379 protein-coding genes, 7 tRNA genes, 1 other RNA gene and 2 pseudogenes (1 of these 389 cut by a window edge) are annotated in these 461,373 nt (G+C 63.5%); 217 read left to right on the top strand and 172 right to left on the bottom strand.

From position 1 onward, the window contains the following. Window positions 1-361: 361 nt before the first annotated feature. The 4 genes from HRU71_12650 to HRU71_12665 all read right to left on the bottom strand — a co-directional run bounded on the left by HRU71_12650 (window position 362) and on the right by HRU71_12665 (window position 6,757). A complete protein-coding gene (locus tag HRU71_12650) occupies window positions 362-4,258 on the bottom strand; it encodes a hypothetical protein (GenBank protein ID QOJ04283.1) in 3,897 nt (1,298 codons plus the stop codon). Between the two features lie 163 nt (window positions 4,259-4,421). Next, window positions 4,422-4,781, bottom strand: a complete 360-nt coding sequence (locus tag HRU71_12655; GenBank protein QOJ04284.1) for a DUF1428 domain-containing protein — start codon at window positions 4,779-4,781, stop codon at window positions 4,422-4,424. A gap of 66 nt (window positions 4,782-4,847) precedes the next feature. Next, the gene (locus HRU71_12660; protein ID QOJ04285.1) at window positions 4,848-5,195 is read right to left on the bottom strand and encodes a nucleotide pyrophosphohydrolase; all 348 of its coding nucleotides are present in this window, start codon (window positions 5,193-5,195) and stop codon (window positions 4,848-4,850) included. Between the two features lie 212 nt (window positions 5,196-5,407). After that, window positions 5,408-6,757, bottom strand: a complete 1,350-nt coding sequence (locus tag HRU71_12665; protein ID QOJ04286.1) for a glycoside hydrolase family 1 protein — start codon at window positions 6,755-6,757, stop codon at window positions 5,408-5,410. Window positions 6,758-6,925: 168 nt separating this feature from the next. Here HRU71_12665 and HRU71_12670 point away from each other — a divergent pair, with 168 nt between their 5' ends. Then, the gene (locus HRU71_12670; GenBank protein QOJ04287.1) at window positions 6,926-7,987 is read left to right on the top strand and encodes a PD40 domain-containing protein; all 1,062 of its coding nucleotides are present in this window, start codon (window positions 6,926-6,928) and stop codon (window positions 7,985-7,987) included. A gap of 24 nt (window positions 7,988-8,011) precedes the next feature. Here HRU71_12670 and HRU71_12675 read toward each other — a convergent pair whose 3' ends face one another. From HRU71_12675 to HRU71_12690, 4 genes are all read right to left on the bottom strand, one after another. Beyond that, on the bottom strand, window positions 8,012-8,845 hold the full coding sequence (locus HRU71_12675; protein QOJ04288.1) for a BtpA/SgcQ family protein: 834 nt from the start codon (window positions 8,843-8,845) through the stop codon (window positions 8,012-8,014). Then, window positions 8,826-9,860 carry a thermonuclease family protein gene (locus tag HRU71_12680; protein QOJ04289.1) on the bottom strand — a complete coding sequence of 345 codons (1,035 nt, stop codon included), beginning with the start codon at window positions 9,858-9,860 and terminating at the stop codon, window positions 8,826-8,828. The genes HRU71_12675 and HRU71_12680 overlap by 20 nt, the downstream gene beginning before the upstream one ends. A 200-nt stretch (window positions 9,861-10,060) precedes the next feature. Next, window positions 10,061-10,387: a co-chaperone GroES gene (locus tag HRU71_12685; GenBank protein QOJ04290.1), complete on the bottom strand. Its 327-nt coding sequence runs from the start codon at window positions 10,385-10,387 to the stop codon at window positions 10,061-10,063. Between the two features lie 36 nt (window positions 10,388-10,423). Beyond that, on the bottom strand, window positions 10,424-10,873 hold the full coding sequence (locus tag HRU71_12690) for a rubrerythrin (GenBank protein ID QOJ04291.1): 450 nt from the start codon (window positions 10,871-10,873) through the stop codon (window positions 10,424-10,426). A 304-nt stretch (window positions 10,874-11,177) separates the two neighbouring features. Between HRU71_12690 and HRU71_12695 the strand changes: the two genes are divergently transcribed. From HRU71_12695 to HRU71_12720, 6 genes are all read left to right on the top strand, one after another. Further along, window positions 11,178-11,681: a PilZ domain-containing protein gene (locus HRU71_12695; GenBank protein QOJ04292.1), complete on the top strand. Its 504-nt coding sequence runs from the start codon at window positions 11,178-11,180 to the stop codon at window positions 11,679-11,681. 60 nt (window positions 11,682-11,741) lie between these two features. Continuing rightward, complete coding sequence (locus tag HRU71_12700; GenBank protein ID QOJ04293.1) at window positions 11,742-12,704, top strand: decaprenyl-phosphate phosphoribosyltransferase; 963 nt, start codon at window positions 11,742-11,744, stop codon at window positions 12,702-12,704. A gap of 127 nt (window positions 12,705-12,831) precedes the next feature. Further along, window positions 12,832-13,407 (top strand): RNA polymerase sigma factor, encoded by a 576-nt coding sequence (locus HRU71_12705; protein QOJ04294.1) that lies wholly within the window; start codon window positions 12,832-12,834, stop codon window positions 13,405-13,407. 51 nt (window positions 13,408-13,458) lie between these two features. Further along, window positions 13,459-14,061, top strand: coding sequence for a hypothetical protein (locus HRU71_12710; protein QOJ04295.1), 603 nt, complete (start codon window positions 13,459-13,461; stop codon window positions 14,059-14,061). Window positions 14,062-14,183: 122 nt separating this feature from the next. Beyond that, entirely contained in the window at window positions 14,184-15,608 is a 1,425-nt protein-coding gene (locus HRU71_12715) for a PDZ domain-containing protein (GenBank protein QOJ04296.1), read from the top strand. Between the two features lie 362 nt (window positions 15,609-15,970). Next, window positions 15,971-17,146, top strand: coding sequence for a methionine adenosyltransferase (locus tag HRU71_12720; protein ID QOJ05009.1), 1,176 nt, complete (start codon window positions 15,971-15,973; stop codon window positions 17,144-17,146). 108 nt (window positions 17,147-17,254) lie between these two features. Here the strand turns inward: HRU71_12720 and HRU71_12725 are convergent, their stop codons facing one another. Together HRU71_12725 and HRU71_12730 are read right to left on the bottom strand one after the other, a co-directional pair. Next, window positions 17,255-17,737, bottom strand: a complete 483-nt coding sequence (locus HRU71_12725) for a beta-hydroxyacyl-ACP dehydratase (protein QOJ04297.1) — start codon at window positions 17,735-17,737, stop codon at window positions 17,255-17,257. Window positions 17,738-17,877: 140 nt separating this feature from the next. Then, window positions 17,878-18,060: a histone H1 gene (locus HRU71_12730; GenBank protein QOJ04298.1), complete on the bottom strand. Its 183-nt coding sequence runs from the start codon at window positions 18,058-18,060 to the stop codon at window positions 17,878-17,880. Between the two features lie 572 nt (window positions 18,061-18,632). On the opposite strand from HRU71_12730, the gene rpmH reads away from it, so the two are divergent. After that, entirely contained in the window at window positions 18,633-18,776 is a 144-nt protein-coding gene (gene rpmH, locus HRU71_12735) for a 50S ribosomal protein L34 (protein QOJ04299.1), read from the top strand. Window positions 18,777-18,870: 94 nt separating this feature from the next. On the opposite strand, the gene HRU71_12740 is transcribed toward rpmH, so the two are convergent. Both HRU71_12740 and HRU71_12745 read right to left on the bottom strand, forming a co-directional pair. Then, window positions 18,871-19,629 (bottom strand): PIG-L family deacetylase, encoded by a 759-nt coding sequence (locus HRU71_12740; GenBank protein QOJ04300.1) that lies wholly within the window; start codon window positions 19,627-19,629, stop codon window positions 18,871-18,873. A 69-nt stretch (window positions 19,630-19,698) separates the two neighbouring features. Continuing rightward, entirely contained in the window at window positions 19,699-20,568 is an 870-nt protein-coding gene (locus HRU71_12745; protein ID QOJ04301.1) for a hypothetical protein, read from the bottom strand. Window positions 20,569-21,049: 481 nt separating this feature from the next. On the opposite strand from HRU71_12745, the gene HRU71_12750 reads away from it, so the two are divergent. Continuing rightward, window positions 21,050-22,159 (top strand): hypothetical protein, encoded by a 1,110-nt coding sequence (locus tag HRU71_12750; GenBank protein QOJ04302.1) that lies wholly within the window; start codon window positions 21,050-21,052, stop codon window positions 22,157-22,159. 42 nt (window positions 22,160-22,201) lie between these two features. Here the strand turns inward: HRU71_12750 and HRU71_12755 are convergent, their stop codons facing one another. After that, entirely contained in the window at window positions 22,202-22,648 is a 447-nt protein-coding gene (locus tag HRU71_12755; GenBank protein ID QOJ04303.1) for a PilZ domain-containing protein, read from the bottom strand. 236 nt (window positions 22,649-22,884) lie between these two features. On the opposite strand from HRU71_12755, the gene HRU71_12760 reads away from it, so the two are divergent. From HRU71_12760 to HRU71_12815, 12 genes are all read left to right on the top strand, one after another. Next, window positions 22,885-22,958: transfer RNA gene (locus HRU71_12760), tRNA-Arg, on the top strand. A 478-nt stretch (window positions 22,959-23,436) separates the two neighbouring features. Then, window positions 23,437-24,435, top strand: a complete 999-nt coding sequence (locus HRU71_12765) for a site-specific integrase (GenBank protein ID QOJ05010.1) — start codon at window positions 23,437-23,439, stop codon at window positions 24,433-24,435. Between the two features lie 34 nt (window positions 24,436-24,469). Then, window positions 24,470-25,045: a hypothetical protein gene (locus tag HRU71_12770; GenBank protein ID QOJ04304.1), complete on the top strand. Its 576-nt coding sequence runs from the start codon at window positions 24,470-24,472 to the stop codon at window positions 25,043-25,045. Between the two features lie 193 nt (window positions 25,046-25,238). Further along, entirely contained in the window at window positions 25,239-25,661 is a 423-nt protein-coding gene (locus HRU71_12775; GenBank protein ID QOJ04305.1) for a hypothetical protein, read from the top strand. Beyond that, a complete protein-coding gene (locus HRU71_12780) occupies window positions 25,661-25,948 on the top strand; it encodes a hypothetical protein (GenBank protein ID QOJ04306.1) in 288 nt (95 codons plus the stop codon). The genes HRU71_12775 and HRU71_12780 overlap by 1 nt, the downstream gene beginning before the upstream one ends. After that, window positions 25,945-26,760, top strand: coding sequence for a PD-(D/E)XK nuclease-like domain-containing protein (locus HRU71_12785; protein QOJ04307.1), 816 nt, complete (start codon window positions 25,945-25,947; stop codon window positions 26,758-26,760). The genes HRU71_12780 and HRU71_12785 overlap by 4 nt, the downstream gene beginning before the upstream one ends. 53 nt (window positions 26,761-26,813) lie before the next feature. Further along, entirely contained in the window at window positions 26,814-27,686 is an 873-nt protein-coding gene (locus tag HRU71_12790; protein QOJ04308.1) for an ATP-binding protein, read from the top strand. A gap of 53 nt (window positions 27,687-27,739) precedes the next feature. After that, window positions 27,740-28,210, top strand: a complete 471-nt coding sequence (locus HRU71_12795) for a DUF669 domain-containing protein (GenBank protein ID QOJ04309.1) — start codon at window positions 27,740-27,742, stop codon at window positions 28,208-28,210. Then, the gene (locus HRU71_12800) at window positions 28,198-28,581 is read left to right on the top strand and encodes a RusA family crossover junction endodeoxyribonuclease (GenBank protein ID QOJ04310.1); all 384 of its coding nucleotides are present in this window, start codon (window positions 28,198-28,200) and stop codon (window positions 28,579-28,581) included. Before HRU71_12795 ends, HRU71_12800 begins: the two co-directional genes overlap by 13 nt. Beyond that, window positions 28,582-30,258 carry a DEAD/DEAH box helicase gene (locus HRU71_12805; GenBank protein ID QOJ04311.1) on the top strand — a complete coding sequence of 559 codons (1,677 nt, stop codon included), beginning with the start codon at window positions 28,582-28,584 and terminating at the stop codon, window positions 30,256-30,258. A gap of 14 nt (window positions 30,259-30,272) precedes the next feature. Beyond that, window positions 30,273-32,120, top strand: coding sequence for a bifunctional DNA primase/polymerase (locus tag HRU71_12810; protein QOJ04312.1), 1,848 nt, complete (start codon window positions 30,273-30,275; stop codon window positions 32,118-32,120). 604 nt (window positions 32,121-32,724) lie between these two features. Further along, complete coding sequence (locus HRU71_12815; protein QOJ04313.1) at window positions 32,725-34,086, top strand: ParB N-terminal domain-containing protein; 1,362 nt, start codon at window positions 32,725-32,727, stop codon at window positions 34,084-34,086. On the opposite strand, the gene HRU71_12820 is transcribed toward HRU71_12815, so the two are convergent. The 5 genes from HRU71_12820 to HRU71_12840 form a co-directional block, all read right to left on the bottom strand. Further along, entirely contained in the window at window positions 34,087-35,244 is a 1,158-nt protein-coding gene (locus HRU71_12820; protein ID QOJ04314.1) for a Fic family protein, read from the bottom strand. A gap of 174 nt (window positions 35,245-35,418) precedes the next feature. Then, on the bottom strand, window positions 35,419-35,829 hold the full coding sequence (locus HRU71_12825; protein QOJ04315.1) for a hypothetical protein: 411 nt from the start codon (window positions 35,827-35,829) through the stop codon (window positions 35,419-35,421). 87 nt (window positions 35,830-35,916) lie between these two features. Next, window positions 35,917-36,267 (bottom strand): hypothetical protein, encoded by a 351-nt coding sequence (locus HRU71_12830; GenBank protein ID QOJ04316.1) that lies wholly within the window; start codon window positions 36,265-36,267, stop codon window positions 35,917-35,919. 69 nt (window positions 36,268-36,336) lie between these two features. After that, window positions 36,337-36,726, bottom strand: a complete 390-nt coding sequence (locus HRU71_12835) for a hypothetical protein (GenBank protein QOJ04317.1) — start codon at window positions 36,724-36,726, stop codon at window positions 36,337-36,339. 9 nt (window positions 36,727-36,735) lie between these two features. Continuing rightward, window positions 36,736-36,948: a hypothetical protein gene (locus HRU71_12840; protein ID QOJ04318.1), complete on the bottom strand. Its 213-nt coding sequence runs from the start codon at window positions 36,946-36,948 to the stop codon at window positions 36,736-36,738. A gap of 245 nt (window positions 36,949-37,193) precedes the next feature. On the opposite strand from HRU71_12840, the gene HRU71_12845 reads away from it, so the two are divergent. The 27 genes from HRU71_12845 (at window position 37,194) to HRU71_12975 (ending at window position 61,538) form a co-directional block, all read left to right on the top strand. After that, a complete protein-coding gene (locus tag HRU71_12845; protein ID QOJ04319.1) occupies window positions 37,194-37,418 on the top strand; it encodes a hypothetical protein in 225 nt (74 codons plus the stop codon). A 99-nt stretch (window positions 37,419-37,517) separates the two neighbouring features. Then, window positions 37,518-39,812 carry a phage terminase large subunit family protein gene (locus HRU71_12850; GenBank protein ID QOJ04320.1) on the top strand — a complete coding sequence of 765 codons (2,295 nt, stop codon included), beginning with the start codon at window positions 37,518-37,520 and terminating at the stop codon, window positions 39,810-39,812. Then, on the top strand, window positions 39,809-39,994 hold the full coding sequence (locus tag HRU71_12855) for a hypothetical protein (protein QOJ04321.1): 186 nt from the start codon (window positions 39,809-39,811) through the stop codon (window positions 39,992-39,994). The genes HRU71_12850 and HRU71_12855 overlap by 4 nt, the downstream gene beginning before the upstream one ends. 302 nt (window positions 39,995-40,296) lie before the next feature. Further along, entirely contained in the window at window positions 40,297-41,019 is a 723-nt protein-coding gene (locus HRU71_12860; protein QOJ04322.1) for a PEP-CTERM sorting domain-containing protein, read from the top strand. A 30-nt stretch (window positions 41,020-41,049) separates the two neighbouring features. Further along, window positions 41,050-43,722, top strand: a complete 2,673-nt coding sequence (locus HRU71_12865) for a hypothetical protein (GenBank protein QOJ04323.1) — start codon at window positions 41,050-41,052, stop codon at window positions 43,720-43,722. 457 nt (window positions 43,723-44,179) lie between these two features. Further along, a tRNA-Met gene (locus HRU71_12870) sits at window positions 44,180-44,252 on the top strand. Window positions 44,253-44,265: 13 nt separating this feature from the next. Next, window positions 44,266-44,466: a hypothetical protein gene (locus HRU71_12875; protein QOJ04324.1), complete on the top strand. Its 201-nt coding sequence runs from the start codon at window positions 44,266-44,268 to the stop codon at window positions 44,464-44,466. A 116-nt stretch (window positions 44,467-44,582) separates the two neighbouring features. Continuing rightward, a complete protein-coding gene (locus HRU71_12880; GenBank protein ID QOJ04325.1) occupies window positions 44,583-46,052 on the top strand; it encodes a phage portal protein in 1,470 nt (489 codons plus the stop codon). Further along, window positions 46,018-48,123, top strand: a complete 2,106-nt coding sequence (locus HRU71_12885) for a hypothetical protein (GenBank protein ID QOJ04326.1) — start codon at window positions 46,018-46,020, stop codon at window positions 48,121-48,123. The genes HRU71_12880 and HRU71_12885 overlap by 35 nt, the downstream gene beginning before the upstream one ends. 103 nt (window positions 48,124-48,226) lie before the next feature. After that, window positions 48,227-48,562, top strand: coding sequence for a DUF2190 family protein (locus HRU71_12890; protein QOJ04327.1), 336 nt, complete (start codon window positions 48,227-48,229; stop codon window positions 48,560-48,562). 13 nt (window positions 48,563-48,575) lie between these two features. Continuing rightward, the gene (locus HRU71_12895; GenBank protein ID QOJ04328.1) at window positions 48,576-48,950 is read left to right on the top strand and encodes a hypothetical protein; all 375 of its coding nucleotides are present in this window, start codon (window positions 48,576-48,578) and stop codon (window positions 48,948-48,950) included. A gap of 3 nt (window positions 48,951-48,953) precedes the next feature. Then, entirely contained in the window at window positions 48,954-49,178 is a 225-nt protein-coding gene (locus tag HRU71_12900) for a hypothetical protein (GenBank protein QOJ04329.1), read from the top strand. Further along, a complete protein-coding gene (locus HRU71_12905) occupies window positions 49,175-49,597 on the top strand; it encodes a hypothetical protein (GenBank protein QOJ04330.1) in 423 nt (140 codons plus the stop codon). Before HRU71_12900 ends, HRU71_12905 begins: the two co-directional genes overlap by 4 nt. A gap of 3 nt (window positions 49,598-49,600) precedes the next feature. Then, window positions 49,601-50,536 carry a hypothetical protein gene (locus HRU71_12910; GenBank protein QOJ04331.1) on the top strand — a complete coding sequence of 312 codons (936 nt, stop codon included), beginning with the start codon at window positions 49,601-49,603 and terminating at the stop codon, window positions 50,534-50,536. Window positions 50,537-50,542: 6 nt separating this feature from the next. Then, entirely contained in the window at window positions 50,543-50,806 is a 264-nt protein-coding gene (locus HRU71_12915) for a hypothetical protein (protein ID QOJ04332.1), read from the top strand. Between the two features lie 14 nt (window positions 50,807-50,820). Continuing rightward, the gene (locus tag HRU71_12920) at window positions 50,821-51,279 is read left to right on the top strand and encodes a hypothetical protein (protein QOJ04333.1); all 459 of its coding nucleotides are present in this window, start codon (window positions 50,821-50,823) and stop codon (window positions 51,277-51,279) included. A gap of 63 nt (window positions 51,280-51,342) precedes the next feature. After that, complete coding sequence (locus tag HRU71_12925) at window positions 51,343-51,843, top strand: hypothetical protein (GenBank protein QOJ04334.1); 501 nt, start codon at window positions 51,343-51,345, stop codon at window positions 51,841-51,843. Between the two features lie 53 nt (window positions 51,844-51,896). After that, entirely contained in the window at window positions 51,897-52,046 is a 150-nt protein-coding gene (locus HRU71_12930; protein ID QOJ04335.1) for a hypothetical protein, read from the top strand. Between the two features lie 137 nt (window positions 52,047-52,183). Beyond that, a complete protein-coding gene (locus HRU71_12935) occupies window positions 52,184-52,630 on the top strand; it encodes a hypothetical protein (protein QOJ04336.1) in 447 nt (148 codons plus the stop codon). Beyond that, window positions 52,627-53,124 carry a hypothetical protein gene (locus HRU71_12940; protein QOJ04337.1) on the top strand — a complete coding sequence of 166 codons (498 nt, stop codon included), beginning with the start codon at window positions 52,627-52,629 and terminating at the stop codon, window positions 53,122-53,124. The genes HRU71_12935 and HRU71_12940 overlap by 4 nt, the downstream gene beginning before the upstream one ends. A gap of 7 nt (window positions 53,125-53,131) precedes the next feature. Further along, window positions 53,132-53,521: a hypothetical protein gene (locus HRU71_12945; protein ID QOJ04338.1), complete on the top strand. Its 390-nt coding sequence runs from the start codon at window positions 53,132-53,134 to the stop codon at window positions 53,519-53,521. 609 nt (window positions 53,522-54,130) lie between these two features. Further along, on the top strand, window positions 54,131-56,077 hold the full coding sequence (locus HRU71_12950; protein ID QOJ04339.1) for a phage tail tape measure protein: 1,947 nt from the start codon (window positions 54,131-54,133) through the stop codon (window positions 56,075-56,077). Window positions 56,078-56,085: 8 nt separating this feature from the next. Next, window positions 56,086-56,913: a hypothetical protein gene (locus tag HRU71_12955; protein QOJ04340.1), complete on the top strand. Its 828-nt coding sequence runs from the start codon at window positions 56,086-56,088 to the stop codon at window positions 56,911-56,913. 16 nt (window positions 56,914-56,929) lie between these two features. Further along, window positions 56,930-57,823, top strand: coding sequence for a hypothetical protein (locus HRU71_12960; protein ID QOJ04341.1), 894 nt, complete (start codon window positions 56,930-56,932; stop codon window positions 57,821-57,823). Beyond that, complete coding sequence (locus HRU71_12965; protein ID QOJ04342.1) at window positions 57,808-58,197, top strand: hypothetical protein; 390 nt, start codon at window positions 57,808-57,810, stop codon at window positions 58,195-58,197. Before HRU71_12960 ends, HRU71_12965 begins: the two co-directional genes overlap by 16 nt. Continuing rightward, window positions 58,194-59,831 (top strand): hypothetical protein, encoded by a 1,638-nt coding sequence (locus HRU71_12970; protein ID QOJ04343.1) that lies wholly within the window; start codon window positions 58,194-58,196, stop codon window positions 59,829-59,831. The genes HRU71_12965 and HRU71_12970 overlap by 4 nt, the downstream gene beginning before the upstream one ends. 1,017 nt (window positions 59,832-60,848) lie before the next feature. Further along, window positions 60,849-61,538, top strand: coding sequence for a VWA domain-containing protein (locus HRU71_12975; protein QOJ04344.1), 690 nt, complete (start codon window positions 60,849-60,851; stop codon window positions 61,536-61,538). A gap of 3 nt (window positions 61,539-61,541) precedes the next feature. Here HRU71_12975 and HRU71_12980 read toward each other — a convergent pair whose 3' ends face one another. Continuing rightward, the gene (locus HRU71_12980; GenBank protein QOJ04345.1) at window positions 61,542-65,876 is read right to left on the bottom strand and encodes a protein kinase; all 4,335 of its coding nucleotides are present in this window, start codon (window positions 65,874-65,876) and stop codon (window positions 61,542-61,544) included. Further along, window positions 65,869-66,441 (bottom strand): hypothetical protein, encoded by a 573-nt coding sequence (locus HRU71_12985; protein QOJ04346.1) that lies wholly within the window; start codon window positions 66,439-66,441, stop codon window positions 65,869-65,871. Before HRU71_12985 ends, HRU71_12980 begins: the two co-directional genes overlap by 8 nt. Before the next feature lie 195 nt (window positions 66,442-66,636). Here HRU71_12985 and HRU71_12990 point away from each other — a divergent pair, with 195 nt between their 5' ends. Together HRU71_12990 and HRU71_12995 are read left to right on the top strand one after the other, a co-directional pair. After that, on the top strand, window positions 66,637-67,278 hold the full coding sequence (locus tag HRU71_12990) for a hypothetical protein (protein QOJ04347.1): 642 nt from the start codon (window positions 66,637-66,639) through the stop codon (window positions 67,276-67,278). A gap of 1 nt (window position 67,279) precedes the next feature. After that, complete coding sequence (locus HRU71_12995) at window positions 67,280-67,795, top strand: hypothetical protein (protein ID QOJ04348.1); 516 nt, start codon at window positions 67,280-67,282, stop codon at window positions 67,793-67,795. 190 nt (window positions 67,796-67,985) lie between these two features. Here the strand turns inward: HRU71_12995 and HRU71_13000 are convergent, their stop codons facing one another. Further along, a complete protein-coding gene (locus tag HRU71_13000; GenBank protein ID QOJ04349.1) occupies window positions 67,986-68,918 on the bottom strand; it encodes a GIY-YIG nuclease family protein in 933 nt (310 codons plus the stop codon). A 467-nt stretch (window positions 68,919-69,385) separates the two neighbouring features. Beyond that, entirely contained in the window at window positions 69,386-69,679 is a 294-nt protein-coding gene (locus HRU71_13005) for a hypothetical protein (GenBank protein ID QOJ04350.1), read from the bottom strand. Between the two features lie 145 nt (window positions 69,680-69,824). Here HRU71_13005 and HRU71_13010 point away from each other — a divergent pair, with 145 nt between their 5' ends. The 8 genes from HRU71_13010 to HRU71_13045 all read left to right on the top strand — a co-directional run bounded on the left by HRU71_13010 (window position 69,825) and on the right by HRU71_13045 (window position 80,969). Then, a complete protein-coding gene (locus tag HRU71_13010) occupies window positions 69,825-70,460 on the top strand; it encodes a hypothetical protein (GenBank protein QOJ04351.1) in 636 nt (211 codons plus the stop codon). Continuing rightward, window positions 70,450-71,943 carry a type I restriction-modification system subunit M gene (locus tag HRU71_13015; protein ID QOJ04352.1) on the top strand — a complete coding sequence of 498 codons (1,494 nt, stop codon included), beginning with the start codon at window positions 70,450-70,452 and terminating at the stop codon, window positions 71,941-71,943. Before HRU71_13010 ends, HRU71_13015 begins: the two co-directional genes overlap by 11 nt. Next, window positions 71,933-73,105, top strand: a complete 1,173-nt coding sequence (locus HRU71_13020; GenBank protein ID QOJ04353.1) for a restriction endonuclease subunit S — start codon at window positions 71,933-71,935, stop codon at window positions 73,103-73,105. The genes HRU71_13015 and HRU71_13020 overlap by 11 nt, the downstream gene beginning before the upstream one ends. Beyond that, window positions 73,102-74,451, top strand: a complete 1,350-nt coding sequence (locus tag HRU71_13025) for a serine/threonine protein kinase (GenBank protein ID QOJ04354.1) — start codon at window positions 73,102-73,104, stop codon at window positions 74,449-74,451. The genes HRU71_13020 and HRU71_13025 overlap by 4 nt, the downstream gene beginning before the upstream one ends. Before the next feature lie 94 nt (window positions 74,452-74,545). Beyond that, the gene (locus HRU71_13030) at window positions 74,546-76,249 is read left to right on the top strand and encodes a hypothetical protein (protein QOJ04355.1); all 1,704 of its coding nucleotides are present in this window, start codon (window positions 74,546-74,548) and stop codon (window positions 76,247-76,249) included. 14 nt (window positions 76,250-76,263) lie between these two features. Further along, the gene (locus HRU71_13035) at window positions 76,264-79,473 is read left to right on the top strand and encodes a type I restriction endonuclease subunit R (GenBank protein QOJ04356.1); all 3,210 of its coding nucleotides are present in this window, start codon (window positions 76,264-76,266) and stop codon (window positions 79,471-79,473) included. Next, complete coding sequence (locus tag HRU71_13040) at window positions 79,470-80,204, top strand: M48 family metallopeptidase (protein ID QOJ04357.1); 735 nt, start codon at window positions 79,470-79,472, stop codon at window positions 80,202-80,204. The genes HRU71_13035 and HRU71_13040 overlap by 4 nt, the downstream gene beginning before the upstream one ends. A 453-nt stretch (window positions 80,205-80,657) precedes the next feature. Next, the gene (locus HRU71_13045) at window positions 80,658-80,969 is read left to right on the top strand and encodes a hypothetical protein (protein ID QOJ04358.1); all 312 of its coding nucleotides are present in this window, start codon (window positions 80,658-80,660) and stop codon (window positions 80,967-80,969) included. 230 nt (window positions 80,970-81,199) lie between these two features. Here the strand turns inward: HRU71_13045 and HRU71_13050 are convergent, their stop codons facing one another. Next, window positions 81,200-84,283, bottom strand: coding sequence for a thrombospondin type 3 repeat-containing protein (locus HRU71_13050; GenBank protein QOJ04359.1), 3,084 nt, complete (start codon window positions 84,281-84,283; stop codon window positions 81,200-81,202). Between the two features lie 425 nt (window positions 84,284-84,708). Here HRU71_13050 and HRU71_13055 point away from each other — a divergent pair, with 425 nt between their 5' ends. The 4 genes from HRU71_13055 to HRU71_13070 all read left to right on the top strand — a co-directional run bounded on the left by HRU71_13055 (window position 84,709) and on the right by HRU71_13070 (window position 90,100). Then, entirely contained in the window at window positions 84,709-86,481 is a 1,773-nt protein-coding gene (locus tag HRU71_13055) for an O-antigen ligase family protein (protein QOJ04360.1), read from the top strand. A 428-nt stretch (window positions 86,482-86,909) separates the two neighbouring features. Then, on the top strand, window positions 86,910-88,079 hold the full coding sequence (locus HRU71_13060) for a hypothetical protein (GenBank protein QOJ04361.1): 1,170 nt from the start codon (window positions 86,910-86,912) through the stop codon (window positions 88,077-88,079). Next, window positions 88,066-89,016 carry a hypothetical protein gene (locus HRU71_13065; protein ID QOJ04362.1) on the top strand — a complete coding sequence of 317 codons (951 nt, stop codon included), beginning with the start codon at window positions 88,066-88,068 and terminating at the stop codon, window positions 89,014-89,016. The genes HRU71_13060 and HRU71_13065 overlap by 14 nt, the downstream gene beginning before the upstream one ends. 673 nt (window positions 89,017-89,689) lie before the next feature. Further along, window positions 89,690-90,100: a tetratricopeptide repeat protein gene (locus HRU71_13070; GenBank protein ID QOJ05011.1), complete on the top strand. Its 411-nt coding sequence runs from the start codon at window positions 89,690-89,692 to the stop codon at window positions 90,098-90,100. Between the two features lie 585 nt (window positions 90,101-90,685). On the opposite strand, the gene HRU71_13075 is transcribed toward HRU71_13070, so the two are convergent. The 4 genes from HRU71_13075 to HRU71_13090 form a co-directional block, all read right to left on the bottom strand. Continuing rightward, window positions 90,686-90,757: transfer RNA gene (locus HRU71_13075), tRNA-Gly, on the bottom strand. A gap of 439 nt (window positions 90,758-91,196) precedes the next feature. After that, window positions 91,197-91,679 (bottom strand): 2-amino-4-hydroxy-6-hydroxymethyldihydropteridine diphosphokinase, encoded by a 483-nt coding sequence (gene folK / locus HRU71_13080; GenBank protein QOJ05012.1) that lies wholly within the window; start codon window positions 91,677-91,679, stop codon window positions 91,197-91,199. 17 nt (window positions 91,680-91,696) lie between these two features. Continuing rightward, window positions 91,697-92,869: an LL-diaminopimelate aminotransferase gene (locus HRU71_13085; GenBank protein ID QOJ04363.1), complete on the bottom strand. Its 1,173-nt coding sequence runs from the start codon at window positions 92,867-92,869 to the stop codon at window positions 91,697-91,699. A gap of 122 nt (window positions 92,870-92,991) precedes the next feature. Further along, the gene (locus HRU71_13090) at window positions 92,992-94,812 is read right to left on the bottom strand and encodes a glycosyltransferase family 39 protein (protein ID QOJ04364.1); all 1,821 of its coding nucleotides are present in this window, start codon (window positions 94,810-94,812) and stop codon (window positions 92,992-92,994) included. Window positions 94,813-94,887: 75 nt separating this feature from the next. Here HRU71_13090 and HRU71_13095 point away from each other — a divergent pair, with 75 nt between their 5' ends. From HRU71_13095 to HRU71_13185, 19 genes are all read left to right on the top strand, one after another. Continuing rightward, window positions 94,888-95,250 carry a hypothetical protein gene (locus HRU71_13095; GenBank protein ID QOJ04365.1) on the top strand — a complete coding sequence of 121 codons (363 nt, stop codon included), beginning with the start codon at window positions 94,888-94,890 and terminating at the stop codon, window positions 95,248-95,250. Between the two features lie 164 nt (window positions 95,251-95,414). Beyond that, window positions 95,415-95,627 carry a sulfur carrier protein ThiS gene (gene thiS, locus HRU71_13100; protein ID QOJ04366.1) on the top strand — a complete coding sequence of 71 codons (213 nt, stop codon included), beginning with the start codon at window positions 95,415-95,417 and terminating at the stop codon, window positions 95,625-95,627. A gap of 29 nt (window positions 95,628-95,656) precedes the next feature. Then, window positions 95,657-96,469 (top strand): thiazole synthase, encoded by an 813-nt coding sequence (locus HRU71_13105; GenBank protein ID QOJ04367.1) that lies wholly within the window; start codon window positions 95,657-95,659, stop codon window positions 96,467-96,469. Between the two features lie 111 nt (window positions 96,470-96,580). Continuing rightward, a complete protein-coding gene (locus tag HRU71_13110; GenBank protein QOJ04368.1) occupies window positions 96,581-97,270 on the top strand; it encodes a hypothetical protein in 690 nt (229 codons plus the stop codon). A 175-nt stretch (window positions 97,271-97,445) separates the two neighbouring features. Next, entirely contained in the window at window positions 97,446-97,631 is a 186-nt protein-coding gene (rpmF, locus tag HRU71_13115; protein ID QOJ04369.1) for a 50S ribosomal protein L32, read from the top strand. Between the two features lie 9 nt (window positions 97,632-97,640). After that, on the top strand, window positions 97,641-98,642 hold the full coding sequence (gene plsX / locus HRU71_13120) for a phosphate acyltransferase PlsX (protein ID QOJ04370.1): 1,002 nt from the start codon (window positions 97,641-97,643) through the stop codon (window positions 98,640-98,642). Then, window positions 98,635-99,630: a ketoacyl-ACP synthase III gene (locus HRU71_13125; protein QOJ04371.1), complete on the top strand. Its 996-nt coding sequence runs from the start codon at window positions 98,635-98,637 to the stop codon at window positions 99,628-99,630. The genes plsX and HRU71_13125 overlap by 8 nt, the downstream gene beginning before the upstream one ends. Before the next feature lie 80 nt (window positions 99,631-99,710). Beyond that, the gene (gene fabD, locus HRU71_13130; protein QOJ04372.1) at window positions 99,711-100,649 is read left to right on the top strand and encodes an ACP S-malonyltransferase; all 939 of its coding nucleotides are present in this window, start codon (window positions 99,711-99,713) and stop codon (window positions 100,647-100,649) included. Between the two features lie 57 nt (window positions 100,650-100,706). After that, window positions 100,707-101,456, top strand: coding sequence for a 3-oxoacyl-[acyl-carrier-protein] reductase (gene fabG, locus HRU71_13135; protein ID QOJ04373.1), 750 nt, complete (start codon window positions 100,707-100,709; stop codon window positions 101,454-101,456). A 93-nt stretch (window positions 101,457-101,549) separates the two neighbouring features. Beyond that, window positions 101,550-101,801 carry an acyl carrier protein gene (gene acpP / locus HRU71_13140; GenBank protein ID QOJ05013.1) on the top strand — a complete coding sequence of 84 codons (252 nt, stop codon included), beginning with the start codon at window positions 101,550-101,552 and terminating at the stop codon, window positions 101,799-101,801. Between the two features lie 90 nt (window positions 101,802-101,891). Next, the gene (fabF, locus tag HRU71_13145; protein QOJ04374.1) at window positions 101,892-103,139 is read left to right on the top strand and encodes a beta-ketoacyl-ACP synthase II; all 1,248 of its coding nucleotides are present in this window, start codon (window positions 101,892-101,894) and stop codon (window positions 103,137-103,139) included. 274 nt (window positions 103,140-103,413) lie between these two features. Beyond that, on the top strand, window positions 103,414-104,319 hold the full coding sequence (locus HRU71_13150) for a hypothetical protein (GenBank protein QOJ01969.1): 906 nt from the start codon (window positions 103,414-103,416) through the stop codon (window positions 104,317-104,319). Window positions 104,320-104,340: 21 nt separating this feature from the next. Further along, window positions 104,341-105,183: a hypothetical protein gene (locus HRU71_13155; GenBank protein QOJ04375.1), complete on the top strand. Its 843-nt coding sequence runs from the start codon at window positions 104,341-104,343 to the stop codon at window positions 105,181-105,183. Then, window positions 105,180-106,808 (top strand): general secretion pathway protein GspK, encoded by a 1,629-nt coding sequence (locus tag HRU71_13160; GenBank protein QOJ04376.1) that lies wholly within the window; start codon window positions 105,180-105,182, stop codon window positions 106,806-106,808. Before HRU71_13155 ends, HRU71_13160 begins: the two co-directional genes overlap by 4 nt. Before the next feature lie 2 nt (window positions 106,809-106,810). Then, window positions 106,811-108,658, top strand: a complete 1,848-nt coding sequence (pilM, locus tag HRU71_13165) for a pilus assembly protein PilM (GenBank protein ID QOJ04377.1) — start codon at window positions 106,811-106,813, stop codon at window positions 108,656-108,658. Beyond that, complete coding sequence (locus HRU71_13170) at window positions 108,655-110,292, top strand: hypothetical protein (protein QOJ04378.1); 1,638 nt, start codon at window positions 108,655-108,657, stop codon at window positions 110,290-110,292. Before pilM ends, HRU71_13170 begins: the two co-directional genes overlap by 4 nt. After that, window positions 110,292-123,575: a hypothetical protein gene (locus HRU71_13175; protein ID QOJ04379.1), complete on the top strand. Its 13,284-nt coding sequence runs from the start codon at window positions 110,292-110,294 to the stop codon at window positions 123,573-123,575. Before HRU71_13170 ends, HRU71_13175 begins: the two co-directional genes overlap by 1 nt. Before the next feature lie 140 nt (window positions 123,576-123,715). Further along, the gene (locus HRU71_13180) at window positions 123,716-124,249 is read left to right on the top strand and encodes a hypothetical protein (GenBank protein ID QOJ04380.1); all 534 of its coding nucleotides are present in this window, start codon (window positions 123,716-123,718) and stop codon (window positions 124,247-124,249) included. A gap of 139 nt (window positions 124,250-124,388) precedes the next feature. Beyond that, window positions 124,389-125,708, top strand: coding sequence for a thioredoxin domain-containing protein (locus HRU71_13185; GenBank protein ID QOJ04381.1), 1,320 nt, complete (start codon window positions 124,389-124,391; stop codon window positions 125,706-125,708). A gap of 52 nt (window positions 125,709-125,760) precedes the next feature. On the opposite strand, the gene bamD is transcribed toward HRU71_13185, so the two are convergent. Then, window positions 125,761-126,897 (bottom strand): outer membrane protein assembly factor BamD, encoded by a 1,137-nt coding sequence (gene bamD / locus HRU71_13190; protein ID QOJ04382.1) that lies wholly within the window; start codon window positions 126,895-126,897, stop codon window positions 125,761-125,763. 430 nt (window positions 126,898-127,327) lie between these two features. Here bamD and HRU71_13195 point away from each other — a divergent pair, with 430 nt between their 5' ends. Beyond that, the gene (locus tag HRU71_13195) at window positions 127,328-127,954 is read left to right on the top strand and encodes a hypothetical protein (GenBank protein QOJ04383.1); all 627 of its coding nucleotides are present in this window, start codon (window positions 127,328-127,330) and stop codon (window positions 127,952-127,954) included. A 28-nt stretch (window positions 127,955-127,982) separates the two neighbouring features. Next, a complete protein-coding gene (gene lysA, locus HRU71_13200) occupies window positions 127,983-129,287 on the top strand; it encodes a diaminopimelate decarboxylase (GenBank protein ID QOJ04384.1) in 1,305 nt (434 codons plus the stop codon). On the opposite strand, the gene HRU71_13205 is transcribed toward lysA, so the two are convergent. The 3 genes from HRU71_13205 to HRU71_13215 form a co-directional block, all read right to left on the bottom strand. Beyond that, window positions 129,284-129,913 carry a hypothetical protein gene (locus HRU71_13205; protein QOJ04385.1) on the bottom strand — a complete coding sequence of 210 codons (630 nt, stop codon included), beginning with the start codon at window positions 129,911-129,913 and terminating at the stop codon, window positions 129,284-129,286. The two genes, lysA and HRU71_13205, sit on opposite strands and share 4 nt — an antisense overlap. Window positions 129,914-130,150: 237 nt before the next feature. Then, window positions 130,151-132,250, bottom strand: a complete 2,100-nt coding sequence (locus HRU71_13210; protein ID QOJ04386.1) for a hypothetical protein — start codon at window positions 132,248-132,250, stop codon at window positions 130,151-130,153. Continuing rightward, on the bottom strand, window positions 132,247-133,911 hold the full coding sequence (locus tag HRU71_13215; GenBank protein QOJ04387.1) for a hypothetical protein: 1,665 nt from the start codon (window positions 133,909-133,911) through the stop codon (window positions 132,247-132,249). The genes HRU71_13210 and HRU71_13215 overlap by 4 nt, the downstream gene beginning before the upstream one ends. A gap of 281 nt (window positions 133,912-134,192) precedes the next feature. On the opposite strand from HRU71_13215, the gene HRU71_13220 reads away from it, so the two are divergent. Continuing rightward, window positions 134,193-135,221, top strand: coding sequence for a hypothetical protein (locus HRU71_13220; protein QOJ04388.1), 1,029 nt, complete (start codon window positions 134,193-134,195; stop codon window positions 135,219-135,221). Between the two features lie 101 nt (window positions 135,222-135,322). Then, window positions 135,323-135,913 carry a hypothetical protein gene (locus HRU71_13225; protein QOJ04389.1) on the top strand — a complete coding sequence of 197 codons (591 nt, stop codon included), beginning with the start codon at window positions 135,323-135,325 and terminating at the stop codon, window positions 135,911-135,913. Between the two features lie 6 nt (window positions 135,914-135,919). On the opposite strand, the gene HRU71_13230 is transcribed toward HRU71_13225, so the two are convergent. Next, window positions 135,920-137,854: a DNA topoisomerase VI subunit B gene (locus tag HRU71_13230; protein ID QOJ04390.1), complete on the bottom strand. Its 1,935-nt coding sequence runs from the start codon at window positions 137,852-137,854 to the stop codon at window positions 135,920-135,922. Window positions 137,855-138,226: 372 nt separating this feature from the next. On the opposite strand from HRU71_13230, the gene HRU71_13235 reads away from it, so the two are divergent. Genes HRU71_13235 through HRU71_13245 form a run of 3 tightly spaced genes read left to right on the top strand, consistent with a single transcriptional unit; the run spans window position 138,227 to window position 142,077 of the window. Beyond that, window positions 138,227-139,486, top strand: coding sequence for a tetratricopeptide repeat protein (locus HRU71_13235; GenBank protein ID QOJ04391.1), 1,260 nt, complete (start codon window positions 138,227-138,229; stop codon window positions 139,484-139,486). A gap of 14 nt (window positions 139,487-139,500) precedes the next feature. Then, entirely contained in the window at window positions 139,501-141,198 is a 1,698-nt protein-coding gene (locus tag HRU71_13240) for a tetratricopeptide repeat protein (protein ID QOJ04392.1), read from the top strand. A 48-nt stretch (window positions 141,199-141,246) separates the two neighbouring features. Continuing rightward, window positions 141,247-142,077: a hypothetical protein gene (locus tag HRU71_13245; GenBank protein ID QOJ04393.1), complete on the top strand. Its 831-nt coding sequence runs from the start codon at window positions 141,247-141,249 to the stop codon at window positions 142,075-142,077. 93 nt (window positions 142,078-142,170) lie between these two features. On the opposite strand, the gene HRU71_13250 is transcribed toward HRU71_13245, so the two are convergent. The 4 genes from HRU71_13250 to HRU71_13265 form a co-directional block, all read right to left on the bottom strand. Then, on the bottom strand, window positions 142,171-142,836 hold the full coding sequence (locus HRU71_13250) for a DNA alkylation repair protein (GenBank protein ID QOJ04394.1): 666 nt from the start codon (window positions 142,834-142,836) through the stop codon (window positions 142,171-142,173). 125 nt (window positions 142,837-142,961) lie between these two features. Continuing rightward, on the bottom strand, window positions 142,962-143,900 hold the full coding sequence (locus HRU71_13255) for a type II secretion system protein (protein ID QOJ04395.1): 939 nt from the start codon (window positions 143,898-143,900) through the stop codon (window positions 142,962-142,964). A gap of 120 nt (window positions 143,901-144,020) precedes the next feature. Next, entirely contained in the window at window positions 144,021-144,455 is a 435-nt protein-coding gene (locus HRU71_13260; protein ID QOJ04396.1) for a hypothetical protein, read from the bottom strand. 129 nt (window positions 144,456-144,584) lie between these two features. After that, entirely contained in the window at window positions 144,585-145,490 is a 906-nt protein-coding gene (locus HRU71_13265; protein QOJ04397.1) for a prepilin-type N-terminal cleavage/methylation domain-containing protein, read from the bottom strand. Between the two features lie 114 nt (window positions 145,491-145,604). On the opposite strand from HRU71_13265, the gene HRU71_13270 reads away from it, so the two are divergent. The 3 genes from HRU71_13270 (at window position 145,605) to HRU71_13280 (ending at window position 149,199) form a co-directional block, all read left to right on the top strand. After that, complete coding sequence (locus HRU71_13270) at window positions 145,605-146,915, top strand: amidohydrolase family protein (GenBank protein ID QOJ04398.1); 1,311 nt, start codon at window positions 145,605-145,607, stop codon at window positions 146,913-146,915. Next, entirely contained in the window at window positions 146,915-148,171 is a 1,257-nt protein-coding gene (locus HRU71_13275; protein QOJ04399.1) for an amidohydrolase family protein, read from the top strand. The genes HRU71_13270 and HRU71_13275 overlap by 1 nt, the downstream gene beginning before the upstream one ends. Window positions 148,172-148,581: 410 nt before the next feature. Next, window positions 148,582-149,199: a PEP-CTERM sorting domain-containing protein gene (locus HRU71_13280; GenBank protein QOJ04400.1), complete on the top strand. Its 618-nt coding sequence runs from the start codon at window positions 148,582-148,584 to the stop codon at window positions 149,197-149,199. Between the two features lie 264 nt (window positions 149,200-149,463). Here the strand turns inward: HRU71_13280 and HRU71_13285 are convergent, their stop codons facing one another. The 3 genes from HRU71_13285 to HRU71_13295 form a co-directional block, all read right to left on the bottom strand. Next, window positions 149,464-150,234: a CAAX prenyl protease-related protein gene (locus HRU71_13285; GenBank protein QOJ04401.1), complete on the bottom strand. Its 771-nt coding sequence runs from the start codon at window positions 150,232-150,234 to the stop codon at window positions 149,464-149,466. 161 nt (window positions 150,235-150,395) lie between these two features. Further along, window positions 150,396-151,229, bottom strand: coding sequence for a sigma-70 family RNA polymerase sigma factor (locus tag HRU71_13290; GenBank protein ID QOJ04402.1), 834 nt, complete (start codon window positions 151,227-151,229; stop codon window positions 150,396-150,398). Window positions 151,230-151,528: 299 nt separating this feature from the next. Beyond that, entirely contained in the window at window positions 151,529-151,804 is a 276-nt protein-coding gene (locus tag HRU71_13295) for a hypothetical protein (protein QOJ04403.1), read from the bottom strand. Between the two features lie 217 nt (window positions 151,805-152,021). Between HRU71_13295 and HRU71_13300 the strand changes: the two genes are divergently transcribed. Next, window positions 152,022-154,889 (top strand): hypothetical protein, encoded by a 2,868-nt coding sequence (locus HRU71_13300; GenBank protein ID QOJ04404.1) that lies wholly within the window; start codon window positions 152,022-152,024, stop codon window positions 154,887-154,889. Here the strand turns inward: HRU71_13300 and HRU71_13305 are convergent. Next, window positions 154,817-156,109 (bottom strand): carbon-nitrogen hydrolase family protein, encoded by a 1,293-nt coding sequence (locus HRU71_13305; protein ID QOJ04405.1) that lies wholly within the window; start codon window positions 156,107-156,109, stop codon window positions 154,817-154,819. The two genes, HRU71_13300 and HRU71_13305, sit on opposite strands and share 73 nt — an antisense overlap. 207 nt (window positions 156,110-156,316) lie before the next feature. On the opposite strand from HRU71_13305, the gene HRU71_13310 reads away from it, so the two are divergent. Together HRU71_13310 and HRU71_13315 are read left to right on the top strand one after the other, a co-directional pair. Further along, entirely contained in the window at window positions 156,317-157,285 is a 969-nt protein-coding gene (locus tag HRU71_13310; GenBank protein QOJ04406.1) for a DnaJ domain-containing protein, read from the top strand. Then, a complete protein-coding gene (locus HRU71_13315) occupies window positions 157,285-157,734 on the top strand; it encodes a hypothetical protein (GenBank protein QOJ04407.1) in 450 nt (149 codons plus the stop codon). Before HRU71_13310 ends, HRU71_13315 begins: the two co-directional genes overlap by 1 nt. Here the strand turns inward: HRU71_13315 and xerD are convergent, their stop codons facing one another. From xerD to HRU71_13335, 4 genes are all read right to left on the bottom strand, one after another. Next, window positions 157,735-158,688: a site-specific tyrosine recombinase XerD gene (xerD, locus tag HRU71_13320; GenBank protein ID QOJ04408.1), complete on the bottom strand. Its 954-nt coding sequence runs from the start codon at window positions 158,686-158,688 to the stop codon at window positions 157,735-157,737. Window positions 158,689-158,843: 155 nt separating this feature from the next. Beyond that, window positions 158,844-160,721: a HAMP domain-containing histidine kinase gene (locus HRU71_13325; GenBank protein QOJ04409.1), complete on the bottom strand. Its 1,878-nt coding sequence runs from the start codon at window positions 160,719-160,721 to the stop codon at window positions 158,844-158,846. Continuing rightward, window positions 160,718-161,446, bottom strand: a complete 729-nt coding sequence (locus tag HRU71_13330) for a response regulator transcription factor (protein QOJ04410.1) — start codon at window positions 161,444-161,446, stop codon at window positions 160,718-160,720. The genes HRU71_13325 and HRU71_13330 overlap by 4 nt, the downstream gene beginning before the upstream one ends. Before the next feature lie 75 nt (window positions 161,447-161,521). Continuing rightward, the gene (locus HRU71_13335) at window positions 161,522-162,295 is read right to left on the bottom strand and encodes an isoprenylcysteine carboxylmethyltransferase family protein (GenBank protein ID QOJ04411.1); all 774 of its coding nucleotides are present in this window, start codon (window positions 162,293-162,295) and stop codon (window positions 161,522-161,524) included. 70 nt (window positions 162,296-162,365) lie between these two features. Between HRU71_13335 and lpxD (HRU71_13340) the strand changes: the two genes are divergently transcribed. Further along, window positions 162,366-163,502: a UDP-3-O-(3-hydroxymyristoyl)glucosamine N-acyltransferase gene (lpxD, locus tag HRU71_13340; protein QOJ04412.1), complete on the top strand. Its 1,137-nt coding sequence runs from the start codon at window positions 162,366-162,368 to the stop codon at window positions 163,500-163,502. Between the two features lie 30 nt (window positions 163,503-163,532). After that, window positions 163,533-165,758, top strand: coding sequence for a hypothetical protein (locus tag HRU71_13345; GenBank protein QOJ04413.1), 2,226 nt, complete (start codon window positions 163,533-163,535; stop codon window positions 165,756-165,758). On the opposite strand, the gene HRU71_13350 is transcribed toward HRU71_13345, so the two are convergent. Together HRU71_13350 and HRU71_13355 are read right to left on the bottom strand one after the other, a co-directional pair. Continuing rightward, complete coding sequence (locus HRU71_13350; GenBank protein QOJ04414.1) at window positions 165,755-167,830, bottom strand: S9 family peptidase; 2,076 nt, start codon at window positions 167,828-167,830, stop codon at window positions 165,755-165,757. The genes HRU71_13345 and HRU71_13350 overlap by 4 nt on opposite strands. Before the next feature lie 67 nt (window positions 167,831-167,897). After that, window positions 167,898-168,569 carry an endonuclease V gene (locus HRU71_13355; protein QOJ05014.1) on the bottom strand — a complete coding sequence of 224 codons (672 nt, stop codon included), beginning with the start codon at window positions 168,567-168,569 and terminating at the stop codon, window positions 167,898-167,900. A 58-nt stretch (window positions 168,570-168,627) separates the two neighbouring features. Here HRU71_13355 and HRU71_13360 point away from each other — a divergent pair, with 58 nt between their 5' ends. Beyond that, the gene (locus tag HRU71_13360; GenBank protein QOJ04415.1) at window positions 168,628-171,561 is read left to right on the top strand and encodes a hypothetical protein; all 2,934 of its coding nucleotides are present in this window, start codon (window positions 168,628-168,630) and stop codon (window positions 171,559-171,561) included. 141 nt (window positions 171,562-171,702) lie between these two features. On the opposite strand, the gene yidD is transcribed toward HRU71_13360, so the two are convergent. Genes yidD through fliM form a run of 3 tightly spaced genes read right to left on the bottom strand, consistent with a single transcriptional unit; the run spans window position 171,703 to window position 173,709 of the window. After that, a complete protein-coding gene (gene yidD, locus HRU71_13365) occupies window positions 171,703-172,029 on the bottom strand; it encodes a membrane protein insertion efficiency factor YidD (GenBank protein ID QOJ04416.1) in 327 nt (108 codons plus the stop codon). Next, window positions 172,026-172,634: a tRNA (guanosine(46)-N7)-methyltransferase TrmB gene (trmB, locus tag HRU71_13370; GenBank protein QOJ04417.1), complete on the bottom strand. Its 609-nt coding sequence runs from the start codon at window positions 172,632-172,634 to the stop codon at window positions 172,026-172,028. Before trmB ends, yidD begins: the two co-directional genes overlap by 4 nt. 7 nt (window positions 172,635-172,641) lie before the next feature. Then, window positions 172,642-173,709: a flagellar motor switch protein FliM gene (fliM, locus tag HRU71_13375; protein QOJ04418.1), complete on the bottom strand. Its 1,068-nt coding sequence runs from the start codon at window positions 173,707-173,709 to the stop codon at window positions 172,642-172,644. A 239-nt stretch (window positions 173,710-173,948) separates the two neighbouring features. Here fliM and HRU71_13380 point away from each other — a divergent pair, with 239 nt between their 5' ends. The 3 genes from HRU71_13380 (at window position 173,949) to HRU71_13390 (ending at window position 176,144) form a co-directional block, all read left to right on the top strand. Next, window positions 173,949-174,674 (top strand): hypothetical protein, encoded by a 726-nt coding sequence (locus HRU71_13380; GenBank protein ID QOJ04419.1) that lies wholly within the window; start codon window positions 173,949-173,951, stop codon window positions 174,672-174,674. Window positions 174,675-174,832: 158 nt separating this feature from the next. Further along, entirely contained in the window at window positions 174,833-175,432 is a 600-nt protein-coding gene (locus HRU71_13385) for a hypothetical protein (GenBank protein ID QOJ04420.1), read from the top strand. Window positions 175,433-175,493: 61 nt separating this feature from the next. After that, on the top strand, window positions 175,494-176,144 hold the full coding sequence (locus HRU71_13390) for a hypothetical protein (GenBank protein ID QOJ04421.1): 651 nt from the start codon (window positions 175,494-175,496) through the stop codon (window positions 176,142-176,144). 86 nt (window positions 176,145-176,230) lie between these two features. Here HRU71_13390 and HRU71_13395 read toward each other — a convergent pair whose 3' ends face one another. The 6 genes from HRU71_13395 to HRU71_13420 all read right to left on the bottom strand — a co-directional run bounded on the left by HRU71_13395 (window position 176,231) and on the right by HRU71_13420 (window position 182,951). Then, window positions 176,231-177,154, bottom strand: coding sequence for an alpha/beta fold hydrolase (locus HRU71_13395; protein QOJ04422.1), 924 nt, complete (start codon window positions 177,152-177,154; stop codon window positions 176,231-176,233). Window positions 177,155-177,212: 58 nt separating this feature from the next. Continuing rightward, entirely contained in the window at window positions 177,213-179,171 is a 1,959-nt protein-coding gene (locus tag HRU71_13400; protein QOJ04423.1) for a hypothetical protein, read from the bottom strand. Between the two features lie 128 nt (window positions 179,172-179,299). Continuing rightward, entirely contained in the window at window positions 179,300-180,544 is a 1,245-nt protein-coding gene (locus tag HRU71_13405) for an insulinase family protein (GenBank protein ID QOJ04424.1), read from the bottom strand. Continuing rightward, window positions 180,541-181,791 carry an insulinase family protein gene (locus tag HRU71_13410; GenBank protein QOJ04425.1) on the bottom strand — a complete coding sequence of 417 codons (1,251 nt, stop codon included), beginning with the start codon at window positions 181,789-181,791 and terminating at the stop codon, window positions 180,541-180,543. The genes HRU71_13405 and HRU71_13410 overlap by 4 nt, the downstream gene beginning before the upstream one ends. Before the next feature lie 8 nt (window positions 181,792-181,799). Beyond that, window positions 181,800-182,141, bottom strand: coding sequence for a YhbY family RNA-binding protein (locus HRU71_13415; protein ID QOJ04426.1), 342 nt, complete (start codon window positions 182,139-182,141; stop codon window positions 181,800-181,802). Window positions 182,142-182,213: 72 nt separating this feature from the next. Next, window positions 182,214-182,951, bottom strand: a complete 738-nt coding sequence (locus HRU71_13420) for a hypothetical protein (protein ID QOJ04427.1) — start codon at window positions 182,949-182,951, stop codon at window positions 182,214-182,216. A 280-nt stretch (window positions 182,952-183,231) separates the two neighbouring features. Here HRU71_13420 and HRU71_13425 point away from each other — a divergent pair, with 280 nt between their 5' ends. Continuing rightward, window positions 183,232-183,792 (top strand): hypothetical protein, encoded by a 561-nt coding sequence (locus HRU71_13425; protein ID QOJ04428.1) that lies wholly within the window; start codon window positions 183,232-183,234, stop codon window positions 183,790-183,792. Between the two features lie 20 nt (window positions 183,793-183,812). On the opposite strand, the gene HRU71_13430 is transcribed toward HRU71_13425, so the two are convergent. Both HRU71_13430 and HRU71_13435 read right to left on the bottom strand, forming a co-directional pair. Beyond that, window positions 183,813-184,067, bottom strand: coding sequence for a hypothetical protein (locus tag HRU71_13430; protein ID QOJ04429.1), 255 nt, complete (start codon window positions 184,065-184,067; stop codon window positions 183,813-183,815). A gap of 40 nt (window positions 184,068-184,107) precedes the next feature. Then, window positions 184,108-184,356: a hypothetical protein gene (locus tag HRU71_13435; protein QOJ04430.1), complete on the bottom strand. Its 249-nt coding sequence runs from the start codon at window positions 184,354-184,356 to the stop codon at window positions 184,108-184,110. Window positions 184,357-184,645: 289 nt separating this feature from the next. On the opposite strand from HRU71_13435, the gene mutY reads away from it, so the two are divergent. The 3 genes from mutY (at window position 184,646) to HRU71_13450 (ending at window position 188,688) form a co-directional block, all read left to right on the top strand. Further along, window positions 184,646-185,722, top strand: a complete 1,077-nt coding sequence (gene mutY, locus HRU71_13440; GenBank protein QOJ04431.1) for an A/G-specific adenine glycosylase — start codon at window positions 184,646-184,648, stop codon at window positions 185,720-185,722. Window positions 185,723-185,905: 183 nt separating this feature from the next. Further along, the gene (gene murJ, locus HRU71_13445; GenBank protein ID QOJ04432.1) at window positions 185,906-187,543 is read left to right on the top strand and encodes a murein biosynthesis integral membrane protein MurJ; all 1,638 of its coding nucleotides are present in this window, start codon (window positions 185,906-185,908) and stop codon (window positions 187,541-187,543) included. 41 nt (window positions 187,544-187,584) lie between these two features. Continuing rightward, a complete protein-coding gene (locus HRU71_13450) occupies window positions 187,585-188,688 on the top strand; it encodes a PilT/PilU family type 4a pilus ATPase (GenBank protein ID QOJ04433.1) in 1,104 nt (367 codons plus the stop codon). A 273-nt stretch (window positions 188,689-188,961) separates the two neighbouring features. On the opposite strand, the gene asnB is transcribed toward HRU71_13450, so the two are convergent. Both asnB and HRU71_13460 read right to left on the bottom strand, forming a co-directional pair. Then, entirely contained in the window at window positions 188,962-190,926 is a 1,965-nt protein-coding gene (gene asnB / locus HRU71_13455) for an asparagine synthase (glutamine-hydrolyzing) (protein QOJ04434.1), read from the bottom strand. Between the two features lie 23 nt (window positions 190,927-190,949). Then, window positions 190,950-192,158 carry a glycosyltransferase gene (locus HRU71_13460; protein QOJ04435.1) on the bottom strand — a complete coding sequence of 403 codons (1,209 nt, stop codon included), beginning with the start codon at window positions 192,156-192,158 and terminating at the stop codon, window positions 190,950-190,952. A 111-nt stretch (window positions 192,159-192,269) separates the two neighbouring features. Here HRU71_13460 and HRU71_13465 point away from each other — a divergent pair, with 111 nt between their 5' ends. The 4 genes from HRU71_13465 (at window position 192,270) to HRU71_13480 (ending at window position 197,197) form a co-directional block, all read left to right on the top strand. Beyond that, entirely contained in the window at window positions 192,270-193,565 is a 1,296-nt protein-coding gene (locus HRU71_13465; protein QOJ04436.1) for a glycosyltransferase, read from the top strand. A 257-nt stretch (window positions 193,566-193,822) separates the two neighbouring features. Beyond that, entirely contained in the window at window positions 193,823-195,271 is a 1,449-nt protein-coding gene (locus HRU71_13470; protein QOJ04437.1) for an alginate export family protein, read from the top strand. After that, window positions 195,259-195,954: a hypothetical protein gene (locus HRU71_13475; GenBank protein ID QOJ04438.1), complete on the top strand. Its 696-nt coding sequence runs from the start codon at window positions 195,259-195,261 to the stop codon at window positions 195,952-195,954. Before HRU71_13470 ends, HRU71_13475 begins: the two co-directional genes overlap by 13 nt. 193 nt (window positions 195,955-196,147) lie before the next feature. Then, window positions 196,148-197,197 carry a hypothetical protein gene (locus HRU71_13480; protein ID QOJ04439.1) on the top strand — a complete coding sequence of 350 codons (1,050 nt, stop codon included), beginning with the start codon at window positions 196,148-196,150 and terminating at the stop codon, window positions 197,195-197,197. A gap of 114 nt (window positions 197,198-197,311) precedes the next feature. On the opposite strand, the gene HRU71_13485 is transcribed toward HRU71_13480, so the two are convergent. Then, complete coding sequence (locus HRU71_13485) at window positions 197,312-198,067, bottom strand: glycosyltransferase family 2 protein (GenBank protein QOJ04440.1); 756 nt, start codon at window positions 198,065-198,067, stop codon at window positions 197,312-197,314. A gap of 6 nt (window positions 198,068-198,073) precedes the next feature. Then, window positions 198,074-199,633, bottom strand: coding sequence for a bifunctional heptose 7-phosphate kinase/heptose 1-phosphate adenyltransferase (locus HRU71_13490; GenBank protein QOJ04441.1), 1,560 nt, complete (start codon window positions 199,631-199,633; stop codon window positions 198,074-198,076). Between the two features lie 505 nt (window positions 199,634-200,138). Between HRU71_13490 and HRU71_13495 the strand changes: the two genes are divergently transcribed. Beyond that, on the top strand, window positions 200,139-201,512 hold the full coding sequence (locus tag HRU71_13495) for an AAA family ATPase (GenBank protein QOJ04442.1): 1,374 nt from the start codon (window positions 200,139-200,141) through the stop codon (window positions 201,510-201,512). A 149-nt stretch (window positions 201,513-201,661) separates the two neighbouring features. Here the strand turns inward: HRU71_13495 and HRU71_13500 are convergent, their stop codons facing one another. Next, on the bottom strand, window positions 201,662-202,477 hold the full coding sequence (locus tag HRU71_13500; protein QOJ04443.1) for a class I SAM-dependent methyltransferase: 816 nt from the start codon (window positions 202,475-202,477) through the stop codon (window positions 201,662-201,664). A 306-nt stretch (window positions 202,478-202,783) separates the two neighbouring features. Here HRU71_13500 and HRU71_13505 point away from each other — a divergent pair, with 306 nt between their 5' ends. The 15 genes and pseudogenes from HRU71_13505 to HRU71_13575 all read left to right on the top strand — a co-directional run bounded on the left by HRU71_13505 (window position 202,784) and on the right by HRU71_13575 (window position 218,654). Further along, entirely contained in the window at window positions 202,784-203,368 is a 585-nt protein-coding gene (locus tag HRU71_13505) for a TetR/AcrR family transcriptional regulator (protein ID QOJ04444.1), read from the top strand. A 46-nt stretch (window positions 203,369-203,414) separates the two neighbouring features. Beyond that, entirely contained in the window at window positions 203,415-204,425 is a 1,011-nt protein-coding gene (gene paaA / locus HRU71_13510; GenBank protein QOJ04445.1) for a 1,2-phenylacetyl-CoA epoxidase subunit A, read from the top strand. A gap of 10 nt (window positions 204,426-204,435) precedes the next feature. Continuing rightward, window positions 204,436-204,735, top strand: a complete 300-nt coding sequence (gene paaB, locus HRU71_13515) for a 1,2-phenylacetyl-CoA epoxidase subunit B (protein ID QOJ04446.1) — start codon at window positions 204,436-204,438, stop codon at window positions 204,733-204,735. 140 nt (window positions 204,736-204,875) lie between these two features. After that, a complete protein-coding gene (paaC, locus tag HRU71_13520) occupies window positions 204,876-205,691 on the top strand; it encodes a phenylacetate-CoA oxygenase subunit PaaC (GenBank protein ID QOJ05015.1) in 816 nt (271 codons plus the stop codon). Between the two features lie 12 nt (window positions 205,692-205,703). After that, complete coding sequence (gene paaJ / locus HRU71_13525; GenBank protein ID QOJ04447.1) at window positions 205,704-206,210, top strand: phenylacetate-CoA oxygenase subunit PaaJ; 507 nt, start codon at window positions 205,704-205,706, stop codon at window positions 206,208-206,210. 168 nt (window positions 206,211-206,378) lie between these two features. Next, on the top strand, window positions 206,379-207,527 hold the full coding sequence (hppD, locus tag HRU71_13530) for a 4-hydroxyphenylpyruvate dioxygenase (GenBank protein QOJ04448.1): 1,149 nt from the start codon (window positions 206,379-206,381) through the stop codon (window positions 207,525-207,527). A gap of 249 nt (window positions 207,528-207,776) precedes the next feature. Beyond that, window positions 207,777-210,392 carry a DNA gyrase subunit A gene (gyrA, locus tag HRU71_13535; protein ID QOJ04449.1) on the top strand — a complete coding sequence of 872 codons (2,616 nt, stop codon included), beginning with the start codon at window positions 207,777-207,779 and terminating at the stop codon, window positions 210,390-210,392. 28 nt (window positions 210,393-210,420) lie between these two features. Beyond that, the gene (locus tag HRU71_13540) at window positions 210,421-211,248 is read left to right on the top strand and encodes a ComF family protein (GenBank protein ID QOJ04450.1); all 828 of its coding nucleotides are present in this window, start codon (window positions 210,421-210,423) and stop codon (window positions 211,246-211,248) included. Between the two features lie 119 nt (window positions 211,249-211,367). After that, window positions 211,368-211,694, top strand: coding sequence for a ribosome-associated translation inhibitor RaiA (raiA, locus tag HRU71_13545; protein QOJ04451.1), 327 nt, complete (start codon window positions 211,368-211,370; stop codon window positions 211,692-211,694). Between the two features lie 50 nt (window positions 211,695-211,744). Next, the gene (locus tag HRU71_13550; GenBank protein ID QOJ04452.1) at window positions 211,745-212,215 is read left to right on the top strand and encodes a PTS sugar transporter subunit IIA; all 471 of its coding nucleotides are present in this window, start codon (window positions 211,745-211,747) and stop codon (window positions 212,213-212,215) included. Window positions 212,216-212,299: 84 nt separating this feature from the next. Then, the gene (locus tag HRU71_13555; protein ID QOJ04453.1) at window positions 212,300-212,584 is read left to right on the top strand and encodes an HPr family phosphocarrier protein; all 285 of its coding nucleotides are present in this window, start codon (window positions 212,300-212,302) and stop codon (window positions 212,582-212,584) included. A gap of 46 nt (window positions 212,585-212,630) precedes the next feature. Beyond that, complete coding sequence (gene ptsP, locus HRU71_13560; protein ID QOJ04454.1) at window positions 212,631-214,370, top strand: phosphoenolpyruvate--protein phosphotransferase; 1,740 nt, start codon at window positions 212,631-212,633, stop codon at window positions 214,368-214,370. 194 nt (window positions 214,371-214,564) lie between these two features. Then, complete coding sequence (locus HRU71_13565; protein QOJ04455.1) at window positions 214,565-215,209, top strand: DUF2344 domain-containing protein; 645 nt, start codon at window positions 214,565-214,567, stop codon at window positions 215,207-215,209. A 1,116-nt stretch (window positions 215,210-216,325) separates the two neighbouring features. Continuing rightward, window positions 216,326-217,840 (top strand): annotated as a pseudogene (locus HRU71_13570) (Rne/Rng family ribonuclease). A 313-nt stretch (window positions 217,841-218,153) separates the two neighbouring features. After that, window positions 218,154-218,654 carry a hypothetical protein gene (locus tag HRU71_13575; GenBank protein QOJ04456.1) on the top strand — a complete coding sequence of 167 codons (501 nt, stop codon included), beginning with the start codon at window positions 218,154-218,156 and terminating at the stop codon, window positions 218,652-218,654. Between the two features lie 10 nt (window positions 218,655-218,664). Here the strand turns inward: HRU71_13575 and HRU71_13580 are convergent, their stop codons facing one another. Both HRU71_13580 and HRU71_13585 read right to left on the bottom strand, forming a co-directional pair. Further along, window positions 218,665-220,119, bottom strand: coding sequence for a 3-deoxy-D-manno-octulosonic acid transferase (locus HRU71_13580; GenBank protein QOJ04457.1), 1,455 nt, complete (start codon window positions 220,117-220,119; stop codon window positions 218,665-218,667). Beyond that, window positions 220,098-220,196 (bottom strand): annotated as a pseudogene (locus HRU71_13585) (SEC-C domain-containing protein). The gene HRU71_13580 and the pseudogene HRU71_13585 overlap by 22 nt, the downstream one beginning before the upstream one ends. Before the next feature lie 315 nt (window positions 220,197-220,511). Between HRU71_13585 and HRU71_13590 the strand changes: the two are divergent. Continuing rightward, window positions 220,512-221,822, top strand: a complete 1,311-nt coding sequence (locus tag HRU71_13590; GenBank protein QOJ04458.1) for a SpoIIE family protein phosphatase — start codon at window positions 220,512-220,514, stop codon at window positions 221,820-221,822. Window positions 221,823-221,899: 77 nt separating this feature from the next. Here HRU71_13590 and HRU71_13595 read toward each other — a convergent pair whose 3' ends face one another. After that, window positions 221,900-222,685, bottom strand: a complete 786-nt coding sequence (locus HRU71_13595) for a hypothetical protein (GenBank protein QOJ04459.1) — start codon at window positions 222,683-222,685, stop codon at window positions 221,900-221,902. Window positions 222,686-223,093: 408 nt separating this feature from the next. On the opposite strand from HRU71_13595, the gene HRU71_13600 reads away from it, so the two are divergent. Beyond that, complete coding sequence (locus tag HRU71_13600) at window positions 223,094-224,284, top strand: glycosyltransferase (protein QOJ04460.1); 1,191 nt, start codon at window positions 223,094-223,096, stop codon at window positions 224,282-224,284. Window positions 224,285-224,296: 12 nt separating this feature from the next. Next, window positions 224,297-225,478, top strand: coding sequence for a glycosyltransferase (locus tag HRU71_13605; GenBank protein ID QOJ04461.1), 1,182 nt, complete (start codon window positions 224,297-224,299; stop codon window positions 225,476-225,478). Here HRU71_13605 and HRU71_13610 read toward each other — a convergent pair. Next, entirely contained in the window at window positions 225,444-225,773 is a 330-nt protein-coding gene (locus tag HRU71_13610; protein QOJ04462.1) for a YlbF family regulator, read from the bottom strand. The genes HRU71_13605 and HRU71_13610 overlap by 35 nt on opposite strands. An 80-nt stretch (window positions 225,774-225,853) precedes the next feature. Between HRU71_13610 and HRU71_13615 the strand changes: the two genes are divergently transcribed. The 6 genes from HRU71_13615 (at window position 225,854) to purN (ending at window position 238,890) form a co-directional block, all read left to right on the top strand. Beyond that, entirely contained in the window at window positions 225,854-228,271 is a 2,418-nt protein-coding gene (locus HRU71_13615; GenBank protein QOJ04463.1) for a VacB/RNase II family 3'-5' exoribonuclease, read from the top strand. 202 nt (window positions 228,272-228,473) lie between these two features. Next, window positions 228,474-229,532, top strand: coding sequence for a hypothetical protein (locus HRU71_13620; protein QOJ04464.1), 1,059 nt, complete (start codon window positions 228,474-228,476; stop codon window positions 229,530-229,532). Between the two features lie 205 nt (window positions 229,533-229,737). Beyond that, window positions 229,738-231,672 carry a tetratricopeptide repeat protein gene (locus HRU71_13625; protein ID QOJ04465.1) on the top strand — a complete coding sequence of 645 codons (1,935 nt, stop codon included), beginning with the start codon at window positions 229,738-229,740 and terminating at the stop codon, window positions 231,670-231,672. Window positions 231,673-231,840: 168 nt separating this feature from the next. Further along, window positions 231,841-237,174, top strand: a complete 5,334-nt coding sequence (locus HRU71_13630; protein QOJ04466.1) for a S8 family serine peptidase — start codon at window positions 231,841-231,843, stop codon at window positions 237,172-237,174. 178 nt (window positions 237,175-237,352) lie between these two features. After that, complete coding sequence (locus HRU71_13635; protein ID QOJ04467.1) at window positions 237,353-238,231, top strand: alpha/beta hydrolase; 879 nt, start codon at window positions 237,353-237,355, stop codon at window positions 238,229-238,231. After that, window positions 238,228-238,890, top strand: a complete 663-nt coding sequence (gene purN / locus HRU71_13640; protein ID QOJ04468.1) for a phosphoribosylglycinamide formyltransferase — start codon at window positions 238,228-238,230, stop codon at window positions 238,888-238,890. The genes HRU71_13635 and purN overlap by 4 nt, the downstream gene beginning before the upstream one ends. Before the next feature lie 105 nt (window positions 238,891-238,995). Here the strand turns inward: purN and rpsI are convergent, their stop codons facing one another. The 3 genes from rpsI to HRU71_13655 form a co-directional block, all read right to left on the bottom strand. Further along, on the bottom strand, window positions 238,996-239,427 hold the full coding sequence (gene rpsI, locus HRU71_13645; protein ID QOJ04469.1) for a 30S ribosomal protein S9: 432 nt from the start codon (window positions 239,425-239,427) through the stop codon (window positions 238,996-238,998). 50 nt (window positions 239,428-239,477) lie between these two features. Beyond that, complete coding sequence (rplM, locus tag HRU71_13650; protein QOJ05016.1) at window positions 239,478-239,921, bottom strand: 50S ribosomal protein L13; 444 nt, start codon at window positions 239,919-239,921, stop codon at window positions 239,478-239,480. A 194-nt stretch (window positions 239,922-240,115) separates the two neighbouring features. Next, complete coding sequence (locus HRU71_13655) at window positions 240,116-240,967, bottom strand: ABC transporter substrate-binding protein (protein QOJ04470.1); 852 nt, start codon at window positions 240,965-240,967, stop codon at window positions 240,116-240,118. A gap of 456 nt (window positions 240,968-241,423) precedes the next feature. Between HRU71_13655 and pdhA the strand changes: the two genes are divergently transcribed. Together pdhA and HRU71_13665 are read left to right on the top strand one after the other, a co-directional pair. Then, window positions 241,424-242,560, top strand: coding sequence for a pyruvate dehydrogenase (acetyl-transferring) E1 component subunit alpha (gene pdhA, locus HRU71_13660; protein ID QOJ04471.1), 1,137 nt, complete (start codon window positions 241,424-241,426; stop codon window positions 242,558-242,560). 65 nt (window positions 242,561-242,625) lie between these two features. Further along, the gene (locus HRU71_13665; GenBank protein ID QOJ04472.1) at window positions 242,626-243,606 is read left to right on the top strand and encodes an alpha-ketoacid dehydrogenase subunit beta; all 981 of its coding nucleotides are present in this window, start codon (window positions 242,626-242,628) and stop codon (window positions 243,604-243,606) included. Between the two features lie 7 nt (window positions 243,607-243,613). Here the strand turns inward: HRU71_13665 and HRU71_13670 are convergent, their stop codons facing one another. Next, window positions 243,614-244,645, bottom strand: coding sequence for a hypothetical protein (locus HRU71_13670; protein QOJ04473.1), 1,032 nt, complete (start codon window positions 244,643-244,645; stop codon window positions 243,614-243,616). Between the two features lie 281 nt (window positions 244,646-244,926). Here HRU71_13670 and HRU71_13675 point away from each other — a divergent pair, with 281 nt between their 5' ends. Beyond that, on the top strand, window positions 244,927-245,595 hold the full coding sequence (locus HRU71_13675; GenBank protein ID QOJ04474.1) for a redox-sensing transcriptional repressor Rex: 669 nt from the start codon (window positions 244,927-244,929) through the stop codon (window positions 245,593-245,595). Here the strand turns inward: HRU71_13675 and HRU71_13680 are convergent. After that, entirely contained in the window at window positions 245,498-246,475 is a 978-nt protein-coding gene (locus HRU71_13680) for a site-specific DNA-methyltransferase (GenBank protein QOJ04475.1), read from the bottom strand. The genes HRU71_13675 and HRU71_13680 overlap by 98 nt on opposite strands. After that, entirely contained in the window at window positions 246,475-247,236 is a 762-nt protein-coding gene (locus tag HRU71_13685; protein ID QOJ04476.1) for a PAS domain-containing protein, read from the bottom strand. The genes HRU71_13680 and HRU71_13685 overlap by 1 nt, the downstream gene beginning before the upstream one ends. A gap of 169 nt (window positions 247,237-247,405) precedes the next feature. On the opposite strand from HRU71_13685, the gene nadC reads away from it, so the two are divergent. After that, on the top strand, window positions 247,406-248,305 hold the full coding sequence (gene nadC / locus HRU71_13690; GenBank protein ID QOJ04477.1) for a carboxylating nicotinate-nucleotide diphosphorylase: 900 nt from the start codon (window positions 247,406-247,408) through the stop codon (window positions 248,303-248,305). A gap of 11 nt (window positions 248,306-248,316) precedes the next feature. Further along, the gene (locus tag HRU71_13695) at window positions 248,317-249,120 is read left to right on the top strand and encodes a biotin--[acetyl-CoA-carboxylase] ligase (GenBank protein QOJ04478.1); all 804 of its coding nucleotides are present in this window, start codon (window positions 248,317-248,319) and stop codon (window positions 249,118-249,120) included. Here the strand turns inward: HRU71_13695 and HRU71_13700 are convergent. After that, on the bottom strand, window positions 249,117-250,181 hold the full coding sequence (locus HRU71_13700; protein ID QOJ04479.1) for an aldo/keto reductase: 1,065 nt from the start codon (window positions 250,179-250,181) through the stop codon (window positions 249,117-249,119). The genes HRU71_13695 and HRU71_13700 overlap by 4 nt on opposite strands. Before the next feature lie 103 nt (window positions 250,182-250,284). On the opposite strand from HRU71_13700, the gene HRU71_13705 reads away from it, so the two are divergent. The 6 genes from HRU71_13705 to HRU71_13730 all read left to right on the top strand — a co-directional run bounded on the left by HRU71_13705 (window position 250,285) and on the right by HRU71_13730 (window position 256,070). Further along, window positions 250,285-251,058 (top strand): enoyl-CoA hydratase/isomerase family protein, encoded by a 774-nt coding sequence (locus HRU71_13705; protein QOJ04480.1) that lies wholly within the window; start codon window positions 250,285-250,287, stop codon window positions 251,056-251,058. Window positions 251,059-251,116: 58 nt separating this feature from the next. Next, window positions 251,117-251,638 carry a four helix bundle protein gene (locus HRU71_13710; protein ID QOJ04481.1) on the top strand — a complete coding sequence of 174 codons (522 nt, stop codon included), beginning with the start codon at window positions 251,117-251,119 and terminating at the stop codon, window positions 251,636-251,638. A 126-nt stretch (window positions 251,639-251,764) separates the two neighbouring features. Next, a complete protein-coding gene (locus HRU71_13715) occupies window positions 251,765-252,559 on the top strand; it encodes an enoyl-CoA hydratase/isomerase family protein (protein QOJ04482.1) in 795 nt (264 codons plus the stop codon). Beyond that, the gene (locus HRU71_13720) at window positions 252,552-253,817 is read left to right on the top strand and encodes a 3-hydroxybutyryl-CoA dehydrogenase (protein ID QOJ04483.1); all 1,266 of its coding nucleotides are present in this window, start codon (window positions 252,552-252,554) and stop codon (window positions 253,815-253,817) included. Before HRU71_13715 ends, HRU71_13720 begins: the two co-directional genes overlap by 8 nt. A 131-nt stretch (window positions 253,818-253,948) precedes the next feature. Beyond that, the gene (locus HRU71_13725) at window positions 253,949-255,151 is read left to right on the top strand and encodes an acetyl-CoA C-acyltransferase (GenBank protein ID QOJ04484.1); all 1,203 of its coding nucleotides are present in this window, start codon (window positions 253,949-253,951) and stop codon (window positions 255,149-255,151) included. Window positions 255,152-255,179: 28 nt separating this feature from the next. Continuing rightward, window positions 255,180-256,070 carry a DUF547 domain-containing protein gene (locus HRU71_13730; GenBank protein QOJ04485.1) on the top strand — a complete coding sequence of 297 codons (891 nt, stop codon included), beginning with the start codon at window positions 255,180-255,182 and terminating at the stop codon, window positions 256,068-256,070. Here HRU71_13730 and HRU71_13735 read toward each other — a convergent pair. The 5 genes from HRU71_13735 to HRU71_13755 form a co-directional block, all read right to left on the bottom strand. Further along, the gene (locus tag HRU71_13735) at window positions 256,067-256,522 is read right to left on the bottom strand and encodes an ACT domain-containing protein (protein QOJ04486.1); all 456 of its coding nucleotides are present in this window, start codon (window positions 256,520-256,522) and stop codon (window positions 256,067-256,069) included. The genes HRU71_13730 and HRU71_13735 overlap by 4 nt on opposite strands. 128 nt (window positions 256,523-256,650) lie before the next feature. Next, window positions 256,651-257,439 carry a tryptophan 2,3-dioxygenase gene (locus HRU71_13740; GenBank protein ID QOJ04487.1) on the bottom strand — a complete coding sequence of 263 codons (789 nt, stop codon included), beginning with the start codon at window positions 257,437-257,439 and terminating at the stop codon, window positions 256,651-256,653. A gap of 18 nt (window positions 257,440-257,457) precedes the next feature. After that, entirely contained in the window at window positions 257,458-258,798 is a 1,341-nt protein-coding gene (locus HRU71_13745; protein ID QOJ04488.1) for an FAD-dependent monooxygenase, read from the bottom strand. A gap of 41 nt (window positions 258,799-258,839) precedes the next feature. Continuing rightward, window positions 258,840-259,487: a nitroreductase family protein gene (locus HRU71_13750; protein QOJ05017.1), complete on the bottom strand. Its 648-nt coding sequence runs from the start codon at window positions 259,485-259,487 to the stop codon at window positions 258,840-258,842. A 369-nt stretch (window positions 259,488-259,856) separates the two neighbouring features. Continuing rightward, on the bottom strand, window positions 259,857-260,816 hold the full coding sequence (locus HRU71_13755; GenBank protein QOJ04489.1) for a hypothetical protein: 960 nt from the start codon (window positions 260,814-260,816) through the stop codon (window positions 259,857-259,859). A 421-nt stretch (window positions 260,817-261,237) separates the two neighbouring features. On the opposite strand from HRU71_13755, the gene HRU71_13760 reads away from it, so the two are divergent. The 5 genes from HRU71_13760 to HRU71_13780 all read left to right on the top strand — a co-directional run bounded on the left by HRU71_13760 (window position 261,238) and on the right by HRU71_13780 (window position 268,845). Beyond that, window positions 261,238-262,206, top strand: a complete 969-nt coding sequence (locus tag HRU71_13760) for an ATP-binding cassette domain-containing protein (protein QOJ04490.1) — start codon at window positions 261,238-261,240, stop codon at window positions 262,204-262,206. Beyond that, entirely contained in the window at window positions 262,206-262,922 is a 717-nt protein-coding gene (locus HRU71_13765) for an ABC transporter permease subunit (GenBank protein QOJ04491.1), read from the top strand. The genes HRU71_13760 and HRU71_13765 overlap by 1 nt, the downstream gene beginning before the upstream one ends. Then, window positions 262,913-265,600 (top strand): hypothetical protein, encoded by a 2,688-nt coding sequence (locus tag HRU71_13770; protein QOJ04492.1) that lies wholly within the window; start codon window positions 262,913-262,915, stop codon window positions 265,598-265,600. The genes HRU71_13765 and HRU71_13770 overlap by 10 nt, the downstream gene beginning before the upstream one ends. Window positions 265,601-265,685: 85 nt before the next feature. Continuing rightward, window positions 265,686-267,983, top strand: coding sequence for a DUF4340 domain-containing protein (locus HRU71_13775; GenBank protein ID QOJ04493.1), 2,298 nt, complete (start codon window positions 265,686-265,688; stop codon window positions 267,981-267,983). Window positions 267,984-268,056: 73 nt separating this feature from the next. Continuing rightward, entirely contained in the window at window positions 268,057-268,845 is a 789-nt protein-coding gene (locus HRU71_13780; protein ID QOJ04494.1) for a hypothetical protein, read from the top strand. A gap of 16 nt (window positions 268,846-268,861) precedes the next feature. On the opposite strand, the gene HRU71_13785 is transcribed toward HRU71_13780, so the two are convergent. Further along, window positions 268,862-269,413, bottom strand: coding sequence for a polymer-forming cytoskeletal protein (locus tag HRU71_13785; GenBank protein ID QOJ04495.1), 552 nt, complete (start codon window positions 269,411-269,413; stop codon window positions 268,862-268,864). A 344-nt stretch (window positions 269,414-269,757) separates the two neighbouring features. Here HRU71_13785 and HRU71_13790 point away from each other — a divergent pair, with 344 nt between their 5' ends. Then, window positions 269,758-271,287 carry a bifunctional folylpolyglutamate synthase/dihydrofolate synthase gene (locus tag HRU71_13790; GenBank protein ID QOJ04496.1) on the top strand — a complete coding sequence of 510 codons (1,530 nt, stop codon included), beginning with the start codon at window positions 269,758-269,760 and terminating at the stop codon, window positions 271,285-271,287. On the opposite strand, the gene HRU71_13795 is transcribed toward HRU71_13790, so the two are convergent. The 6 genes from HRU71_13795 to HRU71_13820 form a co-directional block, all read right to left on the bottom strand. Further along, window positions 271,199-271,816 (bottom strand): hypothetical protein, encoded by a 618-nt coding sequence (locus HRU71_13795; protein QOJ04497.1) that lies wholly within the window; start codon window positions 271,814-271,816, stop codon window positions 271,199-271,201. The two genes, HRU71_13790 and HRU71_13795, sit on opposite strands and share 89 nt — an antisense overlap. Window positions 271,817-271,864: 48 nt before the next feature. Next, a complete protein-coding gene (locus HRU71_13800) occupies window positions 271,865-274,039 on the bottom strand; it encodes a YidC/Oxa1 family insertase periplasmic-domain containing protein (GenBank protein ID QOJ04498.1) in 2,175 nt (724 codons plus the stop codon). Between the two features lie 47 nt (window positions 274,040-274,086). Further along, window positions 274,087-274,842 (bottom strand): metallophosphoesterase family protein, encoded by a 756-nt coding sequence (locus tag HRU71_13805; protein ID QOJ04499.1) that lies wholly within the window; start codon window positions 274,840-274,842, stop codon window positions 274,087-274,089. Window positions 274,843-274,890: 48 nt separating this feature from the next. Then, entirely contained in the window at window positions 274,891-275,097 is a 207-nt protein-coding gene (locus HRU71_13810; GenBank protein QOJ04500.1) for a Trm112 family protein, read from the bottom strand. Window positions 275,098-275,295: 198 nt separating this feature from the next. Beyond that, a complete protein-coding gene (gene kdsA / locus HRU71_13815; GenBank protein ID QOJ04501.1) occupies window positions 275,296-276,120 on the bottom strand; it encodes a 3-deoxy-8-phosphooctulonate synthase in 825 nt (274 codons plus the stop codon). A gap of 78 nt (window positions 276,121-276,198) precedes the next feature. Beyond that, window positions 276,199-276,945 (bottom strand): histidine phosphatase family protein, encoded by a 747-nt coding sequence (locus HRU71_13820; GenBank protein QOJ04502.1) that lies wholly within the window; start codon window positions 276,943-276,945, stop codon window positions 276,199-276,201. Between the two features lie 161 nt (window positions 276,946-277,106). On the opposite strand from HRU71_13820, the gene HRU71_13825 reads away from it, so the two are divergent. Next, the gene (locus HRU71_13825) at window positions 277,107-278,780 is read left to right on the top strand and encodes a hypothetical protein (protein ID QOJ04503.1); all 1,674 of its coding nucleotides are present in this window, start codon (window positions 277,107-277,109) and stop codon (window positions 278,778-278,780) included. A 275-nt stretch (window positions 278,781-279,055) separates the two neighbouring features. Then, window positions 279,056-279,457: a TM2 domain-containing protein gene (locus HRU71_13830; protein ID QOJ05018.1), complete on the top strand. Its 402-nt coding sequence runs from the start codon at window positions 279,056-279,058 to the stop codon at window positions 279,455-279,457. 6 nt (window positions 279,458-279,463) lie between these two features. On the opposite strand, the gene HRU71_13835 is transcribed toward HRU71_13830, so the two are convergent. After that, window positions 279,464-280,201 carry a hypothetical protein gene (locus HRU71_13835; GenBank protein ID QOJ04504.1) on the bottom strand — a complete coding sequence of 246 codons (738 nt, stop codon included), beginning with the start codon at window positions 280,199-280,201 and terminating at the stop codon, window positions 279,464-279,466. Window positions 280,202-280,303: 102 nt separating this feature from the next. Then, on the bottom strand, window positions 280,304-281,761 hold the full coding sequence (locus HRU71_13840; GenBank protein QOJ04505.1) for a proline dehydrogenase family protein: 1,458 nt from the start codon (window positions 281,759-281,761) through the stop codon (window positions 280,304-280,306). Between the two features lie 149 nt (window positions 281,762-281,910). On the opposite strand from HRU71_13840, the gene HRU71_13845 reads away from it, so the two are divergent. The 5 genes from HRU71_13845 (at window position 281,911) to HRU71_13865 (ending at window position 286,765) form a co-directional block, all read left to right on the top strand. Further along, window positions 281,911-282,627: a hypothetical protein gene (locus HRU71_13845; protein QOJ04506.1), complete on the top strand. Its 717-nt coding sequence runs from the start codon at window positions 281,911-281,913 to the stop codon at window positions 282,625-282,627. A gap of 195 nt (window positions 282,628-282,822) precedes the next feature. Next, on the top strand, window positions 282,823-283,728 hold the full coding sequence (locus HRU71_13850) for a B12-binding domain-containing protein (GenBank protein QOJ04507.1): 906 nt from the start codon (window positions 282,823-282,825) through the stop codon (window positions 283,726-283,728). A 335-nt stretch (window positions 283,729-284,063) separates the two neighbouring features. Next, window positions 284,064-285,023 carry an alcohol dehydrogenase catalytic domain-containing protein gene (locus tag HRU71_13855; GenBank protein ID QOJ04508.1) on the top strand — a complete coding sequence of 320 codons (960 nt, stop codon included), beginning with the start codon at window positions 284,064-284,066 and terminating at the stop codon, window positions 285,021-285,023. Window positions 285,024-285,039: 16 nt separating this feature from the next. Beyond that, entirely contained in the window at window positions 285,040-285,840 is an 801-nt protein-coding gene (locus tag HRU71_13860; GenBank protein ID QOJ04509.1) for a laccase domain-containing protein, read from the top strand. A 193-nt stretch (window positions 285,841-286,033) separates the two neighbouring features. Beyond that, window positions 286,034-286,765, top strand: a complete 732-nt coding sequence (locus tag HRU71_13865; protein ID QOJ04510.1) for a 7-cyano-7-deazaguanine synthase — start codon at window positions 286,034-286,036, stop codon at window positions 286,763-286,765. A gap of 10 nt (window positions 286,766-286,775) precedes the next feature. Here HRU71_13865 and argS read toward each other — a convergent pair whose 3' ends face one another. The 3 genes from argS to HRU71_13880 all read right to left on the bottom strand — a co-directional run bounded on the left by argS (window position 286,776) and on the right by HRU71_13880 (window position 292,410). Continuing rightward, the gene (gene argS / locus HRU71_13870; GenBank protein ID QOJ04511.1) at window positions 286,776-288,914 is read right to left on the bottom strand and encodes an arginine--tRNA ligase; all 2,139 of its coding nucleotides are present in this window, start codon (window positions 288,912-288,914) and stop codon (window positions 286,776-286,778) included. A 74-nt stretch (window positions 288,915-288,988) separates the two neighbouring features. Beyond that, window positions 288,989-289,450 carry a ribosome silencing factor gene (gene rsfS / locus HRU71_13875; GenBank protein QOJ04512.1) on the bottom strand — a complete coding sequence of 154 codons (462 nt, stop codon included), beginning with the start codon at window positions 289,448-289,450 and terminating at the stop codon, window positions 288,989-288,991. A gap of 137 nt (window positions 289,451-289,587) precedes the next feature. Then, window positions 289,588-292,410: a sodium/proton-translocating pyrophosphatase gene (locus tag HRU71_13880; GenBank protein QOJ04513.1), complete on the bottom strand. Its 2,823-nt coding sequence runs from the start codon at window positions 292,408-292,410 to the stop codon at window positions 289,588-289,590. A 690-nt stretch (window positions 292,411-293,100) separates the two neighbouring features. On the opposite strand from HRU71_13880, the gene HRU71_13885 reads away from it, so the two are divergent. Both HRU71_13885 and HRU71_13890 read left to right on the top strand, forming a co-directional pair. Next, entirely contained in the window at window positions 293,101-294,252 is a 1,152-nt protein-coding gene (locus tag HRU71_13885; GenBank protein QOJ04514.1) for a hypothetical protein, read from the top strand. Beyond that, window positions 294,249-295,430 carry a GNAT family N-acetyltransferase gene (locus HRU71_13890; protein ID QOJ04515.1) on the top strand — a complete coding sequence of 394 codons (1,182 nt, stop codon included), beginning with the start codon at window positions 294,249-294,251 and terminating at the stop codon, window positions 295,428-295,430. The genes HRU71_13885 and HRU71_13890 overlap by 4 nt, the downstream gene beginning before the upstream one ends. Window positions 295,431-295,448: 18 nt before the next feature. Here HRU71_13890 and HRU71_13895 read toward each other — a convergent pair whose 3' ends face one another. From HRU71_13895 to HRU71_13925, 7 genes are all read right to left on the bottom strand, one after another. Continuing rightward, window positions 295,449-296,759, bottom strand: a complete 1,311-nt coding sequence (locus HRU71_13895) for an ABC transporter permease (GenBank protein QOJ04516.1) — start codon at window positions 296,757-296,759, stop codon at window positions 295,449-295,451. A 4-nt stretch (window positions 296,760-296,763) separates the two neighbouring features. Beyond that, complete coding sequence (locus HRU71_13900) at window positions 296,764-298,092, bottom strand: ABC transporter permease (GenBank protein ID QOJ04517.1); 1,329 nt, start codon at window positions 298,090-298,092, stop codon at window positions 296,764-296,766. Between the two features lie 2 nt (window positions 298,093-298,094). Continuing rightward, on the bottom strand, window positions 298,095-298,820 hold the full coding sequence (locus HRU71_13905) for an ABC transporter ATP-binding protein (GenBank protein ID QOJ05019.1): 726 nt from the start codon (window positions 298,818-298,820) through the stop codon (window positions 298,095-298,097). A gap of 73 nt (window positions 298,821-298,893) precedes the next feature. After that, window positions 298,894-300,276 (bottom strand): efflux RND transporter periplasmic adaptor subunit, encoded by a 1,383-nt coding sequence (locus HRU71_13910; GenBank protein ID QOJ04518.1) that lies wholly within the window; start codon window positions 300,274-300,276, stop codon window positions 298,894-298,896. A 19-nt stretch (window positions 300,277-300,295) separates the two neighbouring features. Further along, on the bottom strand, window positions 300,296-301,039 hold the full coding sequence (locus tag HRU71_13915; protein QOJ04519.1) for a YIP1 family protein: 744 nt from the start codon (window positions 301,037-301,039) through the stop codon (window positions 300,296-300,298). A gap of 147 nt (window positions 301,040-301,186) precedes the next feature. Then, entirely contained in the window at window positions 301,187-302,263 is a 1,077-nt protein-coding gene (locus HRU71_13920; protein QOJ04520.1) for an NAD-dependent epimerase/dehydratase family protein, read from the bottom strand. 87 nt (window positions 302,264-302,350) lie between these two features. Next, on the bottom strand, window positions 302,351-303,616 hold the full coding sequence (locus tag HRU71_13925) for a protein kinase (protein QOJ04521.1): 1,266 nt from the start codon (window positions 303,614-303,616) through the stop codon (window positions 302,351-302,353). Window positions 303,617-303,754: 138 nt separating this feature from the next. Between HRU71_13925 and HRU71_13930 the strand changes: the two genes are divergently transcribed. Continuing rightward, entirely contained in the window at window positions 303,755-304,387 is a 633-nt protein-coding gene (locus HRU71_13930; protein ID QOJ04522.1) for a hypothetical protein, read from the top strand. Here the strand turns inward: HRU71_13930 and HRU71_13935 are convergent. The 3 genes from HRU71_13935 to HRU71_13945 form a co-directional block, all read right to left on the bottom strand. Further along, window positions 304,371-305,480, bottom strand: a complete 1,110-nt coding sequence (locus tag HRU71_13935) for a PilT/PilU family type 4a pilus ATPase (protein ID QOJ04523.1) — start codon at window positions 305,478-305,480, stop codon at window positions 304,371-304,373. The two genes, HRU71_13930 and HRU71_13935, sit on opposite strands and share 17 nt — an antisense overlap. A 130-nt stretch (window positions 305,481-305,610) precedes the next feature. Further along, on the bottom strand, window positions 305,611-307,182 hold the full coding sequence (gene miaB / locus HRU71_13940; GenBank protein ID QOJ04524.1) for a tRNA (N6-isopentenyl adenosine(37)-C2)-methylthiotransferase MiaB: 1,572 nt from the start codon (window positions 307,180-307,182) through the stop codon (window positions 305,611-305,613). Further along, window positions 307,179-307,859, bottom strand: coding sequence for a hypothetical protein (locus HRU71_13945; protein QOJ04525.1), 681 nt, complete (start codon window positions 307,857-307,859; stop codon window positions 307,179-307,181). The genes miaB and HRU71_13945 overlap by 4 nt, the downstream gene beginning before the upstream one ends. Window positions 307,860-307,897: 38 nt before the next feature. On the opposite strand from HRU71_13945, the gene HRU71_13950 reads away from it, so the two are divergent. Then, window positions 307,898-308,368 (top strand): protease complex subunit PrcB family protein, encoded by a 471-nt coding sequence (locus tag HRU71_13950; GenBank protein ID QOJ04526.1) that lies wholly within the window; start codon window positions 307,898-307,900, stop codon window positions 308,366-308,368. Here the strand turns inward: HRU71_13950 and HRU71_13955 are convergent. Beyond that, window positions 308,365-308,613 carry a hypothetical protein gene (locus HRU71_13955; GenBank protein ID QOJ04527.1) on the bottom strand — a complete coding sequence of 83 codons (249 nt, stop codon included), beginning with the start codon at window positions 308,611-308,613 and terminating at the stop codon, window positions 308,365-308,367. The two genes, HRU71_13950 and HRU71_13955, sit on opposite strands and share 4 nt — an antisense overlap. Before the next feature lie 219 nt (window positions 308,614-308,832). Here HRU71_13955 and HRU71_13960 point away from each other — a divergent pair, with 219 nt between their 5' ends. Further along, the gene (locus HRU71_13960; protein QOJ04528.1) at window positions 308,833-309,813 is read left to right on the top strand and encodes a glycosyltransferase; all 981 of its coding nucleotides are present in this window, start codon (window positions 308,833-308,835) and stop codon (window positions 309,811-309,813) included. 27 nt (window positions 309,814-309,840) lie between these two features. On the opposite strand, the gene HRU71_13965 is transcribed toward HRU71_13960, so the two are convergent. Further along, a complete protein-coding gene (locus tag HRU71_13965) occupies window positions 309,841-310,449 on the bottom strand; it encodes a Fe(2+)-trafficking protein (protein QOJ04529.1) in 609 nt (202 codons plus the stop codon). A 453-nt stretch (window positions 310,450-310,902) separates the two neighbouring features. On the opposite strand from HRU71_13965, the gene HRU71_13970 reads away from it, so the two are divergent. After that, window positions 310,903-312,393: an aldehyde dehydrogenase family protein gene (locus HRU71_13970; GenBank protein QOJ04530.1), complete on the top strand. Its 1,491-nt coding sequence runs from the start codon at window positions 310,903-310,905 to the stop codon at window positions 312,391-312,393. Between the two features lie 29 nt (window positions 312,394-312,422). Here the strand turns inward: HRU71_13970 and HRU71_13975 are convergent, their stop codons facing one another. The 5 genes from HRU71_13975 to HRU71_13995 form a co-directional block, all read right to left on the bottom strand. Then, complete coding sequence (locus tag HRU71_13975; GenBank protein ID QOJ05020.1) at window positions 312,423-312,767, bottom strand: hypothetical protein; 345 nt, start codon at window positions 312,765-312,767, stop codon at window positions 312,423-312,425. 317 nt (window positions 312,768-313,084) lie between these two features. Continuing rightward, window positions 313,085-313,439, bottom strand: a transfer-messenger RNA (tmRNA) gene (ssrA, locus tag HRU71_13980). A gap of 80 nt (window positions 313,440-313,519) precedes the next feature. Further along, a complete protein-coding gene (locus tag HRU71_13985; GenBank protein QOJ04531.1) occupies window positions 313,520-315,145 on the bottom strand; it encodes a hypothetical protein in 1,626 nt (541 codons plus the stop codon). A 12-nt stretch (window positions 315,146-315,157) separates the two neighbouring features. Next, window positions 315,158-315,736, bottom strand: coding sequence for a protein tyrosine phosphatase family protein (locus tag HRU71_13990; protein ID QOJ04532.1), 579 nt, complete (start codon window positions 315,734-315,736; stop codon window positions 315,158-315,160). Window positions 315,737-315,890: 154 nt separating this feature from the next. Continuing rightward, window positions 315,891-317,546 (bottom strand): NAD+ synthase, encoded by a 1,656-nt coding sequence (locus HRU71_13995; protein QOJ04533.1) that lies wholly within the window; start codon window positions 317,544-317,546, stop codon window positions 315,891-315,893. Between the two features lie 254 nt (window positions 317,547-317,800). Between HRU71_13995 and HRU71_14000 the strand changes: the two genes are divergently transcribed. The 5 genes from HRU71_14000 to HRU71_14020 all read left to right on the top strand — a co-directional run bounded on the left by HRU71_14000 (window position 317,801) and on the right by HRU71_14020 (window position 322,973). Continuing rightward, the gene (locus tag HRU71_14000) at window positions 317,801-318,937 is read left to right on the top strand and encodes a hypothetical protein (protein QOJ04534.1); all 1,137 of its coding nucleotides are present in this window, start codon (window positions 317,801-317,803) and stop codon (window positions 318,935-318,937) included. Between the two features lie 79 nt (window positions 318,938-319,016). Continuing rightward, window positions 319,017-321,422 carry a hypothetical protein gene (locus tag HRU71_14005; protein ID QOJ04535.1) on the top strand — a complete coding sequence of 802 codons (2,406 nt, stop codon included), beginning with the start codon at window positions 319,017-319,019 and terminating at the stop codon, window positions 321,420-321,422. 67 nt (window positions 321,423-321,489) lie between these two features. After that, a complete protein-coding gene (locus HRU71_14010) occupies window positions 321,490-321,879 on the top strand; it encodes a thioesterase (GenBank protein ID QOJ04536.1) in 390 nt (129 codons plus the stop codon). A gap of 75 nt (window positions 321,880-321,954) precedes the next feature. Continuing rightward, window positions 321,955-322,263 carry an EthD family reductase gene (locus HRU71_14015; GenBank protein QOJ04537.1) on the top strand — a complete coding sequence of 103 codons (309 nt, stop codon included), beginning with the start codon at window positions 321,955-321,957 and terminating at the stop codon, window positions 322,261-322,263. Window positions 322,264-322,313: 50 nt separating this feature from the next. Beyond that, window positions 322,314-322,973 (top strand): L,D-transpeptidase, encoded by a 660-nt coding sequence (locus tag HRU71_14020; protein QOJ04538.1) that lies wholly within the window; start codon window positions 322,314-322,316, stop codon window positions 322,971-322,973. A gap of 33 nt (window positions 322,974-323,006) precedes the next feature. On the opposite strand, the gene HRU71_14025 is transcribed toward HRU71_14020, so the two are convergent. Further along, window positions 323,007-324,209 (bottom strand): citrate/2-methylcitrate synthase, encoded by a 1,203-nt coding sequence (locus HRU71_14025; protein ID QOJ04539.1) that lies wholly within the window; start codon window positions 324,207-324,209, stop codon window positions 323,007-323,009. Window positions 324,210-324,465: 256 nt separating this feature from the next. Between HRU71_14025 and sucC the strand changes: the two genes are divergently transcribed. Next, window positions 324,466-325,641: an ADP-forming succinate--CoA ligase subunit beta gene (sucC, locus tag HRU71_14030; protein QOJ04540.1), complete on the top strand. Its 1,176-nt coding sequence runs from the start codon at window positions 324,466-324,468 to the stop codon at window positions 325,639-325,641. A gap of 36 nt (window positions 325,642-325,677) precedes the next feature. After that, window positions 325,678-325,890 carry a TOBE domain-containing protein gene (locus HRU71_14035; GenBank protein ID QOJ04541.1) on the top strand — a complete coding sequence of 71 codons (213 nt, stop codon included), beginning with the start codon at window positions 325,678-325,680 and terminating at the stop codon, window positions 325,888-325,890. A 75-nt stretch (window positions 325,891-325,965) separates the two neighbouring features. Here HRU71_14035 and HRU71_14040 read toward each other — a convergent pair whose 3' ends face one another. The 6 genes from HRU71_14040 to HRU71_14065 all read right to left on the bottom strand — a co-directional run bounded on the left by HRU71_14040 (window position 325,966) and on the right by HRU71_14065 (window position 334,615). Next, window positions 325,966-328,680 (bottom strand): M1 family metallopeptidase, encoded by a 2,715-nt coding sequence (locus HRU71_14040; GenBank protein QOJ04542.1) that lies wholly within the window; start codon window positions 328,678-328,680, stop codon window positions 325,966-325,968. Between the two features lie 80 nt (window positions 328,681-328,760). Then, a complete protein-coding gene (locus tag HRU71_14045) occupies window positions 328,761-329,324 on the bottom strand; it encodes an HDIG domain-containing protein (GenBank protein ID QOJ04543.1) in 564 nt (187 codons plus the stop codon). Between the two features lie 8 nt (window positions 329,325-329,332). Beyond that, window positions 329,333-330,352 carry an aspartate-semialdehyde dehydrogenase gene (locus HRU71_14050; protein QOJ04544.1) on the bottom strand — a complete coding sequence of 340 codons (1,020 nt, stop codon included), beginning with the start codon at window positions 330,350-330,352 and terminating at the stop codon, window positions 329,333-329,335. Then, on the bottom strand, window positions 330,349-331,362 hold the full coding sequence (locus HRU71_14055) for a HEAT repeat domain-containing protein (GenBank protein QOJ04545.1): 1,014 nt from the start codon (window positions 331,360-331,362) through the stop codon (window positions 330,349-330,351). Before HRU71_14055 ends, HRU71_14050 begins: the two co-directional genes overlap by 4 nt. 10 nt (window positions 331,363-331,372) lie before the next feature. After that, entirely contained in the window at window positions 331,373-333,190 is a 1,818-nt protein-coding gene (locus HRU71_14060) for a hypothetical protein (GenBank protein QOJ04546.1), read from the bottom strand. 287 nt (window positions 333,191-333,477) lie between these two features. Beyond that, window positions 333,478-334,615 (bottom strand): peptide chain release factor 2 gene (locus HRU71_14065; GenBank protein ID QOJ05021.1). Its coding sequence is split into 2 segments (ribosomal slippage): window positions 333,478-334,548 and window positions 334,550-334,615, totalling 1,137 coding nucleotides; the frame shifts between segments, so codons are not numbered across the junction. A gap of 152 nt (window positions 334,616-334,767) precedes the next feature. On the opposite strand from HRU71_14065, the gene HRU71_14070 reads away from it, so the two are divergent. Next, on the top strand, window positions 334,768-336,060 hold the full coding sequence (locus HRU71_14070; GenBank protein ID QOJ04547.1) for a metallophosphoesterase: 1,293 nt from the start codon (window positions 334,768-334,770) through the stop codon (window positions 336,058-336,060). Between the two features lie 170 nt (window positions 336,061-336,230). Here HRU71_14070 and HRU71_14075 read toward each other — a convergent pair whose 3' ends face one another. Both HRU71_14075 and HRU71_14080 read right to left on the bottom strand, forming a co-directional pair. Further along, on the bottom strand, window positions 336,231-337,523 hold the full coding sequence (locus HRU71_14075) for a hypothetical protein (GenBank protein QOJ04548.1): 1,293 nt from the start codon (window positions 337,521-337,523) through the stop codon (window positions 336,231-336,233). Continuing rightward, window positions 337,520-338,719: a terpene cyclase/mutase family protein gene (locus HRU71_14080; GenBank protein ID QOJ04549.1), complete on the bottom strand. Its 1,200-nt coding sequence runs from the start codon at window positions 338,717-338,719 to the stop codon at window positions 337,520-337,522. The genes HRU71_14075 and HRU71_14080 overlap by 4 nt, the downstream gene beginning before the upstream one ends. A gap of 156 nt (window positions 338,720-338,875) precedes the next feature. On the opposite strand from HRU71_14080, the gene HRU71_14085 reads away from it, so the two are divergent. After that, complete coding sequence (locus tag HRU71_14085) at window positions 338,876-340,108, top strand: hypothetical protein (GenBank protein QOJ04550.1); 1,233 nt, start codon at window positions 338,876-338,878, stop codon at window positions 340,106-340,108. Here HRU71_14085 and HRU71_14090 read toward each other — a convergent pair. Next, window positions 340,105-341,130: a N(4)-(beta-N-acetylglucosaminyl)-L-asparaginase gene (locus tag HRU71_14090; protein QOJ05022.1), complete on the bottom strand. Its 1,026-nt coding sequence runs from the start codon at window positions 341,128-341,130 to the stop codon at window positions 340,105-340,107. The genes HRU71_14085 and HRU71_14090 overlap by 4 nt on opposite strands. 311 nt (window positions 341,131-341,441) lie before the next feature. On the opposite strand from HRU71_14090, the gene HRU71_14095 reads away from it, so the two are divergent. From HRU71_14095 to HRU71_14110, 4 genes are all read left to right on the top strand, one after another. Further along, on the top strand, window positions 341,442-342,056 hold the full coding sequence (locus HRU71_14095; protein QOJ04551.1) for an RNA polymerase sigma factor: 615 nt from the start codon (window positions 341,442-341,444) through the stop codon (window positions 342,054-342,056). 55 nt (window positions 342,057-342,111) lie between these two features. Then, window positions 342,112-342,864, top strand: a complete 753-nt coding sequence (locus HRU71_14100) for a hypothetical protein (protein ID QOJ04552.1) — start codon at window positions 342,112-342,114, stop codon at window positions 342,862-342,864. Window positions 342,865-342,895: 31 nt separating this feature from the next. Then, window positions 342,896-344,038, top strand: coding sequence for a hypothetical protein (locus HRU71_14105; protein ID QOJ04553.1), 1,143 nt, complete (start codon window positions 342,896-342,898; stop codon window positions 344,036-344,038). A gap of 121 nt (window positions 344,039-344,159) precedes the next feature. Then, window positions 344,160-344,232: transfer RNA gene (locus HRU71_14110), tRNA-Met, on the top strand. Window positions 344,233-344,347: 115 nt separating this feature from the next. On the opposite strand, the gene HRU71_14115 is transcribed toward HRU71_14110, so the two are convergent. Then, entirely contained in the window at window positions 344,348-344,800 is a 453-nt protein-coding gene (locus tag HRU71_14115) for a YbaK/EbsC family protein (GenBank protein QOJ04554.1), read from the bottom strand. A gap of 738 nt (window positions 344,801-345,538) precedes the next feature. On the opposite strand from HRU71_14115, the gene HRU71_14120 reads away from it, so the two are divergent. From HRU71_14120 to HRU71_14130, 3 genes are read left to right on the top strand one after another with little or no spacing between them, the layout of a single operon-like run. Further along, a complete protein-coding gene (locus tag HRU71_14120) occupies window positions 345,539-346,003 on the top strand; it encodes an acyl-CoA thioesterase (protein QOJ04555.1) in 465 nt (154 codons plus the stop codon). Further along, window positions 346,000-347,382, top strand: a complete 1,383-nt coding sequence (locus tag HRU71_14125) for a tRNA modification GTPase (GenBank protein QOJ04556.1) — start codon at window positions 346,000-346,002, stop codon at window positions 347,380-347,382. The genes HRU71_14120 and HRU71_14125 overlap by 4 nt, the downstream gene beginning before the upstream one ends. A 14-nt stretch (window positions 347,383-347,396) precedes the next feature. Then, the gene (locus HRU71_14130; protein ID QOJ04557.1) at window positions 347,397-348,083 is read left to right on the top strand and encodes an HAD family hydrolase; all 687 of its coding nucleotides are present in this window, start codon (window positions 347,397-347,399) and stop codon (window positions 348,081-348,083) included. On the opposite strand, the gene HRU71_14135 is transcribed toward HRU71_14130, so the two are convergent. The 7 genes from HRU71_14135 to HRU71_14165 form a co-directional block, all read right to left on the bottom strand. Further along, window positions 348,071-350,173 carry a tetratricopeptide repeat protein gene (locus HRU71_14135; protein QOJ04558.1) on the bottom strand — a complete coding sequence of 701 codons (2,103 nt, stop codon included), beginning with the start codon at window positions 350,171-350,173 and terminating at the stop codon, window positions 348,071-348,073. The two genes, HRU71_14130 and HRU71_14135, sit on opposite strands and share 13 nt — an antisense overlap. Before the next feature lie 14 nt (window positions 350,174-350,187). Further along, window positions 350,188-351,198, bottom strand: a complete 1,011-nt coding sequence (locus HRU71_14140; protein QOJ04559.1) for a Gfo/Idh/MocA family oxidoreductase — start codon at window positions 351,196-351,198, stop codon at window positions 350,188-350,190. Then, entirely contained in the window at window positions 351,195-352,115 is a 921-nt protein-coding gene (lpxA, locus tag HRU71_14145) for an acyl-ACP--UDP-N-acetylglucosamine O-acyltransferase (GenBank protein QOJ04560.1), read from the bottom strand. The genes HRU71_14140 and lpxA overlap by 4 nt, the downstream gene beginning before the upstream one ends. Before the next feature lie 116 nt (window positions 352,116-352,231). Then, on the bottom strand, window positions 352,232-353,542 hold the full coding sequence (lpxC, locus tag HRU71_14150; protein ID QOJ04561.1) for a UDP-3-O-[3-hydroxymyristoyl] N-acetylglucosamine deacetylase: 1,311 nt from the start codon (window positions 353,540-353,542) through the stop codon (window positions 352,232-352,234). Further along, complete coding sequence (gene lpxD, locus HRU71_14155; GenBank protein ID QOJ04562.1) at window positions 353,508-354,575, bottom strand: UDP-3-O-(3-hydroxymyristoyl)glucosamine N-acyltransferase; 1,068 nt, start codon at window positions 354,573-354,575, stop codon at window positions 353,508-353,510. The genes lpxC and lpxD (HRU71_14155) overlap by 35 nt, the downstream gene beginning before the upstream one ends. Window positions 354,576-354,578: 3 nt before the next feature. Beyond that, window positions 354,579-355,295, bottom strand: a complete 717-nt coding sequence (locus tag HRU71_14160) for an OmpH family outer membrane protein (protein QOJ04563.1) — start codon at window positions 355,293-355,295, stop codon at window positions 354,579-354,581. 87 nt (window positions 355,296-355,382) lie between these two features. Then, entirely contained in the window at window positions 355,383-356,543 is a 1,161-nt protein-coding gene (locus HRU71_14165; GenBank protein QOJ04564.1) for a hypothetical protein, read from the bottom strand. A gap of 210 nt (window positions 356,544-356,753) precedes the next feature. Here HRU71_14165 and frr point away from each other — a divergent pair, with 210 nt between their 5' ends. The 4 genes from frr (at window position 356,754) to HRU71_14185 (ending at window position 360,109) form a co-directional block, all read left to right on the top strand. Next, entirely contained in the window at window positions 356,754-357,323 is a 570-nt protein-coding gene (gene frr, locus HRU71_14170; protein QOJ04565.1) for a ribosome recycling factor, read from the top strand. A gap of 73 nt (window positions 357,324-357,396) precedes the next feature. Next, window positions 357,397-358,047 carry a uracil phosphoribosyltransferase gene (upp, locus tag HRU71_14175; GenBank protein ID QOJ04566.1) on the top strand — a complete coding sequence of 217 codons (651 nt, stop codon included), beginning with the start codon at window positions 357,397-357,399 and terminating at the stop codon, window positions 358,045-358,047. A 65-nt stretch (window positions 358,048-358,112) separates the two neighbouring features. Next, complete coding sequence (locus HRU71_14180; GenBank protein ID QOJ04567.1) at window positions 358,113-359,588, top strand: AMP-binding protein; 1,476 nt, start codon at window positions 358,113-358,115, stop codon at window positions 359,586-359,588. A 173-nt stretch (window positions 359,589-359,761) separates the two neighbouring features. Next, window positions 359,762-360,109, top strand: coding sequence for a PilZ domain-containing protein (locus tag HRU71_14185; protein QOJ04568.1), 348 nt, complete (start codon window positions 359,762-359,764; stop codon window positions 360,107-360,109). Between the two features lie 94 nt (window positions 360,110-360,203). Here the strand turns inward: HRU71_14185 and HRU71_14190 are convergent, their stop codons facing one another. Then, window positions 360,204-361,130, bottom strand: coding sequence for a matrixin family metalloprotease (locus tag HRU71_14190; protein QOJ05023.1), 927 nt, complete (start codon window positions 361,128-361,130; stop codon window positions 360,204-360,206). A gap of 554 nt (window positions 361,131-361,684) precedes the next feature. Between HRU71_14190 and HRU71_14195 the strand changes: the two genes are divergently transcribed. The 3 genes from HRU71_14195 (at window position 361,685) to HRU71_14205 (ending at window position 366,922) form a co-directional block, all read left to right on the top strand. Then, window positions 361,685-362,596: a homocysteine S-methyltransferase family protein gene (locus HRU71_14195; GenBank protein QOJ04569.1), complete on the top strand. Its 912-nt coding sequence runs from the start codon at window positions 361,685-361,687 to the stop codon at window positions 362,594-362,596. Window positions 362,597-362,844: 248 nt separating this feature from the next. Continuing rightward, window positions 362,845-365,304, top strand: coding sequence for a HEAT repeat domain-containing protein (locus HRU71_14200; GenBank protein ID QOJ04570.1), 2,460 nt, complete (start codon window positions 362,845-362,847; stop codon window positions 365,302-365,304). A 121-nt stretch (window positions 365,305-365,425) separates the two neighbouring features. Further along, window positions 365,426-366,922, top strand: a complete 1,497-nt coding sequence (locus tag HRU71_14205) for an excinuclease ABC subunit UvrC (GenBank protein ID QOJ04571.1) — start codon at window positions 365,426-365,428, stop codon at window positions 366,920-366,922. A 114-nt stretch (window positions 366,923-367,036) separates the two neighbouring features. Here HRU71_14205 and HRU71_14210 read toward each other — a convergent pair whose 3' ends face one another. The 4 genes from HRU71_14210 to HRU71_14225 form a co-directional block, all read right to left on the bottom strand. Next, on the bottom strand, window positions 367,037-369,187 hold the full coding sequence (locus HRU71_14210) for a matrixin family metalloprotease (GenBank protein QOJ04572.1): 2,151 nt from the start codon (window positions 369,185-369,187) through the stop codon (window positions 367,037-367,039). Window positions 369,188-369,389: 202 nt separating this feature from the next. Continuing rightward, window positions 369,390-370,343 (bottom strand): ribose-phosphate diphosphokinase, encoded by a 954-nt coding sequence (locus HRU71_14215; protein ID QOJ04573.1) that lies wholly within the window; start codon window positions 370,341-370,343, stop codon window positions 369,390-369,392. A 72-nt stretch (window positions 370,344-370,415) separates the two neighbouring features. Beyond that, a complete protein-coding gene (locus tag HRU71_14220; GenBank protein ID QOJ04574.1) occupies window positions 370,416-371,462 on the bottom strand; it encodes a LacI family DNA-binding transcriptional regulator in 1,047 nt (348 codons plus the stop codon). 296 nt (window positions 371,463-371,758) lie between these two features. After that, window positions 371,759-371,842, bottom strand: a tRNA-Leu gene (locus HRU71_14225). Between the two features lie 460 nt (window positions 371,843-372,302). On the opposite strand from HRU71_14225, the gene HRU71_14230 reads away from it, so the two are divergent. From HRU71_14230 to HRU71_14260, 7 genes are all read left to right on the top strand, one after another. Then, on the top strand, window positions 372,303-374,189 hold the full coding sequence (locus tag HRU71_14230; GenBank protein QOJ04575.1) for a 2-oxoacid:acceptor oxidoreductase subunit alpha: 1,887 nt from the start codon (window positions 372,303-372,305) through the stop codon (window positions 374,187-374,189). A 150-nt stretch (window positions 374,190-374,339) separates the two neighbouring features. After that, entirely contained in the window at window positions 374,340-375,359 is a 1,020-nt protein-coding gene (locus tag HRU71_14235) for a 2-oxoacid:ferredoxin oxidoreductase subunit beta (protein ID QOJ04576.1), read from the top strand. Between the two features lie 351 nt (window positions 375,360-375,710). After that, window positions 375,711-376,856, top strand: a complete 1,146-nt coding sequence (locus HRU71_14240; GenBank protein ID QOJ04577.1) for a DegT/DnrJ/EryC1/StrS family aminotransferase — start codon at window positions 375,711-375,713, stop codon at window positions 376,854-376,856. A 57-nt stretch (window positions 376,857-376,913) separates the two neighbouring features. Continuing rightward, window positions 376,914-378,020, top strand: a complete 1,107-nt coding sequence (locus HRU71_14245; GenBank protein QOJ04578.1) for an undecaprenyl/decaprenyl-phosphate alpha-N-acetylglucosaminyl 1-phosphate transferase — start codon at window positions 376,914-376,916, stop codon at window positions 378,018-378,020. A 96-nt stretch (window positions 378,021-378,116) separates the two neighbouring features. Beyond that, window positions 378,117-378,914 carry a YggS family pyridoxal phosphate-dependent enzyme gene (locus HRU71_14250; protein ID QOJ04579.1) on the top strand — a complete coding sequence of 266 codons (798 nt, stop codon included), beginning with the start codon at window positions 378,117-378,119 and terminating at the stop codon, window positions 378,912-378,914. After that, window positions 378,911-379,177, top strand: a complete 267-nt coding sequence (locus HRU71_14255; GenBank protein ID QOJ04580.1) for a hypothetical protein — start codon at window positions 378,911-378,913, stop codon at window positions 379,175-379,177. The genes HRU71_14250 and HRU71_14255 overlap by 4 nt, the downstream gene beginning before the upstream one ends. A gap of 62 nt (window positions 379,178-379,239) precedes the next feature. Beyond that, complete coding sequence (locus HRU71_14260; protein QOJ04581.1) at window positions 379,240-380,508, top strand: glycosyltransferase; 1,269 nt, start codon at window positions 379,240-379,242, stop codon at window positions 380,506-380,508. A 4-nt stretch (window positions 380,509-380,512) separates the two neighbouring features. On the opposite strand, the gene HRU71_14265 is transcribed toward HRU71_14260, so the two are convergent. The 14 genes from HRU71_14265 to pheA all read right to left on the bottom strand — a co-directional run bounded on the left by HRU71_14265 (window position 380,513) and on the right by pheA (window position 393,962). Continuing rightward, window positions 380,513-381,211 carry a hypothetical protein gene (locus tag HRU71_14265; GenBank protein QOJ04582.1) on the bottom strand — a complete coding sequence of 233 codons (699 nt, stop codon included), beginning with the start codon at window positions 381,209-381,211 and terminating at the stop codon, window positions 380,513-380,515. Window positions 381,212-381,293: 82 nt separating this feature from the next. Next, entirely contained in the window at window positions 381,294-382,040 is a 747-nt protein-coding gene (locus HRU71_14270) for a hypothetical protein (protein ID QOJ04583.1), read from the bottom strand. Window positions 382,041-382,044: 4 nt separating this feature from the next. Then, window positions 382,045-382,503 (bottom strand): hypothetical protein, encoded by a 459-nt coding sequence (locus HRU71_14275; protein ID QOJ04584.1) that lies wholly within the window; start codon window positions 382,501-382,503, stop codon window positions 382,045-382,047. A gap of 156 nt (window positions 382,504-382,659) precedes the next feature. Then, window positions 382,660-384,771, bottom strand: coding sequence for a tetratricopeptide repeat protein (locus HRU71_14280; GenBank protein ID QOJ04585.1), 2,112 nt, complete (start codon window positions 384,769-384,771; stop codon window positions 382,660-382,662). 33 nt (window positions 384,772-384,804) lie between these two features. Beyond that, a complete protein-coding gene (locus tag HRU71_14285; protein ID QOJ04586.1) occupies window positions 384,805-387,003 on the bottom strand; it encodes a tetratricopeptide repeat protein in 2,199 nt (732 codons plus the stop codon). Window positions 387,004-387,192: 189 nt separating this feature from the next. Further along, on the bottom strand, window positions 387,193-387,891 hold the full coding sequence (locus HRU71_14290) for a PEP-CTERM sorting domain-containing protein (GenBank protein QOJ04587.1): 699 nt from the start codon (window positions 387,889-387,891) through the stop codon (window positions 387,193-387,195). A 315-nt stretch (window positions 387,892-388,206) separates the two neighbouring features. Then, window positions 388,207-388,983 carry a phosphopantothenoylcysteine decarboxylase gene (locus HRU71_14295; GenBank protein ID QOJ04588.1) on the bottom strand — a complete coding sequence of 259 codons (777 nt, stop codon included), beginning with the start codon at window positions 388,981-388,983 and terminating at the stop codon, window positions 388,207-388,209. An 8-nt stretch (window positions 388,984-388,991) separates the two neighbouring features. Then, window positions 388,992-389,555, bottom strand: coding sequence for a phosphopantothenoylcysteine decarboxylase (locus HRU71_14300; protein QOJ05024.1), 564 nt, complete (start codon window positions 389,553-389,555; stop codon window positions 388,992-388,994). A gap of 79 nt (window positions 389,556-389,634) precedes the next feature. Then, window positions 389,635-389,856 carry a DNA-directed RNA polymerase subunit omega gene (rpoZ, locus tag HRU71_14305; GenBank protein ID QOJ04589.1) on the bottom strand — a complete coding sequence of 74 codons (222 nt, stop codon included), beginning with the start codon at window positions 389,854-389,856 and terminating at the stop codon, window positions 389,635-389,637. Between the two features lie 13 nt (window positions 389,857-389,869). After that, on the bottom strand, window positions 389,870-390,475 hold the full coding sequence (gene gmk, locus HRU71_14310) for a guanylate kinase (protein QOJ04590.1): 606 nt from the start codon (window positions 390,473-390,475) through the stop codon (window positions 389,870-389,872). Window positions 390,476-390,498: 23 nt separating this feature from the next. Next, a complete protein-coding gene (locus HRU71_14315) occupies window positions 390,499-391,380 on the bottom strand; it encodes a YicC family protein (GenBank protein QOJ04591.1) in 882 nt (293 codons plus the stop codon). Between the two features lie 151 nt (window positions 391,381-391,531). Beyond that, complete coding sequence (secG, locus tag HRU71_14320) at window positions 391,532-392,068, bottom strand: preprotein translocase subunit SecG (GenBank protein QOJ04592.1); 537 nt, start codon at window positions 392,066-392,068, stop codon at window positions 391,532-391,534. 3 nt (window positions 392,069-392,071) lie between these two features. Further along, window positions 392,072-392,878 (bottom strand): triose-phosphate isomerase, encoded by an 807-nt coding sequence (locus tag HRU71_14325; protein ID QOJ04593.1) that lies wholly within the window; start codon window positions 392,876-392,878, stop codon window positions 392,072-392,074. 4 nt (window positions 392,879-392,882) lie between these two features. Further along, window positions 392,883-393,962 carry a prephenate dehydratase gene (gene pheA / locus HRU71_14330; GenBank protein ID QOJ04594.1) on the bottom strand — a complete coding sequence of 360 codons (1,080 nt, stop codon included), beginning with the start codon at window positions 393,960-393,962 and terminating at the stop codon, window positions 392,883-392,885. A gap of 249 nt (window positions 393,963-394,211) precedes the next feature. Here pheA and HRU71_14335 point away from each other — a divergent pair, with 249 nt between their 5' ends. The 3 genes from HRU71_14335 to HRU71_14345 all read left to right on the top strand — a co-directional run bounded on the left by HRU71_14335 (window position 394,212) and on the right by HRU71_14345 (window position 397,573). Next, window positions 394,212-395,564 carry a hypothetical protein gene (locus tag HRU71_14335; protein QOJ04595.1) on the top strand — a complete coding sequence of 451 codons (1,353 nt, stop codon included), beginning with the start codon at window positions 394,212-394,214 and terminating at the stop codon, window positions 395,562-395,564. Window positions 395,565-395,644: 80 nt separating this feature from the next. Further along, on the top strand, window positions 395,645-396,838 hold the full coding sequence (gene larC / locus HRU71_14340) for a nickel pincer cofactor biosynthesis protein LarC (GenBank protein ID QOJ04596.1): 1,194 nt from the start codon (window positions 395,645-395,647) through the stop codon (window positions 396,836-396,838). 27 nt (window positions 396,839-396,865) lie between these two features. Beyond that, window positions 396,866-397,573 (top strand): hypothetical protein, encoded by a 708-nt coding sequence (locus HRU71_14345; protein QOJ04597.1) that lies wholly within the window; start codon window positions 396,866-396,868, stop codon window positions 397,571-397,573. A gap of 4 nt (window positions 397,574-397,577) precedes the next feature. Here the strand turns inward: HRU71_14345 and HRU71_14350 are convergent, their stop codons facing one another. Together HRU71_14350 and HRU71_14355 are read right to left on the bottom strand one after the other, a co-directional pair. Then, a complete protein-coding gene (locus HRU71_14350; protein ID QOJ04598.1) occupies window positions 397,578-398,597 on the bottom strand; it encodes a hypothetical protein in 1,020 nt (339 codons plus the stop codon). A gap of 9 nt (window positions 398,598-398,606) precedes the next feature. Beyond that, window positions 398,607-400,409 carry a hypothetical protein gene (locus HRU71_14355; GenBank protein ID QOJ04599.1) on the bottom strand — a complete coding sequence of 601 codons (1,803 nt, stop codon included), beginning with the start codon at window positions 400,407-400,409 and terminating at the stop codon, window positions 398,607-398,609. Window positions 400,410-400,567: 158 nt separating this feature from the next. Between HRU71_14355 and HRU71_14360 the strand changes: the two genes are divergently transcribed. From HRU71_14360 to HRU71_14385, 6 genes are all read left to right on the top strand, one after another. Further along, the gene (locus HRU71_14360) at window positions 400,568-401,533 is read left to right on the top strand and encodes a 3-phosphoglycerate dehydrogenase (GenBank protein QOJ04600.1); all 966 of its coding nucleotides are present in this window, start codon (window positions 400,568-400,570) and stop codon (window positions 401,531-401,533) included. Between the two features lie 1,542 nt (window positions 401,534-403,075). Beyond that, window positions 403,076-403,981 (top strand): hypothetical protein, encoded by a 906-nt coding sequence (locus HRU71_14365; protein QOJ04601.1) that lies wholly within the window; start codon window positions 403,076-403,078, stop codon window positions 403,979-403,981. A 131-nt stretch (window positions 403,982-404,112) separates the two neighbouring features. After that, the gene (locus HRU71_14370; GenBank protein ID QOJ04602.1) at window positions 404,113-404,259 is read left to right on the top strand and encodes a hypothetical protein; all 147 of its coding nucleotides are present in this window, start codon (window positions 404,113-404,115) and stop codon (window positions 404,257-404,259) included. A 950-nt stretch (window positions 404,260-405,209) separates the two neighbouring features. Next, window positions 405,210-406,367: a hypothetical protein gene (locus HRU71_14375; GenBank protein ID QOJ04603.1), complete on the top strand. Its 1,158-nt coding sequence runs from the start codon at window positions 405,210-405,212 to the stop codon at window positions 406,365-406,367. 544 nt (window positions 406,368-406,911) lie between these two features. After that, window positions 406,912-407,970 carry a type I glyceraldehyde-3-phosphate dehydrogenase gene (gene gap / locus HRU71_14380; GenBank protein QOJ04604.1) on the top strand — a complete coding sequence of 353 codons (1,059 nt, stop codon included), beginning with the start codon at window positions 406,912-406,914 and terminating at the stop codon, window positions 407,968-407,970. Between the two features lie 176 nt (window positions 407,971-408,146). After that, on the top strand, window positions 408,147-409,001 hold the full coding sequence (locus tag HRU71_14385; protein QOJ04605.1) for a hypothetical protein: 855 nt from the start codon (window positions 408,147-408,149) through the stop codon (window positions 408,999-409,001). Window positions 409,002-409,188: 187 nt separating this feature from the next. On the opposite strand, the gene pruA is transcribed toward HRU71_14385, so the two are convergent. The 6 genes from pruA to HRU71_14415 form a co-directional block, all read right to left on the bottom strand. Beyond that, window positions 409,189-410,739 carry an L-glutamate gamma-semialdehyde dehydrogenase gene (gene pruA / locus HRU71_14390; protein QOJ04606.1) on the bottom strand — a complete coding sequence of 517 codons (1,551 nt, stop codon included), beginning with the start codon at window positions 410,737-410,739 and terminating at the stop codon, window positions 409,189-409,191. 200 nt (window positions 410,740-410,939) lie between these two features. Then, window positions 410,940-411,545: a response regulator gene (locus tag HRU71_14395; protein QOJ04607.1), complete on the bottom strand. Its 606-nt coding sequence runs from the start codon at window positions 411,543-411,545 to the stop codon at window positions 410,940-410,942. 339 nt (window positions 411,546-411,884) lie between these two features. Continuing rightward, window positions 411,885-412,583 (bottom strand): hypothetical protein, encoded by a 699-nt coding sequence (locus tag HRU71_14400; protein ID QOJ04608.1) that lies wholly within the window; start codon window positions 412,581-412,583, stop codon window positions 411,885-411,887. A 146-nt stretch (window positions 412,584-412,729) separates the two neighbouring features. Beyond that, on the bottom strand, window positions 412,730-413,167 hold the full coding sequence (locus tag HRU71_14405) for a PEGA domain-containing protein (GenBank protein ID QOJ04609.1): 438 nt from the start codon (window positions 413,165-413,167) through the stop codon (window positions 412,730-412,732). A gap of 97 nt (window positions 413,168-413,264) precedes the next feature. Next, complete coding sequence (locus HRU71_14410; protein QOJ04610.1) at window positions 413,265-413,471, bottom strand: hypothetical protein; 207 nt, start codon at window positions 413,469-413,471, stop codon at window positions 413,265-413,267. Between the two features lie 140 nt (window positions 413,472-413,611). Next, entirely contained in the window at window positions 413,612-415,975 is a 2,364-nt protein-coding gene (locus HRU71_14415) for a hypothetical protein (protein QOJ04611.1), read from the bottom strand. 226 nt (window positions 415,976-416,201) lie between these two features. On the opposite strand from HRU71_14415, the gene HRU71_14420 reads away from it, so the two are divergent. Next, window positions 416,202-416,993 (top strand): succinate dehydrogenase, encoded by a 792-nt coding sequence (locus HRU71_14420; GenBank protein QOJ04612.1) that lies wholly within the window; start codon window positions 416,202-416,204, stop codon window positions 416,991-416,993. On the opposite strand, the gene HRU71_14425 is transcribed toward HRU71_14420, so the two are convergent. Continuing rightward, complete coding sequence (locus HRU71_14425; protein ID QOJ04613.1) at window positions 416,981-419,122, bottom strand: hypothetical protein; 2,142 nt, start codon at window positions 419,120-419,122, stop codon at window positions 416,981-416,983. The two genes, HRU71_14420 and HRU71_14425, sit on opposite strands and share 13 nt — an antisense overlap. 386 nt (window positions 419,123-419,508) lie before the next feature. Between HRU71_14425 and HRU71_14430 the strand changes: the two genes are divergently transcribed. Beyond that, a complete protein-coding gene (locus HRU71_14430; GenBank protein ID QOJ04614.1) occupies window positions 419,509-420,081 on the top strand; it encodes a hypothetical protein in 573 nt (190 codons plus the stop codon). Here HRU71_14430 and HRU71_14435 read toward each other — a convergent pair. Beyond that, window positions 420,078-421,421 carry an SGNH/GDSL hydrolase family protein gene (locus HRU71_14435; GenBank protein QOJ04615.1) on the bottom strand — a complete coding sequence of 448 codons (1,344 nt, stop codon included), beginning with the start codon at window positions 421,419-421,421 and terminating at the stop codon, window positions 420,078-420,080. The genes HRU71_14430 and HRU71_14435 overlap by 4 nt on opposite strands. 188 nt (window positions 421,422-421,609) lie before the next feature. Between HRU71_14435 and HRU71_14440 the strand changes: the two genes are divergently transcribed. Next, window positions 421,610-422,677, top strand: a complete 1,068-nt coding sequence (locus tag HRU71_14440) for a complex I NDUFA9 subunit family protein (GenBank protein QOJ04616.1) — start codon at window positions 421,610-421,612, stop codon at window positions 422,675-422,677. A 7-nt stretch (window positions 422,678-422,684) separates the two neighbouring features. Beyond that, a complete protein-coding gene (locus HRU71_14445) occupies window positions 422,685-424,337 on the top strand; it encodes a 2,3-bisphosphoglycerate-independent phosphoglycerate mutase (protein QOJ04617.1) in 1,653 nt (550 codons plus the stop codon). Window positions 424,338-424,491: 154 nt separating this feature from the next. Here HRU71_14445 and HRU71_14450 read toward each other — a convergent pair. The 3 genes from HRU71_14450 to HRU71_14460 form a co-directional block, all read right to left on the bottom strand. Beyond that, a tRNA-Gln gene (locus tag HRU71_14450) sits at window positions 424,492-424,562 on the bottom strand. A 38-nt stretch (window positions 424,563-424,600) separates the two neighbouring features. Further along, window positions 424,601-425,179 (bottom strand): hypothetical protein, encoded by a 579-nt coding sequence (locus HRU71_14455; GenBank protein ID QOJ04618.1) that lies wholly within the window; start codon window positions 425,177-425,179, stop codon window positions 424,601-424,603. A gap of 91 nt (window positions 425,180-425,270) precedes the next feature. Further along, window positions 425,271-425,900, bottom strand: a complete 630-nt coding sequence (locus tag HRU71_14460) for an RDD family protein (protein QOJ04619.1) — start codon at window positions 425,898-425,900, stop codon at window positions 425,271-425,273. Between the two features lie 171 nt (window positions 425,901-426,071). Between HRU71_14460 and HRU71_14465 the strand changes: the two genes are divergently transcribed. Beyond that, a complete protein-coding gene (locus HRU71_14465) occupies window positions 426,072-427,001 on the top strand; it encodes a zinc dependent phospholipase C family protein (GenBank protein QOJ04620.1) in 930 nt (309 codons plus the stop codon). 159 nt (window positions 427,002-427,160) lie between these two features. On the opposite strand, the gene HRU71_14470 is transcribed toward HRU71_14465, so the two are convergent. From HRU71_14470 to HRU71_14490, 5 genes are all read right to left on the bottom strand, one after another. Continuing rightward, entirely contained in the window at window positions 427,161-430,658 is a 3,498-nt protein-coding gene (locus tag HRU71_14470) for a DUF5110 domain-containing protein (protein ID QOJ04621.1), read from the bottom strand. A 98-nt stretch (window positions 430,659-430,756) separates the two neighbouring features. Then, the gene (locus HRU71_14475; protein QOJ04622.1) at window positions 430,757-431,293 is read right to left on the bottom strand and encodes an NADH-quinone oxidoreductase subunit C; all 537 of its coding nucleotides are present in this window, start codon (window positions 431,291-431,293) and stop codon (window positions 430,757-430,759) included. Between the two features lie 6 nt (window positions 431,294-431,299). Next, the gene (locus tag HRU71_14480; GenBank protein QOJ05025.1) at window positions 431,300-431,860 is read right to left on the bottom strand and encodes an NADH-quinone oxidoreductase subunit B; all 561 of its coding nucleotides are present in this window, start codon (window positions 431,858-431,860) and stop codon (window positions 431,300-431,302) included. A 110-nt stretch (window positions 431,861-431,970) separates the two neighbouring features. Then, entirely contained in the window at window positions 431,971-432,306 is a 336-nt protein-coding gene (locus HRU71_14485; protein QOJ05026.1) for an NADH-quinone oxidoreductase subunit A, read from the bottom strand. 127 nt (window positions 432,307-432,433) lie between these two features. Beyond that, a complete protein-coding gene (locus HRU71_14490; GenBank protein ID QOJ05027.1) occupies window positions 432,434-432,766 on the bottom strand; it encodes a YbjQ family protein in 333 nt (110 codons plus the stop codon). Between the two features lie 162 nt (window positions 432,767-432,928). On the opposite strand from HRU71_14490, the gene HRU71_14495 reads away from it, so the two are divergent. The 3 genes from HRU71_14495 (at window position 432,929) to HRU71_14505 (ending at window position 436,722) form a co-directional block, all read left to right on the top strand. Continuing rightward, a complete protein-coding gene (locus tag HRU71_14495) occupies window positions 432,929-434,284 on the top strand; it encodes a serine hydroxymethyltransferase (protein ID QOJ04623.1) in 1,356 nt (451 codons plus the stop codon). 170 nt (window positions 434,285-434,454) lie between these two features. Beyond that, window positions 434,455-435,129 (top strand): hypothetical protein, encoded by a 675-nt coding sequence (locus HRU71_14500; protein QOJ04624.1) that lies wholly within the window; start codon window positions 434,455-434,457, stop codon window positions 435,127-435,129. 228 nt (window positions 435,130-435,357) lie between these two features. Then, window positions 435,358-436,722: a diguanylate cyclase gene (locus HRU71_14505; protein QOJ04625.1), complete on the top strand. Its 1,365-nt coding sequence runs from the start codon at window positions 435,358-435,360 to the stop codon at window positions 436,720-436,722. Between the two features lie 93 nt (window positions 436,723-436,815). On the opposite strand, the gene HRU71_14510 is transcribed toward HRU71_14505, so the two are convergent. The 3 genes from HRU71_14510 to HRU71_14520 form a co-directional block, all read right to left on the bottom strand. After that, on the bottom strand, window positions 436,816-439,599 hold the full coding sequence (locus HRU71_14510) for a pyruvate, phosphate dikinase (protein ID QOJ04626.1): 2,784 nt from the start codon (window positions 439,597-439,599) through the stop codon (window positions 436,816-436,818). A 247-nt stretch (window positions 439,600-439,846) separates the two neighbouring features. Further along, window positions 439,847-440,332, bottom strand: coding sequence for a peptide-methionine (S)-S-oxide reductase MsrA (msrA, locus tag HRU71_14515; GenBank protein ID QOJ04627.1), 486 nt, complete (start codon window positions 440,330-440,332; stop codon window positions 439,847-439,849). 550 nt (window positions 440,333-440,882) lie between these two features. Continuing rightward, window positions 440,883-441,884 (bottom strand): redoxin domain-containing protein, encoded by a 1,002-nt coding sequence (locus tag HRU71_14520; protein ID QOJ04628.1) that lies wholly within the window; start codon window positions 441,882-441,884, stop codon window positions 440,883-440,885. A gap of 221 nt (window positions 441,885-442,105) precedes the next feature. Here HRU71_14520 and kynU point away from each other — a divergent pair, with 221 nt between their 5' ends. Next, window positions 442,106-443,401: a kynureninase gene (kynU, locus tag HRU71_14525; GenBank protein ID QOJ04629.1), complete on the top strand. Its 1,296-nt coding sequence runs from the start codon at window positions 442,106-442,108 to the stop codon at window positions 443,399-443,401. Between the two features lie 229 nt (window positions 443,402-443,630). On the opposite strand, the gene rpsU is transcribed toward kynU, so the two are convergent. Then, entirely contained in the window at window positions 443,631-443,828 is a 198-nt protein-coding gene (gene rpsU / locus HRU71_14530; protein QOJ04630.1) for a 30S ribosomal protein S21, read from the bottom strand. A gap of 386 nt (window positions 443,829-444,214) precedes the next feature. Between rpsU and HRU71_14535 the strand changes: the two genes are divergently transcribed. The 4 genes from HRU71_14535 to HRU71_14550 all read left to right on the top strand — a co-directional run bounded on the left by HRU71_14535 (window position 444,215) and on the right by HRU71_14550 (window position 449,590). Continuing rightward, window positions 444,215-446,557, top strand: a complete 2,343-nt coding sequence (locus HRU71_14535) for a hypothetical protein (GenBank protein ID QOJ04631.1) — start codon at window positions 444,215-444,217, stop codon at window positions 446,555-446,557. A 326-nt stretch (window positions 446,558-446,883) separates the two neighbouring features. After that, window positions 446,884-447,570: a choice-of-anchor E domain-containing protein gene (locus HRU71_14540; GenBank protein QOJ04632.1), complete on the top strand. Its 687-nt coding sequence runs from the start codon at window positions 446,884-446,886 to the stop codon at window positions 447,568-447,570. 241 nt (window positions 447,571-447,811) lie between these two features. Further along, window positions 447,812-448,513 carry a choice-of-anchor E domain-containing protein gene (locus HRU71_14545; protein QOJ04633.1) on the top strand — a complete coding sequence of 234 codons (702 nt, stop codon included), beginning with the start codon at window positions 447,812-447,814 and terminating at the stop codon, window positions 448,511-448,513. 357 nt (window positions 448,514-448,870) lie between these two features. After that, window positions 448,871-449,590, top strand: a complete 720-nt coding sequence (locus HRU71_14550) for a choice-of-anchor E domain-containing protein (GenBank protein ID QOJ05028.1) — start codon at window positions 448,871-448,873, stop codon at window positions 449,588-449,590. 1,899 nt (window positions 449,591-451,489) lie between these two features. Here the strand turns inward: HRU71_14550 and HRU71_14555 are convergent. After that, window positions 451,490-453,199, bottom strand: coding sequence for a M48 family metalloprotease (locus tag HRU71_14555; protein ID QOJ04634.1), 1,710 nt, complete (start codon window positions 453,197-453,199; stop codon window positions 451,490-451,492). A gap of 218 nt (window positions 453,200-453,417) precedes the next feature. Between HRU71_14555 and HRU71_14560 the strand changes: the two genes are divergently transcribed. Next, window positions 453,418-454,347, top strand: a complete 930-nt coding sequence (locus HRU71_14560; protein QOJ04635.1) for a hypothetical protein — start codon at window positions 453,418-453,420, stop codon at window positions 454,345-454,347. Here the strand turns inward: HRU71_14560 and HRU71_14565 are convergent. Together HRU71_14565 and HRU71_14570 are read right to left on the bottom strand one after the other, a co-directional pair. After that, window positions 454,333-454,842: a hypothetical protein gene (locus HRU71_14565; GenBank protein QOJ04636.1), complete on the bottom strand. Its 510-nt coding sequence runs from the start codon at window positions 454,840-454,842 to the stop codon at window positions 454,333-454,335. The genes HRU71_14560 and HRU71_14565 overlap by 15 nt on opposite strands. Window positions 454,843-454,953: 111 nt before the next feature. Beyond that, window positions 454,954-455,238 (bottom strand): antibiotic biosynthesis monooxygenase, encoded by a 285-nt coding sequence (locus HRU71_14570; GenBank protein QOJ04637.1) that lies wholly within the window; start codon window positions 455,236-455,238, stop codon window positions 454,954-454,956. A gap of 201 nt (window positions 455,239-455,439) precedes the next feature. Here HRU71_14570 and HRU71_14575 point away from each other — a divergent pair. Further along, window positions 455,440-455,528: transfer RNA gene (locus HRU71_14575), tRNA-Ser, on the top strand. A gap of 257 nt (window positions 455,529-455,785) precedes the next feature. On the opposite strand, the gene HRU71_14580 is transcribed toward HRU71_14575, so the two are convergent. The 3 genes from HRU71_14580 to HRU71_14590 form a co-directional block, all read right to left on the bottom strand. After that, window positions 455,786-459,094, bottom strand: coding sequence for a glycosyl hydrolase (locus HRU71_14580; GenBank protein QOJ04638.1), 3,309 nt, complete (start codon window positions 459,092-459,094; stop codon window positions 455,786-455,788). 109 nt (window positions 459,095-459,203) lie between these two features. After that, window positions 459,204-460,556 carry a hypothetical protein gene (locus HRU71_14585; GenBank protein QOJ04639.1) on the bottom strand — a complete coding sequence of 451 codons (1,353 nt, stop codon included), beginning with the start codon at window positions 460,554-460,556 and terminating at the stop codon, window positions 459,204-459,206. A gap of 27 nt (window positions 460,557-460,583) precedes the next feature. Continuing rightward, window positions 460,584-461,373, bottom strand: the 3' portion of a protein-coding gene (locus HRU71_14590; protein ID QOJ04640.1) for an agmatine deiminase family protein. Its footprint extends 143 nt past the window's final position; the window shows 790 of its 933 coding nt (coding positions 144-933); its start codon lies beyond the right edge, outside the window — the gene reads right to left on this strand; the stop codon is at window positions 460,584-460,586.

Consider the following 461,373-nt stretch of genomic DNA (forward strand, 5'->3'; position numbering starts at 1 on the left):
CGAATTATCCTAATTCATTTCGGATACGGCTGTCAAGTCACACAAGGCAAGTTATCTGGGCCGTCCGGCCGGATTCGCGTCACTGCCGGAGGTGGCTGGGTGTTGACACACAGAAACCATGGTATGTCCCTGTATGTGTATAATGAACATTAGACTGATTTACTCGTCCTGTTCACATGATACGGCAGGATTTGAGCCGCGCAGTTTGTGCCGAATATCGGGCCTGGCGCGATCGATGCGACAGCCCATGGATCTGGCTAAGTGAAGCCGAGATGAGCATTTACCTGCGGAACAGGCGTCTCGCCTGTGATTCACCCGCCGCGGCGGGTGCCACACCCTGTGAATCATTCTGCGGCTCCACTTAGGGCAGCAGAAGGTCCACGAATGGCGGGATATCCGCTTCGGTGACCAGCCCGTCGCCCGTCAGATCGCCGGCGCAATAGGCCACTCCAGGTTGTCCGTCTCCCATGAGCAATTGCACGAACGCAGCGATGTCCAATCCGGTTACCGAATCATCGCCGTCAATATCACCGCTGCCGGTTGCGAAGACGGTGACTTGAACGACGGCGCTCATCTCGGCACCGCACGCGCCAGTGACAACGCATTCGTAGTCGGCGGCTGTATCACCGGCCGTGGCGGGATTGATGGTCAAGGTGTCGGTGTCGGCGCCGGCGATGTTTCCGCCGTTCTGAATCGGCTCGCCGTTGCGCATCCATTGGAACGTCAGCGGCCCATCGCCGGTCGTGCTGGCGACGAGTTGGACGCTTGCACCGGCGCATGCAAGCGACTGTTCTGGTGCAACATCGACGGTCACGGGCGTCAACAAGTCGAGGGTCGCGGACGCGCTGATGAGGCTTCCGCAGGGGTTTGTAATCTCCACGTCGTAGTCGCCGGCATCGGCGGCGGTCACGGGATTCAGGACGAGCGCCGGCCCATGTTCGCCGGGAATGTTGACGCCGCCCTTGCGCCATTTGTAGGACAACGGAGCCATGCCGATCGCCGTGACATTGAATTGCACGGAATCGCCCTCGCAGGCCGCGCTGCTCTGCGGCTGCTGCGTGATCGCGGGACCGGTTGAGGCCGGCTCGCAGGCGTCAAGAACACCGTTGGCGTTGCAATCGTGATCGCCGTAGGCAGTCGGACCGGTGATGCGAAGCTGGAACTCACCGGCGGACGTGCTCCATCCGGTGACGCGAATCCAATAGGCGGAGCCGGCCGTTACGTTGAGCGTGACTTGAGAACCGGAGCCGCCGCCGCAAAAGTCGTCGTCGCACACAAGTTCGTTCACCGTCGTTCCGGGGCAGCCGTCGTGAACGGACAGGATGCTGTCGTAGGTGCTGCCGCAAAGCGAGATCGTGGCCGCGCCATTGGATGCGGGGTCGTAGCGGAACCAGAGATCAGGCGGGGTCGCGCCGGTCTGATTGCAGGTGTCCTCGCCGTTGCTGGCAGCGCCGATGGTTGAGCCGGTGTAGGTCACACCGGGCAGGACGCGCATGGCTTGTGGGCAGTCGTCGGCGGCGATGACGCCGGCGGCCAGGTCGCACGAGTCGATGACGTTGTTGGCGTCGCAGTCCTGACCGGCGATTTCGCAGAGATCGACTACGCCGTTGACGTCGCAGTCGGTTCCGCCCGGTTCGCAGGTGTCCACGATGTTGTTGTTGTTGCAGTCTCGCTCGGGGTGGTCGATCAGCTCACACGCGTCGATTACGGTGTTATGGTTGCAGTCGTTGCCTTCCAGTTCGCAGGCGTCCAGCGTGTTGTTGCCGTTGCAGTCGAGCGCGGGGTTGGCGGCCAGTTCGCACACGTCGAGCAACTGATTGCCGTTGCAGTCGTTTCCTTCCAACTCCGTGATGTCCTCGACCATGTTGCCGTTGCAGTCGACGCCGGAGGGATCGATCGTGGCGGAAAACATGCCGCGGCCATGGGTGATGGCAATGAGCGTGTTGCTGCCCTTGAAGACCAGCTCGTCGACGGCGACGTTGGCCGGTCCGTCGTTGGAGCTGGACCACGTCTCGCCGTAATCGGTGGAAGCGAAGACGCCGATATCGGTGCCGACGTAGAGCCAGCCGAGCAGGGCGGGGTGTAATACAATTGTATCAACCGGCGCGCGCGGCAGCGTCTGCGGGTCGCCCGGCTGGCCGGGGCCGGTGATCTTCGTCCAATTCGTGCCGCCGTCGGTGGTCTTCCACAGGTTGTCGGCCTCGTAGCCGGAGAAGCCGACATAGACGCGGTCGTGATTCGACGGGTCGATGGCAATGCGCTTGCAGGTGCGGTTGGGGAGTTCGGGTGTGTTGGTATCGACGCGCGTCCAAGTGGGGCTGGCGTCGGTTCCGTTGGTGGTCTTGTACACGTTCCCGTTGTTGTGCCCGACCCAGATCAGGTCGGAGTTGCCCACGGCGACGGCAATGGCCGAGACGTTGCTGCCGATGGACGGCTTGATGATGAACCAATCCGGCGGGGAGTTCTTGACGTTGTTTGATCGCCAGAGATTGGCCGCGCCGCCCAGCAGCCGATCCGAGTTGTTCGGGTCGAGGATGAACGGCGCGATGAAGTTGGCCGCGCCGCTGCTGGCGTCGGTGAGCGGATTGGGTCCGCCGGCATAAATGGAACTGGACGAAAGACCGGCATTGGTGCTGCGGTGGATGCGTAGATACACGTACTCGCCGTAGAAGTAATTCGGGTCGTTCTGATCCGCCGCGCAAAACCCGCCGTCGCCGCCGAACATGGCGGTCCAATTGAAGGAACCTGCCGTGCGGAGCGTGCCGTTGTCCTGCGTGCCGCCGACCAGGACGCCGGTGCTGTTGTTGACCGCGCCGCCGTAGAACTGGGTGATGGCGAGATTGTTGTTGAGGGCGATCCAGCCGGTCGTGCCGGCGACGGTGTAGACGTTGTCGGTGCGATAGATGCCGCCGTCGTTTCCGAAATAGACGGTGCGATTGGACGTGCCGTTGAAGCCCGGATGCTCGACGATGACATGATGGTCGGCGTGCGCCGAGAGCGGCGCGCTGGCCCACTGGCTGATGCGCGTGAGGCTGCTGCCGCCGTTCGTGCTGCGCCAGGCATCGGGCCCGCCGCCGAGGACGATGGTGTTCGAATTGGTCGGATCGACCCAGATGGCGTTGTCGTACCAGCCCTGATTGCCGAGATAATTCGTCCCGGTGTTGCGCAGGGTGTAACTCTGTCCGCCGTTGGTGGATCGCCAGACTTCGCCGCCGTTGCGGTTGACGCTGGCGTAGACGGTGTTCGGCGAACCGCGCGCGTAGGCGACTTCGACGCGGCCGCCGCCGGACGTAATTCCCTGGGCTGTTTGCCAGGTCACGCCGCCGTCGGTGGAGTAGATCGCTGTTCCGGCGTTCGTGCCGGCGACGGCGCGGTTGCCGTCGGTCGGGTGAAAGCGCACGTCGTTGGTGCGATCGGGGAAGACCTCGGTCCAGCTTGTGCCGCCGTTGGTGGTGCGGAAGATTTTCTGTTTCGTGGCGACGAGCATGATCTGATTGCTCGCCGGGCTGATGGCGATGCGATTGACGTAGCCCCACGGGTCCTGCGTCGGGTCGGGGTTGGTGGGGATGGTGCTGGGAATCTGCGCCCACGTGACGCCGCCGTCGACGGATTTGAGAATGCCTGCACCGGGCAGCGAGTCGATGTTGCCGAAGCCCTCGCCCGTGCCGGCGTAGAGCACATCCGGGTCGGTCGGGTCCAGCGCCATGCAGCCGATCGGCAACGACGGGAGGAAGTCATCCATGAAATCCCAATGCGCGCCGGCATTGGTGGTCTTCCACACGCCGCCCGCCACGCCGCCGACCCACATGATCTCCGGCGTGGTCGGATGAATGAGTATGGAGCGGATGCGTCCGCCGATGTTGCCGGGGCCAAGTTCCGTCCAGCTCATGCTGTCGATGCCGGCGTTACGCGGCGCGCCGGCGAGTGAGCGACGTTTGTCTTCCACCGCACGGAGCAGGGCGTTGGGCGGAATCTTTCCGTTCTCGCTCAATCGCTCGCGATAGCGGAATTCCATCGCCTCGCCCGGGTGATCGGGCCGCTCGCCGACGACCTTCTTCACGCGCGGAATGCGCAGCGGCAATGCGTGCCCGGTTGGGTTCGCCGGGGCGACCGAATCAGCCGTGGCGAGTCGGGCGTCGACCGCCGCCGGTCCGCTTGGATCGGCCGAGGGCGCGCGCAGCGCGGCGCAGCCGGTGAGCACGGCCGGGATGAGGGCGAGAAGGACGGCAAGGCGCGAATCGGCCGGTCGATTCATCATCGGTGGGGTCCTGGGGGTCGTGCGATGGTCGCGGAAGGTCCACTCCACCCGCGAGGCGATCTGTCTGAATTGTACCACGAAAGGCGTGTCGAACGGACACCGCGGTCAACAAAAAAAGCCCCCGGCGGGCTACCGGGGGCTTTGGCGATTGCCGCGTCGCCTCTTACGCCTGGACCAGCACCTCGAATCCGCCGCAGGACATGCGCTTGCAGTCGAACGGCATCTTCTTCGGGTCCATCATCTTGGCCAGGCGCGGGTCTTTCATCACCTTCGCGTTGACCTGGTCGCGATGCTTGCGCGACTTGTAGACAATCCACGAAAAGAAGATCGTCTCGCCGGCCTTGGGCTTGATCACCTTCGGAAACGGAATGCCCCACTTCACGTTCAGGTCTTCGCCGACGCACTCGCAGTAATCCAGCGCGCCGTGATCCTTCCACACCTTGCAGGCCAGCTTGGCGATCTTCTCATACGCCTTCACGTTCTTCTTCGGCACCGGCAGGACAAATCCATCGACGTACGGCATGGCGGGTGGCTCCTTTTTTACGGGTTGGTTGGTGTTTCAGGGTGCGTCGAGGACGCACTCTACGATTCAGACTCCCAGCTTTCCGCGCACGCGGTCGGCGGGATACTTCACGGCGTTCTTGATCATCTTCTCGCGCACGGCGTCGGACACGTCGATGCCCATCGCGTTCGCGAACGAGAGGGCGTAACAGAATATATCCGCCAGTTCCTCGCGGACGTTCTGCAGGTCGGCCTCGGACAGGTCGCGCGCGGCGGCGGGCGAGAGCCACTGAAAATGCTCCATCAGCTCGGCCGTCTCGATGGCGATGGACATGGCGAGGTTCTTGGGCGTGTGAAACTGCTGCCAGTCGCGCTCGTCGACAAAGCGGCGAAGGGCGTCTCGCAGTTCAGCGACGGTTGTCGTTTTGTCGGGCATGGGCGGCTCCGGGCGGGTACGAGAGCAGTCTAACCCGTGGCCGCACCGGTTGGAAACCAGGTACTGGTAGCGAATGCGTTCCTATCCGAGCCGCAACCGTGAGGGAGCGGGTTTGGGACGGCCAAAAGTATGGAACCCGCTTGCTTACGCGCGCGACTCGGTTCAAACGCTACCAGCGGCGTAGGTCGGGTCAGCAGACCCGATTCCCAAACTCACGGCACAAAATCCTCGCCGCGGGCTTCGATCAGCCGGCGATACAAGTCGGCCGATGCCTTCGGCGTCAGACCGCGCGAGGCCGGCTCGAATCCGAACAGGCCGAACTTCGGCCGATAGCCGTCCATCCATTCATAGTTGTCGCACAGGCTCCAGAAGAAATAGCCGAACACGGGGTAGCCCCGGTCGATCGCCTCCTGCACGGCTGCGAGATGCGTCACGAGATAAACGGGCCGGCGGTCATCGCGGTCATCGGCGATGCCGTTCTCCATGATGGCCATTGGCTTGCCGTAGCGAGCGAACATCTCGGCGAGCGCCTCGGTGAGACCTTGCGGATAAATCTCGATGCCCAGGTCGCTGTAACCGGAGGACGCGCCCGGCTCGCGATTGGCCGCGCCTTCGACGGTGGCCTGCTGGCGGCCGTAGTAGGTGAAGCCGACGATATCGACTTCGTCCACGACGCCGTCGAGATGGGCGTAGCTTCCTTCGCGGAGGAAGTTCACGAACAGGCCCAGCGGGTCGAGCGGGCTTTGATGCCAGGCTGTGCGGATGTCGATGCTGATGATCCGTGCGGCCGGGGCGGCAGGGGCGGCGTGTGTCGCGTGAATGGCACGGATGATCCGCACGGCGACGAGAAAGGCGTCGATGGTGGCGGCGCGGTTGGCGTCGTTCAGATCAAACCGCCATTCGGCGAAGGGGGGGAAATCGCCCACGACGAACCCCGCGAGTGACTGAATATTCGGCTCGTTCATCGGCGCGAAGAGATTGCAGTGCGGCGCGAGCGCGGCGGCCAGACGCGAAACGTACTCCACCCAGTGCGTCGCGGCATCGGGGTGCAGCCAGCCGTGCCGCTCGGGACGGTCCAGGTCGGTGAGCCAGTCGGGGAACGTCCAGTGCCACAAGCAAGGCACCGGCTCGATGCCGGCCTCGCGCAGCCGGCGGGCGAAGTCGGCGTAGTGGTCGATGGCGGCCTGGTTGAACGCGCCGGGCCGCGGCTCGACGCGCGCCCACTCGATGCCGAAGCGGTAGTGCGTCGCGCCCAGCCAGGTCAACGCGTCGATGTCGCGCTGTGTCTCACTGAAAGCATAGGCCGCGTCGCCCTTGGCGTGCGGAATCCTGCCGGCCTCGAAGGCGAGATCCCAGTCGGTGCGAAAGCAGTCGGCGGCGAGCGGCTCGCAGGCGGGGTCTTCGTTCTGGTAGGCGGCCGTGGAGACGCCGTAGGCGATGTCGGGCACGCGCAGGCTGGCGGGCATCGGCGGCAGCACCGCCGGCGGCGCGGGGGCGCAGGCGGCCAGAGCAAGGCAGGACAGGAACGCCACGAATAGTTGAGGCAGGTTTCGCTTGATCATGAAGAATTGCGTCGTTATGCTACACATCGGGTCGTGGAATCTCGGGCGGAAGGTTGGTCGCGCGCCGTTTGTTCGGCACCGGGCCGGACATTGTATCAGCGAACATTGTATCAGCATTGAATCGGAGATTCAGTCGGGCCTTCTCAAACACTTTCAAAGGAGTTGCGCATGGCACGCGGTTTGGTTCAGTGGGCATCCTTGTTGACGCTGGGAATGCTGGTGGTTGGGTGCTCGGAATACCGAACGGTGGACATCCACGATGTCCAGATCGTCATGACAGAAGACGGCAGGGTCGTACGTGTCGTTGGTAAAGGTTTTACAGCCTATCAGGAAGTCATCGAACGATCACCCAACGTTAAGTCGGTTACGCGCATGACCGACTTAAAGGGTGACCGTGAGCCAAACGAGTTCTCGATCTCGCCCGACGGCCAATCGCTTGTGTACGCCGCTATGGAGTTGAAGTCTCGTCCGTACTATTGGAATCTGTATCGGATTTCAACAAGCGGTAGTGCTGGTGTCACCAACGTCACGAACGGGCGCTATTATGACCTCCAGCCAACATTTGATCCTACCGGACAATTCGTTTTCTTTGCCAGCAACCGCAGTTCGCCGCTCTTAAAAGTTTGCCGGGTCGCGTTGACGGGGGCGGGCGGAATTACACGAATCACGCAGTCGGATTCCGACGATCGCTGGCCAGACGTGACCCCTGACGGGAAGGAGATTTATTACAGCTCGCGCCCGATGAATGCAATGGATATGCAAATTTGGCGGGCAACCATCGTCGGAAACCTCCCGACGCAGCTTCGCGAAGGGTGGCGTCCACGTCTCTCGCCAGACGGCAGCAAAGTCCTTTATTGTGCAAAAGACCTAAAATCGGAATTGTCGAAGATATGGGTTATGGGTGTGGATGGTACGAATCAAACTGAATTCATCGCCGACCCCAAGGCAGACGAACGCGATCCTGCCTGGTCCCCGGACGGCTCGAAGATCGTCTTCGCCTCCAACGCCGGCAAAGACTCTAATGGCTGGAAGAATTACGACATCTGGATCATGAACGCGGACGGGTCGAGCATCACGCAATTGACCACGAACGGGTCGGCCGATCTCGCGCCGGAGTTCAGTCCTGATGGAAAGCACATCTACTTCCTTTCCAATCGCGGGTTCTTCTGGGATATCTGGCGAATGGAGATTGCAGAGGATCCTGCTTCAGCCGCATCCCCCCAGGCATGACGCCGCGTTCAATCTACGGGGCACTTACGTTCGCCCGGCGGCTTTGATGAACGCCGCGACGCGCGCCCGGTCCAGCGGCGCGGTTGTGCGACCGCCCTTTTTCAGCGCCGTGCCGACGATCACCGCGTCGGCGGCGCGGAGCGATTCGCGCACGGTGGCGGCCGTGACGCCGGAGCCGATCCAGATCGGCAGGCCGTGGGCGGCTTCGCGAACGCGACGAAGGGCGGCGAGGTCGGTCGGCTTGCCCGTGCCCGAGCCGCTCAAGATGATCGCATCGGCCCCGGCGCGGGTTGCGGTCTCCTCGACGGCCAGCGCGAGATCGGGCTGGCTGATCGGCGTCGCGTGCTTGACATGCACATCGGCGGCGATGGCGACATGCGGCGCGACGGCCGCGCGGCGCGCGAGCAATTCGTTCGCGTTGCCGGTGATGATGCCCTGATCGGTCGCGTAAGCCCCGCTCAACACATTGACGCGAATGAAAGCGGCGCCGGTGACGGCGGCGACGGCCAGCGCGCCCAGCCCGTCGTTTCGCAGGACGTTCACACCAACGGGGACCTTCACGGCGCGGACGACGTGATCGACCACGGCGGCCATCGCCGCGATCGTCTCGGGCGGAACCCGCGAGGCGGCGAAAGGCGCATCGCCGAAGTTCTCGACGATGAGGGCGTCAAACCCGGCGCGGGCCAGGCGCGTCGCCTCGGCGATGGCATGTCTGATCATCGCGTCGAGCGGTCGCGCCGCGCTGCGCGGCGTCACCCCGTAACCGGCCGATCCCGGCAGCGGGGGCAGGTGAACCATGCCGATCAATCGCAGCTTGCGCAGTGCGGCGGTGGGGGAGTCAGTCTTTTGATTTGGCATGTCGATTTGCGGGTTCGCGGGATTGGGTGCCTTTGGCGGCGGTCTCGGTTTTGCGTGCGGTGGCGGTGACGGGCGGGCCTGCGCGATAAAAGCAGCACGGGGCGAGTCGCCGGGCCTTGGCCTCGTTCACGGTGATTTCGCTCGGCTCGTTCAGATGCACTTCGTGCGGACAATCGGTCGGATGATAGTGCCGGGCGTATTGACCAGTCAGCACGCGCGCCTGCCCGGCCAGACCGTCCAGACGCCGCCAGATGCCGCGGCCTTCGCTCCAGGCGAGGTGCTCGCGCGCGAGATAGTCATCTGTCTTGGTGCAGGGTCGGTCCCGGTCGACCCACGCCAGCCCCTTTTCAATCAGCTCGCCTCCGAGGTCGATGCGATTCGGCCCGGCCGCGACGTAGAGCAGCAACTGTCCGTTCTCGTTGCGAAGCTCGGGCCGGCTGGCGGGGCCGTCCCACGATTGCTCGCACTTGCGGGATTTGACAAGTTTCTCAATATGCGCGACGGCTTCGGCCGCCAGCGGTTGCCGATCCTCCGGGCAGCAGACGCCCAGCAGGTGGACCTTCTCGCCGTCGTCCAGCACCATCGCTCCGCCGGGCAGAACCTGGCGCACCGTCATCTGCCGCACCGGGTCGATCAACGAGCGCGCCCCGTCGCTTGTTGATTTGCCATTCCGCGACCGGTCGGCCGGCTGACTGGCGGCGTTCTTCCCGCGGCCCGATTTCTTCTCGTGCGCAGGTTCGTCCTTCGGCGACGGCGGTAGGGGGGCCGTGGCATCCTTCTCCTCGCGCGCTTTGCCGGCGGCCATGCGTCGCTCGCACGTTCTGCACAGGCGGCGACCCTGCTCCTCGGCGTCGGCGGCGGACTTAAAGGGAATGCGGTTTTCGGCGATGATCTTTTTCCCGGAGGGGCAGGCCGCGTCGGTGTGGAAAACCTTGCTGTCTTTGGATCCGTAACACGTGCCCTCCTCGGCGTGCGCGACGAGCGGGAACAGGCCGAGCGATCCGAGCAGGATCACGAGTGCATTGCGCGTGATAACAGGGCTTCGACGTGGCACGCGCGGCAGTGTATCACGAGGATGCCGCAGGAATCAATCGGGTCAGCGACCGCGCCGACTAAGTGAAGCCGCCATGAGCATTCACCTGTGGCACCGGCGTCTCACCTGTGATTCGCCCGCCGCGGCGGGTGCCACACCGATGAATCATTCTGCGGCTCCACTTAGCTTCCCGCCTTGCGAAAAACGGCGACCACGTCCTCGACCGGCACGACGTAGAGCTGATTGTCCCCCTCGAAATCGACCGGAATCGCGTGTTTCGGGTTGAACAGCACCTTGTCGTATTGCTTGATGGGATAATCGTTGTCGGCGGCGACTTGTGCCGAGATCGCGACGATCCGCCCGGTGATCGTCGGTATCTCGATGTTGTCGGGCAACTGGATGCCGCCCTTGGTGGTCTTTTTGTCGGCGTCCTTGCGGATGAGCACCCGCTTGCCCATCGGCTCGACGGTTTCGAGTTTCACGCGCGAAGCGGCTTTGGCGTCACTCATGTTTTTCTCGCTGGCTCGGGACCGGAACCGCGCGGGTTATTTCGTGTACTCCCGCAGGAAGCCCTCAAACGCCCGGCGGTGTTCCTCTTCGTCTCCCATGATCGTGATCGCGAGGTCTTGCGTCACGTAGTCGCGCTCTTCGCAGAGCTTGATGATCTCCAGGTACAGATTGCAGGCGTCGTTCTCCGCCTGGATCACGCCCTTGATCACGCTGACGACGTCCGTCGTATCGGCCGGGGGCTGCATGTACGATTGCTTGAACTTCAACTCGAGCGAGCCGGGAACCTTGCCGCCGATCGTCTTGATCCGGTTGCCCAGCAGGGTGCCGTGGTTCAGCTCCTCGGTGATATCAGCCTTCAACGCCTCTTTGATCTTCTCGGCGCGGACGCCGTCAAGGTGGATGCTGTTGGCGACGTAGTTCAGAACGGTCTCCATCTCCTTGGTGTAGGCCAGTTGCAGCTTCTCGATGATGTCGTGGTTGGACATGGCGATGGCTCCCTTCTTGTTGTGCAACCCTTCCTGCGGCCGATTCGAATGGCGCTTCAGCGAGATTGTAAGTACGCCGGAAGGAGGTGGCAATAATGTCGCGCCGCGCGGGCGTCCGTGAATCAATTCGCTCCGACCCGTGCCGGCGGTGTTGGGCAAAAAGAAATAGCAACTGTGTGATTTCAATCCGATATTCGATTCGGCTGGAGCAGGTTCCGCGCGGACGTCTCGCGCGGATAAGGGGAGGCTCAACCGCTTCGCGCGGTGGGCGCGCGCCGCCGCGCGCAAGCAGGGGGGATGTGCCATGTTGTTTGACGAACCCATTCCGCTGGATGACTCGGACGATCCGAACGCACCCATCCCGCTCGAAGATGCGCCCGAGCATTCCGCGATCATCGTGCCCGAATCGAAGCGCGCCACATCGGTGCGCTGCCGTCGACGCGATGTACGACGCAGCCAGGGAAGCGCGATGCTTTGCTTCTCACATGAAACCGGCAGCGGCCGCGTCGATAACGCCGAGTGCCCCGTGCTGAACATCTCCAAGACCGGCGTCGCCATTGTCTTCGATCACGATGTCTGCGTGGGCACCTCGGCCTCGATCGCCTACCGCAGCATCAGCGGCCGACCGGTTCATCGCGGCGTGACGGTGCGACAGTGCCGGCCGCGCGACGACGGATATTTCGAGCTGGGGCTGCAATTCGACCGACCGCTGCAATTTGATGAAGCACGTCCCGCACGTCACGGACCGGGCCGTGAAGTCGCGCCGGGAATCCGGGCACGCAAGCTCAAACCATCGTCGGGCGATTGACGACCGCCCGGACCCTGCGTACCGTGTGGGCCGCGGTGTCTGGCGCGGGAGACCCAGGACTTGATTAGAAAGTTCAGTGCGGCCGTCCGGTTGATGCGGCCTGCGCAATGGATCAAGAACGTGTTCGTCTTCGGCGCGCTGGTGTTTGGTCCGCGCCGGAACGATCCGCAGGCGATTTTGCTGGCCTGCGCGGCCTTCGGCATTTTTTGTCTGCTTGCGGCATCCGTTTACGCCCTGAATGATCTTCTGGATCGGCGCGAGGATGCGGTGCACCCGACCAAACGCAATCGCCCGATTGCCAGCGGCGCGCTGTCACCGGTGGAAGGGGGCTTGTTTGCGATTCTGCTCGCGGCCGGGGGCGTCGCGGCGGCGCTGCAACTGCCGCGCGGCTTCGCGCTCACGGCCTGCCTCTACGTCGCGCTCAATCTGTTCTATTCCCTCTGGGCCAAGCACGTTGTGCTGATGGACGTGATCCTGATCGCCATCGGTTTCGTGCTGCGCGCGCTGGCCGGCGCGCAGGCCATCGATGTCGAAGTGTCGGCTTGGCTCGTCGTCTGCACGTTTACGCTTTGCCTGTTTCTCGGCTTCGGCAAGCGACGGTGTGAACTGGCCGTCATGAACACGGGCGATGCACACGCTCATCGCAAATCGCTGGTCGGTTACACACCCGAGCTGCTCGCGCACCTGTTGTCGGTCACGGGCGGCATCGCCGTCATCACGTTCCTCCTGTATACGCTCGATCCGAATACACCTTCCCCTAAATCGCTCGTCTTCACCACCCCGCTGGTCTTCTACGCCATCTTTCGCTACGCATCGGTCATCGAACAGGGCCAACGCACCGGGCCGACCGACGTGCTGATCAAGGACCGGCCCTTTCTCGTTACCGCCATCCTGTGGACGGTCATGACGCTGGGGTTGATCGTCTTAGGCCCGGCCGTCGAAAAACACCTTCCCCGCTTGCGCTATCCGGGAATGCCCCCGGCGACGCAACCCACGACCGGCGGCCAATCATCCGGCGGCTAAGTGCCTGTCATCGCCTCGGTTACAATCAATTGCCCCCGGCGCGAAGCGGTTGGAAAGAGAACCGGGCAGCGCTTCCGTTCATATTTATGACAGGAAGACCGTACGGTCTTCGTCTGAATCAGGTTGAGTGGACGCAATCATGACGGTGGGTATCAACGACGACGACCAGGCGTTGATCGTCGCGGCGCAGCAGGGTTCGCGCACGGCGCTGGACGCGCTGATTCGCCGTCATGATCGCTGGGTTCGCCACGTTGTGTACCGCGCGCTGGGCAACGCTTCGGCGGTCGAAGACGTCGCCCAGCAGGTCTGGACGACGGTCTGGCAGCAGATCGGGACGCTGGTTGATCCGTCGGCGTGGCGGGCGTGGTTGTATCGCACGGCGCGGAACGCCGCGATCGACGCGAGCCAGAAGTCGTCGCGCGAACGCCGGCGGCGTGCCCCGGTGGACGAGCAGACGCTGCCCGATCGCGACGGTTCGCCGGCGCTGCGGCTCGTCCGGGATGAAGAACACCGTCGAATGCTCGCGGCGATCAATGGGTTACCCGCGATTTATCGCGAGCCGTTTGTATTGAAGCATCTGGAAGATTGGTCGTACGCGCAGATCGGCGAGGCCCTGGGGCTGCCGGTTGATACGGTGGAGACGCGGCTCGTTCGGGCACGGCGGCTGTTGCGGTCGGCCCTGAATGGATCGGCGAATCCGTAGCCGCCGCAGCGGAAATGGACGCGGCGAGGTGGGTGTCGGATGGACAGGCAAATGACGGACAAGCGAGACTGGACAGACGAGTCGGAGGCGGACTCGCCGATCGGCCTGGCGGTCGATGCGCGCGTGGAGCGGCTGATCGTGCGCCATCTTGACGGGGAGATCAGCCCGGCGGAGCAGCGCGAACTGGACGCGGTCTTGCAGTCGGATGCCGCCGCCCGCGAATTGCTGAACGAGTATCGCAGGTTGGACGTTCTGGCGAAGCGCACGCTCCGTGCCGACTTTGCCGGTACGAGGACGGCGGCCGCGCCGCGGCATGTCAGCGGTTTTCGGCTCGCCACCGTCAGCATGTTGGCGACCGCGGCTGCCGTCGTCGTATTCTCGTTCCTGCCGGATTTGTGGCGCGGCGGTGAGCCGGATTCGCGCACAGCGGCGCGCCCGGCGCAGCCGCGCGCGGCCCGGTTGGCGCCTCCGCCGATGCAGGGTGCAGCGCCGGCGTACGTGGAATACCGCAATGATGATTTTCTGCCGAAGCGGCGCCAGCGCGACGTGATGCGCGACGTGATCGGCATTCGCGGCGACGACCCGAACGTGATCTACATTTTCGAGCGGAATACGCGCGCGACGCGGGTCGAGCCGATCGTGGCGGATTTTTGACAGGCAGCCGGGTGCGTCGCCCGTCTTGGGAATTGAGTACACGAAAGAGCGAGCCGAATACCCATCGCGCAGCGCAAGAGGCGCTCGCGAACGCTAAGAAGAAGGAAAAAGGAGTGATCCCTATGCGATCCATTCGTTGGTTGGCGGTGTTGTGTTGTGCGGCCATCGCGTCAAGCTCGGCGCTGGCCGCGATCGAAGAGCCGGCCGCACAGCCGGCGAAGGTCGAGTGCCAGGCGGTCGCCAGCGTGCGAATCGTGGCGGGGGACGAAAACTGCGATCCCGTCGTGCTCGAAGCCTTTGGTGACGGCGACGGCACCTGGGTGACCGAGGACGGCGACCATCTCACGCTGGCGTTTGTCGGGGCGGGCGACCCGACCGATGCCAACGGCGGTCAGAAGCTAGTGCAAAAGCTCCGCATCGCCGGCGATCCCGACGATCCCACCAGTCAGCCGAAGGTGCTGGCGTTTGTTGGGAACGATGATTCAGGTCTGAAGGCCGGTGGTCCGTGGCTGGGGGTGCAGTTTTCGCCGCTGCCCAAACCGCTGGCGGCGCAGTTGAAGATCGAGAGCGGCATCGGCCTGATGATCAGCAACGTGTATGAAGGTTCGCCCGCCGACGCGGCCGGTCTTCAGCAGTACGACGTGATTACCGCCGTGGACGGGCAGAAAGTGACGAACAACATTGGCGAGTTTCTTGAAAAGGTGAAGGTCTTCCAGCCCGGCGAGGCCCACGCGTTCTCGGTGGTGCGCGGCGGCCAGCCGATCACGGCGAACATCACGATCGGCACGCGCCCGGCGATGGACCAGATGCCCAAGGCCAAGTACGAGCCGGACGGAGAGGAAATGGTCGGCGGAAACGTGTTCGGCCGCGGCGGTATGTTGCAGAAGGATGCGACGGGCAACTGGACGTTCAAGGGGTTCAACCTTCCGGACGTGCCGGATGTGATGAAGATGATTCCCGACGTGTCCGACTTGGATTTCAAGTTTAACCTGGCCGTGCCCGGCCCCGGTTCGCATCAGGTCTACGTCGGCAAGAGCCAGGGCAAGTCGATTCGCGTCGAAAAGCAGAACGACGGCCCGTTCACCGTGACGACCACCGAAACCGTCAACGGTAACACGAACAGCACGACCAAGACGTACGCCACCGAGGAGGAGTTGAAGGCGGGCGATCCCGAGGCGCACAAGCTGCTTCAGAACGGTCCATCGGTGCATTTCTTCGGCAAGCCGCTGGACGGCAACAAGTTTGAATGGCGATTCGATGGCGACTTCATGAAGAATCACGAGGAAGCCATGAAGCGCGTCGAGGAGACCATGAAGAAGCTGCACGAGAACCAGGGCGGCGTTTTCGGATTCGCCCCGGGCGCGCACGCCGGCGTGATTCTCCAACGCGCCAAGACCAGCTTCGAGACCCTGCCCGACGGCAAGCTGCGCGTCACCCTGCGCTCCGGCGAGGATGAACTGGTCGACGTGTATGAAAACGCCGACGCGCTGAAGGCGGCGCGGCCGGAGTTGTACGAAAAATACCAGTCGCTTCAGTCGCAGAAGTAAGGCGACGGAGCGGCGGGGCTTAACCTGCTCCACTCCACCCTTCCCTGTCGCGGCGTCCTGCAAAGGGCGCTTCGACGGCGGAGCAAAACCGCGGTTCTGGCCGGCTCGGTTGCACGACCCCGAGCAGCCCGGGCCGCGGTTTTTCGCATTTCCCGGGTTACGATGCGCGCGGAACGACGCGTGCGATTGGCTTGCTCCGCTGCGCCCCCACGATTAGAATGCCCGGCTCGATTGACCGAACCGATCCTTCCCGTTTCACAATCGGCGGAGCGGCAACCCGTTAATACCAGAGGAGCGCGTACGTGGGCAAGAATGGAAAAGCGGCCAACGGCCAACATGTTTTCACCTCCGAATCCGTCAGCATGGGCCATCCCGACAAAGTGGCCGATCAGATCTCCGACACGGTGCTGGACGCCCTGCTCGCCAAAGACCCCGACGCGCGCGTGGCATGTGAAACGCTCGTGACCACCGGTCTCGTCGTCGTCGCCGGCGAGATCACCGTCCACAACAAGGCCGCCGAGCTGGCGCTCAACAACATTGAGAACGACATTCGTAACACGATCCGCGACATCGGCTACACCGATCCGGCTTGCCAGTTCGACCACAAGAGCTGCGCCGTCATTCGCACGATCCACAGCCAGTCCGCGGACATCAGCCAGGGCGTCACGGCGAGGAAGGGCAAGGCCCAGGGCGCCGGCGACCAGGGACTGATGTTCGGCTTCGCCTGCCGCGAGACCCGCGCGCTCATGCCGCTGCCGATTCACCTGTCGCATCGGCTGGTCGAACGGCTGGCGAACGTGCGCGAATCGGGCGAGATTCCGTGGCTGCGGCCCGACTCGAAAAGCCAGGTCACGATCGAGTATCAGGGCAACACCCCGGTCCGCCTGCGGACGATTGTCATCTCCACGCAGCATCAGGATCGGCCAGAGCTGCTCGACCGCAGCGGCAACGTGAACGACAAATTCAAAAAGACAATCATTGACAAAGTGGTCAAGCCGGTCTGCCTCGCCGAATGCCCGAAGCTCTGGAACAACCGGATCACGTTCCACGTCAACCCCACGGGGCGGTTCGTCATCGGCGGTCCGCACGGCGACACGGGCCTGACCGGTCGCAAGATCATCGTGGACAGCTATGGCGGACGCGGGGCGCACGGCGGCGGCGCCTTCAGCGGAAAGGACCCGTCGAAGGTCGACCGCTCGGCGACCTACATGGCACGCTACGTCGCGAAGAACATCGTCGCGGCCGGACTGGCCGACATCTGCGAGGTGCAGTTGGCGTACGCGATCGGCGTGGCCGATCCGGTCAGCGTGCTGGTCGACACCGAGGGCACGGCGCGCGTGCCGGAGCACATCATTGAGAAGCTGGTGCGCGATCACTTCCCGCTGACCCCGGGCGGAATCATCAGCCATCTGAAGCTGAAGCGCCCGATCTATCGCAAGACGGCGGCGCACGGCCATTTCGGCCGCGCGGGCTTCAGCTGGGAGAAGACGGACATCGCCCCGGCGCTGAAGAAAGCCGCGGCGAGGTGGATGAAGTAACCTCCCGGCGTCGGGCAGCACTGGGCATTGCATTGCTTCATAAAAAAGCCGGCGGTCTACGATCCGTCGGCTTCTTTTTTTCTGCGCTCCCGGATGCCTCGCGTGGCGCTATAACTTCAACTGAATTCCTGCAATGACTCCTTCGAACACCATCGCACCATCCACGTAGGCCTGGGTTGCGCAGATGAATTTGCGCGGACGAGGATCGACCGCCTTGTTGACCAGTATGATTCGTGCCGGGGGGATCACCGCGCCGCGAAACTTCGCGCCGTCGATGCCGCCGAAGCCCATGATTGCGCCGGGAAGGGGCACGAAAATGTGCTGGGCGAAGGCGGCCAATTGCGCCGCCGTCTCCATCATGAGCACACCGGGAAAAATCGGGCTGCCAGGCATGTGGCCGCGACACCACCATTCGTCGGGGCGAACGTCGCGATAGCCCGCCATGATCATGTTGGCGCGATCGACATGGATAATCCCGTCGAGTTGCGACATTTCGTGGCGTTGCGGGAGGAAGGAATAAATCTCCTCACGGCTGTGAAGAACACTGCCGCAATCCAGCGTGGCGAGATCAAGGATCGGTGGCGGAGGCATGAAGAGGGGCTTTCTGGTGCGGGCCATGCGACCGGCGGGGTGATTCATCCCCCAGCCTGCCGGGCGCGTAAAAATGAGCCGACCGCGCTACTCGGCCCGAGCGGGACCGAGCGCGCGGCTCAAAAACGTGCATCAGCCGGCTAGCTGGGCGTGTCGGATGAGCGGACTTCGAGAATCTTCTTCCGCACTGTCTGCGCGGCGTTCTTGATGTCCTGCATGGCCTTGCGGACGCGCGTGCCGGCCGCCTTGTTGCCGCCTTCGGCTTTGGCCACGTCGTCCGCGCACGATTCCACAAGCTGCTTCAATTGCTCGTACTCTTGCATGGTTCAAGTCTCCCAGTCGTTGCCCGGCCCCGCCGCGCGGGGGCCTTTGTGTGTTGTCACATCCGAGTCGCTTTGGCTCGGTGAGTCGTGTCCGCTCTTTTTGGCCTACTTGGAACGGGTCGCCGCAGTCTATCGCCCTCCAGAGCGGATTTCAAAGCGCCCATCGCGGTTTGCGACATAGTGTGTCATATTTGTCAGGCTCAACTGGTCGAACCCGCGAATCGTCGCTTAGGAAGGGTCCAAATAGCGTTTTACGTACCGTTCCAGCCGCGATTGTCTCGACCAAAGGATAGGCGGGTTATTTGCCGTCAGGGAATGTGAATCAGCCCGCCAAAAGGCCGATCTTTGACCTGCTGGACGTTCGCGGCGCTGTCCATACGCTATTGGCCCCATTAATGCCGCGCCCTTGCGACTAACCCGTGAGCCGGGTTACACTGCTTGGCTCGGCCCTGACTGACTTGAGGTTGTGGCTTGAGTCCTTTGACGCGATGCACTTCCTCGGCACAATGCGGGTTGGTGTGGTTCGCGAAGTATGATTGCTGAAGGCTGGAGACGGTTTTCGGAGGTTTGACATGCATTATCCCCATCGCAAGAGCTATCGGAAACGCGCCCGCAAGCACGGCTTCCGCGCCCGCATGCGCACCCCCGGCGGCCGCAAAGTCATCGCCCGCAAGCGAAGGATCGGGCGCAAGGTCAACATCCGCGCCAAGTATTGATTCGACCCGGCTTCGAAACTGAAGTTTGAAATCCAAGCTCTGAATCTCTGTTGATCCTGGCTTGAAATTTCAAACATGAACTGGCTTCGTCATCTCAAAATCGCGGCGTGTCGATAATCGACGGCACGGGCCATTTCCCGAATTGCGCCGCCAGGTCGCTCACGCCGATGGGGCGCGGGACGGCAAAGAGTTCCCCATACCGGTACCCGCAACCTCCGCCTTCGTAGCCGCCGACCGAGCGGATGTAGTGAATTAGATTCTCCAGCCGGCCGGGCGGGAACTGTGATGCGTAGCAAGACACGGACGCGATCTTCTGATCGATCGTGTCGGTGATGTCCACGACCAGTTGCGACGGATAGTGATGCCCCTCGGCCGAGCGCGGGATCGGTCGATAGAGCAGGTGATCGACCGCGTGCGGCGCCGTGCCGCCGAAGCGGTCGTCCCACTTGGTGAGCTGCGAATAAAACCGCGCGGCTTCGATGATGAGCTGCGATTGATAGTGATCGGGCGAGGCGGCGACGGTGCGGCCGGCGATTCCGACGACGATGCGCGGCTTGTATTTGCGAATGACGGTCGCCAGCGCGTAGCGCGGCTCCGGTCCGTCCATCAGCACGCGATTGGGCAGACCGAGCATTTCAAGCACCTGCACGCCGAGCGTATCGGCGGCGGCTTTCATCTCTTTCATGCGCGTTTCGGGTGAGCCGTGCGGCGTGGGTTCTCCGTTGGTGAGATGGACCATGCCAACGCGGTGGCCCTGTTTGACGAGCTTGGCGATGGTGCCGCCGCAGCCGATTTCGAGATCATCGGGATGGGGCGCGGTGAAAAGGACGTCGAGTGTGGCGGGTGCGGCCATTCAGCGGACCTTCGTATCAGGATGGCTGGCTTTCAAACGGACGAATTGTAGAGAGAAGACCGACGCAGGTCATCCGCCGGCTCGGGGCTTTCCACGGCCGCCCTGTTGAGTGGGCGGCGGGGCGGTCCGCGTCTGCGCGGCTTGCGGAGCCGTGCGCGGTCCGGGTCGGCGCAGGTTCACGATCATGCCCTCGGCGGAACGGTTGAAAATGATCGTGGCGTCGACGGACTGCTCGGGTTCGAAATCGGCGATATCCAATGCTTCGTCGTTCGGGTTGGTAAACGACGTGACCTCCGGGATGGTGCGCAACTTGAGCTTGCGCATCGCCGGGGGTTTGTCGTTTTGGGAGGCGGAGTTGTCCGTGCCGGGCCAGTCGCCGGATTTGGGTTTGGCCTTGAGGACGATGAGGTCATCGGCGATGGATTCAATGCTGCCCTCGACGTCGATGGCGTCGAACTTGAGCGTTCTCAATTCGCGTTTGGCTGATTTATCCTTGCCGTCGCGGTTGACGCCCCATTCGACGGAGCAGTACAACCCCTTGCGGAACAAATCCTGGGCCTCCTCGACGCTCAACTCGCGATTGGCCAGCGAGAGTTTCACATCCTCCACGCGGTGGACGGCGAGCTTCAGCGTGCGCCCATTTTTTTCGATCGGCTTGATTTTCAGGTAGCCCACCAGTTCCTCGTTGCCCGACTTGGCGGGTGTGAAACCAAGGATGAATCCGGGAAGCGAGCCTTCCAGCTCGGCACTGGCCGGCGGTGTGTTGGGCTGCGGCGCGCGCGGACCGGTCGGCCTGGCGCCTCGTGCACCGCCGCCCCCGCCACGACGACCGGCGCCGGGCTGCCCGAAGGCGTCAGCGCTGACCACAAGCGCGCAACCGAGGGCGACCAGCGCGGCGAAGCGGGAGAAACCGAACCATTTGTGTGCGAACGAAAGCATGCGATGCACTCCAGTTTCGCGGGCATGGGCGTGGGCCGGACCCGGAAGGGACCGACAACGGCGGCTTGCGCTGCGGAGCGAAGCTGGGTCGCTCCTGTACACTGGATTGTATATGGGGATGGTCGGATAGTTCAAATGCCCGGAAAAACGGTAACGGTCATGGCTTGGTGCGGCACGGGCTGAACGCCTGTGCCTGTCAAAGCGAAGCGCCGGTGAATGGAAATGGCAAACTTCGCCCGAATTCCCCATTGTGTTCGACTGGGTCGTACGGTGGTTTTCCGCTGTGGCGTGCGAACGGACCCACCCGGGAGTTGCCGGCGCGGAAATCCCGCGGAATTCCGGCTTCGGAGGGGTTGGGCTTCCGCGGGCGCCGCCGACCGGTGCGGCGTGACGATGCCTTCAAACGCCGATACACTCATTGATGCTGGTTATGCGAAATGCATCCAATGCGGCACGATACGCTTGGCAAGGATTGCCCTGAATGCGGACGGAACGACGGCTGACGGTTGCGCTGCTGGCCTGGATGTGTCTGGTGACGCTGGCGCCGCGCACCTGCGCGTGGCAATCGCTGGTCCAGGACGGTCGAAGCAGCCCGGCGGCGACCGTACCGACGGCACTGCCGCGAGGATTTTTCCAGCATACGCTCGAGCTTCCGGAAGACGGCTCGCGCAAATACGCCGTCTACGTTCCCCCGCAATACTTCACCGAAGCGGATCACAAATGGCCGCTGCTCGTCGTGCTGCACGGCAGCGGAGAGATCGGCACCGATGGCGTTGCGCCGACGCAGGTGGGGATGGGGCCGTACATCGCGGGCCGGCCCAAGCGGTTCCCGTTCATCGCGGTCTTTCCGCAGGCGCATGCGATGTGGTACCGGGGGGTGGAAGAAATCGCCGTTTATCAGATTATTGAAGACGTTTGTAAAGAATACCGCGTCGACCGTGACCGCATCTATCTGACGGGCTTCTCGATGGGCGGGTTCGGGACGTGGGAGCTGGGCATCCGCCGGCCGGACCTGTTCGCGGCGCTGGTGCCGATCTGCGGCGCGGCGCCGATGGACTACGTGGGCAATCTGGTGAACCTGCCGGTGTGGGTGTTTCACGGGGCGAAGGATGCCAATGTGAAGGTGGAAGGGTCCCGCGACGCGGTGGCGCGGCTCAAATCGCTGGGCGGATCGCCCCTTTACACCGAGTTCCCGCAGATCGGGCACAATTCGTGGGACACGGCCTATCACACGCCGGCGCTGTACAAATGGCTCCTCGCGCAGCGCCGCGTGGCGCATCCAAAGACAATTGACTACACTTTCCCGGGCGGCGCCATCCAGGTCTGGTGGCTGGCGATGGAGAGCGAACCGAATCGCAAGGCGCCGGCGCACATTCGAGCGACGATCAGCAACGACGGCGAGGTGATCGTCGAGAGCGAAGGCGTTGCCAGTTTCGCGATTCTGTCCAAATCCGAGCCGATCAGGGTCGGGCAGGACGTGCTGGTGAAATGGAACGGCGCAGTTGTTTACAAAGGTCGATATGAAGGGCCGGTGGTCGTGCGACCGAACCGCGACGCGGCCCCCGCCGGGCCAGCGACGTCCACCCCTTGACTGCGCCGGATTGCACGCTTGCCCGGCCGGCCCCCACGGGCGTTATCCATACCACGATTCGACGGCCGACGCGACGCGATCGCATAAACTGGGATCGTCCAGCAGGAATTCCGCGCCGACATAGAATCCCTGTGCCCGAATCTCGGTATGGCGGACGATCGCCGGCACGCGCGCCGCGTGCGGATCGGCCCAGAAGAGCTTGACCGCCAGCAGCGAGCCGACCGGAAAGGCCGTCTCGGCGAGGAAGCCGATGCCCGTTGCGGAAACGTTGTCGAGCGTGACGCGATGGTCGTCGACGCTTTGCGCGTCGAGGTTCGCGACAAAGATCGGCACCGAGCGGTGGAAACGCACGGCTTGGCGTCGCTCGCGGTAGAGCACCGGCTTGCCCGGCCGCGTGTTCTCCAGGAAGCGGCGAATCTCACGCTCAAAGACGTATGTCGTGTTGATCGGGTGGGCCGTGGACGAAGGCACGGCAACGGGTTGGTTCATCGGGATGGCTCCTGTCGTGGCATGGTTGCCTTGCGCGGGGCGTCGACCGCGCGGCAAAGTCCGTATTGGCTGGTTGATTTTGCGTTCGCGGACAAAGCGTACAATTCAGGAACGAATCAGGGCGTGTCTGAATTAACGCAGGGCCGTGGCGAAAACCGCATGGGACTGGGTTTCCGGACGGTCGCTGGCTGGAATCGACCTGCACCGGATAAAATGTGCGGCGGACAGACAATCGTGCGCCCGTAGCTCAGCAGGATAGAGCAGCGGTTTCCTAAACCGCAGGTCGGAGGTTCGAATCCTCTCGGGCGCGTTTAAACTAAACCTCGCCGACCCCAAGAGTTGTGGGGACCTGCCGACGGTCGGCAGCGCGGCTCAAGACGCAAATTCGCGCGGTGTTACACCGCGCAAGCGTTAAGGAGCCACGCATCATGCCGAAATCTCGCTTATCAACAGCTAAGACCCCCTCGTACCGTCACCGCCCCGGCTACGACCAAGCCCTTGTCACGTTGACGGATGCCGTGACGCGCCGGCGTCGTGATTACTGGCTCGGCGAGGCCGGCACGCGCGAAAGCCGCGAACTGTACCATCGCGTCATCGCGGCATGGGAGGCAAACGACCGCCGCCTGCCGCGGCACCCGCGCGATGAAGGCACCGAGCGCGCCCAGGATGGCCCCGTCATCATCGAGGTTATCCGCGACTTCCTGAAATGGGCCAGAGTATCGGTCGACACTGGCGAGCTGCGTTCCTATGTGATCGTGCTGGCCCTGCTTCGCCGATATGCAGGCCGCATGCCCGCCAGCCAATTCGGGCCAAAGATGATGCGGCTCATTCGAGATGAGATGATTCGCGGCGACGCGATCAGCGATCCGCCGCGACGTTCCTGGTCGCGCAAGTACATCAACGCCCAGGTCCAACGCCTCCGCCGCGTCTTCAAGTGGGCGGCCGCGCATGAGCTGGCACCCGTGACGGTCTATCAGTCATTGAGCACGCTCGAGCCCCTGCGGCGCGGGCGGTCCGCCGCGCGAGAGACCGACAAGGTCGGCCCTGTCTCGCAACAGTTGCTCGACGCCACGACGAAGTTTCTTAGCCCGACGCTACAAGTACTGGTCGAACTGCAATTGCGAACCGGCGCCCGAGCCGGCGAGTTGCTCATGCTCCGCCCGATGGACCTTGTTGAAGATGCCAAATTATGCATCTGGGTATTCCGTCCCTGCTCCCACAAGACTTCGTACCGGGGCATGAATCGCGCCATTTACATCGGACCAAAGGCGCAAGGCCTGCTCGCGCCGCTGCTTGAGAGTTGCGCCCAAGATGAGTACGTCTTTGATCCGCGCAAGTCCGAGGCGGCCAGACTCTACCAGCGGCACGCAGCGCGGAAGACGCCCTTGTCTTGTGGAAACCGCCCCGGTTCAAACCGCAAAGACGCTCCATCTCGAACACCGGGCGGCCGGTATTCGACGGCGGCATACTGCCGGGCGGTTCACCGTGCCTGCGAAGCTGCCTTCCCACCGCCTCCGCCGCTTGGTCAACAGCCGGGCGAAACACGGGCCGACTGGCGGCAACGAATCAAACGCGAGCAGATGCAAGACGAGCTGCGACAGTGGCGACGCGCGCACAGTTGGCACCCGCACCAGCTCCGCCACAACGCCGCCACGAACCTGCGCCGCGAGTTCGGCCTGGAGGCCGCCCAGCTCGCCCTGGGCCACGCCAGCGCCCAGATCACCGACGCGGTGTATGCGGAACGCGACCACGCCAAGGTCGTGGATATCATGCGGAAGATCGGATAGCCTTCCGAGCGTTTACGTGCTACGGAGTTGGCTCGTGGTGCTCAAGGAACTCGTCGACGCCTCGCTGGGGTGCTTTCACTTTGGAGCGTACCATGCATCATTCCTGCTTGCCCTTTGCGCGACCGACGCCACGGCTAAGAAGCGCTTCCCGAATGAGTGCTCGGTGGGTCGCCGATTTAAGGATTTCGTTCAAGCGCACATGCCGCAGCTCTTTGGAGCGCAGAACTTCTGGGTTGCCGTCGACATGCCGGAGGATCGATCCGCATTCCCACTCGACGCAAACGGAGTGCACAATCTTCCACAGGTTGGTGATGATTTCAACCGCGATAAAGGGAAGCCTCGTTTGGTGCTCATGCAAGGCGTGCTCTACCACGCATTTCGTTGCGCCCTTAGCCATGAAGCAGATCTGCCCGATGTCGAGCTGCTTCCACCAACGCCAAATGGGGCTGTGGCCGTGAAGGTAGACACCAAGGTTCGAATCTCTGCTGACATCATAGGTCGTCTCCTCTTCGCGGTGGTACATGCTCAGGAGAATCAGGGTCTCTTTGGGACGCAGGAAGGCGCAATTCAGGCAGCCGCTACTCCGAAAGGTGCCGCGAGTCTGCCATAGCTCACGCGGCTAGGGCGGCAGTGCAACTGGCATATCCGAGTTACCGAAGCCGGTAACTCGGTTTTTTCTTTGAATTTCTTTCGATGCAGCAACTTCCATCAAGCCCGGCGTTTGTGCGCTGTCGGCCCACGCCCGCCGCCTGGTAACTCGAGTTACCGAGTTACCGCCCGGATTCGTGTTGTAAATCACCTGCATGGAACGAAGCACCGGCAATGGCCGGGAGGTTCACATGCAGGAACACGCAGCCGCGACAAGTGAATACATCACGCTGACCGAGGCGGCCAAGATTGCTCCGGGGCGGCCGTCAACCAACTGCGTCTGGCGGTGGTGCCGGCGGGGTGTTCTCGCCCGCGGCGGCGAGCGCGTCCGACTCCAGCACGCCCGCGTCGGCGGCATGATCTACACGACGGCCGCCTGGCTGGGGGAGTTCGGCCGAAAGCTCGCCGAGGCCGACGAGAAGTATTTCGATCTTTGTGAAGCCGCCACACAGGCCGCGCGGGCTTCGGATGCCTCGGTCGCCCGTCGCCGGCGGCGCGCTGCCCTACCACATGCTCAGGATCAACGACGGCGCGACTTGGATGCGCTCGACCGCGAGCTGGCTGCGGAGGGGCTGTGATGCGCTACTCGGACGACACCGAACTACGAGACATCCGTCTGCAAATTATGCACACGGGCATCATGAGCGATTACCAGTTGCACGTCGGCGAATGGGACGAGCGATTTCGGATCGAGACGACGCGGGCGCTGACGGATGGCGTGGCCGTGCGGTCGAGGGGCGATCAGCAGGACTTGTTCAATAGGGGAACTCGCAGCCGCAACGGGCGCCACAGGTCCCGCGCGGCCGGCAAACGTGACGGCGGTCCCGTGAAGGCTCAACCCAGCGAGCGGAAGGTGCAACGATGAATGACCACGACTTCGACCTGCGATTCCTGATCCGCGAGCCGGCGGAGGTGTATCACGCCCGCAGCAAAGACCACGTGACGGCCCATGCGCTCAGCGACTTTCGGCGCTGCCCGGTGCTGTATCGCAGGAAGGAACTGGGCCTGGTGCCGCAGCGCGACAGCCAAGCGTTTCTCGTCGGCCGGGCGGCGCACACGCTCATTCTCGAAGGGCGGCAGCGTTACGAGCGCGAGTACGCGGTCGGCGGGCCGATCAACCCTCGCACCGGCCAGCCGTTCGGCCCGCAGACTAAGGCCTTCGCCGAGTGGGCCGAGCGGCAGAGCCGGCCGGTGCTTGGCGACGCGCAGGCGGCGATGGTCGAGCAGATGGCGTCGGTGGTGGGCGAGCACCTGTTCGCCCGCGAACTGTTCCGCTGCGGTGTGGCCGAGGGCGTGGTGCGCTGCGAGTACGCCGGACAACGCTGCCAGGCGCGAATCGACTGGATCAATCCCATCGAAGGCCGCGGCCTCGTCGATCTCAAGACCGCCGACGAACTGGACTCGTTCGAGCCGGCCATGCGGGCCTTCGGCTACCTGCACCAGGTCGCGTTCTATCGCGCGGTCGTCGCCATCGCCTCGGGCCGCGTCCTACCCGTCCACATTGTCGCCGTCGAGAAGCGCGAACCGTTTCGCTGCGGCGTGTGGCAGATCGCGCCGGCGGTGCTCGACCAGGCGCAGCGCGACAACGAGGAGGCGATGGCCGATCTGCGGCGCTGCCGCGAGACCGGCAACTGGTTCACGAGATTCGAATCGCTGCGGCTGGTCGATCGGCTGTGAGGGCCGGGTCTGCTGCAGGCACAGGACAACCCACGCATCGTCAGGAGGTCACCATGAAGTTGCTCGAACAGATTCAGCGCGGCGTGCAGCCGGCCCCGCGGCGGGTGCTGCTGTATGGAACTCACGGGGTTGGCAAATCGACATTCGGCTCAATGGCCGAGCGGCCGATCTTCATTCAGACCGAAGATGGCCTGGGGATGATCGACTGCGAGCGCTTCCCGCTGGCGACGCGCTACGGCGAGGTCATCGCCGCCCTGGCAGCCCTCTACACCGAGCCGCACGAGTACCGCAGCCTGGTGCTCGACAGCCTCGACTGGCTGGAGCGGCTGATCTGGCGGGAGGTCTGCGAGAAGCGCGGCGTCGAGAACATCGAAGACATCGGCTATGCCAAGGGCTACACCTTCGCCCTGACCCAGTGGCGCGAAGTGCTCGGCGGCCTCGATGCCCTGCGCAACGAGCGCGGCATGCAGATCATCCTGATCGCCCACGCCCAGATCGAGAAGTTCGCCAACCCCGAGACCGACACCTACGACCGTTACAGCCCGCGGCTTCAGAAGCAGGCCTCGGCCTTGATCCAGGAATGGTGCGACGAGATTCTCTTCGCCACCTACAAGGTTCACACCAAGACGATCAACGAGGGCTTCGACCGCAAGCGCGTCCAGGGCATCGGTACCGGCGAGCGGATTCTTCGCACCACCGAGCGGCCGGCCCACGTGGCCAAGAACCGGCTGAACCTGCCCGAGGAACTCCCGCTCGACTATCGCATCTATGCCGCGACCGTGCGCGGCGAGAACCCGATGGCGACCCAGCCGCCGGCCGATTCGCCGCCGCAGGATGAGGCACCTGAACACCAGGGCAGCGCACCGGGCGCCAAGCCGCGCCGCGGGCGCCGGCCTTCCGAGACTGCGGAGCCGGCCGCGGGTTGAACCGGGCCTCCGCTTGATGACTGACCCATTCACAATCAACAGGAGTAACGCACATGGCAAACCTTGGAAACTTCAACGCAACCGACGTGGACCCGAACTTCTCCTTCGAGCCGGTGCCGCAGGGCAAGTACCTGGCGGTCATTACCGACAGCGAGATGAAGGAGACCAAGAACCGCGATGGCCGCTACCTCGAGCTGACCTTTCAGATCATCGAGGGTGATCACCGCGAGCGGATGCTCTGGTCGCGGCTGAATCTGGAAAACGCCAACGCGACGGCGGTCAAGATCGCCCGGGCCGAGCTGTCGGCCATCTGCCGGTCCGTCGGCGTGCTGGCGCCCAAGGACTCGGTCGAGCTGCACAACGTCCCGCTGGTCATCACCGTCGGCCACAAGAAACGCGACGACAACGGCGAGCTGACCAACGTGATCAAGGGCTACGAGCGCAAGGGCGCGGCGAGCGCTGCCGCCCCGCGCCCGGCCGCTGCCGCCACCGCCGGCAACGGCAAGGCCCCGTGGCAGCGGTGAGGCCGATGGCTGCGACGCCGGACGTGAGGAGGGTCGAGCTGCCCTGGCCGCCATCGGTCAATCGCCTGTGGCGCAGCGTGGGTGGACGGACGCTGCTTAGCCGCGAGGGCCGGCGCTATCGCAGGGAGGTGATGGCCCGCCTCGCGGCGGCACGCGCGCGGCCGATGGTGGGCCGGTTGAGCGTGTCTCTTTGGCTGCATCCGCCCGACCGGCGCCGTCGCGATATCGACAATCCACAGAAAGCCCTCCTTGACGCGATGCAGGACGCGGGGCTGTTCGAGGATGACAGCCAGATCGACGAGCGGCACACCCGGCGGATGGCGGTCGTGCCTGGCGGCTGCGTCATCGTGGAGATCGCGGAGCAAGTGTAGATGGAGCTGCGACCCTACCAGCGCGAGGCCGTCGAGGCGGTGTACGAGCACCTGCGCACGCGGGATGACAACCCGTGCGTGGTGATCCCAACAGCCGGCGGAAAAACGCCCTGTCTTTCCACGATCTGCCGCGACGCGGTGCAGCGCTGGGCCGGCCGCGTGCTGATCCTCGCGCACGTCCGCGAACTGCTCGAGCAGGCGGCCGAGAAGCTGCATCTGGTCGCGCCGGACCTGCCGGTGGGCATCTACTCGGCGGGCTTGAAGCGCCGCGACCTGGGCTACGCCATCACCATCGCCGGCATCCAGTCCATCTATGAGAAGGCGTGCGACGTCGCGGCTGTGGACCTGGTGATCGTCGACGAATGTCATCTCATCCCCGAAGACGGCGAGGGCATGTACCGCACGTTCCTGGCGGACATGAAGAAGATCAACCCCGCAGTCCGCGTCATCGGCATGACGGCCACGCCGTTCCGCATGAAGTCGGGCACGATCTGCGCGCCGGACAACATCCTCAACGCGGTGTGCTTCGAGATCGGCGTCCGCGAGCTGATCGTGCAGGGCTACCTGTGCCCGCTGCGGACCAAGGCTGGCAGGCTCAAGCCCGACACCGGCAAGCTGCACGTCCGCGGCGGCGAATACATCGCCGGCGAGGTTGAGGACCTCATGGACGAGGACAACCTCGTCGCGTCCGCCTGCGCCGAGATCGTCGAGCACACCCAGGCCCGAAAGAGCGTGCTGATCTTCGCGTCGGGCGTCCGGCACGGCCAGCACGTCTGCCGCGTGATGGCCGAGCGGCACCAGGTCGAGTGCGGCTTCATCTGCGGTGAGACGCTGCCGTTCGAGCGCGACAGTCTGCTGAAGCGGTTCCGCGAGGGCGCGCTGAAATACCTCTGCAACGTCAACGTCCTGACCACGGGGTTCGATGCGCCGAACATCGACTGCGTGGCGATGGTGCGCCCGACGCTCTCGCCGGGCCTGTATTACCAGATGGTCGGACGCGGCTTCCGGCTGCATCCGGGCAAGACCGACTGCCTCGTGCTGGACTTCGGCGGCAACGTCCTGCGGCACGGGCCGGTCGACCAGCTCCGCGTCTGCGCTGCCGGCTCGAACGGCGATGGTGATCCGCCGGCCAAGGAGTGCCCGAAGTGCCACGCCGTCATCGCCACGGGCTACGCGACCTGTCCCGAGTGCGGCCACATCTTCCCACCGCCGGAGCGCCGCCACCACGAGCCGACGGCCAGCAGCGAAGGGATTCTGTCCGACCAGGTGATGCGCGCCGAGTACGACGTCACCGACGTGTATTACACCCTGCACGTTAAGCGCGATGCGCCGCCCGATGCGCCGCGCACGATGCGGGTCGACTACCGCGTCGGGTTCAACGAGTACGTCAGCGAGTGGGTCTGCTTCGAGCACTCCGGCTTCGCATTGGAAAAGGCTCGGCGCTGGTGGCGCGCCCGCTCCAGCGAGCCGGTGCCGCAATCGAGCGACGAAGCCGTCGATCTGGCCAACGCCGGTGCGCTGGCGCTGACGCGGTCGATCACCGTCGAGCGCAAGGCCGGCGAGCGGTTCGACCGTGTCGTCAAGTACCGTCTGGGCGACAAGCCCCCACGGCTGGATTCCGAGGAAGGTCTGCCGCAGTTCGCGCCGGCTATCGATGATGACTCGATTCCGTTTTGAGGAGCATGCAGGCCGTGGAATCCGACAACGCGATGCTCCAGGCTGCACGGTGGTACGCCGAACTCGGCTACGCGGTCTTTCCCTGCGCGCCCGGGCGCAAAACGCCGCTGACCGAACATGGCCTGCTCGATGCCACGACCGACGCCGAGCAGATCGCGGCCTGGTGGATGCAGCATCCCCGCTCGAACATCGCCATCCGAACCGACGGCCTGGTCATCATCGACGTTGACGGCGAGGGCAATACCTGGCTCACCGACGAGCCCGCGAAGCTTGCTGAACTCGACGTCGCGCCGCTGTCACTCACGCCGCGCGGCGGGCGGCACTACATCTTCCGTCAGCCCGAGGGACGTGCGTGGCGCAATTCGACCAGCCGGCTCGCACCGCGCGTCGACACGCGAGCCAACGGCGGCTACGTGCTGATAGCTCCATCGGTCGTCGAAGGCCGGGCCTACCGCTGGGCTAACGAGCGCGGGCTGGCCGTCGCGCCGCACCGCCTGCCGGAGCCGCCCGCGTGGTTGATCGACATGCTCGACGCGCTGGCGGGATCGAACAGCGCTGTCGCGCAGGCCACGCCGGGCAACGCGATTCCAAAGGGTCAGCGCAACGGCACGATGGCTCGGTTGGGCGGCGCCATGCGCCGCGTGGGCATGTCGCAGGCCGAGATACTCGCTGCGCTCCAGCAGGTCAACGCTGACCGCTGCGCGCCGCCGCTGGCCCTGCCCGAAGTCGAGCGCATCGCGTCGAGCATCGCCCGCTATGAACCCGACGCCGTCTCGGTGGCGCTGACCGAGGACCATTGGGCGCAGGATCACGGCCCACCGGCCCAACCCGCGCCGTTGAGCGTGCGCGAGTTGATGGCCACGCATCGAATGCTGCGGGCGCCGGTCATCCACGGCCTGCTGCGACGCGGCGAGACGATGAACGTGATCGCGTCGCCGAAGACCGGCAAATCATGGCTCGTGCTGGCCCTGGCGATGGCCGTTGCCACCGGCCGCCATTGGCTCGACGCGTTCGAGACCGTGCCCGGGCGCGTGCTGATCATCGACAACGAACTGCACCCCGAGACACTGGCCCACCGCATCCCGCAGGTCGCCGAGTGCCTCCATATCGGCATGAACGAGATCGCCGAGACGATCAGCGTGCAGAGCCTGCGCGGCCAGCTCCGCGACATCTTCTCGCTGGGGAAGTACTTCGAGTCCGTCGAGCCGGGCACCTACGCGCTCGTCGTGCTCGATGCCTTCTATCGCTTCATGCCGCGCGACATGGACGAGAACGACAACGGCACGATGGCCGGCATCTACAACCACGTCGATGCCCTGGCCGACCGGGTGGGCTGCTCGTTCGTGCTGATCCATCACGCGACCAAGGGCAATCAGTCGGCCAAGTCGGTCACCGACGTTGGCGCGGGCGCTGGCAGCCAGAGCCGCGCGACCGACACGCATCTGGTCCTTCGGCCGCACGAGCAGCCCGGCGCGGTGGTGCTCGAAGCGGCGGTTCGGTCGTGGCCGCCGGTCGAACCGATGGCCCTGCGCTGGTTGTTCCCGCTGTGGAAGTCAGCGCCGGACCTCGACCCGGCGATGCTGCGCAGCGAGAAGGCCAAGCGAGCCAAACCGGCCGAGGAAGTGATGCCCGAGCCGCCGGCATGGAGCGTCGAGCGATTCGTCGAGGAATTCCTGTCGGAGCAGCCTGCAACCAGGTCGGAGATTCGCGAGCGGGCGACCGGCAAGCCCGGGCTTTCCTGGCGGCGGGTCAGCGACTTCCTCGACATCGCCGAGCATCGCGGGCTGATCCAGCGCATCAAGCTCCCCGGCCAAGGCGGGCCAGTGGGGTTTGCGAAGCGTGACAAGGAGGTGTCGCTATGAGGCAGAACCCGAAGCGCGAGCGAAGTCGAAGCGCTCAAAGTTCGCGCGCGCTTCGAAAAATGTTAGCGGTAAACCCGAAGCGCGCGCACCCCCCCATACCCCCCCTGCGGGTGCGCCGCAACTTCGCGGCGACCCGCGAACCCGAAGCGCGCGCGCTTCAGGTTTGCGCACGAGGTTTGGGTCCTACCTGCCAGATTGGCAGTTCTTGGGCCGCGTGGTCAAGTCCGAACCAGGACACAGTTTGTTGCGCTTGTCCGACTCGGCGAAGCGGCCGGTCAGGCCGTTGGGCGACGTCGCGCCGCAACGCATGGGGCCGGTGGGCATCGGCGTCGGCCACGTCGCGCCGGGCGGCCACGGGGCGGCCCCCGTTGGCCCAGGGGCGACGCGGCGCCGGCGGTTGGACCGAGTGTCGGCAATCTGGCTCCATCGCGCCACAACGCGACGGGTCGCCTGGAACGGCCAATCGCAAGGCGGCAAACGCCATGCAACGAAAGCAACGCGGTGCACGACCTGCAAGGGCTGCAATGCGATCCAAGACATTCGACTAACACAACGCGGTGAATGACATGCGATGGATGCAACGACTCGACAGGGAGGTTCAGGCATGAAGATCGAACAGCGGCCGCTGGGCCGGATCAAACCGTATGAGAAGAATCCGCGGATCAACGATGCGGCGGTCGATGCTGTCGCCGAGTCGATTCAGCGGTTCGGGTTCCGCCAGCCGATCGTGGTGGACGGCGAGGGCGTCATTGTCTGCGGGCACACGCGGTGGCGCGCTGCGCAGAAGCTCGGCCTGGACAAGGTGCCGGTCCATGTCGCCCGCGACATGACGCCCGAGCAGATTCGGGCCTACCGCATCGCCGACAACAAGACCGCCGAACTGGCCGAGTGGAACCTCGAACTGCTGAACATCGAGCTGGGCGAACTCAAAGATGCCGGAATCGACTGGTCGCTGCTGGGCTTCGACGCCGACGAGCTGGCCAAGCTGCTGGGCAGCGAAATCAAGTCGGGCCTGACTGATCCCGACGACGTGCCCGAGCCGCCGGACAACGCCATCACCCAGCCCGGCGATCTGTGGGTGCTCGGCGAGCATCGCTTGCTCTGTGGCGACAGTGCGTCGACGGCCGACGTCGATCGGTTGCTCGACGGCGCGGCGATTCACTTGGTCAACACCGACCCGCCGTACAACGTGAAGGTCGAGCCGCGTTCGAACAACGCCATCGCCGCCGGCATGTCTTCGTTCCCTTCGACCGATGCTGCCCGACGCGACAAGAAGCTCACCCACCATCAAGGGTTCGATGTCGCCCGACAGGGGCCGAAGAAGGCGACGACGAAGAAGTTGCGGGCCAAGGACCGGCCGCTGGCCAATGACTTCGTCAGCGACGATGAGTTCGATAGATTGCTAAATGCGTGGTTCGGCAACATCACCCGCGTGCTCGCGCCCGGGCGGGGCTTCTACATCTGGGGCGGCTACGCGAACTGCGCCAACTACCCACCGGTGCTCAAGGCGTGCGAACTGTACTTCTCGCAGGCGATCATCTGGGTCAAGGAGCATCCGGTGCTCACGCGCAAGGACTTCATGGGGAACCACGAGTGGTGCTTTTACGGCTGGCGCGAGGGCGCTGCGCACGTGTACCTCGGCCCGAACAACGTGCCGGATGTCTGGAGCATCAAGAAGGTCAACCCGCAGTCGATGATCCACCTGACCGAGAAGCCGGTCGAGCTGGCCGTCCGGGCGAATCAGTATTCGTCGCGTCCCGGCGAGAACGTACTCGACCTGTTCGGCGGCAGTGGCTCGACTCTGATCGCCGCCGAGCAGACCGGGCGTCGGGCATTCCTGATGGAACTCGACCCGCTGTATTGCGATGTGATCGTGCAGCGGTGGGAGAAGTTCACGGGGCGCCATGCCAGCCGGCAGGCAGGGAAGGCAAAGCGGCGTTCACTGGACCCGGCGGCAACGGCCTGATCAGGCATCGTCGCCCGTCAGGATGCGGAGGTATTCATGGTACGCATACACCCGATCGCGTTGCTTGCCCGACGTCTCGCGCAGGATGCCGAGGCGCTGAAGCAGCTCCATCGCCTTGCGAACCGGCGGTGCCGTCAACCGCAGCACCTCGGCGGCGCGCGGCACAGTCAACAGCGGATGCGTCGGAAGTTGATCAAGCAACTGAACGGCCGCGACCGTCGCTCGTTTGTGACCGACAAGCCGTTCGCGGTCGCGCCCGAGCAACGCGTGCAGCGCCTGGGCAACGCGCACGCCGTCGTCGGCAGCCTCGCGCACACAGTCGAGGAAAAACGTCGTCCACCCTTCCCAGTCGCCCTCGGTCCGAACACTCGCGAGACGAGCGTAGTATTCGCGTTGTCGCCGGCGAAACGCCACACTGACATACAACAGTGGCTGGTCGAGCAGGCCCCAGTGCTCAAGCAGCAGCGCGATCAGCAGGCGGCCGATGCGCCCGTTGCCATCCAGGAACGGGTGGATCGTCTCGAACTGCACATGGGCCAGGCCGGCGCGCACCAGCGGCGGCAGACGATCCTTGCCGTGAAGCCATCGCTCCAGCGCCGCCAGCGTGCCGGGAACTGCCTCCGGTGGCGGCGGCACGAAGCGGGCGTTGCCCGGTCGCGATCCGCCGATCCAGTTCTGCGAGCGGCGGATTTCGCCTGGCTGCTTGGTCGCCCCGCGTGCGCCGCGCATGAGAATGCGATGAGCGCTGCACAACAGCCGCGTACTCAACGGCAGCCCCTTCGGGCTGGCCAGTTGCTTGCGAGCGTAGGTGAGCGCCTCGACGTAATTGCAGACCTCCTCGACATCGTCGGGCCGGCTGGCCTGCCGAGTCGCCTCGAAGGTCAACACATCGCGCAGCGTTGCCTGCGTGCCCTCGATCTGGGAGGTGAGCACAGCCTCCTTGCGGACGAAGCCGTAAAGGAACCAGTCCATGCTGGGAACCATCGCGGCGGCGACGCCCAGCCGGGCCAGTGCGGTCTGCGCTGTGGCGTGCGATTCGGCGATTTCGCCGTCGACCGTCATCGGAGGCCGAGCCGGCGGCAGTGGGCGCGGTATGAATGCGCGGACCTGCTCGTTGCGAAGGGTGGTGACTTGATATTGGCCGGTCTGGCGCGGCATGGCTGGGAAGCGGTCCTTTCCAAGGGCCGGTCGCTAGGAAGCGAGCGTTTCGCAGAGAGTCTGGCTAGGAAACAACCGTTTGTCAACGGCACGAGGGCCAGTTCGTCTTTCAGCCCGGAGCAACGCCTCGCGCGGCAGCGAGGCGTTGAGGGTGGGACAATGATGGGTGTCGCGTCAGCCGTTGAAGGCGAACTGGCCGCGATCAATCTTCTTGAAGCGCGATTCGGCCTTTTTGTCGCGGGCCTCGCGCATCATGGCGGCGTAGAGCGTGGCCTCGGGCGTCTTGCCGCCCGGCGACGTCCACAGGCCCTTGTCCGACATCATCTGGATCAACTCGCCCGACCGCATGGGTTTACCAGCCGCCTTCAACACCTGCGCGGCGGCATCCAACGCGCTGACGCGCTTCGGCTTGGCAGCGCTGCCGGCCTTCGCCGCCTTGGGCTTCGATGTGGTCGACTTCGACACGCCCGGCTTCGCCGAGCTGCTGGCCTTCGCTGGTCCCGCCTTGGCGCTGGCGACCTGCGCCTTGGACTTGGTGACACCCTTCTTCGTGGCCTCGCCGGCCTTCTTCGCTTTGCTGCTCATGTCGTTCTCCTGTTCAAGTCGCTCTTCGTTTGCCGACGCCAACGCGGCGTCAGTCTCGGTGTTCGTATTGGCCGCGTCGCGCGGCCCTCACGCCGTCCTCGCTGTGCGCGCCCGCTGAACCGCACTGCGCAGCGCATCCCACTCCACGCGCGTCACCATCTGGTGTTCGCGCGCCTCGAGCAGCGCCTCGGCGGCATCGAGCAACGTTGGAGCGGCCCCTTCGTCTTGTGCGACGGGCCCCTCGAACTCCTCCAGAAGCGTTCGGAACTGGGCCTCGGTCATGGGTTCCATGACGAGGACCCCGCCCGGCTCATCCGGCAGCCCGTCTGCCTCGATGCGCCACAGACGGGGCTCGACGTCGTCGGGCACCACGCGCACGCGCCCGGCACCGATCTCATTGGCGCGCTCCATCGAGATACGCTCATCATTCTGCTGCATGGCTGGAATCTCCTGTTTGCAAAGACTACATCCGGCCGCATCCACGCGACGCGGCGGTGTAGTCGTTGTTCACTTGCCAAAAATGGTCTCCGCCAGGCCCGCCGACAGCAGGTTGACCACCTGGCCGACGCGCGGGTGTGCCGGAAGCATGTCCCAGCCGCGGTCGAAGCAGGCGACCATCCGGCGGTCGCTGACCTGTTCGATCCACAGCTTCGAGATGCGGCTTTCGCCCAACTCGAAGCCGGCGCTCGTGGCGTGCTCCTCGAAGACCAGCGCCTCGAAGCGGTAGTCGGCGATGGTGCCGGTCACCCACGCGCCCCCGGTCGAGAGGCTGCGGCGTTCGATCTTGGTGAATTGGAGCGACTCGAGCATCTCGGCGGCGTCGCGGTAGATTCTGGTTCCTTTGAATTTGTGGGTCATCATGGTTCGCTGGTCCTTCCTGCCGCGCCGCGGCGGCATGCGGGTTTCCTAGTCGATGCACTCGACCTGGTTTGGCGTGACGAACAGGTAGCGCTGCCGTGCCCAGCGGCTGGTGCTTCGGATCGTCAGCGTCAGCCGCCCGCGGGCGGTGAAGGCCTGGCGCTTCAGGACGCGGCCCGCCTGGTAGCGATGGCGGCCTCGAATCAACAGTACCTTCTTGCCATCCAACTTCGTTTGTACGTTGTCGCGCTGGGTCTTCATCGTTCGTCCTCGCTGTGGTACGCCCCATGCGTACAACCACATGAGGGCAAAACGGCGCGCAGACATCAAGCCGGTGGGGCCACAATTCCGGCCGGAATGTGCAGAATCTTTCAACGGCCCGGGCGGCAAGATTGGCCCGGTCAGGCACACCCCTTGCCTGTAATGGCGGCCCAGGCGCGCCGGGGGCGGCATGTCATAGGTATGACACAGGCAACAGGCCTGCCTGCCCGGCGGAGGGCGGCGTGATGGCCACGGCCGACCTTGCCCAGCCTAACAGGCTCAACCCCTCGGCCCTGTCCATCGCCGACGCCGCTCGTTTGCTCACCGCCGCCGGAGGGCAGTTGGTGACCGCCGAGATGATCCAGTCAGACGTCGACGCCGGCGCGCCGGCCAACGCCGATGGCACGATCAATTTGATTCACTACGCCGCGTGGCTGGTGAAAGAGCAGGCGGTAGACCATAGGCCGTAGGCCGTAGGAGAAGCCGGGAATGAAACCGAGCGCAAGCAACACGCCGCATGGCCTACGGCCTATCGCCTATCGCCTAACGCCTTCGAGCCGGAGGCTCGCATGATTGACCCCCGCAAACTCCGACCGGGCGAGCTGTGCCGGCTGCTGAACAGCACGCCACTGGGCGAAGTCATCGCCGAGCGGCAGTTGCATCGGCATCGCACCCGCGCGGGTCTGCGGATCACGTCGGCCGGCGATGCCCGCTGCATCGACCTGCTGCGCTACGCAGCGTGGCTGGTCATCGAGCGGCACCGGCCCAAGCCCGAGCCGCAGGGCCTCGCTGGCTACGAGGCCCACCGCGATCGGGCCGCCCAGCGCAACCGCGAGATGGCCCTGCTCGGCCGGGACATCGGCGAGCTGCCGGCGGTGGTGAATGCCGAGCGAAAGGCCCGCGCGGCGCGCGACTTTCGATTCTTCTGCGAGCAGTACTTCCCGCAGACGTTCCACCTGTCCTGGTCGCCCGACCACCTGAAGGTCATCGCCAAGATCGAGCTGGCGGTGCTGGAGGGCGGGCTGTTCGCAATGGCCATGCCGCGCGGCAGCGGCAAGACGTCGCTCTGCGAGATGGCCTGCCTGTGGGCGCTGGTCTATGGCCACCGCGAATTCGTCGCCCTGATCGGCAGCGACGAGGAGCACGCCGCCAACATGCTCGAGTCGATCAAGGCCGAGCTGGAGAACAACGACCTGATGCTGGAGGATTTCCCGGAGGTGGTCTTCCCGATCCGGGCGCTGGAGGGCATTCACCAGCGCGCTGGCGGGCAGCTCTGCCTCGGCAAGCAGACGCACATCGGCTGGACAGCTCGCGAGATCGTACTGCCGACGATCCCCAGCTCGAAGGCCGCGGGCGGCATCATCCGCGTCGCCGGCATCACCGGCCGCATCCGCGGCATGAAGCACAAACGGGTCGACGGCAGCAGCATCCGGCCGTCGCTGGTCCTGATCGACGATCCGCAGACGGATGAGTCGGCGCGGTCGCCGAGTCAGTGCGCCACGCGCGAGCGCATCCTGGCCGGCGCGATCCTCGGCCTGGCCGGACCCGGACGCAAAATCGCCGGGTTGATGACGCTGACGGTCGTCCGCCCCGACGATCTCGCCGACCGCATCCTCGACCGCGACAAGCATCCGCAATGGCAGGGCGAGCGGACGAAAATGGTCTATTCGTTCCCGACGAACGAAGCGCTGTGGGCAAAGTACGCCGAGCTGTGGCGAGAGGGCATGCGCGCTGATCGCGGCATCGCCGATGCGACGGATTTCTATCACACCCATCGCGCGGCGATGGACGAGGGCGCGGATGTCGCCTGGCCGCAGCGGCACCATCCCGACGAGCTGTCGGCCATTCAGCACGCGATGAACCTGAAGCTCGATCGGGGCGAGGCGGCGTTCTGGGCCGAGTATCAGAACGAGCCGCTGCCGGAGGAGAAGGCTGACGACGACCTGCTGACCGCCGACCAGATCGCCGCGAAGGACAACGGCCTGCGCCGCGGCGAGGTGCCCATCGGGTGCAGCCACGTCACCATGTTCATCGACGTGCAGGGCAAGGCCCTGTTTTGGCTTGTGGCCGCATGGGAGGACGACTTCACCGGCTACGTCATCGACTACGGCACCGAGCCGCAGCAGCACGAGGCGTACTTTACGCTGCGCGACATCCGCCGCACGCTGACCAGCGCCTCGCCGCGCGGAGGCCTGGAGGGGGCGATCTACGCCGGGCTGGAGCGCGCCACCGATGCGCTGCTGGGCCGCGAGTGGCGGCGGGATGATGGCGCGATGGTGCGGATCGACCGCTGCCTGATCGACGCCAACTGGGGCAGCACGTCGGATGTGGTGTATCAATTCTGCCGGCAGTCGAAGTTCGCCAGCGTTGTCATGCCGTCGCATGGGCGTTACGTCGGGGCATCGTCGATTCCGTTCAGCGAGTACAAGCGCAAGCGCGGGGACCGCGTCGGGTTGAACTGGCGCATCCCAGTCATCACTGGCAAGCGGGCCACGCGGCATGTCGTGTTCGATACGAATTTCTGGAAAAGCTTCGTCCACGCCCGGCTCTCCGTGCCGATGGGCGACCCCGGCTGCCTGTCGCTGTTTGGGCGCGCGGGTAGTGCGGGCGTCTCGCCCGGCGATCAGCATCGCCTGCTCGCCGATCACCTGACCAGCGAGTATCGCGTGAAGACCCAGGGCCGCGGCCGCACGGTCGATGAATGGAAGCTCCGCATCGATGGCGCGGACAACCACTGGCTCGACTGCCTCGTCGGCTGCGCCGTCGCCGCGTCGATTCAGGGCGCAGTCCTCTTCGGCACCGACGCCCGGCCTGCGCCGCGCGCACGAATCAAGCTGTCTGAATTGCAAGGGGCTAGGCGATGAACGCGAACCCGCCCAAACCCAATGAGAAGCCCGAGGAGCAGCGCGGCCTCGTCTGCGCCAAGTGCGGCTGCGCCCATCTCCGCGTGATCTACACGCGCAAGACATGGGGTGGCGCCTTGCGCCGCCGTCGCGAGTGTCGAAATTGCGGGCATCGGATTACGACGACGGAGCGGGCGCATTAACATGCGCGTCTTGATAGCGGCGATTGAAGTTGCCCGAGCGCAATCGCAGGAGCAGCACGGCCCCGACCGATATGCCCCGTGGAACATGGACCCAGGCGGCGGTAATGGCGTCCAACGGCGATTGGAAGGGCGCAATAGCTCGGCCGGTGACAGCGACGGACACGAGGCAGAATGTGGTTGACTGGGGCTGGGGGGTTGAAGTAGGATGTATATCGGCGAGTCGGGCCAGGCGCGGGGGACAACATGCGAAGTTGGGGGCGCGAGGGCCGCGGGCCATGACGGGTTACCGGCGAATATCGAGCGTGGCGATCGGTGCGGCGGCGCTGTGCGCGCTGTTTGGCCCGGCGGCCGTGCCGGGGTCGTGGCAACAGCTACCAGGGCCGGCCGCGGCTATGGGGCAGGTGATGGTCTTTAACCAACCCAGACACCCGGTGGGCGGGCCAGGCGCAGATACGAGTTTCATCGACGACGGCGGAAACTCGATCTGGCAACAAGTTGCCGACGACATCATTCTTGGCCAGGACGCGACGATCGGTCGAATTAAGTGGTTTGGTTTTTATGGCGGTACCTTTACCGGATCAACACAGCCCCCGACGACGCAGACGATGCGGATTCGGTTTTACGATTCACGGCCGGGCGATGGGCTGCCCGGTGTAATCCTGTTTGAAGAGAGCATTGTCGATCCGCTTCGGATTCCGACAGGCGCCGTTATACCACTTCCGTTGGCCCCGATCGAACAGCGGTTTGAAGTTGATCTGATGACGCCGTTCGACATGTTGGCAGGCGTGCAATATTGGATGGAAATTGTACAGCTTGCAGATATTAACAGCCATTATCGTTGGGAATACTCGCTCGGCAACCAAACGCCATACGCCTTCTTGAACCCTAATGTGAATGACTGGAGACGAACTAGCACGGGTGCAAACGTAGCTTTTGAACTCTGGACGGTTCCCGAACCATCATCAGTCCTGTTGGTATTGGGCGCGTTGGCCTTGACGCTCACGAGGCTCAAGACGCGCCGTTGACGCGGTCGTGAGCAACCGGAGAGAAAAACCATGCAATCATCCACGGGGATCCTGCGCGAATTGATGATTTCGATATCGGTCTTTCTCGCGTGTGCAGCAGCGGCAAACGCGCAACCGACCTGCCCCGGCGCGCCGGATGAACATGTACACGGCGAGCTCACGGTGCTGGAAGGTCCGGCCTTCGGCGGCAGCGGCGGCTTGGCGACCGGCATGGACGCCACGGTGGCGGTCGATCAGCCCGAAGAAGGCCCGGCGAGATTCCTCGTCGGCTGGCGCAACAACATTACGACTCTCAGCGGAACCTATGCAGGCAATCGCATCTATCTGTCGCGGTTCCAGATCGACGGGACCTGCATCGAGGACGAGGAAGACTTCGGCCCGCAATATGTCTCCGAAATCTATACCGGGCCGACGGCACAATGCTCGACATGGCACTTCGCGCCTTCTCTCGCGATGTCCCGAGATGGTTTCGTCCTCGTGACATGGCTATCGCAGGTTGGCTGTTCAGCCTTTACTACAGCATTGAACGCGCCAGGCACGCTGCACGCCGCCGCGTTGCTGTTTGATGATTCGCCCTCGACGTGGCCGCGGATCACCGCGCCGAACGCCAATCAGAATCGCTACGGTCCCAGCGCGGGCGTCTCCGACGGTGTCACCGAAACCGCCGGCGTAAGCTGGTCTCAACAGAATCAAACCAGCTCCGCGAACAATGGATTGGTGTTTACGGTCGCGCCGATCAATGCGCTCAACCACGTTGAGGCGTGCAGCGATTTCTGCTGGGCGCGCGTCCTGCAATGGACGCCATGCATGGCCATGCGAGATGATGGGTATTTTGCGATATGCTGGTCGAAGGCGGAAGTCGAAGAAGAGGCGGACCCGCCGTTTAATATCGCTCTCCAGTTGTTCGATCCCACCGGTGATCTCGTTGGTGATGTCGTCATCGTGAATGATACAGATGCGGACCCAGAAAATACCTCCCAGACGACACCCGCCGTCTCGTTCGACTCCAGCGGCAACATCGTGGTCGTCTGGCTCGGCCCGACTTCAACCATTTGCGACGAGACGCCGCCGACGCGCATCTTTGCCCGGCGCCTGTTCTGGGACGGCGGTGCCTCGGAACCTGAAAAAGTCGGCGAACAAATCCTCGTCGACCACGACTACGATTTGCAGCCGAACTTCGGCATGGAGGCCAGTCCCACCGTCGCGCTAAGCCGCGCGGGCAACGGCCGATACATCGTAGCATGGAACGTCACCGGAAGCCTGACCGGCCTGCAAGACATTTACGCGCAATTCTTCGAACACGATCGGCCGCTCGGAAGGAAGTTCCGCTTCAATCAGCAGGCCTCGACATTCGATTCCGGCAACGGCATTCGCCGCCTCGCAGCCAGTCGTCAACACACGGTCGCCTACACGGCGGATGATGAAGTGGTCGGCGTCTGGTCCCGGATCGTGACGGATAACCCCGATCCGGAGAATGCCGGGGAGAAAGTTTATTTCACAATTCTCCCGCCCGGCTTCGGGGACTATCAAGTCGCGCTGGGCGACTGCTGCAAGGGCGACATGGACGGCAGCGAGACGGTGACGCTTGATGACGTGCCGCTGTTCGTCGATGCGCTGCTGGCGGGCGGCGTCAATCCAACCGCCTGCGTGGACCTGCCGACGTGGTTTTGCCGGGCCGACTGCAACTCCGACGGCTACGTCAACGGGCTCGATATCAAGGACTTCATGGCGCTGGTGTTTGGCAGCGCGGAGTGCGAACCTGCGCCGCGCGAACTGGCCGACTGCAATGCCAACGGCATTCCGGATTCGAATGACATCGCCTTTGGCCGCAGCCAGGATTGCAACCATAATCAGATGCCCGACGAGTGCGACATCGCGGCGGAAGCCAGCACGGATGTCAACAGCAACGACATTCCCGATGACTGCGAGCCGGATTGCAACCTGAACCAGATTCCCGATGCATGGGACATCTCGGAGGAAGAGAGCACCGACTGCAACGCGAACGGCATCCCCGACGAGTGCGAACGCGATTGCAACGCCAACGGCGTGCCCGATGATTGTGATGTCAACGCCGAAGACCCCGACGGCGATGAATGGGTCAGCCCCGATTGCAACGAAAACGGCATCCCCGATGAATGCGAAATCGACTGCAATGAAAACGGCGTGCCGGATGATTGCGATCTTGATCCGCTTGACCCGGACGGCGACGAGCACGTCAGCGCTGACTGCAACGCCAACGGCCTGCCCGATGAGTGCGACCTGGCCCTGCCGCCGCCGTTCGGCAGCTACGACTGTAACGACAATGACGTGCCAGACGAGTGCGACATCGCCGATGAGACGAGCTGCGACGCCAACGAGAACGGCGTGCCGGACGAATGCGAGATCGCGCTGGAGACCTGCGACGACCTCGACGAGGACGACTGCTGCGACGAGGGCGAGTCGCTGATGGGCGGCGGCGAGGGTGGCGGCGAGTCAATAATGGGCGGCGAGGGTGGTGGTGATTCGTCGGAGTCATCAAGCGAAAGCGAATCGTCCGACAGCCAGTCGCCCTGCGCGGAACTGACCGAGGCCGAGTGCTGGGACCTGTACTTCGAGTGGGCGATGGAGCAGTGCTGGGGGCCTAATTGCGAAGCGACCGGCCTCGAGCAATACCACGCCGCCCGGCAGAAGCTGGCAGAGTTGGGACTGACCTGGCCCATGTGAGGCCGGCCGATGTTTTGAGTATGCGGCTATAGAGTGCCCCGCGATGGTTGTGCGGACGGTAGCAGGTCTTCGCGCGGAGTCGCGGCTGGAAGCGCGTCGCCGCATCGCACGCCGCTGCTGCAATGGTTGCAGCCGGATGCAATCCGCCCCCATTCCTGCAATCGAAGGCGCCAGTATGTGGCGCCGCGCGGCGGCGGAGCGGTAGAAGTCTTATCACTGCAACCGAGCGAGTATGGTCTATATGTGTAATGAAGTAATGCCCATTCGATTTTCGTGTTGCACCTTGTCCGCCGGCGACGTAAGTATCTCATAGACAACCAGGCCGGGGCTTCCCGGAGGCGAGCGGTCGGCGGCTGATCCCCGCTGATTCGCGATTCAGACATTGCCACGCCATGCAGGGCTGCATCCCTGCGTGGCGTTTTTGTTTGGCCTCGCCTTGCGGAAGACCCGGCCGGTATGGCGGGATGGCGCAATGGCAGCGCGTCGGGTTCATAGCCCGGATGTTGCAGGTTCGAGTCCTGCTCCCGCAAGTGGAGATTTTCGATGCCGGACGATCCGACGATCACCGACGCCATCCGCGAGAACGCCGCGGGCCCCAAGCGCGCCCAAGGCGATGCGGGCAGCGTGGAGCAGCACGATCTGAAGGATCAGATCGAGGCGGATCGCTACTTGGCGTCGAACGAGGCGGCGAAGAAGGGGTTGGGCGTGCGGATGACGCGGGTCTCGCCGCCGGGAGCGGTGTAAAGGGAAGTGCGAATAGTGAATAGCGAATGAAGAACGAAGCTCACAACCTGGCTCGACGCGGCGGATGGAGACATTCGCTGCTTGCCGCTGTCAATTTGCTTCTTGGGCGCGCCTCCATGCCGCCCAGAGACGGCGGCGTTCGCTTCATCCGCGGCAAGTATGACGCCGCGCAGTCGACGCACGAGAACCGCCGGCACTGGGCCAACGCCGATCACCTTTCTGCCAACGCGGCGGCCAGCGCCGAGGTGCGCCGCACCTTGCGCTGCCGGGCGCGGTACGAAGTCGCCAACAACAGCTATGCCAAGGGCATTGTACTGACCCTTGCGAACTACGTCGTCGGCACCGGTCCTCGATTGCAGATGTTGACCGGTGACCCCGAGGCAAACCGCGTCATCGAGAAGGAGTTCGCCCGCTGGGCCAAGGCGATCGGCCTGGCCCACAAGCTGCGAACCATGCGAATCGCCCAATGCGAAAGCGGCGAGGTCTTCGCCCTGCTGGCGACGAATACACTTGTCGATGCGCCCGTGCAACTCGACGTGCGGCCGATCGAAGCCGATCAGGTCTGCGCGCCCTGGTCGGCGCCAACCGCCAGTCACCGGCGAGACGCCGGTACCACCCTCGACGGCATCACCTTCGACGAGTTCGGCAACGCCGTTGCCTACTGCATTCTGCGGCAGCACCCCGGCGACAACACGGCGTGGAAGGCCGCCGGCGTCGAGTTCGACATCCAGCCGGCCGAGTCGGTGATTCACCTGTTCCGCGCCGAGCGGCCTGGCCAATCGCGCGGCATCCCGGAGATCACTCCGGCCCTGCCGCTGTTCGCCACGCTTCGGCGCTACACGCTGGCGGTGCTCGGCGCCGCCGAGATGGCGGCGCTGCCTTCGGGCGTGATCTACACCGACGCGGCCGCTGACGCCGAGGCCTCGTCCGTAGAACCGATGGACGCCGTCGAGATGGACCGCGGCACGTGGATGACCATGCCCTTCGGCTGGAAGATCGGCCAGATCAAGGCCGAGCAGCCGACGACGGTCTACAGCGACTTCAAACACGAGGTGATCAATGAGATCGCCCGCTGCCTGAACATGCCGTTCAACATCGCGGCTGGCAATTCGTCGGGCTACAACTACGCCTCGGGCCGGCTGGATCACCAGGCGTTCTTCAAGTCCATTCGCATCGACCAGCGGCATCTCGCCGACATCGTGCTCGACCGCATTCTCAAGGCGTGGCTGAACGAGGCCGTGCTGATCGAGGGCTACCTGCCGCAATCGGTGCGCACGCTCGATGCCGAGTTCCCCCACCAGTGGTTCTGGGATGGATTCGAGCACGTCGATCCGGCCAAGGAGGCCAACGCCCAGGCGACGCGGCTGAACAGCAACACGACGACGCTGGCTGCCGAGTTCGCCCGGTCCGGACTGGATTGGGAGACCGAGCTGCGGCAGCGGGCGCGCGAGATTTCGCTGATGCGCGAATTGGGATTGACGCTGGACCAGTCTGTAGGCCGCAGTCCGCAGTCTGTAGCAGAAGACGAAGACGACACGGAGGAAACAAGCGATGTCACGGAAGACGCACTCGCTCCCGGCGAGTGAGGCGACCGAATCGTTTCCCGATCGGCTCGAGCTGCGCTGCACACCGGGCGACATCTCGCTGGTGGCGCTTGCGGCCGAGGGCGACAGCCAGGCGCCGCCGCATTTCACGATGATCGCCTACACCGGAGACGCCATGCGGATCGAGGGCTGGCGGTTCCCAGTGGTCGTGGACCTCGAAGGTCTTTCAATCCCGTCGCAGCGCCGCCCGGTGCGATTCGGACACAGCATGTACCAGGGCGTGGGGCACACCGAGCGGATCAGCGTCGAGGCCGGGCGACTGATCGCCGAAGGCATCGTCTCGCGCGACACGCCGGCAGCCCGCGAGGTCGTCGCCAGCGGCAAGCGCGGCTTTCCGTGGCAGGCGTCCATCGGCGCCCAGGTCGCCCGGGCCGAATTCGTGAGGGCCGGCAAGTCGGTGACGGTCAACGGCCACACCTTCGAAGGGCCGGTCTATGTCGCCCGGCGGACGGTGCTGGGCGAGATCAGCTTCGTCGACCTCGGCGCCGACACGAATACCGCCGCGACCATCGCGGCATCGCAGGCCAATCAACCGCAGGCCGCCGGCAACGGCACTGGCAAGGAGACAGATGTCATGGATGAACCGAACGATACCCCGGTCACACCGACCCAGGACGAGCCGACGGACGGGCCGTCGCGCGCGGCGCCGTCCGATGCACAGGAGACGGGTGCCAATTCGACTACGGCCCCGCTCAATGGCCAACATGCGCCCGTCGCCGAGCTGCGGGCTCAGGCCCTAGCCGAGACCAAGCGCCTCGCCGCCATTCGTCGCATCTGCGCCGGCCGCCATCCCGACCTTGAGGAGCGGGCTATCGCCGAAGGCTGGACGCAAGATCGCTGCGAGCTGGAGGTCCTGCGGGCCTCGCGCCCCCGGGCGCCGGCCGTCCACGCCGTCGACAACACCATGAACGGAAGCGTCCTCGAAGCCGCCTGCCTGTTGACCGCCAAGATTGAGCACATCGAGGAGCATGCCGACGAAAGGGCGCTCGATGCCGCGACCCGGCGATTCCGCGGCGGCATCGGTTTGCAGGAGCTTCTGCTCGAAGCCGCCTGGGCCAACGGCTACAGCGGCCGCAACTTCCGCGACAGCCAGGCCGTCCTGCGCCACGCCTTCGGCCACAGCCTCGACACGTTGCGCCATGGGCATGCCCTTCAGGCGGGCTTTTCGACCATCGACATCGGCGGCATTTTGTCGAATGTCACCAACAAGTTCCTGCTGGAGGGCTTCTTCTCCGTCGAGCGGACCTGGCGGAACATCTGCGCCATCCGCAATGTCAGCGACTTCAAGACCGTCACCAGCTATCGCCTCGTCGGCCGCGACCAGTACGAAAAAGTCGCACCCGGCGGCGAGCTGAAGCACGGCACCCTCGGCGAGGAGACCTACACCAACAAGGCCGACACCTACGGCCTGATCCTCACCATCGACCGGAGGGACATCATCAACGATGACCTCGGCGCCATTACCACCGTACCGCGCAAGCTGGGGCGTGGCAGCGGCCTGAAGATCAACGACGTCTTTTGGGCGATGTTCCTGAACAACGCTGCCTTCTTCACCGCCGGCCGCAACAACTATTTGACCGGCGCTGACACGGCTCTGGGCATCACCGGCCTGACCCTGGCCGAAGTGGCCTTCATGAATCAGGTCGATGCCGAGGGCAAGCCGGTGGGCATCATGCCGGCGATCCTGCTGGTGCCGCCGTCGCTGTCGGCGATGGGCACGATGCTCTTCAAGAGCCTGGAGATTCGGGACAACACCGCCAGCGTGAAGTACCCGGTGGCCAACCCGCACGCCGCGAAGTTCCGCGCCGAGGTCAGCCGGTACCTGTCCAACGCGCAGTACACCGGTTTCTCCGACAAAGCGTGGTATCTGCTGGCCGATCCGGGCGACCTTGCGGTGATCGAGGTCGCGTTCCTCAACGGCCAGGAGGCGCCGACCATCGAGTCGGCCGAGGCGGACTTCAACGTGCTGGGCATCCAGATGCGCGGCTATCACGACTTCGGCGTGGCGCTTCAGGAGCCGCGGGCGGGCGTGAAGGCCAAGGGAGAGGCGTAGGGAGAAGGACCCGTAGCGAAGTGCGAATAGCGAAAAACGTCGGACTGTTGCAGCCCATTCGCTATTTGCCATTCGACATTCGCAACTCGAACCGGAGGTTCACATGGCACAAGCTACGTTTGTCCACGACGGCGCGGCGATTGATTACACCCCGGGCGGCAACATCGCCGCCGGCGAGGTCGTCGTAATCGGCGAGCTGGTTGGCGTGGCCAAGACGCCGATCGCGGCCAACGCGCTGGGGGCCCTGGCGGTCGAAGGCATCTTCGATTTCGCCAAGGTCACTGGCGGCGGCACGGCGATCAGCGCTGGGGCCAATGTCTATTGGGATGACACCAACAACGTGGCCACCACCACCGCCTCGGGCAACAAGTTGATCGGCAAGTGCGTCAAGGCCGCGGCCGACGGCGATGCGACGGTTCGGGTTCGGATGAATCAGTGATCTGCGTGATGCCGTGGATCTCATCGAACGCGGGCTTGCCTGGCTGGATGCGCAACGACACCGACATCTGTCGCGCATGGTGACCTACCAGCGCGGCAATCAATCGGTCGAGCTGGCGGCGACGATCGGGCGGACCGAGTTCGAGCAGGCCGACCACTTCGGCGTGATCCACCGGACGCAGTCGCGGGATTTTCTGGTGCGGGCGGCCGACCTGGTCCTCGGCGGCGAGCCGGCGCTGCCCGTCGCCGGCGACCGCATCCGCGAGGGCGACGGTGAAAAGACCTTCGTCTACGAGGTCATGGCCCCGGGCGGTGAGCCGCCGTTTCGGTACAGCGACCCGTATCGACGGACGCTGCGGATTCACACGAAGCACGTGGCGACGGAGTGAACGATGCAAGTCGAAAAACCACCGGTCAACGGCAATGCCCGCCAGAAGCTGGCCTGGCTGCTGGGAGTCCTGTGCACCGTGCTCTTGATCCTGACGCTGGCGTCCGGGGGCATGCTCCTGCGCCACGAATCGCAGATCGCGGTGCACGAGACGCGGATCGGCGTCGTCGAACAGATGCTGGTGCGGATTGAGTCCAAGCTGGACCGCCTGTTGGAGCGAAAGCCGTGAGCACCATCCTCGCCATCGCCGACGCCGTCGTCGCCAGTCTGAACGCCGGGGCGTTCGACCCGCCGCTGGGCGCGGTTCGGCGCTACCAGCCGACCTTCGAGCTGGCCGACCTGGCAACGCTCCAGGTCAGCGTCGTGCCGCGGTCACTGGAGATGACCAACGCCACGCGAGCCACGGGTTACTTCGACTGCGCCATCGACATCGGCGTGCAGAAGAAGCTCGATGGCAACGCTGACATCGATGGGCTGGTGAGTCTTGTCGAGCGGATCGCCGACCACCTGCGGCAGAAGCGCCTGGTGACAGCGCCCGAAGCGGCGTTCGTCTCCATCGCCAACGAGCCAGTCGTCGCCCTGGAGCACCTCGACCAGCACCGGGCGTTCACCAGCATTTTGACGGTCACCTATCGGGTGCGGAGATAAACGATGCGGCCGATCCACATGCGCACCTGTGAGCTGACCGGCGATTGGCAGCGCTTGAGCGCCACGCGGCAGGTGATAACCGCGACGTTGGCGGCGCCGCGGGGCAACACCGCGCCAGCCGAGGTTCGCGTCGAGGGCGCGGCCGGTTCGCACCCCTGGGCGGCCGGCATCTCTGCGCCGCTTACGGATGTCGACCTGTCGCGGATCGAGGTGCGCGGCGCGACGGGCGACCGGCTGCTGGTCACCAGCGGCAATGCGTGCGCCGTGGTGGCGCCACATGAAGCAGCGCCGGCCGGGCCGACTCTGGTCAGCGCCTATTGGCAGCCGCACTCGCTCTGGCTTGTTCTGAACTTCAGCGAAGCGGTCGAGGCGGTCGGCGATGTAGACGTTCAGGTTTTCCACGATGGCCGGCTCTACGGCGTCGATTCGGTCTACTCGTCCCCACTGAGCACAATGTTCCTGGTGATGATGTACGACACTGCCGCAGCGCCGGGTGCGCCCGATGGCGTGATCTATACACCTGACGATATCAGTTATATTCGGTCCGGCGAGGGTGTATCGGTCGCGGCATTCAGTGCCGGCTTCTCGACGACCAACAAGCCGCAGCCGATCGCTGCCCACTATCGGCCCGGCGATGCCGAACTGGAGATTACCTTCGACCAGCCCCTGCGCGGCGTCCCTGGTGAGAACTTGCCGGGCCACGAGTTCGCCGTGTTCGCCTACAGTGGACCGACCTACCGGATCGGTTTTCACAGCGGCGCGATCACCAACGACATAGCCATCATTAGTAACCACGTCTCCAGCACGCCGACGACCGAGCAGCCTCCGTCGGTCACCTACTACTCCAGCGGGCCGGTGCTGTTCTCGCTGGACGGCGCGCCGGTCGATCCGTTCGCGGGATTTCCGCTGACCGTGCAGTACGAAGAGGGAGGTAAGTAACCGGCGATGCGCAACATCATCCTGATCAGTATAGAACTGGACGAGACATTCGCCGCCGCAGCGCCGAGCCGGTTGATCTCCGACTGCACCATCACCGCTTTCCCCGCCAACCAGCAGGACATGCAGGTCCGGGTCGGCGGCGATGACGAGCACGTGGCCGACTGGCCGGCGGGCGTCGGCGTGACGCTCGAAGAGATCGACCTGGCCCAGTTGGAGTTCAAGGGCGCCGGCGGCGACAAGGTTTTGATCGCGGGCACGAGTGCGCCATAGCAGCGAGGTGACACATGGGCGTGAAGCTGGGATTGGATGCGGTCATCAAGTTCAAGGCCGGCGGCCAGGCGGGCGGCGGCAGTTGGACCGAGATGCCCAACGTGCGGGACGTGACGCTGAATCTGGAAGGCAGCGAAGCCGACGCGACGCGACGCGGCAGCGGTGGTTGGCGGGCGGTGTTGCTCGCGATACAGGACGCCGCCGTCGAGTTCGAGATGGTGTGGGACACGGCCGACGCAGGCTTCGCCGCCATGCGCGACTCGTTCCTCAACCGTGAGATGGTCGGGCTTCAGGTCCTCGACGCCAACGACGGCGAGGGACTTCAGGCCGACTTCCAGGTGATGAGCTTCACGCGCAACGAGCCGCTGGAGGAAGTCATCACCGTCTCGGTGACGGCCAAGCCAACCTATTCGGCCACGCCGCCGAGCTGGATCGAGCCGGAAGGCGGCGGTGGTGGCGGCGGCGGGAGTTGATTCGCCTTCAAGTGACGGGCCGCAAGTAGGCGTGCGCATCGCAAGCAGGGAGGCCACATTCGAATGAAGACGTTTACTGACAATCAGAACCGCGTCTGGACCCTGGCGGTGACGGTCGACGCGATCAAGCGCGTGCGGGCGCTCTTGGGCATCGACCTGATGCAGGTCATCGAGGGCAAGCTGATCGAGCGCTTGAGCCTCGACCCGATCCTGCTGTGCGACGTGGTCTATGCCATCTGCAAACCGGAGGCCGATGGTCGCAGCGTCAACGACGAGGAGTTCGGCCGGGCGATGGCCGGCAACGCCATCGAGCAGGCATCGGCAGCGCTGTTGGAGGACCTGGTGGATTTTTTCCCCAGCCCGATCGATCGGGCGAACCTTCGGCAGGTGCTGACGGCGACGAACGAGGCCATGAACAAGGCGCGGGACGCGATTCATGCACGGCTCGAGAGCCTGGACGTGGATCAGGTGGTGGCCCAAGCGCTGGCCAGTGCTGGGAGCTTGTCTGGCAATGCGCGGGAATCGTCGGCGTCCAGCCCGGCGGCTTCACCCTCGCCGAGTTGAGCCGCATGGCCGAGGGCCGGGCGCGCGATGAGTGGGTCAGGATGTCATCGCTGATGGCCCTGATCGCCAACGCCCACCGCGACCCAAAGAAGCGATGCAGCTTCAAGCCGCGGGATTTTGACCCGTTCGCCCGGCGCAGCAGGCCGGTGAAGGTTGGCATCGGTGTATTGAAAGACGTCTTTTTGAAAGGCAATAGGCGATAGGAGAATAGGCGGTAGGCGATAGGCCGTAGGCGGTAGGAAAAGAGGCGACAGGCAGTAGGCGCGGCGCTGTGATGCGAATGTCTTTCCTACAGCCTACCGCCTACAGCCTACGGCCTTCCCCAAAGGAGGATACACACATGAAGTCACGGATGATGATGCTGGCGAGTCTGTTGTGCCTGGTGGTCAACTGCGTTGCCGGATGCGCAGCGCTCAACGCCAAGCCGCCGGTCGAGCAGTTCGCCGAGAAGCTGGCCGATCAAGCGATCATTCCGGCGGTCCGGCAGGGCCTGTCACAGGGGGTTGAGCAACTGACGGTGCAGGCCGGGGCCCAGGGGATCAACCCGCGATACGTGGTTGAGTTCGAGGGTATGTGGGTGACAGGCCTGAAGGGCCGGGCCAGCGTCGGCGTCGATGGCATCGCCGGCCAGTTGCAGGTGTCCAGCGCGGGCGGTGACCGGACGCAGGGCAGCCCTTCCGCGCAGAGCGCGACGCAGAGTGCCACGCCGGAAGCATCGCCGCAGCCGGCGGATGCAAACTACCGCGAGGAGCCGTTCGACGCCGACCACCGCCAGGAGTCGCCATGAACCGGTTCGGCACACTCATGGTGGCGTGCTGCCTTGCGCTCATCGCCGGCTGCCTCGGCTCGACCGCGCAGCAGTCGATGCAGCATTCGGCGCCGTCGTCGCCGACTACTTCAGCGCCGGCGGCAGATGAGTCGCACGCGACGGCGCAAGCCGCGCAGCAATCCGGCCAGGGCAACCTGACCAATCAGGTCGACGCACACGGCTGGACCGGCATCGAGTACTCGCGCACCGATGCCGTGCCGATCGGTCAGGTCGTGCTCATGGCCATGATGCTCGTGCTTAGCCATCGCCGCGAGATGGCGCGGATCAAGCAGAACGGCCACTGTCACATTTGCGGCACCGTGCGGGCCTCCCCTTACGACATGAAGCCGCCGCCGCGGACCCCCAAACCCGACGTGCCGCCGGTGGGGCAAGGTACAGACCATGTTCACCCTGCGTATCAAAGGACTGCGGCTCGAAGCGCAAAGGGTTCACCGCGCTGTCGATCGCGCTAAGCGGCAGGTGCTCGGTCGCTCGGCCGACCTGATCCGCGATTCAGCGCAGCAGAGCATGCCGGACCGCGAGGGCCTTGCCCCGCCGGGTCAGCCGCCGCGGATGGAGTCGGCCTGGCTGAAGCGCAGCGTGCGGTCCGCCTGGGACCGCTCGAGCCAGACATCGCTGGCCGGCCCGGTTCGCGCCGGCGGCGCCGGCGCTGGCGAAGAGCGGATGTTGATGCGCGTGCTGGAGTTCGGCGGGCAGTACGTGCTGGGCCGGCGCGCCCGTCGGCGACGGCGGATCAAGGGCAACCAGCGCGTGGTCGTGCAGGTGAAAGCCAAGCCGTACATGGCTCCGGCGCTGGACAAGGAAAATCACAAGCTGCCGGCCCTGTGGCGCGGCAGCGTGAAATCCTAAGAATCAGGAGATCTTTGCTTGATTTTCACGGGAATACTGCCAAAGCGCTCGGTCCAGTGTCCTCATGTCCACATTTGCAATGTGCGCGAGCGACCGGCACGTCTCGACATACTTCCACCAGAACTCGAACGTGTAGTTGGACGGCTTTTCAACTTCCAACAACCACAGCGCTCGCACGTCCAATTTGGGATACGGAGCCGAATGGGCGAAGTGAAGCAGTACGGATGCTGTCGGCCATGCGACCCCCACCAGGCACATCAACGCCCCTATGCGAAGCTTCTCATTCGGAGTCGTCAATGCGACATGCGTGATATCGGAAACGTCCTGCGAAGAATTGCGTTGGCACCGAGACTGGCTACGCGCCGATTTCCAATTGCATACGGCAAGAAAATCTTCGCGGCAATACCGGCGAGCCACTTTGGCGCGTCGCCCGATTTGCTCGACGGCATGATCGTCGTCAGCGTATCGCGACGCCAATTCGGGAATTTGGTCGAGCTTGAATCGGGGTGTGCACATACCTGTCCCTGCCTCGACGCGGGGACAAGATAGGGGATGGCAGTGTCAGCAGCAACAGGCATTCGAGCCGGGCGAGCGTTCATCGAACTGGGAATGCAGGACAAGTTCTCGGCCGGATTGAAGCGCGCCCAGCAGCAGTTGGCGGCCTTTGGGGCCGGGCTGCGAGCTATCGGCCTGCGCATGGTCGCCATCGGCGCGGCGGCCATCGCGCCGTTCGTAGCCAGCATCAAGACGTTTTCAGATTTTGGTGACCAACTCGACAAGATGTCGATCCGGACTGGTGTCAGCGTCGAGGCCCTCTCCGAACTGGGGTTCGCCGCCGACCTGTCGGGCGCGGACATCGAGACGCTGGAGAACGGCATTCGCAAGATGCAGAAGACGATCACCGAGGCCGCCGGCGGGTCGGCGGCCGCGGCCGATGCCCTGGCCGACCTCGGGCTTAGCGCCCACGCCGTCGCGGCGATGTCGCCCAAGGCGCAGTTCAAGCTGATCGCCGATCGATTGAGCGGCATCGCCGACCCGACGCGGCGGGCCGCCCTGGCGATGGAGATCTTCGGCCGCTCGGGCACGCGGCTGTTGCCGCTCTTGGAAGATGGCGCGGCGGGGATCAATCGCATGCAGCGCGAGGCCCGGGCGCTGGGCCTGACGATGTCGACGCAGACCGCCCGGCAGGCAGCCCTGCTCAACGACACGCTGCACACCACCTGGCGGGTGATCAAGCAGGTCTCGGTCGCGGTCGGCGCAGCCCTGGCGCCGGAAGTCATCGACCTGGCGAATGCCGTTACGCGCGTCGCAGTCAACATCGCCCGGTGGATCAAGCAGAACCGCGAGCTGGTGCTGCGCGCCGCGAAGATCGCTGCGGCCACCATCGCCGCCGGCGCTGCGCTGGTCGGCTTCGGTGCTGCGGCATCGCTCGCGGCGATTGCCATCGGCGGCATCGCCAAGGCGCTGGCCGTCGTCAAGGGCACCGCGGTGACGGTGACCGGGCTGCTCGGTGCCGTGTTGTCGCCGATCGGCCTGATCATCGCCGGCGTCACGACACTGGGCATCGTGCTGGCCAGGCGATCGGCCTTCATGGGACAGGTTCTCCAGTGGCTCGGCGATCAGTTCGGTTCGCTGCGCTGGCGATTCGCAGAAGTGCTCGACGGCCTGCGCGATGCACTGGTTGCCGGTGATCTGGCGCTGGCGGCCAAGGTGCTTTGGCTGGCCATCCAGGTGGAATGGCAAAAGGGTGTGGCTGCGGTGACGGCGATCTGGCACGTCGGCTGGGAGGGCCTGCTGGCCTCGATGCAGATCATCGGCGAACGAATTCGCAAAACGCTGGAAGATGCGCTGATCATCGGCAAGGCCGCCGCCCAGCAGGCCGGGACGCAGATGCAGTCCTGGGCGCAAGGCGTCTTCCACCGATTGATCGACTGGCTGGCGGGCGCGATGGTCGACAACTTCAAGGCTTCAGAGATCTTCGGCGTCCCCGATGACCAACTGACCGACGAGCAGAAGGCCGAGCTGCGACGGGCCACCAAGGAACTGATCAAGCAATCTGCCGAGCAGCGCGGCAAGGATGCCGGCGCGGGCCTCGAGGCCAAACGTCATCAGATCGAGCAGCAGCGCGCCAAAGACCAGGCCGAGGCCGACCAGCGCCATGCCGAGGCGATGGAGGAACTCGAGAGCAAGCTGGCCGACGCCATCACGAAGGCCACCAACAGCGACGAAGTGGCCAAGGCCGTCGCGGAGCTCGAATCGGCCCGCAAGGAACTCGAGGCCGCTCTGGCCAAGGCCAAGGCCGACCGTACAGCGGCGACACGATCAGGCGGTCCGCCTCGCAGTCGGCCGGGCTTCCCCGTCGACGAGCTTGAAGACCGCCTGTCGCGCATCGGCGAGGTCATCCAGGAGAAGCTCACCCTCGCCGGCACCTTCAGCGGCCACGCGGTCGGCGGCCTGGGAGTCGGCAACGCCACGATGCGGATCGTCGTGGCCACCGAGCAGACCGCCCGCAATACCCGGCGCATCGCCGATGCCGGCCGCGCCCAGTTCGCATAGAGGTCGCCATGCCGATCGACGTGATCGAGCACATATCAGGTCCTCGCGTCTTCACCGGCGATGGCGCTGGCGTCGAGCGGCGCTACATCGTCCGCGGCACGCCTAACGAGGCCGCGGTCCGCCAGGCGCTCAACGACGAGACCGCCGACCATTACAACATCGGGCTGGATGGCGAGTTCTGGATTCCGCGGGTTCACATCGACGTCGAGCCGATCGGCGAGGACACCTGGGATTGCAGCGTCCGCTATGCCACGCGGACCTTGACCCCGCTGATCGACGCCGAGTTTTCCTTCGAGACCTCCAGCGGCGGGACCGAGCACATCACCCAGAGCCTGGGCACGCGCCGCTACCCGCCGGACTCGATCCTCGCGCCCGACCTGGGCGGTGCCATCGGCGTCACCGACGACGGGGTCGAGGGCGTCGATATCATCGTGCCCAAGCCGATCTATACCGAAGTCTACCGCCGCCCCAGCAGCGACGTCACCAACAGCTACGTGATGACGCTCGAGGAACTCACCGGCACGGTCAACAACGCGACGTTCAAGGGCCGGGCCGCCGACGAAGTGCTGTTCCTCGGCGCAGCCGGTCGCAAGAGCGGGCGGTGGGGCCACTGGGAGATCGAGTATCGCTTCGCCACGTCGCGGAACCGAACGGGCCTGGTGGTCGGCGACATCACCGACATCGTGAAGAAAGGCTGGGAGTACCTGTGGGTGCGGTACAAGGACGTGGTCACGCCTGGCCCGCCGCCCAACGCCCTGGTGAAGCGCCCGGTCGGTGTCTATGTCGAGAAGGTCTATCCCACGACCAACTTCGCCTTGCTGGGCATCGGAACATAAGAGGGGAACGGGCGCGATGCGCAAAGTGCTGCCGGGTGATGAACTGGAGATCGCGGCGACGACGTTTAACACGTTCATCGACGCAGCGCGCGATTTCAAGGGCCGCCAACTCGCCGTGCTCCGCGAGACCCGGCGGGAGTTCCGCCAGAGCGGCATCGTGTTGGTGCAGAACACCAGCGGCGCGCCGGTCGGCCGCTTCGGAGTGCTCCAGGTCGACGGGCCGATCATCGGGCCGGACAACAACCCGATAGACTTCCAGTCGCGCGTGGCGGTCAAAGGCATCGCGCCGACGGTTACGCGCGGCGGGCGTTTCGCCATCCTGCTCGAACCGATCAACGAGAACGAGATCGGCCAGGCGGTCATCGCCGGCGCCTGCCTCGTCCGCGTCGAGATCACCGATGAAGTCCACGCCTACGCCGACGTGGACGCGGATCGCACCGACGCGCTGATCAGCGGCCACGCCGGCGAAGCGCAGTTGTTGTGGGTGCAACCTGCCGCCCAGCGCGACCCGCCAGAGATGGCCTGGGCCGTAGCTCGGATCGGCGCCCCGGCCCGCATCGCCTTGCTGGCCGTGGTGACTTATCGCCACAAGGACCCGACGACCGGGTGCACCTTCCTTATATGTAAGGAGTGCATCGGCCTGCCCAACCAGTTCGACCCCGACAGCCCCGACATCCGGGCGCTGGCCGGCCCGGGCGCTGCCCAGGTCGCCGGCGACCTGGTCGCCCTGGTCGAGTGCCGGGCCATCCCCGGCTTCATCGAGGGCAGCACCACGCCGGCCTACTTCGTGATCTGGAACTTCCCGGTCGACGAGATGACCCTCGACGAGCCGGTCCACACCAACACGGTGCACGCCAACGTGCCGCCGCCGCAGCCGACTCCGGACCCCGATCCATGCCTGATCGAATGATGCTCAACCTGGCAGACTGCGTCATCACGACCGGCGTGACCGACATCGGTCTGCGCTTCATCGCGCTCTGGTCAACGGCGCATCGAGCCGCGCTGGGCGTCGTCTATGGCGTCGAGGCGACTGATCGACGTAACCGGTGCCGGACGTTCATCGTGCACGGCTCGTTCGTGCATCCATCCTACCGGCGCTGCGGCATCCGCTCGATGATCAACGACGCAATCTTCGCCAACCTCGGCGTCGAACTGATTCGCAGCGATAGCGGCACCGCCGAGGGCGGCGCTGACTTCATGACCCGCACGGGTTACAAGCGCGATGCCCAAGGCGGCTGGTACATCACCCGCGAGGTCTGGCAGCAGCGGAGGGCCGGACGATGATCGTGTTGGTTGCGCTGCTACTACTCGCCGGCGCCGTGCTGGCCGGCATCATCGTTCCGCCGACCCCGGCCTGCGGGCGCGTGATTCAAGGCCGGCCGTTCCGCTCGCGCGCCTGGCCCTATCGCCTGCACTGGGCCACGGCCTGGTCGGGCGTTGCCCCGGTCGGTACGGTCGGCGACTGCAAGCCGATTCCCGGCGACCCTCTACCTCAAGTATACATGCGCCGACGGCTGCGCTGCGCCTACAGCGACTTCTGCGACCCGGAGGCTTGGGACTTGCCCGCCTCGCAGATCGGCTACTTCCAGCGCGGCAAACCCCCGAACCCGGACGAACCCGCCGCCGTGGTGCGGGCCTTCGCGCCGGCCGCACCGATGATCCTGGGCAACGCCTCGGGCGACGTCGACTGCTCGTACTACGACGGGCCGACGTCGTGCAGCGCCAAGCCGCACGACTACCTGCGCCACGTCTGGGCAGCCATCTGGCGAAGGCGATGCAGTGTTGACAGCGGCAGCGGCCTGTGGCGGCCCGACCCACTTCGGTTCGGCTTGGTCGGTGTCGATCCCGGCAGCGAGGTGACCGGCCTGCCACTCGAGTACTACGGCATTCGCCAAGCCAACCTGGTCATCGACAGCCCGTATGCGAACTCGTACCAGTGGATGGTACTGCTGCCGGTCGAGCCGATCGAGCTTCACCCGTGGTATGACCCCGAGCACCCGGAGAATGTGCCGTACCACGATGACCCCGATGCGCCGCTCAAGGGGCCGTCCAACGACACGTTCACCTATGAGATGCCATGCTACGCGCGGCAAGGCGACAATGTCGGGCTGAACAACCGCGGCTATGGCGATGGCGTGTTCCCGCCGGCGGTGCCGGCCGGCATCAAGGGCATCGTCGCCCATTCGCCGGGCGGAACACACCTGTCGATGCTGGAGAACTACCGCTGCGGCTGCCCGCTCCCGATCGAAGGATGCGATGACCCGTATGGCACCTGCTTCGACGTGGTCGAGAACCAGTGGCGATACTTTGAAGGCCGCTGCGCCGTGCGGCGAATCTACTGGACTGCCGATCCGCTCGGCCGCGGCTGGTGGGTGGACTATCTGCATCGGATCGTCGGCTGGTTCGTGCAGGATGCCTACTGGTGGCGCGTGACCGTGCCGCCGCGGCAACGCTGGAACGCCTGGTACAAGGGGCTGATCGACTTTCGCACCAACGGCGACGTGGGCGATGCCGCCTTCGCGGCATGGATCGCCGCGCAGGACAGCGGCTTTGGCGTCGAGTATCGGCCCCGGTACGCCGCCTGCAACGACGTGTTGATCAACTGCGCCGGCCAACCCAGCTCGATCGGCGGGGCCGAGGTCTATCCGCCGGCGGCGGTGCAGACTGCCTGCGACCACGCGTGGGATGACATCCCGCCGCCGTGCCTGCGCGAGGGGCTGGGCTATTCGCACTGGCGGTTCCCCAACCCGGCGGCGACGGACTGCGCCTTCCCGTGGAACAACTTCCCCGAGTGCGGCCTGTACCACGAGATCGAGCGCAAGAAATACATCAACGCAGCGCGAACGACGTCGATGATCCAGCACGGCTGGGCTAAGCTGATCTTTCAGACCAATCAACCGCGGATGGTGGTGGTGTGAGACATGGAGTCACTTGTCATCATTCAGGAGCGCGATCAGACCCGCCGGGAACTATGCGAGGACTGCGAGCACTCCCGCGACGAGGGCCTCTTGCTTCGCTGCACGCTGAAACGATACAGGCCGTGCGACCACGCCGCGGCCTTGCGCGACCGGAGCGCCCGCTGCCCGCGCAACGACGAATACGCCATCATCTGGCAAGTCGCCGCCCTCGATCCCTTAGGCCGATGCGCCGACGCGCCCTCGGCCGCGGCGACGACCGACGCAACGCGCGAACAAGCTGAACTGACCGCGCCCACGTCAAGCATCCCGCCTCGCGGCATAGAGGCCCCCATCCTGGTTAAGCATATCCCTGGCCAGCGACCGGAATCGGGCTCGACGGCCAAAGCGACAGGTTCATAGACCGAGGGGCACGCCAGCTTGGAGCCCACCATCGCGCGATCGCCAATTGAAGCCACTACCGCCGGTCTTTTCTCGCATGTCCGCCGCTATCTGTAGCAGCTCGGCCAGACATCCACTCTGAAAATAACAAAAATCATCTTACGGATCTCGCTCGCGCCATTCGCTCTTACCTCTGAAGCCCGCCGGTGGTCGGCGAGCGAAGCGATCCTGAGGGCCAAGAAAGGATGGTGTTTATGGCTCTTTTCCCAGTTCGGAACGGTCGGATGCATCGCCATTCGCCTGTTCGCCGGCGCGTGATCGTAATCGAGGAGCCGGCTCGTTTGGCACCGTTCCTCCGTGACTTGCGGCCCCGGCCGCTCTGTCACGACGCCTCGCATGTGCTGCCTATGGAGATGGTGTTCATCTCCGAGGCTCGCAGCGAAAACGGTGGTCCCCTCGCCATCTGGGCGTGCCCGGCGTGCAACCACCGCGAAGGGTGGTGCCGGGACTTTCACACCGGCAGGCCGCGGCGTCTGTTCGCCAAGTCGGGCAACGGTCGCTGACGGCCTCCAGCGGGGCGGAGGGCAAGGTGCTCTCCGCCCCATTTCTCATAGACCTCTACAAGAAAGGAATAAACCCATGTTCCAATTCCTGTTCAAGAATCGAATCTCTCCTACAGTGGCTATCCAGCCACGGCCAGCAGTACGGATCGTTCGCACGTCGTCAGTGCGGAAGATATTCGCTCCCGATCGCATCGGTCTCGTCGGTTTCCACGACCCGGCTTTTGTCATCGCCCGTCCGGCCGAACCTTTCAAGGGTTGGTTGCAGGAGCGGGCTCAGAAGCTGCACGACAAACTGGGCGGCGGTGGAACCAACATCGCGGCCGGTTTGCGGTTGTCCACCGAGTTGCTGGAGCAGACCCCGCCTGGCGTCTTGCGCCGGATTTGGCTGCTCAGCGACGGAGAGGCAAACCGCGAGGTCGAGGGCATCATGCCCGCCATCGAGCGTGCAAAGGCGGCCCGCGTGAACGTCAACTGCATCGGTATCGGCAACAAATTCGACGAAGCCCTGCTCCGTCGGATCGTTGATGCTTGTCACAATGGCAAGTTCGTGCCGATCACGACGCTCCGCGAGCTGACCGATGCGCTGCTTGCCCGGGGCACATCTGACGCCCCCCAGCGCCTCCGGCATCATCGATCGGAGACAACCGTCATCGCATGCGATTGCTCGCTCTCTATGAGTGAGCAGATGGATGGCAAGCCGAAGATCAAGGTGGTCGAGGAAGCCGTGATGCGGCTGCTGCTTCATAAGCATCGGAACTTTGCATGATGGTCAGCTCTGGCTGGCTCGGGACGGCCATCTCGAGCCAGTCATCTTCGCGATTGCCCAACCGGCATACTCACTGGCCCTTCCATCACTTCCGGCGGCTAGCCGCTCTAACGGCATACGAAACGATTGTATGACTTCTGTAGGAGGTTTTGGATCGCGTCCGTCGACGATGTGGGTGACTGCTTGCCAGATTCTGTATGCAGCGTGTTCTCGAACATCACTTGCAGGATCGGCTAGGCCGAATGACAGGAGTGGCGCTTTCTGATCCCAGTCTTCTATCGCACTACACACCCAACAGAGGGCCTCCGCCCTCACGGTTCCGACTTCACTCAGATCTTCGAAAACTCTTCGCAAAAAGCCTGTCATCTCCTGGAACTGAAACTGACCTAGCGCCCTGACACACCATTGCCGCAACAAATCTTGTACATCTGCCGTGTTGATCAAGCGATTTGTGAATTTGTAACCTGCAATTAGAACAGCAATGACTCTCACTTGTCCTACGAAATCGGACCCGTGCTCGCTAGCCAATGCGGCTGTTTGCCTTTCCACAAAGTCTTCAACTTCGGCACTCTGTAAAGTTGTTAAGAAGATCGCTAATGATCCTGCGAAACCAGGATGATAGTAAAGTACTTGTAGCGCTTTCAATCGGACATAAACCCCTTCCGTCTCCGTCAGCATACGTCTGAGCCGCGGCACGAGTTCTTCACAAGCTCCATCATTGTGCCATATGCCGCCATGCGCATAAGCTAACGGCCACAATGCGCGACACTGCACTTCTTCATCGCTATCATCTAATGCCAGCAAAAAATACTGTTCCGCAAATCTGGGGAGTACGTCAGCCCTCGACATTGCACGAAGTGTTGAAAGCGCGGCATCTCGTACTTGCTCATCGGGATGATTGATCCTGACTTCACAAAACAGCCGAAGCCATTCATCTCTATCGCCTGCCCGCTGATCGAATATGTCATCAGTAGATCTGACCCAACTACACCCCACTTCAACTGCCCTCAAGAATCGCAAAACCGCCGAGCGATCTGCTCGTCCCAGAAAGCTCCTGACCTTGGGCACCACGATAGATATTGGTGACTCGAAAAGCGCGTAAACTATATTTTCCTCGGCGCCAGCAGGAGAACCAGTTTTGAATACTCTTAGCGCTCGTTTCATCATCAGAGTCGGGGTTGCACGTTCCCGATCAACACGCTTCGTCTCTAGTGGGTGAGGTTCACCGTCGGCTCGATAGCCATCAAAATCGGCAAGCAATGCATCGATCATTTCGTCAGTCCGCTTTTGGCAATAAATGATAGTTCTATCCACCGACACATATCCTGCTCCGCCAAACAGCCGCGCGTCGATATATCTATCAGCGGCCGGCGTTTTGAAACGTGCGATAAGCGCAACAAAGACAGTATAGACCCGAGAATTCTCGCAGACGATTCGCGGATACTCCCAAAGTGAATCGGGCGTCAAACGTAGATGAAGCTCGCGCCCAGTACTCCGTCCAAACCAAAGGTTCAGAAGGAAGCCATAAACGCCACCACGAAGACACCTAACTAGCCGATCTTTGAGTTCGCAGTGCTGATGCACAGCATCCGAGAGGCACCACAGAAGTACGAACAGACGGCCGCTTACGGTTCTCGATGGACCTGTGCGGAGTATCCAAAGCCGCCGGCGCACCCATTTGAATAGGTAATTAAGGAACTCCGACGCCGCAGCCTCGTCAGTGATTCCAACGAAAAAACGCAGTACATCCTTCGACGAAGGGTCGCTTGAAAGCGAGAAGACTTCACGAGCACTACAGGATTTCCTAAGCTGCACAGCGCAGAAATATGACCTATACGTCGGGTGCCGAAATGACACACGCCCGGCAGAGTGTATCAAGACCCCCGTTGACGCTAGAGCTTTGATTAACGTGATTAGATGAGTACTCGTTAATGCCGCCTCAGGCGGGGAGATGGTTAAGCACTCTACGTCGGAGAGGTCCGCCTGACGCAGCGAATTCATGCGATGCGCAAGACGTGCCAAGAACGTGATCGCTGCTTCTGCCCCTAGAGCCATGCCATCTCGCTCTTCAAAGAACTGGCGAAGCCCATCTTCAAGTATGCGTTTGTAGATTATGCCAGGACAGAAGTGTGTCTCGCCAATAGGAATCGAATCATAAGCCATCGCGAGGAACCATGCATGGATAGGGAGCAGGAAGGGCTCAATTGCACCGGCTTCGCGCAAGCGCAAGAAGGCCTCCTGTCCCTTTACCTCACCGCAATGTGCAGTGAAGATCCTCAGCACCTGAGCACTTTTGAGAGGAGCCACATCGTATCGCGTGAATTCTCGTAATTCGGGAGGGAACGCTAGCTGACTTACGAGAATTATGCTAGTCCGTGGATATTGCTTCGCAATATCGGCGATTCGCGTCAAGACCTGTTTGCGCGACTCTTCGCCAATCTCGTCCAAGTAGTCGATGAGCAGTAGCAACTGACCTTCTTGCAACCAGCGATGAGTCGTCTTGGCATCAAGTTGCGAGTCGCCATTGTCGATGCGTGCACTCAAGAATGCATTGCAGTAAGCGATGAGCCCATCGCTGCATAACCTGGCGTCCACGCGGACTGGAATGCGGAGCGTTGCTGCATGAGGATTTGGCGACTCTAACCAATCAGAGCATAACGAGTGCGCGAGAGCATCGAGCTGGGCCGATTTTCCAGACCCACTCGGACCAACGATCCAAGATCTGATACTCTTGCTTACAACTTCATCAATACTAAATGAGGATATGGCCTTCTCGGGTTGCTGTTGATCCTCATCCTCAGCATCCCCGCCGTCCTCTTCGACATCAGATTTAACTCCCTTTGCCGGGCTCGCCCGCATGTACGAGTCTGGCGTTGCTCGCGGGAGAGTTTCTCGTTGGACGAATCGAAGGGGGAGCAGGTCGCCAATGGGGCGACTATCTTCAAAGGGCAACTGAAACGTAGCGACTTCTTTCTGAAATATCGCCGCGTAGTTGCGAAGCGAATTATCTTGTAGCCACTGTTCAAGTGCGACAGCAAGTTTCTCAGCAGTTCGAAAACGCTTGTCCTGCTCTTTCTCGAGGCAAACCAGAACGATCCGCTCGAGTTCGTGCGGCACTTTTCTGTTGAGATCTACCGGTGCTGTCGGCCGCTCCCTTTCTATCAGCTTCTCGACATAATCACAGGAGTACCCGAGGAATGGACGTTTTCCGGTAAGTAGCTCGTAAAGAGTGACACCGAGACTCCATACATCGGAACGCCGGTCAATATTTGCTGGCTCCCCCCGACGTCGGCGTAGCAACTCCGGCGAAGCGTAGGCGGGGGTGCCTCCAATCGACGCAGTTCCCTGATGAATCGCAGCGACCGTGGCAGCCACGCCAAAATCGGACACATGTGGTTCCCCTCCTTCATCAAGTAGAATGTTCGCTGGCTTGAGATCGCAATGTACCACCGTGCCACTGTCATCGCCGCTTTCATGCGCCGCATGTACAGCTCTGGCAATGGTGATCATCAACTTGGCAGCGCGGTCTGGTTCGAGGCCGCAAGGCGCATTCTTTAGCACTTCAGCCAGCGTGCCGCGGGAGAGGCAATCCATCACGAAAAACGGAACACCATTCGCGAAACAGTCATAGTCATGAACGGGAACAATGCCGGGGTGACGGATACTCGCGACGGTCCTAAACTCGTTCAGAAATTGCGCCGGCTCTATGCGGTTGTAGGACGCGCCCCCCAGAATCTTGACCGCGACATCGTGCCCGCGCGCTGTGCTTCTAGCCTTGTAGACCGTCCCGAACGAACCTTCACCAAGGGGTTTAGAGTCATAAAGTACGTATTTGGGACCGCCCGGCCTGCTAGTGAACAGTGCATCTCTTGTTCTGTGGCCCTCGTCAGGAAACCGTTGTACATACTCCGCGAGAGTCGGCAGCTCTCCCTTCTGCCATCGGTCAGCGTATTCGAGCCGAATGAGTTCTCCAAGCAGATCGCCCCGGTGCTCCTTCGGAACACGTTCGAGGAACTCCGTAATATCTGGCACCTTACTGTCTTCCAGTTGTTCCTTAAACTCGCGATAGAGACCCGCCGACTCGGCCGGTGGAGTATCCGGCCTGTTGGTAGCAGTTTCTCCGTCCTCAACCTCCGGCGATTTTCTTGCATCCCGCTTTCTGTAGTTGTCAAGCATCTGCAACGCAAAGGTGAGGGCAACTGCGTCGCCGCCACATGCTCGCTTGACGTGCTCTTCGTCATCCCCTATGGGCAGATCGACGGCAACTTGGAACGCTGCCAAAGCCAGTCGTTCCTGATCTGTATTGGGCTGGAGCTCCATAGTGCGCGCATCAAGCAAGTTTTGATCGGAGGTATGCGAGTAGTTTCCGCTTTTCCTTTTCCACAGTGCTTTTCGACACACGCAGTGCCGCCGCGACCTCGGCAATCGGCAATGCGGCCCACCAGTGAAGCCGTATAATCTCGGGCCATCGCGTGTACTCGCCTCCCATGCCCTTCATGCGATTCAGCAGATTATCCAGCAATTCGTAGTCGAATTCGCCGACCTCTTCACCTTCCATTTCGACATAAACAGGAAATGTTTGCCGCGCCGCCTCATCTCTCTCCGCTTGGCGGCGCATTCTGCGAGCACGGTCCCTTAGGATCCACTCGACGTGATCGGCGACCCCACTGAAGAAGGCATAGCGGTTCGGGCCGAGCTTGTTGCTTTTTTTGAGCCTGAAGAAGACCTCCTGCAAAACTGACGTGGTGTCCGATGTTCGTCGCAGCTTTCCTCCAAGCCGCTTACGAATGATGGCCTTGACCTGCAGTTCTACACGTGGCATCAGGCGCTTCAATAGCTCCGGTCGGTCCGCGGCAAATCCCTTGAAGAGATCCGTGAGCTCGTGATCGGTTGGTTCGTCCATGCACCGAGACCCTTGTTTCTCACGGCCTGCAATTATACTCGCGACCTGAATTCATACCCAGGCCATCCATTGCGCGTTACTTTTTGAAAATCAAATTACGGGTTGATCGAGGTCCATTCGCTCTTGAGTTAGGCAGAACGGGTTAGGCTGAGGCGTTCTCGGCCTACCGTTTGGCCTTTAACCGGAGGACTTCAGATGACTCAAACCATGACGTTATCAAGACGATTTGCAGGCCGGGAGGGCGGCTGGGCCCGCCCTCCCCGGCAGGTCCCAACACAGACCGGACCGCTGGAGCCGCTTGTCGGGCAGAGGATTTTGGCGATTCTCGATTGTGAGAATCTCAGCTACGGCTCTCGTGACCTGGGGTTTCACTTCGCGTATGACCGCCTGGCCGCGCTACTCCGAAATGTGGCCCGGACGTGCGCGTTGCACGCCTTCTTCTCCCGTGAGCCCGGGGACGCCGCCGCAACTCGATTCGTGGCACGATGCGGGTGGGTGGCCCACCCCTACGACATCCAGACGGTCCGGTCATATCGAGGTACAGAGCGCCTGGCCAACAGCGATGGCCTTATTCTGTTCACGTCCGGCCTGCTAGCGAGCCACAGCGATGCGGACGTTGTCGTTCTTGCCAGCGGCGACGGCGCTCTTGTCAGCGATCTTGCGAGATTCTTGAGGTCTCTGCCCAAGCCGAGGCGGATTGTGACGCTGAGTCTTGCAGGCTCGACATCGTGGCGGCTCGATGCCCGCCGGAACCCGGCGATCACAGCCAATATCGAGATCGGTCGTGACTGTCTTCGGCCGGTGGACCGCAGCTATCGTCTGAAAGGAGCTATGTGACATGATCAGTCTCTTCGTTGATCCACTCCAAAATCCTCTGTTGTATATTTTTCTCGTGGTCGCGGCCATTTACACGCGGATCACCTACAACGACTTGACGTGTCGCCGCGAGCGCCTCAAGGGCTTGCTCGCGACAATCAGAAGCATGCGCGCTCGCCGGCACGGCGTCGGCAGCGACGTGTCGCGTGGCGTCCGCTGGGCGACCGGGCACGAGCGGGCGGTTGCTCGACTTGGAACTCGACGTGGCGGGCGGGGCCGACGGCTAATCTCTGATGTCGCAAACGGCTGGGCACCAACCACAGCGGTTGCGTCCGCCAATCAGGGCATGACGCTCTCCGTGGATAGCCACAACAAGGAGAATCAGGCGTGGTTGGATCTCCAACGTGAAGCCGAAATCTACAACGCGCGTGTGCGTCAGTTCCCGAGTTGCCTCGTCGCCCAGGCCTTCGGCTTCCAAACGTGGCGATTCGCCCAGCCGAGCACGTCGGGCCGAAGGTTTCGAAGTTGGCGGCGCTAGGAGATTATACCAGTAGAACGTGGCGAGCCGCTATTGGCGCTACTCTCGCGCTTCGCCCGCACAACTGGGGCCGAACCGGTGCCTGCTTGAATAGACGGAGTGTTTCATCGGCCGACCGCTCTGCTTCTTCGGCCGATCGGATCGAGGGAACCTGGCACGTCCGGTTCCCCTCGACCCATCGCTGGCTCACTTATCGAACATTGTCCTCACCTGATTCGTCAGCCACAGCATCAACGCCCGCAAGTTCGAGTTGCAGCGCCTGCCAGTCGGCGTATGTCTTGCCGGTGTCGGCAACTTTCCATGCGAGGCGACCGTTGGAGTTGCGACCCAGCACCACGGCCGCCGCGGCGCTGGGGCTGTCGAACGACACGTTTTCCTCGAAGACGAGAATCTGGGGGTCGGTCCCTTCGACGATGCGCCCGCTCTCGATCAAGTCCGCCCGCAGGCCCTTGTAGCTCGTCCACGAATCGACGCCCTGCTTGCGCGCGGTGGAGCCTTTCAGCACGACGAATTGGCCGTCGACCACCCGCGCCTCCGCCTGCACGCCGGCGGCGGCCAACCGAAACAGCGGCGATTGCGGGGCTGTTCCTATCGCCAACTCGACGCGCGGGCTGGGCTGAAGGAACCCGAACCCGAGGACTGGCATCATCATCACGACCTGTTCGAGGAAGTACTCCATGTCGGCGACGTCGGCCTCTGGCAGGGCCGGCGTCGGCGGAGCGGTGTCATTCCTAACTTTCGCGCGGTGCGCCTCGTTCGCCATCTGAATGAGACGGCTTTCGAGATATCGCGCGTGGGCCTTAGTCAGGTTTTCATCCTTGCTAACGATGAAGACGGTACGTTGCCAGAAATCGCGTCGCTCATCGCGGTCGTGATAGGCGAGCCGTTTGAGCACGTCGTCGGCCTCGCCGATGTAGACCCACTCGCGGGCGGGGTTGTCCGGGTCGGAGCCGACGAGGAAGTAGATGCCGGTCCGATGGGCCTCGGCTCGCTTCGCCGCGTCCGCAAGCTGCGACCGCGAGAACACGACAACCTTGCCGGTCCAGTTCATGATCTCAGCCGTCAGGGTCCCGGTTGGTGCCCCTTCGACCAAGTGAATGCGGATTGTCCGTCCTCGGTTCATTGATCGTACAGCGTATCGGAGTCGCGCCGGGAGGGCTATTAAGTCATGAGATGCGGGGGCAGTCCAAGTTTTTTTCCCTTGGAGAAGCCTGCATAACCCATGGCTGGTTCATTGGTTATCGGATGGTCGTTAACGATTCTAAAGTCGAGTAGAGCTGATTCTTCAGAAAATACTTTGGCAGTACAGCGGATTTGATGTATATTATACAGTGAAGCAATCGACGTACTTCATCGTTTCTGACAGTCGATTGCGGGTGTCGGCACGTGGCCGGCATCAATACGGGGCGGCCCGCTGCTGAGACACCGGGCCACCCAAACGCTCGACATCGGCCAATGTAACGGCTTGTGCAGAACGTCTTGCTACCGCATTAGATGCGGCCCATCTGCATGAGTCAAGTCCCGTCGCCGCGAAAGGAGGTACCTCTAGCAAGTCGTAGGACGCCCCTTTGGCCCCGCGCGGGGTCGGCGTCAGTCGGTAAATCCTGTTCGTGCAATTTGGGTTTTCTCATGAATGAACTTGTCGGAAATCAGATCGCTACTGCGATCGATCTTCACATCCGGGCATTCGGCGGAGCGTATTCCGAATGGTACGTCGGCATCGCAGCCGACCCAAGCGATCGTTTGATCAATGGCCACAACGCCAACAGCGCTGCGAACGCCGCGCTTTACTGGGATGCCGGCAATGATGGCACCGCTCGCGCTGTCGAGCAGCACTTCGTCGACAAGGGCTGTCGCGGTGGTGGCGGTGGTGGCGATTGGCAAACGAAGTTCGTGTACGTGTACAAGATCTCGCAACTGACGCGAGAGTAATCAAGGATGTCGGGCGGCCGACAGGCGAACGCTGGTTCGCCTGTCGATCCAGCCCGCCAAGAAGGGAACCCCTGTGCGGCGAAGAATCGAAGAACTCGTGGATATCCAGCTCGGCTACCAGTTTCGCGAGCGCCTCACAATGGCTTCCGACGGAACGCATCAAGTGATCCAAGCAAAGGACATCGATCACCTCAACGACCATCGGCTTTTGCCATCGAGTCTCTATCGCGTGACGCCTAGGCGTGATGCGGAGAAGTACGAGGTCCGGAATGGCGACGTGCTGTTCCTGTCCAAGGGCCGGCGGAATTCAGCGACGCTTGTGGATGGGCTGCTTACCGAACTGCCGCGAATGCGGCCAGATGGTCGACGGGGGATGGACCGGGTAGCGACAATCCCGGCAGGGTACTTCTTCATTCTGCGCCGGCGCACTGATTGCATCCGGCACGACTATCTCGCCTGGTCGATCAACGCGCCGCCGGCACAGGCCTACCTGCAATCTGTCGCCAGTGGGTCAGCAATGCCCTTCGTCCCGAAACAGGCGTTCGTCGGCCTCGAGATCGTTGTCCCGTCACTGGACCGACAACAGATCATTGTGGAATTGCACCGGCTCGCACTGCGCGAGCAAAACCTGTATGGCCGACTGGCGGAATTGAAAGCCAGCCTGATTGCGGAGGTCTGCGTAACAGCGGCCCGCAACGAGGCCCGAACGACTGGGAGAACACATGTCGAATAAGCTGACCAAGAAGGATATCGAAAGCGTCGTCTGGCGAGCGTGCGACACGTTTCGCGGAGCGATCGACCCTTCCGAGTACAAAAACTACATCCTCACGATGCTGTTCGTGAAATACCTGAGCGACTTGGCCAAGGACAAGCGCGGCGAGTTTATGGATCGCTACAAGGGCGACAAGCAGCGCGTCGACCGGGCCATGAGCCGGGAGCGCTTCGTCATGCCGGCCGAGTGCGATTTTGATCACCTGTATGCTCGCCGCGACGACAACAACGTCGGTGAGCTCATTAACATCAGCTTGGAGAAGATCGAAGATGAGAATAAGACCAAGCTCGAGAATGTCTTTCGCAACATCGATTTCAACTCCGAGCCGGCACTCGGCCAGACGAAGGAACGCAACCGCCGGCTGAAGCTGCTGCTCGAAGACTTCGCACAGCTTGACCTCCGTCCGTCGCACCTGGAAGGACGCGACATCATTGGCGACGTGTACGAGTACCTCATTGGCAAGTTCGCCGCTGGCGCGGGCAAGAAGGCCGGCGAGTTCTACACGCCGCCCGAGGTTTCGACGTTGCTGGCCCGCCTCCTCAAGCCCAAGAAGGGCGACCGCATCTGCGACCCGGCCTGCGGGTCCGGATCGCTTTTGATCAAGGTCGGCCGGCAAGTCGGCTCCGACGATTTTCACCTTGCCGGCCAGGAGTCGAACGGCTCAACATGGGCGCTTTGCAAGATGAACATGTTTCTGCACGGCGTGGACAGCGCCCGAATCGAGTGGTGCGACACGATTACCAATCCGAAGTTGATCGAGGACGACAACCTCCAGCGTTTCAATATCGTGGTCGCCAATCCTCCGTTCAGCTTGGACAAGTGGGGCCAGGATTACGCCGCCCACGACCGCTTTCACCGTTTCAGTCGCGGACTGCCTCCCAAGAGCCGTGGCGATTACGGCTTCATCTCGCACATGGTTGAGATCGCCATTCACGGGGAGGGTCGCGTTGGAGTGGTCGTGCCGCATGGCGTGCTGTTCCGCGGTGGGCAGGAAGGCATCATCCGCCAGAAGCTGATCGACGAGAACCTGATCGAGGCGGTCATCGGCCTGCCGCCGAACCTGTTCTACGGCACGGGCATCCCGGCGGCGATCCTGCTACTGAACAAGGCCAAGCGCACGAAGGACATCCTGTTTATCGACGCCAGCCGCGAGTTCGAGGATGGCCCGAATCAGAACCACCTGCGCGACCAGGACATCGACAAGATCGTGAAGACCTACGAGGCGTTCAAGACGGTTAAGAAGTACGCCTACCGGGCGAAGGTCGAGGAGGTCCGCGAGAACGAATGCAACTTGAATATCCCGCGCTATGTGGACACGTTTGAGGAGGAAAGGGAGATCGACATCACTGCCGTGCAGCGTGAAATCGAGCAGATCGAGCTGGAATTGGCGCAAACACGGAAGCAAATGACCGGATACATGCGGGAGCTCGGTTATGGTCGTTGAAGGCCAACTACGGCTTGGACAACTCTTTGCGAATCGTCGTGAGCGAGGCCGTGCCGGCCTGCCGATCATGTCTGTGACGATGAACGACGGATTGGTCGAACGCAGCTCGCTTGATCGCAAGACGGACTCAGCGCTCCGCCCGGAGGATCATTTGCTGATTAAGGCTGGCGACATCGCCTACAACATGATGCGCATGTGGCAGGGCGCATCTGGGTTGGCTTCCCGCGATGGGCTCATCAGCCCGGCCTACGTAGTACTGAGACCATTGGATGCCATTGACCCACTGTTCGCCTCATACTGGTTCAAGTCTGCGAGGATGGTACATCTGTTCTGGGCCTACTCATACGGGCTGACTAGCGACAGGCTACGGTTGTATTTCAAAGATTTTGTGACTATTCCGGTTGTAGTCCCGCCGATATCGATGCAAAAACGGATTGCAGAAATGCTCCGCGTTTGGGATCAGGCCCAACGGTTGGTGAAGAAGCGACTCGACGGCTCCCTTGCGAGAAAACGCGCGCTCATGCAGCGGCTGATTGGGTCGCAACTCCACGAGGACTTCGCAAGAAGCCGAAATCGAGTGAAAGTAGTCGAGTTCGGTAGGATCGTTCAGTTGCGAAATGATCGATACGACCCTCACGACAATGGGGAATCATTGCCATGCGTTGAGCTTGAGCACATTGTGTCAGAGGAAGGGAGGCTTCTTGGAACGTGTCGCTCTGATCAACAGGACAGCCTGAAGAACCGCTTCAGTCCTGGCAATATTCTCTTTGGAAAACTCCGCCCATACCTCGCCAAGTACTTCTTTCCGACCTTCGCTGGTGTCTGCTCAACTGAGATCTGGGTGCTCGAGTGTGACGCACGCGTTTGTGAGCCAAAGTTCCTCTACTATTGTGTCCAAACACACTCCTTCATACAGCGAGCGAGCGTTGGAGCTGGCTCGAAGATGCCGAGGGCAGAATGGGATTGGGTATCAGAGATCCCAATCGTCTTGCCGGGAATCGTCGATCAACGACGCATCGTTGAGGTTCTCGAAACCTGCGATCGTGAAATCGCGGCACTTAACCGACACCTTGACCTCTTGAAGGAACAGAAAAGGGGTCTGATGCAGAAAATGCTGACCGGCCAAGATCAAGTGCCGACAGGGAAGGGAGGGCACCGATGACGCCGGGCACGATCATCAACAAGCGTTACGAGGTATTGCAGATAGTCGGCCGTGGCGGAATGGGGACCGTCGTGCGGGCGCGTCGTGTGTCGGATGGCGAGACGGTTGCGGTCAAGTATTGCCACCTCAAGGATGCGGCTTCGATCCGGCGCTTCAAGCGCGAGATTCGATTGATGCGTGAGCTCAAGCACGCGCATGTCGTACCAATTCTCAAGCTGTCAACGCAGCACGATCCGCCGTACTTTGTCATGCCGTTTGCCGAATTCAGTTGCGGCCGGAGATGCGAGGAATTCGCAGCAGACGAGAATTCTGCCATCGACGCCTTCCTTGAGCTCTGCGAAGGCGTGCAGGCGATTCATGCGGCTGGCATGGTGCATCGCGATATCAAGCCGGACAACGCGCTGATTGTCGACGGCCGCGTTGTGGTCGCCGACCTCGGATTGGCCAAGTTCGTTGACCGCGATACGACGATTCTGACGCAGACGCAGGCGGTCGTGGGTACGGAGTTGTACCTCGCACCCGAACAGCGATTCTCAGGCGGAAGCCGAGATGCGGACGGCCGCACGGACATCTATCAGCTGGGCAAGACGCTCTATCAGTTTCTGACCAACCTCGAACCAGCCATTATGGATATGAGCAAAGTGCCGCCTGGCCTGGCCTTTGCGATCCGAAAGGCGACGCGCGAAAACCCGAACGAGCGGTACCAGACTATCGGGCAGCTCATCGACGCGGTGAAGACCTACCAGAAAGCGCGTGATCCGAACGCGAATCCGGCAAACGCCTTCGAATCGCTTCTCAATCGGATCAAGGAGCGTTTGGAGCGAGGAGAGTATCGCGAAGACGATGTCGGTCAGATGCTGGCGACGCTCATGTTGCCTGTTGTACGCCAGACGACCACAGAGTTCTTGGACATGTTTGATCGCGTTCCGCACGAAGTGCTTGCAATCCTGCCCGAAACGCATCCGGAGCAACTGGACGAGCTGCTGCGCGTGTACGTTGGCGCGATCGAGGAACAGGTAACCAACCACAGCTTTTCATATGCCGAGATAGTCGCGAAGAAGATGCGGGTGCTCTTCGGTGCGGCAGGGACGACGCCAGAAGTCAAGGGACTGTGCATCGAGGCGACTCTTATCGCCGCAGTTCGACTGAACCGGTTCGCCGCAATGGACACGCTGAATTCGATGCTGACAGCGGTGGTGGACGAGGCAGACGCGATGGCCGTGCGCGAAGCGCTCGAACGGCAGCGGACCGAGTACCGCGGCGTGTGCGAACAGATTCCGGCGCTGAACCTACACGCTGCCATCCGCTCGCTCCGTGAAGAGCTGTTGAGCCAGGAATCGAGTTGAGGAGCATTGCCATGCATGAAGCACCTATGGACAGTCTGTTGTTTAAGCGCTCGACCGCTCCCTCTTGTGTGCCGGCGAAAACGGAGGCAGCAAAATGACGAGATTGCAGTCGTCCGCAGGTCCTGTCCTTTCACGCGGCATCATCATCCGACCGGGGCGGCCGGTCGTGCGCACAACATTTCAGTTTGTAGGAACGCTCGTGCCTAACGCGGCGCAGCCGATCGAAGTGCTTGAACGACAGGCACGATCACTGGTGTGCGATTGGCTCGAAGGCAAGTTTCCAGAACGGCTCTCGCCAAGCGCCCGTGAGGGGGAGTCCTTTGAAATCGACGTCCATGGACAGCGACTCGAATGTGTCGCCATCTCGGAGGATCGACTGTGGAGCATCCGCCTGATCCAACCGGACACCCCATTCAGAGATCGACCCGCTGTGCCGGGACGGACGTGGACCACTGAAATCGCGCTCGTTCGGGAGTCGGCGGGCGTGAGATTCGCTATTCGCGTGGTGTGCGCATCACTTCGCTTTGCTGGCGAGCCGGTTACGTTGACCCGACCTCGAATCGTGATCGACTTGGGAAGTCGCTTCACTCTACGTGAAGCCCGCCCGATTCGCGCGTATGCGTGGCGTCCGCAATCCGAGACGGAGCTGCTTGAATTACAGGAACTATTGACGTCGCCCGAACGCGGGCTGCCCGTCTATCTGCTTACGACGCCGGACGAACGGCAGTTGAACATGCACGTGGCTCCATTCATGCTCGACCATGAATCACTTGCACGTCGGGTGCAGGGCCTGGCCCATGTCGTCACAATGCCCTGGGAACTTGGCTACAAATGGACGGAATTGGTTGGCAAGCCGTGGTCCGCGTACTGGGGAGCCGTCCGGACGTACCGGCCGGGTCTCGACTTCGAGAGCGAGCTGCCCACTGACCACCCGCTGTCGCTTGCGGAGGGAATTCTCGCCTTTGAGTACAAGGGGCTGACAATGGAGCGCGCGTTCGAGGAGTTCCTTGTCGACCGCGCGTTTGAGCACTCTGCAGGAAGGCACGTCAATTGGGGGCCGTGTCTGTTTTATGTTGATGCACGTCGGCGTCGAGCGGAAATGGCGAGGTCATCCGCTACAGAGGACTCAGAATGGCGGACGCTGTATGAGGAAGAAATCGCATCGCTGGGGGCGAAGATCGAACAACTCGAGCACGAGCGCGATGACGCCTTGAGCATCGCGGACTCGGCGGACAAGGACCGCGAGTTCTACGTTGCGGAGAACCAGCGGCTGCGCGCGCGGATCGACGCTCTTGGATTCCAACTCACCCAGAAAACGGGACAGAGCGTCGATGCTACAGCTCCCTTGCCCAATTCTTACGATGACCTGCCTGACTGGGTTGATTCGCAGCTTGTCGGGCGCTTGATCTTGCACCCACGCGCGCTCAACGCTTTGAAGAAGGCAATGTATGAAAACGTCGGGCTTGTTGCTCAAGCGTTGCTTCTACTGGCGAACGAATATCGCAACATGCGGCTTGGCCACGAGGACGCCAAGGACTCCTACGACCGAAAGGTCAGGGAACTGGGGCTCCGCCACGATGGTTCGATTACCGAGGAGCGGGCTTCTGAGCAGGGCGACGAATACTTTGTGCTTTATCCAATTGGCTCCCAGAAGCGGCGTTTTCTTGAATTGCATCTTCGCAAGGGGACAAGCAAGGACAAGCGCATCTGCCTCGCAGTTTACTTCTTCTGGGACGATGAAACTCAGCAGGTGGTTGTCGGATGGCTCCCCAGCCATCTCGATAACCGACAAACGTGAAAGGCGGGAATGACATGCGAGAACCGCCACTGATGCTTGAAGATCACATCTCTCAGATTCCGGCGCTGCAATTGCTCCAGAACCTGGGATGGCAATACCTCACCCCGGCTGAGGCCCTGCGCCTGCGCGGCGGCCGAGTGGCCGGCGTGATTCTCGAGGGCATACTGGAAGGCCAGCTTCGGCGGATGAACCGAATCCGCTTCAAAGGCGAGGAGCATCCTTTTTCCGAAGGGAACATCCACTCTGCGGTGCAGGCGCTTAAAGATGTATTGTATGACGGGCTCGTTCGAACCAGTGAAAAGGTGTACGACCTATTGTGTCTGGGTAAGGCGCTGCAACAATCGATTGACGGCGACCTGAAGAGCTTCACGCTTCAGTACATCGACTGGGAACACCCCGAACGGAACGTTTTTCACGTCACGGAGGAATTCGCGGTCGAGCGCGCGGGGAGCCGGGAAACCTACCGGCCGGACATTGTCCTGTTCGTCAACGGAATCCCTATCTCGGTGATCGAGTGCAAAAAGGCAAACCTGGGGCCGGGCAAGGACCCCATCAAGGAGGCAATTAGCCAACATTTGCGCAATCAGAAGGACGACGGAATTCCTCGGCTCTTCACGTACTCTCAGCTTCTGTTGGCAGTATCGCACAATGACGCCAAGTACGGCACGATCGGAACACCAGCGAAGTTTTGGGCGTTCTGGAAGGAACGTGGAGACTACGAGGAAACGATCCGGGCCTTGATCAACCGGCCACTCTCCAGTGCGCAGAAGGAACAGCTATTTGGTGACCGGTTCGCATACGTGCGCCAGTACTTCGACGCGATGGAAGCCGATGGCGGACGCCAGGCAACCACGCAGGACCGAGCAATCTGGGCGCTGTGCCGGCCACAACGCCTGCTAGAGCTTGGCCATCGATTCATCTTGTACGACGCCGGCGAGAAGAAAATCGCCCGTTATCAACAGTACTTCTGCGTTCGAAAAATCATGGATCGCATCCGGAAGTTGGAAGATGGGAAACGGCCAGGGGGCGTGGTTTGGCACACCCAGGGCAGCGGCAAGAGCCTGACGATGGTAATGCTCGCAAAGGCAATCGCCTTCGAGTCGCAGGCTGAAGGCGCTCACCTCCACGATTACCGAATCGTCCTGGTTACGGACCGCGTTGATCTTGATGATCAGCTCTACAAGACGTTTCGACACTGCGGCGTTGAACTGGAACAGGCGAACACAGGTGCCCACCTGGTTGACATGCTTCGGGCCGGGAAGCACCGCGTCGTAGCAACGATTATCGACAAGTTTGAGGCGGCCGTTGGGAAGCAGAATTTGCGAATTGACGATGCGAGTATCTTTGTTTTGGTCGATGAAGGTCACCGAACGCAGTACGGCCCACGTCACGCCAAGATGCGTCGTGTGATGCCAAACGCCTGCTACATTGGCTTCACCGGCACACCGGTGATGAAGAGTGATCGTAATACCGTGACCAAATTCGGGGGACTGATCGATACCTACACAATCACCGACGCCGTCGAGGATCAGGCCGTCGTCCCGCTCAAATATGAAGGGCGGCACGTTTCGCAGACCGTCGACGAGGAGCAAATTGACCATTGGTTTGAGATCATTACCCGCAACCTAACCAAGGAACAGCGGACAGACCTGAAAAAGCGATTCACGACGACCGATCAGCTCAACAAGGCCGAGCAAAAGGTGAAGCGCATCGCATTCGACGTGAGCATGCACTTCCGAGATAACTTCCAGGGCCGGACGCCGTTCAAAGGACAGCTTGTCACTCAAGACAAGGCGACCGCCCTGCTTTACAAGAAGTACCTTAATGAATTCGGCATGGTCACGTCCGAAGTATTGATCTCCGGACCCGACGACCGGGAAGGAGAAACCGATGTCTACGAGGAGAATTCAGAGCCCGTGATTCGCTTTTGGAAAGCGATGATGGAAAAGTACGGCACAGAGAAGGAGTACAACCGCCAACTCATCGGCGCGTTCAAGCATGGCGACGCGCCCGAGATTATCATCGTTGTCGACAAGCTACTTACGGGATTCGACGCGCCACGCAATACTGTGCTCTACCTGACCAGAAACCTGAAGGACCACACACTCCTGCAGGCAATCGCTCGAGTCAATCGGCTGCACGACGGCAAAGACCTCGGTTACATCCTTGACTACCGTGGCGTGCTGGAGAATCTGGACAAGGCGCTGGACCTCTATGGTCATCTGCCCGACTTTGACAAGGATGATCTTGAGGGGATTCTGACCGATGTCCGGGAAATCATCGCCACGCTTCCGCAAACACATTCGGTTCTCTGGGACTGCTTCCGCGATGTTTGCAATTCGCGCGACGCGGAGGCATACGAACGTCTCCTGGCCGACGATGCGCTTCGTGTGCGTTTCTATGAGCGATTCACCGACTTTGCGCGGACTCTGGCTGTCGCTATGTCGACAGTGGCATTCATCGAAGAGACGCCGCAGTGGAAAATCGACGAGTACATTCGAGATCTCAAGTTTTTCAAGGATCTGCGTCAAGCCGTGAGGCGACGTTACGCGGAGACGGTTGATTTTTCTGAATACGAACCTCGAATCCAGAAACTGATCGACACGCACGTTGGCACGGGCGAAGTGGAGCAAGTTGTAGGGCCTATTGATCTCTTCGACAGAAAACAGCGGGATGAAGCGATCGAGCGTCCGCAAAGCGACGCCTCGAAGGCTGACATGATCGCTCATAACACGATGCGCGTCATCGAGCAGAAGTGGGAAGAGGATCCGGCGTTTTACAAGCGGTTTTCTGAAATGCTCCGCGATGCGATTGAGGCCTTTCGAGCCGAGCGGATTCGGGTAGCGGAATTCCTAAACCGCACACGGCACATCATGGACTGCGTGGTCACACATTCCGGAGATGAGGCACCCTCGGCGCTCTCCAATTCGAGCACGGCGAAGGCATACTACGGGTGCATTAAGGACGTATTCGATCGCATCGGGGGCGAATACAATCGCACCGTGGAATGCGCAGAGGCGGCAAATGAGATCGATCGCATTATCCTGAGTCGCCGAATCGTGAACTGGACAGCCAATCCCGATCAGCAGAATCGAATGCGGCAGGACGTTGAGGACTTTCTGTTTGAATTGAAAGAGAGATCTGGGATTCCGCTGACGTTCGATGACATTGACGGCATCATCGAGAACTGTCTCAGCATTGCACGGAGACAAAGTGCATCATGACTCAAAAAGCACAAACCGCGCCCGAGACACACGAAATCCGTTTCGGGAGTGAGCGGATTTTGTGCAGCCTCGTGCGGTCGTCTTTGTCCCGGCTCCGACTTGAGGTTGCGCCGACGCTTCTTGTGACAATCCGGGCACCGGCTCACTGCTCGACACCTCAAGCTCTCGCCTGGGCCAGGCGCCGCGCAAATTGGATACTTCAGCAGCAGGACTACTTTCGTGAGTTTCTCCCAAGACCAAGAGCCAAGCAATACGTCAACGGAGAGTCTTTCCGCTACCTCGGCAGGCAGTACCGACTAAAAATCGGTGAAGGCAAACCGCAACACGTTGCTATCAGGGATGGGTTCTTACGTGTGACGGCGTTGGACCGCCAGGATGCCCCTGGCGTGAAGCGACTTATCGAGGAATGGTATCGCCGGAGAAGTCTTGACGTGTTTGAAGGGCGACTCGATATGTGTTTTCGGACTGCCAAGTTACATGGCATACCGAGGCCAAATCTGAAGCGCCGGCGCATGCTTAGGCGGTGGGGAAGTTGCAGAGTCGGGAAGGCGATTCTCCTCAACACCTACCTTGTTATGGCTCCCGTTCACTGTATCGACTACGTGATCATGCATGAGCTTTGTCACCTGAAGGTGTCAAACCACGGCGCGTCGTTCTGCCGGTTGCTTGGCCAGCTCATGCCGGATTGGAAGATTCGGAAAACGCGACTTGAACGCATTGCGGTGTTGTGATCCGGGGTGGCTGATGGCTCCGATCATTCGAAGATCTCGCGGCGTGTACACGGTTGTCATGAGGCGCCCAAAACCAGAATGTCATCTATCAGTTGAAGGCCGGCCACGGGTTATCGAATCAAAACCGGCCAGTGGTTGATGATATACCTCATGTCATGGGTTTTGATCAAGTCGGCACAGACGCGCCCAAGCGATCCGCCGATACGACCAGCCCTGCTCGGCCAGCCTGGTAATTGCGTGCTGCTCGGCCATCTTGAGTTGATTCGCCATCGAAGATCTCCTCCAGCCAGACCCCGGCTGGGGAAACTTCATGACGAACCGTCAACTCCTCAAAGTGGCCGGTTTTCAAGTGATAATCGCTGGTCGGTTTTGACTGATGAATGACAGTGCCTTGAAACGCTTCTGCGCGGCAAGCACCCGGTGATCGTCTGCCCGGCCCGAGGAATCGTCGGAATGCGCCTGCCTGCGGTTTGGAAGGCGGCCATCGCCGAGAACAGAATGCTCGTAGCATCGAACATCGACGCGAAGCACCGTCGCCCGACCGCCAAACTCGCCGAAAAGCGAAACCGCCTCGTGGCGGACCTGTCCGACGAGGTCATCGTGGCCGACGCCTCGCCCGGCGGCCAACTCGAACGCCCTTGCCGCGACCTCGTCGCCACTGGCAAGCCACTCTGGACGCTCGACGACCCGTCGAACACGCAACTGCTGGCCCTTGGCATCCAACCGCTCCGCGCCGTTGACGCCAGACGGTCTGGAAGGAAATGACGAAAGGGTTCTCCTTGCGGCAGATCATCGCAACCGTCGTTCCGGACGATGGCCAGCGTTTCGTCCCGGCAACCGTCACCGCAGCCGAAATCCGCGAGGAGCAGCAGTACGGGAGTATCCGCGTGAAGTTGGTCGCCTTGTTGGGAATCGCGAGAATTGGAATGCAGGTCGACGTTGGATTCGGCGGCGCCATCACCCTTCGGCCGAGCCGTCTGGCGCTGCCGTGCAACTCACTTCATCAAAATGCAGTCGACAAAGAACTGTATATCGAGACCGTTGACGAGTTCGTCGTGATTCATATCGCCTGGCATACAATCCATCGCCGCTGGTGCGCAGAGTGCAGCGACCATGCCGGGCAAGTCATCCATCGTCACCAGCCCATCACCGTTGAAGTCGCCGGGCACACAGGGCACGCCGGTAAATTCGTCAACGCCGATGTCAACGCGATCGTTGAACACACGAGCATCGCCGTCGATGTCCAATTCGTCCTCCAAGGGGACGTAGGCCGGGTCGCCGGCGTCGATGCCAGGAGACTTGGAAGTCAGGCGGTAGTTTGCGTCCACCAACGGATTAAGCGCGAGGTTGCCAACGCCGCTGCCGTTGTGGTTCTGGATGATCGAATATGACGGCGTGCTGGAGAAGTAGAGTTGCGGGCCGAGCAACATCGAGACGTTGCCCCAGAGGATGTTGCCATTAAGCTGGGCGAAGCTGCCGGCGATGCCGCCGCCGGCGAAGCCTGCCCAGTTGTCCATAATGGTGTTCTGTCTGATGAAACCGGCACAGGCGCGGAAGCCGCCGCCAGCCAGCCCCGCGGCGTTGCCCACCACGAGATTGTTGCGGATGTCGCCGTCACAAGAGAACAGGCCGGCACCTTCCCATGCCTGGTTCTCGCGGATGTCATTGCGCAGGATAAGTCCGTTACAGTCGAAGAGGGCACCGCCAGCCTCCTGGGCGAGGTTGCCGTACAGGACGTTTCCAAGAATCAGCCCGTTTGACCTCGCGATGCCGCCGCCGTGTTGGTTGGCGACGTTGTTGGTGATCTCGCAGGTCTCGACGCGGTCAAATTGGCTGAGGCCGCCTCCTGTGTATATGGCGGTGTTTTCAGTGACCTGACTGTTGCGAATCGTGGAATTCGATGATCCGTCTGCGCCTCCACCCTCGTATGCACTGTTGCCGGAGATCACGCAGTTTTCAATCACCGTGTTACCTATGCGTGCACCACCGCCTGCACTTGCCGAGTTACTCCGAATCGTCGAATTGGTTATATAGCTTGTGTAGCTCGTGAACGCGATTAGCCCTCCTCCGTAAAACCCAGCCGTATTATTGTGAATATCGGAGTTGTTCACCTTAAGTACGGCATGGAGACTGCCGTATCCATAGGCCGCGAGGCCACCGCCACCTTCACCATTCGCGACATTCTCATAGATCTCGCAGGATTCCACATCAAGCTGGATCGTTGCTTCGGGAGTAATCTGAAATGCGTACGACGCCACAGCCGCGATACCACCACCCGCGTTTGCCGCTTCATTGCGTCGGATGATGCAATCGGCCACCAGGGGATTGAAGAACGTCGTGTATGCCGAGTAGGCCGTATATGCGGTGTAGCCGCCGAACAACATTCCACCACCGTCGCGGGCCGGCCAGGGACCCGCAGCCAGATTGTCCTCGACGACGCAGCGAGTAATGGTCGGCTGTGCGCTATATGCACAAAAAACTCCACCGCCTCCAGCAGATTGTCCATTGCGAATCGTCAACCCCGACAGCACAGCTTGGCGCTTCTCGCCGCGCTGGAAGGTCACGACCGAACCAGACTGGTTGCCATCGATCACCGTGGCGGCCACCACCAGCGGGTCCAGCGGGTCAGACGAACGCACGACAATGTTCTTCCCCAAAAAGTCGATATTCTCCACGTAAATACCGGGCATCACGATGATCTCGCATTGATTGACCGTTTGCACGTTGGCGATGGCTGCTTGAATGGTGGTGAAATCGCCGCCACCGCCGTGATCGACCACGATCCGGCAGTGGCACGTCGGATCATCGGGGCAGGCGTCGCACGCGTCGCCGAATCCGTCACCATCGGTGTCAGTCTGGTCGGGATTGCCAACGAAGATGCAGTTATCCACGCAGTCGGGCACGCCATCCCTGTCGGTGTCGGTCTCCGGGTTGCCGCAACCGCAGAAGAGTGGCTCGGTCTTGTTGGGGTCGAAGGGACAGCCGTCGCAGTCGTTACCAACGCCGTCGCCATCCGAGTCGATCTGGTCGGGGTTAAAGTCGAACGGGCAGTTATCGCAGTCGTCGATGATGCCGTCGGCGTCGGTGTCGCTCTCACAGTCGTCGGGGACGCCATTCCAGTTGCAGTCGTTTTCCGTTCTTATGGCCATGCTGTGCAGGCCGCCGGCCGCGATGGCTACGAAGCCGCTGTTGGGAGCAGGCACGTTGGTCTGACCGTCGCCGTTGTATCCCCACGCCGCGATCGAGCCGTCGGCCTTTAGACCCAGACTGTGGTAGATGCCACCCGCGATGGCTACGAAGCCACTGTTGGGCGCAGGCACGTTGGTCTGGCCGTCGCCGTTGTATCCCCACGCCACGATCGAGCCGTCGGCCTTCAGACCCATGCTGTGGAAGCCGCCGGCCGCAATGGCTACGAAGCCGCTGTTGGGCGCAGGCACGTTGGTCTGGTATCCCCACGCCGCGATCGAGCCGTCGGCCTTTAGACCCAGACTGTGGTAGATGCCAGCCGCGATGGCTTCGAAGCCACTGTTGGGCGCAGGCACGTTGGTCTGGCCGTCGCCGTTGTATCCCCACGCCACGATCGAGCCGTCGGCCTTCAGACCCAGACTGTGGCCCCCACCAGCTGCAATGGCTACGAAGCCGCTGTTGGGCGCAGGCACGTTGGTCTGGCCGTTGTCGTTGTTTCCCCACGCCACGATCGAGCCGTCGGCCTTCAGACCCAGACTGTGGCCCCCACCAGCTGCAATGGCTACGAAGCCGCTGTTGGGCGCAGGCACGTTGGTCTGGCCGCCGCCGTTGTATCCCCACGCCGCGATCGAGCCGTCGGCCTTCAGACCCATGCTGTGGTCGCCGAGGGCCGCGATGGCTACGAAGCCGCTGTTGGGCGCAGGCACGTTGGTCTGGCCGGCCCAGTTGCCTCCCCACGCCACGATCGAGCCGCGACGAATGTCCACGTCGTCGGGTATGCCGTTGTTGTTGCAATCCGCGCCCCTCGCATGAACGTTTGTGCAGAGCCACAGTGGAATCACAACTGCAACAAGACCGAAGGCCGATCCGAAGGAAAAGCGTGATCGCGTCACAGTTGTCGCCTCCTTCTCCAACCGTGTAGCAAGCCCTGTGAATATGAAGCGCACACAGAATAACTGAATTCCGGGTCAATATATCGCCGACACTGCCGTTGAATCAAGAGCGGTTGGAGAAATCTGTCGAACTACCGGGAAGTTGCAACCTTCCTAATCGCCATCGCAATCGCCAGGCAGTCGCGACTTATTTCACAACTCCATACACGGCGAGAACTTACGCAGTGGATTCCGTGCGAGTTGCTTCGTGACCGCTCAATGGTGGGCGGTTCCCGCCCAATATTACAAGCACCTCAATTTGACGGGCGAGAAATACCCATCGAGGGCCAAGCTGGCAAACTGGTCCACCAAGTTGGAAAGGCGGCAATCCCTCGCATTAAGTGTCTTTGAAACAAAGCGGCGTCGGGACATTACAATCGACGGGCGTGTTTCAACACCCACCCGAACCGGCGGAAGCGAACGCGGCGATCAGACAGACGCCTTTTGTAGATCATCTTCAAATTGGCATTCTGGCGGGTGCGGCGATTCTGGTGCCGTTGGCGTTTCACCCTCGCTCTACCGAACCGTTCTTGTTCTACAAGGCGTGGCTGCTGGGTGGGCTGGGCCTGGCCGCGGCTACGTTGGGACTGTCCACTCGCTGGCTCGACCGCGCAACGTGGAACGGCTGGCCCGAAGGCCGGCTGATCTTGCTGTTGCTCTTGTGGGCAGGGCTCTCGTCGCTTTGGGCGGGCAACACATACTTCACTTGGCTGGAACTGCCCTTGCTTGCCGCGCCGGCGTCGCTGTGCATCGCCGCCCGAACTGTTCTCACCACCCCGCGCCGGCGCCGCGCACTATTCACTTGCGCGGCGGTTGCCGGTGTGATCGTAGCCTGCGCGGCCGTTGTCGAGGTGCTGGGATATCCGATCATATTCCGCGAGCATGGAAAGATTCTGGCGCTCTTCGGCTATCAAAACCTTTTTGCCCAGCATCTCATGATCACGGTGGGCTTCACCATTGGGATCATGCTCTTGTCCGGCAGCCGATTCGTCAGGGGTCTGCTCACGCTGGCCGTCGCGGTCCAATTGGTCGCATTGGTAATGACCATGTGCCGCAGCGCCTGGCTGGGGCTGCTGATCGGCTGGCTGGTTGTGGTCATTTTGATCCTTCGCGCCGGCCTGCCAGGCCGGGCGTCCATCCGCCGGATGTGGCCGCTGGCTGTCACCGGGATGGCCGCCGTAGTTTTGACGTTTGTCGCGGTGGCGATTTGGGGGGCGTCCAGCACGAGCTACGGGCCGGAACTGCTTCAACTTCGGCTGTGGGGGTTGGTTTCGCGGGGCACATCGGGCCGGCTCCCGATCTGGTCGGCGACATGGGACATGATCAAAGAATCGCCAATACACGGAATGGGGTTCGGTAACTTTGCCCTGGAATACCCGCGCTTCGTCGCGGACAACATCGAATTCGTGCGCTATGCACACAATGACTACTTGCAGTGGACGGCAGAACTCGGCGTTGTCGGCCTGGTGCTCTTGTTGGCGCTCCTCGCGGCCGCCCTAAAGCGAAGCGGGCGCCTGATGGTGTCGCGCGATCACGCTACGCGAGTCGTCGAGATGGTCGCAATGGCCGTCCTCGTCGGCGTGGTCGTGGACGCGATCTTCAGCTACGGCTTCTATCAGCCCGTGCCGCTGATGTACCTGTTCATGACGATCGGCATGGTGCGGGCATTGGAGGACGAACCGGCGAGGCCCTCCTCCCGCGCAGCGTTGCACCCAGCGGGGTTGTTTTTCGCTGTGGCCCTTGCGGCACTCGGCGCGAAGTTCTTGTGCAAGAACTGGGCATCGAAAGATGCCCACGACACGGCGATCGTTGCCAGGGCGAAGGGTGACTTCGATGCTGCGCTGGACATGTTGGAGCGATGGCAGACCCTCGCGCTGGATGATCCCAGGCCCTTTTACTTCGACGGAGTACTATCCTACGAGGCGCGCCGATGGGACCGGTCAGAAAAAGCACTGACGAAGGCGGCCCACATGTCGCCGCACATCTGGCAAATCCATCATTACCTGGCGATGGTCCTTTATCGCAATGACGACCTAGACGCAGCCGAACGACACATTGAGAAGGCGATGGCCCTGTGCAAGAGCGTCCGCGAGGTCCATATCACCGCTGAACTCATCCGACAGCGGCGGGCAGAGCTTTTCCCTCAAAGAAAACACTGATTGACGCAACGAAGGCGAAGTTGCCAGGGGTTGTCGGCAGATCCGCCGGTGGTGAGCAAGCCGATGGCCTTGATGTAGCGTTCGCCAACGCAAGTAGTCTCCACATGTAGCGAGGACCGCAAGCGTTGGTCACCGATCCAACATTACGGCGACCAAACGCTCGCCACGATAACCGAGATACCTCGAAATAACCCCAGTTACGTCAATGACTTGAAACCGCCGCTCCCCGCGCCGACGCAACCCTCAAGATGCATAATTCACTGCCCGGCGAATTTTGTGCTTGACAGGACCCGAACGTTTCCCTAATCTGCTCCCCCGATCCGCCCGTCGGCGGATGCCAGCCCCAATGGTTGCCGGGCCTAGGCCACGGAATCGCGTGTCATCGGATGACGCGGCCCGGCGATTTGCTGTCTCGGAGGAGATGGACAATGGCTCGGCAATATTCCGCGAAGACCTTTCTCCGCAGTGTTCCAAACACGATGCTTGAGGAGTACTTCAAGCGCCGCGGCGTCGACTTGGGGTTCCGATGGGACATGCTGCGCGAGACCGAGGTCAACCCGATCTTCGAGGCGATGGAGCGGCTCGACGAACAGGTGCGCAGCCGAATCGACAGTGACTTCTCGATGATCAACGACCTAGCATGCGAGGGCGGCACGCAGGCGATTCTCGAGGACGCCGAGCTGTGGAACCACGACGACTGGCCGGAGCGATTCTCACGAATGAACAACGCCTACGAACGGGCGATGTGGACATTCCTGAATGATCCGAAGCGGTTTCAAGTGGCCGGCTGCTTCCACGAGATGGATCGGCTGGGTGGCTGGCGGCGCCGATTTGTCGGCAAGTTCCTTCAGGCACGGTGCGACGAACAATCGCTGGCCGCGTTTCAGAAGTCGCTGCGGATTTTCTACCGGCGGCAAGGTCGCGGCCGACACTGCCATGTCGATGTCTATGAGCGTCACGACCCCGAGCGGCAGTGTTATTTTGCATACCCGGAGGACTACGCCAGCACGGATATCGGCTACGACGAACGCGGCCGCTTTCAACACCGCGCGCGACGGTCCGCCTTCGAGATCATCTTCGTGTATCGGCCGGAGGACGGCCTGCTCGAACTGCGGGCCCGCGGCAACAAGCGGCAGATCACGCAGTTGGAGGAGATTTTCTGCAAGACAATCCTGGGCCTGGTTCAACTGCCAGAGGACGGCCGTGTGCCGTTCGACCTGGCGGTGTTGAAGGATTCGGCGTTCTCGTTTCGGACCGCGCCCAAGGATCGGGTTGCCGCGGTTCACGTGCGGGCGATGCGATTCGACGTGCCGGCGTCGCCTTCGTGGCGCATCGCCATCTCCGCCAATGCCAACGACCGGAGGCCGCGCGCGTTACACGAGCTTCTGGATCAAGCCATCGATCAATCCAAATTGCCAATCTCCGACCTGCACGTATCACAGGCGAAGCTCCGCTTCACTTTTGAGCCGCACAACGGCGAGCGGCCGAAGTCGCTCACGTTCGAGGTGACGTACCCAGATCGCTGCACGCTCCGCGACGACACGCACGACCAGATTGCCAAGAAGTACCTGAAGGAGTGGGGCATTGCGCGAGACTGACATCCTGCGAGGGCTACTGGCGCGACTCGATGGCGCAGATGAACCGGCACTGACTTTCGAAGAGGTCCGCCGATGGCCAACCGGCGTGCTCGAACGGTTCATCGCAGCGGGAATCGTTCGAAAGGGTCCGTTGGCCCGATCCACGATCTACTACGACTGTCCGAATCACTGCGACATCGCCTACGACCCGACACCGCATCCTCGGACTGGCCAGGCCGTGAGTCTCCATCTCTGCCAGCACGAGGAGTGCGGCGGACTGGTCGTCATCGATGCCGACTTCTTTCAACTGTGGGAAATTGTGTTCGATGTCATAGGGCAATCACTCGGGCGGCTGCTTCAGCTTGGCAGCCAATTCGAATTGCTTGTGCCGAATCGGGTGTGCCTGCTCGGCACCGTATTCACGGGCGGCGGACCGCTGGATGTGTTCTGGGCACGCGCCCTGGGGCGATCGGATGCAAGCACGATTATCAGCAACGCCCCACGTTTGGCGGCCGCCAACGCCCCTGTGATCATTGTGCCCAAGGCAATTCCGCCGCCGGGCCTGTGGCAGGACATGCGCCCAGCGTTTCTGCCGTTGGCGGAGCATGTTTCATGGCACACCGAAGCCGGCTGCATCGACGTCAGCCCGTTGCAATCGGCGATCGGCTCGCTCCGGCCGCCCGTGCCCCAGGAACAATGGCTGTCGGTATCGCAATGCGCCGCACTGCTGGCCAATGATCTCCCGTATCTGGACGAGAGGAAAACAGCCGCGCGCGTCTCGAAGGCTGCGAGTGCAGGCAAGTTCGTGACCAACGGGAAGAAGGCAACATCGCGGCGAATCGACCGCGTGAGCTTCGACGCGTGGCGCCTGCAACAGCGCGATCGTGATCTTGACGACGATGAAAAATCGCACTTCGGCGACGACGCATCGCGCGCGGACCGACATCGGCACGACTGACGCTGGTCAATCCGCGCGGTGCAGCGCGGTCTACACCGCGCTGGGGGCCACAAACAGCCGCAAATCACAACCAAATAGCCAAAACTTGCAATTCGCAAACCGCGTTGGTATCGTTGGTTGCGCGTTTGAGCCAAGGCGGGTTTAGATTCCTAAACCGCAGGTCGGAGGTTCGAATCCCCCCGGGCGCGTTTAGACTAAACCTCGCCGCCCCGCGAATCGTGGGGACCTGACGGCGTTCGGCAGCGCGGCTCTAGATGCAAATCCGCGCGGTGTTACACCGCGCTGGCGTCCAGGAGGCACGCGCCTGCCGTCCTTGCGAACATCCAAACCCCGAGTTCCTTCCTATCACCATCGCCCAGGTTACGATCAGGCCATCGTTACGCTCATGCCTTGGCTCACAGTTCAACTGGAATCTCGGGACGGTATTTTGTGAGAGACTTCGCGGCCGTTACGCTGACGGCGATTCCGAGTCCCGCTCGGCCGGCAGGGGGACAAACCACGGGAACAGGGTCGGCGCAGCCGCAGGCGGGCGCCGGTATAATGCCGGAACACAGGTCGCAGCGCAGCCGGGCAAGGTCAGAATCGGAAATACCGCTCCGGGGCTGCCGCCGGCCGAAGGAGGATGCAGATGTATGCCCCGAATCGGGGCCGGCGATGCCGGCGGGCGGCCGGCATGTCGGCGATTGTGTGGGCCCTTGCGACCGCCTCTCTCGCGCAGGACACGCTGTGGGAGACCTACATAAATGAGGCTGGCGCGGCGGAACAACATGCGCAGTACGACAAGGCGCTCCGACTCTATAAGCTCGCCCTTGAAGAAGCGGAGAAGTTCGGCCCCACCGATCAGCGGCTGGCGACCAGCCTGAACAACCTGGCGGAGCTGTACCGCACCCAGGGCGACTACGCCAGGGCCGAGCCGCTGCACAAGCGCTCGCTGGCGATCCTGGAGAAGGCCCTCGGCCCCGACCACCCCGACGTGGCGACCAGCCTGGAAAACTACGCCGCGCTGCTTCGAGCGACGAAGAGAGAGGCCGAAGCGAAGGAGTTCGAGAAACGCGCCGCGGCCATCCGCGCGAAAAGACGATAGCCGGCACGGCCGCATCCGCTCCTCGAGCATCGGCGCGTGCCAGGGCTGGTTCGGACCGCTGTGCGGTGAAGATCGTTCTGGGCCGAGGGGGAACCGGCCTGGGCGGATGATGGGTTCTGCGCCGCGGAGGATGGCCGAGCGGGGGTGGTTGGCCCTTTCCCGGCGGGCAGTCAGTACGCGGCGTTCGTGAGCGCTGCGGCCGCGACGGACACGTGCGGGGCGTACAACACGAGCGTCGTGTGAGCTTTTGCGGTCTTAGCGGGCGCTGCGGGGCATCCGGCGGGGCGGCGGTGAAAAGTTGGAGCTGAATCATCGCCCAGACCTGGCGGCTGACGAATGGGCGGACGGCATCCACGTGCTCCTGCGGGACCGGTCGAACCGGCGCGCTTTCACGGGCCTCGCTCCGGCCGCATCGCCGACCACGACGCCGCGGCTGCGGGCGAGCGGTCCGAGCTGGAAGCCGTCCAGCGCGAGCTTGAAGCCGTCGTGCGGAACCGCGAACCGGACGAAGACGAACGGGCAATCGCCGAAGCCGAACGCCGGGGGGCCTCACAACTATCGAGGGGCGGCGTGATTTACAACTATAGCGGGCGATGGGATTCGAACCCACGACGTCCAGCTTGGGAAGCTGGCATTCTGCCACTGAATTACGCCCGCATTTCTAAATCCAGCATCGATGGACACGTACGAGACCTGGGCCGATCCATGTCACCCCTTTGGTTTGCGTTTTTTGCCCGCTGCTGATAACAGTTCGAGCGCAGGATTAGCAACATGGCAATTTACCTGCCGGTTGCCAGGTTGGCAAGGGTGGAAGTAAGCCCCAAAATCCTGACGAGCAGCGCGTGCCCCGCTTCCGTCGCGAGCGCCACCCTGGTGGAAGTAAGCCCCAAAATCCTGACGAGCAGCGCCATGCCCTTGGATCCCAGCTTCCTGGCCACCGGCGTGGGCGGCTTGGAAACGCTACATATCCCGGGTGTACGGCGCCTTTTTTTACCCAGCAATCATCAAGGGAAATCGCATATAGCCCCCGAGATGAAGCGCACTTCTCACGCAAGAGGCGACGGGCCTTTCGCGGAATTCCCAGATGAACCTCAAATCAAATATCCGTGGCGGGAGATTCCCCGCTGCCGATCCGCGCCAACAGTTCGGTCGCGTTTTGGTCGAGAGCGGGGTGGACCCAGTCGGGCGCGATCTCGGCCAGCGGCTCCATGACAAACCGCCGCTCGTGCATCAGCGGATGGGGGATCATCAGCTCCGGCGTCGAATGAATCTCGTCGTCAAACGCGAGAATGTCCAGGTCGATCGTGCGCGGGCCGTGATGCACCTCGCGCTGGCGCTGGAGGGAGTCCTCGATCCGCCGGCAGACGTGAAGCAGCCGATGGGCCGTCAGCGTCGTGCGCACCTGTGCGACGGCGTTGAGGTACTTGCCCTGGCCCTCGGGGCCGCCGATCGGCTCCGTCTCGTAGAGGGCGGATGTTTTCACGACGTCTATTTCGCGCGTGGCCTCCAGCGCGTTCAGGGCCGCCGAGATGTTTTTCTCGCGATTGCCCAGGTTCGATCCCAGGCCGATGAAGGCGATGTGCCGCGCTGGTCCGCTCACCACGTCATCTCCGCCAGCCGCCGTCCCGCCGCCTGAATCCGATCCACTTCCACCGTGAGCGCGAACCGTACGAACCCCTCTCCGGCCGGGCCAAAGCCGACGCCAGGAATCGCGACGATCGCCGCCTCCTCCAGCAGCCGCGACGCGCAGCCCATCGAATCAAGGCCTGCCGGGCATTTCGCCCAGACGAAAAACGTCGCCCGCGGCAGGTCCACTTTGAACCCCGCGCGATTCAGCGCCGGCACCAGTGCATCGCGCCGCGCCTTGTACGTCTCGCGGATCGCGCTCACCTCCGGCCGGTCGATCTGCTCCAGCGCGGTCGCGCCGGCCTGTTGAATCGCGCCGAACGCGCCGCTGTCCATGTTGCCCTTGACCTTCGCCAGGGCCGCCAGCACGTCAGGATTGCCCGCGGCGAAGGCAATTCGCCAACCGGTCATGTTGAACGTTTTGCTCAACGAGTGCATCTCGATGCAGACATCTTTCGCGCCTGGCACTTGCAGGATCGACGGCGGACGATCCGCGGGGTCAAAAAACGTTTCGCTGTACGGCGCGTCGGAGCAGATGAGAAAGTCATGCTTGCGCGCCAGCGCGACGGCCCGTACATAGAACGAAAGCGGCGCGACGGCTCCGGTCGGGTTGTTTGGATAATTCACGAACATCAGTTTTGTCTTCGCGAATACGTCGGCGGGGATCGCGTCGAGATCGGGAAGGAACCCGCGCGATTCGGTCAGCGGCATCAGGTGCGGCACGCCGCCGGCGAAGATCGTCGCGGCGTGGTAGACGGGGTAGGCCGGCGTGGGCACGAGCGCGACATCGCCGGGGTTGAGCACGGCCAGCGGCAGATGGCCCAAGCCCTCCTTGCTGCCGATGAGCGCGAGGATATCGACAGCCGGGTCGAGGTTGACGCCGAATCGCGATTTGAACCAGGCGGCGGCCGCGTTCTTGAATTCAGGAAAACCCGCGTCGTAGGGGTATCGGTGGTTCTTCGGGTCGTAGATCGTCCTGGCCATGCGGTCGATGATGAACGTCGGCGTGGGGCGGTCGGGGTCGCCGACGCCGAAGTCGATCACGTCCTTGCCGGCGGCGATGGCGGCGCGTTTCTTGCGGTCGATCTCGATGAAGAGATAAGGGGGAAGCTGGTCGAGTCGGCTGGCGCGTTGAAAGGGCATGGTGGCGGCGATCTCCATCGTGGTTGAATCGTCGGTCGGATTTTCGCGCGGGCCGCGTTGGGAGTCAAAGGGAAAGGGAGGCGAATCGAGTCAGTGTATCCGCGTCGCGGCGAGGCTCCATTCTACAAATCGTTTTGCGCCGGCGTACGCGGCAGCATCAATTCCACATCGCGGTTCATTGCCGGGAACGAGAGCTTGATGGAGTCGGTGGCGCGCGGCGGGCATTCGGGATAGGCGTACACGCGCAGCTCGACATCGCGCCACGCCGGGTCGTTGCAGCGCAGCGGCTGTTTCGCGATGAGTTTGAAACGCGCGTCGGTCGCGAGCAGGTCGCGCAGCATCTGCCGCGGCGGCGGATCCGCGTCGCGATAGGGTGTGTCGGGCAGTTGCGACTCGATGACGAGGTAACGAATGCCGTAGCGGTTGAGCAGGTCGACGATCTCGCCGGGGGTGTTGACGAATTGCTGGTAATTGTATTTTTCCCGCGCCGCCCGGGCGTAGAGCACCTTGCTCGCGCGCAGCGGAATGATCCGCTCGCGCGTCGATGGGTTGCGATAGGCGTCGAGGATGAACTGCCCGTCGCGCACGGCATCGACCAGCACCACGTCGGCATCGGGCCGCTCGGCCAGCGCGGCGACGGCGCTGGTGTAATCCGGCAGGGGGCCGGTGTCCTTCTGGAGGCTCAACGCGGCTTGCGCGACAACCAGCAGCGTCAGGAGGACGAGGCGCGGGCCGTCGGTCCGCCACGCCAGCGGTCGATCGGTCGAATCGGCTTCATCCCTGCGGCCGGCGCGCATCAGGAATCGCGGCGCGGCGAGGCACAGTGGAGCGATGGAGAAGAAGAAGTACCGCGGCTCCTTCGCGGCGATGACGAGCGAGAAGCCGGTCCACGCGACGAACCAGAGCAGGATCAGGCCGCGCGGCCCGCGCCACGTGCCGATCAGCAGCGTGAGGAAGCCTAAAGCGGCGATGGGCAGCAGCGGCCAGCCGAGGATCTCCGCGGGCCAGTGCGCCATGCCGGAGAAGTCGAGATTGGGCTTCAAGAGCAGCACCGGCAGCGCGGCGTAGGGCCGCGCGAATGCGGAGTATGTCGCAATAACGGCACTTGAAATGCCCAGCGAAATCCACATCGTGGGACGGGCGAGATACGCCGGGTGTTGCGAAGTCGCCAACGAGGACGCCGGAAGCCCATCCATGGCGGACGGTCGCTTTTGGGATTTCGCTGATTCCGGTTCGCGCTTGCTGCGCCGCGCCTCCCGCCACGCACGAACGTCCTCGATCAGTGCGTGCAGCAGCATCACCGGCAGAATGAATCCGGCGGTCTGCTTCGTCAGGAACGCCATCACGACGGCCGCGCCCCATGCCAGCGTCCACCACGGCCGCCGCGTGTCGCGATCTTTCTGATAGGCATAAAGCGCCGCGAGAATCCAGAACGTCGCCGGCCATTCCAGCATGACATCGGCCAGCCACAAGCGACCGTGCGGACAGGTCACGAGAAGCAGCGCGGCGAACAGGCCGGTGGCGCGATCGAACCATCGCCGGCCAAGCGCATATGCCAATTGCGTCGCGCCGAGCGCGAACAGCAGTACCGTCAACCTTGCCGCGAAAACGCTTACGCCAAGGATCGAAAAGATGCCTGCCTCGACCATCGCGTAGCCCGGCGGATAGTAGACGATGATGCCGAGGATCGGATGGCGCAGGTAGAACTGCTCGGCCCATTGCCGCGCCGCCTCCAGGGGCTGCGCGCGAAGAAACTCCAGCAGGAACACGCCGTCGAAGAGGTGGTTCGGCGCGTCGGACCAGCCCAACCCGCCCTGCGCGATGCGCGGCAGGCCGATGGCGAGCGTCGCGAGGAATACGATCGCCTTGCAGGCGCGATCGATGCGCCGCGCGGCGCTCGTCACGCCGCCGGTCAGGTCTTCGATGGAATGTTCGTTCGCCAAACCAACCTCCGGCACGAGTCGTGCCTAATAGAGTATCGGCTCGACGATCCTCGCGATTCGTCCGACAATGGACGTGTGCTTGCTCTGCTTTCAGTCTGGATCGCGCTGGGTTGTTTGATCACGGCCGTCGTGTTGTGCTTCTGGCGCGGGCCTGATCTGGAAGCCGTGCTGACGATCATGCCGTACACGGTCGCCTTGAGCGTGACGCTGGCGTCGGCGGTGTTGTGGGGCCTGCGGAAGGATCGCAGCAATGACGCGGCCGTCGCGGGCCGGCGGCTTCAGGCGGTCGCCGCCATCCTGCTGAACAGCCTGACGTTCGCGATCCTGCTGGTGCTGCTTCACGGCGTGGTCGATGCGGCCATCGGGATCGTGGTGGAGTTCGCGTTTCTCGCGTTCGTATACTGGTTCTACACGCGCGTGCTGGTGCGGGAGACGTGAGCGGTCCAAGGAGCCGATGGCGCAAGCCATCGAACTCGGTTGTGCCTGGAGGGTCGGATCTGAACGTGTCCGGTGCACCGTCGGATCGAACGGGGTTCTCGGCTACAATCCCGCGTCGTACGACTTAGACGGCGAGCCTGCTCGCGGGCGATCGCGGCAACGATATGATCAAAACCACCATTCAAATCACCGTGAACGGCGAATCGGTCGCGCTCGACGCGCCGGCCACCGTGGCGACCTTGATCGCGAAGCGTCAGCCGCGCCCGCCGTTCGCCGTGGAGGTGAACAAGAAACTCGTCCGCCGCGCGTCGTATGAGGCGACCCCTCTCGCGAACGGCGACACGGTGGAAATCGTAACCCTGGTCGGCGGCGGGTAACCGCTCACTCGGGAAAGAGGCCTGACGCCATGGATCCGCAATCGTTGAAAATCGGCGACTTGTCTTTTCGCTCGCGCTTGTTCGTCGGCACGGGCAAGTACGCGACGTATGAGCTGATGCGCGAGTGCCTCGCCGCCAGCGGCTGCGAAGTCGTCACCGTCGCCGTGCGGCGCGAGCGCCTGTTCGACGCGCAGAACCGCAGCCTGCTTGATTTCATCGACACGAAGAGATACACGATCCTGCCGAACACGGCCGGTTGTTTCACCGCTGACGATGCCATACGTGTGGCACGACTGGGGCGCGAGCTGCTCGAACAGATCAACAACCCCGGCGCGAACTGGGTCAAAGTCGAGGTGCTGCACGACAAGAAGACGCTCCTCCCTGATCCGCTCGGCACGCTCGAGGCGACGCGCGAACTGCTCAAGGACGGCTTCAAGGTGATGGTCTACACCAGCGACGACGTCGCCGCTGCGTGTCGACTCAAGGAGGCCGGCGCGACCAGCGTCATGCCCGCCGGCAGCCCGATCGGCAGCGGCCAGGGCATTCTCAACCCCAACAACATCCGCATCATTCTGGAGATGCTCAAGGAGGGAGACCCGGATTACCCCGTCATCGTCGATGCCGGCGTCGGAACAGCCAGTGACGTGACCCGCGCCATGGAACTGGGCGCCGACGGCGTCCTGCTCAACACCGGTATCGCCTCGGCGAATGACCCGGTCGCCATGGCCGTCGCCATGAAACACGCACTGACCGCCGGCTACTTCGCCGCCCGCGCCGGCCGCATCCCGCGAAAGCTTTACGCCAGCGCGAGCTCGCCCGTCGAGGGGACGATTGTTTATTAGCAGTGGTCAGTGGATAGTAGCAGACGGTTGGCATGGCTCTGCGGCCATCAATGGGCACGCTTGTAGAAGAGCTCGGTCCGGCGTGGCACCGGCGGAAATGATTGGGGCACTATGCTCAAGTCCATTCGATGGTTCCGATATCTGCTGGGGATGGCGGTCCTCGGCGTTGGCATCGGCTACGGCGTGAATCAGTTCGGCGCGGCCGAGTTGAAGCGTCTGTCGGCGCAGGTCGAGCAGGAGCGGCGCGAGAAGGAGAAACTCGCCGCCTTCGCGCGGCGGCTTAGCGCGTCGCGTCGCGCCGCGCAGATCGACGTGATCGACCAGCGCAAGGACTCGACCGGCCGGATCGTTACGACGCTTCGCTGGCAGGAGATCGCGCCCGATGGGCGACTCGCTTCGCCACAGGTGGTCGAGGTCGTCGGCCAGCTTGTCTATTTCGAGGGGTTGGTCATCAAGTTCGAACCGGAGCTGGTCGGCGGCGACGACGCAGCCCGCGGCGAGAGCCTTGTGATGTTCCGCCGGGTCTTTGGCGAGGCGCAGCCGCCCGGAATGGGCTATGAACTCGGCGGCGGCCGAGCGCCCGAATCGATCGCCGGCGATTCCGAGGAAGCGAAGCTGTGGCGGCGTTTCTGGCAATTGGTCGATGACCCGCGCATGGCGGCGCAGCATGGCGTGCGCGTGGCGCAGGTCGAGGCGCCAGCCGTTCCGGTGAAAAAGGGCGAGACGTGGGAGGCACGAATCGACGCGGCGGGGGGTATCAACTTGCGAAAGCTTCATGCGGCGATTCGCGCTCCGGGTTGATTCAGAAGACGCGAGATCGTTGCAGCGTAAGGCGCGTTTCATGTTTGGCCGGGCAAAACGGGCCTAAGTTTCTGGCTGAAAACAGCTTGCGTGCGAAATCGGCGCTTGACAACGCTGCGATTCGGTCCTAAATTGCGAGATTCGACCAAGAGGCAAAAGACTCACAGGTGACAGAATGGTTCCAGCCAGACGTAGCTCCAAGTCCATGACCCGCAAGCGCCGAGCGCATCACGCGCTGAAGGCGGCGAATCTGCCGGCCTGCCCGAAATGCGGCGCGGCGAAGCGCCCCCACCGGGCCTGTTCGAACTGCGGATACGTGAACAACAAGATTGCGCTCAAGATCAAGACCGAAGAGGAGTAGCACCGGCCCATGCGGATCGCCATTGATGCGATGGGGGGCGACCATGCTCCGGCCGAGATTGTTCGCGGCGCGGTGGAGGGCCTTTCTTACTTAGGCCCTGGTGACGAGCTTATCCTGCTGGGCAAGGAAGACCTCGTCCGCGCTCACCTCGGCAACGACGCCTCCAACAAGCAAATCGCCATTCAACACTGCCCCGAAGTCATCGAGATGGACGACTCGCCGGTCGAGGCGCTTCGCCAGAAAAAGAACTCCTCGATCATGATCATGGCGAAGCTCGCCTCCGAGCGCGCGGTTGATGCCGTCATCAGCGCCGGCAACACCGGCGCTTGTGCTGCGGCCTGCCAGCTCAAGATGCGCACGCTCGCCGGCTTGCAGCGCCCGGGCATCGCCGTCGTGCTGCCCTCGTTTCACGGGCCGCTGACGGTGTGCGATGTCGGGGCCAACGTCGCGCCGAAGCCGCACCATTTGTTGCAATACGCCCAGATGGCGTCGGCCTACGCCGAGGCGGTGTTGAAGATCAAAGGCCCGCGCGTCGGCCTGCTCTCAATCGGCAGCGAGGAGGTCAAGGGCAGCCCCCTGGTGAAGCAGACGCACGAACTGCTCAAGCAGGATCCGTCGGTTAATTTCGTCGGCAACATCGAAGGGCGCGAGCTGTTCAACGGCGCGTGCGAAGTGGCCGTGTGCGACGGGTTCGTGGGCAACGTCGTGTTGAAGCTGGTGGAGGGGCTAAGCCACGGCATTTTTGAAACGATCAAGCATGAGATCGAGCAGGAAGACGCCGAATTGGCTCATCGTTTCGAGCCGGTCGTCAAGAAAATCTGGGCGCGCCACGACTACAGCGAATACGGCGGCGCGCCGCTGCTGGGGGTCGATGGCGTCTGCATCATCTGCCACGGCAGCAGCGATCGTCGCGCGATCAAGAACGCCGTCCGCGTCAGCGTGGATTACGTCAAATCCGGCGTCAACGAGATGATTCTAAGCCGGCTCACGGAGGAAGTGGCGAATGCCTAGACCGCTCGGCGTCAAGATCAGCGGATCGGGCTGCGCGGTTCCCGAGCGCGTCCTGCCGAATCAATACTTCGTCGAACGGCTCGATACGACCGACGAGTGGATTCGCGAACGGACCGGCATCCTCGAACGCCGCATCTGCTCCGAGAAGGAAAGCACCGCCACCTTGGCGACGGCCGCCGCGCGCGATGCCCTGGCCGACGCCGGGATGACGCCCGAGGACATCGACCTGATCATCGTCAGCACGATCACGCCGGAATGCCCGTTTCCGTCGACGGCCTGTTTTGTGCAGGAGGCGTTGACCAAGCGGACGATTCCCGCGTTTGATCTTGCTGCCGCGTGCAGCGGGTTCATTTACGGTTTCATCACCGCGACGAGCCTGCTTCAGACCGGCACGTTTCGGAACATCCTCGTGATCGGTGCCGAGACGATGTCACGCATCACCGACTACGAAGATCGTGCGACGTGCATCCTCTTCGGCGATGGCGCCGGCGCCGTGGTGCTGTCGGCCGTGCCCGATGCGTCCGGTCCGGCCCTGTTGCATCACAAGATGCACGCCGAGGGCAATGGTTTCTCCATGCTGTGCGTGCCGGGCGGCGGATCGCGAACCCCCGCCTCGCAAATGACGATCAATGAGCGGCTGCACTACATCAAGATGCAGGGCCGTGAAGTCTACAAACTGGCGGTTAAGCGAAACCTGGAACTGGTCGAGTCGACGCTCAAAGAAGTCGGCGTCAAGCCGGACGAGCTGGCCATTGTCATACCGCACCAGTCGAACCTTCGGATCATCGAAAGCGTCCGGGAGCGACTCGGCCTGCCGCCGGAGCGCATGTTTTGCAATATCCAGAAGTATGGAAACACGTCCGCCGCGTCGGTGCCGCTGGGGCTGAACGAGTGCCGCAAGACCGGCCGCGTCAAATCCGGCGATCTCGTGCTGATGGTCGCGTTCGGTGCCGGTTTGACCTGGGGGTCGGTGCTGATTCGCGTTTGAGTGTAACAACTTTCGGGTGGATGCGCCCGCCGGGCGCGAGCGATTCGCAACCCGCGACTCGGGCATGGTGAGGTTCAACCTTGAGTAAGACAGCGATCATTTTCCCCGGACAGGGCGCCCAGCAGGTGGGCATGGGCAAGGATATCGCCGAGGCCTCGAGCGAGGCCCGCGCGGTCTTCGAACAGGCCGACGACCTCCTGAAGCTCCCGCTGTCGCGCCTGTGCTTCGACGGTCCGGCCGACCGGCTGAATGCCACAGATATGTCACAGCCCGCGATCTTTGTCACCTCCGTCGCCATCTGGCGCGCGATGCTGGCCAACGGCCTGGCCGACGAATTCGCGCCGCAAGCCATGGCCGGCCTCTCCCTCGGTGAGTACACGGCCCTGCACCTGGCAGGCTGGATCGGCTTCGAAGAAGGCCTGAAACTGGTTGCCAGGCGTGGCCGGCTGATGCAGGATGCAGCCGAGGCGTCCCAGGGAGGCATGGTCTCGGTCCTGGGTCTTGACGAGGCGCGGACAGCCGAGCTTTGCAAAGAGGCTGCACAAGGGGAAGTCCTTGTGCCAGCGAACTTTAACTGCCCTGGTCAGATTGTGATTTCCGGTGCGGCGACGGCGTGTGCGCGTGCGGTTGCCTTGGCCGAGAAGTACGGCGCACGGATGGTTCCGCTGGCGGTGGCGGGGGCATTTCACTCGTCGCTGATGGAACCGGCCGCTGCGGGGCTGGAATCCGCCTTGCGGGCCGTCCCGATCGTGAAAGGGCCGCTGGGAGTGGTATCAAATGTCTCGGCGGACTATCATGCGACCCCTGATACGGTTCGGACCCTGCTGCGGGACCAGGTGGCGCAGCCGATTCGTTGGCAGGCCTCGATGGAGCGTCTGATCGCCGACGGGTTCGAGCGATTCGTGGAAGTCGGCCCCGGCCGAGTGCTGACGGGTCTGATGAAAAAGATCAACCGCAAGGTGACGGCGCTGAATTTTTCAACGGCGGCGTCGCTGGTGCGAGATTCGGCATCGGTGTGAGGCGAGTCGGCCTGACCCCCAACGAGCGGGCCAGGCCCGTAAGAAAGTGTGTTGTCCATGGCGGACTTGATCGACCGAGTGGCAATTGTGACGGGCGGATCGCGCGGCATCGGCCGTGCGACGAGCCTGGCGCTGGCGAAGGCGGGCGCGACGGTGGTGGCCTGTGCCCGCAACACGGAGCGGCTCGGTTCGCTCTCGGCGGAGGCGGCGGACGCGCGCTGCATCGGCAAGATCGTGTCCCGCGCCTTGGACGTGACCGACGCGGTCAAGGTTGAAAAGTGGATCGACGACGTCGCCACCGATCTGGGGCGCATCGACATCCTCGTCAACAACGCCGGCATCACGCGCGACGGGCTGCTCATGAACATGACCGACGAGCAGTTTGACGAAGTGCTGAACACCAATCTGCGCAGCGTGTTCCTCATGACCCGGGCGGCCAGCAAGTACATGGTCCGGGCGCGGTGGGGTCGCATCATCAACATTACGAGCATCAGCGGTGTGATGGGCAATGCCGGGCAGGCGAACTACGCGGCCAGCAAGGCTGGCGTGATCGGTCTGACCAAGAGCGTGGCCAAGGAACTGGCCCGCCGCGGCGTCACGTGCAACGCGATCGCACCGGGTTTCATCAACACCGACATGACGAGCGTCTTGTCTGAAAAGGTCAAGGAGCAGGTCCGCCCGCTGATTCCGCTCCAACGGTTCGGTGAGCCGGAGGAAGTGGCCGCCGCCGTGGCGTTTCTGGCGTCGCCAGCCGCGGGCTACATCAACGGGCAGATTCTGGCCGTTGACGGTGGATTACGGATGTAAGGGCGTGCGGTCGGGTCGGCGCGGGGTCGACCCCGCCGGGCGGATAGGCCGCTCGCCGGAATCAGTGGCCAAAGAAGGGAGATCACAGTGGCAGTGGCTACACAGGAAGAGATCAAGGAAAAGGTCGTCAAAATCGTCGCCGAGCAGATGGGCGTTAAGGAGAGCGAGATCAACATGGAGACCTCGTTCGTCAACGACTTGAACGCCGACTCGCTCGACACGGTGGAGTTGGTCATGGAGTTCGAGGACGAGTTCGAGATCAGCATTCCCGACGAGGAGGCCGAGAAGATCCAGACGGTCGGTCACGCGGTGGAGTACATCGCCAAGCACCAGAAGAAGGAATGACCCGCGTCGCCGATCGTTGCGGAAGGCGTGGTTTGGCGCTGCCGCGCCGGGGTGGCGGAGTGTACTTTCTGATAGAGGGATTGTTCGGGAATGGCTGAACGTCGTCGAGTTGTCATCACGGGAATGGGGCTGATCAGCCCGCTCGGGAACACGCCGGATGTGTTCTGGGAGCGGCTGCTGGCCGGCGAGAGCGGCATCGGTCCGGTCACGCGCATCGACGTCAGCAAGTTCGACGTGCGCTTCGGCGGCGAGTGCCGCGAGTTCAACCCCGAAAACTACCTCGAGAAGAAAGAGATCAAGCGACTGGACCGCTTCGCGCAGATGGCCATGGCTGCCGCGCGGAGCGCGTTCGATTCCAGCGGCCTGGATCGCAACAGGATCGACCCGACGCGTTTCGGCGTCATCATCGGTTCGGGCATCGGCGGCTTGCAGGAGCTGGAAGAGCAGAACCTCCGCTGCCATGAGAAAGGCCCCGACAAAGTCTCGGCCTTCACCATCCCCAAATTGATGGTCAATGCCGCCAGCGGCAACATCTCCATCATGCTCGGCGCCAAGGGGCCGAACACCGCGGTGGCGACGGCCTGTGCCTCGGCCACCAACGCCATGGGCGATGCGATTCACGCCATCCGCCGCAACGACGCCGACGTCATGATCACCGGCGGCTCCGAAGCGGCGCTCACGCGACTTGGCCTGGCCGGTTTCGCCGCGATGAAGGCGCTCTCTTCGCGAAACGACGATCCCAAGCGGGCCTCCCGCCCGTTCGATCGCGATCGCGACGGTTTTGTCATGGCCGAGGGCGCCGGCATTTTTGTGTTTGAAGAACTGGAGCACGCCAAGCGGCGCGGCGCCAGGATCTATTGCGAAGTGCTCGGCTACGGCATGAGCGGCGACGCCAACCACATCACCCAGCCCGATGAACAGGGCAGCGGCGGCGCGGCCGCCATGCGCTACGCCCTGAAAGACGCCGGTCTCAATCCAGACGCCGTCGATTACATCAACGCCCACGGAACGAGCACCCCGCTGGGCGACATTGCCGAGACCATCGCCATCAAGGGCGTGTTCGGCGCCCATGCCTACAAGCTCCGCGTCAGCAGCACCAAGAGCAGCATCGGCCACCTGCTCGGCGCCTCCGGCGGCGTCGAACTCGTCGCCACCGTGATGGCCATCGAGCACGGCGTCATTTCGCCGACCATCAACCTCGAAAACCCCGGCGAAGGCTGCGACCTGAACTACACCCCCCTCAAGCCGCAGGACGCACGCGTCAACGTCGCCATCAGCAACTCCTTCGGCTTCGGCGGCCACAACGCCTGCATCGCCGTCGGCCGGTTCAGCAAGTAAGCGATTCGTCGCACGCGATTTGTGGCAGTGCACCGATTGTCCAACTCGCCAGGCGGGCTGGGCTTACGTTGTCCTTGCACCGGTTCGTGACGAGACTGACCCACTACTACGATCAGTCGTAAGCTCCGCTCCGCGCTATCCTTAAGCAGGAATTCACAGGTCTGGGCGAGACGAGCCTGAATGGAACTTCGTGGCCGATCGGCTGCGACAAAACGGGCTGCTGCGCGTACAAGACGCAGGGGCCTTCGGTCGGCCTTTTACTCGATATACGAGCTTGGGTTACGCGATGGCGGAGCGATCGAAATCCATTGCGAGCGGGCGGGATGCATCGTGGGAGCTGTGCGCGCCGGTGGGTCGCGTACGCGCTCGGCGCGGAGCGGCGCTGCTGGAAGTCGTCCTGTCGGTGTCGATCCTGGTGATCGCGATGGGGATCATCGGATTCGCGTTTCGCAACGGGCAGCTCGACATCGACCGGGCCGAGCTGCGCACCCGTGCGATGATGGCGACCGAGCAGGTATTGACAAACATCGACTTGGCGACGCTGCCGATCATCCAGCAGGCCGAGACGTCGAGCGGCGGACAGTTAACCGATCTTAGTGGCGCGATGGACCTCGACGCGCCGCCGGGCATGAGCTATCGCGTGACGGCCGGCATGGATCCGATGATCCCCGGGGCCGCGCGGGTGCAGGTGGACATTTTCAACGGCGATCCGACTGACGAGAACAGCCCGCTGATACTATCGACGATGGTGCTTCGCGCGCCGCCGCGGCCGATCAACCTCGGTCGGGACTTCGGGCTGTCGGATGAGCAGTTGCAGCAGTTGACGGACGCGATCCCGGGCGGTGCGGCGGTGCTGGATCCGACGGCGGTCGATCCGAAGGAGCTGGCGTCGCTGGATTTAGACATGCTGGCGCAAATCCTCCCGATGCTGATGCAGGCCTTCGGCGGGCAGCTTGGCGAGGCCCAGATGCAGCAGATCATGGAGGCGATCCAGAGCGGCGATCAGAATCAGATCGAGCAGTTGCAGCAGCAGTTGGGCGGCGCCGGGGGGATTCCCGGCGGTCAAGGTGCACAGGGCGGCCAGGGGGGTCGAGGCGGTCAGGGTGGTGCAGGTCAGCCGGGCGGCGGAAATAACGGGATGATGCCGGGGACGCCGCGTCGCGGACAGCGCGGCGGTTGAGCGCAAGCGTGAGGTTGAGGGATGGCGGTGCGAACGCGACGGGCGATGACGGTGCTGGAGCTGCTGCTGGCGATCAGCCTGATTGCGCTCGTGATGATGGTCATGTTCGCGTTTTATGACATTACGTTGTCCGAGCGCGACCGCAGCACGCGGATGATCACGGAGGGGTCGCTGGCGCGAAGGACGGCGTTGAAGATCGCCGATGAGATTCGCTCGTCGAGCGGGTTCCTGGGAAACGGGGATCCCGGCGTGTGGGGGACGGAGCGGTTCCTTTCAATTCAGACGGTTGTATTGCCATCGAAGGAGCAGTTCATCCCGCGAGGGATCGGCGACAACCCGATCGCCGCTCGGTGCGACATCCGCCAGGTGCAGTATTACCTGGCGTACGACTACGACGCGTCGCACGACTACCCGGACGGCACGCAAGGCCCCAAGCCGTTGGGCCTGGCGCGGCGGGAGATCAAGACGCTGAACCAGACGGTGTTGAACGAGGCGCGGCCGGATTCGATCGAGCTGGACCTGCTCGCGCCGGAGCTGAAATACCTGCGGATTCGCTATTTCGACGGTATCGATTGGATCGACAAGTGGGATCTGCGCGGGGGGTTCGGCGGGATGGGCAACTCGTTGCCGCAGGCGGTCGAGGTGACGGTGGGCTACGACGAACTGCCGCCGCCGGATGATCAGGAAATGGATCTTCAGGATTCGGAATTGCAGCCGGCGTTGCCCGAGCCGTTCTCGCGGAAGACGTTCACGGTGCAGGTGAAGCTGCCGCAGGCGGATGTCTTTTTCGGGTCGCGCATGATGCGGGCGCAGCAGCGTGCGTCGCAACTGAACCAGTCTTCGGGCGGGGGGGCGACGCCATGAGACGCCGTCGCGGGCTGATTCTGGTCGTTGTGCTGGTGATGATCGCCCTGCTGTCGCTGCTGGCCGCGAGTTACTCCTTCATGGTGCGCTCGTACACCGACGAGGTGAACTCGCAGCAGGCATCGTTCTACGCGCGCATGGCGGCCGAGAGCGGCATTCAACACGCCATCGTCGTGTTGCGGGCCTACCGAAACGATCCGACGGTGTGGTACGACAATCCCGCGGTATTTCGTGCCGTTCCGGTGACACCGACGCCCCGGCAGGCCGTGCAGAGTAACGAAGCCGTGAACAACAGTTACGATCCGAACGCGCCGCCCGTCTGGCGATTCAACCTCGTCGCGCCGAATCCGTATGAGCCGGCGACGGTGCGGTACGGCGTGACGGATGAAACGTCTCGCCTGGACCTGAATCTCGCCAAGGAGGAACAGCTTCGTCGGCTGTTCGAGTACGCCATCCCGCAGGAGACGACGTCGCCGGTCGATGTGAACGTGCTGGTGGATTCGCTCCTGGACTGGCGGGAGAAGGGCGCCGTGCCGCGGCCCAACGGCGCGAAGGACGAATACTACGCCAAGCTGGAGCCGGGTTATCGCGTGAAGGGGGCGCGCTTCTCGACCATTGAGGAATTGCTGCTCGTCCGCGGGTTTAACGGCTGGGTTCTGTATGGCGAGGACTACAACCAGAACGGCCTGCTCGACCCCAACGAGGATGACGGAGCGAACTCGTTTCCGCCGGACAACGGCGACGGCGTCCTGTACCCCGGCGTGGCGCCTTATCTGACAATCTGGTCGTACGAAGCAAACCTCTCGCGCGACGGTCGGCCGCGCATCAACCTGAACATGAAGGACACGCAGAAATTGCAGGAAGCGCTGGAGGCGGAAATCCCGCCCCACCTTACCAGTTATATCATGGCGGTCCGCACCGGGGGGAAGGCCTTTAACAGTGTTATGAACCTGATCCCGGCACCCGAGCCGGACGAGCTTCCGGAAGAAGAGGCCGCACAACCTGAAGACCCCGCGACAACACAGCCACAGGGGGATCCCGCCTCCTCCCAGCCGGGCGAAGAAAACCCGGCGAGCCAACCGAGTGAAAGTACCGATCAGGGTAGGTCCGAAAAGCAGGCAGCCGGTGCGCCGCCGGTGTTCAAGGATCTGACGCCGGAGCCGCCTCCGGGGACGTATGAGGATCTCCCGTTGATCCTCGACCGGCTGACGACGGATGCGACGCCTGCGATGGCCGGGCGTATCAACGTGAGCACGGCGCCGTTGCCGGTGCTGGCTTCGATCGTGGAACTGACGGACGAGGAGGTTCAGGCGATTTTCGCGGCGCGGCAGCAACTGGATGCGGAGCAGTTGAGTACGCCGGCGTTTCTGGTGACGACGGGGTTGGTGAGTCCGTACAAGTTCCGGCGGATTCTCCCGAAGATCACCTCGTCCTCGGCGGTGTTCACGGTGGACGCGGTGGGTTATGGAGATCACACAGGCGTGACGCAGCGAATCAAAGCGGTGTTGGAGATGCGCGGGCCAGTGGCCCAGGTGCGTTATTACCGCAATTTGAGCAGCTTGGGGACGGCGTATCTGCCGCACGTGGTTGAGCAGCGCGCGCTGACCGGTCGAGGGGGGCGGTGAGGATGGCGATCGGGCTTTCGAGCAAGAAGATCCTGGCGGTGGAATGGGACCTGCGCAGCATTCGGATGGTGCTGGCGCGGCCGAAGGCCGACGGGGTGGAGCTGCTGAAGGCGGTGTCGGCGCCGATTCCGTCGACGGTTTCGGCGGAGGACGCGGCGAGTCTGGGAGCATTCATCAAGGAGTCTATATCCAGTGCGCGGATCGGTGTAACCCGGGCGATTCTTTGTATTCCGCGTGATCAGGTGGTGCTGAATACGATCAACCTTCCACCGACGCCTGGGGAGGAGATGGCGGCGCTGGTGCAGTTCCAGGTGTCGAAGGAGCTGCCGTTTGCGGCGGAGCAGGCGGTGCTGGATTTCGCGGTGGCCGGAACGCACGATCCGAAGGCGCCGTGCAGCGTGCTGGCGACGGCGATCCGCCGGGAGCTGCTGGAGTTTTATCAGAACGTGGCGTCGGCCGCGGGGCTGACGATCGAGCGCGTGGGCCTGCGGCCGCTGGCGAACCTGATCGCGTTGACGGCGTCGACCGGCGGAACGGGTCCGGAGTTGACGCTGCTGGTGGACGTGGGTCCTCATCGAACGGAGATCGATCTGATCCGGGGCGGGGTGCTGGTGTTCTCGCGCGCGGCGTCGATGAGCGTGGGGATGGAGCCTGCGACGGTCAACGAGAGCGGCGAGGCGGACGGTACGGGCTATCAAGACAGTCGCATAATTTCCGGCGGCGTCGATCGCGATCCGGTCGAGGCGAATCCGCAGGCGGTCAGCGCGCTGCTGGTGGAAGTGATTCGCTCGTTCGAAGCGTTTCGCGCGACGGAGCCGTCTGCGAGCCTGGATCGCATCGTCGTGGCGGGTTCGAGCGGCCTGGAGCCGCAACTGGCGCAGATGCTCGGAGCGCGGTTCGCGACGCGGGCGGAGCTGTTCAGCCCGGAGAAGGCGCTGGGTCTTTCGGCGGAGCGTGCGCGCGAGCTGCGGGGTTTCTGCGCGGCGTTGGGATTGGCGATCGGGCATTCGCACGATGAGCTGGCGTTGATTGACTTCCTCCACCCGAAGCGGCCCGTGACCAAGCGTGAGCTGCGACTGAAAAAAGTGCCGTCAGCCGTCATGGCGGCGATCCTGCTGATCGGATCGATCTATCTTTTTCAGACCAAGTACGTAGTGCCCCTGCGAGACGAGATTCGCGCGCTTGAAAAGGCCCAGTCGAAGTTGAAGGTCGAGGAGAAGCTGGTTCGGGAGTTCGCGGAGAAGGTGGACGCGTTGGAGGGCTGGATCGAGTCGGAGCAGCACTGGCCATCGGTGATCGCGGCATTGACGGCGGTGTTTCCTCCGGATCGGGAGGCTTACGCGACGCGGCTGGACCTGGAGTTGGTACCGGTTCGCAAGAGCGTGAAGCGCGAAGCGACGGCCAAGATCAAGTTTCGTACGGCGTCGCTGGGAACGGTGAACGAGCTGGCGGAGAAGCTTCGGGCGGCGGGGTTTGAGAACGTGGTTCCGGGCAAGGAGACGCCGACGGGCGGGCGCGACGTTTATCGGAACGACACGGGCATTGATGCGATCGTGCCGCAGAAGAAATGGTCGGTCGTGTCGGCGACGGACGCAACGGGTGCGGGCGCGACGCAAGAAGAGGTGGCGCCGCCGGAGGCGGCGAGCCAGACGCCCGGGGCTTCGAAGGGCGAGCCTGCACGTTCGGGGAGTGGCTCGGCGAAGGAAAGCGCTGGATCGGGGCTGGATTCGGGGGCGGACGCGGTCAAGGCGGGTGGCGCGGGGAAGGCGGACGAGGTGAGACCGGGGGCGGCGGGTCGTGCCAATCTACCGTCACCGACGCGACCGCCGTCGACGGGGGGGCGATCATGAACCAGCGTGAGCGGACGCTGTTGTTGGTGATCGGCGGGGCGGTGGGGCTGTACGTCCTTTACCAGTGCGTGAACTTTCTGTTCATTTCACCGGTCACGGATTCCCGGAAGCGCATCGCCGAGTTGCGTGAGGAGAACGACCGGCTGGAGAACGTCGTGCGGCAGCGGCGTCGGCTGGTGCGTACGTGGCTCGACGCCGCGTCGAAGACGTTTTCCTACGATCGGGCGATCACGTCGAACCAGTTCGGCAAGAGTCTCAAAGAGGTCGCGCAGCGGCACGGGTTCGAGGCGGCGTTTTTCACGCCGGCGAGCGGGACGAAGATCGGCAACAAGACGAGCATCACGACCGTGGCGTATCGGATCGTGGCGGAGGGCCCGTTTGATCAGGCGCGGGCGTTGGTCAACGAACTGTATCGCACGCCGTACCTGTCGCAGATCACGAAGTTGAGCATGTCGCCCATTCAGATGAAGGGCCGGATGCGGGATGAGGTGAAACTGGAGCTGACGATCGAGACCCCGGTGCTGCCGGAGATCGACAAAAAAAAGATGCCGGATGCGGCGTTGGCCGTCACGATGGCGGAGGCGCACAAACCGGGCGAAACGCCGCCACCCCCGGCGCGCGAGGCGCTGCCCGATGAGGCGATGCAGGCGATCCTCGCAAAGCGAAACATCTTCAAGACCTTTCTTCCGCCGCCGGAGAACGTGGTGCTGATCGACAATCAGGATCTGAAGATGGTGGCGCTGAAGGTGACGTTCTTCTGGGAGGGCCAGGCCGAGGAGCCGATCGTCGAGACCGTGGCCGGCATGAGTCAGAAGCCCGTCAAGGGGATGGGCGATTCGGTGGAAGTGATGGGGTCGTACGCCGACGGCAAGGCGTTCGGTCCGGAGCGGCTGGACTTCAACGTGAAGAAAGAGTGGACGTACGTGGTGAAGTCTCACACGCCGCCGCCTCCGCCGGTGTACGTCGATCTGGCGGTGGAGAATGCGACGAAGGATCCGGTGGAGGTCGAGGTGACGGTGACCGGCGAGGACGGCAAGACGAAGACGCTCCCGACGATGCGGATCAAGCCGGGGCGGACGGACATTGACGAGTTCAAGGCGCAGCGCGTGGCGGTGACGGCGACGTATCCCTCCGGGAAGAAGCTGCCGGCGCGGTCGTATGTGCCGGGGGCCGGTAAGCAGACGTATGTCGTTCCGGTGGAGTCCGCGGAAGTGCGTGTGGAAGCGCCGGTTGCCGTAAATGACCCGCCGCCGGACGCGACCATGAGTGTATCAGGACTGGTGACCTATCAGGGCACGCAGGAACTGATCGCGACGGGGGGTGCGACGCGAAAGATAATCCCGGCCGGGGCGCATGGCGCGGTGGACAGCGGCACGTTGCTGGCGGTGCATCCGCGCGGCGGCGTGGTGAAGATGCCGAGCGGGAATTACTACCTGTATCCGCTGGGCCGGAAGTTTTCGGAACGGGTGAAGCTGAATGCGCGCTCGGATGGGGATCTGGCGGCCGCGATCGACGCGTGGCTGGCGAGTCCGGAAGCGCAGTCGGATGGGGCAGAAGCTGTGCAATCGGCCAGTGCGGCGCCGCCGCCGACGCCGATGACGCCGGCGGGCAAGGGTCTCGGGAGGAAACCGTGATGAACTCGCACACGAGACAGATTATTCGGCGCAGGGGTCGAGCGTGGATCGGCTCGGTCACGGCGATGATGCTCTCTTCCGCGGTTGCGATGGGGCAGGCAACGACGCAGCCGTCGAACGACGACGCGCTGGAAGCCGCGCGCCGCGCGGCGTTGCAATCGATCAACCAGCCGGCTTCAACTCAACCGGCGACGACGCAGCCCGCGCCGTCGCAGCCGGCGATGCATCGCACGCCGCCGCCGGCCTCGACGGAGACGGCGAAACTCGCCCCGAAGCCCGGGCCGGCGCAGCCGATGAGCGCGCCGACACACGGGGTTCAACCTTCGACCTGGCCGGCGACAATGCCTTCGCCGCGCGGGGTGCCGCCGGAGAATTTCAACGGAATGAGCGAAGGGGGTCGCGGCGGCGCAGGTCGGTCGCGCGGACCGGCCGGTTCGGGTGCGGGGTCGCGCGCGGGCGCGTCGCATTCCGGCGCGCCGGCGGCGGACCTGCCGAGGCTGGCAACGGGCGGTGCGTCATCCGCGCCGTCGGAGGAGGATGACGGGAACGCTCCGAAGACGATGATGACGTTCACGGTGGCGCCGGTCGATCCGACGTCGCGATCGTACCGGTTTGATTACGTGAATACGCCGTGGAGCGACGTCCTGGGGGACTTCGCGCGAATGAGCGGGTTGTCGTTCCTGAACCAGCCCGACCCGCCGATCTCGGACAACCTGACGTTTCACAGTCCGAAGACGTTTACCTATTCCGAAGCGATGGATCAGTTGAACGAGCTGCTGCTGGCGCGGCCGTTGAACAAGTACCTGATTCAGCGTGAGGGGAATTTCCTGACGATCAAGCGGCTGCCGGACCTGATGCGCGAGATTCCGGCGGACAAGATGTTCGATTCGTTCGAGGCGATGGATCGCGCGAAGCCGGGCGAGTTCGAGATCGTGCTGGTGCAGTTCGACGTGCCGCAGGGTTGGAATCCGTACGAGATCATCGAGCGGTATCGGCCGTGGTTTTCGGATACGTACGGCACGCAGGTGAACGGCAACCGGATCGAGTTGACGGGTCTGGTGCGTGAGCATCGGCGGTTTCGGGATGTGGTGTCGACGATCACGACGATGCAGGAGCCGCCGCAGTTTGATCCGCGTCCGAGTCGGTTCATCAAGCTGGAACGGTCGAAGGCGTCGGACCTTCAGACGTTGTTGAGACAGGTGTATCCGGTGACCGCGCCGGCCATGCCTGGGCGGACGGGTCCGGGCGTGGACCAGACGGCCGAGACGGCGAAAAAGATCGACATCATCGCGGACCTTCGCAACAACGCGCTGCTGATCAAGGCGCCGCAGCGGATGCTGGACGAGATTGGTGAGTTGGTGGCGCGGCTGGACGCGGGCATTGGCCCGCAGACGCCCGAGATGAAGGTCATCAAGCTGCAATACGCGGACTCGAACGCGCTGACGACGAGCCTGAAGCAGATCTTCGCGAAGGAGCAGCAGGCGTTGTCGCGCGATCCGACGCTGTACGTCTCGCCGGAGCAACGCGCGGCGATGGATCGCGACATCTTCGCCGACCCAACCACGAATTCGGTGATTCTTGTCGGCGGGGCCGAGGGCATCGCCGCGGCCGAGCGGACGGTGAAAGAGTGGGATGTGCCGTCGGAGAACCAGGTCAGCGAGGTGATCGAGCTGGCGCACGCCGAGGCTGCCCCGATTGCGGCACAACTGATGCAGATGTTCCCGCCGGTGGTGAAGCCGGGTCAGCCGGCGGATCGCGTGGTGGTACGGACGGCGAACTCGCTGCTGGTGATGGCGAGCCGTCAGAATTTGGATCGGATGAAGGAAGCGATCGAGAAGCTGGACGTGGCGGGGGATGAAGTGCAGGAACACGTGGTGAAGCTCAAAGCCGCGACGCCGAGCGTGGTGGCGACGGTCGTGCAGCAATCGATGATCGCGGTGCAGCAGGCGCGGGTGATTCAGGGCGCGGGTCGCGCGCCGGGTCAGCCCGGCCAGCCGGGCCAGCCGCCGCCGCCGACAGCGGGCGGGAGCGGACCGCGAATCATTCCGGATGATACGACGGGCATGCTGGTGGTGTATTGCACGGAGAAGGAGTGGAAGCAGGTTGAGCCGCTGATTGATCGGCTGGATGAGCAGGCGGCGGCGGGGGAGGCCCGTCTGGAGCGGTTCGCGCTGGCGAAGGCGGACGCGGACGACGTGGCGGCGTTATTGAGACAAATGTATCCTTCTGCGCCGTCGCAGCCGGGTCGGGCGATGGGCGGTCCGTTCTTCTTTGCTGACGGGGTTCACAACACGGTGCAGGTGTATGGCGGCGCGGAACTGATCGAAAAAGTCAAACCGCTGATCGCGGCGCTGGATATCGAATCCGACGCCGAGTTGACGATCATCCGCTTGAGCCATGCGCGGGCCGAGTCGATCGCGCCGATCCTGTTGCAGGCCGTGGGCGCGAAGGCAGGACCGGCGATGGCGCCGGCGCAAGCGGGTCAGCCGCCGCGACCTGCCGGGGCCGCGCCGGGCGGGCAGGTACGGATTGTGGCGGAACCGATCACGAACGCGCTGCTGGTGCGCGCGCCGGTGAAGGAGCTGGAGCAGATCCGGAAGCTGGCGGCGGACATGGACTCCGAGGAGGAGGCGCGCACGGCGCGGGTCATCCTCGAAGCGAAGCATCGCGGCGCGGAGGAACTGGCGTCGGCGCTTCGCAACATGGTCGGCAGCGGGGCCGCGCGTCCGGCGGCGGCGCCGGGCCAGCCCGCGGCGCCGGCGGCTTCGAGCGGTCGCACGACGACGATTGTCACGTCCGGCCGGCAGATCGTGATCGACGGTCCGCGCGAGGAAGTGGCGAAGCTGATTCAGTTGCACGAACAGCTTGACGTGCCGTATGAGCAGCCGTTCTTCCGCAAGTACCTGGTCATGGATGCGGAGGAGGATGAGAAGAAGCTGCGCGCCATGCTGGCGATGACGCCGACCGCATCGGCGAAGACGACGCCGGCGGCGGGGGGCGGCGGTGCGCCGGCGAAGCCGGCCGCGGCCGTGAGCCTGGCGGCGCCGGACGCGGTGACGATCTATGCGGACACGTACGAGAATGCGTTGCTGATCGGCGTGAAGGTGGAGAGCGATTTCGACACGATCGAGCGGCTGCTGGGTCTGGTGTTCGCCGACGCGCGGAAGATCGAGGGCGGTCCGGAGGACAGCACCGGCGGCAAGTCGTATTTCACGATCGAATTGAAGCATCGCAAGGCGTTCGACATCGCGTTCGATATTGAAGATTTGCTGAATCCGGATCGCAAGAGCAGCGGGATCAGCCTGTCGGAAGGACCGAGCGAGCGGACGCTGCTGGTGCAGAACTGCAAGCCGGCGCAGCGCGAGCAGGTCGAAGAGATGGTGAAGATGTGGGATGTGCCCAAGCGTGGTCAGAGCGGGAAGATCCGCATCATCGACTCAAAGATTCCGCCGGCGGCGATGGCGAAGCTGCTGGAGCGGAACCGGCCCGAGGGCATGAAGCTGACGATTCAAGGCGCGCTGGACACGAGCGCGGTTCAGTTGATCGACATTCACGCGGACGAGCCGGAGGAGGAAGCCGCGCCGGCGCCGGCAGCGACCGAGCGGCGCAGCGAGGGCGGGGGGCTGTCGCCGTGTGTGCTGCCGGCGAGTTTGTTGAATGCGATCGGCGCGGCGGCGGCGGGGCAGGTCGTGGCGAACCGGCCGCTGTACATCTCGCATCCGAAGGATTGTTCGTTGTGCCGTCAACATGCGTGCGCGTTGCCGGGGGCGTTGGCGAATTCGCTGACGCAGGTGATTTATACATCGTTCGATGATCCACTCTACGACGACGTGGATGCGCAGCAGGATTCGTCCGCAATGCAGCCGGAGCAGGAGGCGCCGCAGCACAATCACGCGAAGCCGGCGGAGAAGCCCGCGGAACCGGTCGCCACGCCGCCGTCGCGCGCCGTCGGCCGCCGCGAGATTGCGCAACCGGCCGTGCAGACGCCGGAGCAGGTGATCGGCAAGGCGATGGAGGAGCAGGGCGTCACGATCACGGTCGATCCCGACACGAACAAGCTGATTCTCCAGGGGCCGGAGGAGATGTTGGACGAGCTGGAGGATTTAATCGAGGAACTGCTCGAAGGCGACACGACGCCGGTGATCCGAGTGTTCCCGCTGAAGTATGCGGATGTCACAACAGCGGCACAACTGCTGGAGCAGGTGTTCAACCAGGGCCAGGCGGCGCTGACGAAGGGCAAGGGCAAGGCGGCGCAGCCCCAAGCCGTGCCGATGCCGCAGCCGCAGCCCGGGCAGCCGGGTCAACCGGGTCAGCCTGGCCAGCCGGGTCAGGTCGGCAAACAGCCACCGCAGCAGATGATGGTGCAGCAGGCGCCGGCTCGGATCAAGGTGGTGCCGGATACGCGGACGCGAAGCCTGATGGTGATTTCGCCGCCGCAGGACGTACCGCTGATCGTGGACGTGTTGAAGAAGATCGACAAGCGTGTACCTCCGGCCGAGGGCACGCTTAAGATTTTTGCGCTGGTGAATCTCGACGCGACGCAGATGGCGGAGAACCTGCGAGAGATATTCAGCCTGCCGTCGGCGCGTGGCGGTCGGGGCGGCGGTCGCGGCGGTCAGCCGGGTCAGCCGCAGACGCCGGAGCAGGTGCAGCAACAGATCATTCAGATGCAGGGCGGTCAGCCGGGTCAACCGGGCCAGCCGGGTCAGGCCATGGGCGCGACGCTCTCCTCGACGGACAACCTGAAGATCAGTGCGGATGCGCAGACGAACAGCATCATTGCGCAAGGTCCGCCGGACGTTCTGGAGATGATGGAGGGGATCATCAAGGACCTGGAAGAGAAAACCAACACGACCAAGCCGGAGATGCGTCGCGTGGCGTTGAAGAATGCGCGGGCGACGGAGATCGCGACGATCGCGAAAGAAGTCTCCGCGGCAACGGCCAATCAAGGCGGCGGGCAGGGTGGCCGGGGCGGCGGACGCGGCGGCCAGGTATCGGTGACGGCCGATGCGCGGACGAACAGCGTGATCGTCGCGGGGCAGACGAAGGACGTAGACCGCGTCGAGAAGATCGTGATGGACCTGGATGTCACGTCGGCCGGCAGCGCGATCCGTCAGTTTTCGGTGAAAGGGGACGCGGCGGCGATCGCGAACCAACTCAAGGCGGTTTTCATCTCCAGCGGCGCGCAACAGGACATCGTGATCAACGGCGATCCTGGCAGCGGCATGGTGATCGTGAAGGCGGCCGAGCCGCAGATGAAGGAGATCGAGGAACAGATCAAACTGCTGGAAGAACGGATCGGCATCACGGCGGAGTTTCGCACGATCAAGGTGAACGTGGCCGACGCGGAGGCGATTGCCCCGAGGATTCAGGAGATTTTCCGGGAAGTTCGCACGACGCGCGGCGGCAAGGCGAATGTGAAGATCAACGGCAGCAAGAGCGCGGGGATGCTGTACGTGCTCGGCGCGGATCAGGATGTGTTCGATCAGATCAAGAAGGTGGCGGCCGACATGGACGTGGCGCCGACGGGGATGGAAGTCCGGCGGTTTGATTTGAAACACGCCAACGCCGTGGACATCAACAACAAGCTGACGGAGATGATGATGAAAGCGGCGGCGACGGGCGCGATGGGCAACGTGAAGCTCGATCTCGTCGGCGTCGTACCGGATGCGCGAACGAATTCGCTGATCGTAACGGGCGGACCGATCACGTTCGGCCTGATCGGCAAAGTGCTGGGCGAGATCGACGTGGCGAGTGACAGCGGGATGAAGAATCACTTGTACGCGGTGCAGCACGCGCGGGCGAGCGATCTGGCGAACGTGCTGAACAATCAGCTTCGCAATACGAAGGTACCCGTTCCTGGGCAACCGTTTCCGGTGATGATCTCGCCGGACGACGCGAGCAACACGCTGGTGGTGACGGCGTCGGATTCGGATTACACGGAAGTGGAAAGCCTGATCAAGTCGCTCGACGTGAAGGGGCTGTCGGAGGGGGCGCGTGAGCGCAAGACGTTCAAGCTAAATTACGCCGATCCGTGGAGCGTGGCCAACGCGGTGCGCGTGTCGTTTCAGACGGTCAATCGCAATCCGACGGTCCGCGAGCAGGTGTCGGTCGCGGAGGACGGCACGACGAACAGCGTGATCGTGACGGCGTCAAAGGAGAACATGGAACAGATAGCGACGCTGATCGCTGAACTGGATAAATCCAGCGACGCACGGGCGGAGTACGTGATCGACATCGCCAACACGAACCCACAGGACGTGGCGCAGACGCTGCAACAGATTTTTGACGCGCAGAACGCCGGGCGGCGACAGCGGTCCAGCGCGACGATCCGAGCGGTTGCGGGCAGCGCGAAGATCGTGTGCTTCGCCAATGAGACGGAGTACAAGCAGATTACCAACCTGGTGAAGATGATCGACAACGTGGAGGGCGGGCGAAGCGTTCACACGGTGACGATGCCGGAGCTGGTGCCGGCCAAGACGGTGGCGGAGAACATCAACAAACTGTTCGGCACGGCGGCGGGCGGCGGGCGCGACGGCGTGAAGGCCGAGTATCACGAGCCGACGAACACGCTGCTGGTGTTCGCATCGGACGCGGAGTTCGAGAAAGTCAACAAGCAGGTGATCGAGGTCGTATCGAAGACGCCGACGGTGGGAGCGCTGAAGTTCTTCAAGATACCGCTGAAGTTCGCCGTGGCCGACGAGGTGGCCAAGACGTTGCAGGAGTTCTTCGACAAGAAGAGCGGGATCAACCGGGGCCGTGCGAACCTGCCACCGTGGATGGGCGGAGGGTCAACGGCCCAGCAGATGGACAACCAGGTGACGATCACGGCGGAGACGACCGGCAACATGCTGTTGGTGTATTGCACCGAGACGACGAAGGAGTTGATCGACGGGATCATTGCGGACATCGACACCGACGCGCCACAGGGCGGGCGCACGATGGAGATGGTGGCCCTGAAGTACATGGATGCCGCCGAGATGATCGGGATTCTGACGGAGTATCTGAAGGTCTCGAAACGCTCGTCGCCCGACGAAGGCCAGCGGTTCATTCCGTGGTGGATGGACGGCCGCGAGGAGAAGAAGGACGACAAGGCGGTGCTGGCGGGCGACCTGCGGCTCAAGGCGGTGGAGAGCCTGAACGCGGTGATCGTGGCAGGCCGGCCCGAGGGGGTCGAGGACGCGGTGAAGAAGATCAGGGAACTGGACGTGGAGCGGCCGGACGATTCGAGCGCGCCGCAGACGATCAAGCTGGCGCACGGCAACGCGAGCGAAATCGCTAACACGCTGAACAACGTGTTCAACGATCCGAAGCGGCAGCAGGATAAGTCGCGCGGCGGGTCGTATTCCAAGCCGCCGACGATTGTCGCGGACAACGCGACGAATAGCGTGATCGTTTGGGCGAAGGCGAACGATCTGTCGCAGATTCGCAAGATGATCGACAACATCGACAGCCAGATGGAAGGCGCGACGGGTGAGGTGCGGATTCTCCAGGTGCCGGCGGGTCAGAACGTGGACAATCTGGCACGGCTGGTCGAGCGGCAGTTGAACGACGCCGAGCGCAATCGCCAGCAGGTGCAGAAGGATTACAAGCCGGACCTCGTGAGCATCGGGGCCGAGCCGTGGGCCAGCGCGCTGCTGATCTCCGGATCGAAGGGCAAGTACGAGGAAGCCGAGCGGATCGTGAAGACGCTCGTCGCGATGGGGCCTGCCGGCGGGACGTCGCGGAAGCTGATCAAATTGAGTGGTCAACTGACGCCGCAGCAGGCGAAGCAGATCATCGATAGCGTGCAGGGCGGCCAGTCGAATCAGGGCGGCCGGAGCATGGGCGGCAATCGCGGCGGGCGCGGCGATGGCGGCGGGCGTCGGCGAGATGGCGGGGGCGATCGCGGTCCGCGTGGCGATGCGACGTGGACGCAGCAACGGCGCTACGAGAAGAGCCTGGGCTTGCCCGCGCGGCGAAGTTCCATTGTCGCGGCGACGGTGCAGGGAATTCTGTTGAACCTGTCGGTGGCGGCGGCGATGGGACAGTTGCCGCCGGGCTACGAGTCGATGCCGACGGTGCGGCCTTCGGCGGATCTTCTGGCGCAGGCCGACTCCGAAGAGGACGGATCCGAACAGGCGTCGGCGGGTCGCAGTGGTTCAACCGGTGCAGCGAATCAATCAGCGACGACGCAGGCGACGCAGCCCGTGGTGGGTCGCGTTCGCCCGCGTGCTGCGGCGACGCAGCCCGCGGAGAAGAAACCGGCGACGGCGGTGCGACCCGTGGCCCGGCCCGTGCCGACGACGCAGCCTGCACAAGGCTTGACGGCCAAGCAGATGATCCAGTCCGCTGCGCAGCAAGGCGTCGATATGTCGCAGATGACCGAAGCGGCGCAGGAGGCATTCAGTCGCAAGTTGAGCGGCGCGCCGATCACGGCGGTGGAGGCGGGCGAGGAAGGCATCTTCATCGAGGGATCGGATGAAGACATCGAAGTGATCGAAGCGTTGTTGCAGATGCTGGATCGGTCGATCCCCGGCAAGGAGATCGAATACGTCCCGTTGAAGAACTCGCAGGCGAAGAGCCTCGCGGAGACGCTCAAGAAAGTATTTGAACCTTTGCAGCAACGAGGCACCCGGCCGGTGAAGCCGGAAGACAAGGTCGATGTCATCGCCGATCCGAACACGAACGGGCTGTATATCGCGGCGACGGCGGAGAAGATGGCGCAGGTGCTGCGGCTGATCGAGCAGAACGAAGAAGCCGCGAAGGTGACGGTGCGCAACGTCAAGACGTATCAATTCCGCAATCGCCGCGTGCTGGAAGTCGGCGAGGTGCTCGGGAAGATCATTGACAAGTATCTGTCCCAGCGCGGGCTGGACAAGAACGTGATTCAGATCGAGACCGATCCGCAGACGAACTCGATCAGCATCATCGCGGGTGAGACCGATCTGAAGTTCGTCGAGGGCATCATCAAGGGACTGGACGCCGAGCCGGAGCCGGTGGACAAGGACGGCCGCCTGTCGGTGGGCGAGGCCGACGTGATGATCATCCCGCTTCGCGTGGCGAAGGCGGATGCCCTGGGCACGCTGCTGAATGAGATTCTCAAGAAGGCGGCGACGGGCGACACGCCGATGAAGGATTTCATCCGGCGGTTCAACCTGCTGGACGAGAACGGGAATCGGCTGCAACAGGTGAATCTGGACCGCCCGGTGGTGATCTTCGGCGACAAGGACAGCAACTCGCTGGTCGTGGCCAGTACGAAAGAAAACTGTCTGATTATGAAGCAGGTGGCGGCGGCGTTCGACGTGGAGCCGGCGCGGGCCGAAGTCATCAGCCAGGTCGTGACGCTGAAGTTCGCCGATGCGTCGGAAGTGGCCGAGCAGGTCACGAAATTGCTGACGGACAGCCAGAACCTGACGGCGCGGCCGGGCCAAAGTGAAAAGAGCGGCGCACCGGACGGCGAGGCGGGCGCGTTGGTGTACAACGCGGTGGTCATGGCGGACATGCGGTCGAACCAGTTGGTGGTGGTGGGTCGACCGTCGTCGGTGAAGATTCTGACGGGGCTGGTGGAGCGTCTGGACGTGAAGGGGCTGGACGTGATGCCCTTTCAGATCGTGGCGCTGGAGTACGCGAACGCCGGGTCGCTGGAGACGGCGCTGACGGCGCTGATGAAGGAACGTGCCGAAGCGTTGCCGACGGGCAAGAGCGAGAACGCGAAAAAGGCGGAGACGGTGATCATCAAGGGCGATCCGCGGTCGCGGTCGCTGATCATCGCGGCGAAGGCGGCGCGGATGGAGGAGCTTCGCGCGTTGATTCGGCAGTTGGACAAGCCGGCGACGGCGCTGGTGGAGGACATCCGCACGATCACGCTGAAGCATGGCAGCGCGGGCGATTTGGCGACGAAGCTGACGGATTTGTGGAAGGAGCGCGCCGCGCAGCAGGAAGAGGGCGGGAAGGGACTGAAGCTGGAGACGCCGGCGATCGTGGCGGACGAGCGGAGCAATTCGCTGATCGTGGCGGCGAGCAAGGGCGATTTCGACGCGATCAAGGCGGTGGTGGACAAGATCGAAGCGCTCGAGCTGAACCCGATGGCGAAGATTCAGATCATCACGCTCAAGCACGCCTCGGCGACGACGCTGAAGACGGCGTTCACATCGCTGTTTGAAAAGCGCGCGGAGATGCGAACGGTGGACGGCAAGAGCCGGCCGGAGGACAAGGTCGCGATCGAAGTGGACGACGTGAGCAACTCGCTTCTGTTCGCGGGGTCGCAGGAGAATTTTGACCTGTTGAAGCAGAAGACGGCCGAGCTGGACGTGGAGATGGTCGCGCCGGGGGTGGTGGAGTATTTCGTTTGTGAGAACGTCGGCGCGCAGCGGGTGAAGGAGACGATCGACGAACTATTCAAAGAGGGGGTGTATCGGCCGGGGGGAGCGCGGGAGACCGAGGCGCTGAAGGCGCGCGAGAAGGTGGTGGTGACGATCGACACGCGGGCGAACATCCTGATCGTGTCGGCGGCGCCGGAGAACATGGAAGTCATTCGCGAGATTCACAAGCGGATGAACAGCGTGACGACGCCGTGGGACGTGGCGATCACGCGATTGATTGACATTCAGCACGGCGATTCGGTGAAGATCGCGGCGCAGGTGAATGATTATTTCGACAAATTGAAGGAAGTTCGCAGCGAGGGCGAAGGCGGCGACAAGAAAGCCGGTGGATTCGGCATCACGATCTTCGCCGACGAGCGCAGCAATCGCGTGGTGATCGGTGGGACGAAGGACGGCATCGACAGCGCCGTCGAGCTGGTGAAGAAGCTCGATGTCCCCCCGGGAACGCCGGGTCAGGTGATGGAGGTGTATCGCCTCACGGACGCCTCGGCGACGCGAATCGGTGAGATGATCAAGAATGTCTTCGAGCAGCGCAACAAGCCGCGCGAGGGGGATACGGGCACAAAGGTGGCGAGCGTGCCGGTGACGATTGAAGCGAACACGACGACAAACAGCCTGCTGGTGAACGCTTCGCGCGAGGATCACATCCTGATCAAGGATCTCGTGGAGCGGCTGGACCGGCCGTCGACGGTGGCGGAGATGACGCGGGTGGTTCCGCTGGAGAAGGCGCCGGCGGCGAGGGTGAAGGAGATTCTCGAGGAGTTGTACAAGGGCGGCACAGGCGGCGGCGAAGGCAGCAGCGGCGGCGGTGGGCAGTCGATTGCGGTTGTTGAAGACAAGCGTACGAATTCCGTCGTGGTGACGGCTCCGCCGGGAGAGCTGGACAACATCACGAAGCTGGTGCAGCGGCTGGACGAGACCGAGGTGAAGGGCCAGGTCGAGGTTGGGGTGATCGCGGTTGAGAACGAAGACGCCAAGAAGATGGCGGAGCTGCTGAATGCGGTCATCACGGGCAAGGGCGGGCCCGAAGGCAGCACCGAGGCGGCCGGCGGCGACGATGCGGCGACGCGGGATATTTCGTCCACGTTGATTACGTTTGGCGACAAGGACTTCCGCGGTCGGGAGATTCTGATCCGCACGATGCGCGAGAACGTGCAGATCACGTACAACGAGCGGACGAACAGCATCGTGGCGGTGGCGCCGCCGCAGGCGCTGCGACTGATTGAGTCCCTGGTTCGCAAACTGGATCGGATTCAAAAGCGAGCGGTGCTGGTGAAGGTCTTCCCGTTGAGCTATGCCGATGCGACGAAGATGGTGGACTTGTTGAATGACATGTTCGCCCAGGAAGAAGGCGCCGAGGATCAGCGTGCGTTTCAGGAAGGCCGATCCATCAGCGTCGAAGGAGGTTCGAGCAGCACGGCGGGCGTGCCGACGGCCGGTTCGCAGACGGGCGGCACGACGAAGGGCACGTTCGGCCGGCCGAAGACGACGTTCGTTCCGGATGAGCGGACGAACAGCGTGATCGTCGCAGGCTGGCCCGAGGACATCGACGTTGTGGCGGATGTGATCGACCAGCTCGACAGCCTGCCGATCAACGAGCGTGAGAATTTTGTCTATTCATTGAACAACGCGACGGCGGAGGACGTGCAGTCTGCGATGGAGGCGTTCTTCAGTGCGGAGAGCCAGCGGCTGGACACGCTGGGCGATTCGGTCTCGCCGCAGCGACGGATGGAGCAGGAAGTGTCGGTCGTGGCGCACCCGGAGTCGAATCAGCTCATCGTATCGGTCAGCCCGCGCTACAAGGACAAAGTCATGACGGTGATGGAGCAACTGGATCGGCCGCCGCCGCAGGTGATGATCCAGGTGATGATCGCCGAAGTGTCGCTGGATGATCGCTTTGAGATGGGACTGGAGTTCGCGCTGCAGGAATTGAAGTTCAGCGAGACGGCCGTTCCCGGCGGCAACGGCGTGCTGCAAAGCAGCCACTTCGACGTGGTCGGCGGCACGGACCTCGGCGCGGCCGGCAGCGGGCTGGGCGGGTTCTCGTTCACGATTACGGGTGAGGATTTCAATTTCCTCGTGCGCGCGCTTCAGGCCGACAGCCGGCTGGAAGTGATTCAGCGGCCGATGATCATGTGCCAGGACAATCAGCAGGCGCAGATTCTGATCGGCCAGCAGGTGCCGATCCCGCAGGGGACGTCGAGCTTCGCGGGTCAGGTGAACACGGCGGTGAGCTATCAGGAAGTCGGCGTGATTCTGCGGGTCGAACCGCACATCAACCCGGATGGATTTGTCTATATGCTCGTCGAGCCGGAGATCTCGTCGCTGACGGACTCGACGATTCAGATCGCTCCGGGTTCCTTCGCGCCGATCATCAACACGCGCAACGCATCGACGAGCGTGGCGGTGAAGGACGGTGAGACGGTCGTGATCGGCGGGTTGATCACCACGACGGAGAATCAGGCCGAGAGCAAGGTTCCGGTGCTGGGAGACATTCCCGGTTTGGGCATGCTGTTCCGCACGACGACGCGGCGAAAGAACAAGACGGAGTTGCTGATCGCGATGACGCCGCGCGTGGTGCGCACGGTGGAGGATGCGCGACGGATCAGCATCGAGGCGCGGGATATCTCCGGTTTGATCACGCCCGAGATGAAGCAAAGCCCGCTGATGGACAAGTTGCAGGTCAAGCCGGAGACGCCGTTCGAGGTGGAGGACATCGATCTCGCGCCGGATCTGGAGCCGGGCATCGAGCCGGTGCGTTTCGAGGGGCCGAGCGGCGAGCCGGAGGATCGGAAACCGTCGCAACCGAAGCCGCGCTACGGTCCGCAGGTGCCGCGGTACGGCCCGATGGTGCCCAGTGGCGAGGAGATTGTCGCGCGGCGAACGGCCGATCGCGCGGCAGCGGGGGTGAGCGAATGAAACGCCGAAACGTCGAACCGAAATCAAGCCGAAATGCCGGTTCTTCAGGAAGTCGAAACTGCGTATCGAAAGCTTTATTGATCCGCGGAACACCAATCGCCTGCGCGTTGGCGTGTCTGATTGGATCGCTGCCGGGGTGCATGCAACCGGTGGAGCCGGGGGTGACGACGTCGTTCAGCGCCGCGACGTCGAAAGGGGACGATCGCGAGCCACCGGTGGAGTCGAACATAGTCCGCGTGACGAAGTTTTTCAGCGCCGAGCCGTGGCTGTCGTTCTCGAATGATGGGACGAGCCGCGTGAACGGATTCAAGTGTTCGGTGTTTCTGGAAGGGCCTGGCAAGCCGCGCGGCGTGTTTGGTTCGGGAACGATCATCGTGTGCCTGTATCGCGTGGATCGCGATGGCGCCGGTCACGAGGTGGCGGTGCCGCTCCAGGAGTGGGAACTGCCGCCGGACCAGGCGTATCCGTGGCGCTGCAAGGAGCGCACGCTGCTGGGCTGGGGCTACGGTCTGCGACTGCAATGGCGCGATGATCTCGACTTGGAAGGCAAACAGATCGCGGTCGTGGTGAAGTACATCCGCGACGACGGCAAGACGCTTAGTTCGACGCGGCAGATGTTGAAAGTGCCGCGACGTGGCACGCAGATGCTGACGGTGCAACCGCAGAAGACGTAAGGCCCGGGGCTTGGAACCCGGGGTTGACGATTTGGCAGGGTGGGCATCGCCTGCCGGGCCTTTCGAGGCGATACCCGGTCTGCCCATTGCCCGGGTCGCGTGAGCGCTGCCCACGAATCTCCCATTTCATGGAGCCACGGTGTTGGATGAACAGCGGGCCGATGTAATCGACGGGCGGCCGCATGACGTGGTTCGGCGCGGTGCGGGCAGACGGGGTCTTCTTCATTTCCTTCTCATCTTTTGCGCGATCGGTGGGGCGGTGATCTGCGCCGTGCTGCTGGCGATGACGCTGCCGAGCGGGGGTGATTCGAATTCGGCCACGTTCGGTTCGCGGCTTTGCGCCCCCACGGCGCGGGTCAATTGCGATTATGTCCTCGCAAGCCGTTGGTCGAAGTTCCGCGGCATTTCCACGTCGCTGATCGGCTTTGCTTATTTCTGTGCCGCGGGTGTCTGGTTCGCTGCGATCGGTGTGCCGACGCATCGCGCGCGGCCGTGGCATCTTGTGCCCATGGCGCTGGTGCTGGTGGGTGCGGTGGTGTCGGCGTGGCTTGTGTACGTGATGGCGACGCGGCTGCCGGTGTGGTGCTCGTGGTGCCTGGCGGCGCACGGGGTGAACGGGCTGATGCTGGTGTTGACGGTGGTTGCGTGGCCGGGTCGTGCGGATGGCAAGCCGGCGCATCCGTTGACGGGGCGCGCGATCGGCGTGCTGGCGGGCTGCTTCGCGGCGGCGCTGGCGGCGGCGGTCGGGGCGTGGTCGGTGCAGTTGCAGGCGGCGGCGCGGCAGTATCAGCGGGAGTACCTGGCCGCGACGAACAACGCGGCGTACATCGCGTGGCGGTTGTCGCGCGAGCCGGTGCGGGAGATCGCCGTCGGGACGGATGCGCTCGCGCTCGGCGCGGCCGATGCGAAACATACGATTATCGTATTCAGTGATTTTGAGTGCGCGAAGTGCCGGCTGTTTGACCAGTATGCCCGGCGGCTGACGACGATTTATCCCGGTGCGGTTCGCATCGTGCTGAAGCATTATCCGATGTCGCCGCAGTGCAATGCGCAGGTGACGAGCGCGTTTCACTATTTCGCGTGCGACGCGGCGCGGGCGGCCGAGGCGGCGCGGCTGGCGGGCGACGCGGCCAAGGGGCTGGCGTATCACGACAAGCTGTACGACGTGGCCGGTTCGTTGGACGAAAAGCCGTACACGGCGCTCGCGAAGCATCTGGGAATCGACGCGGCAGCGTTTGAGCGGGCGATGGCATCGGACGACGTGATGCGCCGGATTGAGTCGGATGTCGCGCTGGCGGCCTCGCTGGGGGTCGAGGGCACGCCGGCGATTTTCCTCGACGGCCGACAACTGCGTACGAACTGGCACATCTTGACCGAGGGAGTGCAGCCGCAGGTGGATTTGAAGGCGACGGATGCGCTGTGGGCCGAATTGCTGGGCGTGTCCACGGCGGGCAGGTGAATGCTCCGCGGAGGCCGGCCCTCCGGCTAACAGTCAAATTGGGCAGCGCGCCCTATTGATTACCCGAGCTTGGTGAGGCGTTCGCAGAAGTTTCGGTCGGAGTCTCGCTCGCCGGTTCGGTCGCGGGTGCGGGCAATTCTTCATCGGGTTCGATAGCGCCGATGGCGATCAATCGCGCGTGGGCCTGGGCACCCCAGGTCGTGTCGGGATAGTTGCGATCGACGGTGCGGTAGTAATAGGCCGCGGCATTGATCTGGCGGATGCGTTCGTACCACTGGGCGACGCGGAAGTCCTTCTCGGCGCGGCTGTCACGGATGCGCGCCAGGGCCTGCGGCACGATGCTTTCCTCGGCGTCCTTTGGGTACTTGGCGCGGAAATCCTGCAAATAAACTTCCGCCTCCAGAAGATCGGCGTCGTCGAATTCCACGCCTGGGAAGCGCGCATAGGCAGATTCGCCGCATCGCAGCAGCGAAATCTTCGCGTAGCGCCCGCGGGCGAAATCGCGCAGCAGCCTGGCGTATGCCTCCTCGGCTTCTTCAAACTCGCCGGCCTGATAGTGATAGTCGGCCTTGAGCCGCAGGGCCTGCTCGGCGATCGGCGTTTCGCGGGCGTAGTCGTCGATGACGCGATCGAGCATTTGCAGCGCCTCTTCTCGGGCCGAGAGGTGCAGCGTGCCCTTCCAGATCTTCTGCTTGCGATCCTTGAAAAGCAGCATCTCGGCGATGATGAGGTGCTTGCGCAGCGCGCGGTCGGCTGATTCCGTGCCGGGCCAGCCTTCGACGATCTCCTTGAGCCATTCGTAGGCCCGGATGAGGTCGCCCGCCTTGGGCTTTTCATCTTCGGCGGAGATTTCGGTCTCGGCAGCGTAGAGCAGCGCCTCGGGCCATTTGGGCGATTCGGGATAGGCCTTCATCCATGCGGCGAAGGCTTTTCGCGCTTTCGCGTACTTGTTGCGCGCGAGCAGGAACCGGGCCAGCGCGAGATCGCCGTCCTCGGTACCGGGGATCGGCGGGGCGATGGCAATCCATTTGCCGGTGGCCGGGTCGTATTCGAGGCGGTCCTGGTAGAGGCCTTCGTCGTCGGGGTCGAGTGTCTGGGCGAAGGAGGGAGCATGCGTGGCGGCGACGACTGCGAACAAGGCGAGACAGGTTGCGGTGAGGGCTCTAGGCGACATCTGGCGGCTCCGCATTAACTTGCAATTCGGTTAACAGCAGGATTCTGCAAGAAGGGAATGGGAATGGCAAGTGTCAGCCGCCGGTGTACAAGCGCTCGCAGAATGTGTCTCGACAGGACGAGTAGGCGCGGCTCGAAAAAGGTCGAGCGTCGCGCGCGAGGGGCATGAGGCCTCGCAGATGACAGGGTGAGGGTCGCGACGCTCGTGATGAAGCCCACCCAAAGGTAAGTGTGCCACAGGCTCGCGGCGAGTCAATGGGATTGTGAATGAGAAAATCGGCGCAGGGGCGTGGCAAATGCACCGCGTTGAACGTGAGCGACGACTCGCGCGCTCGTTCGGCTGCGAAGGCGGTTCGCGTTGCAGGCTCGAGCGATCGATGCGACAATGGTATTGCGCGGGATCGCGCGAGTCATCGCCGAATCGCGCAGAGATTGAGGGCGTTCTCATGAGACGAATCCGTTACAAGCACCTGACGGTGTTGCTGGCGGCGTGCGTGGCCGCCGGCGGGATGTGGTTCCCCGGCGAGCCGCCGCCGAAAGGCGAATCCGCCTCGAAGCCCGCGGCGGCGCGGGGCAGTCGCGGTCGTACATCGCGTTTGACGCCGCGCGAGGAGGCGTTCAAGGCGGCGCTGGAGCACAGCGTGCTGGCGGGTTCGTGGCAGATGACGAAGCTGGGCGAGGCGGCAGTCGCGGGTGGGGCGGCGCGGCCGGCGGGATTGAGCGAGCCGCGCGAGGATAAATATACGATTGACGAAGTGAGCAAGTCGGTGGGGGACAACTGGGTGATTTCGGCGCGCGTGCAGTACGCCGACAAGGACGTGACCATTCCCGTTCCGGTGCAGGTGAAGTGGGCGGGCGATACGCCGGTCATCACGCTGGACAAGTCGCCGCTGCCGGGGCTGGGGACGTATTCGGCGCGCGTCGTGATCGACAACGGCTTTTACGCGGGGACGTGGTGCGGCGCGAACTACGGCGGCGTCATGAGCGGCCGCATCAACAAGCAGGACGCGGGCGAATCAGCCGGCGCGAAGCCAGCGACCTCCGCTCCGGTCTCCGGCAGCGCGCATCGCTGACCGAATCAAATCTTCTGCGGGATACTCTGTGGATCATTTTCAATATCGGGATGGGGCGTTGTGGTGCGAGCAGACGCCCGTGGTCCGGATCGCCGAGTCCATCGGCACGCCGGCGTTCATTTATTCGGCGGCCACGCTGCGTGACCACTATCGCCGGCTGGCAGAGGGCTTCGCGCCGCTGCGGCCGATCATCTGCTACTCGATCAAGAGCTGTGCGAACCTTCACGTGTGCCGATTGCTGCGCGAGCTGGGCGCGGGGTTCGATGTCGTCTCGGGCGGCGAGTTGGCGCGGGCGCTGGAGGCCGGCGGGGACCCGGCGAAGATCGTATTCGCCGGGGTCGGCAAGACGGATGACGAGATTCGCGCCGGGATCGAATCCGGCATCGGCTGGTTCAACATCGAGAGTGAGGCGGAGCTGGAGAACCTGTCGGCGATCAGCGCGAAGCTGGGCCGCCCGGTTCGCGCGGCGCTGCGTGTGAATCCCGATGTGGACCCGAAGACGCACCGCTACACCAGCACGGGCAAGAAGGAGACGAAGTTCGGCGTTGATCTGGAACGCGCCCGGCGGGTCTTCGAGACCTTCGGTCGCGGTGCACAGGTGCAACTGACCGGCATCCACCTGCATATCGGCTCGCCGGTGAATGATGTTTCGTCGTACGTCTCGGCCGTGACGAAGGCCACCCGGCTGATTGACGAGCTTCGCGCGGCGGGATTCGCGCTCGACATGCTGGACATCGGCGGCGGGTTCGGCGCGCACTACCGCGGAAGCGAAGCGCCCGATGCGCAGGCGTACGCAAAGGCCATCGTGCCGCTGGTCGAGCCGTACGTGGCGCAGGGCGGATTGCAGGTGGTGATCGAGCCGGGTCGATCGATCTCCGGCAACGCGGGGATCCTGCTTTCGCGCGTGCTGTATCGTAAACGGGGCGGCGAGCGGGAATTTCTCATCATCGACGCGGGCATGACGGAATTGATCCGCCCCGCGTTGTATGAGGCGTATCACTTCATGTGGCCGGTCGCGCCGGCGGCAGGCTTCGTGCCCGAACCGCGCGGCGAATCGGCGCGAGCCGATGGGATGGTGCTGTACGATGTCGTCGGGCCGATTTGCGAGAGCGGCGATTTTCTCGCGAAGGAGCGCCGCCTGCCGCCCATGGAACGCGGCGATCTGCTGGCCGTCTTCACGGCCGGCGCGTACGGCATGGTCATGGCAAGCAATTACAACTCGCGCGGGCGCCCGCCGGAGGTGCTGGTGGAAGGCGATTCGTGGCGGGTGATCCGCCGGCGCGAATCGTACGATGATCTGGTCGGGCTGGAGCGATCGACTCCGAACGGCTAATCGCCGTCATCATCGGACTTTTCTTCTTCCTCGGATTCGTCATTCGACGCTTCACCGTCATCTGAACCGTCCTCGGATTCATCCTCGTCCGATGATGCTTTGTCGTCGGAATCGTCGCTTTCCGAGTCGTCTTCGCCGGCGGCCTCCTCGGTGGCAGCCGGTGGCTGGGTCGCGCCGGCCGGCGGCGGGCCGCCCATCGCGCCGGCGAGTGTCTTCATTCCGACACGCTGCCAGAACCCGCCCCCCGCGCCCGGGGGCATTTGCCGCGGTGCGGCGGGGCGAGCGCCGGCCGAGGCGGGTCGTGCGGCGGCTGGCCTGGGCTTCGCCGGCGTTACGTCCGCGTCGGCACCGGATTCGTTCGCGGCTCCCTCGGGCCTGGCTGCGGTCGCGCCGGACTTCTTGCGGAAGGACTCGAACGGTTCGTAGGAGACTTTTCGCGCCGGCGCGGTTTTCACCTGTGCCTGATCGATGACATAGCCTTCGTCGTAGCCGGGTTGACCGGCGGGCATCAGTCCCGCGACGGCCGTCTGGGCCGTGCGCCGGGGTTCGGGTTTGTTCTCACAGCCGGCGAGCGCGACCGCGATCAGCGCGGCGGCGAGGGCGAATGGAGGGCGAGGCGGGCGCATGGCGGCAGTTCCTGTTCGCAACAAGTTCAATCGTATCCCCCGGCTTGCAGTCCTTTAGAGTCTAAGGCGGCAGCGGGCAGGTCGTCAATCATGGAGGGCGCTTATCGGGCGTGGGGAACCAAACGCCAAAACGCTGAATGTTAACAGGAGATTCAGGAGCCGATCGCGCGAGCGATCGAATGGCGGACCAGACAGGATGCCGGTTCGATTGTTCGCGCAATCGGCTCGTTGGTGCGGTTACGGGCGAATGCTTTCGGCACCCTGCAACAGGAGGCCGATCAGTTCTGACGCTCGCGGCTCGGCGATGAATTCGACGTGGCCGTCGATGAAGAGAAAACAGGCGCCGCCTTCTTGAGGTGTTCGCTCCGCGAGGATGATTTCGCGCGGGTCGCTCTTCGATGTCAGCCCCGGGCGATACACCACATAGGCCGAGCGATCGAGGTCGGATGGTTCCTGGGGTTTCTCGCCCGTGTAGGGGTTTTGGAATTGATCGAGTGAGATCACGCCTTCGCGCAACAGCGTACTCAAATCAGGCGGGAATGCGTCCTTGTGACGTTGCGCATACGAATGAATACCCATGCCGATGCCGCGCAGATTAGCCATACTCGCGGCCTTCTGGGCCTCGATTCGTGCTGCGCTGACGGATGACACGAGCGTGGAAATCAACATCGCCGCCGCTTCGCCGCCGTCCACGGGCGCCTCGCCGCCGTCGGCCAGCGTATTGGCGTTGGTATCCTCGGCGTCGCGGTCGCGTCCTGGTCGATCCGTGCCGCCGGGCAGGTCCCATCGGAAGTTAATCCGCGCCAAGTTGTCTTGATTCGTGAGGCTGACGCCGACCGCTCCCCCGGCGAGCAGGCGCGTCAAGGCGGGCGGCACGGCCATGAGCGCCATCGGGGCCTTCTGCCGAAGCACTCCAAGGTCCACCATGAACGCCATCTGGTTGGCCTCGCCGAGCGCCTGGTAGAGCCGCTGGAGGTTTTTTGACACGGGGCGTTCGCCGCCGCGGGCCGCGGCCAATTGCGCGACGGTGCGCGGGCTGTCGCCGATGATCCATCGGTTCGCGGCGGTAGTCATGACGAATGGGGGCGCGGTGCACTGACGCAAGTTGAAGTTGTCGCGCCGGATTGTTTTGAGAGGCAATTCGAAGTGCGCGGTGAGACGGTCGCACGCCGCGTTGAACGTCGCTTCGTCGGCGAGCGGGCAGACGACGGCCCAGCCGATGGGCGGCATCTGCGTGAAATCGACGCGGACGCCGAAAGTGATCTCACCAGCAATGTTCGCCGCGATGTCGTTCTTCCAATCAACTCCGGTCTCGGTCTGAAACGTCGCCAGGTCCTCGCGATATTCCTCGCCGATGGTCGGATCGAAGCGATCGGTGATCGCGTAGATGCCGTCGGCCAGCGCGGAGAAACTCGGAATCGCGATGCGCCCAACGGCGACGAAGTCATCGGGGAACGAGCCGATGGCCGCCGATGGCGTCGCCGGCTGCTGCAACACGCGGGCGATGCCTTCACACCGATCAACGAGTGCGAGCGTCACCTGCGCCGAGAGGGCGCTGCGCGTCCAGTGCAACTCCATCACCGCAGATAGCAGATCGTCGGGGTTGAGGATGGTGTGCAGCACGGCCTCGCCGGTGTTGGGCTTTGGCTTGTCGAATTGCTGCCGGAGCCAATTCGGGTTGAAGATGACCCGCGCGGTGAAATCCTTCTCCAGCCTGGCGATGGTGCGGCGCGAGCCGGGGAGCTGCACCCATTTCTTCGCCGGGAACTCGCCGCGCAGCCAATGCTGCACGCGTTGCGGTCGCGTGCTGCCGAAGGCGATGCGATCGCGCACGGAATACGCAAAGACGGTTTCGTCGCGCCGGGCGTCGGTGATGCGGCGAATCGTGGCCGACGCCTCCAGTTTGATGCGCCCCGGTTCGTTTCCGATGGCTTCGATCGCGGGGATCAGCGATTTCTCCACCCACTCATCGAACGCGCCGGCATCGCCGCCCAGTTCGAATGCGACATCCGTAATCATTTCCTTCTGCTTTTCCGTCTGCGGCGTCAGCGCGAGCGCGACGCGGCCGGGGAACTTGCGAATGGCGGCCTCGATTTTATTGGCCGCTGCGGGTATTTCCGTGATGCCCTTCAGAATGCCCTCGAGCTGCTTCGGCGGAAAGACGCGGTCCAGCCGCTCCAGTTGCACCGCGATGGCAACGTCATCGGCGATGGTTTCCAGCAGCGGGTCGGCCGCGCGGGCCGGCGCGACGGCGTAAAGCATGAGCAACGAGCCGAACGCGCAAGCGATCAAAAGCCCGCTGATACCGCTGCGAGTTTGAAGTCGTCGCGTCGTCATGGGCGTTGCTCCTTCGCGGCGGCTCGCTGTTTGGCCGTGGGGATGGCGTCGAGGCGCTTCTTGAGTTCGGCGAACAAGTCTTCGAGCGGTTTGAGTTCTTTCGCCAACGCGGCGTCGTTGCCCGCAGCGCGTAATCGCTGAATCGACTCGCCCCGCGCGGCTTCGAAGGACACGGCCTGCGATTCCAGCGAGCGAAGCACGCCCTCCGCGGCGTTGCGCTGGCCCTCGTCGAGCGCGTGCGCGGCGGCGAATGCATCGACGTATTTTCGCCAGTCGCTCGCGCGGCGGTTGACGATCACCGGCACCTTGCGCTTGGCACGGATCTGTTCGTCGTTCTTGCTGTTTACCGGCTCGAGACCGGTATAACCCGCGCCGCCTGGCCCGATGGAGTACTCCAGCTCCAGGCCGGTCATCGGGTCGATGGGAACGGCGGGCAGTTGGGCCGGCACGAGGGCCGAGAGCGTCGGCGGGAGCTGCCCATGTTCGAGCTTGTACGCCTGCGCTGCGAGGGCGACCCGGGTGCGCAGCGCATTGCTCTGGTGGCGCAGTGATATTTCATAGACGCGCGTCAGCGATGGCACCATCACCCGCGCGGGCACGCTCCACGGGGGAATCTGCGCGAGCGCCTGCTCTTCGTTGATTGTGGGAATTCCGCCGCCTGCGGTCGCGCGGCTCTGTTCGAGGATGTTGTCGTAGAACCCGCGGACGTGCCGACGGACGGCGCGATCCGGGAAATGGACCTTCTTGAGTGCGAGGGCAAGTCGACCAAATCCCGTCTCCTTGGAGGAATCGGATGTCGGGTCGAAGAGTGCGCCGTCGCTGAAGAGCGCCAGCGGGCCGGCTTGCCGCATCAGATCGTCTACCATTGACTCGCTCACGGCGCGCTCGCGGACCAGAAGGTCTTCCGACGTGGCGAAACGCTCGGCAACGGCCTGCATCTCGGCGTTGAGCCGCGCGAGTTGCTCCGGCGTGAACTTGCCCGTTTCGGCGGCCTTGCGAATGCGGTTGGTGGATAGTTCGCGCACGGCGATTCCGACCATTCCCTCGATCAGCGTAATGCCATCGGCGAACTGGGCGCTCATCCTTTGAACATTGGCGAAGTCATTCACCGCGCCGTCCCCGTCGCCGGTGTTCAGTTTCCGTTCTGCTTCGGCACAGAGCAACTTTGCGATCAGCCGATAGTCGGAGAGTTGGGGCAAAAGCGTTGCATAGAGTGATGCATTGGTTTCTCCAAAGAGCGGCATGGAATAAGCGGGCATCTGGGCGGCCGATCGCGCCAGGTCCAGGGCGGCCTTGTTCTGCTCGAACCACTGTGAAAGGCGATCACCGGTCGGGCCTTGAGGCCACTTGCCCATTTGAGCGTCGTTCCACGCCTTGCCGAACTCCTCGTCCTGCGGCATGGGGACCATCGCATTGATAGCGTCGATATAGACATACGCCGCGTTCTGGTCGCGTGGAACGTCCTTCACGGTGATCCCCCGCGCGCGAAGCTGCTCCGCCGGATACACTTTGTACGTCTGGCCCTTGATGACGATCGTTTCCTGCTCGGCGACCGCCGGCGGGGGCGCTTGTGCGGGCTGAATCGCCAGAGTGGTTCGAGGTCCAATGACACCGGCGAGGATCGCGCACACGCGAGCGCTGTACCACCGAGCAGGTCGCAAGCGGCTTCGGTGAACAAAAAGAATCGGCCCTTGGGGTCGTTTTACGGCACTTCGTTTCTGGGCGAACAAGCTCATGGCAGGAGATCTCCGCTGTGCGGCGACGCCGCCTCCTCCAGGCTATTCTCTCCCCCCCCAATCGGCCCCCCGGTTGGTTGTGAACGTCCAGATATGATGCAACATGTTGAGGACGATATCAATGGCAAGGGGCCTTTTGCGGGTCGGCGGGCCGAGCATTCGTTGACATGCTATACTTGCCGAAACGAGGAGCCGGCTGGGCGGCAATGTCTCAAAAAACCGCGCGGGACGTCGAGACAAAGGCTGACAATTTCATGCACGGGGTTCGATTTAATTGGCTGGGTCGCGCCGCACTGACCCTGTTCATCGCGACCTTGGTCGGTTGCGACACGATGAGCGGCAGTTTGCCCGGCGGGAACGACCCGGCGCAGAACGGCGGCCTCGTCAGCAGCGAAACGCCTCCGCCCGGCTCGACACCCTCCGTCGCGGCCTCGCTGCTTGAGCAGCTTACGCTGGAGCGGATCAATCGCGCGCGGCTCCGACCCGGCCCGGAGGCGGCGCGATACGGCATCGCCATCGACGAGGGAATTCCCGGTCAATTGAGTACGACCCCTAAGCCGGCCGTGGCGCTGAATGCCGCCTTGAGCACGGCCGCGCGTCTGCACGCGCAGGACATGCTGGCGAACGATTACTTCGGGCACAACAATTTGAGCGGAAAGACGCCGTTTGATCGGATCAATGCGGCGGGGTACGCGTTCACGACGGCCGGGGAGAATCTCGCGTGGCGGGGGACGACGGGCAATCTCGACCCGGTAGGCGGCACGGAGCAGCAGCATCAGGATTTGTTTGTTGATACGGGGATCGACGGGCGCGGGCACCGCGTGACGATGCTGAACCGCAATTTCCGCGAGATCGGGCTGGCGATTGTGCGTGGGAACTTCACGCGCGAGGGAATCACGTACGACTCGCTGATGCAGGCGCAGGAATACGCGACGTCGCTCGACGACGCGGTTTTCGTGCTGGGTGTGGTGTATAACGACGCGAATCAAAATGCACAGTACGACCACGGTGAGGGCATCGCCAATTCATCGGTTCGGCTCGGTGACGTGGTGAAGGCGACCAACATCGCGGGCGGCTATTCGTTCGCCGTGACCAGTCCGGGGACGTACACGCTGCGCTTTGCCAGCAATGCCAGCGTGACCGTGCGGATTGACTTCGGCGGCCACAACATCAAGGTCGATCACGTCGGCGCGAATACGATCATCGTGAATCACGGTCTCGGTCCGTTGAATTAGCCCGCTCGCATTCTTCACCTGAAATCCAGGGATCCGATCGCGCGAGCGATCGGGATTCCCGGGCTGCGACAGGCCGTCGCAGGCCGAATAGAATGCTTTGCATGGCCGGACACGGGTCAAGAACGGTACACGTTCACAGCGTCGCCGAGGCGTACTTGTACCTTCAGATCACCCCGTGCGGACGATGCGGGCGCGGGCCGGTTCGCACGCAGGGTGAGCTAACGCGTCGCGGCGAGCGAGCAGGAGCGTACGAGGTAATCGTCCGTTGCGAGGCCTGCCAGGCCTCCGATGTGAAGGCATTTGTAATTTCTCCGCCGCCGACGCGCGAGAGCGGCGAGCGCAACATCATCAACGACACGTCAGAGCGATCGTCGGCGGTTGATCTGCTCGGCTGGCTGACGTTGTTTCGGTCGATTCTTGAGGCGTCGGAGAAGGCGGCCGACAAGGCGACGGCGCGTGCGCTGGCGTGGGAGGCGGCCCAGTGCCTCGACGAGGCACTGAAGTTCTACGACGCGGACAACGAGATGCCGCCGGCGGATGCGTTCTTCAGCGAGGCATCACGGCAGCGGTTCCGCGAGCATCCGCAGCATTTCGCGCGAAGCAAGTGGATGGAGCGGCGGCTCAAGCTTCCCAACGCGACGGTGCGTACCACGAGCGCGCCGCGGCGCAAGTGGTGGCAGTTCTGGAAATGATTTGTTTTACTTGAACAACGGGCCGGGCGCCTGGGCCGCGCGATCCACGACAATCGTATTCTCGCCGTATTCCGACGAGACGGCATCGCTTTCAGTCGCCTTGCCGCCGCGGCCTGACTTCTTGCCGGCCTTTCCAGGGGTTTTCCCGCCGCGCGCGGGGTTCGTTCTTTCGCCGCCGATCAGCTCGACCTCTTCGTCCGCCCGCGCGGTGACTTTCTTCGCGATGGCGAGCAGTTGATCGGTCAGTTCCTGCTTGTTGATCCGCTTGATCGCGGCGACGGAGTTGACCAGTTCGCCGATGTAGCGCTGAAAGATGCTTCGCCGGTCCGACTCGTACTTCTGCTTCTTGCGGCGGTTGAGATAGGCCTGCAACTTTCGCCCGCAGTCCTGCACCGCCAGTTTGATCTCCTTGCGAATCTCGTCGTAATCCGCAACGGCTTCCTTGCCCTCGCTGGTGAACGGCACCCAGACCGACGCCATGTGCACGAAAATCGCCAGCGGCCCCTGCGGCAGCGCGCCCCCCGGTTGCGACAAGCCATAGCGACGCCAGTCTGTTTCCGTCACCGCCTTGGTGATGCAGCACCCGCCCGGCTGAAACAGAAGCGGCACACGGTTGGCGAAGCGCAGCAGTTTCGCCGTCGACGGGGCCTTCGACTCGGTGACGACCTTGCCGCGGCGCACGACGGCTTCGTTCGTCTGTTTCGCCTGCTCCTCTTCGGCCGACGGATCGGGGCCGAGTTCCCCGCCGTAGGCCAGCCCCACTTCGATCTGAAACGGATTGCCGCGATAGACGGCCGGGGGGCGTGTGGTCGCGGTGAAGAACTCGGCCCGGACGCCCTTGAGCAGCCCGGCCAACACCTGTTTCTCGCCGATCGGCGAGAGGCAGTTCGTCGCCGGGGCGCGGATCGGCGTCTCCTGCATGGCTTTGTAGAGGGTCTCCGCTTCGTGCGTGCCGATGCGGTGCGGGTTGGACCGGGCGCTGACGCCCGCCTTCTCACAAATGGTCGACGCCGTGCCGACGCTGACGCGCGAGAACTCGTGCGAAAGGAACTGCGACATCGTCTTGGCACGCGTGTCCTTGAGCATCTTGATCAGCACGCCCAGCTCGATGCCGTAGGGGTGCGGCTTGATCTCCACGGCCGGCGCGGGAGCGACGTCCGTCCCGCGCGGCAGCTCGATCACCGCGCCTTCGGGATCGACGAACTCGAACCGCGCGTGCGGATTGGCAATGGCCGTCAGCTCCAGGTACTCGTCGACCGACGCACGGCCCTTTTGATACGTCGCGACCAGCTCGATCGTCACTTCCGTTCCGTGGTCCCAATCCACGTTGATCGTCTTCTCCTTGACGATCTGCGGGTCGTTCGTCTTGGTGTTGATCTGAAGCTCGTAATAATGCGCGTCGGCCCGCTTGCCCGTGCGCGACGTGATCCGCACGCTCTTGCCGGTCGTCAGCAGGCCGTACATGCCCGCGGCCGAAATGCCGATGCCCTGCTGCCCACGCGACATTTTCAATCGGTGGAACTTCGAGCCGTACAGCAGCTTGCCGAACACGTTCGGGATTTGCTGCTTCACGATGCCGGGCCCGTTGTCGCGCACCGTCACGGCGTAACGCTCGGCGTCGGTCTGTGAAATGCGCACGTGGATGTCGGGAAGAATCCCCGCTTCTTCGCACGCGTCGAGACTGTTGTCCACCGCTTCCTTGACCGTTGTCAGCAGCGCCTTGCGCTTGTTGTCAAAGCCCAGCAGGTGGCGATTCTTCGCGAAGAACTCGGAAACGGAAATTTCCCGCTGCGATTTCGACATCGACTCGGCCGTGGCGAAGCCGGACTTCGCCCCGCGACGCTTGTCCGTGCCCGATTCCTCGCGTGCGCGAACGGCCTTCGACGGCTTGTCGGACTTGGCATGGTGATCTTTTGACTTGGTGCCGGACGTGGCGGGCATGGGGGACTCCGCAGGCGTTGCGGCTGATTCGTCCTGGCCGAACGGCAATTGCAGTTGGTCTTTGGCTTTGGGTCGGGGTCGGTTCAGGGTGGCGGAGCCGGCCATCCGTGGCCTCCGTGGTTACTGGATCAATCGTGTTCGTCAGCGGGCGGGATTGACCCGCAACGCGATCGATAGTGTATCGGCCGTCGTGTGTGGCGGGCAAGCGTGACGGGCGTTTGCAGGCTTGTTCGTGAAAGGAACTTAGGGCTGCTCGAGGGCGGATCGGGGGACCACGCGCCGAAGGTCATGCTGCGTCGGACAGCGGACGATAGGGAGATGATTGCCGGCATGGGCACGGAGGCCGGGTTTTCGGACGAAGGGAGTTCAGCAATGAATCGACGTCATGGCGATGCGAAGAATCGCACGGCGGCGGCGCGATACCAGGCGGGCCTCGCGGCTTACGAGCGCGCCGACTATGCCGCGGCGATTGAGCAATTGGCCCCGCTGGAGACCGAGCGCGGGCTGCCGGCAACGCTGGCGAAATTTTATCTTGCGCAATCGCACATTCACGTCGGCATCACGGCGTTGCGCGCGCAAGACCATACGACCGCCGCGCGTCATTTCCTTGCGGCGCGGCGAATCAACCCGGATGCGAAAGGTTTGCCGGAGTACCTCGCGGCCTGCCACGCGGTCGGCGGCCGGTTCGATCTGGCGGCGGCCGAGATGGAACGCGGCCTCGACGCCGGCTCACGCGAGCGGACGTTGCCGATCCGCCTGGCGCACGCGTTTGTGAAGGACGGGCAGGTGGATCGCGCGGTCGAGACGCTGACCGAGGCGATTCGCACGCAGCCGCATCGCGCGGACCTGCCGTACCAACTGGGTGTCATCCTTGCGGGATTCGATCGACACGCGGAGGCCGAGACGGCGTTGCGCGCGGCGGCGAGGCTCGCCCCGACCGACGCGGCCATTCGATTGCAATGGGGGCTTGTGCTGGCGAGCATCGGCGACGTGGTCGGAAGCCTGCGCGAGTTGTCCGCGGCGCAGAAGCTGCGACCGCGCGATGCCTACGCAGGCTGGCTGCTGACGCTGGCGTCGCAGGCGGCGCGGGTGGCGGTCGAGCCGGCGGCGTTGTCGCGCCAGGAACTGGACGACAACGGACTGGATGCGCTGGGCGAAGTCGCGGCGGCCGATCCGGAATTTGTGGAGGCGTTCCTTCTGCTGCCGGCGTCGGACGTGGATGGTTCGGTGTTCGGCATGCTGGCGGCAACGCTCGAGCGGGCGCTGGCGCGGCATCCGGAGTACGCCGATCTGCACTATCACTGCTCGCGCGTGTACGCGCGGCTGGGGCGCACCGACGATGCGATCACCTCGGCGCAGCGCGCGACGGCGATCAATCCGCGCTACGTTCAAGCGCTGATTCAGTTGGGCCGACTGTACGCGCAGACGCATCGCTCCGTGGCGGCGATCGAGCGGCTTCAGGCGGCCATAGCCAGCGGCGGCGACTACCCCGACGTGCATTACCTGATGGGCGAGTTGTATCGGCAGCGCGGGCAGCGCGTGGAAGCGCGCGAACGTTACGAACGTGCACTGGAATTGAATGCGAACTTCGGCGCAGCGCGCAAGGCGCTGGCGCTGGTGGGCATGGATTGACAGGGGGAAGACCGATGTCTCATATTCTCGAAGCGCTGGGAAGGGGCCTGATCGCTCATCTACACGGTGCGTTCGGTGCGATCCTCGGTGGCGATGAACCCGTGGACTCGATCGGCGCGCTGGAAGCGGCCTGGAGGGCCGATCCGGCCGATCCGCGACTGGGGATTCGCCTTGGCGGGCGATACCTTCGGCGGGACAATCCCACCGCGGCGCGAGCGGTGTTTGAGCAGATCCTCGCGCGCGATCCCGCACACCTCGCCGCGCGACTGGGACTGGCCTGTGCCTTGGACGAGTTGAACCAGATCGAGCAGGCCATGGAGCATCTGCGTGCCGCCCAGCGAACCGAGCCGGTCAACCCGGCCGTGTTGTTCTGCATGGGATACTGTTACGAGCGCTTGGGCAGCCGTGACGAAGCGGCGTCGTATTACCGTGATTCGATTTCGATCTGCCCGACGCTGCGCAATGCGTACGAGCGACTGGCGGCCATTGCGATTTCGCAGGGGCGGATCGGTGACGCGATCGAACAATATTCGAAACTGGCGGAGCTGGACCCCGAGCAGACCGACGTTCACCTGACGCTAGCGAACCTGTTGTTGAAGTCGGGCGACGCAAACGGCGCGATCGCGCGCTACGAGTACGCCTTGGCGCTCGCGCCCGAGAACTGGACCGCCTACAACGACGCGGCGAAGGCCTACGAGGAAGCCGGCCTGTTTCGTGAAGCCATCGAGCATCTGCACAAGACGCTGGAACTGGAACCGGAGCAGGCCGAGACGCGGCTGCGACTGGGTGATCTCTACGCGCGAATCGGAAATGACTCGGCGGCGACGGCGCAGTATGAACAGGCGGCCCAACTCTCGCCGGAGTGCCTGGAGGCCAACGTCAAGCTCGGGACGCAGCATCTCCGCGCCGGGCGTTTCGAGGAAGCGGCCAAGTGGTTCACGCAGGGCATCGAGATCAACGATCGCCTGCTGGGCGCGTACGTCGGAATCGGCATGGCGCAACACGCGCTCGGCCGCACGGAACAAGCCATGAGCTCGCTTGAGATGGCTCGAAACATCGAGCCGAACAGCACGCTGCTCTTTTCCGAAGTGGCGCGCATGCACCTGAAGGCGGCCGTGGGGCGGGAGGCCAATCGCTGCTTCGGCAGCGTCGATGCACGCACCGAGCCGGAGGCGTCCGCCGACGGGGCGAGCGATCTTGTCTCCGAACAGATCGAGCGGCTGCGCGAAGCGATCAAGATCAGCCCGAATCACGCGGACATGCACTATCGGCTGGGCCTGTTGTTCAAGAATCGCGGTCAGCTGGAGGACGCGGTCGAGCAGTTCCGCGAGGCGACGACGATCAACCCGACCTACATGAAGGCGCTGGTCAAACTCGGTCTGACGCTGGCGGACCTGGACCGCACCGACGAAGCGATCGACGTACTCCGCCGCGCGATGGATGTGCACCCCGACTACCTCGACCTGCACTATCAGCTCGGGCTGCTCTTTGCCCAGCGGCATCAGTTCGAAATCGCCGTCGAGCACTTCGAGAAGGCGGTGGCCGCGCGGCCGCAGAACGTGGATTTCCAGGCGAATCTCGCGCTGGCGCTTCAGAACATGGGGCTGATCGATCGTGCGACGGCGAGCTGGCAGATCGTCCACGATCTCGCGCCGGACTCGGAGTATGCGAGCAAGGCGCGCCTGGCGCTGGCCAAGGCCAAGCAGGTGTGAGGCGACACTCGAGATTCGCAGGCGACGTGGATCAACCGCTGGTCGCCGTTGCCCGATCCCGCTAAGCTGGCGGGCATGTTGCCGGCGTTTCTTGCACAATTCGCGGCGGGTTGTTTTCTCATCGTCTCCGTTTCCGCCCTGGGCTTGTCAGGCTGGAAGTATGTCCGACTGATGGCGGCTGTGTGTCTGGCAATGGTCTTTCTGGCCGGTGCGATGCTGCTGCGCGAGGCCGGCTGGCCGCGCGGTGACGCGATGCAAATGACGGCGGTGGGGGGATTGGCGGCCGCGGCCGTTGCCAGCGCTGTATGGCTGTTCCTGAATGCAGCGCAGACGGATCGCATCGGCGTGTCGCAGCGCTGGGCGGCGGCGCTGGGTGGGGCGGGAGCGATGAGCGCGGCCGTGGCGCTGGCGCTGCATCGAGACGTATTGCTTCTTTCGACGCGCGCCGCGCCGAGCTGGGCGCTGGTCGTGTCGACCGTGCTGGGCGCGATGCTGCTGGGCACCGTGACCAGCGCGATGCTGCTGGGCCATCGTTACCTGACGGATACGGACATGCCCATCGCGCCGCTTCGGCTGCTGGCGCGGCTGCACCTGGCGGCGGTGGGGGCGCGGTCGATCTGGGTCGTGGCGATGCTCGTGCCCGTGGTGGCCGGTTCGCAGCGCCCGGCGGGTGACGTGATCTGGTTCTGGCTGATGATCTGCGTGCGCGGCGGGCTGGGCGTCATCGGCGTGGCCGTGTTCGCGTGGATGGCGTGGGACTGCGTGAAGCATCGCGCAACGCAATCGGCGACGGCGCTCTTCTACCTCTCGATGGTGCTGGTCTTTCTCGGCGAGCTCGCGGGGCAATACCTCTCGCGCGTGGCGGCGCTGGCGGTGTAGATTCACCTCTGGCGTCTGCGTCAAACGGGGTAGGTCGAGCCTGACAAGCAGGCGGAAAGCGGGGGCAGGCTCCGTTGACTGAATCAAACCCGTTCATCCTCGCCGTTTCACCATTGCGTTGATCCAGATCGGCGCGTAGGGCGGCGTGCAGCCCTTCGAAACCGGCCAGTCTTTATACAGGCCGATCTTCTCGCCGATGGCGAGGGCGCGCTTGCGGTGTTTGGGATGGTGAATGCCGATCTCCGCCAGCGTGGTGTTCATCGTCCATTGCACCAGGGGGTCGGCCTTCGCCATTTCCGATTCGATGCGATCCAGCAGCGCCGGGAGGTCCAGACCGTCGGGATCCTTCACCACGCGCCCGGCGGTCAGTCCCCAGCCGAATCGCGCGGCCATGGGGTGGTTGGTCGTCATCCATTTCTGGCGGAGCGTCTCCTTTTCGGGGTGGACCTTCACGACGTAGGAGTGCAGCCAGTCCGCCACATGGGCGAAAGCGGCGGATTTCACCAGCTTCTCCAGATCCCGCGCCGAGAGGGATTTCGGTTGAAGAATCAGGACCGCCAGGAGCTGGGCGTCGACGTTGCCGGTCTTCCAAAGCTCCAGCCCCAGCTCGTGGTTGATCTTGATCTTCCTGGCGAGCTTTCGAATATCGCCGTGCAGGACGCCGAACTGATTCTTGCCGGCGCCGTACCTGGTGTTGTGCGCGCGCACTTTTTCATTGCCGAGCGCTTTGAGTTGCTTGATCACTTCCTGGGCAGTCATGCGGGGTTCCTTTCGCATCGGGACACGAGCCGGTTCGATGGACGACGCCCCCCACGGCGGAACGGCTTGGCGTCGTGATGGCGCGAGCCGGCCGGCCTGGGAAACGCTGGGATTCGACGGGGTGGTTACATGTCCGGCGGGCCGGCGAAATTGGGCTGCCAGATCGTGCCGTCCATGCCATAAATAATACGAGTGTCAAAATATCCGTGCTGGGCGTGGCCATCGGCGAAGCCGGCGCTCCAGGTGGAGAACTTGCGATGCCAGCCGAAGCGCGGCGTGCCGGCCTGGCTCTGGGCATGCGTGGGGGCCGCCGAGTGCAGCGAGGCGTACATGCCCTGTTCCATCCAGAAGATGAATCGCGCCGCGCCGCCTCCGACCATGTGCTTGGCGATGCGGGCATTGGCCGCGTCGCGACGATCGGCGTTGTTCAACGGGCCGTTGAAGTTGTTGCCGAAATAACCCTGATAGAAACGCGTATTCAGCGTAAAGCTGCTGCCGTTGGACTGCCACGAACTGACCGATTGCTCCGGGTCCAGATCGACCGGATCACCGGCAATCGAAACCGTCATCGCGGAACGATCCCCCGGGCAGATGAAAGACTTGATGAGATCTCGCCCGCGCACCGAGAGATTCAGCAGATCCGCAGTCGCCGTGCGATCGATGAATTTGTTCAATGGGCGAATCTGCGCCGGATAGGCATTGGAATCGCGATTCTGCCAGTTCCCGTCAGTGGTATCCGGCGCCGGCGCACGAAAGCCGCCAAAGACCCAGGGCGTGACAAAGTTGATGTTGTTGAACTGTTCGTGGACCGGCATCTGATACCACGGTACCAGGCCGTGATTGCCGCTGTCGTCAAAATACATCTGGCTGCCCTTGAGAATCTCACGCAGATTGTTGATGCAGGCAGCCTTGGTGCCCTCGTTTTTGGCCTTGTTCAGCGCGGGGATCAGGATCGAAATCATCAGGGCGATGATTGCGATGGCGACCAGCAATTCGATCAAAGTGAACGCACCTCGCGCGTCAACACCCTCCCGTTGGCGGCCAAGCCGTGTATGGAACTCCATCGTTTCACCCTCCAGGCTGTGTCAAGTATAACCCAGCGCGGGCCGAAACCTCCCGAATTCAGCGGTCTCCGGGATGATCGACCGCGCAGAGAATGAACGCGGCATGACCGGAATCGGTCGTCAGATCGCGCGGCGAACCCGCTGGGTGCCTTCTTCGCGGACGCCTTCTTCGACCCCTTGTTCCTCTTCCTGAACGTCTTCGGGGGCCTTGGGTTTGGCGTCCGGATGGCACTTCGGGCATACGCCGGTCGAATTGGGCACTTCGGCACCAAAGTAAGCCGTGCCGCACTCTTCGCAGATATTCGCACGCCAAGCTTCACGCGCTTTGCACTGTGGGCAGAGCAGCGGCGGCAGATTGTTCGGGACTTTCTGCGCGGCCTCGAACTCTTCCTTGCTGTTCAACTCGAACTGGTGGTTGCACGCGGCACACAGCCAGGGAGACTTGGGATCATCCGCCGCCACCTCGATCGGCTCCTGATCCTTGTTGCACATGAATGTAATAATGCCCGCCAGGGCGATCGCCCCGACAATGATTCCAATCTTGACCTTCTGCATCGCGGTTCACTCCCGGCAGTTGTTGTAAAACGATTGCCGCAAAGAGTATAAGGGCCGAACAAAAACCCTGTCCACACAGGTGCGCCGCCTTGTTGCGCTCCCGTGGCGACCGGCCTGTTCGGCGGGCGTTCAGGGCTGCCAAATGGTCCCGCCCAGCCCGAATACCAGCCGCGTATCGTAATAGCCGTAGTCCGCGCGACCATCGGCGAATCCCGCTGCCCAGGCCGAAAATCGACGGTGCCAGCCCTCGCGCTGGGGAGCCGCGCCGTTGGGAAGCGTCGGCTCGGCGCGATAGGCCGCGCTGTAAAACCCCTGCTCCATCCAGAGAATGAATCGCGACGCTTTGCCACCGACAAAGGCGCCCGATTCCGCGAGGCGAAGCGAATATGCCGGCGAATCCTCGATCAAAAAGGTCCCGTTCCCTCCGGCGTAGCCCTGCATGAAACGCGAATTGAGACAATAACTGCTTCCGTTGGCTTCGTGCGAGGCAAGCGGCTCATCGAGCACGTCCACCGGCTCCGCGCCGATGACGGACGTCGAATACGTTCGGTCTCCGGGGCATTGATAAAGCTTGATCACGTCACGGCCGCGGTCGGCCGGCGCGAGCGACGCCGAGGCCGTCGGATCGACGAAGGCGTTGAGGGGGCGAAGCTGGGCAGGATAAAGACTCGCGTCGATGACAAGCCCATCGGGCGAAGGTCGGGTCGAGCGATAGCCGCCAAACACGAGCGGGGTATAAAGCTCCACCTGGCCCGCGTATGCGGCGTGCGGTGGAATCTGGTAGAACGGCAGCACGGCGCGTTTCTCGCTCTCGATGTACATCAACGTGGCCTGTGCGATCCCGCGCAGGTTGGCGAGGCAGCGCACGACCTTGCCCTGCTCCCGCGCGCTGCGAAGCGCCGGCAGCAAGAGCGCCAGCAGCACGGCGATCAGCGAAATCACCACGAGCATTTCGATCAGGGTGAACGCCGACTGACGCGGTATCCAGGCCCGCGGCCCGAAACGTCGCACGGGATGACTCGGCGCGTGGATCATGATCCCGAAAGGCCCCGGCCTGATGGTCCCCCGTGACGATTATATGCTGCCGGGCTTGTGCTATGATTCGCCGCGTGGAGGAGCCGACGAGCGTTTCGGCCGGGAGGTGTTGGAATGAGATTCGTGTTCGTGGGGGTGTGGTGCGTGTTGGGATGGTGTGCGGCGGCGGGCGCGCAAGAAAAGCCGCTGGCGATCACCGGTGCAAGAATCATCCCGATCGATGGGCCGGCGATCCTTTCCGGCACCCTTCTCGTGCAAGGGGGGAAGATCACCGCGATCGGCCCGGCCAATTCGACCGTGATTCCGCCTGACGCCGAGCGAATCGACGCGACCGGCAGGTTCATCATGCCCGGGCTGGTTGACACGCATAGTCACATCGGCGGCGGCTGGGGCGGCGACGGCAGCGCGCCGATCCAGCCGAGCGTGCGCGTGCTGGACTCGGTCAACGTGCGCGACCCCGGTTTCATCCGCGCTCGCGCCGGCGGCATCACCACAATGAACGTGATGCCGGGTTCAGGACACCTGTTGAGCGGCCAGACGATTTACCTCAAGACACGCAAGTCCGGCACCATCGAAGAGATGGCCATTCACGACGAGTCGGGGGCGATTCTCGGCGGCATGAAGATGGCCAACGGGACCAACTCGCAGCGCGAGGCGCCCTTCCCCGGCACGCGTTCAAAATCGGCCGCGCTGGTGCGCGAGAAGTTCATCAAAGCGCAGGACTATCGCCGCAAGCTCGAACAGGGCAAGGACGATCCGGAGAAACGCCCGGATCGCGACCTGGAACTGGAAGGCTTGCTCGAGGTGCTCGACGGCAAGCGCATCGTCCATCACCACACCCATCGGGCCGACGACATCCTGACGGTGCTTCGACTCGCGGAAGAGTTCAAGTTCCGCGTCGTGCTGCACCACGTCAGCGAGGCGTGGAAGGTCCCGAACGAAATCGCGCGGGCGGGCGTGCCGTGCTCGATTATTCTGGTGGACAGCCCCGGCGGGAAAATCGAAGCGATGGACATGCGCATGGAGACCGGCGCCGTGCTGGAGCGAGCCGGCGTGCTGACGGCCTTTCACACCGACGACTGGATCAACGATTCCCGCCATTTTTTTCGTTCGGCGGCCCTGGGGGTCCGCGCCGGGATGTCGCGTGAGAAGGCTCTGTATGCCCTGACGATGGCGGGCGCGAAAATGCTGGACCTGGGCCATCGCGTCGGCTCGCTGACGATCGGCAAGGACGCCGATTTCATCGTGCTGTCGGGCGACCCCTTCAGCGTTTATACAAAAGTATTGGAAACGTACGTCGAGGGCGTGAAGGTGTTTGACCGAAGCGATCCGAAAGACCTGCTCTACGCCGTCGGCGGCTACGGCGCCGGCAAAGAGCAGGAAATGCACCTGTGCTGCTTTGAAGGCCGGGAGGAGCACCGCTGATGACGCGTCGACTGCACAAACCGTATGCGTGGCTTGTTCTCCTGGCCTCCTGGAGCGTTTCGAGCGTCACCCCGCTCCCCGCCGCCGCACAGCTCGCCATCCGGGGGGAGACCGTTTACACGATGGCCGGACCGCCCATCAAGGATGGCGTCGTGCTGACGGAAGGAAACCGCATCACGCGCGTCGGGCCGGCGTCGGCCGTTCAAATCCCGGCGGGGCTGCGCACGATCTCCGCCAAAGTCGTGACGCCCGGCCTGATCGACGCGCACAGCGTCGTCGGTCTGACCGGCTACCTGAACCAGGACCAGGATCAGGATCAGCTTGATGTGAGCGAACCGATTCAGCCCGAGCTGCGCGCCTTGGACTCCTACAACCCGCGCGAGCGGCTGATCGAATGGGTCCGCGGCTTCGGCATCACAACCCTTCACACCGGTCATGCACCCGGTGCGGTGATCTCCGGCCAGACGCTGATCGTCAAGACGGCCGGCAACACGGTGGAAGACGCACTCGTGCGGCCGACCGCGATGCTGGCCTGCACGCTCGGCGAGGACGCGCGCGCGAAGGGCCGCGATGCGGAGAAGAAGGTGCCGGGGACTCGCTCGAAAGCCGTGGCGATCCTGCGCGAGCAGCTTGTGCGCGCCGGTGATTATCGCCGCAAGCTGAAAGTGGAGGACGAGAAGAAGCGGCCCGACCGCGATCTGCGAATGGAGGCAATGGTCCGCGTGCTGGATGGCGAATGGCCGCTGCTGGTGACGGCGCACCGCGCGACGGATATCGTCTCGGCGCTGCGCGTCGCGAGCGAGTTCAAGATCAAAATTGTGCTGGACGGAGCCGCCGAATCCTATCTGGTCATGGATGAGATCAAGAAGGCCGGTGTGCCCGTGATTCTGCATCCGACCATGACGCGCAGCGGGCCGGGCGAGACGGAGAACTTGAGCATGGAGACCGCCGCAAGGTTGATCAAGGCCGGCATCCCCGTCGCGCTGCAAAGCGGATTTGAAAGCTACGTCCCCAAGACCCGTGTCGCGTTATTCGAGGCGGCCATCGCAGCGGCGAACGGCCTCACGTTTGAGCAAGCCCTCGGTACAGTGACCATCGAGGCGGCGAAGATTCTGGGGATCTCCGACCGGGTCGGTTCCCTGGAGTTGGGGAAGGAAGCCGACCTCGCCCTGTATGACGGGGATCCGTTTGAATACACGACTCATTGCATCGGCGTCATCGTGAATGGGGTCGAAGTAGCGATGGAGCCGCGGTAGCAGCTGGGATGGCAGGAGCAGGGAAATCTCGTCGATCCGGTCTTAACCCTATATTGTTCAGTGTTTTATGGTTGATTCGTGTTAGAATGCCGGACTGCTGGCCTGTGCGTGATTTTTCGCAACTTATTGAGGCATCATGGTTTATGGAGGTTAGGAATATCTCGAAAAAATCTTAACAACCCCCCAAAAAGCTTGAATTGTTTGTCCGGTTCTGATACCGTGTGTAATAGTACAGAAGATTCGGTCAGCGGACGACGTGTCTCTTGATAGACCAGTGTCTTGATGGCCGGTTGTCTGGCGAATTGTCGCGGCTATCCACGATGGAGTGGGTGCAGCGGAGGAATTGGGAAGTGGTTTTTTTAAGAAGGAGGAGAACAGTGAAACGAGTGCTAGTTGCTGCGTTGGCCATTATGGCCACGGCCAGCGTCGCCTCTGCTCAATTGCTGACGCAGATGGGACCGATGCAGGCGAACAAGGCTGATGCTCCTGCCGGCCAGGATTACAGCCAGTTGGACAACCCGGAGGCCGGCTTGATCTGCAACTTCAACGTCGCGGGCATCCAGAGCTGGGATGCCTATCAGGATCCGGACAACACGATCGTCATTCTGGACGTTGCCGCGTGCGTCGGTCTTGCGTCGGGTACCCCCATTGCCATGAACGGCATTGGCTGGGACGTCACGCTGACGGCTCTCGGCGGCAGCTGGCAGAGCGAACTGCGCGTCTATTTTGATGACAACATCAATCCGGACGGCTCGGGTCTCTTCCTGCGACCCGGTGCGGGCACAAACACGCCCGGCACCGGCACGTTCTCGAACCCGGTCATCAAGCTGCCGGACGTCCAGATTCCGATCATTCCGTTGCCCAACGGAATGCTCCGCCTGGACTTCCACGAGAGCTTCGACGACGTGAACAACCAGGTTGACGGCACGTGGGACAGCGGCTTCCTGCGGATCCAGGTCACGCCGGAACCCTCGACGCTCGCTCTGCTCGGTCTGGGCGCTCTCGGCCTCATTCGCCGCCGACGCTAAGACCTCTACCCGTCGTCGGCCGATCGTCGGCAGGCGACATCAAAGTGTAAACTAGGACCTCCAACAGCCGCCGGTCGCCCTTCGACCGGCGGCTGTCTTTTTACCTCTTCGATTCTGCCTGCTTGGGCAAGGTGTAGCGGCGGGCGTCCTTCGCCCAGCCGCTGCGCGCGAAGCGACGTATCAGATCGCTGTTACGACGAATGGAGTGTCCTCGAGAGTGCGTTCTTGATTTCGCCGAGCGTCGAAGTCCCGGACTCCACGAATTCACCAGAACCGCCAATCGCCCGACTGCACCACATAGACATACAACACAAGATTCGTGATCGCGTGCGTGAGAATCAGGCACATCAGGCTGCGCCGCCAGATGAACACGGCGTTGAAGAGCATCCAGCAGGCGACGCTCACGCCCCAGTTGTTCGGATGTTGCAGGATCGACAGCACCGAGCTGCCGAGGAACGAGAACCAGGTGAACGTCCCCAGCGGCACCTCGTCAAACCGCTCCCACTTCACGAACGCGCGCAGGATGAACCCGCGCCAGAATAGCTCCTCCACGATCGGCACCGCCGTGCAGGCGCGCGTGATCTTCAACACGACGTGCGCCCAGAACGCCGCCCCGTCGCCGTAATCGGCGTGCGGGTTGGCCGGCTCGCCGCCCGAGGGAAACAGAAAGGTCATCTTGTTGAACAGCGGGAACTGACCGCCGAGATTCATTCCCCCGACCGTGACGCCGTCGAGCCAGTGCTGCCCCGCCACCCAAAGCCACGCGGCGCCGACCCCCACGACCAGCGACGTCAGCATGTGCGGTCGCCCCAGCGACGGGAGATGCCGGCGAAACAACCACGCGACGTACAGGGCCGCGAGTGTGTGCAGAACGATGGCAACATGCCCGAGCTGTTTCGGGAACAGGTCGGTGAGCATGAAGAAGAACAGGTAGGCGAGGTACGGCACCATCCACGGAGCGCGCGGCTCGACGCGGACCAGGCGATCCACCCAGTGACGTTGCTCCGACCCGTTCGCGTTGGCGGTTGAACTCATGCAGGCGAATCAGTATCGGCCGGATTCGAGCATTGGGCAAATCGGGTGGCGGGGGTCAATCGTATCGGTGCTGTCGATCTGCGGGCGCAAGAAAAACGCCCGGCGGAAGATCATTCCGACGGGCGAGTCAGTGTGCAACAAGAGATTGTCGAAGCCCGGCCTTATTGCAGGACCATGTCTTCGGCGATGGCCTTGCGGAGCTTGGCGATGGCGCCGAGCTGAATCTGTCGGACGCGCTCCTTGCTGACGCGCATTTGCCGACCGATGTCTTCGAGCGTCTGGCGCTGCCGGCCCTGCTCCATGGGGAAGCGCCGTGCGAGCACGGTCTTCTCGATGTCGGTCAGCTCGGCGTTGTCCAGGCGCAGAATGCGTTGGAGCCGCTCGCTGAAGAGCGCACGCTGATCGGCCTTGCGGGCTTCGGGCAGATCACTCTCTTCAAAGTCGGGGTCCCACGGACCGGCGACCTTGCTGCGACGCTTGGTATCCTGCAGCGCGGCCCGCGAGAAAGCTCGCAGAATCGCGTTGCAGGCGTAGGTGCTGAAGCGGAAACCGCGCCACGGGTCGAACGTATCGACCGCGCGGAGCAATGCCATCATCCCTTCGCTGGTCAGTTCCTCGCGATCGAGATTTTCAAATCGCGTGCGACCGATCAAATCGTACACGAGGCCGAGGTTCCCCTCGGTCAGGCGCGATCGGATTTGATGGTAGCGATGCAGCCAGAGCGCGTAGCGCTTGCGCAGCGACGGCTTCGGATCTCGGTGTGCAGCGCGATAGATCTTGCTCAATGCGTAGCCGCAGTAGTGCAGCTGCTTAAAGAGCAGGGTCTCCTCCTCGGGCGTGACGCGACCGCTGCCCTCGGCCGGTCCAGGCCAGTTGGCGAAGAGCCGCTGCTCAACCTGTCGGCCGCGCAACTCCTCGTTGGCCACATAGGGCGGGGGAATCATCCAGCCTGCCAACGCTCGGCGATCCGAAGGCTTCGTTGTGACTCTCATCATGGCCATTTCGCTACCCAACTTTCAGCCGGATCCTTTAGTCCGGGCACGTCAATCCACAAAGGTGTATACCAACGAGAACGAAAAAATGTTCTCGGCTGTACGGGATTTCTGCCATGATTTTACCCTATTACCTGATAAAAATCAATCAAATCGTTCATGAAAATACAACCAAATTTCTACGACTCATGATTGTAATATAATATACTGCTAATAAACAGCTTACATATTAGAATTGAGCGGCTTTTTATTGGTCTAGTGAAATCGTTAAAAACATTCAGTTCAAATTTAGTGCTATTTTGTTACCCGCCGGACGAGGATGTTCGCGGTTGGATTATGCCGCCGATTCCCTCCCAGAACGCCGCCCATGCAACCCGGAGACCCTCGTCGGGGTTTTGTGGGTTGACCGCCGACTGCGTTGCGCCTTCGACAAAGCCCGGTCCGGCCCCCTCCCGAAACCGTTTGAACAGCTCGGAATCCCATTCGCAGCCGCCGAGCAGGGCCATGCTCATCGTGATTAACGCGACGTTCAGGGACCGGTTGCGCACTGAACCGAAGAAGCGAATCGGGCGGCTCATTTAGTCGGACTCCGTTGCGGTTTGCAGGACTGGCACCAGATTGTTTATCGGTGATAAACCCAGGCCGAGGCCAGCGCAACACGATGGGGGTTCGATAATTGCGCATTCTGGACCGGACGATCCCCTCTGGTTCGAGTCTGAAGGCTTGTGGAGCGCTCCCCGATATGAGATGCGGATCGGCGGGAAAGGATGAGTCGTTCGATCAACTGGGGGTCGCTTGCGCAGAGACAAGTTTCTCATTCTGGCGGGCTTGGTCGCGGCGTGGGCAGAGAGCGGCCCCGCGCGCGCATACGACGGGAGCGGACCGCATGAGCGAGTTCCGGATGCGACGGTCTCGCATCGTGCGTCCCAGCGGATTATAAAGACATTTGACTTTGATGAGGCGAAGCTTGGCAACTACGAGGCCATGCCCATCGGCTGGCGCCGCGTGGAAAGACCCGGCTATCCCCGGTTCGCGGCCATGCAGATTGATCCGAATGCGGGTCCGACGGGGCCGGCGTTTCGATTAAATCTGGCCGGCGGAGCGACCGCGGCGGAGTACCTCACGCGGGCCATCGACGTGCATCCGAGCTGCGACTACGAAATCAGCGCGTCGATTCGGACTGACCGGCTCTCATTTGCCGGTGCAACGCTCGAGGCCTTCTACCTTGATCACGCCCTGCGGGAGATTCCCGGGAGCCGGCGATCCGGTCGGGCGGTGCGTGGTTCCGAGGGGTCGGATTCGACGTGGTCGCGTGTGACGGTTCGGCTTTCCGGCGGGGTTGATGGAGCGCGGTGGATGGGGCTGGCGTGCGCCGTTCGTTCGGACGCGGCGCCGGCCGATGCGGACCAGCGGCTTTGTCCCGTGATTCGACAGGGGGTGCAGGGGGGCGCGTGGTTCGATGACATAATTGTGACACGCGTGCCACGGGTCACGCTCGAACCGGCGACCCCGTCGAGCGTGTTTGTCGGGCGTACGGCGCGCCTGCGCGTGGGCGTCGCCGAAATCGACGCGGCGGACCTCGCCGCGACGTTGACGATCACCGATGCGTTCGGTCGCGCGACCCTTGACCGGCGGATTCCCGTCGTCTCACCTGCCTCGCCCATCGAAGAAACGGAGCTGCCCGTGCCCTGCCCCGGGCGCTACACGGCGCGCGTGGAGGTGACGAGCGAGGGGAAGATGCTGGCTTCGAAGTCGTTGCCGTTCGTATGCGTCGGGGGCGACGCGTCTTGTGCGTCTTGTCAGACCGGGTTGAGCACGCCGAGTCCTGCGGCGAATGCAAAGGACGCGATCGTGCGTGAGAGCTCCGCGGACACCGCGCGGGGCATCGGCCTGATCCTGGAACCGCCGTCGCCGGAGCGCCTGGCGGAGGTTCTGTCGCTGATGGACGTGCTGAAACCGGCCGCCGTGAAATTGCCCCTGTGGCGAGCGGACCTTTCGGACGGCGCGGTGGTCACGGGCGATGCCGTAACAGCGGCACTCGTTGAGGGCCTGCATCGGCGCGGTATCCTTGTCATCGGTGTCCTTCGAGAGGTTCCTTCGGGCCTGGCTGCGCAATATGACTCGCCACGGGTGGGGCTGCTGGATGTGTTGCGCGGACCGGCGGCGATCTGGCGGCCCTACCTGGCGCTGACGGTGACGCGATTCGGATCGCACGTCGGGCTATGGCAAATCGGCGGTGACGAGGATGCGGCGACGCTTGAACCGGCCGCGATCGAATCGGCCGCAACGGCCGTTCAACATGAATTGGATTCTCTGATTGGCGCCGGGCGATTGGTCGCGCCGCGGATGCTGGGCGATGCGCGGGCGCCGGTTGGAATAAACAAGGTGCTTAGCAGTTATCAGGCTCGGCCGCTGGTGTCGGCTCGGAACCAGTTGGCGCTGAACGCGGCGAAGGCGGACTGGCTGACCGTCTGCCCGATGGAGCTTATTCCAGGCGGGGCCGAGGCCGGTCTGGCGGAGTTCGCCCAGCGCGTATTGCTCGGTCGCTGTCAGAGCGCGCGAATCGTATTTGTGAAACAACCGTGGCACTCACGCGATGCGGAAGAGGGAGGCCGACTGGAGCCGACGGAGGAGTTTCCCATCCTGGCGGCGCTGGGCGGCATCCTGCGCGGGCGCGATGCGGTGGAGCCGCTGTCCCCCGGCGAAGGCGTTCGCGGCTTTGTGTTGCGCGGAGCATCGGACGGATCGTGCAGCGTGGTGCTTTGGCGGGACGGGCCGAGCGGATCGGGCGAGGCGCTGACATGGGACATCGGCGATGAATGCCAATACTTCGATGTGACAGGAAGGCCGCTGCCGCTGGGCCGCGCGACGGGCGGGCGGACGCTGGCGGTCGGGTTGCTTCCCAGCATCTTGACAGGTGTATCAGAAAGCCGAATGCGTGCGCTGGCACGTTTCCAGGTGGAACCTGCGGTCATCAGTCCAGGTCCACATCCGCAATCGGTGCGGCTGAAGTTCATCAATCCGCACACGACGCCGCTATACGGTCTGATCCGCCTGACCGCGCCGGAAGGCTGGGGGGTCTCGCCGGCCGTTGTGCGTGTCAGTCTCGGCGCCGCCGGAGCGCAGGAGACGCCATTAACCGTTCGCGTGCCAAGCAATCAATCGTCGGGACGGGTGGAGGTACTCGGTCGATTGGAGGCGGCGGGCGACGAACTGGATGGGATGGTCTTGCGAGCCGCGGTGGACGTGGGGAGCGCGGCGCTGGATGTCAACGTGCTGACCCGTGCGGAGGGGACGGCGCTGCGCGTGTACCATCGCGTGACGAATCGATCCGAGTCGGTGCTGAATCTTCGCTGCGTGCTGCTCGCGCCGGGTCGCGCGGAGGAACAGCAGATGATCCGGGCGTTGGGACCGGGGCAGTCGGCGGTGCGCGCGTTCGTGCTGCCCGATGCTGCGGCCTTGCAGGATCGCGCGGCGCGCGTGACGGTGGAGCAGCTCGACGGGCCGATTCGAGACAATCGTCTTATCGTGGTGAACCCGTCCGGGGAGGGCATCGCGCCCAGGCCGCCCGCGCCGTCGCTGGTGCGATCTCACGCGGGGCGCGCCGGCGAACCGGATGTGCAAGCGATGGTTTCCGGCTCCGGCGGTCTGCCGAGCCGATAGCACGCCACGCGGCGCTGTATCCAGAGATTCGTTGACGGTGTGTAGAGCTTGACCTCGGCGTCGGCGAGATTGAGTTGCACCGGCGCGTCGGCAGTTTTCGAGTTCTCCGATGCCTCGCGCCAGGCAATGCCGCCGTCGGGCGAAACCATCAGTCGAATCCGCTCGTCGGCAGCGACGACGAAGACGCGGTTCTCCGCCGCGCGGGCACGAAGCAGCGCTTCATCAACCGGCGGACCGTCAAACCACAGAATCGACGCGCCCTGCATGGCCTCGCACCGAGCACGCACAAATGATTCGGCATCGGCGCTTTCCAGGATCGCCATGCGGCCGCCGGCGTTCACGAGTTTGGTCATCACGGCGTCGATCGCCCCGGCGGGGTTCACTTCTACCTGCGTTCCATGGCGATCGATCGGGACCGCCGCCGGTGGCGCGAATAATCGACTCATGTCGCTTTCCGACGGGTGCGGGGGGCGCGGTCGGCCTGGCGACACGTCGGCGACAATCAGTGGATCGCCTTCCGCCGGCGCGGTCGCGAGGGTCTCGCCCCTGGCATCCACGACGCGACTTTGCCCGACGTACTCCAGCTTGTCCGCCTCGGCGCCGCTCTTGCTGCAACAGACGATCGGCACGCCGAACTCCATCGCGCGGGCGCGGACAAGAAACTCGGGATGAACGTTGCGATAGATTCCGCGCGGGCCGGCGTTGACCCAGGCCGTCGGCAGCAGCAGGATGCGCGCGCCGTCGGACACGAGCGTGGCCGCCACTTCCGGCGCGCGGCAATCGGCGCAAATCAGCACGCCCATTCGACCGAACTCGGAGTCGAAGGCCGCGATCTGCCAGCCCGGCTCAAACCAGCGGTTGTCGCAATCCCAGAGAAAACTCTTGCGGGCGATGTGGATCAGCTCGCCGCGCCGATCGAACACGGCGGCACTGTTGTGCAGTTTGCCCTCGCGTTCTTCGACAAAGCCTGCGACCAGCCACATCGCGTGACGCCGGGCGATTTGCCCGAAGCGCGTCAGGACGGCGGCAGATCGTTCGATGTCCTCGCGCAGGTACCGCTCGACCGATTCAAGCCAATAGGCGGGGTACGTCGTCTCGGGCAACACGAGCAAGTCCGCGCCGGCCTGATGGGCCTGTTCGGCGTGGCGCTCGACGATCGGCCAGACCGACGCCGCATCATTGATCGTGACGGCGCGCATCTGCCCGCATGCGACTTTCATGGTGTGGTCCTTCACGTGGGTCGGGGCGATTCGGCGATCGCGCCGCGTCCCCGCCACAGGAGGAAATGGTAGTCGTGTCGGGCGATGGATGCACGCCGGCGGCGCGGCGAGAACGTGTGGTTTGCGAGTCCGGTCGCCCGGCATCTATAATCGCGGCGAAGGCGGACGGTTGATAGCCGGTCCGGACTTTCGAGCCTGCATCCATCCATGTCCAAACGAGATTACTACGAGGTCCTGGGCCTTTCGCGCGGGGCGAACGAGGCGGAGATCAAGCGGGCCTATCGCAGGCTGGCCAAGCAGTACCATCCTGATCAGAACAAGCAGAGCAAGGACGCCGAAGCGCGCTTCAAGGAGGTGCAGGAGGCGTACGACGTGCTGTCCGATGCGACCAAGCGCGCGCGGTACGACCAGTTCGGCCATGGTGGCGTTGATCCGCGTGCGGGAGGAGGGAGCGTGTGGAGTACGACGGATGGGGAGCCGGTGGATTTGTCGGATTTCGCGGACATTTTTAATTTCGCTGGCCGGTCGGTCGGTGGGCGCGGGAGCGGGATCGGTTCGATCTTCGAGCAGATGTTCAGCGGGCACGATGGCGGATCGCCTTTCGAAGAGGCGGGGCCCATGGGCGGTCGCGACATCGAGCACACGGTGACCTTGAGCTTTGACCAGGCGCTGCGTGGCACAACGTTGCAACTGGAGTTGAGCGGCGGTCGGCGAAGCGAGACGATTGAGGTACGGATCCCGGCGGGCGTTCGGTCAGGTCAGCGGATTCGGGTGCGCGGGAAGGGTCAGCCTGGCTTGGGCCGTCGCGCGGCGGGGGATTTGTTCGTGCGGTGCGAGGTGTCGCCGCACCCGTATTATCGTCGTGAGGGGGACGACGTCTATCTGGAAGTTCCGGTGTCCATCGTCGAGGCGGCGCTGGGGGCGAAGGTGGATCTGCCGACGCCCGATGGTCCGCGGACGGTGACGATTCCGCCTGGGACCAGCAGCGGGGCGAAGCTGCGGCTCGCGGGGCTGGGGATGCCGAATCCAAAGGGCGCGGGGCGGGGTGATTTTTATGCAGTTGTCAAGATTGTCGCGCCGGCGTCGCTGACGCCGCTTCAGCGTGAATCGTTGCAGGCGCTGGCGGAGAGCGGGCTGGGCAATCCGCGTTCGGGCCTGTGGGCGGGAATGCTTTGATGACCTCGACCACCGGGAGCCGGTCGATCAGGTGGGGGCGCGGCGCGCGGCACGCGGCGATCTGGATTGGCTGGCTGGCGATGGGGGCGGTCGCGTTCGCCGACCAGCCGGGTGCGGCGGATTCGACGCGATCGCCGGGTGGAGCCGGTGGGGCCACGACCGCGGCAGCGACCCGGAACGAGCCATCCGCGGCGACGCAAACGTCGGACGCGGAGGCGCTTCGGCGCGATCCGCGCGTTTGGCGGCTGAATCAGATCGTTCTCTGGAGCGTCGTGCTGCTGCTGGTTTTCTGCGTGGGGGCGGCGGCGGTGGTGCATTTCTCGCGACGGTATCGAACCTATCTGCTGCGCGAACGCTCCCAGCCGACGCCGGACGACGACGTATGGGCGATGCATCGGCTTCCGCCGGAGCGGCCGAGCGGCGAGGGCGAAGCGGGCGGCGGGGATTGATTACTGCCGCGGGTGAAACTTCTGGTGGATGGATTTCAGGCGGTTTTTATCGACGTGGGTATAGATTTGAGTCGTCGCCACGTCGGCATGGCCCAGCAGCTCCTGCACGACGCGCAGATCGGCGCCGCCCTCGAGCATGTGCGTGGCGAAGCAGTGTCGCAGGGTGTGCGGGCCGACCGGCGCGGGCAGGCCGGCCGCCAGCGAGCAGCGATTCACGAGCCGCCAGATGTTCGTGCGATCCATCGGTTTGCCGGTGCGCGTGACGAAGAGCGCGCCGTCGGCATCGGTGGATTCGGTGAGGACGCTCCGCAGACCGCGCAGGTATTGGCGGACCGATTCGATGGCGTGCCCGCCGAGCGGCACGATGCGCTCGCGCCCGCCCTTGCCGAAGACGCGGACGTACCCGACGCCAAGATTCAAGTCACGGATTTTCAGGCCGGCGAGTTCCGACACCCGCATGCCCGTGGCGTACAGCACTTCGAGGATGGCGCGATCGCGCGCGAAGAACGGCTCGCCCGGCTGCGGTGCGGCCAGCAGCGCCTCGACCTGCGATCGGTGCAGCGTGTCGGGCAGCGTCTGCCATTTGCGAGGCGTCTCCAGCAGCGCGCTGAGGTCTTCTCGCAGCGTCCCGGTCATGTGCAGGTAGCGGAGGAACATTTTGACCGAGACCAGGTGCCGCGCGATGCTGGAGAGCGCCAGTTTTCGCTCGCCAAGTCGCACGAGAAACGCGCGAACCGCTTGCAGGCGCAGGTCTTCGGGCCGCGCCACGCACTGCACGTCCAACTCGGCGATGAACGCGCGCAGATCGCGCTGGTACGCCTCGATCGTGTTGGCGGCGAGGCCGCACTCCGTGACGAGATAATTGATGAAACGGGTGAGATGGCCGGTCCAGGCGGATGGTGAGACGGGGGTCTTGGGAGCGATGGGATAACCGACGGCCAGGGCTTCGCTCACGGGCACTCCTTCGTGAATCGGCGCATTGTTTTTGGACCGAGTGTGTATCGGTCCGGGACGGGGGCGCAGTTGAACGGGCGAGTTCTGCGCGGGGCTCGGCAAAATGAGCCGATCGCGGGCGGATGGAATCGCGCGCCATGAATCGAAGCGCGGCTTCAGCGATGGATAGGAATTCGCAGCGCGAAACACGACAGCGCGGCGCCGTTTCGGCTGCTGCGTTGAAGCGTCAGGCTGCCGCCGAGCGTTTGGGCCCAGTGGCGCGAAAGGGCCAGCCCCAGACCGATGCCGCCCGTGGTGCCGGCGGCCGCGTCGCTGCGGCGAAACGGACGGAAGATCAGTTTTCGATCCCGTGGTCGCACGCCTTCGCCGGCGTCCTCGACCTCGAATCGCACGGTCCGATCGCTGTCGGCGGATGCGGTGATCCAGACGCGGCGGTCGGCGGCGCCGGCGCTGTACTTGCAGGCGTTCTCGATGAGATTGAGCAGGATTTGCAGGACGAATTCGGCGTCGGTCCGAAGCCGCACGTCCGGTGGGCAGCGGTTCTCCAGCACCAGCGACTTGTTGTGTTTCGCCGCGATGGGTTTCCCGCAGGTGGCGGCCAGCTCGAGCACCTGGGAAGGTGACATATCGCTGACATTCAGCGCGGCTTGGCGGTCCTGGACGCGGGCGTAGGCCAGCACGTTCTCCACCAGGCGCGCCAGCCGGCGGGACTCCTGCTGGAGCGCATCGGCGTATTGCCGGCGAAGATCGGCGTTCTCCTCGGGCATGTCGCGCAGCAGGTCGCTGTAAAGCTGGAAGGACGTGAGCGGCGTTCGCAGCTCGTGCGTGACGGCGGCGACAAACTGCATGCGCCGCTCGGTCAATGAGACGAACTTGAGCGTGCCGTAGGTGATGCCCACCAGTGCCGCGAACGTTGTCAGCCAGGCAATGGTCAGGCCGGTGCGCAAGCCGCTGGACAAGACAACAGGCGGCGCGGGGCGCGGCGGAATCTCCAGCCATGCGGGAATGTTCTGCATCATGGTGCCGAGGATGGCCGGCGTCAGCGTTGCGCCCGGGCGAAGCGGAACAAGCCGCGCGCCGGGCAGCCGTTCGGCGATCATGTTTTCCAGGTGCGTATGCATGCGCTCCCAGTCGAGCAACACGCCCTGAAGCGTGCAGAACTGACTGGTCTGCACGCTCATCGAGCGGACCAGGGCGAGTTGCAGTCTCCCGTCGCGCGTGATGTCCAGCCAGACGGGAATCATCGGGGTGCGCAGGAGCGGAACGCAATCATCGGCCGGGTCGACGCCGCGCAGGCTTTCACCGGCCTGGAGATTGTCCAGGGCGACGGTCTCCGGTTCGCAGGTTTCGCCCATCTGGCGGGTCATCTCGAGCAATCGCTCGCCGCGGCGGACAAATTGACTAGAATCGCGTTGCAGACCGCGCCCGTCGTCGGCGGGCGGTGCCTGCGTCATGTCGCCGTAGCGATTGATGGCGGCGTAGAACGACAGCGATTCTTCCAGCAGGTGTTGCAGCGCCGAGGGGGAGTAGTTCTCCTTGAGCGAGGCGAGCCAGTTTTCCGCGGTGGACAGGCGCTCGCGATCCGCGGCGGGAAAGACGCCGGCAGCGGGGGCGGCGGCGTCGCCGGCTTCGAGCTGGGGCGAGCTCCAGCCCTGCAACTCGGACGCCTGAAAGTGCAGCAGCAGCCAGCTTGGCGCTTCGGGCAGGGTGCGGAGCGGCGAGGCGAGCTTGACCGGCTGGCGCAGTTCGGTGAGATCGCCCGCGTGCAGGGGGTGCGCGAGGTTGTAATAGGGGCGAAAGTGCTCGTAGGGCCGGGAGTTCTCGCGCTCCAGCACGACGGCGACGCTGCGCTCGAGGCGGGCAAGTGCCAGTTTTATGGCAGCCTCGTCCTCGCGGGCCTGTTCGGCGCGGGCCTCGAAACGCTCCAGTTGAATCGCCGCGTCCGTCGCCCAGCCCAGTCCGCCGCAGACCAGCAGCCAGATCACGGCAATCGCCGTCCAGGCCTTTTTGCCGGTCGCGCGGGCCAGACTCACGATCGTCCCTCCGCCGCCACGGCGCGCACGCCGTCGCCCAGCATGTAGCCCTTGCCGCGCACCGTGACGATGTACTCGCGGCCCTGCGCGCCGCTGATCTCATCGAGCTTGGCGCGCAGGCGGGCGATGTGCATATCGATGGTGCGCGTCTCGACGCCGCCGCCCGGCAACCCCCAGACGCGCGTCAGCAGTTCCTCACGCGAGATCGCCCGCCCAGGATTGGCCGCCAAGTGCGACAGTATCGCGTTTTCCATTTCCGAGAGCGAGACACACGTCGAACCGTTCTTCAGCTCACGCCGCTCCAGGTCCGCCTCGCCTGCGCCGATCGCCAGGCGCGAAACAAGCTGCGGCCTCTCCGGGCTGCGGCGCAGCACCGCCTCCACCCGGGCCACCAGCTCCCGCGCCGAGAACGGTTTGACCACGTAGTCGTCCGCGCCAAGTTTCAACCCGTTTACGCGGTCGTTCTCGCCGCCGCGCGCCGTGAGGATAATCACCGGCAGCGTCGGGTGAGTCTTGCGAAGCTCCTTCAAGACGACCATGCCGTCCATCTTGGGAAGCATCAGGTCCAGCAGCACGAGGTCCACGCCGTCGCGCCGCGCCAGCATCAGGCCCGCTTCGCCGTCGGCGGCTTCGATCGGCTCATAGCCGCCGGCCCGCAGCGCCGCCACCACGCCCGCACGGATGGCGGGTTCATCTTCCACGACCACGATCGTTGCAAGGCTCATGCGAATCGTTCCTTCCGCGGCGACGCAGGGATTTTAACCGCGGTGACCCCGGCGGGCAGCCACGGGCGGCGCGCGCTACACAAACCAGAACGTCCGGGCTTTCCAGCGGGCGTAGCGCTCGCCGAAGTGTTGCTCCAGCACCGCGTCCTCGATGCGCGATCGCCAGAGCTGCATCGCGACAAAACAAAAGAAAAACGCCGCCCAAACCCAGTGCCGCTGCGCATAGAACAACCACACGCCCGATTGCGCGAGCATCTGACCCAGATAGATGGGGTGACGGACGATTCGATAAGGGCCGGTCACTTTCAGCTCGCGCGCCTCGGCCACGATGCTGCACGAGCGCAAAAGCGTGCCGTAGCCCCAGACGTCCAGCGCGTTGCCGAGGATGATCAGCCCCGAGCCGACCAGGAATCGAGTGGCCGACCACGTCGCCGGATCCATCATGAATTGCTTGTAGCTCGGCAGCCATGCTGCGCCGGTCCATTTGCCGGCGGCCTCCACCACGAATGGCAGGAATGGCCAGAACGCGGCGGCGAATGGGAGGATGATCTGAATCGGGCGGTCGGCGCGTTGCCGCGGCGGCACGCGCAGGCAGAACGCCAGCGCGATGAGCAGAAAGGTCATGTCGATCAGGATGCGGCCCCAGGGCAGATGCAAAGACCGGCCGCCGGCGAAATGGAAATAGGCGCCGACCCGCCAGAAGTCGCTGAAGTAGTCGGGAACCTGAAGGGTCAGATAGCCGAGAAAGGTCGCCGCGCCGATCGCGCGAAAGAGCCAATCCGGTGCGGCCAGCCACGCGCGGATCAGGAGGGGTGTATGCGGCGCGGCGTTTTCCATGTTCGTCGTCATCGCGCGGATTATACAAGTAGATGCCGCGTCGCGGCGTCGGTCGTGGTTGATCGGCTGAAACAAGCGGCTGATGTTTGACATTCCGCCGGATGCGTCGTTAGCATTCAACCCGCCGGACCACGGAGGGGACGACGCGCGCATGAGACAAACACTCCAGGCACTGGCTGACGCACTGACCAAGCTGAACATGCCGGCGACGGTCGAGGGCGACGCCGCGCGGATGGTGCGCGGGGTGGCGACGTTGGAAGAGGCCGGGCCGGACGAAATCAGCTTCCTGTCCAACGCCAAGTACGAAAAGATGCTCGGCACGACGAAGGCCGGTGCGGTGATCGTGTCGAACGACCAGGCTGCGCCGCCGGGGTTGGCGCTGCTGCGCACGAAGGATCCGTACGCGGCGATGTGTGCGGTCGTGGTTCACCTGCACGGCTATCGTCGGCATCCGTTTGCAATTGGCGAAAGCCGGGGGATCGACCCGCGGGCCGTCATTCATCCCAGCGCGAAGCTCGGCGAGAACGCCAACGTCTTTCACGGTGTGACGATCGGCGCAGACGTCACCATTGGCCGCAACGCGACGATTTACCCCGGCTGTTTCATCGGCCCCGGCTGCCGGATCGGCGACGACTGCACGTTGTATTCAAATGTCGTGATCTACGAGGGCTGCATCCTCGGCCATCGCGTGGCGATTCACGCCAATTCAACGATCGGCGAGGACGGCCTCGGATACGCACCGCACGGCGGCAAATGGATCAAGATTCCGCAGATCGGCGTCGTGGAGATCGGCGACGACGTGGAGATCGGCGCGAATTGCTCGATCGACCGCGCGACGCTGGGGCGGACTTTCATCGGCGCCGGCACGAAGTTCAGCAATCAGATCGCCATTGGCCACGGCACGAAGATCGGTCAGCACTGCATGTTCGTGGCGCAGGTGGGGCTGGCCGGCAGCGTGATCGTGGGCAACAACGTGACGATGGCGGGCAAGGCGGGCGTGGCGGGGCACTTGAGCATCGGCGACAACGTGCAGGTCGCGGCGATGGCGGGCGTGATGAACGACGTGCCGAGCGACACGTCCGTGGCCGGCGCGCCGGCGTTCAATCGCAAGGAAGTGTTGCGATCGTGGGCGGTCTTCGGCAAGCTGCCGGACCTGGTGAAGCAAGTCAAAGAATTGGAAGCGGAAGTCGAGCGGTTGCGCAAGCAGCTCCCAGGATAGTCGTTTGAATTCGTATGAGGAGGAAGGTCGATGCGCGCGATCGCGTTGGTTGTTGTCATTTGTCTGATAACTGCCCCGACGGTTCAAGGCGATGATCCGCGCCCGCTTCGCATCGTCGAATCCCCCGTTGCTGGTTCGCGCACCGCGGCAACCAACGCCGACGGCAGCATGACCTTCTGCAAGTATCCCGCCGGGCGGCCGGTCGTGCCCGATCCCGCGCCGCCGGCTGGCCCGCTGGCGCTGATCGGCTTTGCGGAGACCGAGCCGAACGGGTCAACGGGCACGGCCAACGTGCTGCCGCTGGGCACGGACATGGGCGAGGACGTTGACGTGGATGTGACCGGCATGATTGATCCGGTCAGCGACGTGGATGCGTTTCGCGTCACGCTCAAGAAGGGGGACATCATCGGCGCGGCGACGGTCACGTTGGCCGGTGGCCCGGATACGGTGCTGGCCGTGTTTGATGCGATGGGCAGCCAGATATTCTCCAACAACAATCACGGCGGGTTGAACGGCATTTATCCGCCCGGTTCGCCGTGGCCCGTTGCGGGGAGATCGACGGATTCCGCGATGACGTTCATCGCCCCGGCGGACGATGATTTTTTCTTCGCGGTCACTTCGTTGAGCGGCGCGACCAGCGGCAGCTACACGCTGCGGCTGCGGCTGCGCCGGGCGCAGATCGAGACGGTCTTTCCCACGCCGGTGCGGCAGATTTTGTTTATTGATTTCGACGGCGCGACGATCAACGCCAACGCGCTGTTCGGCGAGGGTCGAACGTCGGCGACCATGTCGCCCCTGTCGGCGTTTCTCTCCGGCTGGGGCCTGGCGCCCGGAGACGAAAACGCGGTGATCGACGCCATCCTCGCGAGGCTCGATCACGTGTTTGATGATCTGCGCGACGCGGCGCTGAATGGCGACTTCCCCGTTGACATGATGGTCGGCCACTACGACATCGAGATCCGCAACAGTCGGGATCATCCCGATCCGTTCGGTCAGGCAAACGTTTCGCGCGTGATTGTCGGCGGAACCATCGCCCAAACCGGCATCAGCACCATCGGCATCGCCGAGTTCGTCGATCCCGGCAACGTCAGCACCGACGATACGGCGATCGTGCTGCTCGATCTGCTTAGCGCGGGACCGGGGAATCTCAACTCCGTGCTAAGCCTGCCGCGCGATCCGGGCCTTTCGCTGATCGACGCCATCGGCAAAGTGGTGGGCAACGTCGTCGCGCACGAGGCCGGGCATTTTCTGGGCTGCTGGCACACGCGCAACGACAACGCGACGGCCTGCATCATGGATCGGGGCGGCGACCTGGAGAACCTCGCCGGCGTCGGCAACGACGGCATCCTCGGCACGATGGACGACCCGGACAACGCGTTCACGGTTGACGAGTTCGAATCCGGCGAAGGCGTCGGCTTCGGCGATGAATCGACAAATGTCGTTGTCTCTTTCGGATTGTCCACCGGCGGGCTGGCGGCCGACAACATGGAGCCGGGCATCGACAGCACCAGTCCTGCGATCGGCGCGAACGTCGGCACTTTCTCCTCGATCAGTGTGACGTTTGACGAGAACATCGCCGGATTGCAGGCGGCGCGGCTCACGGTGAACGGCTCACCGGCGGTGAATCTCTCCGGCAGCGGGGCGGGGCCGTTCACCTTCAGCGGTTTCGCACCGCCGGCCGACGGCCCGGTGACCGTCGTGCTGAACGACACCGGTGTGACCGACTTGAGCGGCAACACGTTCATCAGCGACATGTGGACCTACTCGAAGACCGACTGCAACAACAACGGGGTTTTCGATGCGGCGGATCTCGCCTCGAACACGTCAGACGATTGCAACGGCAACAACGTGCCGGATGAATGCGATCCTGATCCGGTGACGGCCGACGCCGGCGCAGCGCAGATCATCAACGCGGGCGAGTCGGTGGTGCTGGGGACGGATGATCCGGCGAGCGGCGGCGTTCCGCCGTACACGTTCGCGTGGACGCTGCTGGGCCCCGGTGTGAATGAGATCTTCACCGAGGCGAACCCGGCGTTTCAGTTTGATGCGCCGGGCGTGTTCAACGCGCAACTGACTGTAACCGACTCGCTCGGTTGCCAGGCGAAGGCCATGGCGACAATCACAGTAAACGCCTTGCCGGTCGACAACATGAACGCCGGCAGCCCCCCGTGCGGCGTTTCATGCGGTCCGGGCATGGGCATGATGGCGGCGGTGGTCGGCGCGTGGATCGTCCTCGTGCGGCGTCGTCGGCGTTAATCGTCTTTCTTCGGCAATTCGTAGTCGAGCTTCCTGTCCGGCGGAGCGCCGCCCGGGCCGGTGAGGTAGTGCTCGAACCATTGCAGCATGCGCAGATTGTAGTCGAGCCGCGCCGCGGCTTTGCGGTTGCCGTGCTGTTCGCCGGGGTAGAAGACGAGCCGCACGGGCGCTTGGTTGAGTGTTTTCAAATGTCGATATAACTCCATCGACTGACTGGGGTGCACGCGCGGATCGTTCTTGCCGGCGAGAATGAGAATCGGCGTGCGCGCCTTCTTGACGTGATAGATCGGGCTGCGCTCAAGGAAGAACTGCCACTTGCCCTCCTCCCACAGGTGCGATCGCGTGTGGACGAGATAGTCCTCGTTCGGGATATCCGTCGTGCCTTTCTTCGAGATCGTGTTGCTGATGCCGACGAACATGACGCTGGCGGCGAAGTGCTCGCTCTGGGCTGTCGCGCCCCAGGCCGCCGCGTAGCCGCCGTACGATCCGCCGGTGATGCCGACCTTCTTTTCGTCGGCGATGCCCGCGTCGACGAGATGCTTCACGGCGTCGACCAGATCATCAAATTCGCGGCCGGCCTCGTCGCCCTGGCCCATCTTGCTGAACACGACCCCGCGGCCGGTGCTGCCGCGATAGTTGGGATAGAAAACCGCGAAGCCCCGCGCGGCGGCGACCTGCCCCGGGCGGGAGTAGTTGGTCATCCATCCGTTTGCTTCATGGGCCTCGGGCCCGCCGTGGACGTAGAGAATCAGCGGGTGCTTGCCGTTCGCCGCGGCCTCCAGCGGTCGAACGAGCACGCCTTGCAGCTCCAGGCCGTCGCGCGCCTTGTAGGTCATCGCTTCCTGCGGAGCAAACTTCATATCAGCGATCCACGGATTGCTGTCGGTGAGCCGCTTCGGCCCGGCGTCGCCATGCTTCATGACGAAGACCTCGCCGGGGTGCGAGGCGTGATGGCCGATGAACGCGCCGATCTGGCCGTCCTTCGAGAGCGTGATGCTCGTCAGCACGGCCGCGGTGCCCGATGAGGCAATCGTTTTTTGTCCGCTGCCGTCCACCTTCACCTTGCCGAGCGTGGCGTCGAGTCCGACGTCGGCGACGTACATGATTGTGTCGGCGTCCTGCCACGCGATGCCGGAAACATGTCCTTCAAAGTTCGGCAATGCGTCCTTCAGCTTGCCCGTCTCCAGATCGCCGACCAGCAGCCGCCCCGGTGATGGATCGTTCACATCCTCGGCGGAGATCATCGCCAGCCGCCGGCCGTCCGGACTCCATCGCACGTCGCCGAGCTTGCCGGGGTTGTCGAACTTCATGACCACGTCGCCGCTCGAGGCATCGAGCACGTGGACGCGGCGCTTCATGTACTCATCGTCCACCAGCGGCGTCGGCGCGAGGGCGACGGCCAGACGATCCCCGACCGGGCTCCACGACAGCTCGGAGGCCGAGCCGTCGATCGCCAGCGCTTTGGGCTTCGCCGCGCCCGCGCGCAAGTCGGCCGTCCAGACGAGCGTCGGTGTGAGGTCTTCCTCGACGACTTCGGCCGTGAAGCCCTTTTCCTCGAGGTCTTTCTTTTCCTTGGGCGTTTTCGGTTCAGCAAGAAACGCGACGCGCGTCTCATCCGGCGACAGCGCATACGAGCCGATGGCGGTTTCATGCTTCAGCACGCGGACGGCCTCGCCGCCGCCAACGGGGATGCGATAGAGTGATTTCTCCTTGTCCTTGCCGCGCTTGGCGAGGAAGTACAGCGCGCGGCCGTCGTGTGACCATTGCACGCTGTCGATATTGACCTCGCCGACGATGTAGGGGCGCGGCGCGCTGCCGTCGACGGCAACCACGTGCAATTCCGACCAGGCGCCGCCGTCGTCGAAATCCTCGCCGTACGGATCGCGGGGCACGAGCAGCGTGTAGGCGATTTGGGTCCCGTCGGGCGACATGATCGCGCTGGTGACGGTTCGCAGCTTCGCCACGTGCTGCGGCGTCCATAGCTGATCGGCGGCGAATGCGGATCGCGCGGCGAGCAAACCAACCGCGACGCAAGCCAATGCAAATGGGCGACGAATGGATCGTGTCTTCATCGTTCCTCCAGCATGATTGGTTAACGGCGTTCCCGCTCCCGCGCGCCGACATGCCCCGCGGCGCACATCAGGCGGAGGCATCCCGGCGAAGTCGCGTGACGAGCTGATGCGCCAGGCGGGTCGGCTCCGGCAGACGATAGCCCGTGCAGCATCGTAACACGATTCGCTCCGCATCCGCCAGTCGCACGAGGTGGCCGACGCTGACATAGATCGGCTTCACCCCGGTGCGAGTTCGCAGCACGCGGCCGATTCGTTCGCCATCGAATCGCAGATCGACGGCATCGCCCCGTGTGTTGCCCGGTTCGACGTGCTCGCCGCACAGTCGACTTTTCGCGCAGCCGATGGTCGGCCGGTCGAGCAAGAGCCCCAAATGCGAAGCAATGCCGAGACGGCGGGGATGCGCTCGCCCGTGACCATCGAGGATGAACACATCGGGCACCGAACGGAGTTGGCGCGCGGCCGCAAGCAGGGCGGGCGCCTCGCGAAAGGAAAGCAATCCCGGCACATAGGGGAACGTCACCTTGCGATGAACGGATGCCGACTCGATCACCGCATGCTTGCGAACGTCCCAGACGATCCATCCGGCGATGATCTGCGGGGCGCCCGCGACAAACGCGGCATCGCCCCCGGCGACGAGCCGTACGGATCGCGCCGGCACAACGCGCTCGACAACGCGGTCAGCCAGCGCGCGCTGCAATCGGATGGCCGCGGTGGGTGAGGGATTCCAGCGATGGCGGATGGGTTGAAATGGGTCGCGCAAGGTCGATCCTCGGTGTCTCGTGCGATAGAATACACCGGTGGCGATCCACGTTCACTGGAAATGGGCCGTCGTTTGTTTGACGCTGGCGGCGTCGGACCGCGCCGCGCGCGCCGAGGAATCCGCTTGGCTGTACGTGGACCTCACGCCGGCCATGAACAACGATCTGATCACTCCGTCGATTCGGGACGAAGGCGCGACGGTTTCGGCCGAGGCGGATCGCGTTTTCCTGACGATTCCGTTTCGCTACGATCTCGGCGCGGCTCCTCGAACGCTCACACGCAGCGCGATGCGCGCGCGGGAGTTTCGCGGGGTCTGGGGGATTCGATTGCTGCCCGAACCGCTCGGCCCGATCGATCTTGCGCTGCTCGACGAAGACCCGCTTTACGAACGGTGGGAACTGAAGCCCGCCGCCGGTCGCCCAACAGTGACGGTGCGCAATCAAACCGGACCACGCGGCGCGGAGCCGGACTCGCGCGCAGCGGGCGGCCGGGGCGAGCGCCGGCCGCTGCGAAGCATGACGATCCCTGCGAGCGGGATGTCAGCGTTCGTTGTTGAGATAACCAACGAGTCGAATCGACTGACCTGGACGTGGGCGAATGGCGAGGAAGAGACGATCGACTTATCGGCGATTCGCAAGGCGCGAGAGCCGTTGCCGTTGCCGCCGATGACCGGTCCGGCCGGGGCGGAGGGCCCATCGAACGGTCCGCGCGGAGCCGTCGCGCCGATGTTGATGGATGTCATAAATACGGTAAAGAACGGATCGGCGGCGCACGCGGCGCTGGCGGTGCAGAGGTTGGCGCGGGCGCGACGAGAGTGGCCCGCACGGGTCGATCCGGCGTTTCTGGCGGACCTGGATGAGCGCATGCTTGAGGCCGGCGCGACGGATCGAGCCGCGGTCCGTGCGGCGGCGTGGTCGTACTTCGCCGAGCCGTTGGAGGGTTTCGCGCCGGCGGACTGGATCGCGCCGTCGGCGTTGCGGCGGCTGGCAAAAGATGCGGCGTTGCAGAAGTCCTGGTTGGAAAACGTCGAGCATGGTCTGGGCCGGCGCGAGGGCGGCGTCTTCTGGATGGGCCTGGTCGGTGACGAGCGGTCGCGCCGCGGCTTGGCGATGCTGATTGGTACGAACGTGTTAAGCGGGACGGACGCCGCGTTGATTGACGCGGCCGGTGACCTTTTGTTGTCACTTGGTCCGTGGCCGATCGCGCGCGGCGAGGCGTCGTCGGGCGCGGCGGTCGGCGGCGCGGGGTCGGAAGCGGTCGGCGTTGATCCGAACGATCCGCGCGCGGCGGACAAACCTGTGGAACTGTCGCGGTTTTCGCCGGCGGCGCTGGAAGCGCTGATGAAGCGTCTGCCCGCGATTCCCGACAGCCCGTGGGCGACGGATTTGATTCGGCGACTCGTTCCGCTCGCGCCGGCGAAACTGGCCGATGCGCTGGCGCAGGAACTGGAGCGTCGCAGGGTTGTGTTAAGCGGACCGGAGGATCCGTTGTTGACTGCCTGGGGGTCGCTTCGGACCGATGGCCAGCGTCTGGCGATGGTGACGGCGCTGAATCGACTTTACGTCGGCGAGTTGGTGTATTCGGAGTCCTTTGCGAGGATCTGGCGCGATGCGACCGGTCCTGCTGCGTCATCGAAGGTGCGCGAGGCGACGGTACGGCTTCTGCTGCGCATCGCGAGCGAAGACCTCGCGCCGCGCGAGCCGAACCCGTTTCCGGTCATCGTGTTGCTGACCTCGCACGACCCGCTGGTGGATGCGTTGAGCGAAATCGTCATCAGGATGAAGTCCGCGGATGGAGCATCGGGCGGTGAGCAAGGCCGGTCAGCGCGGACCCGGCCCGGCAGCCGTGAAACGGAGCTTTGCCACGCCGCCGCGGAGCAATTGCTGCGTCGCGGTCTGGCCGAGCACGCGGCCCGGCTTGTCGCGGGATGCCCGCCGGGGGCCTCGCGCGCGACGCACGTTGAAACGCTGCTGCGCATGAAGAATCCGCCCGCCGACCCGCTGGCAGCCTTTGCCGGGTTCCTCTTGCGACAGGAGACCATCGACTGCGTTAAGCCCGCGCTGGAGTATCTGTCGCGCCGGGCCGGGGCGGAGCCGTCGGACGAGCGCTGGCGTCTGCTGGCGGCGTTGCGCGCCGGGGTGCATCCCGGAGAACTTGATGCGCTCGGCCGCGCGCTCAAGGGGGCGCAGGCCGTGGCCGTGCGGCGCTGGCTGCACGAACTGGGACACATGACGCAGCAGGATCGGCAGCGACTGGCCGGAGCGACCGACCCGGAGCAGCGGCTCGAGCGCCTGAAGGAAATCGACTTTCGTCGAGGTACGGCGGTGGAAGGACGGTACGGCGCGCTGGCCGTGGTCGAGACGGTGACGGCCCGCGCAGGATCGGCCGATGCCGAATCCGGCAACCCATCGATCTCGTGGAGCCTTCCGACGCGCTGGACGATCGCGCTGCCGCCGATTGATCTGGAGTTGCCGGCCGATGTGCATGAAAAGCCCGACGCGCCGTACCGCGTGCTGCTGGGCAAGGCACCGTTGGGAGAGGGCCGCATCGCACAGAGGCCGGGCGTCCTCGGTTCACCCGCCACGTTCTCCATCGCGCTGACGTCCGCCCCGTGGGATGGCTGGGCGACGACAAACGGGCTGCTGCGCGGAACGACCGCCGCGCCGGAAAACGCCGCCGCGGAAGTGGGGCCTCTGTGGATGGTCGCGCGCCCGGTGCTGGAGAAGCCGCTGGCCGGCACGATGACGATTGACGCCGCCCCGCTGTTGAAGCGCGCGATCGCACAGGACCAGTCAATCGGTCGCCGGGTGCCGCCGGCGCGCGTGCCGGAAAAGTTGCCCATCACGCTGCGTCATGCATCGTTCGGAAGTTTCTACGGCGCGGCGGATTGGCCCGGCGAACTGCCGGAATCGATTCCGGATGGTTTCATCCGCCCGCGCGTCGTGATGATCGTGCTGGAGCGAATGGATTAAGGGGCAGTGGTCAGTGTCTCGTGGTCAGTGGGCAGTTGTCCGTGGCCAGTGCCTGGCAGAAACGCAGACAGGGTTCAACATCATTCAGCCCGGCCATCTCGATGGCCGCGAACCTGCCGGCAAGGCCGTACCGTGCCTTCGCTACGGCACCGGATCGTAGCCGAATCCGCCCCACGGGTGACAGCGCAGGATGCGCCGAACGGCCTGCACCGAACCTCGCCATGGACCGTTTCGCCGGATCGCGTCGAGCGCGTACTCACTGCACGACGGCTCAAATCGGCAATGCCCGGGCAGCAGGGGGCGCAGCGCGAATTGGTACGCCCGGATCGTCAGCGTCAGCGCTCGGATCGTCACCGTGTTAACCAGGAACACGATCCGCCCCAGCGGCCGAGCGATCCACCGCACACCGCGCGCCAACAGCGCGATCAGGCGATGCAGCGTCGGCGTTGTCCCCACAGTTGGTCTCATCGCTTCCTCACGGCCATGCGATAGATCGGCCGTCCCTCGCGCACGTACTTGATCTCGTAATTTGTCTCGGTCCGTGATCCGGCCGTGCCGAACGCCGGATCGTCGAAGTCGATCTCCGCGAAATCCGCCACGCCGCCCAGCACGGCGCGAATCTGCTCGTAATACTCGGCGTGATCGGTCTGCACGGCCAGACGACCGCCGGGGACCAGCGCCCGGGCCATCGCCGCGGCCGCGTCGGGCGTGAAGAGCCGCCGCTTGTGGTGGCGTTTTTTGGGCCAGGGGTCGGGGTGGTAGACGTGCAGCGCGGTCAGGCTCGCCGGCGGCAGGCGGTGCATCACGAGAATCTTCGCGTCGGTGCGGACCATGCGCGCGTTGGTGACGCCCCAGCGTGCCAGACGATCGGCACAATACTCGCAGAACGCTCTGGCCCATTCGATGCCGAAAAAGTTGCGGTCGGGATGCGCGCGGGCCATCCGCAGCAGAAACGCCCCCTTGCCGCAGCCGATCTCCATCTCGACGGGCCGGTCGTTCCCGAAGATCGCTCCGAAATCGACGCGCTCCGAGACGACCTCGGGCGAAAGCAGAATGTCCTCAAGCGTCGGCACGAGAACATTATATCACGCTGCGAGCGCGTGTTTCGGCCGGGGAATCACCCGATTGCCGATGGCAGCCGGCGTCGTCGCTTCGCCCGATCTCGTCGATTTTCTTCGTGACGCGGAAGGCCCGGTTGCCGCGGAGCTGACCCAGCCGTCCCAGGAACTTGTCCCGGCCTTCGACTTGCAGGCTCATTTCCTCGGTGACGAGCTTGTCGAGCCGGATCAGATCGCCCGGCGCGAGCGACATCAGGTCGGCCAGGGTGATGCGTGTTTGGCCGAGATACGCGCGCAGATTGATCTCCGCGTTGCGAAGCTTCTGCGTCAGCGCGCGGCGATGGGCCGTGTTGACCGTCCCGCGGCTGTAGGCCAGCCAGCTTTGCGTCGCGAGCTTGCCGATGACCGGCTCGATGACGTTGAACGGAATGCAGATGCTCATCGTGCCCGCGCGAGCGCCGACCTTCAATTCGAAACCCACCACGACGACCACTTCGTTCGGCGCGACAATCTGCACGAGGTGCGGATTGCTCTCGTGCCCGGCCAGGTCGAACTTCACCTCGATCAGCTCGCTCCATGCTTCGGACAGATTCTCCAGCGCGCGATCGAGGATGCGGTTCACCAGTCGCTGTTCGATGAGCGTCAGCGGCCGCTGGGGGATGAAAATGTCCGAGTTGGTGCCGCCCAGAAGGCGGTCGATGATCGGGAAGACGATGAGCGGGCTGATCTCAAGACACATCTTGCCGGTCAGCGTCTCGGCCGACAGTAGATTGAAACAGGTCGGGCTGGGCAGCGAATGGATGAACTCGCTGTAGGTGAGCTGCTCGGCCGTCGCGACGTGCGTTTCGACGATGGTGCGAAGGAATGCCGAGAGCGACGCCCCGAAGCTGCGAGCGAACGACTCGTGAATCGATTGCAGCGCCCGCATCTGCTCCTTGCTGACGCGTTCGGGACGTTTGAAGTCGTATTCGGTGACTTCGCGGCCTTGGCGGCGGCGGTCGCCGGCGAATTCGAAATCGTCGCCGTCGCTGTCGGTGGCGACCGCATCGAGCAGCGCGTTGACTTCGTTTGGATCGAGGACTTCGGTCATGTCCTGGCAGCCCCCCGGATGGGCGGCGCAATTCCTGCGCCTGCAACGGGTTAAGCCTGCTCTCTTATCGGATGTCTCGCGGAAGATTCTCAAGCGACATGGGGCCGTTTTGAATCGCTCCACTCGCACACGAAAAAGCGTCGTCGCGATGGGCAGGCCGGAAATAATCGGCCCGCGCGGGCACAATATCCGGCTGGATTCGCTTCGTCGTCGGAGCGGCGTACCCAAGGAGCCTTACCATGTTTCGGAACCACCCTCATGCGGAAGTCGGCCCGACCACGGTCGTGAATCGTCGAATGGGCCTGGGGGCCTCGATCGTCTGGGGCCTGACAGGAATCATCGTGACCGCCATCGTTGCGGGCAGCGGGCTGGCGGTTTATGCGCTGCGCGTTGTGGACCGCCGGGCCGATGGCGCGGTCGTTCTGGTTTCGCGGGTCCTGGGCGAGCTGCCGGAATATCGCGCGGCGCTGCCGCCGGCGCTGGCCGATGCGATAGATGACGTTCGCCGGCCGGATTATCGCAATCAACTGGCGGTGACGACGAAACTCCTTCCGCGCGATGGTCGAAACCACCAGTCGGCATCAGTCGAGGTGCGCAACGGCGGCGAAGAACTCGTCTCGCTGTTGAGCATGCGGATCGTCGGAATGGACAGCGAGGGTCAAGCCGTCGAGGAACGCATGACGTACGCGGCGACGCCGATTCAGATCGATGACGAATGGCGCGGTCCGCTGCTGCCGGGTGAGACACGGCGATTCGTGGTGCGCTGGCGGGCGCATGACAAGGTGTCGGACGTGACGCACGAGATCACCGATCTGCGTGTGTGGAAGGATCGGGCCGACGCGGGGGTCGCGCCGGAATCGGACGAGGCGGACGAAGGCACGACGGCATCCAAGTCCTATCGTTCGCAGATGCCGAAGAAGTCCCCGACGCGCGAGGTCGTAAGTGTGCGTGAGAGCGATGATTAGCCGCGTTGCTTGACCATCGGGAATTCGACGCTTAGGCTCCTGACGGGCTTTCGCCACCGTGAAAAGCGGGGCAAAAGCCCGTTTGGCTTTATCTCGGCGCGTCGGGTCGCGCGGCCTTGCCTTGCCCGGCCTTGTCGATGAAGGAATCGTTCACGTCGATGCAGCATCGCGGACTGGCCAAAATTGATGTCATGCTGATGGTGCTGGTGGCCTTGGCGGGGTTGATCTACCTGTCGCGTTGGCTTCCGCTGGGCGGCGGCGGAGGAGCGGCGCAGCGCGCGGCGTGCCTGGCGAATCTGGCGACGATCGGCAAGGGGTTGTCGGCCTACCTGGAAGCGAACGATCAGCGGTGGCCTTACGTGGAGAAGCTGCGGTCGCTGCCGATGCACAACCCGCCGTGGCTGATTTTGCCGGATGTCTTGAAACCGTACGTGAGCGCGGGAGCGGGCGAGCCGTTTCACTGCCCGGCCGATCGGCGGACGTTGGGGGAGGACAATCCGCTGGAGAAACAGTACGGCAGGCAAACGACGTGGTACGCAACGGAAGGCTCAAGCTACGAGTGGATCTGGGGGGAGGCCTACGGCGGCAAGCGCGTCGGCGAGGAGATGCTGGCGAAGGCGAAGGGGTTCGGCCTGGGCCGGGCCGATCAGCCGATGCTGGCGGATTTTGAGGCGTTTCACACGGGCGACGAGCAGGGGCCGTTCAACACGCTGAACGCGGACCTGAAGCCGCGAACAGCGCGGACGGCGAACCGATAACACCCTCCGGTTGCGTCCGGTGCGACGGGAGAAATGATACAAACGTATAGGAAATAGGCGTATGATGACGCAGTTGGAGAGTCACGCCGCGGGGCAGCCTGCGACGAACCTGGTGAAGCGGCACCGCACGTCGGCCGTCGTCGGGACGACGATCGGCGTGTTGCTGGTCGCGTCGATCGTGACGTACCTGTGGGCGGCGACGCCTGCGCGGCCGAACGTGCAGACGGCCAAGCCGGCCGAGATGGTGACATTCGTGAGTCACGAGCGCGGTTTGGCGGGGCTCCCGCAGATCGAGCAGGAACAGTTCATCAAGAGCTGGCAGGGTCGGCTGGCGTCGGACGCGGCCTATCGCGAAGCGATGCGCGAATCGCTGAAGGCATTGAGCGAGGAGGAGCGCAAGGCGTTCGTCACGGCGATGATCCGCGTGATGAAGCGGGCGTTCATCGACGACGCGAAGCGTTACGCGGGGCTGTCGCAGCAGGAGCGGTTCAAGTTTGTGCGAGAGCGGCTGACGGAGTACGCCAGCCAGGCGCCGCTGCTGAAGGATCTCACGCGTGACACGGGTTTCAAGCGCGATCTGCCCGGCGGCCAGGATGAAGTGCGCCAGTGGCTGATGGAAAATACGACGGCCGAAGAGCGCGCGATCGGCGAGCCGTACGTCGAGGCGCTGAAACACATCAGCGAGCAGGATCGCAGGCAGAAGAAGGATTAGATCCCGTTGAGCTGCGGGGGTATCGTTCATCGCGATTTTACGGCAACCAACCCGCCGCATGGGATTTGCAGGATGGGCAATGCCCACTACGGCGAGGGGTCGGTCGCGGCGACGCGGCCGAGGGAGCGCGGGAGTGCTGCGTTGCCGTCATCGGCAAGGATCGGCGGGCCGCTCAATTCCGTAATCAGCGGAGCGAGGTAGGCTTTCACGAAGGTCGGATGGGTCCAGTCGGTGTGACCGCCGAAATGGCCTGCCCATCGCATGTCGGCGCTGTAGGGCACCTGGTGCAGCTTGCGGTAGAGGGCGGCGGCTTCGCTGGAATCGTCGGCGGGCTTCTGAAAGCCGACCGCGCCGGCGGATTGGCCGTGCCGCCGGTCGATGGTGCCGGCGACGGTGGTGCCGGCGCGGAGAAAGACGGCGTCCAACTCGGAATAATAATTGAAGATGCCGAAGGTGGTGCGTCGCAAGGCGTTGCGCAGGTCATAATGCGGGCTGATGGCCGGCGCGAGTAAGACAACTGTAGAGACCTGTACGTTCTCCGGCAGCCGCTCGACCGCCATGATCGCCAGCCCGCCGCCGCCGGAATGGCCGACGATGTGCAGCGGGGCGTGCGGATGCTGCGCGCGATAGGAAATGATCCGGTTGTTCAGGCGCTGGGCCACGACCTTGTTGCGCTCGTAGTCGGCGAGGTTGATGAGCAGACCGCCGGGGATGGGCGTGCCCCAGTCGAAAATCTCGATGCCGCACTCGACGCCGCCGTCGGCCAATCCGCGGGCAAGCGATTCGTTGAGAATGCTGCGGCCCTCGATGCCAGGCAGAATGACGACGAGGCCTTTTTCCAGCCGCTCGGGCGTGCGCAGGTGATCGAGACTGCACCCGGTTGCGAGCATCAGAATGGCCAGCGCGGCGAGCCCCGCGACGGATTCCAGCGCGGCGCGGCGCGGGGCGATCGACGTCGCGGACGTGTAGCGGCGGCCGGGTATGTGCTGCGAAGCGGTCAGACCATCCATGGGGAGGCTCTCCAAAAAGGCCGAGCGGGCAAGCGTCGGCTGCATAATCATCGGCGAATCATCGAGCGAAAGCGATGCGATGCCGGGGCGATCGCGCCGAGAAGTTCAGGTGCATGAGCAGAACCCACGCGAGCGAAGACTGCGCTGCGGCGACAACAGCATAGACCCAGACCGGAAGCTGCGGGAAGTTGCCGAACTGAATCAGCATTGCCGCGGCGACCATGCTGGCCATCGTCCCGACGAGGACGAGGGCGATGCTGGCGTGGAGCCAGGTGACCAGCCTGCTGTTGGGGTGCAGGGCGAAGGCCCCGGCGACGGCGGCCGCGCCAAGGAAGACGATCCAGACCGTGTGTGCGTGATAGCGGGAGAGTTTGAACGCCGCAAGCCAGGCCGACCAGGACTGGTGGGGGTTTCGCGGCCAGACCGACCAGAGCAGGGCAACGGCGACGCCGAAGGCGAAGACGAGCAGCATGGCGACGGCGGAACGGTGGCGCGGATCGGCGATGAGCACGCGCAGGCCGGTGACGGCGACGACGCCGGCGATGACGGCGGTGAGCAGGATCCAGACAAAAGGCGCGATCTCGCGAACGGCGCCCTGCTGGGAGAGCCGCACCTGGAGCGCCTCCTGCGCGGCGCGTTGTTCGGTCGTGAGCGTCGATCGACCGCGGCCGGCGAGGGATTGAGTCGTCGGGCTGGAGTCGAGGCGGTGCGCGCCTTCGGAGGATACGTTGAGGTCGGGGAGTTCGGTCTGGGCCGAGGCGCGCGGATCGTTGACGGGCAGTCCCATGTTGAAGAGCGGGCTGGCTTCGGCGCTTCGGCCGAGGGCGTCGTTGCCGGCGCGGACGAGCGACATGGTGCCGACCGAGTTTGACAGGGCCAGCCCCGCGGTCATGAGGGTCAAGGCATAGGCAAGGTTGAGCACGCCAATGCCCAGGGCCATGTGCAGTAGAACGGCGGCGAGACACGACAGTTCCAGGGCGATCATCCATTGCCACGGTTCGACGTTGCGTATGCTGATTTCTTCAATGGCGATCGGCGTGGCGGCGTCGGCCGAGAGTTCGGGAAACGTGCGCCATTCGGCGTAGCCGGTTTTTACGCAGTGATAAGCGAGCGCGATCAGCACGAGGGCGTTAAGAAAATGCACCGTGCGGGTGCGATTCACAGCGATGCCGACGGCGGTCAGAATCAGCACGACGGCCCAGGTGCATTCCTCGCCCCAGCGCGTGAGAAATTCCAACGCGGAAGGGAGGAATCGCCCCGCGAGCGTGTCCCATTGATACCAGTTTTTGACCGTTCCCAGAGACGCGAGCGCGACGAGCGCGAAGCCCAGCAGGCTGCCCGCGTTCAGCGTTCGCCCGTGCCGACCGGATTGCGACAACGCCGCCAGCGCCAGGCACACGACGACGCCGAATCGCCACGCGAAACCCTCCGCGGCCGAGAGGCTCGATAGGATCGTCACGGCCTTGCCCTGCAAGAGCGCGTCAACGGTGTAAGCCGCGCCCGCGAAGAGGGCGGCCGTGACAAGCGAATAGACGAATCGCGCGCGCAGCAGCTTCGCGCCGGTCAGTGCGAACATCAGCGCGAGCGTCCATCGGCCGGCCTCGCTTGCGTAGGCGTGATTCAGAACCGCCGCGATGCTATCGCCACCGATCGGCACGGAGCGTTCGGCCGCAAGCATCGCCGTAAGCCGCGTCCACCATTCGGCGATGCGTGGCGCCGGGCAGACGGCCAACCAGCCGGCGGCGACGACGAGTGCCAGTCCGAACACCCCCGCACTCCATCCAGGCGGGGAGGCGGCGGATTCATAGACGACGGAGACGGCTGACTTGGACACGGCACCTGGAGCGGAGTACGAAGCGCCTTCCAGCGAGATGAGGGTCGGTCCGCGCTGGTCGGAGGAGTTGCCCGCGACGCCGTAGGTCGAGCGCGGCGGATTGGCTGGCGCACCGGCGGCGGATCCGTTGGTCGGCGCGCCGACGGATGCGTCGCCGTTCTTGCTGATTGAGAGGTCGGACATTCAAGACTCCGCGCGGACGGACTCCCCATGGTATACAGGGAACGTTCGAAATAATTTCGATATCGGCAGGGGCAAGCCGTCGGCGGCGCGGCAAAACCGGCCGAAGGACGCCACCGCAGGGGGCAAACCTAGTTTTCAGGCCAGTTACGCGGACCGAGGCTGGTGAGGAAGCCCGGCCCGTTGATCGGCCAGTCGGCGAGGTACTGCTTGATGCGCTGGGGAGTGACGGCGTCGATGGCGGCGAGGCGTTCGGCGACATCGCGCGGGCGGTCGAAGCTGTTCAGGTCGGAGGCAAGCTGCATGAGCCGGTAGTACGGGGCTTCGGCTTCGGTGGCGAGACTGGTGCGCGAACGGTTCTTGACGCGCTGAACTTCGTCTCCGCTGACGCCCAGGTCGGTCATGCGGGCGATTTCGCGGCGCATGGCGTCGACCATCTGTTCGGCCTTGGCGGGTTCACAAAACCCCCAGATCATCATGAGACCGTTGTCTCCATAGGCGAGCCGCCCGGCGGAGACGTGCGGCGCGATTCCGGCCTGAATGATGTTCCAGTAGAAGCGGGAGTTGTGCCCGCCGAGGATGCTGGCGGCGACGTCGGCGACTTCCTCATCGGGGTGATTGGCTGGCGGCGCCGGGTAACACAGCGCGATCGCCTGCTGCTGAAAGCGGTCGGTTTTTCGAACGACCACGCCCTCGGCCCATTTGGGCGGCGGCGTGCGTGGCGGGCGTTCCGGGCCGCGCTGCCAGTCGCCGCAGAGTCGTTGTGTCGTATTGATGACCTCGCGCGGCTCGATGGCGCCGGCGACGAGCAGGACCATGTTCGCCGGGTTGTAACGCGCCTGGAAATAGGCGTGCATGGCGTCACGGGTCAGCGCGGAGACCGTCTCGGCCGTTCCCAGCACGGGCCAGGCGAGCGGATGGCCTGCGTAGATGCGTTCGTGGAGCAGCTCGTACACCTGCCGGTCGATCTGGTCGTCCGACATGGCGATTTCTTCGAGGATGACCTGCTTCTCGGTTTCGAACTCGTCGGGCGGCAGGGCCGATTGCATCATGTCGGCGATCAGTTCGATCTGCTTTTCCAGGTCGGCGGTGCGCACCCATCCGAAGTAAAACGTCTTTTCCTTGCTCGTGTAGGCGTTGTAGGTGCTGCCGAGGTTGTCGAAGTCGATGGTGATCTGCTGCCAGGTGCGGCGGTGCGTACCCTTGAAGCACATGTGTTCGAGAAAATGCGATACGCCGGCTTGGTGCGGTGCCTCGTCGCGCGCGCCGGTGCGCACGAGAAAACCCGCCGCGGCGCTTTGCACGTGCGGCATCGGCTCCATGACGATGCGAAGCCCGTTGTCCAGAACGTGTTCAACGAATGACCCGCCCATCATGCGACGGCTCCTTCCAGCGGCCGCGTCCCCAGCGTGAGCACGCACAGCTTGTCGCGGCGGTTGTCGTTCAGATAGCGACGAACGTCATTGATCGTCACGGCCTCGATGCGGCGGTTCTTCTCCTCGACGGGCATCGGGCGGCCGTAGTGAAACAGATCGCCGCTCAACTCGCTGACGCGGGCGCGGGTGATGTCGCCGTGGGTCTGGGACTTGGCGATGATGCCGGTCTTGGCGCGGCGCAGCTCTTCCTCGGTGACGTCTTCGCCGAGGCGGTCCACTTCGCGCAACAACGTGCGAAACGTCTGTTCGCAGCGGGCGGGGGTTGTCGACGCACCCATGAAGAGCATTCCGGCCTGACGCGGGTGCTCGTCCCAGGCGCTGACCCAATAGACGAGGCCCTGCTTTTCGCGGACCTCGACAAACAGGCGGGAGCTCATGCCGTCGCTCAACATCGCCAGCACCAGTTGCTCGATCGGGGCGTCGGGGTGCGTCATGGACAGGCCCGGCCAGCAGATGAGGATGTGTTGCTGCTCAAGCTCCTTCATCTGGTGGCGCACGCCGGGAGAGAATTCCAATCGGTAATCGTTGTCGGGCGCCGTCGCGCCGTCGCCGAAGCCGCTGAACAACTCCTCGACCCGGTGTGCGAAACGGTCGACGTCCACTGCGCCGCCGACGGCGATCTGCATGCGCCGCGCCGAAAAAGTCCGCCGCCAGTACTCGATGAGATCGTCGCGCCGGATGGATTCGAGGGTCTCGACGGTGCCATGTTCGTGTCGTCCCAGGATGGGGCCGTAGGCGTGCGGCGCGATGAGCCGCCGCGACAGCTCGCCGGGGTCATCCTCCAGGGCGGTCAGTTCCTGTTTACCCAGATCGACCGCGACGCGGCAGAACTCCTCCGGGAACGTCGGCCGACGGAGCATCTCGGCGTGCAGCTCCAGCGCCTGCTCGACGTATTCCGGCAGGCAGGCGCAGCGAAAAACCATCGACTCGCGCCCGACGCGCGACGACGCCTGCGCGCCGATGGCGTCGAACGCGTCGGTCAGTTGCTGCGCCGTGAAGCGCTGCGTGCCCTTGTCGATCGTCTCTTCCAGCGTACCGGCCAGTCCGAGCCGTTCGGCAGGCTCGTGGACCAGGCCCGCAAGAACGCGAATCTCGTAGGCAGCCGTTCGCCGGCCGGGCAGCGGCAGGGCCGCGAGTTCGACGCCGCAGTCCAGCGTCCGGTGAACGTAAATCTCTGGCGTAGCCATCGCCCGGTTTATAGCGGGGAAACGGTCGACTCGCCAGACGCGGCATCCAACGAGGCATCCGATGCGCTGACTGGTGAAGCCGGCTGCTCCTGCTGCGAACGAAAGAAGATGCCGACGTGGCCGACGCGCGCGATGAATTCGCACGGCACGCGCGAGGCGATTTCCTCACCGGCGAGATCGACTTCCGCCGCGTCGTCCATTGTCATGCGAATCTTGAGAAGCTCGACGTGGTCGAAGTGCCTGCGGATCGTTTCAATCACCGCGTCATTGACGCCGGCCTTGCCGATCGTCATGCGGTGCTTGAGATGGTGGGCTTGTGTTTTCAGTGTTCGGCGTTGTGCCGGGTCCATGTCTGCTCCCCTGGTGCTGGTCGTACTCCAACGGACCGAGGGTGTCGTCCGTGGGTGCGAAGGGCGGTTTGTTTACGGGCGGTCCGGCTGCTGCGGCTCGGGCAGGGCGAGCGGCACCGGCGCTTCCAGCGAGAACGCCCCGGTCGGAAGCGATGCATCGGCCGTCAACTCATGATAATCGCAACCGGCGATGAGACGCTGCCCGCCGGCCGCGGTCAGTTTCCACGCCCGAAGCAGGAATGAGTCCTGATCAATCCAGAGCGATAGTTCGCGTTGTGATCCGCCGAAACCCTCGGGCCGCGTGACCACATAACAGGGTCGCCCGCCGGCCCACGCCGCGCCTTCGAGACGCCAACCGGGCCGGCCCAGGAGGCCCGTCGGTTTCAACGCGTTCTCGCCCTCGACGAACAACTCGTCCACCAGCATCGGCAGGCCGTCGGTCAACAATAGGACTGCTGTCTGAATAGGCGTTCGCGTGAACTGGCGGTGCCGCGTGAAGCGGCCCTCGCCGCCGCGATAGCTCCACCAGTCTCGCCCCAGCACGATGATCGCGTCCTCGCCGATCTGGAGCTTGCATCGTCCGGGCCGGTCCAGCGTCCACGACACTGGCACGACGCGCGGCGACGTCTTGTGATACGCGCTTAGCACGCCGGTGGCCGTGAGCGTTCGTGCGCGGCCGTACGCCGCAGCGCAGCGGCGCAGCACGTCATCGGCCGTGACGGAGTACGACACCAGCCCCTCGTCGGGATCGCGGCGATAGGGATCGGCCGGATCGTTGCAGGCCGCAGGCAGCGTCAGCGTCAGCGTCATGAGCGCGGTGACCCATGCGGCATGGCATGGTCGGTCTGGCCGGATGCAATGGGATGGCAAAGGCGGCCGATTCATGCAGGTACGATTCGCGTGCGTCCTGCACAAGCGTCCTAGGCCGTCCATGGTTTGTTGGTCATCGTGACGGAAGCCGTCGGCGAACGCGTTATGCTAACGCCAACCGCCCATCGGGACAAATCGCCGCAGTCGTGGAGCGCGGGCTGCGAACCGGCTACACTCGCGCGGGGGGGCGTCGGGATCGCGATTGACAGGCGAGGAAGCCATGGCCGGTTCCGTTGGATTATCGCGAGACAAGTACGAAGAGGTGGCGCGTCAGCTTCAGGAGTACGTGCGGGCGCGGTTTGAGGATGCGATCGTGCAGATCGGCGAGGGGCTGCATTATCGCGGTACGAATGTCGTAATCACGTCGAAGGCTTTCGCGGGCCAGTTGCCGGAGCAGCGATACGGTCTGGTGCTGCGCACGATCCCCGAAGCGTTCTTCAAGAAATACTTGCGCGGGGGTGTGGTCTGGTTTGAATTGGCGCCCGGTGAAAGCGGCAAGGACTACATGCGCATGCCGCGGTCGGAGGACGTGGCGGCGCGATCGGCCGACGTGCTGGCGCGGATGAAAAAGTCTGGCGTCTTGAAACAACTGGAGCAGGCCGTGGCGCAGGCCAAGGGAGCGCTTAGCGCCGTCCGGCTGGATTTGGCGCGGGAATGCATGGACGCGGCGGGGTGGAGCCCCGACGAGGTGCAGGAGGGTAGCCTCGTGCTGATCGGTCGTGGATCGCTCTGCGATGCGGATTTACCGCGGGTGTTGTGCGCGCTGGCGGACGATGAATAACCCGCGGGGCGGCCGGCAGGTCAGATTCCGCCGCCGCCGGTTCCGCCGGTTCCGCCGATTCCGTTCAGGTTCCCACCGGAGATGAGCAGGCGAATCGGCAGCAGGGCGATGCCTTCCAGCACGCTGTAATAGGTGGAAGGCAGCGCGTTGACCGTGTTGGCGGCCGTTCGGTTGATGGCGGTTTGGCACCAGCCGATGCTCTGAAAGAGCGGCGCGGCGGCGATCAGGACGGTAATACGCCGGACCAGTTTTGCGCGGCGGGGCGTCATCTTCATGGGGTGTTCACCTCATCGGGGCGATTGCGCCGGGCGCGAATCACCGTTGGAAGAATGGCTGGCGATTTCCACCCAGCAGAATTTGGATGACGTCCGACGACGGAAAGCTGGTCAGGAGCGTTTGCTGGATCGAACCGACGACGACGCTGAAGGTGGCGCTGGCGATCTGCTGGCCGATCAGGTTCGGAATCGTGCTCAAATCGCAGGTGCCGGTAGTCTGACACAGCGGCAGCATGGCCGCCGCGACGAGGATTTTCTTCCGCCAGCGATACAGTTTCATCTTCGTCATGCTTGTATTACCTCCCCGGGCTGCGGCAACCATACAAGAACGCCGCATCAGGTTGACGCGAGTGGTTCCTTGGGGGTCTTGCGGCTCGCATCGTGCGTTAGCATACCGACGCACGCCCGGTCCGGCAAATCGCGAGCCATGCAGGAGATTCATCGGTCGGTTGCCGCCTAAGGCCTTAATGAAGCGTAGGTTACGTGTTGATCGGCGGGTTGGGTCCGCCGTTGGGCATGAGTAGAATCACCCCATGACGCGTGCGGACCCCGGGAAACTTCCAACCATAGCCCGTCGGATGCTCGCTTGGTATGACCGGCACCGGCGGGACCTCCCCTGGCGGAGGACGCGCGATCCGTACGCCGTCTGGTTGAGCGAGATCATGCTCCAGCAGACGCAGGTCGCGACGGCGATTCCCTATTACGAGCGTTTCCTTCGGCGATTTCCGATCGTGCGTGCACTGGCGAAAGCGCCGATTGGGGAGGTGCTCAAGCTCTGGGCCGGTCTGGGTTATTACTCCCGGGCGCGGAACCTGCATCGGGCGGCGAAGATTGTGGCGAATGACTTGAACGGCGAGTTTCCCCGGACCGTGGACGGCCTCCGCGCGTTGCCGGGAATCGGTCGCTACACGGCCGGGGCGATCGCGTCGATTGCATTCGGCGCGCGGGCGGCGGTCGTGGATGGCAACGTGACGCGTGTGCTGGCGAGGCTGTTCGATCTCTCGTCGGATGTCAGGGAGCGACACACCCAGGATCGGATCTGGAATCTCGCGACGTCGTTGCTGCCGGCTCGGCGGTGCGGGGATTTCAACCAGGCGTTGATGGAACTGGGGGCGACGGTCTGCACGCCTGCGGCGACGGCGCAATGCGGCGAATGCCCGGTGGCGCGATGGTGCATGGCGCGGCGAGCGGGGACCGTCGCGGATCGGCCGGTCAAGGGCGGACGCGCGAAAGTGAAGCACGAGACGCATGTCGTCGCCGCGATTCGGCGGGGCGAGCGTTACCTGTTCGTGCGAAGGCCGCAGGAGGGACTTTGGGGCGGGCTTTGGGAGCTGCCCAGCGCCGTGGCGAGTGGGCGGTCCATCGAATCCGCGTTGCGGTCGCTGACCCGGGAAGCGATGGCGGCGCGGTCGCGCGCGCAGAGATTCTGCGATTTTGAACACGTGCTTTCACACCGGCGTATTCGGATGATCGGCTACGAATTCGCTGCGCCGGCGGGTGCGGGGCGTGAGCGAGGTGGCGCGTGCCGATGGGTGGCGCTGCGTGACGCACGGGCACTGGGATTGTCGCGTGCCATGCAACGAGTGGTCGAATCGCTCGAGGAACATGGCCGCCAAAGGCCGCGGCCATGCCGCCCAAAGTTGAAGCCGCCATGAACATTCACCCGTGGCACAGGCGTCTCGCCAGTGATGCACCCGCCGCGGCAGGTGCCACACCCTGTGGATCATTCTGCGGCTCTACTTGGCAGGTCACCCTGATTTCCTTGTGCGATCCACTCACTCGCCCGTCGCGCGGCGATAATTTGTGACGGTCCGGTCGCTTCGATATAGTGCGGCGGCATGTCGACGGAGAATCGATACCTCGGGTCGGCCAAGCTCATCGCCGCGTGCACGCTGCTCTCGCGTGTCACTGGTCTGGCACGCGATATCATCGTCAATCGCGCCTTCGGGCAGAGCTGGGTTCAGGATGCGTTCAACTACGGCTTTCTCGTGCCCAACTTGTTTCGCCGGCTCTTCGGCGAGGGCGCGCTCTCGGCCGTCTTCGTGCCGGTCTTTACCGAGACGCTGGACCAGCGCGGGCGCCCGGCGGCGTGGCTGCTGCTGGGGCGCGTCGCCGGGTTGATGACGCTCGCGCTCACCGTGTTGACCGTCTTGCTGGAGATCGTGGCGCTGGCGGTCTGGCAGTTCGCGCCTGGCGGGCCGATGCGCGCGCTGCAAGCCGGGCTGACGGCCGTCATGCTGCCGTTCATGATCAGCGTCTGCCTGCTGGCGCTCTTCGCGAGCATCCTGAACTGCATTCAGCATTTCACCGTCCCCGCGCTGCTGCCGATCGTGCTGAACCTTTTCATGATCGCCGGCGTGGAGGCGATCGGCCCGCTGATGGGCGAAGCGCCGGAGCAGCGCGTCTATGGCGTGGCCATCTCCGTGCTGCTGGCGGCTGTTGTGCAACTGGCGATCATTTTTCCCGTGCTGCGGCGGCTGGGCGTGACGTGGCGTTTCTCGCTGGATACGCACGATCCGGAACTGCGCCGCATCCTGCGCAGCTTCGTGCCGATTGTTCTGGGGCAGGGCGTCTTGCTGCTTAGCGTTTTCCTCGATGCGCAAATCTGTACGTTTCTGACGCGCGGGCCGGCCACGCCCGATTCGTTCTCCTTTCTCGGCCGCACGATTGCCTATCCGCTGACGGACGGCGCGCTGTCGGCCATCAACAATGCCCAGCGGTTGTATCAGTTCCCGCTCGGCGTGCTGGCGATCTCGCTGGCGACGGCCGCGTTTCCGATGTTCAGCCTGTACGCGAGCCGGCAGGACTATCCCGGTCTCCGCGCGACGCTCGGCCAGTCGATGCGCGTCGCCATCTTCGAGGGGCTGCCCTGCGGCGTGGCGCTGTTCATCCTCGCCGAGCCGATCATTCGATTGCTCTTTCAATATGGCCGCTACGACGCCGAGGCGACGGCCCGCGCGGCCTACGCGCTCAAGTGGTACGCCCTGGGCATGCCGGCGTATTGCTGCCAGCACATTGTCCTGCGCGGGTTTTACAGCCTGCGCGACACGCTGACGCCGATGTGGATCAGTTGTGCCCTGGTGACCGTCAACCTCGTGCTGGTGCTGTCACTTTTGTGGCATCCCGGCATTCGTGAGGCGGCGTTCGGCCTCGGCACGGCGGTCTCGGCCACGCTTCACGTCGCGGTGTCGGTCTGGCTGCTGCGGCGGAAGATGCAGGGCCGAATCGGCGCGCGAATTCTCATGGCATCGACCCTGCGGACGGCGCTGGCGGCGGGGCTGGCGGGAGTAGCCGCCTGGGCGGTCAATCGCTGGACGGGAAGCGTCGATCTGTCGGGCATGGGGCGATTGGTTTCGCGCGGGGTGCAGGTGTTCGTTCCGCTGGGTGCGGCGGTCGCCGCGTACCTGCTGGCGGCGGCGCTGCTTCGCATGGAAGAACTTCGTCTGCTCCTGCCACGCCGACGAAGCCCCGCATGAATCCGGTATAATTCCCAGACACCGCCATGGGGAGCCATCTTGTGGAACTTGCCCAGCTCTTGAAATTCGCGATCGACAACAAATCCTCGGACCTGCACCTTCAGGCCGGCTCGGCGCCGATGATGCGCATCAACGGCATCGCCCGCTTTGTGCAAGGCGCGACGTTGACCGACGCGCAGGTGCGCAACTTGTTGATGGAGATTTTGCCGCCCTCGCGGAAGGCCGATCTGGATCGTGACTTGATTCAGGGGATCGATTTCTCGTATTCACATGCCGATCTGGGCCGCTTCCGGTGCAGCGCCTTTCAGCATCTCAACGGCTGCGGCGTGGTCCTGCGCGTCATTCAGGGAAAGATTCCATCGTTCGAGGACTTGATGCTGCCGCCGGTCATTCACGACATCGCCCGTTCCCAGCGCGGACTCACGCTGCTCACCGGCACGACCGGCAGCGGCAAGAGCACCACGCTCGCCAGCATGATCGATCTGATCAACGAAACCTACCGCTGCAAAATCGTCACGATTGAAGATCCGATCGAATACGTGCACACCAACAAAAAGGCGATGGTCTCGCAGATCGAGCTGGGCACGGATACGCCGTCGTTCGACCAGGCGCTGCGTCAGGCCCTGCGGCAGGATCCGGACGTGATCCTCGTCGGCGAGTTGCGCGACGTGGAGACGCTGAAGATCGCGCTGCGCGCGGCCGACACGGGTCACCAGGTCTTCTCGACGCTGCACAGCTCCAATGCGGCGCAGACGATCGAGCGCATCATCGCCATGTTCCCCGCCGACGAGCATTCGATTCTGCTCTCGCAACTGGCGACGAACGTGGAGGCGATCATCTCGCAGCGGCTGGTGACGACGACGGCGGGCGGTCGGCGTCCGGCGGTGGAAGTGCTTCGCGGCAGCGCGGTGACGGAGAAGTTCATTTTCGAACGGCGGCTGGGGGAACTGCTGACGTACATCGAAACGGGCGAGTCGGGCATGCAGAGCTTCGACCAGCACCTGCTGAAGATGTACCAGGAGAAAGCCATCAGCGGCACCGAGGCGATGCGCTGGGCGACGAACCCCGAGATGATGGGCATGGCCCTGCGCGGCATCCGGCGCATCGGCAGCGGCGGTGAAGTGGTCATGCTCGAAAAAGCCTAGAACCGGTTTCAAAATTCCTCTCCCCCTTGGGGGAGAGGTCGGGTGAGGGGGAAAAGTGGTTCAAACGAATTGATTCACCCTCACCCCGACCCTCTCCCTGGAAGGGAGAGGGAGGTTTTGAGACAGCTTGTAGCGCAGCACGGTTGTTTCGTACCGCGAAATCTCTGGAAGGGAGAGGGAGTTTTGAAACCGCTTGTAGCCGCCGGGGTGCGTCCCAGGCTTCGGGTGCCATGGCTAGGGCCTCTGGCGGGCAGGATGCCGGGGTCCACTTGCTCAATCCAGATACATCCTCGCCCAGGTCTCAACCAGTGCCATGCGCCACAGCGGTGTCGCAGCGCTGTCATCGCCTCGCTCAAAGCGATCCATCAGCGCTTTCACCCCGTTGGGGCGGAAGCACCCGCGATGGACGAAGCTGCCCGACGTGATCGCCTCGACCCACCAGTCGCGCAGCGCCCCGCGCATCCACTGGGCCTGCGGCGCGCCGTAGCCGATCTTATCGCGGCGAGACAGCACTTCGTCGGGAACAAGGCCGCGCATCGCGTCGCGCAGCACGGCTTTGCTGACGCCGCCGCGGATCTTGAGCGTCGCCGGGAGGCGCATGGCGAGTTCCGTCACGCCGCGATCGAGAAAAGGCACGCGCGCCTCGATGGAGTGTGCCATCGAGCTGGCATCCTCGTAGCGCAGCAGGGCGGGCAGGCTCTCGCGCAGCAGGATGCGCGCCAGCTCCACCTCGAGCGCGCCCCCGCCGACCGTTGCCTCGCCGGACTCATCGCGCCATCCCAGGGCCGACGCAAGCGTCGGCGCATCGTCTACGGAGAACAGCTCGGGCGCGAGCCAGTTCATCGCCGCGCGATCGCGTCGCCGCCGCAGCGCGTCGCGCCAGCCGGGCGGCAGCAGGGCCGCCGCGACGTGCCCGCGCAGTTGGCCGCCGGAAAACAATCCGCGCCGCGCGGCGCGGTACTCGCGCAGGAACGCCCCGATCCGGCCGCGCCGAATCAGCGACGCAAGGAATGGCGGCACATGGCCGTGGTAGCCGCAGAACAGCTCGTCACCGCCCTGGCCGTCCAGCAGAACTTTGACGCCCGTCTGCTTGGCCAGCCCCATGACCTCCCATTGCAGGTACATCGACGCGGAACCGACGGGTTGCCCCTGGTGTCGGACGAACGGTTCCATCGCCGCCGCCAGGCGCTCCGCGCTCGGTTCGACGCGGTGCCAGTGCAGGGATCCGGCGGCCCGGCCGGCGATTTCCGCGAAGCGCGTCTCGTCCATCGCGTGGCCCGGCAGGCAGGCCGTGAAGGCGTGTTGCGACCAGGTTCCGGGCGATGCGCGGTCGCGGCGGCCCAGCAGCGCGACGATTGACGAGCTGTCGATGCCGCCCGAAAGGCACGTGCCGATCGGAACATCGCCGACAAGATGGGACTCGACGGCCGATGCCAGCGCATCGTGCACGCGCCTCGGAGCATCCGACGGGTCGCGCGTCGAAAGGTCCATCCGCCAGTAGCGGCGAATCACGCCTGATGCGCTCGTGCCCTCGCGTTGCTGGAGATTCAATTCCCCGTAACACCCGGGCGGGAAGGCATAGATGCCCGCGAACATCGTCTCCTGGACGTGATCGACCAGGCCGCGCACGAGAAAATCGCGTAGCCCCGGCTCGCCGGCTTCGCGTGGCGCGCCCGGCAGCGCGAGCAGCGCGGGGATTTCGGATGCAAAGGCCAGACCCTTTTCAAATCGCGTCACGAACAGCGGCTTGATGCCGAGGCGGTCGCGCGCGAGCACCGCGCGGCCTTCGCGCCAGTCGAAGATCGCCGCGGCCCACATGCCTTCGAGGCGCTGAAAGCAGGCGGTCCCCCAGGCGCGATACGCGGCAAGAAAGACTTCCGTATCACATCGCCCGCGAAACGCCATCCCGCGCGCCGACAATTCCTCCCGCAGCGCCACGTGGTTGTAAATCTCGCCGTTGAAGACCAGCCACACCGCGCCGTCCTCCGACGCCATCGGCTGATGACCGGCCGGCGACAAGTCGACAATCGCCAGCCGTCGCGCGCCCAGCGCCGCCTGCGCGACGAGGTACTCCCATTCGACGGTCTGCCCGGGCGACCCCAGCGCCCGCGTCACGACCGGTCGCCCGCCCAGTCCGAACGCCGCCGCGCCGCCGTCGTCCGGCCCGCGATGATGCAGCCGCTGCGTCATGGTCGCGGCCCAGTCCCCTGCGCGGGGGTCCAGCTCATTCAACATCACGCCGGCGATTCCGCACATAGGCCTTACCGCGATGCATCCCCCGGCGCCTGGCCGGCTCGGACGGCATTATAAATACTAATGTAATTTTTCGCCACCTTTGTTCGCGAGAAGCGCTCTCGCGCCCGCGCGCCGATCGCTCGCCAGTCCCATTGAGCGTAATCGGCGGCGCAGCGTTGCAGCGCATCGGCCAGCGCCGCCGCGTTGCGCACCGGAACGACCAACCCATCACCGGGGCCGACCAGCGCGGCGCAACCCGGCACGTCGGTTGTAACCACGGGCCGCCCGCTCGCCAACGCCTCACAAATCGCCATCGGATAATTCTCACCGTAACTTGGCAACACCAGCGCATGACAGGCTCGCAGGATCGACGCCACGCCCGCCGAATCCTGGTACCCGTGAAAGACGGTATCGACGCCGAGCTTTGCCATCGCCGCGCGAAGTTCGCCCTCCATCGGCCCGGTTCCGACGAAATGCCACGCGAAGCGCGGCTCGGGCTGCTTCGCGAGCCGGTGCGCCGCCGCGGCCAGTTCGCGCAGCCCTTTTTCAGCCGTTAATCGGCCCACGAAAACGACGCGGAAGCGAATTTGCGTTTCGTTCGCGCGAGGAGGCTTCGGCGGGGCCGAGGGTTGGAATACGTCCGCCACGAGATTGCCCACGATTTCAATGGGACGTGTTACGCCGGCAGCCTGCATCTCGGTTTTCAAATTCGCACTGACCGCTACGGCTGCCGCAGCGCGAGCCAGCGCGGATCGAGTCATGTTTGCGGCACCTGATGGTCGCAGGAGCAGCGCGAACGGACCGGTGTGTTCGGTGATCAGCACGCGCGCGGCGAGCGAGTGGTGAAGATGCGTGCAAGCCCAGCCGGCCGGCAGCGCCGCCATGGCGTGCAGGAGGTCGGGTGATCCGTTTCGCTCGGCGTACGCGGCCAGCCCCATCTCCAGGCGACGGCGATAGGCCCGCAGGTGAATGCCGGTTTGTCCGAGCGACGTATGCCGCCCCCGTACGCGGACCACGGGAACATTGCCCGCGTTTTCCCATTCGACGCGCGCTCGCCAGCGCGCGGAGGTCTCTCGCCAGAATCGCGCCCCGACCAGATCGGGCGTTACGACGCCGACCCGAACGCCGGCTTCGGCCATGGCCCGCGCAAAATCCGGGAAGAACACGCCGTGCAACGGACGCTCCGGCGACGGCCACCACGAGGGCACGATCACAACGTGAAGTCCGTCGGCCATATACTCCCATCACGCTCGCATTGCGGAATCCCACCGATCAGTCGGCGTTCATCGCGATGATTTCCAACATAACCATAGACGCACGGCGAAACAAAAGCTTCAATGTCGGCCATGACCGCAGCAACCTCCCAACCAGGAACATTTGCCGCGCCGACCCGCCGATTGCTGCTGGTCTCTTATTGGTATCCGCCGGCGATTGGCGCGGCGGCCGAGCGCATCGGCGCTTTCGCGCGTTTTCTGCCCTGCCACGGCTGGGCCGTCGATGTGCTGACGGCCCAGCGAACGACGGCGCCGCCGGACCTGCCGGCCGTGACGCTGCGATCGGTGCATGATCCGCAAGGCGGCGCCGTGGAGACGTTTCCTGATTTCGATCCGCGCCGCGTGAAGGCGCCGGACCTCAAACGATACCTCCGGGATTTCATTTTTCCGGATCGCTTCCGGCGCTGGATGCACGCGGCGGAGGAAGCGATCGAACAGAACCTGCGACAGAAGCGATATGACGCGATCCTCGCATCGTTTCCACCGGCCAGCGCCGCGTGGTTGGGGCTTCGGTTGCATCGCGCGTGCGGCGCGCCGTTCTTTCTCGATCTGCGCGACACCTGGTTCGGCCCCGGCGGCTACGAACCTCTGTATGCCTTTGCGAAGCGGCGCCATCGGGCGCTTTACACGGATTGCGTCCGCGCAGCAGATGGTGTCATTGCGGTGTCGCAGGCGATGGCCGACGACCTCCTCCGCGCGTTTGCCCTGCCGCCCGAGCGCGTCACAGTCATCCCGAACGGATTCGATCCGGCGCTGCCGCCGATGCCGCCGCCACCGGCGCCGCCGGCATTGAATGGGGAACTGATCTTCGCGCACGTCGGAACGGTCATCGCGCGCAATCGGCCGGAGTTGTTCCTCGATTCGCTTCTCAAGCTGCCGCCTGATGTGGCGCGCGGAATTCACGTGCGGTTTGTCGGCAATCTCTCGCGCGATTACCTCTGCGACATCGGGTTGAGCCAACGCGTCGAGGCCACCGGCCTGCTGCCGCGCGAACAAGCCTGGAAACAAATCGCCGACGTACACGCGCTGCTTCTGCTCACCGGGCGCGAAGCCGGCCATTGGACGCCGCGCGCCAAATTGTTCGAGTACCTCGCCGCCCGTCGGCCGATCCTCTGCCTCGAAGAAGCCCCCGGCAGTTGCGATTATCGCCTGCTGTCATCGATTGCGCCGGACCGCTCGTTCCGCGCGGCGCTAGGCGATCCTGCCGGTCTTGCCGACGCCGTGCGGCAGGTTCGCGCGTTCTGCAACACTCACGCTGGCGCCGACTTGGCTCCTCCGCTCGCATTGGGCGAACACAGTCGCGAGACGCATGCTGCGCGGCTGGCCGAGTACCTTCGAGCGCGGACCCACACCGGGGCGGCCATCTGAATACGAAAGCGACAACCCCGTTTCCAACGTTGAAAGCGCGGTCGAAAGGAAGAGCGGGGCGTACCGCCTCCTCCTCCAATCGGTTGGCCGGCCGGCGACCGTCGATACCAGATAGAGCGCATCGCGACCCCCGGCGCTTGAAATTCGACTCGGCCGGCCGCACTATTCCCCGGTGAGGCGCGGTCGAACGGGCGAATCGGGTTTCGCTCGAAATCTCTCGGACTGCCTGATGCCGATGACACGGAGGTAGACTCGGCTTGCCCCCCTCGCCCATTCGCATTTCGCGCTATTCGTTCCTCGCTATCGCGTTGCTGCTCGCGCTGCCGGCGGTTGCCAGCGCCCAACTGGGCTTGAATCAACCCGGCGGGACCAGTTCATCGTTCATTGAACGCCAGCGCTCCCTTGAACGCGAAAATCAGCGAAAGTATCAGGAAGCACTCCCGCTCTCGCAGAAGTTCCGGCTCGATTACGGCGGCTGGTTCAACTCGTACTTCTTCCTCTTTGACGACGGCTTCAATAGCAGCCGCACGCTTCGTCAGAACGAGTTGCGCGTCTGGACTTCCTTCACGGCCGACCGTGGCATTCACGAGGGCTACCTGCGCGTGCGCGCCACGTACTTCGACTGGAACCACGGCGACTCGTTCACGCCGAACGAGGACGATCTCGACGGACCCAATCTCGAGCGCGGCTGGTACCAGTTCGACATCGCCAAAGCGCTGCGTCTCAATACGGAATCCAAAGCGCCGTTTGAACTGAAGGTCAAGGTCGGCCGCGACCTCGTGTACATCGGCACGGGCTATGCGATTGACATTCCGCTGGATCACGTGCAGGTGCAGGGCGAGTGGCTTGATTTTGAAACCACGCTGCTTTACGGCCGCACGCCCGCCAGCACCGAGAACATCGACCGCAGCCGCCCGGTATCCGATCATTCCGACCGGCAGTTCTGGATGGTGCAGACCAAGTACAAGGGGTGGGACAAGCACGAGCCGTTTGCGTACGCGGCGTTTCAGGACGACGACACGCGCGAGGACCCGCCGAATTATCTCCAGAATTACCGGTACGATTCGCAATACTACGGCTTCGGCTCGACCGGGCAGATTATCGACAACTTAAGATATCTGTCCGAGTGGGTCATCGAGCGCGGCGAGAGCTACGGCAACCGCCGGTTCATGTTCACCGACGAAATCAAGGCCTGGGGCTTCGATCATCGGCTCGACTACTTCTTCCGCCACCGCACCAAGCCGGTCGTCTCGGCCGAATACATGTTCGCCAGCGGCGATGCCAACCGCCTGGGCAGCCCCACCAACGCCGTCGGCGGAAACCGAAACGACACCGTCGATCGCGGCTTTAACGGCTTCGGCTTCCGCGATACGGGAATCTCGTTTTCGCCGCGCAATTCCAATCTGCACGTCTGGCGGACGGGCGGCTCGTTTCGCCCATTGCCGACCATCGAGGCGACCCGCGAACTCGAACTGGGAACCGATTTCTATCTGTACTACAAGCACAAATCGGTTGCCGCCGTCAGCGACGTACTCGCCGACCAGCGCAGCGGCTACCTCGGCTGGGAAATGGATTACTACGCCAACTGGCGTATTTGGAGCGATCTGGCCTGGACCGTGCGATTCGGAACGTTCTTCCCGGGCGACGCATTTTCGGACCGCACCACTCGGACCTTTCTCCTGACGGGTATCACATGGTCCTTCTGACGAACATTTTGCTGCCGGACGCCCGATTGCGGTGTATAATTGGGTATCAACCGATCCGCCTGCTCATCCTCGCCGGTTTCCTCGCGTTCACTCTGGGTACTGGAATCCTCGGCTGCACCGGTCCGCGCACGTCCGCGCCGCCGGCGAACGCCGCCGAATTGAGCGACGAGGGTTTTCATGCCTACCTGACGGAGGTCGATGTCGTCACCGTCGACGAAGCCTACCGGGCCATGCTGATCCTCGCGGACGGCGAAGACACCAGCACGAACTTCGAGGAGCGGCGACAAAAACTGGAAGACCGGGGCATCACGCGGGCCGCATGGAAGCTCGAGCCGGAGAATGTGATAGACGTCGGTTCGGTGGCCTTCATGGTCTGCCGAATCTGTCAGATTCACGGCGGCATCAACATGCGGCTGTTCGGCAGTTGGGGCTTGAGCGACCGGCGCTACGCGATGCGCGAGTTGATCTACCGCGAGATGCTGACGGACACCGTGGACTACGATTACATGAGCGGTGCGGCCTTGGCCGCCCTGATGCGCAAGGCCGACGAGATCATGGAGAAGAAGGGGTTGTATGAATCGCCCGGCGTTGAATTGAGCGACGAGCGCGATCGCGACGAACAGGGCAACCTGATCGTTCCGCCGCCGGTAAAGCCGCCGAATCGGCCAAACCAGCCCCAATAGGTGATGAAACGTGCCGCCGAGGGCCGACGTGGGCCGGGGCGGATCGACCGTAACCAGTTAAAGAGCAAGAGGTAACACGATCGCCTCCGGACCGGAAAAAAAGGCGAAAAATCGCATTTGCCCGCCTGGGGTCTCGTAACGTATATGTTTATCTGGACTTCCTCGCGTCTCGTTAGGGGGAAAAGGTGTAGCCATGCGTACTCGACGAATGCTGACGACGGCAATGCTTGCGATAGCCTTTCTGCCCTCGCCGCAATCGACCTGGGCTGATACGCCCGCGTCCGGGCCGGCCGCGCCGGTCGTGAATCCGGACGACGGCTCGCTGGTGTACGAAGCGGTCGAGCTACAGGGCAACGTTCGCGTTGCCCCGACCGGGACCGATCCGAAGGTCAAGACCGGCTGGACGCAGTTGAAGATCGGCGACACCGTGAAGGCGGGCCAGCAGATTTCCGTTGGCATTCGCAGCAAGGTGAAACTCGTCGCGCGGCCGGCCGATCCTCCGACCGTGCTGCTGTTTGATCGCTTGTCGCTGGTGAACATCTCCGAATTGCAGATCAAGGACGGCGCTGCCCGCAGCCGCATCCAGTTGGCACACGGCGCGGTGCGCGCCGGCGTGGCCGAGGGCGCGACGCGCAGCGACATGGAGATCGAGTCGCCGGTGGCCGTGCTGTCGAAGAAGGGCACGGACATCTTCGGGTTTGAATACGACGGCAACGGCCAGTTCCGCATGTTCCTGACCGAGCAGGGTCGCGGCCTGATTCAGGCGATTCAGACGCAGTCCACTTCGTTCGGCGGTTTGCAGAATTTCCGCTCGCGGTTTGTCACGCCGGGGCAGTTCATCACGCATCAGATGGTTCGCGCGATTGACAACGTTCAGTTCGACCGCACGATCAACGTCAACGACGTGTTCGGTCTCGGCGGGGCCGATCAATTGTTCGCCCTGTTGAACGATCGCGGCCTGGGCATCCTGCTCAACCCCGGCGGCAACTGGACCAACCTGCTCGGCAACAACAATGCCGCGACCGGCACCGTCACGCCGACCGACCCCACCCAGCAGAACGACCAGTCGGTCCTTCAGCAGTTGAACAACACCTCCGGTCCGCGGCCGACGCCGGGCTTCATCGGCGGCGATTTCGGCATCGGCCAGGGCCGCCTGCCGGGCATCGGTCGAGCGCGGAACTCCTTCTTTCGCGCGGCCATGAACGGCTCGAAGGGCCTGGGCCGCACGAACTTCAAACGCTGACAAATTGCTTGATTCTGCCTCGCGCCGGTCCGAGCCGCCGCAGTCATGCGGCGGAATGCGCCGGGGTGGCCACCGAGTTTCGATTGGTGCGTCGAGGGCGGACCCTACATAGGCTCACGGCGTCCGGTTCTCCGGCGGGGGCAGACCTTCCCGACGGATGTCTTTCCGCAGCCTGAACAATTCCTTGAACGCCCGAAGGATCACCTTCCAATTCGCGCCGGTCTGCTGGCCGGCTGTGCGCGGGAAGTGATCGACCGGCGTCTCGGCGATGCGCAGGCCGCGGAACTTGGCCCGCGCCAGAAGCTCCGTGCTGATCAGCGCACCGCGGCTCTTCAGCTCGATCCGGTCGATCAGCGATTTGGGCAGCAGTTTGAACGCGCAGTCGATGTCCCGCACTTTCAACCCGAAGAGCGACCGCACGAGCACGCCCCACCAGAACGCATTGCTCTTGCGAATGATCGAATCGGCGCGCTTCGCCCGATAGCCCACCGCGAAATCGCAGCGATCCAGCAGGCCGATCAGCCGGTCCATCTGCATCATGTCGAACTGGCCGTCGCCGTCGGTGAAGAAGATCCACTCCTTCGTGGCCTCGCGCAAGCCGCGTGCGACGGCGCCGCCGTAGCCGAGATTGGGATTATTGTGAACGGCGCGGACGTGCGGGTTTTCCGCCGCGAGGCGGTCTGCGATTTCGCCGGTGCGGTCTCGGCTGCCGTCGTTGACGATGATGATTTCGTAGTCGTCGGCGTACGTCTGCGCGGCGGCGAGGGCGTTGGCCGTCGTCCGCGCGACGTTGGCTTCCTCGTTGTAGCACGGGAAGAAAATGGTAAGCGAGGGGAGCTTGGTCATTCCGTCGGTGGTTCCATTACGCATCGCGCGTCAGCGGCTTGGGCCGCTCCGCGCGCGGGCGATCAGATCGGTCGTGCTGCGGCCCTCCAGCAGCGGGACGAACACCACGCGGCCGCCGTGCCTCTCGACGACCTCCTGCCCGGCGACGGGTCTGCCCTGCCAGTCGGCGCCTTTGACCAGCACGTTGGGCACGATGGCTTCGATGAGTGCCTGCGGCGTCGGCTCGTCGAAGATCACGATGTAATCGACATCCGCCAGCGCCGCCAGCACCGTCGCGCGGTCGGCCTGATTCACGATCGGGCGATCCGGCGCTTTTTCCAGCGAGCGGACCGATGCGTCGGAGTTGAGTCCGACCACGAGCACGTCGGCATGTTGCTTGGCCGCGGCGAAGGTGGCGACGTGGCCGGGGTGCAGCAGATCAAAGCAGCCGTTGGTGAAGGCGATGGTCTCGCCGCGTGACCGGCGTCGCGCCAGCTCCGGCTTGAGCTGTTCGAGTGTGCGGACTTTGCCCAGTTGGCGATGGTGTTCGAGCAGAATCTCGCCGAGGATTTCGTCACGCGCGATCGGCACGCAGCCGAACTTCTCGACCTCCAGTCCGCCGGCGACGTTGGCGATGGCCACGGCTTCGAGTTGCGTCGCGCCGGCGGCCAGGGCGACGGCCAGCGCGGCCAGCACCTCATCGCCCGCGCCGGTCACGTCGTACACGTCGCGCGCTCGCGTGGGCACATGCTGGAAGGTTCCGTCGGGGCCGATGAGTGCCGCGCCTTCGGCATCGAGCGTGACGCAGACCGATTCGGTGCGGCAGGCCCTGCGGATCGCCGCGGCGTGTTCGCGGACGGCATCGATCGATCGCAGCCGAAGCCCGGAGGCCTTCTCGGTTTCGGTGCGATTGGGCGTTATGAGCGTCGCTCCGGCGTAACGCGAGTAGTCGGTGATGCTGGCCGGATCGATCAGCACAGGGATGCCGCGCTGCTTCGCCAGCGCGATGGCGCGCCGCGCGAGATCGGCCGTCACGACGCCCTTGTTGTAGTCCTCGATGCAAAGAACATGACACTCCGCGAGGTGGCGTTCGATGGCGGCGAAGAGTTCGGCCGCGACCGGCGTGCTCAACGGCGCCGAGGATTCGTCGTCGATTCGAATGAGCTGCTGGCGATGGCGGTGCTGCGCGAGGCCCACGAGGCGCGTCTTGCGCGTGGTCGGTCGCGATGCATCGGTGACCAGCCCGTCCACCGTCGCCCCGACGCCCGCGAGCAATTCGCGCAAACGCCGGCCGTCGGGATCGTTCCCGGTCACGCCGACGCAAGCCGCATGAGCGCCCAGCGCTCGAATGTCCGCGACGACCGACCCGGCCCCACCCAGCGCGTCTTCCTGGCGCACCACGCGAAGGACTGGAACGGGGGCCTCGGGGCTGATCCGCTCGGCATCGCCGTAGAGATAGCGGTCGATCATGTAATCGCCGAGGACCATCACCCGGGCGCCGGCTGATTTGCCAAGGATTTCACAGAGCCGATCCCATTGGATCGTGCCGGCCTGGCCTGCGGCCGGGTGGCGTTGAGACTCGGCGACATCACTTGTTGAGGTGCTCGGCATGGTGGAAGGACACCGTTGGGAATGGCAACAAGCTGTTTCAAAACTTCCTCTCCCTTTCAGGGAGAGGGTTGGAGTGAGGGTGAGTCATTTCGTTTGAACCACATTTCCCCCTCACCCCCGACCTCTCCCCCAAGGGGGAGAGGAGTTTTGAAAACGGTTCCAGGAGGAAAGATGGGCGAATTGCGGCAAATCGTATCGGCTCAAGCAGTTGTGTTCAAGACGGGTTTGAATCGCGCGACCGCGCTAGAACGGCAACGGAGTCTTGTAGTGTTAAGGTTATTTATGAGCATGGTTTACAGTCGCGACGTTGGATATGAAGGTACGCTGGAAGCGGTTCAAAATCGCGTTTACGATGCTGAAAAAGGGAATTCGTCCGATAAACGCTCAAGGGCTGTGAATCGTCCGGCCGAGAAGAGATTATTGGAAGCGCAGAAATCACCGGTTCCGGTGCGCAGGACGTGCACCTCGGGCCGATTTCGGGTTCTTCAGGTCCAAGGATGGATTTATGAGGATCATCGCCGTCGCCAACCAGAAGGGTGGCTGTGGAAAGACGACAATCATCATCAATCTCGGGGCGTGCCTGGCGCGCGAGGGGTATCGCACGCTGGCGGTGGACCTGGACCCGCAGGGTCATTGCGCGCTGGGGCTGGCGGTGCCCGAGGAACAGATTGAGACAAGTGTCGCAGACGCGCTGCTGATTGCGGACGATCAGCCGCCGATGGACTTGAGTCGCATCACGTGGCAGATCTCCAGCAATTTTGATCTTGTTCCGTCCAAGACGGACCTGTCGACGCTGGAGCAGCGGCTGGCGGGAGTGCCGAATCGCGAGCACCGGCTGCGGCGGCTGCTGGAGCCGGCGGCTGATAAATATGATTTTGTCTTGATCGACAGTCCGCCGACCGTCGGCTTCCTGACGCAGAGCGCCCTGCACGCCGCCGACGAGATCATCGTTCCCGTGGACACGGGCTATTTCTCCCTGCACGGTCTTTCCAAGCAGCTCGACACGATACGATCGATCCGCGCGGAGAGCGGTCGAAAGCTGACCGTTCGGATCCTGGCGAATCTGTACGACGTGCGCACGAAGCTCGGCCGGGAGATTCTCGCGGAGCTTCGCAAGCGGCATGGCGATGCAATGTATACGAGTTACATCAACTTCAACACGAAGCTGAAGGAGAGCACCAGCCTCGGTCAGCCGATCACGGAATACGATCCGACGAGCGCGGGGTGCAAGGACTTTCAGCGGCTGGCGAAGGAAGTCGGCTCGATGGGGGCGGGGCCGGCGTTTTCGCTCACGCAGCCGGGCATCGCGACCGCGGCGGTGGAGCGGATCGACGCGGCGCGCGTCGGATCATCGCAGGAGCGGGTTGCCGTCGGGGCGGGTAACGACGAGGCGGATCGCTCAAGGCTGGCGAAAAGCCCGGTGGCGGCAGCGGTTGTCAGCGGCAAACCCGATGATGCGCTGCTGAAGCGTGCCGAGGCGCTGGCAGCGGACGCGAATCGTCTGCTCGCTACCTCGCAGACGCTGCTGGGGCCTTCACGGTCGAATGGCGGCAGCCGCGCGGCCGCTCCGACGCCCGCGGAGACGCAGCGAAAGATTGAATTTATTTATGGACCGCACGCCGTGGAAGACGGGGTTGTGTTTACGATTCGAGCCGATCGGGCGCTATCGGTGCGGCTGGCAGGCGATTTCAACGATTGGAACCCGGGGCGGACACCGCTCGTGCCGATGGCCGACGGCACGTTTCAGGTGAAGCTCCCGCTCGCCCCGGGCCGTTACCGCTATCGCTACGTGATCGACGGCCGCTGGGTGAGCGACCCGGGCAATGCGCACATGGAGCGGAATCCGTACGGCGAGATGGACAGCGTGGTGATGGTGTAGGATGGGCCGCGCGACGGGCGCATCGCAGAATAACGTAGAATATCGATTTAAAAATCGAGAAAGGCTCGTTCCGTAGCCGGGGCCGATCGCATTGCGTTGAGCATAGTCCGCAGCCTCCCCGCCCCAAACCCCAGGATCCATCGCCCGCGTCACGCCGTAAGCGTTGCGAGCTTTCGCTTGATTTCATCCGTGACGCGCATCACGGCGTAGCGGCTGTCGCCCTGTTCGCGACCGAGACGGAAGACGGGCAGGCCGGCGCGGCGGCATTCATCGACAAATCGGCTGACGCCGTATTCGCTGCGCATGGATTCGAAGTCGTGCCAGAGGATGACCCCTCCGGGGCGGATCATGCGAAAGGCGTTGAGGCTGTCCTGCCGGACGAACTTGTAGGTGTGCGAACCGTCGACGGTAACGAGATCCATCGTGTCGTAGTAAGGGGTGAAATCGAACGAGCCGCTGTCGCCGAGCAGTTGGGTGATGCGCGATTCCCAGTTGGTCCCGCGAAATGCGATGCCCAGTTCCTTGCGTGCGAGTTCGATCAGGTGCAAATCGCTCACGCCGGCCGGGAGCGTGGCTTCGGGCGGCAGGTCGAGCGTGAAGATGTGGGTCTCGGGCGGGGTGTTCATGGCGAGCAGGGCGGTGGTGCGACCCTGGCTTGTGCCGATCTCAAAGATGCGTAGCGGTCGCAGCATCGCCGCGATCTGCATCATGAGAAAGTTGTTCTCCATGGCGGCGAAGAGACCGTTCTCGCCGAGTCGAAGCGTGACGGGCTGCGAATGATCGAGCAGTTCCCAGGGTGTAATGGAGGGGACACGCAGCTTGGCGTGGCTGCGATAGAGTCGAACGGTGTCGGCGATGAAGATGGGCAGCCGCCTGGGGTTTCGTAGCGCGAGCATGAAAGCCAGCGGCGACAGGGCGGGCAGTCCCTGGATGAAGTCGCGGATGAGAAAGCGAAGCGCGGGCACGGCAGGCAGATTACTCCCATGTGCAGAGGCGACCAACCCGTTGCCGGGTGTACCCGCTTCCGCGTTGTGCAACAGCGGGCTTCGCTCGAACGATCCAACGGACAGGAAGCATAAACGGAACGCCGGAGAGTTGGAATTGACAGGGGGTTCAATCGAACATTTCTGGAAGATGCCTTGACGGTACCTGTTGTAAGTCTTACACTTATGCATCAACAAGCGCTTGTTAGGCTTGATGTATGGCTGTGGCCATGCGCACGGATGTGAAGCGAGGCGTCGAGATGCGGCGCATGGAGTCAGGATCGCCCGATGTCGCTGGCAATGGATCGCAAGGCAGAGATTCATCGCGTGGCGTGCCGTCTGTTTCGCGAGAAGGGCTTCGCGGGGACGAGCGTGCGGGAGATCGCCGAGCAGGTCGGGATATTAGGCGGTAGTCTATATTCTCACATCGCCGGCAAGGATGATCTGCTCTGGGAGATTCTCGCGGCGTCGGCCGAGCGGTTCTTCGCGGCGATTCGACCGATCGTCGAGGCCGATTGGGGTGCAATGCAGAAGCTGCGGGCGGCGATCGTCGCGCACGTCGGCGTGATCACGTGCGATCTGGACGCGGCGGCGGTATATACGTTTGAGTGGCGGCACCTGCCGGAGGATCGGCGGGCGGCGTTCACGGCGCGGCGTGATGAGTACGAGCGTCTGTTTCGCGGTCTGGTTGAGCAGGCGATGCGTGAGCGGTTCATCGGCGCGAGCAGCGCCGCCAGCGCGACGCTGTTCATCCTGTCGGCGCTGAACTGGGTGTCGGTGTGGTACCGGCCGGACGGGCCGATGAGTGGTGAGGATGTCGGCGCGATGCTCGCGGATTACTTGTTTGAGGGGTTGAAACGCCGGACGGCGTGAAGCAAGCAGGATGGTCCGCACAGCGGGCCCTACGCAGGAGTGTGAGATGGTGAAACTGGCGGATCATGCGGCGGGCTGGGGCGACAAGCCGGGCGATCCGGGATACGAGGATCGTCTGGCGAAGTTTGAGGCCCGCGTCGCGCGCGGAGACAAGGTCGAACCGGGTGACTGGATGCCGAACGAATATCGCCAGCAGCTCATCCGGCTGATTCATGTGCACGCCAACAGCGAGATTTGCGGTGCGTTGCCCGAGGGCACGTGGATTCCGCACGCGCCAACGTTCAAGCGGAAGCTCGCCCTGTGCGCCAAGGTGCAGGATGAAGTCGGCCACGGGCAGTTGCTTTACCGTGCGGCCGAGACGCTGGGCAAGCCGCGAGAAGAGATGATCGACGAACTCATCAGCGGCAAGGCGAAGTATTCAAATGTTTTTCACTATCCCGCCGAGACCTGGGCCGACGTTTGCGTCATCGCCTGGCTGATCGACGCGGCGGCGATCGTGAATCAGAAGATGATGGCCGATGGGTCGTATGGCCCGTACGGGCGGGCGCTGCGTCGGATTTGTTACGAGGAGGCGTTTCACCTGACGCACGGGTATGACATGTGCATCTCGATGGCGACGGGGACGAAGCTCCAGCGTGAGATGCTCCAGGACGCGGTGAATCGCTGGTGGAAGCCGATCATGATGTTCCACGGGCCAAGCGACAAGGAGAGCACGCACACGGCGCTGCTCATGAAATGGAAGATCAAGCTCAAGACAAATGACGAGCAGCGGCAGGAGTTCCTGCGGAAGTACCTGCCGAAGATGTTTAATCTCGGGCTGACCGTGCCGGCGGAGTGGGAGTTGCGGTTTGACGAGAAGCGCCGCACGTGGTTGTACAACGAGCCGGACTGGGAAGAATTCAAGACCGTGGTGCGCGGCGGCGGACCGGTCAGCGCGCAGCGGCTGGAGACGCGGCGGCTGTCGCACGAGCATGGTCGCTGGGTGCGGGAGGCGCTGGCGGCGGCCGCGGCGGGAAAGCGCGCACCTCTGCCGCCGACGGCGGTTGGCACGGCCTAGAGGCAACGACATGGATACGCAATGGATGGTCTTTGAGGTGTTTCATCAATCCGCGCGAGGAGAGCCGCACGTGCACGTCGGCTCCGTGCATGCGCCCGATGGTGATGCGGCGCTGATGCTGGCGAAGGAGCAGTTCGGCCGGCGGCAGGCGTGCGTGAACATCTGGGTCGTGCCGGCCGAGGCGATCGTGGCGACGGCCTACGAAGACGCGGACATCTTCGAGCACGCGACGGACAAGAGCTATCGCGAGGCGTTTGGTTACGAGACGACGAAGCGCGCGAAGGCTGCGGGGGACGTGGAGGAGATTTGATTGTGCCAAGGCGCTGCCGGCCGGAGCCGTGGAGTCGTCGGATAGTCGAGGCATCCAATCCAGTTGGCCGGCGAGTTTGTTCGCCGTGAACGAGTGTAATGATGAATATTGCGACAAACGAACGTGAATTGACCGGCGTCATGAAATCGGCCGTGGCGGATCTGCTTTATCGGCTCGGCGATGATTGCCTGATCCTCGGCCATCGCAATTCGGAGTGGACGGGGCTGGGGCCGATTTTGGAGGAAGACATCGCGTTTTCGTCGATGGCGCAGGATCAGATGGGGCAGGCGCAGGCGTTGTACACGCTGCTGCATACGCTGGGCGAGCCGGAGCCGGATCACCTTGCGTTCTTGCGTGACGCGAAGGATTTTCGCTGCTGCCGGTTTGTGGCGCTGGAGCCGATTGGCGAGGCGGGCGGTTCGCCGGTGGATCTGCGCAACAACCCGGATCGTGACAAATTGCTGACGCAGGGCGACTGGGCGGTGTCGCTCGTGCGGCAATTCTTGTTCGCCGAGGCGTGGTCGATACGCCTGGGGGCGCTGTCGGAGGGTTCGTACGAGCCGCTGGCGGCCATGGCGCGGAAGTTCCGCGGTGAAGTGAAGTATCACACGATGCACGGGCGAATCTGGATCGAGCGATTGGGGCGGGCGGATGCCGAGTCGCGCCGGCGGGTGCAGTCGGCGATCGACCTGCTCTGGGCCGCGGCTCTGGGCATGTTCGAGCCGACGGAGCACGACGCGGTGCTGGCGAAGTCGGGCATCTGTCCGACGGAGGCCGATGCATGCAGCAAGTGGCAGGTAGATGTCACCGGACTGCTGGCGGATGCGGGCTTTACGTGGCCGCGCGCGGCCACGCCGATGGTGGGCGGTCGAGCGGGGCGGCACGGACCGGAGCTGCCGCGGCTGCTGGCGTCGATGCAGAAGGTGTACCGCCTCGCACCGGGGGCGACGTGGTAGGAAATGATGCCCATGCCTGACGCGCCCACAACCAACGAGCGGCTTGAAGCGGTGTGGAACGCCCTTGCGACCGTCAGCGATCCCGAGATTCCGCCGCTGTCGGTGGTCGATCTCGGCGTGATTCCCGACGTGTTCATGGAAGGCCGCACGGTGGTGGTGCAGATGTCGCCGACGTTCGCGGGCTGTCCGGCGCTGGACGTGATGCGGAAGAACATCGCCGAGGCGGTGGGGCTGGCGGGCTTTGACGACGTGCGCGTGGACGTGGTATACGACCCGCCGTGGACGAGCGACCGAATCAGCGAGGCGGGCCGGGCGAAGCTCAAGGCGTTCGGCCTGTCGCCGCCGGGGAAGAATTGCGGCGGCGGTCGCGTGACGATGGACTCGCTTTCCCAGGCGACGTGCCCGTTCTGCGATTCGCGCGACACGGCGATGGAGTCAATGTTCGGCCCGACGCTCTGCCGGGCGATTCACTACTGCAACGCATGCCGGCAGTCGTTCGAGCAGTTCAAGCCGGTGTAGGTGGCCGTTTGATCCGAGCGTTGATCGTTGGCGTCAGTCGTGCCAAGGGGGGTCGGCGAAGGAAGTTTGTTGAATCGGCCGGTGATTCGCCGGCGCCGGCCGGGGCAGTGTCGGCATGGCAATGTGTTTGAGTCCTATCGTTATACTGGAGGGATTGGAGATCGTACCATGACCCCGCCTACCACCGCCGCGAAATCGCAAAACACCACCGCAACCGCAGCCGCCAAGGCAGGCGACTTTCTGCCTTTGCTGGGCATAGACCATGTTGAATTGTACGTCGGCAACGCCTACCAGGCGGCGCATTTTTATCGCCTGATGTTCGGTTTCGACATTGTTGCCTATCGCGGGCTGGAGACGGGCGACAAGCAGTGCGCGAGTTATGTTCTCGAGCAGGGCAAGGTGCGGCTGGTGCTGACGACGGCGCTGGGTCCGGACCATGAGGTGGCGCGGCATTGCCAGTTGCACGGCGACGGCGTGAAATTGATCGCGCTGGCGGTGGACGATGTGGACTACTCCATCTCGGCGGTGAAGCAGCGCGGGGCGACGGTGGTGACGCCGCCGACGACGAAAGAAGACGCATATGGAAAATACGTCTTCGCGGCCATACGCACCTACGGGGAGACGTTGCACGGCTTTGTCGATCGCAAGGCGTACAAGGGCGCGTTTGCGCCAGGCTATGTGAAGTACGACGCGCCGAAGGCCGACGGCGTGGGCCTTGCGGCGATCGACCACATGGTGGGCAACGTCGAGCTGGGTGCGATGAACCACTGGGTGGATTTCTATGCGAACGTGATGGGCTTCGAGCAGCTTTGCCATTTCTCCGACGAAGACATCAGCACCGAGTACAGCGCGCTGATGAGCAAGGTGGTGCAGAACGGTTCGGGCAAGATCAAGTTCCCGATCAACGAGCCGGCCGAAGGCAAGAAGAAGAGCCAGATCGAGGAGTATCTGGATTTCTATCGCGGTCCCGGAGTTCAGCACATCGCGATGAACACGGGCGACATCGTGACGACGGTGCGCAAGCTGCGCGATCGCGGCGTGCAGTTTCTCCGCGTGCCGGATACCTATTACGAATCCCTGCCGCAGCGCGTTGGTAAGATTGACGAGGACTACAAGGTCTTGAAGGAACTGGGTATCCTTGTGGATCGCGACGAGGACGGCTATCTCCTGCAAATCTTCACGCGGCCGGTGGAAGATCGGCCGACGCTGTTCTTCGAGATCATCGAACGTCACGGCTCGCGCGGCTTCGGCGTGGGGAACTTCAAGGCGTTGTTCGTGAGCATCGAAGAAGAGCAGCGGCGGCGGGGGACGCTGTAAAGCCGCGAACGGACATTGCGTTCCCGTCGTTCCTGGTCGTGATGAGTGGGCTTTCGCCGGGGTCGGCGCGGGCCGCGCGGTGATTCAAACAGCAACGCCGGCGTGGCAAAGGCCTGGATTGCGTTGTGTGCTCCGCCACGCCCGGAGGCCGGATCAGACCCTGACGTGATGGCGTAATCGCTGGGCGACGGCTCGGCCCATATCCATTACAATCTGTGATTCCGGTAATTGAGGAGCACGCAAGTCCCCATGAGTGATACCCCATCGCAACCCGAAGTCATCAAGAACCTTCCAATTGTGGAGGAGATGCAGGATTCGTATCTTCGCTATGCGATGAGCGTCATCGTGTCGCGAGCGCTGCCCGATGTGCGCGACGGGCTGAAGCCTTCGCAGCGGCGCATCCTCGTGGCGATGAACGACCTCAAGCTGGGGCCGCGCTCGGCGCATCGAAAGTGCGCCAAGATCGCCGGCGACACATCGGGCAATTACCACCCGCACGGCGAGAGCGTGGTCTATCCGACGCTTGTTCGGCTCGCGCAGCCGTTCAACACGCGCTATCCGCTGATCGATGGTCAGGGCAACTTCGGCTCGATCGACGGCGACCCGCCTGCGGCCATGCGCTACACCGAAGCGCGCATGGCCTCGCCGACGATGGAGATGCTGGAGGACCTCGACAAGGAGACGGTCGATTTCATCCCGAACTACGACGAGACGACGCTGGAGCCGGTTGTGTTGCCGTCGAAGTTCCCGAATCTGCTGGTCAATGGGGCGACGGGGATCGCGGTGGGCATGGCGACGAACCTGCCGCCGCACAATTTGAGTGAGATCAGCGACGGGCTGCTCGCCCTGATTGAGAATCCCGACATTAGTCTGGATGAATTGATGCAGCACGTGCCCGGTCCGGACTTCCCGACCGGCGGCCTGATCTGTGGGCGTCAAGGGATTGTTAATGCCTACACGCGCGGGCGTGGCAGCCTGACGCTGCGCGGGCGGACGCATTTTGAGGAGATGAAAGGCGACCGCACGCGCATTGTCGTTGATGAGATTCCGTACGGCATCTTGAAGAATACCATCACCGAAAAAATCGCCGATTGCGTCAAGGAAGGACGCCTGCCCGAGGTGAGCGACGTGCGCGACGAGTCGGACCGCAAGCACGCGGTGCGGCTGGTCGTCGAGTGCAAGGCCGGCGCCAGCCCCGACGTGGTCCTGAACAAATTGTACGAGTACACGCCGCTTCAGACGACGTTTACGGTGATCAACATCGCGCTGGTCGGCAAGCAGCCGCAGACGATGTCGCTGAAGGCGCTGATGGGGCACTGGCTGGATCACCGGCGGACGATCATCACGCGGCGGACGCAATTCTTGTTGCGCAAGGCGCGGCAGCGTGCACATATTCTGGAAGGTTTGATCCTCGCGGTCGGCGATATCGACGCGATCATTGATTTGATTCGCAAGTCGGCCAGCCCGGACGAGGCGAAGACGAAGCTCATGGCGCGCGGGCTGAAGCTGAAGGAAGCCGCCGCCCTGGTCAAGCTGCTGCCCGAGCAGTTCACGCAGCGCGCGGCCGGCAGCGAGCAATTCCTGACCGGCGTGCAGGCCGGTGCGATTCTCTCGATGCAGTTGCAGCGCCTGACCGGGCTGGAGATCGAGAAGCTGGCGAAGGAATACGGCGGCCTGGTCGAGGAGATCGACGGGTATCAGGCCATTTTGCGCGATCCGGCGCGGGTGACGGACATCATCCGGGAAGACATCCACGAGATGAAGTCGAAATACGGCGACCAGCGCCGGACGGAGATCACCGGGGCGGTCGGCGAGTTCAGCATGGAGGAGCTGATCGAAGACCTGCCGATGATCGTGACGATCTCGCATCAGGGTTACATCAAGCGCGTGCCGACCGATACCTATCGCAGTCAGGGGCGCGGCGGGCGCGGCATCAAGGCGAGCGATACGAAGGAAGGCGACTTCATCGAGGACCTGTTTGTCGCCAGCACGCACAATTACCTGTTGTTTTTCACGAATCGCGGTCGCGTGTACTGGCTCAAGGTGTACGACATCCCCGAGATGTCGCGCACCAGCCGCGGTCGGTCGATTGCCAACCTGCTGCGGTTGCAGGACAACGAAAAGCCGATGGCCGTGCTGCCGGTCGCGTCGTTTGACGACCGGTGCGTGATGTTTGCGACGGCCAAGGGCACCGTGAAGAAGACGGCGCTGGAGCAGTTTTCGCGCCCGCGGCCCAGCGGGATTATCGCCATCAGTCTTGATCCGGACGATGCGCTGATCAACGTGAAGCTGGCGGCCGAGGGGGATGAGGTCGTGATTGGCACGCGCGGCGGCATGTCGATCCGCTTCAAGGAAAGCGACGTGCGGGCGATGGGTCGCGCGGCGGGGGGCGTGCGGGGCATTTCGCTGGATCGCGACGATGCCGTGGTGGACATGGCGGTCATTCGGCCGGGCATGAGCCTGCTGACGGTGTGCGAGAACGGCTACGGCAAGCGAACGGAGATCGAAGAATACCGGCTTCAGAAGCGGGGCGGCAGCGGCGTCATCAACATTCGCACGACCGAGCGCAACGGCAACGTCGTGGCGCTGCGCGCGGTGACCGATGCCGACGAACTGATGATGATTACCGCCAAGGGCATCATGCTGCGGACGGCGGTCTCGGAGACGCGCGAGATCGGTCGTGCGACGCAGGGCGTTCGATTGATCCGGCTCGATGAGGGCGACAAGGTCGTGTCGGTGGCCCGCGTGGCGAAGGACGAAGACGAGGACGGCGACGCGGCGGATACGCCCGGCGCACCGGAAGGATCAGCGCCACGAACCGACACGGCTCCGCCGGCAGGCGGCGCGGACGATGCCGCATCCTGATCGTCGCACGATCCGTGAGTGAGGAGCCATGAGCAGGGCGCTCACCGGTATCACGCGCCTGTTGCAGCCGTGGGGCCCACGGCTGCTTGATCTGGTCTTTCCCAGGACGTGCAGCGCATGCGGCATTCCGGTTGGGCACGCCGGGGCGGAATGGTGCGCGCGCTGCGCGGTGGAACTGTCGGCCCTGCTCGAACGCGATTACTGTCAACGATGCGGCGAGACGGCGGGTGCGTACTTGCTGACCGAAGGCGTCTGCACCGATTGCACGCAGCGGAGGTCCTCGTTGCGGTTCACGCGCTTCGCGCGGGTCGGGCGATATCGCGGCGCGCTGCGCGGGCTGGTGCTGCGGTTCAAGCGGCAGTTCGCGCTGGACCAGCTACTCGGCGGGCTGCTCGCGGACGCGGTGCGCGGCGTGATGGATCCGCAACAAATCGATGTCTGGGTGCCGGTGCCGTCGCACTGGCGCAGGCGGTTGGAGCTGGGCTGCTGGCCGACGCGGTTGCTGGCCGAGGCGATGGCCAGAAGGCTTGGCGGCGCGGTGTGGCCGGCGCTTCGCGCGACGCGCTACATCCGGCCGTTTCATGCGCGGCGGCTTTCATCGACGGAGCGGTTGAAGGAGATCCGTGGCGCGTTCGCGGTTCGGCGTGAGCTGGAGTTGTCCGGGTTGAACATCGGACTGGTAGACGACGTGATGACGACGGGCGCGACGCTGGGTGAGGCGCGGCGCACGCTGCGCGCCGCGGGCGTGAAGGACGTGTATGCGGCGGTGCTGGCTCGTGCCGGAGGGTTGCCGGACGGTTTTTCGAGCGTTGACGCGACGGTGCAAAGCCCCTACACTCCGGCGGCAGGTGCATGACCACCGTAAGTATTGATGCAATCGCGGGTTACCCATCGCGCCGGGCTGAAACAGGCGTATAGAATGGAGCGGCGGTTGATTGAGAAAGGCGTCTTCTGATTTTCGGGAGAGAGCGTTCCATGCAAGTGACGGTCACTGCGCGGCACATGGAAGTCAGCCAGAAACTTCGGGAATACGCCGAGGAGAAGGCGCAGAAATTCCCGCATTTTTATGATCGGGTTCTTAGCGCGGAAATCGTGTTCGACGTGGAAGGCATGAACCATCGCTGCGACATCATCGTGCGCGGCGACCACCACACGACATTTGTCGCGAAGGAAGAACACGAGAACCCCTACGCGGCGTTTGACGCGGCCGAGAAGGACCTCGAGCGCCAGTTGAATCGGCACAAGGAGCGCCATCGCAATCGAAAGCACCCGGGCATGGATGGTTCGCCGGGCGGCGCGTGACAGGTCTCGATTGCGCGTCGTTGCGGCGTGATCGACAGGGGCAAACTCGTATGAAGCTGCTGGATTTCGTGGTCAAGGGGGCGGTGACGGCCCATCTCGAATCGACCGATCGAAACGGGGTGATCCGGGAGCTGGTCGGCCTGCTGGTCAAGTCGGGTTCGATCGCGGAGGAACACGCGGAGACGCTCGTGCGATCGATCATCGCGCGGGAGAACCAGGGGAGCACGGGCTTCGGCAAGGGCGTGGCGGTTCCGCACGTGAAGCACGCCTCGATCCCGCGGATCATGGCGGCGGTGGGTCGGAGCGCGGCGGGGATTGATTTCGCCGCGCTGGACCGGGCGCCGGTATATACGGTTGTATTGTTGTGTTCGCCGGATACCAACCCGGAAGGACACTTGCAGGCGATGGAGAACATATTCAAGCACCTGACGCGGGACAATTTCCGCCGGTTCCTGCGGCAATCTGAAACGACCGAGGCGATTCTTGATTTGTTTGAAGAGGCGGATCAGTCGGCGGGCTAGGCCTCGGGCGGTCGAACGGCGGCGGCGCCAGAGGCGAGCGAGATTCGAAACGGCTCTTGATGTCGGCTCGATTGGGCAAAGGCGATGCCGGATGAACTGGAACAGGCGCAGCGGGAAGTCGTCATATCCAACCGGCAGGGACTTCATGCCCGCCCGGTGATGAAGTTCGTCGATCTGGCGATGCAATATCCATGCGAAGTAAGTGTGATCAATGGTCAGCAGCGGGCCGACGGCAAAAGCCCGATGGAAATGATGCTGCTGGTCGGCGTTCCCGGCACGCGGCTGATGCTGCACGCGCGCGGCCCGCAGGCGGGAGAAGCGCTCGAGGCGCTGGCTCAATTGATCGACTCGAAATTCGGCGAAGATTAACCCCGTTCTTTCAACGCGCACGGCGCAATGCGAACGGAGGCGTCTCATGCCTCTGAAGCGCGGCGTTGGCATTTCCAGCGGCGTGGTGATCGGCGAGGCGGTCGTCCTCGACACGAACGAAACGCGCATGCCCAAGCGCGTCATCACTCCCGAACAGGTGCCGGGGGAGCTTGCGCTTCTGGACCGCGTGTTTGAGGCGGCCCAATCCGAAGTTGCTTCGGAGCGGGTGCAATTCTCTGCGCGAGCCGGTGCCGAGCTGGCGGACATCTTCGGCTTTCATGAAGGCTGGCTTAGCGATCCCAAGCCGCGCAAAGAGATTGCCGCGCTGATCTCCGAGAAGCAGTACAGCGCCGCCTACGCCATCAGCCTTTTCATGCGACGCTATCGCCGGCGCTTTCAGGAAATGGCCAGTCCGTTCCTTCAGGAGCGCGCGCGCGACATCCTCGACATCGAACGCCGCCTGATTCGTCATGCGACCGGCGAAATGCACCAGGAGCTGTCCGCCGAGGGCGATCCAAAGATCGTCATCGCTCACGATCTGACGCCATCGCAGATCGTTCTGCTGGAAAAGTCCGGCCGGCTGCTGGGGTTGGCGACCGATGCCGGCGGCGCGACGTCGCACACGGCGATCATTGCGGCGGGCCTGGGGATTCCCGCCGTGGTCGGGCTGGAGGACATTACGGCCAACGTGTCCGGCGGCGACACCGTGGTGATCGACGGCCTGCACGGCGTGGTGATCATCAATCCCGACGAGGCGCAGCGCAAAGAGTACACCGCGACGGCGGCGCACCTGAACAAGGTGCGTGCGTCGCTGGATCAGCTTCGCGATCTGCCGGCGGAAACGAAAGACGGCGTGCGCGTCGAATTGCTGGGGAACATTGAGTTTCCATCGGAGGTCGCGGGCTGCATCGCCAAGGGGGCGAGCGGGATCGGTTTGTTTCGCACCGAGTTTTTGTTCCTGCAACAAGCCACGCCGCCTGACGAGGAGGAGCAGTATCAGGCGTATCGCGCGGCGCTCGAGGCCGTGGGCGATCGACCGCTGGTCATACGCACGCTGGACCTGGGCGGTGACAAGATTCATCCCGGCGGCGGATGGGAGGCGGAGCGCAACCCGTTTCTGGGTTTGCGTTCGATTCGATACAGCTTGCAGCATCTTTCGCTGTTTCGGCCGCAGCTTCGCGCGATCGTTCGCGCCAGCGCGTATGGGGATGTGCGGATCATGTTTCCGCTGATCTCGCGCATCATGGAGCTGCGCCAGGCCAAGTTCGTGCTGAACCTGGTGATGGAGGAACTCGAGGAAGAAGGATACGAGTTCAAGAGCAACCTTCCGATCGGGGTGATGGTGGAGACGCCGGCGGCGGCGATTTGTGCCAGAGAGCTGGCACGAGAAACGGATTTCATGAGCATCGGCACCAACGATCTGATCCAGTATACGTTGGCGGTCGATCGGACCAACGAACGGGTGTCGCAACTCTTCACGCCGGCGGATCCGTCCATTATTCGATTGATCCGAACGGTGATACGCCAAGGCCGCCGGGAGGGTTCTTCGGTGAGCATGTGCGGAGAGATGGCGGGTGATCCGATGTTCACTATCCTTCTGGTGGGACTTGGGTTGCGCTCGTTTTCGATGGCGGCGGGAAACATCCCGCGGGTGAAAAAGATCATTCGCAACATCACGCTGGCCGATGCGGAGAGGGTCCGTCGCCGGGTGCTGGGTTTCGAGACCGAGCGGGAAGTGCTAAACTACCTTCGTGACGAGACTCGCAAGGTGTGGGAAGAATTCTGACCGGCGGGTCTGACTGGGCGATTGCGGCCGCGGGGGCAGGTGGCGGAAAGGCATGTCGAGCGACGAATGTCGCGCGTGCCTTCCCGCGACTTGCCGAGAGTCGGCAAGCAAGGAAAACGAGTTCCCGGGCCGGCGCGGTGTACGCGTCGCAAGACCGGGAAAAGCTCAGGAGACACGAGGGATCGCAAGCGAACTTGCACAAGCGTCTGGCGATTCGGTACGCGGTAGAAGGTGATCTGCGGTTTATTTCCCACCACGATACGCTTCGGCTTTTTGAACGGGCGCTGGCCCGTGCGGACATACCGGTTCGATTCTCGGCCGGTTTCAATCCGCGCGCGAGGCTGTCCATTGTCTTGCCGAGGCCGGTGGGGGTCGCATCCACGGATGAGTTGCTGCTGATCGAGCTGGATCAGGATCTGGCGCCCGAAACGGCGCAGGCCCGGTTGTCGGCGCAGATGCCGGCAGGGCTGACGATCCGCAGGGTGCAGCCGCTGGACTGCGGCGAACGACCGCGACCGAGCGAGGCGACGTACGAGCTGACGCTGACCGCCGAGGGATCGGCCGACTTATCGACGTTAGTCGAAAAGTTTCTGGCGCAGCCGGGCGTTCTCGTTCAGCGCGTCAAGCCCGGCGACGCCCGCGGGAAATCCGTCGATGTTCGTGCCTACGTCGTTTCGATGCAGGCGCGACCCGGCACGCTGCGATGGTCGCAGGCCGTCGGGCAGGAAGGCAGCGTTCGCATCGGTGAACTGCTGGCCGCGCTCGGACTGGATCCGGCGCAGCACCTGCATCGCGTCCGGCGCGTCGCCGTTCGTTACGACGGCCTGCCGGCCGATTGACGCCGCATGCGTCGCATCCGCGCCATCGCGCCCCCGCTTGGCGATTCCCGTCTCCGGGAAAGGTTGATCGAAGTGACCCCATCAGGAAAGCGCGCCTCCGGCAAGTCCGGCAGCGCTCGCAAAGCAGGCCGCCCGCGCACGGGTGCGCCACGCCGTCGCAGCACAAAATCAGACACGTCCGTCGAAGCCCCGGAGGCGATCACGCCACCCGAGGTTGAAACGCCGCGCGCGATGGAATCGCCTCCGCCCGAAGCGCCGCGGCCGCTTCCGCCGCCCCCGGTTGCGGTTTCCGGTGTTGCCTCCGGTTTCGCCGACGGCATTTTTGATCCGGCCGAAGGCGTCGGCCCCGCCGTCAGTTTCGAAGACGCATCGGATGAGTTGATTGCCGTGGATGAGACGACGGTGAAGTTTGAGGCCACCGGTGAATCGCACGCGGCGCGCCCCGCCGAAAGTCATGTTCGCGGCACGGCATCGCATGCGTCATCCGACGGGTTGCCGGAAGCGCGCGCGGCAAGGCCCGCAGCCGGTCCCGGTTCGCGAGCGCCGACGCCGGGGTTTCGGACCGATCCGGGTTTTGCCATCGGATTTGACGACGAGCTGGTGTCCGAGGCGGTGGCGGAATCTGTTCCGGACGACCGGTGGGAAGCGGTCGGGACACCCGACGCCGTTGAGCCATTTGAAGCGCGTGATGCCGAGGGCGAAACGAGTGCGTTCACGGCGAGCCGTTCGCAGGATGAGGACGGCGAGGCGCGCCGGGGACGAAGACGGCGTGGCCGGCGTGGGGGGCGAGGTCGTCGCCGCGGGCGGGATCGCGAATCCGAGGATGCCGTTGGCGACGAGCCAAGTACGCGGGATGCAGAACGGGAGTCACCGACCGAGTCAGCGTCGCCGCGCGCGGAAGAGGACGCGGATCAGGAGGTCGTCACAGAAGAGGATGAGATCGCCGACGAAGACACGCTGCGCGCCATGGCGGGTCCGGTGGCGTTGCCGGGTGTGACGCGCGAAACGGATGTGGACGAGAAGGCGCCTCCCCGGCGTCGCGGACGCAGGCCGGTGTACGAAGACGAGGTGGAAGTTCCACCGGCGGAGACGGACGAACTGCCCGCCAATCGGGAGATGCTGATCAACGGCAGCGATCCTGACGAATGTCGCATCGCGATCCTGCGCGATGGCCGGCTCGACGAACTCTACATCGAGCGAGCCACGCAGGTCAGCAACGTGATGAACATCTACAAAGGCCGCGTCACCAACGTGGAGCCGTCGATCCAGGCGGCGTTCATCGATTTCGGCCTCCCGACGCACGGATTTCTGCATATCAGCGATCTGCACCCGCGGTATTTCCCGGAGAGCAAGGGCGAGCCGGAACTGGTCGGCCGCAAGACGCCGCGCCGCGCCCGCCCGCCGATTCAGAACTGTCTGCGTCGCGGCCAGGAAGTCATCGTGCAGGTCATCAAAGAAGGCATCGGGACGAAGGGGCCGACGCTCTCGACGTACATTTCGCTGCCCGGCCGCTTCCTTGTGATGATGCCGGGGATGGACCAGCACGGCGTTTCGCGCAAAGTGGAGGATCCTGAAGCCCGGCGCAAGACGCGCGAAGTGCTGAACCAACTGACGCTTCCGAAGGACATGGGGTTCATCGTTCGCACGGCAGGCGTCGGTCGGTCGCAGCGTGATTTGCAGCGTGATTTGAATTATCTGGTGCGTTTGTGGAATCAAGTGGCCCAGCGAACGCGCGACGAGCCGGCCCCGGCCGAGCTTTACAAAGAAAGCGACCTGGTGATCCGCACAATTCGCGACGTGTACGACTCGAGTTTGAAGCGGATCATCGTGGACAATCCGCACGTGGCCGAGCGCGTGCGCGAGTTTCTCGCAATCGCCAGTCCGCAGGCCGAGGACGCCGTGACGGTGTACGACGGCGCCGAGCCGGTGTTTCACCGTTTTGGCATCGAAGCGGAGATCGACAAGCTGCATTCGCGCGTGGTGCCGTTGCCTTGCGGCGGGTCGCTGGTCATCGAATCCACCGAAGCACTGGTCGCGATCGACGTGAACTCCGGGCGGTTCCGGGTTCACGAGAACGCCGAAGAGACCGCCTATCGCGTGAACCTGGAGGCGGCGGACGAGATCGCGCGGCAATTGCGATTGCGTGATCTGGGCGGCCTGATCATCTGCGATTTCATCGACATGATGCAGGACAAGCACCGCCGGGCGGTCGAGCGGCGTCTGGCGGAGGCGCTGCGCAGCCACAAGGAGCGCGCCAAGCTGCTTCGCATCTCGCGATTCGGAATTCTGGAGATGACACGCCAGCGGCAGCGGCCGTCCTTCGCGAAGAACACCTTCGCCGAATGCCCGCGATGCGGCGGGAGCGGTCGCGTGAAGACGACCGAATCGGTCTGCCTGGACGTGATGCGACAGATCCGCATGGCCAGTCAGCGCGAAGGCGTCGCCAGCATTGATGTGAGTGTGAGCCTGCCCGTGGCGACGGAGCTGCTGAACCGCAAACGGCACGCGCTGACGGATTTGGAGCGCGCCGGCGGCCTGGCGATTCGGATTCACGCCGAGACCGGATTCGCAGTGGATGAAGTGCGCCTCGCATGCGTCGATCGTCGTGGACGCGAGGTACCGACCGGTGCCGGCGCGGCGCCGGCGACCCTGCGCCCGGTGGCGCAGCCAACGCTTGCGTCACGGCCGGCGGTTCCGGCAGGACCGGGCGATCGTGCGGGCGGATCGCGCGGGCGGCGGGGCAGTCGCGGCGGGCGTGGTCGGCGCGGGCGCGGCGGGCAAAAACCCGCTAACGCGGACGCGGTTGGCGGGTCTTCTGATGCGAGTCATTCAGAAGGTGAAGGCGCCGCGCAGCCAGCCTCAACGAGTCGGGGAACGCGCGAGCGGTCGACGGGCCGAAAGAGCGGGCCGCCGCGTAGCCGATAAGAGAAGATACCCAGCTAGGATGATGATGAAGGATAATCGAAACACAGGTCACGGCGCGCGGCACGCGGGCCGTCAGGCGACTCATTTTGGTCGCGCTGCGCTGTTGTTGCTGCCTGCGGTTTATTGTCTGACCGGTTGCGGTCCGACGTGGCTGATCGAGCCGCGCGCGGCCGAGCGGATCGCGCAGGATGAGAACAAGCCGCTTCTGATCTATTTCAAGGCGTGGGATTCCTCGCAGCATCGCAACATGGTGCTCGAGGTCTTCAACAACCCGGCGGTCAAATCCGAGTTGCTCGACACGGTGAATCTCGAACTGGAGTTCGCGTTCTTCCCGGAATACTGCAAGCGATACAACGTACAGAGGCCGCAGGTGTGCGTCATGTGTACGCCGGATGGTCGCCGCGTGGATACGCCTTTTTACGTGAATCCTGTTCCCGCGCCGGAGCATTTCCTGACGTGGCTGAAACGCGTGAAGGAAGAGGCCAAGCCCTCGTCCGCCAGCAGCTCACCGGCGAAATGATGCAAGGGTCCTATTGGCGCGCGGGCGCCGATTGCGTTTCGTGGATTGACGACGGCAGGTTTGAGAGGGACTCGTCAAGCGTCCGAGCGAGGAGGTCCACGGTTCTCCGGGTTGCTCCGGTGTTTCGCCGCACGACCTCCTGCGCGCGGCGACCCATCGCGCGGGCCGTTTCCGGCGCGGCGAGGAGCTTCGTCAGCACTGCGGACAGGCTTGCTGCGGCGGCCGCATGATCGGCTGCCGGTGGCGTGATCTGCACGGCGGCTTCGTCGGCAAGCAATTGGCCCGCCGCGTCGGCGAAGTTGTCGACAAACGGGCCGAAACACATCGGCTTGCCCAGACCGGCCACTTCCATCAGATCCGACCCGCCCAGCGGCACGAGCGAACGCCCTACGAAGACAATTGTAGCTAATGCATAGAACTTGCGCAGCTCGCCCATGGTGTCGCCGAGGTAGACGCGCGGCGCGGTATCGGTGGCCGAGTGAGATTCGCCGTCGCGGCACTGGCTGCGGCGCACGCACGCGAAGCCGCGCGATGCGATCAACCGAGCGACTTCATCAAACCGTTCCGGTTTCCGCGGGATGATCGCCAGTTGCAGCGCGGGGCGCTGCGCGGCGAGCGATTCAAACGCATCGAGCACGATCGCCTCTTCATCCGGACCGGTCGAACCGGCGACGATGAATGGTACCGCCCGGTCGATTCCCATCGCGGCGGCCAGCTCTGCATCGCCCGCCACCGAATCACCGATCACGGCCGTGTCGTACTTCATGCTTCCGATGGTGTGAACGCGGTCGGCGGGCACGCCCAGCTCGCGGAAACGCGCCGCGTAGGTTTCATCCTGCGCGGCAACGAAAGCGATCTGTGAGAACATCCTCCGCGCCACGCGGCGTACGACGGGGATTCGAAAGCGCCGCATCGATTTCTCCGCCGTGATACGGCCGTTCGCCACGCAAACGGGGACTCCGATCGACGCCGCGAGGTCGATTAAGTTCGGCCAGACTTCCAGTTCCATCAACACGATTGCGGCAGGGCGAACGCGCGCCAGGGTGCGCCGCACCGCGAACGAGAAATCCAGCGGATAGCGAAAGACGAGTTTGTCGGGATAGAGACGCTGCGCGGCCGCGAAGCCGGTGTCGGTCGTGGCCGACATGGCGACGACGCAGGCGGGAAAGCGTGATTCGATCTCGGTGACGAGGGCGCGCGTCGCGTTGACTTCGCCGAGGGACACCGCGTGGACCCAGATGCAGCGCGATCGCCCGACGCGCCAGGGGACGCCGCCCAGGCGCTGTCCCCAGCCGCGACGATTTTTGCCGAGGGCGATCATCTGGTATAGCAGAAAGGGCAGGTAGAGCGCGGCGGCCAGTAAATAGACAAGATTAAGAATTGCCGCGCGCAGCGTCAGCGGCGGGCGCGCTGCTCGCTCGCCCCGCGCCAGCAGGCCCGCGGTCAGTCCTTCTTCAGGCAGCACTGCTTGTATTTCTTGCCGCTCCCGCAGGGGCAGGGGTCGTTGCGGCCCGGCTCGGCCTTCGAGTTCTTGATGGGTTCGACCGGCGGCGGCAGCGGCGGTTCGTCCTCGCCGGGCAGACCCTTGCGCGCCTGCTCCCTGGCCTCGCGCTGGCGCTCGTAGTGTCGACTGAAGCGATCGTCTTTGCTCACGGCGGACGCCCTTTCGTTGTGAAATTCCGCGTGTAGCTTAACGCCGAGCCGTTGGCCGACAAGCGCGAAGTCGATCGGCCTCCTTCACCCATTCGGAATCCGACCGAACGCCGCTACACTCTGGAGCCGCGCCCTTTTTCAACCGGGAGTCGGTCCAGATGGCGACTCGTTTATCAGCGGCGCAGGAAAGAGGCCTGTTTCCGGATGCAGCAAGTTGATCTGACCCGACGCAAGCGCGTACCGGTCCTGCTCGAGATGGTGCGCTCGATCAAAGACGCGCGCGATCCGCGCGCCGTCATGGAGTTGTTCATCCGCGTCGTGCAGCAGGCGTTTGAACCGGCCTGCTACCTCGCGCTGTCCACGACCGGGCTGGACACCGGCGCTTACCGCATCGCCCGGTGGCGCACGGCCGACGGCATCGAGCATGTTCCGCCGGCCGACCTCGGCCACGCGGCGCTCGCGCAACCGGTGCGTCGCGGCGGCCTGCTCGCTGGGTTGACGGCGAGCGATTCACCGACGCTGTTGCATGACCTTTCGGCGCCGAATGATCCTGTGTTCGGCGATCGGTTGGCGGGGTATCGGTGCGTGGCGGCCGTACCGGTTTTCGAGGCCGATGATTCGCTCGACTGGGTCGTGCTGTTTCACGCATCGCCGCGCGGATTCAACGAGGATGACGTCGAAGCGCTGATGGCGCTGGCAAATCTGACCAGCATGGCGGTGAACTTCGCGCACCTGCATCAGCGCGCCGAACAGGCGTCGCGGCGCGTTCACCGCGAGGTGGACATGATCGCCGAAATTCAGAAAGTGCTGCTGCCGGGGAAGCCGCCGACCGTGCCGGGATTGAAGCTGGCGACGAGCTACAAGTCGTTCGACCGGGCCGGCGGGGATTACTTCGACGTGTTTGAACTGCAGCGTCTGCCGGGAGCGAGCCGGGATGATCCGCGCTGGCTCATTCTCATTGCCGATTCGGCCGGACACGGACCGGCCGCGGCGGTGATGATGACCGTGATCAACGCGGTCCTGTTCACGTATCCGCATGCGCCGGCGTCGCCCGGCGCGCTGCTGTCCTATCAGAATCACCATCTTCACGAGCGGCATCAGGCGGCGTCGATGGTGACGGGGATCCTCGGATTCTACGAGCCGGCAACGGGGCGGCTGGTCTATGCCAACGCGGGGCACCATCCGCCGTTGATCCGCCGGCCGGGTCCGCCGGTGCGCGTGGAAGAAGTCCCGCTGGGGTCAGGCCTGCCGCTGGGCATTCTGCCGAGTCACGACGCGAAGGATGCCGCGTTGACGTTGCAAGCGGGCGAGACGCTGCTGCTTTACACCGACGGGGTGCCCGATGAGCGCGACGAAGCCGATGAGCCGTTCGGCCTGGAGCGGATGCGTGCGGTGCTGGCGTCGACGGGCGAGCCGCAGGAGGTGGTGGATCGGTTGAACGCCGAATTGGTTCGCCACCAGGGGACGACCATGCCGGAAGATGATCAAACCATGGTGGTGGTGAGGCGGGAATGAGGCGCGGGTGGCAGAGATCGCGGTCCGGGCATCGCGTCGGGTACGTAACATGATGCAGCGGCCAGCAAGTTCGCCGGCTACGTTTTTCGCTCGCGAAGCATCGTCCACGCATCGCCCGCGTACATGCGTTCGAAAGGGATTGCGGCACGCAGCTCTTCTTCGCGCCACGGATCGGGTGTCAGCGTCCAATTCAGTGCATTCGCGAATCGCGGGATCAACCGCTCGACTGCTTCGTCAAATGTCTGTATGCCGCCAATTGATTGCCACGTCGCGACCGGTTGCTCGGTGAATCGACTGGCCAGCATGATGGATCCGTGTTGCAGAATGGCCGTGCGCGTGCGGCGCTGCGCCGAGCCGGCGAGCTTGGCGAATCCGCCGTGAGCCGCGGCATCGGGTACGACCACGTCGAGTGCGTGCCGCCGCGCAAAGCAGAAAAAGGGCCCGCGCTGCGACGAGCGGTCGCACGAATCACCGCCTTCACTGCATCCGTAGCGTCGCGCCGTGGTCCCGACTGCGGCGATGATGGCCTGATGGGCCAGCTCGTAGAGTAGATTGGGGCGGCCGTCCACGAGCGGGTGGTCGATGGGCAGGACGATGGAGTAGGTGATTTCGAGGTCGTGAAGGATCGCGCCGCCGCCAGTGGTCCGCCGAACGACGGGCAATTCGCGGATCGCGGGCGGTTGCAAACGCAACTCGTCGATCGCCTGGAAGTAACCGAGCGAGATCGTCGCGGGCGACCAGGCATAAAAGCGCAGCGTGGGGCGGATGGTCGGCCCGGTGCAGGCGGCAAGCAACGCTTCGTCGCGCGCCATGTTGGCCGGGCCGGTCAGCGGCGGATCAATCAGAACTCGTGCAGCCGTCATGGATGGAATCGTAGATGACCTGCGCGGGATGGGCGAATACGCAAAGTGACCGGGCGGCATGGCTGCGGCTATTGGAGGCCGTGCTCGCGCCGGGCCATGCATCACGGTTGCCACGGTTCGCGCGGGCGCACGGCCAGCAGTGCGGCAACCAGCAGCATGGTGATCGTGACCGGCAATAGCAGAAACACCGCCAGGGCCGCCGAAAAGGCAGCGCCGCCCTTGGTCCACTCGGACATGTTCTCTCCTCCTGCGTGGAGGATGAGCAATTGCCATGCCGAGCCGCGACTTGGGTTCGCGTCCGGAAAGACCGATGATGGGAAAGGGCTTGGCGGCTTTGGCCTGATCCGAACTGGTTGTGAAGCAACATCGCGTTGCGAGAAAGCAACGCGGCCCGACCGGCATTATAAAATGACAATCGTCTCTACCACGCTGTGTTATCCGACGCCGACCTCGCCGACGCAGGGCGTGTTCGTCGCACAGCGACTGCGAGCTGTACACGCACAAATGCCGGTGAAGGTCGTCGCGCCGCAGCCGTACTTCGGAATCGGGCCGGTCGGCTGGCCGCCGGGGAGCCTCGCACCGGACATGGATCCCCTCGCGATTCCGCCGGTCTGGCGGCCGCGGATGTGGTATCTCCCGCGCGTGGCGAAGACGTTTGATGCCTGGTTCTATTGCCGCGCGTTGCTGTCGGGCATTCGTTCCGCGATGGGCAACGAGCGTCCGTCGCTGATCGACGCGCATTTTGAATGGCCCGACGGCGTGGGGGCGTACCTCGCGGCCAAGGCGCTGCGCGTGCCGTTCGTGCTGACGCTTCGCGGCAAACTGGTGAGTCGTTCCCAGGTTGCATCCATGCGTTGGCGCATGGCGGCGGCGATCGCGGGCGCCGATGCGGTCATCAGCGTGTCCCGCGCGTTGGCCGATCTGGCGTGCGAGCTGGTCGGTCGCCAGCTCGATATTCGTGTGATTCCCAACGGCGTGGATGGAAGCGTGTTCGCTCCGCGCGATCGCGTCGCAGCGCGGGCGGTGCTGGGGCTGGAGGCCGACGCGAAGTACGTCGTGAGCGTGGGGCACATGCAGGAGTTGAAGGGCTTCGCGCGGCTCGTGGAGATCTGGCCCGTCGTGCGGCAGCGCGGCGGCGACGTGCGGTTGATCTTGATCGGCGGCAGCGTGCAGGAGCCGGGCTATGAGCGTAGGTTGCGCCGGCGGATCGCGGAGATGAGATTGAGTGACGCCGTGTCCGTCGCCGGGCGACAGCCGCCGCAGCGCGTGGCGGAGTATCTGAACGCGGCGGACCTGTTCGCGCTCTGGACGCGGTCCGAGGGCTGGTGCAACGCACTCACCGAATCGCTGGCTTGCGGGTGCCCGGTCGTGGCGAGTGCGGTGGGGGGAAACGGCGAGATCGTCTCGCAGGATTCGCTCGGCCGGCTCGTACCGTTCGACGACCGCGGCGGCTGGGTGGAGGCGATCCTCGCGGCCCTGAAGCGGCCATGGGACCGCGATCAGATCGCCCGGCGTGGGTCGCTGCGAGCCTGGCAACAGGTCGGGGCCGAATGCGTCGATGTATTTCGAGAGGTTCTGAATCGACGCGGGGGAGCGTAGGCGGACGGCGGCTTGATCGAGCATCGCAACATCGTTTGCATCGCCAGCAACTGGTACTACGATCCGACCAGCAAGCATCACGTCATGCGCGAACTGTCGCGCCGCAATCACGTTGTGTGGGTGAACTATCACGGTTCGCGGCGGCCGAGCGCGACCGGCGCCGATCTGCGCGCAGCGGCGGGCAAGCTGCGGCAGTTCATCGAAGGCCCGCGGCGCGTGAGCGAGTCGATGACGGTGCTGACGCCGCTGGTGGCGCCGTGGCCGGGTCATCGCGCGGCGGCGGCGCTGAATCGGCGATTGGTCGTGCGGCAGATTCGCCGCGTTCTGGCAGGGTTGCCGCGGCGGCCGGTGCAGGTGTGGAGCTTCGCGCCGGACGTGGATTTCCTGTGCGGGCAATTTGAAGAAGAGTCTGTTGTCTATTATTGCGTCGATGCGTTCAACGAGTTCGCCGGGTACGATCGCCGGGCCATGCTGGAGGCCGAGGCGCGGCTGGCGGCGCGGGCCGACCTCGTCGTGACCTCCTCGCGGCGATTGTTCGAGGACAAGCAGGGATTGGCGGCGCGGACGATCTACGTGCCGCACGGCGTCGACGCGGCGCACTTCGCGCAGGCCGAGCACGCGACGCCGCCGGACGACGTGAGGCATCTGCCGCGGCCGATCCTGGGCTTCTGGGGGATGGTCGAAGACTGGATCGATGTCGGGCTGCTGGCGAAGGCGGCGCGGGCCTGGCCGCGGGCGTCGTTCGCATTGATCGGCGAAGTTAAGACGGATGTCGATAACCTGCGGGCCTGCCCCAATGTGCACCTGCTCGGTCGCCGGCCGTATTCGCAACTCCCCGGCTACGCAGCCGCGTTCGACGCCGCACTGCTGCCGTTCCGCATCAACGACCTGACGCGCGCAGTGAACCCGATCAAGTTGCGCGAGTACCTCGCCGCCGGGCTGCCGGTCGTGAGCACGGCGTTGCCGGAAGTGGAACCGTATCGACCGGACGTGTACATTGCGAGGTCATATGATACATTCGTAAATATGTGCGAGTCCGCGCTCGCGGCGGATTCACCTGCCGCCCGGGCCGCACGCCGCGCGGCGATGCAGCACGAGACCTGGCCCGCGAAAGTGAGGCAGATCGGCGACGCGCTGGCCGATATTGCACGCCCGCCGGTTACTGCTGGACCGCCTCGTCGATGGCTTGATTGATCCGATGCATCATCTCCAGGTAGTCGGCCTGGTGTTTCATCATCGCCTTGAGCTTTTCGTTGCCGGCCAGCGCCGCCTCGCGCTGCGCGAGGGCACGCTTGTCATCCACTTCAATCGGCTTGCCGGAGGCTTCCAGTTGCTGAACGCGATGAACGGCCTGCTGATACTCGGTCAGGATCGACTGTGCGTCTTTGTCTTCGGCGACGGCACGGGCAGCCGCGAGAAACGCGCGGGTGCGTTCGTGCGCGGCGATTTTCTTGCCTAATTCGCGGGCGTGGGTGATGATGTCGTCCATGGGGTCCTTTCCGGGCCGAGGTCGGTTTGTTCCGCCCGGTATCTCAAGCGCAAGTTCGCCAACCTGCAAGCGAGTTCCGAATGGGTAAGCGGTTTTCCGAACGAATCCTCGAATTCATCCGGCGGCCGGGCTATACACCGCTCAAGGCGCGCAAACTTGCCATCGAAATGGGAATCGCCGAGTCGGAATACGGCGACTTTCACGACGCCGTTGACTCGCTGCGCCGCGTCGGCCGCGTCGTCCTCGGGAGCGGCAACGCCGTCACGCTGCCGCACCCGCCCAGCACGATGATCGGCACGTTTCGCGGCAACCCGCGCGGCTTTGGTTTTGTCGTGCCCGAAAGCCCCGCCGAGCATGGCGATCTGTACATCGCGCCGGAAGACACGGCCGACGCCGTGACCGGTGACAAGGTCCGCTGTCAGGTCATGCGTCGCGGCCATCGTGACGGCAAGCAGATGCTCGCGGGCCGCATCGTGGAGATCGTCCAGCGCGGGGAGAGCAAGTACGTCGGTCAGTTGCGTCGCGATGGCGGCATCTGGTATGTCCGGCCCGACGGCAACACGCTGCATGTGCCGATCCTGGTGAGCGATGTCGGCGCGAAGGGCGCGAAGGAGGGCGATCAGGTCGTCGTCGAGATCGTGCGTTACCCCAGCGAGGGCAGACCAGCCAAAGGCGTCATCGTGGAGCGGATCGGGGCGCGCGGTCAGGCCGGCGTCGATCTGGCGAGCATCATTCGCCAACACAACCTGCCCGAGGAATTCAGCGCCGAGGTGATGGCCGAGGCGCGCGGCGTGGCGAAAGCGTTCGACGTGCAGGCGCTGGGCGGACCGCGCGAGGACCTGACCGGCCGAACAATTATCACGATCGACCCCGACGACGCGAAGGATTACGACGACGCGATCTCGCTGGAGCGGCTGGATGGTGGCGGCAACGCCAAGGGAGGCGGCCGGCGCACGGGTCAGGCGAGCGTGGAGCGATCCGGCGGATCACGAAAAAGCGGAACCAACCCCGAAGGCGCCGCGTGGGAGCTTGGCGTGCACATCGCCGACGTGAGCACGTTCGTGCGCGAGGGCGGCGCGATCGACACGGCGGCGCGGGAGCGTGGTACGAGCGTCTATTTTCCAGGTTACGTCATCCCGATGCTGCCGGAGCTGCTGTCCAACGGGTTGTGCAGCCTGCAAGAAGGCGAGGATCGCCTGTGCAAATCCGCGTTCATCCGCTACGACGCGGCCGGTCGCGTGGTGGGCACGCGCTTCGCCAACACCCTTATCCGCTCGACGAAGCGCCTGACCTACACGCAGGCGCAGGCGATCATCGACGGCGACGCGAGCGATTGTCCCGCTCCGGTCCTGCGATTGCTGAAAGACATGGACACGCTGGCGAAGGTCATCCGCCGGCGCCGCCTGAATGACGGTATGGTGACACTTGATTTGCCCGAAGTGCGCCTCGTGCTCGATGACGAGGGGCGCGTGATCGACGCGAAACCCGAGGACGACAGCTTCACGCACACGATCATCGAGATGTTCATGGTCGAGGCCAACGAGGCCGTGGCGCGGGTGCTGGAGCGGATCGGCGTGCCGTTCATTCGGCGGATTCACCCCGAGCCCAGCCCCGAGTCCCTGGAGGCGATGGGGCGGTTCATGCGCGCCGCGGGGTTTGCGGTGCCCAAGCGCATCACGCCCGGCGACTTGCAGGCGCTGCTCGCGCCGTTGAAGGGCAAGCCCGAGGCCTATGCGATCAATCTGATTGTGCTCAAGTCGATGCAGACGGCCGAATACTCGCCGAAGCAGGTCGGGCACTTCGCGCTGGCCAGCAAGGGCTACGCGCACTTCACCAGTCCGATTCGCCGTTACGCCGACCTGATGATTCATCGACTGGTGCAGCAGCACCTGGACGGCCGCTTGAAAAAATTCGTCGAAGGAATGGAAGGTGTGCCGTCCTACGAGGAACTGGTGGAAATCGGCAACCGGCTGTCGTATCTGTCGCGTCGGGCGGAGGACGCGGAAGAAGAACTGAAAACGGTCAAGGTGCTGGAGCTGTTGTCGGATCAGGTCGGCGAGGAGTTTGACGGCGTGATCAACGGCGTCACGAACTTCGGATTGTTTGTTCAGCACCCGACGTACTTAATAGACGGATTGCTAAGAATGGAAGACCTCGGCGACGACTGGTGGGAGGCCAACGTGGCGATGGGCACGGTCGTCGGCGAGCGCTCTCGCCGGCGGTTCACGCTCGGATCGCTCGTGCGCGTGGCGATTGCCGAGGTGGATGTCTCGGCGCGGCAGATGCGCCTGGTACTCCGATCCGGATCGGCGGCCCGCAGCGGGCGGACTTTGAAGGAAGTTCCTCATTCCGAACGCCGAGGCGGGAGCGGCGGCTTCGGGAAGCCCAAAGCGAACGCGACGAAGGGATTCGGAAAGAATCGCACGAGCCAGGGCCGTGGAAAATCCGCCCGGAGCAGCAACGGAAATCGCGGTAAGTCGCGTCGTCGCAAGAGGTAATGGCGGTTCGTGCGAGCACGAATCGGCTTTGGGCTTCACGTTGCGAAGGATTTCAAGACTCCCAGAGTCAATATCCATGCGGCTTGGCCGTTTGGCGAGTAGTTTCGCGTCGGTTGCATGGGCAAAGTGAAGCACCGGGCGGCGGGCGCGTAGAATCCTGTTGCGAGCAAATGGGGCGGTCTTCGCAGGAGTGCAGTTCAGCATGAAGAACATGATGAAGCAAGTGATGGTCATTCTGGCTTTTTGTGGGTCGCCGGTTTGGGGACAAAGCGAGCAACCGGACTCGGCGGGGAACGACGAATCGACGCGCCCGTCGCGAGATCGATTGCGCGAGAATCGGCGTGAGCGCGGACCACGCGAGGACCGCGCGAACCGGCCGCGTCGCGACGGCGAGCGGCGGGGCAACTGGGAACGGTTCCAGAACGCAACGCCGCAGGAGCGACAGCAGTTGCGGCTGGATCAGATGGTTCAGCAGGCGGCGCGCTTGTACGATCTCGACGACGCGCAGAAGGAAGTCGTTCGAAGCCAGATTGAGATGATGCAGGCGGAGCGTCGCGCGAAGATGGGCCCCGAGGCCGAGGAGTACGATCAGCTTCGCGCGAAGATGTTCGATCACTGGCGGCTGGCACGGGAGAACGCCGGCGACCGGGCGCGAGATCCGAAGTATTGGGAGGAAGTTCGCCTCGATCCAAAGATGCAGGAGATCCGAAAGCGCGTTCGCGAGTTGGAATCCAAATACCCGTTCAATTTTGACGAGCAGTTGAAGCGAATCGAGACCCTGCTGCCCGCCGATCAGGTCGCCAAGGGGCGCGAGCGGTGGGCCGCACGCGAGCGCCGGGGTGACGAAGGCGGGCGCGACCTGCGACGCCGAACCGAACGCGAGCGGCGATCGCGCGGCGATCAAGTTGCGCGAGGCGACAACGCACCGGCAACCGTCGCGCCGGGCAATCCGCTTCCGCCACCCAAGGTCGCCCCACCCCCTCATCCGTGGGAAGTCCACACGCGACGATTCATTGAGCAGCATCAATTGACCGAAGCGCAATCCGCGGCGGCGATGGGCGTCTTGAAGGACATGCGCCAGCGGGCCGAACAGATCGAGCAGCTTACGGCGTCTCGCGTGGCGGCCGTGGCCGATGCCGCCGGCAAGAAGAAGCTCGAAGAGGAGTCGAAGCAACAAGTCGAATCGCTGTACGGGGAATTGAAACAGCGGCTGGAATCGCTCCTGACGGCCGCCCAGCGCAGCGCCGGCGCGAAGCCGTAGAGCCGGCGGGGCGGATCGGCTAAAACGCTCCTCCATGTCGCGCAGACACGCAACAGGACGGGGCCGATCAGGCAAATCGGGCGCAGCGCCTCATGCCAGTCACGGTGATCGACGAACGCCGTCGCCGCGTGAAATCCTCCGGACCGGGCAGGCGGTTCCCCCGGGCACCTGGTCCTGCCTGGTGTTGATTGCTATTGCCACAATCGTGGCATACTCCAACAGTCTGTCCGGGCAATTCATCGTAGATGACGCGTTGAGCATTGTTCAGAATCGGGCGATTCGCGCGCTCTGGCCGCTGACCGATTACCTCGCCTCGTCGCGCCCGCTCGTGGATTATTCGCTGGGGATCAACTACGCGCTGCACGGGCTGGAGCGGGAAGGCTATCACGTCGTCAATCTGGCGATTCACCTCCTCGCGGCGTGGACCTTGTTTGCACTGGTGCGTTGCACGCAGGCGATTCACGCACGCCGGAAGATCGGCGCGGACGAACCGGCCGGTGAGGTGTCGGATGCCGTTTTGGCGCGCACGCCCGTCGCGCCGGCGCTGATCGTGGCGCTGCTCTGGGCCGTGCATCCGCTTCAGACGCAAGCCGTGACGTACATCATCCAGCGAAGTGAATCGCTGATGGGGCTGTGCTATCTGCTTGTGCTGTACTGCGTCGCGCGGAGTGCGTCGGCCCCCCGCGCGGGGTGGTGGATGGCCGGTGCGATCGCGGCCTGCGCGGCGGGCATGGCGAGCAAGGCCGTGATGGTGACCGCCCCGATCGTGGCGATGCTTTACGACCGCGTGTTCCTCGCGTCGAGCTTCCGCGATCTGTTGCGCCGCCGGTGGGCGTTGTACGTCGGTCTGGTGGCGACGTGGGGCGTGCTGGCCGGTTTTGGCGTGGTCGGCGGCATCTTCGCGCGCGAGCAGGAAGATCCGATCACGGTGGGGTTCGGCACGCCCGGGCTGACGGCGTGGGAATACCTGCGCACGCAACCCGAGATTCTGATTCATTACCTGCGGCTCGCCCTGGTCCCGGTGGGGCAATGCATCGACTACGGCTGGCCCGTGGCCGTGGTCGGCCCGCGCATGTTTCTTAGTGGTGCCGTGGTGACGGGGCTGCTGATAGCGAGCTTGTGGGCGATGAAGCATCGCCCGTGGGTGGGTTTCGTCGGCCTCGCATATTTTCTGATTCTCGCGCCGACGTCGAGCTTCGTTCCGATTCGCGATCTGGCGTTCGAACACCGCATGTACCTGCCGCTCGCCTGCGTGATCGTGCTGGTGGTATACGGCATCGAGGCGTTGCTTCGTCGCGCGATGGCGTCGGTCGTCCCGCGGCGAATACTGGGCGGAGCGGCGGTCGTGGGCGCGGTGTCGTTGCTGACCGTGCTCACCCTCCGTCGCAATGCGCTGTACAGCGACGTCATCGCGTTGTGGCGGGACAACATCGCGCGAACACCGCATCACCCGAGGCCGCACAATGCCTTGGGCTTCGCGCTGTTGCGGGCCGATCGACTGCCCGAGGCGATCGCGGAGCTGAACGAGGCGATCCGTCTGGATCCGTCGTATGCGGGTGCGTGGGCGAATCTGGGTGTGGCGACCTTGAAGCAGGGCGACGCGCGATCGGCGGCGGAGCAGATGGAGAAAGCGCTGGCGTTGAGTCCCTATGAGTTCGACGCGGAATTATACTATTATCTAGGTTCTGCCCGGTTTGAGCTGGGGCAGTACGAAGCGGCGCGGGAACGGTTTGGTCAGGCGTTGCAGATGCGGCCGGTCTACCCGGAGGCGATGTGCAGCCTGGGCAATTCACTTCGTTCCCTTGGGCGATTGTCCGAGGCGGAGGCAGCGCTGCGCGCCGCGCTTCGGGACGCTCCGAATTACGCGGTTGCCTGGGCGAATCTGGGAATCGTTTTGTCTGAAACCGGCCGATCCGATGAGGCGGTGGGTGCTTACGAACAGGCGCTGAAATGTCAGGCCGGCAGTGAGGCGGATTCAGGGTTTACCGCCGAGCTTTATGTTCGGCTGGGTCGGTTGCTTCAGCAAATGGGCCGGTTTGAGGCGGCGCGTGAGAGTTTCGCCGCGGCGTTAAGAATCGCGCCGGATCTTCCCGAGGCCCGAGAAGGACTGGGCCGTGAGGGGCCTGATCCCGCCCCCTAAAAAAAACATTCAGAGATGGTGGGAATTGCTTTTGTTTTGAAGCATAACCCTGTAAGATATCTTTAACGTTAACAGGACCATTCGCCACCGGATGGCCGGAGTGAGGGAAGGTTCTTGTTTCATTTTTCAGTCAATGGTGCCTTGCCGTCTGACCAGAGGATCACACGCATGTCATTTGCACGACGCTTTCTTTTTTCTGTTTGTCTAATTTCAATCGTCGGCTGGGGCCGGGTCCAGGCGGCGGAGCCGGTGATTCGCTGGCGGACGGGGACGCAGACGCTGCCGCGGCAGAGCGTCGAGCAGGTGAAGGCGAAGCTGCTGGAGCTGGCAGGCGTGTCGGCGACGGAAGGCATGCAGAGCGCCGGCGCGGTTAAGGCGGGCGAGGGGTCCGGTCAGGCGGGCGCGGGTTCATCGCAGGCGGGCGCGGCGGCGCAAGCGAACGCGGCGGGTTCGGCGCACGTGATCGTGCAGTTCGAGACCCCGGTGACGCGCGCGATGCGCGAGCAGTTGACGGCCGGGGGCCTGACGTTGCAGAGTTACCTCGGCGACAATGCGTACTTCGCGCACGTGGATGGCTCGAAGCTGAATGCCGAGTTGGCGGCACAGGTACCGGGTTTTTCGCGCGTTGCGCCGATCCATCTTGAAGCCAAGCTGCATCCCGATCTGGCGGCCGGGGAGATCGTGCCGTGGTCGGTCGTGCCGCGGGACGGCGTGGTGAAGCTGAAGGGCGAAGGGGACGAGTCCCCGGCCCTGGGCGATGCCGGCAAGCTGTGGGCGGCGACGGAAGACGACCTGAAGGATCCGTTCGTGGCGGCGTACGTGATCTTCCATCCCGACGTGTCGCTGGAAGACGGCGTGGCGAAGATCCACGAGCTGGATGGCCGCGTGATGTCGTACCTGTACACGATCAACGGCCTGGTGGTGGAGCTGCCGTACGCGAATCTGAAGGTTCTGGGTCTGGAGGATTCGGTGCAGTGGATCGAGCCGCCGCTTCCGCCGATGGGCGAGTTGAACGCGGAGAACCGCGTGCGGACGGGAGCGAACATCGTTCAGGCCGCGCCGTACAACCTGACCGGGGCGGGGGTGAAGGTGATGGTGTATGACGGGGGGAAGATTCGGACGACGCACCAGGACTTCCAGGGTCGGGGGGTGATCGGGGCGAGCGAGCCGGCTTGCAGCACGGTGAGCGACCACGCGACGCACGTGTCCGGGACGATCGGCGGGGCGGGGGTGGCGAACGCGAACAACAAGGGCATGGCACCGGGGGTGGACATCGTCAGCTACGGATTCCAGCAGAGCGCGACGGGCACGACCTGCCCGAGCTTGTCCGCGGGGTTCCTTTACACCGATCCGGGTGACGCGCTGGTGGACTACACCAACGCGTTCAACGTGGCCGGTGCGGTCATCTCGAACAATTCGATCGGCACGAACACCGCGCCCAACGGCTTCAACTGCGCCTGGGAAGGCGACTACGGCGCGATGGACATCCTGATCGACTCGATGGTCCGCGGCAGCCTGGGCCAGCCGATCCGCGTGGTCTGGGCCAACGGCAACGAGCGAAGCAGCGGGCGCTGCGGCACGACGTACCGCACGACGGCCCCGCCGGCCTGCGCCAAGAATCACATTACGGTCGGCGCGCTGAACTCGAACGATGACAGCGTGACGAGCTTCACAAGCTGGGGTCCGGCCGACGACGATCGGATGAAGCCGGACCTGTCGGCGCCGGGGTGCCAGGTCGGCGGGGATGCCGGGGTGACCTCGTGCGGCAGTGCCAGCGACACGGCCTACACGAGCAAGTGCGGCACGTCGATGGCCTCGCCGACGGTCTGCGGTCTGTCGGCCCTGCTGTTGCAGGACTACCGGGCACAGTTCCCGGGGAATCCCGATTTCCGCAACTCGACGCTGAAGATCCTGCTGGCTCATACGGCCGTGGATCTGTTCAATCCGGGTCCGGACTATCAGACGGGTTACGGATCGGTTCGGATTCAGCCGGCGGTGGACTTCATGCGGACGGGGAATTTTTTGGAGAACACGGTCAGCGGGACGGGCGAGACGTTCCAGGCGGTGGTGATCGTCAGTCCGCTGGACACGCAGTTGAAGGTGACGCTGGCGTGGGACGACGTTCCGGGCACGGCGAACACGATCCCCGAGCTGGTGAACGATCTGGACCTGCGGGTGTTCGATGCGAGCAACACGCAGTACTACCCGTGGACCCTGGGCGGCATCGCGAACCCTGCGGCGCCGGCGGTTCGGACGCAGCGCAACAGCGTGGACAATATTGAACAGGTGGTGATTGATGCTCCGGCGCCGGGGGCGTACCGGGTGGAGGTACACGGGTTCAATGTGCCGCAGGGTCCGCAGCCGTTTTCGCTGTGCGCCTCGCCGCTGCTGGTGAACTGCTCGAGCCAGGGGACGATGTCGCTGGATCGGACGAAGTACGCGTGTGCCAGCACGGCGACGCTGCGGGTGGTGGACTGCGATCTGAACACCGACGACGGTTCGGTGCAGACGGTGAATGTGAGCATCGCCTCGACGACCGAACCGGGCGGCGAGACGGTGACGCTGACCGAGACGGCCGCCGAATCGGCGACGTTCGTGGGCAGCATCAACCTCGCGACGAGCGACTCGGCCGGCGTGCTGCACATAGCGAACGGCGATACGGTGACGGCGACTTACGTCGACGCCGACGACGGCAACGGCGGTTTCAACGTCAACGTGACCGCCAACGCGACGGTGGACTGCGATAGCCCGATCATCTCCAACGTCGCGGTTTCCAACATCGAGCCGCGCAACGCGACGATCACGTTTACCACAAACGAGCCGTGCCGGGCGACGGTGAATTATGGCACGAGCTGCGGCAGCCTGACCGGATCGGCCAGCTCGCAGACCTACAACACGAGCCATACGTTTGACTTGTCGAATCTGACGATCGCGACGACGTACTTTTTCTCCGTCAGCGTTGAAGATCAGGCGGCCAACACCGCCACGGACGACAACGGCGGGTCGTGCCACACGTTCACGACTGAAGATCTGCCGGAGCTTTACACCGAACAGTTCACGGGCGGCGCCGATTCGTTTGATCTCGACAACAGCGCCTACCTGTTCCAGCCGGACGGTTCGATTGACTTCTACTCGGTCTGCCGGGCCTCTCCGGTGAACGCGCTGCCGACCGATCCGGCCGGCGGCACGGTCGTGACATTGGCCAACAATGCCTCGACGCCGATTGTCCTGGGGCCGGGTCACAACGTGCTGCTCTATGGTGTGTCGTACGGAACGGTGCATATCGGAAGCAACGGTTACCTCACTTTCACCGCGGGCGACACGGACAGCACCGAGACGCTTGCGGACCACTTCGACACGCCGCGCGTGTCGGGCCTCTTCGACGATCTGAACCCGGCTTTGGCCGGCGCGCAAATCAGCTACAAGGAACTGGCGGATCGGTTCGTCGTGACGTATCTGAACGTGCCGAAGGCCTCGACGACGAACACGAACACGTTCCAGATCGAGATGTACTACGACGGCCGGATTCAGATCGCGTACCTCGGCGTGGATGTTCTGGACGCCATCGTCGGTTTGTCGGGCGGCGGGAACCTCTCGCCGGACTTCTTCGAGAGCGATTTCTCGTCGTTTGGAAATTGCGGTCCGCGTCCGCCGTCGGCGGCCGGTTTGACCGTTGAAGTGCCGATGGACAGGCAGGTGCCGATCAACCTGATCGCCGGGGACGACGGCATTCCCAATCCGCAGCTGGAATACATCATCACGTCGCTCCCGACGTATGAGCTGCGCGACGCGGGGAACAACCAGGTCATTGCGTCGGTTCCGTATACACTGGTCGCCAACGGCAACCAGGTGCTGTACCAGCCAACGGGCGGCTACATAGGCTCGGATTCGTTCACCTTCAAGGCGAACGATGGTGGAACGGCTCCGGACGGCGGTGATTCGAACGTCGCCACGGTGACGCTCAACGTCCTGCCGGTGCTGACCATTCCGTTCAGCGACGAATTCCCGACGACGACGTTCGATTCGCAGAAATGGTACACCGTGTCGAACGCCACAATCGACAGCACGACGCCGATCAATCCGCCCAGCCCGCCGTACGCGGCGCGGTTCAACGGCGATCCGGCCGGGACGGACTCGATTGTCACTCACTTGTTCGACCTGTCGGGCGGCGACCCGGTCCGGCTGACTTACTCCTGGCAGGTACGCGGCAATGGTGAGACGCCGGACACCGGCGACGACCTGTTCATAGAGTACCGTGATTCGGGCGGCAACTGGCAGATCCTCCAGCAGCACCTTGGTTCGCTGCCGGATATGACGACGTTCAACACGACGACCATGCTGCTCCCGCCGGGCGCGCTGCACAGTTCGTTCCGGCTACGGATTCGCAACATCGGAACGGCCGGTAATTTCGACGATTGGCTTGTGGATGACGTGCGGCTTGTTCCGGAGAATGCACCGGTAGCGGTTAGTACGGTTCATACAACCGGTTCCAACACGCCGATTACGATTGGTCTCGTGGCCAGTGATCCGAACATGGACCCGCTGACGTACACGATTCAATCGCTGCCGAGCATTGGCACGCTGCGTGACCCGGTCACGGGCACCATTGCTTCGGCGCCGCATACGCTGTCCGGCAGCTCGGTCGAGTTCCTGCCTGGGCCGGGTGTCTTCTCGGGCAACACCAGTTTCACGTTCAACGTGACCGACGGGCAGCACACGTCGAACACCGCGACCGTGAGCATCACCATCGGCGGCCCGCAACCAGTGCATGTCTTCAATCTGGACACCGATCCGGGCTGGATCGGCGATGCCGGGCCGGGCGGCAGCGGGCCAAACGGCAATGGCTGGGCCTGGGGCGTGCCGAACAACAGCGGCGGAAGCTGTGGTACCGGTCGCGCGAATCCGACCAGCGGGTTCACCGGATCGAACGTGTACGGCTACAACCTGATCGGCTGCTACACGAACAACCTGACGCCGACGCGCTGGTTGACGACCACGGCGATTGATTGTTCCAACATCACTCAAGTGCAGCTGCGGTTCAAGCGATGGCTGGGCATCGAATCGGCGACGTTCGACAAGGCTTACATCGAGGTCTCGACGAACGGAACCACCTGGACGCCCGTCTGGACGCACTCGGGCGGGTCCTTCACCGAGCAGGCGTGGACGTCGCAGAGTTACGATGTGCCGGCGGCTGACAATCAGCCGACTGTATACATTCGATGGGGCATGGGCGTGACCGATTCGTCGGTCACGTACCAGGGCTGGAACATCGACGACGTCGAGATCTGGGGCGACGTTCCGTCCGCCTGCACCAACGTGCTGCGGGGCGACGTGAACAACGACGGCCAGATCAACGGCGGTGACGTGGCCCTGTTCACCCAGGCCTATCTCGACGAGAACTCGGTCACACCCGCGCAGAAGTGCGCGGCCGATACCGTTGTCAACGATGCAATCGATGACGCCGACGTGGCCAAGCTCGTCGAGTGGATGCTGGCTCCGTAAATCCGGCAGCGGCTGAAGTTCATTGCGACCGACCTCCGCCGTTTCAGATCGGGCCTTGCCCGGTTTGGATCGGCGGAGGTTTTTTTCTGCATCGTGCCATCCAGGACGCTGCGGCCGCTGAATTGGCTGCCTGCGGGAGCGCGCGTATCATCCTGTTGTGGTGACCTCGCTGCCAGACATGCCCCAGCCGGCTGCTTCGCAAGGCCGCCGGAAGCTCGCTCGCCGACCGGCTGCCGTCCTGCGCCGGCTGGTCATCATCCTGGTAACGGGTTACCTGTTCTGGTGCGTGGCGCTGTACTTGCTCCAGGACAGCTTGATTTTCCCGGCGGACATGGCACCGTCACCGCTGAAGGTGATCCCTTACGGGCAGTCAACGGTGGTCACGGAGTTTCCGCTCGATGACGGCGGCGCGGTCATGTCGTGGTATGTGCCCGCGCGCGTGGCGACCTCGCGGCCGGGCCCCGTGGCGATCTTCTTTCATGGCAACGCGGAGATCATCGACTTCGAGGACGAGATCGTTCAGCCTTACCTGGGCCTCGGCGTATCGGTGCTGCTGCCCGAATATCGCGGCTACGGTCGCGCGGGCGGGAAACCGAGCGAAGCGGCGATTGTCTCGGATTGCGTGCGGTTCTACGACGAGCTGCTGAAGCGGCCGGACGTGGACCCGTCGCGGATAGTCTTTCACGGGCGGTCGCTGGGTGGTGCGGTGGCGGTGCAAGTGGCATCGCAGCGCAAGCCTGCTGCGATGATACTGCAATCGACGTTCACGAGCATGACGCGGATGGCACGCGGCTACGGCGCGCCGTCGTTTCTTGTGCGACACGGCTTTCACACGGACGAGCGAATCGGGGGCCTGGGTGTGCCCGTTCTGCTGGCGCATGGCCGGCGTGATGACATCGTGCCGTTCAGCCACGCGGAGCAGTTGAAGGCGCTGATCCCCGGCGCGGAGCTGGTCGCGTTCGACTGCGATCACAACGGCTTCCCCGGCGACGGCAACGACGACGCCTACTGGGACGCCATCACGGCGTTTCTGCGGACCGCGAAGGTGCTGCCATGAGTCGCCGCGGGCGCGATCGGCGGCACGATGGGAGCGACGGGCGCGAGGGCGGGCGATCCGGCCCGTTTCGCATCGCCGTGCTGATCTCCGGCGGCGGATCGACGCTTCAGAATCTGATTGATCGAATTCGCGACGGCCGGCTGCCGGGCGTGGAGATCTGTGTCGTCATCTCGTCACGCAGCGACGTGGCCGGCGTTGCCCGGGCCGAGGCGGCCGGCCTGCCGGTGGATGTGATTCGGGTGAAGGACCATCCCGACGCGCAGCGGTTCAGCGACCACGTGACGCTGACGCTCGATGTGTACGCGCCCGACTTGGTCGTTCAGGCGGGTTGGTTGTGTTACTGGATCGTTCCACCGCGCTGGCTGGGCAAGGTGATCAACCTGCACCCGGCGCTGCTGCCGAAGTTCGGGGGCAAGGGCATGTACGGGCACTACGTGCACGAGGCCGTGCTGGCGGCGGGTGACCGCGAGACGGGCGCGACGGTTCACTGGGTGGACAACGAATACGACCACGGCGCGGTGATCGCGCAGGCGCGTTGCCCGGTGCAGGCGGGGGATACGCCGGACACGCTGGCGCAGCGGGTGCAAGCGCTGGAGCGCGAGCTGCTTCCGCGGACGATTCTTGCGATTCGTCGCGGCGAAGTGAAGCGCGCGAAGTGATAGCGGTGCGAATCGCGCTCTTGGGGGATACTGAAACGCGAAAAAAAAAGAAGCCGGCGGATCGCAATCCGTCGGCTCCTGGATAATCTGATTTCTCGCAGGCGTTTAGCGCTTGGAGAACTGGAATCGCTTGCGTGCGCCGGGCTGGCCGGGCTTCTTGCGCTCGACCTTTCGGCTGTCGCGGGTGAGGAACTTGCCGTCGCGAAGGACGGGTTCAAGGCTCGAGTCGGCCTTGATCAGGGCGCGGGCGACGCCCATGACGATGGCGCCGGTCTGGCCGGTCTGGCCGCCGCCGCGGACGTTCACGAAGATGTCGTACTTGCCGAGGGTGTTGGTGGCCTTGAGCGGTGCGAGGACATCGGTGCGATGCTGGACATCAAGCAGGTAGTCCTTGGCTTCGCGCTGGCCGATGAGGAACTTGCCGGAACCGGGCCGCAATCGGACGCGCGCGACGGCGGTCTTGCGTCGGCCGGTGCCCCAGTAAAAGGTGCCCCCGGCGGTTTTCTTTTGAGCGGTGTCAGCGGTCGTTTCAGCCACGATTCACTCCGACGGTCAGATTCAGGGCGGCCGGTTTCCGGCCGCCGGGTTTAGATTTTTGTCAGGTCCAGCGGTTGGAGGTTCTGCGCCTGATGCGGGTGATTGCCGCCGGCGTAGATTTTAAGCTTGAGCAACTGCCGCCGCGCGAGGGCGTTCTTCGGCATCATGCGGCGCACCGCTTCGCGCAGGACGCGATCGGGGTGACGGGCCATCATGTCGTTGAACGAGACGACCTTTTTGCCGCCCGGGTAGTAGGAGTAGGATTGGTACTCCATCTCCTGATCCTTCGTGCCGGTGGTCTTGATCTTCTCGACGTTGGTCACGACGACGAAATCGCCGGTGTCCACGTGCGGCGTGTAACTGGGCTTGTGCTTGCCGACCAGGACGGTCGCGAGTTTCGTCGCGAGGCGGCCGAGGATCTTGCCGTCGGCATCGACGGAGAACCACTTCCGCTCCACTTCGTGGGGCTTGGCCTGAAAGCACTTCTGGGTCATCACGGGCATGTCAGTTCTTCCTGCTGGTCGTTTCAACCGAGTTTTGTGAAGCCCCGCATTCTAAGCGATGGGCGGGGTTCGTCAAGGGCTTTGCAGCCCGGGATTTCGCGGCAGCGCTGTGCTAACTTCTTTATTTGCCCGCGCTTACGCCGGTTCGATCGGGTTCACCAATGCACCCGCCCAACGGGACGAAATCACGCCACGAACTCAATCTCGCCCGGGTTGGGAACCATGCCGGCGGCGGTCGCTTCGGACAGAAGCCGGCGGACGGCTTCTTCGCCGCGCGGGCCGTAGGCGAGTGTCCAGTTGTTGACATACATCCCGACAAACTTATCCGTGAGGGCGCGATCGAGGCCGCGGCCGAACTCGCGGGCGTACTCGACGGCTTCGTCGCGATGGTCGAGCGCGTATTGAATGGACTGGCGGATGAGGCCGGAAATTTGCTTCATGGCGGCTGCGCCGAGGTCGCGGCGGATGACATTCCCGCCGAGCGGCAGCGGCAGGCCGGTGCGCGCCTGCCACCACTCGGCGAGATCGACGACTTTGTGCAGGCCCATGGCGTGATAGGTGAGCTGGGCCTCGTGAATGATGAGGCCGGCATCGACCTCGCCGTCGGCGACGGCCTGCGGGATGCGGTCGAACTCCATGACGACAGGTGTATATTCCAAGTCGTTGAGGGCGAGACGCAGGACGAGGTTGGCGGTGGTGCGTTCGCCGGGGATGGCGATGGTGTCGCCGAGGAGGTTCTCGATGGGTCGGGGGCGCTTGGAGATGACCATCGGCCCGTAGCCGTCGCCCATGCTGCATCCGCAGCCGAGGAGCGCGTAGCGTGCCATGACGTAGGGATAGCTGTGGATGCTGATGGCGGAGACTTCCAGCTCGCCGCGTTCGGCCCGGCGGTTGAGGGACTCGATGTCGGCCATTTCGTGGGTGAAGCGGTAGGGGCCGGTGTCGATTTTTTCGCGTGCCAGGGCGTAAAACATGAAGGCATCGTCGGGGTCGGGCGAATGGCCGATGCGGATGAGCGTGGAGCCGGGTTTATCCATACAAGTGTCTCACAGTTGCCGGGCGCGGGGTCTGCCGAAGCACGGTTGCGGGGCGATTATACGGATTCGCAGGGGGAATTCGACGCGCCGCGGCTTGTAAGTACTGGCAACGTTTGGATCGAATCCGACGGCCGAGACGGCCATGCCACCCAAACTTTACCAGCGCCGCTTGTGAATCGTTTGGAGCCGGCGCGGACGCAATGCCGCGCGATCGCGCGGCGGCGCGGGCCACTGCCTGTGGCGGTTGACGTTGGCAGGGAGCGTGGGTCGGGTACAATGAGCGGGGTGATGGTGAGGATGCCGCCGGGCGCGATCCGCCCGGCCTCGGCCTGATCCGATCGCAGGAGCTTGGTAGGCCCGTCGCGCGAGCGGAGACGCTTTGCGGTCGCGTGCGGGTTGCATCGGCAGGTCGGACTATGCGGCTTCGTCAGGCAGCCGGAAAGCGAGGGACGTGGGGTGCCACGGAAACAGATCGAACTTTCAAATCGCGTCGAGTACCTGAACATTCTCGACCTGGAGGGCAACGCGGACGCCGCGCTGGACCCGAATCTCGATGCGAACGAGCTGCGAAAGTTGTTCCGCGCGATGCTCCTGGCGCGCCGTTATGACGAGCGGATGCTCAAGCTGCAACGGCAGGGGCGCATCGGAACGTACGGTCCGGCGCTGGGGCAGGAGGCGGCGTCGCTCGGCCCGGCGTATGTGCTGGACAAGGACGACTGGATGGCGCCGTCGTTCCGGGAGCCTGCGGGAATGTTGTATCGCGGCTGGCCGATGGAGAAGTTGATTTTGTGGTGGGGCGGCAACGAGACGGGATCCTCGACGCCGGCGGGGGTGAACGATACGCCGATCTGCGTTCCGGTGTCGTCGCAGTGTCTCTACGCAGCGGGGATCGCGTGGGGCTGCAAGCTCAAGGGCGGCAAGAACGTCGCGCTGGGATTCGTCGGCGACGGCGGCACGAGCGAAGGTGACTTTCACGAGGCACTGAATGTCGCCGGCGCGTTTCAGTTGCCGCTGGTGATCGTGATTCAGAATAACCATTGGGCCATTTCGCTCCCGCGGCAGAAGCAATCGGCGGCGCAGACGCTGGCGCAGAAGGCCATTGCGTACGGCATGGATGGTCTGCAAGTGGACGGCAACGACCTTCTTGCCATGGTTGTCGCGACGCGCGAGGCGGTGGAGCACGCGCGCAGCGGCAAGGGGCCGATGCTCATCGAGGCGGTGACCTATCGCATGGGCGTCCACACGACGGCCGACGACCCGAAGAAGTATCGCACCGAGGAAGAGGTCGCCTGCTGGCAGCCGAAGGATCCGCTGGAGCGATTCTGGAAGTACCTGGTGAAGAAGAAGGTGATGGACGAGAAGGCGCGCGAGGCGCTGGAGGCGGAGCTTTCCGAACGGATCACCGAGGCGGTGGCCAAGGCCGAGGCGTACGAGCCGGATCTCACCGAGCCGTTCCGGCACAGTTTCGCGGACATGCCGCCGTCGTTGAAAGAGCAGTTTGCCGAGTTCCAGGCGTATCTGGAGGCATCGAATCGACCGGACAACGGCAGCACGCCGTCGGCGCACGATCCGCTGATGTCGCGGTTGCATTGAACTTCTAAGGTGTGACTGACCACTGACCACTGGCAACTGGCCACTGATCACTTAAGGATTCTCGTATGGCAGAAATGACAATGGCGAAGGCGCTGAACCTGGCGCTGCACGAGGCGATGGCGGAAGATCCGACCGTGCTGCTGCTGGGTCAGGACGTCGGTCAGGACGAGGGCGTGTTTCGCATCTCCGAAGGCCTGCTGAAGAAATTCGGCGCCGATCGGGTGATCGACTTTCCCGTGGCGGAGTCGGCCATTGCCGGCGTGTCGGTCGGCCTGTGCCTGACGGGTTTCAAGCCCATCGCCGAGATGCAGTTCAGCGGCTTCGGCTATCACGCCTTTCACCAGGTGGAAAACCACATCAGCCGGTTCCGCAATCGCACGCGGGGCCGGTTCACCTGTCCGCTGGTCATTCGCATGCCGTACGGCGCGGGGATTCGCGCGATCGAGCATCACAGCGAAAGCCGCGAGGCGATCTGGGCGCACCTGCCGGGGTTGAAGGTGGTCGTGCCTTCGGGGCCGCGCAATGCGCGGGCACTTTTGCGTGCGTCGATTTTCGATCCCGATCCGGTGATGTTCTACGAACCGAAGGCCTGCTATCGCGCGTTCAAGGAAGAAGTGCCCGACGAGCCGGAGACGATGGAGATCGGCAAGGCGCAGGTCGTGCGCACCGGCGGCGACGTGACGATCATTTCCTACGGTGCGTCGATGCGGCCGGTGCTGGAGGCGGCGGACGATTTGTCGCTGGAACATCAGGTCGAGGCGGACGTGATTGATCTGCTGTCGCTCTCGCCGATGGACACGGAGACGATCATCGCGAGCGTGAAGAAGACCGGCCACGTGGTGGTGGTGCACGAGGCGCCGCGGACGTGCGGCCCTGCGGGCGAGATCATCGCGCGGATCGTGGAGAAGGCCCTGGAGTTTCTGGAGGCGCCGATCGCGCGCGTGACGGGCTATGACCTCGTGATGCCATTCTTCAACCTCGAACGGCATTACCTGCCCGATCCGCTGAAGGTTGTGACGGCGGTGCGGGACGTCATCAACTATTGATTGGCTGCTAAGGCAGTTTCCACGGATCGCCGCGGAGAATCCTGCGAATCTCCTCCAGCGCGGCGCGGGCGTCGGTTTCTTGCTTGGCAAGATCGGTGGATTGCGATTTGAGCACGGCGGCCACCGTCTTGCCCGGCTCTTTGACGCCGGATGTCTTCATGAATTGACGAAGCGCCTTTTCCTGTTCGGCCGCGACATCGGCCAGTCCGGGCCGCGCCTCGACCGACGTATCGGGATCGAAATAGCGATTGATGCAATGATCGAGCAGGCCGGCCATGGCGGCTGCGAGTTGAACGCGCCCGTCTTCGCCGGCCTTTTCGTAACAGGGGGTTGACGCGGCGATTCCGCGCAAATCTTTGGATTCATCGCGACTTCCGGAGGCCAGCGCATCCAGCCGGCCGCGAAAGACCGTTGCCAGGGCGGTGGCACAGGCGTCGCCGTTCTTGGCGTTGATGCCCGCGGCGTGGACGTCGATGGCGTCGTAGAGCGCTCGAAGGACGATCGGGTCTCGCTCCTTTGTGCCGCGCTGGGCCAGGCCTTCCAAGGCCGTGGTGAATTCGCCGGGGCTGGCCTGAAGCTGGGGCATCGTGCTCTTCAACCCGCGTGCAGCCATGTATCGCACGGCCGGAAACTCGCTGGCGAGAACGGCGACCATTGCTCCGACTGCACGGGGATGCTTCAGCTCGACCAGAACCACCGTCGCCGCGTAGGCGGCGTCAAACGCATCGCCGGCGGCGACGATCTGCAAAGGTTCGGCCGCCGCATCGGCCAGCGCCGCAAGTCCGGCCGGCGTCATGCCGGAAGTCCGGGTCAGCTTCAGGAGAAAATCGCGCCGGTCGGTGAGGGCCTGGGCGTTGGGGGCGTCGACCAGCTGCTTGACTTTGTTTTTGATTTCGGCCTCGAGCGTGGCTTTTTCTTCACGATTCAAAGAGGCCTTTTTGAGCAGGGTCTCAAGACTGGATTGCGCCTGCGCGAAAGGCGAGGCCAGGACAACGGCGCAGAGACTGACGATCCAGCTGATGGTTGAAAACCGCGTCATGAAAGTCCAGTGTGTTTCCGGTTAACCGGGTCCGGCAGGCTCATCTCGGGCTGCGCAATGATCAAGATTATCCAGGGGAGCGGATTACGTACCCGCCCCCGGGGTGCCGCATAATGCGATCCCCCCGGTGCGTTGAATAATGAACCGTAGCGTGTCGCCCGTCAGGCTGTCAAGTCATGAAAGCCGAAGCCGGAGAAGGAAGCCGGGTGTCAGCGGAATGATGGGAGGGCGACGGATTGAGAGGCCCCGGCCGTACAGATATTATCACCCGTCCCCGGACGATGAGTGTGTCGGCGGAAAGAACGAGCATGAAGGCCAACCATTTTCCAGCGCCCGCCGTGATGCGGCTAAGCCTATACCTGCGTGAGCTGGATAAGCTTTGGCACAACGATCGGCGGACGGTTTCGTCGCGCGAACTGGGCGATGCCCTGCGCATATCGGCGCCGCAAATACGAAAGGACCTGGCGTACTTCGGCACGTTTGGCCGGCCCGGCATCGGCTATGACATCGCCGAGTTGATGACCAAGCTGCGCAAGATTCTTGGCACCGATCGGACCTGGAACGTGTTGCTGGTCGGAGCGGGCAACCTCGGCATGGCGTTGTCGGCGTACCGGGGGTTCTCCCGCAAAGGGTTTCGATTGGTGGCGGTGTTCGATTCGGATGAACGGAAGGTGGGGCGCACGGTGGCCGGTCAGACGGAGCTGGTGATTCAGCCGTTGAGCGATCTGGCGGCGACGGTGCGAGATCGCGACATTCGTCTGGCGATTGTGGCGGTGCCGGCGGAATCGGCGCAGGGCGTTGCGGATCAGCTGGTGGCGGCGGGGGTCCGGGGGTTGCTGAATTTTGCGCCGATCAGCCTGAACGTGGACCCGAAAGTGGCGGTCGCCGCGGTCGATCTGGCCGTAGAGCTGGAGCAGCTATCGTTCCAGTTGGGAGCGGAAGAGGGGTAGCCATCTCGACCGCGCGGAGCCGTCGGCGGGCGATGGCGATGGCGCGGGCCTCCAGGTCGCACCCGATGAATCGCCGGCCCAGACGCCGGGCGGCGACGAGGGTCGTGCCGCTGCCGCAGAAGAAATCCGCCACGCAATCGCCGGGGTTGCTTGATGCACGAACGATGCGTTCGAGCAGGGCCAGGGGTTTCTGCGTCGGCCAGTTGACCCGCTCGCGTGACACGGTGGACAGAAACGGCATGTCCCATACATCTGTCAACATCGGTCCTTCGTGATGAAAATACAATCGCCCGCGGCGCGTGTTCTTGTACGGCCGGCCGGTCTCGTCGTGATTCAGCCCGTCAGTGCGATAGGCGCCGCCTCGAAGCGCGTGAAACCGGTGGCGGCCCCGGTGCTTGGCGTACACGAGAATCGTATCGTGCTTGCGGCCGAACCAGCGCGTGGCGACGCCGCCGGTGCGATAGTGCCAGATGATCTCGTTCAGGAAGTTCTTCGCTCCAAACAGGTCGTCCAGCATCAGTCGGAGATGATGCACGGTGCGCCAATCGGCATGCAGGTAAAGCGTGCCGTGTTCGGGGAGCAGTCGTCGGCATTGTTCAAGCCGCGGCTGCATGAAAGCGAGGTAGCCGCGCAGGCCGTCGGGCCAGCGGTCGTCGTAACCGGTCTCGCGCGCGTCCGATGCCGGCGGCTTGCGGTTTTGCTTTCGCGCGGCATGGCGACCGGCCGGCGCCCGGCGCGGTTGGTTCGTGAAGAAGGGCGGGTCAAGGTAAATGAGATCGCAGCAGCCATCGGGCAATCGCTGCATGATGGCGAGGTTCTCGCCGGTCTGAATCGTGTGTGGGGCGATGGCGTCGGCGCTGCGGCGGGATCGAGCAGGCATCAATCCAAGTGTGCCTGATCAAGGCCCAGCGCGTCAAGACGGCGATAGAGCCGGCTCCGCGAGATGCCCATGATCTGCGCAGCGAGGGTGCGCTGGCCGCCGGCGGCCTCCAGCGCGCGGAGGATCTCGCGCCGTTCAACGTCTTCCAGAATGCGATCCAGGGGAGTCCGCTCGGTCGAATTCGTGGAGCGCGGCAACGCGTCTCGCTCGCACGATGCCGACATGGAATCGCCGTCCGGCTTTTCAGAATCGGCAATCGGTCGAGAGGGTTCGTCAAGCCGGCGGCGCAGATCGGCCATGTGCGTCTTAAGTTCATCCATGTGCGCCTTGGATTCAGACACATCGCGCACCATGCCAAGGACAAACTCAATCCGGCCGACAGGATCACGAATGGGCGAATAATGCGTCTCGACCCACAAGATGCGACCGTCGCGGTGGCTGATTTGCATGCGCAGCAGCGCCTGGCTGGTGTCGCCGTCAAAGACGGATCGCGCCGGACAGAGAAACCCACCAAGAGGGCGGCCGTGTTCGTCCCGGCATTGGATGATCTCATTGCAAGCGCAGGTCCGGTCCATCAGCTCGCTTCGCGCGAAACCGGTAAGCCGCTCGAACGCATCGTTGACGAAGACGTAGCATTTCCGTCGATCAATGACGAACACGCCGTCGGCGGCGTTGGACAGGATACGGTCCAGCGAGACCGGATGGGTGAGCGGATGCCGATTCGTGTGCAGTTGGGTGGGCAAATTGGTTGGCAGCTTCATGGGCGACGCCCTCCTTCGGACATTGCGTTAGAATGAATGACCAGGAAGCAGTGCGGCCGATCGGTGACAACCGATGCCGACAAGCAAAGGTACCGCGCCGGGAAGTGTCAGGCCAACGAAAAAGTTCCCGAGGCGTGGTGCGGCGCCAGGCACGAGAGGTGCGGGATTCATGTCGGCCCATGTCGGAATTAATCGAGATAGATTAAAAAGGCTTCTGGAACTCGCGCGCGAGGAAGACCTCGGCGAGCATGGCGACATCACGACTTGCTTGCTGCCGGAGACAACGCTGCTCGCCGAGGGGCGCTGGGTGTTGCGCGCGCGGCAAGGGGGGCGTTTCTGCGGCGCGGCGTTGTTGCCGGAGATGCTGGAAGTTCTCGCGCCCGCGGTTCGGCTGGACTGGGTGACTTCCAAGCCTCCGACCCATGCGGTTGAAGCGGGAGAGGCGCTCGCGCGATTTCGCGGACGCGTGGGACAGATGCTGGCGGCGGAGCGCACGATGCTCAACCTGCTGCAACATTTGTCGGGCGTGTCGACGCTGACGGCGCGGTACGTGAGCGAAGTCGCAGGCACCGGCGCGAAGATTTACGACACCCGCAAGACGACGCCGGGCTTGCGCGACCTGGAGAAGTACGCGGTGCGTTGCGGCGGCGGTCACAACCATCGTATCGGGTTGTACGACGCCGTGTTGATTAAAGACAATCATCTCGCAGGCATCCCGACCGAGCGGCTGGCGCATTGCGTGTTTGACATGCTCAATCGCCTGCCGCTGCTGCCGTCGACGCCGGCGTTTGTGGAGGTGGAGTGCGATTCCCTTGAGCAGGCGGCGGAGTTGTTCAAGGTTGTGGGGATCGACGTGATCCTGCTGGACAATTTCGATCCGCCTCGCCTGCGTGAGGCCGTCGCGCTGCGCGATCGGGCCGGCCTGCGCGGCAAAGTGGAGTTGGAGGCCAGCGGTGGTGCGACGCTCCAGACGGTTCGGGCCATCGCCGAAGCCGGTGTGGAGCGAATCAGTGTCGGGGCCATTACGCATTCGGCGCCGATTCTCGATCTGGGGCTGGATGCCGAGTGATTCCTCATCGCATGGATGCCGATCGAATCGCCGCGGGGACGAAGCGCGTTCGCGTCGGTCGCCGCGTTCTCGTGTTTGACGAACTTGACAGCACGAATGAATACGCGCTCGCCGTGCTCGCGCCGCGCGATGGCGGCGCCGCCGATGGAACGGTCGTTTTCGCGGAGCATCAGACTGCCGGTCGCGGTCGGCTGGGGCGAACCTGGCATTCGCCGCGTGGCGCGAGCCTGGCGATGACGGTGCTGTTATGCGAATCGCGTCTACCACCGTCGCCGGTGCGGCTGGTGATGGCGGGCGGCGTGGCGGTGGCACGTGCGGTGGCATCGACGACGGATGTCGATTCGGTGATTCGTTGGCCGAACGACGTGTACGTTGGGCCGAAAAAACTGGCGGGTGTGCTGGTCGAAGCGCGGAGCGTGAAACCGGACTGCTGGGCCGTGGCCATTGGAATCGGAATCAACTGTCTCCAGCACGCCGGGCATTTTCCGCCGGAGCTGCGCGATCGAGCGACCTCGCTGGAACTGGAATCCAGGCATGCGATTGATCGCGAAGCCGTTGCGATCGCCGTGTTGAACGAGCTGGACGCGCTCGTGCGGCGCGATTCGACGATCAGCGATGGCGAACTTGCCGACCAGTGGCGGGCACGCAGCGCGGATCTCGGCGCACGCGTCACGCTGCGCGAGAACGGTCAATTGTTCACCGGCGTGATCCTCGACGTGCATCCGCAGAGCGGCCTGGTGCTGCAACTTGATACCGGCGCCCGCCGGCACTTCGACCCCGCGACGGCAAGCCGCGAACTTGGTTTCTCGAATTAGTGACCAGCCGAATTTCTCGCCGTTTTGGAAATGAATTGATGCGGATACGTCGGCGGCAAGGCGCTGGCGCGGTCCAGCGCGGTGAGGTCGTCCGGCGAGAGCGTCAGCTCGCACGCGGCGTGGTTGTCCTTCCATTGCGTCACGCTCTTCGGCCCGACGATGATGCTCGAGACCATCGGCCGCGTCAGCAGCCACGCCAGCGCGACGGCGGACAGATTCGGGCTGCCGGGGATCGCGGCCGAAACGATCTTGTGCTTCTGTGCGATTGCCCTCACCGCGTCGGCGATGTCCATGTTGCGCTGATTGACGAACTGCCGCCGCCAGCTGTTCGGCTCGTCGGGCATGGCGCCGAAGCGCGAGCCGCTCGGCCCGGTGCCGTCTCGCTGGTACTTTCCGCTCAAGACGCCGCCGCCGAGCGGGCTCCACGGGAGGATTCCGATTCCGTAACGCTGACACACAGGTACTACGGCTGTCTCAATGTCACGGCAGACGAGGCTGTACTGCATCTGCGCCGTGACGAACGGCTCCCAGTTGAATCGAATGCAAAGCTGCCGAGCCTCGGCGATGTGCCAGGCATCGAAATTCGACAGACCGACGTAGCGCACTTTGCCCTGCTTCACGAAGTTGTCCAGCGTGCTAAGCGTCTCGTGAATCGGCGTGTGGTCGTCCCAGCAATGGACCTGGTAAAGGTCGATGTAGTCGGTCTGCAACCGGCGCAGCGAGGCATCGAGCGCGGCCGTCAGGTGCCGGCGCGAGGAGCCGGTCGCGTTCACGTGTTCGGGCGGCTCGCCGAACTTCCTGACTACCGGGAAGTGCCCCTTGGTCGCGATGATGAGCCGATCACGCTGCCCCTGAATCGCTCGGGCACAGATTTCCTCGCTGACGCCCTTGGAATAGACGTCGGCGGTGTCGATGAAGTTGCCGCCGGCGTCGAGGTAGGCATGGATGATGGCGCGGCTGGCTGGCTCGTCGATTCCCCAGTCGGCCATGCCGAAGTTCATGGCGCCGAGGCACAGTTCGGAGACGTAGAGGCCGGTGTTGCCGAGTTTGCGAAGTTTCATTAGAAATGCTCCTTTCCGCGGCGGGGCGTAGCCTGATTTATCCGCCGTTATTCAACCTTTCGCAAGCGCCGCCTCCGCGGCGCTTTGCTATCCGGAGCGCATCATGTCGGACGATTTCGTATTACTCGAAAAAGAGGGTGCGGTGGCCGTCCTGCGGCTGAACCGGCCGGACGTGCTGAACGCCTTGAACATTCCAACGATGGATCGGTTGATCACGCTGATGGAATCGCTGGACGGCGATCGATCCGTGCATTGCATCGTGCTGACGGGCAGCGACAAGGCGTTCGCGGCCGGTGCGGACATCAAGGAGATGGCCGAGGCCAGCGTGATGGACATGTACGAGCGGAACAACCTCGCGCGGTGGGAGCGGATCAAGCGCGTGCGTACGCCGATCATCGCGGCGGTGAGCGGGTTCTGCCTGGGCGGAGGCTGTGAGCTGGCGATGCACTGCGACATCATCACGGCCAGCGAGACGGCGAAGTTCGGCCAGCCGGAGATCAATCTCGGCGTGATGCCGGGGGCGGGCGGCACGCAGCGATTGAGCAAAGTGGTGGGGAAATACCGGGCGATGGAGTTGATTCTGACGGGGCGGTTCTTCGACGCGAACGAGGCGCTGCGACTGGGGTTGGTGACGCATGTGTGGCCGGTAAAGTCGTACCTGAAGGAGACGCTGGCGTTGGCGCAGCAGATCGCGGAGAAATCGCCGGTGGCGACGCGCGTGGCGAAGGAAGCGGTGCTGCGGGCATTCGAGACGGGCCTGTCGGACGGGCTGGAATACGAGCGGAAATTGTTCTACATGCTGTTTGCGACGGAGGATCAGAAAGAGGGCATGAAGGCGTTTGTCGAGAAGAGAAAGCCGACGTACACGGGGCGGTAGGGCGAAAGTCAAGGGATCAAAGGTTCAAAGGTTCAAGGGTTTAAGGGTTCAAGGGTTTATGGGTGACAAGGTTCGAAACTTTGAAGACCTCGCCGTTTATCAAAATGCCCGAACACAGGCCAACGAAATATACCGACTGACGCGCGAGGGGACCTTCTCGCGTGATTTCGGTCTCGTGGATCAGATACGCCGAGCCGCTGTTTCGGTTATCTCAAACATCGCCGAAGGATACGAGCGAGGCAGCAACGCCGAGTTGGTGCAATACCTTTATATTGCCAAAGGTTCATGCGGTGAGGTCCGCGCTCAACTCATGATCGCGTGCGACCAGCACTACATTGATCAGGCAACGCATGATCGGCTGAAAGACAATTCGCGTCGCATCAGTGCCATGCTTGCGAATCTGATTACCTATGTGCGTACCTCCGGAATGCAAGGACCGAAACATCGCCCACGGGAAAGGCCGCTCTCCAAAGAATTGCAGGCACTGTTAGGCAAGTTCGCACCCAAGTCGCCATACACACGGAATTCAACGGAGGACGCCACATCCGAAGACCAGGCACCTGACCGACCAACCCCTTAACGAGTTACCGCTAGCCCGTGCACCTTTGAACCCTTGAACCTTTGAACTGTTCTGCATCTGCATCCGCAGCATCTGCATGACCGCTTTCATTTGCAAACAGCCTGGAATTCATCCACAATCCCCTCCATGTCTACGAAGTCCTACGAAACAATCCTGGTCGCCGACGCCGACGGCGTACGCACGATCACGCTCAACCGCCCCGACGATCTGAACGCCATCGATGACCGCGTCACGAGCGAGTTGCAGGCCGAACTGAAGGCCGTCGCAAAGGACCGCGCCGTGCGCTGCCTCGTGCTGACCGGCGCGGGCCGCGCGTTCTGCGCGGGGCAGGATCTCAAGAGCGTTCAGTCGCGCGAGGGGGCCTTTGACTTTACCGCGGCGCTGCGCCGCCGATACAACCCGATCGTCTCGGCCATGGCGAGTCTGGCCATCCCGACGATCGCCAGCGTGAACGGCGTGGCGGCCGGGGCGGGGTGGAGCTTGGCCCTGTCGTGCGATCTGCGGATCGCGTCGGCAAAGGCGAAATTTGTCAGCGCCTTTTCCAAAATCGGGCTGGTTCCGGATAGCGGAATGACGTGGATTTTGCCGCGTTTGGTAGGGTTGTCTCGTGCCCTGGAGATCGCCTGGATCGGTGATCCCATTCCGGCGGAAACGGCCTTACAATGGGGTTTGGTCAATCGGGTGGCCGCTCCGGAGGAATTGGAGAAGGCGACGCGCGAGCTGGCCACGGCGCTGGCGCGGTCGGCGACGAAGGGCCTGTCGCTGACCAAGCGGGCGATGCTGGCGGGGTTGTCGCGCGATCTGGACGGTCAGTTGGAATCCGAGGCGTTGTTGCAGGGCACGGCGGGTCAGACGCGGGATTACGCCGAGGGTGTGAAGGCATTTATTGAAAAGCGGGCTCCGGAGTTCACTGGTGAGTAACGAACGCGTGTTGGGTGTGATCGGTGCAGGGACGATGGGCGGTGGGATTGCGCACGCCGCCGCGGCGGGCGGTTTCAAGGTGATGTGCACCGATACCGATCCGAAGCTGGTGGAACAGGCGTTCGGGAAGATCCGCGAGCGGCTGGATTCGAGCGTGTCGAAGGGGCGGATTTCTTCGCGCGAGCGCGACGAGATCGCCGCGAGGCTGCACGTCTGCAAAGGGTACGATGCCTTCTCCGATGCCGAGTGCGTGATCGAGGCGGCGCCGGAAGACCTCGCGCTGAAAAAGAAGATCTTTGCCGAGTTGGACAAGTTGCCGGCGAAGGTGCTGCGCGCGTCGAACACGTCGAGCCTGTCGATCGCTAAAATCGCCGAAGGGTTGAAGCACGCCGATCGCGTGCTGGGGCTGCATTTTTTCAACCCGGCCCCGGTGATGCAACTGATCGAGCTGGTGCAGGCGCCGCAGACCAGCGCGCAATCGGTGGTCGATGCTCGCGCGGTCTGCGCCAAGCTGGACAAGACCGCGGTCAAGGTGAAGGATTCGCCCGGTTTCATCGGCAACCGCGTCAATCGCCCCTTTTATCTCGAAGCGCTGCGCCTGCTGGAGACGGGCGAGGGCGACATCCGCACGATCGATTCGGCGCTCAAGTCCGTTGGCGATTTCAAAATGGGCGCGTTTGAACTGCTCGATCTCATCGGGCTGGACATCAATCTCAAGGTGACCGAGTCGGTTTACAACGACTTCAACAGGCCCGCCCGGTTCGCGCCGAACGCCATTCAGCAAAAATTGGTGCAGTCCGGCAAGCTCGGCCGCAAGACCGGCTGCGGTTTTTACGATTACTCCAACGGCGATCCGGTCCCGGCGTATGAGAGCCGGCCGAAATCGACATCCGGCTGGAAGCCCAGCGCGGCCGTGTCGGAACTTGCCAAGGTGCTCGACAAGCCTGCCGACCGCGCCATGTGGCTCTTCGCCCGCGTGTGGACGGCCGTCGTCAATGAAGCGGCGCACGTGGCGAACACGATCGCCCTGGCGCGTGACGTGAACCTGACGATGGAACTTGGGTTTGCCTATCCGCAGGGGCCGCTGGCGCTGGCGGACTTCGTCGGGCTGGACGTGGTTCAGGCGTTGTTGTCGGAATTCTTCAAGGAGACCGGCGGCGATGAGCGCTACGCCCCGAATCCGCTGCTGGATGAACTGGTCCGCGCCGGCCACCTCGGCGAGAAGACGGCGCACGGGTTTCTGTATCATTCGCTGTGAGGGCTGCACGGTGATTGCGGCCCGGGCGACGCGCCTGGGTGCCGTGATTTGAAACGCGCTGGAACAAAACGTACCTCCCCGGCGAGACGCCGGTGCCACATAGTTGTCTTTTGTTGTCCTGAAGCGTCCCCATGCGATACGCCGTCGTTGTTGACACCATCCGCACGCCCATCGGTCGCCATCGCGGCGCGCTGGCGCCGGTGCGGCCCGATGATCTTGGCGCGATCGTCATCCGCGAACTGGTCGCGCGCACGAAACTGGATCCCGTCCTGATCGACGACGTCTACTGGGGCGCGGCCAACCAGGCCGGGGAGGACAATCGCAACGCGGCGCGAATGGCCGTGCTGCTGGCCGGTTTGCCCGACAGCGTGCCGGGCACGACGGTGAATCGGCTCTGCGCGAGCGGGTTGGAGGCAGTGGCGATCAGCGCGCGGATGATCGAGGCGGGTCACGGCGACGTGTTCATCGCCGGCGGCTGCGAGTCGATGAGCCGCGCGCCGCTGGTGCTGCCCAAGCCGGACGAGGCGTTCGTGCGCGGCAATCAGACGATGTACGATACGACGCTGGGCTGGCGGATGACCAATCCGAAACTGGCGGCGCGGTACCAGCCGTTCAGCATGGGTGAGACGGCCGAGAACGTGGCCGAGCGATATAGGATTTCGCGCGAGGATCAGGACGCCTTCGCGTTGCAGAGTCAGCAACGCGCGGCGGCGGCGATCAACGCCGGTCGGCTGGCCGAGGAAATCGTGCCGGTGGAGATCGACTTGGGCCGCGGTAAAAAGACGATCGTATCAGTGGACGAGCACCCGCGGCCCGAGACGACGCTGGCCGATCTGGCGAAGCTCAAGCCGGCCTTTCGCGAAGGCGGCACGGTGACGGCCGGGAACAGTTCGGGTTTGAATGACGGCGCGGCAGGGCTGCTGCTGATGGAAGCGGAGACGGCGAAACGACTCGGGCACAAGCCGCTGGTGGTGGTCCGTGCGTCGGCGTCGGCCGGGGTTGATCCGTCGTGCATGGGCCTCGGTCCGATCCCGGCGACAAAGAAAGCGCTGACCCGCGCGGGGTGGAGCGTCGGTGAACTTGATTTGATCGAACTGAACGAGGCATTCGCGGCGCAGGCGCTGGCGTGCGTGCGCGAGCTGGGGCTGGACGCGGCGAAGGTGAACGTGAATGGCGGCGCGATCGCGCTGGGTCACCCGTTGGGTTGCAGCGGGGCGCGTCTGGCCGGGACGCTGGCGCGCGAAATGGTCCGTCGCAAGGCGCGGCGCGGGCTGGCGACGCTGTGCGTCGGCGTAGGACAGGGGCTTAGCGTGCTGTTCGAACGACCGGAATGAGCTGCATTTCGAGGTTGGCGGTTCATCGATGGGAAAAACAGCGGTGCGGGTTTGCCGATTGGCGGTGTACCTGTTGCCGCTCTGCGCGGGCTGCGTGCCCGCGCGCGTTGAATTCAGCGGCGAATCGCTCGGCGTCGACACCACCCGGCGCGCCGCCTGGGCCGATCGCGTCGACTGGTCGGACTGGGGGGCGTTTCTCTCGTCGGCGGCGACGGATCAGGGCATTGACCGTGCCGGAGCTGCGGCACAACGCCGGCGGCTGCACCGCTTTCTGTCAATGCTCGCGGAAATCGGCCCGCAGCTCACGCCGCGCCTGTTCGCCGCGCGCGATCATCAACTTGCCTATTACATCAACGCCTACAACGCCGCGATTCAGTTTACGAACGACGCCCTGCTGGCCAACAATTACCTGCCGGCCTGGAAAGCGACGATGCGCGACACAGCGTATTCGTTCACCATCGACGGCCGCCGACGCACCCCGGCCGATCTGCGCCGCGAGGCGATAAAGCTGGCCGGCGATGATTGGCGCGTGATCTTTGCCCTGTCCGACGGCCGTGCATTCGGACCGCCGCTTTGGAAACGGCCGTACCTGGGGGACATGCTGGATGGCCAGTTGGACGACGCCGTGCGCCGTGCGATCGCGTCGCCGCGCGTCGTGGTCATGAGCCACACCGATATCAAGCAGCTGAAGCTTTGGTGGGGGTTGTACGAGATTCGCGATCGAATGGTGGCGGATTATGAAATGCGAACCGGGGCGAAGGGCGCGGTTGTGCTAAACGCGTTGTTGCATTGGGCTGATCCGCTGCGCCGATCAGAGTTGCAGGGGGCCGTGGGATATCCCATCGGGTCGATGCGCGACGACGCATCGTTTGACTCCGCGCAACAAACCCTTGCGGGGGCCGACGGGCCGGCGCGTTAGCGCCGACTGACCGATTTATTCCACCGGCCATCGGGCTTCTCGCGCAGGGCCGTCTTCTTCGGCGCGATGAGCTTCAGGGCTTTTTGCAGATTGTCCACTTTGAAGATGCCGATCGTCCGTCCGCCGCGTGCACCGCTCGTCACGTAGGCATATTTAATGCTGACATGGTTGGAATTGAGCCGGGCGCACAGATCGGCCAGCGCACCGGGCCGATTCGGCATCTCGGCCATCAGGACTTCGGTCTCGGTCGTGGGGATGTTCAGCCGCTTGAGCACCGCGCGCGATTTGACCACGTCTTCCGCGACGAACCGAAACACGCCGTGCTCGATGCTGTCCATCAACGTCAACGCGATGAGGTTGATCTTGCTGTGTGCCAACTCATCGCAGATCTGCGAGAGGATGCCGGGCTTGTTGACCAGAAACACCGAGAATTGCGTGCAGGCCTGGGTCATGGCAATTCCTTTTCGTAGGGCTTCTTCACGGCGGTGGCGCGGCGCGATCCACGACGCCGCAACGGGATTATACCGCGCGATTCGGCCCGCGCGCCGCGCGGCCGCTTCGACGAATCGGCGCAGGTCGTTCAAAGCTGATGCCGGATCGCCCACAGATCGTGAAACACCGGATGGAAGAGCGACCGCTTGAGAAACTCAACGCCGAGGCTGCCGCCGGTGCCTTTCTTGTTGCCGATCGTGCGCTCGACGAGTTTCACGTGGCGGTAGCGCCATTCCTGCAAGCCCTCATCGAAATCGGTCATCAGCTCGAACAGGATGGCGACGTCCTTCGCCCGGCGGTACAGGTCCAGCAGAGCGGCCTGCACGCGCTCGTCGGGCGCGTTGCTCTGCGTCACATCGCGACGTTTCAACTCGAGCGGGATGGTTGCTCCCCGCTGTTCCAGAAAATCATAGAAATGATCAATGACGCTCCGCTCGCCGAGGCGGCGAACGACGGCTGCGTAGCCGGCGGTGTCCTTGCCGTACAGCGCGGCGAAGTCCATGTCGCGGCGCTTGTAGCCGAGGGCGAACTCCAGCTCCCGGAATTGCGCCGACTGAAAGCCAGAGGCCGTCTCCAGCCGATCGCGAAAGCTGCTGAACGACATCGGCGTCATGGTTTCGAGGATGTCGAGCTGGCCGACGAGGGTTTTCATCACCGTGCGAGCGCGTTTGAAAGTGTGGATCGCGCCGTACAGATCGTTCGAGGAGAAGTCGCGCTTGATCTTGTCCAGTTCGTGCAGGAGTTGCTTGAACCAAAGCTCGTAGACTTGATGCACGACGATGAACAGCATCTCGTCATGCTCCGGCGGGCTGGACCGCGGCTGCTGAAGCGCGAGGAGCTTCTCCAGTTCCAGATAGCTCGTATAGGTAAGCGACATCGGGCGACCTCCAATTGGTCAGGTGGCCAGCACCAGGATGCAGGCAAGCAGGGCCAGCACGACGACCAGCCCGATCGCTGCGAGCACGATGGCCTGATCCTGCGCCCGCGCCTTGCGCCGCGCCTCGGCATACGGGATCCTCGTGAAGCTGACCATGGTGTAGAGCGGCGTGTACCAGCCCGGAAACAGCTTGTGCAGCGTCCGCTCCAGTTTTTTCCTGGCGTGAAAAGCGCGGGACGCGGTTTTGTCCCGCATCTCGATAAAATTCTCAATCGCCAGATCCGCCAGCGCGTCGGTGTTCGGCTTGCGAAGCGCTTCGTACTCGGCGAACGCGCGCCCGTAATCCGGCGCGAAACGCTCCATGCACTCGGTCAGGGCAACGCAGTCCTCGAAGGCCGCGTTCATCCCCTGCCCGTAGAACGGCACGACGGCGTGGCAGGCATCGCCGACCAGCGCGACCTTGTCGCGATGGTGCCACGGAGCGCAGCGCACCGTGACCATCGAGCCGATGGGATTGTCGCGAAAGTCCTTCAGCAGCGCCGGCATCAACGGCACGGCGTCGGGAAATTGCGCATCGAAGAACCGCCGCACGTCGTCGTCGGTGCGGACCGCCGCGAAACTCGACGGACCCTCAAACGGCCAGAAGAGCGTGCAGGTGAAGGATCCGTCCGGGTTCGGCAGGGCGATCATCATGAAGCTGTGCCGCGGCCAGATGTGCAAGGCGTGCTTTTCCATCGCGAAGCCGCCGCCGGCGGCGGGGGGAATGGTCAGTTCCTTGTAGCCGTGGTGGAGATAGCTTTGGGAGTAGTCAAAGCGATTCAATTTCTGCATCGATCCGCGCACGGCGGAATATGCTCCGTCGACGCCGATGACGATCCGCCCCGTTGACAGGATTACTTCATTTGTCTCGGTATTGACAAGGCGCGCCCGGGGGGCGTCGAGGTCCACGTCGATGCAGCGATGGTTGAAATGCACGCGCACGCCGGGATGCTTCCGTGCCGCGTCGAGGGCGATGGTGTTCAGCACGCCGCGACCAATGGAGTTGATGCAGCGCGACGGGTCCTTGTCGTAGGGCTGGAAGAGGGTCTGGCCGCCGAGCGTGTGAATCATGCGACCGCGCATCGGGATGGCGCTCCGGAGAACGTCATCGGCGATTCCGATGCGCGCGAGGGCGTCGATGCCGCGCGTGGACAGGGCGAGGTTGATCGACCGGCCGCCGACGAGATTCCCCGCGTGCGGATCGGGCCGCCGTTCGTAAAGATCGAGTTCGTATCCGGCCTGGCCGAGGTGCGCGGCGAGCAGCGCGCCGGCCAGCCCGCTGCCGATGAGCGTGAGAGGGGGTTTATCGCCTTCCGCCATGCGGAGGGATTGTAACGGGGCCAGCCGCTGCTGCGCAATGCTCAACGATTCCACTGCACGGCGTCCGTCAGCGGTTTCTTCACGAGGTCCGGCACATGGCAGTTCTCCGCCGGATAGCCCACGGGGATGAGCAGGTACGGCTTCTCGCTTTCCGGTCTGCGACAAATGTCGCGAAGAAACGTCATCGGGCTGGGCGTGTGCGTCAGCGTCGCCAGCCCCATCGCGTGACACGCCATCAGGAAAAACCCCGCCGCCAGGCCTGTGCTCTCAATCGGGTAATAGTTCTTCAGCCGCCGGCCGCCCGCCTCCTCCCAGTCCACACGAAACAGCACAACGAGCCACGGGGCGATCTCCAGAAACGGCTTCTCCCATGTGGTGCCGATCGGCTCCAGCGCGTCGAGCCATTCCTGCGGCATTCGATGGTCGTAACTCTCGCGTTCCTCGGCCTCCGCCGCGATGCGAATCTCGCGTTTGATGAACGGGTCATCGATGGCCACGAACCGCCACGGCTTGCGATTGGCCCCCGACGGCGCGCTGTGCCCGGCGGCCAGCGCCAGTTCCAGCACCTCGCGCGGCACGGGCTTCGGTGAAAAATCGCGGCAGCTTCGGCGCGCTTCCAATTCCGCTAGAAGTTCGCGACCGCGCTGCAATTGCCACGCCTCGTCGCGCGGCGGAAGGATATACGGAATGAGTTTCGGCGGCACTGGGCACCTCGTTTCGCAGGATCACGATCAGAACGCCATGCTAAGTCACGGCGCAGTGCAATCGCAATGCTGCGTTGCATACCCGCGGCGTAGTAGGTTGCCTGGAACCGGTTTCAAAACTCCTCCCCCCTTGGGGGAGAGGTCAGGTGAGGGGGAAAAGTGGTTCAAACGAAATGATTCACCCTCACCCCAACCCTCTCCCTGGAAGGGAGAGGGAGTTTTGAAACAGCTTGTGGTGTGCCACTGCTTCAAGCAGTGGCACGAGAGCGGAACCCGCTCCCTGGCGGTCGCGGCTCGGTTCGATTCCGCCGCATGACTGCGGCGGCCCGGATTCAGCGTTTCGACGTTTCGCCATTACAGGTCCGGCGCGGGCGGCACCCAGATGCCCCCGGCGTTCTGGCCGTGGATCAACGCCAGCACGATCAACGGCTGATTCACCGCCTGGCGGAGCAATTCGCCCATCAGCACGAACGGCGTGAACATGGCCGTGACGATCGCGCGGGTCAGGCCGATGACGACGTTCACAAGTGCTTCCACGACCACGCCGACGATCTTGCCCATGAGCTGCACCATGACGTAGCCGAGGCTGGCGAACGCGTAGATGTACGTCGGCCCCCAGAAGAGCGCGATGAGCTGCGCCGTGGCGGCGTCCTTGCCGGCGACGTTCCGCACGACCGTGGCGATGTCACGTCCGGCGACAAGCCGTGACACGTCCGAGGCAGTCGGTCCGCTGTCGGTGCGCTTGAACCGCCCGCCGGGGTCTTCGGGCGGCGCTTCGTCGGAGACCTCCAGCCCCAGCAGCGTCTTGATCTCCTGCGCGAGTTGCTCCGCCGCCCCCGCCAGGTCGGCGTCGAATGAAATCGTCTGAACCTTGTCCGCGTCGTCCAGCGCGGCGAACGTCAGCGTCGCCGTGCCCTTCAGCCGCGTGGCCGTTCGCTCGGTGTAAATCACCTCGATGCGGCTGCCGTCCGGTCCGAGGGCCTTGCTCGGCAGTCCGCCGTCAAGTTCAAGCTGGGTCACGTTTCCGTCGGGATCGGTGAAGACTGCACCGGTGATGTCGTCGATGCGACCGTCGGGTTGAAAGCTGCCGAAGGCGAACGCGCTGGAACCATCGGCGAGATTGATTCCGCCGAGGACATTGCTGGCAAAGTTCGAGTTGATGAGCAGGCCGAACGAACCGCCGCCACCACCCCCGCCAAGGAACTGCCCGAGATTCAGCGTGGAGCAACCCGGCGCGCCGGCGATCAACACGCCCAGAAGGATCGAAGTGACAAAATGGCCGCGAAACGTGGCGGGGAAATCAAACCATCGCATGGAAGTCGACTCCGTTCGATGGCGAGGCGGGGGGAAGTATCGCCCGGTTGGATCGGTTCGGCAAGCGAGCCGCGCGTGGCGTACTGGCTTCGCAGATTGGGTACGACGCTGTAACAAGATCGTAAACCTCGTGAATCGGCGGCTGTTTTGCGACCGAATTCCCCCGCTGAATCGGTCTTGCGTCGGTGAGTTAAATGTCGCATATTCCGCGAGTTGGAGGCGGCAGTCGCAGGGAGCAGACGGGCCAGAGAGAGCGATCAGGTGGACTTTGGAACCTGCCGTGAACGGCGTTGGTGCCCGCAGATGTAACACTTGGCGCGCGCCGCAAGGGATGACAAAACTATTGGCCGATTGACGAGCGATGCCCGCCGGGTTGTTTCTTCGCGCGGGCATCATCACCCAAACTGGTATTGGACGTGACATGATTCGCGTACAGAACCTCACCAAACAGTACGGGCAGCGCAAGGCCGTGAACGGCATCTCGTTCTCCATCGAGGAGGGCGAGATCGTCGGATTCCTCGGCCCCAACGGCGCGGGCAAGACGACGACGATGCGCATCCTGACGTGCTACATGCCGGCGACCAGCGGCAGCGCCTCGATCGGCGGGCACGATGTCTTCACCGAATCGCTCGCCGTCCGGCGCATCGTCGGCTACCTGCCCGAGAGCACGCCGCTGGACATGAACATGCGGGTGCGGGAGTACCTGACCTTCCGCGGGAAAATTCGCGGGCTGGATCGCGGCGCGCGGGCCAGCGCGATTCAGCGCGTCGCCGAGACCTGCTGGCTGGGCGATTTCATCGACCGACCGATTCACCAGTTGAGCAAGGGCATGAAGCAGCGTGTGGGGCTGGCCGATGCGCTGCTGCACGACCCCAAGGTGCTGATTCTCGACGAGCCGACGATCGGCCTGGACCCGACTCAGATCCGCGAAACGCGCAATCTGATTCAACATCTCGCCAAGCGGCACACCGTGCTGCTGTCCAGCCACATTCTTCCCGAAGTGGAGGCGACTTGTCAGCGGACGATCATCATTGCCGGCGGGCGGATCGTGGCGAGCGGCTCGCCGGCGGAGTTGAAAGAGCGCATCCGAGGCGGTTCGCGGCTGATTGCCGAAGTCTCCGGGCCGGAGAAGGAAATCGAATCAGCATTGAGTGCGGTCGACGGCGTGAGCCGGGTCTCGCGCGAGTCGGACAACGGCTGGCACCGGGTGACGATCGAGTCGCGCGGCAACAGCGACCCGCGCGAGGAGATTTTCAAAGTGGTGAAGCAAAAGGGCTGGAGCCTGCGCGAGCTGCGGCTTGAGGTAGGCAGCCTGGAAGAGTTCTTCGTGCAGATCGTCGCGCAGCAGGCGCAGGAGCAGAAGGCCGCGCGGCGGGAGGTGCAGGCGTAATGCGAAACGTGGTTCCCCTGGCCCAGCGCGAACTGGCGGCGAGCTTCTACTCGCCCGTGGCGTACATCGTCGCCGCGGTGTTTCTCTTTGCGACGGGCTACTTGTTCATGACGCGCACATTGGTCGAAGGCGGCGAGGCAACGATGCGCGTGCTCTTCGACGGCATCGCCATCCTGCTCATCTTTGCTGTGCCGATGCTGACCATGCGGCTGCTGGCGGACGAATTCGCTTCCGGCACGATCGAAGCGCTGATGACCGCCCCGGTCACCGATGTCGAAGTCGTCCTCGGCAAATTCCTCGGCATCATGGCCTTCTTTGCCGCGCTGATGGTGAGCACCGCCGTTTATGCGATCATCCTGATGATGCATGGCGGGCGCGATCTGGGCGCGATTTTGTACGGGTATCTCGGCATGTTCCTCCTGGGGTCGTTCTATGTGTCGGTCGGCCTGTTCGCCAGCGCCATCACGCGCTATCAACTGGTCGCGGCGCTGGTGGGCATCGCGTTGCTCGGCCTGCTGACGACGGCCGTCGATTACTTCGCGGGTTTGGCCGGCGGCGACTGGCGTACGACGTTGAGCTACGTCAACGTGCTGCATCATTTTGAGGATTTCAGCAAGGGCCTCTTCGACACGCAATCGATTGTTTTCTTCATCGCCGCCACGCTGTTTTTCCTGTTCCTGGCGGTCAAGGTTCTGGAGTCGCGCAGATGGCGGTAAGCAACACAGCATCGGACGCGCGCGAAGGCTCCTTCGCGCAGCGATTCTCCATCGGGGCCAACGTCGTCCTGGCCGTGATCGTCGCGGCGGCGATTCTCGTCGTGGTCAACATGATCGCGGCCAAAAAGAGCTATCGGCACGACATCACGTCGACCGGCAACTACGGCTTGAGCGATCGCACCCGGAGCATCCTCGACGGCCTCAAGGGCGACGTGACGTTTTCAATGCTCTATCGTTCCGGCGAGGACGACGAAGTCCAGCGCAACTACGTCTCGCGCACGCAGGAATACTTCGATGAGATGCAGCGGTACAGCCCGGCCGTCCGCGCGACGCTCGTGACCAGTCCGATGCAACGCGAAAAGCTCGTCGCGCATTTGAGCGAAAAATTTTCCGGCGAAGCCGATCAGCACAAGGCGGCGCTGGCGGAGTTTGAGAAACTGCGGGCGGAACTGCTCGCCGTCATCGAGCAGCGCGTCGCCGAGGCCGGGCAGCTCGTCAGCGGCCAAAGCTGGCTGTCGGACTTTCCGGTCTTCACGAGTGTCTTCACGACGCTCAAGGCCGACGCCGAGACGCTGAAAAAAGTGAAAGAGGAAGTCGCGGAGTTGACCCCCGCCGGCGGGATTCCCAAGTACAAGGATGCCGTCGACAAGGCCAAGACCGCGCTGGGCGAGGTGAAAGGCCATCTCGAGTTGATCACCAAGCGCATGCGAGACCTGTCGGATCTCGGCAAAGACGCTTCGCAGCCCGGCGCGCGGAACATCGCGACCCTTCGCAAAGTCGCGGAGGACCTCGTGGCCATGATCACGCCGCTGCGCGAGGCCGTCGGCGATGACGCGGCGCCGTTCCCGAAGGACATTCCCGCGGCCCTGAAATCGTTTGCCGATGCAGGCGTGAAGGTCGGCGCCGACCTCGAAGGCCTTGTGCGAAAGGTCGACGCCTTCGCCCGCATGTATCCCGCTGCGACGCAGCACTTGAGCTGGGCCGCTTCGGTCAAGATGGGGCCTCTGACGGCGCGGATGGACGTCGGCGATGTGTTGCAGCAAGCCAGCCAAACCTTGAGCAAGGCGCGGCTGGTCATTCTGGGCGTGATTGATTCCAACAAGCCCGATCAACTCAACGAGGCGCTTCGCGGTGCGCGGCAGAACGTTCAGATCATGGAGCAGAATGCCGAATCGTGTCGAAAGCTGCTGACCGATCTGTGCGACCGCCTGGCGACCGTCGATCCTGCGTCGAAGGCGTTTCTCGATGCCGCCGCGGGGGGAAGCCTGTTCGGCGACAAGCTGGAAGCGGTCACCGCGCTGGATGGCAAGTTCGCCGCGCTGCCGGAATTGAAGCTGGGCTCCATGGCCGACACGCTCAAGGAAGAAAACTCGATCATCGTCGAGTATCAGGGCCGCTTGCGGTTGGTCGGGTTCAACGAGGTCTGGCCGGTGCGGGAAAGCATCGCGGGGAAGGGAACCGCCGCCGAAACGGCGCGAAGCTTCAACGGTGACTCGGCATTGTCGTCGGCGTTGCTGGGGCTGATGCGCGAGAAGCCGTTCGCGACGGTGATCCTCACGTTTTTCGAACCGCCCCCGCCGCCCCAGCGCAACCAGTTCATGCCGCCCCCGCCGCAAAGCTGGGTGCCGTCCAATCGATTGTCGGAGCTGCGCAAGCGCCTGGAGTCCTCCAATTTCAAGGTGGTGGACTGGAACATGGCGACCACGCCGGAATCGCCCAAGGCCGAGGAAGGCACGCAACCTGTATACGTCTGTCTTCCTCCGCCTCCGCCGGCGCAGCAGTCGCCCTTCGGCCCGCAGCCCGGCGAGAAAAACTTCGGCGAGCCGGAGCGATTGCGCATCAAGCAACTGCTCGATGACAACGCCCGCGTCCTGTTCCTCGCGAGCTGGGAAATCACCTCTGGCGGCATGTTCGGCGGCCCGCCGATTTCGCCGCCCTATGGCTACGGTCCCATCCTCTCGAACGACTGGGGCATCGCGGTCGACAACTCGCAGCGCGTCGTCTGGATTCAGCCCGACGTGAAGGCCGCCAACAGCTTCCAGGTCGTGCCGCGCAAGTTCATCCACATGCCCGTCGGCGGCTTCACCGATCACCCCATCGGCAATCCGATGACCGGCACGCGCTTCCTGGTGCAGGATGCCTGCCTCGTCAACTTGAGTGACAAACTGCCTGCCGGGGTCACCGCATCCCGGATCGTCGGCGTCTCGGACAGCGAAAACTACATCGCCGCCAACATCGACATGCTCATGGAGATCATCGACAAGGTTCAGGATCCGACCGCCCAGGGGCGCGTCACCGTCAAGGCCATGCCGCCGCATGGTCCGTTCAACCTCATGGCTGCCGCCGAGCGAAAAGATGGCGACAAAGAGAAGGGCCGCATCGTCGTGTGCGGGTTCGGCGCGTCGTTGCGGGATGATTTTCTTTCGCAGCCTGTCTGGTCCGAGGGCGAAACCCTCAAGCTGGATCCGCCCCCTTCGGAGAACGTGGACCTCTTCGTGAACGCCTTGTACTGGTTGATCAACGAACCGCAATGGATCGCGCGCGGTCCGGTGCCGGTCCCCCGGGTCGAGCCGATCGAACCGGCCCGGCGCAAACTCATCCAGGCGTTTGTCTGGGGAATCTGGCCGGCGGCCGTCTTTCTTCCGGGTGTGATCCTCTGGTCGGTTCGTCGTCGCTGATCCGCGGCGCTCGCGGCGACTGGGGATTGGCGAGGCAATCGTCCTGAAAAGTTCCGAATCAAGAGAAGACACGCTTAAGGCAGCCATGAATCGCAATACGACAATCGGTTTGGTACTGGTATTGGGCTTGGCCGTCATCGGCCTGTGGTGGGCAACGTCGACGAGCAAACCGCCGACCGGTCTCGAGGAAGCGGCCGGTCCGAAGCGACTGATCGACCCGCCGCTGGGCGAGATTCGGGAGTTCGAGGTCGCATCGTCCGGATCGGCTGCGCCGCTCAAGTTCACCATTGAGACCGGCAAGGCGACCATGTCTTCTCCGGTTCCCGGCCCGGCCGACTACAACGCCGTGACGATGAGTACCACGATGTACAAGGAAATGCGCTACAGCCGCGCGTTTCCCGCGGGCGATGCCGAACGGCCGACCGAGCAGATGTCGGGCTTGGCCAGTCCGGTTCGCACCGTGACGCTGAAAGATGGGGAGGGGCGGACGGCGATCCTCAAGATCGGCGCGCGGCAGGCGCTGTCGGCCAAGACGTATGTCCAGAAGCAGGGCGACGACACGATCTATCTCGTTGATACGGATGTCTCCGCCGAATTGCGCAAGGGCCTCGCCGAGTATCGCGGCAAGCGCCTGACGGACTTCGCGCAATCCGACGCGGTGCGGATCGAGCTTCAGGGCGATCCGACGTACACGCTGGTTCGCGAGGGTGAGAACTGGAACATCGACGCGCCGTACAAGGCCCGCGCCGACCGGCTCGTTGTCAATCGAATTCTGGCGGCCGCGTCGAACCTCAACGTGAGCAAGTTCGTCGACGATGAAGCGAAAAACCTGCGGCCTTACGGGCTGGAGAACCCGCGAACCGTCGTGACGATCGTCACCGAGAAAAAGACGCCGCGCCCGCAGCCGACGACGGCGCCGGCTTCCGCGCCGTCCGAGCCGCAATTCGACGTGGAGACGCACACGTTCAAGCTGGCGCTGGGCGGCGTCGCCGATGAAATGGTCTTCGCGCGCCTGCTCGAGCCGGCTTTGCCCTCGGTCTTCAACGTGGCGCAAAGCAACGTGAAAGACCTGCAACGGCCTCTGGATGAACTGCGCGACAAGACGATCGTCTCGCTGGCCGGCCGCAATCCACAGAAAATAGTCTATACATCGGGTCAGACGTCCGTCACGCTCGTCAAAAATGCCGCCGCCCAGTGGGAACTGGAGCCGGCCACGCCCGTCGAGCCGGCACGCCCCGCCGAATACGCCGCGGTCGAGGAGCTGCTCAAGAACCTGCGCGAGCTGAAGGCCGTCGGCTTCGAGACGACGCCGACCCCGGTGATGGGTTTCGATGCGCCCCGCGCTCGAATCGTTCTGACGCTGGAAGGCCAGGTCGAGCCGGTTCGGCTGTCCATCGGACAATACACGCCGAGCAAGACCGGCGCCTACGCACGAAACGAGCAGGACATGGCGATCGCGGTCATCCCCGCGAAAGTGGCGGATGAGCTCGCCGCCGGACCCCTCTCCTTCTGGAGTCGCGATCTCGTCCGCTTCACGCGCGATCACGTTGTGGAGTTTGAGATTACCCGTGACGGCCGGACGCTCAAATTGGCGAAACAGGATGGCGCGTGGAAGTTCCTCTCGCCGATTCAGGGCGATTGCGAACAGGGCATCCTCAACGCGGCCCTGGCCGATCTGTCCAACCTCCGGGGCCGCCGCGTGATCGGGCTGGCGGCCGACGCCAAGAAACTGGGGCTGGACAAGCCCGCGGTTCGTGCCGTCGTATCGACACAAGCCCCCGCGCCGCCTCCGAGCACCCAGACCAGTCAGCCCGTCGAGCCGCCGGCGCAGCCGATCGAACGCCACGTGGTGCTTCTCGCGAGGGAAGCGGACGGGGAACGCGTCTTTGCCATGGCAGAAGGCGGCGACCGCATCTGCGAGATCGACGCGCGCGTCATTCAGAACCTGGAAGCCGAATTCTTCTCGACGCGGCTCGTTTCCTTCGAGCCGTCGGACGTCACCCGCCTCCGCAGCGACGGCAGCGCCAACTTCCTGTTTGAAAAAGTCGGCGAGAACTGGCGCCTCCGAGGTGAGGAAACGTTCGCCGTCGATGCCACGAAGATCGCCCAGTTTTGCGGCACGCTGCGCGATCTGCGCGCGGCGCGATTCGTCGCCTACGACGGCGCTCGACCGGCCGATTATGGCCTGGATGCTCCGCAGCAGTCCTTCACCATCCAAACGGCTGCCGGCGATGCGATGACGCTGAATGTGTCTGCGAAGGGACCGGACAGCCAGAGTCGTTATGCTTCGCTCGCTTCGGCGCCAGGACGTGTCTTTGTCATCAAGTCCGAGGATGTTTCCAAGCTCACCGTGGGTCTGCTACACTTCCAGCAAGCTGGCTGAAAAAGGGCCTCGCACCCGGACGTGTGACCCTTCGCTTGTTTGACGTTTGCGGCCCCCCGGGCAGAAGGCTTCCATGCACATCGAAAGCGGCCCCAATACCGAGCGATCCATTCGCAACCTGCTCATGCTGCTTATGGTGGCGTTCTTCGCCGCCTGGTTCGCTTATGACGGCTGGATCGGTTACCCCGCCAAGAACTTCGAAGACCTTCTCAAGCAGATGCCGCCGGATCTGCGGGAAAAGGCCGCAAAGGCCGCGGTTTATCCATCCGTTACCGAAGCCCTCTTGCCGCAAATCGAGGCAGCCACCAAGGCGATTTCCCCGGCCGCTGCGAAAGAGATGCTCGCGTCGGCCGTCGGCGGCCCGCCCTCACTGGAAACGCCCGATACGTGGTTTTATTTCGGACCGGCAATGGGCTACAAGCTGTCCATCGAGCGCGGTGCGCCGGTGCGTTTCGCGGCAATGCGAACGCCCAAGAGCGCCATGGACATCCGGCTGCAACGGTACCTTGCGATGGGACTGATGGCGCTGACAGCTTACCTGGTGGTGTTCAATCTCATGCTTCGGCGCACGCGCATGGTGCTGAACGACGCGGGGCTGACCGTTGCGGGCACCGGACCGATCCCGTGGAGCGCGATGAAGTCGCTGGACATCAGCCGTTTCGCGGACAAAGGCTGGGTGGACCTGATCTACGATGACCACGGCACGCAGCGCACCCTGCGCCTGAACGAATACCATCACAGCGCGTTTGACGACGTGATCGATGCCCTGTGCCGTCAGAAGGGCTTTGAGAACCCGCTTCCCCTGCCGGAGCCGTCACCTGCCGACGCCTCCCCACGGGCCGATTCCGAATCCCGTCAATAAAAGTCAAATGCATCGATCAAACCGCCGGATCCGTCGGCCGATGGAGCCGGCGCGGAGCCGGACCGCGCGCGACAGGCGGATCGGAAGTGCCCTGCCCAGCGGGGACGCTCGTCTTCTCGTCGGCGGATTCACTGCCTGAATGGTCAGAATGCGCCGACGACCCGGACTCACGCAACTCGCCAAAGAGCGGATCGACCCGCACCATTTCGCATCGACCGGAGATGACGGCGCCTTCCTGAACGATGATCTTCGGCGCGCGAATGTCGCCGTTCACGCGGCCGGTCGAGGCGATCTCGACCGATTCGTTCGCCTGCACCTGTCCCACGACGCGACCATGCACCACGACGCGCCGTCCGAACACATCGACGTTCAGCCGGGCCGTCGGCTCGATCAGAATGTCGCCGCAGGTCATCAGTACTTTGCCGGGGTGCGTCCCGGTGATCCGCAGGTCTTCAAGGTTCACGCGCTTCTGGCAGCTTGGGCAGAATACCGACAACGCCCGCGCAGAGACCTTCATCAGGCCCTTGCAGTGAAAGCAGCGAACAATCCTTGTGCCGATCGTTTCCATTGTGCCTATCGGTGCCGAGTCGTCCATTCTCTGGGCTGACTGGCGCAGCCGCCAGCGTGCAGAGAGAACGCCGAAATGCGTCACGTCCGATATTTCTTAAAATCTGCAAGGATTCCCGAACCTTTAACGGGCTGCGTCGTTATAAGAGATAGGCTGCAAACGTTGCAGATGGTCGTTATCGGACACAGCAATGTTAGGGTTATTTTCGGAGAATGATTATTGCGACTCAATCGCCGTAAGGCATTTTGTGTCCAATAGTTATGAGCGGGCGACACCAGGAATCCGCCCGCGAGAGCAGTCACGATTCTTGACCCTTGGCTTTATTTCACGTATCATCGCACCCTATGGGACGATCCCTTACTCCAGCGCGTAAAACCCGAAAAGCCACTCGAAAGCCCGCCAAGAGCGGTACTTCGTCCGGCAAGCGTGCCGTCGCGCACCGACATGCCGGGAAGCCCGACTTCGCGGTCAACCCGGCGTCAGCCGCCGTTTCGGCCGGGGCTTCCAAATCCATCCGCACCTATCGCCAGGCGATGGATTATCTCGCCGCGCAGGTGAACTACGAGCGCCGGCCGCCGACGGCCAAGCAGCGCGCCGCGTTCACGCTCGGTCGCATGAAGCGGCTGATGGCCGACTTGGGCAATCCGCATAAATCGTTTCGCAGCGTTCACATCACCGGCACCAAGGGCAAAGGCTCGACGGCCACGATGTTGTACCACATGCTGCGAAACAACGGCATGAACGTCGGCCTCTACACCTCGCCGCACATCATGGACGTGCGCGAGCGGATCGTCGTCAATGACGACAAGATTCCCGAGGCGGCGCTGACCCGTTACATCGCGCGGATCGCCGATCTTTCTCGCCACTACGGCGCCGACAAGCCGACGTATTTCGAGATTCTGACGGCCGCCGGGTTCCTGTATTTCCGCGACAAGAAGGTCGAAATCGCCGTGGTCGAGGTCGGCATGGGTGGCCGGCTCGACGCGACGAACGTTCTGCGCCCCGAAGTCTGCGGCATCACCAGCATCAGCTACGATCACATGGCCCAGTTGGGCAACACGCTCGAGGAGATCGCCGAGGAGAAGGCCGGCATCTTCAAGGAGAAGGTGCCGGTCATCAGCGCGCCGCAGCCCAAGAATGTCAAGGCCACCCTGCGCAAGGTCGCCGAGCGCGTCGGCTGCCCGCTTCTGTTCGAAGGCGACGAAATCGAGTTCAGCTATCGCTTCGAGTCGTCGCGCGTGGCCGGTCCGCAAGCGCGCATCTGCATCACGACGGCCACGAGCCATTTTGACCATCTCCCCGTTCCGCTCGTCGGCGAACACCAGGCGATCAACTGCGGGCTGGCGGTCGGGCTGCTCGATCAACTCAAAGCCAACGGCCTGAAGATCGACGAGGAGGCATCCATCGCCGGGCTGGCCAAGGTCAGCCTCGAAGGGCGCATGGAGATGCTCTGCGACGAGCCGCGCGTCCTGGCCGACGGCGCCCACAACGCCGCCAGCATCGACGCGCTGATGCGCGCCATCGGGCAGAACATCACCTGCGATTCCACCGTGGTCATCTTCGGTTGCTGCGCCGACAAGGACGTGACCGGAATGTTGCGCCTGATTCAGAACGGCGCTGACAAAGTTATTTTCACACGGATCAACTCGCCGCGCTCGGCGGACCCGGCCGAACTGGCCGCCGCCTTCGTGGAATTGAGCGGGCGCATGGCCCAGACCGCGCCGAACCTGGCGACCGCGCTCGAAATCGCCGAGAAGGCCGTCACGCGCGAAGACCTTATCTGCATCACGGGTTCGTTTTATCTCGTGAGCGAAGCGAAAGCTCATTTCGCAACGCATCCGCATCGCGCGAAGTCAGGAGCTCTGGCGTTCTAGCCGGCGGATGGCGCCGCAGCACGCCGTGGCTTACTCCCGCGAGCAGGAAGAACACCGTCCACGCCAGCGCCAGCACCGCACTCGTAATCAGTCTCCCCATTCCGCCAAACGTCCACGCCGCTGTGACGAAATAAGACCAGTGAAACAGCGCGGCGCTTGCCGTCAGCGTCATCACCCCGCGACCGCTGCGCAGCCGGTCACTTTGCAGGCCGATGCCGGCGGCCGTGAGCGCCAGCCCGCCGATGAAGTTCACGCAGACCGCGGCCAGCGACCATTTCTGTGCCGCGGTGGCGTCCTCGGTCAGGACCACGACTTGTCGATCCGGCTCGGCGGGGCGGGCCTCGGCTTGAAACCGTCCAGTGAAGGACCACCAGCAACAGGTGGACAGCGCGAGTAGAAAGCCGGCGCTTTGGTAGACGAATCCTGTTGCGTGACAGAAGGCGCGTGGCGACGGTTCCTCCGGCCCGGGCGGTGTGGCGCCGCCGGATGGCGAGGTGTTTGCTGCCGGCGTGGATGGAGCGTCGTTCATCGGGGGTTGGTTCGAAATCGGCGAACGCTCCGGTCGAAACCGGGGCATTCAGAACCGCGACTTTTTGCGTTTCTTCGGCTCCATCGACTGCGGCCGTTCCGCCTGGAGCTTGCGCATCTCCTCGGCGCGCTCCTGCATGCGCTGGAAGAACGACGGTTTCCTGGGTGTCTGCGGTCCCACAGGCTTCAGATCGAAGTCGCCGCGTTCGTCGCGCCGCTTCAGTTGCTTCTTGATGTAGATCTGCTCGGCCATGCCGAGAATGTTGCTCGTCAGGATGTACAGGTTCAGCCCGCTGGGGAAGTTATAAAAGATGAACCCGAAGAAGATCATCATGAAGTTCATGATCTTCTGCTGCTGCACCATCGGGTCGGGAATGACCCGGCCCTGTTCGTCGTACTTCGGCGCGGGCGGCACGGCCGGCTGGGTCATTTTCTGCATGATCTTCTGTTGCGCGTACATGGTGATGGTCATGATGATCGGCAACAGGTTGAAGGCGTGGATCGGGCCCATCATCGTGCCGAGCAGCGGGATGTGATAAGTGCCGGAAAACGGAATCAGTGCGTCGGGCGCCGACAGATCGCGAATCCATCCGAAAAACGGCTCGTGACGCATGTCGATATTGGTGTTCAGCGTCGTCCACAGGGCGACCCAGACCGGCATCTGGAGAAACATCGGCAGGCAGCCCAGCATCTGGCCGGCCGGGTTGATGCCCTCCTCGCGGTAGAGCTTCATCGTTTCTTCGTTGAGCTTCTGCTTGTCGTTCTTGAACTGCTGCTGGAGGGCTTCGAGCTTGGGCTTCAGCGCCGCCATGCCCTTTTGCATCTTCATCATGTTGATCTGCCCTCGCTTGGAGATCGGGTGCAGGATCGTGCGCACGATCAGCACGAGCACGATGATGGCGATGCCGTAGTTCCCCACGATGCGATAGGTGTGATTGAGCAGCCAGAGCATCGCCGCCCGCAGCACGGCGAACGTGCACATCGACGCGTCGGGCGCGTTGATCAGCTCAAACTTGCGCGGTTCGGCGCCGGGGACGGAATTGATCACCCGTGCGCTTTTGGGACCAATGTAGATATCCGTCTCAAACGTGTGCGTCGCGCCGGCCCGGATCGGCGAGGCCGGCGAATAGGTGACTTCAAACGTCAGATCGTCCAGCCCGTCGCCCTCGCCCATCGGCGACCGCGCGACGAGCTTGCTCAACGTGCCCGGCTTGTCGCGCGAGCCATCCGCCGACACCGGCGCAAGCAGGGCGGTGAAGTACTTGTTGCTCACCGCGGCCCAGATGAACTGCTTCTCGCCGGCAACCAGCTCTTTCTCATCGCCCTCTTTGTGAACCTCGGCCCGCATGACGACCGGCCCGGACGTGATCTGCCCGGAAGCGTCCTTCAGCGCCGTCACGACGCGCCGATCCTCGTGCTGCGAGTCGATCTGCTTCACGCCGATCGGGCCGTTCTCCACCCAGACGATTCGCCGATCACGCGAGGAGGCGTTTTCGATTTCGTACCGCACGCGCACCAGCAGCGAGTCGTGTTCGAGGCGATACATCTTGCGCAGTTTCAGCACGTCGGCGCCGGCCTGCCGGACCGTCGTCGAGAGGATGACCGACTCGCCGGTGTTGTCGGTGCGGCGTTCGGCGGCCCACTGGACGCGCTCCAGATCGATCGTGGCGTTGTCGTCCACGAGTTTCAACGTCCGCGCGGCGAACGACGTCAAGGTCTGCCCCGTTGTCGCGTTCTCGATCATCGTAAGAAGCCTGTAGGGATCGTGATCCGGCCGCTTGCGGTTCCGCGGCACGGTGTTGCGATAATCGGCGAGCCTGGCGAACGCCATCGCCGCGCCGCGCGCATCCACCGTGATCGAGCAGGCAAACGGATTGCGTGATTCGCTCTTCGCTACCCGACTGTGGTCATCGCCGATCGTGATGAGGCCGCCCTGCGGTGCTTCGACGACGATGTAACCGGCCTTGGCCGACTCCGCGGCCGGCGCGATCGTGGCGGATGGGGGCGCTCCCGTCGGCGCAGAGGCGGTCATTGACCGGGTGGGGTCGCCGTCTGCGGCCGCCGGGCCGTTCGTGGTGAGGGCGTCCTGCGAGGTCGCCGCCGACGTCGACGTGGTCGAGCGCGGAGGAAGGGGGTACCAGATTTCCATCAGCTTCGACCATCCCATGAGGATGGCGAGGCAGATGACCATCGCAAGGAGGGTCCGTTTGCCTTGAGCGTCCATCGGTTTCTTTCACTCGTTTCGCCGCCCGCGCCGGCGCCGATCGGCTGTTATTTTCCTTCGTACAGCCGCGCACCAAGAAAATCGTCGAGATGCGGGTTGTCGCGGATCTTCCGCGCCGTCACATCAATGTTGTATGCGATGCGCACAAACTCCACTTCGTCCTCGTTTACGATGACGTACGCCGCGCGCGGGTCGCGATCACGCGGTTGACCCACCGACCCCACGTTGATGATCACCTTCTCCTCGCCGATGGCGTACCGGGAATTCGCCAGCTCATCGGGCGGCTCGAAATAAGGATCATCCACGAAGACCCCCGGCACGTGCGTATGCCCGCAGAAACACGTCAACTGTTCCATGCGCTCGAAGCTCGCCATCAGCTTCTGCGGATTGGTGTACACGTCATCCGGAAACAGGTACTCGTTGATCGGCTTGCGCGGCGAACCGTGGACGAACAGGATGCCGTCCATCTCGAATCGCGGTGACAGCCCGCCGAGAAACCGCCAGCGCGCGTTGCGCTTCGCCGCGTCGGGTTCGTTCTCCAGCTCCTGCCGCGTCCAGTAGGCTGCCTTTTCCGCCGCGACGTTGAAGTTCGTCGGCTCGTAAAACACGGCATGGTCATGATTGCCGCACAGGCACTTCGTCGCTCGCTGGGAGACCAGATCGAGACAGCCGCCCGGCTCCGGACCATACCCCACGATGTCTCCGAGGCAGTAAATCGTCTTTATTCCACGCTGGTCGATGTCCGCCAGGACCGTCCGCAGGGCCTCGAGGTTTCCGTGAATATCTGAAATGATGGCAAACATGTATACGCACGAGCCACCGCGAGCGTCCTCACGGCCTTGATCCCGCTTTCAATCGTTCGACTGGACCCCCGAGGCGGCCGGTGCTGCCTCATCGACCAGCATGACGGGAATGCCTTCGCGAATCGGGTATCGCAGGCCGCAGCCGGTGCAGACCAGCCAACCTTGCACTTCCTCACCGGAGCGGGCTTCTGCCGGTTGAACGTGCTGTTTGCACGCAGGGCACGCCAGGATGTCCAACAACGGCTTGTCGATCATGCCCCAAAAATTCGCTGACGACCCGCTGGAAACCGGTCTTTGACACAAACATTCACCCAGCCGAACGCCGGCTGAACGCTGATGCTAGGGGGTTCACGGAGGATCGTCAAACCGCCGAACGGGTGGCAACTCTCTGATTGGCAATCTGTTACGAGACGATGCGATTCGATGGCGCAAATCCGTGCGGGCGATTGCCCCTTAGACCGGTTCCACTGCCGCTCGAATCTTTTGGCAGGTCTTGAGCAGCTCTTCGACCCGGTCCAGCGGAAAGACGGTGGCTGAATCCGACTTGGCCGCGTCGGGGTTATCATGAACCTCGATAAACAGCGCATCGCAACCCGCCGCCACCGCTGCCCGCGCCAGCAGCGGGACGTATTGCCGCAGACCGCCCGACTGCGTGCCTTGCCCGCCGGGAATCTGGCAACTGTGCGTCGCGTCGAACACCACCGGGGCGAACGCGCGCATCACCGGCAGCGACGTGAAGTCGTTCACCAATCGACCGTATCCGAAGAACGTTCCGCGATCGGTCAGAAGGACTTTCTTGTTTCCGACGGATGTGACTTTGCGTACGGCTTGCGCCATCTGTTCGGGCGCCATGAACTGACCCTTTTTGATGTTCACGGCTTTGCCCGTCCGCGCGGCGGCGACCAGCAGATCGGTCTGGCGACAGAGGAACGCGGGGATTTGCAAGATGTCGCAGACTTCAGCGGCGGGCGCGGCCTGTTGCTCGACGTGAATATCGGTCAGCACCGGCACGCCGATGCGTTGCTTCACTTCCGCCAGCGAGGCCAGCCCCGCTTCCAGACCCGGCCCGCGAAAACCATCGGCACTCGTGCGATTGGCTTTGTCGAAGCTGCACTTGAAGACGTACGGAAGGCCCAGATTCTTACAAATATCCGCCATCCGCCGCGCGACCATCAGGCAGTGCTCGGTGGACTCGATGATGCAAGGTCCAGCGATGACGGCGAGCGGCCGCCCCATGCCGATGGTAAACGGACCGATGTCGACGCTGTCGATTCCCATGCCCGCGCCTCGTAATGCGTCCGCCATTCTAGCCGTCGCGCGATGGCTCCGCAAAAAGCCGGTGGCGACCGCGATGCGCTACCAGTAGCTCGATGCGCGGCGGGGTTTCACCGTCCCGTCGGCGTTGAAGTTTGAGCTGGTTGGCGAGAGCAGGTCGTGCGAAACCGGCCTCGCTTCATTGTCTTGCAGGTGCGAGATTTCATTGAGGCAAATCAACGTGCGGGTGCCCGCAGAGCCGCCGTCGGGGGCCGGTTCGTGACGCAGCGCCGTCAGCGCCGCGTTTTCGATCACGAATCGAAACGACGGACCCGGCGTGTCGGTCAGCCAGGCCTCGATCAGCCGCGCGATCGGGCTGCCGTGACTGATGACGACGACGGTGTCATCCGGCCCGGTCCACCGCGCCTTCAGAAATTCCGCCATGGCGCGCGTTCGTGCCAGCATCGACTCGCGCGGTTCGTCGACAGCGGGCCAAGTCATCGTCGTTCGATAATCCGGGCAGGGCTTGGCGAAACCGAACCGCGCCGTGATCGTCTCAATCCCGCCCAGACCGGTCTCAACGTGCGACCCGGCGGGAACATGGTGATACTCCCAGAGTTCCGGGCGAATGAAGACCGGGATGTCCGGTCGTCCTTCCACCACGGCAGCCGCGGTTTGCAGGCAGCGGTCAAACGGACTGGTATAGACGGCGGAAATCGGGACGGATTTCAGTCGCCGCGCAACGGCGGCGGCCTGCCGAAATCCGCGCGGCGTCAAGGAGCTGTTCAATCCCGCGGCCGGGTCAACGTTGAACTGCGATTCGGCATGTCGGATCACGTAGGCAAGCACAACAGGCTCCGGTGAAACAAGTCACAGGCCGTCGCCCGATGACCGGGCCGGCTCGGTTGCGATTGACTTTTCCCGCATTTGGGCATATTTTTCAAGGCGTGCTAGTTCGACGGATCGCGCGCAGCACACTCGCCGCGCGGGGCTTGCAGGGAGGAATGGTCATGCGCAAAGCATTCATCGCCTTATCATTGCTTTTTGTCGCTGGAGGCACCGCCGCGGCCAAGGGGCAGCCCACGCCCGCAGGAAGTCCGCCGCCGTTTCCGTGGGAGGGCGAAGTCACCGCCGCCAACGTGTACGTGCGCAGCGGCGCCGGAAGCAACTGGTACCCGACGACCAAGCTCAACAACGGCGACCGCGTCGTCGTGCTGGGGGAGAAGTTCGGCTGGTACCAGATCGCGCCGGTCCCCGGCAGCTTCAGTTACGTCGACGCCGCGATGGTCGATCGCGCGGCCGGCGGGAAGAAAGGAACGATCAAACAGGACAAAGTCTATATTCGCGCGGGCAGCTCGCTCGAGTCGCGCAAAAATGCGACCCAGATCGTGCTGAACAAGGGCGACGCGGTCGAGATTCAGGGAGAGGCCGACGGGTTCCTCAAGATCGCCCCGCCGCCGGGCGCCACGCTGTTCATCTCCAAGCAATATGTCCGACCGGTCGATGCCAGACTCCGCAGCGGCATGGTGGAAAAGCACTTGAGCAATCAGCCGCGCAGCCTGCCGCCGGAGAACAAACCGGCCGAGATTCCGCCCAGTCCGATCCAGCCGGGCAACGCCGTTGCCGCCGCCGCCGACTCGAAGTCCGCGCCCCCCCAATCGAGTGGGAATCCGCCGACCGGTGATCCACCGATCAGGTCGGCCGATGCGACGACGTCGACCGGCACCGGCGCGACCGAGGGCATCAAGGTGCCGATGGTCGAAGGGGGCGACGCCGCCGCGACAAGCCAGCCGGGCGATGACGAAAGTGACACGAAATTGGCAGCAGGTCCAAATGCCGACGGAGCCGCGATGGCTCCCGATGCAGCCGGCAACAAGGCAACGTCAGACGCTCGGACGGATAAGAAGACCGCCTCCGCCGCGAAGACGCCGCCAAAGAAGACCGACGTTCCTGCCGGTCAGCCGCGCAAAACTCCCGATCGTTACAAGGCGATGCTGACGGTCCTGGAGAGCGAACTGGTCGCCATGCTGGCCAAGCCGCTGGAGCAGCAGGACTCCGAGGCATTGCGCAAGAAGTACGAGGAAATCGCCAATCAGACCGAAGAGTACGTCCCCGCTGAAGTGGCCAAGATTCGCGTTCGACAGCTGCGCGATCGCGCGACGCTGAAACTGGCACGCAAGGATTTGTACGCCGACGCGGAAGAAATCGCCGCTTACCGCGCCAACATGGATCAGGAGCGGATGAAAATTCTGCGACGCAAGGTTTCCAAGGCGATGGAGCGATTCGAGCTGGAGGGCGAACTGTGGCGGAGCCACGCCTTTTCGCCGGAAAGCCGTCGCTATCGACTCGTTGACCCGTCCAGCAAGTCGACCGTGGCGTATGTGGACATCCCCGTCGGCGTCGATCCGAACCCCGACCACCTGATCGGCCGGCTCGTCGGCATCAACACGCGAACGCAGAAATTCAGCCCGTCGGCCCGCGTCCCCATCGCCGAGGCGCGGGAGGTCATCGATCTCTCGATCCGCAAGATGCCGCCCACCGATGAGTTGGGCGAGCTTCCCCCGGCAGGCGCCAACTCGAATAATCCGGCTGGGCCGGGCAATCCCTTGTCGGGCAGAAGTCCGGCGAAGCCGGCGGGCGAGCCTTCCGCCTCGGCGGGCGAGGCGGACGATCGGCTGCCCTGATGCGCCGTCGCCGAAATGGGGGCGCCGCGGGGCCGTTGCCTCTTGTTGACCGGCGTATCCCGACCGGGCGGTGAATTTTCGTGGTCTATTATTACGTCATCGGCAACGACGGTCAGCGCTACGGCCCGGCCGACGTGGATTCGCTCGTCCAATGGGCACGCGAAGGCCGCCTGATCCCCGAGACGGTTCTCGTGGAGTCCGGCACCGAGACGCGGCGCCGCGCGGATACAATCGTCGCGCTGGCAGCCGTTTTCTCGGCGTTCGACGCGCAGCGCGTGGCGCTGGAACGCGGTGAAGCGCCGACCTTGCCCGCACGCGGCGCACGGCGCGAAGGAAGGCAGGATGCCGCGCAGGGCGGCGAACGCGGCGCGCCGCCGGTCTCACCGGGCTTCGGCTTGCTGCCGCTGGAGCGAGAGCTGCCGATCGTCGGGCCGAAGAGCCGCGTCGTGGCGGGGCTGCTGGGGATCTTTCTCGGCGCGCTGGGCATTCACCGCTTTTACCTCGGTTACACGGGGATCGGCCTGCTGATGCTGCTGATCACGGTGCTCGGCGGCGCGGCGACTTTTGTCTGTATGCCAGGCTCGGGCTGCGGATTCGTCGCCCTCTGGGGGTTCATCGAGGGCGTGCTTTGCCTGTGCGGCTCGATGCGCGACGCGCAAGGACGCGAACTGGCGTAGCCCGAATCAACCACCGATGTCCTTCGGCGCGCCGAATCCGCCCGATGCTTCCAGCGCGGCGATCTCCTCGGGCACCACGTCGATCCATTCTCCCGTGTAGTCCACGCTGATCTGCGCCGTGAACGCAAGGTTGTTCTGGTTCTGACCGCTCAACACGACAAAGAGCGTGCGCGCCACTTTGCCCTCGGTGGTCAACTCGTCGGGATCGAATGCCCCGGTGATCGTCGAGGCCGAGAGCACGGCCCCGGCGCCCTGGTTCTGATTGCCGTTGTTCGTCGCGCCGCCGGCCAGGTCGCCCAAGAAGAAATACTCGTAATCGCTGTTGATCGCCCCCAGGCCGGTCTTGCTCGTATCGGTCGGATTGGTCAATCGCATGCGCCCGAATTGCGGGAACGTGACGACGACCTCATCCGGAAACGCCTCGTCCAGCGAGGCGTTCAGGTCGGCAAGCCCCGCGTTCCACTGGTTGACCAAGGGCGCAAAGGCCGACGGAAAATCGTCCGGGTCCAGCGGCTCAAGTTGCCCCGTGGTCGAATCGGTCTGGGTCTCACCGCCGCCGTTGGCGCTCCAGGTGAACGTGATTCGGATGTCGCCGCGCTGAAGCGCCCAAAGCCCCTCGAGGTCGGACCCGGGCAGAGGACCGCTCGCGGGGAGCGACAGATTGCAGTTCTGGCCGGACATGCCCAAGCAGAACGCGGCACCGAGCACGAGACCGGAAGCAATTCGACCCGATCGGAATTTCATGGTAAACTAGCTCCGAAGCGAGAGTGGGTTGAGGTTTCGGCGAGGTTCGACACCGGATTATATCGGCGTTCAGAATGGCGGCAACGAATCCTCGCGGGACCCTTATCCCGACACGCCCGCTAACTCGGGGTGCTGCACGATCGTCTTGGACGGCCAAGGGGGAGCGTCCGGTTCGTCCAGTTCCTCGGCGCTGCCCGGCGACGCCAGCAGGGCGGCATGGTCTGCGTCCCGCTCGAAGCTTTGGCGCAGGAACGATTCGTTTGCCGTGTTTTCAATCAGCCGCCGAATCAGATAAGCCATGCCTGCTACAAAATCGCCGAAGGGCGCATACACGCGCAGCCGCTGGCCCATGTCCACCAGCGCACGCTTCAGCGGATTGCCCATTCCCGTCAGCATCTGAAACTCCACCGTTCGGGGCGGCAGATCCAGGGCGCGCTCCAGCGCCATCGCGTGTGCAATGGACCGCACGTTGTGACTGGCGAATGCCGGCCGAATCACATCGACATGCTCCAGCATCATGCGCGTGATCGTCTCGAAACTGGTATCCGAAAGCCGCTTCTGGGTGAAGACGGGCGGCCGCACGCCGAGACGGTGTGCCTCCGCGATCTCGGAATCCCAATACGCCCCCTTGACCAGCCGTACCCAGATTGGCGTGCCCCGATGGCGAGCGAAATCAACAAGCCCCATCAGATCGCGACGCGCGTCGCGCAGGTACGCCTGCACCACGATTCCGCAGTCCGGCCAGTCGCGGAACTCCGGCTCGGTCAGCACACGGCGGAAGACCTCAAAGGTCATGTTCTTGATGGCATGGTGCTCGGTGTCGATGTTGACGAAGGCCCCGCGTTCCTGCGCGCGGCGCAAGATCGGACGCAATCGGTTCAGCACGGCCTCGACCCCCCGCTCACCTTGCGACGGATCCATCGCGTTGACGATGGCCGTCAGCTTGATCGAGAGGTTGACGCGCGGCAGCGGTCCGAAGGGCGCCTCATCGAGATTCCGGTCGCGTTGCCACGTCGGCGCGACGGCACTTAGCCGATCAATCAGCTCGATGTAACGCTTCTGGAGTGTCAATGCAACGGCATCATCGTGCACGGCCTCGCCGAGCACGTCAAGCGTGAAGGCCATGCCCTGGCGCCGGAGCCTGCGAACGCCGTCGATTGCCTGCTCGACCGTCGCGCCGCAGATGAACTGCTGTGCCATCGTCAGGCTTGCCCGTCGCACGGTCGCCCCGACCAATCCGCGCAGCGGCGATCCCGGTCGACACATCATCGCGGCGAGCAGAACCGGCGGCGGCAACGAAGTCAGCGGCCGATGTCCCTCGGTCAGTTTGCGCTCCAGTTCCGCGGCCACGTGTCGCGCCCCATTCGCGGAGGGAAGGACGGCAATGAACTCGAAAAGCCGACGCTTGAGGTCTTCGTCACGCGTGAGCCAGTTCATGCCGAACTGCTGCCAATATTCGATCGAGGCGATGGATGGCGCGCAGGCGTGTGCCCGGTGAAAGATCTCCTCCCCGATGCGCCGGGTCGCGGCTTCGATGGACCTGTCTGAAGCAATGGCCATGCGGTTCCGCCCCTCCACCGGGGGAGGCACGACGGGAAAGTCTAGCTTGCGGATCAGATTCCGGCAATGTTTGCCCCGCGCCGGCCGGCGCCATTAGACTTAATTCCATGATGACGCCTCCCTCTCGTCTCGTGAACCGTGTTCTAGCAATGTCCGCCGGTTTGGGGATCCTGATCGTCGGCTGCGAAGACAAGCGACGGCATCAGCCGACCCAGCAAGTGAATTTCAGCGCGACGCAACCGGGGCTGCCGGCCGGCGCGGCTCCGCTTGACGTGGCGCGCGAAGCCTTGAAAGCGATGATTCAGATGCAGCAGGCCCGGCGCGACGGATTGGGAGCAGAGGATCGACTCCATGCGTACGAGCAGGCCGTCGGCCGGCTTCACGCATTGGTGGCGCGGGACCAGATTCACAAGGAGATCGTGGAGAGCAAGGCGTATCCGGCGGACATCGAGGAAACGACCGCCGTGACGCTCATGATCGAATCCTGGACATCGATGTTGGCGCACTACGTAGATGGGATCGATCCCAGCACCGCGCGAGTCAAATCAACGCCATCCGGGAACGTCGCAACGGTGTACGTGCAGGGCGTGAATCCGGGTGACGCGGAAAAACTGCGTGCGATTCGCGCGAGGCTGCCGTCCGAAACCGGAGTTGAAAGCGACAAACGGCTTCGAAGCGAAGCAGTCAAACAGGGGCTGAACCTGCCGATCGAGGCCGGCATCGAGCTTCGCCTGACGCGTGGAAAGGGCGATTGGCGCGTTTCGGATGTGAAGCTCATCTTGCCATTGCCACCCCCCACAGCGGCCGCGCCATCTACCGGGGTGGAAACTACTCTTTTGCCGACCAGCGCCGCTTCCGGCACATAAACTTATGACTGAAAGTGATTTAAGGATAATTCCGCGCCCCTGGGATGCGATATCTGCTTCTCGGAGGCAGAAATTGTTCTTTGGCTAAAGATTTTTTTGGCCCTACGCCGATTCTCTATATTGCCCAGATTGCCATATATCACCAAACTAACATCATGGGGTAATCAATCGGGCTTGCACGGGAGCGAGAACCACATGAGCGACACGTTTTCAGGATTCGGCGACAACCGGATAGCGAGTGAAGGGCGACGCGCGGAGGTCGGTGTCCTCCCGCAGTTGCCGAGAACGATGATGAACGCGCAAAGGCTGCGCCATCAACAGAGCGAAGCCGGTCATCGCGCTGAAGCAGCACCCGCGCGGCAGGCTCGTTCCGGCTCCAATCTGTCGCTGAACGATTACCTGAATCCATTGCTTCGCGGCCATCGCGCGGCCTGTCGGCAATTGATTACCAGTGCACTCGAAATGGGCGCCGAGCCGCGAGCGTTGTATCGCGAAATCATCTGGCCGGCCATGGAACACGTGGAACGGCTTTATCGTGATGATCGGATCAACCTCGCCGCCGAGCACATGGCGACGCGGATCAACCGCACCGTGGCCGATCATTTGCAAACGCGACTGGAACGGCGTCCCGCAAATAACAAGAAAGTGCTCGTGACCAGCGCGGTCGGGGAAGCCGAGGAGTTCAGTGCGCAGATGTGCGCGGACCTGTTCGAGGCGGACGGATGGGAAACCTATTTGGTTGGCGGTGGCGTGCCGCACGATGAGATTCTTGCGCTCGTCGGGCAGATTCGGCCGGACCTGCTGATTATCGTAGGCAGCAAGCCGAGCGATGCGCCGCTCGTTCGTCTGATGGTGGACGAGATTCGTCAGATTAACGCGTGTCCGCACATGAACATCATGGTTTCCGGCGGTGTTTTCAACCGAGCCGGCGGCCTCTGGAAGGAAGTCAAAGCGGACTACTTCGCCGAAACGGCAATCCAAGCGGTCGAATCGGCCAACCAGATGCCGCCGCGGGCGGCTGCGGCCCATTCGTCGATCGGACCGAAGAAGCGCCGCCGCCGCCGCAAGCCGCCGCTTCTCGAACAGGAACTGGTTCATTGAACCGGGCCAGTCATTCACGTCGGTGATAGACACCGGCCGATACAAAGGATGCAAGGCCGTCGAGGCAGAAGGATCTGCAAGCCGCGGCCGCTTGATGTTGAGCAGTCGCCGGGGCCACGGTCGGCCCTGGTCGGCTGGAAAGAGCCGTCCCGATCTCGGCTCTGCTGTCAAGCCGGCTAAGCGACTGGCGGCCGATCTTTATTCACCGGTGCGAGTTCCGGTGGAGTTCCCCGCAATTGCAATGGGTTCGAGAGGCTCGCGCGGTTGTGCGTCCTGCACGGCTGCTTGTAGCATGAAATGGTCATCAGCCGAGCCGGTCGATTGAGGAGCGCGTCGTGCGCTGCGTCACCGTTCATCAGGGGGCCGTGCAAGTCGGCGAACGCCCGGAACCGGTCGCACCGCCGGGTGAGGTGATCGTTCGCCCACGCGTTGCTGGAATCTGCGCGACCGATCTGGAGATCGTGAAGGGATACTCGCGATTCACCGGCGTGCTCGGTCATGAGTTCGTCGGCGTCGTGGCGTCGCGCGGCAGCCATCTGGACGGCCGCCGTGTGGTGGGTGACATCAACTGCGTCTGCGGCAAGTGCGATCTGTGCGGAAGCGGGTTGTCGAGTCATTGTCGTAAGCGGACGGTGCTGGGGATCGTCGGGCGCGACGGGGCGTTCTCGGAGGCGTTCGCGCTGCCGGAGCGCAATTGCCACGAAGTGCCCGAAGGGTTGCCGGATGAGGAAGCGGTCTTCGCGGAGCCGCTGGCAGCGGCGATGCAGGTGCTTCGGCAGGTGAAGATTGAATCAAAGACTAATGTCGTTATTTTGGGGACGGGTCGGCTGGGCATTCTGGTGTGCCAAGTGCTGGCGAAGACGGGTTGCAAGCTGGTGGGCGTGGGGCGCAATCGGCGCACGCTGGACCTGCTGGACCGCAAGCGGATTCGCGCCTTGCACGTAGACGAGTTCCATCCGCACGCCGAGACGGATGTCGTTGTCGAATGCACCGGCTCGCCCGAGGGGCTGGCCCTGGCACTGCGGGCCGTGCGACCGCGCGGAACGATCGTGCTCAAATCCACTTACCAGGAGCGACCCGGTGTGGACCTCTCGCCGATTGTCGTGAACGAAGTGACGGTGCTGGGCAGCCGATGCGGGTCGATTCCCGACGCGCTGCGGGCCTTGGCGCGGCGCGAGATCGATTTAGCCGGGATGGTAACGCGGACGTTTCGCCTGGAGGACGCGGCGGCGGCGTTCGCGGCGGCGGCCGGCCCGGACCATCTCAAGGTGCTGCTGAAAATCGGCGCGCCGTAGGTTGAGGGTCGCGCGAGTGAGTCACCCGTTTCAAACCGTGGAGTTGCTCGAGACGCCGCTGGACGACGGCCTCCTGCTGCAATTCGAAGCGCTCTGCAATATTGACGATTTTCGACATTCTATCACGACGCGCCCCTGGAACATGGCCCCGCATCGCGGACCGCAGGCGGATCTGGCCGTACCGCGCCGCCGGCGCGTGTGCGAGCATCTGGGATTCTCGTTCGATCGGCTTACCGCGCCGGATCAGATTCACAGTCCGCATGTGCTGCGCGTGCTGCCCGGTGACGTGGGGCGCGGTCGGACCGAGCGCGAGACGGCGATTCCGTTCACGGATGGATTGATCTGCGATCTGGCCGGGGTGCCGGTGATGCAATTCTCGGCGGATTGTCCGATCGTGGTGCTGGTGGATCCGGTGCGGCGCGCGTTCGGCACGGCCCATGCGAGCTGGCGCGGGACCGTCGCGGGAATCACGTCGGAGCTGGTGCGGCAGATGCAGCGTGAGTTCGGCGTCGAGCCGGCGAGGCTGATGGGGGCGATCTGCCCGTGCGCGGGGCCTGGGGAGTACGAAGTCGGTGAGGACGTTCGTCGCATTGCCAAGGCGCGGCTGGAGGCGGGCGAGACGTTTTTCTCGTCGCGCGGCGGGCGGCTGTATTTCGATTTGCGAGCGGCGAACGTGCATCAGCTTGTCCGCGCCGGCGTGCCGGTCGACCGAATCTGCGTGGCGTCGGCGTCGACCATGACGGATGGTCGATTTTACTCGCACCGCCGCGATGGGGCGGAGACGGGGCGGTTCGCTTTCATCGGCGGATTTGTTTGATCCGCAGTGTGGTGAGCCTTGGTGCGATCTGAATTGAATCGCCTCGCGGCGGCGGGGTGGGAGCGCACCGCGTGGCTTATCAGACTCGCGAAATAACGCAACTTGGCGAGACCGCCGACCGATAAACGCTGCGGCGTGCTGCCGGCGACGGCAAGACGAGTCAGACCAACGGCTGCTTGCGTGGAGAGAGATCATGGCGAGCGACAAAGCAGTGGTGCTTGTTTCGGGCGGGTTGAACAGTGCCGTGCTGGCGGCGATGGCGAAGCAGGAATACCCAGCCATGGCGATGCTGCATGTGCGCTACGGCCACCGGGCACAGGAGCGCGAGACGGAGTTGTTCGAGAAGCTGGCGGCGCACTTTGAAGTACGCGAGCAACTGACGGTGGACATGCCCCACCTCGCGGCGATCGGCGGCAACGCCCGCGTGTCGCGGAAAGTCCAGCTTCAGGACGCCTTGGCGCTTACCGGCGGCGAATCCAATTGCAACGTGCGCGGACTGGTCGGGTCGCTGCTTTCGGCCGCGTTTGCCTGGGCCGCGCGGATCGAGGCGAAACATGTCTACATCGGGGTGGCGGAGAATCTCGGACCGCCAGCGCCGCCGACCGCGTCGCTGTATCCCGAGTATTCCCACGAGTACCTGCACTTGTTCAATCACCTGTACACCATCGCTTCGCCCTCGCGAGACATCTCGCTGGCGGCGCCGCTGATGAATTTGTCACGTACCGACATCGTCAAGCTCGGTCATCGATTGAGCGTGCCCTTCGATCTGACGTGGTCGTGTCTCTCGTCGGGCACGCAGATGTGCGGCGCGTGCGTCGGCTGCGCCACGCGGAACCGCGGCTTCCTCGACGCTGCGGTGCCCGATCCGGTGATGCTGGCGGCGCAGCGCGCGGCGGCGGCCGCCGCCGCCGTCGGGGCGTACTGATCCGACGGGATCACATTCGTTCGAGCGTTCGGATGCCGAGCAGGCCCAGTCCGATGGTCAGCGCGCGATGCGTCAGTTCGCACAGGCGCAGGCGCGAGGCATAGGTCGCGTCATCCTCGGCCTGAAGGACCGGGCACGATTCATAGAACGACATGAACCGGCCCGCCAGATCAAACAGATAATCGCAGAGAATGTTCGGCAGCAGCGTCTCGCCGACGGCGTCGACGATTTCGGCGAGTTGCAGGATGCGCAGCGCCAAGGCGCGTTCGGCGGGATGGTCCAGCCGCATGGTCGCGGTCTCGGGCACGCCGGCGCGTGTTTCGACGGCCTTTCGATGGATAGACCGAATGCGGGCACAGGCGTAGAGCATGTACGGCGCGGTGTTGCCCTGAAGTGCCATCATCTTGTCCCAACTGAAGACGTAGTCCGTGTTGCGATTCTGGCACAGGTCGGCGTATTTCACCGAGGCGACGCCGATCGTTTCGGCGATGTCCTTGATTTCGGACTCGCCCAAGCCTCGTCGTCGGTCCGGGTCGGCTTCCGACTGGCGGACGAGCGCTTCGGCCCGCTGCACGGCTTCCTCCAGAAGATCCTTGAGTTTGACGGAATCGCCGCTGCGCGTTCGAAGCATTTTTTTGTCGGCGCCGAGGACCGAACCGAACGCGACATGTTCGAGTCGCACCTCGCCTTGCGGCCGATGCGTCCAGCCCATCGCGTGCGCCGTGGGGAAGAGCATCTCGAAATGCAGCTTCTGCGGCGCGCCGACGACGTAGATAACGCGGTCTGCCCCGAGTCCGCCGTGGAAAGGCGGGCGCGCGAGCGTGTCGACCAGCGCGGGCGAGCGCAGGCGAACCGGGTTTCGCTGCGGGTGCGCGACGCGATAAAGAATCGCGGCGAGATCGGTCGTGGCGTAAAGCGTCGCGCCGTCGGATTTCTGGATGATCATCGGCAGCGGGTCGCCCTGTGGCCCCTTGAACGCCGGTGAGCCGTCGGGCTTGGTAAGAAAAACACACAACGCGCCCTGGTCGCGGCGGCAGACGGCGCGGATCGGGCCAGTTTGAGTATCAGATGACTGGAGCGACGCGATGACTTCGTCCATCACGCCCTTGAGCAACGGTTCGTAAAAACTCTCGCCGCAGACATCGCCATCGGCGAGCAGCACCCCGAGTTTTTGGTACACCGCGTTGCAGTCGCGCAGGGTGATCTCGATGGCGATTTCGCGGGCAAGGCGCTCCTGGGCGTCCTGCTGCCCGCCGCGCTGCATCATCTGGGCCACGTCGCGCGGGTCTTTCAGCACAGCGGCATAGGGCGTCCCCGCGGCTTCCTTCGTGAGCGTGTTGATGTACAGATATCCCGCCTCGATATCGACGAGCGTGAGCAGCGCCTCGGCGCGGCAGGCATGAAGAAACGGCTCAAAGACGCGCTGGCCGTCCTGATCCGCTTCGTACTCGGACTTGGATCGCTCGGCGACTTTTTTCAGATAAGCGAGTTTCGCTTCGCTGCCGGCCTCGATGGCGGCGCGTAACTCCGCGACGGCGCGCGGCAGATAGCCCGGTGGTTCGCCGCGGTGCCGTGCCATGGCGGCGTGCCACATGCCGAGGATGACCATGCCGAACTGCGTGCCCCAGTCGCCGAGGTGATTCTGCCGGATGACGTCGTGACCCTGAAAGGCGAGCACGCGCGCGAAGACATCGCCGATGACGGTGGTGCGCAGGTGCCCGACGTGCATCTGCTTGGCGACGTTGGGCGAGGAGTAATCTAATACAACTGTCTGTTTATTCGAAGCGTCCACCGGGTCGATGCCGAGACGATCCTCCCCGCCGGCCGGCGCGGCCGGGATCGACCCCATCGCCGAGTTCAGGGCCGCGGTTTTCAAGCGGAAATTAATAAATCCCGGACCGGCGATCTCCGGTGCTTCGAGCAGGTCCGGCGCGGAGGGCGGCAGCGCAGCGACGATGGCTGCGGCCGCGTCGCGCGGCTTCATGCCGAGTTTTTTGGCGAGGCCCATCGCGACGTTGGATTGGTAGTCGCCGAGTTTCGCGTCCGTGGACGTGCGCACGAGCGGGTCGGCCCCCGCGGCCTGATCGCCGAAGGCGGCGGCCATGGCGGCGGAAACCATCGACTCAATCTGCCGGAGAAGCGATTGCATGAACGTTCGAAGGATAGCCCCGGATGGAGAAGCACTTGCTCAATGCTCACTGCCTGAAGCAGTGGCATACGCCGTCAGGCCCAATCCACTTTGGGCCGATCGCCCCAGAGCGAATCGAGATCGTAATAGGCCCGCTTGTCGGCGTCGAACAGGTGGATGACCACATCGACGTAGTCGACGATGATCCAGGCGCCTTCGTCGTAACCCGCAACGCCGAAGGGCTTCTCACCCGACGCTTTGCCCAGATCGGTCAGATGATCGGCTACGGCCCGGAGCTGGCGGTCGCTGGTGCCGGTGGCGATGACAAAATAATCGCAGATCGGGCTGACCCCGACGAGGTCCAGGGCGACGATGTCCTCGCAGTGATTTTCCGCGAGGAGCTTAGCACAAGCGATGGCAAACGCGCGGGCCTTGTCGGTCGGCCGGTTCGGCTTGGGACGCGGGCGCGTGGATTCGGGAATGATCTTCGTCACGCGCGGCGCGCGGGCGGGCTTGTTCGCACGGGACCGGGCGGAGCGTGGGACGCGTTTGGCCATGGTGATGAATTATCCCCGCGCCGCAGCGCAGCTTCCAGCATCCTCGTATCAGCAAGAAAGCCCCAGGCACGTGCCCGGGGCTTTCGGGTTTGCGAAACCTTCACCGACCACGTGAGCCGACGAAACCCTCGCGCTCGTTACTGCCCGAGTTTGAGCAACTCGCCGATGCGCGGGCCGTACGCCACGACGAGACCGGCGAACACGACGCTGACCATGCTCATCAGCTTGATGAGAATGTTGAGCGAGGGGCCGGAGGTATCCTTGAACGGGTCGCCGACCGTGTCGCCGACGACGCCGGCCTTGTGATCCGGCGAGCCTTTGCCATAGACGATCTCATCGTCGGACTCGGCATTCTCCGCACGGGCAGCGATGGCATCCCGGACGGCATCCGGCACGCTTTCGCGCACCTTCGAGTCCTTTTTGAAGGCCCCGGCCGAAATTTTGCCGAATGTCTCGATGTACTTCTTGGCGTTGTCCCACGCGCCGCCGGAGTTGGCCATGAACACCGCCACGGCGAATCCGCTGACCAGACCGCCCGCAAGCAGACCCATGACACCGGCGACGCCGAACACAAGACCGACCAGCACCGGCGCGATGATCGCCAGAAGCGAGGGGAAGACCATTTCCTTCTGCGCGCCGGCCGTGCTGATGGCCACGCAGCTTGCGTAGTCGGGGATCTGGCCGCCCTGGAAGTGGACCGGCGTCCGCGGCCAGTTGTCCGGATTGCGGATGTAGGCGTCGTCGTGCCCCTGACCCTTCAAGTATGCACGCATCAGGGCGAACTGGCGGCGGCACTCCAGCATCATGCGATTGGCGGCACGACCGACGGCTTTCATCGTGAGCGCACAGAACAGGAACGTGAGCAGCACGCCGGCGAAGAGGCCGCACAGGACGCGCGGGTTCATGAGCGTAATGTTGTAGAAACTCATGAACTGGTCCATCGTGGCGCGGCGCACGGGAACCACCTTGAGATGGTGTGCGCCGAGGTTCAACATGCCTTCGTAGCCGTCCTCCCGCTTACCGGGCACGTAATCCGTGGCCGTGAAACGCTGGCCTTTCTTGAGGAGGCCCTTGGACTCCATCTGCTTGATTTCCTTGTACTCGGGGCACATCAGCGCGCCGTAATTGGCGAGCTTCTTCGAGTCGCCTTCCCACTTGAGGGCAAACTTGCCGTAGCCGATGTACACCGGTGCGACGGCGGCATTCTTGTCGGCGGTACCGTCCAAAATCGAGCGCTGAACATACGTCTCGGCCTCGTGCAGCATGCCGATGCGCACTTCGTCGATGTAGGCCGCGAGCAGGGCCAGCGCGGTCAGTGCGGCCGATCCGATGGCGAAGCCCTTGCCCGTGGCGGCGGTGGTGTTGCCGAGCGAATCGAGGGCGTCGGTCCGCTGGCGAACTTCGGGCTTTTGGTGCGTCATTTCAGCGTTGCCGCCGGCGTTGTCGGCGATGGGACCGTAGGCATCGGTCGCCAGCGTGATGCCGAGGGTGGCGAGCATGCCGACCGCGGCGATGCCGACGCCGTAGAGACCGAGCATGTATTCCGTCGCGCCGCCGGCCGAGACGAAGGCCACGAGAATCGCCACGATGACGGTAAAGAGACTGGCCCAGGTGCTCTTCATGCCCTCCGCGATGCCGCCGATGATGATGGTCGCCGGACCGGTGACGGCCTGGGCGGCGAGTTCCTGGGTCGGTTTGAAATCGTAGCTTGTATAGATTTCCGTCGCTTTGCCGATGATGACGCCGGCGATCAGACCCGATGCGATGCTGCCCCAGATGCCGAGCCAGGAGGGTTGGGCGCCGCCATCGGGCACTTTCGGGAAGCTGGGACCGAGCAGATAGTAACAGACGCCCAGGGCGGCAATGAGAATGAACGCGCTGCTGCCCCAGATGCCGCGATTGAGCGCGGCCATGAGCTGGCCGAGGTTTGCATTTTCGTGCGTCTTCACCATGTAGATGCCAACGATCGACAGGAGAATGCCCACGCCCGCGAGCACCATTGGCGTGGCCAGCAGGCGCATGCCGGCGTCAAAGCCGACGGCGGACGTGTCGTCGCCGAACATGGAGACCGCCGCGGCCACGCCGAGGGCGGCCGTCGCAAGGATCGAACCCGCGTAGGATTCGTACAGATCGGCGCCCATGCCGGCCACGTCGCCGACGTTGTCGCCGACGTTGTCGGCGATGGTGGCGGGATTGCGCGAGTCATCTTCAGGGATGCCGGCTTCGACTTTGCCGACGAGGTCCGCACCGACGTCCGCCGCCTTGGTGTAGATGCCGCCGCCGACGCGTGCAAACAGGGCCTGCGTGGAGGCGCCCATGCCGAAGGTCAGCATGACAACGGTGATGGTGGTGAGGCTCATGTCGCCGCCCCAGAGTCGCAGGGCGATGAACCAGCCGGTGACGTCGAGCAGGGCAAAGCCGACAACGACGAGGCCCATGACCGATCCGGCGCGGAAGGCGACGACGAGGCCCTGATTGAGGCTCTCGCGGGCGCCGGCGGCGGTTCGGTGCGAGGCGTTGGTGGCGGTCTTCATGCCGAAGAAGCCGCACAGACCGGAGAAGAATCCGCCGGTGAGAAAGGCGAACGGCACGATCTTGTGCTGCACGCCGAGGCCGAAAGCAAGATACGAGAGCACGGCACAGAGACCGATGAACACGAAAAAGACGACTTTATATTGTCGCCGGAGGTAGGCGTAAGCGCCGTCGCGAACGAAGCCGGCGATGAGCTTCATGTTCTCGTCGCCTTCGCTCTTGCCCATGATCTCGTTGTAGAACTTGTAGGCAAAGATCAGGCCGACCAGCGAACCGGCCAAGGCAATCCACCAGATCGTCGGGATGCCGTTCAGGCCGGTGGGCGCGGCGGTTCCAGGGGCGTCCTGGCCCATCGCCGCGCCGGTGAAGGTCAGAAAGGCAACCGCGCAGGTCGCCAGCAGGGTGAACAATCGTCGTTGCGTACTCAAGGTCGGTGACTCCTAATCGGGGTTTCGTATTACTTCTTATGTCGAGATTCGAGCGAAGCTCGATTCCTGGCAGCGTGTGAAACCATCGCTCCGGGCCGATGGCGGGGGCCGCGCCACGCGCCGGTTTGTGATAACTTTCACAATCCTTCGAAGCGCGATGCCCGCCCGGTGTCGGCTTTAAGTCCTAGTGTCAAACGGAGTAACAACCCGGCAGCCGCTCGATTCAATGACCGCTCACCGGATTCTTTTGACCGCGCCGTTTCAACTCGCGAACCACTCGTCCTCTTCGACCGCTCGCGGCCAACTCCGCGCCGGTCGCTGAATGATTCAAGGGCTGGAATGATAAGGGTTTGTGTGTGAAACATTCAAGCCCTGACGCGTTGTGCGCGCCTCCCGGTTGCTAAAGTAACACTGCTCATCAGGGCCTTCAGGCTCACGAGCGGCGTAACAATAGACATGACAAGCAGTTAAGTCATATCGTATGCCGAGTTGGCGAGATGTGACACCCATTTCGGTAGGCTAGCTAGAAAGCCGGATGATTCACCCCAGGTATGGGTTTGCTGCGAGTGGTTCGGCGCGGGCGGGGAATCCGGTCACAATGCTCGAACGGCAGGAGCGGTAATGAACCGCCAAGGAATCATCGTCAAACTGGCGGGAAACGGCGAGAGAGATTGAACCATGAAACCGAGTATGCGAGCGGCGCGAGTCGTGATTCTTGCGGTGGCGGGATGGGCGTATGCGGCGTCGGGGGCGCTGGCGATTCCGCCGTCGACGAAGACCATCACAATCGAGGGGCGCGCAGCGGGCACAAGCGCCAGCGCGATGGAGCAGGCGAAGCAGGATGCGCTGCGCCGCGCGGTGGAGCAGGCCTGCGGGACGTTTATCAACTCGCAGAGCCGGGCGCAGAATTATACTTCTGTCTATGATAAGGTGATGGCCTCGGCCGCGGGCTACGTGACGGAGTTTGACGTGCTGTCGCGCCGGGTGGAGGCGGGAACGAGCATCTGTGAGGTGCGCGCGGTCGTCTCGACGGAGAGTTTCGAGAGCGAGTGGACGCGGCTGGCGCACACGATCGAGGCCGAGGGCAACCCGCGGTGCATCGTTGTGTTCATTGAAGACAACGACGTGGACGACGATCGTCCGGCGAAGGCCAACGGGGTGTCGCAATCGGTGATCGAGAGCTTTTTCCTGAACAAGGGCGTTCAGTTGATGGATCGCGGGGCTGGGGAAGAGGCGCGCGGGCGGGACCTTACGCTGGCGGCGATGAACGACGACGTGGGGAAACTGGCGGCGATGGCAGCGAGCTTCAAGGCGGATGTCGCCGTGCGGGGCAACGCGGAGGCGCGGCGTGCCGGCACGACGCAACTGGGGGGGCGCACGCTGTACAAATGGACGGCGACGATCAACGTGCGTGCGTACCACGCCGACTCGGCGCAAATGCTGATGGCAAACAGCTACACGGCGTCGCACAGCACGGTGAACTCGAACGCGGGCGGCGATGAGGCCCTGCGCAAGTGCGCCGAGGAGCAGGCGGGGGCGATCCTGCGGGACGTGGGCGAGTCGTGGCGCAAGCGGCAGCAGGTGCGGCGCATCTGTCAGATCACGCTGGAGAATTGTACGCGCAAGGAGTTCAAGCTGTTTGAAGCGGCGCTGCGCGAGGTGGACGGTGTGCAGGACGTGAAGCTGCGCGAGCTGGTGAACAACGTTTGCCAGGTCGAGGTGGATTGGTCGTACGACCTCGAGCGGCTGGTGACGCGCATCGAGGAGTTGAAAGCCGGGGGGCTTGCCTTCGAAGCATCGGAACAGACTCACGACCGGGCGACGTTCAAGATTCGCAAATGAACCGGCGGCGTATCTTCGCACTGGTCTTGGCGGCGGGGCCGAGCCGACGCATGGGTCGGCCGAAGCTGCTTCTGGAATACGGCGGAGGGACGATCCTGGAGGCCGTGCTGGACGCGGTGTTTGATTCGCCGCTGGACGGCGCGGTGATCGTGACGACGCCGGAGATCGAGGCACTGCTGCGGGATGCCGTTCCGCCGGACGTGGCTGTGGCGTTGAATCACGATGCGGACAGCAACGTGATCACATCCGTGAAGCTGGGCCTGTCCAAAGTCAAGACGCGTTATCACCTGCAAGACGACGACGGCATCGTCGTGATGCTCGGCGACATGCCGGAGATCACGTCCGTGACGGTGTCGATGTGCGCCGAGATGTATCGAATGGCCAAGCAGCCGAGGATGCTCGTGGCGACGTATCACGGCGTGCGGAGCTACCCGGTCATCGTGCCGTTTTCGCGCATGCTGGAAGTGTTCTGCTGGGATCGGCCCCGCGTGCTGGAGGAACTGTGGGAGAGGCCGGGGGCCGACGTCCGCGAGCTGCCGATCGGGTTGTGCCCGAAGCCGATCGACGTGGACACGCCGGAGGATTACGAGCGGCTGCTGGCGATTCATCGTGCCTCCGTACCGCGTGATGCCTCGCCCCCCCGGCTGCGTTTGATTCGTGACGACGAAGAGAAGGGACGCGGGACGGACCCCGCCCTGTCGAGCGGCGGCAGTCGGGCGGATGAGCGCGACGCCGCGGCAGGATTGCCGCTGGACTGGCACATCTCGGTCGCGAAGCATGATGACGAGATCGCTGCATGCTGGCCGGTGATGGCGGAGCTTCGGCCGCATGTGAACGAGACCGAGTTCGTCGCGCGGGTGCATCGTCAGGCGGCAAGCGGTTATCGGCTGGCGCGGCTGGAGGCGGCGGGCCGCGTGGTGAGTGTGGCGGGCTATCGAATCGGTGAAAATCTGTCGTGGGGTCGGCATCTGTATGTGGATGATCTCGTGACGGCGGCGGCGGCGCGGTCGAAGGGCTATGGGGAGGCGCTGTTCAACTGGCTGGTGGAGGAAGCCCGGCGAAACGAGTGCGACGCGTTGCATCTGGACAGCGGCGTGCAGCGGTTCGCGGCGCACCGGTTTTATCTCGCGATGCGGATGGATATCACGTCACACCATTTCGCGATCAAGCTCAAGTAGCTGGCGCGGCCGGTCGCGTTATTCATGCCGCAGGGCATCGATGGGGTGGAGGATTGCGGCCTTGAAGGCGGGGATGATTCCGAAGACGACGCCGACCAAGGCGGAAAAGCCCAGGGCGAGGGCGACGGCCCACCAGGGGACGACGACCTCGACCATCAGCGGGTGGCGCGTCGCAATTAGACAAATGGAGTAACCCAGGGCGACGCCGATCGCGCCGCCGACGGTGGCGAGGACGACGGCCTCGGTGAGGAATTGCGCGAGGATGTCGCGCCGCCGCGCGCCGACGCTCTTGCGCAGGCCGATCTCGCGCGTGCGTTCGGTGACCGAGACCAGCATGACGTTCATGACGCCGATGCCGCCCACGATGAGTGAGATACCGACGATGCCCGCAAGGACGCTGGTGGCGATGAGCCGAACGCGTTCAAAGTCTCGCAGAAACTCATCCTGCCGGAAGATGAGAAAGTCATTGGGTTCGCCGGGGCCAAGCCCGTGCCGTTCTCGCAGCACGCGTGTGACCTGCAACGAACATTCCTCGACGTCTTTCTCGTCGGTGCATTCGAGGGTGAACGGCATGAAATACTTGGAGAGCGGCGAGAGCTTCAGGGCCGTGGTGAACGGGATGAGAATGAGGTCGTCCTGCTTGTCGCCGAACATGGAGCCTTTGAGTTCGAGCAGGCCGACGACACGGAAGCGCATGCTGTTGAGGAAGATGTGATCGCCGACGATGCGTTCGTCGCACTCCAGCCGCTTGAGCACGTCGCGTCCGAGGACGCAGACGTATTGCCCGTGATCGACCTCGAGCGGGCTGAAGAACCGCCCGGCGTCGGTGTAGAAACGGCGGATCGACTGAAACTCCTCCGTCGCGCCGCGCATTTTGACATCGGTTAGACGGCGGCGGCCGTACTCGACGGTCGCGGCGGAGAAGACGAGCGGCGAGATGCGGCGAACCTTATCGCAGCGCATGGCGACTTCGCGCACGTCGCCGACATCGAGCAGAACCCGGCCCATAAACATGCCGCGTTCGGCGTGGGGGTCGTAGGGAAAGACAAACATCATGTTGGTGCCGAAGTTGCGGAGCGTACTGGTCATGTAGTCGCCGAAGCCCTGCACCATGGAGACGACGGTGATGGTGCTGGTGACGGCGATGATGATGCCGAGCGTGGTAAGAAAAGCGCGGGCCTTGTTGGCCCAGATCTGGGCGAGAGCGGTGAGGAGGTTCTGCCAATGGCGTTCACCGGAAGCGCCGAGGCGATCCAGCAGACCGGCCTGATCTGCGGCGGACCGGCGGGTCGGTGCGAGGGTCGAAGGCCGGGCGTGGAGGGTCGTCATGCGCTTACTCGTGCCTCAACGCATCAATGGGGTGAAGGATGGCGGCTTTGAACGCGGGGATGATGCCGAAAAGAATCCCCGCGCCGGCGGAGAAGACCAGGGCCAGCGCGACGGACCAGAGCGGCACGGATAGATCGACCATGCTTGGGTGCATGCCGGCGATGAACGCGATGCCGTAGCCGATGGCGATGCCGACCGCGCCGCCGATGGTGCTAAGCACGACGGCCTCGATGAGGAATTGCAGGAGGATGTCGCGGCGGCGGCCGCCGACGCTCTTGCGCAGGCCGATCTCGCGCGTGCGCTCGGTGACGGAGACGAGCATGACGTTCATGATGCCGATTCCGCCGACGAGGAGTGAAATGCTGACGATGCCTGCGAGGACGGCGGAGGTGATGTTGCGGATCTTGGTGAACTCGCGCAGGGCCTGATCCTGGCGCTCGATCTCGAAATCGTCTGGCTGGCCGGGTCGCAGGCGGTGGCGCTGACGGAGAATGCGCTTGATCTGTGCCTCGACGGCGTCGATTTTGTCTTCGCCGCTGGCCTCGGCGAGAAAGCGAATGAGATCGCGCTGTTCGGGAAACATGTCGAGCATGGTTGAGTACGGGATCATGACGGTGAGATCCTGATCGTCGCCCATGAAGCTGCCCTTGGCTTCGAGGATGCCGACGACGCGGAAGCGGCGATCGGCGATTTTGATGCTGCCGCCTTCGATGCTCTCATCGAGGTCGAGTCGCTTGAGGACGTTTCGCCCGACGACGCATACGTCACTGGCGCGGTCGACGTCGATCGGCCCGAAGAAACGGCCGCGATCGACGTAGTAGTTTCGAATGACCTGGTAATCCTGTGTGACCCCGCGCAGTGGGATGCCGGTGACTTCGGCCTTGCCGCAGGAGACGCCGACTTCGCCGTAGAGGAATGGTGTGAGGCGTTTCAGGTCTTCGCAATTGACGCGAACAGCGTTGACGTCATCGAGTGTGAGGCGGACCTGGTTGGTTCCGGTGATTCGCTGTTCCCAACGCACGTCGGGACTGACGATCATGTATTGGGTGCCGTAGCCGCGCAACATGCTGGTCATGTAATCGCCGAATCCCTGGACGAAGGTGACCACCACGATGATGGCGGTGACGGCGATGATGATGCCGAGCGTGGTCAGGAGGCTGCGGCCTTTGTTCGCCCAGATTTGTGTGAGCGCGGTGAGGACGCCCTGCAAGGAGCGGTTCACGAACGCTCCTGCCAGCAGCGTGGCCCGGACGAGGCGTGACCGGTGCGGCGCTTCTGACGCGTCGCGCACGTGCGGGCCGGATGGCGGCGCATGCGGTGGATGGTGCGACATGGTCATGCCCTCGCCGCGGCGCCGGAATGGAAATGCGCGGAGCATGAGTCGATAACGCGGCCGGTCTGTTGATCGGAAGCAATCAAGCCATCGCGGAGCGTGATGATGCGTTTGCATCGCGCGGCGATGTCGGCTTCGTGGGTGACGATGATGATGGTCTGCCCGGCCAGGTAGAGTCGGTCAAAGATGGCCATGATTTCGTCGCCGGTGACGGTGTCGAGGTTTCCGGTGGGTTCGTCTGCGAGAATGATGTCGGGCTGCTGGGCAAGGGCGCGAGCGATGGCGACGCGTTGCTTCTGGCCGCCGGAGAGCTGATTGGGCCGATGCTTGGCGCGGTCTTCGAGGCCGACGAGCCGCAGGGCGTCCATGGCGCGTTGCCGCCGCCGGGGGACCATGGCGTACATGAGCGGGAGCTGCACGTTCTTCAGGGCGGTGGTGCGCGGCAGCAGCTCGAAATTCTGGAAGACGAAGCCGATCTGTCGACCGCGGATGCGCGCGAGGCCGGACTGGGAGAGGCGCGAGACGTCGCGGCCGTTGAGGAAGTAATTGCCGCGCGTGGGGATGTCGAGGCAGCCGAGGATATTCATCAGGGTGCTTTTGCCCGAGCCGCTTGGCCCCATGATGGCGACGTACTCATTTTCGCCGATGGTGAGCGTGACGCCGCGCAGGGCGTGGACCAGCTCGGTGCCGACGCGGTAGACCTTTTCAAGGTCGCGCAGCTCGATCAAGGCGCTGGGGTCGTTCAGTTGAAGTGATTCCATTCGCTGGGATCCCGGATGCATGCGCCGCGCCGCAAGGGCATCAACCCTGCCGGGCGGCGGCGGCCGACGCGCTTTGTTCGGAAGAGGTCTTGTCGTCCTTGTCTGCTACGTGTGTCTTGGTTTCCGGCAACGGTTCCGATTCGGCGAGCTTCTTTTTCTCCTCCTCCGGAAGCGAGACCTTGCGGCCTTCCTTGAGTTGGTCGAGGCTGCGATAGGGCCCGGTGATCACCACGTCAGTCGGTTTGATGCCGGCGACCAGTTCGACGCGTCGCGTGTCGGCGATGCCCGGCTCGACGAAGCGGACGCGGGCCAGTTCGCCGTCGAGAACGTATACCACTTTCAAGTACTGGGCGGCCCGCGCGCGGTCGGAGAGATCCGTCTTGGCCTGCTTGGCGTCGTACTCCTTCACGAGTTCGGGCGGAAGTTCCTTCCGCATGCGGTGGACGATGGCCTCGACAGGAATCGTGATCGCGTCGGCTTTGTGGTCAACTTCGATCTCGACGTTGGCCGTCATGCCGGGGCGGATGCGCTGGTCGTTCGAGAGAATCTCGCAAATCGTCTCGAAGGTGACCACGTCCCGGCCTTGCTGCTTGGTGCTCTTCGCGGCGACGCGCAGGACTCTGGCCGGCACGGGGTTCTCCTGATCGGCCTGAAGATAGACGCGGGCCTTTTGCCCCTCCTTGACAAGCGGCACGTCCACTTCGTCGACGCGCGCTCGGACCTGCATGCGCGACAGATCGCTGATGGTCATGATGACCGTGCCCGGGTTGTTCATCGTGCCGGTGACGACGACTTCGCCGATCTTCGCGTCCAGCCGCGAGACGACGCCATCGATCGGCGAGCGGATCACGGTGCGATCCAGATCGTCTTTCACGCGCTTCAGGGCGGCCTGGGCTTCGAGCATTTCCTGTTTGCGCATTTCGCAGAGCGCACGGGTCTTTTTCAGGATCGTGCTGTAGTCATGCCGCTCCTTGTCGCTGGTGGCCTCGGCCTCGGCCAGCCGCAATTGCCAGCGGTAGTCGCGCTCGGCTTTCTCCAGTTCGGCTTCGGAGTCGATCATCGCCGCCTGGAGCCGGGCGATGCGCGCTTCGCACGATTGCACCTCGGCCCGGAGCAGGTCTTCCTTCAGCCGGCAGAGCAGGTCGCCCTTCTTGACGACCGTTCCTTCTTCCACGGGCATCTCTTCGATCTTCGCGACGATCTCGGAGCTGACTTCCACTTCCAGCGTCGCTTCCACGTCGCCCGGTGCCTGCACGAGGCGCGTGATGTCCTGCTTGACCGGCCGCGTCGCGAACACGGTCAACGGAATCTCCTCGGCGACGTTGATCAGCGGTTTGTCATCGGCGCCGCGGCGGAAGCTGCCCAGTGCGAAGACGCCGCCGACCACGCCGACGATGACCAGAAGCGTTGCGTATTTCCTCATGGAATAACCTTTCTTCCGATCAGGCCGTCATCATCGCGCCGGCCGTCCGCAAGGCCGCGCCCAGCACGAACAAGGTGATGCAGGCCGCAAGGGCCGCTCGGCGCGAAAGCTGTTGCGTTGCGGTAACACCAATATAGACAACAATCCAATACCAGATGACCATTGGATCGATCCCGGCCAGGTACGGCGCCTTGCCCGCCGGGAGCAGCATGTCCAGCGAGGTGCCCACCTGGGTCGTGCGATAGGCCAGCATCATCAGCAGTTGCAGCACTTCCCCCGCGAGATCGATGAACCCGGCGAAGACGCAGATGTTCATCAGCGTGTGATACTCCGGTTTGCGACCCGTCAGGGCGACGGTGGCGAAGAGCATCGACGAGACGAACAGGATCGAAACGAGCAGCGAGACCGGGGTCGCGACGATGGCTTTCAATCGACCGACGAGCTTCATGAACTCGCCATTCTTGCGGACGCTGTCCATCTCATCGCGCAGGGCGACGCGGTCCACCAGATCGCGCTGCGCCGATTCCAGGACGGCCAGCTCGCGCTCGGTCTGCTGATCCACGACGCGATCGACCAGCCCGGTCTGCACGCGCAGGTAGCCGACGAGGGTCACGAAGATAAGCAGGACGGCAAGCGTCCATGCGTACGTCGCGGTGTCCTCGACCCGGCGGAAGAGCGCCGCGGGCGCAGCAAAAACCAGCGGGGCGTCGGCCAGCCCGGGTCGGCGGGATTCCTCATGACCTGTAACTTCAGCTAGTTCCAAGTTTTAGCGATGCTCCACCGGTCGGCCGAACGGGGCCGCCACTCAACACAACGGAATCCGGACACTCTTACTTCGCGGTCAAGCGTCATTTATTTGAAGCCGTCCCCCCGAAAGTTACCCCATAAGCTGTGCAGGCGATGCGTGGAATCAAAAGAACGCCTTGGCGAGCTTGAGGATTCCCTGTTTCCACGGGACGCGATGGCTGACGCCGCTGGCGCCCTGGAACTTGTGAAGGTTGGCGAGGTACCAGCGGTAGTTTCTCACGAGGGCGTCCTTGTTGGAGTACCTGGGCTTGAACCCCAGGACACGCTCGGCTTTTTCGATTGAGACAAAAGAATCTTTAGAGGCCGTCTCGTACACCCATTTGTACAGGGGCGACAACCGGAGCAATTCGAGCACGCGCAGCGTCCAGATCATCGGCGCGGCTGGGAAACCGCGAATCTTCTTGCCGAATCCGGCGGCGTCCAGCACGGCCTGATAATCCTCACCCATGGTCGTGAACTCTTTCGCGCCGATGTTGAACACGTCGTTCACGCGTTGTTTGTCGAGCGTGAGGCACAGATGAATCGCGTCGCACAAGTCCTCCACGTCGAGCAACTGGTAGCGGTTCTTGCCGTTTCCGATCATCGGGAAGCCGCGGCCGTCCTTGGCCCAGTCATAAAACAGGGCGAAGACGCCGAGCCGCTCGGGACCGATGAAGGACTTGGGGCGGATGATGGGGATACAAAGCCCCTTTGCGCGGAATTCGAGGCAGACCTGTTCGGCTTTGACTTTCGCCTCGCCGTAGGGGCCGACGCCGTATTGACGGTCGTCTTCGCGCAGCGGGTGGTGATCCGGGATGCCGTATACAGCGGTGGAAGAGATGTGCACGGCGCGATCGACGCCGGCGTCCAACGCGGCCTGCATGACGTTGCGCGTGCCGTCGATGTCGGTCGTGAAAATGTCCTGCCTGGAGTAGAGCGGCAGGGCGGCGGCGCAGTGGACGACGAGCGTGCAGCCCGCGATGGCCTCGCGCACGTCCGAAAGATTGCGAATATCGCCGCGGACCTCGCGGATGCGCGGCAGGGCGTCGGGATAGTCAAACGGGGCGAAGTCAAGCGACGTGATTTCGTAGCCGCGTTCGAGCAGGTAGCGGATCAGATTGATGCCGAGGAATCCCGCGCCGCCCGTGACGAGAACGCGGGTTTTGGGAGACGACGAATTTGCGGTTGCCGGGTCGGTCATGGCGTGGATGAGTTGTGCAAGGCTTTGGCGATGTACAAGGCGCGCAATGGTATCGCGCGGTGGCGGAAAACGCCACGGTGACGCAGATCAGTAAAGCAGCCACCAGAGAAACGCGATGAAAAGCGCGGTGGCCGCAGCACCGGCGACGGCGAAGATCGCTTCGCGCGACAACCAGCGTCGTGAGTGCGTGGATTGGGCGGCGTCAAGCAGCAGGGTGATGTCCTGACCGCTAGGAGCCAGCGCGCGGAGCAAGTCCGCTGCGAGGGCGTCGGCGGACTGATAGCGATCGGCCGGATCGGCCTGAAGACACTGCACGATCGCATCGCGCAGGCGTGGCGGCCAACCGGGGGGCAGGTCGGCGGCGCGAATGCTCTTCGCCTTGGCCTGCATACGGACCATGGCGCTGCGCGTGGCAGCGCGAACGAGCCGTTGCTTGGTGAGCGCGTAATAGGCGACGAGCCCCAGACCGTAGATGTCGCTGGCGGGTGTCGCCTTTTCGCCGCGCGCGACTTCGGGGCTGATCCATCCCGGTGTCCCGAGGGCTTTCTCCGAAAGTTCGGCAACGCCTTCAACGGTGGAGAGATCGGCCAGTCCGAAGTCGGTGACTTTTACCTGGCCGCGCCGGTCGATCATGATGTTTCCGGGTTTCACGTCACGATGGACAACGCCGAGCGCGTGGCCGGCGGCGAGAGCGCGGGCGGCGTGCGCGATGATGTAGATCGCCTGATTGGCCGGCAACGGTCCGGCGGACTCGACCAGGTGGCCGAGCGTGACGCCCTGCACGTGTTCCATCACGAAGTAGTACAGTCCGTCCTGTTGATCGACTTCGTGAATGGTGACGATGTTGGGGTGTTGCAGCTTGGCGGCGATGCGCGCTTCCTGAAGGAACATTCGCAGGCCGATCGATTCGCGCGTGGTCTCCATGCGGCGTGGCAGCATCTTGATTGCCACGACGCGGTCGAGGGTCGGATCGACGGCTTCGTAGACATTGCCCATGGCTCCCTGGCCGAGTACGGATTTGATGCGGTATTTTCCGAGCGTGCGTCCGACCCACTCGCCAGGCGGCGCCTGGGGCGTCGGGAGGAGGTCCCTGACGAGTCCCGCGACGGTCGAGGCGTGATCCGCGGCGTTCAGGACGGTGGAGCCGATCTGCTGCCAGGGCGCGGCGGCCTGTTCGAGGGCACCGGTAATTTCCTGAATTGTCTTGGATGTATCACGCCAGACGTGCCCGCAGTGTCGGCACTTGATGCGCCGGCCGACGACGTTGCGTGTGGGGACGTAGCGAGCCTTGCATTGCGGACAGATCAGTCGGCGGGGTCCGGAGGATTGAGGTGATGACGACGCGTCGGTCATGTCGGTGCCAAGTCGATTGCTCCCTCCATCGGGTCGCGGTGGCCGGCGCGAGCATTCATGCTCGCGCCGCGGCACCGTGAAGTATATCGGGATCAGGAGAGATTGCTTCGTGGGGCGATTTGTTATGATGGGACGGCTATGAACCGACCGCAGCAACCGCCGGACGCAGGCAACCTCGATGCCTGGCGCGAGTTCGCGCTGGCGTACCTTCGCACGCAATGGCCGAACGACGCGCCCAGCACACTGGAATCGCCGACGGTATTCCCGCGATCACCGCTGGAGGGCGAGGGGGCCGTGGCGATTTTTCCGTTTGCGACGGCGCGCGCGGCGGCGGGGGGCGATCCGCGCATGTACGTGGTCGTCGGGGAGACGGAACCGAATTACTACCCGGCCTATGGCTTGCCCGTCGACGATGCGTTCAGCCTGCATCTTGGCACGCGGTTCATGCTGGTGATGGGCGTCGGGCAGCATGAATCGGGGACATCGGAGGAGTACGACGCCGTGGACGATGCGCGGCGGATCGTGTCGCGGGTGTCGAGCACCGCACCGGTGGAGGACGTTCGAATCGCGGCGCAGTTCAATGTGGAAGAACAGATTCACTCGGTGCTGAAGGCACGCGTCGCGGGGCGCGAGGTGTACATCCTGGGGCGCGATGCGCCGATGGGGTTCGTGGAGCGCGCCGATCTGCCGGCGCCGGTCGCCTATCGCCTGCACCTGGGTCGCGTGCTGCGGGCGGAACCGGATCCGGACGGCGTCATCGCGTCCGGCTGATCATGGTGGAGGCGGTTGTCTTGATACCGCGGAGCGTGCTGGCCAAAGCGTCGGGGTTCGGGGCGTACTGCATCGCCACGTCCATGTAAACCAGCTCGGACTGCACGAGCCGGGCGAGCGAACTGGTGAAGGAATGCATGCCTTCCTTCTCGCTGCCGGCGATGAGCGCGGGGATGTCCTGATCCTGCTCTTTGCGAATGATGTCCTTGCAGGTGGAGGTGTTGAGCAACACCTCGGTGGCGGGGACGAGCGCGCCTTCGGTGGTGCCGGGCAGCAGCCGCTGCACGCAGATGCCGCGCAGGGCGTTGGCCAGCGCGCCGCGGACGAATTCGTGCTCGGCGCGAGGGAAAAATTCGAGGATGCGCGAGAACGCCTGCATCGCATCGGCGCTGTGAAGGCTGCCGAAGACGAGGTGGCCGGTTTCGGCGGCCTGGAGGGCGGCGGTCATGGTGAATTTGTCGCGCATTTCACCGATGAAGATCGTGTCGGGGTCCTGTCGCACGATGTACTTCAATCCCTCGCCGTAGTTGGAGATGTCGATTCCGATTTCGCGCTGGGAGATGATCGACTTCTTGGGCTTGAAGACGAACTCGACCGGGTCTTCGATCGTGACAATGTTTTCGGATCGCGTGGAGTTGATGTGTTCGATCATGGCGGCGAGCGTCGTGCTCTTTCCCGAGCCGGTGACGCCCGCGACGATGATGATGCCGTCGTTGGAGCGGTCGATGAGCTGCCCGTAGATCGGCGGCAGGTGAAGCTGTTCGTAACTGGGAATGACGGAGTTCACGCGCCGAATGGCGGCGTTCATCTTCGTGCCTGCGCGAAAAATGTTGACGCGGAACCGGTCGCCATCGGGAAGATCGCAGGAAAAGTCCAGATCGCCATGTTCGTCGTAGTACGACCGGCGCGTGGGAGGGATGATCGGCGTCAAGCAGGCGTCGATCTCCTCGCCGGTCATGGGCGGCATCTTGACGGCGCGGAGATGCCCGCCGACGCGATAGGTTGGCGGCAGACCGGCCTTGAGGTGCAGGTCCGATGCACCGGTGGTCTTCATCGCGCCCAGCAACTGGTGAATGCTGACCGGTCCCGCCATGGGTTCAAACCTCCCTCCAGACAATTCTAAGTGAAGCCGCGATGAGCATCCATCTGTGGCACCGGCGTCTCGCCTGTGATTCACCCGCCGCGGCGGGTGCCACACCCGATGAATCATTCCGCGGCTCCACTTAGTTCGCGCAACTCGACGGCAGCACGTTGAGCGATCGACGCGAGGCCGGCGGGGTGCCGGCCGCACCGATGCGATCTGCGGTTTCCGCCGCTTCGGCGAGATCGCCGTGCATCGTGTGCGGGGTGACGGCCGTGACGCGCACCGGCACGATGCGACCGATCAGCTCGGCGCGGCCGCTGAAGACGACAATCTGATCGCCGGAAGTTCGCCCGACGAGCTGGCCAGCGAAAACGGCGCGGCGGTCATCGTGCGCGGCGATTTCGCGGCCTCGGTCCTGCTCGGATTCCTGCGCCTGAATGGCGCGTTTGCTGGGGCCTTCGACGAGTACGTCGACGACGCGGTCGATCATGGCGCGATGGTTGGCGAGGCTGATGTCGGCCTGTACGGCGAGCATGTCGTTATTTCGGCGGCGTTTGACGGCTTCGGGCACGTCGTCGGGCAGGCGGTCGTGGGCCGTCGTGCCCGGTCGCGTCGAGTACTTGAATATGTAGCAATTTTTATACTTGCAACGTCGAAGCAGATCGAGGCTGGCGGCGAAATCGGCCTCGGTCTCGCCGGAGAAGCCGACGATCATGTCGCCGGAGATGCAGACATCGGGCATGGCCGCCCGGGCGCGGTCGATGAAGGCGAGATACTGCTCAACGGTGTAGCCGCGGTTCATGCGCTTCAGCACGGGGTTGCTGCCGCTCTGCGCGGGGACGTGCAGGTAGCGGCAGATGCGTGGCGACTCGGCCATGACCTGGAGGGCTTCGTCGGTGAAATCGCGCGGGTAGCTGGTGACGAATCGCAGCCGCGGCAGTTCGGGCACCTCGTCGTGCACGCGCCGCAGCAGGGCCGCGAACGAGGTCTCGCGCCCGGCGTCGTCGATGTGGTGATAATGATTGACCGTCTGCCCCAGGAGCGTCACTTCCATGACACCTGCCGCGGCGAGGCGGCGCACCTCGTCCACGATCTGATCGGCCGGTCGATGGACCTCCGGCCCGCGCGTGTACGGAACGACGCAGAAGGTGCAGTACTTGTTGCACCCGCGCGTGATGCGCACATAGGCCTGGTGCCGGCCGACGACGCGCGGCATGGCGACGTGCGGCTCCAGACCCAGCGCACGGCCCGAATCCAGCGCTTCGAGATCGTCGTGCTGCGCCAGCGTATGGACCGGCGTCGAAAGATCACGCAATCGGCCCGAGAGCGCCACGGCGCGCTTGCGCCGCGTTTGCACGTCGGCTATCAAAGCCGGCAAACGGTGCAACTCCGATGGGCCGCAGAGGATGTCCACCATCGGCGCGCGCTCGAGCAGGCGCTCGCCGTCGCGCTCGGCCATGCAGCCGATGACGGCGACGATCTGATCGGGGTTTCGCCCGCGGCTGCGTTTGAGCTGACCCAGGCGCGACCAGACTTTGTCCTCCGCGTGTTGACGCACCGAGCAGGTGTTGATGATCACCACGTCGGCGCGGTGGAGATCGCCGGTCGGCTCGTAGCCGGTCGCGCGGAGCGAGCCGAAGACCAGCTCGCTGTCCAGCACGTTCATCTGGCAGCCCATCGTCTCGAGGTAAATGGTCGGGCGCGGGGTCATGGCTGGCTGGCCCCCGCGCGCGGCGATGAACTCGATGTCGTCGCTTGCGTCGTTGAAGAACGCGAGATGGCATCGAGGCGCTTCGTCGCGGCGTCGCGCAGGTTTTTCGGCGTGGACGGGTGCGCGACGCATTCGCGGTAAAGCTCCTCGGCCTTCGCCGGGCGCGTGAGCGCTTCATACGCCTTGGCCGCCCAATAGAGCGCCGCGCCCACATTCGCGCTGTCCGGCGTCAGGATCACTAACCGCATGGCCGTCAGACCTGCGCGGGCAGCCTGATCGCGCGCCAGCGCCAGTTCGCATTCAAAGAGCTGCCACGCTTCGCGCTCGGCTTGAAGGCGAATGCGCAGACCGGCCTTGAGCAGGGCCTCGGCACGATCGTAGCGTTTCTCGCGCAGGGCGGTGCGGGCCTGTTGCCGCAGGTTGGCCGATTCTTTCGCGGAAGCCGGCGTTTGTATGATCGGCGGCGCGGCGCGCGATCGCGGCGCGGTCGGCGCGCTCTGGAACGCGGTCGCGTGCGCGGCGAGCACCACGACGAACACGGCCATCGACCATGAGAAGGAGGTTCTCACCCGATTATGGTAACTTGCCACGGTGGAGCGGGTCAACGCGGGCGCGAGTTGAGGCGCGATAACCGGCCGCTTAGCATCCATACACCATGCGAATTCGACCGGCACCATTCCGGAAACGACGGGGCGCCTTATCGATCATCCTGGGTGTGGTCTGGCTGATCGCGGCGTCAGGCTGCCATGAGCCGCGCCATCAGTACGGCGTGATGCCGCGGGATGGCGAGGAGCTGCCGATTCTCGATCTCGTGACGGGCACCCATTCGCACGAGACGCAGGCGATGCAGGTCGTGATTCGTGATGCGCCGACGCTGGCCCAGATGCCGATCGTCGATGTGCCGGTGGACTTCGCGTCGCAGATGCTGCTCGTGGTGACGCTGGGGCGCGTCACGTCGGACCAGTATCTCGTGACGATTGATCGCGTCTGGCGCGAGGGGGGCAGGCTGCGCGTGAAGACGACTGTGCAGACGCCGCCGCCGGGCGCGCCAGTCGCGATGGCCAGCCCGTATTGCATCGCCGTGGTACCGCGTTGTGACTTGAATGTGGCAGGATTCTCGACGCGGCCGCCGACGCGAACGCGCTCGTGGGAGCAAAGCACGCCGCCGGAGAAACTGGGCGGTTAGAGTTTCGTCACCTGGGTGTCGTTGTCCACGACCAATTCGATCAGCTCGCCGTCGTCCCGCTTGAGACGGAGGCGATGAAGCCAGAGCTTGTCGTGCTTGCCGTGCGCGAACCACGAGCCGGTCGGCTTGTCGCGCACGGCCTGCACCGTGCCCTCGATCTGGGTCTGCCACGCGCCTTCGCGCGTGCGGATGGTCTGCGTGATGCGCACGCGATCGTTCGGCTTGATTTCATTCATCGTGACCATGGGAAACTCTCACATCGCCTTGATCGCTCCACCTGCGGCTTGCTGTTCCGCGGGAGGAAGGCGACCACGGCTCAAATGGTAACAGGCGGGCACGACCGCGGCCACGCATCGCGCTGGTCGAAGCCGCTTGCTTGACCTGCTTCACGCTTCGCGCAAGAATGCGGAGGTTCGGGGCCACGCCTCGCGGTCCTGCGAACCATTCGGAAACCCAGCGCCGCGATGTCCACGCCCGCCGTCAGCGTCATCATACCGACCTTTGAACGGGCGGACCTCCTCGTCGAGGCGCTGGACAGCGTCGCCGCACAAACTTTTACCAACTACGAAGTCATTGTCATCGACGACGGTTCCACGGAGGACATCGCCGGACGAGTCCGGGATCACTCCACGCGCCCGCGCGTGATTCGCCAGCCACACGCCGGACCGGGCACGGCGCGCAATCGCGGCATGGCCGAGGCACGCGCCCCGATGGTTGCCTTCCTCGATAGCGACGACCTGTGGCTGCCGACCAAGCTTGAGCGCTTCATGGCGGCGCTGGCGACGCCCGGCGTCCCGCGCATCTGGTACGGTCCGATGAGCCCGATCGACGCGCGGCGGCAGCCGGTTCGCGGCCGCACGAAGGATTGCTTCGAGGGCGACATCACCGAGCGGTTGTTCTGTAAGAGTTTCGTGCACGTGCCGACCGTCGTGTGCGACCGCGCGCTGCTCATCGACGCGGGCGGGTTTGAGGAATCGCTGCCGGTTTGCGAGGACTACGATCTGTGGCTGCGCGTGTCGGCGGCGCAGCGGTTCGGGCTGATCCCCGAGCCGCTGGCGCTGCGACGATTGCACGACGGGCGATTGAGCAAATCAGACATGAGTCGAAATGTCGCTGTGAAGGCACGGATGCTGGAGCGGTTTTATCGCTCGCCGTTGGGGGCGAAAAAGCTTAATCGCGGCATTGCCGAGGCGAGGCTGGCGCGGGTCTATCTGGCGGCGGGACGAGCGGCGTTCTTCACGGCGAACTATTTCGATGCGGCGGCGCTGTGCGCCAAGGCCCGCGAGTTCGGCGGTTCGCCGCTGCGCGCGGGGCCGATCCGTTTCCTGTCACGCGTGTTGGGAAGGGTCATCGGGAACTCCGCGATCACCGCGCGAACAACTCATGCCGATTCCATGTGTACGAAACCGGCGGATTGCAATCCCTCGTCCACCAGCGTCAGATGAATGCTGTACGATGATGTCCCGCACGCGTCACTCGATCATCAAGAACTCTTTCATGTGCTTGTCGTACATCTCCTGCGCCGCCGGGTCGAACATCGGCAGCCGCAGCTCATTAATCACCTTCGTCCCCATGCCGACCCATTCCTTCCAGCATTTCGCGCACACCGTCGCGTGAATCTGTTCGCCCAGCGGGCCTTTGAACGGCCGTCGTTCCATCTTCGGGCCCGGCGCACCGCAGCGCCGACAGGAGAAACCTTCGGTCGCCGCGATGGTGCTTCCCTCGCCGGATTCCGCGCGTTTCTCCGTGACCGTCGGCACCTCCGCGCCGATCGACGTGAGCAATTCGGCCATCGCCTTCATGGGCATGAGGTCGCCCTTGCGATGGGCGATGCGGTAGCCGTTGGTCAGCGTCTGGATCGCGAGGTCCCTGTGGCCCGTGGCGATCTGCACGCGACCGAGCATCTCGTAGGCCTTGGAATGCTGGCTGTTCACCGCGAGCACGCGCTGAAAGCACGGTCCCGCGTCCATCGCGCGCCCGGCATCGAGCAGCGCCGTGCCGAGGCTGAACTGGGCCATGTCGTCGTTGGGATTCTGCTCGACGAGTTTTTGAAATTGAGCGATCTTCGCGTCGTCCGCCATGGTGAAAGCTCCCGTTGCAATCGCGTCGGATGATTTGTCGGGGATTGTAGCGGCATGGGTTGCAACGGGCGAGCAATCCGATCCCGAAGCGCCAGCGACCGGTTGAGCATTGCGCAAACTCCTAAAACCGGGCGCTTGCGCTTCCGGCTCGGATCGCGGCGTCACGCGAAATCCGACAGTTGCTCCACCGTCGGCGGCGGGATCGGGCTGCACCACGTGCGCCATTATATGGGCAAACACCGCCAATCCCCGCAGTCACCGCTAAGTGGAGCCGCAGAATGATTCATAGGGTGTGGCACCGGCGTCCCGCCGGTGAATCACAGGCGAGACGCCTGTGCCACAGGTGAATGCTCATCGCGGCTTCACTTAGTCTGGCCGACGCGCCCGCGCTATGGTAAATTACACCGCTCGGACTGACCAGGACACAATCACCGAACCCCAGGAGGACGCGCCATGACCGCCACCGCAGCCGCCCCTATCAAGCCCGATGTCGAGATCAAGTATACCCAGTGCCTCATTGACGGCCAATGGGTGCCCGCCGCGAGCGGCAAGACGTTTGAGACGATCAACCCGGCGACCGGCGATGTGCTGGCGCAGGTGGCCGAAGGCGACAAGGCCGATGTGGACAAGGCCGTGAAAGCGGCACGGCGAGCCTTCGAGGAAGGCCCGTGGCGGAAGATGTCGGCGTCGGAGCGCGGGCGGCTGATGTACAAGCTGGCCGACCTGATCGAGAAGAACAAGGAGACCCTGGCGAAGCTGGAGACACTGGACAACGGCAAGCCGATCCGCGACTCGCTGAACGCCGACGTGCCGTTGACCGTCGCGTGCTATCGCTACTACGCGGGCTGGGCCGACAAGAACCACGGCAAGACGATCCCGATCAACAACGTCGGGCCGAATCAGTTTTTCTGCTACACGCGGCACGAGCCGGTCGGCGTCTGCGGGCAGATCATCCCGTGGAACTTCCCGATGCTGATGCAGGCGTGGAAGTGGGGGCCGGCCCTGGCGATGGGCAATACGGTCATCCTCAAGCCGGCCGAGCAGACGCCGTTGAGTGCCCTGTTCGTGGCACAACTCGCGCTGGAGGCGGGCTATCCGCCGGGTGTCATCAACGTCATCCCCGGCTTCGGGCCGACGGCCGGCGGCGCGATCGCCTCGCACATGGATATCGACAAAGTGGCGTTCACCGGTTCGACCGAAGTCGGCAAGATCATCATGGAGGCGGCGGCTCGCAGCAACCTGAAGCGCGTCTCGCTGGAACTGGGCGGCAAGAGTCCCAACGTGATCTTTGCCGACGCCGACGCCGATGCAGCGATCCAAGGCGCGTACTTCGCGCTGTTTTTCAACCAGGGACAGTGCTGCTGCGCCGGGTCGCGCCTGTTCGTGGAGGAAAAGATTCACGATCAGTTCGTGGAGAAGCTCGTCGGCATCGCCAAGAGCCGCCGTGTGGGCGATCCGTTCGACATGAAGACGCACCAGGGGCCGCAGGTCAGCCGCGAGCAGTTCGATCGCGTCATGGGCTACATCGAGAAGGGCAACCAGGAAGGGGCCAAGCGCGTGGCCGGGGGCAGCCGCGTGGGCGATCGCGGTTTCTTCATCGAGCCGACGGTGTTCGACAACGTGCGTGACGACATGACGATCGCACAGGAGGAGATTTTCGGCCCGGTGCTGTGCGTCATGCCGTTCAAGGACATGGACGAGGTGATCGAGCGATCGAACCGGACGCTGTACGGCCTGGCGGCGGCGGTGTGGACGAAGGACATCGAGAAGGCCCTGCGCTACGCGAACAACGTGAAGGCCGGCACGGTGTGGGTGAATTGCTACGACGTGTTCGACGCCGGCGCGCCGTTCGGCGGATACAAACAGTCGGGCATCGGCCGCGAGCTGGGCGAGTACGCACTGGAGCATTACACGGAAGTGAAGACGGTGACGGTGAAGGTGTGAATCGCAAAATATGAGTGAATATCGCGACGTTATTTCCGATCCAGGTGAAATCTGTGCAGCAGGCGATGCACGACGGGGCCGAAGAGCACGGCGGAGACGGTGAGGAAGACCACGCCAGAGAAGAGGGCGTAGGCGGAGGCGAAGAGCTTGCCGCCCGTTGTTTTCAGCTGATCGACCGGTCCCATGCCGCCAAGGATCATCGACGCGTTCAGGAGCGCGTCGATCCACGGCAGGCGTTCAAAGTAGTGGTAGCCGACGACGCCGATTCCCAGCGAGACGAAGACGATCCCCGCGGCCAGTGCGCCGGCGCGCAGAAGGCGGATCACAAAACGCGCGAACGGCACCAACGGCTGCGATTTGTGTTCGAACTTCAGGAATCGCGGCTTTGCGCTGTGTCCCGTTGATGCGGATAGAGTTGCATGGTCGTCGGGTGGTGTGGAGACGTGTCGAGGCACGATCGGCTCGCGTTAGGAAACTGTCTTATTTGGGGCGGCACGCGCATCCCGCCCGTGTGTTCACCCGCCGTGGGGGGCACAGGAGATTTGAGATAGTTTCCCGGCGTGTTCCTGTTTTTTCAACCGCGGCGCAGGCAGCGACGCCGAGACCGGGCGAGTGCGTCGGATGTCATCTCGGCAGTTTGCCCGATGCTCCTACCAAGCGCCCGAAGGCAGTGGCGAGGGGCAAAGCATGCGAATGGAGGCGGTGGGAATCGAACCCACGTCCCGAAGCACTTCAGGATAGGCCTCTACGTGCATAGTCGGTCGTTTGTTGTCGATTCGTTCGTCGCCGGCCGACAGGCTCCGCACGAGTCCAGCCCGACAAGTGTCTCATCAACCTGCGGCCGGGCGGCGTTTGGTTGACCAGCCTGCTAAGTGACGTCTCCCCGCCCAGCAGGTGTCAGCGGTTCGACGGGCAGCCTGTTTTAGGCAGCCATGCTCAACTGTGAGTTGGCATATAAAAGTGTGCCAGGTGTTTAACGAGGCCTCCTAGCAACCTCGGCACGCCACCTATCCGTCAACTTGCCCGGTCGAAGCCAATTCGCCCCCGGCGACAACGCCGAGTCAAACCTCGGCGAAGACGTTGCGGATCTTGAACATCCTCATTCTAGTCACTCGGACCTGGAATGTCACAACCGGCTGCCCAGCAGCGGTTCCAATTCGGCCAGGCGCTGATCCACCAGCTTGCGCGTGCGGGCCTCAAGCGTGACCCGGAGCGTCGTCGGCGAGCCGGCGCTGCGGAGATTGAACCGCCAGTCGGGATACTTCACCGTCAGCCCGTCGATGCGCTCCAGTTCGGCCTCCGGATGTGCGGCGGTGACGGCCTGGATGACCTGACCGGGATCGCTGCAATGGAAGAGGATTTCCCCGGAGGAGCGGCTGCGCATCAACGGACGAGCAAGTGAGGCAAGGCTGCGCTCGCCGGATGAAAGCAGGTTGAGCAGCTCAATGATCGCGAAGAGGGGGGACTCGGCGCAGGCGGCATCGCGGAAGTAGAACCGGCCGTCGAGGTCGGCGCCAAAGACCGCGCCGGCGTCGGCCATGCGCTTGCGGAGGTACGACGGTCCGACGCGTTCGCGGTGCACCGCGCCGCCGGCCTGCGTGATCTCCTCGATCGCGGCAGAATTGAACCGGTGATCGAACACGAAGACATCGCCTGCGCGGCGCTGGAGCATGTCGCGCGCGATCAGCGCGGCGACGACATCGCAGTTGATCGGCGCGGCCTTGTCGTCGAGAAAGGCGCAAAGCGAGCCGTCGGGGCTGAAGGCGACAGCGAAATCGGCGGCCTCGGCCCTGGCGCATTTTCGCAAGGCGGTGAGGGCCATGGGATTCGTGGGATTCGGGTCGCGGGCGAATGGTTCCGCGGGCGTGTCGTTCAGGGCGACGAGCCGCAGGTTACGCACCCCGGTCAGCGCATCGACCATGCGCCGGCCCATGACGCCGTTGCATGCATCGAATACGACGATCGTCTTTTTTTTCAGGACCGCGCCGCCGCGAAACCGTGCCCGGATCGCCGCGTGGTACACGTCCGTGAGATCGCGCGATTCGCAGCGGGCCGACGCGCCGGTGACATGACGCGGGACGCGCGAAGCGATATCGCGAATGCCGGTCAGGCCGGTGTCGGCACTGATGGGCATGGCCCGCGCGCCGCAGATGACAAATCCATGCCTGCCGGCCGGCTCGCATCCGCCCGTGGCGTAAACGCCGCCTCCTGCTCCGAGGTGGAGTACGGCGAAGGTGAGCATCGGCGCGTCGACGCAGCCAAGATGAAGGACGTCCATGCCGGTGCTGTGCACGCCCTCGATGAAGGCGTCGAGGAGCACGGCGCTGTGCGGGCGGGCGTCGTGCGCGACGATGAGCGCGCGGGCGTTGGGGTCGGAGCGGTCCATCGCGCGGAGCCGGCTTTGCAGATACTGGGCCGTGGCGTGCCCGATACGCCAGGCGAAGTCGGTGGTGAACGGCATCGGGGCCGTGCCGACGATGTCGTGTGTGCGGAAGAGGTCTTCGACGCGAGGCTGGGGAGCGGCCGGCGCGACCGGGGAAACCGATTTGGATGTCAGGGACGCCCCCGCGGTGGCGGCACCGGCAGTGATCGACGAGGCGGGCGCGGGGGCTTCGTCGTCGTTAAATTGACACCCGTGGCATTTTGGGTAATTGGTCCGGCGGCGTCCCCGGCAGATCGCGTTGGAAAGCTTGAATGGCTCCTCGCCGGGGCAATAGCGATAGTAATCGGAGGTGGATTGAGCGCCGGCCATGATGCGCGCATTCTAATGACCGGGCGAGGGCGTGGCCACCCGGCGCGCGGCGGCGTCTTCGAGGTACTGCCGCACGTCCGAGCCAAGCTGCTCATTCTTCAGACCGGCTTCGCACGCGCGGCGGACGGCCTCTTCCGCGGAGCAAACACCGCGTGCGCCGAGGTACAGCCCGTACATGGCCCCGGCCCGGTTCCCGCTGGCACAATGGATCAGGACGGGCTGGTTGCCGGCCAATTCCATCGCTTCGAGAAAGGCGTTGGCCTGATCCGGGGTCAAGCGGTCGGACTGCATCGGAACACGAAAGTATTTCATCCCCAGCGCCTCGGCGTATTTGCCCTCATCTCCGAGCGGCTCGTCCTCGCGGCGCAGATCGATCACCGTTTTGACGCCCTCGCGCGCCATGCGGCGCAGGCCGGCCTCGGTCGGCGTCCCGGCGATGTAGTAGCGGTCCTGATGGACGAGGTTCTTCACGTCCGCTGCGGGTTCCTGCGGCTTGGGCTGTGCGCAGCCCGCGGAGTAAGCGACCCAGGCGGCCAACGCGATCACGAAGAACTCATTCACCCGGAATCGAGCGAGGGGGCGGCTGGTCATGACGTGATCCCTTTCTGCCTCGTGCAGCGGCCGGTCCGGCGCGACGTCGCTCATTGTAGCGCTCGCCGCTTCCGGCACAACCATCGGACGCAACCGGCGCGCTGGATTGTGAGCCGACCGCTTCCTGACGAGCGCGACTCGGATCACGCGGATGCTAACCGAATCGTGCGGCAATGGGCATGCGTCGGCCGACGCCGAAGGCGCGGGAGGTGACTTTAAGTCCCGTGGCGGCCTGTTTGCGCTTGTACTCATTCATGTCCACCTTGCGTACCACGTCGCGCACGACGGCCGCATCGAATCCGCGCGCAATGATCTGATCGGCCGACTCCTCCTGCTCGACGTAGTGATGCAGGATGGCGTCGAGGTCGTCGTAGGGCGGGAGCGATTGCTGGTCGTGCTGATCGGGGCGCAGTTCGGCCGAGGGCGGCTTGGTGATGGACCGCGCGGGGATGATCTCCCGCCCGGCGCGAGCATTGATCGCGCGTGATAGTTGATAGACCACCGTCTTGGGCACATCGCTGATGACCGCCAGGCCGCCGCACATGTCGCCGTACAAGGTGCAGTATCCGACCGCCAGTTCGCTCTTGTTCCCGGTGGTCAGCAGCAGCCAGCCGAACTTGTTGGAGAGTGACATGAGAATGTTGCCGCGCAGGCGGGCCTGCATGTTCTCTTCGGTGGTGTCGGGCGGTCGGCCGTCGAAGTGCGGCGCGAGGTGCGTCTCGATGGCCGCGTGCATCGGTTCGATGGGAATGACGCGATAATCAATACCGAGATTGGCGGCCAGCGCCCGGGCGTCGTCAAGGCTGTGATCGCTGCTGAAGCGCGAGGGCATAGCGACGCCGTGCACGCGCGCGGGCGAGAGCGCCTCCACGGCGATGGCCGCGGTCAGCGCCGAGTCGATCCCGCCCGACAAGCCGAGTACGACGTCGGTGAAGCCGCATTTGCGAACGTAATCGCGCGTGCCGAGCACCAGCGCCTGCCGGATCGAATCAAGATCGTCGGGATAAGGCTCGATCCGTGCAGCGGCAGGCGGGTCGGTTTCGACAATCAGCAAATCTTCGTCGAAGGCCTTGGCGCGGGCGACGAGGCGACCCGTCGCGTCGAAGTACGCGCTGGCCCCGTCGAAGATCAATTCATCGTTGCCGCCGATTTGATTGACGATGGCAATGGGGCGACCGATGGCCGCAGCCTGGCTGCCGAGCAGCTTCTCGCGAAAGGCTTGCTTGCCCGCGATGAACGGAGACGCCGAACTGTTCACGATGAGCGTCGCGCCGGCACCGACGAGATCATCCAGCGGATTGCGCTCGTACAGCGGCCGATCGAAGAATCGCTTGTCGTTCCACAGATCCTCGCAGATGGTCACGCCGATGCGAACATCGCGGCCCTGCACGGGAAGATCGTACACGCCCGGTCGCTGGGCCGGCTCGAAGTAGCGATGCTCGTCGAACACGTCGTACGTCGGAAGAAGAGATTTGTGGAAGGTCGCGGCGACTCGTCCGCCTTGGAGCAGCGCCAGCGCATTGTGCAGCCGGCGACCTACTGGTTTCTCGCTCGGCTGAAGTGTTCCGACCAGCATCGCTGGTCCGTCGCGCAACCGTTCCGCCAGCGCGGAGGTTGTGCGGAGGACGTCCTCCACAAAGCGGGGCTTGAGCAGCAGGTCTCGGGGCGGATAGCCGCAGAGGGTCAACTCGGGAAAAACGACGAGGTCGGCGCCGGCCCGGCCGGCCTGCGCTGCGAATTGCTCGATTTTTGTCGCGTTACCGGTGACATCCCCGACGAGGGGGTTAATTTGGGCGAGCGCCAAACGCATAGGTAGGCGGATTATAGAGGGGGGTGCTGCGTTTTGCGCCGTGCGGAGCGGCAGAGTCTCCAAGAGGGCATGAGCGGGTGAAGCCGAACGGCAAAAATGACCACCAAACCGGTTTGGCGGGACGGGCGAGGAGATTTTGTTGGAATTCGCGGACCGAGCGGTTAGGATGGATGCCATCAGCATGCCGTGGGTGGGCCGACTGACCTTCGCAATCGACGGACTGGCACGAATTCGGGGGAAGGCGGAGTCGATCAATGCAAACGCCGAGCTTTCGGGCGAAGGGTGTCCTGTGTTGTCTGCTGGTTCTCCAGCTCCATGTTTGGCCGTCGGCATGTTCGCTGCCGGGGCTGCCCGGTCCGGACGGCTGGGTCACGGTCCCGATCAACGTCGGCGACGATCTTGATCGCGCCTTTGCAGGCACCCCGTTTTCCGGCGCGCGGTCGCTGTCTGTGAATGTCTGGACGAGCGCGTTTCGGGTCGCGTCTCCCAACGGGCTGCATGAGTTGACAGGGGCGTTGGGGGAAAGCCGTTTCGGCTCGATCGTTCGCTCGATACGAGTTTCCACGAGCGAAGCCTGGGCCGAGGCGGAACTGGACCGCGATGGCAAACTGCATGCACTCGCGTCATCGACGGGGCATTCGTGGGAGCGTCCGGCCGATTGGACCAGCGCAGCAGCGGAGGATGAGTCGTCGCTGTACGCGGCACTGATGGATGCCAACAGCGAGTTGGTCATCGCGTCGCAGGTGTTGGATGCCGCCGTGACGTACGGGATGGCGCCTGGCGGGGATGGAAGCGGGAGTGGCCATGGGGCGAACCCGTCCGCCAAAATCGGGTCGCGTTCGCAGGCGATCAGCGGCGACTTGTCGGGTGTGCTGGGTCTTCTTGCGATTCTGCTTGGCGCGCAGCTGGTGGGTGCGAACTTCCCGGCGGTATTCTTTTTGATCCAGGTGGTGGTTTCGGTGAGTTTACTGCTTGCGGTGTTCAATTTGGCGCCCGGCGGGGCGCCGCAGTCATCCGGCGGCACGAACAACCCGGCGAACAACGGCAACGGGGGGCAGAACGGTGGCACGCCGGTGACTGGCGGCGCGACGCTGCGCGTGAGCAATGTTCTGCTGAACGACGTACCGATCTGGTATGTCGTGCCGCTGCCGCTGGCTGGAGAGCAGGCGATGGGCAATCTACTGGGCGACGAGGCGATTCCCTCCGGTGCGTCACGTGACTTTGATGTCCCGCCCGGCACGCGCAAGGTGAACATCATCGTTCCGACGGATACGGATTGCTTGCGCGTCTATCAATGGAACGGCGTTCGGTTGGTCACGGGCGAAGTGACGGAGCTGGTTCAAACCGATGCCATGCAAGGGACGCTCTACCCCAGCGATTGCGGAGGATGAGCGGATGCACGCATGCAAGCATGGGTCAAGGATCCATCAATGACTTCGCCATCGCGGGAGTGATCGGGTGAATCACAACATGAGAAGCCAGACGAAGGAGGTCTGGCGCAATGCGACTCCAACGAAGTCGCCGGGCCGCTGGATCCGTGCCTCAATCGTGGCGTTGTCCGGGTGGCTGATCGGTGTGACCAACGGGCCTGCCTCCTTGTGCGCGGCGCCGCCGGACGATGGCGCGACCGGAGCGGTTGAACGGCCTGCCATGCAGCCGGCAGTGAAAGTCTCCAAGCCGATGAAGAATCGACAGCGACCCGGGAGTTGGTGTCGGTATCCCGAGGGCCGGCCGCGCGCGCCGCAACCGCCGGAAGGGGTGTTGCGATTGCTGGGGGTGCCGGAGTCGGAGCCGAACAACACGGTGGAAACGGCGCAGTTGCTGCCGCTGGGGACGGGTCCGGGACAGGACGTGGACCTCAACGTGGCGGGGGCGATCAGCGCCGTCGGTGATGTTGATTTTTATCGATTTAATGCGCAGAAGGGCGACATCCTCGGCATCGCGGTGGTCGGCGTCGGGTCAATGGACCCCATCACGACGCTGGTGCGGGGCAGCGACGGCTCGGCGATCATGCTGAACGACGATTTTGAGTTCCACACGTTTTCTTTCCCGGAGTCGGCGCCGTGGCCAGGCGGCGATCAGTTCACGGATTCCGCCATGACGTATGTCGTGCCGGTGACCGGGCAGTACCTCGTGAAGGTCGCCGCGTTCAGCGCCTTGAGTACGGGGGAGTATCAGCTTCGCTTGCGCAGCCGCAAGCCCAACCTGCATCAGCTCGAATCGCCCGGTCAGCAGATTGTGTTTCTCGACTTCGACGGCGCGACGATTAACGTCTGTGCGATTTTCGGCTGTTTCCCTCCGATCAGCCCGCCGATTCGCACGCTCTCGCCGCTGGCGAACTTTTTGCCAAGTTGGGGGCTGAACGCCAACCAGGAATCGGCCGTGATTGACGCGATCATTGCAGTCGTCGAAGAGAACTTCAACAGCCTGCGCCTCGCCTCCCTCAACGGCAACCTGGACGCCGGGGATCCGCCGGGCAGTTTCGACGTCACCGTGTTGAACAGCCGCGATCACCTGGACCCGTTTGGCCAGCCGAACGTCACCCGCGTCATCATCGGCGGCACAGTCGCCGAGTTCACGATTGACACGATCGGTCTGGCGGAGTGCGTTGATCCGGGGAATTACGCGCCGGAGGACACGTCGGTCGTGCTGCTGGATTACTTGAGCGAGGCGCCGGGCGGCAGCCCGATTTGCTGCTCGATCAACGACCTGCCGCGTGCGCCGGGCTTCACCATGGTGCAGGCCGTGGGGCGCGTCGTGGGGAACATCGTCTCGCACGAGCTGGGGCACTGCCTGGGCAACTGGCACACGACGGTGCAAAACGGCGAGACGAACATCATGGACGAGGGCGGCAACATCCTGGCGCTGGCCGGGGCCGGTCCCGATGGCGTGCTCGGTACGGGCGACGACGTGGACATTGATTTCATCTCCGACGCCTTCAGCGCGTTTGAGGAATTGTTCGTCGGTTCGAATGCGACAGATGTCAACACTGCATTCGGCCTGGCGACCGGGGCGGTGCCGCCCGTGTCGCCGACGTTGCTGACGGTACTGCCTCTTGCCGGCAGCGATCTGGGCAATCTGGACCAACTATCGGTGACGTTCAGCGAGCCGGTGGTGGGCGTGACGGCGGCGTCGTTGCGAGTGAACGGGTCGGCGGCGACGAGTGTCAGCGGCGCAAGCGGCGGTCCGTACCTGTTTCAGGGATTTATTCCTCCCGGCGATGGGCTTGCGGTCGTGGAACTGGCTTCGGGACAGATTCGCGACGACGTCGGAAATTATTACGCGGGCGGGAACTGGCAGTATCAGATTCGAGATTGCAATTCCAATCAGCTTCTCGATATGGATGAGATCGATGCGGGAATTCTCGCGGACTGCAACGACAACGGCGTGCCCGATGTCTGTGAAGCGGGCGTGCTTCGCGCGCGCACGGTCCCCGCTGCCACGATTGGAGTCGGGCAATCCATTCAGCTGGGAGAGTATCTCCCCTTCACCGGCGGGCAGGAGCCGATCGAGTATGAGTGGGAGCTGCGCGGCAATCCAGGCGGCGAGATCGTGAACGGATTCGATCCGTCGTACGGACCCTTGCCGATCGGTACGTATGTGGTGAAAGCCACCGCGGCAGATTCGGCGGGTTGCCGGGCGGTCGGTTTTGTGACGGTATTCGTGGTGAGTTCGGGTGGAGACGGCGGTGAGCCGAACGGGAACGACAACTTCGGCGGGACGCCGAATCCGAATCCGAACGGCAACAACAATGTGCCTCCTGCATTTGGCAATGGTGTGATGTGTGGCGCGACCGGCGGCGGCCTGACGATCCTCTTGTCGCTGGTCGGAACGCTTGGCCTGCGCGGCGCCGCGCGGCGCCTTCGGCGTGTCTGACGATGGGATTGGCGGTTGGCGTCGCGCATTGGCCGAATCGCAGCGGCGCGGTAAAACAACGACCGCTATGAAGGACGGACTCGTTCCCGGCGTTCAGCGTGAAGTGAGTTTCGTGGTCGAAGATTCGATGTCCCCGATCTTCGAGGGTCGGCAGGTGCATCGCGTCTGCGCGACGTGGACGCTTGTTCATTACATGGAGCTGGCCGGTCGGCTCGTGTTGATTGACTTTCTGGACGACGATGAGGAAGGCGTCGGGAGCCATGTCTCGTGCGATCATCTCACGCCGGCACCGGTCGGCAGCACGGTGCGCGTGGAGGCGACGGCGCGGGACGTAACCGATCGGGAGCTGGTCTGCGACGTGGTGGCCATGCGAGGCTCGCACGTGGTGGCGACGGGCCGGACGGTGCAGAAGGTCTTTCCTCGCGCCGTGCTCAAGCGTATTCTGCACGAGGCCTGACGATTGCGACGCGTGCGATTGGCGAAGGGTGCCGAATTTTCTGTCACGAGAAGAAAAAGCGGGAGAGGAATTAATATGGTAAAACTGGTGGCGGTGTATCGAAAAGTCGAGGATCCGGCCGCGTTTGACAAGCACTACTTCGAGACGCATCTTCCGCTGGCGAAGAAGATGCCGGGTCTGATTCGCACCGAGTTGGAGCGGGGCCGGGGTTCGCCCAATCCGGAATGGGAGCCGCCGCACCTGGCCGCGCACCTGTACTTCAAGGACATGGACGCGCTGAAGGCGGCGCTGGCATCGCCCGAAGGCAAGGCGGCGGGGAAAGACCTGATGAGCTTCGCCGGCAAGTACGTGCGGATGTTTTTTACGGAAGTGGTTGAGGCCTGATACGGCGCGGCGTGACGGCATTGAACGACGCAGTTCCTCCGCGGCACCCCATGCGACGGACCGCCCTGATCATCGTCATTGCCCTGGCCGCGTGCGCCCTGGTGTATGTGCCGCTAAGGTGTCACATGACGCGGGAGGTCGCGCCGAGCGAACCGATTCTTGTCGCGGGGGCGGCCTGTCCGCCCGACGTGCTTGCCAAGCTGAACGAGTCCGGCTGGCGCGAGCGGGTCGGGGAGGAGCTTGGGTTGTGGGTCAGTGCGGGCCGCCAGCGACTGGTGGGGTTGCGCGGCGAGCGGATCGAGTTCATCTACGTTTGTTCGACGGCGGCGCGCGGTCTGGGCGGGCGTGAGAACTCCTATCAGACGCCGCTGGGTTGGCACGTGATTGATGAGAAGATCGGTGCGGGCCAGCCGTGGGGGACGATCTTTGTCGAGCGCAAGCCGGTGGGCAAACCGTGGTCGCCGGATCAGCCGACGGAAAAAGATTACGTGCTCTCGCGCATTCTCTGGCTGCGCGGACTGGAGCCGGGTGTGAACCAGGGCAAGGGATTTGATTCGCACGATCGGTTTATTTACATCCACGGCACGCCGGCCGAAGGCAAGCTGGGCACGCCGGCTTCGATGGGGTGCATCCGGCTGTCGAACGACGACGTGATCGAGCTGTTCGATCGCGTGCCGAGTGGAACGAGGCTGCTGGTGACGGAGTGGTAGCGGCGGCCGCCTGGATTCCTTGCCGGAGATCCGTCAGCCGCGTTGATCGATCGGGATGTACTTCTCTTCGAACGAACCTTCGTAGACCGCGCGGGGGCGGAAGATTCGATTTTCCGGCAGGTACTCCAGCACGCGCGCGACCCAGCCGGCCGTGCGCGCCACCGCGAAGATGACCGGGAAAAGCGGCGGGGGGAATCCGATCGCCTGATAGACCAGGCCGGAATAAAAATCGACATTCGGAAAGATCGGCTTGCCGGCGGCCTGCATGGCGGCGCAGACGGCCTCCTCCACGGCGACTGCGGTATCGAACACCATGGCCATGCCGCGATCGTGGCAGAGCTTTTTGGCCTGCTTCTTGAGCACGCGCGCTCGCGGGTCGTACGCCTTGTACACGCGATGGCCGAAGCCGATGATCTTCTGCCCCTTGGCCATTTTCTGGGCGACCCAATCCTTGGCCTTGGCCGGTCCGCCGATGTGCTCCAGATCGTCCAGGGCGGCCTCGTTCGCTCCGCCGTGCAACGGGCCTCGGAGCGCTCCGACCGCGGCCGCGATGGTCGAGTACATATCGGCCAGGCAGCTGTGAACGACCATGGCCGTAAACGTCGATGCATTCATGCCGTGATCGGCTTGCAGAATCAGCGTGACGTCGATGACCCGCTCGGTCACCGGGTCGGGCTTCTCACCGTACATCATGTACAGGTAGTTCGCGGTGAACGACAGCTTCGGATCGGGCTGGATTGGTGCGAGACCCTGCCGCACGCGCGAAATCGCCGAGGCGATCGTCCGCAACCGACTCAACACGCGGATGCCGATCGCCACTTCACCCGCCAGACCGTCGGCCGGGTTGGAGACGTACTCGGTGATCTGGCGCGCGGCCGGATCGTGACAGCCCAGTGCCGCGACCGCCGTCTGGAGCATGTTCATCGGATGGGCGTCGCGCGGCATGGATGTGATCAGTTGCAACACGTTGTCGGGGATCTTCGCCTCGGCGTTGAGCAGGGCGTCGAACGCCTCCAGCTCCTTGCGCGTCGGCAGTTTGCCGTGGATCAGCAGGTACGCGACTTCTTCGTAGTTGCTGTGCTCACAGAGGTCTTCGATGGAGTAGCCGCGGTAGATCAGCCGGCCCTTTTCGCCGTCGACGAAGCCGACCTTGGTGACGTTGGTGATGGCTCCTTCCAGGCCGCGACCCTGATCAATCTTGACGGGAAACTCGATTCGTCCGACGTAGTTCGCCATGATGCGTGCCTTGTTGTATACGGGATGTCAGGTTCGTGATGCCTTCCTTGTGCGGTTCGTGCCCAGCCCTGCTCTGTTGCTGGTCGGAGTATAGGGCAAGCACGGGGGTTGTGAACACAAGTGCACGCTGCCGCCACAGCTTGGAATCGGCTCGCCGGGCTGTTACGATTACGAATCTTTCCGGATGCGGTGACCCGGCCCGCTGCGGCCGACCTGCTTTATCGGATGGGCACTTAACCACACGGAGCCATACACCATGAAGGTCCACGAATATCAGGCCCGACAACTGCTTCAGAAGGCCGGCGCCCCGGTGCCCAAGTTTGAGGTCATCGACCAGCCTTCCCAGGCTGCGGCGGCCATCAAGGCCCTGGGCGGAGGGAATCTCGTCGTGAAGGCGCAAGTTCACGCGGGGGGTCGCGGCAAGGCGGGCTACGTCGTGCTGTCCGACAATCCCGCCGACATCGAGCAGCATTGCAAACGCATGCTCACCGTGCCGATGGTCTCAAAGCAGACCGGGCCGCAGGGCATCGCCGTGCGCAAGGTGCTGCTCGCCCCGGCCGTAGAGATCGACAAGGAGTATTACGTCGGCATGGTGGTGGATCGGGCGAGGAACTGCCCGGTGATGATGGTCTCGCGCGAGGGCGGCGTGGAGATCGAGGAAGTCGCCGCGAAGAACCCCGACGCGATCATCAAGGAGTGGCTGCACCCGCACTTGGGCCTGCAACCGTTTCAAGTGCGGCGGTTGTGCGACGCGCTGGGTCTGGGTGGCGAACACGCGAAACAGGCCGGCGTGACGATGACAGCGCTGGCGAAGTTGTTCGTGCAGTACGATTGCAGTCTTGCGGAGATCAATCCGCTCGTGTTGACGAAAGCGTCGGGAAGCACACCGGGCCAGATCATGGCGATCGACGCGAAGTTCAATTTCGACGACAACGCGCTGTTTCGCCACCCCGACTTGCAGGAGATGTTCGACCCGACCGAGGAGAACCCCAACGAGCTGCGGGCGCAGAAGTTCAATTTGAGTTACATCGCACTGGACGGCAACATCGGTTGTCTGGTGAACGGGGCCGGCCTGGCGATGAGCACGATGGACATCATCAAATTGCACGGCGGCGAGCCGGCGAACTTTCTCGATGTCGGCGGGTCCGTCACGCCCGAGGGGGCCGTCGAGGCGTTTCGCATCATCCTCGCCGACCCGAAGGTGAAGGGTATTCTCGTGAACATCTTCGGCGGCATCGCCAAGTGCGACGTGATCGCCGAGGCGTTGATCCACGCGGCCCGGGAAGTGGGCTTCAAGATTCCCGTGGTCGTGCGGCTGGAAGGCACGAACGTGGAGCGAGCGCGAAAGCTGCTGGCCGAAGCGAACCTGCCGCAGTTGATCCCGGCGGCGGACCTGACCGACGCGGCGAAGAAGGCGTGCGCGGCGGTGTGAGGCGGTTTGCGCAATGACGGAATCCGGGAGCACGACATGAAATACGGCGCACGCAATCAACTCGTCGGCAAAGTCACGGCCATCAAGAAGGGGACGGTGATGTGTCAGGTGACGGTCAAGGTGAAGGGGCCGGTGGAGATCACCAGCGTGATGACGATGGATTCGCTGAAGGAGCTGGGCCTCAAGAAGGGGGCGAAGGTGCGGGCGATCGCGAAGGCGATCAACGTGCTGCTGGCGAAGGAAACTTGACGCGACGCGCAGTATGGAGTGGTGCCGCGTGCGGATACACCAGCTCCTGTGCGGGCGATCACGATCACTTTCACCTTAATGTCCGACGACCGGGCGGTCAGAGTCCGGCGATGTTTTTGCTCGTCCTTTGTTCGTACCCGGCTTGTCCGGCTTGGAATCCGATTGGGTGGCGGCGTTGTTTATCTTTGACGCGGCGCCTTTGGAATTTGCATGCTTGGCAGCATTCCCCGCTTCGGGCGACAGCTTTGCTTCCAGCAGTTCAATCCGCTTGATGAGTTCGCCTTTTTCTTCGCGCAGGGCCTCCAACTCCTCGCGCAGATCTTCCCACTCCAGCTTCGCGGGCGTCTTCTCGCGGATCGCTTTCAGGGTCCGTTCGGCGGCGGAACGCACGCGCAGCAGTCCGGTGCGCGTCAGTTGCTCGATGTCACGCAACGCGGGCCGCGCCTTGTCGCCGGCGGCGGCGAGCGCTCCCAGGGCCGCGTTCTGCACATTGCGGGGCGTTTCCTTCAGGCAGTCGCGCAACGCGTCAATCGCCATCTCCTGGGCCTCGGGGTGATCGTCGAGCGTTCCCGATGAGAACATCTCCCCCAGCGCCCGCGCCGCAGCCGCTCGACACGCGTGCGGCGAGCCGGGCTTGCTCCATTCGATTAGCACGTGCGCGTCCTGGTAGTCTCCGTATTTGCCGATCGACGAGAGAACAGCCTCGCGGATGATCTCGTCGTCGGATTCGCGATCGAGCAAGTCGCACAGAAACTCGACCGGCTCGTCGCTCAAGGCGGCGTAGGCCTCGATCGCGGCCGCCTCGACGCGATAACTCGGGTCGCCGACGGTGACGAGTTCCTCGATCGCGTTGGTCACGTCGGGTTCCTCGCTGAACCTGCCCAGCGCGGTGACAACGGTTCGGCGCGCCTTGGGATTCTTAATTTTCAACCCCGCCAGCAGCGCATCGCGCGCCACGTCGCCCTGCAATTCGCCCAGCGCTTCGGCGATGGTCGATTGCACGCCGTAATAGGGTTCGTTCATCAATCGCGCGGCCAGCAGCGCCGCGTCCTGCGCCGTGCCCTTCTTTTTGAAATAATCAACGGCGCGCGCGCGGCCCAGCACCGACGGATCGTCCGAGAGCTGCGCTTCCCAACAATCGCGCGGTTTCTCCTCCGTCAGCGTCATCAGCACCGCGAACTCGGGATCGACGCGCACCATTCGCGGACGACTTGCCAGCGGAAGCAGCCACGTCACGTCCTTCGTCGTCACGTCGCGCGTGATGCGCTTGGGCGGCGACTTGCCGTCGAATACGAACTCCAGGGCCAGCGGGAAATGAAACGCATCGTCCTTCTGCCTCTGTTGCACGCGCACTTCGGCGAACGATTCTTCGGCATTCCAGGTGTACGTGACGTTCACTTCCGGCGCGCCGGGCCGCTCGGTCCAGTCGTAGAAAAATCGCTCAAAGGACCGGCCGGTCAAGTCCTCGATCGCGCGGCGCAGGTCGCTCGTCTCGACCGTCTGGTACTGATGACGCGTCGCGTAGGTGTTCAGCATCTTCCAGAACAGCTCGTCGCCCAGCCGCCGGCGAATCATGTGCAGCACCCACGCGCCCTTGGGATAGGCTCGGCTGTCGAACTGCTCATCGGGGTCCTTGTAGTTCCGCTCGACGATGGGGCGGGTCTTGCCGCCTTCGATCGCGCCGCGCGCCTTGCCGCGCATGTTCCAGGCGAACTCGTCGGCCCCGAGCGCCTCTTCGTCCCAGAGCGCCTCAAAATAGCTTGCGAAGCCCTCGTTCAACCAGATGTGCGCCCACTCCTTGCACGTCAGCAGGTCGCCCCACCATTGATGGGCCAGTTCATGGGCCACGAGGCCGTCGCTGTCCTCGTCGAGGTGCGCTCGGTCGTCGTGCAGCGTCCGCTCGGTCAGCGTCGTGGCGCTGGTGTTCTCCATGCCGCCGCCGAAACCGTAGCAGCAGACTTGCGCATATTTCGGCCAGGGGTATTCGACGCCGATCTTGTCCGAGAAAAAGTCGAGCATCTTCGTCGTATGCGCGAACGAGTTCTTGATGCGATCCTTGTACTTTTCGCGAACGTAATACGTCACCGGCCGCCCGCGCCACGTCTCCTCCTCGACGTAAAACTCCCCGACCACGAGCGTCATGAGGTAGGCGACGTGCGGCTGATCCTGCTTCCAGTGAAACGTGCGCGTGCCGTCGCCGTTGTCGCGCTGTTCAATCATTTTGCCATTGCTGATGGCGATGTTGGGAGCGTCGACGCGGCAGATGATCTCGGTTGTCTGCCTCTCGTTGGGATGGTCGAAGCAGGGAACCCAGTAGCGATTGGTGATGGCCTGGCCCTGCGACCACATCAGGTAGGGCACTTCCGGATCGCTGGGTTTCGGCGCGAAGAAGCTCAAGCCCGCCTGCGGATCTTCGACGCGGTACTCGATCTCGACCGTCGCGCTTTGGCCGGTCGCAAGTTTGCGCGGGAGCATGATCGTCAAATGCTCGCCGTCGTTTTCATAGTCGCACCGCGTCGGCTCGCTGCCGTCGGTGGTGACGCGAACGCCGCGCACGGCAAAGTTGACCGCGTTGAGCCGGATCGTCTCCACGTCGCGCAGCGCGGAGAATTCGAGCGTCGCCACGCTGTCGAAGGTCTTGGCCTTCAGATCGACCCGCGCGTCGAGCTTGATGTGCCGGACGTCGAGCGGGCGGTCGGCCGGGAAATGGGGGGGGCCTTGCTCGGCACGGGCAGCCATCGCAAGTACCAGAATGCAACCAAGCGATGCAAGGGCAGTTCCTCGCTTCATGAAAAAATCCCCTCGTGAGGTTTGGGTCAGGTGTGCAACGTCATGCCGTGGCGCCGGGGCTAAGAGACCTGCGCCGGCAACTAGGATACCGCCAAACCCAGTTCGGATGCTACCGATGACAGGGCGGCGATGCAGTTTCGGATGTGCTCATCCAGCGGGATGCCCAGCAGGTCGGCCCCGGCGGCGATGTCCTCGCGGCTGACGGCGGCGGCAAAGGCGGGCGTCTTGAGCTTTTTCTTGATGCTCGACGGCTCCATGCCGGCGAGGCGGGTTGGCCGAACGAGAGCCGCGGCGGTGATGAATCCGCAGAGTTCATCGACCGCGAAGAGTGCTTTTCGCAGGGGCCGATCGCGCGGGTAGGCGTCGAGGTTCCAATCAGCGTGGGAGAGAATTGCGCCGACGACTTCTTCGTCAACGCCGCGTTCGCGGAGGATCTTCGCCCCCTCGCGTGTGTGATCGGGCGGCTGGGGCCAGCGCTCGTAGTCGAAATCGTGCAGAAGCCCGACGATGCCCCAGAGATCGGCATCACCGCCGAGCAAACCGGCGTAATGCCGCATGGCCGCCTCGACGGCGAGCATGTGCCGGCGCAGGGAATCGGACGCGACGTATTCGCAGACGAGTTTCCATGCGTCGGGGCGATTCATGGGCGCGCTCACAGCAATTCCGCAATTTGCACCGCATTCAGCGCCGCGCCCTTGCGGAGCTGATCGCCGACCACGAACAGATCGATGCCCCGGCCGTCGGGCTGGCTGATGTCCTGCCGGATGCGGCCAACTAGACAATAGTCTTTTCCCGTGGCGTCCAGCGGCATGGGGAAGCGATTGGCCGACCGGTCGTCCAGCACGCGCACGCCCGGCGCGTCCTCCAGGATCGCCCGCGCTTCGGCCTCGGGCATCGGCCGCTCGAACGTCAAATTCACCGACTCGCTGTGCGCCCGCAACACCGGCACGCGCACGCACGTCGCCGTGATGGCAATGGTCGGCTCGCCGAAAATCTTGCGCGTCTCGGCGACCATCTTCTGCTCTTCCTGGTTGTAACCGTCTGCCTGCATCGCGCTGTTGTGCGAGAACAGGTTGAATGCGATCTGGTAGGGCAGCACTTTCGGCGTGACTGGGCGACCTTCCAGCGCGTCGCGGGCCTGTTGTTGAAGCTCGAGCATGGCCTGCATGCCCGCGCCGCTGGCCGATTGATAGGTGCTGACCACAATCCGCCGCACAGGATTGACGCGATGCAGCGGCCACACGGCCACGTTCAGGATGATCGTCGAACAGTTGGGGTTGGCGATGATTCGTGCGTCGCCGATGGCCTGCGGGTTGATTTCCGGCACGACGAGCGGCACGCCTGCGTCCATGCGAAACGCGGAGCTGTTGTCCACCACATAGGCCCCGGCCTCGACCGCGACCGGCGCCCACTTCCTGCTCACCGATGCGCCGGCGCTGAACAGGGCGATGTCGATGCCGTGAAACGAGTCGGCGCGCACTTCCTGCACGGTCAACTCACTCCCGGCGTAGCTCACTTTTTGTCCGGCGGATCGCGCCGACGCCAGCAGGCGGAGATTCTCACCCGGCACGCCGCGCGCGTGGAGGATGTCCAGGAATTCCTGCCCGACGGCGCCGGTCGCGCCAAGGATGGCGATGCGCTTTTTCGAGAGTCCGTTTCCACTTCGAGTCATGGATGCTGATTCCCGTCAGTTACTTCAGTGCCTTCGTTTTGCATCCAGTTTATCGGCAGACTGGTTGGAGCGGGACGGCGATGAGTCTCCGCCCGTCTTGTCTCGATGTCGGCCCAGAGTGCCTGACGCGCCTCATCCGTCAGCACATCCGAAGCGGCCACAGGCCTCCCCGCTAGCCTCGTCAATCCGGCTGCGGCGATCTCTGACACGGTTCGTTGATTCCTGCGATTCGCTTCGCGACCGCCGCCGGCCCCTGTTCCATCGACCGGGCGTTTGGTTCGAACGAATTCCTCTGCGCGCGCTGCCTCGCGTTCCATCGCAAGTGTACCTTCGAACAAGGTGTGATCGGTCAACAGTTCGACCAGTCGTGTTAGGAGCTTATCGCAGATTGATTTCACGACCCTGCAATCATCGACCGACTCGAGCCAGACTGCGGCGCTTTCGACCGCTTGCGCGCGAAGGTTAACACGGTCGTTGTGCAGGGCGGCCAGAATGCATTGCGCGGCGTCGGCATCGCTGCTGCGCGCCAGCGCCGCCAGCGCGGATTCAACGACCGCCTCCTGAAGATTGATCGACGCCGTGCAGAGCAGTTTGATCGACGCTTCATCACCGTCAAACACCAGCGTCCGGGCCGCGGTGTCTCGGACCTCTGCGTCAGCATCCAAAAGCAGTCCTCCCAGCAGCTCGTGCGACTGGGGCGGAGACAGATTCGCTGCCGCAAAGACCGACAGCAGGCGCACCTCCGGCCGGTCATCGCGCGCCAGGCGGCGAATCGCCCCCGTAGCGTTGTCGCCGACAGCAGCAAGATACGATAGATACCGCCCGCGCACGGCCAGATCGTCGGTCGCCATCAGGCGCGAGGCCCACCAGTGCGCGCGGATCGTATCCCGCTGCCAGAGCGTGGCGAGAAACAGCGCGACCAGCAAGGCAATTGCCCATCGCGCCCGGCGCGCGCGCTTCAGGTCGCGCAACATGGGTTCGGCGGATTGTGAGGCTGCGAGGTCGGCCATGGGGCGATCATCAGACGCGGCCGTAGTTCGCGAGCTTCCACTGACGGCGGATTTCCTTATCGGCCATCTTGGTGCAGACGCGGCCGTAGATCGTTCGCCAGTACATCTTCCACGCGGCGGGGGTTCGGCCGGGGCCGCACAGGAATTGCTTGAGGAAGCGGAGTTTGTCCGACGCGGTGCAGGCCGGGCTGGACAGCAAACTGGCACACAGGCGCACGACACCGCGGAGTTGTTGCGTTTCGGTCGTGTGGCGAACATGGTTGATGCCGTCCATGTCGATGAACGTCAGCAGGGGGGGCGTCGTGTAGGGCGCGGGCCAGACGACGAGAAGGTTCGGCGCCTTCAGATCGCGATGAACGAAGCCGCGTTCATAGAATGTTTTGAGCAACTGCACCACGGCGTCAATCAGTTGATTCTTTACCTTGCGCTGACGATCGGGCGACACTTGCGCGAGATCACGCGTGAGAAACGTCTCCAGATCGACCGAGTCCTGGACGAACTCCGTCATCAGCAGCGAATCAACGCGAACAAACCGCGCGACGTACCGCTCCAGAACCATCAGGGGCGCCGCCACCGGCAGATCGCGATTGCTCAACATGTTCGCAATTTTCCATGAGCGTCGATTTCTAGACGGACCCAGCGCGTGGAGCAGCCATTTCCAGCCGTTACGAGGCAGATGACGCTTCACAATGACGGGTACCGGATCCGGCTGCACCGGCAGCATCGCTTTGCAAACCGTCGCAGTGTGGGAGTCCTTCAGCAGTTCGTGCTTCGCGGGATCGACCCACGCCAGCGGCTCGCGCAGCCATTGCTTCCACTGTGCTTTCTTGTAGGTCAGCCTGGACGCCAGGGCGGTCGGCGATGGATGCTTGCATTGCAGCAGCACGTGGCCGCGCCAGCCCGGCGCGGGTTTGATGCGTGAGAAGTAACGGCTGTCGCGCGCGGTGCGCCGGTCGCGCTTCGACCAGAGCTTGTTGGCGTGCAGATCGGCCTGAACCGCGAGATCGGCGGTCAACCGGCCGGTGTCGATGCGGAAATGCCTGGCAAAGGGGCTGGCGCTCGCGCAGGCATCGCGATGGGCCAGATACGATTGCAGGAATCGCAGACGCTGCGACCGCGTTGCGTGTCGCCGGAACCACTGATTGAGTTGCGCCAGGTTCGAGGCAATTTCACGCATGCCGACGGGCCGGGCGGTGCGCGCCTTGTGCAGGTCGACGAAGAAGACCTCACAGGTGTCGCCACGCTGCCGCGCGAGAATATTGCCCGGGTGCATGTCGTCATGCTGGAAACCGCACTGATGTGCCCGCGCGATCAACCGGGCCAGCGCCTCGCTTAACTGGGCCGCGCGGCGCGGGTCGCTGCGAACAGCCAGCCAATATTCATTCAACGGCGAGACCTCGCGAACCGCTTCGGTCACCAGCAGCGACGTGCCCGTGCCGCCGCGCCGATCATCCCACGCGACCGCCACCGGCACCACGGCGGTAATGCCATGCGCCGCGGCGTAGGCACCGATTCGCCATTCATTCATAGCGGCCGGTCCGCGAAGCCGAAGCTTGATCCGATCCGACACGCTTTGAGGGTGATAGTATTTCGCGAAGTACTCCCGCCCGCCGCACGAAACGCTCCACACGTCGCGATGGCTGTTCCGCTTTACCAATGTGGTCGTCGCGCCGGCACGAAGATTGAACCAGTCGATCAACCCGCTGCGCAACAATTCTGCATGGTCTGCCGAGGCCCGCCAGCGATACGCACCGGCCATCCAGTCCACCCAGTGCGGTCGGATGGGTGCGTTCTCATCAGGGCAGGAAGCGGTTACGGCGCGCGTCATGCTGTCTCCGGATCGGCCGTCGAGCGGCCTGCGCGAGGTAACGGCTGTTTGCGCTGTGGAGGCGTCAACCCAGTGCGGAGGTGTGGGATCGGTCTTGTGGTGCGAAGCGCGCAAGGATTCTAGTCCAAACCTCGGTCCTGGTCCAATCGGGAGCCACCGGTCCGGCGACCACCATGCAGTCAGTTTAGCGGATACAAAGGGTTACGCCACCCCGATTTGTGAAGTTGGGCGCACGCTTGAGGCGGTACTGATGGGGAAGGAATCTGTCATCCGCCGGGCGAGGGCAGTTAAGGCTTCTTGTCGCCGGCGGCGCGAACCGGCTCCTTCGCCCGTTTCTCCGCGCGGAGCCGAAGCATCGCCTCGATGTATTCGTCGATCGCGCCGTCGAGCACCTTCTGCGGATTGCCCGACTCGATGCCGGTGCGCAGATCCTTTACTCGCGGGTCATCCAGCACATAGTTGCGAATCTGATTGCCCCAGGCAATGTCGCCTTTCGCGGCGTTGATCTTTGCCATTTCGCCTTCGCGCTTGGCCTCTTCCAGCGCCTCGAGCTTCGAGATCAGCATCGCCATGGCCTGTTGCTTGTTCTGCGCCTGACTGCGCTCGTTCACGCATTCCGCGACAATCCCTGTCGGAATGTGCTTGATGCGCACGGCGGAGGCCACCTTGTTGACGTTCTGACCGCCCGCGCCACTGCTTCGACAAAAGGCCGTAATCTCAAGGTCCTTTTCGGGCAGTTCGATCGTACTCTCGGGGAACACCGGCAGCACATCCACGGCGGCGAAGCTCGTCTGGCGCTTGCCCTGTGCATTGAAGGGGCTTATGCGCACGAGACGATGTACACCTTGCTCGGTGCTCATGTAGCCGTAGGCGTAGGGGCCTTTGATGAGCAGGTTGACCGACTGGATGCCGGCCTCTTCGCCGTCTTTTCGGTCCAGTTCCTCGACTTTGTAACCTTTGCGCTCGAAATACCGCAGGTACATGCGAAAGAGCATCGAAGCCCAGTCGCACGCCTCGGTCCCCCCCGCGCCGGCCTGAATGGAAAAGTAGCAATCCCGCGCGTCATTCGGGCCGGACAGCAGCGCCATGAGCGCCACGCGGTCCAACTCCTCGGCCAGGGCAAGTCGCTCCTGGTCCGCCTCGGCAAGCGTCGCGGCGTCGTTCTCGGATTTGCCGAGTTCGTAAAGCACGGCGATGTCGTCGGCGCGGCGCGAGATCGCCTCGACCGGATCGATCATTGCTTTGAGGCTCTTCAACTCGGCGATGGTGGATTGCGCAGCCTTGCCCGAATCCCAGAATCCGGGAGCGCTCATCAAATCTTCTTTTTCTTTTAACTGTTTCTTCTTGGCGGGGAGGTCAAAGAGAGTCCCGCAGCGCGGTGATGCGGGCCGTGAGTTCTTCGAGCGTGGCGGTTCCATCGGGCATCGGCATATCTGGCTCTCCCTGTGTTGGTGCCATACTATAGATCGGCACGCATTGCACCGCAACGCAAGGCGGCGGAACCGGCGCCGCGTGGACGCCTCACCGCGTCGGCGCGGCCAGCTTGTGAAGACAACCTTTTTCTGAATTGGCGACAAATGGATAATACCAACCCACTCTCGAACACCGGCGCACGGCGATCGCGCGCCAACTGGCTGCTGCGGATCGTACTGCTGGTCGCGCTGGCTGTGCTCGGCGCGTGCATTTTTGATTTTCAGACTCGGCCGGAGCTTGTTTCCGGGCCGATGGTTCAGATGCCCGCTGCCGACGCGATCAGCTTCGTTTGGGAGATGAAGGGCGACTGGATGGTGAACGGCGCCGTCCAGGTGTCCGGCCCGGACGGTTTGGATCAAACGGTCGCATCCTCCGACGGTGCATCGCCAGGGAAGCGGCGGTTTCAGGTGGCGGTAGATGGGGTCAAACCGGGAGCGACGTACACCTACACCGTCGTCAACCGCGGCTGGTTTCGCGATGTGCCCATCGCGGGACCGTTCACCGTGACCACGCCGCCTCCGCCGGGCCAGTCGTTTCGCTTCATTTGCTTTGGCGACAGCGGCAGCGGCAGCAACAGCCAGGCCGAACTGGCGGAACTGATCGCCTCGAAAAAGCCTGATGTCGTGATTCACACCGGCGATTTGATCTACCCGGCCGGGGACATCAACGACTATCGCCCCAAGTTCTTTGAGCCGTACAAAAATCTTATCACGAGTTGCTTCTTCATGCCCAGCCTCGGCAACCACGATTGCGCGACGGACCGCGGCGCGCCCTTGCTCGAGGTGTTTGATCTTCCACAGAACGGGCCGAAAGGAATCCCGCCCGAGCGAAATTACTGGTTTGATTATGGCGACGCGCGGTTTGTCGCGCTGGATTCGAACGACGCCTTCCCGGCCGGCGTCATCACCGCGCTGGACCGCAAGGAGAAGGTCGGCCCGTGGCTGCGGGAGGTGCTGAAGGGGGCGGGCAGCCGATGGAAGTTCGTGTACTTCCATCACCCGTTCTACAGCCACAGCAAGCATTCGGCCGAAGGCGCGGCATATGTGAAAGAGGCTTTTGTAGATATTTTTGAGGAATACGGAGTGGATGTGGTCTTCACCGGCCACAACCATCTGTACGAGCGCACCGCGCCGATTCGCAAGGATCAGATCGTGCCCGAAGGCCAGGGCGTGGTCTACGTCGTCAGCGGCGCCGGTGGCGCCGAGCGCTACGCCAAACGCCCCGATCCGCCGCCGTACATTCGCGTCGCGGTCGATGACGTGTTCAGCTTCACACTGGTTGAACTGTCATCGAAGCGATTTGAGCTGAAGCAGATCAACGAGCGCGGCGAAGTGATCGACGAATACGTGATCCAGAAACCTGACAACACCCAGGCGCAAGCGACGGCGTCAGATTAGAACCGTTTTCTAAACTCCTCTCCCCCTTGGGGGCGAGGTCGGGTGAGGGGGAAAAGTGGTTCAAACGAATTGATTCACCCTCACTCCAACCCTCTCCCTGGAAGGGAGAGGGAGTTTTGAAACAGCTTGTAATGTAAGGTGAATTCCGAGCCATCAGCCCGGCACGTCTTCTAGCGACGCGGTTCTCCGGCGGATGAATAGGTCAGTGCCGCGTCGAGGACCGGATCCTTCCCCGCGATGACATCTTCGATGGTCGGCTCAACCAGCACGTGCGGCGCGACGGTCTGCACGTCTCCGTCCACCAGAGAGAAGTAATTTGTCGAGTACGTTACGACGAGCTTTGAATAGGGGAGCGTCAGCGGCCTGATCTCGCCGTAGGCGTTCGGGCTGCCGCCGGTCGGTTCGCCGATCAGCACGGCGCCGTACCGCTGGCGTAACTGGATCGCGTTCATCATCGCAGACGAAAACGTGCCGCGGCCGATCAGCACGAGCAGGTGGCCCGGCGCGCGCAGCCCAGGTCGCCGGAGCAGGTGCGGGTACATCGCGTCGATGACCATGGAGTTGCCGCCGCCGTTGCGGCGCAGGTCGATGATCAGCCGCCATTTTTTAGCATCCGGTCCGTCCCCGGTCGGGATCCCCTCGAACATCTTCTGGCACAGCGCGCGGAACTCTCCGAACCCCGAGCACGTGTTGTACGCGAGATACAGCGCCGGGTCGTGCGACGGCGTCACGATGGCCTGATACCAGTAGGGGTCGGCCCGCTGCTCGGCGAGCGGCACGCGCTCCGACGCGAACACCCACCGCCATTCGCGCTCCGACGCGATCGGCTCTATTTCTATCGTCGTCTCATTACCACTCGCATCGGCCAGGGTGAACGCAGCGCGATCCAGGCCGGTGATCAACCCGCAGGCATGCAGGATCTCCGGATTTCGCATCGCCAGTGGGATGCGCCGCCGTATTTGCGTTTCATTCTCGGCGGGGAACGTCGCGCCGAGCCGCCGAGCGGCCTCCTCAATCGGAACCGCGCCGATTCGAACGAGCTTGGCGCCCAGGGCGGCCTCGTGCCGGCGGAGCGATCGCGTCACGTAGTACCCGTCGCGCAGCCATTCTGCAACGATCGGCAGCGTGCGAAACCCGCCGATCTGCGCGAAGTTCTGCGCCTGCGTGTGGCCGTCGCCGATCAGCGCGATCAGCCGCAGCATTCCGACGACGATCTGATGATCCGCCAGGTGCGGCACGTCTTCTCGCAGTTTCGTCGCCGCCGCGTCAAACGACCCGCGCGAGCACTTGAAGAAGGCGTTCTTGTGCAGGCGGGGCAGCTCGCGCGCCAGGTAATCGACATCTGTCTGCCACTTCGTGTCACGCGAAAGCTCGCCTTCGCCCGGGCGCGGCGCTGCGCAACCGCCAACGGCGCAGATCGTCGCGGTCAGGATGATTCGGAGGCAGGGGCGAAGTGGAGTCATCGGCCGTTCCGCGCATCGCCGGCTTCACGGCCCAGCGCCGTTTGAAGCGTCGAGACGGTCAACCCGGTGACATAGTCCGCGTCGCCCTCCAGCCAGCGATCGGCTTCGTTCAGCCAGCTTCCATCCGGCCGCTGAAGCGAGATGACCTTGCGACAAAGCTCCACGCGCCAATCGTGCGAACGGTCCGTGGCGTCGATCAGCACCGGCTCGCCCCACGCCGCCAGTGCCCGCGAAAAAACGTGATAATAGTAATACAGCCCTTCGTGCTTCTGACGTTCGGGCATGCCGGGATTTACGTCCAGCGAGTAATTCTGCCGAATCCATGCCAGGGCCGACGTGACGCGCGGGTCATCCCGCGACAGCCCCGCATACAGATAACTCTTGAACCCCGCATAGGTCATGGAGCCGTAGCTGCGCAGCGGCCGACCCAGTTCAAATCCGCCGGTTGCCTTCGACTCGCCGCCGTCCGCCGCCGTATAGACAAATCCGCCGTCGCTCGCGCCGCGTGCGAACGGCTGATCATTCGTCGATTCGTTCATCTGGCAGCGCGAGATGAAGACCAAGGCCCGCTGATAGACCGGGTCATCCTTCGACAGTCCGCTTTGATGCAACGCCTCCAGCATCATCTGGGTGTTGGACAAGTCGGGGCGCTTCGTGGTGTTGTAGCCGGCACCGCCGTACCACGAATCCTTCACGGTCTTGTCTTCGCTCTCATCGTATTGCAACTTGGTGAGGAAGGCCTGCGCCTTGGCGAGGTGCGGAGCGTGGCGCTCGCGATCCAGCGAGGCGAGAAACATTAGAACTACAGATGTCTGATAATTCGCCAGATTCTGCTGCCGCTCGTAAAAGCCGCCATCCGGCTGCGCATGGCGCAGAATCGACTCGACCGCCCGCCGGACGACCGGGTGGTTCGATCCGTATTCCGGAGCGTCAGCAAAGGCCTTCGCGACGATGGCCGTGACCGCGGGGCCGTATTTCGCATTCCAGCCGCCGTCCTTTTCCTGTCGCGCCGCGAGGAACTTCAGCGCCTTGCTGATCGCGCCCTCCGTCGCCTTCTTCACCTCCGGCGCGACGGGCGGCATCGGCGGCGGGGGAGCCTTGCCTGCGGACTTTTGTGGTGAGGACCAGACCGGCGAAAGGACTGTGAGCAGGATTCCTGCCGAAGCAGCCATTGTGAGCAGGGGGGCTTTTCGCATTGGTGAGTTCCTGTGAATTGGTTTTTCACAAGCGGCGCAATCGCCGATTGACGCCGCGCCGCAACCATCTAGCATCGTCGCACGCTCGTACGGCGGTCCACGGCACGGTGCCGACGCGGCCACCTGTCTGGTTGAGCGCAATATAGCAGGAAACCCATGCCCTTTCTCCACGGTTCACTTTCGTTTTCCCGCTTCAGGGTGGTCGGCGGTTCGCCCAGGCGGCTCGACGACAACCTGATGGACAAGTTTCGCGGCCACGTCATCGGCAAGGGCAAGGCCCGCTCCGACGGCGAAGAGGTCGGCTGGCTCGGCGGGCGGCATCTGCTTGACCGCGAGTTCGACACCGACAAGAACGTAATCCTCGACTGCCTGCACTTCGGCATGCGCGTGGATACATCGAAGGTTCCCCCCGACCTGATGCGCGCGTATATCGAGCAGGAGCGTGAGGCGCTTCTGAAGGCGCACGACGGCTGGAAACCGGCGCGGATTCGCAAGGAGGCGATCGAAGCAGCCAAACAACGCGCGGCGGGTGAGTTGAAGGACGGTCGATTCCGCTCGATGCGGCAGTTTCCGATCCTGTGGGACACGCGCAGCGACGTGGTCTATCTCGGTGCAACGCAGCCGGCCGTGCAGGAGCGGTTCATGTCGCTCTTTCGGGACACGTTCGACAAGCGCGTGGAGCGGTTGTCGGCCGGTCGATTGGCATACCGATGGGCCGAGGCGGCGGGGAACGCGCGGCGGATCGAGACGGCGCAGCTTGCGAAGTATGTACCGCATGAGCGTGGTAATGGACACATCGAGGTGTATTGGACGGCGGCCGATCCGGCCTCGCGCGATTACCTCGGCAATGAGTTCCTGCTGTGGCTGTGGTGGACGGTTGCGGAGCAGTCGGATGTGATTCATCTGCCGGATGAGACGGATGCCTCGGTGCTGATTGTCAAGCAACTGACACTCGAATGCCCCTGGGCCGAGACAGGCAAGCAGGTGCTGACGGCCGACGGTCCGGCGTCGCTGCCGGAAAGCCGCCGAGCATTGCAGGGCGGCAAGCTGCCGCGCAAGGCGGGCCTGGTGCTGCATCGTGATGGATCACAATACGAATTGGTGCTTCAGGCCGAGACGTTCAACGTGTCGGGCGGCGTGCTGCCGAAGCTGGAGAAGCCGTCCGGTGAACCGGTGCCGGGCGATCGGCGCGAACAGGCCGAAGAGCGCGTGGAGCAGGTGCGGCATTTCAGCGAGACGCTTGATGCGTTGTATCACGCGTACCTGGCGCAGCGATTCAGTGACGACTGGGCGCGCGTGCAGCGGGAGATCGCCGCCTGGGTTCTCGGCGTGGATTCCGCCGACGCCATTCGCGGTCGCATGGCGGATGCCGGCGTCGCGGCAGGCTAAGCGCGCTGGTAAAGAAACGCCGATTCAACCAGCCGCGCGCCGGCCTCGTCGCAGACGGCGTACTTGGCGCCCGACCACATTGCGGCGGATCCGTGACGGCCGTCCTTCGCCAGCGCGTAGAGAATCAGGCCATATGCCGGGCGGCCCTGCTTGTCGCGCAGACGCGGTTCGGTGTGATCCGCGACGCGCCGCATCACTTCGAGACAAGCGTCTTGAGGCGACTTGCCCTGCCGCATCAGTTCCACGACCAGAAACGAGGAGCAATTCAACAGGTTGGCCTCGCCCCGGCCGGTGGAACCCGCGGCGCCGACCGCGTTGTCCACGTACAATCCCGCGCCGAGGATCGGCGAATCGCCCACGCGTCCGGGTATCTTGTACGACAGGCCGCTCGTCGTCGTCGTCGCGCCGAGATCGCCGCGGCTGTCCACCGCCGCGCAGTGAATGGTGCCCCACGTAAACGGGATCGCGTCGCGCCCGCGCGCGCCGGCGGCGGGGTTGATCTCCTCGTCACCCAACCAGTCATCCTCCTTGTCGCGCGACTCCTTCCACTTCAGCCACGCCTTGCGCGACGCTTCGGTGAGCAGGTCCTGTTCCTTAAATCCGTGTGCCTTCGCGAAGCGCAGCGCGCCCTCGCCGACGATCAGCACATGATCGGTCCGCTGCATGACCAGCCGCGCCACCTGCGCCGGATTGCGTATGTTGCGAAGGGACGCGACCGCGCCGGCCTTGTGCGTCGGCCCGTGCATCACAGAGGCGTCCAGCTCGACGATGCCGTCTTCGTTGGGCAGCCCGCCGTAGCCGACCGACTGGTCGTTGGGGTCATCTTCGACAATTGTCACGGATTCAATCGCTGCATCGAGCGGGTCCTTTCGCGCGACCAGCGCCTTGTAGCCGACTTCGATCGCCTTGAGGCCGTTCGAGCTGGAGATGATCACCGGCCGCTTGCCCGGCTTGGCGCCGTCTGTCGACGGCTGCTCCGCCCGGGCCAGTTGTGGGAGGAACGCCGTCTCCACACCCAGCATTGCACCCGCAAGCGCTGCTCGGTGGAGAAACTCGCGCCGCGTGGCGGACCCCGATTCACTCGTACCTGTTCGCAGGTTGATTTCGTCCATGGACGGTTAGATACCCTAAGCGGCAGCGCTTCACCAGCACGAAAACGCGACCTGTTCTTGTGAATGGGATCGATAACAAAAGATGGAGGATAATTTGCATGAACAGCCCTAAGCGTCTAAGGTTGGCTGTGGCAGCGATTTAGGTGCTGGCCGTGCCGATGATTGACGGGTCAAATCATCCGGTGGGGCTAACCGCGCATGGGTTTACAGTGTCTGAACTTATGAGCAAAAAGGCGGCCACGGACAGCCCGGTGGAAGACGACGCAAAGTCGGCTGCGGAGGACATCGCGGCCATCGAGCGGACGCTCGCGGGCGATCTGTCGGCGTTCGACGGCTTGATCGAGCGCTATCAGCGGCGGGCGGTCGCCGTGGCCTATCGGCTGCTGGGCAATATCGACGACGCCCAGGAAGTCTGTCAGGAGTCTTTTCTGCGGGCGTTTCGGTCGCTGTCGGGTTTGCAGGAGCGAGGCCGATTCGGTCCCTGGCTGATGCGAATCGTCAGCAACCAATCGCTGAACTTCCGGCGCGGCCGTCGGCCGATGCTGACGTTGCAGGGCGAGGATGACGACAGCGGAGATTCGCAGGCGGCGTCGCTGAAGTCGCGTGGCGAAGAAGGAGACACGCTCGAGGCGTCGGAAATGCAGCAGGCGATCACGGCGGCGATCGCGTCGCTGCCGGATCAACAGCGGCTGGCGCTGGTGCTGTTCGCGATTGAGGAGATGCCCCAGAAGGACGTGGCGGAGATTCTTGAGTGCAGCGTGGAAATGGTCAAGTGGAACGTGTTTCAGGCCCGAAAGACCCTGAAGGAGAAACTCAAGGGCTTTTTGGAGGAATGAATCGAACGGAGTCGGCGGCGGGATCGAAAAGTCGGCGGTCAGGAATTGCGAAGTAATGAACGGTGAGAATGAAAATGTCGAAATGCTCCTGGCAGCTTGCCTCCCCGGCGAGCGAACGCGGGAAGAGCGCGCTCGCGTGGAAGCGTTGCTGATGGATGATGCCCAGGCCCGGCGCACCGCCGCGGCGTATGAAAAGCTCGCCGCGCTGCTCAAGGGCTGGCGCACCATACCGGCGCGATTCGACTGGTCGGCCAACGCCGCACGCGTCGTGAGGCATGTCCGCTCCGGCGGGGCCGAAACGCAATCGACGGATGCCGCGCGGCTCGATGAGTTGGTTCCCCACTGGAGCGGCCCGGTTCCCGAGGTCGACTACCGCGCTCTCAAGGCGCGAATCTCCTCGGCCGTGCGGCGCGAGGCGCGCACGATCAAGACCGGTTCGATCGGAAAGATCCGCTCGCGGCGGCGCGTCCTCGCTTGGATCGGTCGCGTCGGCGCGCCGCTGGCGGTCGCGGCGGCGATTGTGATCGCCGTCTGGTGGCCCCGGGACGTCGGCGGACCGTTGGATGCGCCGAACGGCGCTTCGCCTTCGGGCGGCACGGTCGCGAAAGGTCCGGAACCGGCGCTGCGCCCGCGCACAGTGCTCGTTTCGCTCGAAACACCGGAGCCGATCGGAGTGGTGACCTTCACGTTTGACGAGGCCAGACGCGATCCGAAATCGCCGCCCGAGCCGCAGGGCTGGGCGGGTATCGCAGCCGATCGCGACGGGGCTGCCGCGAGTGACTACGTCGTGGACCCGTTCCTTTACTAGCCGGCGGTTCTGCGTGGTACGAGGTGACGTGATGCAAAACACGAAAACATGGACGTGGTTGTGCGCGGCCTTGCTCGGGCTGGCGGTGATCAGCCGAAGCGGCGCGGCCCAGGCCGATGGTCCGGACGTGGCGCAGCTGCTGGATCAAAAGGTCGAAAGCCTGACCATGAGCGGCATGGAGTTGCCGGCCGCGCTGGCCGATCTGGGCAAACAGGTCGGCGTCACGATCGTGCTCGATGACGAGTCGGCCGAAATGCTGCCGTGGGGCAAGCAAACAAAACTGGCCGACGTGACGATTACCAATGCATCGCTGCGCGAGGCATTGCCGAAGATTCTCGGCGCGTTGGGCATGACGTACGAAGTGCGCGAACAATCGGTGGTCGTGGTGGCGACCGATCCGCTGCGGCGGTTGGCGCGGCGGGCGACGTGGGAGGAACTGAAACTGCTGCGCCGAATGAGTGAGACGGCCTATTCGCCGGCGGCGTTCGGTGAGTTCAAGCTGCAATATCGCATCACGTCGAAGGTGGACGCGCCCAAGATGCTGCTGGAGCAGATGGAAAAGTCGGGCCAGGGCTCGGTCGCGCAGGTGCTGGAGACGGCCACGGGCGCGCTGCGCTGGGGCTGGACGCCGGAAGACGATCACATCGTGATCCGCACGGGGCAGGCGCAGATCGCCGGCAAGCTGTCGCGCCGGGTGACGGCGCGCTACACCGGCCAGCCGCTATCGCAGATTCTGGTGGACCTGGGCGACAAGGCCGGCGTGATGTTCAAGCTGGAGCCGGGCCTTCTGTTGAAGCTGCCGCCGTCGGTGAGTAGCTATACGCTTGTCTTACAATCGACGTCGATTCGGGCGGCGCTGGAGCTGATGGCTGCCGAGACAGGGCTGAAGTACGAGATTCACGCCGATGCGGTCTCGATCGGCGTCGGCGAAGCCGCCGCCGGATCAGGTCCGGCCACCGGCGGCGCGACGCGCTCGGGCAGCAGTCCGATCGCCGCGAAGGTCAGCATCCCGGCGAAGGAAGGCGGCGTGTCGTATGAGATCTTCCTGCGTGAAGACGAACTGCCGGCCGAGTTCCTCGAACATCGCGAGCAGCTCAAGCAGCAGTACATTCAGAAGCTGATGGCCGAACTGGCCCCCGACCCGCGCATCCGAACGGGAGAGGAACAGAAGTAGTCGCCATGTTCGGCAGTCGGTCTGCCCGAACCATGCAGCGTCGCGGGCAGCGACTCGGTGTGCGTCGCTGGGGCGGCCTTGAATCGCCTGCCTATTCCCCCTATAAATTACCGCTCGAAACAGCGGCGTAGCTCAGTTGGCAGAGCAAGGGATTCATAAGCCCTGGGTCGCCGGTTCAAGTCCGGCCGCCGCTAATTCCTCTTGTCCATCCGATACAGACTCGCGTCTTGACACGCGTGCTGTTGCGCGAGTCGGGTCTTCGGACCCGGCCTGCGGTAGTTGCCAGACCCCAATTGCATCCCGCGCTTGTCAAACCGCGATCCGCGCCTTGATCGGATTGCAAACGCGCTCCCAGTCTTCGCGAAGCAGTTTGACGGCCTCGGTGTGCGTGCCGGCCTGCATCACGAGGTACGTGTCCGATGCCAGGCGCTCGTCCATCACGGTCTTCAGGTTGAAAAGTCGTCCGACAGGCGGCTCGGCGCCGATCTCGCAATCGGGACAGACAATTCGCATTTCCTCCTCGGTCGCCAGTTCAACGCGCGGTTCGCCCAGCGCGCGGGCGGCGCGGTCCAGATCAAGTCGATCGCATGCCGCGATCACGCACATCGCGAAACCCTTTTCGCCCTTGACCAGCACCGGCTTGGCGACGAATCGACCGGGGACGTGCTCCGCGGCGGCTAACTCCTGTGACGTGAAGGCGGTTCGATGGGTCTTCTTCTCAAACGGGATCTTTTCGTTTCGCAGTAGTGTTTCGAGTTCCATGGTCCGGGCCTCCCAGGTGGCGCGCGGCCGAGCGGTGCGCAGCGGCTCGCACGGGCCGACTGCGATCCCGGTCTTGCCTCTTGAAATTGGCAGTTTGTGTGCCACGCGTTGCCCCCACCACGAACGCGCGCAATCGACGGGGATACGACAGGAAACTGACTCCGGCCTGGCGAAGTTTCATCGGTTCCAGGGCCAATAGGACTCTGCATGCGTAGAAAGTCGCAGGCGTAGCGTGTATTCATGCCATGTCCGACGGGAAATACCGTATGCCGCCGCCGGGGAGGCCGGTCTCCATAAAGGGTTCGCTGCGCGCCCAGGCGTTTTCCGCGCATTCCTGCACGCGAGAAAAAGCGGACGCGAACGCACGAACGGATGCTCGTGAACTGCGCGATCGGTCGATCGACTGCATCAGGAGAGCGGTGCGTCGTGCTCTTTCACATGCCTGCGGGGTTAGCTGACGGGCTGGGCCTTGAAAGTGGCCTGGAGCCGACCGACTCCTTCGCCCCGGCCGCGACGCTTGATAGCAAGGCGGCGGTGGGTTCCCCGCTCCCCGGCGTCAACCGGGGATTCGGCTCCGACAACAGGGGAATGGTAGCCGACTTTCGGCGGCGGTCAAAGGCGAGTCGGGACGAGCGGGCGGGTCGCAAGCAGATTGGTTATAGTGTGCGTTTTGCCCTGGCGCATTCGGTCGTAGCGGTACCGCGATTGGAATCGGCGCCGTGGGCGACAGGAAAAAATATGTCGTCGCAATCCAGCGATTCAACGTGCATCTCCACGACGCACCTCGTGAAGAGCGAGGACCTGAACCACCACCAGACGCTCTATGCCGGCCGGTGCGTCGAGTGGTGCGTGCAAATGGCCTACATTGCGGCGGAGAACTGCTTCGATGAGGCGCGGCCGGTCGTGTTCATGTCGATCCGCAGCTTGTCGATGCGAACGCCGGCGCGGCTGGGGGAGATTCTGCGATTCGAAGGGCGGGTCGATTACATCGGGGAATCCACCATCGGCATCAAGGTCGATGCGTGGAAGCTGCAACCCAAGGACGACCCCAAACCGGTTGCCACAGGGACGTTTCTCTTTTGCACGGTCGATGAGCAGGGGCGGGCCGTGGCACATGGTCTGCCGGCGCTGGCGGGCGCATCGCCGGCGTCGCAGCGCCGCTGGAAGCAGGACGACCTCGCGGTGGGTCGCTCGCCGGCATGAATCCGGATGATACAATTGTAGCGATTAGCTCGGCGGCGGGGGCGGCTGCGCGGGGGATCGTGCGCGTGTCGGGGCCGGCGGCGATGGCGATTGCGTCGAACGTATTTGAGGCTGACGATGCAGCCGCAGCCGGGTCAGGCGGCGCGTCGCCATCCGGAGCGAGCGATTGCGTGGAGGGCTTCGTACGCGTCGGGCGGTTTCGGCTGCCGGGGTTTGCGCTCGTGTTTCGCGCGCCGCGCAGCTACACCGGTCAGGATGTTGTGGAGCTTCATTTTCTCGGCGCGCCGGTGCTTCTGGGCTGGGTGGTCGAGGCTTGCATCGCCGCCGGGGCGCGGCGAGCCGAGCCGGGGGAGTTCACCCTGCGCGCGGTCCTCGCCGGGCGCATGGATCTTTCGCAGGCACACGGTGTGGCGGGCATGATTGCAGCGCGGTCGGACATGCAATTGCGCGCGGCCGAGCGACTGCTTCACGGAGAGCTGTCGCGCGTGGCGGGAGCGGCGCGCGAGCGGTTGGCGGATTTGCTTTCGTTGGTGGAAGGCGCGCTGGATTTCGCGGAAGAGCCGATCGAGTTCATTACACCGGGGCAATTGCGTGATGGGTTGATGGAAGTGCGTAAGGCCCTCGCGGCGACAACGGCAGCCGGTGTTCGCGCCGAGCGCTGGGAGCAATTGCCGCGTGTCGTATTGGCAGGTCATCCGAATGCGGGGAAGTCGAGTTTGCTGAATCGCCTGACCGGCCTGGACCGCGCGATTTGCGCGCCCGTGGCGGGAACGACCCGCGATGTGCTTTCCGCGCCGCTGCAACTGGGGGAGATGGAATGCCTGCTGATTGACGTGGCCGGAGTAGTGGAAGCGGTTGATGCGCTGGACGCGCAAGCACAGCGAGCCGCGCGCGATGCCCTCGCGTCGGCCGACCTCGTGGTATGGGTGGTGGATGTTGCCGAGAGCGATCCGACGCGACGCGTGGAGCCGCCGGCTTTCGACGTCCCAATCCTTCTCGTTGGAAACAAGTGCGATCTGCTGGGGTCGGGGCGCGCGGCAGGGGTGAGCGAGTACGAACTACTCGTCAGCGCGGCGACGGGCGCCGGAGTGGATGCGTTGAAGTCGGCGCTGGCGGCGCGGCTGCGAGCCCGCGAGTCGGCGGTGAGCGACGCGGCGATCGCGCTGATGTCGGAGCATCGGGCGGCGCTGGACGCGGCGCTGGAGTCGCTGGATCGCGCGATCAAGCTGGCGTTGTCGTCTGGCGAAACGCTATCCGACGCGGACCTCGTCGCGGCGGAATTGCGAACTGCGGCGGAGGAATTGGGTGTGCTGGCGGGCCAGGAAGACACGGAAGAATTGCTCGGACGGATTTTTTCGCGATTCTGCGTGGGAAAATGAGAACGGGAGCGGGCATGGAATTGGACGGCGTCTTTCTTGACATGTACGGAACCCTGACGGCGGGCGATCGTCAGGCGGTGGAGGCGACGTGCGAGCATCTTGTGCGGGATTTTCGGCTGGCCATCTCGGCACACGAGTTGAGCATCACATGGGGCGAGCGATTTTTTCACGCGCTGGACTTCTGCAATGGCGACGCTTTCCTGACGCTCTTCGACGTGGAGCGCCGCACGCTGCGCGAGACGATGGCCGCACTCGGTGTCACCATGGACCCGACGCCCTATGCCGAGATGCTGCGGCGCTACTGGAGCGATCCGCCGCTTCAGCCCGAGGCGATCGCGTTTCTGCAAACGTGTTCGCTCCCGGTGTGCCTCGTTTCGAACGCCGACCGGGTCGACATCGACGCGGTGATTGAACGGCACGCGCTCAAGCTGGAGCGTGTGGTGACGTCCGAGGACGCCCGCAGCTACAAACCCGATCGCGCCATTTTCGACCAGGCGCTGGCCCAGACCGGCTGGCGGCGCGAGCGCGTGATTCACGTCGGCGACAGCCTGCACAGCGATGTCGGCGGGGCCATGGTCGCCGGCCTCCGCAGCGGCTGGGTCAATCGTGCGCACCGCATCCATGACATCGGCACGCACACGCCGGACCACGAGTTCGGTGATTTGCTGGAATTCCTCCGCTGGCTTGATCAAGGCGCCTGATCGGCGGGAGCGCTGGCGGGCATCGACGCGGCCGCGTTCAGCGCCGCCTGCGCGCGAGCCAGGGCCTGTTGCGCCGGGACCAGCTCGGGCCGGATCCGCAACGTCGCCTCGTAATGCGGGATTGCATCCTTCCAGCGGCCCAGGCGTGCCAGTGTATTGGCATAATTGAAATGCACGCTCGCCTCGTCGGGCGCGAGCGCCAGCGCCCGCTCGTAGTAGGGGATGGATGCCTCGATCCGGTCGGTGAACGATAGCGCGTTGGCCAGACCGTTCAGCACGCGGAGCGATTCCCCGGCGTAGAAAAGATTGCGCCGATAGAGCGGAATCGCCTCGGCCGGCTCGTTCACCTTTACCAGCAAATCGGCCAGTTGCCGCAGGGCGTCGGCGTGTTCCGGGCGAATGCGCAGCGTCTCGCGATAGTGATGGATGGCCGCGTCGATGTTTCGCTGCTCGTCGTAGATGCAGGCGAGATAGAAGTGCGCTTCGCTGTGCGAGTTGTCCAGCTCCAGCGCCCGGCGGAAGGCGGCCGCCGCCTCATCGAGCCGGCCGAGCTTGGTAAGAAGGACGCCCTTGACGGTATTCGCTTCGGGATACTTCGGGTCGAGCTTTACGGCCTGTTCGGCATGCGTGAGTGCTTCGTCGTATCGCTTCAGGGCGTTGAGCACCTGGGCCATGCCATAGTGCCCGGCGACAAAGCGGGGGTCTTTCTCCAGCGCGCCGCGATACAGCGCGATCGCTTCGTCGTGGCGTTCTTGACGAAGCAGGACCGCACCCAGGGCGAGATGTGCGCGAGGATTCGCCGGTTCGATTTCAAGCGTGCTGCGCCAGAGCCGCTCGGCGGTGGCGTAGTCCCGATTGCGGGCAATCGTGCGACCGCCCAGCGCCAGCAGGGCGATTCCCACGAGTCCAATCGCAAAGCTCGGAGCAAGTCGCGCCGCCGCCGACCGGGTCGCGGCCCACTTGCTTAACGCCTCATGCGTGCCCAGAACAGCCAGCGCGCAAAGCGGCGCGAGGGCAAGGTACATGCGGTGCTCAAAGGCCGGGTCGACGATGGGCACGAAGCTCGACGTGGGCGAGAGAATGATGAAGAAACTCGCGGCGATCAGGCCGATCGGCGGGTGACGGCGGAGCAGGGCGATTGTGCCGGCCAGCAGCATCGCGACGGCGCACATCTGCGGCACCCAGTCGGTCCAGGTGCGCGCGATCGGCCAGGCGTAGTCGATGCAGAGGTGCAGCGGAAATATGGACAATTGAAGATATTTGAGGAGGACGCCGAACTGGGTGCGGGCATAATCAACGGGTGAGAGGCCTTGCAGCCCGAAGCCGACGGTGTTGGAGCGCGGGCCTCCAGCGATGAGCGCAAAGAGGATCAACCACGTCGCCGCGATGCCGAGATGGGTCAGCCCGCGCCGCGCGAGGGTTTGTCGAATTCCTCCGCTCAAGAGCACGACGTCATACCAGAAGATGACGAACGGTGCCGTGACCATGACCTCCTTGCAGCCCATGCCCAGAGCCGAACAGATCACCGCGCCGGCCGACCAGGGGAGCGGCCGCGGCGAAGCGGCGGCGCGGACGACGCAATAAAGCGTCGCAAGGTAGAACAAACTCACCATGCACTCGACGCGCTGGATGACATAGGTCACGGATTCGGTTTGCAGCGGATGGACCACCCAGAGCAGGGCGGTCACGACTGCCAGCGCCGTCGCGGAGCGTTCAAACCGCTCTCGAAATCGCTCCGCGAGCAGCGTGCGCCGGACGACGCCGAACAGCAGCAATCCGGAGGCGAGGTGAATCAACACGTTGAAGAGGTGATACCCGCGGACGTCCAGCCCGCCCAGCGCGTAGTTGATCGCCAGCGTGTAGGCAACGACCGGACGACCGGAGACGGTCGACTGGTAGGGGGCCGACACCGCCTCGCGCAGCGGCCACAGGGATCGAATATAGACGTTCTCCGTGATCGAGTACTGATCGTCAAAAACGAACGGACCATTCAGGCTGTTGGCATAGACGCCCGCGCCGGCGAGGGCGATCAGCAGCCCGGCCTGCCACGGGGCGATGCGGGTTGCGAGGGTAGGGCCGTGCGGCGACATGGTGCCCCCTGGGCTTACGCGCCCCAGCGATGCGCGCCGAGGGCGGCGACGATGTCGGAGGCGAGCCGGACCGCGGCGGCGCCGTCCTCCGCGGTGACGGGGGGCGGCTTGCCGGTTGCGACGCTTTCGAGGAATGCTTCCAGCTCGGCGCGGAGCGGCTCCACGTCGTCCACGAGCAGCGGCTCGACCTTCACCAGTTGGCCGAAATCGACGTTGGCCATGTCAGCAAGATTCTCAAACTTTCCGTCGCGCGCCATGGCGAGGATGTCGAGATTCGCGTCGCGCGTGATGGCGATGCCGGTCTTGCGCTGATAATCAAGCGAGAGGTAGGCCGTCTCGCTGAAGACGCGGATGCGCCGATCGGTCTTCAAGGCCAGGCGCGAGGCGACGAGATTGGCCACGGCCCCGTTCTCAAACACGACGCGGGCGTTGGCCACGTCTTCGTGGCGCGAAAGCACGTTCACGCCGACGGCATCCAGCCGGGCCACCGGCGACTTGACCAAATTCAGCACAATGTCGATATCGTGAATCATCATATCGGACACGACGCCGATGTCGGCCGAGCGAAATCGAAACGGACTGATGCGCTGGGTCTCGATGTACTTGGGCGAGATCTGCAGCCGTTGCATGGCCCGCACGACCGGATTGAACCGCTCGGTATGACCCACGGAAAGCAGCGCGCCCGTCTCCCGTGCAATCGCCAGCATCCGATCCGCCTCTTCGACGTTCGGCGCCAGCGGTTTCTCGACGAGCACGGCCACCCCGCGGCGCATCAGCGGTTCGGCCACCGCGAGATGATGGATCGTGGGCACCGCGACCGTCACGGCGCGAACGTCGGCCGGCAACTCATCGATGGAAGTCATCGCGCGGCATTGGAAGTCCTTTGCGCAATCGCGTGCCCGCTCGGCATTCGCATCGACGACGGCGATCAACTGCGCGGAAGGCAACTCGCCATAGAGCCGTGCGTGGTGCCGGCCCATGTGGCCCACGCCGACCACGGCGACGGGAATCGGTTGATGGCTCACGAGCGCCGGCCTCCGCCGTAGAACTGCGGCACCGCGCCCTGGTCGCGGCGGAGGGATTCCAGATAACGTCCGTGAACGCCCTGGAAGATGGATCGCTTGAGGAAGTTGATCAGGTACTGGCCGTGGTAATCGAGCTTGCCGTTGGTCTCACACTCCCGAATGCGCCGGGCAAGGCTGATCGTTGCCTTGTCATCCTTGATGAACGGCATGATGCGATACAGCGAGCGCAATCCGAAAACGGCGGCGGCCTGATTCTTGCGGGGGAACAACTTCTTGCACAGGTCGCGGAGCTGCTGGATCGTGCTCTCGTCGAATCCCCAGCGCCCCAGTCCCTTGATGTTCACGCCCTGCACGTTGCCCTCGAAGCCGAAGATCATGTAGGGCGGTGTGTCGATCGTGCAGCGGGCCATGCCGGTGATGAAACTGTATTGCCCAATGGTCACAAATTGCTGAACGCCGACCAGGCCGGAGACGGTCACGTGATCCTCGATGTGAACGTGCCCGGCGATCTGCACCTGGTTCGACAGAATGCAGTGATTGCCCACGCGCACGTCGTGCGCGATGTGCGAGCCGACCTGGAACTGATTGTGGTTGCCGATTTCGGTGAGACCGCCAGCGACTTCCGTTCCCGTGTGCGCCGTGACGCCTTCGCGGAAGATGTTGTCGTCGCCGATGACCAGGCGCGTCGGCGTGCCGGTGTACTTCAGATCCTGCGGGGCCGCGCCGATCACGCAGCCGGGGTAGAAGAGGTTTCGCTCACCGATGTGAGTGTTGCCGAGAATGGTGACGTTCGCGATCAGGCGCGAACCGGCCCCGATGCGCACATCCGGACCCACATAGCAGCCCGGCCCGATCTCAACCTCGTCGGCGATCTGCGCCTGGGGAGCGACGGTGGCAGTCGGGGAAATCCTCGGCATTCACCACAATCCGCAGTGGCGGCAGCTCCGCGCCGCCATTGAGCCTTCCACGCGTTCGACGCCGCTTCCACTTCGGCGTCCGCCTTGCCAGTTTGACAACCGCGCGGCGGTGGGGGTTAGGCCCCCTCCGCATCCACCATCATAAACTTTATTTCCGCTTCCGCCACCACCGTGTCCAGAACCATTGCCCAGGCCCGAACATGGCCGGTCCGGGCCTTCACCCGGATATTCTGCACGTGCAAAACGAGCTGATCTCCCGGAAGGACCGGCTTGCGGAATTTCACATGGTCCATGGATAGCAGGACCGCCACTTTTCCCGTGTGCTCCAGCTTCTGGGAAAGCAGAATTCCCGCCAGCTGGGCCATCGCCTCAAGGATCAACACCCCCGGCATGATCGGCTGGGCCGGGTAATGACCCTGAAAGAACGGCTCGTTGATCGTGACGTTCTTAATCCCCACCGCCCGGCGGTCTTCGTCCAGTTCGACCACCCGGTCAATCAGAAGGAACGGGTAGCGGTGGGGGAGGATTCGCCGAAGGGCGAGCGAGTCGTAAACCGCTTGCGCGCCGAGCAGGGCGGTGCGCTCCTGCGTCTTGATGGCCGCCAGGAGCTTGCGGACCAATTCATGGTTGAGCGAGTGCCCGCTCTTGCGAGCGATGATCCGGCCGCGGATCGGCCTCCCGGCGAGGTACAAGTCGCCGATGAGATCGAGAATCTTGTGCCGCACGCACTCGTCGGGGTAACGGAAGGCGTTTCCAATGACGCCGTCGTTCCCGATGACCACGACATCCTGATACGTGAGATGCTTTCCGAGTCCGGCGGCTTGGAATTGTTTCGCTTCTTCTTCGGTGAGGAACGTCCGTGCCGGTGCGACATCATGAAGAAACGATTCCGCCGACAAGCGGAGCGCGTAGATTTGCCGGGGAATCGGCCCGCCAGGACCGTAATCGAGGTCGTAGATGATGTTCAGGTCGTCGGTGTCAGTCGGGACAGCGATCAACTCGGCATCGCCTTCTGCGACGCGCACGGTCTCGCGTATCACAAGCGGCTTCTGCTCGACGCCCAGTTCCGCGATGCCGGCCTGGTGAATGGCATCGACGAAAATATTGGAACTGCCGTCGCCGCCGGGCAGCTCGCCGCCGCTGATCTCGATTTCGAGGTTGTCGATGCCCAGCCCATGCAGCGCGGCCATGCAATGCTCGACCGTTTCGACCGTCAACGTGCCATTGCGGATGCTGGTGCGGCGGGCGCGTTTGGTGACGTTATCGACGTGGGCCTTGATTCGGGCCGGGACCGGCGCATCAACGCGGACAAAGGTGATGCCCGAATCGGCCATCGCCGGCTTGAAGCGCACGACCACCTCTTCCCCTGTGAACAGGCCCCGGCCGCTGATTTCAGTCGGGTTTTGGATGGTCTGCTGCGGCTTCAAGGTCGCGGACTCGCTTCGTTAACTCGGCGACTTGCTCGAACAACTCCGGCAGCTTGCGAACGCGCGCCATCTCGCGAAACGCGATCGATCGGTCCTGGGCCGGCGACCCGACGACCGTCTGCCCATCCGGCACGTCGCTCATGATACCACTTTTCGCCGCGATGCGAACCTCGTTTCCGATCTTCAACCCGTGGGCGATTCCGACCTGCCCGCCCATCGCCACGCCCGCGCCGACCTGCACGCTGCCGGAGATCCCCGTCTGCGCCGCGATGACGCACAACGGGCCGATCTGCACGCTGTGCGCCACCTGCACGAGGTTGTCGATCTTGGTTCCGCGGCCGATGCGCGTCGTGCCGAGTTTGCCCCGGTCGACGCACACGCCCGCGCCCAGCTCCACCTCGTCCTCGATGATCACCGTGCCCAGGTGCGGCAGCTTGTGGTGCTTTCCCTGGCGATATACGTAGCCGAACCCATCGGCGCCGATCACCGAGCCGGCGTGAATCACCACGTCGTTGCCGATCGTGCAGCGATCGTACACAACAACCCGATCGAACAACGTCGTGCCCGATCCGATCACCACGCCGTGGCCGATGCTGACCCCTTCGTGAATGATCGACCCGTCGCCGATTTGCGCGTCGCCGTGAATGACCGCTAGCGCACCGACGCGCACATCACGCCCGAGGCGCGCGGAAGGATCGACCACCGCCGTAGGGTGTATACCCGGTTCGGGCGGCAGTGGTGGCACGAAAAAGTGCGCCAGCACCTTCGTCATGGCGAACTCGGGATCGTCCACGAACACGGCCCGCGGCTCGCCGGGCATCAGCTTTTCGGTGCAGAGAATCGCCGCCGCCTGCGACGTCGCCGCTTCCGCCGCGTGCCGGGATTCGGTTACCCAGGTGATGGAGTCTGGCCCGGCCTCATGCGCCGCGGCGACAGCGCGCAGCACCACGCCGCCGCGCGAAGCATCGGCCAGTCGGCCATCGCAGAGGCTCGCAAGGTCCGCCACGGTCAGGCTGGTGCGGTGCGCAGGCATGGATCAGCGCTTGGGCGACTCGTTCCTGTCGCCGGACCCGGACCCGCCGCCGAACGTCGGGCCGGTAGCGCTTCCGAGCTTCGGGCGTGCCGGGTCGTTTCGATACTCGGCGTTCATTTTGGCAATCACGGCGTCGGTGATGTCCAGTTCTTCGGAGTTGTACACCACGACGCGATCCTGAATGATTCGGCGGATCGCTTGAACGCTCTGTTCCTGGATCTCGTCCGGCCGGAATGCCGTCCGTTGCAGGACGAGGTCCATCCCGCGCTCCCTGGCCACGGCCGCCGCCATTTCGCAGGCCTTTTCATAGACCTTGATGGTCCAGGTGTAGCGATCCTGTTCAATTTCCTGTTCGGCGACCTTCAGCCAGACGTTCGCGTCGATGTTCGCGCGGACCAGCTCGGTTCGACGCGCTTCGTAGTCCGGCGTGCCGGGCTTGAAGGCGTTCAGCGCCGTCTGCTTGTCCTCGATGCGCCGGCGCCGTTCGGCGGCCTCCTTGGCGTAGTCATCCGTCTTTTTTTTGATCTGATCGTTCAAGTCCAGAATCTGCTGGCACTCGTTGAAAATGCGGATCAGATCGATCACGCCTGCGCGCGTGGCCGGGCCGCCGGATGCGGCGGGGGGGACGCTGCTCGCCGGCTGCCCCTGCCCTTGCGCGAGGCCGACCGCGCAGAGCACGACCGGCGCCAAAGCAATCAGGATCAACGTTGCACGTTTCACGGGATGGACTCCTTCTGATCGCCGGCGGCCGGACCGCGCGACGTCGGGTTGATCGGGCCGGAACAGCGCCGAGGCGCCGCCGGTTCGTTACTTCACTTTACAGACAATCGTCTTGCTCTTCTGGTCTTCCACGTCCAGGCTGAACCCCTCGAACGTCAACTCAATCAGGTGCTCGGTCAACGCCTCGGCCGTCATGTTGCTTTGAACCGTGTACTTCACCTGGCCTTTGGCGCCGTCCTTCACCACTTCCTCCACGCCGGGGATGCCCTCCAGCGCCTTCTTGATGGCGATACTCTGCTTCACGTCGGCCACGCCCGAAACGTCGATGATTACATCGCCCACGCCGCCGGCCGTGCCGCGCGTCCACGATTCCAGCAGGTCATACACGCTCGCATCGGCCAGCTTCTGGCCCGTCTTTTCCAGCGTCTGCCGACCGCCGATCGGCCCGGCCACACGCGAGCCGCCGCGCACGCCGGTCATCGTGTTCGAAAAAATCGCGTCGCCCGTCTCGGTCCAGAAGCCCTGGATCGTCACGTCGGACTCCCACATGTTCAACTCAATCCCCGCGGCGGTCGTTTTCTGTGGTCCGCTCGCACGCGATGTGCCTTTGATATAAACCTGCGCGCCGTAGCTGGACGCAATCGCCTTCAACGCCTCGGTGTTGTCCTCCATCGCCGCCGCCTCGGCCTTCTTGCGATCAATCTCTTTCATCTGACCGGGGTTTACCAGCTTGAAGCCCAGTTGCAGCAACTTGCGCTCGATGGCCGTGCCGAGAATGCTGTCACGCTGCACGATCTCGCGGCTCGGCTCCTCGCGCGTCAGGTCGTGAATGATCTCGGTGAAGATGACCATGATCTTCGGCCGGCCGAGTTGCTTGAGAATAATCGCCACCTCCGCCCAGGTCGCATCGATCAGTTTCTTGCTGACCTTCGCCTCGACCTCGACGGTGACGACTCCGTTGGCGCTGGTCTCGCCAAGGACTTTGTAGTCCTTCACCAACCCGGCTGCACGCGACAGGACGACGTCAAACTCCAGCGCGAAGTCCTTCGTCTGCGACTTGCTGGCGATCTCCTGCTGCCCGCCCTGTTCGATGGCTTTGCGAAGCGCATCTTTCAGCGCGCCGTCCTTGCTGATGCCCTGACCTTTGACTTTGACGATCACGATGTCGTCATCGGCCCGGGCCGCAGCGGGGACCGCCAGTGCAAGGCAGAAAGTCCATAGCGTTGCGATTACGGCGATACGGTTCATGTTCAACGTCTCCTATTGCTTGGGCGGCGCCGAACCTGCGGGCGGGGGATCTTTCCGTTCGCGCCAGCCGCGATTGTCCGTTTGACGGCTCGGCGGGTCAAGCCGCAGCAGGAGTACGCGCCACGTGTGTTTTGTAGTCGTTCCCAATTTGGTTAGAATGCCGCGCACATCCGAACTTAGACACCCTTTGACCCGAGGAAGTCAAGTAACATGCCCTGGGACGAAATCGAACTCGAAGCCGACGACGCCATGGACAAGGCGGTCAAGTTTCTCAAGCAGGAATTCCGCGGTGTGCGCACCGGCCGGGCCTCGCCTGGGCTGGTCGATCATGTGAAGGTGAAGGTCGCCTCGTATGGCGGCGCGCCGATGGATTTGAAATCACTGGCCACCGTCACGACGCCTGACGCCTCGATGATTCTCATCAAGCCGTTTGATCCGGCGACGCTGAAGGACATCGAGCGTGCCATTCAGGAGGCACAGATCGGCATCAACCCGCAGAGCGACGGCAAGGTCATCCGTCTGCCGGTGCCGGCGCTGTCGGGCGAGCGGCGGCAGCAGATCTCCGGACAGATTAAAAAGATGGCCGAGGCGCAGAAGGTGGCGCTGCGGAATGTGCGGCGCGATGCAATTCAGAAGATCGACGCCGAGAAGAAAGCCGGCGACCTGCCGGAGGATGAAGCGAAGCGCGGCCAGGAAGAAATAGACAAGATGACGAAGAAGTACGAGGCCCAGATCGACGAGGCCCTGGCGGCGAAGACGAAGGAAGTCATGGAAGGATGAGGCGGAGCATGGGCATCCCGCCCGCGCCGACTCCATGCGGGCCAGTCGTGCGCCGCGACCCTGTCCAGCGCGTATGCCGAACACGATTGAACAACCTTTTCCCAACGTCTTCGTCATCCGTCACCCCGTGGTGCAGGAGCAGCTCACCGTCGCGCGCGATGCGAACACCGGCGTCGAGAAGTTCCGCCGGCTCACGGGCCAGATTGCCAGGCTGATGGCCTTCGAACTCACGCGCGACTATCCCACCGAACCGGTCGATGTGCAGACGCCGCTTGCGCCGTGCCGGGGCTGCAAGCTGGCCCGCGGCCTGACGCTCGTACCGATTCTTCGCGCGGGTCTGGGCATGGTCGAAGGCATCCTCGAATTGTTGCCGTCGGCGCGCGTCGGCCACCTCGGCATCTACCGCGACCACGACACGCTTCAGCCGATCACGTATTACAACAAGCTGCCGCCGACCATCGCGCAGACCGATGTCATCGTGATCGACCCGATGCTCGCGACGGCCGGATCGCTGATCGCCGCGATCGAGGTCGTGAAGAAGACCGGCGTGGAGCGAATCAAGGTGCTGTGCCTCGTGGCCGCGCCCGAGGGCATTCGCGCCCTGATGGGCAAACACCCGACCGTGCAGGTCTACACCGCCGCCATCGACGAGCGGCTGAATGAAAAGGGCTACATCGTGCCGGGCCTGGGCGATGCCGGCGACCGCCTTTTCGGCACGGCGTAAGACCAACGAGCCGCGGGCTTCAGCCCGCGCGGCGCTTTGTTGATGGACCCCAGTGGAGTGTGAGCGTGATCGTCGATCGTTTTCTTGCCGCAGCAGACAAGGCATCGCGCGACGCCCGCGTGTCCGATCCGCTGCGCGCCATCAGCCACCGCGACCTGCTTCGGCTTGCCAACGTCATGCGCCGGCAGGTGCTTCGCCAAACAGACAATCCTCACGTCGGCCTCTGCATGCCCTCGTGCGTCGCATTCGCCGGCACGTTTTACGGCATCCTCTGGGCCGGCCGTACCGTTGTCCCGCTGAACTTCCTGCTCGGCCCGACCGAGCTGGCCGCCGTGGTGGCCGATAGCGGGCTGGACACGATTTTTTCGATCCGGCATTTCGCCGAGCAGCTCGCCCCGCTGCCCGTGAAAAAGATATTTATAGAAGACCTGCCGCTGAAACGTGAGATGATTTTCGAGCGCCTTCGCATCAAGCCCTCGCCGCCGCGCGTCCGGCCTGACGATACGGCGATTCTGCTTTATACGTCCGGCACGTCGGGCGTTCCCAAGGGCGTCTGCCAGACCCACGCCAACCTGGTGCACAACGTCGAATCCTCCGTCGCCAAGGCCCGGCTCGAAGCGGGGCACCGCTTCCTTGGCGTGCTGCCGTTGTTTCACAGCTTCGGCATCACCGCCATGATGCTCGTCCCGACCTGGATCGGGGCCGACGTCCACTACCTGCCGCGCTTCACGCCGGCCGGCCTGTTCGACGCCATTCGTGAGCGGCGCAGCAGCGTCACCATGCTGATCGCCAGCATGTACGGCGCGATGCTCAAGTCCAAGCGCGGCAAGGCCGAGGACCTCGCCAGCGTCACCTACGCCATCAGCGGGGGCGAGGCGCTGCCGCCGCAGGTACACGCCGAATTTCTCCAGCGCTTCAAGGTCGACGTGCTCCAGGGCTACGGCATGACCGAGGCCTCTCCCGTCGTCAGCCTCAACGTGCCGTGGGACCATCGCACCGGCACGGTGGGGCAAGCCATCCCCGGGCTGGACGTGCGCGCGGTTGATGACAAAAATACGGCACTCCCGGCCGGACGCGACGGCGAACTGTGGGTGCGCGGGCCCAGCGTCATGAAGGGGTATTACAAAAAGCCTGACGAAACCGCCGCCGCCATCACCCCCGACGGCTGGTACAAAACCGGCGACATGGGCAATCTCGACCCCGATGGATTCATCACCATCACCGGGCGCAAAAAGGAAATGATCATCGTCGGCGGAGAGAATGTGTACCCGCGCGAGATCGAAAATGCGCTGGAACAGCACGCAGCCGTCGCGGAATCCGCAGTGATCGGCAGGCAGGACGCGTCGCGCGGCGAAGTCGTTGTGGCGTTTGTCACGCTCCGAGAGGGGGCGTCGGCTACCGAGACCGAATTGCGTGAGCACTGCCGCGAGCGCTTGGCGGGCTACAAAGTCCCGCGCCAGGTGATCATTGCGCCCGACCTGCCGCGCGGCCCGACGGGCAAGATTCTCAAACGAAAGTTGAAGGAAACCCTGACTGCGTAGGAAGCCTCGCCGGACGAGTTATGGGCCGCTCCGTGCCGCTGCCAAGAGGTTTGATTCTGCTATTGGGCCGCGTTCTGCGCAAATCACCGGGGCGTAGTCCAGCCGACCGCCCGATCAGGCCGACAAATCTGTTGATGGCTACACTGATTCATAAGATCCGGTCGGACCGCGCGATGGCGGAAGCGAATGCGGAACGCCGGGCGCACCGCCGCATGGCGTTGCGCCTGCCGGTCGAGTGTCGCCGCGAAGGGCAGGATGGCGAGTACGTCGTCCGCACGATCACGCAGGACATCTGCACCAGCGGTATCTACCTGGAATTGGACGAGCCCGGTTTTCGAAAGGGCGATCGGCTCTCGGTTGAACTGACCATCCCGCCATCCGAGGGCGTCTCGTCGGACGCGGGTCTTGGAACATGCGAGGCCGAAGTTGTTCGCACAAACCGTGTGCGCCGAATCGGCGAATCATTCGATCGTTACGGCGTCGCGCTTCGATTCCTCGGTCCGCTGCGCATTTCTTATTGATTGCCCGCCGCGCGCGGAAGTCTCTCCGGCTTTTCGAGTTGCGACCGTGAGAAAACGGGGTTCCTGCCGCGTTGACTGCCGCTCAATCGTCGGGTTACTCGACGCAATCCCGGCACCTTTCACACATGTTCACCGGCAGGTCCAACGCCCGCGCCGCCGCCGGCGTCGATGGGACCACGTCCGCAAGCCGCATGCGCCCCGCGCCGGTGATCGGATTCGCGCCGACATTTCGCATCAGCGTCGTGTAGCTGTCCTGCCAGCCCATCGGGAACACACCGCTTTCCAGGGCAGCGCGGCGATACACCGCGTCGTTGTCCAGCATTTGGCCGGCCGATCGCGCCACGGCCATGACATCGCCCGCTTCGCCGGTGTGATCCAGGCCGAGCAGATGTCCCAACTCGTGCGAGGCGACGTTGGCGATGGCTTGCGCAACTTGCTCCAGCGACGGCTGGAGAATCTCCCACTGGGCCAGCGTCTCGGTGAAGATGATCGCCTTCTGGTCGGGCACAAGATTGCCCACGTCGACGTTGTCCGCCAGCCCCAGGAAGTCGGCGCTGAAATTCCCAAAATACAACCGGGTGTGCGCAGCGGCCGGGGCCGGCTCGCCGAGGCTGCTGATGAGTGTCACGTCAAATTCAGCCAAATCGCGCCGCATATGTTCAACGACAAGTCGCGCCAGCGTTTCACTTTGTCCGGAGAATCGCCCCGAGATCGCCTCCGCCGAGAACGGGCGCATCACTTCCACCGGCTGGCTGGCAATCCGCACCTCGGCGCCGCCTGAAAAGTTGAGATACACAAGCTGATTGCGGGCCGGCGGAAGAAACTGGTTCGGCGCGCGACGCAGCCGGATCGTGTAGCGCCCAGAATCGTAGCGACCCTCGCTCGAAGCGAAGTACCGACCGTTGGACACGGCGATGCCCAGGTACAGATTCTCCGTGTCGCCGCGAAGCGAAAGTGACATGAACGGGTCGAGCATGCCGGCGTAATACGAGCGATCATCGTTCGCGTCGATCAGGTTCATGTCGGCGTCGAACAGCGCCGCGACGGTGTTGAGGCCGTTCTCGCCGAACACCTCCACGGTGACGCGGTCTCCGAGCAGCGCGGGCCCCAGCGCGAAGAAATCGACGTCGCCGGCGCCGTTGATCGCGCCTTCCACGAGGATCTCGCCTTCCGTCGGAAGCGTCGCGAACTGGGCCGTCGCGAACGAATTGTTGTCGTCGTCCCATTCAATCACCGGACTCACGACCGGTGGGAACTCGCTCGGAAGGCTCGGCCGCTCATTCGGCGCGATCGCCGCGCTCGGGAGGACGGACACGTCGCAGCCAAAAAGAAAGGCGCAAATCGCAGCCAGGACGAAGACGGTTCGATCAAACCCGGATCGGAGGTTCCGGCGGACGTGCATTGCAGAGGCTCCTGCAACCGTTCCACCGGCTTACCTCCAGAGGGGCCAGCCGTTGGGGAGAATGTTCGGATTGAGTTGAGTAAAATCTTTAGAGGCAACGTACGATAGGCGCACGTTATCGGCGGCGAAGCACGAGGTGATTGTGAGCGAGGCGCAAGGGAAGACGGTTTTATATGGACCAGCCGCGGTCGCCGAAGAAATGGGCGTTTGATCGGTCCCGCCTGCTAGTCGTCGACGGCGATTATCGGCGAGAATACCAGTCTCGCGCGGTGTCGGGCGAGGCGTTTGGCACGCGCGTGGAGTTGTTATCCGACGCCGCGAGCGCGTTTCTCGATGCCGGTGCAAGCGTGATCGTCACCCCGACGGATCACACCGTGCCGGTCGGGCAATCCGGTGGGACCGGCACCGACGCGGTCTTGTTCGCGCATCAATGCGCCGCGGCGCTTCGCGCCTGCATCGACCGCCATCCACGAAGCCACACGACGACCCTCGTGGGGGCGCTTGGCCCCACGATCGAATTATTGACCCTCGACGAAATTGACGAAGCAACCCTGCACCAGACTTATCGGGCGCAAGCCGACGCGCTGATCCGAGCGCGAGTCGATGCCATTCTTTGTCGCGGCTTCACCGAATTGCCCGCGCTCCTCGCGGCGATTCGAGCGGTGAAGCATGTCGCCGCCGATCTCCCCGTCATCGCAACCTTGTGCTTCGATTGCGGCCCGAATCAAACCGACACCGCGATGGGCGTCAGTGTGCCGCAGGCCTGTGAAGCCCTGGCAGGCCTTGGGCTTGCCGCGATCGGATTCGACGGCGGCCGCAGCCCCGATGCCGCGCCGGCCGTCCTGACAAAGTTCATCGAATTAACAGACTTGCCGTTATGGGTCACCGTCTCGCCGGGCCATCCGCAGTTGGATGAAGGCCGCCTGACATACAGCGACGGGCCGAAGGAATTTGCTGAACGATGCAAAGCGCTCGCACTGGCTGGGGCAACCTTTGTTGGCGGCAGCGCCGGCGCTACGGCGGAACACGTGGCTGCCTGGGCGTCCGCGATCAGTAGCGATAAACGCCTGAAAAAACGGTCCTGAAACGGCATGACCCTTTGGACTGCTTGCTTGACCCTCGTTGCGCAAAGCCAGTATAATGAAGTGTTTGAGTCGATTGCCGATCGGCGCGCGCCGGTCGGTTGCATGCCTTCCCCGGCGCCGAAGTGGGGTTCTCCGGGGATTTTCGCCTGCCGGACGTGTCTGCCGATACGGACAAAGTCTGCCTGCCCGACATGAGTCGGCCGTATACATCGACGCTGGGTGGGGCAAAGACCGCGGGAGGGTCTTTCATGGTGATGCCGCAAAACACGTTGCAGTGCAAGCTGATGGCGGCGCTGATGGCTGCGATGGTCGCAGCAAGCGCCGCTCGCGCGACGGACGAAATGGTCGGCCAGGATGCCGAAGCGTGGACGATATGGCAATCCGCTCTGGATTCCGCCAGCCGCGAAGACCGCGAGACCGCGACGCGAAACTTCTCCCAGTTGCTCACGATGGGGTTGTCGGATCTGCGCCTCGCGCTGATGGCTGATCGCACCGGCTCGCTCGGATTGGAAAACTGGGCCAAAGAAGCGGGTGCCCCCGACCCGGTCAAACAACTGGTCGAGAAGATCACCTCCGGCCGTCGCCAGAAGGCACTCGCCGAGGACGGCTGGCACTTCGCCGCCATCGGCCGCTTCAAGTACGCCGATGCCAATTTCAAGGCACTGGACGAATCGAACCCCGACCCGGTCGCGCTGCTGGAATTGGCGCGCCGGAACCCCAATCGCCACGCCATTCTCATCAAGCTCATCAGCAATGCCGAGGTCGGCCCCAGCGCCAAACGCTTCCTGCAACTGCTTGATCTCGGCGAAGAAAAGCTGCGCATGGATGCCAGCGAGATCGTCGCGAACATCGGCAAGCTCGCCGGTCCCCCGCGCATGAGCTTCAACGCCACGAGCCGCCTGAAGGCCTCCGGTGAGTACGCGATCCCGCACTTGTTGCAGGCGCTTCAGGATTCGGGTCGCAAAGAATTGCACGCCGCGATCATTCAGGTCCTCCCGCAGATCGGCCGCGATGGGTTGAATCCGCTCTGCGCCGCCCTCGCAATGGCCGACAACGTCACGCGACACCAGATCGTCTCGACGGTCGCCCAGATCGGCTACCGTCAGGCGCTGCCGTACCTGGCCAAGCTGACCTCCGATGAATCGGCGTCCGGCGAACTGCGTGCGGCCGCCAAGCAGGCGATGGTCACGCTCGGCGCGGGCGCCGCCGACACCGCCGCGCTCTTCTTCGAACTCGCCGAGAGTTACTACAACAACGCCGACTCGGTCAAGGCCGATCCGCGCAAGGACACCGCCAACGTCTGGTACCTCCGCGACGGCACGCTCAAACTCGTCGCCGTGCCGACTGCGATCTTCAACGACATCATGGCAATGCGCTGTTGCGAAGAGGCCCTGCTGGCCAACTCCAATCTCGAAAATGCCACGGCACTTTGGCTCGCTGCCAACATCCGACGTGAGGCAAAACTCGGCCTCGATGTCGAAAGCGACAAACCCGATGAACTGGCCGCCAAAGACGGCACGCGGCCTGACGGCTATCCCCGCTCGATTTACTTCGCCCGCGCTGCCGGACCCAAGTATTGCCACATGGTCCTCGCCCGCGCGAACAAGGACCGTGATGTCGGCGTGGCCCTCGGCGCGATTGCCGCCCTGCGCGAAACAGCCGGCGAACCGAGCCTCGTCGGCGCGGAAGACATCAAGCAGCCGCTCATCGAGACGCTGGCCTTTCCCAATCGCCAGGTGCGCGTGAAAGCGGCACTGGCCATCGGTCAGGCACTACCGCGCACGCAGTTCGCCGGCGCGCACAACGTCGTGCCGGTGCTCGCCGAAGCGCTCTCGCAGGCCAATCGTCAGGCAGCACTGGTCGTCGATGGCGACTCCGCCTCGGGCAACAAGATTCAGGCTGTGCTCGCAGGCATGGGATACGACTGTGCACTGGGTGACACTCTCAACAGCGCACGCGAGACGGGCCGCAAGGCGAATCTGACGACGTTCGATCTCGTCATCCTCGCCAGTGACATGAGCGGGCCGGACGTGACCGCGGCCATCGGCGATCTGCGTCGCGAATTTCAGACCGCCGCCACGCCGATCCTCGTACTCGCGAAGGAAGGGGAGGCCACCAAGGCCAGCAGTGCCGCGCGACTGGCCCCCGGCGTCGAAGTCCTGTTGTACGACGCCCTCGGACTGGGCGACCCCAAGAAGATCTCCGAACACGTCGGCAACCGCATTGCCCGGGCATCCCAGGCGCTGGGCATGGCCCCGCTGTCAGCCGATCAATCGCTTTCGCTCGCGTTGCAGTCGGCCCGCGTGCTGCGTCTGATCGCCGAGAGCAATCTCAAGGTGCTGGATGTTTCCAAGGCCACCGGCGCGCTGATCACAGCGATTCGTGGCAACTCCGAGCCGCTGCGCGTTGCCGCCGCACACGCCCTGGCCCTGCATCGCGCTGCCGATGCACAGGCCGCCATCGCCGAAAATGCTCTCGATCCGCAACGCAGCCCGGGCGAGCGGATCGCTTCATTCAACAGCCTCGCCGAAAGCGCTCGCACCGGCGGCAATCTCCTCGGCACGAGCGAACTGGTCAATCGACTGATCGAATTCACAACGCAGGAGCAGGACCTGGTCCTCCGGGCCGCAGGATCACAGGCCCTCGGCGCGCTCGATCTGCCGTCGAACAAGGCCAGCGAAATCATCCGCGGTCAATACCGGGGTTAACTGCGAAACGTGAATCGCGAATCGCGACAGTCAACGCGGCGCGGCGTTTGCCCTTCGACTTGCGCCCTTTGATCTTCGCCATTCCCTCGTATCCCTTCCAGACGGCTTCTACAATCTCCACATGGCCTCCAAGCCCGTGAAGGACGATGCCGCGCAAGCCCTCCGCGCCCGGATTGCGCGCTTTCCAAAATCCCCCGGCGTGTACCTGATGAAAGATTCGCGCGGGCGGGTTTTGTACGTCGGCAAGGCCAAAGACCTGCGCTCGCGCGTCAGGTCGTATTTCCAGGATTCCGCCGATCTGCTCCGCACGCGCGGGCCGGAGATCGCCTCGATGATCGCCAAGGTCGTCGACGTGGACTTCCTCGAAACCGACACCGAGGTGGACGCGCTGCTCCAGGAAAACCGCCTCATCAAGGACATCCAGCCGCAATACAACGAGCGCTTGCGCGACGACAAAAGTTTCCCCTACATCGAGATCACCACGGGCGACGATTTTCCCGGCGTCTACGTCACGCGCCAGCCGCGCATCAAGGGCAGCAAGCTCTACGGCCCGTTCACCAACGCCGGCGATTTGCGCGACGCGGTCAACGCGCTCCAGAAGGTGTTTCGCTTTCGCAACTGCGAGCTGGACATCCGCGAAGACGACGAAAAACGCCGATTCTTCCGCCCTTGCCTGCTGCATTCGATTCACCAATGCACCGCGCCCTGCGCCGATCGCATCAGCCGGGAGGATTACCGGCGCGACATCGACCGGCTGAAACGCTTCATGGCCTCCAAGCGCAGCGTCGTGTTGCGGGAAATGGAGCAGGAGATGCAGGCTGCCGCGCAGGCCCTGAACTTCGAAGAAGCCGCACGAGTCCGCGATCGCATCAACGCGATCAAGAAGCTCGCGCTCTCCGGCGACGTGGCCGAGGACGTGCAGCCGGAGGTGTTCTACGTCGATCCGCGCGCCGGGCTGGAGCGGCTGGCGAAGGTGTTGGAATTGGAGGAAACGCCGCGCATCATCGAGGGAATCGACATCGCCAATTTACAGGGGGCCGAGTCCGTCGGGTCGCTGGTCTGCTTCATCGACGGCGTGCCCTTCAAGAGCGGCTATCGGCGGTTCGGCATCAAGACGGTCGAGGGGCAGGACGACTACGCCATGATCCGCGAAGTCGTGCGGCGGCGATATCGGCTGGCCGGCGAAGGCGAGGAGATGTTCCCCGAAATCATCATGATCGACGGGGGATTGGGCCAACTCCACGCGGCGATGGAAGCCTGCGGTGAGATGTTTGTGAAGCCGCCGATGCTGGTGGCGCTGGCCAAGCGCGAGGAGGAGATTTACATCCAGGCGCGCCGTCGACCGATCAAGCTGCCCCGCAACGATCCGGCGCTGCGGCTGCTGCAACAGGTGCGCGACGAGGCGCATCGCTTCGCCCAGCATTACCATCACATTCTGCGCAGCAAACGGCAGTTTGATGAAGACATCCAGGCCGGCAAGCGCCCGCCGCGGCGGAAACCCGCTGCGCGGAGCCGCAAAAAAAAGGAACCGCTGGGCCGATCCGGTGATGGAGTGCCGGGTGCAGGCGACGCGCCGCTTCACCAGGACGACGTCCAATCTCATCCGTCGATGGAATGAGTACGCCGCGCGCGACAAAGAAGCCGACGGAGGGGGATCCGTCGGCTTCGAGGAATTAACGATTCGTGCGGTCCGATGCTCCGTGCTGCACGGTGCGAGCAGCGTTCGTCGCGGCTATGGAATTGCCAGCAGCGCGGCGATGAATTCATCCACGTCGAGCTGCAAATCACCGTTGCCCAGATCAGCGCAGAGGCATTGATCCTCGGGAATCTGTGTTCCCAGCTTGCATCGCACGAAGCCGGCGATGTCCAACGCGTTCAACACCGAATCGTTGTTGACATCGCCCTCCAGCGTGCAGCTTCCCCCCGGCGTCGTTGCCCCGTTGGGGCTGGAGAACGGCGTCTCCAGCCCGCTCCAGTTCCGCGCCCTGGCCCGGAAGGTGTAGGTCACGCCCGGCGTCAGCCCGGTCACCGTCGTGGTCGGCGAGGCCACCCAGACATTCGCCCCGCTGCCGGCCGCCGGCGTCATCTCAAAGAAAAATCCCGTGCTGATGAAGCCGATGTTGGTGAAGGTTCCGTCGGCGAAGACTTCGATCGACGTGTCGGTGATCGTTCCGAAGCTTACAGAGACAGGTGTCTCAATGTGCGTCGGGCTGTTGATCGTCGACGAGTAACCAGTCAGGTTGTTCGGCACGGCCTGATCCCGCGCTCGGACGCGGTAGTTGTAGAAGTTGTTGGGCACCAGCCCGTCGTCGATGTAAACGGTCGACGTCTGCCAGGGGCTGTCGGTCCCGCCGACGTCCGAACCGGTGGTAAAGTCGAACTGGTACTCGACCGGCGGGCTGGCCACGTCCGTCGCCGTCGTGGCCGTCATCGTGATTTCCGTGCTGCTCAACGGCGCCGGCTCGGACGCCCAGGTCAGCGGATTGGGCGTCGGCGGCGTCACGTCCGCCGTGCTTGAGACAACCGTGAACGTAAGCGTGTAAAGCTGCGTCAGGCTCGAGGTGCTTCCTTCATAGATACGTATGTAAAAATTCCCCGGCGACCCGGTCAACTGCACTTCCGAGAGCGATTCTGCCGAACCGGCCGGCTGGCTGGCGCCCGTGGCGAGCACCGTCGTTCCGTCGGTGCCGATGATCTGAACGTTCAGGTTTTGAGCCGACAGGCTGTCCGTGATGTTCCCGCTGTTGCAGCTGCCGTCGCCCGCCTGCGTGCTCGAATCGTACGAAAAGCCCTGCGGCGTGACCGTCAGCGTCGAAATCTTCGCCGCGAAGCTCGTGGTGAATCGGTAATAGTCCTGCTCACCGTCGGCATCGATCGACAGGATCGAGGTGTTGGGAATCGTCGGCGGGGGAACGGCCCCGCGGCTCACCGGCACGCCGGCCGTGACCGATCCGAGGTCCGTCGCCGTGGCTGCCGTGTTGTTCGGCTCGTCGTTGTCGCCATAAAACCGCTGCCCGGCACGCAGATCATCGTGCCGCGGGCCGTCGATGCTCGTGTTGATGATCGGCTCCATCAGGCGGCCGTTCGTGCCGCCCAGCAGCGGGCAGACGTGGGCGATGCCCAGGCCGTGCCCGTGTTCATGCATCACCACGTCGCGCAGGAAGATGTTGGAACTTCCGGAACTGTTCCAGGATTCCGCCCGGTCCAGCACCATGTCGCCGCCGCCGGACGGAAAATTATTATAGGCAAGCGTATTACTAACGCCGTCGATGACTTTCATGCCGATGCGCACGTCGCCGCGCGTCGTGCCGTTGCCCGCGCTGCCCCATGCGGCGCCGTCGTCCCAGTCCACGCCCGCCGCCGTCAGGCGCACATACGACGTGCCCGTCAGCGCCGCCCAGCGGTCAAAGCTCTGTTGAAATCGAGAAACCCAGGTGGCACGACCGCCCTGGCCTGCGAACAACGAGTCCATTCGCGCGAACAGCTCATTGGGGCCCGATCCTTCACCAATCCCGCTCGGGATCGTCACGCCGTCGGGAACAAAGCTCCAAGTCAGAACGATCGGGTCGCCCTGCGAACCCGGCCAGCGACCGACGAGGTTGTAGCGGAACTCGTCCGGGAAATTGAGCTGCTCCTGCACACGCTGAATGATCTCCAGCGGTGTTCCCTCGGCGAAACACGCCGCAACCGGCCCACCGATACGCTCCGATGGTTTCCAGTTCTTTTCGTACCAGTCGAGACTGACGCGCGTGGAAGGATACCGCCCGTCTAGGATGCCCGGCTGGGCCGCGGACTCACCGGGGGAAATCGGTAAGCGGGCCAGCACAACAACCCCGGCGATCAAAGCAAGCAGGACGATCCCTGATCGAATGGTGGACGGCATGAAACCCTCCGGTGTTCAAATGGTTTCAACGGCGCAAGGAGTTGGGGTGTCGCCAGCGCTGATTCACGGCGGGCCGCGCCCGGTACAAATGTAATGATTGCCGGAAAAACCGCGGCGCGCGGACACACCACTCCTCTTGTCAATTATAGGCCCGCGGGGAGGGGGCGGGTCAACACCTGATGGTACGAAATCAAGGCGAATCTTAAAACTCAAACAGTTTTGAGACGCTGGATTGGGTGTGAATGTTTCTTATCGCACGGGCGAACAGCGGTGCGGCCGAAACCACCTTCACTTTACGCGACAGCGGCTCAAACCGGTACTCCAGCGTATCGGTGATAATCAATTGGCGAATCGGACTGGCATCGATCACGGCTGCTGCCCCGTGCGTCATCACACCGTGGGCCACCGCGGCGTACACCGATTTGGCGCCCTCTTCGATGAGGCGCTTGGCGGTTGCCGCGAGCGTTCCGCCGGTGGTCGTGAAGTCGTCCACGATCAGTGCGTTCTTCCCGGCCACATGGCCAATAATCCGGTTTACGACGGCCTTCTCGCGATGGTCGCTGCGGGACTTCTCGGCAATGACGGTCTTGGCGCCCAGGGCGCGCGAATAGCCATTTGCCATGGCGGTCGCGCCGACATCCGGCGCGACAACGACCCAATTGCGATCCACCATCGTGCGGAAATACCCCGCGATCACCGGCAAGGCGTAGAGGTGATCCACGGGCACATGGAAAAAACCCTGTATCTGCGGGGCATGCAGGTCCATCGTCACGATGCGATCGACCCCCGCCGCCTCCAGGCAATCGGCCACAACCCGCGCCCGGATCGACACGCGCGGCTCGTCCTTCTTGTCGCCTTTGCCATATCCGAAAAACGGAATCACCGCGGTAACGGTGCGGGCGCTGGCGCGTTTCAGCGCGTCGATGTAGAACAGCAGCTCCACGAAGTGATCGTTGACCGGGTACGAGAGCGACTGCACGAAATAGACATCGCGCCCACGGACGTTCTCGCCGACGCGAACGAACGTATTGCCCTCGGAGAAATGCTTCGTAAACGTCTGCCCGGGGCGGATTCGCAACTGCTTGCCGATGGCCGCCGTGAACTGCTGACTCGCGGATCCGCCAAGTAAAAGTAACTTGAGTTTGCCTGCTGCCATGAATCCGGCTTCCTGTTGAGGTTGACTCCGTGCGGTCGCTCGGCGACGCTGGGCGCGGTATCGGATCCGATTCTACTGTGAAGCGACGCGCGCGGTGGAATCACGCGTGATCAGCGTGGCCGGCAATCGAATGCGAATCGGTTCTCGCGGGTCGGCGTCCGGGTTCCGTCGAATCTCCTCAAAAAGCAGGTCCAGGGCCGTGGCCACCATCGCTTTGATGTCGATCCCGATCGTCGTCAGGGCGGGCCGGAAATACTGCGCCAATTGGATATCGTTGCAGCCCACGATGGACAGGTCCCGGGGCACTTCCCGGCCGATGCTGGCGGCCGCGACGACCGATGCCATGGCGATTTCGTCGTTGATGCAGATGATCCCGGTGGTCTGCGGAGCGCTGGTGAGCAGCTTCTGAAGCGAGGCAGCGCACAGGTTGGCATTGGCACAGGCTTCTTGTCGGACATTGGACGCCGAAATCCCGTGCTCCTTGAACGCGCGCTCGATCCCGCGCCGCCGAAGCTCGAACCAACTCGGTTCTTCCTCGGGATGCGGCCCGCCAAGGTAACCCAGGTGGCGATGGCCGAGGCCGATGAGGTGTGACGCGGCGATGTATGAAAACCCCGCGATGTCCGGGCTGACTTCATGAAAGCGTGTCTGCTCCACGGCGCTGTGGATCAACACGGTCGGGGTGCCGGCTGTCACCGACGAGCTTTCACCGGCCGAGACACGATAAAACTCCTCCGGAGGTGCGATGACCACCGCCCCGGCGAGCTTGAAATTCCGCAGCGCCTGTCGGTAACTGCTGAACGACTGGCAACTGATCACGCCGTATTTTCGCGCTTCGATCGCCTGGGAAACCTCATCAACCAGCTTCGCGAGGTAGTGGTGGCTGGAGATGAATTCCGCGAGCATCACAATCGTGTTCAATTGCTCGCCGCGGAGGCTGCGTGCCATGAGATTCGGGACGTAGCCCATCTGTTCCGCCACGTCGCGGCAACGCCGCGCCGTTTCGGCTCCGACCAGGTGCTCCTTGCCGGACAGCGCCCGCGAGACCGTCATCGCCGAGACCCCGACCCGCCGGGCCACGTCTCGCAAGGTTACGTTCTTGATCTTCCGCTCGGCCACGATTTTTGACTCATGTCTGTTTAGAAGGGCCGGGATCGCGTCATCCGGCAACGCCGACAAACGCCAGCGCTCCGTGCATTCGTTCCCGCTCTGGTCGATCAGTTGTCCACCTTAGCATAACTGTTATATCAAGCCATTGCCAGTTTCTGTAACACCCGTATGTACCAGTTGAATAGGGTAGAGGTAACAACGCCGATAAAAACGATCGGAAATGAGGCGTCTTGGGGGGGAAGTTGCGGGAACTGCGATTGGATGCGATGGCCGGCTCGATGAGCAAGGCAAACGGAGCGGGCAATTGCGGCCAAGAGGAGTCGAACCTCCACGAGCTTTCGCTCACTAGAACCTGAATCTAGCGCGTCTGCCAATTCCGCCATGGCCGCGGATTTCGGATTCCAGTCTGGGCCGGATGACCATTTCTGGAACGGGTCGGGAAGTGTACGGGGGGGATCAGCTTCTGGCAAGTCGAGACTTTGGGAACCCTGCGATCGGTTCATTTTCTCCAAACGTCCGGCCATCGCGAGCCTATCCGAGCCGATCGGGCAGGGCCGGCGAAAATGCGCTTTCCCGACGGTCCAGACCCGCTATGATCCCATAAGACGCTGGGAATGGCATTGCCGGACAATTGCGTGTAAATTGGTATTCCCGGTGACGGTTCGACCGATATGAGTGGAGCGGAGTAGCCCCTTCATGCGTCGGCCGCCGACACCGGCGACACACCGCGACGGCGACACTCGGCGGGGCAGTGAATCAGACAGTCGCGGAAAACGACGGCGTGATAGCACCCATGAGCATTGGAACCCACGCAAACGCCGCGATGGCGACGGGGACGAGTCTGTCCCAATGGAGAGCATGATGAGCAGCACGGCGGTCTTGGAAGAACAGAAGTCAAATAAGCCCATTGAGTCGCTGGATGAAGTGGTGATTCGCTTCGCGGGCGACTCGGGCGACGGCATGCAGCTCGCGGGCACGCAGTTCACCCGCGCGACGGTGATCTTCGGGAACGACGTGAGCACGTTTCCGGATTACCCCGCCGAGATTCGCGCCCCGGCCGGTTCGCTGGCCGGCGTCTCGGGCTTTCAGGTCAACTTCAGCAGCCACGACATCCACACGCCCGGCGACATGGTCGATACGCTCGTCGCGTTCAATCCCGCCGCGCTGAAGACCAACATCAAGGACGTGAAGAGCGGCGGCATCGTCATTGCCAACGAAGACGCCTTCGGCAAGACCGATCTGAAGAAGGCGGGCTATGAGACCAATCCGCTGGAAGATGGCACGCTGTCTAAATACCGCGTGTTCAAGATCCCCATCTCCAAGCTCAACAGCACGGCCCTGGCCAACAGCGGCCTGGGCGCCAAGGAAGTCGACCGCTGCAAGAACTTTTTCGCCCTGGGCCTGATTTCCTGGCTTTACCACCGGCCGCTTGAGCCGACCGTCGAGTGGATCGAGCGATCGATGGCCAAAAAGCCGGAAATGATCGAGGCCAACAAGGCCGTCTTGAAGGCCGGCTACTATTTCGGCGAGACGTGCGAGCTGTTCCAGGTGAGCTATAAGGTCTCGAAGGCCAAGTTGGCCCCGGGCAAATACCGGCGCATCAGCGGCAACGAGGCAACCGCACTGGGTCTGATCGCCGCCGCGAACCTCGCAAGCAAGGAGCTGTTCTACGCGAGCTATCCGATCACCCCCGCGAGCGACGTGCTTCATTCGCTCGCCAAGTACAAGAATTACCACGTCAAGACCTTCCAGGCTGAAGACGAAATCGCCGCGATGACCGCCGCCATCGGCGCGTCCTTCGCGGGCGACATCGCGGTCACCGGAACCAGCGGCCCCGGACTTGCGCTCAAGGGCGAAGGCATCGGCCTCGCCGTCATGACCGAGTTGCCCGTCGTCATTGTTGACGTGCAGCGCGGCGGGCCGAGCACCGGCTTGCCGACCAAGACCGAGCAGGCCGACCTCTTCCAGGCCGTCCTGGGACGAAATGGTGAATGTCCGGTCTGCGTGCTGGCGGCTTGCGGACCGGCCGATTGTTTCGACATGGCGATCGAGGCGGTGCGCATTGCGACACGCTACATGACGCCGGTGATTTTGTTGACAGACGGCTACATCGCCAACGGCGAAGAGCCTTGGCTGCTGCCAAGCATCAAGAGCCTGCCGCGCATCGAGATTCATCACCCCGAAGCCAACGGCGACGCCGGCGCGTTCAAGCCTTACAAGCGTGATGACAAGCTGGCCCGCCCCTGGGCGATCCCTGGTACGAAGGGCCTGGAGCACCGCATCGGCGGCCTGGAAAAGCAGGACGTCACCGGAAACGTCAGCTACGATCCCGACAACCACGAACACATGATCCACACCCGCGCGAGGAAGATCGCCGGTATCGCCAACGACCTTCCCGATCAGACGGTCTACGGCCCCGCCGAGGGCGATCTGCTGGTCGTCGGGTGGGGCGGCACAGCCGGCGCGATTCGCAGCGCGGTCGAGCGTGCGCAGCAGAAGGGGCACAAGGTCGCCGGGACGCATCTGCGATACATGAACCCGTTCCCGAAGAACTTCGGCGATCTCCTCAAGCGGTACAAGAAAGTGCTGGTCTGCGAGTTGAACATGGGCCAGCTTCGTTACATGCTTCGCGCGACGTACCTGGTGGATGCCTTGGGGTTGAACAAGGTGCAGGGCAAGCCGTTCCGAATCGCCGAGATCGAATCGAAGATTCTGGACGTGCTCGGAAGCAAATAAGGCTTTGTGGAAGAACCGCGCCGCGCGGGCTGAAGCCCGCGGCTCATTGAGTTTTCGACGTTTTGACGTCTCGATGGTTTGACGTCTCGATGGTTTGACGTCTCGATGGTTCGACTTTTTGACTTTTAGCGATAATCGCCGGAGAGAACGATGACGACTGCCACGTTGCCTCAACTGACCCCCAAGGACTTTGCCAGCGATCAGGATGTGCGCTGGTGCCCAGGCTGCGGGGATTATTCCATTCTTGCGCAGGTCAAGAAGATCCTGCCTGAACTGCACATCCCCCGAGAGAAGATCGTCTTCGTCTCCGGCATCGGCTGCTCCAGCCGCTTTCCGTACTACGTCAACAGTTACGGCTTTCACTCGATCCACGGCCGCGCTCCGGCCGTCGCGACCGGCGTGAAGCTGGCCAACCCGGACTTGAGCGTCTGGGTGGCGACGGGTGATGGCGACGGCCTCTCGATCGGCGGCAACCACCTCGTGCACGCCATTCGACGAAACGTGGACCTGAAGATTCTCCTGTTCAACAATCGAATCTACGGCCTGACCAAGGGGCAGTACTCCCCCACGTCGGAGCTGGGCAAGAAAACCAAGAGCACGCCGATGGGGTCGGTGGACAACCCGCTCTGTCCGCTCTCGGTGGCCATCGGTGCTGAAGCGACGTTTGTCGCGCGAACGATGGACGTGAACGTGAAGCACCTCGCCGATACGCTGCTCCGCGCCGGCAAGCACAAGGGCACGGCCTTCGTCGAGATCTACCAGAATTGCAACGTGTTCAACGACGGCGCGTTTGAGTACGCATCCGACCGCGACGTGAAAGAAGACAACACGCTCTACATCGAGCATGGCAAGCCGATGATCTTCGGCAAGAACCGCGACAAGGGCATTCGTTTCAAGAACATGGAGCCGGAGGTCGTGCAGCTCGGCGGCGACATCAAGGAGGACGATCTGATCTTCCACGACGAGAAGGCCCCCGAGCCGAGCCTTGCGTTCATGCTTAGCCGCATGCGCTATCCCGAGTTCCCCGAAGTCTTCGGCGTGCTCCGGAGCGTCGAGAAGCCGACGTTCGACGCCGCCGTGTATCACCAGATGCAGCAGGCCGAAGAGAAGATGGGCAGGGGCGATCTGGAGAAGCTGCTTAACAGCGGCGATACGTGGGTCGTGGAGTAAACGGCGAATCGCCAATAATCGAAACGTCGAAACACGACTAGGCTGAAACCAAAGCCCCGGGCATGTGCCTGGGGCTTTTTGACTCTCTTGAATCCGCCGTCGTCGCAGGCCGTCAAGTGGATCGGCGACGGCACGTCATCTATACTGCCGATCTTGACGCGCAGGGATCCCCGCGGAAACCGTCAAGGCCCGTCCTTGCGCGTGAATGACGGCAGGTTGAGAAGAACACGTGTGGTCCCCGCTCCGGCGTTTGGGGTATGGATTAAGTCCGTTGATTCGTTCAATGAAGCGACGCGTTATGGTTGAATGCATCGCGCGAGCTTGCTCACAAACTGAACCAGGATTCTTTGCATGACCCCGGTTGCCTCCGACGCTCCGCCAACCTGCCAACCCGTCCCGTTGCTGGACCTCAAGCTACAATACGCGACCATTCGCGATGAAGTCATGGCCGCCATCGAGGCCATCTGCGAATCCCAGCGCTTCATCGGCGGGCCGGAGGTTGTTGCGTGCGAGGAGGCCGTAGCGGCCTACAGCGGCTGCAAGGTCGGCGTCGGCATGAGCAGCGGCACCGATGCCTTGCTGTGCGGCATAATGGCGATGGGCATCGGCCCCGGCGACGAGGTCATCGTCCCGAGCTTCACCTTCTTTGCCACGGCCGGTTGCGTGAGCCGCCTCGGCGCGAGGCCGGTGTTCGTCGATATCGATGCGGCTACGTTCAACACGACGGCCGAACAGATCGAGCGGGCCATTACGCCGAAAACGAAGCTCATCATCCCCGTGCATCTGTACGGCCAGTGCGCCGACATGACAGGTATTCTCAAGGTCGCCAACCAGCGCGGAATCCCGGTGATGGAAGACGCGGCGCAGTCGATCGGCGCGAAGCATCACGGCAAGGCGGCGTGCAGCATGGGCAAGCTGGGCACGCTGTCGTTCTTTCCCAGCAAGAATCTCGGTGCGTTCGGCGACGCGGGCATGATCGTGACGAACGACCCGGCCCTGGGCGAGCGCTGCCGCATCTTCCGCGATCACGGAGCGCAGCCGAAATATTACCACAAGTGGGTGGGGGGGAACTTCCGGCTGGATGCGTTGCAGGCGGCGGTCGTGCGGATCAAGCTGAAGCATCTCGACGCGTGGTCGGCCCAGCGCGCGGCGAACGCGAAGCGGTACAACGCGCTCTTTGCCGGCAGCGTGGTGAAGACGCCGGTGATCGCGCCGGGCAACGACTCGATTTTCAACCAGTACGTCATTCGCGTGCCGAAGCGCGACGAATTGAAGAAACACCTCGAGGCGCATGGCATCGGGACGGAAGTCTATTACCCCGTGCCTCTGCACATGCAGGAATGCTTCGCGTACCTCGGCGGCAAGGCCGGCGATCTGCCGGTCTGCGAGCAGGCGGCGCGCGAGGTGCTGGCGATTCCCATCTATCCCGAGTTGACGGTGTCGCAGCAGGAGCGCGTCGCGCGGACGATTCGCGCCTTCTACGGCGAGAGGGTCTGACCGTTGGCGTCGCCGGCGTGGATCGGTGCCGTTGATCTAGCCGCGGGTTCTCCGCTGATGAAGCATTTCGCGCCGCTGGCGGCGTCGTTCTTCGTTGCGCTCATCGCGACGCCGATTGTGCGGCGCGTGTCGGTGCGGTTGGAACTCTACGATCGGCCCGACGGGGGCCTGAAACCCCATCAACAGCCCATTCCCTACCTCGGCGGCGTGGCGATGTACCTGGGCTGGGCCGCGGCGATGATCGCGTCGGCCTGGCTGGGATTTCGCACGGCGGCGTCGCAGCCGACCACGTTGTGGGTCATGCTCGGCGGCACGGTGCTGATGCTGACCGGTCTGATTGACGACATTCGTCATCTTCGCCCGCGGACGCGACTGCTGGTGCAGGCCGCCGTGGCGGCGCTGCTCGTCTCCGGAGGCATCGGCGACGGCATCGCCGAGAAACTGATCGAACCGGTGCGCGAGTCTTTGCCGGTGTTCTGCACGGCGCGGCCTGTGCTCCTCGGCGCGAGCGGCCTCTTCTGCATGATCGCCATCGCCGGCGCGACGAACTCGACGAACCTGATCGACGGATTGGACGGCCTCTGCGGCGGCGTGCTGGCGATCGCGGCCTGCGGGCTGGCCTATCTCAACTGGCATTTGTCGAACGTGCCGGGCATCAATGCCGCAGACGACGCGCTTCGCACGACGTTGACGATGGGCTTGTTCGGCGCCTGCGCGGCATTTCTCATTTTCAATTTCAACCCCGCCCGGATCTTCATGGGCGACAGCGGTTCACTGCTGCTCGGCTACACCGTCGCCGTGGTCATGATTTCGTTCGCAGATCAGGCGTCGCCGCGCTGGTTCGCCTGCTCGCTGATGGTCTTTGCGTTTCCCATACTCGATACGGCGCTGGCCATCGGTCGGCGGGCGCTCAACGGGCGGCCGCTCTTCAAGGGGGATCGAAGCCATTTTTATGACCAGGTGCGCGACCGCGGGTTCAGCGTTCGGCAGACCGTGTTGCTTTGCTACGCGCTGGCGTTGGTGTTTGCGATCCTCGGAGGCGTCATGACGTGGTTGCGGCCCTCGTCGCTGGTATTCATTCTCGTCGCCGGACCGATCCTCGCCGGCGCACTCTGCTGGCGGTTTGGCATGTTGAAAGTGGACGATACTGCGGATCGCAAGTGAATTCGGCGTGCAACCGCCGCGCGGCGGCGTTATAATCTCGCCATACCCGGGGCAGGGACGCCTCGGCCTACTCGACCCATCCCAAGGAGTCGCCGCGTGGTGGGGAACGTCACGACCGTTCGCCGCAAGCTGACGGAGAATCTCAAACGCGTGCGCGACCGCATCGCCGCCGCCTGTCAGCGCGCTCGCCGCGATCCTGCCGCCGTCAAAATCGTCGCCGTCACCAAGTACGTCGAGATGGAGGTCGTCCGCCAGGCGCTCGAACTCAATCTCGTCGATCTCGGCGAGAGCCGCGCCCAGCAGCTCGCTCAACGCGCCAGCATGATTCACGAGTACATCGAGCGCAAGAACGTCCTCGCCAGCCGAAAGGAAGGCCCCGTCCCCCGGCCGCGCTGGCACATGGTCGGCCACCTCCAGCGGAACAAAGTCAAGCTCGTCGTGCCGTGGGCCGAGCTGATTCACAGCGTCGACAGCCTTCGCCTCGCGGAGGATCTGCATCAGCACGCTGCCCGCGTCGGCCGCACGATCGACATCTTGTTGCAGGTCAACACGAGCGGCGAGAAGAGCAAGTTCGGAATCGCCGTCGGCGCCGTGCCGCATCTCATCGAGCACCTCGTGGCGTGGCCGAATGTGCGGCTTTGCGGACTGATGACGATGGCCCCGGCTGAATGCACGCCCGCGGAGCTTCGCCTGTATTTCGAGCGGCTCCGCGACGTGTTCGAAGACCTGCGGGGAGACAAGCGACTCGTCCCGCATTTCCGCGAGTTGTCCATGGGCATGAGTGGCGATTACGAAACCGCCATTGAAGCCGGCGCGACCATCGTCCGGCTGGGCAGCACGTTGTTCGAGGGCCTGATGACGTTGAACGACATGCCTGAAGTGAGCGAGCGGTGAACGCGAGCAACCTGGACTTGTTCCACGTATGGCGAGTCGTCTTAAGCACCTTGTGCGGCGCGTATGCGACGGTGGTGACGGTGCGGTCTTTTTGGGGGTGGGTCGTGTACCTGTCGGGTTCGGATCGACGCACCAGCCTCATGCGAAACTACGTGCTGGTGCAGCTCCTTCGCCTGCGTCCGGGCCGGTTTGCGAGCGAATTCGCACAAATCGGCGCGTGGTTCGCGGTCTTCGTCGGTCTGTTGTATCTTCACCGCTTCTAACGGCGCATCGGCGCGGCTCGCATGGTAGCCGATCTCGTTGCGCGGTTTCGGATTAGCTCTTGATGGACGCGCTCTTGTACGTATGGATGGGTTTCACGGGGCTGACCTGCCTGGTCTGGGTCGGACGCCACGTCCAGCTCTCGATCGCGAGCCGGCGCTTGCCGCCGTTGCGATCGACCATGTACCAGCCGGGGCGGAGCGACCTGCCTGCGGTGAGCTTTCTGGTCGCCGGGAAGGAAGAAGAAGCGAACATCGAGGCCTGCCTCACGTCGATGGTCGCGCAGGATTACCCGAATCTGCAAGTCATCGCCATCAATGATCGCAGCGTGGATCGAACCGGCGCGATCATGGACGGCCTCGCCGCGCGGCACGCGAATCTCACGGCGCTGCACGTCAAATCGCTCCCCGAAGGCTGGCTCGGAAAGAACAACGCCATGCGCACGGGGCTGGAGCATGCGACCGGCCGGTGGTTGTGCTTCACCGATGCCGACTGCGTGCAGGTCTCGCGGCGGTCGCTCCGCGTGGCGATGGAATATGCCCTGGAGCACAACGTGGAGTTTCTCTCGGTGCTGCCCGCGCACGAGACGCACGGCTTCTGGGAGCGCGTCATCCAGCCCGCGTGCAGCGGCATCATGATGATCTGGTTCAATCCGCTTCGCGTGAACAACCCCCGCCGGGCGACGGCCTACGCCAACGGCGCCTTCATGCTCATGACGCGCGAGTGCTACGATGCCCTCGGCGGGCACGACGCCGTCAAGGCCGAGTTCAACGAAGACATGAAAATGGCACAACTTGCCAAGCGCGCCGGCCGCCGCTTGCGCGTTGTCTCGAATGACGATTTGTACACGGTCCGCATGTACCAGTCGCTGCGCCAGACGTGGAACGGCTGGAGCCGCATCTTTTTCGGTTGCTTCGGCACGCGGCCGCGGCTGACGGCGACGATGGCCCTGGTGATCGGGTTCAGCCTGTTGCCGTGGGCAGCCCTGGCGACGGGGACGCTGGCATGGGCGGTCGGCGGAAGCTGGCCGGGCTGGTCGATGTTGACCGGCGTGGCGGCGGCGTGCTGCACGATCAAGACGACCGCCTTGATGCGATTCTATCGGTTGAACAAGACCTCGCCCTGGTACGGATTGCTGTACCCGCTGGGAGCCTTGGTCGGTCTGGGGGCGTTGATCAACGCGATGGGGCGGCTGCGGCGCCAGTCCACGATCACCTGGCGCGGCACGATCTACGCAGCGGGGCAGGTCGACGCGGGACCAGGCGCTTCCGTCGCGACGCCACGACCGTCGTCACGATCCGGCGCTGAATTGCAGATGGCAAAAAGCGAGTAGTGGATCAGCCCGGCTGGCTCATTTCGCGCAGCATCTCGATCACCCGCGTCGTAAGAAACTCATACACCGTGCGACCGCGCTGGACAACCGTCTCCGGATCCCACGGGCAGGGCTGGGCCCATCGCGCGTCGATCTCGATGAAGACCTGCCGCACGTCTTCGATCAGCGACTCGATCTTCAGCTCGGCCTGCCAGTTCGGCTGATCGGCACCCGGCAGCGGCGGCAAAACGAGCTTCAGCCCGACGGCGTGAACCGGTCGCCCGAGCGGACCGAGCCGATTGTCCAGCCGCAGGCAGCGCTGGCCCAGAAAGATCCGTCCGTCGTTTTCCTCGGTCTGGGCCGTCAGGCGGATCATCGCGCCGGTCGAAAGCATGATCCGCGGGTTGAACACCGTCCCGACGACGCCAAACGCCATCCGCAGATTGTCGAAATACACATCCAGCGTCGACGTCGGGAAGAAATCCTCGAAGTTCACCGAATCCGTCGTGACCGTCAGCTTCAACTGGCTGCGCGGATCGCCCTCGGCCTGCGGTGAGGTCATCTGCCAGGCGTGTTCGGCGTATTCCTGCCGTCGCCAGTCGAACCCCTCGCTGCACTTGATCTGAAACTGCTGCTTGTGCTGCTTGTCCAGCGGCGCCGTCGGCGCGAAGCGCGCCCCGACGTGCAACCCGCGCGTCTTGATCGTCTCTTGGAGCAAAAACATGATAAACTTTCCGATCGCGCCGGATGCGGCAAGGACGCTTGCGGCCCTTCACGCGGCAGCTGCCGCGAAACACCGCATGGTCCTACGGAGTCCCCGCCGGCTGCGTCGTCGGCGTCAGACTGACCGGCCGCTCCGACATCCCCGTGACGTTCAATGGATCGCCGGCCACCGGCGCGGTGGCGGGCATCGAAGCGGGTGGCGGCGGTGGCGCAAACACCACCGGTCGGCTCCATCCTTCCATCCCCTTCAGGCGATAGGCCGCCTGCTCGGCAAAGGGTGAATCCGCAAGACGCTTGTCGCTGCGAACCTTGTCATACCACTCCCGCGCGCCGGCGAAATCCCCCTGATTCTCCGCGATCACACCCAGGCCGATCATCGCGCTCCCAATGCCGGCGACGTCCAGCGCAGGCGAGGCCAGCGCCTTGGTGTACGCGTCGCGCGCCGTTTGAAGCATCGTGGGATCGGGTTTGGCCGATCCACCGGCCGCAGGGGGCGTCGGCAGCATGTAATGCGACAGCGCCGTCTCGGCGACTTTCAGCCAGGCCGCCGCGGTCAACGAGGCATCGTGACCGGCCGTGGCAATCTCTTCCAGCTTGCGGATCTGCATCAGCGGGTCGGAATCCGTCTGCGATTGTGCCAACGAGGCCCACGCATCCATGACGCGCGCCTTGCTGCTGTGGATGTACCAGTACGTCCCGCCGCCCAGCACCGCGACGCCAAGAACCGTCGCGATGATTGCGGGGAAGTTCCGGCGCACCTGCTCGGTGATCTGGTCGAGTTGCACGGACAATTCGTTCGTGCGCAATTCCTGTCTGCGTTCGGCTTTCATGGGGTCAGGGTTCCGATCCGCCTCCTGGCGGTGAGTAGGTCTCCGATCGGATCGACGCCCACACCTGGGTGCTCTGTCCGAACGTCGAATATTTCGGCTCGATCCGAATCTCGCACTTCTCCTCGCCCTTGCGATAGCGAAGCACGTAGATATTCCGCAATAACTTCTCGTCCGTCGCTTCCCATCCGTACGTCGGCATGTTCTGGGCGTAGTAATTTCGCACCAACAACGTCGCGCTGCTGCCCTCGTACAGGTGCTTGACGTTCCGCCGGCCCGCCACCATGTTGTGCGTCGATTCACGCTCGTTCAGTTTGAAATCGCGCGGAACCGGCACATCCACCACGTACGGCTGCGCCCGCGACTCCAGGATGGTCGGCTTGGACGCATCCTTGGACGAGCAGCCCGGCTGCATCAGCAGGATCGATCCTCCCAACAGCACGATGGCAATGCGTGAGTGTTTCATGAATCTTCGGATCGCCGGTCTTCGGATCGCCGCGCCGGCCGATCCGCCGCACCGTCCGCAGATTCGCTTCACGGACCGGCGAAACATACAAGCCTAAGCGCGCTGCGGCGCGCTGTCAAACCGACGCGCCGAACCGCTTTGGTGCCCGATCCGACGCTACAAGCCCAGTTCTTTCGGCCAGTCACGCAATTCGCCGATCAGGCTGTGCGTCTGTTGCCGTTTTTGCAAGCGGGTTTTCAGTTCTTCGATGGCGTCCGCGTCGCCCGCCACGTCCGCCAGGCCGCGCAGCGCACGCAGCAGGAGAAACTCATACTCGGGCAATGACTGCTTGTTCATCAGATCACGCGATTTTTGGACCGCCTCGGCCAGCGCCGCGCGACCGCCGGACTTGTCTCCCAACGCGCCGAGCACTCGGCCCCATTCGGTAAGGTAGTGGATGTAGGGAATGGACTCCTGGTCCTTGTTCGCTTTGAAAAGCTTCCCCGCGTCCTCAAGGTAAAACTGCGCCCGATCGTTCTGGCCGTTTGCAGCCTGGGTCCTGCCCATGAGCAGCAGCGCCAGGGCATTGAGCGGCGAACCCTGGTAGCCTTCCCGGTCGGTCATGCGCAACGCTTCGTCACAAACCGCCTCCGCCTCGCGATGGTCCTTCATCTGAATCAGCGGGTTGACCTGCGCGAACAGAAGCATGATGACCGCGTTGTCCTTGTCGTCACGCTGGCTTTGCCGCGCCAGCTTCGTCGCCTCACGGAACATCTCGACGGATTCCTTGTTCCTCCCGACCATTTCATACAACGTGCCCAAATCGGCCGGAGGAAGGACATCGCGATCGGTCGCCGGCTTTCCGGTACTCTTGGCAACCGCCTTCGCCGCATCGGTCAGCAGGGCGACGGCTTCGTCCGCGAGATGATTCTGCATGTAGGCCCGGATCGACGTCACGGTGTTGGACAGCGCGATTCGCCGAGCGGAGTCGTCGTCGGCCCGCGCTATTTCCGCCAAAACCGTGTCGAACATCTTCTTCGCATCGTCGCGCCGGCCGACCCGCAGGTACGCCGCGCCGAGCCGCGCGCCCAGGCGGAACTTATCCAGCAGCGTCCGGTCTCCGCCTTTCCCCAGGTACTTTTCGTACAGCCTGATCGCCTCGTTGTACTCGCCCAGCTCCTCATGGGTTCGAGCCAGATTGCTGATCTCGGTAAATGTATAAGTGTGTTCCAGCCCCAGGTGCTTTTCGAATACCGCCAGCGCCTTCAGTCGAAGCGGCGTGACCGGCGCCGTCATCCCGATCCGATGATACAACCACGCCAGATTGCTGTAGGACTCGGCGGTGTCAGGAGATTCCGCGCCGGCCAGCGTCTCGCGAATCATCATGGCTCGAATCTTCCGGCCGATCGCCCCTTCCGGGTCGTTGTTGAACGCCAGCGCCGTCCCCAGATGATCCATCGCCCGGGCCGCGTCCAGCGTTTCGCCGTCTGTGATTTCGTGAATGCTCAACGCCCGGCGCAGGTCATTCATCGCGTCCTGCATCCGACCTTCGGTGATCCGCAACCAGCCGCGCCGCGTGAGGGCATCGGCCGTCTTCGGATGGTTCTTGCCGAAGGAACGCTCCAGGACGTCCATCAATCGGACAAACGTCTTTTCAGCCTGCTCCGCCCGCCCGCCCTCGGTCTGCGCCATCGCCTGGATGCGCAGCGCGTCCGAGTCGATCAATTCGTCATACTGCGAGCCGACGACCTTTTCGCGCAACTCCACCGCCAGCTTCGCTTTCTGCTCGGCTTTCCCGAAATCGCTCGCCTTGTACGCCGCCCAGGCCTCGCGCCGCGCCGCGTCGCCCTGGGCCAGCGTCGCGAGTTGTTCGGCCGTCACTTCCGCGTACCGTCCGTACAACCGCCGTGCGCCCGTCGCCGAGATGCTTAAAAAATGCGTCGGCCCCAGAAGCTTCCGTGCCGTCGTCATGGCCTCATCCGCCATTTTCTTGGCCGTTTCAACGTCGCCCTTCTCACACGCCGACGATGCATCCTCCAGCAGGGACTCGATCTTCCGAACCTGCTTCATTTGATCCGCCGACAGATCCTTGCCGGTTTCCGGACTGCGGTAGATGCCGCCGATCGGCGGGTGCTCTCGTGCCGCGGCCAGGAACTCCTCGTGCGTGCGAAGGAACTTCGTCTCCACCGGCTCATCCGCCGGGGAACTCGTCGCGGTCGGCTCCTGGCCGATCACCGGTCGCGCCAAACCCGACGCACCCGCCGCCAGCGCCGCCAGAAACAAACTCATTTGTCCATATTTCGCCATCGATCCGTTTTCTCCCTACAGCGATTCCAGCCAGCCACGCTCCGCCGCGTTCAGCGCGTTCGCATCGCGCAACCGCTCCAGCAGCTTCCGCAGCTCCGTCCGAACCGCCTCGCGCCGGCTCGGCGTCAGATCCCCCAGCTCCAGCTGGTGCCACAACGCTTTCGCCAGGAACGCATCGCCGTACAGCGTCTTGTTCACCTTGTCCATCTCCCGCGCCGTCTCCACCGCCGCCGACAGCGTCGCCTCGGTCCGCGGCTTGTCCCCGATCGCGTGATAGCACTTTGCCAGTTCCAGTTGGCACTCGATCTTTCCCAGCAAATCACGCTGGGACTCCACGAAGATCGACTCCGCGTCTTCCAGGGTAAACTTCGCCAGGTCCAGCCGCTTCTGCCGGTTGTACACCCGGCCTGCCGCCAGCAGCGCATACGCCGAACCGGCCGAGCGAAACGCCAGGCGCGACTCACTGATCTTCACCACCGCATCCGCCACCCGCTCCGCTTCCGAAAGCTGGCCCGCTTCGCACAGTGCTTCGGAATACGTGATCAACGCCGTCGCGGTCGCCGGTTCGCCCTTGCCGTGTACCTTTTCCGACAGTTCCACCGCACGGCGCATCACCTCGACCGCTTTGGCGGCCTGCCCCATGTCGATCAGCGTCTGGCCGTAGGTTTCCATTCGTCGGACCTGCGCCGAGGACAGCGCGCTCGTATCCTTCGCGTCGCGCTCGTACTGCAACGCGAACACCGGCAACGCCTCTTCCATCAGGCGATGGCGCATCAGCTCGTTCGCGACGTTGTACAGCTCGTTCACCACCGCCGGCGCCGCCGTCGTCTTCAGCAGGTGCTTCGCCCGCTCCACCGCCTTCGCCGTGTACTTCCGCGCTGCGTCGAAATCGCCCTTGTTGAACAACACCGCCGCCAGCGCCGTGCACCGCGCCATCGCGTTGATGTCCACCACCTCGGGCTGCTGATCGTCCCGCGCGATCTGCTCCTGGTACAGCGCCACCGCCCGGTCAAAGTTGCCCGCCGTCTCGTGCGCCCGCGCGAGATTGCCCAACTCCAGCTTCGTGTACGTGTGATCAGGCCCGACCGTCTCCAGCAGCGTCGCATACGCCTCCTCGCGCAGCCGCAGCGCGTCGTCCAGCATGTTCATCCGCGTGTACAACCACGCCAGGTTGCTTAGAGACACCGCTGTGTCACGTGCCTTGGGACCCAGCACCGTCTCCCGGATGATCAGGCTGTGCAGCTTCTTGTTCAGCGCGTCCTTCGCGTCGCCGTTCAGCGCGAACGCCGTCCCCAGATTGTCCAGCACCTCGCCGGCCTCGGCCGTGTCTCCGCTGGTCGATCGCAGGATGTACGCCGCGTCACGCAGCGTCTTGATGGCCTCTTCGGACTTGCCCTCGTGGATGTACATCCAGCCCAGCCGGTCCAGCGCGATCGCCGTCTTCGGGTGATTTCGCCCGTAGGTCTGTTCGAAGATCGCCACGGCCCGTTCGATGTTGCTTTTCGACTTGGCGAACAACTGCAATTCCAATTGCGCCGCGCCGAGCTGCCGCAGCGACTCGCCCACCTCGGCGTGTTTCGGGCCGAGCAATTCCTCCCGTGAACGCAGCGCGCGCTCCATCAGCTTCTCCGCGTCGGCGAACAATCCCTTATCCGATGCCGTCTGCGCCGCCTCCGCCAGTTTGTCCGCCTCCATCATTTTCTTCTGGCCGTCCGGCGGCAAGCGCGCAAAGTCATCCATCGACCGCTGAAACACCCGGCTGGCCGTTGTCAAGTAGTGATCCGCGCCCAAAACCTTCTGATACGTGTCGAACGCCTTGGACGCCGTCGCCGCCGCCGTCTTGTAATCCCCGCTCTTGCGCTGCGCCCGTGCCTCGGTCATCAGCTCCTCGCCCCGCGCCACCGCCTTGCGACCGTCCAGCTTCAAAGGGGCGCCATCCGGCGCGCGAAGAACGGTCGAAACGGTGAACTCCTTCCGCGCGGCCGCGAGGTACTTCTCATGCGTCATGACGCCGGCAGGTGCGGAAGTCGCCATCGTTGCTGCGGCGGGCGTGTCACTCGATTCGCCGGTTTGAGCGCGGGCCGGTGGCAGAACAGTCAGAACGACGATCGCCAAGGCCCGGGCGAAGGTCGCCGATGCGGACCGCGCCCGGACCACCGCCGACAGTGAACGCGATGAACAGGCGGACGGACCGTGCGATCTAACAGAAAGCAAGAATGCGTTCATGGAAGAATTACCCGTTTGGAGCCACTCTGACGAATCGGCCCGTTGTCGCCGGCGCGTCGGGCGGGCCAAAAAAAATGCCGCAAGCACGGTATCGTACTTGCGGCATGATAGGTTCACAATCTCGGCGATTCGAGCGACCGTTTCGGGCGGCTCGACATCGTTCGACCCGGTCGGGTCTTAGCGGCGGCGGCGAATGAGGCCGATCGCGCCCAAGCCCATCAGGGCGAGCGTCGTCGGCTCGGGAACGCCGCTGATAACGACGTTGTCGACGCGGTTGGTGCCGGTGTTGCCAACTGTACCGCCGGTAGCGGACACCGTCGTAGTGTTCACATGGCGGATGCAGATCTCGCTTTGATTGTCGAGGGCGGTGACGCTGCTTAGGTCCACGGAGAAGGTGTCCAAACCCGTGCCTGATCCGCTTGACCATGACGGTGAGCTGTTCGCACGCACAACATAAGGGCTGCCGAATGTCGAATATGTGCCACCGTTGACATTGTACCGAAGCTCAAAGTCGCGCGGTCCGGTATTGCTGCTCACCTGATCCCATTGGACAGTGATGCCGCTGTATCCAACCGTTGAAGTGCAGAACTGCCAGTAGTCGCCAGGTGCCCATTCGTTCGCGCTGTATGAATCAGAGGATCCGTTGCCGGTGGGCGTCGTCCAATCCGTGGCGGCAGAGGCATGCGCGCCGCTGGCTCCCGATGTGGCAGCGAAGATTCCGCTATCGGCGGCGTGCGGGCCGTTGGTGGCCGAGTTCGCGACATCAGCCGGCGTCACAACCTGAAAGCCCCACTCCGCCAGCGGCGGGAACGCGTTGGCGACCGTTGCGGTGGCGAGCATGGCGACGACTGCGAGAATTGAGACACGCTTCAACATGATTCCGACTCCTCCTGGTTAACCCAGCTCCAGATTTTTCGTCCCGGCACGACCGCCTCTCCGGGCGATCGCGCCGCATCGTTCACTTGAAGGGGGATGCTTCCTTCCCCTGATGCTTGAACGTCAGAATACGCGAAACGGCCTTTAATTTCAAGCGTTTAGGGCCGCCGGAGTGTTCAAAATGCGCCAAGGTTTTGTAAGCAGTTCCGCAGGTCGTTCATGACGGGTGAAAATTCACTCGTTTTCGGTGCGACGGCTACGGTGATGAGTCACGTGCCCGCCGCAGGATGGCGTAATCTATTGTCTTTAAAGAATTTATGTGCGTTTCGCTGGCGAGCTTGACCACAGTCGCTCCAGGAGCAGGACGATCTGTAGAGCATGTGACGATTTTGAGGCCGTTCGGGCGGGCATCCAGCAGCCGTCCGCCGTGAGGAGTTGGATCGTGCTTCGGTCCGTGGCGACGGCGGCGGGGGAGTTCAGCACGATGGCGTCAAAGTGCTTGGCGCGTAGTTTTTCGGCGGCCTTGGCGCGGCCGTCGTGGTCTTCGAGTGCGAATCCGACGGTGACGCGGTGCGGTCCACTGCGGCGGGACTTGAGCCGGCCGAGGGTGGCGGCGATGTCGGGATTCAGCACCAGATCCAGGGAGAAATCCGGTTGGGCAGAAACGGGTACTAGGTTCTCGCTGGTTTTGGTGGCCGCGCGGGCTGAAGCCCGCGGCTCTTTTTGAGAAGCCCGCGGCTCTTTTTGAGAAGCCCGCGGCTCTTTCCCGCTTATTAGCTCTTTCGGCAGTTTGCGAGACGAGCGCTTTCGCGGGCGCCAGTCGGACACGGCGGCGGCGAAGACGGCGGCGTCGGCGGTGGCGAAGGCGCGGCGCGCGGCGGCGAGCATTTCCATCGCGCTGGTGACGCGAACGAGTCGCACGTTCGGGGGAGCGGGTAGATCCACGGGACCGGCGATGAGCGTGACGGCGTGCCCGCGCTTTGCGGCGGCGGCGGCGATGGCGAAGCCCATCTTGCCCGTTGAGGCATTGGAGAGGTATCGCACGGGGTCGAGGTACTCGCGCGTCGGGCCGGCGGTGATGAGGATCTTCATGCGGCGGGTCATCGGCGGGAGCGCGGCGGTTTGCGTTGGAGCAGGGCCGTGGCTTCGAGAAGAATCGCGTCCGGTTCGGCCATGCGTCCCGTGCCGACTGTGCGACAGGCGAGCCAGCCGGAGGTCGGCGGTACGAAGCGGTAGCCGTGCCTCTTCAGCGCGGCGACGTTTTCCTGAACGATCGGATTTTCCCACATGCGCGTGTTCGCGGCCGGTGCGAGCAACACGGGGCAATCGGCCGACATGATCATGGTGCTGATCAGATCGTCGGCGATGCCGTGTGCGATCTTGCCAAGCATGTTGGCGGTGGCCGGCGCGACGATGAACAGGTCGGCGGCTTCGGTGAGGCGCAAGTGCTGGGGGTCGTGATAGTCGGCCTCGCCCCAGAGCGTGGTGAAGACCCGGCGCGCGGTGAGCGCCTGAAAGGTGAGCGGGGAGATGAATTTCTGGGCGGCGTCGGACATGGCGACGCTGACGCCGCAGCCGCGCTGCACGAGGGCCGAGACGAGGTAGGCGATTTTGTAGGCGGCGATGCCGCCGCAGACGCCGACAACGATTTCGTAGCCGGTCAGCGGCGGGTCTTCGCGCGATGCGGCGGCGCCCAGTGCGGCGGGCGGCGCAGGGGCGAGGCCGGTGGCCGGCGGGGTTGAACTAGGCGTCTTGTTCGCCACGGTTGTTCTCGGGTTCGGAGTAGGCGATCTTGCCTTCGATGATCTCGCGGATGGCGATTTCCATCGGGGTCATGCGGCCCGGCTCAACGAGCGGGCGCGCGCCCATCATGAGCTGCTTCCAGCGCTTCTGGATGAGCGCGGTCAGGCGGAAGCGGCCACCGACCTTGTTGATGATGTCCTCGTTCTTCAGGTCCTGAATCATGGTGCGGTTCCTTTCAAGCGATCGCAGGTTGATTTCGCGCCGGGCGCGACAGGATCAGGTCGCGCACCGATTGTACCGTTTTTTCGAGATCGTCGTTGACGACAAAGTGATCGTAGCAGCCCGATTCGTTGGCGAAGCGAATCTCGCCGTCGGCCTTGGCCAGCCGTTCGCGGATGACCTCGGCGGGATCGGTGTTGCGTCCGACGATGCGCTGCTTCTGGGCTTCGGGCGTGGGGGGCAGCAGGAAGATGGCGACGGCGTCGGGCATCTTTCGGCGGACCTGGATGCAGCCCTGGATGTCGATTTCGAGAATGATGGAGCGGCCCTCGCGGACGGCCTGCTGCACGGCCCGCAGCGGCGTGCCGTAATGATGGCCGTAGACTTGTGCGGTTTCGAGAAGCTCTCCGGCTTGTTCCATGCGGGCGAATTCATCTGGGGTGACGTAGTGGTAGTCTCGTGAGTTCTGTTCGCCCGGGCGCGGCTTGCGCGTCGTGACCGAGACGCTGAACTCGGCCGGGAGCAGTTCGCAGAGGCGGCGGCAGATCGTGGATTTGCCGACGCCGCTGGGGCCGCTGATGACGATGACGCGACCGGTGGATGGTTTGGTATTGGTGTCCATGCTACCCGAGCTCGAGAGGGATTCTAAGCGACGTTCTGAACCTGTTCCTTCATGCGATCGATGGCGGCTTTGATTTCAACGACGTGTCGCGAAATGGCGGCGTCGGCGGCCTTGCTGCCGATGGTGTTGGCTTCGCGGAGCATTTCCTGGGCGAGGAAATCGAGGCGTCGGCCGGCCTCCTGGCCGGAGCGGCAGATTTCGGCGAACTGATCGAGGTGGCTGGCGAGCCGGGCGATTTCCTCGTTGATGTCGCATCGCTCGGCGAAGATGGCGACCTCGCGGAGGATGGCGTCCTTTTCCAGCTCGATGCTGGTGCCGGCAACCAGTTGCTGCACACGGGCGAGGAGGCGCTTGTGATACTCCTCGACGACGCCGGGAGCGCGGGATTGAATTTCGGCCAGCCGCGAGCGGATCTCGGTGCATTGGGCGGTGAGGTCCTTCAGCAGGGCCTCGCCTTCGACGGCGCGCATTTTGAGCAATTTGTCGATCGCCTCGTCGACGACCTTCGCGGCGGCGGCGAAACGGGCTTCGAGCACCGCTTCATCGGGTTCGGCGGATTCGCAGACGCCGGGCAGTTCCAGAAGGGAGGCGAGATCGATGCGTGCGCAGCCGAACTTGGCGGCGAGGGGGGCAAGCCGCTCGGCGACGCGTTCGAGGGCGGCCTGATTGATCTGGCTGTCGGCGGCGCCGTTCTCATCGCGGACGCGCAGGTTGAAGACGATGCTGCCGCGGCCCAGGCGCGTGCGGAGCTGCTTGTCGAACTCGGCTTCGTAGCGCTGGAGCGATTCGGGCAGGCGCAGGGAGGATTTGTAGTAGCGGTTGTTGACGCTGCGGATCTCCGTCCGGTAGCTCACGCCGTCGACGTGGGCCTGTGCAGCGCCGAAACCGGTCATGCTGGAAAGCATCTACAAATGTCTCCTTGGTCGCGGGACGATGGAGTCGATTCGGCTGAAACGAACCCGCTCCCTTGCGGTCGCGGCTCGGAAAAACGGGACGCGGCTCGGAAACAACAAGGCGCGGCGATGAATCCTGCTCGCGTCTCGGAGAATCACGGGATCAGTCCGGCTTCGACTCGCCCGCGGGCGGCGTCGATTGCGCCGGCGGCTGCGCGTTGCCCGGAGGCGTCGCCGGCTGCGCCGCACCGCTGGAACCCGTCGCGGGCGTCGTTTCAGCCGAATTCCTAGGCGGTTGATTCACGAGCGGGGCCGAACTGCGCGTTGACTGCACGTCGATCGGCGTGGCCGCGGTATTGGGCGCAGCGCCGCCGGTCGTCAGCGGAGCGTCGGTCGACGCGGGCGGCGGGGCGGCCGGAGCGGCCGTGGCCGGTGTGACCGCGCGTTCAAACACGAACACGGCCGTGATGGACAGAATGATGAAGACGCCGGCGAGTCCGACGGTGACCCACGTGAGGAAGTCACCGGTCTTGGTGCCGAAGGCGGTGTGTCCACCGACGCCGCCGAACGCACCGGAGAGACCCGAACCGCGGTTTTTCTGAAGCAGGATCAGCCCCATCAGCAGCAGGGAGACCAGCACGATAAAGAAGGTCAGAATGACCTGTCCGAACGTCGCAATGAGAAACGTACCGGGGAACATGATTCAGTGTGATCCTTTCACTCGGAGCGCGGCGTCGATGATCGCGTGGAAATCGGCCGACTTGAGACTCGCCCCACCGACCAGCGCGCCATCAACGTCGGGGCACTTCATCAAACTGGCGGCGTTATCAGGCTTTACGCTGCCGCCGTATTGTATGCGAATTCCGTCCGCAACGCGCGGCCCGCACAAACGGGCCAATTCACGGCGGATATGGGCGTGGGCCTCCTGGGCCTGCTCGGGGGTGGCGTTCCGTCCGGTGCCGATGGCCCAGACCGGTTCGTAGGCGATGACGATGCCGGCGGCGGCGTCGCCTGTCAGCCCGGCTAACCCGCCCTCGAGCTGACGCGTCAGCACCTTTTCGGTGACCGCGGCATCCCGCTCGGCCAGCGTTTCTCCAACGCAAAGGATCGGGGTCAGTCCGGCAGCGAGGACAGCCTTGCACTTGGCGTTGATCATGGCGTCGGTTTCGCCGTGGATATGGCCGGTGGCGTCCTTCGGTCCGATGGTGTGTCGGCGTTCGCTGTGGCCGAGGATGACGTAGATCGCGCCGGTTTCGCGGATCATATCGGGGGAGATTTCGCCGGTGAACGCGCCGGATTTTTCGTGCCAGCAGTTCTGGGCGCCCAGCTTGATCGGTGAATCGGCGATTGCCTTGGCCATGGGAAAGAGATAGACCGCCGCCGGGCAGATGGCGATGTCGATGGCGGGGCTGCCGCTGATGCGCGCGCGAAGGTCGGCGACCAGCGCGCGGGCTGCGGCGAGGTCAAGGTTCATTTTCCAGTTGCCGGCGACAAAGGGTCTTCGGGCCACGCTGTTACTCCGTCATGATTTCGGTGGATTTGGGGTACGAGCCGAGCACGCGTAAGACGGCGCAGTGCGTGCGCGCGGTTTCAACGGCCGACTTGATCGGCTCCTCGTCCGCGTGGCCGTCGATGTCCGCGAAGAAGCAGTATTGAGATTCTCCGCTCGCATGCGGCCGCGAGGTAATCATGGTCATGTTGATGCCGGCCTTCTGGAAGACGAGCAAGACGTTGACCAGCGCGCCGGCGTGATGAGCGGTGATGAAGAACAAACTGGTGCGATCGTTGCCGGTGGGGCGGGAGCCGTCGCCGCCGAGGACGAGGAATCGCGTCGCGTTGTTGGGGTTGTCCTGGATGTTCGGCGCGAGGATCTTCAGACTGTAAAGCTTGGCGGCCAGGGCGCTGCCGATGGCGGCGGCATGGGGTTGCTGGGCGGCCATTTCGGCGGCCTTGCTGGTGCTGGGCGCGGGCGAGATTTTCCTCGAGAGGCCGGTCTCGCTTAGCCATCGTTGGCACTGTGAGAACGCCTCGGGTTTGGAATAGACGACGGTGATTTCATCCTGTCGGCAGTTGGCGAGGAGGTGGTGACGGATCGCGCGCGTCATCTCGCTGCAAACGCGGACATCGTAGTTTGTGAAGGCGTCGAGGGTGTCAAGCACCGCGCCGCCGGTGGAGTTCTCCACGGGCACGACGCCGTAATCGAGGCGCCCGTTGGCGACGTCCTCCACGACGCCGCGAATGTCGACGCGCAACTCGTACTCGACCGATGAGCCGAACCGACCCAGGGCGGCTTCGTGAGAGAACGAACCGGCCGGTCCGAGGCAACCGACGCGCGGGGCGCGCTGCAAGGCAAACGATGCGGACATGAGTTCCTTGTAGATGGTCGTCAGTGCTGTGCGGGACAGCGGCCCTTTGGAAAGGGCCGTGACGCGCTGGAGCACTTCGCGTTCACGTTCGGGAGCAAAGACGCCGACGCCGGTGCCGCGCTTCACGCGGCCGATCTCGACTGCGATCGCGGCGCGTTCGTTGAGCAGCGTGACGAGTTGCTCGTCCAGCGCATCAATGCGTCGTCGCAGTTCATCGAGCGTGGCCATCCCACTCTCCCGCGGAGATCGACTCTGGACAATCGCGAGCAAAGCCCCGTAGTAGAAAGCGCCGGAGCGAGGATGTCAAAAATGACACTTGGGCGATTTGATTCCGGCCGCTTGCCTGGAGGCCGGACACGATGGCGGGGTTGAGCGGGGGCGACCCTGGCGTTAGAATGGATAAAATACGGGGTGGTTCGATCAAGGCGGATTTCAAGTTGCTGTCCAGCCGCAATGGCAGAACGGAGGAATGAAAGAATGACACCATTCAGTAAAGCCATTTTCAAAGGATTGGCGGTGTGTGCGTGGTTCGCCGGAAGCGTGGAGGCCGCGGGTCCCGACGTCGTGTTGAGCGATAGCACGTCGCTAAGCAGTTACGGGCCGATCGGCGGAATCCGTGCTTACTCGATCGGATCCAATACATGCAATATTGGCAATCAGAACCTGTTGTGGACGAACAATAATACGCCGGGCCTGGCGATGAACGCCTATCGCCTGCATGACGGCGTTCTGAAGCAAATCGGAATGTCGTGGGTGAAGACGGCCTGTTGCGCCGCAGCAAGCAACGGATGCAACCTGTCCTGCAACAACGTGGCAGGCTCGCAACTGGGCGCGGGATGTTTGGACGTTTACTCCTCCGGCTGGAACGCGGGCCAGGGTCGCCTGGCGCGGCGTTCGGGAATCAACGCCTACACCGGAAGCTTTGCGAACGCCGACGGCGCGACGGGCGACGCGATCTTCAAGCGCTTGCAGATTCTGCAAAGCGATCTGGACCCGGCGAATTACCCGGGGGCGTTATTTTTCTTCGAAGGCGTGTACGCCGCCACGGATGATGCGACGTGGCAGAACTGGCTGAACAACGCTTCGTACAAGCGCGTGACGTTCAACGCATCGTACGTGCCGACCTATCAGGGCAGCATGTTTCAATACAAAGCGGGCATTCATGCGTGGAAGGACCACGGTCTGGGCCCCAACACGCCCGATCCGGCTGTGACGATTACGAATGTCGATATTCCAGCGGAGGGCCGGCTGATCCTGGGCCACAAGGTCACCGATCTGGGCGGCGGGCAGTGGCGTTATGACTACGCCCTGTACAACCTCAACTCCGACAAGTCCGCCGGCGAGGTCACGGTCGCCGGTCCGCCGGGCGTGACGTACTCAAACGTCGGATTTCACGACGTAACCTATCACTCGGGCGAGATTTACGACAACACGGACTGGCTGTCGGCGTCGGGTCCGGGCGGTGTCACGTGGCAAAGCCCGCAAACCCACGCCCAGAATCCCAACTCCAACGCCCTGCGCTGGGGCACGATGTACAACTACTGGTTCACCGCGAACACGCCGCCGCGAAACGGTTCACTGCAAATCGGCCTGTTCAAGCCGCATACGCCGCAATCGGTGAGCGTCACGACGTTGGTGCCGGGCTGCTACCTCGACGGCGACTTGAACGGTGACGGCAGCGTCAACGGCGCCGACGTGCAGGACTATGTGAATTGCGCCCTGGTCCCCGGCTTGCCGGCGGCGGCATGCTTCTGCGCCGATCTCGATGAGAACGACGTCGTGAACGATCTGGACACGACCGCGTTCGTCGCCGCGCTGCTGAACGGCTGATTCGTTGCAGTGAGCGTCCGTATCGCATAGCCTGTCGCGCGCCCATCCGGCGTCCTGTCCGCCGGTTGCACGGCGCATTCATGAAAATTGCCTATTTTGATTGCTTCAGCGGGGCGAGCGGGGACATGATCCTCGGTGCGCTGCTGGCGGCGGGTGTTTCGGAAACGGAGCTTCGCGCGCGGCTCGGAAAACTCGGCGTCGGCGGCTACGAACTGGACATCCGCGCCGTCCGCAAGCAGGGATTCGCCGCGACCAAAGTCGATGTTCACGTGGTCGAGCAGGCGAGCCACCGGCATCTGCACCAGATCACCAGGATCATCAACGATTCCGGCTTGACCGCAGTGGTCAAGGCTCGAACGATTCGCATCTTCACGCGGCTGGCCGAAGCCGAGGCCACCGTTCACGGCTCGACGATCGAGAAAGTCCATTTTCACGAAGTGGGCGCGGTCGATGCCATCGTGGATGTCGTCGGCGCGGTCATCGGCCTGGAACTGCTCGGCGTTCAGCGCATCGTGTGTTCGCCGATTCCCGTCGGATCGGGGGCGGTGAAGTGCCATCATGGTGTCATGCCCGTGCCCGCGCCGGCGACGGCCGAACTGCTTCGCGGCGTGCCGCTGGCGGCTTGCGACGAACCGGGCGAGCTGACGACGCCTACCGGGGCCGCGATTCTCACGACCCTCGCGGATGCCTTCGGTCCCGTTCCCGACGTGACGATTCAGTCGATCGGCTATGGCGCGGGGACGCGCGACGGCCAGACGCGCCCCAACCTGCTGCGCTTACTCGTCGGTGAGTCCGGCGGTGCCGCAGCCGACGCCGAACGCGTCGACGAGATCGTCGTGTTGGAGACCAACTTGGACGACGCGACGGGTCAACAGGTCGGTCATGCGCTGGACGCGCTGTTTGCGGCTGGGGCGGTGGACGTGTTCACCACAGCGATCCACATGAAGAAGAACCGGCCTGGCGTGTTGCTGACGGTGCTGGCGCCGGTGGATCGCGTCTTTGCCTGCGAAGAGGTGCTTTTCACCCACACGCCGACCTTCGGCATTCGCCGCCACACCTGCACCCGCACCAAGCTGGAGCGGCGGATCGAAACGGTGGACACCAAGTACGGCCCCGTTCCCGTCAAGGTCGGCATGTGGGCCGGCCGCGTGCTGACCGTTACGCCGGAGCACGACGACTGCGTTCACTTGGCGGCCAAGTGCGGGGTCTTGCTCCGTGACATATACTTCGCGGCGCAGCAGGCGGGCCGTGCCCGGTACGGCCTGGACACGTGACTCCCGATCGCCGATCGAGGATGCGACATGAACACACTGGCGGCGTTCGTCGAACCTCCCAGTCTTCAACAATGGATGCTCATCGGCCTGCTTGGCGCGGCGCTGCTGGTGATAGTGGTGCAAAGCCGTCGCCGGAAGGAGCCGGGTCCGGGGCGGCCGTCGGCGCTGGAGCGCGCGGAGGCGGCGCTGGATCAGGCCGCAGTGCGCGGAACGAACAAGATGTCTCGCGGATCGGTTGCGTCACGCGATGGCGATCCTTCGCAGCAGTTACAAAAGGATTTTGAGCAGCTTCTGATGGAGCTGGAGCACCTCTCGGAACGCATCACGGTGCAGGTCGAGGAGGAGTTCGGGCGTTTGCAGGGGCTGATGACCGAGGCCGATCGGCGCATTTCGGCGCTGCGCGTGCTGATCGAGGCGAGCCGGCAGCTGCGCGAACCCGCGCGCGGAGATGCCTCGAATGTGTCACCGAGTTTGTCCGCGCCGGCGCATGCGCCATCGCCGACTTCGTATTCCGCGTCACGATCCGAGGTGTCCGCCGCGGCGCCGCCGATGACGAGTTCGCCGGCGCCGGTCGTCCCCGCGCCGCTGGACGGCGGGCTGGAGAGCGACCCGCGCTTCGCGCCGATCTTTCAGTTGGCCGATGCCGGCTTCGCCCCGCGCGACATCGCGCAGAAGCTCGGCGAAAGCGTCGGCACGGTCGAGCTGGTGTTGAACCTGCGTAATCCGTCGCGCTGATCCGTCACCTGAACAACATGTCCCGCGCCCGCTGGGGGGAGACGCCTTTCTGTCTCCGGGCGTAAGCCGTCGCGGCGCTGTCGAGAAATCCGTCGTCCAGTTTTCCGGAATCCAGCGCGGACAGAATGCCCTCGATGAGATACGCCTCGGGCACGATCGGCTCGCGCGCGAACAGCACGGGGTACAGTCCGTGATGGACGCAGGCGGCGTGAAGTTGCAGCGCGCTGTGCGACGCCGCGAAAAAGACGCCTGTAGGAATAGGCGCGTCGGTCCGCAGCGCCGCGAACAGATCGACCGGCTCCTCGGCCACGGCGTTGCGACCGAGATACCCGACGACGACCGGCGGCCGGTCCAGTACCGGACCCTCGCGGTCGAGCGTGAGGCGCGTCGAGCGCCGGCCCATCGCCTGTTGCACGCACGCCTGCATGGCGGTCAGCGTGGCATCGGGTGCGTAGGCGATGCCCAGAACAAAAACATCGAACGGCTGCTTCACGCCGCGCGCCTGCCACGCTGCGTCTGGACGCACCGTGGATCGCAGCAAGACCGAATCGACGACGCCTTCCGCGGCGGGCGCTGCGCGGTCTGCTTGATCCGCAATCACCTGAAGCTGGAATTCCTGGACGCGCCGCCAGCCGGGCAGGCGGGACAGATAGGTCGCGAATCCGTACATCGCGCCCCAGCGCAGGTCCGACCGGAGATCGAATGCCGGTCGCAGCGCTTGGCTGCGCTTGCTCGGGCCGGCCAGTGCGACATGAACGACGACCAGCAGGCGCCGGTCGCGCTGGATCTCATCCACCAACATGCGTTCGAACGTTTCGGCACGGCGCTGGGTGGCTTGCTCGGTCGGGGGCCGCACCGGTGCAGCGCTTATGCTAAGCGGTGGCTGGGAGGTCGGTGCGGCGTGACGTGCGGACGTATGGTACGAGTAACCGCCGACGAGCGCCGCCAGCGCAGCGACAACCGCCGCGACGCCGCCGATTCTCCACCCCGGCCCTCGTCGTTTGGTCCACAGCAGGGAAGCCATGTTTCACGGTCAGTTCGGCGCCGAAGCCAAGGTGACGTTGAAAGTGGTCAACCGGCAGAGCGGGTCTTCGAGAAAATGCACCTGCACGGCGTGCGGCCCGGGGCTGACGCGGCGAAGTTGAAGCACCAGTGGGATCGGCGTGGTCTTGCCCGGCTCCAGCGTCAGCGGAAGGCGCGGCACCGCCTTGCGATCGGGGTGCAGCTCGCCGCCGTTCACGCGGATGATCGGCCAGCAGGTGATCGTCGACTTGGCCCGATTGGTCAGGTTGAGCGTGACTTTTTCGGGGCAAGCGAAATAGCTCAATCCGAACTGGGTCGATTTGGGAGAGAAGGACCACTCGCGCGGCCCCTCGAATGCCACGTCAATCGGCAGGGCCGGCGGCACGTCGTCCGCGTGGTTGGATGCCAGCAGGCGCACGGCGCTCTTGTCCGGCACATCGACGGCCACGTTGCAGGCCCAGTGGTCGCCGGCATCGAGTGCTTGCAGAATTCGGCCCGGCTCGACGGTCGGCTTGGCGTCGTTTTTCTTGGCCACGCGGAGCCAGACGCACACGTTGTCAAACCCCTGGTTCAGCGCGTTCTGGATGGTGACCCCGACGCGTTGCGCCGAACCGTCGTTGGGCGCGTCGAAAAAGGTGCGCAGCCGCCCGCTGGGGATGGAGTGTTGCAGTTTTTCCGTGGCGTTGTCGTCGGGATAGATGAAGGCAAGTTGATCGCCGCGGACTTCGATGACGCGGTAATGGCTGATGCCGGTTGCTCGATCGCGCAGCGATGTGCTGGACTGGTGCGTGCGAACGAAATGGAGATTGGGCACGCCCTTGAGCCGGTCGGCGAACTCCTTGAAATCCCAATCGGTCGACCCGCCGGTCAGGAACAGGCGAATCTTGTACTCCTCGACGAAGGTTTCGAGATTGCCGTTGGCTCGCCAGATGTCCAATAGCGCCAGCTCGTCGCTGTTGGTGCAGAGGAAGTTCAGCTTCTTGTTCTTGTTGCGGCGCAGATCGTTCTCGATCCATTGCAACTGCGAAAAATCCTGATCGATCGGACTGCCGGGGTGGTCCAGCAGCAACAGGCCGTGATACGCGCCGTAGTCGATCGTGCCGATCGGACGGCTGGCGACGTATTGCATGAAACTGTCCTGGTGGTCGTGCTGGCCGCAGAGCATGAAGACCGGGGCGTTGAATTGCTGAAAGTAAGCCAGCACGGCGTGCCAACTGGTTGCATCGTCGCGAGCGCGGGCCCACTCGGTGTAATCGCCGGTGGCGATGATGAACTCCGGTGCGAGGAGATTGACTTCGCGCGGGAGCGCGTCGTCAAAGGCGGGAGCCGTGAGGTCGCCAATGTTCATGTTTGACAGATGAACAAAGCGAAACTCCGTCTTGAATGTGTCCACGACTTTGACGCTGCGCCGGGAGTAGAAGTTTCCGCCCGGTGCGGCCAGCTCAAGGTCGTACAGCCCCGGCGTCGCGTCGGCGGGCACCAACAGCACCATGCTGCAATACTCGTCGTTGTAGGAGGGCGGCGTCGTGGCTTTGAGCGGGACGCGAACGGTCGGCTCAATCGCGTGGCGAAGCAGGAATCGCACGTCGCCATGCACCTGTGGCCCGCGCTGCATGACGAAATAAAACGTTTCTCCAGGTGTGATGAAGATGGGTCGTCCTTGCGAAGGCTCACGAATGACCGTATCCGCGACGGACGGGGCGGGGGTCGATTGGATCGGGGCGGCGGCACGGGGCGGCTCGTCCGCAATGGAATTTCCGAAGGCCATCATGGCACCCGTCCACGTCAAGGCGATGATTTTACATGGGCTCATTTTTTTTCCCTTTTTTTGGAAAGGGCCTGCATTTTCGTTGTTAACCCAACCTAGGCGGGTATCATAAATCGAACGGCGGCAAAGGGCTAATCTTATTCCGCAGCCTTTCGATTGCAGGGCGTTTGGTGTCACTCCCCATGTCGTTCGGAGGAACGGACATGTCGGGCAGTAAGCAGTTTCACGTCGTTGTTGCCGAGCCGTTCGACTCGAAGGCTCTCTCGCGCCTGGAGGAAATCGCCCGGGTCACGGTTCTGGAGGATTCCGCGCCCGAAACGCTTGTCAATGCCATGGCCGACGCCGACGCGTTATGTGTCCGCAGCAAGGCCCACGTCACCGCGCGCGTGATCAACGCCGGCAACCGCCTCAAAGTCATCGCCCGCGCCAGCCCCACCGTGGATCACATCGACCTCCGCGCCGCCAGTCGCAGGAACATCCACGTCGTCTATGCGCCCCACGTGGCCGTCACCTCCACGGCGGAGTTTACACTGGGCCTCATGCTAGCGTTGCACCGCCGCATTCCGTTTCTCGATCGCGCCGTGCGCGACGGCGAGTTTGAATCGCTGCGTGTGCCCGCCGGGCGCGAGCTGGCTCACATGACGCTCGGCCTGCTGGGCCTGGACCCAGTCGCGCAGCGCCTGGGCCGCATGGTCACCGCCGCCTTCGAGATGCCCGTCATCTACCACGACCCGGCCGGGGCGAAGCCGACGGATTTCACCGGCCGCGCCGTGAGCCTCGACGAACTGTTCGCCGAGAGCGACGTCTTGAGTCTGCACCTGGGGTTGTCTTCAACCACGCGGGGCATCATCAATATTCAATCGCTGGCCAAGCTCAAGTCCACTGCGCTGTTGGTAAACACAGCGCGCGGTCCATTGGTCGACAGCGCCGCCCTGGCGCAGGCGCTGCGGCGCAAGATGATCGGCGGCGCGGCGCTGGATGTGTTCGATCTGGAGCCGTTGCCGGCTGACCATCCGCTGCGCCGCGTGCCCAACTGCATCCTCACCCCGCACGTCGCCGGAGCGACACTCGACGCCAGCAGCGAGCGCTTCACCGTCGCGGATGATGTTGTGCGCGTGCTGCTGGGTCAGCCGCCGGTGTATCCCGTCGCGCTGCCGGCCGACGTGTGAGTGCCATCGCGAACTCACCCTCTTCCTGCCAGAGAGAGCCGGGGTGAGGGACATACGGTTGGCAGCATCTTTGATAGGGCTATTGTGGCAAGCCGGGTCAAGCCGCGGCATCGGTTGGCGATGGCGATATCGTTTGTCGTTTTGGTGACGCGAGTGTCAACAATGCAGCCAAACAATGAGGAAACTTGCCGTGGTTTTAAATTGACACCGGACGGGGGGTAGAACCGTCGCTCGGGGTGATGGAGCCGATAGGCGAATGTCATACTGAAAGGAGCATGACATGAGACGAGCGAGGTGGACGATGCTGGCGGTGGCGGGGCTGGTGCTGATGGGTTCGGACGGCGCGGTGCGGAGCGATTGCCCGCAGAGTGGTGCCTGGAATTGTGTCCCGCTGTCGAATCCGATGTGCATCTGGGCTGTGGAAATGGGAACGACCTGCGAGCTTGGCAATTTGGCAAGTTGCGGCTGTGTCAGCGGGTCTTGTACATCCGACGAGCAGCATGTTCCACAGTATGCTGGGTACGAATTACTCTTATACAGGATGAGACCTGCGGGGTGTTGTAAGGACATTAGTTGGGGATATTGTTTTCAGTAGGATATCAGACCGTGTTTTCGGCGATATCGATGCGTGGCACTTGACGGAAGCACGAATTGCGGGCCAGGCAGCTCATGCAGTTTTCAGGATTTCGGAATCGTGAATATGGAAGCGTGGTTCACTGAACTGGGTCCACAATGTTGCTGGGAGGCTCAATATTCGACCCTATGAGCATGCTTGATCCTATTGGTTACTGGGTGCTTGCTGGAGTCATGATTTGTTGTGGTGAGGCTCCGCGCGATGAGAGTTCGCTTCCGGAGGCACTTCGCCGAGCGTTTGAATCGCGAAATGCGCCGCGTACAGGGTGTTTCCAGTATCTCGTTCAAGAGCACTTCCCCCCGCATGCGCCTCGAAGCACTCGATTTGTTCAGCGGTTCGCGGGAGATAATATCTACATTTGCAACCTGGGTGACGAGGAGGGGATTGTACTGCGCCAGCCCGATGGAACGCCTCTGCTGGGCGTTCGCAATGCATGTTTGCCGACGGAGATGGTGGTCGATCGAAACCAGGGCAGAACATATGTCCACATGGGGTCTTATGCGCACGCCGGCGCATACGAGTGGAATGGGTTTGAGCCATTTGTTGACGTGCGAACAATCGGGCTTCATTGGGCGCCAGCTCAAATGAAGCTTGTGGAAGAGTTATTGAACGCATTCCGCAAGCCGGACGTGACATTCAGGAGTCGGAAGCTTGAGACGTGCTTAATTGAAGTCATCATGACGTCGACTCGCCGAGGTTCAGGCAACACGTTTGAGATGCGGTGGACAATCAATCCCCAACAAGGGTATGGAGTCACTCGCATTGAATCATGTGAGATTGATCAGGCTGGGCAAAAGCAGTTCATTTGCGAGATGAATGCGACTCACGTCGAGGTCGATTCGCATTGGTGGCCACGGGTCGTGGAGACTTCGTGCAAGACGTCTGGTTATCGACATCGAATTGAGATCATGGAAATGGAGTTCGACCGGCCGGACCATCCGAGCGTTATTAACATCGATCAGTTAGGGCTGCCGCCAGGTACGCCGATTATTGCGCCCAAGTTCTTTCCGGGCCAAGCGGCTTATTACGTTGGCGATGACCGAATCGTCGACGAGGATGAATGGAATCGAATTCGCGATGCCTTCGATAAGTCTCCATTCGAAAAATGGCTCGGCATTCAGAGCGCAAAAGGCACGGGTGCCTACCCTTCCTGGTGGGAGGACGCGTCTGGCCGATTCGGGCTGGAGGGCGTCGAGCACAAGCCGGATGCGTGGGAGGCGTATGTTCGGCGGTGGATTCTTAAGCGGACTGATTCGCGTGGGCAATCACTGGCGGAGCCGCTCACGGAGAAGCAGAAGACGGCGGCGTGGGCGGTGCTGGCGGATTGCAGGAAGCGGGCGCATCCGATCGTGGAGAAGCGCGCGGCGGAGCTGGCCGAGGCGCGGAAGCGGCTTCGCGAGAATCGCCAGGTGATCGAAGAGCTTCGGTCGCAGTCCAAGGCGAGTGTATCGAACAACGGGAAGCAGGGCGTGGGCGGGACAGCGGCCAATCCTGCGGCCGGGGGGGCAAGCGAATCGGCCGGTGGCGGCCCGAAGCCGACTGCACGAGAAGATGAGCGGCTGGCGCAGGCGATGCAGGCGTCGGAGCGGTGGCTGGCGGCGGCGAAGGAGTTGGAGAAGCCCGACGGCCGGCTGGCGGAGATATTTGAGGAGTTGAAGCGCCGATTGGATGGATTGCTGACCAGCGTGCAGCGCAGCGATGCGAACGTGCTGCCGCCGCCGGCAGTCAAACCACAGTCGATGCGCGACGGCCGACCAGTGCCGCTTCCGCAGCGCGATCCGCGTCGGGCGCCGCCGGCCGCGCCGCGGCCGTGACGCAGGAGACCGTAACAAACAATTAAGGAGGGCTTGAGCCGAAAATTTGACACCAGGCCGGGGGGGGGGGTAGAACCGTCGCTCGGGGTGATGGAGCCGATAGGCGATTGTCATTCTGAAAGGAGCATGGCATGAGACGAGCGAGGTGGACGATGCTGGCGGCGGCGGGGCTGGTGCTGATGGGTTCGGACGGCGCGGTGCGGAGCGACTGCCCGCCGGCGGAACAGGTTGTAATCGTTGGTCAAGACCGTTCGGTGCAGGGCTTGCTGGATCGTTAATCAAGGCTGCACGCTGCCTCCGGGGGGTTGGTGGGATGAATGTCTATGGGATACTATTTATGGACAAGCTTGCCAACAAAACTCGACCCCTCCATGCGGGTGTGTAAAAATGGCTTGTACTGGATTCACGTGGACTGCTGCAAATGCCGGGCAATTCGTTACTTCTTGGGGGAATCGCCCTGCAGGGTGCTGCAATGACATATCGTGGGGATGGTGTCATGTTGAGATGGAGCGTCTTTGCGGCACAATGCTTCCCTGTTTGACCCTCATCGGACACACGCCCTATTTCTGCACACCCAACAATCCATGCCATTTGTCCGAAGACGACCCGCAACCGATTTACCGCGTAGGTACCTGGCTCTTGGACGGTCAGTCATGCTGTTTTGACTCGCAGTGAGCAGGTGAGCAAGATGGTTCCGGTATCGATACGGTTAACGTCCGCCGCGATAGTTCTACTTGCACATTCTCAATCGCGGGCGAATGACATACCGCGCGCGCTACAAAAGGCGTGTGAAATGCGAACAAAACCGCACACGGGGCTTCTTCATTATCGACTTGAGACGCGATACGTGAGCGGGAACGTCCAAATAGAACGGATTCAAGCGAGGCTTGCGGGTGACAATATCGAGTTGACCGAACTCGGCGATGACGACGGGATCGTATTATATGACAAAAGACTAACACCCTTTGGAGTGCAAAACGCGTGTTTGCCGAAACGCACCATAATTGACCGAACAGGAGAGCATCCGCTTGCCTGGATACATTGGGGCAGCTATGAGCATGTTGCGACAGCCAAGCTCGACCTGGGAGTGCTCTTCGTCGATCCCAGAACTTTTGGAGTCTATTTTAAACCATTTCCGAACAAGTCGTGCAGTCAAATTCTTGCCGAATTTTTTGTGCCATCGGCCGAGGGTGAATACACCGAAACGCGAAGAGACGGTTTAGTTGTATTGAATCGAGAACTGGAAGATCCGACCGGCCAGTCGTCGTGCACGCTTCGTTCAGAGCAGGTCTTTGACCCCGATCGGGGTTACGGCATTCTCTCCATGTCAATCGAACAACGCTGCACGCAACAGGCACCGGTACCGATGATGCGTGCCACCGGTGAGTACGGGCAGATCGACGGTTATTGGTGGCCGGTTCATTTTGAAAGTGAGAATCTTCGCACCGGCTATCGGTTTGTGTATCAGTTGGAGCACGCCGAGTTTGATCGGCCGGAGCATCCAAAGTCGATTGGGCCCGACGACCTCGGCATGCCGCCGGGCGCGCCTGTTTACCACCCGGACTATGTTGACAAGCCCGGCGAGTCGCCCGCTCGCTACCTCGGCGGGGGCAAAGTGGTCTCAAAATCGGAGTGGGAACAGATCAAATCAGACTACGACGTTCACGCTGTTCAAGAATGGATTCGTGCGTGCTTGGCCAAAGGTAGTGGCCAATTTCCAACTTGGTGGGATGACGCGTCTGGCCGATTCGGGCTGGAAGGGGTCGAGCACAAGCCGGATGCGTGGGAGGCGTATGTTCGGCGGTGGATTCTTAAGCGGACTGATTCGCGTGGGCAATCACTGGCGGAGCCGCTCACGGAGAAGCAGAAGACGGCGGCGTGGGCGGTGCTGGCGGATTGCAGGAAGCGGGCGCATCCGATTGTGGAGAAGCGCGCGGCGGAGCTGGCCGAGGCGCGGAAGCGGCTTCGCGAGAATCGCCAGGTGATCGAAGAGCTTCGGTCGCAGTCCAAGGCGAGTGTATCGAACAACGGGAAGCAGGGCGTGGGCGGGACAGCGGCCAATCCTGCGGCCGGGGGGGCAAGCGAATCGGCCGGTGGCGGCCCGAAGCCGACTGCACGAGAAGATGAGCGGCTGGCGCAGGCGATGCAGGCGTCGGAGCGGTGGCTGGCGGCGGCGAAGGAGTTGGAGAAGCCCGACGGCCGGCTGGCGGAGATATTTGAGGAGTTGAAGCGCCGATTGGATGGATTGCTGACCAGCGTGCAGCGCAGCGATGCGAACGTGCTGCCGCCGCCGGCAGTCAAACCACAGTCGATGCGCGACGGCCGACCAGTGCCGCTGCCGCAGCGCGATCCGCGTCGGGCGCCGCCGGCCGCGCCGCGGCCGTGACGCAAAACGTTGACGGCGCGGCTGCACAGCCGGGGCGTGTCGCCCTAGAACCGGTTTCAAAATTCCTCTCCCCCTTGGGGGAGGGGTTGGGTGAGAGGGAAATGTGGTTCAAACGAATTGATTCACCCTCACCCCAACCCTCTCCCTGGAAGGGAGAGGGAGGTTTTGAGACAGCTTGTAGCGCAGCACGGTTGTTTCGTACCGCGATATCTCTGGAAGGGAGAGGGAGGTTTTGAGACAGCTTGTAGCGCAGCACGGATGTTTCGTACCGCGATATCTCTGGAAGGGAGAGGGAGTTTTGAAACAGCTTGTAGTGTATGGGAGCATTCGCCCGATCAGCCGACCTGACAGGGGCTGGCTATGAATTGCTTCGATCCCATTTATGGTTTTCAGCGGATTCCCGCGTTTCTTGACGACTCCTTCGCACGCATCTATTCTCATGCTTCCTCGGCGTTTGCGGTCGTAACCTGATTCATTCTCCTGGCGCGAACACCCGGCGACCGGCGGACGCGAGGCAACTTAATCTTCTGCGGAGGCGTGCAACATGGCAGCGGTGAAGGTCGGCATCAATGGCTTTGGTCGAATCGGTCGCATGGTCGCCCGCGCGATGGCGATGCGCCCGAAGGAGTTTGAAATCGTCGCGATCAACGACGTCGGTCCGCCGGCGAAGATTCACGCACACCTCTTCAAGTACGACACCGTCCATGGCAAGTGGCAGGGCGAAGTCGGCCACACCGACAATTCGCTCATCGTCGACGGCCGCTCCATTCGCGTCTGCGGCGAGAAAGACCCGACCAAGCTGCCGTGGAAGGATCTCGGCGCGACGGTCGTCATCGAGGCAACGGGCGTCTTCACCAGCAAGCGCGACGCCGCCAAGGGCAAGGCCGGCTACGACGATCACATCACGGCCGGCGCGAAGAAGGTCATCCTCTCGGCGCCGTCGAAGGACGCGATCGACGCGACGGTCGTGCTGGGCGTGAACGATGAGACGCTGCGGCCCGAGCATACGTTCGTCAGCAACGGAAGCTGCACGACGAACTGTCTCGCGCCGCTCGTGAAGGTTCTGGCCGACAATCCCGCCGTGTTCGGCGAGAACATCACCGGCATGATGACGACAGTCCACGCCTACACCAACGATCAGCGCATCCTTGATCAGGTCCACGGCGACGATCTGCTTCGCGCCCGCGCGGCCGCGATGAACATCATTCCGTCGTCCACCGGCGCGGCCAAGGCCATCGGGCTGGTCGTCCCCAAGAAGACGATTCAACTCGACGGCTTCGCCCTGCGCGTGCCGGTCATGGACGGCAGCGTCGTCGATCTGACGGTCTCACTGGATAAGGAAGTGGACGTGGATACGGTGAACGGCATCTTCAAGAAGGCCGCCGCCGAGCCGAAGTTCAAGGGCATCCTTCAGTATTCGGACGAGCCGATCGTTTCAAGCGACATCATCAACAACCCGCACAGTTCGATCTTCGACTCGACTCGGACGATGACCGTGCCCAAAGGCAAGGGCAAGATGCTCAAGCTCATGAGCTGGTACGATAACGAATGGGGTTTCTCGAACCGCGTGTGTGATCTGGCTGTGCGCCTCGCGGCGATGTAAGCCCGACGGGATCGTCCCGGACCCGCGATCCTGACCTGCCGGATGTGAAGTACAGTCTCGCCATCTCCGGCCCGAATACACCTCGCAACGTGAACCGGCCTCGTGCCGGATTAGACCCCCTCTCCCTGCAGGGAGAGGGTCGGGGTGAGGGTGCTACGAGAAAAAAGGAACTCTACTTGACCTTTGCCCGGATTCCCCTTTCCTCGACGAAGTGCCTTTGTTCCGGCACGACGCGCGTATTCGTCGCGTTGATGATGGCCGTGACGGGGGGCTTGGCCGGTTGCGGCGTTCAGCAACCGCCGCCGTTGCCGTATGAGATTTGGAATCCGCCCGAGGTGACGGCTGCGGAACTGGATCGCGGCCTGATCATTCTCTACCCCGGTCTGTTGAGCACCACGAACGAAATGATCACGTTGTACCTCGTGATGCGCGCGGCGGGGATCGATCGGGCGATCGACCTGGGCGTGTGGGGTCGGTTCCTCGAGGGCATCGAGAACATCAATGCGTACGAGCGGAATCTGGCGTGGTCGGCGGCGGAGGCGGAACGCATTGCCGAGTACCTCCGCGCGCATCCGGGTAGACCGGTGACGCTGATGGGCTTTTCGGCCGGGGCGGCGATTGCGATCTGGGTCGCGGAGGCGCTGCCCGAAGAGGTGCAGTTGGACCGGGTGATTCTGATCAGCCCCGGCGTGTCGCCGAGTTACGATCTCGACGCGATGCTGCGGCGGTGTCGGCACGGGGCGGTGTGCTTCTGGTCGGCCTTGGATTGGCAGGGCGCGCTGGCGGCGCTGGTCTTCGGCACGATGGATCGAATCAACGAAGTTCCCGCCGGCACGGTCGGCTTTACGATGCAGCGCTCGGACCTTGTGCAGGTTCCGTACGGTCCCGAGATGGCGGCCTACGGCCTGACGGGCAATCATTACGAATTGATGGATAATCCGCTCTGGATTCAGGATTTTGTCGTGCCGTGGGTGCTGTACGACCACGGCCCGCGGGCGTCCGACACACCGCAGAAGCACCATTCGCCCTGACGCCGATGCGAGAGTTGTTGAACTGCTTTCCCGCGGTGGCATCCTCGAGCGTAACGTGCTGCGCCTCGGCGAGCGATTGCACGGCATCGCTGCCGGAATCGCCCAGGGTCCGATCGGCGTCCACGACAACCGGGCGATGCGAATGGCCGCACGGTGTCGCGAGTTCATTCAATCTGTCTAATTTTGTCTAGAAGCGTTCCGTGATGGATTTCGCCTGCATGAACAACTGGATGTAATCCCGGCCTCCGGCCTTGGAGTTCGTGCCGGACATGTTGAAGCCTCCGAAGGGCTGCACGTCGACGATGGCGCCCGTGCATTTTCGATTGAGATAGAGATTGCCGACGTGGAACTCGTGTCGCGCCCGCTCCAGTTCCGCCCGGTCATTGGAGAAGATGCCCCCGGTCAAGCCGTATTCAGTGTTGTTGGCGATATGCAGCAACTCGTCGAACCCTCGGCCTTTGATGACGGCCAGAACCGGGCCGAAGATTTCCTCCTGGGCCAGCCGCGCCATCGGGTCGATGCCGGTGAAGATGTGCGGCGCGATGTAGTACCCGCCCGCCGGCACGTTCGCATCACCCAGTGCCAGCGTGCCCTCTTTCTTGCCGATGGCGATGTACTCGTGAATCTTGTCATAGGCTGGTTTGTCAATCACCGCGCCCATGAAGTAATTCTCCGGCGTGGTCGTATTGCCGACCGTCAGTTTCTTCGCGCCGGCGACGACCTTCTCCACCAGCACGTCGTGCACGCGTTCATCCACGATCAATCGGCTGCACGCCGAGCATTTCTGCCCCTGGAAACCGAAGGCCGACGCGACGACGCCCGCGGCCGCTGCATCGAGATCGGCCGACGGCGTGACGACGATCGCGTCCTTGCCGCCCATTTCGAGCATGGTGCGTTTGAGCCAGATCTGACCGGGCTGCACCTTCGCTGCGCGCTCGAAGATGCGCAGGCCCACGTCGCGCGAGCCGGTGAAGGCGATGAATCGCGTGCGCGGATGATCGACGAGCACGTCGCCGACCGCACCGCCTGGGCCGGGGCAGAAGTTGACCACGCCGGGCGGAAGCATGACTTCTTCGAGCACTTCGATGAATTTCGCGGCGATGACCGGCGCGGTGCTGGCTGGTTTCAAGACAACTGTATTTCCAGCCACGATCGCGGCGCTGGTCATCCCCGCCATGATCGCCAGCGGGAAGTTCCACGGCGGAATGATCACGCCGACGCCGAGGGGAATGTAACGCACATCCGTCTCTTCTCCCGGTGACGACGTCGTCGGATGGCTGCCGCCCAGCCGCATCGCCTCGCGGGCGTAGAATTCGAGGAAATCAATGCACTCGGCCGTATCGGCGTAAGCCTCGATCCATGATTTGGACTCTTCGTAGCACATCCATGCCGAGAACTCGTAGATTCGGCGGCGAATGATGGCTGCGGCGCGAAGCAGGTACCGCGCTCGAACTTCTGCCGGCGTGCGCGACCACGTTTTGAACGCGGCGTCGGCCGCGGCGATGGCGGATCGAGCGGTCTCGGCGTCGGCCTTGCCCACGCGACCGACGACTTGAGCAACGTTTCCGGGACTGATTGAGTCAATCATGCCGGCGGTGTCGATCTTCTGGCCGCCGATTCGAATGGGATAGGTGCGACCCAACTGCGATTCGACGAGCTTGAGAGCCTCCAGCATCGCCTGTCGCGCGCCGGGTTCGGAGAAGTTCACATACGGTTCGGGGGAGTAGGGCGTCAGCATCGAGAAACTCCGAATCTATCTGAAATCAACCGAAATCAACCGAGGATTCGCAATCATTGAAGGTGCGAGATTGTAATTGCGGTAGAAAGGCTCGCCAAATCGTGCAGCGTTGCAGCAGGTCGAATCGTGCATATGATTGTGCCAGCCTAGTGCGCCGGTGATTCGGTGCAATAAGATGAAGTAAAACGTTTCACCGGCGATTAGGAAGGGCTAAGGGATGCTTCGATGGCAGCGATCGCCTTTGCAGCATCGAACGGCTTGGCGAGAACGGCGTCGAAACCGTCATCGCGCAGGGTGGCGTGCAGCGCCGCGTCGTTCGACGGCGCCATGGCGATGATGCGTACGCCGTCGAACTCGGGGTTGCTTCGAAGCGTGCGGACGAACTCCCGTCCGGTCAGATTCGGCAGCGTCGAGTCGACGAGCAGGACATCGGGTTTGTGTGCCTGCGTGGCGAGGCCGGCATCGAAGGCCGACGTGGCCGTCCGCACGTCGTACTCGCCGCCACGCGCGAGTGCGTCAGCCAGCGTGGCGGCAAAGTCTCGGTCGGCGTCAATGACCAGCACGCGCGTCGTTCCCGCGTCCAGTCCATTGAGCGGGATGTTGTGCAGCTTCATGAACCGAATGAGCTGCTGAACGGGAATGCGCCGGTCTTTGCTGCCTGGAATGCGATAACCGCGGAGCTGGCCGGAGTCGAACCATTTGGAGACGGTGCGCGGGGCGACGTTGCAGATGCGGGCCACGTCGCCCGTGGTGAGAACGTCCTTTCGGCCCGCGCCCGGTTTGCGAGACGGGTTGGTCGTGTGCATCGCCACTTTCCCTCCTCCGCCAGTGCCAATAATGAAGCACTCGGCAGGGCTGCTTTCAGGGCCGAATCGGGTGATGCGCGTTCACGCCGGCGGCCGAAAGCACAATCGGTCAGCGGGAGTTACAACTGTACAAGTGCGCCGAATCGTCGCAGGCGTTACAGCCGTGCGCGCGGCGCCGATAAAAGCAGGCGCGCCGGCCGCGACGAGGTGTGCGAGGTGGGACCGAGTATCCGTCGCGCTCCCGAACGGAGCGCGTGATTAACTCATACTAGGACGAGCCGACCCAAAAGACAAGTTTCGACAAAGCGGGGGGGGGCGCCGGTAGCCCGGTGCAACGTTTTATTCCTCGGTGTATTCCGCGCCAGGCGGCAGGATGTTGGACACCGGCTCGGACGAGGTCAGGGCTTCGAAGCTCAAATACAAACCGACCGCCAGCAGCAAGAGTGCGGCCAGCGTGCGGATCGGCCAGCGAAACCCGCCGTGCGGCATGACGATGCTCTCGGTCTGGCCATTCACAGAAACCGGGAGGTCCGCGCCGCTCACGGCCCAGCGCACGTATCCGATCGGCCCGCCGGGGGCATATCGCTCGGTCAATGCGGCGCGAAAAGCGACATTCGCCATTTTATCAATCGAACTCGCCTTCTCGCCGGCGGCGACAACGGCATTCCGCGCCTCGGCGAAGCGAGGCGGCTTGCCCGCGGCCCGGGCGAATTGATCGTATTCCCACACCAGATTGATCGCCGTGCAGGCCAGCGCCACGACGCACGCACCGCGGAGGATGCGCCGCCGCTCCATCGGCCGCGCCGCCCGTGCGAGGCGAAACGAGACCGCGCCGACGAGCAATCCGGCGACGAGAAAAAAGAACAGCCCCATGTAGAGCGGCAGCCAGATCAGCGCGACCAGCAGCCAGCCCAGCGGAACGAGACAAAGAAACGAGACGATCCTGGCCTTGCGCCAGGCCCCGGCGCGCGCGGCGGTCCACGGCCCCTCGAGGATCGGCGGCGGCGGCTGGGGCAGGGCGTCGGCGGTCTGGGTCATGGGCGGCCTGGACGGGTAGTGTTCGCTGCATGCAAGGGTCGATGATGTCGCCGGTTGAGCAGCATGACCTGCCGGCTCCGACGGCTTGCGCCGTCGGCTCACGGTCGTCCATTCATGATCGGCTAAACTTTACCGCTCGCCAATCGCTATTCGACATTCGCCAAGGCCCGCTGCTTTAGCTCGGCCGCGTTTTGCAGCAATTGATCCTGCGGGACCGGCGCGATCGGCGAGAGGGCGAAGGTTCCCAGGTCGCGTTCGTCGTAAATCGTGAAGGGCACGAGGCATTCCGCGAAGAGATCGATGAACGGGGTCTGGTACCACGGCGCCTTGATCTTGCGATTCGTCTGGATCGTCTCGTAACCGGGCTTGCGCAGGATGATGTCATAATCGCCGTACCAGGTGAACGGCACTTTCACCGGCGACTGGCCGACTTCCTGATCGTTGAGAATGACCGTCGCGCCGGCCGGCTCGGTATTGATCGTGACGGTGCGCTCGACGCATCCGGCCAGGCCGACGGCGCTGCCGAACAACACAATCCAACAAACGCATCGGGGTGGGTTGGCTTGAGTTCGAGTCGGCGACATGGGGAAGCATCCCTGCACGCGCGCGGTGAACCCGTTCACCGCGTGTGGCAGGTCAGTTTACCTCGTCCACGGAAGATGGCAACCCGCAGGCAATCCGCTACGCGATGTGCCGCCGATCGAGCTTGCGGACGAGGTAGTAGGTGTACGCCGCCAGGCCCAGTCCACCGAGCATCGAGACATTGGCCACGATCAGGCTCGCCCGATCGCCGAAGCTGTCCGGATGGCGCAGTGCCCAAACGCCAAACAGGTCGGCTCCGACGATGACCAGCAGCAGAAACACCAGATGGAACCAGCGCAGCGACATGAGGCACCTCCCTGAAGCAACACGGTGCGCGACACATGCGAAGACTCCGCACCGTAATGATAGCGCGCCGGAAGGTACGGCTGCCAAGTGGTCGAACCGACGATGCCGGCGCGGGGGACAAGGCATCCCGGCACGTCCAGCTACTGCCCCAGCAGCAAGGCGGCAAACGCGGCGATGTCTTCGTCGTCCAGCGTGCCGGTCGGCTCGGCCAGATCGGCGCAGGGGTCGAAGAACGGGTCGGTGATGAAGGCAGCCGAGAAGCCTGCGATATCGCCGCCGTTCAGGAGCGAGTCGTTGTTCATGTCGCCGAGAATTCCTGGGCACGTAGGCACAGGACAGGTACCGACGCTGATGCGCACGTTGTCCAGTCCGCCTTCGACGGTGCTCTGCGGGTTGGCGTCGTTGACGGTGAACCGGATTCGCATTGCGGAGGTGAGCGTCACGCCGAGAAGATCGAGATTGGCCTGCGTGATCGTATGCCGCCGCCACGAGATGCCCCCGCTGGACACGTGCAGGGCGATCTGGGTCCAGGGGCCGGCGCCGTTGTTGGAGTCGATCTCGACGAGCATGCGATCGACGCCGCCGGCCACGTTTGACAGGTAGAGGAAGTAGTCATAACTGATGCGCACGTCCCCGCCGGAAAGATCGAGCGAGGGGGACGTCAGCCGGACGGATCCGTTATCGACATCTGTATTAGCCCCCGTGCCGTTCTGCGTCACGTAGCACATGCCCGACCCGTCGGAATCAAACAGCGGATCGAACGCCACCGCCAGATCGTTCGTCGGCACGGCGCGTTGCCATTGCCCGGCCGTCGCTCCGACCAGCGTGGCGGTCCAGCCGAGGTCGGTTTCAAAGTGGTCCTCAAGGACGATCTGGTTCACAACGCGCGCGGTGTAAACCTCCGGCTCGGGTTGCGATACGGGGAAGCCGTTGGGATTCTGCGCCTGGAAACCACCGCTGCCGTCGGCGCGGAAGTAATACTCGACGTTCTGGCCGCAGGGGACGGCGGGAATCGTCGCGGTGAAGTCCACCCCCGAGACGTGCGTGGCGGGGACGGGCGTGAACGGCCCCGAATTGCCAACGCGATAATGCAAGGTCGCGGAATTGGGGACGTAGCCCTCGCCGCTCTCATAGACCTTAAAATTGACAATCGTCGGCGCGCCGGCCTGAAGCACCGGCGGCGGATCCTTCACGACGATCACCACGCCGGCGGTGGCCCATTCGGTCAGCCGCATGATCGCGGGGAAGTTCTCCTGGCAGTTCGGGAGAATCTGGTTCGCTGGAAGGGTGAATCCGTTCGTTCCGGTGTCGCGCAATTCAATCGTCATCGAGGTGCGCCCGGCCGTCGCATAGGTCCAATCCACCGATGCGCCGCTGGCCTGGTAGATCGTCTGGCAGATCGGGCCGGGTTCGTAGAACAGTCCGTTGACTTCTCGGATGAGGCGGTGCATGTCCTGGCCCATTTCGTAGTAGGCGCTGTAATCCGGCTGCGGCAGCGTGGTGCAGTTCGCGCCGTAGGCCCACATGATGAGTTGCGAATAGGAGTGGTAATCCATGTGCACGCGAAGGTTGGGTTTGGAGAGGATAAAGTTGCTGACCGCGGCGCTTTCCGGCTCGCTGAACGGCGCGGTGCCGTAGTACGTATCGCTGGTCGGGCTGCTGCTCGCGCCGGGGCCGCTCCAGCCGAAGGCCCAGTTGCGGTTGAGGTCGACCCCATAGGAGCCGCCGGCATTCAGCCGCCGGTTCTTTCGCCATAGGCGCGTGGTGCTGTCAATCCAGGTGTAGGCGTAGCCGTCGGGATTCATGATCGGCATGAGGTAGAAATCGGTGCGGTTCACGAGCGCTTGAATCGCCGGATCGCTGTCGTAGTTGTTTACGAGCTGGTCCGCGATGTAGAGAATCATCGGGCCGGTGATCCACTCGCGGCAGTGTTGCAGGCCGTGGTAGAACGCGCCGGGCTTGTCGGATTTGTCCGGGCCAGTGATGCGCCAGACGCGCAGCGGGCGCAATTCGATGGACAGTCCGATGGCGGGCAGCTCTTCCACCAAGTCGGGCCGTGCGATCACGAGATTGGTCATGAATTGATACGTGTTGTCGATGTCCAGATAGCTGTCAAAAGGTGTGGCCAGCCCCGCGCCCAGCAGAATGTCCGCCTGCTCGCGCGCGTAGGATGCCATCAAGTCTGGATTGAGAACTTCAAACGTCATGCCAAGTTGGCCGATTGCCTCGCGCTCGGCAATGGAAACATGGACATCGATCGGGCCGACGCCGACTTCGTGCGAGTGAATGTCGAGATCCAGGTCGAGCAGCGCCTGAAGCTGCTCGGCGTTCTTGACGTCGACGCGGATGATCTGGTCGCCCGGCTTGATGGACACGTCCGCGGCCCAGGCGGCCCGCTGCGACGCTGACACAAGGGCCAGCGCCAGGATCATCATCAACAGTAACGAAACACGACGGACCAGCGCGGCAACGCGTTGACGATAGGCTGCGACGAATCGACTCATTTGAACCACTCCACCGAGGCGGGACGCGCGGGGGCTGAACAGGCCCGATGCCGCGCGGCACAGCAGAAACTCCCCAGCCATTATACCGCGCCGATCAGCGTGGTAATAGCATGGTTGTCAGGTCGTTGACGGCGGGCGGCGGCGATTTTAGGCTTGCGAGGTGTTCCGGTGCGGCGTCGGCCGACCCGGTGCGCACGAGGACACAGGAAGATCGAGGGTTGACACGTTGGCCACCGCCGAGACCACAACCGTTTCGCTCGAAGAAAAGCACCACTTTCTGCTTCGAAAGCTTCACTCGCTGTCGGGCATTGTGCCGATCGGAGTGTTCCTGATCGAGCATCTGCTGACCAATTCGATGGCCTTCCTCGGGCGCGAGCGCTTCAACGAGGACGTGCACTGGATTCATCATCTGCCGTACTTGTTCTTCCTCGAACTATTCGGCATCTTCCTGCCGCTGGCGTTCCACGCGGGCTACGGCGTCAAGATCGCACTGACGGCCGAGCCGAACGTGAAATCGTATCCGTATCTGCCGAATCGTCGATATACCTTGCAGCGCATCACCGGTTACATCGCGCTGGCGTTCATCATCGTTCACCTCTTGAAGTTCCGCTTCGCGCACCTGATCGGCTGGGGGCCGGAGTTCATCGGCAGCGCCGATCCGTTCGAGGTGACGCGCAAGGGATTGATGGAATGGGCGCCGTGGGGCGTGCATGTGCCGTGGCAGTTGACGTTCGCGATGTACGTCGTAGGGCTTTGGGCGGCGTGCTATCACTTCGCGAACGGCATCTGGAGTTTTTGCGTCAGTTGGGGCATCACGGTGGGCGAGAAGGCGCAGCAGCGCGTCGGCGCGGGGGCGGCGCTGGTCGGAATCGTGTTGTTTATCTGGGGTGCCTTGAGTTTGTACGCCTTCCGAACCGCCGGCCCGCCGGAACAGGCGCCCGCGCCGCCCAACGCCGTGGCACAGCTCGAGCCTGCCAAGCAAAACGAGTCTGCGCTTTCAGCCCGCTACGGACACTGATTGTTCGGCAGCGTCAGCAGCTTGTTGACGAACTGGTTCACGTCCGAGCCGAGGGTCAGCACGCCGTCGCCGTCGATGTCGGCACAGACGCAGGCCGGGTCGATGAATCCGCCGGTGTAATTCAGGATGCAACTCACGAACAGCTTGATGTCCTGGCCGTCAACCTGGTTGTCGCCGTTCAGATCGCCGCGGCAGCCGCAATCCGTGACGCAGTCACAGCAGGTGGAGATCGTGCCGTTTGTGTTGAGCGTCATGGTGCGGTTGCAACGGTAGCCGGACGGGCAGTCACCGACGCACGAAGCGACAATCTGGCCCGTGGCGATGCGGATCGTGCCGGTCGTTGAGCCGGACCTTCCCGCAAAGGCGCCGCCCGGCGCGCCGACGAAATCGATGCGATAGGTCAGATCGAAATAGCTGTCGACGGCCCAGTCGGTGCTGGGCATTTGGAGCAGCGTGGTCGAGCCTGGGCTGGGCAGGCCGAAATCGGTGCCACCTGAAAATCGCAATAAGTCAAAATCCGGGTCGCCGGTGATCTGGCCGAACAATCGGAACAGATCGGTGCTGAAGGTCTGCGAGGGCGCGAACAGGGTGCGCGGCGCGGCGTGAATTTCGTGGCTGATCGGCACGTTGATAGTTCGGTTATAGCCCGCGTAGATGCCGGTCCCCAGCAGGACGACGTTCAGCGTGCTGTTGGAGCACGATTTCTCTCCGCCCAGCGAGCCGCCCGGTGCGTAGCAGATTCCGGGAGAAACCGGCACAGAGAACGAGCAAACGCCCCCGCCCGCGCAGACGAAGTTCAGGTTCGTCGGCTCACAATTCACAGGGCTGCCCGGCGGCAGGCCGTCGATGATCTGCATCGGCGGATTGCCCACGCGCTTGTACTGGCATCCGGTCGGCGGCAGGTGAACCGTTCCCGTGCCGTCGTTCGGCACGACGCACGGATTGGCGTTCGGTGGCGCAACGACTTCGCACGTTTCCAGATCGCCGCATTCGCACGCGGTGACGATCGACAGCCCGGTGACGGGGTTGGTCTCGACGCAGCGAGGCTGGCAGTTTGACACGCCGCAGGTTCCTGGGCGGCAGGCGGACCCGTCGGGCAACGGCTCGCATGGCAGCGAAACGCACTCGCAGCAGACGTCGATCGTGCCGTCGGGATTGACGAGGGTGACGGTGTTGCAATCGAAACCGGGGAAGCAGCCGCCCTCACAGAGCGGAATGCCACCGGTGATGATGAAAACGGTGCCGGTGGTGGAACCGGATCGGCCAGAGAACGGCCCGCCCGGCTTGCCGACGAAGTCGATGCGATAGGTCAGCGCGAAGAGGCTGTAGGTCGCCCAGTTGCCGCCGGGGAGTTGGGTGATCTGGGCTTTGCCGGGGCTGGGGAGCCCGAAGTCGGTCCCGCCGGTGACGCGCAGGAGGTCAAAATCCGGATCCCCGGTGATTTGTCCAAAGATGCGAAAGAGATCCGTGTCGAAATTCTGAATGGGTGCAAACGGTGTGCGCGGCGCGGCATGAATCTCAAGCGAGATAGGAATGTTGAGATTGCGGTTGTAACCCAGGTAAGCGCCGGTGCCGGTCATGACGAAATTGAGATTCGCGTTGGAACAGGATTTCTCGCCGCCCAGCGTTCCCCCGGGGGCGTAGCAGATGCCGGGCAGGACCGGCGTGGAGAAGGAGCAGACAGCGACGCCGGGCGCGCAGGCGAAGTTGCTGTAGGTCGCGGCGCACTGAACGGTAGAACCGGGCGGCAGGCCGTCAACAATCAGCATGGGGTCCGCGACATCTGTCTTGTATTGGCACGGAGCGGGCGGGAGGTGAACCGTGCCGGTGCCGTCATCGTTTACGACGCAGACCGGCGAGCTGACGACCGGCGGCCGCTCGGCGTGGCAGGCCGTTGCGGCATCACACGTGCAGGAAAGGACGGTGTAGGCCCCGCTATTGGGGTTGTAACGCACGCAATAGGGCTTGCAATTGTTCCCGATGCCGGTGCACGAGTTATTCTGGCAGCCGAATCCGGCAAAGGAGGGTGTGCAGGGCTGACCGATTGCCGGAGTTGCCGCGGTCAAACCCAAGACCAGCCCGGCCGTCAGCGCGAACGTGGATATTGCTTGATTGCGGCAGTTGCGCATGGGACAGCTCCAGAATGGGTCATAATGTGCGAAGTGAGGTCAATCACAGGCTCCGTGCGAGGTTGGAGTCTGTAAGCTCCGCTATACACGATTCGGACATCCAAAGTCAATAAAATCGGTAAAAAAACCGCCCTACCCCTGTTTTTCGGGTCAACGACGTGGATTCGACTTCCGCCAGTCAATCGTGGGCTGCCGGGCATCCGATAGTCCCTTACGGTAGTTGTTGCAGCCATTTTTTAGGGTCGCCTCGGGTCCGTTTGGAAAGCGGGCGAAACCGGTGCGGCGGAATGGTTGTATAATGTTGGCATCGGCAGAATGTCCGGCGGTGGAGGAAACCCATCGACGCGGCAATCCCGGACAGGTGAAATCAACAGGAGTGCGATCACATGGCGCGAGGCGGATGGAATGGACTTCTGACGGCGGTCGCTCTTGTTATCACCCTGTGCGCGGCGCGGCCGGCCTCGGCGCAAGTTTTGCCGCAACAGACGGGCGACCTGACGCAATTGCTCCAGACCTTTGGAGGCCTCGGCGGGCTGCAAAGTCTTCTCGGCGGGACGACCGGCACGTCGACCACGGACACAACGGGGACGTCCGGGCAGGTGACGACGACGCAGCCGGTGGGCGATTCGCAGCCGACAATTGTCTCGAATCAATTCACAACGACCAGCAGCGGCGCGCTGAATGAACGCGCGCCGGGCCTGATGGTCAAGCGCGCGATCGGCGTCCAGACCGGCCAGGTGGAGATTCCCGGGGAGGTCACCGAGGAAGTCAGCTTCTTCCGCGACACGTTTAACCAGGTGCTGGATCAGACGCTCGGCACCATCAGCGATGCCCTGACCGCCATCAACACGTTGCTAAGTACGGCGGCAGGGGGCGGCGTGGGCAACGGGTCCGGAACGATCGGCCGCATTCCCAACGCCGTGACCACGGGTCAGGGAACGAGCACGCCGATCAACTAGCCATTCGTCAATGAAGACTCGATACGCGGGCCAAGCAGGCCGCGCGTGGAGAGGAACTCCAGCAGCCGCTCCGCGAACAGCAAGCTCCCGTCCCTGTTTGGGTGCAGGTCGTCCATCATCAGCGTTTCGCCGGGCCGGCCGGCCAATGCCCGGTCGAAATCGGGTGTGAGGTCATAATACGTCACCCCGGCGCGCGTCGCCCAGTCCTTCAAGGGTGCGAAGCCGTTCGGATCGACTTCGCCGTCAAGCAATTGGCGCGTGGGGAACGCTGCAAGCACCCAGGGCAGCTTCCTCTCCCGGCAGAAATCGTTGACCGCGTCGAGATCGCGGCACGCACGTGCCCAGGCGCGCGCGACGGCCGGCTTCGGCGGCTGGACGTACAGGTCTTCCTTTCGGCGCAGACCACTGTCGGGATCAGCGAAGGGATTGGTTCGCACCCACAAGTGCGCGTCGCGAATGCGTGCCATGCGCCAGTCATCGACGAGGGTCGTCGCCGCACGGACCAGCCCGCTGGGGTAGCTGATCTTGGGGACCGGGTTGACATCGGCCAGGCCGTACACCGCCCCTTCAGGGTGGCCTACCAGCTCCGCCATGTCATTGAAGCAGAACACGAGAATCAGCAGATCCGGCCTGGTCTTCATGCCTTCATTCCGGATGAAGTCGAATTCCTGCCAGGTTGTGTAGCCGGCGCACCCGCCGTTCATAAAGAGGAGGTCTGCATTCGGATGTCGCTTCCTCGCAACGTCATTGAGATGATCGACCGGGGTATCACCGCGAGGCATGAGAAAGCCGACGACAATGGAATCACCCACGACCAGGACGCGCGTTTGCCCCTTTGGCTTAGTGGATGGAATCTCCGGCCCGCGCATGCCCAGCGCATTGACCCGATCAGGATACGTTGAGAACAGGCCTTTCACGCCGGGACGATGCGCCCAGCCCCGCACAGGATGCGGCTGACAGATGCCCTGATGCGACGGCGGCGGTGGATAGACGATTCCGACGAAACGATCGATCGAGAGCAAGCCTGCCATCACGCATCCGCTCAACACCCATCGTGCCGAACGCTCGGAGACGCGATCCGCGCGGCCGATCTTCAACCGTGCCGACCCAGCGATGGTTGCGACGCCCAGGTGAACCCAAAGGGCAACGGCGATTTGATCGACCTGATCGGGCTTGAGCCGTGTTCCAAACGAAACAGTCAGGAGCGTGACGATCAGGACGGCGGTCGCGAGCATGAAATAACCTGCCGCGATACCGGTCATCGCGCGACAGAGCCTGGCGTAGCGCGGTGTTTCGACGAGCGTAGGAGCCCCCATGTGCGCAGGGCAGCGTACTGGCATTTCTGCTCCTTTACCGTTTCCTGCGCGGAACCACAAGTGGAATTCACGAGGAAATCGTTCACCGCGTTCGTCCGCGCGAAGCCGGGTTTACCGGTTGATGCGAGGCAGCTACCATTTGGTGATGAAAGAACAAGCATGGCATTGAGTGTGTAAGGTAACAACAATGAGCGATTGCGAGATGAGCCAACATGAGTGAAACCGTACAGGCGGCTGAATCACCGCCGACTCCGACCGGACCCGTCGCCGCGGCCGGCGAAGCGACCTCGACCGAAGAGGGAAAATTTCTGACGCGCGTGCTCGTGACGGGCGCGACCGGCTTTGTCGGGCGGGCGGTCCTGCGCGAGCTGGTGGCGCGCGGGCACAAGGCCGTGTGCCTGGTGCGCGACCGGGACCGCCTCGCGGCGCAGGCGCGGGAACTCCCCGCCGATCGATACGAGGTCGTGCATGGCGACTTGTTTGACGGCGACGCACTGGCCGAAGCCGCGCACGGCGCCGAGGCGTGCGTGCATCTGGTGGGCATCATTCAGGAGAATCGGCTGCGCGGCCAGACGTTTGAGCGGGTTCATCTGGAGGGGACGCGCGCCGTCGTCGACGCGTGCAAAGCGGCGGGTGTGCGGCGCTATGTACACATGTCGGCACTGGGAACACGGCCGGGGGCGCCCAGTGCGTATCACCGCACGAAGTGGGCCGCGGAAGTGTGCGTGCGGGAGAGCGGGCTGGATTGGACGATCTTTCGGCCGAGCATCATTCACGGGCCGGACGGGGAGTTCATGCGGATGATGCGGATGTTCGTGTGCGACGTGACCGTGAATGCGCTGGGGTTTCTGCCGACGCCGTTTCCGGTGATTCCGTATTTCGGCGACGGCCAGCGGCGATTGCAACCCGTGAGTGTCAAGGACGTGGCGCATTGTTTCGTGGCGGCGCTGTCACGGCCGGAAACAATCGGTCGGACGTTTGACCTTGGCGGGCCGGAGGCGATCAGCTGGAAGGAGCTGTATCGCATCTGCCGCGATACGATTCCGGGCGCAAAGCGCTGGAAGCCGATCGTGGGTCAGCCGGTTTGGATTGCGAAGCTGATGGCGAAAACGGTGATGAAACTGCCGCTGTTGCCGGCGATGCTGCGATTCAACGAGGGGCAGGTGCAGATGTCGCAGGAGGATTCGGTGTGCGACACGGGGCCGGTGGAAGAGACATTCGGCATCCGCCTGCGCGATTTTCGGCGCGAGCTGGCCGACTACGCGGCGATGATAGAGTAAGGCGACGATGGCGAAGCTCACCAGGCGACCGTTGCTGCTCATCGTCCGCGACGGGTGGGGGCACAATCCGTATCCCGAGTGGGACCATGCCAACGTGGTGAAGCTGGCGAAGACGCCGGTCGATAATCGACTGCGCGCGACGTATCCGTGGGTGCAGATTCGCACGAGCGGGGAGGATGTCGGGCTGCCGGCCGGCGTGATGGGCAACAGCGAGGTGGGGCATCAGAACATCGGGGCGGGGCGGATCGTCGATCAGGAGCAGATGCGCATCACGCGGACGATCCGCGATGGGTCGTTCTTCAGCAACGCGGCGCTGTGCGCGGCGGCGGCGCATGCGAAATCCAGCGGCGGCGTGCTGCACATCCTGGGCCTGTGCAGCGATGCGGGCGTGCATTCGGCGCTGGAGCATTTATACGCATTGCTGGAATTGGCCCGGCGGCAGGGCCTGGCCGGCGATGCCGTGCAGGTTCACGCATTCGGCGACGGGCGCGACACGCCGCCGCAGTCCGGCGTCGGATTCATCCGCGCGGTTGAAGCGAAGATGCGAGAGATGGGTGTAGGCCGAGTCGCGACCGTGATCGGCCGCTACTACGCGATGGATCGTGACAACCGGTGGGATCGCGTGGAGAAGGCGTATCGATTGCTGACCGCGGGCGCAGGCGTGAAGGTCGCATCGGCCGAGGAGGCATTCACGCGCTATTATGCCCATGCGACGGAACCGAGCCGGTCGGGCGATGAGTTCATCGAGCCGACGGTGGTGGGTGAAGCTCGTCCGATTCGCGGCGGCGATGCAGTAGTGTTCTTCAACTTTCGCGGCGATCGGCCGCGCGAAATCACTAAGTCGTTTGTCTATGATGAATTTCCCTATGAGCAGGTCGAGAAGGACGGCACGCGCAAGCGGCAGGGGTTCGAACGCGGCCCGAAGATCGCGAACCTGTATTATTGCACGATGTGCGAGTACGAAACCGGCCTGCCGGTGAAGGTGGCGTTCACGAGGCCGGCGAAGATGGCGAACATCCTCGGGGCCTATGCCGCGGACCTGGGCCTGAAGCAGTTTCGCTGCGCCGAGACGGAGAAGTTTCCGCACGTGACGTTCTTTTTCAACGACTACCGCGAGCCGCCCTTCGACGGCGAGGATCGGCAGATCGTCCCCAGCCCGCGCGACGTGACGACGTACGACCAGAAGCCGGAGATGAGCGCCTACGGCGTCACCGACGAGATGCTTCGACGAATCGCATCCGACGCGTACGATCTGTACATCCTCAACTTCGCCAACGGCGACATGGTCGGCCACACGGGCAACTTGCGGGCGGCGATTCGCGCGGTGGAGGTCGTCGATGAATGCGTCGGCCGCGTGGTGGACGCCGTGCTCGCGAAAGGCGGCGCGGCCATCGTGACGGCCGATCACGGCAATTGCGAACAGATGATTGATCCCGCCACCGGCGGCCCGCACACAGCCCACACGACGTATGACGTGGATCTCATCGTCGTCGACGATCGTTATCGCGGTGCGTATGACCCTGCAACCGGCGCGCCGAAGAGCAACGGGGGCATCACGCTGCGCCCGGGCGGCAGGTTGGCCGACATCGCGCCGACGCTGCTGGCGCTGGGCGGCTTGAGTCGGCCGGTGGAGATGACGGGGCAGTCGCTGATCGGTTGAATCAGATCAAAAAAACAGTTGATCCAAACGGCCTTGCCCTGGGTCAAGTCGTGCCGCATCGTCTCTCAATGCGCTGACGACACCGCACGATTCGCGCGCGAGCCGATCGCGCGGGATCGAATGGTGGGGGAACGAGCATCTATGCGGGAGAAACCTGGCCCCCAAGGATTCGAACCTTGACAAACAGATCCAGAGTCTGTCGTGCTACCGTTACACTAGGGGCCAATCAGCACGGGGAGAGTGTAGTCACAGGGACCCAGGGGTCAAGGCCTGTGGTCCGCTGATGCATTTTGTTTGCGCAGGCAGCGTGAGCGGATGGTCCCGCGCATTCGGCGGCACACGGCGAAGCCCATCGCGCCGGCTGATGCGAAGAGCGGCAACGGCAGTACGCCGCAGGTCGCGGGCGTTTCGGGCGGCGGGGCGAGTCCGCTTGGCGCGGTGTCGATGCTTCCGCCGGGCAGCGGTCCTCCGGCGAGCGTGACGCGGCCCAGTTGCGTGGAGCGCGTGCAACCCAGCGGCGGAATCAGGCGATAGGTGAAGGTCGTCGTCCCGCGAAAATCGGCCGAGGGAACGAACACGTAATCCAGGTTCGTCGGGCCGGCCTGTTCAAGAATGCCGCCGAGCGGGTATTGAAAGATCGAGATGCGGCTGTCGTCGGGGTTGTCGATGTGCAGTCGGAAGGCCACCGCGCCGCCGGAGACACCGACGAATTGATCGTGGGCCTCGGGGCAGTTGCGCGTCTGGGCGACGGCGGACTGCGGCGCGGGCGCGGCGGGCAGCGTCGCTTTGAGTGCGATCAGCGCGCCGAGGCAAACAACGACGTGTGTATATTTCATCCCCATGACGTGATTCCTCCCCATTCAGCCGATCGCGCAGGGGGGCGGCGCGACGACCGATGCACAACTTTATGCACGCGGGAGGGCGCGAATCCAGTCAGGAGGCTGCGGCGGACAGCGACGGCGCGTTATCGGCGTGCGCGGCGCCGGCTGGTTCGAGATCAAGCCACGTGAAGAGCATCGTGCCGAGCAGTTTGGTCTGATAGGCGGGCTTGGCGGGGCCGATCGGCTGGGCGGTTTTTCGGACGACCCAGGTCCCGGACCATTGATCGTGGGTCGTCTGACGGCGGGGGCTTCTTCCGACCGAAAAGTAAGATGCGCCGAGCAGCAGCGTAAAGGGCACCGCCATCAGGAACCGCTTGAACAGGACGCGTAGCGGCGGCGTGCGGCCCGCGGCATCGACGAGTCGAACCCCGGCGAGCCGATAGCCGACTGTACCGCCGTGCAGTGTGCGACCCAGAACGTGGTAAATCATCGCAAATGCAACGCAGCCGAGCGTGGTGGGCAGTTGGACGGGTCTCATGGCCTCGTTCATCCTGCGTTGTCGCTCGGCGCGGTGGGTGATTCGCCAGACGTCCGGCGGGACCACGCGAGCCGCGACGGCCGAGGAGATACCCGAAACGCCGACGATGACCAGTGCGAGGTCAATGAGAAGCGCGATCAAACGGCGCGAGAGGTTCGCATAGTCGGTCGGGGCGAACAAGACGTAGTCGCAGCCAGTAGGCATGGGAGGGAGTATAAGAGAGGTGCGGTGGAGCGAAAGGATGCTGTGGCGGGCAGGGCGTCGGCGAGTCGGGCACGTGAGTCTGTTGGTTGCGGCTGCGGTGAATGCTACAATTCGCCTGCCGGGTACGGCAGGGATGCCTCGCAGCGAACGAAGGATGGGGACATCGCATCCATGAATCGTAAAGCGGGTTCGTCGATTCGCGTGAACGGTTGGATCGTTGCCGCGGCCGCCGCACTGGTACTTGGCTGCGTTCAGGAGGCGTGGGCGTGGGGGCCTGGATCGCACGTTCAGTTCGCGTCGGAGATTCTATCAAACTTGTGGGCGTTGCCGCCGGCGATCGCGGCGCTGCTGGCGCGGCATCGGCGGCACTTCATATACGGCAACGTCGCGACCGACACGGTGCTGGCGAAGAAGATGAGCCGGGTGAAACAGGTGTGCCACCGATGGGACACCGGGTTCTCTCTGCTTCATTCGGCCGAGTCGGACGCGGGGCGGGCGTTCGCGTATGGATACCTGTCGCACCTCGCGGCGGATACGATCGCGCACAACAAGTTCCTCCCGCGGCAGATGGCGGTGAGCCGCTCGACGGTGGCGTTTGGTCATTTGTACTGGGAGGTTCGGGCCGATGCGCAGGTCGCGCCGATTCACTTTCAGACGCTGCGGCGGACGTTGCAGCGCGAATACGCCGAACCGGAGCATTTGCTGGCGTTGCACCTGCGCGAGACGCTGCTGTCGTTCCGCACCAATCGGTTCATCTTCAAGCGGATGAATCTGCTGGCATCCGAGGCGGCGTGGCGGCGATCGGTGCTGTTCTGGGCGAGGCTGTCGCGCTTCGGTCTGGATGCCGACACGCTGGCGAGTTATCACCAGGCGTCGCTGGGTCGGATCGTGGACGTGCTGACGCGCGGCGAGGCGTCGAGCGTGTTGAATGAAGACCCGAACGGGAATTGGGCGCTGGCTTACGCGAAGGCGCAGCGCAAGCAGCTGCGCCAGATGAAGCGCGCCCGCCTGCCGCACATGCACATCATCGCCGAAGCCGCGGCGAGCCATTCGATTCAAGACGTGCCGAAGTGGAACGGGCGACGCACGCACGCTTCGTGACTTCATCACAGGCGATCATTCGATTCTTTTCATCTTGACTCCGCCCCTCGCTGGGCAGGGAGGAGGCATCCTGCGATGCGTACCGACACCGAGCCGCGATCGCATGGCGGCGGGCCGTGCCAATTGTGACGCCCGACGTATTCGAGCGAGGACGTTCCTTCACGGCCGCGGCTCGGACGGACGCCTTTCGTCGTTGGCTGGGTTTGTGGTTCGCGGATCCAGGCGCGGGCGGACCTGCGTGAGCGCGCGGCCGTCGGCGTTCTCAATGTGAACGCCGAAACCACCGTCGCCGCCGCCCTGTGACACTTTGATAAGCAGTGTGTTTTCGCCCCGCTTGAGTTTCACCGGCACCCGGTCCTGTTTGGATGTGTAGGGCCGGCCGATGTCGATGCGGTGGATTTCTGTTCCGTTCAGCCAGATCGCGCAGCCGTCGTCGGTGCCGAGCGCCAGCACGGCGTCCATGTCCTGCGGCGCGTCGATCCAAGTGAACCCGTAGACGACGCAGTCATGCACGCGCTGGCCGTACACGTCGTCAAAGTCGACGAAGAACTCTGCGGTGAGATCGTCGCCGGGCTTTACCTTGCGCAAGAATTGGTGCCAACCAATCTCGCGGCCCGCTTTGCCGGTGTAGCGAGCACCGAGATCGAACTTTTCCTCCGGGCCGAAAGGTTGGTTGAGGCCGGTTCCGCCGGGGGCGTCGAATGGTCCGCAGAGCCACCATGCATTGATCGACGGTAGGATCGTCTTGGCGATTTCAAACGTGACTTCCGTGTCTTCCCATGCGACGCGCGCATTGAATCGAACCAATTGCGTGGCGAGCGAATCGGCCGTCTCCAGCGGCACACGCGCGATGAGCGGCTCGCCCACGGACTCGAATCGCGGCAACCGGGTGAAGTGCCGCGGCATCGCGCTTTCAGGCTCCTGCTTCAGGCTCAACTGCAAATGGGGGTTCTTGATCGTTGATTGCAGCTTGATGATCGCCTCGGCGCGCCGGCCGTCGGGCGAACGAGCCACGTCGATGGCGTGCCATGCACCGAGCATCCGAAGCAGGAACCGATCCCGCTCGGCCTTGTCCTTAACGTTGTCGGCGACCAGTTCAATCCAGCCCTGCCAGCCCATCGGCTCCAGCATCGTGCCGTAGAACGTGCCTGCCGCGGCCCTGGATTTCGGATCCGTCGCCAGGGCCTCATTTGGAATGACGACATTATTCTTATTTAAACTCGCGCGGACCTCGCGATAGAGTTTCGCCATGCCGCGCCCGCCAGCCCGCAAAGAGGCTTCCACTTTACCATCGTCTTCCGGCAGCGTGGCGCGGACTTGAATCGGATAGTGAATGTCCGTCGCAGCGACATGCAGCCACCCCGACGTGCGCGCGAGGTCCCATCCCCAGCATGTCTTTCCGGGCTTGGGCTGGTCCGCGCGCTCGATCTCGCGGCCATCAATCGCGAGCTTCTCGAACGGCTCGATGTCCCACCAGCGAATCTCCAACCCAGTACGATTGGGCATCGAAGGGTAGTTTCCCAGCGGCGCTTCGACCGTGCACAGCTTGGTCCGCCCCGCTGTGGTGTGTTGAATCCGCTGCGTCGTGTACTTGCCGCGGAGGTAGCCGTCGCTGGCGCCGTCGTCTTCGTAATGGGTGTATTCGCCGGCCGTGCCGGGGAAGATGTTGACGACCAGCGGTTGATCCGCCGCGCCGTGGCTGCGGAGCGATTTCTTCTGGGTGACGACGATGCCGCCGTCGCGCACGAACAATGGAATCTCATCCAGCGGGACGACGAGCGGCACGACGGCCGGCCCGTCGTAGGTGCGGCCCGTGAACCAGTTCGTCCACCGGCCCGGCGGAATCCATGCCTCGATCATGGCACAACCGGTGAGCGGGTCGGCGGGCTGCGTGACCGGGGCGACCATCAGTTGATCGCCGAAGAGGTATTGATTCTTCCAGGTGTAGGCTTCTTCCAGCTCGGGCCATTCGTAATAGAGCGGCCGGCAAAGCGGCAGGGCGGTGTCGTAGCACTGTCGCGCGACCGTGTAGATGTATGGAATCAACTCGTAGCGCAGGTGAAACGCGGCGCGCATCGCCTCGAAATACGGCGTCGGGAACTCCCAGATGCGCCGCTCGGCTTCGGGGTTTTTCGTCGTGTGCGTGCGCAGGATCGGACTCAACGCGCCCCATTGCACCCAGCGCGTGTACAGCTCGGGGTCGACCTTGCCCGGCTGATGCCCGCCGATGTCGTGGCTCCAGTAGGCGTAGCCGACGTTGCCGGCCGTCGCGGTGAAGTAGGGTTGAAACGCCAGCGACGGCCAGTTGCAGAACGTATCGCCGGAGAAGCCGATCTGGTAGCGATGGTTCCCCAGTCCGCCCCAGCGGGAGAAGATGAGCGGGCGGCGGCCGGTCCGGGGCTCGCGATTCTTCACGTCGCGCCAGTGCAGCACGTTGAGCCAGTAGAGCGGGTCGAGGCCTGCGATGTTCGTCTGCTGCCCCTGCTGCCAGTCCATCCACCAGAAGTCGATGCCCATTTCCTCCAGCGGGTGATGCAGGAACTTGAAATAGGCATTCATGTATTCCCGGCTCGCGCAATCGAACGGCACGCGGTCGGTCGTTGCCGGGTCCAGGCCCATGGCCTGCGCGACCTGCGGAAAAGCCTTCTCGTGTTTGCCGACGCCCTCGGCCGGGTGCAGGTTGAGCGTGGTCTTGAGGCCGCGGCGCTTGACCCAGCGGAGGAATTTTTCCGGCTCGGGGAAGTATTGCGGGTTCCAGGTGTAGCCGGTCCAGCCGTCGAGGTGCCAGTCCATGTCGATGACGAGCACGTCGAGCGGCACGTCGTGCTTGTCGAAGTCGTTGACGAGCTGGGTCAGTTCGCGGTCGCTGTAGGCCCAGTAGCGGCTCCACCAGGCGCCGAAGACGAATCGCGGCGGCAGGGGGATTCGCCCGGCGACGGCGGTGAAATCGCGCAGGGCCTGCTGGTAGTCCGCGCCGTAGGCGAAGAAATACCAGTCGATCGCGCCGTCGCGTCGGCGCGGGCCGATCCACGGATCGGGGCCGTCATCAAAGACAAGTGTATTGGAATCGTCCAGATGGTACCAGCCCGTGCGAGAAAGAATGCCGTCGGGCAGGGGCGTGCTGCCGCTGACGCCGTCGAGCGTGCGCACGGTTCCACCGAGATTCGGGCCGCCGTCGACGTTTCGGCATTGCGGAAAAGGGGGGGCGGTTAGTTGCCAGGTTTCACCCGGGCCGATGCGCGCGGTGACGGAGAGATTGCTGCTCGTCAGCGGCTTGCCGTCCTGAAGGTGACGGATCTCGATGCGATCGGTACGCAGAACAAGGACGCGTCCGCCCTCGTCGGTTGACGCATCGTGAGGTGGAGCGTTGATCGCTGCAGGCTGCGTCGAAACGCGAAGATCACGTTCCATGCGTTTTGTGAACTTCGGCACGGGCAATCGTCGGTTCACGACAACTTGCGACGCGCGATCCTCAAACGTGCCGTCGGGCGACCATTCGATGCGAACCAGTCCGGGCGTCAGCACGGTGAAGCGTGCATGGCCGGAAACGACGACGGCACCCGGATCGGCGATGGGGTTCCAGGATTCGTCGGCGCGAACTTCCATTGACGAAAACAAAATCGCAACGAGGACGACGAACCAATGGCTGTGGCGCATGGCGATTGCTCCGATGAACGGCCGAACCATACCGCGCCTGGCTGCAAATCCAAACGGCCTGATCACAAGTTGAGCGAGAATGAGACGGAAGGGCGGATTTACGCGTCTTCGCGATGCACGACCTGATAATTCTCCCGCTCGCCCTTGCCGCGGAGAGGATAGTCCTTCCGAAGAGGGTGCGCCTCGAAGCCGTCCCAGGTGAGGATGCGTCGCAGATCGGGATGGCCCTCGAAGCGGATGCCGAACATGTCGAAGACTTCGCGCTCCATCCACTCGGCTCCGGGCCAGATCGGCGTGGCCGACGGCAGCGCCGGCGCCGGGTCGTTGACAAAACACTTGATCCACAGGCGATGGCCGTGGGTCAGCGAAAGCAGCGAGTAAATGACGCCGTATCGATCGGCCGCCCCCGGAAAGTTGAGATAGTCGATGCAGGTCAGGTCGATGAGCTGCTCGAAGAGCAGGCGCGGTTCGTCGCGGCAGAATCGCAGCACGTCGGCGAGATCGACCGGCTCAACGCGGACGAAGAACTGATCGCCGGGCTTGCCGCCGCCGCGTTGGAGGAGGGGCTGGGCGTCGCCGACCTTCGCGCCGAAGCGGTCTTTCAGCGCCGAGACGATGGATTCGATGGTCGCCATGCAGCCCTACTTTCCAGCCGTCTCGGGCACGCCAAGCTGTACCGTCGGCTCGACGACCATGCGCAGCCCCTTGCCGCGCTCCTGGCTCGACTTGATTCCGTCGCGCTCGACGATGCGCTGGATCGCCATGATGCCTTCGATAAGCGTTTCGGGCCGCGGCGGGCAGCCGGGCACGTAAACATCGACGGGGATGAATTGATCGACACCCTGCACGACCGCGTAGGTGTCAAACACGCCGCCGGTCGAGGCGCAGGCCCCCATCGAGATGACCCATTTCGGCTCGGTCATTTGCAGGTAGATGCGCTGGAGCACGGGCATCATCTTGATCGCCACGCGGCCGGCACAGATCAGCAGGTCGCACTGGCGCGGGCTGAAGCGCATGACCTCCGCCCCGAAGCGCGCGACGTCGTAGCGGCTGGCGCCGGTCGCCATCAGCTCGATGCCGCAGCAGGCGGTGGCGAAGGGCATGGGCCAGAGCGAGTTCTTGCGCGCCCAGTTGACGCCGTTCTTGCGGAAGAAATCAACCAGCGCGTCGAGCCGGGTGGTCAGCAGATCGTCGCCGCCCATGGTGTGCGGATCGTATTGATGCTTTTCCATGCCTGTTACGCCCCGTGTCGCGCCGCACGATTGGCACGCCTCGCGTGTATTATAGCCAGTTGGTTATGCGCTGACCGGCGTCAGTCATACCGGAAGATGCCCTTGCCCCACGCGTAAATGTAGCCCACGAGCAGGATCAGGAAGAAAACGATCATCGCGCCGAACAGGAAGGTAATCTCCGCTTGCGGCGCGCCGGCGGCTCGGACGCTCGTCACCTTCACGGCCCAGGGGTACATGAAGATGATTTCCACGTCGAACAGCAGGAACAGCATCGCGACGAGGTAGAAGCGGACGTTGAACCGCCGCCGGGCGTCGCCGATGACTTCCATGCCCGATTCGTACGAATCGTCCTTGCGCGGGCCATGCCGCGTGAGCTTCGGCAGGTAATGCGTGAGCAGCAGGATGACCAGACCCATCGCCGTCACCACGGCGAGCAGCACAGCGATGGGTCCGTAACCGAGGTCAGGCATTGAGTTCGTCCTTGATTCAGGTCGCCCCAGCGCGACGACCATCCATCATACGGCCAGGTTCCCGTCCTGCAAGTCAGCCCCGTTCCGGCTCGATGACGACCGCCGTGCCGTAACAAAGCACTTCCGTTCCACCGCGCGAGATGTCCGACGCATCGTAGCGCAGGCCGACAATGGCATTGGCGCCGATGGCGACGGCGTGGTCGATGAGCAGGTCGTAGGCCTGCTGCCGGGCCTGCTCGCACATTTCAGTGAACGCGCCGATGCGTCCGCCGATGATGCTCTTGAGGCCGCCCAGGATGTTCTGCGAAATCGTCGGCGCGCGAACGATGATGCCGCGCACGATGCCGAGGTACTTCACAATTCGATACCCTTCGATGGTGAACGTCGTGGTCACGGGGATGTTCATACGTTGCGTGCTCCCGATGCGGTGCAGAACGCTGCCGCGCAGGGATTTTAACCGCATTCGCCGGCTCGTGTTGCCCGCGACCATGCAACTCTCTACAGTATCCGCGGAACACCGAACCGCCGGACGCGCCTGCAATTCCGGCTTAACTTTACGGAGCGGCCGATGGCTAACCCTGCACGCAATCCGATCGCCGACCAGGACCCCGAAGTGTGGAAGGCGTTTGTCGCCGAGGAGGATCGTCAGCAGAACACCTTGGAGTTGATTGCCTCGGAGAACCACGTCAGCCCGGCGGTGATGGCGGCAGCCGGCTCGATCTTCACGAACAAGTACGCCGAGGGCTACCCGGGCAAGCGCTACTACGGCGGCTGCGAGAACATGGATACGATCGAGCAGTTGGCGATTGATCGCGCGAAGGCGATCTTTCAATGCGAGCATGCGAACGTTCAACCGCACTCGGGCAGCCAGGCGAATCAGGCGGTGCTGCTGGCGGCGCTGCAACCGGGATCGCGGTTCGACGAGGCCGAGCAGCGCGAGAAGAATCCCGAGCAGCCGGTGCGCACGCCGGGTGACATGATTTTGTCGCTTCACTTGGACCACGGCGGGCACCTCTCGCACGGGAAGAACGTGAACATCAGCGGCAAGTGGTTCCGCGTGGTGCATTACACGGTCGATCGCCAGACCGGTCGGATCAAGATGGACGAGGTGGCGGCGCTGGCGCGCGAGTGCAAACCGAAGCTCATCATCACCGGCGCGAGCGCGTACCCGCGCATCTGGGAGTGGGACACGTTCGCGGAGATCGCGAAATCGGTCGGTGCGCTGCTGATGGCCGACATCGCGCACATCGCCGGGCTGGTGGCGACGGGGCTGCATCCTTCGCCGGTTCCCGTGTGCGAGTTTGTGACAACGACGACGCACAAGACGTTGCGCGGCCCGCGAGCGGGGCTGACGATGTGCAAGGCCGACTGGGCGAAGAAGATCGACTCGGCGGTGTTCCCCGGTTTGCAGGGCGGCCCGCTGATGCACATCATCGCGGCGAAGGCCGTCGCCTTCGGCGAAGCGCTGCGGCCGGAGTTCAAGGCGTATCAGCAATTGGTGCTGGACAATGCCAAGGCGCTGGCCGAGTCGTTGATGAGTCGCGGGCAGCAATTGGTTTCGGGCGGAACGGACAACCACCTGATGCTGCTGGATCTGCGCAAGGGCTATCCGAGCGTGACCGGCGCGATGGCGGAGAGCTGGCTGGGCGAGGCGGGCATCGTTGTGAACAAGAACATGATCCCGTACGACGAGCGCAAGCCGATGGAGACGAGCGGCCTGCGATTGGGCACGCCGGCGCTGTCCACACGTGGGATGGGTCCGGACGAAATGCGGAAGGTGGCCGGGCTGATTGATGACGTGCTGGCCTCGCAGGGGGCCAGGGCGGTCATTCAGCGTGTGCGTGGCGAAGTCCTGGAACTCTGCAAGAGTTTCCCGCTGCATGGGCGGGGATCGTCGCCGGCGAATGTCGAATTGAAGAATTGAAAATGTAGACATGCGGCGATGCACCGCGCGATTCTCCTGACAGGCTCGGAATGCGAAGCGTTCTCTTTTCTCATGTCTACATGCTCAATTCATGGTTTCGCCGGGGTTTGATTCGGCCTCGCCCGGCGCCGACTGGGCCGATAGCGCGGCCGCGGCCCTGGGCGTCCGCCTTGGCGCTCGGCATCCCATTTCTTTTCGGCTGCACCGGCTCGGGCCGCGTCAACTTTGTCTCGCTGAACATGACCGAAATCGACCCGCCGCCGGCGAAAGCCTGGCAGTTTGACGCCACCGAGTGTTACTGGTGGCTCGATGACCAGGGCGATCTCAACGTCGCCCTGCGCAGCGTGCGCGATGCCGCGCTGCTGGGCAAACTCGGCCGCGTCGAACTGTGCCTCTCATTCGTGCTGGACGCGCCGCCGGCCGGCAGCGGACGAAACTACCCCATTCGCCAGCGCGAGGTTCGCGCTGTGGCGCTGAACGCCATGCAAACGCATCGGTTCACGTCGTTCGCGGGCATCGCCGGTGTGACGACGCAGCCGAACAAGGGCCTTCACGGCAGCTTCCGCGTCTGGATGCACGCGCATTCCGAGTTGTCCATGTTCAACGTCATGCCCAATCGCCCCAGTCCGTTGCTGTGCTTCGGCACGTTCGAAGCGGTTCACGACCCCGTGCGCGGCCGCGCCCTGCGTGAGCGAACGGAATCGAGTGGATTCGCAAGACCTGCCAGACCGCGTACCTTCGGCGGCGCAACGTCGAATCCGTCGCCCGCCGCGACGTTCCCTGCCACCTCACAGTCGAGTGTATCGGACACGCCGAAGAACCCGCCGGGAACACCAAGCCCATAACACTTTTTTGAAGCGCGTCGCCGCGCAATTCGCACCGGACAGGGCGATCTTATCCCGCGTGTGCACCACTCCGCATCGGTCCGCCCGCGAAGAGTTGGTGTTGACGCCATTTCACGTCGAAAACTGAATTGTACGTTAGTAATCGGCATCGGGCGCCGTAGTGGGTTCGTCGCGCGCGGCGAATCGAACGGATCGGCCGCGGGCATCGGGTATCAGGAGGCACCTGTTTTGGGCACGCCGGAAGCTCCGCAGACACAAGGCAAGCGCAGTTGGCTGGAGCGAGCCCTTCAGCAAAGGATTTTCCTCGCACTGCTCGGCACGACGCTCGCCGGCGCAGCGATCCCGGCCATTCATTTCATGCGCCAGCAGGATCGCATTCAGAGGGCGATGGTTCTGCAATGGGTCGAGCAGCTGCGCACGAAGGCCGCACTGGCCTGGTCGGACGATGCCGCGTGCGCTGACTGGAATATCGACCGATTACTGGATAATACGTCGGTTCAGGCCGTGGCGTTCTGGAGGGGCGATGGGAAACGTCTGGCCGTTCGCGCGATCCGAGAAGGCGACTTGGCCGCACTGGAGCGGCCTCCGAGAGTGGATGGGACGGGCGATCCTCAAGCAAGCTGGCTCCATCGCACTGGTTCGGGCCGGAAATCGTATGTGTGCTATCGCGTTGATTTCCCGTTGCCGAGTGCAGCCCATGCGGGCGGCCCGCGCTTTGTTTCGGCGCTGTTGCGTTTGAATCACCCGGCAAGCGGTTTCTTGGATTGGGGCGTGGTAGTGGGGTCGCTGGCTGCGGTCGTTTGCATCGCCTTTGTGCTATTGATTCGGTGGTTGCGTGGCAACGTCCTTCGCCCGATGGGGGCCTTGCGCCGGCTGGCATCGACGGCGCACTTCGAGACCGATGCGGAGCTGGCCGCGCGCAGCGACGAACTGGGCGAGCTGGCGAGAGCGATGAGCGAATTACGCGAGGAGACGGCGGTCTGGCGCGAACACGCCTGGCGCATCGAGCGGCGCATGGACTCGCGCATCGCGGAAGAGACGATGTCAATCTCGCGCGATCTCAAACAAATCCAGCGAGAGATCTGGATTGACCCATTGACCGGTGTGAAGAACCGGCGGCTGATGCAGGAGCGCTTCCCCGCGATCTTCGAGGCCCAGCGCGCCGCGAAGAAGGACCTGACCATCGTCATGCTCGACCTGGATTACTTCAAGCAGCTCAACGATGCACAGGGCCATGCGGCCGGTGACGAGGTCCTGGCATTCGCGGGCGAATTGCTTCGGCAATGCACGCGCGAAGAGGACCTGGTCATTCGCTACGGCGGCGACGAATTCGCACTGATCCTGCCCGGCATGCATGTGAAAGAATCGGTGATTCTGGTCGAGCGGATTCTGGCGTTGTTCCGCCAGCGCGCCCGGATCATGACACGCCTGGACCCGCCGCCGGGAATGACGGCCGGCATCGCCAGCCTACAGGCCAACCATCCCGCGAATTACAACGAGCTTCTGAAGATGGCCGACCAGGCGCTGTATGCGGCCAAGCGCGGCGGCCGGGGCCGGGTGAAGATGAGCGAGTCCGCTTCCTCCGCGTTGTGATGGATCGCGCCACGCGCCGACGCCCTGGCCGGTGGATCTCTCGGGTTCGCAAGGGGTCGTGCCTGATCCCGCTCTCTTCCATCGCCCCGACGGTTACCGGCGCGCTGAACGGGTCCGCTTGCCCTTGCGCATGCCGCCGGACGTCCGTTCCCTGATCGAAGCTTGTGCCGCGGCCAGCCGCGCGATCGGCACGCGATAAGGCGAGCAGCTTACATAGTCCATGCCGACTTCGTGACAAAAGTGGACCGAGTCGGGGTCGCCGCCGTGCTCGCCGCAGATGCCGATCTTGAGGTTCGGCTTCGTGGCGCGGCCCTTTTCGATCGCGTGGCGCACGAGTTGCCCGACGCCGTCGCGGTCGATCGTCTGGAACGGATCGTGGGCAAAGATGGCGGCCTTGTCCTGGTTCACGTAGTCCGGCAGGAACCGGCCGGCGTCGTCGCGCGAAAGCGCCATCACCGTTTGCGTCAGGTCGTTCGTGCCGAATGAGAAGAACTCGGACACGCCGGCGATTTGGTCGGCCGTCAGCGCGGCCCGTGGCGTTTCGATCATCGTGCCGACGAGATAGTTCAGCCGCACGCCGGCGGTTTCGAGGATCTCCTGCGCGACGGATCGCGTGCGTTCGACGAGGATGCTCAATTCCTTCGCGTCGATGCAGAGCGGGATCATGATCTCGGGCAGTACCTTGATCTTTCTTCGGACGCATTCGACAGCGGCCTCGATGATTGCCCGCACCTGCATCTCAAGAATTTCGGGATAGGTGATGCACAAGCGGCAGCCGCGATGGCCGAGCATCGGATTGGATTCGTGGAGCTGCTCGACGCGTCGGCGGACTTTTTCGTACTCGACCCCGAGATGGGACGCCAGCTCGCGCTGTTTCTCCTCGGTGTGCGGCACGAATTCGTGCAGCGGCGGATCGACGAGACGGATCGTGACGGGCTTGCCGTTCATCGCCTCGAAGATGCCGATGAAATCCTGCCGCTGGAAGGGCAGGAGCGTCGAGAGGGCCTTGCGCCGCTCGTCGGCCGTCTCGGCGACGATCATCTCCTGAATCGCGCGACGGCGCTCCTCGGTGTCGAAGAACATGTGCTCGGTGCGGCACAGACCGATGCCCTCGGCACCCATGCGCACGGCGTTCTCGGCGTCGTAGGGGGTGTCGGCATTGGTGCGGACTCGAAGGCGGCGGCGGGCGTCGCACCACTTCATCAGGGTGTAATACTCCTGTGGCAACGTCGGCGTAACAAGCCCCAGCTCGCCTTCATAGATCGTGCCGGCTGATCCGTCGAGCGTGACGTAGTCGCCCGCGCGGAGGGTCTTGCCATTGAGCCGCAGCGTTTCCTGACGCTCGTTGATCTCCAGCGCCTCGCACCCCACGATGCAGCACTTTCCCCAGCCGCGCGCGACGACCGCCGCGTGGGATGTTTTGCCGCCCGTCGCCGTCAGGATGCCTTGCGCGACGTGCATCCCGCCGACGTCCTCGGGGCTGGTCTCGCGCCGAACGAGGATGACTTTCTTCCCCTCGGCGTGCCAGCGCTCGGCTTGCGGCGCGGTGAAGACAATCTGCCCGCAGGCCGCGCCGGGCACGGCGTTGATGCCGATGCCCAGTTGACGCATCGAAAGGCTCTTGGAGTCGAATTGCGGATCGATGATCGGATAGAACAATCGCTCAATGTCGACACCGGTGATCCGCAGGATGGCCTCGTCGCTGGTCAGCACGGGCTTGGTTGCCGCCGCGGCGTAACGCTTGGGCAGGTACTTCTTCTTCACGAGGCGCGATGCTTCGGCCTTCGTCAGCAGCGGCTTGGTCGCCTGCTCCACGGCGATGCGAAACGTGGCGGTCGGCGTGCGCTTGCCGCTGCGGCATTGCAGCATGTAAAGCTTGCCGCGCTCGACGGTGAACTCCAGATCCTGCATGTCCTTGTAGTGTGTCTCAAGAATGACACGAACGCCGCACAGCTGGTCGTACACCTCGGCGTTCTTGCGCTTCAGCTCTTCCAGTGCGATCGGTGTGCGAATGCCGGCGACCACGTCCTCGCCCTGGGCGTTCATCAGCAGGTCGCCGTAGAAGCGGTTCTCCCCGCTGTTCGGGTCGCGCGTGAAACACACACCCGTACCGCTGTCCTCGCCCATGTTGCCGAAGACCATCTGGCAAATCGAAACGGCTGTGCCGGGCAGGCCGTGGAACTTCTCCACGTCGCGGTACTTCACGGCCTTCTCGGCCATCCAGGAATTGAAGACGGCGTCGATCGCGCCGCGGAGCTGTTCCCACGGCTCCTGCGGAAAGCCGCGACCTGTCTGCGACTGGAAAAACTCCTTGAACTCGGCGCACAACTCTCGCAGGTGATCCGCCGTCAACTCGGTGTCGAGCCGCAGGCCCAGCGATTGCTTCTTGTGGGCGAGCTTTTCTTCGAGCACTTCCTTCGAAAGGCCGACGACGACGGTAGAATACATCTGGATAAATCTGCGGTACGAGTCCCACGCAAACCGTGCGTTGCCCGTGTTCTTCGCCAGGGCCTCGACCGACTGGTCGTTCAGGCCGAGGTTGAGCACCGTCTCCATCATGCCGGGCATCGAGACCGGCGCGCCGGAGCGAACGGAGACCAGCAACGGATCGCGCGCGTCGCCGAGCTTCTTCTTGCAGCATTTTTCAAGCTTGACCAGGTTCTGGCGGACTTGCGCTTCCAACCCGGTGGGCCACTTCCGCCCACGCTCGTAGTAGTACTTGCAGGCGTAGGTGGTGATGGTGAAGCCCGCGGGAACGGGCAGGCCGATGTTGGTCATCTCGGCGAGGCCCGCGCCTTTGCCGCCGAGAAGGTGTTTCTCACTGCTCTTGCCTTCCGCCTTGCCGCCGCCGAAGAAGTAAACAAACTTTTCCGCCATGAAAATTCTGACTCCGTTCTGCCGGTCGAGAGACCGCGCGCCGCGCACGCGATGGACGCGCGGATCGCCGGGACGCCGACGGTGAGGGTTCTCGGGGGGATGCTGCCGCTTGTGCGATTCCGACAATCCGCCGCCACACAAAAAACCGACGGATCGCCGCGAGATTCGCCAGCGCATCCGTCGGTGGGAATGTACGTCTCTCGGCGGGGACTGTCAATTTCAGGCCGGTTTCGTGAGCGGCAGAACGCTACCAGCGGCGGATGTGGCAGGACTTCTGACCCCGCTTGGCGAAATACTGCTGGTGATAATCTTCCGCGGGGTGGAACGTCACGGCGGGAACAATTTGTGTGACGATTTTGCCTTTCTCACGGCCGGAGTTCTGCTGCCGCTCGAGGCTGGCGCGAGCCGCCTTCTCCTGTGCCGGCGAGTGGTAGAAAATGGCCGAACGATACTGATCGCCGACGTCCGGTCCTTGCCGGTTCATCTGGGTCGGGTCGTGGATCGCCCAGAAATTGTCCAGCAGCTTTTCATAGCTGATCTGGGTCGGGTCGAACTCGACCAGCACGGCCTCGGCGTGCCCCGTGGTGTGCGAGCAGACCTGTTCGTAGGTCGGTTTGTCGGTCTTGCCGCCGGTATAACCGACGGTTGTCTTGATAACGCCGGGAAGGCTGGCGAACTCCAGTTCGACTCCCCAGAAGCAGCCCGCCGCAAACGTCGCCAATTCGGTTTTCATGGGTGGCAATCTCGTCTTAATGGGTTGAGAATCGGTCTCGCCGCCTGCGACGGGTTTTGCGCCGCCCTGCGCCGCCGAGGACGAGTTCCCGTCGCCCCCCTCATGGCATCCAGCCGTTGCGAGGCAAGCAAGGCCAAGAATCGTCACCGCCACGGCGTTTCGCAATGGAAACATCTGAACTCCCTGTACGACGGGCCGCGGCCACGCACGCACCGGCGCGATCCTCCGCAGCGTCGGAATGTTACTACCGGCGGTCGTGGCTTCCTATTCCCAGGTGTTCGGATCGGTTCAGCCGGACCCGGACGGAGGAATCCGGCGGCGTTTCCGATCCTGAAATCGTGCAAAGCGCACGACGACGGAATCAACTCGCTGCGCGAATTGGAAAGAGAAGCGAAGTTCCCGGGTCGATGCCGGGATGCCATCGCCGCAGCCATTGAATCGCGCCTTGATGCGGCTTCAGGTTGTCCGGATCATGCGCAGATGAAAAAGCGGCCGATGGCGAATGCCACCGACCGCCTAAGTTGATCAAGTCTCGTAACAAGGAACCGGGCTATTCGCCATCATCCTCGTCTTCGCCGTCGGCTTCCTCATCCTCCTCTTCGTCACCGTCGTCGTCTTCATCCGCTTCGTCATCGGCCGCCTTGCGCGCTGCGGCCTTGGAGGGCTTGGCAGCTTCCGGCTTGCCCTCGTAGCCCAGCGCTTTGCGCTCGGACCGGGCGATTTTCGCCTGCTCGAACTCGCCGAATTCATGAATGATCTTGTCGTAGTATTTGGCCGCGTCGGCCTTCTCGCCATTTTGAGCCAGCACGCGGGCACAGGCCAGCCAGCGACTGCACTTCTTCCCGGCCTCGGCCCGGCGCAACGCCTCCATGATCGAGCTGTTGCCCTTCATCTTCTTGATCTGTTCGTTCGCCTTTTTCGCGTGGGCCGATCCTTTGTTCTCCGTGGCCACCTGCGTGAACAGATCCATCGCATCGGCATACTTTCCCTCGCGGTACAACTTGTCGGCCCTCTTCAATACCGACGCGGCGGACTCGTCCGACAGGCTGCCTTTCTTCTTTGGCGGATTGGACTTCAGTGCCGATTCGATCTCCGAATCGATGACCGCAGGATGGCCGGTCCAGACCACCTTTCCGTCGGGGCCGATGAGAATCGCCGTCGGGAAGGCGCTGATGCCGTATTTCTGAAGCGTGGCTTTGGCGCCACCGCCGACGATATAGGGCATTTTGTATTTTTCTACAAACGGGCCGACCTTCGATTTCGGCTCATCCGACAGGGCGACCAGCAACATGCCTTTAGGCTCATACTTCTTCTTCAGTTCAATCAGGTGCGGAATGCTGTCCCGGCAGGGACCGCACCACGTCGCCCAGAACTCCAGCAGAACCAGTCGCCCCTTCAAATGCTCGGAATTGAGCGACTTCGCGCTGCCAGGCAGGTTGATCCAGTATTCCGCCTTGATCTCCGGAGCCGTCTCGCCGACCTCCACGGCCCGGGCAATCGGCATCTGGATCAATGTGATCATCGCCGCTGCAAGCAGAACAGACTTCTTCATGGGTTGTATCTCCGTGATACCGGTCATCTGGCTGGCCGAGTCTTGCAATCGTGCGCGGACCCGGTCTCGGTGGCGAAGTGCCCTGTGAGATTGCTACAGCATAGCACCGACGCAGCCTGTTTGACAAGCTTCCACCGATCTGCATCCGCAACATCACCTCCGGTTGCCGGACCGCCCGGAGGCATTCCACACCGCCTCGGGCCCCGCATACACTTACGAAAATGAAGACTGCGCAAACGACGCCAGACCCTGCCTTTGCCCCGGAAGAGGCTGCCGCCATCGCACTGGACGCCGCCGATCCGCTGGCTCGGTTCCGCGAACGGTTTGAGATTCCCCTCGGCCCTGACGGCAAGCCGGTCATATACTTTTGTGGCAATTCGCTCGGCCTGATGCCCCGCGCCGCGCGCGATGCGGTGAACCAGGAACTCGACGACTGGGCGCGCCTCGCGGTCGATGCCCATTTCGCGGGCCGCTCGCCGTGGTACTCCTACCACGAGCAATTCCGCGAGCCGGCGGCCCGGCTGGTCGGGGCGAAGCCCGGCGAAGTCGTCCTGATGAACAGCCTGACGGTCAACCTGCACCTGCTGATGGTCAGCTTCTATCAGCCGACGCACACGCGGTACAAGATTCTCATGGAAGAGGCGGCGTTTCCGTCGGACACGTACGCGGCGGCAAGCCAATTGCGCTTTCACGGGCACGACCCGGACGACGCGCTGGCGATCATCCGCCCGCGCGAGGGCGAGGCATTCATCCACCCCGGCGACATCGAGTCGGAGCTGGAGGACCACGGCGACCGCGTCGCGCTCGTGCTGCTGTCGGGCGTGAATTACTTCACCGGGCAGGTGTTCGACATGAAGCGGATCACGGCCGTCGCGCGGGCCGAAGGCTGCATGGTCGGGCTGGACCTGGCGCACGCCGCGGGCAACGTGCCGCTGGCATTGCACGAGTGGGGCGTGGACTTCGCGGCGTGGTGTTCATACAAATATCTTAATAGCGGGCCGGGGGCCGTCGCCGGCGCGTTTGTGCACGAACGCCATCACGCCAATGCGCGGCTCGACCGCTTCGCCGGCTGGTGGGGCAACGATCCGGCCACGCGCTTCCGCATGCACCTGAATGAGCAGTTCGTGCCCGTCGCCCGGGCCGACGCCTGGCAGGTGAGCAATCCGCCGATCCTCTCGATGGCGCCGCTCCGCGCGTCGCTGGCCATCTTCGACGAGGCCGGAATGGAAAACCTCCGCGCCAAATCTGTTCGCCTGACCGGGTACTTGCAATTCCTGCTCGATCGGATGCCCACGCAGCGGTACGAAGTCATCACGCCGCGCCAGCCTGACCACCGCGGCTGCCAACTGTCGATCCTTGCCCACGAACGGCCGAAGGAATTGTTTCACGCGCTCGATGCAGCCGGCGTAAAGGCCGATTTCCGCGAGCCGAATGTCATACGCGTGGCACCCGTCCCGCTGTACAACACGTTTCACGAAGTCTGGCGCTTCGCGCAGGTGCTCGCGCGGCATGCGTGAACGGCTTGGCGCGAATCCGCATTGCGGCCCCCAGCGCTTCTGCACGGTCCAATCGTGGACCACGGCTCTGCATTTGGCTTCGATTAGGCGGTTTTGACAGGCAGTCGAAATCGCTAACAGAGGGAGTATGCGGCTCCCGGATTGTGGAATGAAACGGTCCGCCGGCGCAGGGAAGGAACGCCAGGGTTCGAGCCGAACTTAAATATAAACAATTGAATAGAACCGGCCGTTAGCGCGCCGGGACTTCGCCGAACTTCTGCACACGGCGCTTGGCTTTGCGCAGGTTGCGCCGGTTGCGATCCGAAGGCTTCTCGTAATAGGCCGTCCGCTTCATCTCGCGCAAGACGCCTTCGCGCTCGCAAAGCTTCTTCAGGCGACGCATCAGCTGCTGAACCGGCTCATTGGGACGGGGTCGAACTTTGATCATGTGACGGCCAATCACTCCTGTCTGTGCGTTCGACGGCAACACGATCACAGCCGGTCATGCCCCCTCGGGGCGACCCAGTGAACGGCCATCCGTGCATGTCCGCCGAACGCGGGATAGTCTAAGTGAGTATCGGCTGAAACGCAAAGGGTGGAAAAAGGGTTGGCCAGCGGATTGTAAAAGCCTATAATGCAAAGAGTTATGAGCGGCATGTGATCATCTGAAGCGGGACGCTCTCGTGCAAGCCGCCAACGTGAGCGACCAGGGCTGGCAAACGCCGCGCAAAAGATGATACATGAACCGGGTAGGATGGCGGTGGAATTGCCCACATTGAATGCTGATGTCGAAACGGCGGCAACGCAAGACGCACACGAGGAATGACCGCACGCATGAAGCCTGATCCAGACAGCGCGGTGGGGTCGTCGTCGGTGCTGGATGGCTACTTGGCGCGATACCCGCACCTATTGGACCGAATCATTCGACAATTGCAGGTGGCGCTGCATGAAAAAGGGGCGATCTCGATCGATGATTTGTACGAGAAAGCGCGCGGCGAGCAGGGGGAGTCCGGCACGGGGAACCCCAACGTGGCCGAGGCGCCGCACGGCGACGAAGCCGAGCGCGAGGCGGTGAATCGCCTGACGCGCTGGTACGCCGGTCAGCATCTGTCGGCGCTGGAAATAGACGATTTAGTTAATCTGGCCCTGAAGCGCGAAGAGGCCGACAAGCTTCGCGCGATCGTATCCCTTTCCACCGTATCGTTCCGGCTGCTCTCCGACGCGGTGCGGCGGTTCTGCGCCCTGCCCGAAGGCGAATCGCACTTGCAGCCTGACGAGGCCATGGGCATTCGGGTCGGGTTGATTCGCCACCTCATCAGCGATCAGCTCGAGTTCATCGGCATCGCCAAACGCCATCTGCGCATCCGCGATTTCGGCGAGATCGTGCCGCGCCTCATCGGCGACGAGAGCGGCATGGGGCGCATCGGCGGGAAGGCGGCCGGCATGTTTCTGGCGCATCGCATCCTGACGCGGCGGGCCGATCCCGTCGTCCGCGCGCATGAGCCGGACGCGCGGGTCCGGCAGGCGGTCGCCGACGGCGGAGAAATCGCCATACCCGAGTCGTATTTCCTCCGGTCCGACGTGATCGAGGAATTCATCAAGCTCAATGACTTGGGAGAGTACCAGAACCAGAAGTACAAGACGGCGGAGGAGATTCGTAAGGATTACCGCCTGATCAAACAGGTGTTTCGCAACGGGAAGTTCCCGGCCCGCATCGTGGAACAGCTTCGGCGGCTGCTGGAGGAGATCGGGCATCATCCGGTGATCGTGCGTTCCAGCAGCCTACTGGAAGACCGCTTCGGGACGGCGTTCTCTGGCAAGTACGCGAGTTTCTTCCTGGGGAATCAAGGGTCGCTGGAGAAGCGGCTGGCGGCGTTGCTGGGAGCGATTGCCGAGGTGTTTGCCAGCGCGCTGGGGCCGGATCCGTTGCTGTACCGCCGGGAGCATGATCTGCTGGATTACGAAGAGGACATGGCGATTCTGATCCAGAAAGTGGTGGGCCAGAAGTTCGGGTCGTACTTCGCGCCGGCGTTCGCGGGGGTGGCATTCAGCCGGAACGAATACCGATGGAGCCCTCGGATTCGCCGCGAGGACGGCTTGATGCGGATCGTGATGGGGCTGGGGACGCGGGCGGTGGATCGCGTGGCGTCGGAGTTTCCGCGGATGGTGGCGCTGGGCATGCCGACGTTGCGGCACGAGTCGTCGATCCCGGAGATCCTGCGGCATTCGCAGCGTACGATTGACGTGATCAATTTGTCGAAGAACCGGCTGGAATCGGTGCCGTTTGAGGAGGTCCTCCGGCAGGCGGGAGAGTTCAGCCTCCTGGATCGAATCGTGTCGATTTCGCGCGACGGGATGCTCGTGCCGCCGACGGGGACGTACATCGACACGCCCGCGTCGCAACTGGTGGTGACGTTCGACAAGCTGATGATCGAAGGCGCGTTTCCGGAGCAGATGCGCGGCCTGCTGCGGCGGCTGGAGCTTGCGTACGGCGTGCCGGTCGACGTTGAGTTCGCGCACGATGGCGAACGGCTTTATCTCCTGCAATGCCGGACCTTGAGCCAGTTGGCCGAGATGGAAAACGTGACGATTCCCGCGGATGTACCGGAGGAGCGGACGATCTTCACCGCGAATCGGTTCGTGCGATCGGGGATTGTGGACCGGATCGAGTATGTGATCTACGTGGATCCGCGTGATTACGACCGGCTTCATTCGAATGAGAAGCGGGTGCAGGTGGCGCGCGTGATCGGCGCATTGAATGAGAAGTTGCGCGATCGGCGGTTCATCCTGATCGGCCCGGGACGCTGGGGCAGCAGCGACAAGCGGCTGGGTGTGCCGGTGAGCTATGCGGACATCAATCGCTCGAAAATGCTGATTGAAGTCGCGCGCGAACGGGATGGATACATACCGGAAGTCTCGTTCGGCACGCATTTCTTTCAGGACCTGGTCGAGGCGGGCATTTCCTACCTGCCGTTGTACCCGGATGACCGGCGCAATCGGTTCAACGAAACATTCTTGAGCGGGTCCGACAATCAACTTGCGGCGATCCTGCCGGAGGAAACGCAGTTGGGAGACGTGGTCCGCGTGATTGACGTGGCGGCCGCGGCGACGGGCCGGTATCTGCGCGTGGTGATGGACGGACGGACGGACCAGGCGATCGCGTTTTTGGCGGATTGATCGACGGACGCCGTCCGGTTATATTAAAGAATTTTACTTCTGTTATTATACGGTTGTATTTTGGCAAAATGGACCGCCGCACTTGAACGATTTTCAGCAGAAAATTTCATTCTACGGACCCCTGAAATCCTGAATTTCACTTTACACGGACAGCCGTTGTCGGATATACTCAATTCGAGTCGGTGACGTGGCCGCGTTGTGTGGTCCGCGCCTGGAACGAAGCACAACTCCCGCGTGCTTTCCTCCGCGAAAGTACGTGCGCGTGCAGTTTGAGGGGAACTGAAAGTAAAGGAGACGGGAGGATGAAAGGAACGATGAAAGGAATCTTGACATTCGCAGTAATGGGGGCCTTGCTGGGAGCGGTCGCGTCGCCCGCGTCGGCGGACTCGATCAGCTTCACGGACCAAGTCAAGTTCATCAGCGATTTGCAACCGACGGCCACGGTGACGTTGCCGGCGTTCGACACGCTGGGCAACACGCTCACTTTGACAAACGTCCTGGTCGAGGTGTTTCACTTCGCATCGGTCGAGTTGAAGGCAGACAATGACGATCCCTTCCAGGGCGCGACCGTCAGCGGCCGCATGTTCAGGCAATGGTCGCTCACGGGACCTGGCGTGGTTTCCAGCGGTAGCCAGATCACGCAGACCCCGTTTGTGAATCTCCTCGCCGACGATGGCGATGGTGGAAACACGTTCAACTTTGACGCGTCTGCTCCGGATGGTGTCAACTTCGGACTATTGAGCTACGGCCCGTTGCTCGCCAGTTCACACAACCCGGCGTTCGGCCCCTATACGGACACGGGCACGGTGGATTTCTTCGTGACGCCTTTGCTGATGTCGCAAGATTTGCAATTTGTCACGCCGCCTGATGCGTGGCAGTTGGACGTACAGAATCCGTCGTTGACCGTCGTTGTGAAGGTGACTTACGATTACGTTCCCGAGCCTGCGAGCCTGACTTTTCTTGCGTTGGGCGCTGGCGCGATGCTCATTCGACGCAGGCGACCGTCACGGTAGGCATGGTACATAAGCCATTGCCCTGAAATAGTTTAGGGCGGCTGCACAGTTCTGATTCGAAGCGAATCAGCCCCAATCAAAATGGGCAAATGGATACCGCGCTTTTCGCGCGTAAACCTATTGACTTCCATTTTGGTTTCTGATATTCTTTCTCCAGTAAGGACCGAGCAGGTTCGCCTGCAACGCGGCGGATCGAACGCCTCTCGCACAGGCTCGCGGCGGGACTTCTGGGAGGAAAGTTGTGAGAAAGAACGCTTCGATTCTGGCATTGGTGTCCGTTCTGACCTGTATCGTGCTAGTCAATTCGGCGACGGCTGCATCGATCAGCTTCTCGGACAAGGTCGAGTTCGTCACGGATCTGCCGCCGAACAACATGGCACAGATTTCGCTTCCGTCTTTTGACACGCAAGGCGGAACCCTCACGCTCAACAGCGTCTTGGTCGAGATCTTCCATCAGGGTTCGGTCCAGATGGCGGCGGACAATGATGACCCGTTCCGACCGGCGGTGGTTCGCGGCCGCATGTTCCGCACGTTCACGGCGACCGGTCCGGGCGTCGTTGCGGGCGGGAACAACGTCACTTCGACTCCTTTCGTGAATCTGGATCCGGATAACGGCGACTTGGTGATCTTCGATCCCACGGGTCCGGATGGCGTCAATTTTGGTGTGCTCGCCTACGGCCCGCTCCTCGCGCATTCATCGAATCCGGCGACCGCGCTCTATGCGACGCCGGTGCCCGGGCTGGTGAACTTCGACATCGAAGCGACGCTGATGAGTCAGGATCTCCAGTTCCAAGGTCAGGCGCCCGATGCCTGGACGCTCGAAGTGGAGAATCCCCGGTTGTCGGTGACCGTGAAGGTCACTTACGACTACGTTCCGGAGCCTTCGACCCTCTCGCTTCTCGGACTGGGTTTGGTTGGTCTGGTGCGACGCAGCCGACGCTGATCGCGTCCGCGAATACCAGTTTGTTTTCAAAGGACCGTCCCGCCCGGGGCGGTCCTTTTTTATTTCGGCGCCGATCTTTTCGTCGCGATCCGGACGATGCGTCCGGTGAAGCGCTCCCACGTTATTCAGCATGCCGTCTTTTTGGGGCCGTCCGGATTTCTGTGGTCAAATTTTCAAGTTTGTGACGAATCAACCCCAAATTCCATTGACAGATGAAATTCCTGGTGAATAGTATCGAGTAGCAACTCTTCCTGTGGGGGGGCGGGTCTCGCACGCCGGACAGGTCAAGAGGGGGATTACACAACGGGGCATGACGGCCGTCCATCGGCTCGTCGACTTACGAAGACAGGGGGAAGTATGAACCGCAGAATTGCTTTTGTATTGGGCATCGGCCTGCTGTGGGGCGGCGTCGGCAGCGCGCAGGCCGACACGATCATGCACATGGGATCGGCGCACTTCGTCAGCGATCTGGAACCGGTGGCACAGATTGATATCCCGAGCTTTGACAACCAGGGTGGAACCTTGACGCTGATCAGCGTGCTGGTGGAGATCTTCCACAGCGCGTCGGTTGAGATGTCCGCGGATAACGATGATCCGTTTCAGGGTGCCACGGTGCGCGGTCGCCTGACGCGCATCTGGTCGTTGACCGGTCCGGGCGTGGTGTCGGGCGGGAACTTCCTGGCGTTCACTCCGTTTGTCAATCTCGCGCCCGACGACAACGACGGCGGCAGCCCGCTGATCTTCGACCGGACTCCGCCGGATGGTATTGACTTCGGCACATTCGGCTATGGGCTGACGCTGGCCAGTTCGCACAATCCCGCAGTCGGCTTGTACAGCACGAACGGTCCGAACCTCTTGAGTTTCCTTGCTAGCCCGGATCTGATGTCGCAGGATTTGCAGTTCCAGGGCAATGCCCCGGACGCCTGGCAGCTGGAAGTTCAGAATCCGCAGCTGGATGTGAAAGTCAAGGTCACATACGAGTACATCCCGGAGCCGTCGACCTTGAGCCTACTCGGATTGGGTGGCATCGCCTTCCTTCGACGCCGACGAGCGCGCGGAGCGGATGGTACTCCGTGAGTCGGATCAGCCCCGGAAGACTGCCCCCGGCCGGTGCAATCGATTGAGCTCGAATCAGGCCGTGTCCGCGCTTTCTGTTGAAGCGAGGCACGGCCTTTTTTTGGTATTCACTTCGCCCGGGGGATTGAGTAGCCAACCCCAGTACGTTATAATGGCAGTCACGGGAGGCCTCTGGTTCAGTGCCGGAGGAAGGGTAGTGGGGCGTGCGAGCCGACACAAAGCCTGTTCGCATAGCTGCAAGATTGTGCCTGATTCGTGCAGCCCTTCTCTTTGGAGGGCTTGTTGGTGTCGGCGTGGCACACGCGCAGGCGCCGGGCGAGCTGTTCGTCGATGCGAATGCCTCCGGCTTGCAGGACGGCTCAAGCTGGGTGAATGCGTTTAAGGATCTCAATTCGGCGTTGGCACTGGCTGGGCCGGGTTCGCAGATCCTGGTCGCCGGCGGCACGTACAAGCCTGACGGGGGGAGCGGGAATCGTTCGGCGACGTTTGTCATTCCTGACGGCGTTGCCGTGACCGGGGGGTACGCCGGCAACGCCGGGGTCGATCCGTTTGATCGCGATCCGATGGATTATGTCACCACGCTAAGCGGCGACATCGGCGTCCTGGGGGACTTAACGGATAACTCGTATCACGTCGTGACCGTTTCGGCCGGCGGGTCGCTGCGGGAATTAGACGGTTTGGTGATTGCCGGAGGCAACGCGAACGGAGTGTTTCCCGACGACGTCGGCAGCGCGATCCGGTGCCTGGGCCCGGCGGTGTTTCGAAACTGCCTGATTCGTGACAGTCGCGGCGATAATGGCGGGGCGATTTCCATTCCACTGGGAGTGAATCCGGCGTTTGAGAATTGCACGTTCAACGGCAACACGACCTTCGGCACCGGTGGCGCCGTGACCTTAAGCGGTGGCGGCGCGACGTTCACGGGCTGTGTCTTCGCGAACAACATAGCGGATTTTTCGGGCGGGGCGATCGGCGGTTCGAACAGCTCCTTTACGTTGACCGATTGCACGTTCCTCGACAACTTCGCGGGGTTCTTCGGCGGCGCGGTGTATCACTTCTTCGGGTCGCCGCTGGTGACCAACTGCGTGTTTCAGGACAACGTGCAGTTGAATGACACGGTCCTCGGCAACGACGGCGGCGGGGCTTACTACAATGACCGGGGCAGTTCGGTGATTCGCCGGTGCCGCTTTTTCGACAATCTTGCCGCGGACGACGGAGGAGCGCTCTATGCGACCCAAGGCGTTACCACGGTCGAAGGGTGTCGATTCATCAATAATCTCGCGGGGGATTACGGCGGAGCGATTCACAATCATCTGGGAAACCTGATTGTTCGAGATAGCGCTCTGGTCGCCAACACAGGCTTTGACCGCGGCGGCGGGATCTCCAATTCCAGCGCGTCGCTCACGGTCGAGGGCTGCACGATCGTCAGCAACCGGTGTTTCGTGAGCGGCGGCGCGGGCATTCATCAGCAGAACGGCGCGGGATTGATCCAGGGTGATATCCTCTGGTACAACCGCGATTTGAATGGTCAATCTGAAGCAGCACAGCTTAAGGTCGTCGGCCCGCTTCCGACCGTACGTTTCAACTGCATGCAGGGCTGGACCGGGCTGCTCGGCGGCATCGGCAACTTCAGTGGCAATCCGGACTTTGTCAATCTCAACGGCCCGGATGGCACCGGCGGGACTGCTGACGATTGCGTGGAGATTTCAGTCGCGTCGCCCTGCATCAACGCCGGTGATCCGATTTTTCTGCCTGCTCCCGAGTCGATGGAGATTGACGGCCAGCCTCGAGTTATGGGCTGCCGCGTCGATGTCGGCGCCGACGAGTTTCTCGTGGGGGATCCGGGCAGTGGTGATATGAACGGCGACGGCCGGGTCGATGGGAAGGACATTCAACCGTTCGTCAGTGCGTTTCTGGGGATGGGGCCGGCGGCGTGGTATTGCGTGGCGGATCTGGATACGTCGGGGATATTGGATTCGACGGATGTGGCGTTGATGGTCGACCTGCTCCTGACCCTGGAGCGGTCGGTACCGTCGCCGCTGAAGTCTTATTGATCGGCACGCGTTTCGTGGTGGTCCACGCATCGGAAACAAACGGCAAATAGATCCAGCCTGCGATCATCGTGCCAACCACGGCCGCGCCGATCAGGCCCACTTTAATGCCCACGAGCTGTCGCTCAAACCGCGCGAGGGCCGCGGGGCTGTTCAGGAAAGATTCCAGCAATCGGCAGCGCGACGCGATACTCCCGTGCCGCCAGCTTGGCGCGTCGCGGGCGATCCCGTTCAGATCGGCGATGCGGGTCAGCGTGCGGCCGAAGACGTTGGCGGCGGTCGTGCAGACCCCGGGGGCGGGCGACTTGCCGTGAACGCGGCAATGAGGCACGCACGACGCGATGTCGGGCGTGACGCACTGGACGCCGAAGAGATCGGCCTGCCGCTCGAACTTGCGTGACAGCCAGCCGAATGCAAAGAGCCAAAGCGCCAGCAGCACGGCGAGGCTGATGAATTCCAGCAAAGCGGGGTCGGTCACCCATCGCATGCGTTGCAGAGCGATGAAGGCGCCGCCGGCGAGGTACATGGTTACGAGAGCGAAAACACCGAATAGCGGCAGGTGCCAGTGGTGAACGTGGCCGGCCTCGTGCCCGAAGACGGCCTCGATTTCCTCGTCGTCAAGGTTCTCAAGCAATGCATCCGAGACCAGAATGTAGCGCATCGGCGGGACGAAGCCCACGACGGCGGCGTTGATCGTAGTGCCATGTGTCTGCCACAAGAGAATCTCGCGGTAACGCAGTCCGATGCGCCGGCAGGTCTCGACAAAGCGGCGTCGCAACGGGCCGTCCGGCAGGGGGCGCGTGGACCAGATGTGGCGGATCAGCACGGGCGAACAGAGAAGGATGAAAAACGACGCGATGCCGAGCAGGGCGTCGGCGGCATAGGCGTGCAGCTTGACTGGCAACCAGGTCCGAAACAGCGGCGAAGGCTGGAACGTTCCGTCGGATTGAATCGGCTTGAGCAATTCCGTGAAATGCTTCACAAAGACGATCAGGATCATCGGCGCGGCGACCACGAGTATCTGATGACGACATTTATCGAGAAGATACGCGCCGAGGGCGACGTCCGGCTCGGTTCCGTGCGTGCGAGAATCATCGGCCACGTCGGCCTGGCGCAGGGCAACGTGGCGAATCGCACGCTCGACTGGGAAAAAAACAATCCATTGGAACAACACCGAGGCGAAGAACGGCGCGAGCATGACCAGTTCGTCGGCCAGCGGCCAGCGGTCCAGGCCCAGCGGCCCGCGTACAAAACGAGGCCACGGTGTCGCCAGGAGCAGGGCGCAAAGCAGGACCCCGTGAAGGAGGGAGAGGCCGAACACCGCGTGCGAGAGCCGCGCGGCGCAGACTTCGGCGTGTCCGGCATCAGGATGCATCGCGGAATTCAACCAACGCCGCGCGGCGAGCGCCGCGCCGAACGAAAACACGACGCAGGCCATGGCGGGGAGGACTGCCGGCAGGGGGTCGGAAAGCGAAGCACCCCCTTTGAAGAGTTGAAGCTCTGCGACCGGGAGATTGCCGCTAAGGACCAGGGCGAACGCGAGAATGATTAGGAAATGCATGCGTCCGTATCCCGGCTGGCGTGTAAAATAGCGTGCAACAGGAGGTTAGACGCGTGCGGGGCGGCGAGGGGGCCGCGGCCAATTCCGCAAGGATGAGTAATACGCATGCGCATGGCGTCGTTACAATCCTGTGAGGCCTGCCCCGTTGTCAGCGGGCGGCGATTGCGTTCATCATAGTGCACGGATCGCACTAATCAAAGAAACGGAGACCATCAACCATGTCGGTTCGAACCAGCGTCTTGAGTTTAGCGGCGGTTTTGATTCTGGGGTCCGGGGTTTTCGCGCAGGATGGCCAACCTGCGGAAGAAGGCAAGGAGGTCATTGTGCCAGGCCCGGTCAAGCGGGAGCGGCGCGAGCGGCCACGGTTCAAGGAAATCGGTCGAGCGGATCCCGGTCTGGTGGCCGATGACATGGCCACGCGCCTGGCGCTGGACGAATCGCAAAAGGCGCAGGTCATTCAGATGGTGGCGAATTTCCAAGCTCTGCAAAAAGACCTACGGCAGAAGTATCGCCCGTCGGACGAGAGCATGCAGCGGTTGCACGGAATCCGCGAGGAGATGAAAGCGGCGCAGGAGACGAAGGACGAGGCGAAGATGACCGCGCTGCTCGATGAGTTGAAAGCGATCCGCGCGAAGAACGATGAGCTGATGCGGCCGCTGTCGGAGCAGATCGAGGCGGCCAAGGCGGAACTGCACACGAATCTCGAAGGCCTGATGCGAGGCGAACAGCGCCAGAAGTTCGCGGCCTACTGGGAGATGTACGGCGGTGATCGCAATCGCAAGCTGTCGATGGCGGCGCGCAGCCCGCAGGCGCTGAAGGCGCTGGTGGAGCGGCTGCCGGGTTTGAGCAGCCGGCAGAAAAACGACATCGACGCGGTGTTCAAAGCGTATTTTGAATCGAGCAAGCAGAATCGCCGCGTCGGGCGCGAGGCGGATGCGGCGGTGAAGAAGCTGTACGACGACGTCGCAGCGCTGCTGACCGAGGAGCAGAAAACCAAGCTTGAGCAGCAGATGGGCGGCGGGCGCGGCCCGGGCGGTCGGGAAAAGCCTGGCGCGCCGGCCGCGGAAGCGGCCAAGGGCGATGCGCCGAAGGATGGCGCCGCCGGCGGCGAGGCGACCAAGACAGAGCCGCCATCATCCGGCGGTTGATTCACCGGCTTGTGTTCGATCGGCGGTGCGCAGGGCCTCGACGATTTCCAGGAGGCCGTCGCGCGCCTGAATCTGAATCGTGTTTTCGTCGATTTCCCATTTCCCCTCTGGCGGTCGATCGTGCGTCGTGAGGTAGAAGTACTCCACTGCGCCCAGGCCGCCGCCTGGAATATAGACACCATACTTTTTAATGCCGTCCCAGGGCAGGGTGATCGTGCGCGTCAGCGTGACGAACCGCGCGCCCTTCGGCGATAGCACCAGCCGCCGCACGTAGCCGCGGATCAGCCCGTGAACGGTCAGCAGCACGACCAGCCCGGCCGTGGCCTTCATCCAACGCGGCGTCGGATTGATCAGCAGGAACCCCTGCAAGACACAGATCGGCAGCATTACCATAAGATAAATGCGCAGCGGCGTGCGCAGATAGGGCCAGCTCGTGCAAAGGAGTGACCGGGCGCGATCGGCGGTTCGTGCAGCAGATTCGGGGCGTGAGTTCATAGCGTGCGGCGCGGGCCAAGTCATGCAACATGCAACACGAAGCGGCTTGAGCAACCGACAACCCGGGTCGTGCAGCGAACCCGCCGGAGCCGCTGGCCCGCTGCGATTGCGTCAATGCTCGTAATACGTGTGCGACGGCCGGCCGGCGAGAATCTGCTCCTTGCCCCAGTTGGCGACGGCGCGGAACGCGTCGGACCCGATGAAACCCTCGAATGCCGCGCGGTCGCTCCAGTCGGAGAGGATCACGTACGATTGCGGATCGTCGATATCGCGGCACATGCGCGTGGCCGTGTGACCGGCGATGCCCGACATGGCCTTGATCACGTTGCGAAAAGCCGTTTCAAAAACACCTTCCTTGCCGGGGATGACTTTGTAATTCATGCCGATGGTGACCATGTTGCCTCCGATTGCCCGCGGGTCGAGGGTGTCGCCGCGTGAAATGCGCTCGCGCGATTTCGAATCGGTCGCGCGTTCACAGGCCGGGATTGTACGAGATTCGCCGCGACCCCGCCAAACGGCAAGCCGCGCGGGTGCGTGGCCGTGCCGCTGCTTGACGCCCTCCGGCCGCACCGGACAATAGGGCGGCAGCAATCACCTGGAGAGGTGTCCGAGTGGCTGAAGGTGCATGCTTGGAAAGCATGTGTACGGGTCAAACCGTACCGGGGGTTCGAATCCCCCCCTCTCCGTTTCAATCAAGGCGATCATGGGGCAAGGTCCTGTATCCGCCGCAGCAGCTTGATTTGCGCGAGGTGATTCCGGGCGCGCACATTCGACGAGGATAGTCATGGCGGATTTAAGTGGAGCCGCAGGATCCATAGGGTGTTTGGCACCCGTCGCGGCGGTTGAATCACAGGCGAGACGCCTGTGCCACTGGTGAATGCTAATAGCGGCTTCACTTCAGTGCGTTGAATCGCTCGCGCGCCGTGCTTGCCCTAAGAATTCCTCATTCTTCCATCTCCCATTTCGGCACGCGGCCGGGCGTCCACGGGGCGCCGGCGGCTTCGAGTTTGGCTTCCAGCGCGGGGAGGTCGGTCTCGATAAGTTTCGTGAGGTCGGCTAGCAGCGGGGCGAACTCCTCGCCGGCGAAGCGATAGGCGTCGCGCTGCGTCTGCGTCGGCGGACTGGTGGCGTACCAGAGGCTGTTCACGGCGTCTTCCACGCGCTCACTGATCGACGTGGGCGTCGGCTCGTTGCGCTTGCCCAGCGTGGAATCGCCGCGGAGTTTCGTGACGAGTCCCTTCAGCCGCAGGTCCATCGCCCGCACGTCGCCCAGCAGGGTCGGGTCGGCGTCGGGCGTATCGGCGATCGCTTTGCGAAGGTGTTGCAGGCGCGTGTCGGCTTCGGAGGCGGCGCGGGAGGCGCCCTGCACGGCGCGTTGCAGGCGGGAGAACTTCCGTTTGAAGGCGATCAGCTCCGGCTGGTTTGGATCGACGAATGTCGCGTTGTCCAGCGCGACGACGGTGAACGTCTGCGGCCCGGCCAGCGTGGTGACGGTGCCGTCGACTTCCTTCACGAGCGTTGCCGTGTACGGCCCCGGCAGCGCGAGCGGGCCGGCGGGTTGAACGTCCCACGGGTCGAGGTCCGGCCCGCCCGACAGGCTGACCGGCCGTGCCGAAGGATAACGCAGGTCCCAGTTCGCGCGGTGGATACCCTTGTCGCGCTTACAGGGGACGCGGCGGAGCGTTTTGCCGTCGCGGTCCTGAATGACCATGAAGACCTGCGGCTCTTTTTCCTGATCCTCGGCGCGAAGCTCGTCCATCGTCGGCAGGGGGACATCCTTGCCGTCCTTCAGGGCCTTCTTTTCTGCTTCCTTGCGCCTTTCCTTGCGAGAGGTGATTTTCTCCTTCAGGTAATAGGTGAACACCGCGCCGAAGGGCGGATTGGGGGCCGCGAAGTACGACGCGCCCATCCAGCCGCGCCCCTTCAGGCCGCCGAGCCGGCTCGACGGAATGTATCGCAGCGCGGGTTTGATCGGGAACAGGTGCGCGTCCTTGCCGAGGGTTTCAGGCGTGCAACTGCGCAGCGGTGAGTAGTCGTCGAGAATGAAGAGACCGCGTCCGAAGCTGGCGAGCGCGAGGTCGTTTTCGCGGCGCTGCACGGCGATATCGCGGATGGCGATGGTCGGCAGGTCGCCTTTGAGTTTGACCCATTTCGTGCCGCCGTCGAGTGTCACGAAGACGCCGAACTCCGTCCCGGTGAAGAGCATCTGCGGGTTTTCGTGATCCTCGGCGACGCTGTAAACGATGTTGCGCTCGGGCAAATCGCCCGCGACGTTGACCCAGTTCTTGCCGCGGTCCGGGCTGCGCAGCAGGTACGGCTTGAAGTCGCCGTTCTTGTGATTGTCGAACGCGGCGTAGACCGTGCCGGCTTCGTGCATCGACGCCAGCAGGCAGCTCACGTACGACATCTCCGGCACGCCGGGGAAACGCTCGATCTTCTGCCAGGTGTCGCCGCCGTCCTGCGTGACCTGCACCAGCCCGTCGTCGGTGCCGACGTAGAGCGTCTTTTCATCCCTTGGGGATTCGCAGAGCGAGACGATGTTGCCGTAGAAAGACGTGGAAGCGTGCTTGGCGACGGCGTCCGCCGGCTGGATGCGGCCCATCACTTTCAGCTTGTTGCGGTCGATCTGTCGCGTGAGGTCCGGGCTGATCGCCTTCCAGGCGTTGCCCTGATCGTCGGAGCGAAAAAGGATGTTCGCCGCGAAGTACAGCCGCTTGTGATCGAAACTGCTGATGATCAGTGGCGAATCCCAGTTGAAGCGCAGCGGCGGCTGGCCGGGGGCCTCGCGCGGTCGGATGTCGATGGTCTGGCCGCTCTTGCGATCGTGGCGCACAAGTCCGCCGTATTGCCAGAGGCTGTAAACGATGTTGGGGTCTTCGGTGTCGACGCGGGTGACGAAGCCGTCGCCGCCGACGGTGACAAACCAGTGTTCGTTGGTGATGCCGGCGCGATCGAACGTCCGCGAGGGAGCACCCATCGTGTTGTTGTCCTGCGTGCCGCCGTAGATGTAATAGAAAGGCGTCGAATGATCGACGGCCACGCGGTAGAACTGCGTAACGGGCAGGTTGTGCTTGTAGTGCCACGTCTCACCGCGGTCGAAGCTCTCATAGACGCCGCCGTCGCAGCCGACCAGCAGGTAGTTCGTGTCGTTCGGATCGATCCACAGGGCGTGATCGTCGACGTGGCGGTCGGTGTTGGGCACGCGGCGGAAGGTCTTGCCGCCGTCCTCGGTGCGATGCATGAAGGTGTCGAGCGAATAGACCACGTCGACGTTTTTCGGGTCGGCGACGATCTCGTTGTAATACATGGGGGACGTCGCGATGTAATCGCTGCGTTTTTCCCACGTCTCGCCGCGATCGGTCGAGCGGAAGACGCCGCTCTTGTCCTCGGCTGCTTCGACGATCGCGTAAACGATGTCCGGATTGGCGGGAGAAACAGCGAGGCCGATGCGGCCCAGATCGACGTCGGGCAGGCCCTTGTTGATCTTGCGCCAGGTCTCGCCGCCGTCGGTGGACTTGTAGACGGCTGATTCCGGGCCGCCGTCGATGAGCGTCCAGACGTGGCGGCGGCGCTGATAGGCCGTGGCGTAGAGGGTGTTCGGATCGCGCGGGTCAATGTGAACCTCGTTCGCGCCGGTGTCGTGGCTGATGAAGAGCACGCGTTTCCAAGTCGCGCCGCCATCGGTCGTCTTGAAGACGCCGCGATCGCCGCCGGCGCTCCAAAGCGGCCCCTGCGCCGCGACCCAGACGGTGTTGGAATCCTTCGGATGGACGACGATTCGTCCGATGTGCTCGGACTCCTTCAGGCCCATGTTCTGCCAGCTTTGGCCGCCGTCGCGCGAGCGATAGACGCCGTCGCCGAACGAGACGCTGCGCTGACTGTTGTTCTCGCCGGTGCCGACCCAGACGACGTTGGGGTTCGACGGATCAAGTGCGATGCAGCCGATGGAGTACGAACCTTCGCCGTCAAAGATCGGCTTCCAGGTCGTGCCGCTGTTCGTCGTTTTCCAGACGCCCCCGGAAGCAACGGCCACGTAGTACGTCGAGCGATTGTCAGGATGCACGGCGAAGTCCCCGACGCGACCGGACGACAGGGCCGGTCCGACGCAGCGGAACTTGAGACCGGCGGCGGTCTCGGCGGTCAGCTCGGCCTTCTCGGCGGGCTGGGTTGTCGCGGCTTGAGTCGTCGCGGCGGGAGCGTCTGCACTGGCTGAGAATGCAAGCGTGAAGACGAGCGGAATCGCTGCGAACATGGGTGAAGACTCCTCGGTCGGCGCGCGACAAGTCCGGTCGCGCGATGCGTGGCACGCATTGCAGTATATCGGCACAAGGCGGATGGCCCGCGTGCCGGCGGTTGTTGAATCAGGGCACGAGCAGATTGATGAACGGGCCGGCGTCCAGACCGTCGATGAAGGTATCCTGATTCACGTCGGCAAGGTTGACATCGCAGCCGCCGAACCCCATGGGGTCGAGCAGCGCCTGCACAAACGGGTCAACGTCGTTGAGATTGACGGTCAGATCGCAGTTCAGGTCACCCAGCGGCGGCTGCGGCACCCAGGTGGCGAGCGAGCGCGGCGCGATGCCATTCGTCGAATACGCGCCCGGGCCGTTCATATTGAGCGAGCCGTCCGGGGCAACCTTGAACGAATAGACGCCCATGATTCCGTCCGTCGCAGTCGAGTTGTCGGTGACGAACATGAAATCGCCCATCGTGCGCACATCGCCGAGCGTGCCTTGAAGGCCGACATCGAACATGTACGGCGATGCGGTCAGCGCGCCGGTCACGGGATTCACGAGCAGTGTGCGGACCGTGGCATCGGTGCCGTGGCCCACGATGAGCACGGAATCATCCCCGGTGAGAAAGACGTTGGAGGGCGACGCGCCGGGGGAGATGAACGGTGTCCCGTCCATGCCGGTGAGCGTTCCGTCGGGGTTGATCGTCATGCCGACGACTTTGTTTCCGCCGTCGCTGATGCCGCCGGCCCCGTAGAGCTTGGTGCCGTCGTGGCTGACAGCGAGTTCGAGCGCGAACGGCGCGCCGGTGGATTCGGCGTCGAGCACAGTGAGCGAGCCGCCAGGGCCGATGGTCCAGGCGCGGATCATGCGATTCCCCGATGAGTCATTCGCGTAGAGATAACTGCCCGACGGATGCACGGCGAGATAGCCGAGGCTGTTCGATACGGCGGTGACGGCGAAGGCAAACGTCATGGAGGGCACGGACGGGTCGAACCGCCAGACCCAGACGGAATCGGGATTGGTGCCGGTGATGGCGGCGGCGAAGTACTCGTTGTCGAGCCAGACGACATCGAGTGGGCCGTCCTGAAGGACGGGGAGCGTGACCTGGTGGAGCAACGTGACGCTGGCGTCGGCGTTGACGCGGAAAAAGCTGATGCCGTCAAAATCGCCGGCGGGGTGAACGGTGACCAGATGTCGCCCGTCGGGCGTGAGCGAGATTTCATACGCGTTGCAGCCGGGGCAGGGGTCGCTGATCGTGGCGCGCGTTCCGGTGACGACTTTGTTGACGAACTGCAATTCGCCGTTGGTGTCGACGCGGAATGCAGAAACGCTGCCTTCGAGGTTTCCGTTGTTGGAGACGAAGAGCGCGGGGGTGCTGGACTGCGCGAACGCGCGTTGCGGGGTTGTGCCGGTTGCGGCAACGACTCCGAGCGTGAACGTTAACAGCATCAGGCGTCCGTTAATCGTGTGAGCATTCATGACTGCTTCCTCCCTTGTTCGAAAAAATCAGGGCAACAAGCCGTCGACAAGACGCGCGATGTCGCGCCCGTCGCGTTGGCCGTCGCCGTTGAGATCGGCGTTGTTGATCGGGCATCCGGGATAGGTCGAGGCGTAGGTCGTCGGATCGAGCAGCGCCAGGACAAACGGCGACACGTCGCCGAGGTCGCGTGCGCAATCGCAATTCATATCGCCGATCGGCGCGGTCGATCCGGTGATCACGAGATTTCCGATGCTGCTGTCGTGGCCGGTGTTGCCGTTGGCGTCGCGCGCGACGACTCGAATGCGCGCCGCGCTGGTGCAGAGGTTCGGTACGATCCAATTGTACGAGCCGGTGTCGGCGATGGCGGAGGCAATGACGGTGTCGAAGGAATTGCCGCCCGTCGTCGAGAGCAGAATATCCACGTTCGACACGGCGTTGTCGTCATCGGTGATCCAGTTGATGGTGACGCTGTTGCCGGGCGCGGGCAGGGTCTGGGCCGTGCGCGGCGTCTTGAGGTACACCGTCGGATTCGCTCCGCCGCGATGCTGCGGAACGTGCATGGCGATGCAGTGCATGACGCCGGCGGCGGTGACCATGGCCTGGCAGTTGATCTGCGCAACGCTGTATCCCGGCATGGCCGCCTGCCATGCGGCGAGGGCGGTGGCGTTTGACGGTTGCACCGTTGCGTTGGTATACGACGGAAGCAGGATCAAATTGTTGCAAATCACGACGTTAGTATAAGTGTAATGCACGCCGCTCACGCTGAACGCGGGGACGCGGTACACCGTGTAGCCCATGCCGGCCATCGTCACCGCG

Source organism: Planctomycetia bacterium, from assembly GCA_015200345.1.
Classification (GTDB): Bacteria; Planctomycetota; Phycisphaerae; order UBA1845; family UTPLA1; genus PLA3.

Coding starts and splice junctions, on each gene's coding strand:
- HRU71_12650 (QOJ04283.1), bottom strand. CDS start 4,258: ATGATGAATCGACCGGCCGATTCGCGCCTTGCCGTCCTTCTCGCCCTC.
- HRU71_12655 (QOJ04284.1), bottom strand. CDS start 4,781: ATGCCGTACGTCGATGGATTTGTCCTGCCGGTGCCGAAGAAGAACGTG.
- HRU71_12660 (QOJ04285.1), bottom strand. CDS start 5,195: ATGCCCGACAAAACGACAACCGTCGCTGAACTGCGAGACGCCCTTCGC.
- HRU71_12665 (QOJ04286.1), bottom strand. CDS start 6,757: ATGATCAAGCGAAACCTGCCTCAACTATTCGTGGCGTTCCTGTCCTGC.
- HRU71_12670 (QOJ04287.1), top strand. CDS start 6,926: ATGGCACGCGGTTTGGTTCAGTGGGCATCCTTGTTGACGCTGGGAATG.
- HRU71_12675 (QOJ04288.1), bottom strand. CDS start 8,845: ATGCCAAATCAAAAGACTGACTCCCCCACCGCCGCACTGCGCAAGCTG.
- HRU71_12685 (QOJ04290.1), bottom strand. CDS start 10,387: ATGAGTGACGCCAAAGCCGCTTCGCGCGTGAAACTCGAAACCGTCGAG.
- HRU71_12690 (QOJ04291.1), bottom strand. CDS start 10,873: ATGTCCAACCACGACATCATCGAGAAGCTGCAACTGGCCTACACCAAG.
- HRU71_12695 (QOJ04292.1), top strand. CDS start 11,178: ATGTTGTTTGACGAACCCATTCCGCTGGATGACTCGGACGATCCGAAC.
- HRU71_12710 (QOJ04295.1), top strand. CDS start 13,459: ATGACGGACAAGCGAGACTGGACAGACGAGTCGGAGGCGGACTCGCCG.
- HRU71_12715 (QOJ04296.1), top strand. CDS start 14,184: ATGCGATCCATTCGTTGGTTGGCGGTGTTGTGTTGTGCGGCCATCGCG.
- HRU71_12720 (QOJ05009.1), top strand. CDS start 15,971: ATGGGCCATCCCGACAAAGTGGCCGATCAGATCTCCGACACGGTGCTG.
- HRU71_12725 (QOJ04297.1), bottom strand. CDS start 17,737: ATGCCTCCGCCACCGATCCTTGATCTCGCCACGCTGGATTGCGGCAGT.
- HRU71_12730 (QOJ04298.1), bottom strand. CDS start 18,060: ATGCAAGAGTACGAGCAATTGAAGCAGCTTGTGGAATCGTGCGCGGAC.
- rpmH (QOJ04299.1), top strand. CDS start 18,633: ATGCATTATCCCCATCGCAAGAGCTATCGGAAACGCGCCCGCAAGCAC.
- HRU71_12740 (QOJ04300.1), bottom strand. CDS start 19,629: ATGGCCGCACCCGCCACACTCGACGTCCTTTTCACCGCGCCCCATCCC.
- HRU71_12745 (QOJ04301.1), bottom strand. CDS start 20,568: ATGCTTTCGTTCGCACACAAATGGTTCGGTTTCTCCCGCTTCGCCGCG.
- HRU71_12750 (QOJ04302.1), top strand. CDS start 21,050: ATGCGGACGGAACGACGGCTGACGGTTGCGCTGCTGGCCTGGATGTGT.
- HRU71_12755 (QOJ04303.1), bottom strand. CDS start 22,648: ATGAACCAACCCGTTGCCGTGCCTTCGTCCACGGCCCACCCGATCAAC.
- HRU71_12765 (QOJ05010.1), top strand. CDS start 23,437: ATGCCCGCCAGCCAATTCGGGCCAAAGATGATGCGGCTCATTCGAGAT.
- HRU71_12775 (QOJ04305.1), top strand. CDS start 25,239: ATGGAACGAAGCACCGGCAATGGCCGGGAGGTTCACATGCAGGAACAC.
- HRU71_12780 (QOJ04306.1), top strand. CDS start 25,661: ATGCGCTACTCGGACGACACCGAACTACGAGACATCCGTCTGCAAATT.
- HRU71_12785 (QOJ04307.1), top strand. CDS start 25,945: ATGAATGACCACGACTTCGACCTGCGATTCCTGATCCGCGAGCCGGCG.
- HRU71_12790 (QOJ04308.1), top strand. CDS start 26,814: ATGAAGTTGCTCGAACAGATTCAGCGCGGCGTGCAGCCGGCCCCGCGG.
- HRU71_12795 (QOJ04309.1), top strand. CDS start 27,740: ATGGCAAACCTTGGAAACTTCAACGCAACCGACGTGGACCCGAACTTC.
- HRU71_12805 (QOJ04311.1), top strand. CDS start 28,582: ATGGAGCTGCGACCCTACCAGCGCGAGGCCGTCGAGGCGGTGTACGAG.
- HRU71_12815 (QOJ04313.1), top strand. CDS start 32,725: ATGAAGATCGAACAGCGGCCGCTGGGCCGGATCAAACCGTATGAGAAG.
- HRU71_12820 (QOJ04314.1), bottom strand. CDS start 35,244: ATGCCGCGCCAGACCGGCCAATATCAAGTCACCACCCTTCGCAACGAG.
- HRU71_12825 (QOJ04315.1), bottom strand. CDS start 35,829: ATGAGCAGCAAAGCGAAGAAGGCCGGCGAGGCCACGAAGAAGGGTGTC.
- HRU71_12830 (QOJ04316.1), bottom strand. CDS start 36,267: ATGCAGCAGAATGATGAGCGTATCTCGATGGAGCGCGCCAATGAGATC.
- HRU71_12835 (QOJ04317.1), bottom strand. CDS start 36,726: ATGCCGCCGCGGCGCGGCAGGAAGGACCAGCGAACCATGATGACCCAC.
- HRU71_12840 (QOJ04318.1), bottom strand. CDS start 36,948: ATGAAGACCCAGCGCGACAACGTACAAACGAAGTTGGATGGCAAGAAG.
- HRU71_12845 (QOJ04319.1), top strand. CDS start 37,194: ATGGCCACGGCCGACCTTGCCCAGCCTAACAGGCTCAACCCCTCGGCC.
- HRU71_12850 (QOJ04320.1), top strand. CDS start 37,518: ATGATTGACCCCCGCAAACTCCGACCGGGCGAGCTGTGCCGGCTGCTG.
- HRU71_12855 (QOJ04321.1), top strand. CDS start 39,809: ATGAACGCGAACCCGCCCAAACCCAATGAGAAGCCCGAGGAGCAGCGC.
- HRU71_12865 (QOJ04323.1), top strand. CDS start 41,050: ATGCAATCATCCACGGGGATCCTGCGCGAATTGATGATTTCGATATCG.
- HRU71_12875 (QOJ04324.1), top strand. CDS start 44,266: ATGCCGGACGATCCGACGATCACCGACGCCATCCGCGAGAACGCCGCG.
- HRU71_12880 (QOJ04325.1), top strand. CDS start 44,583: ATGCCGCCCAGAGACGGCGGCGTTCGCTTCATCCGCGGCAAGTATGAC.
- HRU71_12885 (QOJ04326.1), top strand. CDS start 46,018: ATGTCACGGAAGACGCACTCGCTCCCGGCGAGTGAGGCGACCGAATCG.
- HRU71_12890 (QOJ04327.1), top strand. CDS start 48,227: ATGGCACAAGCTACGTTTGTCCACGACGGCGCGGCGATTGATTACACC.
- HRU71_12900 (QOJ04329.1), top strand. CDS start 48,954: ATGCAAGTCGAAAAACCACCGGTCAACGGCAATGCCCGCCAGAAGCTG.
- HRU71_12910 (QOJ04331.1), top strand. CDS start 49,601: ATGCGGCCGATCCACATGCGCACCTGTGAGCTGACCGGCGATTGGCAG.
- HRU71_12915 (QOJ04332.1), top strand. CDS start 50,543: ATGCGCAACATCATCCTGATCAGTATAGAACTGGACGAGACATTCGCC.
- HRU71_12920 (QOJ04333.1), top strand. CDS start 50,821: ATGGGCGTGAAGCTGGGATTGGATGCGGTCATCAAGTTCAAGGCCGGC.
- HRU71_12925 (QOJ04334.1), top strand. CDS start 51,343: ATGAAGACGTTTACTGACAATCAGAACCGCGTCTGGACCCTGGCGGTG.
- HRU71_12930 (QOJ04335.1), top strand. CDS start 51,897: ATGGCCCTGATCGCCAACGCCCACCGCGACCCAAAGAAGCGATGCAGC.
- HRU71_12935 (QOJ04336.1), top strand. CDS start 52,184: ATGAAGTCACGGATGATGATGCTGGCGAGTCTGTTGTGCCTGGTGGTC.
- HRU71_12940 (QOJ04337.1), top strand. CDS start 52,627: ATGAACCGGTTCGGCACACTCATGGTGGCGTGCTGCCTTGCGCTCATC.
- HRU71_12950 (QOJ04339.1), top strand. CDS start 54,131: ATGCAGGACAAGTTCTCGGCCGGATTGAAGCGCGCCCAGCAGCAGTTG.
- HRU71_12955 (QOJ04340.1), top strand. CDS start 56,086: ATGCCGATCGACGTGATCGAGCACATATCAGGTCCTCGCGTCTTCACC.
- HRU71_12960 (QOJ04341.1), top strand. CDS start 56,930: ATGCGCAAAGTGCTGCCGGGTGATGAACTGGAGATCGCGGCGACGACG.
- HRU71_12965 (QOJ04342.1), top strand. CDS start 57,808: ATGCCTGATCGAATGATGCTCAACCTGGCAGACTGCGTCATCACGACC.
- HRU71_12970 (QOJ04343.1), top strand. CDS start 58,194: ATGATCGTGTTGGTTGCGCTGCTACTACTCGCCGGCGCCGTGCTGGCC.
- HRU71_12975 (QOJ04344.1), top strand. CDS start 60,849: ATGTTCCAATTCCTGTTCAAGAATCGAATCTCTCCTACAGTGGCTATC.
- HRU71_12985 (QOJ04346.1), bottom strand. CDS start 66,441: ATGGACGAACCAACCGATCACGAGCTCACGGATCTCTTCAAGGGATTT.
- HRU71_12990 (QOJ04347.1), top strand. CDS start 66,637: ATGACTCAAACCATGACGTTATCAAGACGATTTGCAGGCCGGGAGGGC.
- HRU71_12995 (QOJ04348.1), top strand. CDS start 67,280: ATGATCAGTCTCTTCGTTGATCCACTCCAAAATCCTCTGTTGTATATT.
- HRU71_13000 (QOJ04349.1), bottom strand. CDS start 68,918: ATGAACCGAGGACGGACAATCCGCATTCACTTGGTCGAAGGGGCACCA.
- HRU71_13015 (QOJ04352.1), top strand. CDS start 70,450: ATGTCGAATAAGCTGACCAAGAAGGATATCGAAAGCGTCGTCTGGCGA.
- HRU71_13020 (QOJ04353.1), top strand. CDS start 71,933: ATGGTCGTTGAAGGCCAACTACGGCTTGGACAACTCTTTGCGAATCGT.
- HRU71_13025 (QOJ04354.1), top strand. CDS start 73,102: ATGACGCCGGGCACGATCATCAACAAGCGTTACGAGGTATTGCAGATA.
- HRU71_13030 (QOJ04355.1), top strand. CDS start 74,546: ATGACGAGATTGCAGTCGTCCGCAGGTCCTGTCCTTTCACGCGGCATC.
- HRU71_13035 (QOJ04356.1), top strand. CDS start 76,264: ATGCGAGAACCGCCACTGATGCTTGAAGATCACATCTCTCAGATTCCG.
- HRU71_13040 (QOJ04357.1), top strand. CDS start 79,470: ATGACTCAAAAAGCACAAACCGCGCCCGAGACACACGAAATCCGTTTC.
- HRU71_13045 (QOJ04358.1), top strand. CDS start 80,658: ATGCGCCTGCCTGCGGTTTGGAAGGCGGCCATCGCCGAGAACAGAATG.
- HRU71_13060 (QOJ04361.1), top strand. CDS start 86,910: ATGGCTCGGCAATATTCCGCGAAGACCTTTCTCCGCAGTGTTCCAAAC.
- HRU71_13070 (QOJ05011.1), top strand. CDS start 89,690: ATGTCGGCGATTGTGTGGGCCCTTGCGACCGCCTCTCTCGCGCAGGAC.
- HRU71_13085 (QOJ04363.1), bottom strand. CDS start 92,869: ATGCCCTTTCAACGCGCCAGCCGACTCGACCAGCTTCCCCCTTATCTC.
- thiS (QOJ04366.1), top strand. CDS start 95,415: ATGATCAAAACCACCATTCAAATCACCGTGAACGGCGAATCGGTCGCG.
- HRU71_13105 (QOJ04367.1), top strand. CDS start 95,657: ATGGATCCGCAATCGTTGAAAATCGGCGACTTGTCTTTTCGCTCGCGC.
- HRU71_13110 (QOJ04368.1), top strand. CDS start 96,581: ATGCTCAAGTCCATTCGATGGTTCCGATATCTGCTGGGGATGGCGGTC.
- rpmF (QOJ04369.1), top strand. CDS start 97,446: ATGGTTCCAGCCAGACGTAGCTCCAAGTCCATGACCCGCAAGCGCCGA.
- plsX (QOJ04370.1), top strand. CDS start 97,641: ATGCGGATCGCCATTGATGCGATGGGGGGCGACCATGCTCCGGCCGAG.
- HRU71_13125 (QOJ04371.1), top strand. CDS start 98,635: ATGCCTAGACCGCTCGGCGTCAAGATCAGCGGATCGGGCTGCGCGGTT.
- fabG (QOJ04373.1), top strand. CDS start 100,707: ATGGCGGACTTGATCGACCGAGTGGCAATTGTGACGGGCGGATCGCGC.
- fabF (QOJ04374.1), top strand. CDS start 101,892: ATGGCTGAACGTCGTCGAGTTGTCATCACGGGAATGGGGCTGATCAGC.
- HRU71_13155 (QOJ04375.1), top strand. CDS start 104,341: ATGGCGGTGCGAACGCGACGGGCGATGACGGTGCTGGAGCTGCTGCTG.
- HRU71_13160 (QOJ04376.1), top strand. CDS start 105,180: ATGAGACGCCGTCGCGGGCTGATTCTGGTCGTTGTGCTGGTGATGATC.
- pilM (QOJ04377.1), top strand. CDS start 106,811: ATGGCGATCGGGCTTTCGAGCAAGAAGATCCTGGCGGTGGAATGGGAC.
- HRU71_13170 (QOJ04378.1), top strand. CDS start 108,655: ATGAACCAGCGTGAGCGGACGCTGTTGTTGGTGATCGGCGGGGCGGTG.
- HRU71_13175 (QOJ04379.1), top strand. CDS start 110,292: ATGAACTCGCACACGAGACAGATTATTCGGCGCAGGGGTCGAGCGTGG.
- HRU71_13180 (QOJ04380.1), top strand. CDS start 123,716: ATGCAACCGGTGGAGCCGGGGGTGACGACGTCGTTCAGCGCCGCGACG.
- bamD (QOJ04382.1), bottom strand. CDS start 126,897: ATGCGGAGCCGCCAGATGTCGCCTAGAGCCCTCACCGCAACCTGTCTC.
- HRU71_13195 (QOJ04383.1), top strand. CDS start 127,328: ATGAGACGAATCCGTTACAAGCACCTGACGGTGTTGCTGGCGGCGTGC.
- HRU71_13205 (QOJ04385.1), bottom strand. CDS start 129,913: ATGCGCCCGCCTCGCCCTCCATTCGCCCTCGCCGCCGCGCTGATCGCG.
- HRU71_13210 (QOJ04386.1), bottom strand. CDS start 132,250: ATGACGACGCGACGACTTCAAACTCGCAGCGGTATCAGCGGGCTTTTG.
- HRU71_13220 (QOJ04388.1), top strand. CDS start 134,193: ATGTCTCAAAAAACCGCGCGGGACGTCGAGACAAAGGCTGACAATTTC.
- HRU71_13225 (QOJ04389.1), top strand. CDS start 135,323: ATGGCCGGACACGGGTCAAGAACGGTACACGTTCACAGCGTCGCCGAG.
- HRU71_13230 (QOJ04390.1), bottom strand. CDS start 137,854: ATGCCCGCCACGTCCGGCACCAAGTCAAAAGATCACCATGCCAAGTCC.
- HRU71_13235 (QOJ04391.1), top strand. CDS start 138,227: ATGAATCGACGTCATGGCGATGCGAAGAATCGCACGGCGGCGGCGCGA.
- HRU71_13240 (QOJ04392.1), top strand. CDS start 139,501: ATGTCTCATATTCTCGAAGCGCTGGGAAGGGGCCTGATCGCTCATCTA.
- HRU71_13250 (QOJ04394.1), bottom strand. CDS start 142,836: ATGACTGCCCAGGAAGTGATCAAGCAACTCAAAGCGCTCGGCAATGAA.
- HRU71_13255 (QOJ04395.1), bottom strand. CDS start 143,900: ATGGAGTTCCATACACGGCTTGGCCGCCAACGGGAGGGTGTTGACGCG.
- HRU71_13260 (QOJ04396.1), bottom strand. CDS start 144,455: ATGCAGAAGGTCAAGATTGGAATCATTGTCGGGGCGATCGCCCTGGCG.
- HRU71_13265 (QOJ04397.1), bottom strand. CDS start 145,490: ATGATCCACGCGCCGAGTCATCCCGTGCGACGTTTCGGGCCGCGGGCC.
- HRU71_13270 (QOJ04398.1), top strand. CDS start 145,605: ATGAGATTCGTGTTCGTGGGGGTGTGGTGCGTGTTGGGATGGTGTGCG.
- HRU71_13275 (QOJ04399.1), top strand. CDS start 146,915: ATGACGCGTCGACTGCACAAACCGTATGCGTGGCTTGTTCTCCTGGCC.
- HRU71_13280 (QOJ04400.1), top strand. CDS start 148,582: ATGGCCACGGCCAGCGTCGCCTCTGCTCAATTGCTGACGCAGATGGGA.
- HRU71_13285 (QOJ04401.1), bottom strand. CDS start 150,234: ATGAGTTCAACCGCCAACGCGAACGGGTCGGAGCAACGTCACTGGGTG.
- HRU71_13290 (QOJ04402.1), bottom strand. CDS start 151,229: ATGATGAGAGTCACAACGAAGCCTTCGGATCGCCGAGCGTTGGCAGGC.
- HRU71_13295 (QOJ04403.1), bottom strand. CDS start 151,804: ATGAGCCGCCCGATTCGCTTCTTCGGTTCAGTGCGCAACCGGTCCCTG.
- HRU71_13305 (QOJ04405.1), bottom strand. CDS start 156,109: ATGAAAGTCGCATGCGGGCAGATGCGCGCCGTCACGATCAATGATGCG.
- HRU71_13310 (QOJ04406.1), top strand. CDS start 156,317: ATGTCCAAACGAGATTACTACGAGGTCCTGGGCCTTTCGCGCGGGGCG.
- HRU71_13315 (QOJ04407.1), top strand. CDS start 157,285: ATGACCTCGACCACCGGGAGCCGGTCGATCAGGTGGGGGCGCGGCGCG.
- HRU71_13330 (QOJ04410.1), bottom strand. CDS start 161,446: ATGAGCCTTGCAACGATCGTGGTCGTGGAAGATGAACCCGCCATCCGT.
- HRU71_13335 (QOJ04411.1), bottom strand. CDS start 162,295: ATGACGACGAACATGGAAAACGCCGCGCCGCATACACCCCTCCTGATC.
- lpxD (QOJ04412.1), top strand. CDS start 162,366: ATGTTTGACATTCCGCCGGATGCGTCGTTAGCATTCAACCCGCCGGAC.
- HRU71_13345 (QOJ04413.1), top strand. CDS start 163,533: ATGCGCGCGATCGCGTTGGTTGTTGTCATTTGTCTGATAACTGCCCCG.
- HRU71_13350 (QOJ04414.1), bottom strand. CDS start 167,830: ATGAAGACACGATCCATTCGTCGCCCATTTGCATTGGCTTGCGTCGCG.
- yidD (QOJ04416.1), bottom strand. CDS start 172,029: ATGAGACCAACTGTGGGGACAACGCCGACGCTGCATCGCCTGATCGCG.
- fliM (QOJ04418.1), bottom strand. CDS start 173,709: ATGACCGAAGTCCTCGATCCAAACGAAGTCAACGCGCTGCTCGATGCG.
- HRU71_13380 (QOJ04419.1), top strand. CDS start 173,949: ATGTTTCGGAACCACCCTCATGCGGAAGTCGGCCCGACCACGGTCGTG.
- HRU71_13385 (QOJ04420.1), top strand. CDS start 174,833: ATGCAGCATCGCGGACTGGCCAAAATTGATGTCATGCTGATGGTGCTG.
- HRU71_13390 (QOJ04421.1), top strand. CDS start 175,494: ATGATGACGCAGTTGGAGAGTCACGCCGCGGGGCAGCCTGCGACGAAC.
- HRU71_13395 (QOJ04422.1), bottom strand. CDS start 177,154: ATGGATGGTCTGACCGCTTCGCAGCACATACCCGGCCGCCGCTACACG.
- HRU71_13400 (QOJ04423.1), bottom strand. CDS start 179,171: ATGTCCGACCTCTCAATCAGCAAGAACGGCGACGCATCCGTCGGCGCG.
- HRU71_13405 (QOJ04424.1), bottom strand. CDS start 180,544: ATGATGGGCGGGTCATTCGTTGAACACGTTCTGGACAACGGGCTTCGC.
- HRU71_13410 (QOJ04425.1), bottom strand. CDS start 181,791: ATGGCTACGCCAGAGATTTACGTTCACCGGACGCTGGACTGCGGCGTC.
- HRU71_13415 (QOJ04426.1), bottom strand. CDS start 182,141: ATGGACCCGGCACAACGCCGAACACTGAAAACACAAGCCCACCATCTC.
- HRU71_13420 (QOJ04427.1), bottom strand. CDS start 182,951: ATGACGCTGACGCTGACGCTGCCTGCGGCCTGCAACGATCCGGCCGAT.
- HRU71_13425 (QOJ04428.1), top strand. CDS start 183,232: ATGGCCGGTTCCGTTGGATTATCGCGAGACAAGTACGAAGAGGTGGCG.
- HRU71_13430 (QOJ04429.1), bottom strand. CDS start 184,067: ATGAAGATGACGCCCCGCCGCGCAAAACTGGTCCGGCGTATTACCGTC.
- HRU71_13435 (QOJ04430.1), bottom strand. CDS start 184,356: ATGACGAAGATGAAACTGTATCGCTGGCGGAAGAAAATCCTCGTCGCG.
- mutY (QOJ04431.1), top strand. CDS start 184,646: ATGCTCGCTTGGTATGACCGGCACCGGCGGGACCTCCCCTGGCGGAGG.
- murJ (QOJ04432.1), top strand. CDS start 185,906: ATGTCGACGGAGAATCGATACCTCGGGTCGGCCAAGCTCATCGCCGCG.
- HRU71_13460 (QOJ04435.1), bottom strand. CDS start 192,158: ATGGCCGACGGACTTCACGTTGTGATCGTGCCCTCGTGGTGGCCGTCG.
- HRU71_13465 (QOJ04436.1), top strand. CDS start 192,270: ATGACCGCAGCAACCTCCCAACCAGGAACATTTGCCGCGCCGACCCGC.
- HRU71_13475 (QOJ04438.1), top strand. CDS start 195,259: ATGGTCCTTCTGACGAACATTTTGCTGCCGGACGCCCGATTGCGGTGT.
- HRU71_13480 (QOJ04439.1), top strand. CDS start 196,148: ATGCGTACTCGACGAATGCTGACGACGGCAATGCTTGCGATAGCCTTT.
- HRU71_13485 (QOJ04440.1), bottom strand. CDS start 198,067: ATGCGTAATGGAACCACCGACGGAATGACCAAGCTCCCCTCGCTTACC.
- HRU71_13490 (QOJ04441.1), bottom strand. CDS start 199,633: ATGCCGAGCACCTCAACAAGTGATGTCGCCGAGTCTCAACGCCACCCG.
- HRU71_13495 (QOJ04442.1), top strand. CDS start 200,139: ATGAGGATCATCGCCGTCGCCAACCAGAAGGGTGGCTGTGGAAAGACG.
- HRU71_13505 (QOJ04444.1), top strand. CDS start 202,784: ATGTCGCTGGCAATGGATCGCAAGGCAGAGATTCATCGCGTGGCGTGC.
- paaA (QOJ04445.1), top strand. CDS start 203,415: ATGGTGAAACTGGCGGATCATGCGGCGGGCTGGGGCGACAAGCCGGGC.
- paaB (QOJ04446.1), top strand. CDS start 204,436: ATGGATACGCAATGGATGGTCTTTGAGGTGTTTCATCAATCCGCGCGA.
- paaC (QOJ05015.1), top strand. CDS start 204,876: ATGAAATCGGCCGTGGCGGATCTGCTTTATCGGCTCGGCGATGATTGC.
- paaJ (QOJ04447.1), top strand. CDS start 205,704: ATGCCTGACGCGCCCACAACCAACGAGCGGCTTGAAGCGGTGTGGAAC.
- hppD (QOJ04448.1), top strand. CDS start 206,379: ATGACCCCGCCTACCACCGCCGCGAAATCGCAAAACACCACCGCAACC.
- gyrA (QOJ04449.1), top strand. CDS start 207,777: ATGAGTGATACCCCATCGCAACCCGAAGTCATCAAGAACCTTCCAATT.
- HRU71_13540 (QOJ04450.1), top strand. CDS start 210,421: ATGAGCAGGGCGCTCACCGGTATCACGCGCCTGTTGCAGCCGTGGGGC.
- raiA (QOJ04451.1), top strand. CDS start 211,368: ATGCAAGTGACGGTCACTGCGCGGCACATGGAAGTCAGCCAGAAACTT.
- HRU71_13550 (QOJ04452.1), top strand. CDS start 211,745: ATGAAGCTGCTGGATTTCGTGGTCAAGGGGGCGGTGACGGCCCATCTC.
- HRU71_13555 (QOJ04453.1), top strand. CDS start 212,300: ATGCCGGATGAACTGGAACAGGCGCAGCGGGAAGTCGTCATATCCAAC.
- ptsP (QOJ04454.1), top strand. CDS start 212,631: ATGCCTCTGAAGCGCGGCGTTGGCATTTCCAGCGGCGTGGTGATCGGC.
- HRU71_13575 (QOJ04456.1), top strand. CDS start 218,154: ATGATGATGAAGGATAATCGAAACACAGGTCACGGCGCGCGGCACGCG.
- HRU71_13590 (QOJ04458.1), top strand. CDS start 220,512: ATGCAGCAAGTTGATCTGACCCGACGCAAGCGCGTACCGGTCCTGCTC.
- HRU71_13595 (QOJ04459.1), bottom strand. CDS start 222,685: ATGACGGCTGCACGAGTTCTGATTGATCCGCCGCTGACCGGCCCGGCC.
- HRU71_13600 (QOJ04460.1), top strand. CDS start 223,094: ATGACAATCGTCTCTACCACGCTGTGTTATCCGACGCCGACCTCGCCG.
- HRU71_13610 (QOJ04462.1), bottom strand. CDS start 225,773: ATGGACGACATCATCACCCACGCCCGCGAATTAGGCAAGAAAATCGCC.
- HRU71_13615 (QOJ04463.1), top strand. CDS start 225,854: ATGGGTAAGCGGTTTTCCGAACGAATCCTCGAATTCATCCGGCGGCCG.
- HRU71_13620 (QOJ04464.1), top strand. CDS start 228,474: ATGAAGAACATGATGAAGCAAGTGATGGTCATTCTGGCTTTTTGTGGG.
- HRU71_13630 (QOJ04466.1), top strand. CDS start 231,841: ATGTCATTTGCACGACGCTTTCTTTTTTCTGTTTGTCTAATTTCAATC.
- HRU71_13635 (QOJ04467.1), top strand. CDS start 237,353: ATGCCCCAGCCGGCTGCTTCGCAAGGCCGCCGGAAGCTCGCTCGCCGA.
- purN (QOJ04468.1), top strand. CDS start 238,228: ATGAGTCGCCGCGGGCGCGATCGGCGGCACGATGGGAGCGACGGGCGC.
- rplM (QOJ05016.1), bottom strand. CDS start 239,921: ATGACCCAGAAGTGCTTTCAGGCCAAGCCCCACGAAGTGGAGCGGAAG.
- HRU71_13655 (QOJ04470.1), bottom strand. CDS start 240,967: ATGGATAAACCCGGCTCCACGCTCATCCGCATCGGCCATTCGCCCGAC.
- HRU71_13665 (QOJ04472.1), top strand. CDS start 242,626: ATGGCAGAAATGACAATGGCGAAGGCGCTGAACCTGGCGCTGCACGAG.
- HRU71_13670 (QOJ04473.1), bottom strand. CDS start 244,645: ATGACGCGGTTTTCAACCATCAGCTGGATCGTCAGTCTCTGCGCCGTT.
- HRU71_13675 (QOJ04474.1), top strand. CDS start 244,927: ATGAGTGTGTCGGCGGAAAGAACGAGCATGAAGGCCAACCATTTTCCA.
- HRU71_13680 (QOJ04475.1), bottom strand. CDS start 246,475: ATGCCTGCTCGATCCCGCCGCAGCGCCGACGCCATCGCCCCACACACG.
- HRU71_13685 (QOJ04476.1), bottom strand. CDS start 247,236: ATGAAGCTGCCAACCAATTTGCCCACCCAACTGCACACGAATCGGCAT.
- nadC (QOJ04477.1), top strand. CDS start 247,406: ATGTCGGCCCATGTCGGAATTAATCGAGATAGATTAAAAAGGCTTCTG.
- HRU71_13695 (QOJ04478.1), top strand. CDS start 248,317: ATGGATGCCGATCGAATCGCCGCGGGGACGAAGCGCGTTCGCGTCGGT.
- HRU71_13700 (QOJ04479.1), bottom strand. CDS start 250,181: ATGAAACTTCGCAAACTCGGCAACACCGGCCTCTACGTCTCCGAACTG.
- HRU71_13705 (QOJ04480.1), top strand. CDS start 250,285: ATGTCGGACGATTTCGTATTACTCGAAAAAGAGGGTGCGGTGGCCGTC.
- HRU71_13710 (QOJ04481.1), top strand. CDS start 251,117: ATGGGTGACAAGGTTCGAAACTTTGAAGACCTCGCCGTTTATCAAAAT.
- HRU71_13715 (QOJ04482.1), top strand. CDS start 251,765: ATGTCTACGAAGTCCTACGAAACAATCCTGGTCGCCGACGCCGACGGC.
- HRU71_13725 (QOJ04484.1), top strand. CDS start 253,949: ATGCGATACGCCGTCGTTGTTGACACCATCCGCACGCCCATCGGTCGC.
- HRU71_13730 (QOJ04485.1), top strand. CDS start 255,180: ATGGGAAAAACAGCGGTGCGGGTTTGCCGATTGGCGGTGTACCTGTTG.
- HRU71_13735 (QOJ04486.1), bottom strand. CDS start 256,522: ATGACCCAGGCCTGCACGCAATTCTCGGTGTTTCTGGTCAACAAGCCC.
- HRU71_13740 (QOJ04487.1), bottom strand. CDS start 257,439: ATGTCGCTTACCTATACGAGCTATCTGGAACTGGAGAAGCTCCTCGCG.
- HRU71_13745 (QOJ04488.1), bottom strand. CDS start 258,798: ATGGCGGAAGGCGATAAACCCCCTCTCACGCTCATCGGCAGCGGGCTG.
- HRU71_13755 (QOJ04489.1), bottom strand. CDS start 260,816: ATGCGATGGTTTGATTTCCCCGCCACGTTTCGCGGCCATTTTGTCACT.
- HRU71_13760 (QOJ04490.1), top strand. CDS start 261,238: ATGATTCGCGTACAGAACCTCACCAAACAGTACGGGCAGCGCAAGGCC.
- HRU71_13765 (QOJ04491.1), top strand. CDS start 262,206: ATGCGAAACGTGGTTCCCCTGGCCCAGCGCGAACTGGCGGCGAGCTTC.
- HRU71_13770 (QOJ04492.1), top strand. CDS start 262,913: ATGGCGGTAAGCAACACAGCATCGGACGCGCGCGAAGGCTCCTTCGCG.
- HRU71_13775 (QOJ04493.1), top strand. CDS start 265,686: ATGAATCGCAATACGACAATCGGTTTGGTACTGGTATTGGGCTTGGCC.
- HRU71_13780 (QOJ04494.1), top strand. CDS start 268,057: ATGCACATCGAAAGCGGCCCCAATACCGAGCGATCCATTCGCAACCTG.
- HRU71_13785 (QOJ04495.1), bottom strand. CDS start 269,413: ATGGAAACGATCGGCACAAGGATTGTTCGCTGCTTTCACTGCAAGGGC.
- HRU71_13790 (QOJ04496.1), top strand. CDS start 269,758: ATGGGACGATCCCTTACTCCAGCGCGTAAAACCCGAAAAGCCACTCGA.
- HRU71_13795 (QOJ04497.1), bottom strand. CDS start 271,816: ATGAACGACGCTCCATCCACGCCGGCAGCAAACACCTCGCCATCCGGC.
- HRU71_13800 (QOJ04498.1), bottom strand. CDS start 274,039: ATGGACGCTCAAGGCAAACGGACCCTCCTTGCGATGGTCATCTGCCTC.
- HRU71_13805 (QOJ04499.1), bottom strand. CDS start 274,842: ATGTTTGCCATCATTTCAGATATTCACGGAAACCTCGAGGCCCTGCGG.
- HRU71_13810 (QOJ04500.1), bottom strand. CDS start 275,097: ATGATCGACAAGCCGTTGTTGGACATCCTGGCGTGCCCTGCGTGCAAA.
- kdsA (QOJ04501.1), bottom strand. CDS start 276,120: ATGGGAATCGACAGCGTCGACATCGGTCCGTTTACCATCGGCATGGGG.
- HRU71_13825 (QOJ04503.1), top strand. CDS start 277,107: ATGCGCAAAGCATTCATCGCCTTATCATTGCTTTTTGTCGCTGGAGGC.
- HRU71_13835 (QOJ04504.1), bottom strand. CDS start 280,201: ATGAAATTCCGATCGGGTCGAATTGCTTCCGGTCTCGTGCTCGGTGCC.
- HRU71_13840 (QOJ04505.1), bottom strand. CDS start 281,761: ATGGCCATTGCTTCAGACAGGTCCATCGAAGCCGCGACCCGGCGCATC.
- HRU71_13845 (QOJ04506.1), top strand. CDS start 281,911: ATGTCCGCCGGTTTGGGGATCCTGATCGTCGGCTGCGAAGACAAGCGA.
- HRU71_13850 (QOJ04507.1), top strand. CDS start 282,823: ATGAGCGACACGTTTTCAGGATTCGGCGACAACCGGATAGCGAGTGAA.
- HRU71_13865 (QOJ04510.1), top strand. CDS start 286,034: ATGGCGAGCGACAAAGCAGTGGTGCTTGTTTCGGGCGGGTTGAACAGT.
- argS (QOJ04511.1), bottom strand. CDS start 288,914: ATGCAATCGCTTCTCCGGCAGATTGAGTCGATGGTTTCCGCCGCCATG.
- rsfS (QOJ04512.1), bottom strand. CDS start 289,450: ATGGCCAAACGCGTCCCACGCTCCGCCCGGTCCCGTGCGAACAAGCCC.
- HRU71_13885 (QOJ04514.1), top strand. CDS start 293,101: ATGCGAGCGGCGCGAGTCGTGATTCTTGCGGTGGCGGGATGGGCGTAT.
- HRU71_13890 (QOJ04515.1), top strand. CDS start 294,249: ATGAACCGGCGGCGTATCTTCGCACTGGTCTTGGCGGCGGGGCCGAGC.
- HRU71_13895 (QOJ04516.1), bottom strand. CDS start 296,759: ATGACGACCCTCCACGCCCGGCCTTCGACCCTCGCACCGACCCGCCGG.
- HRU71_13900 (QOJ04517.1), bottom strand. CDS start 298,092: ATGTCGCACCATCCACCGCATGCGCCGCCATCCGGCCCGCACGTGCGC.
- HRU71_13910 (QOJ04518.1), bottom strand. CDS start 300,276: ATGAGGAAATACGCAACGCTTCTGGTCATCGTCGGCGTGGTCGGCGGC.
- HRU71_13920 (QOJ04520.1), bottom strand. CDS start 302,263: ATGACCGACCCGGCAACCGCAAATTCGTCGTCTCCCAAAACCCGCGTT.
- HRU71_13925 (QOJ04521.1), bottom strand. CDS start 303,616: ATGACCGACGCGTCGTCATCACCTCAATCCTCCGGACCCCGCCGACTG.
- HRU71_13930 (QOJ04522.1), top strand. CDS start 303,755: ATGAACCGACCGCAGCAACCGCCGGACGCAGGCAACCTCGATGCCTGG.
- HRU71_13935 (QOJ04523.1), bottom strand. CDS start 305,480: ATGGCGGGACCGGTCAGCATTCACCAGTTGCTGGGCGCGATGAAGACC.
- miaB (QOJ04524.1), bottom strand. CDS start 307,182: ATGACCCCGCGCCCGACCATTTACCTCGAGACGATGGGCTGCCAGATG.
- HRU71_13945 (QOJ04525.1), bottom strand. CDS start 307,859: ATGGTGCCGGTCGAATTCGCATGGTGTATGGATGCTAAGCGGCCGGTT.
- HRU71_13955 (QOJ04527.1), bottom strand. CDS start 308,613: ATGGTCACGATGAATGAAATCAAGCCGAACGATCGCGTGCGCATCACG.
- HRU71_13960 (QOJ04528.1), top strand. CDS start 308,833: ATGTCCACGCCCGCCGTCAGCGTCATCATACCGACCTTTGAACGGGCG.
- HRU71_13965 (QOJ04529.1), bottom strand. CDS start 310,449: ATGGCGGACGACGCGAAGATCGCTCAATTTCAAAAACTCGTCGAGCAG.
- HRU71_13970 (QOJ04530.1), top strand. CDS start 310,903: ATGACCGCCACCGCAGCCGCCCCTATCAAGCCCGATGTCGAGATCAAG.
- HRU71_13985 (QOJ04531.1), bottom strand. CDS start 315,145: ATGGCCGGCGCTCAATCCACCTCCGATTACTATCGCTATTGCCCCGGC.
- HRU71_13990 (QOJ04532.1), bottom strand. CDS start 315,736: ATGACCAGCCGCCCCCTCGCTCGATTCCGGGTGAATGAGTTCTTCGTG.
- HRU71_13995 (QOJ04533.1), bottom strand. CDS start 317,546: ATGCGTTTGGCGCTCGCCCAAATTAACCCCCTCGTCGGGGATGTCACC.
- HRU71_14000 (QOJ04534.1), top strand. CDS start 317,801: ATGCAAACGCCGAGCTTTCGGGCGAAGGGTGTCCTGTGTTGTCTGCTG.
- HRU71_14005 (QOJ04535.1), top strand. CDS start 319,017: ATGAGAAGCCAGACGAAGGAGGTCTGGCGCAATGCGACTCCAACGAAG.
- HRU71_14010 (QOJ04536.1), top strand. CDS start 321,490: ATGAAGGACGGACTCGTTCCCGGCGTTCAGCGTGAAGTGAGTTTCGTG.
- HRU71_14015 (QOJ04537.1), top strand. CDS start 321,955: ATGGTAAAACTGGTGGCGGTGTATCGAAAAGTCGAGGATCCGGCCGCG.
- HRU71_14020 (QOJ04538.1), top strand. CDS start 322,314: ATGCGACGGACCGCCCTGATCATCGTCATTGCCCTGGCCGCGTGCGCC.
- HRU71_14025 (QOJ04539.1), bottom strand. CDS start 324,209: ATGGCGAACTACGTCGGACGAATCGAGTTTCCCGTCAAGATTGATCAG.
- sucC (QOJ04540.1), top strand. CDS start 324,466: ATGAAGGTCCACGAATATCAGGCCCGACAACTGCTTCAGAAGGCCGGC.
- HRU71_14035 (QOJ04541.1), top strand. CDS start 325,678: ATGAAATACGGCGCACGCAATCAACTCGTCGGCAAAGTCACGGCCATC.
- HRU71_14040 (QOJ04542.1), bottom strand. CDS start 328,680: ATGAAGCGAGGAACTGCCCTTGCATCGCTTGGTTGCATTCTGGTACTT.
- HRU71_14045 (QOJ04543.1), bottom strand. CDS start 329,324: ATGAATCGCCCCGACGCATGGAAACTCGTCTGCGAATACGTCGCGTCC.
- HRU71_14050 (QOJ04544.1), bottom strand. CDS start 330,352: ATGACTCGAAGTGGAAACGGACTCTCGAAAAAGCGCATCGCCATCCTT.
- HRU71_14055 (QOJ04545.1), bottom strand. CDS start 331,362: ATGGCCGACCTCGCAGCCTCACAATCCGCCGAACCCATGTTGCGCGAC.
- HRU71_14060 (QOJ04546.1), bottom strand. CDS start 333,190: ATGACGCGCGCCGTAACCGCTTCCTGCCCTGATGAGAACGCACCCATC.
- HRU71_14070 (QOJ04547.1), top strand. CDS start 334,768: ATGGATAATACCAACCCACTCTCGAACACCGGCGCACGGCGATCGCGC.
- HRU71_14075 (QOJ04548.1), bottom strand. CDS start 337,523: ATGACTCCACTTCGCCCCTGCCTCCGAATCATCCTGACCGCGACGATC.
- HRU71_14080 (QOJ04549.1), bottom strand. CDS start 338,719: ATGCGAAAAGCCCCCCTGCTCACAATGGCTGCTTCGGCAGGAATCCTG.
- HRU71_14085 (QOJ04550.1), top strand. CDS start 338,876: ATGCCCTTTCTCCACGGTTCACTTTCGTTTTCCCGCTTCAGGGTGGTC.
- HRU71_14090 (QOJ05022.1), bottom strand. CDS start 341,130: ATGCTGGGTGTGGAGACGGCGTTCCTCCCACAACTGGCCCGGGCGGAG.
- HRU71_14095 (QOJ04551.1), top strand. CDS start 341,442: ATGAGCAAAAAGGCGGCCACGGACAGCCCGGTGGAAGACGACGCAAAG.
- HRU71_14100 (QOJ04552.1), top strand. CDS start 342,112: ATGAACGGTGAGAATGAAAATGTCGAAATGCTCCTGGCAGCTTGCCTC.
- HRU71_14105 (QOJ04553.1), top strand. CDS start 342,896: ATGCAAAACACGAAAACATGGACGTGGTTGTGCGCGGCCTTGCTCGGG.
- HRU71_14115 (QOJ04554.1), bottom strand. CDS start 344,800: ATGGAACTCGAAACACTACTGCGAAACGAAAAGATCCCGTTTGAGAAG.
- HRU71_14120 (QOJ04555.1), top strand. CDS start 345,539: ATGTCGTCGCAATCCAGCGATTCAACGTGCATCTCCACGACGCACCTC.
- HRU71_14125 (QOJ04556.1), top strand. CDS start 346,000: ATGAATCCGGATGATACAATTGTAGCGATTAGCTCGGCGGCGGGGGCG.
- HRU71_14130 (QOJ04557.1), top strand. CDS start 347,397: ATGGAATTGGACGGCGTCTTTCTTGACATGTACGGAACCCTGACGGCG.
- HRU71_14135 (QOJ04558.1), bottom strand. CDS start 350,173: ATGTCGCCGCACGGCCCTACCCTCGCAACCCGCATCGCCCCGTGGCAG.
- lpxA (QOJ04560.1), bottom strand. CDS start 352,115: ATGCCGAGGATTTCCCCGACTGCCACCGTCGCTCCCCAGGCGCAGATC.
- lpxD (QOJ04562.1), bottom strand. CDS start 354,575: ATGCCTGCGCACCGCACCAGCCTGACCGTGGCGGACCTTGCGAGCCTC.
- HRU71_14165 (QOJ04564.1), bottom strand. CDS start 356,543: ATGAACCGTATCGCCGTAATCGCAACGCTATGGACTTTCTGCCTTGCA.
- frr (QOJ04565.1), top strand. CDS start 356,754: ATGCCCTGGGACGAAATCGAACTCGAAGCCGACGACGCCATGGACAAG.
- upp (QOJ04566.1), top strand. CDS start 357,397: ATGCCGAACACGATTGAACAACCTTTTCCCAACGTCTTCGTCATCCGT.
- HRU71_14185 (QOJ04568.1), top strand. CDS start 359,762: ATGGCGGAAGCGAATGCGGAACGCCGGGCGCACCGCCGCATGGCGTTG.
- HRU71_14190 (QOJ05023.1), bottom strand. CDS start 361,130: ATGAACCTGATCGACGCGAACGATGATCGCTCGTATTACGCCGGCATG.
- HRU71_14195 (QOJ04569.1), top strand. CDS start 361,685: ATGGACCAGCCGCGGTCGCCGAAGAAATGGGCGTTTGATCGGTCCCGC.
- HRU71_14200 (QOJ04570.1), top strand. CDS start 362,845: ATGGTGATGCCGCAAAACACGTTGCAGTGCAAGCTGATGGCGGCGCTG.
- HRU71_14205 (QOJ04571.1), top strand. CDS start 365,426: ATGGCCTCCAAGCCCGTGAAGGACGATGCCGCGCAAGCCCTCCGCGCC.
- HRU71_14210 (QOJ04572.1), bottom strand. CDS start 369,187: ATGCCGTCCACCATTCGATCAGGGATCGTCCTGCTTGCTTTGATCGCC.
- HRU71_14215 (QOJ04573.1), bottom strand. CDS start 370,343: ATGGCAGCAGGCAAACTCAAGTTACTTTTACTTGGCGGATCCGCGAGT.
- HRU71_14230 (QOJ04575.1), top strand. CDS start 372,303: ATGGAGAGCATGATGAGCAGCACGGCGGTCTTGGAAGAACAGAAGTCA.
- HRU71_14235 (QOJ04576.1), top strand. CDS start 374,340: ATGACGACTGCCACGTTGCCTCAACTGACCCCCAAGGACTTTGCCAGC.
- HRU71_14240 (QOJ04577.1), top strand. CDS start 375,711: ATGACCCCGGTTGCCTCCGACGCTCCGCCAACCTGCCAACCCGTCCCG.
- HRU71_14245 (QOJ04578.1), top strand. CDS start 376,914: ATGAAGCATTTCGCGCCGCTGGCGGCGTCGTTCTTCGTTGCGCTCATC.
- HRU71_14260 (QOJ04581.1), top strand. CDS start 379,240: ATGGACGCGCTCTTGTACGTATGGATGGGTTTCACGGGGCTGACCTGC.
- HRU71_14265 (QOJ04582.1), bottom strand. CDS start 381,211: ATGTTTTTGCTCCAAGAGACGATCAAGACGCGCGGGTTGCACGTCGGG.
- HRU71_14270 (QOJ04583.1), bottom strand. CDS start 382,040: ATGAAAGCCGAACGCAGACAGGAATTGCGCACGAACGAATTGTCCGTG.
- HRU71_14275 (QOJ04584.1), bottom strand. CDS start 382,503: ATGAAACACTCACGCATTGCCATCGTGCTGTTGGGAGGATCGATCCTG.
- HRU71_14280 (QOJ04585.1), bottom strand. CDS start 384,771: ATGAGTTTGTTTCTGGCGGCGCTGGCGGCGGGTGCGTCGGGTTTGGCG.
- HRU71_14290 (QOJ04587.1), bottom strand. CDS start 387,891: ATGTTGAAGCGTGTCTCAATTCTCGCAGTCGTCGCCATGCTCGCCACC.
- HRU71_14295 (QOJ04588.1), bottom strand. CDS start 388,983: ATGAAGATCCTCATCACCGCCGGCCCGACGCGCGAGTACCTCGACCCC.
- rpoZ (QOJ04589.1), bottom strand. CDS start 389,856: ATGATTCAGGACCTGAAGAACGAGGACATCATCAACAAGGTCGGTGGC.
- gmk (QOJ04590.1), bottom strand. CDS start 390,475: ATGGACACCAATACCAAACCATCCACCGGTCGCGTCATCGTCATCAGC.
- HRU71_14315 (QOJ04591.1), bottom strand. CDS start 391,380: ATGCTTTCCAGCATGACCGGTTTCGGCGCTGCACAGGCCCACGTCGAC.
- secG (QOJ04592.1), bottom strand. CDS start 392,068: ATGTTCCCCGGTACGTTTCTCATTGCGACGTTCGGACAGGTCATTCTG.
- pheA (QOJ04594.1), bottom strand. CDS start 393,962: ATGGCCACGCTCGATGAACTGCGACGACGCATTGATGCGCTGGACGAG.
- HRU71_14335 (QOJ04595.1), top strand. CDS start 394,212: ATGACACCATTCAGTAAAGCCATTTTCAAAGGATTGGCGGTGTGTGCG.
- larC (QOJ04596.1), top strand. CDS start 395,645: ATGAAAATTGCCTATTTTGATTGCTTCAGCGGGGCGAGCGGGGACATG.
- HRU71_14345 (QOJ04597.1), top strand. CDS start 396,866: ATGAACACACTGGCGGCGTTCGTCGAACCTCCCAGTCTTCAACAATGG.
- HRU71_14350 (QOJ04598.1), bottom strand. CDS start 398,597: ATGGCTTCCCTGCTGTGGACCAAACGACGAGGGCCGGGGTGGAGAATC.
- HRU71_14355 (QOJ04599.1), bottom strand. CDS start 400,409: ATGAGCCCATGTAAAATCATCGCCTTGACGTGGACGGGTGCCATGATG.
- HRU71_14360 (QOJ04600.1), top strand. CDS start 400,568: ATGTCGGGCAGTAAGCAGTTTCACGTCGTTGTTGCCGAGCCGTTCGAC.
- HRU71_14365 (QOJ04601.1), top strand. CDS start 403,076: ATGGAAATGGAGTTCGACCGGCCGGACCATCCGAGCGTTATTAACATC.
- HRU71_14370 (QOJ04602.1), top strand. CDS start 404,113: ATGAGACGAGCGAGGTGGACGATGCTGGCGGCGGCGGGGCTGGTGCTG.
- gap (QOJ04604.1), top strand. CDS start 406,912: ATGGCAGCGGTGAAGGTCGGCATCAATGGCTTTGGTCGAATCGGTCGC.
- pruA (QOJ04606.1), bottom strand. CDS start 410,739: ATGCTGACGCCCTACTCCCCCGAACCGTATGTGAACTTCTCCGAACCC.
- HRU71_14395 (QOJ04607.1), bottom strand. CDS start 411,545: ATGCACACGACCAACCCGTCTCGCAAACCGGGCGCGGGCCGAAAGGAC.
- HRU71_14400 (QOJ04608.1), bottom strand. CDS start 412,583: ATGACCCAGACCGCCGACGCCCTGCCCCAGCCGCCGCCGCCGATCCTC.
- HRU71_14405 (QOJ04609.1), bottom strand. CDS start 413,167: ATGTCGCCGACTCGAACTCAAGCCAACCCACCCCGATGCGTTTGTTGG.
- HRU71_14410 (QOJ04610.1), bottom strand. CDS start 413,471: ATGTCGCTGCGCTGGTTCCATCTGGTGTTTCTGCTGCTGGTCATCGTC.
- HRU71_14415 (QOJ04611.1), bottom strand. CDS start 415,975: ATGAGTCGATTCGTCGCAGCCTATCGTCAACGCGTTGCCGCGCTGGTC.
- HRU71_14425 (QOJ04613.1), bottom strand. CDS start 419,122: ATGCGCAACTGCCGCAATCAAGCAATATCCACGTTCGCGCTGACGGCC.
- HRU71_14430 (QOJ04614.1), top strand. CDS start 419,509: ATGGCGCGAGGCGGATGGAATGGACTTCTGACGGCGGTCGCTCTTGTT.
- HRU71_14435 (QOJ04615.1), bottom strand. CDS start 421,421: ATGCCAGTACGCTGCCCTGCGCACATGGGGGCTCCTACGCTCGTCGAA.
- HRU71_14440 (QOJ04616.1), top strand. CDS start 421,610: ATGAGTGAAACCGTACAGGCGGCTGAATCACCGCCGACTCCGACCGGA.
- HRU71_14445 (QOJ04617.1), top strand. CDS start 422,685: ATGGCGAAGCTCACCAGGCGACCGTTGCTGCTCATCGTCCGCGACGGG.
- HRU71_14455 (QOJ04618.1), bottom strand. CDS start 425,179: ATGGGGATGAAATATACACACGTCGTTGTTTGCCTCGGCGCGCTGATC.
- HRU71_14460 (QOJ04619.1), bottom strand. CDS start 425,900: ATGCCTACTGGCTGCGACTACGTCTTGTTCGCCCCGACCGACTATGCG.
- HRU71_14465 (QOJ04620.1), top strand. CDS start 426,072: ATGAATCGTAAAGCGGGTTCGTCGATTCGCGTGAACGGTTGGATCGTT.
- HRU71_14470 (QOJ04621.1), bottom strand. CDS start 430,658: ATGCGCCACAGCCATTGGTTCGTCGTCCTCGTTGCGATTTTGTTTTCG.
- HRU71_14475 (QOJ04622.1), bottom strand. CDS start 431,293: ATGGCGACCATCGAATCCATCGTCTCGGCGCTGAAAGACCGCTTCGGC.
- HRU71_14480 (QOJ05025.1), bottom strand. CDS start 431,860: ATGGGCGGCGACGATCTGCTGACCACCCGGCTCGACGCGCTGGTTGAT.
- HRU71_14485 (QOJ05026.1), bottom strand. CDS start 432,306: ATGGGTCTGGTCATCCTGCTGCTCACGCATTACCTGCCGAAGCTCACG.
- HRU71_14490 (QOJ05027.1), bottom strand. CDS start 432,766: ATGAACATCCCCGTGACCACGACGTTCACCATCGAAGGGTATCGAATT.
- HRU71_14495 (QOJ04623.1), top strand. CDS start 432,929: ATGGCTAACCCTGCACGCAATCCGATCGCCGACCAGGACCCCGAAGTG.
- HRU71_14510 (QOJ04626.1), bottom strand. CDS start 439,599: ATGGCGGAAAAGTTTGTTTACTTCTTCGGCGGCGGCAAGGCGGAAGGC.
- msrA (QOJ04627.1), bottom strand. CDS start 440,332: ATGAAAACCGAATTGGCGACGTTTGCGGCGGGCTGCTTCTGGGGAGTC.
- HRU71_14520 (QOJ04628.1), bottom strand. CDS start 441,884: ATGAAGAAGTCTGTTCTGCTTGCAGCGGCGATGATCACATTGATCCAG.
- kynU (QOJ04629.1), top strand. CDS start 442,106: ATGAAGACTGCGCAAACGACGCCAGACCCTGCCTTTGCCCCGGAAGAG.
- rpsU (QOJ04630.1), bottom strand. CDS start 443,828: ATGATCAAAGTTCGACCCCGTCCCAATGAGCCGGTTCAGCAGCTGATG.
- HRU71_14535 (QOJ04631.1), top strand. CDS start 444,215: ATGAAGCCTGATCCAGACAGCGCGGTGGGGTCGTCGTCGGTGCTGGAT.
- HRU71_14550 (QOJ05028.1), top strand. CDS start 448,871: ATGAACCGCAGAATTGCTTTTGTATTGGGCATCGGCCTGCTGTGGGGC.
- HRU71_14555 (QOJ04634.1), bottom strand. CDS start 453,199: ATGCATTTCCTAATCATTCTCGCGTTCGCCCTGGTCCTTAGCGGCAAT.
- HRU71_14560 (QOJ04635.1), top strand. CDS start 453,418: ATGTCGGTTCGAACCAGCGTCTTGAGTTTAGCGGCGGTTTTGATTCTG.
- HRU71_14565 (QOJ04636.1), bottom strand. CDS start 454,842: ATGAACTCACGCCCCGAATCTGCTGCACGAACCGCCGATCGCGCCCGG.
- HRU71_14570 (QOJ04637.1), bottom strand. CDS start 455,238: ATGGTCACCATCGGCATGAATTACAAAGTCATCCCCGGCAAGGAAGGT.
- HRU71_14580 (QOJ04638.1), bottom strand. CDS start 459,094: ATGTTCGCAGCGATTCCGCTCGTCTTCACGCTTGCATTCTCAGCCAGT.
- HRU71_14585 (QOJ04639.1), bottom strand. CDS start 460,556: ATGAATGCTCACACGATTAACGGACGCCTGATGCTGTTAACGTTCACG.